Annotated in this window: 372 protein-coding genes and 10 pseudogenes (2 of these 382 running past the window's edge); 218 read left to right on the top strand and 164 right to left on the bottom strand. The window is 69.8% G+C overall.

Annotation, left to right across the window (positions count from 1 at the left end; genetic code table 11):
- The 6 genes from PBV52_RS47150 to crcB (PBV52_RS47125) form a co-directional block, all read right to left on the bottom strand.
- A protein-coding gene (locus PBV52_RS47150) for an amino acid permease (RefSeq protein WP_274247993.1) crosses the window boundary here: on the bottom strand, positions 1–309 show its 5' end (the start). Its footprint begins 1,131 nt before the window's first position; 309 of the gene's 1,440 nt are visible here — the first part of the coding sequence; it begins with the start codon at positions 307–309; its stop codon lies beyond the left edge, outside the window.
- Positions 306–983, bottom strand: a complete 678-nt coding sequence (locus PBV52_RS47145) for a FadR/GntR family transcriptional regulator (RefSeq protein ID WP_274247991.1) — start codon at positions 981–983, stop codon at positions 306–308. Before PBV52_RS47145 ends, PBV52_RS47150 begins: the two co-directional genes overlap by 4 nt.
- A 166-nt stretch (positions 984–1,149) precedes the next feature.
- Positions 1,150–1,989 carry an undecaprenyl-diphosphate phosphatase gene (locus PBV52_RS47140; protein WP_274247989.1) on the bottom strand — a complete coding sequence of 280 codons (840 nt, stop codon included), beginning with the start codon at positions 1,987–1,989 and terminating at the stop codon, positions 1,150–1,152.
- A 96-nt stretch (positions 1,990–2,085) separates the two neighbouring features.
- Complete coding sequence (gene crcB / locus PBV52_RS47135) at positions 2,086–2,460, bottom strand: fluoride efflux transporter CrcB (RefSeq protein ID WP_274247987.1); 375 nt, start codon at positions 2,458–2,460, stop codon at positions 2,086–2,088.
- Positions 2,457–2,837, bottom strand: a complete 381-nt coding sequence (locus tag PBV52_RS47130) for a DUF190 domain-containing protein (RefSeq protein WP_274247986.1) — start codon at positions 2,835–2,837, stop codon at positions 2,457–2,459. Before PBV52_RS47130 ends, crcB (PBV52_RS47135) begins: the two co-directional genes overlap by 4 nt.
- The gene (gene crcB, locus PBV52_RS47125) at positions 2,834–3,295 is read right to left on the bottom strand and encodes a fluoride efflux transporter CrcB (protein ID WP_274247984.1); all 462 of its coding nucleotides are present in this window, start codon (positions 3,293–3,295) and stop codon (positions 2,834–2,836) included. The genes PBV52_RS47130 and crcB (PBV52_RS47125) overlap by 4 nt, the downstream gene beginning before the upstream one ends.
- Positions 3,296–3,569: 274 nt before the next feature.
- Here crcB (PBV52_RS47125) and PBV52_RS47120 point away from each other — a divergent pair, with 274 nt between their 5' ends.
- Positions 3,570–4,040, top strand: coding sequence for an SRPBCC family protein (locus PBV52_RS47120; RefSeq protein WP_274247982.1), 471 nt, complete (start codon positions 3,570–3,572; stop codon positions 4,038–4,040).
- Positions 4,041–4,123: 83 nt separating this feature from the next.
- Here PBV52_RS47120 and PBV52_RS47115 read toward each other — a convergent pair whose 3' ends face one another.
- The 3 genes from PBV52_RS47115 to PBV52_RS47105 all read right to left on the bottom strand — a co-directional run bounded on the left by PBV52_RS47115 (position 4,124) and on the right by PBV52_RS47105 (position 8,315).
- A complete protein-coding gene (locus tag PBV52_RS47115; protein WP_274247981.1) occupies positions 4,124–4,411 on the bottom strand; it encodes an ArsR family transcriptional regulator in 288 nt (95 codons plus the stop codon).
- Between the two features lie 202 nt (positions 4,412–4,613).
- Complete coding sequence (locus PBV52_RS47110; protein ID WP_274247979.1) at positions 4,614–6,182, bottom strand: arabinogalactan endo-1,4-beta-galactosidase; 1,569 nt, start codon at positions 6,180–6,182, stop codon at positions 4,614–4,616.
- A 111-nt stretch (positions 6,183–6,293) separates the two neighbouring features.
- Positions 6,294–8,315: a beta-galactosidase gene (locus PBV52_RS47105; RefSeq protein WP_274247976.1), complete on the bottom strand. Its 2,022-nt coding sequence runs from the start codon at positions 8,313–8,315 to the stop codon at positions 6,294–6,296.
- Positions 8,316–8,499: 184 nt separating this feature from the next.
- Here PBV52_RS47105 and PBV52_RS47100 point away from each other — a divergent pair, with 184 nt between their 5' ends.
- From PBV52_RS47100 to PBV52_RS47075, 6 genes are all read left to right on the top strand, one after another.
- Positions 8,500–9,828 carry an extracellular solute-binding protein gene (locus PBV52_RS47100; RefSeq protein WP_274247974.1) on the top strand — a complete coding sequence of 443 codons (1,329 nt, stop codon included), beginning with the start codon at positions 8,500–8,502 and terminating at the stop codon, positions 9,826–9,828.
- Complete coding sequence (locus PBV52_RS47095) at positions 9,825–10,748, top strand: carbohydrate ABC transporter permease (RefSeq protein WP_274247972.1); 924 nt, start codon at positions 9,825–9,827, stop codon at positions 10,746–10,748. The genes PBV52_RS47100 and PBV52_RS47095 overlap by 4 nt, the downstream gene beginning before the upstream one ends.
- Positions 10,745–11,653 (top strand): carbohydrate ABC transporter permease, encoded by a 909-nt coding sequence (locus tag PBV52_RS47090; protein WP_274247970.1) that lies wholly within the window; start codon positions 10,745–10,747, stop codon positions 11,651–11,653. Before PBV52_RS47095 ends, PBV52_RS47090 begins: the two co-directional genes overlap by 4 nt.
- Entirely contained in the window at positions 11,650–12,681 is a 1,032-nt protein-coding gene (locus PBV52_RS47085; protein ID WP_274247968.1) for a LacI family DNA-binding transcriptional regulator, read from the top strand. Before PBV52_RS47090 ends, PBV52_RS47085 begins: the two co-directional genes overlap by 4 nt.
- 162 nt (positions 12,682–12,843) lie before the next feature.
- Entirely contained in the window at positions 12,844–13,194 is a 351-nt protein-coding gene (locus PBV52_RS47080) for a VOC family protein (protein ID WP_274247966.1), read from the top strand.
- Positions 13,195–13,277: 83 nt separating this feature from the next.
- Positions 13,278–13,667: a MarR family winged helix-turn-helix transcriptional regulator gene (locus tag PBV52_RS47075; protein WP_274247964.1), complete on the top strand. Its 390-nt coding sequence runs from the start codon at positions 13,278–13,280 to the stop codon at positions 13,665–13,667.
- A 58-nt stretch (positions 13,668–13,725) separates the two neighbouring features.
- Here PBV52_RS47075 and pqqB read toward each other — a convergent pair whose 3' ends face one another.
- Positions 13,726–14,577: a pyrroloquinoline quinone biosynthesis protein PqqB gene (pqqB, locus tag PBV52_RS47070; RefSeq protein ID WP_274247962.1), complete on the bottom strand. Its 852-nt coding sequence runs from the start codon at positions 14,575–14,577 to the stop codon at positions 13,726–13,728.
- A 158-nt stretch (positions 14,578–14,735) separates the two neighbouring features.
- Positions 14,736–15,590, bottom strand: coding sequence for a LysR family transcriptional regulator (locus PBV52_RS47065; RefSeq protein ID WP_274247960.1), 855 nt, complete (start codon positions 15,588–15,590; stop codon positions 14,736–14,738).
- Between the two features lie 325 nt (positions 15,591–15,915).
- Here PBV52_RS47065 and PBV52_RS47060 point away from each other — a divergent pair, with 325 nt between their 5' ends.
- From PBV52_RS47060 to PBV52_RS47020, 9 genes are read left to right on the top strand one after another with little or no spacing between them, the layout of a single operon-like run.
- The gene (locus PBV52_RS47060; protein ID WP_274247958.1) at positions 15,916–16,626 is read left to right on the top strand and encodes an alpha/beta hydrolase; all 711 of its coding nucleotides are present in this window, start codon (positions 15,916–15,918) and stop codon (positions 16,624–16,626) included.
- Positions 16,617–17,459, top strand: a complete 843-nt coding sequence (locus tag PBV52_RS47055) for a sulfurtransferase (RefSeq protein ID WP_274247955.1) — start codon at positions 16,617–16,619, stop codon at positions 17,457–17,459. Before PBV52_RS47060 ends, PBV52_RS47055 begins: the two co-directional genes overlap by 10 nt.
- Before the next feature lie 16 nt (positions 17,460–17,475).
- Positions 17,476–18,357 (top strand): ABC transporter permease, encoded by an 882-nt coding sequence (locus PBV52_RS47050; protein WP_274247954.1) that lies wholly within the window; start codon positions 17,476–17,478, stop codon positions 18,355–18,357.
- Positions 18,358–18,359: 2 nt separating this feature from the next.
- The gene (locus PBV52_RS47045) at positions 18,360–19,094 is read left to right on the top strand and encodes an ABC transporter ATP-binding protein (RefSeq protein ID WP_274247952.1); all 735 of its coding nucleotides are present in this window, start codon (positions 18,360–18,362) and stop codon (positions 19,092–19,094) included.
- Entirely contained in the window at positions 19,091–20,062 is a 972-nt protein-coding gene (locus PBV52_RS47040) for an ABC transporter substrate-binding protein (protein ID WP_274247951.1), read from the top strand. Before PBV52_RS47045 ends, PBV52_RS47040 begins: the two co-directional genes overlap by 4 nt.
- A gap of 26 nt (positions 20,063–20,088) precedes the next feature.
- Positions 20,089–21,186 carry an LLM class flavin-dependent oxidoreductase gene (locus PBV52_RS47035; protein WP_274247948.1) on the top strand — a complete coding sequence of 366 codons (1,098 nt, stop codon included), beginning with the start codon at positions 20,089–20,091 and terminating at the stop codon, positions 21,184–21,186.
- Between the two features lie 10 nt (positions 21,187–21,196).
- Positions 21,197–22,216: an ABC transporter substrate-binding protein gene (locus PBV52_RS47030; RefSeq protein WP_274247945.1), complete on the top strand. Its 1,020-nt coding sequence runs from the start codon at positions 21,197–21,199 to the stop codon at positions 22,214–22,216.
- A complete protein-coding gene (locus tag PBV52_RS47025; RefSeq protein ID WP_274247943.1) occupies positions 22,213–23,319 on the top strand; it encodes an acyl-CoA dehydrogenase family protein in 1,107 nt (368 codons plus the stop codon). Before PBV52_RS47030 ends, PBV52_RS47025 begins: the two co-directional genes overlap by 4 nt.
- Positions 23,316–24,692: an FAD-binding oxidoreductase gene (locus PBV52_RS47020; RefSeq protein ID WP_274247941.1), complete on the top strand. Its 1,377-nt coding sequence runs from the start codon at positions 23,316–23,318 to the stop codon at positions 24,690–24,692. Before PBV52_RS47025 ends, PBV52_RS47020 begins: the two co-directional genes overlap by 4 nt.
- A gap of 60 nt (positions 24,693–24,752) precedes the next feature.
- Here the strand turns inward: PBV52_RS47020 and PBV52_RS47015 are convergent, their stop codons facing one another.
- Positions 24,753–25,151, bottom strand: a complete 399-nt coding sequence (locus PBV52_RS47015; protein ID WP_274247939.1) for an SseB family protein — start codon at positions 25,149–25,151, stop codon at positions 24,753–24,755.
- A gap of 91 nt (positions 25,152–25,242) precedes the next feature.
- Complete coding sequence (locus PBV52_RS47010) at positions 25,243–26,484, bottom strand: acyl-CoA dehydrogenase family protein (RefSeq protein ID WP_274247936.1); 1,242 nt, start codon at positions 26,482–26,484, stop codon at positions 25,243–25,245.
- Between the two features lie 185 nt (positions 26,485–26,669).
- On the opposite strand from PBV52_RS47010, the gene PBV52_RS47005 reads away from it, so the two are divergent.
- Both PBV52_RS47005 and PBV52_RS47000 read left to right on the top strand, forming a co-directional pair.
- Complete coding sequence (locus PBV52_RS47005; protein WP_274247934.1) at positions 26,670–27,992, top strand: phosphoribosyltransferase family protein; 1,323 nt, start codon at positions 26,670–26,672, stop codon at positions 27,990–27,992.
- 147 nt (positions 27,993–28,139) lie between these two features.
- A complete protein-coding gene (locus PBV52_RS47000) occupies positions 28,140–29,054 on the top strand; it encodes a peptidoglycan-binding protein (protein ID WP_274247931.1) in 915 nt (304 codons plus the stop codon).
- Between the two features lie 29 nt (positions 29,055–29,083).
- Here PBV52_RS47000 and PBV52_RS46995 read toward each other — a convergent pair whose 3' ends face one another.
- From PBV52_RS46995 to PBV52_RS46980, 4 genes are all read right to left on the bottom strand, one after another.
- Positions 29,084–29,791 carry a peptidase E gene (locus tag PBV52_RS46995; RefSeq protein WP_274247929.1) on the bottom strand — a complete coding sequence of 236 codons (708 nt, stop codon included), beginning with the start codon at positions 29,789–29,791 and terminating at the stop codon, positions 29,084–29,086.
- Positions 29,788–30,336, bottom strand: coding sequence for a cysteine hydrolase family protein (locus PBV52_RS46990; protein WP_274247927.1), 549 nt, complete (start codon positions 30,334–30,336; stop codon positions 29,788–29,790). The genes PBV52_RS46995 and PBV52_RS46990 overlap by 4 nt, the downstream gene beginning before the upstream one ends.
- Entirely contained in the window at positions 30,333–31,835 is a 1,503-nt protein-coding gene (locus PBV52_RS46985; RefSeq protein WP_274247925.1) for a cytosine permease, read from the bottom strand. The genes PBV52_RS46990 and PBV52_RS46985 overlap by 4 nt, the downstream gene beginning before the upstream one ends.
- Positions 31,836–31,914: 79 nt before the next feature.
- Positions 31,915–32,610, bottom strand: a complete 696-nt coding sequence (locus tag PBV52_RS46980; RefSeq protein ID WP_274247922.1) for a type 1 glutamine amidotransferase domain-containing protein — start codon at positions 32,608–32,610, stop codon at positions 31,915–31,917.
- Positions 32,611–32,693: 83 nt separating this feature from the next.
- Between PBV52_RS46980 and PBV52_RS46975 the strand changes: the two genes are divergently transcribed.
- On the top strand, positions 32,694–33,665 hold the full coding sequence (locus PBV52_RS46975) for a LysR family transcriptional regulator (RefSeq protein WP_274247921.1): 972 nt from the start codon (positions 32,694–32,696) through the stop codon (positions 33,663–33,665).
- Positions 33,666–33,788: 123 nt separating this feature from the next.
- Here PBV52_RS46975 and PBV52_RS46970 read toward each other — a convergent pair whose 3' ends face one another.
- Entirely contained in the window at positions 33,789–35,042 is a 1,254-nt protein-coding gene (locus tag PBV52_RS46970) for a helix-turn-helix domain-containing protein (protein WP_274247920.1), read from the bottom strand.
- Positions 35,043–35,225: 183 nt separating this feature from the next.
- Here PBV52_RS46970 and PBV52_RS46965 point away from each other — a divergent pair, with 183 nt between their 5' ends.
- Positions 35,226–36,188 (top strand): triacylglycerol lipase, encoded by a 963-nt coding sequence (locus PBV52_RS46965; protein ID WP_274247919.1) that lies wholly within the window; start codon positions 35,226–35,228, stop codon positions 36,186–36,188.
- Positions 36,189–36,249: 61 nt separating this feature from the next.
- On the opposite strand, the gene PBV52_RS46960 is transcribed toward PBV52_RS46965, so the two are convergent.
- A complete protein-coding gene (locus PBV52_RS46960) occupies positions 36,250–36,726 on the bottom strand; it encodes a (2Fe-2S)-binding protein (RefSeq protein ID WP_274247918.1) in 477 nt (158 codons plus the stop codon).
- 8 nt (positions 36,727–36,734) lie between these two features.
- A complete protein-coding gene (locus tag PBV52_RS46955) occupies positions 36,735–39,077 on the bottom strand; it encodes a molybdopterin cofactor-binding domain-containing protein (protein ID WP_274247915.1) in 2,343 nt (780 codons plus the stop codon).
- 436 nt (positions 39,078–39,513) lie between these two features.
- On the opposite strand from PBV52_RS46955, the gene PBV52_RS46950 reads away from it, so the two are divergent.
- The 10 genes from PBV52_RS46950 (at position 39,514) to PBV52_RS46905 (ending at position 57,227) form a co-directional block, all read left to right on the top strand.
- Positions 39,514–40,158 carry a peptidoglycan-binding protein gene (locus tag PBV52_RS46950; protein WP_274247914.1) on the top strand — a complete coding sequence of 215 codons (645 nt, stop codon included), beginning with the start codon at positions 39,514–39,516 and terminating at the stop codon, positions 40,156–40,158.
- 1,215 nt (positions 40,159–41,373) lie between these two features.
- The gene (locus PBV52_RS46945) at positions 41,374–42,048 is read left to right on the top strand and encodes a response regulator transcription factor (RefSeq protein ID WP_274247912.1); all 675 of its coding nucleotides are present in this window, start codon (positions 41,374–41,376) and stop codon (positions 42,046–42,048) included.
- A 46-nt stretch (positions 42,049–42,094) separates the two neighbouring features.
- On the top strand, positions 42,095–46,072 hold the full coding sequence (gene eccCa, locus PBV52_RS46940) for a type VII secretion protein EccCa (RefSeq protein WP_274247910.1): 3,978 nt from the start codon (positions 42,095–42,097) through the stop codon (positions 46,070–46,072).
- A 133-nt stretch (positions 46,073–46,205) separates the two neighbouring features.
- Positions 46,206–47,612 carry a type VII secretion integral membrane protein EccD gene (gene eccD / locus PBV52_RS46935; protein ID WP_274247909.1) on the top strand — a complete coding sequence of 469 codons (1,407 nt, stop codon included), beginning with the start codon at positions 46,206–46,208 and terminating at the stop codon, positions 47,610–47,612.
- A gap of 10 nt (positions 47,613–47,622) precedes the next feature.
- Positions 47,623–48,957, top strand: a complete 1,335-nt coding sequence (gene eccB / locus PBV52_RS46930) for a type VII secretion protein EccB (RefSeq protein ID WP_274247907.1) — start codon at positions 47,623–47,625, stop codon at positions 48,955–48,957.
- Positions 48,958–48,967: 10 nt separating this feature from the next.
- Positions 48,968–52,531 carry a hypothetical protein gene (locus PBV52_RS46925; protein WP_274247906.1) on the top strand — a complete coding sequence of 1,188 codons (3,564 nt, stop codon included), beginning with the start codon at positions 48,968–48,970 and terminating at the stop codon, positions 52,529–52,531.
- Positions 52,528–55,866 (top strand): right-handed parallel beta-helix repeat-containing protein, encoded by a 3,339-nt coding sequence (locus PBV52_RS46920; RefSeq protein WP_274247904.1) that lies wholly within the window; start codon positions 52,528–52,530, stop codon positions 55,864–55,866. Before PBV52_RS46925 ends, PBV52_RS46920 begins: the two co-directional genes overlap by 4 nt.
- Positions 55,867–56,000: 134 nt before the next feature.
- Complete coding sequence (locus PBV52_RS46915; RefSeq protein WP_274247889.1) at positions 56,001–56,336, top strand: WXG100 family type VII secretion target; 336 nt, start codon at positions 56,001–56,003, stop codon at positions 56,334–56,336.
- A gap of 67 nt (positions 56,337–56,403) precedes the next feature.
- Entirely contained in the window at positions 56,404–56,694 is a 291-nt protein-coding gene (locus PBV52_RS46910; protein ID WP_274247887.1) for a WXG100 family type VII secretion target, read from the top strand.
- A gap of 191 nt (positions 56,695–56,885) precedes the next feature.
- Entirely contained in the window at positions 56,886–57,227 is a 342-nt protein-coding gene (locus PBV52_RS46905) for a hypothetical protein (RefSeq protein WP_274247885.1), read from the top strand.
- Between the two features lie 309 nt (positions 57,228–57,536).
- On the opposite strand, the gene PBV52_RS46900 is transcribed toward PBV52_RS46905, so the two are convergent.
- A complete protein-coding gene (locus PBV52_RS46900; protein WP_274247883.1) occupies positions 57,537–57,923 on the bottom strand; it encodes a hypothetical protein in 387 nt (128 codons plus the stop codon).
- A gap of 57 nt (positions 57,924–57,980) precedes the next feature.
- Positions 57,981–59,300 carry a hypothetical protein gene (locus PBV52_RS46895; protein ID WP_274247881.1) on the bottom strand — a complete coding sequence of 440 codons (1,320 nt, stop codon included), beginning with the start codon at positions 59,298–59,300 and terminating at the stop codon, positions 57,981–57,983.
- Positions 59,301–61,641: 2,341 nt separating this feature from the next.
- On the opposite strand from PBV52_RS46895, the gene PBV52_RS46890 reads away from it, so the two are divergent.
- The 5 genes from PBV52_RS46890 to PBV52_RS46870 all read left to right on the top strand — a co-directional run bounded on the left by PBV52_RS46890 (position 61,642) and on the right by PBV52_RS46870 (position 97,836).
- Entirely contained in the window at positions 61,642–62,991 is a 1,350-nt protein-coding gene (locus tag PBV52_RS46890) for a hypothetical protein (RefSeq protein ID WP_274247879.1), read from the top strand.
- A gap of 234 nt (positions 62,992–63,225) precedes the next feature.
- Positions 63,226–63,684 (top strand): YbaB/EbfC family nucleoid-associated protein, encoded by a 459-nt coding sequence (locus PBV52_RS46885; protein WP_274247877.1) that lies wholly within the window; start codon positions 63,226–63,228, stop codon positions 63,682–63,684.
- Between the two features lie 82 nt (positions 63,685–63,766).
- A complete protein-coding gene (locus PBV52_RS46880) occupies positions 63,767–64,165 on the top strand; it encodes a WXG100 family type VII secretion target (protein WP_274247875.1) in 399 nt (132 codons plus the stop codon).
- A 34-nt stretch (positions 64,166–64,199) separates the two neighbouring features.
- Positions 64,200–96,617 carry a hypothetical protein gene (locus tag PBV52_RS46875; protein ID WP_274247873.1) on the top strand — a complete coding sequence of 10,806 codons (32,418 nt, stop codon included), beginning with the start codon at positions 64,200–64,202 and terminating at the stop codon, positions 96,615–96,617.
- Between the two features lie 19 nt (positions 96,618–96,636).
- Positions 96,637–97,836 carry a hypothetical protein gene (locus tag PBV52_RS46870; RefSeq protein ID WP_274247871.1) on the top strand — a complete coding sequence of 400 codons (1,200 nt, stop codon included), beginning with the start codon at positions 96,637–96,639 and terminating at the stop codon, positions 97,834–97,836.
- A 62-nt stretch (positions 97,837–97,898) separates the two neighbouring features.
- On the opposite strand, the gene PBV52_RS46865 is transcribed toward PBV52_RS46870, so the two are convergent.
- A complete protein-coding gene (locus PBV52_RS46865; RefSeq protein WP_274247869.1) occupies positions 97,899–99,845 on the bottom strand; it encodes a collagenase in 1,947 nt (648 codons plus the stop codon).
- Between the two features lie 146 nt (positions 99,846–99,991).
- Positions 99,992–100,951, bottom strand: a complete 960-nt coding sequence (locus PBV52_RS46860; protein ID WP_274247868.1) for a LysR family transcriptional regulator — start codon at positions 100,949–100,951, stop codon at positions 99,992–99,994.
- Between the two features lie 162 nt (positions 100,952–101,113).
- On the opposite strand from PBV52_RS46860, the gene PBV52_RS46855 reads away from it, so the two are divergent.
- On the top strand, positions 101,114–102,559 hold the full coding sequence (locus PBV52_RS46855) for a glyceraldehyde-3-phosphate dehydrogenase (RefSeq protein ID WP_274247867.1): 1,446 nt from the start codon (positions 101,114–101,116) through the stop codon (positions 102,557–102,559).
- A 78-nt stretch (positions 102,560–102,637) separates the two neighbouring features.
- On the opposite strand, the gene PBV52_RS46850 is transcribed toward PBV52_RS46855, so the two are convergent.
- Together PBV52_RS46850 and PBV52_RS46845 are read right to left on the bottom strand one after the other, a co-directional pair.
- Positions 102,638–104,278, bottom strand: a complete 1,641-nt coding sequence (locus PBV52_RS46850) for a thiamine pyrophosphate-binding protein (protein WP_274247866.1) — start codon at positions 104,276–104,278, stop codon at positions 102,638–102,640.
- The gene (locus PBV52_RS46845; RefSeq protein ID WP_274247863.1) at positions 104,275–105,060 is read right to left on the bottom strand and encodes a cyclase family protein; all 786 of its coding nucleotides are present in this window, start codon (positions 105,058–105,060) and stop codon (positions 104,275–104,277) included. Before PBV52_RS46845 ends, PBV52_RS46850 begins: the two co-directional genes overlap by 4 nt.
- A 131-nt stretch (positions 105,061–105,191) precedes the next feature.
- Between PBV52_RS46845 and PBV52_RS46840 the strand changes: the two genes are divergently transcribed.
- Both PBV52_RS46840 and PBV52_RS46835 read left to right on the top strand, forming a co-directional pair.
- Positions 105,192–106,298 carry a GDSL-type esterase/lipase family protein gene (locus tag PBV52_RS46840; protein WP_274247861.1) on the top strand — a complete coding sequence of 369 codons (1,107 nt, stop codon included), beginning with the start codon at positions 105,192–105,194 and terminating at the stop codon, positions 106,296–106,298.
- 37 nt (positions 106,299–106,335) lie between these two features.
- Positions 106,336–107,967, top strand: a complete 1,632-nt coding sequence (locus PBV52_RS46835) for a cellulase family glycosylhydrolase (protein WP_274247859.1) — start codon at positions 106,336–106,338, stop codon at positions 107,965–107,967.
- A 65-nt stretch (positions 107,968–108,032) separates the two neighbouring features.
- Here the strand turns inward: PBV52_RS46835 and PBV52_RS46830 are convergent, their stop codons facing one another.
- Entirely contained in the window at positions 108,033–108,776 is a 744-nt protein-coding gene (locus tag PBV52_RS46830; protein ID WP_274247857.1) for an SDR family oxidoreductase, read from the bottom strand.
- Between the two features lie 135 nt (positions 108,777–108,911).
- Here PBV52_RS46830 and PBV52_RS46825 point away from each other — a divergent pair, with 135 nt between their 5' ends.
- The 5 genes from PBV52_RS46825 (at position 108,912) to meaB (ending at position 115,385) form a co-directional block, all read left to right on the top strand.
- Positions 108,912–109,655 carry a TetR/AcrR family transcriptional regulator gene (locus PBV52_RS46825; RefSeq protein ID WP_274247855.1) on the top strand — a complete coding sequence of 248 codons (744 nt, stop codon included), beginning with the start codon at positions 108,912–108,914 and terminating at the stop codon, positions 109,653–109,655.
- Positions 109,656–109,812: 157 nt separating this feature from the next.
- Complete coding sequence (locus PBV52_RS46820; protein WP_274247853.1) at positions 109,813–110,067, top strand: EF-hand domain-containing protein; 255 nt, start codon at positions 109,813–109,815, stop codon at positions 110,065–110,067.
- Between the two features lie 349 nt (positions 110,068–110,416).
- The gene (locus PBV52_RS46815; RefSeq protein ID WP_274247850.1) at positions 110,417–112,219 is read left to right on the top strand and encodes a methylmalonyl-CoA mutase family protein; all 1,803 of its coding nucleotides are present in this window, start codon (positions 110,417–110,419) and stop codon (positions 112,217–112,219) included.
- Entirely contained in the window at positions 112,219–114,393 is a 2,175-nt protein-coding gene (gene scpA, locus PBV52_RS46810; RefSeq protein WP_274247849.1) for a methylmalonyl-CoA mutase, read from the top strand. The genes PBV52_RS46815 and scpA overlap by 1 nt, the downstream gene beginning before the upstream one ends.
- Entirely contained in the window at positions 114,390–115,385 is a 996-nt protein-coding gene (gene meaB, locus PBV52_RS46805) for a methylmalonyl Co-A mutase-associated GTPase MeaB (protein ID WP_274247847.1), read from the top strand. The genes scpA and meaB overlap by 4 nt, the downstream gene beginning before the upstream one ends.
- Before the next feature lie 26 nt (positions 115,386–115,411).
- Here the strand turns inward: meaB and PBV52_RS46800 are convergent, their stop codons facing one another.
- The 4 genes from PBV52_RS46800 to PBV52_RS46785 all read right to left on the bottom strand — a co-directional run bounded on the left by PBV52_RS46800 (position 115,412) and on the right by PBV52_RS46785 (position 121,303).
- A complete protein-coding gene (locus tag PBV52_RS46800; RefSeq protein ID WP_274247845.1) occupies positions 115,412–116,644 on the bottom strand; it encodes a glycoside hydrolase family 88 protein in 1,233 nt (410 codons plus the stop codon).
- Positions 116,645–116,808: 164 nt separating this feature from the next.
- Complete coding sequence (locus PBV52_RS46795) at positions 116,809–118,446, bottom strand: sigma-70 family RNA polymerase sigma factor (protein WP_274247843.1); 1,638 nt, start codon at positions 118,444–118,446, stop codon at positions 116,809–116,811.
- Between the two features lie 353 nt (positions 118,447–118,799).
- The gene (locus PBV52_RS46790) at positions 118,800–119,867 is read right to left on the bottom strand and encodes a DUF1152 domain-containing protein (RefSeq protein WP_274247841.1); all 1,068 of its coding nucleotides are present in this window, start codon (positions 119,865–119,867) and stop codon (positions 118,800–118,802) included.
- The gene (locus PBV52_RS46785; protein ID WP_274247839.1) at positions 119,864–121,303 is read right to left on the bottom strand and encodes a coproporphyrinogen-III oxidase family protein; all 1,440 of its coding nucleotides are present in this window, start codon (positions 121,301–121,303) and stop codon (positions 119,864–119,866) included. The genes PBV52_RS46790 and PBV52_RS46785 overlap by 4 nt, the downstream gene beginning before the upstream one ends.
- A gap of 217 nt (positions 121,304–121,520) precedes the next feature.
- Between PBV52_RS46785 and PBV52_RS46780 the strand changes: the two genes are divergently transcribed.
- From PBV52_RS46780 to PBV52_RS46765, 4 genes are read left to right on the top strand one after another with little or no spacing between them, the layout of a single operon-like run.
- Positions 121,521–122,771, top strand: coding sequence for an ATP-grasp domain-containing protein (locus PBV52_RS46780; protein WP_274247837.1), 1,251 nt, complete (start codon positions 121,521–121,523; stop codon positions 122,769–122,771).
- 57 nt (positions 122,772–122,828) lie between these two features.
- A complete protein-coding gene (locus PBV52_RS46775; protein WP_274247836.1) occupies positions 122,829–124,049 on the top strand; it encodes an ATP-grasp domain-containing protein in 1,221 nt (406 codons plus the stop codon).
- A complete protein-coding gene (locus tag PBV52_RS46770; RefSeq protein ID WP_274247834.1) occupies positions 124,046–125,338 on the top strand; it encodes an MFS transporter in 1,293 nt (430 codons plus the stop codon). Before PBV52_RS46775 ends, PBV52_RS46770 begins: the two co-directional genes overlap by 4 nt.
- On the top strand, positions 125,335–126,402 hold the full coding sequence (locus tag PBV52_RS46765; RefSeq protein WP_274247832.1) for a peptidogalycan biosysnthesis protein: 1,068 nt from the start codon (positions 125,335–125,337) through the stop codon (positions 126,400–126,402). The genes PBV52_RS46770 and PBV52_RS46765 overlap by 4 nt, the downstream gene beginning before the upstream one ends.
- Here the strand turns inward: PBV52_RS46765 and PBV52_RS46760 are convergent.
- Positions 126,361–129,552 carry a glycoside hydrolase gene (locus PBV52_RS46760; protein ID WP_274247830.1) on the bottom strand — a complete coding sequence of 1,064 codons (3,192 nt, stop codon included), beginning with the start codon at positions 129,550–129,552 and terminating at the stop codon, positions 126,361–126,363. The two genes, PBV52_RS46765 and PBV52_RS46760, sit on opposite strands and share 42 nt — an antisense overlap.
- 270 nt (positions 129,553–129,822) lie before the next feature.
- Between PBV52_RS46760 and PBV52_RS46755 the strand changes: the two genes are divergently transcribed.
- The gene (locus PBV52_RS46755) at positions 129,823–130,830 is read left to right on the top strand and encodes a polysaccharide lyase family 1 protein (RefSeq protein WP_274247828.1); all 1,008 of its coding nucleotides are present in this window, start codon (positions 129,823–129,825) and stop codon (positions 130,828–130,830) included.
- Positions 130,831–130,923: 93 nt separating this feature from the next.
- The gene (locus tag PBV52_RS46750) at positions 130,924–131,583 is read left to right on the top strand and encodes a hypothetical protein (RefSeq protein WP_274247827.1); all 660 of its coding nucleotides are present in this window, start codon (positions 130,924–130,926) and stop codon (positions 131,581–131,583) included.
- Between the two features lie 115 nt (positions 131,584–131,698).
- Here the strand turns inward: PBV52_RS46750 and PBV52_RS46745 are convergent, their stop codons facing one another.
- A complete protein-coding gene (locus PBV52_RS46745; protein WP_274247824.1) occupies positions 131,699–132,598 on the bottom strand; it encodes a PhzF family phenazine biosynthesis protein in 900 nt (299 codons plus the stop codon).
- A gap of 362 nt (positions 132,599–132,960) precedes the next feature.
- Between PBV52_RS46745 and PBV52_RS46740 the strand changes: the two genes are divergently transcribed.
- Positions 132,961–133,308: a hypothetical protein gene (locus PBV52_RS46740; RefSeq protein ID WP_274247822.1), complete on the top strand. Its 348-nt coding sequence runs from the start codon at positions 132,961–132,963 to the stop codon at positions 133,306–133,308.
- A 51-nt stretch (positions 133,309–133,359) separates the two neighbouring features.
- On the opposite strand, the gene PBV52_RS46735 is transcribed toward PBV52_RS46740, so the two are convergent.
- The 3 genes from PBV52_RS46735 to PBV52_RS46725 form a co-directional block, all read right to left on the bottom strand.
- The gene (locus tag PBV52_RS46735; protein WP_274247820.1) at positions 133,360–133,752 is read right to left on the bottom strand and encodes a VOC family protein; all 393 of its coding nucleotides are present in this window, start codon (positions 133,750–133,752) and stop codon (positions 133,360–133,362) included.
- 108 nt (positions 133,753–133,860) lie between these two features.
- Positions 133,861–134,652 carry a hypothetical protein gene (locus PBV52_RS46730; protein ID WP_274247818.1) on the bottom strand — a complete coding sequence of 264 codons (792 nt, stop codon included), beginning with the start codon at positions 134,650–134,652 and terminating at the stop codon, positions 133,861–133,863.
- A 362-nt stretch (positions 134,653–135,014) separates the two neighbouring features.
- The gene (locus tag PBV52_RS46725; RefSeq protein WP_274247817.1) at positions 135,015–136,172 is read right to left on the bottom strand and encodes an acyltransferase family protein; all 1,158 of its coding nucleotides are present in this window, start codon (positions 136,170–136,172) and stop codon (positions 135,015–135,017) included.
- Positions 136,173–136,336: 164 nt separating this feature from the next.
- Here PBV52_RS46725 and PBV52_RS46720 point away from each other — a divergent pair, with 164 nt between their 5' ends.
- Positions 136,337–136,792, top strand: coding sequence for a tellurite resistance TerB family protein (locus PBV52_RS46720; protein ID WP_274247816.1), 456 nt, complete (start codon positions 136,337–136,339; stop codon positions 136,790–136,792).
- Positions 136,793–136,849: 57 nt separating this feature from the next.
- On the opposite strand, the gene PBV52_RS46715 is transcribed toward PBV52_RS46720, so the two are convergent.
- The 3 genes from PBV52_RS46715 to PBV52_RS46705 all read right to left on the bottom strand — a co-directional run bounded on the left by PBV52_RS46715 (position 136,850) and on the right by PBV52_RS46705 (position 139,785).
- A complete protein-coding gene (locus PBV52_RS46715) occupies positions 136,850–138,235 on the bottom strand; it encodes an LCP family protein (RefSeq protein WP_274247813.1) in 1,386 nt (461 codons plus the stop codon).
- 185 nt (positions 138,236–138,420) lie between these two features.
- On the bottom strand, positions 138,421–139,353 hold the full coding sequence (locus tag PBV52_RS46710) for a M56 family metallopeptidase (protein ID WP_274247812.1): 933 nt from the start codon (positions 139,351–139,353) through the stop codon (positions 138,421–138,423).
- 6 nt (positions 139,354–139,359) lie between these two features.
- A complete protein-coding gene (locus PBV52_RS46705; protein ID WP_274247810.1) occupies positions 139,360–139,785 on the bottom strand; it encodes a BlaI/MecI/CopY family transcriptional regulator in 426 nt (141 codons plus the stop codon).
- Positions 139,786–139,938: 153 nt separating this feature from the next.
- On the opposite strand from PBV52_RS46705, the gene PBV52_RS46700 reads away from it, so the two are divergent.
- Positions 139,939–140,127: a twin-arginine translocase TatA/TatE family subunit gene (locus PBV52_RS46700; protein ID WP_274247809.1), complete on the top strand. Its 189-nt coding sequence runs from the start codon at positions 139,939–139,941 to the stop codon at positions 140,125–140,127.
- Positions 140,128–140,164: 37 nt separating this feature from the next.
- On the opposite strand, the gene PBV52_RS46695 is transcribed toward PBV52_RS46700, so the two are convergent.
- On the bottom strand, positions 140,165–140,971 hold the full coding sequence (locus PBV52_RS46695; RefSeq protein ID WP_274247807.1) for an aminoglycoside adenylyltransferase domain-containing protein: 807 nt from the start codon (positions 140,969–140,971) through the stop codon (positions 140,165–140,167).
- 160 nt (positions 140,972–141,131) lie between these two features.
- Complete coding sequence (locus PBV52_RS46690) at positions 141,132–144,506, bottom strand: pyruvate carboxylase (RefSeq protein WP_274247805.1); 3,375 nt, start codon at positions 144,504–144,506, stop codon at positions 141,132–141,134.
- A 141-nt stretch (positions 144,507–144,647) separates the two neighbouring features.
- Between PBV52_RS46690 and PBV52_RS46685 the strand changes: the two genes are divergently transcribed.
- Together PBV52_RS46685 and PBV52_RS46680 are read left to right on the top strand one after the other, a co-directional pair.
- A complete protein-coding gene (locus tag PBV52_RS46685; protein ID WP_274247803.1) occupies positions 144,648–146,723 on the top strand; it encodes a SpoIIE family protein phosphatase in 2,076 nt (691 codons plus the stop codon).
- Between the two features lie 212 nt (positions 146,724–146,935).
- Positions 146,936–149,383 carry a SpoIIE family protein phosphatase gene (locus PBV52_RS46680; protein ID WP_274247801.1) on the top strand — a complete coding sequence of 816 codons (2,448 nt, stop codon included), beginning with the start codon at positions 146,936–146,938 and terminating at the stop codon, positions 149,381–149,383.
- A gap of 32 nt (positions 149,384–149,415) precedes the next feature.
- Here PBV52_RS46680 and PBV52_RS46675 read toward each other — a convergent pair whose 3' ends face one another.
- The 7 genes from PBV52_RS46675 to PBV52_RS46645 form a co-directional block, all read right to left on the bottom strand.
- Positions 149,416–150,534 carry a PP2C family protein-serine/threonine phosphatase gene (locus tag PBV52_RS46675; protein ID WP_274247799.1) on the bottom strand — a complete coding sequence of 373 codons (1,119 nt, stop codon included), beginning with the start codon at positions 150,532–150,534 and terminating at the stop codon, positions 149,416–149,418.
- A complete protein-coding gene (locus tag PBV52_RS46670; RefSeq protein ID WP_274247798.1) occupies positions 150,531–152,774 on the bottom strand; it encodes an FUSC family protein in 2,244 nt (747 codons plus the stop codon). The genes PBV52_RS46675 and PBV52_RS46670 overlap by 4 nt, the downstream gene beginning before the upstream one ends.
- A gap of 425 nt (positions 152,775–153,199) precedes the next feature.
- Entirely contained in the window at positions 153,200–154,927 is a 1,728-nt protein-coding gene (locus PBV52_RS46665; protein WP_274247796.1) for an amylo-alpha-1,6-glucosidase, read from the bottom strand.
- A gap of 69 nt (positions 154,928–154,996) precedes the next feature.
- A complete protein-coding gene (locus PBV52_RS46660; protein ID WP_274247795.1) occupies positions 154,997–155,821 on the bottom strand; it encodes a carbohydrate ABC transporter permease in 825 nt (274 codons plus the stop codon).
- The gene (locus tag PBV52_RS46655; protein ID WP_274247793.1) at positions 155,818–156,792 is read right to left on the bottom strand and encodes a carbohydrate ABC transporter permease; all 975 of its coding nucleotides are present in this window, start codon (positions 156,790–156,792) and stop codon (positions 155,818–155,820) included. The genes PBV52_RS46660 and PBV52_RS46655 overlap by 4 nt, the downstream gene beginning before the upstream one ends.
- Positions 156,793–156,826: 34 nt before the next feature.
- Complete coding sequence (locus PBV52_RS46650; RefSeq protein WP_274247791.1) at positions 156,827–158,074, bottom strand: extracellular solute-binding protein; 1,248 nt, start codon at positions 158,072–158,074, stop codon at positions 156,827–156,829.
- A gap of 191 nt (positions 158,075–158,265) precedes the next feature.
- Positions 158,266–159,312 carry a LacI family DNA-binding transcriptional regulator gene (locus tag PBV52_RS46645; RefSeq protein WP_274247789.1) on the bottom strand — a complete coding sequence of 349 codons (1,047 nt, stop codon included), beginning with the start codon at positions 159,310–159,312 and terminating at the stop codon, positions 158,266–158,268.
- A gap of 473 nt (positions 159,313–159,785) precedes the next feature.
- On the opposite strand from PBV52_RS46645, the gene PBV52_RS46640 reads away from it, so the two are divergent.
- From PBV52_RS46640 to PBV52_RS46630, 3 genes are all read left to right on the top strand, one after another.
- Positions 159,786–163,439 (top strand): LamG-like jellyroll fold domain-containing protein, encoded by a 3,654-nt coding sequence (locus tag PBV52_RS46640; protein WP_274247787.1) that lies wholly within the window; start codon positions 159,786–159,788, stop codon positions 163,437–163,439.
- A 402-nt stretch (positions 163,440–163,841) separates the two neighbouring features.
- The gene (locus PBV52_RS46635) at positions 163,842–165,233 is read left to right on the top strand and encodes a family 2B encapsulin nanocompartment shell protein (RefSeq protein ID WP_274247785.1); all 1,392 of its coding nucleotides are present in this window, start codon (positions 163,842–163,844) and stop codon (positions 165,231–165,233) included.
- The gene (locus PBV52_RS46630) at positions 165,220–166,569 is read left to right on the top strand and encodes a cysteine desulfurase (RefSeq protein ID WP_274247783.1); all 1,350 of its coding nucleotides are present in this window, start codon (positions 165,220–165,222) and stop codon (positions 166,567–166,569) included. The genes PBV52_RS46635 and PBV52_RS46630 overlap by 14 nt, the downstream gene beginning before the upstream one ends.
- Positions 166,570–166,667: 98 nt before the next feature.
- On the opposite strand, the gene PBV52_RS46625 is transcribed toward PBV52_RS46630, so the two are convergent.
- Positions 166,668–167,882, bottom strand: a complete 1,215-nt coding sequence (locus PBV52_RS46625) for a Cmx/CmrA family chloramphenicol efflux MFS transporter (RefSeq protein ID WP_274247780.1) — start codon at positions 167,880–167,882, stop codon at positions 166,668–166,670.
- A gap of 203 nt (positions 167,883–168,085) precedes the next feature.
- On the opposite strand from PBV52_RS46625, the gene PBV52_RS46620 reads away from it, so the two are divergent.
- Together PBV52_RS46620 and PBV52_RS46615 are read left to right on the top strand one after the other, a co-directional pair.
- The gene (locus tag PBV52_RS46620; protein WP_274247778.1) at positions 168,086–168,952 is read left to right on the top strand and encodes a helix-turn-helix transcriptional regulator; all 867 of its coding nucleotides are present in this window, start codon (positions 168,086–168,088) and stop codon (positions 168,950–168,952) included.
- 314 nt (positions 168,953–169,266) lie between these two features.
- Entirely contained in the window at positions 169,267–170,946 is a 1,680-nt protein-coding gene (locus PBV52_RS46615; RefSeq protein ID WP_274247776.1) for a hypothetical protein, read from the top strand.
- 29 nt (positions 170,947–170,975) lie between these two features.
- Here the strand turns inward: PBV52_RS46615 and PBV52_RS46610 are convergent, their stop codons facing one another.
- Positions 170,976–173,498 (bottom strand): NB-ARC domain-containing protein, encoded by a 2,523-nt coding sequence (locus PBV52_RS46610; protein ID WP_274247775.1) that lies wholly within the window; start codon positions 173,496–173,498, stop codon positions 170,976–170,978.
- A gap of 155 nt (positions 173,499–173,653) precedes the next feature.
- Here PBV52_RS46610 and PBV52_RS46605 point away from each other — a divergent pair, with 155 nt between their 5' ends.
- The 4 genes from PBV52_RS46605 to PBV52_RS46590 all read left to right on the top strand — a co-directional run bounded on the left by PBV52_RS46605 (position 173,654) and on the right by PBV52_RS46590 (position 176,717).
- Positions 173,654–174,526: an alpha/beta fold hydrolase gene (locus PBV52_RS46605; RefSeq protein ID WP_274247774.1), complete on the top strand. Its 873-nt coding sequence runs from the start codon at positions 173,654–173,656 to the stop codon at positions 174,524–174,526.
- A 282-nt stretch (positions 174,527–174,808) separates the two neighbouring features.
- The gene (locus tag PBV52_RS46600) at positions 174,809–175,102 is read left to right on the top strand and encodes a hypothetical protein (RefSeq protein ID WP_274247772.1); all 294 of its coding nucleotides are present in this window, start codon (positions 174,809–174,811) and stop codon (positions 175,100–175,102) included.
- Positions 175,103–175,277: 175 nt separating this feature from the next.
- A complete protein-coding gene (locus PBV52_RS46595) occupies positions 175,278–175,520 on the top strand; it encodes a hypothetical protein (protein ID WP_274247770.1) in 243 nt (80 codons plus the stop codon).
- 60 nt (positions 175,521–175,580) lie between these two features.
- On the top strand, positions 175,581–176,717 hold the full coding sequence (locus PBV52_RS46590) for a hypothetical protein (RefSeq protein ID WP_274247768.1): 1,137 nt from the start codon (positions 175,581–175,583) through the stop codon (positions 176,715–176,717).
- Between the two features lie 22 nt (positions 176,718–176,739).
- Here PBV52_RS46590 and PBV52_RS46585 read toward each other — a convergent pair whose 3' ends face one another.
- From PBV52_RS46585 to PBV52_RS46555, 7 genes are all read right to left on the bottom strand, one after another.
- The gene (locus PBV52_RS46585; RefSeq protein ID WP_274247766.1) at positions 176,740–177,183 is read right to left on the bottom strand and encodes a hypothetical protein; all 444 of its coding nucleotides are present in this window, start codon (positions 177,181–177,183) and stop codon (positions 176,740–176,742) included.
- The gene (locus PBV52_RS46580; RefSeq protein WP_274247764.1) at positions 177,180–180,419 is read right to left on the bottom strand and encodes a M36 family metallopeptidase; all 3,240 of its coding nucleotides are present in this window, start codon (positions 180,417–180,419) and stop codon (positions 177,180–177,182) included. Before PBV52_RS46580 ends, PBV52_RS46585 begins: the two co-directional genes overlap by 4 nt.
- A 304-nt stretch (positions 180,420–180,723) precedes the next feature.
- Positions 180,724–181,629, bottom strand: a complete 906-nt coding sequence (locus tag PBV52_RS46575; protein ID WP_274247762.1) for a poly-gamma-glutamate hydrolase family protein — start codon at positions 181,627–181,629, stop codon at positions 180,724–180,726.
- Positions 181,630–181,944: 315 nt separating this feature from the next.
- A complete protein-coding gene (locus PBV52_RS46570) occupies positions 181,945–182,877 on the bottom strand; it encodes a S1 family peptidase (protein ID WP_274247759.1) in 933 nt (310 codons plus the stop codon).
- Between the two features lie 719 nt (positions 182,878–183,596).
- Positions 183,597–185,594, bottom strand: a complete 1,998-nt coding sequence (locus PBV52_RS46565; protein ID WP_274247757.1) for a glycoside hydrolase family 2 TIM barrel-domain containing protein — start codon at positions 185,592–185,594, stop codon at positions 183,597–183,599.
- A gap of 601 nt (positions 185,595–186,195) precedes the next feature.
- The gene (locus PBV52_RS46560; RefSeq protein WP_274247755.1) at positions 186,196–188,250 is read right to left on the bottom strand and encodes an RICIN domain-containing protein; all 2,055 of its coding nucleotides are present in this window, start codon (positions 188,248–188,250) and stop codon (positions 186,196–186,198) included.
- A gap of 235 nt (positions 188,251–188,485) precedes the next feature.
- Positions 188,486–189,550 carry a LacI family DNA-binding transcriptional regulator gene (locus tag PBV52_RS46555; RefSeq protein WP_274247753.1) on the bottom strand — a complete coding sequence of 355 codons (1,065 nt, stop codon included), beginning with the start codon at positions 189,548–189,550 and terminating at the stop codon, positions 188,486–188,488.
- A 472-nt stretch (positions 189,551–190,022) separates the two neighbouring features.
- On the opposite strand from PBV52_RS46555, the gene PBV52_RS46550 reads away from it, so the two are divergent.
- From PBV52_RS46550 to PBV52_RS46525, 6 genes are all read left to right on the top strand, one after another.
- Complete coding sequence (locus tag PBV52_RS46550) at positions 190,023–191,333, top strand: ABC transporter substrate-binding protein (RefSeq protein WP_274247751.1); 1,311 nt, start codon at positions 190,023–190,025, stop codon at positions 191,331–191,333.
- Between the two features lie 5 nt (positions 191,334–191,338).
- Positions 191,339–192,316: a carbohydrate ABC transporter permease gene (locus tag PBV52_RS46545; RefSeq protein WP_274240762.1), complete on the top strand. Its 978-nt coding sequence runs from the start codon at positions 191,339–191,341 to the stop codon at positions 192,314–192,316.
- Positions 192,313–193,209, top strand: a complete 897-nt coding sequence (locus PBV52_RS46540) for a carbohydrate ABC transporter permease (RefSeq protein WP_274240761.1) — start codon at positions 192,313–192,315, stop codon at positions 193,207–193,209. The genes PBV52_RS46545 and PBV52_RS46540 overlap by 4 nt, the downstream gene beginning before the upstream one ends.
- A gap of 46 nt (positions 193,210–193,255) precedes the next feature.
- Complete coding sequence (locus tag PBV52_RS46535; protein WP_274247749.1) at positions 193,256–195,271, top strand: beta-galactosidase; 2,016 nt, start codon at positions 193,256–193,258, stop codon at positions 195,269–195,271.
- Between the two features lie 251 nt (positions 195,272–195,522).
- A complete protein-coding gene (locus tag PBV52_RS46530) occupies positions 195,523–196,008 on the top strand; it encodes a DUF485 domain-containing protein (RefSeq protein WP_274247746.1) in 486 nt (161 codons plus the stop codon).
- The gene (locus PBV52_RS46525; RefSeq protein WP_274247744.1) at positions 196,005–197,621 is read left to right on the top strand and encodes a cation acetate symporter; all 1,617 of its coding nucleotides are present in this window, start codon (positions 196,005–196,007) and stop codon (positions 197,619–197,621) included. The genes PBV52_RS46530 and PBV52_RS46525 overlap by 4 nt, the downstream gene beginning before the upstream one ends.
- 155 nt (positions 197,622–197,776) lie before the next feature.
- Here PBV52_RS46525 and PBV52_RS46520 read toward each other — a convergent pair whose 3' ends face one another.
- The 6 genes from PBV52_RS46520 to PBV52_RS46495 all read right to left on the bottom strand — a co-directional run bounded on the left by PBV52_RS46520 (position 197,777) and on the right by PBV52_RS46495 (position 205,523).
- A complete protein-coding gene (locus tag PBV52_RS46520; protein WP_274247743.1) occupies positions 197,777–200,197 on the bottom strand; it encodes a SpoIIE family protein phosphatase in 2,421 nt (806 codons plus the stop codon).
- A 227-nt stretch (positions 200,198–200,424) separates the two neighbouring features.
- Complete coding sequence (locus PBV52_RS46515; protein ID WP_274247741.1) at positions 200,425–201,702, bottom strand: ABC transporter substrate-binding protein; 1,278 nt, start codon at positions 201,700–201,702, stop codon at positions 200,425–200,427.
- Between the two features lie 5 nt (positions 201,703–201,707).
- A complete protein-coding gene (locus tag PBV52_RS46510) occupies positions 201,708–203,072 on the bottom strand; it encodes a branched-chain amino acid ABC transporter permease (protein WP_274247739.1) in 1,365 nt (454 codons plus the stop codon).
- Positions 203,069–203,950, bottom strand: a complete 882-nt coding sequence (locus PBV52_RS46505; protein ID WP_274247736.1) for a branched-chain amino acid ABC transporter permease — start codon at positions 203,948–203,950, stop codon at positions 203,069–203,071. Before PBV52_RS46505 ends, PBV52_RS46510 begins: the two co-directional genes overlap by 4 nt.
- Before the next feature lie 5 nt (positions 203,951–203,955).
- Entirely contained in the window at positions 203,956–204,768 is an 813-nt protein-coding gene (locus PBV52_RS46500; protein ID WP_274247735.1) for an ABC transporter ATP-binding protein, read from the bottom strand.
- The gene (locus PBV52_RS46495; RefSeq protein WP_274247733.1) at positions 204,765–205,523 is read right to left on the bottom strand and encodes an ABC transporter ATP-binding protein; all 759 of its coding nucleotides are present in this window, start codon (positions 205,521–205,523) and stop codon (positions 204,765–204,767) included. The genes PBV52_RS46500 and PBV52_RS46495 overlap by 4 nt, the downstream gene beginning before the upstream one ends.
- Positions 205,524–205,711: 188 nt before the next feature.
- Between PBV52_RS46495 and PBV52_RS46490 the strand changes: the two genes are divergently transcribed.
- Together PBV52_RS46490 and PBV52_RS46485 are read left to right on the top strand one after the other, a co-directional pair.
- A complete protein-coding gene (locus PBV52_RS46490) occupies positions 205,712–207,007 on the top strand; it encodes a CdaR family transcriptional regulator (RefSeq protein WP_274247732.1) in 1,296 nt (431 codons plus the stop codon).
- Complete coding sequence (locus tag PBV52_RS46485; protein WP_274247730.1) at positions 207,004–207,669, top strand: TetR/AcrR family transcriptional regulator; 666 nt, start codon at positions 207,004–207,006, stop codon at positions 207,667–207,669. The genes PBV52_RS46490 and PBV52_RS46485 overlap by 4 nt, the downstream gene beginning before the upstream one ends.
- A gap of 81 nt (positions 207,670–207,750) precedes the next feature.
- Here PBV52_RS46485 and PBV52_RS46480 read toward each other — a convergent pair whose 3' ends face one another.
- From PBV52_RS46480 to PBV52_RS46450, 7 genes are all read right to left on the bottom strand, one after another.
- Positions 207,751–208,533, bottom strand: coding sequence for an SDR family oxidoreductase (locus PBV52_RS46480; protein ID WP_274247728.1), 783 nt, complete (start codon positions 208,531–208,533; stop codon positions 207,751–207,753).
- Between the two features lies 1 nt (position 208,534).
- Positions 208,535–209,764: an acyl-CoA dehydrogenase family protein gene (locus PBV52_RS46475; RefSeq protein ID WP_274247725.1), complete on the bottom strand. Its 1,230-nt coding sequence runs from the start codon at positions 209,762–209,764 to the stop codon at positions 208,535–208,537.
- 69 nt (positions 209,765–209,833) lie between these two features.
- Positions 209,834–210,652, bottom strand: coding sequence for an SDR family oxidoreductase (locus PBV52_RS46470; protein ID WP_274247723.1), 819 nt, complete (start codon positions 210,650–210,652; stop codon positions 209,834–209,836).
- 165 nt (positions 210,653–210,817) lie between these two features.
- Positions 210,818–211,513 (bottom strand): TetR/AcrR family transcriptional regulator, encoded by a 696-nt coding sequence (locus PBV52_RS46465; protein ID WP_274247721.1) that lies wholly within the window; start codon positions 211,511–211,513, stop codon positions 210,818–210,820.
- A 97-nt stretch (positions 211,514–211,610) separates the two neighbouring features.
- Complete coding sequence (locus PBV52_RS46460) at positions 211,611–213,137, bottom strand: class I adenylate-forming enzyme family protein (RefSeq protein ID WP_274247719.1); 1,527 nt, start codon at positions 213,135–213,137, stop codon at positions 211,611–211,613.
- 143 nt (positions 213,138–213,280) lie between these two features.
- Positions 213,281–213,976, bottom strand: a complete 696-nt coding sequence (locus tag PBV52_RS46455) for an HAD family phosphatase (RefSeq protein WP_274247717.1) — start codon at positions 213,974–213,976, stop codon at positions 213,281–213,283.
- Entirely contained in the window at positions 213,976–215,175 is a 1,200-nt protein-coding gene (locus PBV52_RS46450; protein ID WP_274247715.1) for an acetyl-CoA C-acyltransferase, read from the bottom strand. Before PBV52_RS46450 ends, PBV52_RS46455 begins: the two co-directional genes overlap by 1 nt.
- A 270-nt stretch (positions 215,176–215,445) precedes the next feature.
- Between PBV52_RS46450 and PBV52_RS46445 the strand changes: the two genes are divergently transcribed.
- The 3 genes from PBV52_RS46445 to katG all read left to right on the top strand — a co-directional run bounded on the left by PBV52_RS46445 (position 215,446) and on the right by katG (position 219,602).
- A complete protein-coding gene (locus PBV52_RS46445; RefSeq protein WP_274249975.1) occupies positions 215,446–216,276 on the top strand; it encodes an alpha/beta fold hydrolase in 831 nt (276 codons plus the stop codon).
- A gap of 48 nt (positions 216,277–216,324) precedes the next feature.
- Entirely contained in the window at positions 216,325–217,146 is an 822-nt protein-coding gene (locus tag PBV52_RS46440) for a hypothetical protein (protein ID WP_274247713.1), read from the top strand.
- A gap of 266 nt (positions 217,147–217,412) precedes the next feature.
- A complete protein-coding gene (gene katG / locus PBV52_RS46435) occupies positions 217,413–219,602 on the top strand; it encodes a catalase/peroxidase HPI (protein ID WP_373922049.1) in 2,190 nt (729 codons plus the stop codon).
- 69 nt (positions 219,603–219,671) lie between these two features.
- On the opposite strand, the gene PBV52_RS46430 is transcribed toward katG, so the two are convergent.
- Positions 219,672–220,151, bottom strand: a complete 480-nt coding sequence (locus PBV52_RS46430; RefSeq protein WP_274247711.1) for a flavin reductase family protein — start codon at positions 220,149–220,151, stop codon at positions 219,672–219,674.
- Positions 220,152–220,615: 464 nt separating this feature from the next.
- Entirely contained in the window at positions 220,616–221,668 is a 1,053-nt protein-coding gene (locus PBV52_RS46425) for a PP2C family protein-serine/threonine phosphatase (protein ID WP_274247709.1), read from the bottom strand.
- A gap of 269 nt (positions 221,669–221,937) precedes the next feature.
- On the opposite strand from PBV52_RS46425, the gene PBV52_RS46420 reads away from it, so the two are divergent.
- Together PBV52_RS46420 and PBV52_RS46415 are read left to right on the top strand one after the other, a co-directional pair.
- Positions 221,938–224,691: a SpoIIE family protein phosphatase/ATP-binding protein gene (locus tag PBV52_RS46420; protein ID WP_274247707.1), complete on the top strand. Its 2,754-nt coding sequence runs from the start codon at positions 221,938–221,940 to the stop codon at positions 224,689–224,691.
- 878 nt (positions 224,692–225,569) lie between these two features.
- A complete protein-coding gene (locus PBV52_RS46415) occupies positions 225,570–229,652 on the top strand; it encodes a hypothetical protein (protein WP_274247705.1) in 4,083 nt (1,360 codons plus the stop codon).
- Positions 229,653–229,751: 99 nt separating this feature from the next.
- On the opposite strand, the gene PBV52_RS46410 is transcribed toward PBV52_RS46415, so the two are convergent.
- The 6 genes from PBV52_RS46410 to PBV52_RS46385 all read right to left on the bottom strand — a co-directional run bounded on the left by PBV52_RS46410 (position 229,752) and on the right by PBV52_RS46385 (position 234,643).
- Positions 229,752–231,476, bottom strand: a complete 1,725-nt coding sequence (locus tag PBV52_RS46410; protein WP_274247703.1) for an acyl-CoA dehydrogenase family protein — start codon at positions 231,474–231,476, stop codon at positions 229,752–229,754.
- A gap of 96 nt (positions 231,477–231,572) precedes the next feature.
- Positions 231,573–232,145, bottom strand: a complete 573-nt coding sequence (locus tag PBV52_RS46405; RefSeq protein ID WP_274247701.1) for a PadR family transcriptional regulator — start codon at positions 232,143–232,145, stop codon at positions 231,573–231,575.
- Between the two features lie 276 nt (positions 232,146–232,421).
- A complete protein-coding gene (locus PBV52_RS46400; RefSeq protein WP_373921984.1) occupies positions 232,422–232,811 on the bottom strand; it encodes a hypothetical protein in 390 nt (129 codons plus the stop codon).
- A gap of 149 nt (positions 232,812–232,960) precedes the next feature.
- Positions 232,961–233,674, bottom strand: a complete 714-nt coding sequence (locus PBV52_RS46395) for an alpha/beta fold hydrolase (RefSeq protein WP_274249973.1) — start codon at positions 233,672–233,674, stop codon at positions 232,961–232,963.
- A 120-nt stretch (positions 233,675–233,794) separates the two neighbouring features.
- Positions 233,795–234,319, bottom strand: a complete 525-nt coding sequence (locus PBV52_RS46390) for a hypothetical protein (RefSeq protein WP_274247699.1) — start codon at positions 234,317–234,319, stop codon at positions 233,795–233,797.
- A gap of 57 nt (positions 234,320–234,376) precedes the next feature.
- Positions 234,377–234,643 carry a PEP-utilizing enzyme gene (locus tag PBV52_RS46385; RefSeq protein WP_373921983.1) on the bottom strand — a complete coding sequence of 89 codons (267 nt, stop codon included), beginning with the start codon at positions 234,641–234,643 and terminating at the stop codon, positions 234,377–234,379.
- A 27-nt stretch (positions 234,644–234,670) separates the two neighbouring features.
- Here PBV52_RS46385 and PBV52_RS46380 point away from each other — a divergent pair, with 27 nt between their 5' ends.
- The 6 genes and pseudogenes from PBV52_RS46380 (at position 234,671) to PBV52_RS46355 (ending at position 238,534) form a co-directional block, all read left to right on the top strand.
- Entirely contained in the window at positions 234,671–235,330 is a 660-nt protein-coding gene (locus PBV52_RS46380) for a carboxylesterase family protein (protein WP_274247695.1), read from the top strand.
- An 83-nt stretch (positions 235,331–235,413) separates the two neighbouring features.
- Positions 235,414–235,714 (top strand): annotated as a pseudogene (locus PBV52_RS46375) (transposase); the annotation flags it as partial.
- A 341-nt stretch (positions 235,715–236,055) separates the two neighbouring features.
- Positions 236,056–236,718 carry a pyridoxamine 5'-phosphate oxidase family protein gene (locus PBV52_RS46370; protein WP_274247693.1) on the top strand — a complete coding sequence of 221 codons (663 nt, stop codon included), beginning with the start codon at positions 236,056–236,058 and terminating at the stop codon, positions 236,716–236,718.
- A 418-nt stretch (positions 236,719–237,136) separates the two neighbouring features.
- A complete protein-coding gene (locus tag PBV52_RS46365) occupies positions 237,137–237,364 on the top strand; it encodes a helix-turn-helix domain-containing protein (protein ID WP_274247690.1) in 228 nt (75 codons plus the stop codon).
- 87 nt (positions 237,365–237,451) lie between these two features.
- On the top strand, positions 237,452–237,610 hold the full coding sequence (locus PBV52_RS46360; RefSeq protein ID WP_373921982.1) for a hypothetical protein: 159 nt from the start codon (positions 237,452–237,454) through the stop codon (positions 237,608–237,610).
- Between the two features lie 57 nt (positions 237,611–237,667).
- Entirely contained in the window at positions 237,668–238,534 is an 867-nt protein-coding gene (locus PBV52_RS46355) for a GNAT family N-acetyltransferase (protein WP_274247688.1), read from the top strand.
- A 264-nt stretch (positions 238,535–238,798) separates the two neighbouring features.
- Here the strand turns inward: PBV52_RS46355 and PBV52_RS46350 are convergent, their stop codons facing one another.
- The 8 genes from PBV52_RS46350 to PBV52_RS46310 form a co-directional block, all read right to left on the bottom strand.
- Positions 238,799–239,968 (bottom strand): substrate-binding domain-containing protein, encoded by a 1,170-nt coding sequence (locus PBV52_RS46350; protein ID WP_274247686.1) that lies wholly within the window; start codon positions 239,966–239,968, stop codon positions 238,799–238,801.
- A gap of 68 nt (positions 239,969–240,036) precedes the next feature.
- On the bottom strand, positions 240,037–241,104 hold the full coding sequence (locus tag PBV52_RS46345; RefSeq protein WP_274247685.1) for an ABC transporter permease: 1,068 nt from the start codon (positions 241,102–241,104) through the stop codon (positions 240,037–240,039).
- On the bottom strand, positions 241,101–242,648 hold the full coding sequence (locus PBV52_RS46340; RefSeq protein WP_274247683.1) for a sugar ABC transporter ATP-binding protein: 1,548 nt from the start codon (positions 242,646–242,648) through the stop codon (positions 241,101–241,103). Before PBV52_RS46340 ends, PBV52_RS46345 begins: the two co-directional genes overlap by 4 nt.
- A gap of 104 nt (positions 242,649–242,752) precedes the next feature.
- Complete coding sequence (locus PBV52_RS46335; protein ID WP_274247681.1) at positions 242,753–245,599, bottom strand: SpoIIE family protein phosphatase; 2,847 nt, start codon at positions 245,597–245,599, stop codon at positions 242,753–242,755.
- Between the two features lie 155 nt (positions 245,600–245,754).
- Positions 245,755–246,723: a cyclase family protein gene (locus PBV52_RS46330; protein ID WP_274247679.1), complete on the bottom strand. Its 969-nt coding sequence runs from the start codon at positions 246,721–246,723 to the stop codon at positions 245,755–245,757.
- A gap of 300 nt (positions 246,724–247,023) precedes the next feature.
- Positions 247,024–247,608: a S1 RNA-binding domain-containing protein gene (locus PBV52_RS46320; protein WP_274249972.1), complete on the bottom strand. Its 585-nt coding sequence runs from the start codon at positions 247,606–247,608 to the stop codon at positions 247,024–247,026.
- A 381-nt stretch (positions 247,609–247,989) separates the two neighbouring features.
- Positions 247,990–248,211: a helix-turn-helix transcriptional regulator gene (locus PBV52_RS46315; protein WP_274247677.1), complete on the bottom strand. Its 222-nt coding sequence runs from the start codon at positions 248,209–248,211 to the stop codon at positions 247,990–247,992.
- The gene (locus PBV52_RS46310) at positions 248,211–248,702 is read right to left on the bottom strand and encodes a DUF2975 domain-containing protein (RefSeq protein ID WP_274247675.1); all 492 of its coding nucleotides are present in this window, start codon (positions 248,700–248,702) and stop codon (positions 248,211–248,213) included. The genes PBV52_RS46315 and PBV52_RS46310 overlap by 1 nt, the downstream gene beginning before the upstream one ends.
- A 419-nt stretch (positions 248,703–249,121) precedes the next feature.
- On the opposite strand from PBV52_RS46310, the gene PBV52_RS46305 reads away from it, so the two are divergent.
- Entirely contained in the window at positions 249,122–249,892 is a 771-nt protein-coding gene (locus tag PBV52_RS46305) for an SDR family oxidoreductase (RefSeq protein ID WP_274247673.1), read from the top strand.
- Between the two features lie 68 nt (positions 249,893–249,960).
- Here the strand turns inward: PBV52_RS46305 and PBV52_RS46300 are convergent, their stop codons facing one another.
- The 5 genes and pseudogenes from PBV52_RS46300 to PBV52_RS46280 all read right to left on the bottom strand — a co-directional run bounded on the left by PBV52_RS46300 (position 249,961) and on the right by PBV52_RS46280 (position 256,011).
- Positions 249,961–250,857, bottom strand: a complete 897-nt coding sequence (locus PBV52_RS46300) for a LysR family transcriptional regulator (RefSeq protein ID WP_274247672.1) — start codon at positions 250,855–250,857, stop codon at positions 249,961–249,963.
- A gap of 525 nt (positions 250,858–251,382) precedes the next feature.
- Positions 251,383–252,058, bottom strand: a pseudogene (locus tag PBV52_RS46295) (ATP-binding cassette domain-containing protein); the annotation flags it as partial.
- Positions 252,059–252,649: 591 nt separating this feature from the next.
- Entirely contained in the window at positions 252,650–253,861 is a 1,212-nt protein-coding gene (locus PBV52_RS46290; protein WP_274247670.1) for a S8 family peptidase, read from the bottom strand.
- A 423-nt stretch (positions 253,862–254,284) separates the two neighbouring features.
- Entirely contained in the window at positions 254,285–255,229 is a 945-nt protein-coding gene (locus PBV52_RS46285) for an LLM class F420-dependent oxidoreductase (protein WP_274247668.1), read from the bottom strand.
- Positions 255,226–256,011 carry an ABC transporter ATP-binding protein gene (locus tag PBV52_RS46280; protein ID WP_274247666.1) on the bottom strand — a complete coding sequence of 262 codons (786 nt, stop codon included), beginning with the start codon at positions 256,009–256,011 and terminating at the stop codon, positions 255,226–255,228. The genes PBV52_RS46285 and PBV52_RS46280 overlap by 4 nt, the downstream gene beginning before the upstream one ends.
- 297 nt (positions 256,012–256,308) lie before the next feature.
- Between PBV52_RS46280 and PBV52_RS46275 the strand changes: the two genes are divergently transcribed.
- From PBV52_RS46275 to PBV52_RS46265, 3 genes are read left to right on the top strand one after another with little or no spacing between them, the layout of a single operon-like run.
- Complete coding sequence (locus PBV52_RS46275) at positions 256,309–257,334, top strand: ABC transporter substrate-binding protein (protein WP_274247664.1); 1,026 nt, start codon at positions 256,309–256,311, stop codon at positions 257,332–257,334.
- Between the two features lie 42 nt (positions 257,335–257,376).
- Positions 257,377–258,231 carry an ABC transporter permease gene (locus PBV52_RS46270; RefSeq protein WP_274247663.1) on the top strand — a complete coding sequence of 285 codons (855 nt, stop codon included), beginning with the start codon at positions 257,377–257,379 and terminating at the stop codon, positions 258,229–258,231.
- A gap of 26 nt (positions 258,232–258,257) precedes the next feature.
- Positions 258,258–258,731 carry a hypothetical protein gene (locus PBV52_RS46265; protein WP_274247661.1) on the top strand — a complete coding sequence of 158 codons (474 nt, stop codon included), beginning with the start codon at positions 258,258–258,260 and terminating at the stop codon, positions 258,729–258,731.
- Positions 258,732–258,857: 126 nt separating this feature from the next.
- Here the strand turns inward: PBV52_RS46265 and PBV52_RS46260 are convergent, their stop codons facing one another.
- Positions 258,858–259,916, bottom strand: coding sequence for a vWA domain-containing protein (locus tag PBV52_RS46260; RefSeq protein WP_274247658.1), 1,059 nt, complete (start codon positions 259,914–259,916; stop codon positions 258,858–258,860).
- A 954-nt stretch (positions 259,917–260,870) separates the two neighbouring features.
- On the opposite strand from PBV52_RS46260, the gene PBV52_RS46255 reads away from it, so the two are divergent.
- The 4 genes from PBV52_RS46255 (at position 260,871) to PBV52_RS46240 (ending at position 262,735) form a co-directional block, all read left to right on the top strand.
- Positions 260,871–261,155, top strand: coding sequence for a hypothetical protein (locus PBV52_RS46255; RefSeq protein WP_274247655.1), 285 nt, complete (start codon positions 260,871–260,873; stop codon positions 261,153–261,155).
- Positions 261,156–261,295: 140 nt separating this feature from the next.
- Positions 261,296–261,988, top strand: a complete 693-nt coding sequence (locus tag PBV52_RS46250) for a transposase (RefSeq protein ID WP_274247653.1) — start codon at positions 261,296–261,298, stop codon at positions 261,986–261,988.
- Positions 261,989–262,033: 45 nt separating this feature from the next.
- Entirely contained in the window at positions 262,034–262,441 is a 408-nt protein-coding gene (locus tag PBV52_RS46245; protein ID WP_274247651.1) for a hypothetical protein, read from the top strand.
- 54 nt (positions 262,442–262,495) lie between these two features.
- Complete coding sequence (locus PBV52_RS46240) at positions 262,496–262,735, top strand: hypothetical protein (protein WP_274247650.1); 240 nt, start codon at positions 262,496–262,498, stop codon at positions 262,733–262,735.
- Between the two features lie 185 nt (positions 262,736–262,920).
- On the opposite strand, the gene PBV52_RS46235 is transcribed toward PBV52_RS46240, so the two are convergent.
- Positions 262,921–263,547, bottom strand: coding sequence for a glyoxalase (locus PBV52_RS46235; RefSeq protein WP_274247648.1), 627 nt, complete (start codon positions 263,545–263,547; stop codon positions 262,921–262,923).
- Between the two features lie 328 nt (positions 263,548–263,875).
- Entirely contained in the window at positions 263,876–265,657 is a 1,782-nt protein-coding gene (locus tag PBV52_RS46230; protein WP_274247646.1) for a hypothetical protein, read from the bottom strand.
- Positions 265,658–266,008: 351 nt separating this feature from the next.
- On the opposite strand from PBV52_RS46230, the gene PBV52_RS46225 reads away from it, so the two are divergent.
- Genes PBV52_RS46225 through PBV52_RS46215 form a run of 3 tightly spaced genes read left to right on the top strand, consistent with a single transcriptional unit; the run spans position 266,009 to position 270,373 of the window.
- Positions 266,009–266,338, top strand: a complete 330-nt coding sequence (locus PBV52_RS46225) for a CU044_2847 family protein (protein WP_274247644.1) — start codon at positions 266,009–266,011, stop codon at positions 266,336–266,338.
- Positions 266,335–267,180, top strand: coding sequence for a serine protease (locus tag PBV52_RS46220; RefSeq protein ID WP_274247642.1), 846 nt, complete (start codon positions 266,335–266,337; stop codon positions 267,178–267,180). Before PBV52_RS46225 ends, PBV52_RS46220 begins: the two co-directional genes overlap by 4 nt.
- Positions 267,173–270,373, top strand: a complete 3,201-nt coding sequence (locus PBV52_RS46215) for a hypothetical protein (protein WP_274247640.1) — start codon at positions 267,173–267,175, stop codon at positions 270,371–270,373. The genes PBV52_RS46220 and PBV52_RS46215 overlap by 8 nt, the downstream gene beginning before the upstream one ends.
- Here PBV52_RS46215 and PBV52_RS46210 read toward each other — a convergent pair.
- Positions 270,268–270,780, bottom strand: a complete 513-nt coding sequence (locus PBV52_RS46210; protein ID WP_274247638.1) for a hypothetical protein — start codon at positions 270,778–270,780, stop codon at positions 270,268–270,270. The genes PBV52_RS46215 and PBV52_RS46210 overlap by 106 nt on opposite strands.
- Positions 270,781–271,098: 318 nt before the next feature.
- Here PBV52_RS46210 and PBV52_RS46205 point away from each other — a divergent pair, with 318 nt between their 5' ends.
- A complete protein-coding gene (locus tag PBV52_RS46205) occupies positions 271,099–271,224 on the top strand; it encodes a hypothetical protein (protein WP_274247637.1) in 126 nt (41 codons plus the stop codon).
- A gap of 403 nt (positions 271,225–271,627) precedes the next feature.
- Here the strand turns inward: PBV52_RS46205 and PBV52_RS46200 are convergent, their stop codons facing one another.
- Complete coding sequence (locus PBV52_RS46200; protein WP_274247635.1) at positions 271,628–272,254, bottom strand: hypothetical protein; 627 nt, start codon at positions 272,252–272,254, stop codon at positions 271,628–271,630.
- 245 nt (positions 272,255–272,499) lie between these two features.
- On the opposite strand from PBV52_RS46200, the gene PBV52_RS46195 reads away from it, so the two are divergent.
- The 6 genes and pseudogenes from PBV52_RS46195 (at position 272,500) to PBV52_RS46170 (ending at position 277,486) form a co-directional block, all read left to right on the top strand.
- The gene (locus PBV52_RS46195; protein WP_274247634.1) at positions 272,500–273,126 is read left to right on the top strand and encodes a hypothetical protein; all 627 of its coding nucleotides are present in this window, start codon (positions 272,500–272,502) and stop codon (positions 273,124–273,126) included.
- A gap of 77 nt (positions 273,127–273,203) precedes the next feature.
- Positions 273,204–273,467 (top strand): annotated as a pseudogene (locus PBV52_RS46190) (DNA cytosine methyltransferase); the annotation flags it as partial.
- Between the two features lie 346 nt (positions 273,468–273,813).
- On the top strand, positions 273,814–274,326 hold the full coding sequence (locus PBV52_RS46185) for a hypothetical protein (RefSeq protein WP_274247632.1): 513 nt from the start codon (positions 273,814–273,816) through the stop codon (positions 274,324–274,326).
- Positions 274,327–274,390: 64 nt separating this feature from the next.
- Positions 274,391–275,198, top strand: a pseudogene (locus PBV52_RS46180) (IS5 family transposase).
- 51 nt (positions 275,199–275,249) lie between these two features.
- Positions 275,250–275,825 carry a CRISPR-associated endonuclease Cas3'' gene (locus PBV52_RS46175; protein WP_274247630.1) on the top strand — a complete coding sequence of 192 codons (576 nt, stop codon included), beginning with the start codon at positions 275,250–275,252 and terminating at the stop codon, positions 275,823–275,825.
- Positions 275,826–275,827: 2 nt separating this feature from the next.
- Positions 275,828–277,486 (top strand): CRISPR-associated helicase/endonuclease Cas3, encoded by a 1,659-nt coding sequence (locus tag PBV52_RS46170; RefSeq protein WP_274247628.1) that lies wholly within the window; start codon positions 275,828–275,830, stop codon positions 277,484–277,486.
- 996 nt (positions 277,487–278,482) lie between these two features.
- Here PBV52_RS46170 and PBV52_RS46165 read toward each other — a convergent pair.
- A pseudogene (locus PBV52_RS46165) lies at positions 278,483–278,647 on the bottom strand (pirin family protein); the annotation flags it as partial.
- A gap of 265 nt (positions 278,648–278,912) precedes the next feature.
- Here PBV52_RS46165 and PBV52_RS46160 point away from each other — a divergent pair.
- Both PBV52_RS46160 and PBV52_RS46155 read left to right on the top strand, forming a co-directional pair.
- Positions 278,913–279,896 carry a tyrosine-type recombinase/integrase gene (locus PBV52_RS46160; protein WP_373921981.1) on the top strand — a complete coding sequence of 328 codons (984 nt, stop codon included), beginning with the start codon at positions 278,913–278,915 and terminating at the stop codon, positions 279,894–279,896.
- 144 nt (positions 279,897–280,040) lie between these two features.
- A complete protein-coding gene (locus PBV52_RS46155; RefSeq protein ID WP_346283504.1) occupies positions 280,041–283,355 on the top strand; it encodes an ATP-binding protein in 3,315 nt (1,104 codons plus the stop codon).
- Between the two features lie 156 nt (positions 283,356–283,511).
- Here the strand turns inward: PBV52_RS46155 and PBV52_RS46150 are convergent, their stop codons facing one another.
- Complete coding sequence (locus tag PBV52_RS46150; protein ID WP_373921981.1) at positions 283,512–284,495, bottom strand: tyrosine-type recombinase/integrase; 984 nt, start codon at positions 284,493–284,495, stop codon at positions 283,512–283,514.
- 239 nt (positions 284,496–284,734) lie between these two features.
- Positions 284,735–284,911, bottom strand: coding sequence for a helix-turn-helix domain-containing protein (locus PBV52_RS51945; protein ID WP_373921980.1), 177 nt, complete (start codon positions 284,909–284,911; stop codon positions 284,735–284,737).
- A 1,036-nt stretch (positions 284,912–285,947) separates the two neighbouring features.
- Between PBV52_RS51945 and cutA the strand changes: the two genes are divergently transcribed.
- Positions 285,948–286,274: a divalent-cation tolerance protein CutA gene (cutA, locus tag PBV52_RS46145; protein ID WP_274247623.1), complete on the top strand. Its 327-nt coding sequence runs from the start codon at positions 285,948–285,950 to the stop codon at positions 286,272–286,274.
- A 62-nt stretch (positions 286,275–286,336) separates the two neighbouring features.
- Here the strand turns inward: cutA and PBV52_RS46140 are convergent, their stop codons facing one another.
- From PBV52_RS46140 to PBV52_RS46125, 3 genes are all read right to left on the bottom strand, one after another.
- Positions 286,337–287,296 (bottom strand): transcriptional regulator, encoded by a 960-nt coding sequence (locus PBV52_RS46140; protein ID WP_274250035.1) that lies wholly within the window; start codon positions 287,294–287,296, stop codon positions 286,337–286,339.
- A gap of 474 nt (positions 287,297–287,770) precedes the next feature.
- On the bottom strand, positions 287,771–288,934 hold the full coding sequence (locus PBV52_RS46130) for a helix-turn-helix domain-containing protein (protein WP_274247621.1): 1,164 nt from the start codon (positions 288,932–288,934) through the stop codon (positions 287,771–287,773).
- Between the two features lie 6 nt (positions 288,935–288,940).
- Positions 288,941–289,360, bottom strand: coding sequence for an NUDIX domain-containing protein (locus tag PBV52_RS46125; RefSeq protein WP_274247619.1), 420 nt, complete (start codon positions 289,358–289,360; stop codon positions 288,941–288,943).
- 168 nt (positions 289,361–289,528) lie between these two features.
- Between PBV52_RS46125 and PBV52_RS46120 the strand changes: the two genes are divergently transcribed.
- Both PBV52_RS46120 and PBV52_RS46115 read left to right on the top strand, forming a co-directional pair.
- Positions 289,529–290,335, top strand: a complete 807-nt coding sequence (locus PBV52_RS46120) for a TauD/TfdA family dioxygenase (RefSeq protein WP_274247617.1) — start codon at positions 289,529–289,531, stop codon at positions 290,333–290,335.
- A gap of 137 nt (positions 290,336–290,472) precedes the next feature.
- Positions 290,473–290,802, top strand: a complete 330-nt coding sequence (locus tag PBV52_RS46115) for an ATP-binding protein (protein ID WP_274247615.1) — start codon at positions 290,473–290,475, stop codon at positions 290,800–290,802.
- 299 nt (positions 290,803–291,101) lie between these two features.
- Here the strand turns inward: PBV52_RS46115 and PBV52_RS46110 are convergent, their stop codons facing one another.
- Together PBV52_RS46110 and PBV52_RS46105 are read right to left on the bottom strand one after the other, a co-directional pair.
- A complete protein-coding gene (locus tag PBV52_RS46110) occupies positions 291,102–291,602 on the bottom strand; it encodes an SAM-dependent methyltransferase (protein ID WP_274247613.1) in 501 nt (166 codons plus the stop codon).
- A gap of 72 nt (positions 291,603–291,674) precedes the next feature.
- Positions 291,675–293,063 (bottom strand): Tat pathway signal protein, encoded by a 1,389-nt coding sequence (locus PBV52_RS46105; protein ID WP_274247610.1) that lies wholly within the window; start codon positions 293,061–293,063, stop codon positions 291,675–291,677.
- Between the two features lie 168 nt (positions 293,064–293,231).
- On the opposite strand from PBV52_RS46105, the gene PBV52_RS46100 reads away from it, so the two are divergent.
- The 13 genes from PBV52_RS46100 to PBV52_RS46040 all read left to right on the top strand — a co-directional run bounded on the left by PBV52_RS46100 (position 293,232) and on the right by PBV52_RS46040 (position 304,404).
- Complete coding sequence (locus tag PBV52_RS46100; protein WP_274247609.1) at positions 293,232–293,726, top strand: DUF6415 family natural product biosynthesis protein; 495 nt, start codon at positions 293,232–293,234, stop codon at positions 293,724–293,726.
- 230 nt (positions 293,727–293,956) lie between these two features.
- Complete coding sequence (locus PBV52_RS46095) at positions 293,957–295,615, top strand: glycoside hydrolase family 15 protein (protein WP_274247607.1); 1,659 nt, start codon at positions 293,957–293,959, stop codon at positions 295,613–295,615.
- On the top strand, positions 295,615–297,111 hold the full coding sequence (locus tag PBV52_RS46090) for an ATP-binding protein (protein ID WP_274247605.1): 1,497 nt from the start codon (positions 295,615–295,617) through the stop codon (positions 297,109–297,111). The genes PBV52_RS46095 and PBV52_RS46090 overlap by 1 nt, the downstream gene beginning before the upstream one ends.
- Entirely contained in the window at positions 297,108–297,518 is a 411-nt protein-coding gene (locus PBV52_RS46085) for a roadblock/LC7 domain-containing protein (protein WP_274247603.1), read from the top strand. Before PBV52_RS46090 ends, PBV52_RS46085 begins: the two co-directional genes overlap by 4 nt.
- Positions 297,515–297,871: a DUF742 domain-containing protein gene (locus PBV52_RS46080; protein WP_274247601.1), complete on the top strand. Its 357-nt coding sequence runs from the start codon at positions 297,515–297,517 to the stop codon at positions 297,869–297,871. The genes PBV52_RS46085 and PBV52_RS46080 overlap by 4 nt, the downstream gene beginning before the upstream one ends.
- Positions 297,849–298,451, top strand: a complete 603-nt coding sequence (locus PBV52_RS46075) for an ATP/GTP-binding protein (protein ID WP_175309475.1) — start codon at positions 297,849–297,851, stop codon at positions 298,449–298,451. Before PBV52_RS46080 ends, PBV52_RS46075 begins: the two co-directional genes overlap by 23 nt.
- Entirely contained in the window at positions 298,448–299,626 is a 1,179-nt protein-coding gene (locus PBV52_RS46070) for a cytochrome P450 (RefSeq protein ID WP_274247598.1), read from the top strand. Before PBV52_RS46075 ends, PBV52_RS46070 begins: the two co-directional genes overlap by 4 nt.
- Positions 299,627–299,639: 13 nt before the next feature.
- Positions 299,640–300,872 (top strand): cytochrome P450, encoded by a 1,233-nt coding sequence (locus PBV52_RS46065; protein WP_274247595.1) that lies wholly within the window; start codon positions 299,640–299,642, stop codon positions 300,870–300,872.
- 24 nt (positions 300,873–300,896) lie between these two features.
- Positions 300,897–301,376, top strand: coding sequence for a LuxR C-terminal-related transcriptional regulator (locus PBV52_RS46060; protein WP_274247593.1), 480 nt, complete (start codon positions 300,897–300,899; stop codon positions 301,374–301,376).
- The gene (locus tag PBV52_RS46055) at positions 301,373–301,861 is read left to right on the top strand and encodes a hypothetical protein (protein WP_373921979.1); all 489 of its coding nucleotides are present in this window, start codon (positions 301,373–301,375) and stop codon (positions 301,859–301,861) included. Before PBV52_RS46060 ends, PBV52_RS46055 begins: the two co-directional genes overlap by 4 nt.
- Positions 301,858–302,433 (top strand): DUF6624 domain-containing protein, encoded by a 576-nt coding sequence (locus tag PBV52_RS46050; protein ID WP_274247591.1) that lies wholly within the window; start codon positions 301,858–301,860, stop codon positions 302,431–302,433. Before PBV52_RS46055 ends, PBV52_RS46050 begins: the two co-directional genes overlap by 4 nt.
- 396 nt (positions 302,434–302,829) lie before the next feature.
- Positions 302,830–303,312: a DUF6082 family protein gene (locus tag PBV52_RS46045; protein WP_274247590.1), complete on the top strand. Its 483-nt coding sequence runs from the start codon at positions 302,830–302,832 to the stop codon at positions 303,310–303,312.
- A gap of 186 nt (positions 303,313–303,498) precedes the next feature.
- Positions 303,499–304,404 (top strand): endonuclease/exonuclease/phosphatase family protein, encoded by a 906-nt coding sequence (locus PBV52_RS46040; RefSeq protein WP_274247588.1) that lies wholly within the window; start codon positions 303,499–303,501, stop codon positions 304,402–304,404.
- A gap of 215 nt (positions 304,405–304,619) precedes the next feature.
- Here PBV52_RS46040 and PBV52_RS46035 read toward each other — a convergent pair whose 3' ends face one another.
- The gene (locus PBV52_RS46035) at positions 304,620–306,089 is read right to left on the bottom strand and encodes a peptide deformylase (RefSeq protein WP_274247587.1); all 1,470 of its coding nucleotides are present in this window, start codon (positions 306,087–306,089) and stop codon (positions 304,620–304,622) included.
- 269 nt (positions 306,090–306,358) lie between these two features.
- Here PBV52_RS46035 and PBV52_RS46030 point away from each other — a divergent pair, with 269 nt between their 5' ends.
- The 7 genes from PBV52_RS46030 to PBV52_RS46000 all read left to right on the top strand — a co-directional run bounded on the left by PBV52_RS46030 (position 306,359) and on the right by PBV52_RS46000 (position 314,355).
- Positions 306,359–307,606 carry a class I SAM-dependent methyltransferase gene (locus tag PBV52_RS46030; RefSeq protein WP_274247585.1) on the top strand — a complete coding sequence of 416 codons (1,248 nt, stop codon included), beginning with the start codon at positions 306,359–306,361 and terminating at the stop codon, positions 307,604–307,606.
- A gap of 85 nt (positions 307,607–307,691) precedes the next feature.
- Positions 307,692–308,408: a uracil-DNA glycosylase family protein gene (locus tag PBV52_RS46025; RefSeq protein WP_274247583.1), complete on the top strand. Its 717-nt coding sequence runs from the start codon at positions 307,692–307,694 to the stop codon at positions 308,406–308,408.
- Between the two features lie 94 nt (positions 308,409–308,502).
- Positions 308,503–309,279, top strand: a complete 777-nt coding sequence (locus tag PBV52_RS46020) for a nucleoside 2-deoxyribosyltransferase (RefSeq protein WP_274247582.1) — start codon at positions 308,503–308,505, stop codon at positions 309,277–309,279.
- A gap of 162 nt (positions 309,280–309,441) precedes the next feature.
- Positions 309,442–311,217, top strand: a complete 1,776-nt coding sequence (locus tag PBV52_RS46015) for an AMP-binding protein (protein ID WP_274247580.1) — start codon at positions 309,442–309,444, stop codon at positions 311,215–311,217.
- On the top strand, positions 311,214–312,353 hold the full coding sequence (locus PBV52_RS46010; RefSeq protein ID WP_274247578.1) for a beta-ketoacyl synthase N-terminal-like domain-containing protein: 1,140 nt from the start codon (positions 311,214–311,216) through the stop codon (positions 312,351–312,353). Before PBV52_RS46015 ends, PBV52_RS46010 begins: the two co-directional genes overlap by 4 nt.
- Positions 312,350–313,312, top strand: coding sequence for a beta-ketoacyl synthase N-terminal-like domain-containing protein (locus tag PBV52_RS46005; protein WP_274247576.1), 963 nt, complete (start codon positions 312,350–312,352; stop codon positions 313,310–313,312). The genes PBV52_RS46010 and PBV52_RS46005 overlap by 4 nt, the downstream gene beginning before the upstream one ends.
- Positions 313,313–313,353: 41 nt before the next feature.
- Positions 313,354–314,355, top strand: a complete 1,002-nt coding sequence (locus PBV52_RS46000) for a thioesterase domain-containing protein (protein ID WP_274247574.1) — start codon at positions 313,354–313,356, stop codon at positions 314,353–314,355.
- 74 nt (positions 314,356–314,429) lie between these two features.
- On the opposite strand, the gene PBV52_RS45995 is transcribed toward PBV52_RS46000, so the two are convergent.
- The gene (locus PBV52_RS45995; protein ID WP_274247572.1) at positions 314,430–314,819 is read right to left on the bottom strand and encodes a hypothetical protein; all 390 of its coding nucleotides are present in this window, start codon (positions 314,817–314,819) and stop codon (positions 314,430–314,432) included.
- A 533-nt stretch (positions 314,820–315,352) separates the two neighbouring features.
- Between PBV52_RS45995 and PBV52_RS45990 the strand changes: the two genes are divergently transcribed.
- From PBV52_RS45990 to PBV52_RS45960, 7 genes are all read left to right on the top strand, one after another.
- Positions 315,353–316,453, top strand: a complete 1,101-nt coding sequence (locus PBV52_RS45990; protein WP_274247570.1) for a phosphotransferase enzyme family protein — start codon at positions 315,353–315,355, stop codon at positions 316,451–316,453.
- Positions 316,454–316,828: 375 nt separating this feature from the next.
- Entirely contained in the window at positions 316,829–318,718 is a 1,890-nt protein-coding gene (locus tag PBV52_RS45985) for an ATP-binding cassette domain-containing protein (RefSeq protein ID WP_274247567.1), read from the top strand.
- 134 nt (positions 318,719–318,852) lie between these two features.
- Positions 318,853–320,160 carry an MFS transporter gene (locus tag PBV52_RS45980; protein WP_274247565.1) on the top strand — a complete coding sequence of 436 codons (1,308 nt, stop codon included), beginning with the start codon at positions 318,853–318,855 and terminating at the stop codon, positions 320,158–320,160.
- Positions 320,157–320,747 carry a methyltransferase domain-containing protein gene (locus PBV52_RS45975; RefSeq protein ID WP_274247563.1) on the top strand — a complete coding sequence of 197 codons (591 nt, stop codon included), beginning with the start codon at positions 320,157–320,159 and terminating at the stop codon, positions 320,745–320,747. The genes PBV52_RS45980 and PBV52_RS45975 overlap by 4 nt, the downstream gene beginning before the upstream one ends.
- 25 nt (positions 320,748–320,772) lie before the next feature.
- Positions 320,773–321,336, top strand: a complete 564-nt coding sequence (locus tag PBV52_RS45970) for a bifunctional 2-polyprenyl-6-hydroxyphenol methylase/3-demethylubiquinol 3-O-methyltransferase UbiG (RefSeq protein WP_274247562.1) — start codon at positions 320,773–320,775, stop codon at positions 321,334–321,336.
- A 55-nt stretch (positions 321,337–321,391) separates the two neighbouring features.
- A complete protein-coding gene (locus PBV52_RS45965; RefSeq protein ID WP_274247560.1) occupies positions 321,392–322,687 on the top strand; it encodes a site-specific integrase in 1,296 nt (431 codons plus the stop codon).
- Positions 322,684–325,140, top strand: a complete 2,457-nt coding sequence (locus PBV52_RS45960) for a site-specific integrase (protein ID WP_274247558.1) — start codon at positions 322,684–322,686, stop codon at positions 325,138–325,140. The genes PBV52_RS45965 and PBV52_RS45960 overlap by 4 nt, the downstream gene beginning before the upstream one ends.
- A gap of 248 nt (positions 325,141–325,388) precedes the next feature.
- On the opposite strand, the gene PBV52_RS45955 is transcribed toward PBV52_RS45960, so the two are convergent.
- Positions 325,389–326,729, bottom strand: a complete 1,341-nt coding sequence (locus PBV52_RS45955) for a glycosyltransferase (RefSeq protein WP_274247556.1) — start codon at positions 326,727–326,729, stop codon at positions 325,389–325,391.
- 36 nt (positions 326,730–326,765) lie between these two features.
- On the bottom strand, positions 326,766–327,047 hold the full coding sequence (locus tag PBV52_RS45950; protein WP_274247554.1) for a hypothetical protein: 282 nt from the start codon (positions 327,045–327,047) through the stop codon (positions 326,766–326,768).
- Between the two features lie 286 nt (positions 327,048–327,333).
- On the opposite strand from PBV52_RS45950, the gene wecB reads away from it, so the two are divergent.
- Entirely contained in the window at positions 327,334–328,629 is a 1,296-nt protein-coding gene (wecB, locus tag PBV52_RS45945) for a non-hydrolyzing UDP-N-acetylglucosamine 2-epimerase (protein ID WP_274247552.1), read from the top strand.
- Here the strand turns inward: wecB and PBV52_RS45940 are convergent, their stop codons facing one another.
- Both PBV52_RS45940 and PBV52_RS45935 read right to left on the bottom strand, forming a co-directional pair.
- Positions 328,630–329,691: an NHL repeat-containing protein gene (locus PBV52_RS45940; RefSeq protein WP_274247550.1), complete on the bottom strand. Its 1,062-nt coding sequence runs from the start codon at positions 329,689–329,691 to the stop codon at positions 328,630–328,632.
- Positions 329,692–329,813: 122 nt separating this feature from the next.
- Positions 329,814–331,712 carry an NHL repeat-containing protein gene (locus PBV52_RS45935; protein WP_274247548.1) on the bottom strand — a complete coding sequence of 633 codons (1,899 nt, stop codon included), beginning with the start codon at positions 331,710–331,712 and terminating at the stop codon, positions 329,814–329,816.
- 357 nt (positions 331,713–332,069) lie between these two features.
- On the opposite strand from PBV52_RS45935, the gene PBV52_RS45930 reads away from it, so the two are divergent.
- Together PBV52_RS45930 and PBV52_RS45925 are read left to right on the top strand one after the other, a co-directional pair.
- Positions 332,070–333,392: a hypothetical protein gene (locus PBV52_RS45930; RefSeq protein WP_274247546.1), complete on the top strand. Its 1,323-nt coding sequence runs from the start codon at positions 332,070–332,072 to the stop codon at positions 333,390–333,392.
- A 92-nt stretch (positions 333,393–333,484) separates the two neighbouring features.
- Positions 333,485–334,753 (top strand): hypothetical protein, encoded by a 1,269-nt coding sequence (locus PBV52_RS45925; RefSeq protein ID WP_274247543.1) that lies wholly within the window; start codon positions 333,485–333,487, stop codon positions 334,751–334,753.
- Positions 334,754–334,923: 170 nt separating this feature from the next.
- Here the strand turns inward: PBV52_RS45925 and PBV52_RS45920 are convergent, their stop codons facing one another.
- Positions 334,924–336,420, bottom strand: a complete 1,497-nt coding sequence (locus PBV52_RS45920) for an FAD-binding oxidoreductase (RefSeq protein ID WP_274247541.1) — start codon at positions 336,418–336,420, stop codon at positions 334,924–334,926.
- A 312-nt stretch (positions 336,421–336,732) separates the two neighbouring features.
- Between PBV52_RS45920 and PBV52_RS45915 the strand changes: the two genes are divergently transcribed.
- Positions 336,733–337,116, top strand: a complete 384-nt coding sequence (locus PBV52_RS45915) for an NUDIX domain-containing protein (RefSeq protein ID WP_306801475.1) — start codon at positions 336,733–336,735, stop codon at positions 337,114–337,116.
- 54 nt (positions 337,117–337,170) lie between these two features.
- Here PBV52_RS45915 and PBV52_RS45910 read toward each other — a convergent pair whose 3' ends face one another.
- The 3 genes from PBV52_RS45910 to PBV52_RS45900 all read right to left on the bottom strand — a co-directional run bounded on the left by PBV52_RS45910 (position 337,171) and on the right by PBV52_RS45900 (position 339,075).
- Positions 337,171–337,746, bottom strand: coding sequence for a hypothetical protein (locus tag PBV52_RS45910; protein WP_274247539.1), 576 nt, complete (start codon positions 337,744–337,746; stop codon positions 337,171–337,173).
- Between the two features lie 229 nt (positions 337,747–337,975).
- Entirely contained in the window at positions 337,976–338,500 is a 525-nt protein-coding gene (locus PBV52_RS45905) for a hypothetical protein (RefSeq protein ID WP_274247538.1), read from the bottom strand.
- Positions 338,501–338,502: 2 nt separating this feature from the next.
- The gene (locus PBV52_RS45900) at positions 338,503–339,075 is read right to left on the bottom strand and encodes a hypothetical protein (RefSeq protein ID WP_274247536.1); all 573 of its coding nucleotides are present in this window, start codon (positions 339,073–339,075) and stop codon (positions 338,503–338,505) included.
- A 759-nt stretch (positions 339,076–339,834) separates the two neighbouring features.
- On the opposite strand from PBV52_RS45900, the gene PBV52_RS45895 reads away from it, so the two are divergent.
- The 3 genes from PBV52_RS45895 (at position 339,835) to PBV52_RS45885 (ending at position 341,851) form a co-directional block, all read left to right on the top strand.
- Positions 339,835–340,818, top strand: a complete 984-nt coding sequence (locus tag PBV52_RS45895; RefSeq protein WP_274247534.1) for a hypothetical protein — start codon at positions 339,835–339,837, stop codon at positions 340,816–340,818.
- Positions 340,819–340,931: 113 nt separating this feature from the next.
- Entirely contained in the window at positions 340,932–341,369 is a 438-nt protein-coding gene (locus PBV52_RS45890; RefSeq protein WP_274247532.1) for a restriction endonuclease fold toxin-2 domain-containing protein, read from the top strand.
- Between the two features lie 41 nt (positions 341,370–341,410).
- Complete coding sequence (locus PBV52_RS45885; protein WP_274247531.1) at positions 341,411–341,851, top strand: hypothetical protein; 441 nt, start codon at positions 341,411–341,413, stop codon at positions 341,849–341,851.
- 164 nt (positions 341,852–342,015) lie between these two features.
- Here PBV52_RS45885 and PBV52_RS45880 read toward each other — a convergent pair whose 3' ends face one another.
- The gene (locus PBV52_RS45880) at positions 342,016–342,840 is read right to left on the bottom strand and encodes a helix-turn-helix domain-containing protein (protein WP_274249970.1); all 825 of its coding nucleotides are present in this window, start codon (positions 342,838–342,840) and stop codon (positions 342,016–342,018) included.
- Positions 342,841–343,282: 442 nt separating this feature from the next.
- Here PBV52_RS45880 and PBV52_RS45875 point away from each other — a divergent pair, with 442 nt between their 5' ends.
- The 3 genes from PBV52_RS45875 to PBV52_RS45865 are packed head-to-tail and all read left to right on the top strand — an operon-like array spanning position 343,283 to position 346,165.
- Positions 343,283–343,813 (top strand): hypothetical protein, encoded by a 531-nt coding sequence (locus PBV52_RS45875; protein ID WP_274247529.1) that lies wholly within the window; start codon positions 343,283–343,285, stop codon positions 343,811–343,813.
- 3 nt (positions 343,814–343,816) lie between these two features.
- A complete protein-coding gene (locus PBV52_RS45870; protein WP_274247528.1) occupies positions 343,817–344,932 on the top strand; it encodes an MAB_1171c family putative transporter in 1,116 nt (371 codons plus the stop codon).
- 30 nt (positions 344,933–344,962) lie between these two features.
- Positions 344,963–346,165 carry an amidohydrolase family protein gene (locus tag PBV52_RS45865; RefSeq protein WP_274247525.1) on the top strand — a complete coding sequence of 401 codons (1,203 nt, stop codon included), beginning with the start codon at positions 344,963–344,965 and terminating at the stop codon, positions 346,163–346,165.
- Positions 346,166–346,203: 38 nt separating this feature from the next.
- Here the strand turns inward: PBV52_RS45865 and PBV52_RS45860 are convergent, their stop codons facing one another.
- A complete protein-coding gene (locus PBV52_RS45860; RefSeq protein WP_274247524.1) occupies positions 346,204–347,124 on the bottom strand; it encodes a helix-turn-helix domain-containing protein in 921 nt (306 codons plus the stop codon).
- Positions 347,125–348,144: 1,020 nt separating this feature from the next.
- Here PBV52_RS45860 and PBV52_RS45855 point away from each other — a divergent pair.
- The 7 genes and pseudogenes from PBV52_RS45855 to mobC all read left to right on the top strand — a co-directional run bounded on the left by PBV52_RS45855 (position 348,145) and on the right by mobC (position 353,773).
- Entirely contained in the window at positions 348,145–349,032 is an 888-nt protein-coding gene (locus PBV52_RS45855) for a helix-turn-helix domain-containing protein (protein WP_274247522.1), read from the top strand.
- Between the two features lie 2 nt (positions 349,033–349,034).
- Entirely contained in the window at positions 349,035–349,739 is a 705-nt protein-coding gene (locus tag PBV52_RS45850) for a hypothetical protein (protein ID WP_274247521.1), read from the top strand.
- 156 nt (positions 349,740–349,895) lie between these two features.
- Positions 349,896–350,519: pseudogene (locus PBV52_RS45845) on the top strand (WhiB family transcriptional regulator); the annotation flags it as partial.
- 248 nt (positions 350,520–350,767) lie between these two features.
- Positions 350,768–352,624 (top strand): hypothetical protein, encoded by a 1,857-nt coding sequence (locus PBV52_RS45840; RefSeq protein WP_274247517.1) that lies wholly within the window; start codon positions 350,768–350,770, stop codon positions 352,622–352,624.
- Positions 352,621–352,812, top strand: a complete 192-nt coding sequence (locus PBV52_RS45835) for a hypothetical protein (protein ID WP_274247514.1) — start codon at positions 352,621–352,623, stop codon at positions 352,810–352,812. Before PBV52_RS45840 ends, PBV52_RS45835 begins: the two co-directional genes overlap by 4 nt.
- 98 nt (positions 352,813–352,910) lie before the next feature.
- Positions 352,911–353,144, top strand: coding sequence for a hypothetical protein (locus tag PBV52_RS45830; RefSeq protein ID WP_274247512.1), 234 nt, complete (start codon positions 352,911–352,913; stop codon positions 353,142–353,144).
- A gap of 203 nt (positions 353,145–353,347) precedes the next feature.
- Positions 353,348–353,773 (top strand): plasmid mobilization relaxosome protein MobC, encoded by a 426-nt coding sequence (mobC, locus tag PBV52_RS45825; RefSeq protein WP_274247510.1) that lies wholly within the window; start codon positions 353,348–353,350, stop codon positions 353,771–353,773.
- 9 nt (positions 353,774–353,782) lie between these two features.
- Here the strand turns inward: mobC and PBV52_RS45820 are convergent, their stop codons facing one another.
- Positions 353,783–354,046 carry a hypothetical protein gene (locus tag PBV52_RS45820; protein ID WP_274247508.1) on the bottom strand — a complete coding sequence of 88 codons (264 nt, stop codon included), beginning with the start codon at positions 354,044–354,046 and terminating at the stop codon, positions 353,783–353,785.
- An 81-nt stretch (positions 354,047–354,127) separates the two neighbouring features.
- On the opposite strand from PBV52_RS45820, the gene PBV52_RS45815 reads away from it, so the two are divergent.
- From PBV52_RS45815 to PBV52_RS45805, 3 genes are all read left to right on the top strand, one after another.
- Complete coding sequence (locus tag PBV52_RS45815) at positions 354,128–355,876, top strand: relaxase/mobilization nuclease domain-containing protein (protein ID WP_274247505.1); 1,749 nt, start codon at positions 354,128–354,130, stop codon at positions 355,874–355,876.
- A gap of 144 nt (positions 355,877–356,020) precedes the next feature.
- On the top strand, positions 356,021–356,464 hold the full coding sequence (locus PBV52_RS45810) for a hypothetical protein (protein WP_274247504.1): 444 nt from the start codon (positions 356,021–356,023) through the stop codon (positions 356,462–356,464).
- A 78-nt stretch (positions 356,465–356,542) separates the two neighbouring features.
- Positions 356,543–357,229: a hypothetical protein gene (locus PBV52_RS45805; protein WP_274247502.1), complete on the top strand. Its 687-nt coding sequence runs from the start codon at positions 356,543–356,545 to the stop codon at positions 357,227–357,229.
- A gap of 354 nt (positions 357,230–357,583) precedes the next feature.
- Here PBV52_RS45805 and PBV52_RS45800 read toward each other — a convergent pair whose 3' ends face one another.
- The 5 genes from PBV52_RS45800 to PBV52_RS45780 form a co-directional block, all read right to left on the bottom strand.
- Positions 357,584–358,102, bottom strand: coding sequence for a hypothetical protein (locus tag PBV52_RS45800; protein WP_274247499.1), 519 nt, complete (start codon positions 358,100–358,102; stop codon positions 357,584–357,586).
- A gap of 57 nt (positions 358,103–358,159) precedes the next feature.
- On the bottom strand, positions 358,160–358,726 hold the full coding sequence (locus PBV52_RS45795) for a hypothetical protein (protein WP_274247497.1): 567 nt from the start codon (positions 358,724–358,726) through the stop codon (positions 358,160–358,162).
- A 533-nt stretch (positions 358,727–359,259) separates the two neighbouring features.
- The gene (locus PBV52_RS45790; RefSeq protein ID WP_274247495.1) at positions 359,260–360,078 is read right to left on the bottom strand and encodes a DUF317 domain-containing protein; all 819 of its coding nucleotides are present in this window, start codon (positions 360,076–360,078) and stop codon (positions 359,260–359,262) included.
- 15 nt (positions 360,079–360,093) lie between these two features.
- Complete coding sequence (locus tag PBV52_RS45785; RefSeq protein WP_274247494.1) at positions 360,094–360,384, bottom strand: hypothetical protein; 291 nt, start codon at positions 360,382–360,384, stop codon at positions 360,094–360,096.
- 106 nt (positions 360,385–360,490) lie between these two features.
- Positions 360,491–360,676 (bottom strand): hypothetical protein, encoded by a 186-nt coding sequence (locus PBV52_RS45780; RefSeq protein WP_274247492.1) that lies wholly within the window; start codon positions 360,674–360,676, stop codon positions 360,491–360,493.
- 243 nt (positions 360,677–360,919) lie between these two features.
- On the opposite strand from PBV52_RS45780, the gene PBV52_RS45775 reads away from it, so the two are divergent.
- Together PBV52_RS45775 and PBV52_RS45770 are read left to right on the top strand one after the other, a co-directional pair.
- Positions 360,920–362,230 carry a hypothetical protein gene (locus PBV52_RS45775; protein WP_274247490.1) on the top strand — a complete coding sequence of 437 codons (1,311 nt, stop codon included), beginning with the start codon at positions 360,920–360,922 and terminating at the stop codon, positions 362,228–362,230.
- 133 nt (positions 362,231–362,363) lie between these two features.
- On the top strand, positions 362,364–363,887 hold the full coding sequence (locus PBV52_RS45770; protein ID WP_274247488.1) for a gamma-glutamyltransferase: 1,524 nt from the start codon (positions 362,364–362,366) through the stop codon (positions 363,885–363,887).
- 33 nt (positions 363,888–363,920) lie between these two features.
- Here PBV52_RS45770 and PBV52_RS45765 read toward each other — a convergent pair whose 3' ends face one another.
- A complete protein-coding gene (locus PBV52_RS45765) occupies positions 363,921–364,130 on the bottom strand; it encodes a DUF6207 family protein (protein WP_274247486.1) in 210 nt (69 codons plus the stop codon).
- A 76-nt stretch (positions 364,131–364,206) separates the two neighbouring features.
- Here PBV52_RS45765 and PBV52_RS45760 point away from each other — a divergent pair, with 76 nt between their 5' ends.
- Both PBV52_RS45760 and PBV52_RS45755 read left to right on the top strand, forming a co-directional pair.
- On the top strand, positions 364,207–364,530 hold the full coding sequence (locus tag PBV52_RS45760) for a hypothetical protein (RefSeq protein WP_274247484.1): 324 nt from the start codon (positions 364,207–364,209) through the stop codon (positions 364,528–364,530).
- Positions 364,527–365,054, top strand: coding sequence for a hypothetical protein (locus tag PBV52_RS45755; protein WP_274247482.1), 528 nt, complete (start codon positions 364,527–364,529; stop codon positions 365,052–365,054). Before PBV52_RS45760 ends, PBV52_RS45755 begins: the two co-directional genes overlap by 4 nt.
- A 3-nt stretch (positions 365,055–365,057) precedes the next feature.
- Here PBV52_RS45755 and PBV52_RS45750 read toward each other — a convergent pair whose 3' ends face one another.
- The gene (locus PBV52_RS45750) at positions 365,058–365,240 is read right to left on the bottom strand and encodes a hypothetical protein (RefSeq protein ID WP_274247480.1); all 183 of its coding nucleotides are present in this window, start codon (positions 365,238–365,240) and stop codon (positions 365,058–365,060) included.
- A 485-nt stretch (positions 365,241–365,725) separates the two neighbouring features.
- On the opposite strand from PBV52_RS45750, the gene PBV52_RS45745 reads away from it, so the two are divergent.
- Positions 365,726–366,385, top strand: coding sequence for an HNH endonuclease family protein (locus PBV52_RS45745; protein ID WP_274247478.1), 660 nt, complete (start codon positions 365,726–365,728; stop codon positions 366,383–366,385).
- Between the two features lie 238 nt (positions 366,386–366,623).
- On the opposite strand, the gene PBV52_RS45740 is transcribed toward PBV52_RS45745, so the two are convergent.
- Complete coding sequence (locus PBV52_RS45740) at positions 366,624–367,604, bottom strand: ATP-dependent DNA ligase (protein ID WP_274247476.1); 981 nt, start codon at positions 367,602–367,604, stop codon at positions 366,624–366,626.
- 112 nt (positions 367,605–367,716) lie between these two features.
- Positions 367,717–368,448 carry a hypothetical protein gene (locus PBV52_RS45735; protein ID WP_274247474.1) on the bottom strand — a complete coding sequence of 244 codons (732 nt, stop codon included), beginning with the start codon at positions 368,446–368,448 and terminating at the stop codon, positions 367,717–367,719.
- 599 nt (positions 368,449–369,047) lie between these two features.
- On the opposite strand from PBV52_RS45735, the gene PBV52_RS45730 reads away from it, so the two are divergent.
- The 4 genes from PBV52_RS45730 (at position 369,048) to PBV52_RS45715 (ending at position 371,078) form a co-directional block, all read left to right on the top strand.
- On the top strand, positions 369,048–369,470 hold the full coding sequence (locus PBV52_RS45730; protein WP_274247472.1) for a DUF6313 family protein: 423 nt from the start codon (positions 369,048–369,050) through the stop codon (positions 369,468–369,470).
- Complete coding sequence (locus tag PBV52_RS45725) at positions 369,467–369,757, top strand: hypothetical protein (RefSeq protein ID WP_274247470.1); 291 nt, start codon at positions 369,467–369,469, stop codon at positions 369,755–369,757. Before PBV52_RS45730 ends, PBV52_RS45725 begins: the two co-directional genes overlap by 4 nt.
- Positions 369,758–370,049: 292 nt before the next feature.
- A complete protein-coding gene (rplS, locus tag PBV52_RS45720; protein WP_274249969.1) occupies positions 370,050–370,391 on the top strand; it encodes a 50S ribosomal protein L19 in 342 nt (113 codons plus the stop codon).
- Between the two features lie 285 nt (positions 370,392–370,676).
- Positions 370,677–371,078 (top strand): hypothetical protein, encoded by a 402-nt coding sequence (locus PBV52_RS45715; protein ID WP_274247468.1) that lies wholly within the window; start codon positions 370,677–370,679, stop codon positions 371,076–371,078.
- On the opposite strand, the gene PBV52_RS45710 is transcribed toward PBV52_RS45715, so the two are convergent.
- The 4 genes from PBV52_RS45710 to PBV52_RS45695 form a co-directional block, all read right to left on the bottom strand.
- Positions 371,042–372,100, bottom strand: coding sequence for a serine/threonine-protein kinase (locus PBV52_RS45710; RefSeq protein WP_274247467.1), 1,059 nt, complete (start codon positions 372,098–372,100; stop codon positions 371,042–371,044). The two genes, PBV52_RS45715 and PBV52_RS45710, sit on opposite strands and share 37 nt — an antisense overlap.
- A 35-nt stretch (positions 372,101–372,135) precedes the next feature.
- On the bottom strand, positions 372,136–372,621 hold the full coding sequence (locus PBV52_RS45705; RefSeq protein WP_274247465.1) for a hypothetical protein: 486 nt from the start codon (positions 372,619–372,621) through the stop codon (positions 372,136–372,138).
- Positions 372,622–372,690: 69 nt separating this feature from the next.
- Positions 372,691–373,782 carry an XRE family transcriptional regulator gene (locus PBV52_RS45700; protein ID WP_274247462.1) on the bottom strand — a complete coding sequence of 364 codons (1,092 nt, stop codon included), beginning with the start codon at positions 373,780–373,782 and terminating at the stop codon, positions 372,691–372,693.
- Between the two features lie 34 nt (positions 373,783–373,816).
- On the bottom strand, positions 373,817–374,449 hold the full coding sequence (locus tag PBV52_RS45695) for a hypothetical protein (RefSeq protein WP_274247460.1): 633 nt from the start codon (positions 374,447–374,449) through the stop codon (positions 373,817–373,819).
- A gap of 267 nt (positions 374,450–374,716) precedes the next feature.
- On the opposite strand from PBV52_RS45695, the gene PBV52_RS45690 reads away from it, so the two are divergent.
- From PBV52_RS45690 to PBV52_RS45680, 3 genes are read left to right on the top strand one after another with little or no spacing between them, the layout of a single operon-like run.
- Positions 374,717–375,376 carry a hypothetical protein gene (locus tag PBV52_RS45690; protein WP_274247458.1) on the top strand — a complete coding sequence of 220 codons (660 nt, stop codon included), beginning with the start codon at positions 374,717–374,719 and terminating at the stop codon, positions 375,374–375,376.
- 7 nt (positions 375,377–375,383) lie between these two features.
- Positions 375,384–376,901: a DNA polymerase Y family protein gene (locus PBV52_RS45685; RefSeq protein ID WP_274247456.1), complete on the top strand. Its 1,518-nt coding sequence runs from the start codon at positions 375,384–375,386 to the stop codon at positions 376,899–376,901.
- Positions 376,894–380,043, top strand: coding sequence for an error-prone DNA polymerase (locus PBV52_RS45680; RefSeq protein ID WP_274247454.1), 3,150 nt, complete (start codon positions 376,894–376,896; stop codon positions 380,041–380,043). The genes PBV52_RS45685 and PBV52_RS45680 overlap by 8 nt, the downstream gene beginning before the upstream one ends.
- Before the next feature lie 61 nt (positions 380,044–380,104).
- Here the strand turns inward: PBV52_RS45680 and PBV52_RS45675 are convergent, their stop codons facing one another.
- Positions 380,105–380,320 (bottom strand): hypothetical protein, encoded by a 216-nt coding sequence (locus PBV52_RS45675; RefSeq protein ID WP_274247453.1) that lies wholly within the window; start codon positions 380,318–380,320, stop codon positions 380,105–380,107.
- Positions 380,321–380,674: 354 nt separating this feature from the next.
- Here PBV52_RS45675 and PBV52_RS45670 point away from each other — a divergent pair, with 354 nt between their 5' ends.
- Positions 380,675–382,384 carry a hypothetical protein gene (locus tag PBV52_RS45670; RefSeq protein ID WP_274247451.1) on the top strand — a complete coding sequence of 570 codons (1,710 nt, stop codon included), beginning with the start codon at positions 380,675–380,677 and terminating at the stop codon, positions 382,382–382,384.
- Positions 382,385–382,483: 99 nt separating this feature from the next.
- Here PBV52_RS45670 and PBV52_RS45665 read toward each other — a convergent pair whose 3' ends face one another.
- The 22 genes and pseudogenes from PBV52_RS45665 to PBV52_RS45560 all read right to left on the bottom strand — a co-directional run bounded on the left by PBV52_RS45665 (position 382,484) and on the right by PBV52_RS45560 (position 398,852).
- A complete protein-coding gene (locus PBV52_RS45665) occupies positions 382,484–383,008 on the bottom strand; it encodes a hypothetical protein (protein ID WP_274247449.1) in 525 nt (174 codons plus the stop codon).
- A 124-nt stretch (positions 383,009–383,132) separates the two neighbouring features.
- Positions 383,133–383,678 (bottom strand): hypothetical protein, encoded by a 546-nt coding sequence (locus PBV52_RS45660; RefSeq protein WP_274247446.1) that lies wholly within the window; start codon positions 383,676–383,678, stop codon positions 383,133–383,135.
- Positions 383,679–383,968: 290 nt separating this feature from the next.
- Complete coding sequence (locus PBV52_RS45655; protein ID WP_274247444.1) at positions 383,969–384,961, bottom strand: collagen binding domain-containing protein; 993 nt, start codon at positions 384,959–384,961, stop codon at positions 383,969–383,971.
- Between the two features lie 37 nt (positions 384,962–384,998).
- Entirely contained in the window at positions 384,999–385,784 is a 786-nt protein-coding gene (locus PBV52_RS45650; RefSeq protein ID WP_274247441.1) for a DUF317 domain-containing protein, read from the bottom strand.
- 68 nt (positions 385,785–385,852) lie between these two features.
- Positions 385,853–386,340, bottom strand: a pseudogene (locus PBV52_RS45645) (hypothetical protein).
- A 27-nt stretch (positions 386,341–386,367) separates the two neighbouring features.
- Positions 386,368–387,230 (bottom strand): annotated as a pseudogene (locus tag PBV52_RS45640) (DUF317 domain-containing protein).
- Positions 387,231–387,275: 45 nt separating this feature from the next.
- A complete protein-coding gene (locus PBV52_RS45635) occupies positions 387,276–387,929 on the bottom strand; it encodes an HAD family phosphatase (RefSeq protein WP_274247439.1) in 654 nt (217 codons plus the stop codon).
- Entirely contained in the window at positions 387,926–389,086 is a 1,161-nt protein-coding gene (locus tag PBV52_RS45630) for an MFS transporter (protein ID WP_274247437.1), read from the bottom strand. Before PBV52_RS45630 ends, PBV52_RS45635 begins: the two co-directional genes overlap by 4 nt.
- Positions 389,083–390,333, bottom strand: coding sequence for an ATP-grasp domain-containing protein (locus PBV52_RS45625; protein ID WP_274247435.1), 1,251 nt, complete (start codon positions 390,331–390,333; stop codon positions 389,083–389,085). Before PBV52_RS45625 ends, PBV52_RS45630 begins: the two co-directional genes overlap by 4 nt.
- A 56-nt stretch (positions 390,334–390,389) precedes the next feature.
- On the bottom strand, positions 390,390–390,692 hold the full coding sequence (locus PBV52_RS45620; RefSeq protein ID WP_274247433.1) for a hypothetical protein: 303 nt from the start codon (positions 390,690–390,692) through the stop codon (positions 390,390–390,392).
- A 34-nt stretch (positions 390,693–390,726) separates the two neighbouring features.
- The gene (locus PBV52_RS45615; RefSeq protein ID WP_373921978.1) at positions 390,727–391,914 is read right to left on the bottom strand and encodes an MFS transporter; all 1,188 of its coding nucleotides are present in this window, start codon (positions 391,912–391,914) and stop codon (positions 390,727–390,729) included.
- 44 nt (positions 391,915–391,958) lie between these two features.
- On the bottom strand, positions 391,959–392,477 hold the full coding sequence (locus tag PBV52_RS45610) for a regulator (RefSeq protein WP_274247429.1): 519 nt from the start codon (positions 392,475–392,477) through the stop codon (positions 391,959–391,961).
- Entirely contained in the window at positions 392,474–393,316 is an 843-nt protein-coding gene (locus tag PBV52_RS45605; RefSeq protein WP_274247427.1) for a helix-turn-helix domain-containing protein, read from the bottom strand. The genes PBV52_RS45610 and PBV52_RS45605 overlap by 4 nt, the downstream gene beginning before the upstream one ends.
- Before the next feature lie 42 nt (positions 393,317–393,358).
- A complete protein-coding gene (locus PBV52_RS45600) occupies positions 393,359–393,772 on the bottom strand; it encodes a hypothetical protein (RefSeq protein WP_274247424.1) in 414 nt (137 codons plus the stop codon).
- A 9-nt stretch (positions 393,773–393,781) separates the two neighbouring features.
- Positions 393,782–394,225 (bottom strand): hypothetical protein, encoded by a 444-nt coding sequence (locus PBV52_RS45595; RefSeq protein ID WP_274247423.1) that lies wholly within the window; start codon positions 394,223–394,225, stop codon positions 393,782–393,784.
- Complete coding sequence (locus PBV52_RS45590; protein ID WP_274247421.1) at positions 394,222–394,704, bottom strand: hypothetical protein; 483 nt, start codon at positions 394,702–394,704, stop codon at positions 394,222–394,224. Before PBV52_RS45590 ends, PBV52_RS45595 begins: the two co-directional genes overlap by 4 nt.
- 106 nt (positions 394,705–394,810) lie before the next feature.
- Complete coding sequence (locus PBV52_RS45585; protein ID WP_274247420.1) at positions 394,811–395,164, bottom strand: SH3 domain-containing protein; 354 nt, start codon at positions 395,162–395,164, stop codon at positions 394,811–394,813.
- A gap of 151 nt (positions 395,165–395,315) precedes the next feature.
- Positions 395,316–396,065, bottom strand: coding sequence for a hypothetical protein (locus PBV52_RS45580; RefSeq protein WP_274247418.1), 750 nt, complete (start codon positions 396,063–396,065; stop codon positions 395,316–395,318).
- A gap of 17 nt (positions 396,066–396,082) precedes the next feature.
- A complete protein-coding gene (locus tag PBV52_RS45575) occupies positions 396,083–396,781 on the bottom strand; it encodes a hypothetical protein (protein WP_274247415.1) in 699 nt (232 codons plus the stop codon).
- Positions 396,782–396,799: 18 nt separating this feature from the next.
- Entirely contained in the window at positions 396,800–397,285 is a 486-nt protein-coding gene (locus PBV52_RS45570) for a hypothetical protein (protein WP_274247412.1), read from the bottom strand.
- On the bottom strand, positions 397,282–397,839 hold the full coding sequence (locus tag PBV52_RS45565; RefSeq protein ID WP_274249968.1) for a DUF4913 domain-containing protein: 558 nt from the start codon (positions 397,837–397,839) through the stop codon (positions 397,282–397,284). Before PBV52_RS45565 ends, PBV52_RS45570 begins: the two co-directional genes overlap by 4 nt.
- Before the next feature lie 257 nt (positions 397,840–398,096).
- Positions 398,097–398,852: a site-specific DNA-methyltransferase gene (locus PBV52_RS45560; protein ID WP_274247411.1), complete on the bottom strand. Its 756-nt coding sequence runs from the start codon at positions 398,850–398,852 to the stop codon at positions 398,097–398,099.
- 518 nt (positions 398,853–399,370) lie between these two features.
- On the opposite strand from PBV52_RS45560, the gene PBV52_RS45555 reads away from it, so the two are divergent.
- The 15 genes from PBV52_RS45555 (at position 399,371) to PBV52_RS45485 (ending at position 412,492) form a co-directional block, all read left to right on the top strand.
- Positions 399,371–400,495, top strand: coding sequence for a C40 family peptidase (locus tag PBV52_RS45555; protein WP_274247410.1), 1,125 nt, complete (start codon positions 399,371–399,373; stop codon positions 400,493–400,495).
- A gap of 136 nt (positions 400,496–400,631) precedes the next feature.
- Positions 400,632–400,946: a DUF6112 family protein gene (locus PBV52_RS45550; protein WP_274247408.1), complete on the top strand. Its 315-nt coding sequence runs from the start codon at positions 400,632–400,634 to the stop codon at positions 400,944–400,946.
- A complete protein-coding gene (locus PBV52_RS45545) occupies positions 400,946–401,638 on the top strand; it encodes a hypothetical protein (protein ID WP_274247405.1) in 693 nt (230 codons plus the stop codon). Before PBV52_RS45550 ends, PBV52_RS45545 begins: the two co-directional genes overlap by 1 nt.
- Before the next feature lie 36 nt (positions 401,639–401,674).
- Positions 401,675–403,048 carry an ATP-binding protein gene (locus PBV52_RS45540; RefSeq protein ID WP_274247403.1) on the top strand — a complete coding sequence of 458 codons (1,374 nt, stop codon included), beginning with the start codon at positions 401,675–401,677 and terminating at the stop codon, positions 403,046–403,048.
- An 81-nt stretch (positions 403,049–403,129) separates the two neighbouring features.
- Positions 403,130–404,602 carry an SCO6880 family protein gene (locus tag PBV52_RS45535; protein WP_274247401.1) on the top strand — a complete coding sequence of 491 codons (1,473 nt, stop codon included), beginning with the start codon at positions 403,130–403,132 and terminating at the stop codon, positions 404,600–404,602.
- Between the two features lie 23 nt (positions 404,603–404,625).
- On the top strand, positions 404,626–405,210 hold the full coding sequence (locus PBV52_RS45530; protein ID WP_274247399.1) for a hypothetical protein: 585 nt from the start codon (positions 404,626–404,628) through the stop codon (positions 405,208–405,210).
- 29 nt (positions 405,211–405,239) lie between these two features.
- Positions 405,240–405,692, top strand: a complete 453-nt coding sequence (locus PBV52_RS45525) for a DUF6238 family protein (RefSeq protein WP_274247398.1) — start codon at positions 405,240–405,242, stop codon at positions 405,690–405,692.
- A gap of 26 nt (positions 405,693–405,718) precedes the next feature.
- Entirely contained in the window at positions 405,719–406,261 is a 543-nt protein-coding gene (locus tag PBV52_RS45520) for a hypothetical protein (protein WP_274247396.1), read from the top strand.
- 49 nt (positions 406,262–406,310) lie between these two features.
- Positions 406,311–407,825, top strand: a complete 1,515-nt coding sequence (locus PBV52_RS45515; RefSeq protein ID WP_274247394.1) for an ATP-binding protein — start codon at positions 406,311–406,313, stop codon at positions 407,823–407,825.
- 14 nt (positions 407,826–407,839) lie between these two features.
- Complete coding sequence (locus tag PBV52_RS45510) at positions 407,840–408,415, top strand: hypothetical protein (protein WP_274247392.1); 576 nt, start codon at positions 407,840–407,842, stop codon at positions 408,413–408,415.
- A 280-nt stretch (positions 408,416–408,695) separates the two neighbouring features.
- The gene (locus PBV52_RS45505; RefSeq protein WP_274247390.1) at positions 408,696–409,604 is read left to right on the top strand and encodes a hypothetical protein; all 909 of its coding nucleotides are present in this window, start codon (positions 408,696–408,698) and stop codon (positions 409,602–409,604) included.
- Positions 409,605–409,759: 155 nt separating this feature from the next.
- Positions 409,760–410,305 (top strand): hypothetical protein, encoded by a 546-nt coding sequence (locus PBV52_RS45500; RefSeq protein WP_274247388.1) that lies wholly within the window; start codon positions 409,760–409,762, stop codon positions 410,303–410,305.
- Between the two features lie 90 nt (positions 410,306–410,395).
- A complete protein-coding gene (locus PBV52_RS45495; RefSeq protein WP_274247386.1) occupies positions 410,396–410,785 on the top strand; it encodes a hypothetical protein in 390 nt (129 codons plus the stop codon).
- 144 nt (positions 410,786–410,929) lie between these two features.
- Positions 410,930–411,703: a hypothetical protein gene (locus PBV52_RS45490; protein WP_274247384.1), complete on the top strand. Its 774-nt coding sequence runs from the start codon at positions 410,930–410,932 to the stop codon at positions 411,701–411,703.
- Positions 411,704–412,090: 387 nt separating this feature from the next.
- Positions 412,091–412,492, top strand: a complete 402-nt coding sequence (locus tag PBV52_RS45485; protein WP_274247382.1) for a hypothetical protein — start codon at positions 412,091–412,093, stop codon at positions 412,490–412,492.
- A gap of 11 nt (positions 412,493–412,503) precedes the next feature.
- Here the strand turns inward: PBV52_RS45485 and PBV52_RS45480 are convergent, their stop codons facing one another.
- A complete protein-coding gene (locus PBV52_RS45480) occupies positions 412,504–412,797 on the bottom strand; it encodes a hypothetical protein (RefSeq protein ID WP_274247381.1) in 294 nt (97 codons plus the stop codon).
- 6 nt (positions 412,798–412,803) lie between these two features.
- Between PBV52_RS45480 and PBV52_RS45475 the strand changes: the two genes are divergently transcribed.
- From PBV52_RS45475 to PBV52_RS45330, 30 genes and pseudogenes are all read left to right on the top strand, one after another.
- Entirely contained in the window at positions 412,804–412,941 is a 138-nt protein-coding gene (locus PBV52_RS45475; protein WP_274247379.1) for a hypothetical protein, read from the top strand.
- A 41-nt stretch (positions 412,942–412,982) separates the two neighbouring features.
- On the top strand, positions 412,983–413,843 hold the full coding sequence (locus PBV52_RS45470) for a glycosyltransferase (RefSeq protein WP_306801474.1): 861 nt from the start codon (positions 412,983–412,985) through the stop codon (positions 413,841–413,843).
- Positions 413,843–415,009, top strand: a complete 1,167-nt coding sequence (locus PBV52_RS45465) for a hypothetical protein (protein ID WP_274247377.1) — start codon at positions 413,843–413,845, stop codon at positions 415,007–415,009. Before PBV52_RS45470 ends, PBV52_RS45465 begins: the two co-directional genes overlap by 1 nt.
- 13 nt (positions 415,010–415,022) lie before the next feature.
- Entirely contained in the window at positions 415,023–415,484 is a 462-nt protein-coding gene (locus PBV52_RS45460) for a hypothetical protein (protein ID WP_274249966.1), read from the top strand.
- Positions 415,481–416,672, top strand: a pseudogene (locus tag PBV52_RS45455) (hypothetical protein). Before PBV52_RS45460 ends, PBV52_RS45455 begins: the two are co-directional and overlap by 4 nt.
- A 493-nt stretch (positions 416,673–417,165) precedes the next feature.
- Positions 417,166–417,390, top strand: a complete 225-nt coding sequence (locus PBV52_RS45450) for a hypothetical protein (RefSeq protein ID WP_274249965.1) — start codon at positions 417,166–417,168, stop codon at positions 417,388–417,390.
- 194 nt (positions 417,391–417,584) lie between these two features.
- Entirely contained in the window at positions 417,585–418,727 is a 1,143-nt protein-coding gene (locus tag PBV52_RS45445; RefSeq protein WP_274249964.1) for an AAA family ATPase, read from the top strand.
- Positions 418,724–420,523 carry a hypothetical protein gene (locus PBV52_RS45440; RefSeq protein ID WP_274247375.1) on the top strand — a complete coding sequence of 600 codons (1,800 nt, stop codon included), beginning with the start codon at positions 418,724–418,726 and terminating at the stop codon, positions 420,521–420,523. The genes PBV52_RS45445 and PBV52_RS45440 overlap by 4 nt, the downstream gene beginning before the upstream one ends.
- Positions 420,524–420,773: 250 nt before the next feature.
- Positions 420,774–421,223 carry a hypothetical protein gene (locus tag PBV52_RS45435; RefSeq protein ID WP_274247373.1) on the top strand — a complete coding sequence of 150 codons (450 nt, stop codon included), beginning with the start codon at positions 420,774–420,776 and terminating at the stop codon, positions 421,221–421,223.
- 99 nt (positions 421,224–421,322) lie between these two features.
- Positions 421,323–421,748, top strand: a complete 426-nt coding sequence (locus PBV52_RS45430) for a hypothetical protein (protein ID WP_274247372.1) — start codon at positions 421,323–421,325, stop codon at positions 421,746–421,748.
- Entirely contained in the window at positions 421,745–422,587 is an 843-nt protein-coding gene (locus PBV52_RS45425; RefSeq protein ID WP_274247370.1) for a relaxase/mobilization nuclease, read from the top strand. Before PBV52_RS45430 ends, PBV52_RS45425 begins: the two co-directional genes overlap by 4 nt.
- A 13-nt stretch (positions 422,588–422,600) precedes the next feature.
- Positions 422,601–423,296, top strand: coding sequence for a hypothetical protein (locus PBV52_RS45420; RefSeq protein WP_274247368.1), 696 nt, complete (start codon positions 422,601–422,603; stop codon positions 423,294–423,296).
- Positions 423,297–423,319: 23 nt separating this feature from the next.
- Entirely contained in the window at positions 423,320–424,078 is a 759-nt protein-coding gene (locus PBV52_RS45415) for a hypothetical protein (protein WP_274249963.1), read from the top strand.
- Positions 424,075–424,317: a hypothetical protein gene (locus PBV52_RS45410; RefSeq protein WP_274247366.1), complete on the top strand. Its 243-nt coding sequence runs from the start codon at positions 424,075–424,077 to the stop codon at positions 424,315–424,317. Before PBV52_RS45415 ends, PBV52_RS45410 begins: the two co-directional genes overlap by 4 nt.
- A 28-nt stretch (positions 424,318–424,345) precedes the next feature.
- Positions 424,346–424,720, top strand: a complete 375-nt coding sequence (locus PBV52_RS45405; RefSeq protein ID WP_274247364.1) for a hypothetical protein — start codon at positions 424,346–424,348, stop codon at positions 424,718–424,720.
- A 16-nt stretch (positions 424,721–424,736) separates the two neighbouring features.
- A complete protein-coding gene (locus PBV52_RS45400) occupies positions 424,737–424,955 on the top strand; it encodes a hypothetical protein (RefSeq protein ID WP_274247362.1) in 219 nt (72 codons plus the stop codon).
- 20 nt (positions 424,956–424,975) lie between these two features.
- Positions 424,976–425,143 carry a hypothetical protein gene (locus PBV52_RS45395; RefSeq protein WP_274247360.1) on the top strand — a complete coding sequence of 56 codons (168 nt, stop codon included), beginning with the start codon at positions 424,976–424,978 and terminating at the stop codon, positions 425,141–425,143.
- A gap of 275 nt (positions 425,144–425,418) precedes the next feature.
- Entirely contained in the window at positions 425,419–425,802 is a 384-nt protein-coding gene (locus tag PBV52_RS45390; protein ID WP_274247358.1) for a hypothetical protein, read from the top strand.
- Complete coding sequence (locus PBV52_RS45385; RefSeq protein WP_274247357.1) at positions 425,799–426,602, top strand: DUF317 domain-containing protein; 804 nt, start codon at positions 425,799–425,801, stop codon at positions 426,600–426,602. Before PBV52_RS45390 ends, PBV52_RS45385 begins: the two co-directional genes overlap by 4 nt.
- Before the next feature lie 28 nt (positions 426,603–426,630).
- Positions 426,631–426,978 carry a hypothetical protein gene (locus PBV52_RS45380; protein ID WP_274247355.1) on the top strand — a complete coding sequence of 116 codons (348 nt, stop codon included), beginning with the start codon at positions 426,631–426,633 and terminating at the stop codon, positions 426,976–426,978.
- The gene (locus PBV52_RS45375; RefSeq protein WP_274247353.1) at positions 426,978–427,823 is read left to right on the top strand and encodes a DUF317 domain-containing protein; all 846 of its coding nucleotides are present in this window, start codon (positions 426,978–426,980) and stop codon (positions 427,821–427,823) included. The genes PBV52_RS45380 and PBV52_RS45375 overlap by 1 nt, the downstream gene beginning before the upstream one ends.
- A gap of 73 nt (positions 427,824–427,896) precedes the next feature.
- Positions 427,897–428,418 (top strand): hypothetical protein, encoded by a 522-nt coding sequence (locus PBV52_RS45370; RefSeq protein ID WP_274247352.1) that lies wholly within the window; start codon positions 427,897–427,899, stop codon positions 428,416–428,418.
- A gap of 315 nt (positions 428,419–428,733) precedes the next feature.
- Positions 428,734–430,530, top strand: coding sequence for a type IV secretory system conjugative DNA transfer family protein (locus PBV52_RS45365; RefSeq protein ID WP_274247350.1), 1,797 nt, complete (start codon positions 428,734–428,736; stop codon positions 430,528–430,530).
- Positions 430,531–430,705: 175 nt separating this feature from the next.
- Positions 430,706–431,308 carry a hypothetical protein gene (locus tag PBV52_RS45360; RefSeq protein WP_274247349.1) on the top strand — a complete coding sequence of 201 codons (603 nt, stop codon included), beginning with the start codon at positions 430,706–430,708 and terminating at the stop codon, positions 431,306–431,308.
- Positions 431,309–431,353: 45 nt separating this feature from the next.
- Positions 431,354–432,166 (top strand): hypothetical protein, encoded by an 813-nt coding sequence (locus tag PBV52_RS45355; RefSeq protein ID WP_274247346.1) that lies wholly within the window; start codon positions 431,354–431,356, stop codon positions 432,164–432,166.
- A 130-nt stretch (positions 432,167–432,296) separates the two neighbouring features.
- Positions 432,297–433,133: a hypothetical protein gene (locus PBV52_RS45350; protein WP_274247344.1), complete on the top strand. Its 837-nt coding sequence runs from the start codon at positions 432,297–432,299 to the stop codon at positions 433,131–433,133.
- Between the two features lie 119 nt (positions 433,134–433,252).
- Positions 433,253–434,125 (top strand): hypothetical protein, encoded by an 873-nt coding sequence (locus PBV52_RS45345; RefSeq protein ID WP_274247342.1) that lies wholly within the window; start codon positions 433,253–433,255, stop codon positions 434,123–434,125.
- The gene (locus PBV52_RS45340; RefSeq protein ID WP_274247340.1) at positions 434,122–435,393 is read left to right on the top strand and encodes a DNA cytosine methyltransferase; all 1,272 of its coding nucleotides are present in this window, start codon (positions 434,122–434,124) and stop codon (positions 435,391–435,393) included. The genes PBV52_RS45345 and PBV52_RS45340 overlap by 4 nt, the downstream gene beginning before the upstream one ends.
- On the top strand, positions 435,393–436,520 hold the full coding sequence (locus PBV52_RS45335; protein ID WP_274247338.1) for a DnaB-like helicase N-terminal domain-containing protein: 1,128 nt from the start codon (positions 435,393–435,395) through the stop codon (positions 436,518–436,520). Before PBV52_RS45340 ends, PBV52_RS45335 begins: the two co-directional genes overlap by 1 nt.
- Before the next feature lie 65 nt (positions 436,521–436,585).
- Complete coding sequence (locus tag PBV52_RS45330) at positions 436,586–436,771, top strand: hypothetical protein (RefSeq protein WP_274247337.1); 186 nt, start codon at positions 436,586–436,588, stop codon at positions 436,769–436,771.
- Between the two features lie 215 nt (positions 436,772–436,986).
- Here the strand turns inward: PBV52_RS45330 and PBV52_RS45325 are convergent, their stop codons facing one another.
- Positions 436,987–437,838, bottom strand: coding sequence for a hypothetical protein (locus tag PBV52_RS45325; RefSeq protein ID WP_274247336.1), 852 nt, complete (start codon positions 437,836–437,838; stop codon positions 436,987–436,989).
- A 290-nt stretch (positions 437,839–438,128) separates the two neighbouring features.
- Between PBV52_RS45325 and PBV52_RS45320 the strand changes: the two genes are divergently transcribed.
- Complete coding sequence (locus tag PBV52_RS45320) at positions 438,129–438,719, top strand: DUF317 domain-containing protein (RefSeq protein ID WP_306801502.1); 591 nt, start codon at positions 438,129–438,131, stop codon at positions 438,717–438,719.
- A 67-nt stretch (positions 438,720–438,786) separates the two neighbouring features.
- On the opposite strand, the gene PBV52_RS45315 is transcribed toward PBV52_RS45320, so the two are convergent.
- Both PBV52_RS45315 and PBV52_RS45310 read right to left on the bottom strand, forming a co-directional pair.
- Complete coding sequence (locus PBV52_RS45315) at positions 438,787–439,683, bottom strand: DUF5655 domain-containing protein (RefSeq protein ID WP_274249961.1); 897 nt, start codon at positions 439,681–439,683, stop codon at positions 438,787–438,789.
- Positions 439,684–441,011: 1,328 nt separating this feature from the next.
- On the bottom strand, positions 441,012–441,278 hold the full coding sequence (locus tag PBV52_RS45310) for a hypothetical protein (protein WP_274247335.1): 267 nt from the start codon (positions 441,276–441,278) through the stop codon (positions 441,012–441,014).
- A gap of 3,376 nt (positions 441,279–444,654) precedes the next feature.
- Between PBV52_RS45310 and PBV52_RS45305 the strand changes: the two genes are divergently transcribed.
- Both PBV52_RS45305 and PBV52_RS45300 read left to right on the top strand, forming a co-directional pair.
- Positions 444,655–444,936 carry a hypothetical protein gene (locus tag PBV52_RS45305; protein ID WP_274247334.1) on the top strand — a complete coding sequence of 94 codons (282 nt, stop codon included), beginning with the start codon at positions 444,655–444,657 and terminating at the stop codon, positions 444,934–444,936.
- A gap of 2,863 nt (positions 444,937–447,799) precedes the next feature.
- Positions 447,800–448,081 (top strand): hypothetical protein, encoded by a 282-nt coding sequence (locus tag PBV52_RS45300; protein WP_274247333.1) that lies wholly within the window; start codon positions 447,800–447,802, stop codon positions 448,079–448,081.
- A 584-nt stretch (positions 448,082–448,665) separates the two neighbouring features.
- Here the strand turns inward: PBV52_RS45300 and cas7c are convergent.
- Genes cas7c through cas5c form a run of 3 tightly spaced genes read right to left on the bottom strand, consistent with a single transcriptional unit; the run spans position 448,666 to position 452,196 of the window.
- Positions 448,666–449,535 carry a type I-C CRISPR-associated protein Cas7/Csd2 gene (gene cas7c, locus PBV52_RS45295; protein WP_274247330.1) on the bottom strand — a complete coding sequence of 290 codons (870 nt, stop codon included), beginning with the start codon at positions 449,533–449,535 and terminating at the stop codon, positions 448,666–448,668.
- 53 nt (positions 449,536–449,588) lie between these two features.
- Positions 449,589–451,424 carry a type I-C CRISPR-associated protein Cas8c/Csd1 gene (gene cas8c / locus PBV52_RS45290; RefSeq protein ID WP_274247328.1) on the bottom strand — a complete coding sequence of 612 codons (1,836 nt, stop codon included), beginning with the start codon at positions 451,422–451,424 and terminating at the stop codon, positions 449,589–449,591.
- A gap of 1 nt (position 451,425) precedes the next feature.
- On the bottom strand, positions 451,426–452,196 hold the full coding sequence (cas5c, locus tag PBV52_RS45285; protein WP_274247326.1) for a type I-C CRISPR-associated protein Cas5c: 771 nt from the start codon (positions 452,194–452,196) through the stop codon (positions 451,426–451,428).
- Between the two features lie 219 nt (positions 452,197–452,415).
- Between cas5c and PBV52_RS45280 the strand changes: the two genes are divergently transcribed.
- From PBV52_RS45280 to PBV52_RS45260, 5 genes are all read left to right on the top strand, one after another.
- Positions 452,416–454,632 (top strand): CRISPR-associated endonuclease Cas3'', encoded by a 2,217-nt coding sequence (locus PBV52_RS45280; protein ID WP_274247324.1) that lies wholly within the window; start codon positions 452,416–452,418, stop codon positions 454,630–454,632.
- A gap of 150 nt (positions 454,633–454,782) precedes the next feature.
- On the top strand, positions 454,783–456,117 hold the full coding sequence (locus tag PBV52_RS45275; protein WP_274247322.1) for a hypothetical protein: 1,335 nt from the start codon (positions 454,783–454,785) through the stop codon (positions 456,115–456,117).
- A gap of 487 nt (positions 456,118–456,604) precedes the next feature.
- Positions 456,605–456,991, top strand: a complete 387-nt coding sequence (locus tag PBV52_RS45270; protein WP_274247320.1) for a hypothetical protein — start codon at positions 456,605–456,607, stop codon at positions 456,989–456,991.
- Between the two features lie 72 nt (positions 456,992–457,063).
- Positions 457,064–458,023: a hypothetical protein gene (locus PBV52_RS45265; RefSeq protein ID WP_274247318.1), complete on the top strand. Its 960-nt coding sequence runs from the start codon at positions 457,064–457,066 to the stop codon at positions 458,021–458,023.
- Between the two features lie 361 nt (positions 458,024–458,384).
- Positions 458,385–458,825: a hypothetical protein gene (locus PBV52_RS45260; protein WP_274247316.1), complete on the top strand. Its 441-nt coding sequence runs from the start codon at positions 458,385–458,387 to the stop codon at positions 458,823–458,825.
- Between the two features lie 186 nt (positions 458,826–459,011).
- Here PBV52_RS45260 and PBV52_RS45255 read toward each other — a convergent pair.
- From PBV52_RS45255 to PBV52_RS45240, 4 genes and pseudogenes are all read right to left on the bottom strand, one after another.
- Positions 459,012–459,733 (bottom strand): annotated as a pseudogene (locus PBV52_RS45255) (TetR/AcrR family transcriptional regulator).
- Positions 459,734–459,825: 92 nt separating this feature from the next.
- Positions 459,826–460,539, bottom strand: a complete 714-nt coding sequence (locus tag PBV52_RS45250) for a restriction endonuclease (protein WP_274247314.1) — start codon at positions 460,537–460,539, stop codon at positions 459,826–459,828.
- A 43-nt stretch (positions 460,540–460,582) separates the two neighbouring features.
- Entirely contained in the window at positions 460,583–461,257 is a 675-nt protein-coding gene (locus PBV52_RS45245; RefSeq protein ID WP_274247313.1) for a restriction endonuclease, read from the bottom strand.
- Positions 461,257–461,373 carry the 3' portion of a hypothetical protein gene (locus PBV52_RS45240; protein ID WP_079033661.1) on the bottom strand. 96 nt of this gene lie beyond the right edge of the window, so the window shows 117 of its 213 coding nt (coding positions 97–213); the start codon falls outside the window, past its right edge; the stop codon is at positions 461,257–461,259. The genes PBV52_RS45245 and PBV52_RS45240 overlap by 1 nt, the downstream gene beginning before the upstream one ends.

Genomic DNA, 461,373 nt, shown 5'->3' with positions numbered 1-461,373 from the left:
CTTCTCCCCCATGAACTCTCGGGCGTACGACACGAAGGCGCCGGAGGACGGGCGGTACAGGACGAGTTCGCCGAGGGCGCGCACGACGAGGAAGGCGAAGATTCCGCAGACCGCGTAGGCGATGAACAGGGATGGGCCGGCGTCGGCGAGTCGCCCGCCGGCGCCGAGGAACAGGCCGGTGCCGATGGCTCCGCCGATGGCGATCATGTTGACGTGCCGGGACTTCAGCGACTTGCTGTAGCCGGCGTCTCCGGCGTCGACGTGTCCGGACGATGGGCGCGTCTCTTCTTTGAGGTGCTGCTCGCTCACGCCTCGGGTCCGCCTTCCGTGGGGCTGTCCGTGCGCGCGGGGCGCACGATGTCGGTGAGGGTCGTCTCGACGCGGTCCAGGTGGTGGGCCATGGCGTCGGTCGCGTCGAGTTCGGAACCGTCGATCAGCGCCTCGACGATCGCCCGGTGCTCGCGGTTGGACTGTTCGCGGCGGCCGCCCAGCTCGTTGAGGAAGGCCGACTGACGCGCCAGTGCGTCGCGGATCTCCTCGATGACCCGGCGGAAGACCGGGTTCTGGGCGGACTCGGCCACGGCCAGGTGGAAGAGGGTGTCCATCGCGACCCACGCGGTGGTGTCCGTCTCCCGCTCCATACGGTCGAGCAGGTGAGCGAGGTGGTCGAGGTTCTCCGGGGTGCGGCGCAGGGCCGCGTACCCGGCGACGGGGATCTCGACATGCCGGCGCACCTCCAGCAGATCGCTGGCCGCGTAGTCGCCGAAGGTGGGGTCCTCGACGGCGTTGGCGACGACGAAGGTGCCCTTGCCGGTCTTGGAGACGGTCAGACCCATGGTCTGCAGGGCCCTGAGGGCCTCGCGCAGGACGGGGCGGCTGATCTCCAGGGTGCGGCAGAGCTCGGCCTCGGAGGGAAGCTTGTCGCCGATGGCGTACTCGCCGCGCTCGATGGCACTACGGAGGTGCGCCAGAACCGCTTCCATGGCGCTGACGCGCCGCGGAGGCTGACTGGCTGTCCGGCTGTCTGACAGGTTCACGGGAGAGATACTCCGGGTGAGCCGAGGGTGGTGTCAAGGGCACCGAAAGGAAAGATTCACCGGATGTGAAGCCTGAAAACAGACTTCACATCGATTCCCCGCCCGCACCCGGTCAACTGTTGATCACGCCTGCGCCCAGCAGCCCGAACAGCAGCACCCCGACGACGATCCGGTAGACCACGAAGGCGTTGAAGGAGTGCTTGGCGACGAACTTGAGCAGCCAGGCGATGGAGGCGTAGGCGACCACGAAGGAGACGGCGGTGCCGACAGCCAGCGGCAGCGCGCCCGTGCCCGTCGTGCCGAGGGCGTCCTTCAGCTCGTAGATTCCGGCGCCGGTCAGGGCCGGGATGCCGAGGAAGAAGGACAGGCGGGTGGCGGCGACCCGGTCCAGGTCCAGCATCAGCGCGGTGGACATGGTGGCGCCGGAGCGCGAGAAGCCCGGGAAGAGCAGGGCGAGGATCTGGGAGCTGCCGACGAGCATCGCGTCCTTGAAGGAGGTGTCGTCCTCCCCTCGCTTGTGCCGGCCCATCTGATCGGCCGCCCACATCACCCCGCTGCCGACGATCAACGACCCCGCGACGACCCACAGCGAGGCGAGCGGCCCCTTGATGAGCGGCTTGGCGGCCAGGCCCACGACGATGATCGGGATCGTCGCGTAGATCACCCACCAGGCGAACTTGTAGTCGTGGTGGTACCGCTCCTCCTTGTCCCGCAGCCCGCGCACCCACGCGGAGACGATCCGCACGATGTCCTTGAAGAAGTACACGAGCACGGCGGCGATCGCACCGACCTGGATGACGGCCGAGAACCCGACGACCGCGTCGTCGTCGACGGGGATGCCCATGAGCCCCTCGGCGATCTTCAGATGGCCGGTGGAGGAGACGGGCAGAAACTCGGTCACCCCCTCGACGGCTCCGAGGACGAAGGCCTGACCGACACTGATGGCGCTCATGGGATCCAGTTCCGGGGGTTCGGCGGGACAGTGGCGCGCACTGTCCTACCAGGTGCGGGTATGGATCCGTGGCATACGACGACCTCGGCCGGTCGCCTACGACCACACCGCCTCGGCGATCGCGACCCCTAGGAACGCCGCGCCGAGGCCGGCGGCCACGCTGCCCACGACGTTGACGACGGCGTAGAGCCCCGCCCCCGTCTCGGTCAGCCGGAGCGTCTCGTACGAGAAGGTCGAGTACGTGGTCAGGGCCCCGCACAGCCCGGTGCCGAGCAGCAGCTGGACGTGGGAGCTCGCGGCGCCCGCGGCCGCCGCGCCGGTGAGCAGGCCCAGGATCAGGCAGCCGGTGACGTTGACCGCGAAGGTGCCCCAGGGGAACACCGAGTCGTGGCGGGACTGCACAGCGCGGTCGGTGAGGTAGCGCAGGGGGGCGCCGACCGTGGCGCCTGCGATCACGAGGAGCCAGTTCACGGCGACTTCTTACCTTCCGTGTCCGATGTGCGTGGAGTGTCGTCGCGGCCGACGTACCGGATGACCTCACACTCGTCGAGGGTCACGAGCCCCTCGGTGACCAGTTCGTCGAGCTGCGGCAGGAAGGCCCGTACGCGCTCCTCGGTGTCGACGATCACGATCGCGACCGGCAGGTCCTCGCTCAGGGACAGCAGCCGCGAGGTGTGGATCACGGAGGACGTGCCGAAGCCCTCGATGCCGCGGAAGACACTGGCGCCCGCGAGGCCGGCGGCGTGGGCACGGTGGACGATCTCCGAGTACAGGGGCCTGTGGTGCCAGGTGTCGTGCTCACCGACGAAGACGGTCACGCGCAGGGCTGTGCCGGTCAGCCTCGTCATGGCTGCCTCCACTTCAGGACGCGGCGGGTCGCCGCCGCAGCGAGCCAGACCGCCGTGAGCGCCGCGATCAGGGTGGCGGCGAGGTAGGCAAGTCCGGTGCGGGGGTGGCCGCTGTCGACCAGCTTCTGGATGTCGACGGCGTACGTGGAGAAGGTGGTGAAGCCGCCGAGCACCCCGGTGCCGAAGAAGGGCCGGACGAGGCGGTGGGCGGCCCACACATCGGTGATGACCACCATGAACACGCCGATCACGGCGCAGCCGACGACATTGGTCCAGAAGGTCGCCCAGGGGAAGCCGCCCGGGCCGGCCGGCCACCACAGTGCGGCCGCGTACCGGGCCGTGGCGCCGACGGCTCCGCCGACTGCGACCACCGCGACGATCGGCGCCTGCGTCCGCCAGGCGGGCTGCCGGGCGGTGCGGGCGGGGGCGCGGAGGCTCTCGGTTTCCGGGACTGTCATGGTCGTACGTCTCCTACCCGCCGGGGCCCGGGCATGCGGCCCACGCCGTTGCAAGTAGGGACCGTTGGCGCCATCACTGCCGCGGTTCGGGTACGGCGGGCCCCACCGCCGCGCCGCGAGGGTGGTCGCGGCCGGTCAACAGGGTAACTCCGGGCGCCCGTAGGAGGCACTTCGGGATGCGCCCCGCGCGACACCGCCGCGCGTGCTGGAGGTGCGCCGCGCGGCTACTGTCGAAGAGCAGGGTGCGCAGCTGAGGAGAAGGAGTGTGGTCGGCGTGGCCCGGAGTCGCCGCCTGATCCTGAGCTCGCCTTCAGAGGTCTGGAGCCTGCTCTGCGACGGCCATCGCTACGGGGAGTGGGTCACGGGCACCCAGGAGGTGCTCGCCGCGGACCCGCACTGGCCGGACGTGGGCGCCCGTCTGCAAGTCCGAGTCGGTGTCGGCCGGCTGGCCCTGGAGGACACCTGTGTCGTCCGCGTCTGCGAGCCCGAGCACCGGCTGGAACTGGAGGCGAAGGCAGATCCCTTCGGAGCGGCCCGTATCGCCATGAGGCTGATCCCCTGGGGCGAGCACACGCTCTTCGTCCTCGACTGGCACCCCCTGCGGGGTCCCGGCATCCGGATGCACGGGCTCCCCGTCGACTATGTCGTCGCGATCCGCAACGGCATGATGCTGACGAAGCTGGCCCGGATCGCGGTGCGCGAGCATCAGGAGCTCGGTGCGGGATCGGGACGTGGGACGGACTAGGGACGCGGGACGGGCTAGGGACGCGGGACGGGCTAGGGACGCGGGACGGGCTAGGGGTGGGGCGTCCAGCCGCTGTGCTGCGTCTACCAGCCCTTCTCAAACATCCGCGCGACCTCCGCGATCCGCATCTCGTCGCGCCGGTAGTACAGGCGCCGGCGGATCCGTTTCGTGCGCAGCAGGCCGATGCCCACGAGCAGGCCGAGGTGGGTCTCGGCGACCGGGCGCGGCACGCCGAACTTCGCGGCCACGGCGTCCGCGGTGACGCCGTCCTCGACCGGGTCGGCCTCCCCCTGCTCCGGGAAGTGCGTGGCCGGATCCTTCAGCCATTCCAGGATGTCCAGGCGCCTTGCGCTCACGGAAGTCCGCAGCATCTCGTCCCCCTTCCGTCGGGCCGCGTCATCACGCTTCTTCCCACTGTCCCGCAGTCGCAGCGGCCGTGTCCGTCACTCTTCACCCCTTGGCCGGTACCGAACGGCCATACGACACAGGGCCGTTCGGCCCGGACGCGCCGAGGGCCCGGCCGCATGGGCGCGGCCGGGCCCCTTGTTCACCGACTCGACGGACTCGACGGGCTCAACGGTGGCTGAACCATGCCATCGACGAGAGCGCCTTGTCGTCGTAGCCGAACAGGGCCTGGTTCTCCCAGCCGTTGCCGGAGGAGGCGTCGGTCGGGTCCCAGCCGTTGCCGGAGACGGCGGTCCAGGTCGCCTCCCAGTAGAAGACGCCGAGGCCACGGCCGTTCGGGACGGCCTCCACGATGCTGGCCACGTCGTTCATCCAGCGGCGCTGCCCGGCCGTGTTCGCCGGGTAGCCGGAGACCAGCTCGCCGGTGGTGTTGATGATCTCCTCGTGCGAGTCCTCGCTGTCCAGACGGAACGGGTACGCCGTCTCGGCGACGAAGACCGGCTTGCCGTAACGGGAGGCCGCATCGTCCAGGGTCGTCTGGAAGTCATAGAGCGAGCCGTGCCAGTAGCCGTAGTAGGACAGGCCGATCGCATCGAACTTCACGCCGTTGGACACCGCGCTGTCGAACCACCAGCGGGTGCCGGACAGGTCACCGCCCTTGGCGAGGTGCAGGGCGACCGTGGTGGACGAGTTGACCGCCTTGACCGCGTCGTAGCCCGAGTTGAGCAGACCAGCGAGCTGCGACCAGTTGCTCGTGGAGCCCTCGTTCCACAGCATGCCACCGTTGATCTCATTGCCCACCTGGACCATGTCGGCCGTGGTGCCTTGAGCCTTCAATGCGTTCAACACGTCGTACGTGTGGTTGTACACGTCGGTCTTGAGTTGACTGTACGAGTGGCCCGCCCAGGCGGACGGCTTGCTCTGGGCGCCCGGGTCGGCCCAGGTGTCCGAGTAGTGGAAGTCGACCAGCAGCTTCATGCCGGCCGCCTTGATGCGCTTGGCCATGGCGAGCACGCGCGTCTTGTTGTTGTAGCCGTCGGCCGGGTTGACCCAGACCTTCAGGCGCGCGTAGTTCATGCCGGCGTTCTTCAGAATGGTGACCGCGTCGCCGGTGGTGCCGGAACTGGACTTGTAGACGCCGCCCTTGGCCTCGCTCTTGGCGAGGGAGGAGATGTCGGCACCATGGATCGACGTGCCGCCCGTGCCGGACGCGAAGGTCAGGTCGTCGACATTGATCCAGTTGCCCGCGTTCGCGTCACTGTTGATGCTGATGGTGCACTGGTTGTTGGTCACATTGACCGGCACGACGACACGGATCCACCCGCTCGCCGAGACCGGCAGGTCGGTGCGCTGCTCCGTGCCGCCGCAGCTCTTCAGCGCTATGTACGCCGAGTTCTGGCCACCGCCGGAGCGGACCCACGCGGTGAGCTTGTAGTTCCCGTTGGTCAGCCCGGACAGGTACTGGTACGTCTCCACCTTGTAGGCGGAGGACGCGTAGTGGGTCAGACGGTAACTCCCGCCGTGGCCGCCGGACTCGGTGAAGGAGGCGGAGTTCTGGCCGGCCGCCGAGTAGGTGGACCAGCCGGCCGGGGTCGCCGTGCCGGTGCCGTCGGACTCGAAGCCGCCGTTGGTGAGCGTGCTGGCCGCCGCAGCGGTCTGCGCGGGCAGGGCGGTGAGGGCGAGTCCGGCTGCGAGCGGCAGCAGCAGGACTCGGAGGGTGCGTCTGGGATGGAACATCGTCGTCCGTCGTCCCTTCGACGTAAATGGGGATTGGGGGTCCCTCACCTGGGCGGTGAGGAGCCCCTCCGCCCGCGGCTCGTGGCACGCGCGGGCGGAGGGGAGTTCGGCTCAGCCGTCGAGTCGTACGACCCGGACGGCTCCCGCGGGGACCTCGAGGCGGCCCGCGGCCCGTTCGCCGGTCAGCAGCTCGGTGCCAGGCGTCTCCAGCGGCACCTTGGCGTCCGACGCGGTGTGGTTGACGGCGAACAGGTAGCTGCCCGACTCGCCGGCGCGGCGCACGACCTCGACGTCCCGGGGCAGGTCGACACGCGGGGCGACCTGCGCGTCCTCGATCGCCCAGCCCAGCAGTGCGTCGAGGCCCTCGGCGCCCAGGCGGGTGGAGACGTACCAGGCGGTGCCCTCACCGAGGCGGTGCCGGGTGACGGCGGGGTGGCCCGCGGTCAGGCCGTCGGCGTACGTCCAGACCGTCTCGGCGCCGCGCGGGACGACGAACTCGGTCCACACGTCGCCGCTGAGCTCGGAGCCGTCCGGGCCGGTGATGCGCACGAGCTGTTCCCGCAGCAGCGGCGAGAACTCCTCGATCGTCAGGCCGAGGACGTCCCGCAGCGGGCCGGGGTAGGCGCCCTCGTGCACGGCGTCGTGCTCGTCGACGATGCCGGAGAAGTACGACACGACGAGGGTGCCGCCGTTCTCGACGTACCGGCGCAGATTGCGGCCGGCCGTCTCCGTCATCAGGTACAGCGCGGGCACGACGACAAGGGGATAGGCCGACAAGTCGGCTTCCGGGTGGGCGAAGTCGACCGTGAGGTGGCGGTCGTAGAGCACCTCGTAGAAGGCGTCGGCGCGCTCGCGCGGGTCGTGGTCCTCGCTGGGGCGCCAGTCGAGGTTCTGCGCCCACCAGGAGTGCCAGTCCCACAGCATGGCCACGTCGGCCTGCGTGCGAGTGCCGCGGACCGTGCTCAACGAGTCGAGGGCGGCGCCGAGTTCGACGACCTCGCGCCACACGCGCGTGTCCGTGCCGCCGTGCGGCAGCATCGCCGAGTGGAACTTCTCGGCGCCGCGCCGGGACTGCCGCCACTGGAAGAACATGGCGCCCTCGGAGCCGCGCGCCACATGGGTGAGGGAGTTGCGGGCCATCTGGCCGGGGGCCTTGGCGGGGTTGCGGGCCTGCCAGTTGACGCCCGAGGTGGAGTGCTCAAGGAGGATCCAGGGCGCTCCCCCGGCCACCGAGCGCGTGAGGTCGGCGGCCATCGCTAGGTTGACGTGGGTGCGGCGGCCGTCGGTGATCAGGTAGTGGTCGTTGGTGACGATGTCGACCTCACGGCCCCAGGCCCAGTAGTCGACGGAGTCGCACTGGCTGAGGGCTGTCATGAAGTTGGTCGTGACCGGGAGGCCCGGCGAGAGGCGGTGCAGGATGTCCCGCTCCATACGGAAGTTCTCGCGCATGGTGGCATCGGCGAACCGCTTGTAGTCCAGCGCCTGGGCCGGGTTGACGGCCGTCGGCGTCGCCCGCGGCGGGTTGATCTGCTCGAAGTCGGTGTAGCGCTGGCCCCAGAAGGCCGTGCCCCAGGCCTCGTTGACCGCGTCGACCGTCTCGTACGTCGTCGCCAGCCAGCGGCGGAAGTGCGCGGCGCAGGAGTCGCAGTAGCAGGCGGAGACGGGGACGCCGTACTCGTTGTGCACGTGCCCCATCGCGAGCGCCGGGTGGTCGCCGTAGCGCTCGGCGAGCTTGGTGGTGATGCTCGCGGCCGCCGCACGGTAGTCCGCGTTGCTGTGACAGATGGCGGCGCGCGAGCCGAACTCATAGCGCACACCCTCCGCCGTGACCGGCAGGGCCTCGGGGTGGGCGCGGTAGAACCACACCGGCGGGCAGACGGTGGGAGTGCCCAGGTCGACGCGTATGCCGTTCTCGTGCAGCAGGTCGAACAGGCGGTCCAGCCAGCCGAAGTCGTACGCCCCGGGTGAGGGCTCCAGCAGGGCCCAGGAAAAGATCCCGACACTCACCATCGTGACGCCGGCCTCCCGCATCAGCCGGACGTCCTCCTGCCAGACGCTTTCCGGCCACTGCTCGGGGTTGTAGTCCCCACCGAAGGCGAGCCCGGTGAGGCCCCTGGGGTTGGTCTCCGGCATGGATCTCTCCCGTTTTGGTCGATCATTTGGGAACGTGCACACACTGGATCGGCGGTGCGAGCCCAACATAACCGCACAGCAACAACCATTGACAAGTGTCCGGGATGTTTCTCTACTGTGAACGCTCACAGAAGCATGGCGGGCCCTCGCAGCAGGCGGAGGCCCCAGGTCAGGGGAGAGATCCATGCCCATCACGAAGCGTCGGCGACTCGTTTTCAGAAGTGCGGCCACCTGCGTCGCCGCCGCCCTCGGCGCCACCGCCCTCGCCGCTTGCGGATCCGAAGACGCGAGCGAGGACCCGTCGGGGCCGGTCTCGCTGACGTACTGGACCTGGACGCCCGGCATGGACAAGGTCGTCGACCTGTGGAACAAGGGCCAGGGCAAGAAGGACCAGATCACGGTCACGGTGAAGAAGCAGGCGTCCGGCGACACGCTGGTCACCAAGATCCTCACCGCGCACAAGGCGGGCAAGGCCCCGGACCTGGTCCAGGCCGAGTACCAGGCGCTGCCGACGCTGGTCAGCAATGACGCGGTCGCGGACATAGCGAGCGAGGTCGGCGACGCGAAGGACAAGTTCGCCGAGGGCGTCTGGCAGCAGACGACGCTGGGCACGGACGCGGTCTACGCGGTCCCGCAGGACATCGGGCCGATGATGTTCTACTACCGCGAGGACCTCTTCAAGCAGTACGGGCTGAAGGTCCCGGCCACCTGGGAAGAGTTCGCCGAGACCGCCCGCGCACTGAAGAAGAAGGCCCCGGACAAGGACCTGACCACCTTCTCCGCCAACGACTCCGGCCTCTTCGCGGGCCTGGCCCAGCAGGCCGGCGCCAAGTGGTGGACGACCTCCGGCGACAAGTGGAAGGTCGGCATCGACGACGCGGCCTCCCAGAAGGTCGCGGGGTTCTGGGGCGACCTCGTCAAGGAGGGGGCCGTCGACAACCAGCCGATGTACACCCCGGCCTGGAACAAGGCGCTCAACACCGGCAAGCAGATCGCCTGGGTCAGCGCCGTGTGGGCGCCGGGCACCCTGACCACGGCCGCGCCCGACACCAAGGGCAAGTGGGCCATGGCCCCGCTCCCCCAGTGGTCGGACTCCGAGAACGTCACGGGCAGCTGGGGCGGCTCCTCCACCGCCGTCACCACCGACTCCAAGAACAAGGCGGCAGCCGCCAAGTTCGCCGCCTGGCTGAACACCGACGGCGACGCCCTCAACGCACTGGCCAAGGAGAGCGGCATCTACCCGGCCTCCACGTCGGCCCAGCTCAGCGGCGCCTTCACCACCCCGCCGGACTACTTCTCCAACCAGCCCGACTTCTACACGAAGGCCGCGGAGATCGCCGAGACGACGGCTCCGTCGGCCTGGGGCCCGAACGTGAACGTCGCCTACACGACCTTCAAGGACGCCTTCGGCAAGGCCGCCAAGGACAAGTCGGACTTCGCCGCCGCCCTGAAGACCATGCAGGACGACACGGTCGCCGACCTCGAGAAGCAGGGCTTCGAGGTCTCCGAGTGACCAGCACAAGCCGGAGGGCGTACGGGGTCAAGGGGGCCCCGTACGCCTTCCTCCTCCCCGCAACGATCCTCTTCGCGCTGTTCTTCGCCCTGCCCATCGGGTACGCGATCTGGCTCAGCTTCCACAAGGTGAAGGTCTCCGGGCTCGGCCTGGGCGCCGGCGCCCGCAAGGAGGTCTGGGCCGGTCTGGAGAACTACACCGACGCCCTCACCGACAACGAGCTGGTCGACGGCGCGCTGCGCGTGCTCGGCTACGGCTGCATCGTGGTGCCGGTGATGCTGGGCCTCGCCCTGCTGTTCGCGCTGATGCTCGACTCCGACAAGGTGCGGCTCGCGCCCTTCACCCGGCTCGCGATCTTCCTGCCGTACGCCATCCCCGGCGTCGTGGCCGCGCTGCTGTGGGGCTTTCTGTACCTGCCGGACGTCAGCCCGTTCTACTACGTGCTCGAAAAGCTGGGCCTGCCGCAGCCCGACCTGCTGGACGGCGGGCCGCTGTACCTCGCCCTGTCGAACATCGCGGTCTGGGGCGGCACCGGCTTCAACATGATCGTCATCTACACCTCGCTGCAGGCGATCCCGGCCGAGGTGTACGAGGCGGCCAAGCTGGACGGCGCCACGCCGCTGCAGATCGCGCTGAAGATCAAGATCCCGATGGTGGCGCCGTCGCTGGTGCTGACCTTCTTCTTCTCGATCATCGCCACGCTCCAGGTGTTCAGCGAGCCGACCACCCTCAAGCCGCTCACCAACTCCGTGTCCACGACCTGGAGTCCGCTGATGAAGGTGTACCAGGACGCCTTCGGCAAGGGCGACATCTACGCGGCGGCCGCCCAGGCCACGATCATCGCCCTGGCCACGCTGCTGCTGTCCTTCGGGTTCCTGCGGGCCGCGAACCGTCGTAACAAGCAGGAGGCAGCGCGATGAGTTCCCTTGCCGTCGGCAAAGCCGAATCGGCCGCCGGCACCACGCCCGGCACCGTCCAGAACCGCCCGCCGCTGCGCCGCCGGATCGCGCTGATTCCCACGCTCACGCTGCTCCTCGGCGCGCTCTACTGCATGCTGCCCGTGGCGTGGGTGGTGATCGCGGCGACCAAGTCCGGCAGTGAGCTGTTCTCCACGTTCACCTTCCTGCCGGGCACGGGCTTCGCCGACAACTTCTCGGACCTGAGCGCCTACCGCGACGGCGTGTACTGGCAGTGGATGGGCAACTCCGCGCTGTACGCCGGTCTCGGCGCCCTGCTGTCGACATGTGTGTCGGCGTTCAGCGGCTACGCGCTGGCGATCTACCGCTTCCGCGGCCGCGAGACGATCTTCAACGTGCTGCTGGCGGGTGTGCTGATGCCGCCGGTCATCCTCGCCATCCCGCAGTACCTGCTGCTGGCGAAGGCCGACCTGACGGACTCCTACCTGGGGGTGCTGCTCCCGCAGATCCTCTCGCCGTACGGCGTCTACCTCGCGCGGATCTACGCCGCCGCGGCTGTGCCCGGCGATGTGGTCGAGGCCGGCCGGATGGACGGCGCGAGCGAGTGGCGGATCTTCACCCGGGTCGCGCTGCCGATGATGGTGCCCGGCATGGTGACGGTGTTCCTCTTCCAGTTCGTGGCGATCTGGAACAACTTCCTGCTGCCGTACATCATGCTCAGCGACGACGAGAAGTTCCCGATCACGCTGGGCCTGTTCACGCTGCTCGAACAGGGCGCCAACACGCCCGCGCTGTACACGCTGGTGATCACCGGTGCCTTCCTCGCGGTCATTCCGCTGGTGGTGCTCTTCCTGGTCATCCAGCGGTTCTGGAGCCTCGATCTGCTCTCCGGAGCCGTAAAGTCATGACCATGAGCAACACGGGGGGCCGACGCAGACCGCCGACGATCCACGACGTGGCGCGCGAGGCCGGAGTCTCACGGGGCACGGTGTCGCGGGTGCTCAACGGCGGGCACTACGTCAGCCCGGCCGCCCAGGAGGCGGTCAACGCGGCGATCCGCAAGACGGGTTATGTCGTCAACCGGCATGCCCGCTCGCTGATCACGGGGCGTTCGGACTCGATCGGCTTCCTGCTGACCGAGCCGCAGGAGCGGTTCTTCGAGGACCCCAACTTCAACGTCCTGCTCAGCGGCTGCACGCAGGCGCTCGCGGCGCACGACATCCCGCTGCTGCTGATGCTGGCGGGCACGCGGGACGAACGGCGGCGCATAACGCGGTACATCACGGCGGGTCACGTCGACGGGGTGCTGCTGGTGTCCAGCCACTCCGGGGACCCGGTGGCCGACGAACTGCGCGAGGCGGGGGTGCCCCTCGTCCAGTGCGGCAAGCCCATGGGGCTCGGCTCCAAGGTGAGCTACGTGGCGGCGGACGACCGGGACGGCGCCCGTGACATGGTGCGCCACCTGCTGTCTCTGGGCCGGCGCCGGATCGGCGTGGTGAGCGGCCCGCTGGACACCCCGGGCGGTGTCGATCGCCTCGCCGGCTACAAGGAGGTGCTCACGGAAGCCGGCGTCGAGATCGACGAGCGGCTCATCGTCTCCGGTGACTACAGCCGGGCCAGCGGCGAGGCGGGCACCGAGCGGCTGCTGGCGCAGGCCCCGGACATGGACGCCTTGTTCGTGGCCTCCGACCTGATGGCACAGGGCGCCCTGACGGCACTCCACCGGGCAGGCCGCCGGGTGCCCGAGGACGTGGCCGTGGGCGGCTTCGACGACTCCACCGCGGCGACGGAGGCCACCCCCGCCCTCACGACGGTGCGCCAGCCCTACGACCGCATCAGCGCCGAGATGGTGCGGTTGCTGCTCGCGCAGATCGGCGGCGAGGACCCGGCGGCGGTGATCCTGCCGACGGAGCTGGTGAAGCGGGAGTCGACGTAAGGGCGTGAGCGGGCGTCGAGGGCGCGCCACACGGCGATCCAGCCGTGGGCGCGCCCTCGGTGTGCGACCGGTCAGGAATCGAGAAGCCGCCCACCGCTGCCCGCCCTAGCGTGAAACCACCGACGAAAACCGTCGGCGCACACTTCACGTCAGGAGTAGGCCATGACCGCCGGAGTCAACACGATCATCTACCCCGTCAAGGACCTCGACGGGACGAAGTCCCTGTTCAGGGCCCTGCTGGGCACGGAACCGTACGCGAACGAGCCGTACTACGTCGGCTTCAAGGACGCCGGACAGGACGTCGGCCTGGACCCCAACGGGCACGCGAAGGGCATGACCGGTCCGGTCCCCTACTGGCACGTCGACGACATCAGGACGACCCTGGCGGCCCTGCTGGAAGCGGGCGCCGAGACGCTCCAGGACGTCCATGACGTCGGTGGCGGCAGGCTAATCGCCTCCGTGAAGGACGCCGACGGCAATCTCGTCGGCATCCTCCAGGACCCGACCGGCTGAGCGCCCGACGTCGGCCGCACTTCGCTTGCGCGTGCACTAATTGCACAGTCAACAAATGGCCGGATCGGTGCTACCGTGCCGGTATGGCAGTGAAGACGGCCGACGCAGGGCTAGAGGAACGGTGGCGGGACATCCTGTCGGTGCACGCGCGCACCATGTGCGAGATCGACCGCGTGCTGCACCCGCACGGCCTGGGCGCGAGCGACTTCGAGGTGCTCGACATGCTCGCGTCCGCAGCGCCCGAGGAGGGCGAGCAGTGCCGGGTGCAGAACCTCGTCGGACGGGTCCATCTCAGCCAGAGCGCGCTGTCCCGGCTCATCGGGCGGCTGGAGAAGGACGGCCTGGTGGAGCGTTCCGTCTGCGCGGAGGACCGGCGCGGCGTGTTCGTCGCGCTGACCGGCAAGGGCCGCGACCTGCACGCCGAGGTCCTGCCGCTGCAGCGCGACGTACTGGCCCGGATGCTGGGCGACTGAGGCCGGACGGCGGGACGCCGGACGGCGGACTCGGACGCCGGACTCGCAGACAGGGCACCTAGAGCACGAACTCGGCCCCGTCCGGGAGGACTTCGGCGCCCGTCTCGATCACCTGCGTGCGGGCCGCCGAGGCGGGGTCGAGCAGGGGATTCGTGTCGGCCAGGTGGGTGTAGATCCGCCGGGCCTGTGGGTGGCGGGTCAGGGCAGTGAGGCTGCCTTCGGGTCCCGAGACGGGCACATGGCGGCCGGCCTGCGCCGCCTCGTCCGCCGCGAAGTGCGTGCCGTCCAGTACGACGCAGTCCGCCTCCGCGACGAGGTCCTCCAGCATCGGGGTCCACGCACGCACACGCGGCGCGTAGACGAAGACGCCTCCGGTGGCCAGATCCTCGATGCGGTACGCCGTCACCCAGCGGTCGTCCTTCGCCCGGCCCGGCACGTGAACCGGCGCCTCACCCGCGACGGGACGCGCCGTGACCACCAGGCCGCCGGACAGCACGAACCCGCCCTCCGTCAGGCTGTCCGCCCACTCCCACGGGGCGTGGCGGTCGAGGGCCGCCCGCGCCGGTGCCAGCGCGTCGAGCACCGGCGGGGCGGCGTAGGTCTTGAGCCGCGCGGCTTCGCGGAGCACGGCCAGGCCCGACACGTGATCGGCCTCGGCGTCCGTCAGCAGCACGCCCCGTACCGGAGTGGCCCCGGGGCCCGGCCACAGGGCGGAGGTGGCGGTGAGCCGGGCGCGGATGTCCGGCGAGGTGTTGAGCAGCCACCAGTCGCGGGAGTTGCCCGTGACGGCGGCGCATTCCGGGGTGCGGGCGGGCAGCTTGCCGTCACGGGCGGCGGCGCACCGCGCGCAGGCGCAGTTCCAGCGTGGGAAACCGCCTCCGGCGGCGGTGCCGAGCAGGACGACCCTCAAGACGATCCCCCACCCCTTCGCGTCAGTCCTCCCGGTGGGATCTTCCCTCTCCGTACGGCCGAAGCACCCTGCGACAGGGAGCAGTTCCGGCCGACCTTCGCGAGCCGCACAAAGTCACACGGGAGCCGCATGGGAGCCGCCCACCACGTCCGCGGCCGTCATTCCTGGCGCAGCAGTTCCCGTACGGCGCTGACGGCGGCCTCGGTCGTCGCCAGGTCTGCGCCGGGGCGGGCGAGGGCGCTCATCGGGATCGGGGTGACGGGTGGCAGGCCCTCGTACGGGGTGAGTCCGTCCGGCGCGGCGCCGACCGAGGCGAGCAGGGCCACGCCCTGGCCGGTGCGGGCGATGTCGAGGACGCCCGCGAGGTAGCCGGCGTCGCCGACGACCGTGGCGGGCACTCCGTGCCTGGCGAGGGTGGCGATGGCCCGGCGGCGGATCGCGCACGGTTCCTCGACGGCGACCAGCGGTACCGGAGCGGGGGCGGACGGGGGTGCCCAGCCGGGGACGGCGTGCCAGGTGAGCGGGAGGCCGCCGACGGGGGTGCCCTCGGTGGCGGCGGCCTCGGTGACGTACACGGCGACATCGACGCTGCCGCGTTCCACGGCCTCCACCAGCCGGGCGGAGCGGTCGATCCGGAACCGCACCCGGCAGCCGGGGCGCACCCGCTGGACCGCGGCGGTGAGCCGGGGCAGGAACTGGTCGGCGGCGTGCTCGGTGGAGCCGACGGTGACGGTGTCGCCCTCGGCGTCGAGCAGTGCGCGTACGGCCTCGTCGTGCACGGCGAGGATGCGGCGGGCCTGTTCCAGCAGCAGGCGCCCTTCGGGGGTGAACCGGGTGCCACGGCCGTCGCGTTCGACGACCGGACGCCCCAGGGTCTTCTCCAGTTTGCGCACGTGCTGGCTGACCGCGGACTGGCTCAGGCAGAGCGTCCGGGCGGCGCGGTGGAAGCCGCCGCAGTCGGCTATCGCGGTCAGGCTGCGCAGGGCCACGATGTCGAGGACGGGTTGGGGCATGCCGTGACAGTAGCCCGGCCCGGCGATCGATCGCGATCGCTGATCGGTTTCGATGCGGAATCGTCGTTGGACGTGATCCGCCGCGTCCGGTCATGATGAGCGCATGCTGCACGCCACCGCTTCCGCTGCCCTTCTGACGCAGCGCCGAGTCATCGACTTCGGCGTGGCGTGCAGCGCGCGCTGTTGCTGACGTCCGGCCTCCTCCCCCTGTAGTCCGAGTCGCTCACGTCGTCTGCGCACTGACCCGTGACGGGCGCTCTCGGCTGCCCTTTTCCCCTCCCCTTCCCCCGGATGCCCCCTGCCCAGAAACGGGAGCTGCCCCCTCATGTCCTCATCCTTCTCCTGGGACGAACCCGAAGGCCTCGCCGCGCGCGGCACGCTGATCGTGCTGGCCGGCCGGGGTGAACACGGCGCTGTGTACGAGCGGTTCGGCCGCCGCCTCGCCTTCGACGCCTACCGGGTCCGCGCGCTCGGCGACCCGACCACCGACCCGTCCGTGCTCGAACAGGCGGCGAAGCTGCTCGCCGACGAGTCGCTGCCCGGTCCGAAGGTGCTGGTCGGTTCGGACACGGGTGCGCGGTACGCCGCCCATCTCGCCGCCGAGCAGGAAGCAGGCGTCGACGCGCTGATCCTGGCCGGTCTGCCCACCGCCCGCTGGGCAGCGGGGAGTTGGGAGGCCGAAGTCGAGGCCCGCACCGCCTGCCCCACCCATCAGGGGCGCCTGACCGGTGACGCCGGTTTCCGGCGCGGCGCCCTCGACGAGAACCCCGACCTCCCCGAACTGCGCCTCGACCGCGTGCGCGTTCCCGTACTCGCCCTGCACGGCAAGGACGACACAGTGAGCCCCGTCGAGCGGGCGCTGGACGCGTACGCGGGGCACGCGGGTGTCCGGACGGTGACGTTCGACGGCGGACGGCACGACGTCCTCAACGACGCGCTGCACCGCACGGTCGCCGCGACCGTCGTGCTGTTCCTGGAGCGGCTGCGGCTGTCCCCCGAGCTGCCCGAGATCGCGGAGGGCCTGGCATGGGTGTGACGACAACGGTCCCGGAGCTGCGCACGCTGCTCGCCTCCGACGAGCCCCCCGTCGTGCTCGACGTCCGCTGGGCGCTGGGCGATCCGCGGGGACGCGACCACTACGCCGCGGGGCACATCCCGGGCGCGGTGTACGTAGATCTCGACACGGAACTGGCCGCGCCGCCGAGCCCGGAAGGCGGACGGCATCCGCTGCCGCGGGCCGAGGACCTGCAGGAAGCGGCCCGCAGGTGGGGCATCCGGCAGGGCCGACGGGTCGTGGTCCACGACGACTCGGGCAACACGGCGGCGGCCCGAGCCTGGTGGCTGCTGCGCCACGCCGGCCTGACCCGGGTGACGCTCCTCGACGGAGCGCTCGGCGCCTGGCGATCCGCCGGACTGCCCCTGGAGTCCGGCGTGCCGGCCGACCCACCGCCCGGGGACGTCGTACTGAACGAGGGCGCGCTGCCGACCGTCGACGCCGATGGCGCTGCCGAACTCGCCGTGTCCGGGCTGCTGTTGGACGCGCGGGCGGCCGAGCGGTACCGCGGCGAGGTGGAACCGGTGGACCCGCGGGCCGGGCACATCCCCGGTGCGGTCTGCGCGCCCACCGGCGAGAACCTCACGGCCGACGGGACCTTCCTGCCGCCCGAGGAGCTGCGCAAGCGGTTCGAGGACAAGGGGGCGGGCAGGGCCTCGCGCATCGGGGTGTACTGCGGCTCCGGAGTCACCGCCGCCCACCAGATCGCCGCGCTGGAGATCGCCGGTTTCGAGGCGGTGCTCTTCCCCGGCTCCTGGTCCGCCTGGTCAGCCGATCCCGCCCGCCCGGCCGCGACCGGTCCACTGCCGTCCTGACGAAGGAACCCCCGCCATGACGACGAAATCGCCGGCCACGGCGGTGCTGCCGCCGCAGGCCGCCGCCCCCGAGCCGCCCACCCCGGCTGCCCGTGTCACCCTGCGCGGCACCGCGAAGACCGGTCGCCGCCTCGCCGTCCCCCGTTCCGTACGCCGTTGCGCAGGCCCCGTCGGCCTCGTCCTGCTGTGGTTCCTGACCTCGGCCACCGGCCTCCTCCCCGAGTCCGTGCTGGCCTCCCCCGTGGACGTCGTGAAGCAGGCCGTCGAACTCACCGAGAGCGGCGAACTCCCCGGCGCCATCGCCGCGTCGGGCCGCCGCGCCGCCATCGGCTTCCTGATCGGCGCGTCCGTCGCCCTGACCCTGTCCCTGTCGGCCGGCCTGTTCCGGCTCGGCGAGGACGTCATCGACTCCTCGATGGGCATGTTCCGGGCGATCCCCTGGGTGGGTCTGATCCCGCTGTTCATCGTCTGGTTCGGCATCGAGGAGACCCCGAAGATCGCGCTGGTCGCGCTCGGTGTGACCTACCCGCTGTACTTCAACATCTACGCCGGCATCCGCTCCACCGACGCCCAACTCGTCGAGGCCGCACGGATGATGGGCCTGGGCAGGCTCGGGCTGATCAAGTACGTGATCCTGCCGAGCGCACTGCCCGGTGCCCTCGTGGGGCTCCGGTACGCGCTGTCCACCGCCTGGCTGGCGCTCGTCTTCGCCGAGCAGATCAACGCCGACGCGGGGCTCGGCTACCTGATGAGCAACGCCCAGCAGTACTTCCGTACGGACGTCATCGTGCTCTGCCTCGCCGTCTACGCGCTGCTGGGCCTGGCCTGCGACTTCGCCGTACGGATCCTGTCGCGGCGGCTGCTGACCTGGCGGGCCAACTTCGAGGGCGAGGTGTAGAGATGACCGACAGCGTAGAGCCGGCCAACAGTGTGGAGATCAGGGGCCTTTCGCGGGCCTTCGACGGCAGCACCGTTCTGCACGACCTCGATCTCGACATCCGCGAGGGCGAGTTCGTGGCCCTGCTCGGGCACAGCGGCTGCGGCAAGTCGACGCTGCTGCGGATCCTCGCCGGGCTCGACGACGAGATCGGCGGCGAGGTGACGGTGCCCGCGCGCCGCAGTGCCGCCTTCCAGTCGCCGCGGCTGCTGCCCTGGCTGAAGGTGTGGCGCAATGTCGTGCTCGGACTGCCGGGCCGCCCCGACCGGGCGCTCGCCGCGAAGGCGCTGGACGAGGTCGGCATCGCCGACCGGGCGACCGTCTGGCCGAAGACGCTCTCCGGCGGCCAGGCCCAGCGCGTCTCCCTGGCCAGGGCGCTGGTCCGCGAGCCCGAACTGCTCCTTCTGGACGAGCCGTTCGGTGCCCTCGACGCGCTGACCCGGGGCAGGGTGCAGCAGCTGGTCGCCGAGCTGTGGCAGCGGCACGGCTGCGCGATCCTCCTGGTCACCCATGACGTGGAGGAGGCGCTGCTGCTCGCCGACCGGGTGCTGGTGATGGACGAGGGCCGTATCGCCCACGAGCTCACCGTCGACCTGCCCCGTCCCCGCGGCCTGACCACCCCCGACTTCGTCACCCTGCGCGCCCGCCTCCTCGGCTGGCTCGGCGTCACCCGCACTCTGGAAGGAACCCCCTCGTGACTCGCAGACTCGCCACCGCCGCGCTGAGCCTCACCGCCCTGCTGGCGCTGACGGCCTGTGGCGCGGACGCCGCCGCGGACGCCTCCGCCGAGGGCGGCCAGGTCACGCTCACCATCGGCGACCAGGCCAAGACGCTCCAGACGATCGTCGCCGCCTCCGATGCCCTCAAGGGCGCCGACTACAAGGTGAAATGGGCCGAGTTCGAGGGCGCGGCCCCGCTGTACCAGGCCGTGCAGGCGGGTGCCGCCGACACCGGCTACTCCGCCGACCTGCCGGCGCTCCAGGCGCTCAGCGGTGGGGTGAAGGTCAAGAACGTCGCCGCCCTCAAGAACGACGGCAAGCATGTCGGCATCGTCGTCCGCGAGGACTCCGGCATCGACAGTGTGAAGGAGCTCAAGGGCCAGAAGGTCGTCGTCTCCTCGGCCAAGGGCAGCGTCTCGGAGTATCTGCTGGCCAACGTGCTGAAGCAGAACGGGCTCAGCTACCGGGACGTCGAGGTCCAGTACCTGCTGCCGACCGACGCGCAGGCCGCGTTCGCCTCCGGCAGGATCAAGGTCTGGGCGACCTTCGGTGTCTATCAGGCCGTCGGTCTGGAGCAGGGCGGCAAGCTCCTGGTCGACGGCGGGGACGGCCGGGTCAGCGGCATCGGTTTCATCAACGCCTCCGAGACAGCGCTCGCCGACTCGTCGAAGAAGGCCGCGCTCGCCGACTTCCTGGGGCGCCTCGGTACGGCCCTGCAGTGGACGAGCACCCACCAGGACGCCTACGCCGAGGCCATCGAGCAGCGCAACGGGGCCGACGCCTCCGTGGCCAGGACGCTGGCCTCCGCCGCGTACGGCAAGGTCCTGCCGATCACGCCGGACGTGAACCGGACGGTGCAGGGCGTCGCCGACCTGATGAACGGGATCGGCGTGCTGGACCCGAACGTCGACGTGGCGGAGTCGGCCGACACGTCCCTTCTCAAGTAGCCGCGCCCGTAAAGGAGTTGTGCACCATGCCTGTCGAATTCATCAGCGCCGTCCACACCGACGCGGGAGCGTCCGGTCCGGCCGCCGCGAGCCGCACCGGCCTGGACGTGGACCATCTGCGCAGGTACGCCCGCGCCCTGGACGACGGCGGCTTCGACCACACCCTGGTCGCCTACCACTCGGCCTCGCCGGACGCCTTCCAGATCGCCCAGTTCGTCGCCACCCACACCGAGCGGATCCGCCCGATCCTGGCCCATCGGCCGGGCGTCGTCTTCCCCACCCATGCCGCCCGCGCCCTCGCCACGCTGGACCGGATCAGCGACGGCCGGCTGAGCGTGCACATCATCTCCGGCGGCAGCGACGAGGAGCAGCACCGGGAGGGCGACTACCTGGGCAAGGCGGAGCGGTACGAGCGTTCGGACGAATACATCCAGATCCTCAGGAAGGTGTGGCAGGCCGACGGGCCCGTCTCGCACGCGGGCAAGTACTTCAGGTTCGAGGGCTACTACTCGGATGTGAAGCCGGTGCACGGCCTGGTCCCGATCTCGGTGGGCGGCTCCTCCCAGGACGCCTATCGGGTCGGCGGGCAGCAGGGCGACATCTTCGGGCTGTGGGGCGAGCCGCTGAAGGAGACGGCCGAGCAGATCGCCGCCGTGAACGCGGTCGCGGATGCCGCCGGGCGCCCCCGTCCCCGTATCTGGGTGTCGTTCCGCCCGATCATCGCGCCGACCGACGAACTGGCCTGGGAGAAGGCGCACCGCACGCTGGGCGTGCTCAAGGACCAGGCGAGGAACACCGAGTTGCTGCGCCACTACCGCACCACAGGGCGCCCGGCCAACGCCGGCTCGCAGCGGCTGCTGGACATCGCCGACCGGGGCGAGGTCCACGACCGCTGCCTGTGGACCGCGCCCGCGGTCGCCACCAACGCCGCCGGCGCCTCGACCGCGCTGGTCGGATCCCCCGAGACGGTGGCCAAGGCCCTGCTCGACTACGTCGACATCGGCTGCGACCTGCTGTCGATCCGCGGCTACGACCCCCTCAACGACGCGATCGACTACGCCCGTCACGTCCTGCCGCTGGTCCGGCAGGAACTCGCCCACCGCGCCACCACCCAAGCCGCCTGATGGAGATCCCGTGTTGTTCCCCCGCACCCTGCGCTCGTCCGCCGCCGCGCTCGCCCTGCTCCTGCCGTTCGCGGCGGCCTGCGGAACCGAGGCCGAGGCGAAGTCCGCGTCATCGGTGTCCGAGGTCACCTTGAGAGTCGGCGCCACCGGCTGGAAGGTCGAGGAGGCCGTCCTGAAGTACGCCGGCCTCGACGACACCCCGTACGAGGTGAAGTGGAGCCAGTTCCAGGGCGGTGACCAGCAGCTCCAGGCGATCCGGGCGGGGGCGCTGGACCTCGCGTCCTCCAGCGAGATCCTGCCGGTCTTCGCCGCCGCCGACGGCTCACCGAACTTCAAGGTCGTCGCCGTGCAGCGCGGGGCCACCCTCAACCAGGAGGTGGTCGTCCCCAAGGGCTCCAAGGTCACCGACATCGCCGGCCTGAAGGGCAAGAAGGTCGGCTACGTGCAGAACACCACCGCCCACTACTTCCTCTACGAGTTGCTGAAGCAGGCGGGCCTGAAGTGGTCCGACGTCGACGCCAAGCCGCTCCTGCCGAACGACGGCCTTGCCGCCCTCAACGGCGCCAGCATCGACGCCTTCGCCTCGTACGGCACGTCGATCATCACCGCCCACCAGCAGGGCGCGACCACGGTCGGCTCGGGCAAGGACATCCTGTCCGGCAACTTCCTGTGGTCGGCGCGGGACAGCGTGCTCAAGAGCCAGGAGCAGAAGGCGGCCGCGGCCGACCTCATCGCCCGGATCACGAAGGCCTACGCGTACGTCCGCGACGGTCACCTCAACGGCTTCGCCCAGATCACCGCCGACGCCACCCACCAGCCCCTCGCCCAGGCCAGGAAGGACCTCGTCGACGCCCAGGCGCAACGCCCGACACAGGCCCGCACGGTCGGCGACGACGCCATCGCCTCGCAGCAGAAGGTGGCCGACGTGTTCACCGGACTCGGGGCGCTGAAGGAGCACTTGGACGTGAAGTCGTTCTGGACCACCGACCTCAACGCCGACCTGAACGCCGACCTGAAGAAGGCCCTGTGACCGAGCGCATCGCCGAACTGGCCGCCGCGTACGACCGCTCGGCCGCCTTTCCCGCCGAGTCCCTCCGGATCGCGCACGAGGCGGGACTGCTCACCGCGACGATCGGCGAGCGGTACGGCGGCCGGGGCAGGGGCGTCGAGGAGACGGCCCGGATCCTGCACTCCCTCGGGCGGCTGGCCCCGTCCGTCGCGCTGATCACGGCGATGACGTTGAACTCCCATGCCCGGCAGGCCGCGCAGCCGCACTGGCCCGAGGAGCTGTACGCGCGCGTGGTCAAGGAGTCGTTCGCGCGCCCTGTGCTCGTCAACCACGCGCGCGTGGAGCCCGACTTGGGCTCGCCTGCGCGGGGCGGCCTGCCTGCTACCCGAGCCCGTCGCACGGCCGACGGCTGGGCGGTCAGCGGCACCAAGCGGTTCGTGACCGGCGCCGAGGGGCTGGACTGGTTCCTGGTGTGGGCGCACACCGACGAACCGGAGCCGCGTGTGGGCACCTTCCTGGTGCCCGGCGGCTCCCTGGGCATCGAGATCACGGGCCGCTGGGACCAGTTGGGGCTGCGGGCCAGCGGCAGCCACGACATGACGTTCCACGAGGTGGAGGTCCCGTGCGAGCACGTCATCGGGCTCGGCCCGTACGGTGCGGCCGCCGAACAGGACAACCGGATGGGCGCCGCCCTCCATGTCCCGCTGGCCGCCCTCTACTTGGGCGTGGCCCGAGCCGCACAGGCGTACTTCCACACCTTCGCCCACGCGCGCGTGCCCGCCAACCTCGGCCATCCGGTGGCCCGTACGGAACGCTTCCGGCGGGCGGCCGGGGAGATCGAGGTGCTGCTCGCGGCCGCGGAGCAGCTGGTCTTCGACGGTGCCGCGAAGCTCGACGCCGACGACGCCTCGTACACCCCGGAACAGGCCCTCGGCGCGCGCGTGCTGGCTGACCGGCACGCAGTGCGGGCCGTGGAGCTGGCCGTACGGCTGCTGGGCAATCCCGGGCTGGCCCGCGGCAACCCGCTGGAGCGGCATTTCCGCGACATCCAGTGCGCGCCGGTGCACGCGCCCCAGGAGGACGTCTCCCTGCTCGCGATCGGAACGAAGGCACTCACCCCATGACGGCAGCACCCGAGACGACCGTGTCCGCCCGGTTCCTGGGCCTGCTGGCCCGGGATCTGCCGCCCGACCGGCTGACCACCGACCCGGCCGCCCTGGCGGCGCACGCCACCGACCGCTCCGGCACCCGGCCGAGCGGCGAGCCGCTGGCCGTCGTGCACGCCCGGCGCACGCAGGACGTGACGGTGACGCTGCGGCACGCGCACGAGCTGCGAGTGCCGGTGGTGCCGCGCGGTGCGGGCACCGGCCTGTCCGGCGGGGCGACGGCGCCGGAAGGCTCCCTCGTCCTGGACCTGTCCGGGATGAACCGTGTCCTGGAACTGTCGGTGGACGACCAGCTCGCCGTCGTCGAACCCGGTGTGATCACCGCCGCGCTGGACCGGGCGGCGGGCGAGCACGGGCTGCGGTACGCGCCCGACCCGGCGAGCGCGGCCCTGTCCACGATCGGCGGGAACATCGCGACCAACGCGGGCGGACTGCGGTGCGCGAAGTACGGGGTGACCCGGGACAGCGTGCTGGGCCTGGAGGCGGTGCTCGCCGACGGGACGGTGCTCAGGACCGGCCGCCGTACCGTCAAGGGCGTCACCGGCTACGACCTCACCGCCCTGCTCACCGGCTCGGAGGGCACCCTCGCGGTGATCACCTCGGCGACTCTGCGGCTGCGTCCGGTGCCGGTGGCGACGGCCACCGTCGCCGCGTACTTCCCCTCCTTCGAGGCGGCCGCCGCGGCCTCGTACGCGATCGGCCGGGCCGGTGTCGAGCCCGCGCTGGCGGAGCTCGTCGACGGCCCCGTGCTGCGAGCCGTCGACCCGGCGCTGCGGGAGCGGGGGGCGGCGCTGCTGGTCGTGCAGTGCGACGGCGCGGGCGCGGCGGCGGAGGCCGCGGTGGTCGCGCGGCTGCTGGCCCCCCTGGCGGCGACCGTCGAGACCACCGAGGACCCCGCGGAGGCGGAGGCCCTGCTCACCGCCCGCAGGCTCGCCCTGCCGGCGCTGGAGCGGCTGGGGCGCCCGCTGATCGAGGACATCGCGGTTCCGCGCTCCCGCCTCGCGGAGGCGGTGCGGGAGATCTCAGCGATCTCCGTACGCCATGACGTGCCCGTCTTCACCCTCGCGCACGCGGCGGACGGGAACCTGCACCCGATCATCGTCGTGGACCCGTCCCTGGACCGGCTGCCCGACGCGGCGTGGGAGGCGGCGGGCGAGATCTTCGCGCTGGCGCTGCGGCTCGGCGGGACGCTGACCGGGGAGCACGGGGTGGGTGTGCTGAAGCGGCAGTGGGTGGCCGAGGAGCTCGGACCCGCGGCCCATGCCGTGCAGCGGCGGCTGAAGGAGGCGTTCGATCCGCGCGGGATCCTCAATCCCGGAAAGGCGCTGTGAGCGCGCGAAGGGGATGAGCGGCTTCGGTGCCGCACATCCCCTTCGCGTCGTGGTCCGGCGCTACGGCCGCGCCAGCAGGGTCCGTACGCCCTCCGACGTCAGAGTCAGGGGGTGCGCGGAGCCGGCGTCTATGGTCAGGGCCAGGTCGTCGGCCGGCCACTGCGAGGCGAGTGCGCCCAGCGGTACCAGGCGGTAGCGGGAGACGAAGGGCAGCAGCTCGGCCATCGCGGGCTCGGAGGTGAACACGGGGACGACCGGCTCGCCGCCCGCCCTCTCGATGACCGGCAGCGCCACGGCGCCGGGGTCGGTGGCGTCCTGCTCGGCGTCGTCCGGGACGGGGACGAGCACGTCGCTGCTCGCGAGCGTGTCCATCGCCGCCTTGTCCTCGGTGTTGTCGGCCAGCGCGTCCAGCGCCCGCCGGGCCGGTGTGGCGGTGTTGTCGTTCGCGGGTGTTTCCATGGCAGATCCCCTGGTAGCGGCGGTCGGGCGGTCCTGCTCGCGTACCCGATCCGGACCAGAGCATTCCTCTGTCTGACCAGGGGATCTCTTCTCAGGGAATCAACGGGATGTGCTCGGACGGAAGCCCCAGGCGGTCGCAGCCGACCCGGCGGGCGAGGGGTTCGGCCATGCTGGGGCCGACGTGGGTCCAGTACGTGGCCGCGTCCCGGAAGTAGCGCTGCATCCGCTCGCCGTCGCGCGCGTGCCGGGAGCCGGCCGTGCGGAAGAGGGTGCCCTGGAGGACGTCCCATGTCATGCGGCCCGCGTTCAGGAACATGAGCGCGAGGCGGTTGTCCTCGGCGATGGTGAAGGGGGCGTTGCCGGTGGCGTTGCGCCGGCAGGTCTCCATCCAGTCCTCGGCGGTGCGCTGCAGTGCCGCCTCGGCCGTGTGGATCACGCCGAGGGCCTCGCCGAGGTGCCGCTGATAGTCGTGGAGTTCGGCGCGGGTGCGGTCGGGTTCCAGGGTGAGGGGGCGGCCGGCGACGGCACGGGCGTACTCGTCGGCGGCGGCGTACGCGGTGCCGATCATGATGGCGGCCAGTTCGCCGTGGAAGAAGCTCGGCGCCCGGCCCGCGTACATGGGGTTGCCGTGCAGCTCGGAGCCGACGCTGCCGCCTTCGACGGGCAGGTCGAGCAGGCTCGCCTCGCGGGTGAGGTGCGCGGGGATGCGGGCCTGTTCCATGTGGATGCTGTTGGAGCCGCTGCCGCGCAGGCCGAGGACGCCGTGCCAGTCGTCGAGCACGGTCCACACCGAGCGCGGGGCGACGAACAGTACCGGCGGTCCGGGCGGGGCGCCGGGGTGCTCGGGGGCGCGCAGGGTCTGGCCGACGTAGTGGGTGGAGTAGGGGGCGCCCGAGGAGTAGGGCCAGGTGCCGTCGAGGACGACATGGCCGTCGCCGTCCGGTTGGGCGACGCCGATGGGCGCGACCGAGGATGCGGCGCGGAAGTCGCCGTCGGCGCCGAAGATCTCGTCCTGCGCCTTCTCCCCGAAGAGCGTGGCGACCTGGAGGACGTGGGCGGCGGTGAGCGACAGGGCCCAGCCGGTGGAGGGGCAGCCGCGGGCGATCTCGGTGACGACCCTGTAGAAGGTGGGCAGGCCGAACTCGTAGCCGCCGTACCGGCGCGGCTGCAGGATCCGGTAGAAGCCGGCCCGCAGGAAGTCGTCGTGGGTGTCCTTGGGGTAGTGCGTCAGCCGTTCGGTCTCCGGCTGGCGTTCGAGCAGCACGGGCCGCAGGTGCACGGCGCGTTCGACGAGGTCGCGTTCGGTCAGACCGGGCTCGGGAGCGGCGATCACGATGCCTCCTGACGTGTGGGGCCGTCCGTTCGTGCCGTGTTGCGTGACGCGATAGGAGTGATTGAACACGGCAACCGCCAGGGCGGTACCGACCGGATATCGCCAAGTGCCGGGACCGCGGGCGAACAGTCGTAGCCTGAAGAGGTAGGGACAGGCTCCCGCCCACGTGGGCGCGGGAGGCGGCGATGCGATACGACGACCGCAGGGCGGCTGGACTGCTGCTGGCCGAGGCGCTTCAGGGGCTGCGTGGCCAGGATGTGGTGGTGCTCGGGCTGCCGCGGGGCGGGGTGCCCGTGGCGGCCGAGGTGGCCCGGCGTCTCGGCGCCCCGCTGGATGTGCTGGTGGTGCGCAAGCTGGGCGTGCCCGAGCAGCCGGAGTGGGGTTTCGGGGCGATCGGTGAGCACGGGGTCCGCGTCCTCAACCAGGACGTGATCGGCGAGGCCGGGCTGGGTTCCGCCGAGCAGGCGGCCGTCGAGGCGGCCGAGCGGGCCGAGCTGGAACGGCGCGTGCTCAGTTACCGGCGAGGGCGGGACGCGCTGCCGGTGGCCGGCCGTACGGCCGTCGTGGTGGACGACGGGCTCGCCACCGGGGCCACGGCCGAGGCCGCCTGCCGGGTCGTACGAGGTCAGGGCGCGGTTCGGGTCGTGCTCGCCGTGCCCGTCGGTCCTGAGCACAGCGTCGCCCGGCTGCGGCAGGTGGCCGACGACGTCGTCTGCCCGCAGACCCACGAGGTCCTCGGCTCTGTGGGTGCCTGGTACCGGGATTTCGCCCAGGTCTCGGACGCCGAGGTCACGTCCCTGCTCGCGCAGGCCGCCCGGTCGATGCCCGACTCCCCCGCCGCAGCCACGCCTCCGAACCGTGAGGTGCTGATCCCGGCCGCCGGAGCACAGCTGGGCGCCCGCCTGGTCGTTCCGGAGGGGGCGGCGGTCGCCGTGGCGTTCGCGCACGGCAGTGGCAGCGGCCGGCACAGCCCGCGCAACCGGTACGTCGCCACCGCCCTCAACCGCGTGGGCCTGGCCACCCTGCTGCTGGACCTGCTCACCGACGACGAGGCGCACGACCGGCACAACGTCTTCGACATCCTCCTGCTCGCCCGGCGCCTGCACGCCGCGTCCGTGTGGCTGCGCCGGGAATCCGGTCTGCCGGTCGCCTACTTCGGGGCCAGCACCGGAGCCGCCGCCGCGCTGGAGGCGGCCGCGCTGTCCGGCTCCGAGATCCTCTCGGTCGTCTCCCGCGGGGGCCGCCCGGACCTGGCAACTCCGGCGGCGCTGACGCGTGTTCGGGCGCCGACCCTGCTCATCGTCGGCAGTCGCGACACGCAGGTGCTCAGCCTCAACCGCCTCGCCGCCGACCGGATGCACTGCGAGCACCGGATCGCCGTCGTCCCGGGCGCCACGCACCTCTTCGAGGAACCGGGCACCCTCACCACCGTCGCCGAACTGGCCCGCGACTGGTTCACCACGCATCTCGACCGGCCCACCGCGGGGACGCCCCGTCGTTCCGCCTAGGGCCTGTCGTTTGGATCATGCCGGCGTCGCGGGACGCTGGTTCTCGGCCGCCCGGAGGGCCTGGTTCCGTCAATCCCCGGGCTCATGGAGATTACGTGGAGAGCGTCTGTTTAAACTTCCACCATCTGCACGGAGAGGGACCTCCACGTGAGCGAACCGAACGGCCCTGTCTGCCCCGAGTGCGGCACCCCGCGGGCAACGGACGGCACACCGGCCTGCTCGTGCGGCCGCCTCGCGTCCGACGCCCATCGCCAGACGCGCACGGCTGAGGCGGCGGCCGCGGAGGACTTCGATCCGGTGCGGATACGGCCGTTCGTGGAGCTCGGTGGCAGCTCGGGGGAGGACGGAGATCCGGACGACCCGCCCATCATCTCCTCGACGGCGACGCCTGCCGTCGACCCCGGCCCCTGCGACGTACCCCCACTCGGCGAAGACGAACGGCAGCCGGCGGACGCGCAGACCCCGGCGAGCACCCGGCGCGGACGCCGCACCCTCGTGATCACCGGGGCGGGCGCCGCGCTGGCCGTCCTGCTGACGGGAGCGTTCGTCAGCGGCCTCTTCACGTACGACAACCCCGCGCGGGACGGGTCGCTGCCCGACGGTGTGCGGGCGCCCCTGCCCGACGGTTCGGCCCCGGAGGACAACTCCCCCGGGGAGCAGTCGGACGGCACGTCCTCCGCGGCGGCGCCCGTGAGCCCGACCGTGTCGCCGAGTACGCCCCCGACGGGCGGCTCGGACGATCCGAACCCCTCCACCACGCCGACCGGCACCCCGTCCGGTCCCGGCACCACCGCGAGTGCTTCCCCGACCTCCGGGCCGAGCGCCCCGCAGGACGCAGCCCCGGTCCTCCGACTCGGCGACCAGGGGCCGGAAGTCACCGAACTCCAGCTCCGCCTGCGCCAGATCGGCCACTACGGCGGAGACATCGACGGCGACTACGACCGCGAGGTCGAGAGCGCGGTACGCACGTACCAGCTCACCCGCGTCATCCTCGGCGACGAGTCCGGCGTGTACGGCACGGCGACCCGGAAGTCACTCGAATCCGAGACCTCTGAGCCGTGATGTCCGAGCCGTGATGTCCGAGCCGAGATTCAAGGCAGGGCCCGGCACGGAAGCGCTCGCTCCTCGGCTTCACCGCCCCCGTCCGACACCCGGTACACGGACGCGCCCGGAGCCCGGGACACGGTCTCCGTGAGCCGGCCGTCCGTGAAGAGGGCGCCGGTGCCGTCATCGAGGGCCCATCCGGCGGGCAGGGCGCCCGTCGCCACGGCGGTCCGGTAGGAAGGGCGGCGCCCGGATTCGCTGTCGTAGTGCGGGCACACCGAACCCGGTAGCAGGCCCAGGCCGTCCGGCAGGAAGGTGAGCGGGCCGAAGGAGTCGGTGTGCGAGCTCTCGGCCCAGCAGTTGGCACCTGCGCTGATACCGCACATCAAGGTTCCCCGGTCGTAGGCCTCCCGCAGCACGCGGTCCACGCCGTGCGCGCGCCACACAGCGAGGAGGTTGGCGGTGTTGCCGCCGCCCACGTAGACGACGTCCTGAGCGAGCACGAACGCCCGCAGCGCGTCGTCGTCGAGCCTCCTGTCGAACAGCCGCAGGACGGAGGGCTCGCAGTTCGGCCGGTGGCGGAACGCGGCGAGGAACTTCTCGATGTACGCGGGGGCGTCACCGCTGGCGGTGGGCAGGAAGCAGACCTTGGGGCGCGGTGTACGCGCATGCCCCAGCACCCAGTCGTCCAGCAGGCCGTCCTCGTCGGTGGAGAAACCTCCACCGAGGAGGGCCAGCCGATGCGGGTGGCTCACGTCGTCCCCTCCAGCAGCTCGGCGACCGTCGTCACCCGGATCAACGGCCGGTACAGGTCCAGCACCTGCAACGCCTTGGCGTGCGTGTCGTCGTCCGCGCCCGCGCAGGCGTCGGCGACGACCAGCACCTCGACACCCGCGTCGGCGGCCGCCAGGGCGGTCGACAGGACGCAGCAGTCGGTGCTGACACCGGCCAGGACCAGGCGGCCCTCCGAGGTGGTGCGTCGGGCCAGTTCCGGGGTCCATTTGCCGAAGGTGGTGGCGTCCAGTACGTGCTGTGCCTGATCCACGAACTCGTCCGTCAGCTGCCAGAGTTGGGCCTGCGGAGGCTGCAGGGCGAAGGAGTTCTGCTCGTAATACGCCCGCCATGCGCCTTCCGGTTCGCCGGGTGCCACGAAACGGGTGAACGTGACCCGGTCCCCGAAGGCCGGCAGCAGGCGCCGTACGCCTGCCGCCGCTTCGGCGAATCTCGGGGAGGCCCATGGGCTGTCGGGGTCGGCGAAGACGCGCTGCATGTCGATGACGGCGAGCCACCCGGTGGTCATACGGTCGCGCCCTCGTCCGCCGCCGGGCTCGGCGCCTGCGCCTCCTGTTCCCGGACGCGTCCGCGCCGCAGCACCAGCGTGCCGAGGAAGCCGAGCGCGAGGGCCGCCAGGACTCCGAGGTTGGCGTAGGCCCAGGCGCCGGACCTTCCGCCGAGGCCCAGTGGGCCGAGCAGATAGCCCTGCCACTCCAGCCAGTCCGCCGCCGAATTGGTGACCAGGCCCCAGCCGAGGGCGGTGGCGCCGAGGGTCAGGAGCAGCGGGGTGAGCGGTACGTCGCCGTAGCGGCCGGTCGGGCGGTAGAGGTCGGGCTCGTCGTAGTCGCCGCGGCGCAGGGTCAGGTCGGCGAGCATGATGCCGCACCAGGCAGCGATGGGAACGCCGAGGGTGGTGAGGAAGCCCATGAACGGGCCGAGGAAGTCGTCGGCGACGAACACGATGTAGATCGAGCCCGCGATCATCAGTACGCCGTCGACCAGCGCGGCGACGTAGCGGGGCACGCGCAGGCCCGCCGAGAGCAGGGCGAGTCCGGAGGAGTAGATGTCGAGGACCGCGCCGCCGACGAGGCCGAGGACGGCGACGACGGCGAACGGGACCAGGAACCAGGTCGGCAGGATCGTCGTCAGCGCGCCGATGGGGTCCGCGGCGACGGCCGCGCTGAGTTCGCCGGAGGAGCCGGCCAGCAGGAGGCCGAAGACCAGCAGGACCAGCGGCGCCAGTGACGCGCCGAACGCGGTCCAGCCGATCACACCCCGGCTCGACGCGGTGCGCGGCAGATAACGGGAGTAGTCGGCGGCCGCGTTCACCCAGCCGAGGCCGAACCCGGTCATCATGAAGACGAGTGCGCCGATGAACTCCTGGGCGGAGCCCGCCGGTACGGCGCTGACGGCGGACCAGTGGACGTGGTCGGCGACGAGGGCGACGTACACGACGGTGAGCACGCCCGTGACCACGGTGATCACGGTCTGCAGCCGCATGATCAGATCGAATCCCATGACACCGACGACGACGGTCAACACTCCGACCAGGACGAGGGCGATCGCCTTGGTCTCGGTGCCGCCGCCCCAGCCGAGCCGGCCGAACACGGTCGCGGTGGCCATGGTGGCCAAGGCGCACAGCACGGTCTCCCAGCCGACGGTGAGGACCCAGGAGATCACCGACGGCAGGCGGTTGCCGCGCACACCGTAGGCGGCGCGGCCGAGCACCATCGTCGGCGCGGAGCCGCGCTTTCCGGCGACGGCGACGAACCCGCACAGCAGGAACGAGAAGACGATCCCGACGACTCCGGCGACCAGCGCCTGCCAGAACGAGATCCCGAAGCCGAGCGCGAAGGCACCGTAACTCAGGCCCAGGATGGACACGTTGGCCCCGAACCAGGGCCAGAACAGGGTGCGGGGGGTGCCTTTGCGTTCGGCGTCGGCGATCACGTCGAGGCCGTGGGTCTCCACCTGGAGCTTTCGGCCCGGGGAGTGGTCGTCGAGTGGGTCCGGGGATGTGATCACCCCGGCATCGTCGCACCGCTCACTCCGCCGGGGAAGACGGAGGCCGATCAGCGGTCGCCGAGCCGGTGGGTACCCGGGCTCAGCCCAGCTTCTTCAGCAGTTCGACGGCGAGCGGGGCGGAGGAGGCGGGGTTCTGGCCGGTGACCAGGTTGCGGTCGACGACGACGTTCGGGACCCACGGCTCGCCCACCTGGACCTGCACGCCGGCCTCGGTGAGCCGGTCCTGCAGCAGCCACTTGGCCTTGTCGGCGAGGCCGGCCTGGGTCTCCTCGGTGTTGGTGAACGCGGCCACCCGGTAGCCGGCGAAGGTGTTGGTGCCGTCGCCCTTGGCGGCGGCGAGCAGCGCGGCCGGGGCGTGGCAGACGACGCCCAGCGGCTTGCCGGACTCCAGGGCGAGGGTCAGCAGCTTGCCGGAGTCGGCGTCGACCGCCAGGTCCTCCATCGGGCCGTGACCGCCGGGGTAGAACACGGCGGCGTAGTCGTCGAGGTTCACGTCCTCCAGCCGGATCGGCTCCCGCAGCTCCGTCATCGCGGCGAGTACGGCGGCGACCCGGTCGGCGTTCTCCTGACCGCCGTTGACCTCGGCCGCGAGGCTGCCCTGGTCGACGGGGGGTACGACGCCGCCCGGCGAGGCCACGACGACCTCGTGGCCTGCGGCCTTGAACGCCTCGTACGGGGCTGCCGCCTCCTCGGCCCAGAAGCCGGTGGGGTGCTTGGTGCCGTCGGCCAGCGTCCAGTGGTCGGCGCCGGTCATCACGAACAGGATCTTCGACATGGGGTGCTCTCTCGAGAGGATCAGTACGTCGTTGCCCCGACCGTACGCATGTCCTGCCATTGGAATCCAATAGGCTCACGCATATGAGACATAAGGATTCCAATAACGATTCCCGTGGGGAGGCGGAGAGCGTCCAGCCCAGCGGCGTGGCGCAAGTGGACCTGAACCTGTTGCGCACGTTCCTGGCCGTGTACCGCACCGGCTCCTTCACCGCCGCCGCCCGTCTGCTGGGCCTGTCCCAGCCGACGGTCACCACACAGATCCGCACGCTGGAGCGGCAGCTGGACCGGGAACTGTTCCAGCGTCTGGCGCGCGGCGTCACCCCGGCTCCCTACGCGGACGAGCTCGCCTCCCGGATCGTCGAGCCGCTGGACGCCCTCGCCACCGTCACGGGGCCGGGCGGTTCCCCCGACGTCCACCAGCCGGAGCCGGTGCATCTCGCCGGTCCGGCCGAGCTGCTGACCCACCGCGTCATGCCCGCCCTCACACCCCTGGTCGACAAGGGCGTACGGCTGCGCATCACCCCCGGCCTGACCGAGCCGCTCCTGGAGGAGCTGCGGGCGGGCCGCTACGACCTGGTGCTCTCGACCTACCGGCCCCGCGGTCGCACCCTGGCCTCCATCCCGATGACGGACGAGGAGTTCGTGCTGGTCGCGGCTCCCGCCTGGGCGGAGCGCATCGGCGGACCGGCGCGGATCGCGGCGGACGGGCCCGCCGCGCTGCACGGCGTGCCGCTGATCGCCTACGCCGAGGACGTGCCGATCGTGCGCCGATACTGGCGTCATGCCTTCGGCAGGCGCCTGGTGCGGCACCCGGCGGTCACCATGCCCGACCTGAACGCGGTCAAGGCCGCGGTGGCGGGCGGCACGGGGTTCAGCGTGCTCCCCCGCTACCTGTGCACCGCCGAGCTGGCCTCGGGCGCGCTGGTCCTGCTGCACGACCCGGACGATCCGCCCATCAACACCGGCTTCCTCGTCCAGCGCCCGGGCTCGTCCGGCAACCCGCATGTCGCCCTGGTCCGCGACCACCTGCTGGAGACGCTCCGCGACCGGTGACTCCCCGGTCATCGTCGCCGGGGGGAGTAGAGCCCGGCGGCCACCTCGGCGGCACCCCGGCCCGGCGGCCGTACCCTTCTGCGCGCCTGGGCCGAACCCTTCAGCGCGCCCGCGCGTCGCCGGTCACAGGCCCGCGGTGCCCCCCGGGCCGGCGCCGGGTCTCAGCGCCTGGGTGTGCAGTGCCAGCAGGGCCTCGAACCGGAAGCGCGGGTCCCCGAGCCGGTCGCCGAACAGCGCCTCCAGGCGGCGCAGTCGCTTGCGGGCCGTCTGCGGATGAATGCCCAGCGCCTGCGCCACCTCGGGAGCCGTACGTCCCCAGGACATCAGCAGGGCGTCCAGGGTCTCGGCGAGCCGGTCTGCCCTTCCCCGGGGCAGGTCCGCGAAGACGCCCAGCACCCGCCGACCGAGCAACTGCCCGATGGGGGCGCCCCGGAGCAGGTGCAGGTCCGCCAGTTCGTCGTCGACGTGCAGGAAAGCCCCGTCGTCGCCCGGTTCGGTGGGCAGTTCCGCACGACGGTCGAGGGCGAGCCGGGCGCACTGCAGGGACAGCCAGGCCTCATCGGTGGGCACGGCCGGGCCGACGACGGCGACACGGCCCCGGGCGGCGCCCCGCACCCGTTCGATCAGGCCGCTCGTCGCCGGCTCGGGCACGATCAGGACGAGGTCACTCCCCCGGTTGACGGAGAGCAGTTCGCTGTCCGCGCCGGGCACGGAGAAACGCCCCGCCGACCGCACCACCACACACGCGACGGCACCCGGCAGCGCCCAGCGGGCACGCTCGGCCAACGGTCCCAACGGTCCCAACGGTCCCAGCGGTGCGCGCTCCTGCCCTCTCGGCTGCTCCAACAGCCGCTCCACCAGAGTCCGGCGGGCACGCTTCACCTCGCCCTCCGAGCGCAACTGTGCGGCCAGGAAGCCTTTCACCGCCTCGTTCGACAGTGCGTTGATGTGGATCAGCACGGCTTCGTGCAGCGTCAGGACGGTCTCGGGCGGCAGCGACGCCTCCTGCACGATCTCGGCGTACCGCCGACTGCCCACCCGCGCTCCGACCCGGAAGGCGGCCTGGAGACCGTCCGTCGTACGGCCGTTGAGGAACTCGACACGGCCCAGGTGCCGGAAGTGCCGGATGTGATGGTCCTGCGGGCTGTCGGGGTGCTCGGTCAGCTCGGTGAACTGCCGCACGGCCCGGCGGATCGACTCGGTCAGGTCGCGGCCGACGGCGGAGTCGAGCGAGCGGCGGTAGCCGGGCACCTCGTCGCGGATGGCCTGGGTCATGTCGGTGACGATGCTGTCGACCCTGGAGCGGATCAACGCGGCCAGCGCCGGGGGCAGTTCGTGCCAGGGGTGACGTGTGAACGTCTCTGCCTGCGACGCCATCGCGGTGACTCCCCCTCCCAGAAAGGTGTCACACCCATGACACCTTTCCCCTCTCCCTCGCACCTTCGCTGGTACGTCTCCCTCGGGCGACGCAAGTGTGGATCCGACGTTACGCGCCAGTAGCTTCCGTGTCTCGTCCTTGTGACACGCACCCCACGACAGCCAGGCAGAGGAGACTCCCTCATGCGCACCCGCAGACTCCGGCGCACCCCGCGCCGACGCCTTCTGGCCTCGTCCTTGGCCGGGCTCACCGCGGCCGTCTGTCTCGGCGTGGCCGGCGTCGACCGGTCCCAGGCGACGCCGGACACGCGCGACGCCGAGCCGGTGACGGCGGCCGATCCGGTCGGCCCGCCCCAGAACGACTTCCCGTCGGCCCTCGCGTACTCCCTCGCCCACCCCACGGCCGTACCGACCGGCGCCAACGACTTCACCTGCCGCCCCGGCGCCGCGCATCCGCGTCCCGTCGTCCTCGTGCACGGCACCATGGAGAACCGCTACGACAACTGGGCTGCGCTGGCTCCGCTGCTCAAGGAGGCCGGGTACTGCGTCTTCGCCCTCAACCACGGCGGCAGTTCCGGCGCCCTGCTCGGCACCGGCGACATGGCCGCCTCGGCCCGGCAGCTGGCGGACTTCGTCGACCGGGTGCGGGCCGCCACCGGTGCCGTGAAGGTCGACCTGGTCGGGCACTCGCAGGGCGGCATGATGCCGCGCTACTACATCAAGAACTTGGGCGGCGCGGCCGAGGTGGACAAGCTCGTCGCCCTGACCCCGTCCAACCACGGCACCACGTTCTCGGGCCTCGGCCTCCTCGCGCTGGCGTTCCCCGGCGGCGACGAACTCCTCGGTGTGAGCTGCAAGGCGTGCGAGCAGCAGCTCATCGGCTCGGACTTCCTCCGGGATTTGAACGCGGGCGGCGAGACCGACCCGGACATCACCTACACGGTGATCACCACCCGGTACGACGAGGTCGTCACCCCGTACATCTCGGCCTATCTCGACGCCGCCCCGAACGTCACCAACATCAAGCTCCAGGACCGCTGCCCGGCCGAGTTCACCGAGCACGTCGACATCAGCTACAACGACCTGGCCACGCGCCTCGTCCTCAACGCCCTCGACCCGGCCCACGCCCAGCGCCCCATCTGCTGACGCGCGCGATCCTGTGGCCGCACGGAACGCGCGGATCGCCCCGCGCGGCCACAGGGAGCGTTCAGTACTTCTTCGCGCCCGCGACGATCGCCTCGCGGATGCGGTGGTAGGTCCCGCAGCGGCAGACGTTGCGGATCTCGTCGAGGTCGGCCTCGGTGATCTCACGGCCCTCCTCGCGGGCCTGGCGGACCTTGGCGACGGCGGTCATGATCTGGCCGGGCTGGCAGTAGCCGCACTGGGCCACGTCGTACTCCAGCCAGGCCTCCTGCATGGGGTGGAGCTCCTTGCCGACCGTGGCGGGCAGGCCCTCGATGGTGGTGACCTCGTCGGTGGGGCGCAGGTCCTGCACGGGGACCGAGCAGGGGTTGAAGGCCTTGCCGTTGATGTGGCTCGTGCAGGCCTGGCAGACGCCGAGGCCGCAGCCGTACTTCGGTCCGGTGACGCCCAGGACGTCCCGCAGCACCCACAGCAGCCGTACGTCGTCCTCGATGTCCACGGTCACGGACTCGCCGTTGAGGATGAAGGTGTGTTCGGGCACGGTGGCTCCTAGAAGGCGCGGCTCAGGCCGTCGGTCGGGGACGCGGGGATCGGCGGGGTGGTGGGCAGCGGCTCGAAGCCGAGCGGTTCGCCGTGGTTGAGGGGGAACGTCGTCGGCATCGTGCCCGTCGCGCGTCCGTAGGCGCAGGCCACGGCCGCCATCGCGCCCGCGACGGCCAACTCGCCCGCGCCGCCGGGCGTTTCGGTGGTCGGCGGCATGACCACGATCTCCAGCTCCGGTGGGGTGTTCCACTGGCGGGTGTAGAAGTAGTTGTCCCAACTGCCTTCCAGGAAGTGCCCGCCCGCGAGGTGCAGCCCGGAGCTGAGCGTGATCGCGATGCCGTCCATGGTGCCGCCCATCATCTGGGCCTGCAGGCCGCGCGGGTTGACGGCCAGCCCCACGTCCACGGCGCAGACGACCTTGGTGACGCGCGGCCCGGTGCACGCGTCGGGGATCTCCCGTCCGGTGGTCTCCGGGCGGCAGTCGATCTCCGCGAGGACGGCGACGTACGCGTGGTACTCGGGGTGGATCGCGATGCCCTGCGCCGTCCCGTCCGGCATGTCGCGGCCCCACTCCCCCACCTCGGCGACCTTGTCGAGGACGGCCCGTGCCCGCTCGTCCTTGAGGAAGGCGCGGCGCAACCGGTAGGGGTCCTTGCCCATGCGCTTGGCCAGCTCGTCCACCACCAGCTCCTGTGCGCACCGCACGTTGGGCGAGTAGATGTTGCGCATGGAGCCGGTGTGGAAGCGCTTGTCGGTCTCGCTGAGGAGCTGGGTGACGACGCCGAAGTTGTACGGGGTCTGCTGGGTGAGCGTGAAGATCGTCTCGGAGAAGGTGAGGTCCCCGACGGGCAGCCGCGCGGCCTCGGCGGTGATGATCTCGCCGACGCCGTGGCCGAAGTCGGTGGCCACGGAGGTGTGGCGCTGGTCGTAGGTGAGCACCTGGCCGAGCGCGTAGGTGGCGCGCACCCGGGAGGTGGACATGGGGTGGGTGCGGCCCTGGCGGAAGTCGTCGGTGCGGTGCCACATCAGCTTGACGGGCTTGCCCATCGCCTTCGAGATCTCGGCGGCCTCGGCGGCGGCGTCGTGGAAGAGCTTGCGGCCGAACGAGCCGCCGCCCTCCGTCACATGGACCTTGACCGCCGTCACCGGGAGGCCGAGCTTGAGCGCGATCTCCTCCTGGGCGACGATCGGGGTCTTCAGACTCGCCCAGATCTCGGCCGAGTCCTCGCGTACGTCGGCGATGGCGCAGTTGGTCTCCAGCGCGCTGTTGCTGGCGAAGTGGAAGGTGAAGCGGGCGTCGACCGACTTGGTCAGCAAGTCGAGGGCGGGGAGGGGGAGTTCGGCCTTGCGGAGTTCGGAGCGGATGGAGTCGTCGGAGGCGTCCTCCGCCGTTCCCGGCTGCCAGGTGACCTCCAGCGCGCGTACCGCGTCGATGCACTGGCCGAAGGTGCGGCCGCGCACGGCGACTCCGGTGGGGATGCGGACGGCGTCGGTGATGCCGGGCATGGCCCGCACCTCGTCCAGGTTGCTCACCGAGCCGACGGTGCCGTTGATCGTCGGCGGCCGGCACACCATGGTCGGCAGCGCGTCCGGCACGTGCACGTCCATGGCGAACTTCTTGCGGCCGGTGACCGCCGCCAGCGCGTCGACGCGGCTCCGCGCGGTGCCGATGACCTTGAAGTCGGCGGGCTCCTTGAGGGTGACGGAGACCTGGCCGGTGGCCACCGAGGCGGCCTTCTCGGCGAGTTCGCCGTAGGAGAGGCTCTTGCCGGTCACGGTCGAGGTGATGACCCCCGCCTTCGCGGTCAGGGTGTCGAGGGCCTCCCCCAGTTCGAGCGCGGCGGCCCTCAGCAGCCGGCCCCGGGCCACGGCGGCCGCGACGCGGATCGGGGTGAACGTGGAGATGGTGGTGTTGGAGCCGCCGGTGACCTGGTTGAACAGCAGTTCGGGCCGTGCGTCGGCGAGCGTGACGCGGATCTTCTCCAGGGGCAGGTCCAGTTCCTCGGCGATGAGCATGGCGCTGGAGGTGGTGATGCCCTGGCCGACCTCGGCGCGTGGCAGGGCGAAGGAGGCCGTGCCGTCGGTGTCGAGGCGGATGGTGATCAGGTTCGCCGTGGGGAGCGCGGCGTGGGTGAGCATGTCGTTGAGGTCGTAGATCTCGGCCGGGCCCGGTACGGAAGGGACGGCCGCGGCCGCCTCCGTGGGCGCGAGGGCCGCCTCGCCGAGCGGGGCGGCCACGGTCAGCGTCGAGGCGGCGACCACGTACCCCAGGAATCTGCGCCGGCCGATGCCGTCCGGGGCGGTGGCGGATGGGATCTCCGGCCGCTGGGGACGGTGGTGAGCTGCCATCGACTGTCCTCCCGGCGACGTGCCATGCGCCGATGCATGGCGGATCTTGACTGTGCACGGCCCGCACGCGTTGCGGAAGATCCCTGCCGCACTTCATCACGCAACACCCACAACACGCCTCTCCTGTGCACCGCCAGGCGGGCCAGGCTGCGGCGGGCCGGCACCCGGAGAACCCCTCACGCGGCATCGGCGTGGCCAGCCCGAGGGCGGTGGTCTTGCCCGTCGCGACGCGCGCACGGAGGCGGCGGCCGCGGAGGACTTCGATCCTGTGCGGACAGGGCCGTTCGTGGAGCTGGGTGACGACTCCGCGGAGCGGGACCGGGATGGCGCCGAAGTTTCCCGCAGCCTCCAAAGGACTTGGCGGACATGGACGGCATGCCTACCGCGGACGACACACCCACCCCCCCCGGCCGCCACGGCGGAGGCGCCCGCCGAGGTGCCCCTCCCCGACACGGACACCGACGCCGACGCCGACGCCCCGACAGGACCCCGGAAGAGGAACCGCACTCTTCTGATCACCGGCGCGGGCGCCACCCTGGCCGCACTGCTGACGGGCGCCTTCCTCGGCGGGCTGTTCGCCTACGACAGTCCCTCGCGGGACGGTTCCCCGCCGGAGGGCGTGCGGGCGCGCGTGCCGGAGGGGGCGTCCCAGGCCGGCGCCGCGTCCGTGGATCCGCCCCGGGTGGCCACCTCCGCACCGCCGTCAAAGAGCCCGACGTCGTCGCCGAGTACGACGCCACCCGACAACTCCGCTCTCCCGACCGGCGCCTCCGCCACCCCGACGGCGGCCCCATCCGGCGCGGGCCCGACCACCAGCGCCGCCCCCGAGCCGAGCGACGGGAAAAGACAGCCTCCGGTCCTGCGCCTCGGCGACCAAGGGCCGGAAGCCACCGAACTCCAGCTGCGCCTGCGCCAGATCGGCTTCTACGGCGGAGCCGTCGACTGCGACTACGACCGCGAGGTCGAGGTCGAGGGCGCGGTACGCGCCTACCAGCTCACCCGTGTCGTCCTCGGCGACGGGTCGGGCGTCTACGGCAGGGCGACCCGGGCGTCGCTGGAATGCGAGACCCCGGAGCCGTGAGCTTGAAGACATAGGCGCCCAGTTCCAGTGTGACGCCCGACTCCAGCGTCGCCACATACGCCGACTGCCGCCTAATACACGCGGCCGAAGAATTCGGGTTCTGACCGAACCGCCCGCCTATCGCCGGACCAGTCAGTCACCAGGGAAGTGAGCCGCACGGTAGCAAGCACACGCTCCCCGTCCGGCACCACCCCCGCCTTCGCCCGCGCACACGCCTCCCGTTCAGAGGGCGAATTGGAAGAGCGTGACAAGGTTGATGTGGACGCCGCCGCGGTGTGATGTGCGCCTCAGTGGTCAATCGCCCGTCGGCAGAGGAAGACCGGAACTTCCAACGTCGCACGCGAGCACCGATGTTCCCCCCTTAGAGGGTCCAACCCTTCGCGAAAACAGGGCCGTTCACCCTACCGAACACCCGGCCAACACGCCGAGGCGAGCGCACGAGACAGGGATGACCCAGAGGACACACTACCTGCGCGTATGCGACCTCGAGCAGGTGCCGCACGCACGCCCTGTGGGTGCCTGCCGCCGACCCGCCGAGGCCGCCCGCACGCTCGGTGCGGCTCGTGAAATGCGTCACGCGCAAGGAAATACAAATTACCGGCCAGTCGGTACGCGAAGCCGGATCGACCCCATTCGAGCAGCGCGAGGGCGATCGACAGCAGTCCACGGTGGCATAGCGGAATTCCGTCAAGGGCTGACGGGAAATTGAAATCTGTTCAATAGTTCGCCGCAATCCCGAGGGGGCGGCGTGGGTGAATGGTGAACATTTGATGAACTCCGCGACCCGGCGGTCGCATTACCTTCGCCACACGCGCACCCCCCCCCACCCGCCACACAAACCATGGAACGACGCGCCCCTGAGCCCAACGGGAGGCGTAGACAGCCTTGTCGACCTGCCGAATTACTAAATCTTTGCTTGACCGGCGCATCCCCGTGCTTTAGAAGTAAAGCAACTTTTGCGCATGCGCCGACACACGTACATTGCGCTCCCATGACCGGGGGACCCGACGCGGCCCCGCCACACCCATTCAGCTTGTGAGGTACACGTCAATACAGGGTTTGTCCGGTGACCGAAGTGGCCGCTGGAAGGGAAAGGACCCGCGAGCGCGTGGGATTGGCACCACTCAGTATTGGAGCGTCTATGGCCAGTGTCCGATCTCTCGCGGTGCGCGCCGTCGCTGATGCGCGCCACCCGGTCGACGCAGGCTGGTCGGTATGGCCGCCCGCACGGTAGAGGCGCCGGTCGTCGGCGAACGGGGTGCGGTGATCAGCGTGGCCGTGCACGCCGGTGACCCGGTCAGCGGCGAGGGTGCCGTCGCCTGTCTGCGCTCCGTCCCGGGGATCACGCTGCTCCCGCCCGACCGCAGGTGCGAAGCCGACGTCCTGCTGGTCACGGTCCACCAGACCACCGAGGACATGGTCTGCTGGATGGAACGCGCCGCCACCGAGTCGACCAACCCCGACATGCGCATCGTGCTCGTCGCCGAGACCATCTCCGAACACCACCTGATGCGCGCGGTCACCAGCGGGCTGGTGGCCTTCCTGCCGCGCGAGGAGGCCAACCGGGACCGTGTGGTGAAGACCATCCGGGACAGCAGGCGCGACCGCGCGCTCGTCCCCGAGCAGATGGTCGGCTGGCTGCTCGAACAGGTCCGCACGATCCAGCGCACCGTGCTGGTGCCCAACGGCCTGACCGTCGGCGGTCTGCAGGAGCGGGAGGTCGAGGTGCTGCGGCTGCTCGCCGACGGCCTGGACACCGTGGAGATAGCGCAGCAGCTCAACTACTCGGAGCGGACCATCAAGAACATCGTCAGCGGCATGCTGACCCGGCTGAACCTGCGCAACCGCTCGCACGCGGTCGCCTACGCGATGCGCTGCGGAGCGCTGTGACCATCTGGGAGCGCTTCCACGCGATGTCCATGGAAGAAGGACGCGGATGACGAACACGGTGCCGGTGAAGCGCGGCTCGCGCGCTACCGCTCCCGAGATGCCCGAGGGCGAGATCGAGCTGGCCGAACCACCGGTGCTCGGTGAGCCGGCGAGCGTGGAATTCGGGTCGGCGCTGGCCTTCCTCCCCATGGGCCTGGGCTCGGCCGCGATGGCGGTGGGCCTCTCCATGGGCAACGGCTCGCCCACCACGTACATGATGTCCGGGATGATGGGCGTCTCCATGATCGCGATGAGCCTGACCCAGCTCGGGCAGGCGGGCCGGGAACGCAAGCGCCGGATGCGGGCCGAGCGCCGGGACTATCTGCGCTACCTCGCACAGCTGCGCAAGCAGGCCAGGGACGCCGCGGGCGAGCAGCGGGCCGCCGTCTCCTGGGACCATCCCGAGCCCGAGGACCTGTGGTCGCTGGCCATGAGCCCCCGGCTGTGGGAGCGCCGCGCCAGCCACGACGACTTCGCCCGGGTCCGGGCCGGGCTCGGCTCACGGCGGGCCGCGCTGCACTTCATCCCCCCCGAGACCAAGCCCGTCGAGGACCTCGAACCCCTCTCGGCGATCTCGCTGCGCAGGTTCATCAAGGCCCACCAGACGGTCGAGGGCATGGCCGTCCCCGTCTCGCTGCGCAACTTCAGCAGCGTCGAGTTCGCCGGGGACGGCACCTACGCGTACGCCCTGGTCCGGTCGATGCTCTGCCAGCTGGCCGTCTTCCACTCGCCGGACGAGCTGCGCATCGCCGTACTCGCCGACGAGCGGGGCCGGGCGGACTGGGACTGGGTGAAGTGGCTGCCGCACAACGCCGATCCGCGCGAGCACGACGCGGCCGGTGCGCTGCGGCTCGTCGCCACCGACCACGACGCCCTCATGGATCTCCTGGGCCAGGACGTCAGCGACCGACCCGACCACGACAAGTCGGAGGCGCCCAGCACCTCCGAGCCGTTCGTGGTGATCGTCGCCGCCGGCACGCAGATACCGACCGGCTCCCGGCTGCTCGGCGCCGGACTGCGCAATGTCGTCCTGCTCGACCTGACCGGCGCCATGACCGGCGGCTCGAAGGTGCTGCGTCTGACCACCGAGAAGGGACAGGTGACCTTCCCGTCCGGCGACTCGACGGCGTCGGCGCGGGCCGACGCGCTGAGCATCACCGCGGCCGAGAGCCTGGCCCGGTACCTCGCGCCGATGCGCACCAGCGGGATCGTGGACCTGGTCGACGAACCGTTCGAGAACGACTTCGACCTGACCGCCCTGCTCGGCATCCGCGATCCGCGAGCGTTCGACGTGTCCGCCCAGTGGCGGTCGCGCACGCCGCAGCACTCCCGCCTGCGGGTGCCCGTCGGTGTGACCGAGGACGGCGAGATCGTCGAGCTGGACTTCAAGGAGTCCGCCCAGAGCGGCATGGGGCCGCACGGTCTGCTGATCGGTGCCACCGGCTCCGGCAAGAGCGAACTCCTGCGCACCCTGGTCATCGGCCTGTGCGCGACCCACTCCTCCGAGATCCTCAACCTGGTCCTGGTCGACTTCAAGGGCGGCGCCACCTTCCTCAACATGGAGAAGCTGCCGCACACCTCCGCGGTGATCACCAACCTGGCCGACGAGCTGCCGCTGGTCGACCGGATGCGCGACTCGCTCCAGGGAGAGGTGATCCGCCGTCAGGAACTGCTCCGCGAGGCCGGCTACCCCTCCCTCTTCGAGTACGAGAAGGCCAGGCTGGGCGGCGCCCGGCTGGCCCCGCTGCCCTCGCTGCTCCTCATCGTCGACGAGTTCTCCGAACTGCTCTCCAGCAAGCCTGAGTTCATCGAGCTGTTCGTGATGATCGGACGCGTCGGGCGAAGCCTCGGCGTGCACCTGCTGCTCGCCTCGCAGCGACTCGACGAAGGCAGCATCCACAAGGTCGCCGGCCACCTCTCGTACCGGATCGCCCTGCGCACCTTCTCCTCCATGGAGTCGCGCAGCGTCATCGGCGTCACGGGCGCCTACGAGCTGCCCTCAGCGCCGGGCCACGGCTATCTGAAGATCGACACCACCAACCTCGTCCGCTTCAAGGCCGCCTACGTCTCCGGGCCCTGCCCGGAACCGCAGACCCGCGCCGCCACGGGCGACGACCCGAGCGGGCCGGCCGCCGAGATCGTCCCCTTCGGCCTGGAGCAGCGGCCGCCGCTGCCGGCCGACCTGGCGTCCGCCGACCCTGATGACTCACGGGATTCGGACGAGCCGTCGGACGACGAGGAGCAGTCCGAGAGCTCCGAGAGCCTGCTCGACGTGCTGATCGACCGGCTCAGCGACGCCGGCCCGCCCGCCCGCCAGGTGTGGCTGCCGCCGCTGGACGAGTCGCCGAGCCTCGACCAGCTGCTGCCGGGCATCGTGCCCGACCCGCTGCGCGGGATGAGCGCGAGCGACTACCCGGCCCTCGGCGCCCTGAAGGTACCGCTCGGCATGGTGGACCGGCCCTACGAGCAGATACGCGAGCTGCTGGTCGCCGACCTCTCCGGAGCCGACGGACACGTCGGCGTCGCGGGAGCGCCGCAGACCGGCAAGTCCACCCTGCTCCGCAGCCTGATCCTCTCCCTCGCCCTGACGCACACCCCGGAGGAGGTCCAGTTCTACTGCCTGGACTTCGGCGGCGGCGGCATCGTCTCCGTCGCGGGTCTGCCGCACGTCGGCTCGGTGGCCACCCGCCTGGAGCGCGACCGGGTGCTGCGCACCGTCGAGGAGATGACCCAGGTACTGGAAACGCGCGAGGAGCGCTTCACGAGCCTGGGCCTGGAGTCGATGGCCGCCTACCGCGCGCTGCGCAGGAGCGGACAGATCGACGACCCGTACGGCGACGTCTTCTTCGTGGTGGACGGGTGGGCCACCCTCCGGCAGGACTTCGAGGAACTGGAGGACCGCGTCGCCGAACTGGCCTCCCGAGGCCTCTCCTTCGGCGTGCACGTGGTGGCCTCGGCGGTCCGCTGGTCGGAGATCCGCCCCAAGCAGCGTGACCTGATGGGCACCAAGCTGGAGCTCCGGCTCGGCGACAGCATGGAGTCGGAAGTCGGAACCCGTCAGGCCGCCGGAGTGCCCTCGCGCCCGGGGCGCGGTCTCACCAGTTCGAGCCACCACTTCCTGTCGGCACTGCCCCGGCTCGACGGCTCGTCGGACATCGAGGACCTGACCAGCGCGACCAAGGCCGCGGCCGCGGAGATCGAGACGTTCTGGCCCGGCCGGTCGGCACCCGGCGTACGGCTGCTGCCCAGCAACCTGCCGGTGGACCAGCTGCCGCCGCCGGACGGCGACATGCGGGCCTGCCTGGGCTGGGACGAGAAGCGCCTGCAGCCTGTCTGGCACGACTTCGCGAAGGTGCCGCACCTGATGACCTTCGGCGACGACGCCACCGGGAAGACCAACGCGCTGCGCCTGGTCGCCAGGGCGATCACCGCCCGCTACACCCCCGACGAGGCGCGCATCCTGCTGGCCGACCCCAGCCGGCAGCTCCTTCGGGACGTCCCGGAGGAGTACCGCGTCGGCTACGCCGTGGGCACCGAGGCACTGGCGGAACTGGCGGCCAGCGCCGCGGTGTCGGTGAGCGGCCGGGTACCCGGCCCCGACATCGCCCCCGAGCGGCTGCCGCAGCGCGACTGGTGGACGGGACCACGCCTGTTCATGCTCATCGACGACTACGACCTGTTCGCCACCGGCAGCGCCATGGACAACCCGATGACGCCCATGGTGCCGCTGCTGGCCCAGGCGGCCAACATCGGGCTGCACATCGTGGTCGCGCGCAGCACCTCCGGAGCGATGCGCGCCATGATGGACCCGCTGCTGCGCCGGATGTGGGAACTGGGCAGCCCGGCACTGCTCCTCTCCTACCCCAAGGAAGAGGGCAAGTTCATCGGCGAGGCCAAGCCGCGCACCCTGCCCCCGGGCCGTGCGCAGTTCGTCACCCGGCGCGGTGTCGGACTGCTCCAGACCGGACTGGCGGCTCAGCCGTGAGCCGGCCCTCCGCCATGCGCCGGCCCTCCGCCGGGCGCCGTACACCTCGCGCCCGACGCCCGCGCGCCGCACCGGCCTTCCCCAGCGCATCGAACCCGCCCCGTTTTCCCCGTCTTTGCACCGCAGGAGAACCATGAGCACCGCCGCGTCGTCCTCATCCCGTACCGGGCACGGGGGGACCACCGACGTCTGCCGACTGACCGTCAGCGCGGCCAAAGGCCGCACCGACCTCGCGGTGCCCGTCACCGCCACGGTGGCCACACTCCTGCCCGTCGTGCTGAAACCGTCAGTGAACGAGGAGGACCTCGGCGGCAGATGGGCGCTGCAGCGCCTCGGCGAGGGCCCGCTCGACCTGGACGGCACCCCGGAGACCCTCGGCCTGCGCGACGGTGACGTGCTGTATCTGCGGCCGAAGGACGACCTCCTGTCGGAGCTGCGGTTCGACGACGTGGCCGACGGGGTGTCCACCGCGCTCAACGCCCAACGCGACCGCTGGCGCCCGGAGTTGACCCGTCGGCTCTGCCTCGTCCTGGCCTGCCTGGCGCTGGCGTCCCTCGCCGCCATGGTCGTCGCCACCCGACCCCAGCTGCTGACCACGCTCACCTGCGGTCTGCTCGCCGTGGGCCTGATCGTCGGCTGCGGCCTGGTCACCAAGAACCTGGAAGACCGGGCCCTGGGGACCATCACCGGCCTGGGCGCGTGCCTGTTCGCCGGGCTGGCCGGGCTGTCCGCGGTGGCGGGCCCCGCCGGGCTGTTCGCGCCCGGTCGGCTGGACGGGCTGCTCACCGCCACGTTCACCGGAGTGGCGGCCGCCGCGGTCCTGGCCACCGGCCGGGTGCCGATCGCGGTGTTCGGCACCCTGCTGATGCTGGCGGGCACGGTGGAGGTCGGTTCGTTCCTGTCGATCGTCCTCGCCTGGGACGCCACCCGGGTCGCCGCGGTGCTCGCGGCGACCCTGTTCGCGCTGTCCCCGGTCCTTCCGCGCCTGGCGCTGTTCGCGGCGAGGCTGCGCGTCGTGGAACTCCCGCACAACGCCGAGGAACTGCAGCAGGGCATCGACCCGCTGCCCGAACCCCTGGTCAACCGCCGGGCCGCGGCGGCGGACGGCTACCTCAGCGTCTTCTTCCTCTCCTCCGCCGCGGTCTTCATCGTGGCCTCCGCCCTGCTGGTCCAGGCCCCGAACTGGTCGGGCTGGGTCTTCGCCGCGGTGTTCAGCCCGGCGGTGCTGCTGCGTGCCCGCGCGGTGGGCAACGCCTCGCAGCGCATCGCCCTGGTGATCGCCGGCGCGCTCGGCGCGATCCTGGTCGTGCTGTCCCTCACCCTCCACGCCGGCCCGGTCGTGCAGGCCGGCACCATGCTCGGGCTGTTCGCCGTCGCCGCTCTGCTGCTGACCGGTGCCTGGCGACTGCCCGGGGCGCGGCTGCGGCCCATCTGGGGACGCCTCGGGGAGATCTTCGAGGGCCTCACGGCGCTCGCCCTCATCCCGCTGCTGCTGCAGGTCCTGAACGTGTACGCGTACTTCCGCTCGCTGGCCGGCTGAGGGGGCTGCGGTGCAGAATCGACGCGATCACGTCCAGGCCCACCGGTTCGCCGTCGGCCGGCTTGTGTCGGCCTTGCTGGCCGGTGATCCAGGACCCGTCGAGGTCCCCATGCGGCGGGGAAACCTCGGCATGCAGTTCGGTGCGCTGGTCGCCGTCCTGCTCGCCGCGGGCTTCGGGGTCTACGGCCTGATCAGCCCCAAGGAGAGCACGGCATGGCGCAATCCGGGGTCGATCATCGTGGAGGAGGAGACCGGCAACCGGTACCTCCTCATCGACCAGCAGCTGTACCCCATGGCCAACTACGCCTCCGCGCTGCTGGTCGCCGGAGCGCGTGCCAAGACCGTCTCCGTCGCACGCGACACCCTGGCTGAGGTCCGGCGCGGCCCGCAGCTCGGCATCGTCGGCGCGCCCGATGACGTGCCGCCCGCCACCGACCTGCTCTCCGGAGACCGCGCGGTGTGCCTGCCGCCGGGCAGCGCGAAGACGCTGGTGGATCTCGACCCCGCAGGCCGCTCCACCCCCGTCCCGCGCAACCAGCGGGTCCTGCTCTCCGGGCCGGACCGCACCACGTACCTCGTGTGGAACAGCCGGGCGTACAAGCTGTCCCGCGCCGAACTGGTCGCGCTCGGCATGGTGGCCCAGGAGACCGTCCGGGTCTCCTCGGCATGGCTGGCCCAGCTGCCTTCCGGCGGAAAGCTGACCGCGCCGCGCATCCCGGAGGCGGGCTCCGCGGGCTCCTCGGTGGCCGGCGAGTCCGCGAAGGTGGGGCAGTTGTTCGAGACGACAGCCGCCGGCTCACGCGAGATGTACGTCCTGCGTGCCGACGGCCTGGCTCCGATCAACCGCACCGAGTTCGCCCTGCTCAGCGCCGTACCCGGCGCCTTGGCGCCGAGGCAGGTGACGACGGCCGACATCGCGGCCGCTCCCGCCTCGCAGGACCGCTCCCTGCTGACCGCGGTGCCGGACCTCCTGGCCGGCCCGGCGTTCAACCCTGCCGGCTCGGCGCTGTGCGTGCTGCAGAAGGCCGGTAGTTCCAAGGGCGGTTCGGTCGTGACCGAGCCCATCGCCGCCGGCCCGCGACCCTCCGGTCTCTTCGTGCCGCCGGCCAAGGGCCTGCTCGTCGCGGCCGAGTCCGCGCAGGCGCCCGACGCCACGTCGCGGCTCTACCTGATCACCGACAGCGGCAAGAAGTACCCGTTCGCCAACACCGACGCCCTCGCGGCGCTCGGCTACGGCCAGGCCAAGGTGCGGACGCTGCCCCGCCAACTGCTCGATCTGGCACCCACCGGTCCGACGCTGGACACCACCACAGCCAAGACCGCCGTCTCGGCGCGTGCCGGTTAGGGGGCGGGACATGGTGCAACTCGATCGCGGTGCGCGCGGCTCAAGCCGTGCCGGACTGGAATGCCGGAGCATCGGCGGTGCGCTGCTGGTCCATCCCACGGGGAGGATCAACCCTCAGCTGCACGCCTTCGCCGGCGGACTGGCCCAAGACCCCGAACACACTCTGGTCGTCGTCGACCTCCCGGAGGATCCGCCGGCCGAGGACTGGGAGTCGGTGGCCGCTCTGCTCAAGCGCCGAGGGCGTTCCTTCCGGGTGATCATCGGCCGGCCGAGCCGCGAGACCGCCATGACGGCCGGTCAGCTCCTCGCCGACCGGCTCGAACGGACCGTGCTCACCCCGGACGGCTGGGTGCTCCCCGCCGCCGGGGGCGTGCTGTTCGTGCCGGAGGCCGCCGGTTCCGGCTGGCTGGGCTTCCAGCCGCGTCGCTCGTCCACCTGGGCGCGGCTCGGGCGGCCCAAGCACGCCCCCCAAGTGTCGCGCCGGTTCCCCGTACCGAAGTGGGATCACGCCGTGCCCGGGGGCTCCTTCGCGACCAGCGCCGACGGCACGGCCGAACCCGTGCCCGGCGGCGTCTGGGTCAGGCGGACGGACCAGCCCGCCAGCGAGCAGGACATCCATCGCCGCCGGCTGGCGGCCTCCCTGCTCTGCCAGTCCGACCGGCTCGTCGTGGTACTCGGCTGCCCCGGTGGCGCGAACCTTTCGCTGGAGGACATCGAGCACTTCTGGGGACGCGTCACACCGGCCGCCCGTCCGCTGGTTCGCTTCACCGCCTACGGGCCGGTGGCCGTGCCGAAGGGCACCGCGCTCGGTCAGGTACTGGCCGACCGGTTCGGCCAGCAGGTCACCGTCTACGCCGGGCTGCCGACGGTCGGCGAGCCGGGCACCGACGGTGCGCAGATCCGCGTACTGGCCACCGACGGCACCCCCGGCCCGCCCGCCTTCGTCCGTGAGTTGGTCTACCGGCCCGCGGTCGCCCCCGGCTCCGCGGCGCCGCCGCCCGAGCTGCGCGGCCGCCGCGGTCCGGCGGACGGCTTGCCGGAGATCTCCGCGGGAGTGTACGAGTACGCACCCGACGCCGTGCTGGAGGTCACCCAGGCAGGACTGTGGCTACGGCCACCTGCGGCTCGGGCCGACGCGTCGGCGGTGCACCGCGTCCCGGCCGACCCGGGCATGACGGTCATCCACTTCGACGCGGGCACACCGGAGTCCGCGGAGCGGATGCGGACACTGGCCGAGGAGGTCCGGCAACAACTCGATCCGGCACTCGCCGAAGCCTGCCGAGTCCTGCCTGCCCCGAAGCACGCAGCCGAGAAGAACTCCGGCGCGGCGTCCTCCCGGAGGGGTGGGGCGGGTGCGTCTGGAGCTGCGGCTGTGGGGGCGGGCCCGGGGCCCTTGGCCGGCGAGCCTGCGCAGGTGGTCGGCGTGCGTGCACCTGTGGCTGGGGGCGGGGTGTCGGACGCGTCGGGGTCTGGGGTTGGTGAACCTGGCCTTGCGATCGAGGTGCCGGGTGCGGCGCGGCCTGCGGCGGGCGAACCCGGAAGTACGAGCGGAGTTCAGGAGCCCGGGTCGAGGCCTACCGCGGGCCGGACCGGGCCTGCGGTGGAGGCGCCGGGGGCTGTGGTGGGCGAGGACGGGCCTGCTGCCGAGGCAGTGGCTTCTACGCCGGGCCGGATCGGTCCTGCCGGTGGGGTTCCTGGAGCTGATGGTGAGGTGTCCGACCCTGCTGGTGCCGTGCCAGGTCCGGCAACCGGGATAGCGGGGACGACAAGTGGCGCGCCCGGGGCCGATGGCGGGGCGTCCATGCCCGCAAGTGACGTCCCTGGGCTGTCAGTTGAGATGCCCGGGACCGCGAGCGGTGCGCCCGGGGCCGGTGACGGAGTGTCCACGCCCGCGGGTGTCGATGTTCGCGGCCCCGCAACCGGTGGTGTGCCCGAGGCCGATGGCGTGATGACCGGGTCCGGAATCGAAGTGCCCGGAACCCAAGGAGGCGCGCCCGGGGTGGCAGGCGGAGTGTCCAGCGCCGCAAGGGGTGCGCCCGGGGCCGACGGCGGAGTGCCCGGAACCCAAGGAGGCGTGCCTGGAGCCGACGGCGGTGTGCCGGGGGCCGAAGGCGGAGTGTCCAGGAGCGCAAGTGGCGTGCCTGGAGCCGACGGCAGCGTGCCCGGAACCGAAGGCGGAGTGTCCAGGACCGATACGGCGCCTGTCGTCGATGCGTCGTGGTCCGCGGGCTCGGTGCCGGAGCCCGCGGTGGGCCGATCCGGTTCTGCGGCCGAGGTGTTGGAGCCCACGCCGGTGCCCGGTGTCGGCGAGTCCGTGGCCGCGCCTGCCACCTCCGCAGTCGTGGCCCCCGATGCTGCGGCTCCCGTCGATCCGGCCGCGTCCGGCGAGCGGCAGGCGCAGGCGTCCAGGCCCGCGCCCGCTCCCCTACGCCCGCGGTCGCTTCGGCTGGAGTCGGCCCCGCCTCCTGGGGCCGTGTCCGCCGAATCGGCCGAGGCCGCGCCCGTCGGTGCCGGCACCGTGGATCCCGAGCCCGTGGCAGACCCGGCGCCGCAAGCGGCGGCACCGCGACCGGCGGCCACGTCCTCCCCGGCACCTCCTCCGGCGGCCGCCCCCACGTCGGCCCGGACCCCGACCCCGCCTCCGCCTCCGCCTCCGCCTCCGCCTCCGGCAGCGGCCTCCAGTACCTCGGGAACGCCTGCTCCCGCGCCTGCGGCGCGACCCAAGGCTCAGCGGCCCGCCGTACGCATACAGCCCGTGCCCGCGCCCGACGCCTGCGCCGTACCCCCGGAGCGCGGAATCGAGCAGGAACGTACCTGGTTGCGACGGACGTTGAAGGAGCAGTACGACTCCGCCTCGAACCACGTGGCGCGGGTGCTGTCCGAGTCCCCCGGGCTGCGCGGTGGTTCCAAGCAGTCGGGCGACGACGTGGTCACCGACCTGGTCGCGGTCCGGCTGTATCTGTCCGGTGGAACCGACCGGATCGACAGCGCGGTGCGCGGCGCAACCGTCGGCCCCCATGTGCCGTTGGCCCGCTGCGTGGCGTCGGGGCTGCGCCGGCTGCCGTCCTATCGCGGCGCCACAATGCTGCGCACCACGCTGAGCGAGGCGGAGTGGCAGTGGTACGGCAAGCGCCGGCTCGTCACCGAGTGGGCGTTCTGCGCCGCGCTGACCGCCGCGCATCCCGAGATGGCCGGCGATGTCGACGTACTGATCTGGTCGATGACCGCGCGCCGAACCGCCCTGCTGGACCCGACCGTCCCCGACCGGGTGCTCTACCTGCCCGGCACCAGTTTCAAGGTGCTCGGGGTGCGCGACGAGGAACGGCGCGTGCTGCTGCTGCGGGAGCTGACGGGCCCGGAGATCGGCGCGGACGGGAGCGTCGACATCCGGCGCCTCCCGCTGGACGACCTCGCGATGGCCGGGCTGGAGCAGGCCGACACCGAGTGGCGGGACGCCAAGCCCGCCGTACGGCTCCCCGCGACGGCCCTCGGCGCCCTCCGCAATCCACCAGGGCTGATCGTGACCGGCCGTGGCGCCGGCACCGCACCACCCAGAAAGGGAACGACGCCATGACGAGGCAGGTCCTGCTGGTCTCCCGGGACCGTCCCGGCGCCTACCAGTCCATAGGCGAGGCGCTGCGCGCCGCTTCCGACGGCGCGGTGATCACCGTGGCCGGGGGGACGTACGAGGAACCCCTGGTCATCACGCGCATGGTGACCATCTCCGCCGCGAGCGGGGGGAGCGATGTGCGGATCCATGTGGGCTCGGGCAGCGCCGTCGTCGTCGACGCCGAGGCGGTGCAGCTCTCCGGTCTGACGATCTCCGGCGGGGACGACGACACGGCCGCCGTGGAGATCCGACGTGGCGAGGCCGCACTCGACGCCTGCCGGATCACCGGTGCGGGGTGGACGGCGATCCTGGCGTGGCATCAGGGAACGCTGGTGGCACGTGACTGCCGGATCGACGAGGCGCAGGGCGCCGGCATCGTGGTGACCTCGCCCGGCGGCAACACGGTCGAGAAGACCGTCGTGAACGAGACCGGCTCGTCCGCGATCGTGGTCGCCGAGGGCGGGCGGTTGGCGGTCCGGGAGAGTGTCATCGACCGGGCGGGCGGCAACGGCATCTGCGTCAACGGCAACGGGCGCGCGGAGGTCAAGGACACGGCGATCACCGCGAGCGGCAAGCCGGCGCTGGTCGTCGAGCAGAACGGCGCGGCGACCGTCTCGGGCGTCACCGTGACCGAGAGCGCGAGCGTGGACGCGTATCTCACCGGCAAGGGCCGGATCACCCTCACCGGCTGCCGGTTCTCCGGTGCCGGCGCGGAGTCGGTGCACATCGCCGGCGGTTCGGCCCCGCTGCTCAAGGGGTGCGTCGTCTCCGCCCCGGACGGGACCGCCGTCCGGATCACCGGGAAGTCGCGGCCCCGGCTGGAGAACTGCGAGATCACGCGGGCGTCGGTGGGCGTGAGCGTGGAGGGCGGCAGCACGGTCGCCCTCAAGCAGCTGGCCGTACGCGAGGCGGCCCAGGCGGCCGTGCTCGTCACGGAGGGCGGCGCCGTCGAGGCGGAACAGCTGACGGTGGCCGAGGGCGCCGGCATCGGGCTGCGGGTGGCGGGCGGCGCCAAGGTCATGGTGCGGGACAGCGAGATCGCCACGGACCGGGCGAACGCGGTGGAGCTGGCCGAGAAGGGCACCGGCAGGTTCCAGGAGTTGCGCCTGCGCACCGGCGGCGGCGGGTTCTCGCTGACCGACGGCTCCGAGGCGGAGGTGGTGTCCGCCCGGCTCCAGGGCTGCGAGGTCCTGGTCGGGAAAGACGCGGCGCTCACCGTGCGGGACAGCGAGATCGCCGGCTCCGGGACCGACGCGATCCGGGTGACCGGCGGCGGATCGGTCACGGCCATCGGGTGCCGGGTGCACAGCGCCCGCGGCCACGGCGTCAACATCCAGGCGACCGCTCGGGCCGAGGTCAGCAACTGCCTGATCTTCGACAACGCCGGGGACGGCGTACGCACCAACACCGAGGAGCCGGTCAGCGTCCGCGACTGCGAAGTGCGGGACAACGGCGGCCTGCAGGTGCACCAGCTCCGGGACAACCCGCAGTTCTCGGTCGGCAACCTGACCGGCGGCGACCGGCAGGACAAGTCCGGGCGTGCCGCGTCGAAGGGGCGGCAGCGCAAGGAGGACGGCGCGGAACAGCCCGAGGCGTCGGAGACCGCGCAGCACACCGGTACCGGACCGCTCGCCGAACTCGATGCGCTGGTCGGGCTGGAGAGCGTCAAGCACGAGGTCACCAGCCTCATCAACCTCAACAAGATGGCCCAGCGCCGGGAGGAGATGGGACTGCCCATGCCTCCGATGAGCCGGCACCTGGTGTTCGCCGGCCCACCGGGCACCGGCAAGACCACCGTGGCCCGGCTCTACGGCGCGGTCCTCGCCGAACTGGGCATCCTCAGCAAGGGTCACATCGTGGAGGTCGCGCGCGCCGACCTCGTCGCGCAGTACATCGGCGCCACCGCCATCAAGACCACGGAGGTCGTCACCAAGGCGATCGGCGGTGTGCTCTTCATCGACGAGGCCTACACCCTGACCAGCCAGGCCAAGGGAAGCGGCCCCGACTTCGGCCAGGAGGCCGTCGAGACCCTCATGAAGCTCATGGAGGACCATCGCGACGAGATCGTGGTCATCGTCGCGGGCTACTCCGAGCAGATGGACCAGTTCCTGTCCTCCAACCCCGGTATGGCGTCACGTTTCTCCCGTACCGTCGAGTTCCCCAACTACTCGGTGGACGAGCTGGTGACGATCGTCCGGGGCCTGTGCGGCAAGCACTACTACGAGCTCACCGATTCCGCGCTGGAGGGCCTCACCACCTACTTCGAGCGGACCCCGAAGGGGCCGACCTTCGGCAACGGACGTGTGGCCCGCCAGCTGTTCGAGTCGATGATCAACCGTCAGGCATCCCGGCTGGCCACTCATCCACCCACCGCCGACTCGGAGTTCACGCGTTTGACGGCGGACGACGTGGAGAAGCCGCCCGGGGCGGAGCCCGCCACTTCCGGCGGCGGGGACAACCGGCAGCCGCAGGAGCCGCGCAGCAGCCGGCGCATCGCGAACCTGGTCGGGCTGGAGGCGGTCCGTACCTCGCTCCTCGAACGGCTCGCCGGACTCACGGAGCTGCGCCGGCAGCGCCAGCCGGTCGCGGGGCTGATGAACCTGGTGTTCGCGGGCAAGGAGGGCAGCGGCCGCGGTGCCGTGGCCGGGCTGTACGCGCGGTGCCTCGCCGAGTACGGGCTGCTGGAGACCGGCGCGGTGCACCGGCAGGCCCTCTCCGAGTTCCCGGCGGGCTGGCGGGAGCAGGCAGAGACGTTCGCCGCCGCCGTCTTCGACGAGGCCGCGGGCGGCCTGCTGCTGCTCGAACTCGACCAGGCCTTCCAGGCCCGCCCGGAGTCGGAGCGCGGTGCCGTGGTGAGCGCCCTGCGCAAGGCCGCGGACGGCAACGGCGAGGTGGCGCTGGTGCTGTGCGGCGAGGAGTCGCTGCTGGCCGAGGCCCTGAACGCACGCCCGGGCTCCGAACTGGCCGCCTGCTTCGCCGAGTACCTGCCGTTCGCCGACTACTCGGGAGCGGAGCTGGCCGAGCTCTCGTGGCGTTATCTGACGGTGCGTGGATTCACCGTCGACGCCCCTGTGCGCAATTCGCTCGCCGAGCATTTCACCGAGTCTCCGCCACCGGCGGGCGCGTACGGGGCGCACCGGTTCGCGGAGCGTCTGGCCTCGGCCGACTCCCCCGCGATCCGGCCGGCCGCCCGTACGGACGCCGCCGACACCGACTCCGCCGACTCAGGCGCAGGCGCAGGTCAGGTGCCCCCTGAGGAGGGCAGTCCGGCCCTGGCAGAGGCGGGCGCGGGGGCCTGACGGGAGTCGTCGGGGCAACTATCGCTGGTGGACGGGGCAAGGGACGGCGCATTCGGTTCCTTTGGCCCTCGGCATTCGAGAAGGTATGACCAGGCGGTTCCAGAGGGAACCCGCACCAAGAACTGGAGGGCTCGATGGCGGGCAATATGACACAGGTCGATCTTGCTGGACTTCAGAAGGCCATCAACGTCTTCTCGAACGGCGTCGCCAACTTCGACGGCCAGTACAAGGCGATGTCCACGACGGTCGGCAACATTCAGTCCGTGTGGACCGGCCAGGCGTTCATGGCATTCGACCGGGCGCTGCAGAACTGGCTCGTCGACTTCAACAAGGTGATCACGGTGCTCAACGGCATGGAGAACGCCCTGAGCCAGAACACCAGCATCCTGACGCAGACGAACGAGGAGACCATCCAGAAGGCCCAGCAGGCCGCCGCTGGAATCACCACCCCGACGCTCCCCGGATTCTAGTAAGTCAGCTTTCAGTCAGCTTTCACACACAGCTTTCCCAGAAAGCTTTCACAGACAGGAGAAGAACATGGCAGATTACAGTCTTCAGTTTGACGGCCTCGAGTCCGCGGTCACGGAAATGAGCCGGATTTCCAAGCAGATCAACGACTTCCTGGAGGAACTGCAGAGCGGCACGATGCAGGCCATCACCGAGTGGGAGAGCGGCGCGCGCGACCTGTTCGACAGCCAGCGGAGCGTCTGGGCCACGGCCGCCAACGACATGACCGTGCAGGCCGCCAACGCCCAGAACTCGCTGACCCAGATCATCGGCCATTACGCCGACGGTGAGAGGTCCGGCGTCAACATCTGGAACCGCTGATGCCGGATACACATTCGCTGAACTGGGAACCCAGGGAGAAGAAGCCGCCGCCCCCTCCTCCCAAGGAGTGGGATCCGACGACGTTCCACGCGCCGCACACAAAGTCCGGACCTGAGACGCACGACCCCACGCCGCCGCCGGTTCCGGGTGGTTCGGGCAACGGGCGCAGGACCTCGGTCGACACACCGTCCATGGAACTCTTCGCCGCCAACATGGACAAGCTCGCGGAGCCGGTGAAGCAGGCGTACCAGAAGCTCATGGAGCTCCAGCGGGTCAATCCCGGAGCCTTCTACGACGCCTATATGCTCCGGCAGGTCTCCTGTGGCGCCAACGGCGACACGGGCCTCCAGAACACATACCTCAAGATTCTCCACGATCTCGGTCAGGGTCTGGCAGACATCAGCACCGGCATGCACCAGCTGAGTGCGAAGTACAAGACCACCGAAGAAGAGGCCAAGATGACGGCCGAGGATCTGAACAAGGCGATGCAGTCCGCTCAGAGCGATTTCACCAAGCTCGGTACCGGCGGATGAGACCAAGCTATACAGCTGCCTGTGGCGGCGTCAGGTGTCCTTGGACCTGACGCCGCTTTAGGCGTTTGCCCGTACAGGCACGAACGAGAGCGTCGACGTCATGGCAACGAAGAAGGACTACAACCAGGGCAACACCACGCAGTCGGACGAGAAGGCCGGGATCTTCGGCAACAACTCCGTCATGGGGTCGCCGAACGACTACGACACCTGGGACTGGAAGCAGATCGAGGCTGTCATCGTCGGCGCTTCCAACCTGGCGTCCGGACAGGAACAGGACCGGGCGCACAGCGTGGCCACCCCGCAGAGTCTCTACGACGCCGGTAACGCGTTCCAGTTCGTGCAAGAAGTCCTGCAGATGGTGTCGGAGAACCTCGTCGCGCAGGCCAAAGCGCTGGCCGGCAACACGGACTCGCCGTGGCAGGGCACTGCGGCGGATTCCTTCATGACCATGATGGAGACCTTCTCCAAGCAGGTGGCCTCCAGTGCCAATGCGCTCTCCGGGGGGAGTATGGGCGCATCGGTCGCGCAGACTCTCGTCGACGCCGGTAACAATCTCGCGGTGGCCCAGGCGAACGTCGTCACGATTGACCAGTGGTATGCGCAACAGGCGCAGATCATCGGCATCAAGCCGATGAAGAACGGGCTCATACCGGTCAGCAAGAGCCCGGAGATCGTCAAGATGATGACGGACGACATGCGCAAGGTGCTGCACACGCTGGCCGGGCAGTACTCCGCCGAGACGCGCACCCTGAATCAGGTCTCCACGACGAACATCACGTCTCCGCTCAGCGGTACCAGCCCGAATCTCACACAGCCGCCGGGTACTGGCAAACCGCCGCAGACCAAGACCGCGCCACCTCCGAGCACCGTCGGGGCGCGCACCCTCCCCCGCGTCTCCACCCCGCCCATCAACCTGGGACCCGGGCCACAGACGAGAACGTCCACGCCGTCGCGCATCCCGCTGCCGAATACGCCGCCCGTGACAACGCCGGTGAAGACTCCGGTCAGTTCGCCTGTGAACTCGCCGGTGCTCACGCCCAGTCCGCGGGGGAACTTGCCTGCGAACTCACCGGTGAATGTGCCGGTGACGACCCCTACGCCGATCACCTTGCCGACCAACACGCCAGTAACGCCGACCAAGTTCACTTCGGCACCGGTGACCGGCCCTGCGAATACACGGGTGAACTCCCCGACAAACGCGCCCGTGCCGACTCCCACGCGGATGACGTTGCCGAGCAACACGCCGATCAAGCCGACGAAGTTGGCTTCGGCACCGGTGAACTCACCACTGCCGTCGACCACACCATCCTCCACACCGGCTCCTACGCAGCTGAACCCCGGGAAACTGAATCCCGCGATGCACGCGGCCCTCAATCCGGGTTCTGTGCCCAACAGCACGTTGCCGACGGCGCCGAGCACCAAGAGCCCGAGCACCACGGCGTCGCCGACGGTCGGTACTCCGTCGCGGATGCCGTCGAATTTCCTGAACAGCGGCGGCAACGGGAGCACACCGCCCGACACGAGCACCATCAACCCCGTTTCTCTCGCGTCCAACCCTCCGGCCGGCGGGGGCGGTACCTCGCCGACGACGGGCCCCGTCAGCCCCGTCAGCCCTGTGCTGCCGTTGCGGACCAACTCGGCGAACCAGCGCAAGAGCGCTGCGGGTGGGGGCACGGCGCCCGAACTCGGCTCTCCGACGCCGATGCCGTCGGACTTGTTGAACAGCGGAGGCAACGGGGCCACGCCGCCCAACACGTCAACGGTCGGCGCGGGTGGCGTGACGTTGCCGACCGGCGCCGGTGGCGGCCGCACGGGCATCAACCCCGTCTCCCTCTCGTCGAATCCGCCTACGACCAGGACGACGTTGCCGAACGGGTCTGCTCCGAGTGTTCCTGTGTCTCGGGTGCCGTCTGATTTGTTGGGCCAGGGTGGCGCTGGCGGCGTGAAGTTGCCCGGCACCGGTGCGGGTGCCGGTGCCGGCGGGGTGTCGCTGATGGGCGCTCCCGGCGCGGGCTCGGGCTCGGGTATGCCGTCGACGAAGGCGCCTGTCGGTGGCGCGGGGATGCCGTTCATGCCGATGGCGCCCGGAGCCGGTGGCGCACCGAAGGACGATCAGCGGTCCGACGCCTCCGGACTCGTATCACGCAACGTCGAACCATGGTCCGGACAGGGCGCCGAACCCCCGGGCACAGGCGAAATCTCACCGACTACGGGTGCCGCTGCGGGCGGAGCCGGACTGGTGACGCCACTGCCCAACGGGGCGCTGCCGAACGGATCGGTGCCAGGACGCTCCGTGCCGAACGTCTCGCTGCCGAACGGCTCTGTCCCGAACGGGTCTGCCCCAACCGCCCCTGTTTCCCGTATGCCGTCTGATCTGCTGAACCAAGGTGGCGCCGGCGGCCTCAGGCTGCCCGGCACCGGTGTCGGCGCCGGTGGCGTGTCGCTGTCGGGCACTCCCGGCGCAGGCTCGGGCTCGGGCGGGCCGCCAGCGAAGGCGCCTGTCGGTGGCGCGGGAATGCCCTTCATGCCGATGGCCCCTGGAGCCGGCGGCGCACCGAAGGACGAGCAACGGTCCGACGCCTCCGGACTCGTATCACGCAAAGTCGAACCATGGAACGGACAAGGCACCGAACCCCCGGGCACAGGCGAAATCTCACCGACGACAGGTACTGCCGCGGGCGGAGCCGGACTGGTGACACCACTGCCCAACGGAGCGCTGCCGAACGGCTCTGCCCCGTCAGGGTCGTTGCCGAGCCGGTCTGCCCCGACCGCTCCTGTGTCTCGGGTGCCGTCTGATTTGTTGGGCCAGGGTGGCGCTGGTGGCGTGAAGTTGCCCGGCACCGGTGCGGGTGCCGGTGCCGGCGGGGTGTCGCTGATGGGCACTCCCGGCGCGGGCTCGGGCTCGGGTATGCCGTCGACGAAGGCGCCTGTCGGTGGCGCGGGGACGCCGTTCATGCCGATGGCGCCCGGAGCCGGTGGCGCACCGAAGGACGACCAGCGGTCCGATGCCTCCGGACTCGTATCACGCAACGTCGAACCATGGTCCGGACAGGGCGTTGAACCCCCAGCCACAGGCGAAATCTCACCGACCACGGGTGCCACTGCGGGCGGAGCCGGACTGGTGACGCCACTGCCCAACGGGGCGCTGCCGAACGGATCCGTGCCAGGACGCTCCCTACCGAACAGCTCCGTACCGAACGTTTCGCTACCGAACAGCTCTGTGCCGAACGGGTCCGCTCCGAGTGTTCCTGTTTCCCGCATGCCGTCTGATTTGTTGGGCCAGGGTGGCGCTGGTGGCGTGAAGTTGCCCGGCACCGGTGCGGGTGCCGGTGCCGGCGGGGTGTCGCTGATGGGCGCTCCCGGCGCGGGCTCGGGTTCGGGTGGGCCGTCAGCCAAGGCGCCTGTTGGTGGCGCCGGGATGCCGTTCATGCCGATGGCACCCGGAGCCGGTGGAGCCCCAAGGGACGAGCAACAGTCCGACGCCTCCGGACTCATATCGCGCGGCGTCGAACCGTGGTCCGGACAGGGCGCCGAACCTCCGGCCACAGGCGAAATCTCACCGACTACGGGTGCTGCCGCGGGCGGAGCCGGACTGGTGACGCCACTGCCCAACGGGGCGCTGCCGAACGGATCGGTGCCAGGACGCTCCGTACCCAACGGATCCGTGCCCAACGTGTCGCTGCCGAACGGGTCCGCGCCCAGCGGCTCTGCCTCCCGTATGCCGTCTGACCTGCTCAACCACGGTGCCGCCGGCGGCATCACACTGCCTGGCACCAGTGCCGGCGCCGGTGGCGTGTCGCTCGGCGAAGCCCCGACCCCCGGCTCGGCCCCAGAGGGAAGCCATGCCGCTGGCGGTGCTGGTGCTGGTGCTGGTGCTGGGATGCCGTTCATGCCGATGGCGCCCGGAGCCGGTGGCGCGCCGAGGGACGAGCAACGGTCCGACGCCTCCGGACTCGTATCGCGCGGCGTCGAACCATGGTCCGGACAGGGCGTTGAACCCCCAGCCACGGGTGAAATCTCACCGACCACGGGTGCCGCCGCGGGCGGAGCCGGACTGGTGACGCCCGCCACCGGTGCTGATGGGTCGATCGGGCAGGTGCCGGGTTCGGTGATGCCGCTGCCCAGTGGGGCGTTGCCGAACGGATCGGTGCCTGGTCGGTCCGTGCCGAACGGATCCTTGCCGCACGTGTCGTTGCCGACGGGATCCACGCCGTACGTGTCGCTGCCTACGGGTTCCGCGCCGAGTGGCCCTGTGTCTCGTATGCCGTCCGAATCGCTGGATCACGGCACCGCCGGTGGAATCCGGATTCCCGGCGTCGGGGCCGGCGCCGGTGGGGTGTCGTTGGGCGAGGCCCCGGTCCCCGGCTCGGTCCCGGCGGAAGGCCATGCCGGTGCTGGTGCTGGGATGCCGTTCATGCCGATGGCGCCCGGAGCCGGTGGCGCGCCGAGGGACGAGCAGCGGTCCGATGCCTCCGGGCTCGTGTCGGGCGATGTCGAGCCGTGGTCGGACCCGCATGGTGAGGTGCCCGGGGAGGGCGAGGTCGGATCGGCCGCGGGGGCTTCCGCGGGTGGGCCTGGACTGGTGCATCAGGGCACGGGTACGGCGGTGCCGCCCGGCGTCGGGGGCGGTGTGACGGGTGCCGATGTCCCCGCGACGGCCGAGGCCCGGGACCACCGCGACCACGACGCAGTGCCCGTTCCCGCTCCGTTTCCGCTGCCCGTCCCGCAGCCGGGGTCGGTCCAGCCGGCCCCGCCGACGACCCGGGGAAGCGGTCCGGGCGAGGTGACCCCGGTGCGTCCGGGGGCCTTGCCGACCCCGTCCCGGGTGGGCGTCGGTGGGGTGTCGGTGCCTGCCGAGGGCTCGACGGCTGCCGCCGAGGAGGCCGCTCTCGGCGAGGCGGCTGCGGCCGAGGGAGCCGCCGCGCGGGAAGGCGGCATGATGCCGCCGTACGGGATGCCCGGTGGGGCCGCTCCGAGGGGCGGTGACGAGCGCTCCGACTCTTCGGGGCTGCTGCTGGACACGGAGAACGGCTGGGCCGACCCCGAGGTCGGGGACCTGCCGGGCGGGACGCAGGGGGCACCGGTCGGCGGGGCGACTCTCTCCGGCACGGGTTTCGCGGCTGCGGACGGGCTCGACGAAGGCCGTGTCGCCGTGGTCCCCAGTGCGGAGGCCGCGGAGGACACCAGCGCGTGGGGGGCTGCCGACCCCGCGATGCTGTGGGCGCTCGGGGGGCGCCGTACCGAGGACGAGGAGGAGGAAGAGCTCCAGCCCAAGTACGTCCTCAGCGACGACGACGGGTGGAGCGACGAGGACGGCGCGGTGTCCGAGGCCGGACTCGGCGGCGACGAGGCGGAGAGCACAGTGAGCCCGGCGGAGGAAGGCGCGGCCGCCGTGGCGGAGGAGCCTGGGTGGAGCGACGCGGATGGCGCGGTCTTCGCCGCCGGGCTCGGCTTCCCGCAGCCTTCCGCTTCCTCGGACGACGCCTCCGCCGAGCCGGTCACCGGCCCGGGCCTGGCCACCTGGCGGCCCGACCGCTCCCAGGCCGCGGCCGCCGAGGAGCTGCCGCCGCCGGTCACGGGGTACGCCGGGATGCTGCTCAGCACCGCGGAAGTGCCTGATGACGAGGATGAGGACGAGGAGGACGAGGACGGCCCGGAGGAGGACGGTGACGAGGCGAAGAGCGGCCGCGGCATCGCCGACCTGCTGAGGCAGGGCGCCGACTCCTGGGGGGCGGCTCCCCAGCGGGCCGACGAGATCGGCTGACCGCCCAGAGCCGCGAACGGCGCGCGAACGGTGCGGCGGACGTGCCGGGAATTTCCGCCGCGTCCGCCGTACCGGGTCGTTGGGGCAGAGGTCGGTGTCCTTCGGGTCATGACCTGCCGAATCAGGCTTACGGAGCACTCGGCGGCATGTTTGCTGTCCCTGACGACTCTGCGTGACCGGGGCGCAAGCTTCCCCGCTGGGCGGGGGCGTCACAGCAGGTGGGAGAGGAGCACCATGTCGAGTCCGTACGACCAGCACATAGAAGAGCTGCTGGGCGCGTATCGCAGGGAGCGCGCGCAGGTCGGCGAACTGCAGCGCAGGATGCGTGAGGTCAAGGCGAGCGCGACGGCTCCCCGGCAGGCTCTGAAGGTCACCGTCAACTCGCAGGGCGAGGTCACGGAGATCGAGTTCCCTACCGGCGCCTACAAGCGCATGGCTCCCGTGGAGCTCTCCCAGATGCTCATCACGACCATCCAGAAGGCCCGGGCGACAGCCATGGCGGACGTCGCCGAGGTCCTGTCCGGTCACCTTCCCGCGGGGATGTCCGCCGCCGACCTGCTCCAGGGCAAGGCCGATCTGGGCGGACTGCTGCCGGAGACGCCGCCCATGGCGGACGAGGTCCAGGAGTACATCGCCAGCGGCCGTCCCGGCCGAGGGTCCGGCCCCCGTATCGCACGGCCTCCGGTCGCCTGACGAAACCCCGGAATCCACAATCCCGAACAATCCCGGAGTCCGGGGTTTTCTCCCCCTGAGCTGATGTGAGAAGGAGGTCGCGGTGTCTTCCAACTACTTCGCGGTGGACCCTGACGCGCTGGCGAAGAACGCTCCCAACGTGCGGGCCTATTCCGACCAGATGAGGCAGCTCGTCACCCGGCTCGAGTCGCGCCTGAACGAGCTCGGCGACTGCTGGGGCGACGACTCCATGGGAAAGGCTTTCGCGGAGCAGTACCTCACCCCTCGGAAAGACATGGTCGACGGGCTCAAGGGGCTCGTCGAGGTGCTGGACAGCACGGCTGACGGACTGGAGACCATGGCGAAGGGCTTCAACGCGACCGAGGACCAGAACACGAAGACCGCCCGCAGTTTCGAGCGCGGTACCACCGACACCCACACGCCTTCCGTCCCGGACACCCACACGTCCGGTGGTTCGCACCGCGGTTCCACGCGCGGCTGACGTGTTGTTTCCGGTGGGAGAGGTCTCGTAACTCATGAGCATCCAGCTACCACCGGAATTGGGATTCGTCGCCAAGATCGCCGTCGGGGACGAGTTCCCGAAGGGGAACGAGGACAAGCTCGCCGAACTCGGTGCGGTCTGGAACGCGGCGGCGCAGGAGATCAACCAGCTCCTGGGGGAACTCAATCCGGCGACGGCGGCGACGTTCGAGAGCATGGCCGGGGCTCCGGCGGAGCAGTTCGGGCAGTTCGTCACGGCCCTGAGTTCGACTCTGCCCGTGATGGCGACGTCGGCCGCGCAACTCGGTGTGATGGCCGACAACATCGCGCTGGAGATCGAGTACGCGAAGTACATGATCATCCTGAATCTGGCATGGATGGCCGCGGAAATCGCGTATCTGACGGCCACGTTGTTCGGGTCGGCGGCGATTCCGGCCGTGATCACGGCGGGCCGGTTCGCGGTTCAGGCGATCCTGCGGGAGCTGTTCATCGCGGTTCTGTCGAACATCGTGATGCAGGTCGGCATGGATGTCGCGGTGCAGGTCATCCAGTTCCTGAAGGGCGACCGCACGCACTGGGACCTGAGCAAGACCAAGGGCGCGGCGGAGATGGGTGCGATCGGCGGGGCCCTCGGCGGGGGGCTGGGGCAGATCATGCGCCACCTGGCCCCGAAGTTCGCCGACTCCTTCCTCGGCAATGTCACTCACGGCGCTCTGACCGGTCTGACCACGACCGCGGTGACCAACGTCTTCAGTCCCGGGCAGAACCTCGGGCTGGGCACGCTCTCCGAAGCGATCGGCGGGGCCCTCGAAGGTGGCGGCCGGCATGGCGGGCACAGCGCGGGAGACGGGGTGTCGCCGGAGCACATCAGTGTGCCCAAGATCGACATCCCGTCCTTTCCCGACCTGCTGAAGGACGCGAATCCGGGCGAGGGCCAGTCGGGCACCCCAACCGCCCCCACGTCCTCCACGACTCCGACGACCGACACGACTCCCGCGACACCCGCGACCGCCACGACCTCGACGGCACCCGGGACACTCACTCCCTCAACGACACCCACGACACCCGCGCGTTCGGGCCAGGTGCCCGAAGAGACCTCGGGACAGGTGCCCGACGAGCACACCGGACAGGTGCCCCAAGAGGACTCGACCGGCCAGCGTCCCGGCGAGGAAGACCTCGATCTGCCGGACGCTCCGAAGCCGTTCGACCCGTCGGAGCTGCCGGACCCGTCGCCCAGCACGCTCGTCACCGACCTTCCCTCCGCGCCGACCGGGACCCTGCCTCCGCTGCGACAGGAGGTGCAGACCCGCGTCAACGAGCTCAGCAGGATCGCGCGGTCGGCCGGGCTGCCCGAGTCGGAGTGGCGGCCGCGGGCCGACTCGGTGCGCGAGTCGGCCCGCTCGGGCGACTGGGCCGAGACGAGCCGGCGTCTGCAGGACTTCCGGACGACGGTCGAACAACAGGTTCTCGACCAGCGGCTCGCGGACTTCCGCGCTCATGTGGACACCCAGGTCGAGAACGGCTTCTCCCAGCTGCGCGATCTCGGCGTCGACGAGGACGCCTGGCGTTCCCAGGTGGACGCCGTGGAGCAGGCGCAGCAAACGGGCAACCCGGTCCTGGTCGACAGCCAGCTCAAGGAGTACACCGACTTCGTCGAGCGTCATCTTCCGGTCGAAGTCGTGTCGGACAACGGCCCGCGCTCCTTCGACTCGGGAGTGGAGCAGCTTCGCCGCGAGCTGACCACGGTCAGCGACCCGGCCGCGCGGGAGGCGCTGCAGAAGGACCTGGAGTGGCACCAGCAGGTCCAGCAACGTATGGACCGCCTGACGCAGTCCGATCCAGAGGCCGACATCATGCGGCGCCGGACGATCGCTCAGGAGGAGTCGGCGCGGTCGCCGGAGGAGGTGTCCCAAGCCCGTCAGACGCTGCAGGACTTCCAGAACCAGCGCGACATGCAGCGGCAGCTCGACGACGTGCGCCAGGGCACGGCCCAGACCGAGCTGGAGCGACGGCTGGACGCGCTGCGCGAACGGGCGCTGCCGGATGCGCGCGGGCAGGAGCTGCTGCAGCGGCTGCAGGACGCGACCACGCCTCAGGAGACCGAGCAGGCGCTGCGCGATCTGGTCGCGCACAACCAACTGACGCAGCAGGAGCGGCAGTTGAACGAGCTGCGTGAAGGGCTGCTGCCCGCCACCGATCCGCAGCGCGAGCAGCTCGTCCAGAACGTGGAGAACGCGCGGACGCCGGAGGAAGCGCGCCAGGCGCAGCAGGAGCTCAAGGAGTTCACGGATCGTCAGATCGAGGAGCAGCAGCAGTCGTTCACCGAGCGCCTGAACGCGCAGGAGGATGCCCGGACGCAGGCGGCGGACGAGGACCTGCTGCGGCGGCTCGACAGTCTGAACGCCGGTACGCCGCAGGATTCGCGCGAGGCGGAGCTGCGGCAGCAGCTCGATGCCGCGACGAGCCCGCAGGAGCGGGCCCAGGTCATCCACGAGCTGGGCGTGCACCAGCAGGGCGTGCTGCAGCAGCGCGTCGATGCCGCGACGACGCCGCAGGAGCGCAGGCAGGCGCTCGACGCGCAGGCGAAGTTCAACGGCTGGACGCCGGTGGAGCGGCGGATGGCGGAGCTGCGCACGGTGCTGAACCCGGGCGGCGCACCGGAGGCGGACGCACACCGGGCGGACCTGCTGCGGCAGGTGGAGAACGCCCGGACGCCGGAGGAGGCGCGCCAGGCACAGCAGGAGCTCAAGCAGCACACGGACCGTCAGATCGAGGAGCAGACGCGGCACTTGGAGGAACGGCTACGTCAGCAAGCTTCTGGTGGCGGCCAGGGGTCGGCTGCCACGGCGGCCAACGCGGACCTCATGCGGCGGTTCGAGGAGCTGCGCGGCGACGGGTCGCACCAGGACCCGCGCGAGGCCGAACTGATACGGCGGATGGAAGCGGCCGACAGCCCGCAGGAGGCGCGGACCGCCGAGCAGCAGCTCAAGGACCACCTCGCCGACCGGGAGCAGCAGCGCCAGGTCAGCGAGGTGCAGCGGCTGGAGCAGGTCCGCACCCACGAGCAGGAAGTCACCCAGCTGCGCGACCAGCTCACCCAGCAGCGCCGGACCCGCGCGCCGGAGGAGGTCGTACAGCAGACGCAGCAGCGACTGGAGCAGGCGCAGCAGCGCCTGGCCACGGTGCGGACCCCCGACGAGAACACCGCCGCGCTGCGCCGCGAACTCCAGCAGGAGATCGAACGGCCGGCGCCGGGCTCGGACCGTCCCGGTGCCGGGTCCGGTCGCGGCGGGGGAACGGAGTCCGGCGGTACGGGTTCCGGCTCGGGCTCCGGGAGCCGACTGGACCGACTGGTCCAGGAAGGCGTCTCCAGGCAGACCGAGCAGGACCTCGCGCGCACGCAGGAGGAGCAGCAGTTCCTGCGCCAGGAGCCGGACGAGCACACCTCGTTCACCCTGGACGAGCTCGACGACCTGCCCAGCGCCCCCACCACCCAGCCCGACGCCCTGCCGACCGCTCCCACCGACGGTTTGGGCGCCCTGCCCGACGTGCCCACCAGCAGGCCGGTAACCCAGCCGAGCGCCGGCACCACCCAGCCGGACGCCCTGCCGACCGCACCGGCCATCCGGCCAGAGCCGTCGACCACCACACAACAGGAGCAGCAGTTCCTACGCCAGGAGCCCGACGAGCACACCTCATTCACCCTGGACGAGCTCGACGACCTGCCCAGCGCCCCCACCAGCAGGCCGGAAACCCAGCCGAGCGCCGACGCCGTCCAGCCGACCGCACCGACGCCCCGCCCGGAGCCATCGACCGCCGCCGGTCGGCCCGGTCCGCTGTCGGACCTGCCGGGCGCCGATGCCACGGTCCCGTCCGAGCAGCGCCCCGTCGGGGACGAGCCGCGCGTGCCGCTGTCCGACGAGGCGGCCGACCGGATCGCCTCCGAAATCGAGGGTCTGCCCAGTGCACCGGTGAGTCCCTTGGTGCGTCCGGCCGATGCGCCCGCAGTCCAGGGGCAGCCGGCGACGTCCGCGCAGGCGCAGCCGCAGCGTGTCGAGCCCGCCGCGCCTCGCCCCGGGTCCGACGTGACGCAGGCCCAGCGTTCCCGTCCCGCGGCCGAAACGGAGTTGCCCACCGCGCCGACATCCGGTCCACGCGTCGACCGGGCAACCATGCCCTCGCGTGTCCCGCAGATCGAGGACCTGGAGCGGACCCTCGCGGAGATCGAGCACCAGGACTCCACCCCCACGCCCGCCCAGGACACCTCGGCGACGCCGTCCGTGACGCGGCCCGGTCCGGAGACCGGCGATTCCCCGGTCCAGCGGCAGGCCGACGGGGTGCGTCCCGCGACGCAGGCCGAGGAGCCCTCGACGACCGAGCTGTGGCAGAACGCCCCCGACGTGCTGGGCGCGCAGGACGTCCAGGACGGAACGACGGAACAGGACGTCCGCGACGTCGCGCCCGACGCATCGCTGCACCACTTCGCCGAGCAGCGGTTCGGCAAGCTGGACGAGCCGACGGCACGTCAGCTCTGGACGGAGGCCTCGCGCGTCACCGCGCAGCACAACCCCTTCCCGCCGGCCTTCGGCCGCCCCGGCGAGGGCATGCGGCAGCGTGATCCCCAGCAGTTCTGGTCCACCATGCGCGTGGCGCAGACCCTGCACGAGAACCAGGGAGCGCCGGACCGCATCGCGAAGGCCATCGAGGTCGCCCAGGGCCTGGCCGCAGAGCGCGGCGTCGATGTCGTACGGGAGATGTTGCGGGGTGGTGCTTCCGGCCGCCCGACGGTGGATCTGGCGCTCCCGGGCGACGGCCCGACCCGGCTCGACGAGGCCGGAACGCCCACGGAACAGCGGGTTGACGTCCGCGGCGCCCCTGTCGAGGCCCCGTCGTCCGGCGAAAGCCCGACCGCGGACGCGTCGGGTGCGGACGCGTCGGGTGCGGCCACCCTCGGCGGTCAGGCGCGCACCTCCGAGGGGCCGGCGGAGCTGCCTCTGCTCGGGGCCGGGGCATTGTCGGAGCAGGGGGCGCGGATCATGCGGGTCCCGGGTGACGCGACCTCCGCGACCCCGGATCGGCTGGAGCTCGTGGGCCCCGACGGTCTGCCGCTCCCCGACCGCTCGGTGCGGGCCGGCGCGGACGGAAGCTTCATCGTGACCAGCACCAGCACCAGCACCAGCACTGGCACCGGCACCGGCACCGGCACCGGCACCGGGGAGGAACTGCATTTCGGGGCGGACGGCGGTTTCAGGTACCGGGACGTGCCGCTGCCGGGGATCCACCATGTCGCGCGGTTCGACACCCCGTCCGGTGTGGTCAACGCGCCGCGGCTGATCGACAGGAACGGTTCTCCGGTGCCGGGCGCGGACATCCGGCGCACGGGTGACGGCGGGATGGCGGTGACCCTCCCGGTGCCGGGGCAGGAGGAGACGCGGCTCCGCTGGGAATTCGGCGAGGACGGAGCGCCGCGCGGCCAGTCGCTGATCGTGCCGGACCGGCTCGCCGCGGCCGTCGACCGCACGCTGGACCTCACGGGTCTGCGTCCGGAGGGCGTCGTCTGGCGCGACTCCTACGAACCTTTGTGGCGCTACGACCTGCGGCCGCCCAAGGTCGTCTTCAAGCACGGCTTCGCGTCCAAGAGCACCGAGAACGCCGACATGGCGAAGTACGTCGTCGCGTGGGGCCCTTCGATGTTCGTCAGCACGTCGAAGGACGACAACTACACCCACCCCGCGAAGTTCAGGTACGAGATCCACGCGCCGGGCGGCATCGACGTCAACGAGACACTGAAGGACCACCGGTTCGACGATCTGCCCGAGGACTTCGGTGCCGATGTGGAACGCGCGAAGGCCGGGAACCCGCACACCGAAGAGCACGAGATCGCGTTCCCCGGTGGTATCCGCCCGCAGTTCATCAAGCAGGCGCAGTACATCAAGGACGCGCAGCACAAGCACATCAGGGGCAAGTGGACCGCCAACCCCAGGTTCGACCCGACCTCCGTCAACACCGAGGTGACGAGGCCGGTGACCGTCCAGGAGGTCGAGCAGCTCCTGGAGCGGGGCAGGACCGCCATGGCCGCCGAGACCCCGGTGTCGGGGCCGGTGGAGGTGCCGGAGGAACTGCGGCGGTTCGCCCAGCGGCTGGCGGAGATGACGCTCCGCAAGTCTCACGCCCTCTGGGACAGCGCCGTCTTCGTCACCCGGAGGTCCAACCCGTTCGATCTGGAGGTCGACGAACCCCTGAACTCCGTGGCTGGGCACCGCCTGATCAGTCCGATGCTGCTCAAACGCGATCCCGAGCAGTACTGGCACACCATGCGGGTGGCGCAGGAGATCCACCTGCACGGCGGTCCCGGCCGGGGGGACTACGAAGGCATGAAGCTGGCCGAGAGGCTGGCGAAGGGCCGGCGCGAGGGCGGTACGGCGGAGGGTCTCCTGGGCACAGGGGGCCGACGGACCTCGCAGGCGCCGGCCGGGGCATCGGCCGAACGGAGCGGGGTCGGTCACCCGTCGCAGCAGCTGGAGTTTCCGGCGGCGGATCCGGTGCGGCCCGAGCAGTGGCGGCACCGCCGGGCCGACGCGGTCGGCAGCGAGCTGCGGACCGAGCGCTTCGACCCCGAGCGGGGACGGCCGGCCGGCGACGGCACGCTGCCCGGCAGCAGCACCCTCATCCGGGCCTGGGTGCGCCGGATCCAGGCCGAGGACGGCCGCTGGGTGCGGAACCTGAGCCTGCATCTGCCGGTGCGGTTCGGCGACGGCTTCCACCAGGACATGCTCAGGGACTTCGAGGCCCGCTGGCGGCAGGCGCTGGACGGCCACTTCAACACCGGCCTGCGGCTTCCCCGCTCGGGCGACCAGCTCCACATCGACCTCGACCTGAGCCATGTCCCGGACCACCCCGAGGCGATCGAGCTCAGCCTGTCGCCCGAGCCCGGCCGCTCCGACCAGCTGCACCTGCGGATGCACAGCGAGGCTCCCGAGCTCGGCCCCGCCGAACTGGTGCGGCGGCAGCAGCTCAACGACCTGCTGGGCCTGCACGAGTTCGGTCACTTCACCGGTCTGCCGGACACCTACTACGCCGCGGACTCGGTCTTCCGCAACAGCGCCGGGAAGTCCAGCGGCAGCGGCATCATGGCCGACGTCATCGAGGCACCCTCCCCGGGCGTTCCGGCGGAGTACCTGGCAGCCATCGAGAACGCCGCGGACTCCGGCCCGGTCGTCCGCGACCACCCGCTGACGGGGTCGACCGCGGCGCGGACGACGGCGCCGAATGCCCGCCGGACCCCGGTGGACCCCGCGGAGCACGAGCGGTTCGGGCAGTTCCGCGACGAACTGAAGAGCATGGTGGTCAGGCCCCACCCTGATCCCGAGCGACTGCGGCAGAGCATCGGCACGTTCCTGGACGGTGTCGCTCCGCAGCACCGGGCGGACTGGGTCCGCGAGGTCCGGCAGCTGATCGACACCCTTCCGGACACCCAGTACGCCGACGAGTCGGTCAACATCGCGCACCGGGCTCTGAACCCCTTCGACGCCGATCGGCGCGCCATGGCCGTGCCCGGCGCCGAGTACGTGAGCGCGAGCCGCGTCAGAGGCACCAGGGGAGGCGGTTTCATCAACCGCGACATCCCCGAGGTCGTCGTCATCGACCGTGAACCGTATGTGCCCGTCTATTCGGCCGTGTTCGGCGACGCACTGGGCGTCGACAAACCGCGGTTCAAGGACGTCGGTCAGGACGGGAACGGCGTCGTCCAGATCCACACCGGAGCCGACGACCACAGCGAAAGGGTTCTCTGGGTCAGCGTCGGCCAGCCCCTGCGTCAGATCAAATGGATCGACAAGTACCAGGCCGACAACGCGGCCGAGCCGATGATCCGGTCCTTCCTGGTGCCGCTGCGCGTCGCCAACGAGATCTCGCGTGGCGCGGTCACCGAGCACCAGTCCGGGCTCTCCGAGTACCGGCACGGCGAGGCCCCGGAGGACCTCAACGTCGACAAGCATTTCGCGTCCAACCAGTTCGGCATCAGGAATCCTCGCTCCCTCGAACAGCTCCGCCGGACGGCCCTGCCCAACTCGCTGCGCACCTACACGGACGGAGAGACGGACGGCCGACCAGATTCCTGGGGCGATGTCCGGCCCATCAGCGAACTCCGCGGCAAGCTCGGCGTCCCGAACGAGGGCATGCCCGAGTACCCCGTCTTCACCGAGGGCAACGGCTTCGTCAGTCCCGCCAGGTACGAGGGCATGGCGAGGACGCTCCGGGAAATCGTCGCGGCCCACCACAACAACCCCAGGCTGCGCGACCCCGGCGACAAGTACCTGTCGAGGAAGCAGGTGGAGGCGTACTTCGACAGGCACGCTCCCGAGCACCTCAAGAACGGCATCAACGACCATGCCGGCAAGCGGTCGGCCATCGATGTGTTCGTCCGCGACTATGTGAGCCCCTGGGCCGCCCAGGCGCGCATCTCGCAGGCGCTCTACGACGAGTACGAGAAGTTCCTCAGCAGCAACCCGTCGGAGAAGCCGGTGGACTACAGCCTCAGCGAGGCGCAGCCCACCGTGCGCGGTCAGCGCAGGACCGCCGACCGGCAACTGGGCCATATCCACCGTGCGCACATGGATGAGCGGTTCGCGATCCGCTCCGGCTTCGACGCCCTCCATGAGCACCTCATCGGCGCGTTGCAGGAGCTGCGGGGGGACGTGCCGCGCGAGCTGCGCCGGGCGCTCGGCGAACTGCGCAAGAGGCGCGGGGAGATACTCGACGACTACCAGTTCAAGATCGGCGACAGCACCACCCTCCCGGCCCGAAACGACGAATACCGCGGCTTCGCCACCGACATGCACGGCCGGATCACCCAGGCGCTGGGCGCACGACAGCCGGGTGCGGAGCTGGCGCGGGTCCTCGACCAGCTCGACCGGATCCGGTCGCCCCTGACGCGGGAGACCGGTGCCCTCGATCCCGTCTCCAGCCGCTCGGAGCTGGCAGACCGCCCCGTCGCGTCCGCACCGGTCGCACAGGCCTCCGGGCCCGCGACCGCCGGGACCGACGCACGTCAAGCGGTACCGGCCACGGCGGCACCCGACGCGCCGACGATCACGCGCGGTGCCGTTTCTCGACTGGAACCCGTCGCCGAGCACGAGGACATCGCGCTGCCCGGCACCGACCACGTCATCCGGGTCGACGCGGAGTCGGGACGGCTGCTGTCCACGGTGTCCGGCATCGACCTGCGGGTCGAGCAGACGGCGGACGGCGGGCTGGTGGTGCACGCCGACGGCCTGGCCGACGGCCCGGTGACCTGGCACTACGACGCCGACCGGGTGCTGGAGTCGATGGAACGGCCGCTGACCACGTACCGGGGCAATGCGCTCGCCGGTCAGCGCGTACGGCTCCGGTTCGCACCGGACGGCGCCCTGCGCGCGGCCCGGCTCCTACCGCAGGGCGACGCCGTGGCGGGGTCGCACGCCGAGGTGGTGCCCGGTGGCTTCCGGGTGACCGATCCGGACACCGAGGTGGCGTACCACTTCGACCGCGCGGCCCGGCAGATACGGACCCCGCAGCCGGTCACCCGGCACATCCGCTTCGAGGGCGGCTCGCACCAACTGTCCGCCGACGCCCGGCGAGCCGTCGACGCACTGGCCGCGATCACGGCGCAGGAGGGTGTGGCGGCCTTCGAGCGGGGACGAGCGCTGCCCGTCGTGTCCATCAGCGGTCACGGCAACGGCACCGCGCTCGGACGGCCCCACTACGGTCGGGCCATCCGGCGGGGCGAGCAGCGCGCGGAGGCGGTGGCCGCGGCCTTCGCCGAGCGCCTGCGCGAGCACCTGCGGGCGGCGGGAGCACCGCCCGAGCTGCACGCCGCCGACTTCCCCGTCGTCGTCACGTCACGCGGCCGCGAGTACCCGCTCGGCACGAGCCCCGCCGACGGCCCGGCCGCCCTCCGCCGTGCGGTCATCAGCATCAGCCACCCGAGCCCGACGCTGGCCGACCTCCTCGCGACCTCGCCCCGGCGGGAGGCGGCACAGCCGGGTACGGCCGAGGAGGTACGCGACTCCGGGCACCCTTCCGCCGCCGCTGAGCAGGTCCGGGCCGCGGAAGAGCCGAGCGCGACCGAGGCGACGCGTACATCGGGGGACGTACGCGATGCGGAGGACGTGCGTACCGAGGGCGATACGACGGCGGAGCCCCTCGCACCGGGCGGGGTCGGTGCCCGCAAGCGCGCCCGCACGGACGAGGACCTCGCCCCGGACGACATCCGCCGGCCCAAACGAACCCACACCACGGAGGAAATCCCGGACCGCGAGCCCGAGGAGAGGGCGACGCCGCAGCCGGCGGCCGGCACGGCGGAGACCGTCGCCCCGGTCGAAGCCCCTGCGCGCAAGCGCGGCCGCACGGACGAAGACCTCGCCCCGGACGCCATCCACCGGCCCAAACGAACCCGCACCACGGAGCAAGTCACAGACCGCGAGCCCGCGGAGACCGACACGGCGCGGCAGGCGCCCGCGTCCGAGGAGGCGCTCGCCCCCACACCCGCGGTCGCCTCCACCTCGGCGAACCGCCCGGCCGACCCGCAGGAAGCCGCGCAAGACGCGCCCGCCGCCGAAGTGCCGTGGTACGTGGAGCGGGGCGCTTTGGGTGAGGTGACCGTCCATGACGCCCAGGCGTTCGACGAGGACACGGCGCGGCAGTGGGCGGAGCGGATCACCTATGAGGTGACGCGGCCCGGGGACAGTACCGAGCTGATCGACGGCATCCACGACGCGATACGCAAGCTGCTGGCCAGCGAGGGCGCGCACTCCGCCACCCCCGCCGCCGTCTGGGACCGGGCGCTGCAGCAGGGCCTGCTGGTGGCGGCCGGGGATCAACTGGTGTGGGTGCGGCCGGTGTTGAAGCAGCTCACGCCCGCACCGGCTGATCCCGGGGCGGATACGGCGGTGCGCGAGTACAAGGTGTCGTTCGCCGGGCAGTCGGCGACGACCAAGACCGCGGTCGAACGGCCGCACGGCGCCGACGTCGTCCCGCTCACGGCCCTGTCGCTCGCCCAGGGCGCCGGCTCCCTGCTGCCCGCGATCCCGCTGGTCGGCGGCCAGTGGAGCCGCCAGCAGGCCACGGAACTCGAACGCAGCGTGGTGGCGGGCCGCAAGGTCTTCGTGCGGGACATGCTCCGGTTCCTGGCCGGCGGGGCGCATCTGCGCGTCTACGTGGACGGCGAGCGGCGCCCGTACCTCTCCGGGGACGAGTCGCTGGTCGTGCCGGCCGCGGTGACGGTGGACCTGCCCTCGGACTTCACCCGGCCGGGCGGGCCGCGCCCGGAGACGGCGGACGAGCCCACCCGGCAGGGCACCGGTGTGTCCCACCCGCACCACGCCCGCGAGGTGCTCAACGCCATCGACCTGGAGCCGGTGGCGGCCCGGCTGCAACGCAACCTGCGCTCCGCGGGGTTGCCCGCCGAGGCGGTGCGGCAGATCGCGGAGACGGTGCTGTCCCGCCTCAACGAGAAGTCGGCCCGCAACCGCAGCAGGTACCTGCTCGGCAACGGCGTACTGACCAGCCGGGTGGACGTCCGCGCGGGCGGGGCCCGGTTCCGTGGCCGCTTCAGCATCCGGGCGCGGATCCACGACCTGCAGTACCTCGGTGACGCCCCCGGGGTCGCGGTGCGCGAGGACTCCGGTATCGGCATCACCACCGCCCGTTCGCGGATGGACAAGGGGCGGTTGTCGCTCGGCGTGGCCAGCGGCGGCGGGACCAAGGGCGAGGTCCGTTTCATGCCCTCCGCCGCGCTGACGTACGACCGAAGCCGCGACGCCGGGCACGGTCTGGCCGAGGTGGCGATGAGCCACACCGTCCTGAACGCGACCAGCGAGCAGGCCCGTTACCGGGCAGGGCTGCGGGTGACGGTGGAGGCGGAGGTCGAGTCCGGCAGCCGCCGCATCGCCCCCGTGGAGCACGTCGTCGACGCGGAGCTCGGCGTCCCCGGCCGGGAGGCCGCCGACTTCGAGCAGCGGCTGCTGGGCGAGGACGCACCGCCGCTGCGAACGCAGGCGCCCGCCCTGGACGGTCCCGTCGACGCGCAGCCGAACGTGGTGCGGCTGCTGGTCCTGGCCGCGGACCACGGTGTCGGGCTGCCGGAGTCCGCGTATCAGAGGCCGGCCAGGCTGGACACCTGGCGGGACAACGCGCCGCCGCCGCATCCGCGCGAGCCGCTCGCACTGGCGTCCCGGCTCGGTCAGGGCTTCGGCATGGCCATCGCCCTGCCCGGCTCGGAGCTGGTGCTCCCCCAGGTCCGCACCGCCCTGGCGACGCTGCACCGGCAGCTGACGGGCGGCCGTTCGCCCGACTGGTCGAAGGCGCAGGACGAACTGGTCGCGTGGTTCGACCGCCCGGCGTTGGAGGGCGACCTGCCGCGGCTGCTGGCGGGCGTGACGCACGACATCACCCTGGGCGGCCGTACGTACACCGTGTCGGTGGGAGCGCGGCTGCTGGAGCGGATCCACGGCCGGACCGACGTGGACGCCTACCCGATGATCGTCAACGCCCGGGCACTGGAGAGCGCCGCGACGACGGGCAGCCGGGCGACCTCCTGGAGCGTCGACTTCCAGCTGGGCGGCCGGGTGTCCGTGCAGCTGAAGAAGACCCTTCGCCTGCAACTGGGCAACTTCGGCTTCTCGATCGGCGGTGGGTCCAGCCGGAGCAGCCAGTTCGCCGGTGGCGCCAAGTCGTACCGGCGTACGGAGACCGTCGGCTCCGTCGACGAGCACCACTACAACGTCGTCTACGAGCTGTCGGTGCGCTCGGCCGGCCACTCGCCGCAGCGGTGGTGGATCGACCGGCCCGGCGACGTGGTGGCGCGGATCGTCGTGCCGCACCAGCACGTCCCGGCCCAGCCGGTCACCGCGGACACCGTGCGCGCGGTCGGTCAGGTACGAGAGCTGGACGCGTTGCCGCAGCCGACGACCGGCTTCCGCCCCGGCAACGTCGCCGGCGTCTTCCCGGCCTTCCTCACCCCCCGCGACCTGCCGCTCGCCGCGGCACGGCTGTTCCAGCGGGCCGACGGGCTGCCCGAGAGCTGGCTGGAGGACTGGGGGAACTGGCCCGCGGAGCTGCACCGGACCTTCTCGTCCACGGAACTGGCGGCCCACCTCGCGGACCTGGTCGGACCGAGCGGCCTGCGGGTCGACCTGCCCAGCACCGCCGGCGGCTGGCACCACATGCTCCGCGTCCGGATGGTCGTCGCCGAGCCCAGGCACCTCACCGCCCATGCCGAGCAGGGCGATGACGTGGAGATCGAGCAGTACTCGCAGGGGCAGGCACAGCACGAGAGCGGCAGCGGACAGGAGCGCTCGGTCGGCCTGAACGCCGGTGCCGGCCTGCGTCTCGAGGCCGGTGACAAGGAAGCGACGTGGGGGCACGCCAAGGTCACGACCACCGCCAAGGCGGGCTGGGAGTGGGGGCGCGGCAGTGAGCGGAGCACGAGCGCGGGCCCGGTGGGCATCACCCGTGCCACCTACGGCGGTACCACCCACACCTACCGCGCGGACCCGGTGTTCGAGCTCACCGTGTTCCGGTGGAAGAGCCCCGGCCTGGTAGACCGGGTGACCGGCGCCGGCCGCCACATGTCCAGCACGACGCAGGTCGTCCACGTCGCGGACGGAATGGAGTTCCTGGTACCCGAGCGGCGGATCGCGGATCTGGGCCTGCCGGAGCCGGCGGACCTGACCGTGGGAGCGCCGCAGGAGCCTACGGGCCACGTGGACCCCGTACTCCTGCCGGGAGTGGCCCACGCCGAGGTGCTGCGTGCCGACGGTGTGCTGGACCTGATGAAGGGGTGGCTCGGCGAGCAGGGCCTGATACGGGACCGCGGCGACGGGTACCGCCCGAACCTGCTGTTGCGCGAACTGGAGAAGTCCTTCTCCTCCGAGGCCCTGCTCAGCCAGTACGCGTTGCTGACGGGTGGCGGCGTGTCGCGCTGGCTCGCCGTCCCGTCCGCCTTCGGCGCCCGCTACTTGTGGGTGCACGCCACCGCCGAGGCGGGACGGCCACGGGAACAGCTCGACCGGCCGGACGTACGGCTGACGCTGCGCAACCAGGCGGTGCGGGCCACCGGCACGTCGACGTCGACGTCCTTCGGCTGGCAGGCCGCCTTCGTGGGGCGTGCCCTGTTCGGCGAGGGGATCCATGTCGGCCCGGAGATCGAGGCCGGCTACCACCGGGCGACCGAGGTCGGCCACGAGAAGTCCGAGAAGGAGATGGAGATCTACCGGGCGCAGACCCGGGAGGGCTCCGTCGAGTTCGCCCACGAGCTGACGTTCCACGTACGGATGGGTCTCGCGCACGAGCTGCCCGACGTACTGCGCGCTCCCCTCGGCCTGGTGCGCGGCACCGCGCTGACGGTGGCCGGCTGGACCGGGCACCACCAGGACGCTTCCGCGTGGTGGCAGGCACAGCAGACGTTCGTCAAGAGCTTCCCGGAGCCGGAGAACGCCGATGCCGGTGCCGGCACCGTGTCCGGCGAGGTGCGCCTGCTGGTCCCGGGCCACCTGGTCACCCCCGGCGAGCTGCCGCCCGCGCCGGCCCGCGCCCATGGCACCGACCCGGAGTGGGTGCCGGCCGTCGGCGATCAGCAGCCGTCCGCCAGTACGACGCCCACGCCCCTGCTGGACCGGCTGCTGGAGGACGGCCACCCGTGGGCGCTGCCCGCGCACGCGGCGGTGCACCAGTGGGCGGCGCTGGCCGCGGCCCCCTCGCGGGTGCAGCGCGAGAACCTGGCGGGCCTGGCCCCGGCGACCTGGAACGTCCCCGGGCCGCAGATCGCGGCCGGCGCGGTGTACGCCCATTACACGGGCGAGAACATGCTGCGGGCGAGCTTCGAGAAGCTGCTGAAGCACGAGTACGTGATGCGGGTGGGCAAGCACGGCGTCACCGTCGGCATGGACGTGCGAGGCGTCGCGCGCATCGGCCCGGTCGACCCCGCCGTCTTCAAGGCCCGTCACTACGTGCAGAGTCACGAGGCGGAGAAGGATCCCGTCAAGGAGTCCTCCGGGTGGTTCTTCGGGGCCGGTCTGGAAGGCGGCAAGGACCCGGAGGAGGGCCCCCGGTTCATCAACCGTGCCCCGTACACCTACGGATGGAACCGCAGCCAGGAGGCTTCGGGTGAGGCCGAGGACGTCGACGAGACCAACCGGGAGCGGGCGAAGCAGCCGTATCACTACTACAAGGCCACGGTCGGCCTGGTCCTGACCGGACGCGACGGACAGCTGCGGGTGACCGTCCCCGACGGCCTGTACCTCATGCTCCCGTCGGACGCGGACCTGAGTGAGTGGCTGACGCCGACCGAACAGCCGGACGCCGGGCGGGAGTTGGTGACCGATGTGCCGTCCGAGGAAGCGGTCGAGGTCGTACTGCCGCCGCACGAGGAAACGGCGCACGAGGAAACGGCTGAAGCGGACTTCGACCGGGCCGGCGAGACCCTCGACGCGGCCGAACGACTGGTCGTGGACACGCGGTCGGGCGGGGCCGACGTGGATTCCGGTGATCAGGACAGGGCGCTCGAACAGCGGGATGCCGTCTACGACCAACTGCTCCAGGACGCGGCCGACGCGGCGCGGAAGTGGCTCGACACGCCCGAGGAGTCGCGGGGGACGGATGTCGACGGCGTCACCGTCTCCGCGCTGGAGGGCGGCGGCGTCGCCGCGGTGCATGCGGGGCTGCGCACCACGTTCGACCTGGTCGACGGCAGGCTCGAATGGACGTCGCGCGAGTTCCGGCTGGTGGACGCGCCGCCGGAGATGGCCGCCCTGAAGGTCGTCGTGCAACGGGAGTTGGACGAGGACGGCGAGGAATCACTGCGCAACGACCTGGCAGGCGAGCCCGGAGAAGGGGCGAACGCCCGGTTCTTCGCCCGAGAGCACCAGGAGAGCGGGCTCCCGGAGGGCTGGCTGGAGATCGTCGACGATGCGTACGGCCACCGCTACACGCTCGACCACACCGCTGTCGTGATGGATCGCCAGATCAGTGTGGAGGGCGGACTGGGCCGTCTTGTCCACGACGCGACGCGCCCCGGCGATACCCCCGAGGTGCGGGACGAGTACGGTTCACCGTCGCAGAACTGGAGCGCGACTCATCTGGACGGCGGCAGGGTGGGCCTGGTGCGTTCCGGTGCACCGGCCGACTCGGCCGAGCGCCTGGAAGTCGACGGGCTCACCGGCGAGCTGCTGAGGGAGACCGTCGCGATCCGCGGCAAACGCGGGACGATCACCGGCTTCTGGGAGATCGACCACCAGCGCGCCTCGGCCGTGCGCCGGGACCGGACGGGGCATCCGGTCACCGAGGACGGCTCCTCGAACGTTTCGGTGGTCACGGACCGGGAGGGCGGCCTCAGGCTGCTGGGCGGACCGGACCAGGCCCTCCTCTTCGAACGCGCTCCGCTGGGAGACGTCGCGACGACAGGCCGCGGACTGCCTGTCGGCCCCGGATCGTTCGGCTTCCCGCTCGGTCTCCCGGACGGCGACCGGATGGTGCGGATCGACGCGCCCCTGGGCGAGCCGGAGGCGCTGCGCCTGGTGGACCAGGACAGCGGTGAGCGGATCGACCTGCCGGTGACGATCCGACGGGAGCTCAGCGTGACCGTCGAAATCGCCGTGCCCGGATCGCGGAGTGACGCGACGGCGCTGTACACATTCCAGCCGAACGGCAAGCCGGTCCGGGAGAGCCTGCCGCTGGCGGGCATCGGGGACACTGGCGAGATCGGCGATCTGCGGCTCGTCGTGGGCAGCACCTCATCGAACCGGCCCGAACTGGACGGCTCCCCCGCCGCGCTGGAGCGGTTCACCGTCGGGCCGGTGCCCGCGGACATGGAAGGTGACGCGGAGGCCGCTGTCACCGTCTCCGACTCCCGCACGGGCATACGCCATCACTACAGCCGCGGTGCCCGGCTGGTGGCGCGCGACATGCCTCTGCGGCTGGGGGCGGCCGACGAGCGCGTGCCGAACGAAGCGGAGCCGCTGTTCGCGAGGCTCGGTGAGAACGGGCAGGTGAGCCTCTTCGGTTCGCAAGGGCCGCTGGACCTGCGGCTGAGCACCGAGACCCTGGACGACGGCCGGATGGCGCTGATCCGCGCGGATCAGTCGGGGCGTGAGGAGGCCCGGCTCACGGTCGACACTCAAAGTCAGCGCGTGCTGGACGAGACCGTCGCGGCGCCGCGCGAGCGCGGCGAACTCCTCGGCTACCGGGCCTGGGAGTTCGACTACCTCTCGGGGACGGCCGTGCGCCTGGGCGAGGACGGAAGCCCTGTCGGCGGTGCACTCGACCACGGCCTGCTGGAGGTCTCCGACGACGGCAGGCTGCGCGTGGTGCGGCCGGGTGCCGACGGTGAGGCACCCGTGGTCCTGTTCGAGCGGCCCGGTACCGGCGACGGTTCTGTCGCCTGGCTGCACTCCGAGCACGTCGGCGCGCAGGCCGGCGACGAGGCGGTCGCGCACGTCCCGCCGAACCGGGCCGACCGGGAGCGACTGGCCTACCAGCGGGAGGCCGAGCGCTTCGAACGCAGGCTGGGCGACTATCTGGTGCGGCACCCCGAAGCGCGGAAGCAGGTCGCGGAGTTCGTCCGTCTGGCCTGGGAGCACGCGGATCCCGCAGAGCGGTTCCAGTTCGCCACCAACCGCCGGACATCGGTCGGTGCCGTGGGCCCGGGTGCGGAACTAGCGGAGCAGGTCGTGCTGCACGGCAATGTCCGTGAGCACATGGGCTTCCTGATGAACGGCAGCTACAACGGCGCCATCCCGCACAGCCTCGGCATCGACTTCGAGGACATCCGGGGCGGGAAGGAAGCCGAGGCGCTTTGGGAGGACAAGAACCCCACGGTGCCCGATCCGGCCCACACCGCGTACCGGGAGACCGTCCCGCTGAGCGAACTGGAAGACGCCTGGTCGAGCGGCGGGACGTCGTGGAAGAGCGGCGCCGAGAAGACCGGCATACGGTTCCTGCCGCTGGGCGAGGACGGCGAGCGGGCGCCGTTCGACGACAAGGTGTTCGGGGAGGGGCTGCACGCGGTGGCCCAGCGCAGCGGTGGACTCATCGCCACCGGGGTCTCCGGTACGACCCAGATCTTCCTGAAGGAGGCCGATGCGGCCAACCGTGTCTGGGGCGCGGACCTGGACCTGCGTTGGATTCGGCTCGCCATCGTCGGCGACATGCTCTCGGCCGGTCACCACACGCTGCACGAGATCCTCATGGGGGCGGACAAGTGGGCGCGCCGAGGGGGTGACCGCGAGCTCGGCTTCCGGTACCAGGACAACTGGGAGCGGTACCGTCACCTGGCCCCGCTGACCGAGCAGGAGCTGCGCGACCACATCACGCCGGACGGTCTCTTCCCGGACGAGTTGGTGCGCGGCCCGGGAGTCGCGGCCTACGACCCGGTGGACGACGCGCGTCAGGCCCTCACCGACCACTTGGGCGCCCGGCGACGCAGCCGCTCGAACCCGGACTTCACGATCACGGCGATGGACGGCGGCGGCCATCAGGTCGTGCACCGGCCCACGGGCCTGGTGACACGGTTCCGTGGTGAGCAGCACGAGGTCGCGTACCACGAGGCCGTCCCGGGCTTCGGATCCAGGGAGTTGCGCGGGCTGAAGGTGGCCGTCGAGCACGTCCGGCAGGAGGACGGCCGGACCGCCACGCGCAACCGCCTCCTCGGCGACGACACGGCGACGGATCGGTTCGAGATCCGTCAGGCCCCCGATGACCTGCGGGAGGGCCGGCAGGCGGAGTTCAGCGTCCTGGAGAAGGACAGCGGCCGGTGGCTGCACTACCTCGCCGACGGCAGGGTGATCGCCAAGGACCTGCCGCTCGGGGACGGGCTCGGGTCTCTGCGGTTCGACATGTTCCGGCCGGGCGAGAAGCCGCAGCTGCTGGACGCGGCGGGCGAGCTGTCGGCGCTGTACCGGGTGGAGGACCTGGGCGGCGAGCGGGTGGCCCTGGTGCCCACCAGGGCCGGCGCCGCGCCGCTGGAGCGGCTCGTGGTCGACGCCGGGACTGGGCGCCACCTGGAGGAGATCGTCTCCGCGCCGGATGCCCAGGGCGAACTCCCCGGCAGCTACTGGAAGTTCGACCACCGCTCCGGAATCGCCCTCCGTGTCGGCGACGACGGCAGGACGGTCGCCTTCACCGGCGGCCGGTTCGACCACGCGCTGTTGGAGACCACCGAGGGCGGCGTGCGGGTGGTGCTCCCGGGGCAGGACGGCGTGGCGCCCCGGGTGCTGTTCGAACGGCTCGGCGCGCGGCAGCCGGAGTCCGTGCAGTCCGAGGCCGGGCACGCGACCGCGACCGCGACTCCGGTCGCGGAACACGAGGACGAATCGCCCCACACGGAGGACGATGCCGAAGAGGCCTACGACCCGGTGGACGACGCGCGCGAGGCGCTCGCCGCCGCCGATCCGGCGACGCGGGTGCGGGTGGTGGAGGAGCCGCTGCGTGACGCCGGACCGCTTGCCGGGTACCGGCTGCGGCGGACCGACACCCCGGCGACCGAGACGTCCCCGGCGTCCTCGCGCCTGGAACTGGTGGACGCTGCGGGCGAGGTCGTGCCGGACCGGACGGTGCTGCCGCGTGAGGGCGGCGGGTTCGTCATCCAGGCCCCTGAGGGCAACCTGTACCTGGACTCCGCCAACCGCTTCGAGTACCGCGAACTGGAGCTGCCGGGCCTCGACCACGTGGTACGGCTGTCGATGCCGACGGGCATCGAGGGTCCGCTTCAGCTCCTCGACCTTCACGGCGACCCCGTCGAAGGCGGACGCATCGCCCGCTTCCCCGACCGCCTCACCGTCACCGTCCCCCTGACGGGCCCGAACCAGGGCACCACTGCCGAGTGGCACTTCGACAACCGAGGCGCACTGGTCCGCCAGATCCTGCCCCAGACCGGCCAGCCGTCCGCCAGCACGGTCACCGGCCGCGGAAAGGCACCGCTGGACGCCGTGGAGACGGCGCAACGGGCGGCAGAACGGGCTGCGGACGAGTCTGCCGACAACCAGGCCGACGACCAACTGCCCGAGTCCGCCACCCAGGCGTCCGTTCCCAACGCCGTCCCCGAGCCCGCGGAGCAGCCCACGGCCGAAGCCGGCCGACCGACGCTGAACGAACTGTTCGCCGCAGCCGACCTGGAGGACGTGCTCGGCCACAGCGACACCCCGCTCGACCCTGCCGAGTTGGTACGCCGGGCGCGGACCGAGCAGCCCAGGATGACCGGTGAGGTCGACGGCTTCGAGTTGCGCACGGCGATCGTCCGGATGGTCGGGCAGGCCGCCGCCGAGCACGGTACGTACGCGCTGATCGACAACGCCTTCTCGGACGAGCAGCTCAAGGCGAACTTCCACCGCGCCCTGGACGGCGGTCACATCGTCGACTTCAGTGGCCGGGCGAAAGGCGGGCCACAGGTGGTCGTGGAGGCCGTGGGCCTCGGCACACCGCACGGCGTGACGCACGGCACCGACGACTTCACCTTCGACCGGACTCAGGCGGTGGAGGACCACAGTTCGTCGGCAACCCGCCAGCCGCCGTCCCTCGAACCGGCGGCGGGCCGCATCCCCATGCCGTGGGTCCAGGTCCACGCAAAGATCGCCGGGATCTTCAACGCGCGGGACTCGAAGCAGTCCGCGAAGACCAAGCGCAGTATGAAGACGAAGGTCGTCGAGACCGGGGTGCCGGTCACGAAGGCCGGGCACGACGTGACGTACCGCGTCTCGGTGCGCAAGCCCGGCCGCTGGCCCTGGAGCAAGGCCAGGGTCCAGGAGGACATCGTCCACGTACCGGTGCAGCTCACCTGGCCCAAGCCGGCCGAGGACACCGCCACGCGGAGCGACGGCCCTCAGGGCATCGAGCGGCTGCACACCGAGGAAGTGGTGCACGCCGAGTTCACTAGCGTCGACTCCGGTGTCGTCCGCGAGGTGGAGAAGGCGCTGGGCCGTGAGTTCGACGTGAACGACCCCGTGGCGCGGGACCTGCGCACCTGGCTGGAGCGGCTGCCCGAGCACGCGAAGGAGCTGTTCCGCGGTGAGCCCGTCCGCAAGTCCTTCCCGTTCAAGGGCCGTTGGGGGCGGACCCAGGTCATGCTGGCCATCGCCAAGGACGTCGTCGTACAGGACCTCCCGGACGCGGAGGGCACCGTCACCCGCACCCATGAGATCAGCGAGGAGAACACCTCGGGGCAGGGCGTGACCCAGCGCTGGGGTGCCGGCGTCACGGTGGGCGTGGGCAACACGACCCACGCGACCGGCACTGTCGGCCCGGTCGTCCTGGGCTACGGACTGACCAAGAACACCACCGACGTCACCGACAAGCGCGAGCGCACCGAGGCGGAGAAGTACAGCGGGCCGGTCCACAAGCGCCGGGCGGAGTTCAGCCTCGTCGTCCGGGTGGGCGGCCCGGACGGCCAGGCGCAGCGGGTCGACGGCGGTGTGGCGACGCTGTGGACGCGCGAGCGCGACGCGGTGGCACCGACGGACGACGCCCAGGACGCGGTGTCCACCGATGATCCGGCCGAGACGGAGGAGTCCGCCACGCCGCGGGCTGCCGTCGAGGAGCCGGCGGGGGTGAGCCGGTTCACGGTGGCGGACCGGCTGGACTCCGTGTACCGGCTCGCGGACGAGACGGTGGAGGACATCGCCGGCCGGGTGCTGCACCGTCTCCACGCGGAGGGTCTGCTGGACGCCGCCCGGCTGGACAGGACGAGGACGAGGCTGCGCGCCTTCCTGCGGGAGCACGCGCGGGAGCTGGCGAACGGCGGGGACGGGGTGCGGTTCCCGTTGAGCGCGTGGTCCAGCGGCGCCCCGGATGTGTTCGTCCGCGGTGTGCTGCGCCCCGCGGACGGCCGATACGTGCCGGGCGGGACGGCGGATGTGACGCTGACCGGTTCCACCTCCGCGAGCCACGCCCAGAGCACCTCGCTCACCAGGCGCAGGGACAGCTCCGTCGGCGTGGCGGCAGCCGGGTACATCGTCGACGACGGCGATGAGACCGAGTACGCCGCGACCGGGCTGGCGTACAAGTCCAACCGGGTCGACACCCACAAGGTGACACAGCGGCTGGGTTCCGAGCGGCCGCTGGGCGGCGGCACGGGCGTCCACCGCTTCGACTTCCCGGTCGACTTCGAGGTCCGGGTGGGCGGCCGCTGGTCGATGCCGGGCGACGTCGAGCGGTGGCGGGACACCGCGGGCGACGGGTCCCCCCGGATTCACGGCCGGGTCGAGGTAGCGGTGCCCGAGCGTGCCGCGGTGCCTCTGGCGGAGCCGTCGCGGGATACGGCCGAAACGTCCGCCCCGGTGTGGCGGGAAGGGAACGCGCCGGAGTCCGACCAGCGCGCGGGACGCCTGCCGGCCGACTACCAGCTGGACTCGCTGAAGCCGGTGCCGGGGCTGCAGAGCACGATGGCCGAGATGCTGGCCGCACCACCCGGAACGAGCTGGCGGGAGTTCTACCGCCGGCCGCTCACGGGCAGCGCCCCGGCCGAGTTCGACCAGCACCAGGGCAAGAACTGGCTGGAGCGGAAGCCGGACGAGATCAGCGAGCGCAACGCCGCGCTGGACGTCCTGGAGAGCTTCACCGGCCCGACGGCCCGGATCGCCGGTTTCGAGCAGGCGGTGGGACTCGCGGACACCGTCCCCCTGAAGAGCCACAACCGGGCGGGACTCGCGGGCAACCGCGAACTGTTCGCGCGCGTGGGCCTGTCGGCCCGGCTCGCTGATCCGCGGATCGTGGCGGTCGACGAGGAGCACCGCTTCGGCGGCACACGCTACGGACAGGCCGAACGAACCACGGACGCCCAGCAGGGGTGGGCCGTCAAGGGCAAGCTCGGCGGCGGCATCCTGACGCCGATCCCCGACGCGCACATCAACGTCGGCGGCGAGATCGGCGGCTCCCTGAGCTATGTCGCGACGCAGGGCACGTCCGCCGGGCGTACGGCGAAGGACGTGTCCGCCGACGAGTGGGTCGCGCGCGGCTACCTGGTGAGCTTCGACGCGACCTACCAGGCGCGCACCACCAAGGACCAGGCCTGGCAGGACCTTGCGAAGCGGCTCCATCGCGACCCGGCCCAGGAACGGTCGTCCTGGGTGCAGGTGCCCGACGCCGTCACCGTGTGGGTGCCGGCCGACGAGATCCACCGAGTCGGCGAACTGACCGAGTCGGACATCGCCAAGCTGGCGGCGCGCGACGCTGAGCGGTACCGCGCGACGGTGGCCGAGGCCGAGGCCGACGTGGACACCGAGACGCGGCAGGATCCGGACACGGCGGTGGAGGAGTCGCCGGTGGCGGAGTCCCCAGTGGCGGAGTCCCCGGCTCAGGAGTCGCCGACGCCGACCGAGACGCCGGACGTGCCGACGGTGCGGGCGCCCGCCAACGTGGGCCGGGGCAGCGGCAGCGTCGACCTGTACCGGCTGGAGGCCGGCGGCGAGCTGGTCCAGCAGATCGCGCGCCGGCTGGACGAGTGGTCCGTGGCGAACGGGCGGCCTACGAGGTTCGACCGGATCAACGAGCGGCTGGTGCACGACGTGCTGGGCCCGGTGCTGTCGGGGCCCACCTCCGGTACGGCGATCGAGCAGATGCTGAACGGCGGGCGGCCGGTGTTCCTGGAGGGCGACACGGCCTTCGGCAAGGTGGAACAGCTGGTGGTGCTGAAGGCAGAGCTGGGCGAGGGGACGTACCACGCCACGCGCTCCCACCACACCTCGCGCGGCGGCCTGGACACGACCGAACGCACGGCCGACACGACCCAGTCCGGCTTGTCCGCTCTGTGGGGCGCGTACGTCGTCGCCAATCCGGGCGCGACGGGCAAGCCGGGCGCGATGTTCATGGCCGGAGTCGGCGGTTCCCACTCCTGGAACACGAAGCACGAGGTGTCGAAGGAGCACACCGACTCGCTCACCGGCTCCGAGTCCGGGGTGAGTGTGCAGTTCCTCCACGATCTGCGGGTGACGATGGAGGTGCATCCGCACGCGAGTCCGGGCACCTACAGCAAGCATCTGCCGGACTGGATGCCCAAGCCCGGCGGCCGCTCGTACGACGGCTCGTGGACCGAGCAGTTCACGCTGCCCGGTGCGGCTCGCTCCACCGTGCCCGCGGAGGAGGTGCTCCCTGCGGACGAGGCGGGTCCCTCGACCGGGGCGCCGGTCCAGGGTTCGCTGTCGCAGTGGCAGCAGGATGCCGGACTGCCGGTGGGCCTGCCCACGAAGACGCTGATACGTCCGTTCGACGCGCCGCAGCTCCACGAAGTGCTGAACGACCTGGCCTTCGAGGGCCGGGACGGGCGGCCGGTGCTGCGCCCGAGCGCGGGCTTCAAGCTGCTGTCGCAGACGGGTTCCGAGCTGCTGCGGTCGAGGCTGCCGGAGGCGCTCTCCGAGCGGGGCCAGGTGATCGACGTCGCCGGGGACGCTCTGGCACAGGTGACGGTCAAGGCCGACGTGGTGGATCGGGAGGTCGTCCGGGTGATCCAGGGCGGCTCCCTGACCAGGACCGCCACCGACACCTCGAAGGCCGAGACGACCTGGACGAGCGCGGGTGAGCTGGGCCCGGAGTGGATCGCCGACTTCCGCCAGCCGACGATCCAGGTCGAGGACCAGACCGCGGCCAACCGGCCCAACGTGCTGCTCGCCGATCCGTACAGCACCTGGCTGACGTACGGGGAACCGAAGTCCGTCGCAGCGGAGACGACCCCCGAGGTCCCGAAGCAGGCGGAGGAAGCCGAAGCAGGCCCCCACTACCTGGTGCGGCTGACTCCGAAGTGGACGGTCACGCCCGCCTACCGCGAAAAGAAGATCCCTACGCGAAGCCGTCCCGCCCTCGCGGAGTGGCAGACGCCGCTCACCACCGAGCCGGACGAGCCCATCCTGGTGGTGGTCGACCAGGAGGGACTGGCCCGACTGGGCCTGCGCGAGCCCGGTGACGACGACATCCGGACGTCACTGCCCACGGTGCCCGAGGAGTTCGAGGAGCCTGCGGAGCACGAGAGCGACCTTGCGGAGCAGCCGCCGCGACCTGCCGCGGATCCGGTGGCACGGGTGGTGGAGGAGCCGCTGCGCGACGCCGGGCCGCTTGCCGGGTACCGGCTGCGGCGGACCGACACCCCGGCGACCGAGACGTCCCCGGCGTCCTCGCGCCTGGAGCTGGTGGATACCGCCGGTGAGGTCGTGCCCGACCGGACGGTGTCGCCGCGTGAGGACGGCGGGTTCGTCATCCAGGGCCCCGAGGGCAACCTGTACCTGGACTCCGCCAACCGCTTCGAGTACCGCGAACTGGAGCTGCCGGGCCTCGACCACGTGGTACGGCTGCGGCAACCGGCCGGTATCGAAGGCCCACTTCAGCTCCTGGACCGCCAGGGCGACCCGGTCGAGGGCGCACGCATCGCCCGCTTCCCGGACCGACTCACCGTCACCGTCCCGCTGACAGGCCCGAACGAGGGCACCACCGCCGAGTGGCACTTCGACAACCGAGGCGCACTGGTCCGCCAGATCCTGCCCCAGACCGGCCAGCCGTCCGCCAGCACGGTCACCGGCCGCGGAAAGGCACCGCTGGATACCGCGGAGACGGCGGACGTATCGGACGTGGCGGAGACACCGTCGGCCGACGCCCCGGCGGAGCCGGAGGAGCTGGACGAGGAGCCCGAGCAGACGGCAAGTCGTGGCAGGGAGCGGCGGGCGCGATGGCAGCCGGGACTGCCGACCGTCCCCGAACAGCTGCCCGCGACTCCCCAGTTCCGGCTGCTGGTGCCGTCGCCGGAGGTGATCGCCCGGTACGAGCTGCTGGGACTGCCGACGGTTCCGGAGGTCGTGGACGCGGGCGGGAAGGCGGTGCCGGGCTGGACGGTGACGTCGCGTGCGGACGGCGGGTACACCGCGTCCGACGCGGCGGACGGGACCCGCTGGCAGTTCGGTGCGGACCGGGTGCCGCAGGCGCTGGACGTGCGGTTGGCGGGGACGGAGGACTTCGTGCGGTTCGCCGCCGGTGCCGACGGTCCCGAGCTGTCCGTGGTGGGCACGGAGGGCACGAGCCAGTACGAGATCGGCGAGGTCCGCGACGCGGCGGGAGTGCTGACCGAGGTATGGGTCAGCACTCCCGGAGACGACCTGGGGTGGCGTTTCGACGGAACCGGCGTACCCCGCGACGTCGAGGTGCCGCTGACCGGCGCGGGGCTGCCCGACCACCTGGCGGGTGCGCTGATCCGCAAGCTCCGGGTCCCGGTCTCCGAGACCGCGCCGTCGGGCTGGGTCGCCGAACTCGTCGCCGACGACCCGTGGGTCGTGGCGTCCCACGGCCTGGAGACGACCTCGGACGCGTACGTCCTCATCGACCGGGTGACCGACGAGGCGCTCCGCTTCGACGCGGACGGGGTCCTGGTACCGGTCCCCGCGCACCGTGAGGCGCCTTGGCGGACGTTGCTGCACCGGCTGAACGAGGGGCTGTTCTCGAAGCGTCCGCCCCGGGTGGAGCCACAGAACCACTTGGGCACCATCGGCCTGGAGTACGACCCCGAGCTGGCCCGGATCTTCGACGAGACGCTGCCCAAGGCGCGGCAGACGGGCACACGCGATGCGACGCCTCCGTTGCTGACGTCGTTGATCGCCGGCGATGCCACGGACTTCCTGCGGCGTGCCGGACTCGACCCGGTGGCTGACCGGGAGGAGCTCGCCGAGCTGCGGGCATCGGTCCATGAGGCGCTGTGGACGGACGCCCGGCGCGCCCTGGACGAGGCCGGGCCTGTCACGGACGCGGCCGGGCGTTCCGTGAACGGATTCACGGTGCTGCCCGCCCACCCGAACGGACTGCGCCCGGTGGTCCACGAGGCCACGGGGCTGGAGACCACGTTCGCGCGCTCAGGCCAAGTGGTTTCGCACCAGGTCTACTTGCACGAGGTCACCGAGGAGCTGGTGGGACGGCGGATGCTGGTCACCCACGGCCCTGGCGGGGAGTTCGTGTTCGAGTGGGCGGACGTGCCCGAGGGCGCGGAGCACCTCACCGTGGGCTGGGCGGGCGACGAGAACGAGGCGAGCGCAGGCGACCCTCTCCGTCAGTTCCTCATCGGGAACGGGCGTACCGGAGCGACGTACTTCTTCAGCGCGGACGGCACGCAGACCGAGGCTGTCGGCGAGCCGGAGGACTCGTCGCCACGGGCGGCGTCCGAGATCACCGTAGAGCCACCCGAGAACGAGCAGTCCCGAATACCGGCCTACGCCGCCGACACCCACGACACCGCACAACCGCACGAGCAGCAGCCGGACACCCCCACGGCCCCTCTCGAGCCGCAGCCGCAAGCTCAGCCGGAGCCGGAAGCTCAGCCCCCGCACGCCGAAGCCCCCTGGTACATGGGCCAGGACGACATGGACGCGCACGGTGAGCTGAACGTCATCGCCGTCGATCCCTGGGACGAGGCGCTGATCCGGCAGTGGGCCAACAACATCGCCTACGCGGTGCGCAGCGACGGCGACAGTGCCGAGCTGGCGACGGGCATCCGCGAAGGCCTGCGCACCCTGCTCCGGGACGGGACCGTACCCGAGGCGTTGTCGGCCGGCCGGGACACCGCCGGCACGTCCGCCGCGGACAGGGACAAGGACAACGCCAAGGACAAGGAGCGGCGGCTGGACTTCTGGGAGGCGGCCCTCCAGCGCGGGCTGCGGCTCACGGCGGGCGGTCGTGTGGTGTGGCTGCGGCCGGTGCTGCGCGATGTCGTGCCGTTGCCGGCGAACACGCCCGCTGTCGAGCAGTACGTCCTCAACTGGAACAAGTCGGCCACCACGCACAAGTCGGCGTGGGAGCACGGCTGGGGCGGCGGGACGTCCGTGCTGACGGCGATCTCCACGGGCGCGAAGGTCGCGTCGTCGGTCACACCGGCGCCGGTACTCGCCTTGGAGGCACACCGCACCGGCGAGACGCAGACCAACCGCACGGTGGCCTTCGACCGGAAGGTCTTCATGCAGCAGAGCACGCCCTTCGGCGCGGGCCTGAAGCTGCGGATCTTCGTCGACGGCGAGGAGCGTCACCATGACGTGGTCACGCCCGCCCGCCTCACCGTGCAGCTCCCCAAATCGCTGACCGTGCCGGGTGCTCTGCGGCACGTCGCCCACGAACCGTCGCGCGACGGCGAACCCTCGGACACCGGGTACCAGCGGGCCCGGACCATCATCAACGCGATCGATCTGATCCCGTCCGCCGCCGAGTTCGAGCGCCGGCTGCACTCGGCGGGGCTGTCCGCCGATGTCGTACGAGCCCTGATGGACCGGACTCTCACCCAGTTGAACGAGCGGTCCGCCATCAACCAGAGCAAGAACCTGCTGACCAACGGGCTGGTGACGGGGCAGGTGTCCGGCTCCCTGGGCATCGGCAGCTCCTTCAAGGGTCATGTGGCGATCCACGCGACGGTCGAGGGCCTGCGCTATCTGGGCGACACGAGCAAGGTCCCCGTACGTGAGGACTCCGCGAACACGCTGGCCGTGCACCGGAAGGAAGGCGCACGCACCGGCTTCTCGCTGGGCGCGCGGGTCACCGCGGGGCCGGCGGAGTTCTTCTCGCTCACCGGCGGGATCAACCGGGCCACCGGTCACGGCCTGGCCCTGGCGACCGACACCCACACCATCGTCCAGACCACCGAGGACCATGCGCGCTACCGCGCCTCGCTGAACGTCACCATCGAGGTGCGTTCCACCACCCACCGGATCGAGCCGGTCACCCTGACCGTGCCGGCCGAACTCGCCGTCCCCAGCCATGAGGCCGCCGACTTCGAGCACCGCGTGCTCGGTCCGGACGCCACGCTGCTACGGCAGCCGCAACCGGAGCCGGACGGGCCGGTGGAGGCCCACCCGTACGTGCGGGCACTGCTCGCCGAGGCCGCCGAGCTGGGCGTAGGCCTGCCGGAGACGGCGTTCCGGCGCCCGGAGCGGCTGGACGCGGAGCTGCCCGAGCCGCACTCGCGCGAGCCGCTGGCCCTGGCGGCGCGCAAGGGCCCGGGCTTCGGCGTCCTCTTCGGGCTGCCCGGCGCCGAACTGGTCCACGACCAGATCCGGACCGTCATCGAGCTGACGCACCAGCAGCTGAGCGGTCGCCGACCGAAGTTGACGCTCCACCCGCCCTTCGTCGAGCTGCGCCGCCCCCGGGTGAACTGGGCGGGTGCGGACGCGGACCTGCTCACCGCGTTCGGGCGGGCGTCCCTGGAGACCGACCTGGCGCAGCTGATGTCGGGCATCGAGCACTCGGTGCGGCTGGGCGGCCGGACGTACCACGTGTCGATGGCGGCCCGGCTGCTGGAGCGCGTCGGCGGCATCACCGGTGACGAGGCGCGGCGGATGTCGCTCAACGTCCGCACCAATCAGGGTGCCACCGTCACGGGAGAGCGGAAGAACAGCTGGAGCGTGCGGGGCTTCCTCGGTGCGCGCGGCCGGGTCCAGCTGGCCGAGGTGGTGCGACTGCAGCTCGGGCAGGCGGGTGTGACCGGCGGGATCGGGGGCGGAACCAAGCACGCGTTCTCCGGTGGGGCGGCGTCCGGCCAGCGTGCGGACATGAGCGGCAAGGTCGACGAGCACGTCTACAACGTGATCTACGAGCTGTCCGTGCGCACGGGCGGTCACCCGGAGCGGAGGTGGTGGATCGACAAGCCGGGCCAGGTGGTGGCCCAGGTGGCCATGCCGCACCTGCACGTTCCGGAGGAGAGGATCTCGCGGGAAGCGCTGCGCGAGGCCTACGTGACGCGGCCGATTCCGGCGCTGCCGGCCGTGGACCGGCAGGTGGACTTCGCCGGCCACGGCGCCACCGCCGTGTTCCGGTCGGTGACGGCCCCGCCCGAGGTGGTGCGTGCGGCGGCGGAGATGTACCGGAAGGCCAACGGCCATCCGGACACGTGGCTGGCGGACCCGGCGAACTGGCCCGCGGAGATCAAGGAGCTGTTCTCCCCGAATGAGCTGGTGGCGCGCTTCCCGTCGTTGACCAGCGCTCAGGGACGGCTGACGGAACTGCCCGACGGCCCCGACGGGTGGCACCAGGCTCTGCGGCTGCGGATCGTCGCCGTCGACCCGCACCATGTGCGGGCCCACGACGGCTCCGACTTCAAGCTGTGGCAGAACAGCAGCGCCTCCGCCAAGTACGAGCACGCCGACGACCGCACGCGTGCCCTGGGCCTGGCGGGCCGGCTGGGTCCGGTGGTGCACCTCGGCCACGGTGCGGATGAGGACGAGGAGTCCGCCGCGGCGGGCGGGGAAGAGTCCTCGGGCGAACAGCACCAGGCCCTGACCGCCCAGGTCGGCGGCACCCTCGGCGTCGGGTACCAGTGGGGCTGGGAGACCGGCGACAGCACCGCCGTCGGGCCGGTAGGCATCACGCGCGGCACATACGGCGGCCCCAAGCACACCTACCGGGCCGACGCGGTGTTCCAGATCACTCTCGACCGTTGGCGGGGGCGCCATCTGACCGACGCCGTGACCCGCGGCACCTCCGGCACGACCAGCGACGAGCTGACCCTGGAGGTCAGGCACGGCCTGGACTTCGTGGTCCCCGAGCGCCGGATCTTCGACCTGGGCCTGCCGGTACCGGACGGCGTGGGCCACGTCGAACCGCACCCGCCGACCGACCACTTCGACCCGGCCCTGCTGGCCGGAGGGAGCCACCCGGAGGTCCTCAAGTCCGACGGCGTGCTGGACACGATGAAGCAGTGGCTGACCGAGCAGCGTCTGCTGCGGCCCGGCCCCGACGGCGTCGGCCACCTGCCGAGCCGGCTGCTGAGCGAGATCGAGGCTTCCTATTCGCCCGCGGCTCTGCTCGACCAGTTCACCCTGCTCAACACGACCGGGGTCAAGCGGTGGTGGCCGATTCCGTCGGCCTTCGGTGCCACCCGCTACCTGTGGACCAAGGTCACCGCCGAGACCCTGGAGCCGATGTCGCAGCACGACCGGTCCGAGATGACGATGCTGCTGCGCGGCAAGGCGATCACCGAGAACACGACCAGTACCTCCCGCTCGACCGAGTTCGAGGGCCACGTCGAAGTGCACGGCAGGGTCGGCACCTCGACCACCGGCGGGCTCCAGGTCGTGGGCGGCTGGTCCCGCGAGGCGAGCACGGCACACGAGCAGCACGCACAAGGCGTGGGCGTCTACTGGGGCCAGACCAGCAACCCGTCGGTCGAGTTCCAGCTGCGCCAGCGGTTCGACGTCGAGATGGCCATCACTCAGCAGCTGCCCGAGATCCTCGACGCACCCGTGCGCGCCTACCACGGCGTCACGCTGGCCACTTCGAGCCTGATGGGCCACCGCCGTCACGCGGCGGGACGCGTCCAGCAGCACCCGTCGTTCGTCGCCCGCTTCCCGCGACGGCCCGAGGAGGGCTCCGTCGACGGCTGGGTACGGGTCGTCATCCCCAAGCACACCGTCCAGCCGGGCCCGGCGCCACAGCCGATCGCACCCCCCGCCCAGAACACCGTCGCGCGGTGGGAGTCCGGGGAACGGCCGTCGAACGACGCACTGGTGGACCTGATGGCCGAGCACGGGCATCCCTGGGCGCTCCCCGCCGCCACCGCCGTGAACCGCTGGGCCGTGCTGCCCGCGGCCCCGACCACCTCGCGTCCCGAGCCGACGACGCCGGAGTCCTGGCGGCCGGACGGCAGCACGCTCTTCGGCATGGTGTACGACCACCTCACCAACGAGGTGCACATGCGGCTCAGCCTGGAGCAGCTGCTGCGGCACAAGTACCAAGTGCTGGTCGGCGGCGAGAAGGTGACCGTGGGCATGCGGATCACCCGCGCCACCGCGCTGCCCGGATCCGAAGTGAAGATCCTCTCGCGCCACTTCAACCAGGGCCGGGACACCGAGGAGCACGTCAGCGGCGCGGCCAGTGCGTGGTTCGCCGGCATCGGCCCGGCCGTCGGCGGGGAGGTCGACGGCCACTCGCTGCGGGACTCGCTGCCGCTGCGCTACGAAAGCCATGGCTCCGGGGAACAGGCCGGGGAGTCCGAGGAGATCCTGGAGCGCAACACGGCCTCCACCCGACAGTTCCGCTACTACAAGGCGGACGTCGAACTCGTCCTCTCCGGCCCGCACGGGAACCTGCTCGTCGACGCCCCCGGCGGCCTGTACCTCATGCTCCCCACCGACCTCGAGGACTCCCCCGCCCTGCGGGACATCCTCGTCACCGAGCCGGAGCCCCAGCAGGCGGACAACTCCGACCCTGCCTCCCACGCCGAGCGCCCGGTCGACCCCCTGGTCGAGGCGTTTCTGACCCGCATCAGCGGTGATGCCGCGTCGGACAGCCGCCGACCAGAACCTCCCGTTTCGCCGGCGCCGCCCCCTGAGTCGGCGCCCGAGAAGGAGGCCGACACGGTGGCGCACCAGTCCGACGGCGCGGAGACCGCCGAGGCCAGTGCGGAAAGGTTCCTCACGCTGATCAACGATGACCGACGCGCAGCCGATACCGGCAGCCGTACCGATACCGACGAGGAATGAAGAAGGGACCGAGGCCCAGATGAGACCAGGAGAACACGCCTCCGACGAACCCGGCGGGGCGGAAGCCTCCGCCGGACAGGTCGGAGCACAGGTCGCGGTCGCGCCGGCGCCTGCCGCGCCAGGGACCGATGCCGACGGCACGGCCGGTCAGCCGGCCGGAGCCGTGTGGGACCAACCCCTGCCTTGGGCCACGCCGCAGGCCGAGGGCGAGGACCAGAGCTCCGAGGAGCCCCCGTCCTCACAGGCCGAGTCGCCCGTGGCCGAGGCAGGCCCGGCAGCGCAGGCGGCCGCCGTCCGTGAGGAGGGCGCAGACGGGGCGAAGGGCGAGGCAGCGGGCGACGCGGAACAGGGTGCGGAGAGCGCGGACGGTGCGGACGCCGCCGACAACGACTCCTCTGTCGCACTGTGGCAGGCCGCTGCCGCCGACCAGCAGCGCGGTGCGCACGCGGCGCCGACTCCCGTGGGGGCTACCGGCGTCGCCGGCCACGCCGTGTCCAAGTGGCTGCTCGGCGCGGCCGTCGCGGTCGGCGGTCTGGTCGCTGCCGCAGGAGCGGTCAAGGGAATGAGTTCGCCACCCGCCGCGACGGCCAAGGAGAAGCCGGAGCCGATCCTGGCTCCCGGCCAGGGCCTCGACGAGGACGGCAGCCCGACGCCGACTTCGACTCCGACGACGCCTGAGAAGAAGCGTGCCGAGGCGGGGGCCGGGAAGGCTGCCGCGGCGGCCGCGCCTGCGGCAGCCGCCGCGGCCCACGTCCCCGGCGCTCCCACCCCCACGCCGACGCACACCCCCGAGGCCGCATCCCAGCAGGCGGGCGTCAAGTCCTCGGTGGCCGGGCAGAGCAGCTATGTCTCCGTCCAGACCGCCCTGAAGTCCCCGAACGACTACTGGAGCCAGAGCTCCGTCACCGTCACGACCACCAAGAAGCTCACCGCGCTCAAGGTCGTGCTGCATGTGGCGCAGACCGGTGGCGTGGCGAACACCGGTGTCTGGACGTCGCTCGGTGACAAGGTCACGGTGCACACCGGAAGGGCCTCGGACGGCGGAGCTGACTACGTCGTGGTGCTCAACGAGGGCATCACGCTCGACTCGGGAACGTACGTCTTCCAGTTCGGGTACAACCACGACAAGGGCGCCCGTGAGACGGTCCATGACATATGGGGCGTGGTGACCACGGCCGTCGGTGACAGCGACGAGGTGTACAAGAACGGACGCTACTGACGTCACCTCGGTCCAGGCCTGCCCAGGCCTGGACCGAACCGTGCGGATGCCCGTTACACCTCTCAGCTGACGGCGGCCGTCGGCGTCGCGCAGGCGCCGGCGGCGCACGCCGTCAGCCACGCGTCGAAGTCGGCGTCGTAGCGGGTGCCGATGTCGGAGGCGTAGACGGCGTGTCCGCCGGCGTAGTCACCGACGCGGAAGCGGGCCAGCATGCGGTGGATGTCGGCGGGGTGCCGCTCGAACATGTAGCGGACCGCGAGGTAGCCCCACGGGTAGGTACGGGTCACATCGCTGTTGCTGTACGTGTTCTGGAACAGCGTGCTCAGCCGGTACGTGTGCTTGCCCGCCTCCGCGACCGCCTGCTCGTCGGTGATCCTGCGGTAGCCGTAGGAGACGTACTCGGCCACGCCCTCGATCCACCACACGTCCGGCACCGACGTCTGCTCGGCGAAGTCGCCCTTCATGTTGTACCGGGCGTCCAGGTAGTGCGTGTACTCGTGGTTGAGGTTCCAGATCCTGGCTGCGTGCCCGTCGTCCCGGGGCTTCTGGTACATGACCGCGAAGGGTTCGTTGGCGGGGTCGCTCGGGTCTCCGATCAGGGTCATCCCGCCGTTGTCCGTGCTGATCCCGAAGATCGCCCCGGCGTAGGTGCGGTAGTCGGCGCTGCCGGCGAAGACGACGAGGTCGAGCGTCGACAGATACTGCCCGGGTATGGGGCCGTCGTCCCGTACGAGATCGTGGAAGTACCGGTCCTGGCCCAGCACACTGGCGCACGCCGCGCCGAGATCGGCGGCGGTGAGAGCCTGGGCCCGGATGGTGTGCGTGGCGTCGCAGGAGTGGGCGATCGGCAGGACCGCCCTGGTCAGCTGTCCGGCGAGGTCACAGACGCCGTAGTACGAGCAGTTGGGGCCGTCGTAGTACTCGGCCTGGGTCGCCACCGCCACCCACAGCCCGGCCGTGGGGCCGGTGATCCGCGACGCGTCCAACAGACCCTTGGTCAGGGGCCGGACCGTGGGGTGCAGCGCCGGGTGCTCGACGTAACGGGCGAGGTTCATACCGGCGTTGGAGGCCAGGTAGGCGTTGTCGGTGGCGAGCAGGTCCAGGTGGTTCAGCGCGAACGCGTGCAGGGTCCGGGCGATGGACGGGTCGGCGGTGACCGCCTTGACGTAGTCGGCGTTCCAATTGCCGCGCCAGAGAGGGGTGTAGACGGCGTTGACGGCGGCCAGCATGCTGCGGATGGCGTTGTAGGAGCTGTCGTATGCGTTCAGCATCCGCCGGTAGACCTTCAGGTAGCGGGCCTGCTGGTCGGCGCTGTCGGTGAGGACGACGACCTCGCCCAGCACGTCGCCGTTGGCCGCGGTGACGTCCCGGGAGCGGGGGCGCGCGAAGAAGGTGTCCAGGCCGCTGGTGGTGTTGCGGGCCAGGGGTGCGCCGTACGGGCCGACGTCGGCCGGGTGGTTGAACTGCACGTAGTAGCCGGCGCGCAGGAACAGGACGAGCTGCCACACGCGGGCCGAGTTGTCGCCGCGATAGATCCGCGCCGTACTCGTGAACGCCTTCGCGACCGTGACCATCTGGGGCTCACGGAAGATGGCGCGGGCGTCCGAACCGGTCACCGCGAACAGGCTGTTGACGCAGTCCGTGGTCGAGGCCTTGACGAACGCGACGAGTTCGGCGCCGGTCCGGCGGCCGAAGTCGTCCGGGCTGCACGAGGCCGCCTTCGCGGCGGCGCCCGTACGCGGAGGGGTCGGTACGGACGTCGGTGCCAGGGGCGGGAGTTGGGCCGGGGTGAGCGGCTGCTTCTGTACGGCGGGACGGGCGGCGGGGCTGACGCGTGCGCCGGTCGGCGGTGGGGGTTGCGTTGCCTTCCGGGGCGAGGTCACGGGGGCGGTGGGGCCGGTGTCGGCCGGGGGTGCCGCGAGGGCGGGCGTCGACAGCAGGCCGGAGAGCGTGGCGCAGACGGCGAGTGTGCCGGCCATGCGTCTGGGCAGCACGAAGCGGTAGCGCATCGGGGTTCCTCCACGGATGTGATGCGCCTCGATACAGGTGCTGAGGCGTGTGAGGCACTGTCCCAGCGCCGGCCTGCCCCAACAATGGCGTGTGACATAGCACATGGCACCGTTGAGCCATAACGTCCGCGCCGCCGCCGTAGCCGCTACACCCCGGGCACGCTCCAGGTGCGTGCGGCCCAGGCCCTCAAGTGCGGGGACTGCGCGGCGAGTTCGCGGTAGGCGGCGGTGGCGGAATGGAACAGCGTCTCGGCGAGTTCCCCGGCGACCGCTTCACGCCGCCAGGCCAGGACGTAACGGCACCACAGCGGCGTACCGATCAGCGGCTTGACCACGACGTGCGGGATCGGCCGCAGCGTGGCCTGCACGAGGGACACGCCGAGCCCATCGGCGATCATTCCCTGCAACTGCAGCTGGTCGCCGAGGAATTCGTGCACGGTGGCCGGTGTGAAACCGGCTGCCGCGCACGCGGCATGGAAGACGCCGGGCCAGCCGGCCCCGTCGTCGGGCGTCACGAACCACGCCTCCTCGGCCAGGTCGGCGAGCGCGATCTGCGGGCGGTGCCGGAGCGGATGGCGGGACGGCAGGGCCACGAACGTCGGCTCGGTGACGATGCCGCGATGAACCACCGCGTCCGAGTGCTCCAGCTCCCTGCCGGGGTAGTCCGCGGCGATGGCCGCGTCCACCGTGCCGCCCTCCAGGAGTTCGACGATCCGTGAGGAGGCGTACACGCTGCTCACGGCGAGCGGGACAGCGGGCAGCCGGGCACGCACCCCGGACACCATGCCGGCCAGCATCGGCGAGTTGGTCGCCGCCACACGCAGGGTCCGGCGCGCGGTCCCGGCCCCGGCGGCCGGACGGCGCCCGATCGCGTCGGCGCGGGTCAGGACGTCGCGGGCCTGAGCCACCACCTCGACGCCGTAGCCGGTCGGCCGCACCCCCGTCGGCCCGCGCTCGAACAGCGGCTCGCCGAAGTGCCGCTCGATCCGCCGGAGTTGGGTGCTGATCCCGGGCTGCGAGTACCCCAGCTCCGCGGCCGCCCGGCCCACGCTCCCCGCGTCGGCGATCGCACACAGCACCCGCAGATGCCGAAGTTCCAGCTCCATACGGTCACATCCCCCCTCGTACCCACAAGGCGTCACCAAGGGAGCGTTCTGCGCAAACCATCTCAATAACGGGCATCACCATGTTCACGGACCCCCCTTTGAACGATCATCGCCATGAGTGGTTAGCATATGAGCGCTACCTAGCTCGAAAGATAGGCGCTCGTGACTGTCAACGACGACTCGTTCACCAACTGGAAGAACCGCGAGGAGATCGCGGAGTCGATGATCCCGATCATCGGGAAGCTGCACCGCGAGCGGGACGTCACCGTCCTGCTGCACAGCCGCTCCTTGGTGAACAAGTCGGTGGTCAGCATCCTGAAGACGCACCGGTTCGCCCGGCAGATCGCCGGCGAGGAGCTCTCGGTCACCGAGACCCTGCCCTTCCTCCAGGCGCTCGCCGCGCTCGACCTCGGCCCGTCCCAGATCGACATCGGCATGCTGGCCGCGACGTACAAGACCGACGACCGCGGTCTGTCGGTGGAGGCGTTCACCGCCGAGGCCGTCGCCGGTGCCACCGGCGCCAACAAGATCGAGCGCGGCGAGGGGCGCGACGCCGTCCTCTACGGCTTCGGCCGCATCGGCCGCCTGGTCGCCCGGCTGCTCATCGAGAAGTCCGGCTCGGGCAACGGCCTGCGGCTGCGCGCCATCGTCGTCCGTGGCGGTGGCGACCAGGACATCGTCAAGCGGGCCTCGCTGCTGCGCCGTGACTCCATCCACGGCCAGTTCCAGGGCACGATCACCGTCGACGAGGCGAACAGCACGATCATCGCCAACGGCAACGAGATCAAGGTGATCTACGCCAACGACCCGTCCGAGGTCGACTACACGGCGTACGGCATCAAGAACGCCATCCTCATCGACAACACCGGCAAGTGGCGCGACCGCGAGGGCCTGTCCAAGCACCTGCGCCCCGGCATCGACAAGGTCGTCCTGACCGCGCCGGGCAAGGGCGACGTCCCCAACATCGTGCACGGCGTCAACCACGACACGATCAAGCCGGACGAGCAGATCCTGTCCTGCGCCTCCTGCACCACCAACGCCATAGTCCCCCCGCTGAAGGCGATGGACGACGAGTTCGGTGTGCTGCGCGGCCATGTGGAGACCGTCCACTCGTTCACCAACGACCAGAACCTGCTGGACAACTACCACAAGTCCGAGCGCCGCGGCCGCAGTGCGCCGCTGAACATGGTCATCACCGAGACCGGCGCCGCCTCGGCCGTCGCCAAGGCGCTGCCCGACCTCAAGGCGAAGATCACCGGCAGCTCGATCCGCGTCCCGGTGCCGGACGTCTCGATCGCGATCCTGAACCTCCAGCTCGCGCGGGAGACCGACCGCCAGGAGGTCCTCGACTACCTGCGCGACGTGTCGCTGACCTCGCCGCTGCGCCGCCAGATCGACTTCATCACGGCCCCCGACGCGGTCTCCAGCGACTTCATCGGTTCGCGGCACGCCTCGATCGTGGACGCCGGAGCCCTGAAGGTCGAGGGCGACAACGCGATCCTCTACCTCTGGTACGACAACGAGTTCGGCTACTCCTGCCAGGTCATCCGCGTCGTCCAGCACGTCTCCGGGGTGGAGTACCCGACCTTCCCGGCACCGGCGGTCTGATCCCGCCCAGCCGTCGCTGACCCGTCTGCCGGCAATGCGGTGCCGACAGGCGGGTCGGCGCTCGGCCTTCTCCCCCGCTCAGTGGCCGCGGAACGCCTCCTCCAGCCACCAGGACCCGTGATCGGCGACCACCTTGGCGTCGACGAGCAACGGCGCCGATCGGGGACCGTCCACCCAGTCCCGCACAGCCTTCAGATCGGCCGGGGTCCGCACGGTCACCGCCTCGAAGCCATAGCCCCGCCCCACGGCGGCGATGTCCGTCGGCGGGAAGCGCACCGTGTCGAGCGGGTGCCCGTCGGGACCGAAGTGGTGCACCTCGGCGCCGTAGGCCTCGTCGTCGTACACGACGACCACCATGGGCAGCCCGAGCCGCCGTACGGTCTCCAGATCCGCGGCGCTCATCAGCGCCCCGCCGTCCCCGAGCGCCGCCACGGGCAGCCGGTCCGGCTGGGCCAGCGCCGCCCCGATCGTGGTCGCGAGGCCCAGCCCGATCGACTGGAACGCCTGAGTGAAGCAGAAGCCCTTCTCGTCCGGCACCGACAGGTACGCGCTCGGGTAGCCCATGAAGTTCCCGGAGTCCACGCCGACCACCCGCTCCGCGGGCAGGATGTCGTCGAGCGCGATGCTCAGCGTCCTCGGGTCGATCCGCTCCCGCGTGCTCGTGTCCTCGTACGGCACGTCACGCAGGCGCACGCGAGCGGCGAGAGCCGCTGCCACCTCCGGGATCCGGTAGCCCTCCCCGTCCGCTCCACCCGCCTCGCACAGCCGGCGCGCGGTGAGCCGGACGTCTCCGCCGACACCGAGGTGCACGGGCCGGTGCGCACCGAGCGCCGAGGGCTCGTCGTCGACCTGTACGACGGTGGCGTCGGCGCCGATGAGGTTGCCGTGCCGCATCGTCCACATGTTGAGGGCACAGCCCCAGCCGACGATCAGGTCCGCGCCCTGGAGCAGTTCGACGGCCAAGGGTGAGGCGAAGCCGCCGGAGATGCCCAGGGACCAGGGGTTGCCGTGGAAGAGCCCGTGGGCGACGGCCGAGGTCGCCAGGAGCGCGCCGTGCCGTTCGGCGAGTGTCTCCAGCGCCTCGCGGCAGCCTGCCCCGCGAGCTCCCCGGCCGGCCACGAAGACGGGCCGCCGGGCCTGCCCGAGCAACCGGGACAAGGCGGCCACCTCGTCCGCGTCCGGCTCGACCGCGACCCGCTGCGGCAGTGGCGCCGCGTGCGCCAGGGCGCCGTCGGGCACCTCCAGCGCCTGCACCGGCAGGGGGAGATTGAGCAGCACGGTACGCCGCTCCCGCACCGCCAGCCCGACCGCCACACACGCCTGCTCGACCGCTTCCTGCGCCGACGTGACCCGCACCGGGACCGCGCCCACCGCACGGGCCAACGCCTCTTGGTCGACGTAGAAGTTGGACCTCGACTCGGTCACCTCGGCGGCCAGCACGACGAGCGGTGTACGGCTCTTCGCCGCCTCCGCGATCCCGGTCATCGCGTTCGTCAGGCCGGGCCCCTGATGCACGCTCACCACCGCGACCGTGCCGCTGGTCCGGGCGTAGGCGTCGGCCATGGTCGCCGCCCCGCCCTCATGGCGTGCGGCGACGAACCGCGCCCCCGCGGCGACCATCGCGTTCGTCACGTGGAAGTTGCCCGATCCGACCACCCCGAAGACCTGGCCGACCCCGGCCGCGCACAGCGCCCGGCCCACCGCTTCAGCGACGTTCATCGGCGCTCCACCAGGGCGAGGACCCGTGCGGGAGCCCCGGAGCCCGTGACGATGGGCAACGGTCCGGCGATGACGACGGAGCCGGTCGGCGGCAGCGCGGCTAGGTTCTGCAGCTGGGTCAGCCCGTACTTGTCGCTGCCCATGAGGTAGGAGTGGCAGGGAAAGGCGGGGTCGAACGAGAACGCGCGCCCGGCATCCGTACCCACCGTCTCGACACCGAGACCGATCACCGGCGCCTCCTCGGCGACCCAGCGGGCGCACTCCGCCGACAGACCCGGGGTGTGCGGGCCGTTTTCGTCGGCGTTGAGGAACGCCTCCTGCGCATGCGAGCGGGCATCCCAGCCGGTGCGCAGCAACAGCCAACCGCCTTCGGGCAAGGGGCCGTTCTCGGCTTCCCAAGCCTTCACGTGATCGACCTCGACCAGGAAGTCGGGGTTCTTGGCGGCTTCGGCGCTGAAGTCCAGTACGGCCGCGGGTGCGATGAGCCGGCCGGCCGGCACCGAGGCCACGTCGGCGAGGTCCTTGCCGGTGACCCAGTGGTTCGGGGCGTCGAAGTGGGTGCCGGTGTGCTCGCCGCTGCGGAAGTTGTTCCAGTACCAGGCGGGGCCCCGGTCGTCGTACCTGCTGATCTCCTCCAGCTCGAACACGGCGGTCTGCCCGAACTCGGCAGGCAGCTGAATCACCGGTGTCGACGACGACAACGGCGAGGTGAGGTCGACGACTTCGATCGATCCACCTCGCAGAGCGGACACCAGCGCGGCAAGGACGGACGGCTCGGGCATGGGTGCCTCCTCGGGCGGGGCTCTGAAGTGACAGCATCGCAGCCGTACTTCCCCACCTCTTGACGCGTCAATGACAACAGTGGCTTCATGTCCAATGGGAGCGCTCCCACCTACTCGGGGAAGGGAACAGCATGCGCGACACGCGCCGATCACGCTTACAACTCCTCCCGTTCTTCGGCCTGTTGGCCGCCCTGCTCCTGCCCCTCGGAGTGACCCTCGCACCGCCTGCCACGGCTGCCGAGGCGGTGGAGCCCGTGCGCATCATGCCGCTGGGCGACTCCATCACCGGCTCGCCGGGCTGCTGGCGGGCGGTGCTGTGGAACCGGCTGCAGAGCACCGGACACACGGACATCGACTTCGTCGGCACCCTCGGCCCGCAGGGCTGCGGGCAGCCGTACGACGGGGACAACGAGGGTCATGGTGGCGAGTTGGTCACCAACGTGGCCGACCAGAACCTGCTGCCGGCCCGGCTGGCGGCCACGCTTCCGGACATCGTTGTCATGCACTTCGGCACGAACGACGTGTGGAGCAGTATCGCCCCCGACCGCATCCTCACCGCCTACACCAAGCTGGTGGAGCAGATGCGGGCCTCCAACCCGGACATGAGGATCCTGGTCGCGCAGATCATTCCGATGAACCCGAGCAGTTGCACGGGCTGCGCACAACGCGTCGTCGACTTCAACGCACGGATCCCCGAGTGGGCCCGGACCACGAGCACCAGTCGCTCCCCGGTCACCGTGGTCGACCAGTGGACGGGCTTCGACACCGCCACCGACACCTATGACGGCGTGCACCCCAGCGCCTCCGGCGACGAGAAGATCGCCGCCCGCTGGTATCCGGCCCTGGCGGCACTCCTCGACGCGGGCCCTGGGGATCCCGGAGACCCCGGTGACCCTGGCGATCCCGGTGACCCGCCGGCCTGCACCGCGTCGTTCCGTGCCGTCTCCGCCTGGCAGGGCGGCTACCAGGGCGAGGTGACGGTGACCAACGCGTCCGGCTCCTCCGTCTCGGGCTGGACCGCGACGGTCGTACCGGCGGACGGCGCCCGACTCACCCAGGTCTGGAACGGCACCCTCGGCACGGCCGCCGACGGCACCGCGACCGTCGCCAACGCGTCGTGGAACGGCACGTTGGCACCCGGCGCAAGCGCGAGCTTCGGCTTCATCGCCGGCACCCCGGCAACGGCCGGCACTCCGTCGGCGACTGTCACTTGCACGGCGCGCGCCGCGTCGTCCTGACGCACCGTCACCCCCCATCCCACCCTACGGAGCCGCCATGAGATCCCGCACCCGCACCACCCCACGAGTGGCCGCCGTCGTGGCCGCCCTCCTGGGCCTGCTCGTCCCCTTGCTCTCCTTCGCCACGCCGGCCCAGGCAGCGGCCACCGGCCTGCACATCCAGAACGGCAGGCTGCTGGAGGCGTCCGGGAACGACTTCGTGATGCGTGGCGTCAACCACGCCCACACCTGGTACCCGGGCGAGACGCAGTCGCTGGCCGACGTCAAGGCGCTGGGTGCCAACACCGTCCGCGTCGTCCTCTCCGACGGCCACCGCTGGACCAAGAACAGCGCCGAGGACGTGGCGAGCATCATCGCCCGGTGCAAGGCCAACCGGCTCATCTGCGTGCTGGAGGTGCACGACACCACCGGCTACGGAGAGGAGGCCGCGGCCGGGACCCTCGACCACGCGGCCGACTACTGGATCGGCCTGAAGGACGTGCTCACCGGCCAGGAGAACTACGTCATCATCAACATCGGCAACGAGCCCTGGGGCAACACCAATCCCGCCGGCTGGACCGACCCCACGATCGCGGCCGTCAAGAAGCTGCGCACCGCCGGCTTCGCCCACACGATCATGGTGGACGCACCCAACTGGGGCCAGGACTGGCAAGGCGTCATGCGCGCCAACGCCCAGGCCGTCTACGACGCCGACCCCACCGGCAACCTGATCTTCTCGATCCACATGTACAGCGTCTACGACACCGCGCAGGAGATCACGGACTACCTCAACGCCTTCGTCAACGCCAAACTGCCCCTCCTCATCGGCGAGTTCGGAGGCCCGCCCGACCAGTACGGCGACCCGGACGAGGACACCATGATGGCCGCCGCGCAGCAGCTCCGGCTCGGTTACCTGGCGTGGTCCTGGAGCGGCAACACCGACCCGATCCTGGACCTGGCGACCGGCTTCGACCCCACGCGGCTCAGCTCCTGGGGCCAACGGATCTTCAACGGCGCGAACGGCATCGCCGCCACGTCCGAGGAGGCCGCGATCTACTCCTCCGGCGGCGGAGACACCACTCCCCCGACCACCCCCGGGACGCCTACCGCCTCCGCCGTGACGTCCTCGTCCGTCACCTTGAACTGGACCGCCGCCACCGACGCGAACGGCATCACCGGCTATGACGTGGTCCGCGTCAACGGCACGACCGAGGCCGCGGCCACCACCACGACCGGCACCTCCGCCACCGTCACCGGCCTCGCCCCGGCAACCTCCTACACCTTCGCCGTCTACGCCCGTGACGCGGCCGGCAACCGCTCGCAGCGCTCCGGCACGGTCACTGCCACGACGTCCTCCGGCGGCTCGTCCGCGACGTGCGGTGTCGCCTACCGGGTGACGAACGAGTGGCCCGGCGGCTTCCAGGGCGAGGTCGTCATCCGCAACACCGGCAGCTCGGCGATCAACGGCTGGACCCTGCGCTGGACCTTCCCCGACAGCCAGCGCATCAGCAACCTGTGGGGCGGCACGGCGACGCAGAGCGGCGCCGAGGTGAGCGTCGCCTCCGCGTCGTACACGGCGACGATCGCCCCGGCGGGCTCGGTCACCCTCGGCTTCACGGCCACGAAGGGGAGCACGAACCCCAAGCCCACGGCCTACACGCTCAACAACTCCGCCTGCTCGCCCAGCTGACCCACCCCGGCGCTGAACCGCCTTGGCGTCCTGTGTCGGCACAGGGCGCCAAGGAGGTCGGGTGATCAGGCGACCATGCCGCCGTTGACGTAGACGGTCTGGCCGTTGATCCACCGGCCGCGGCCGGCGAGGAGGGAGATGACCTCGGCTATGTCCTCGGGGGTGCCGAGCCGCTCGAGCGGGTTCATCCTGGCCATGGAGTCGATGGTCTCCTCGTCCTTGCCGTCGAGGAACAGAGCCGTGGCGGTGGGGCCGGGGGCCACCGCGTTGACGGTGATGTCCCGGCCGCGCAGTTCCTTCGCCAGGACGAGGCTGATGGCGTCGACAGCGCCCTTGCTGGCCGCGTAGGCGGCGTAGGTCGGCAGGCCGAGCTTGGTGACGGACGTGGACAGGTTGATGACGGCGCCGCCGGAGCGGACGTGGCGGGCTGCCTGCTGGTTGACGACGAAGGTGCCGCGGATGTTGGTGCGGTGCATACGGTCCAGGACGTCGAGGTCGAAGGAGGCCAGCGGAGCCAGCGCCATCATGCCCGCGGAGTTCACTACGACGTCCACGCCGCCGAACTCGGCGATCACACTGTCGAACACCGCCCCCACCGCCTGTTCGTCAGCGACGTCCGCCTGGTAGGCCGCGGCACGGCCTCCGGCCTCGCGGATCGCGGCGACCGTGTTGTCGGCCTCCGTCTTGTTGCCCGCGTAGACGACCGCCACGGTCTGGCCGTCCGCCGCCAGCCGCTCGGCGACCGCACGACCGATCCCGCGCGAGCCGCCGGTGACGATCGCGACGCGCTGCTCCGGTGTGGTGCTCATGGTGTGCTCCCTCATGTCCGCGGCCTCGCCGCCCGCCGTTTCCATCACTGCGTCCCTCACTGTTTCCATCGATAACGGTACACCGATTCCAACGATACGCAACCACCGATATCGAGAATTCGTTATCATCGATTCGTGGCAGATCGAGCAGAGTCCCGAGCGGACCTCAAGAAGAGACTCGTCGCGGCCGCCGCGGACCTGTTGGTCGCAGAAGGCAGGGACGCCGTGACCACGCGCGCGGTCAGCACCGCGGCAGGCGTTCAGCCGCCGACCATCTACCGCCTCTTCGGCGACATGGACGGCCTGCTGGCGGCAACCGCCGCCGACGGCTTCACCCGGTACCTGAAGCAGAAGAGCTCCCGGGCACCGTCCGCGAATCCCGTCGACGACCTGCGCGCGGGCTGGGACATGCACGTGGAGTTCGGGCTCGGCAACCCGGCGCACTACCTGCTCATGTACGGGCAGCCGCAGCCGGGCGGTGAGTCCGACGCCGCCAAGGAAGCCCATCGCCTGCTGCGCGAGATCCTGGAGCGCGTCGCCAGAGCGGGGCGCCTGACGGTTCCCGTCGAGCGGGCGGCCCAGATGGCCCACGGGGCCGGCATGGGGGTCACCTTCGCCCTCCTGGCGCTCAAGCCCGAAGAGCGTGACCTGGGCGTGTCGGCCCAGACGCGCGAGGCCGTCATCGCGGCCATCACGACGGAGGCGGACACGGACGACGACGACCTGCCCCGCGCTCCGGACAGCGCGCGTGAGGCGCGCCGCCGGGTGCTCGCTCTCCGTTCGATTCTGGACGACATGCCGGCCACGTACACCCCCGGCGAGCGCATGCTCCTCGAGGAACTGCTCGACCGGGCGGGCCTCGATCCGGCGCAGGGGTGAGCGGGCCGCGACGCGGCGCCGGCGGGCGCGACACCTGCCGAAAAGCGGCTGGCCGAGGGTTTGCCGGAGGAGGCAACCTGGACAGGAGCGGAAGCGTCTTTCGTGTGGGACACGAAGGGCCGGCCCGCGTGCCGCCGACAGGAACGAGGGTGACGCGATGAGCGACAAGGCCCGCAAGCTGTTCGAGGCGCTCGACCTCGACGAGAACGGAACCCTGACCCGCGAAGAGGTGATCATCGCCCTGCGCACGAAGGGCCCGTCTCTGGCCGCGTCGGGAGATCTGCCCGTCTGGGCCGTGGGCGACGAGAACGCCTCCTCCGCCCTGTTCGACGCCGCCGACCAGAACGGCGACGAGGTACTCACCCTGGAGGAGTTCGCGGCAGTGGTGGACCGCCGTTTCGGCTGGGCCTGAGGCCGTTCAGAACCGAGGGATCGCGGCCGTGTAAGGCCATTGACGCCCGGTGCCGGCATGAGTGACGATCCCGGCCGGAGGCGTTCGGAGGCGTTCGGAGGCGTTCGGAGGCGTTCGGAGGCGTTCGGAGGGGTTCAGAAGGGTTCATGGAGGTCGGGGCACGGGCAGCTCCGGGTCTCTTCCTCGCCCTGCGGCAACCGGCGCTCGCCGACGCGCGCATGCTGCCGTAGCAGGTGACCTGCGGGGCTTCAAGGGCAACACGGCGAGGCCGCGGTCACAGGCACGGGGAGGGCAAGGTCACAGCCGTGCCCACTGCTGCTCCTTTGTTGATCTGTCCTAGCATCCGAGCATGACGGTCCTGCCTGACGACGGGCTCTCCCTGGCCGCCGAGTTCCCAGAAGCGACACATGAGCAGTGGCAGCGCCTCGTCGAGGGCGTCCTGCGCAAGTCGGGCAAGGAAGTCTCGGGTGCCGCCGCGGAGAACGCCCTGTCCACGCTGTTGGAGGACGGGCTCACCACCCGCCCCCTGTACACCGCGCGCGACGCCGCGCCCGACCCCGGCCTGCCCGGCTTCGCCCCGTTCGTACGCGGTGGCCGGCCCGAGGGCAACACGGCCGGCGGCTGGGACGTACGCCAGCGACACGCGGCGGCCGACGGCAGCGCCGTCCTGACCGACCTGGAGAACGGCGTCACCTCGCTGTGGCTGGCCGTCGGCGACTTCGGCATCCCGGTCTCCTCGCTCGCCTCGGTGCTCGACGGCGTGTACCTCGACCTGGCCCCGGTGGTTCTCGAAGCGGGTGCCGAAGTCGAGCCCGCCGCGCGGGAGTTGCTGCGCGTCGTCGAGGAGCGGGGCGTGGCGCCGGAGGCGGTGCGCGGCAACCTGGGCGCCGATCCGCTGGGGCACGAGGCCCGCACCGGGCAGTCGTACGACATGGCGCAGGTGACCGGGCTCGCCCGGCAGTGCACGGACGCCTACCCGGGCCTGCGCGCGCTGACCGTGGACGCGCTGCCGTACCACGAGGCGGGCGGTTCGGCCGCGCAGGAGCTGGGCTGCTCGCTGGCGACCGGCGTGGCGTACTTGCGGGAGCTGACCGGGGCCGGGCTGAGCGTCGCTGAGGCGTGCGCACAGCTGGAGTTCCGGTACGCGGCGACCGCCGACCAGTTCCTGACCGTCGCCAAGCTGCGCGCGGCCCGCCGGCTGTGGGCGCGGGTCGCCGAGGTGTGCGGGGCTCCAGGGCAGCAGGTGCAGCACGCCGTCACCTCCACGGTGATGATGACGCCGCGCGACCCCTGGGTGAACATGCTGCGCGCGACGGTGGCCACGCTGGCCGCCGGGGTGGGCGGCGCCGACGCGGTGACCGTGCTGCCGTTCGATCACGCGCTGGGCCTGCCGGACGCGTTTGCGCGCCGGATCGCCCGCAACACCTCCACGATCCTCATCGAGGAGTCGCACCTGTCCCGGGTGATCGACCCGGCCGGCGGCTCCTGGTACGTGGAGCGGCTCACCGACGAACTCGCCCACGCGGGCTGGGAGTTCTTCCAGAGCATCGAGAAGGCCGGCGGGCACGCCGCCGCACTGCGTTCGGGCATGGTCGGGGAACGGCTGGCCGAGACCTGGTCCGTGCGCAGCGCGAAGCTCGCGAAGCGCCGCGAACCCGTCACCGGCGTCAGCGAGTTCCCGCATCTGGCCGAGAAGCCGGTGGTGCGCGAGCCGGCGCCCGAGCCGCTGTCCGGCGGGCTGCCGCGGGTGCGACGCGACGAGGCGTTCGAGGCGCTGCGCGCCCGCTCCGACGCCCACCTCGCGGCGACCGGCTCCCGGCCCCGGGTGTATCTGGCCGCGCTGGGCCCCGCCGCAGCGCACACCGCCCGGCTCACCTTCGCCGCCAACCTCTTCCAGGCGGGCGGCATCGAGCCCGTCACCGAGGGTTCCTTCGCGGACAGCGGGGCGCGCGAGGTCTGCCTGTGCTCCAGCGACGCGCTGTACGAGGAGCAGGCGGACTCCGTCGCCGCCGAACTGCGGGCGGCGGGCGCCGAGCACGTGTTCCTCGCCGGCCGCCCCGGGCAGTACTCCGGTGTCGACGGCTACGTCTTCGCGGGCTGCGACGCCGTCGCCGTGCTCACCGCCAGCCTCGACCGCATGGGAGTGTCGTGATGTCCGTCCCCGACTTCTCCGGGATCGAACTCGGGGTGCCGACCGCCGACGGCGGCCCCGACGAGTGGCGTACGGCTGTGAAGAAGGCCGCCGACGGCGACGACCTGCTCTGGGAGACCCCGGAGGGCATCACGGTCAAGCCGCTCTACACCGGCGCCGACCTGGAGGGCCTGGACTTCCTGGGCACGTACCCGGGCATGGCCCCGTATCTGCGCGGCCCGTACCCGACGATGTACGTCAACCAGCCCTGGACGATCCGCCAGTACGCGGGCTTCTCCACCGCCGAGGAGTCCAACGCCTTCTACCGGCGCAATCTGGCGGCCGGTCAGAAGGGCCTGTCGGTCGCCTTCGACCTGCCCACCCACCGCGGCTACGACAGCGACCATCCGCGCGTGACCGGCGACGTCGGCATGGCGGGCGTGGCGATCGACTCGATCTACGACATGCGGCAGCTCTTCGACGGCATCCCGCTGGACAAGATGACCGTGTCGATGACGATGAACGGCGCCGTGCTGCCGGTGCTGGCGCTCTACATCGTCGCCGCCGAGGAACAGGGCGTACCGCCCGAGAAGTTGGCCGGGACCATCCAGAACGACATCCTCAAGGAGTTCATGGTCCGCAACACCTACATCTATCCGCCGAAGCCGTCGATGCGGATCATCTCCGACATCTTCGCCTTCACCTCGCAGCGGATGCCCCGCTACAACTCCATCTCCATCTCCGGCTACCACATCCAGGAGGCGGGCGCGACGGCCGACCTGGAGCTGGCGTACACGCTCGCGGACGGTGTGGAGTACATCCGGGCGGGCCGTGAAGCGGGCCTGGACGTGGACGCGTTCGCGCCTCGCCTCTCCTTCTTCTGGGCGATCGGCATGAACTTCTTCATGGAGATCGCCAAGCTGCGCGCGGCCCGCCTGCTGTGGGCCAAGCTGGTCAAGCAGTTCGACCCGAAGAACAGCAAGTCCCTCTCCCTGCGCACCCATTCGCAGACTTCCGGCTGGTCGCTGACCGCGCAGGACGTGTTCAACAACGTCACGCGCACGTGCGTCGAGGCGATGGCGGCCACCCAGGGCCACACCCAGTCGCTGCACACCAACGCCCTCGACGAGGCGCTCGCGCTGCCCACCGACTTCTCCGCGCGGATCGCCCGCAACACGCAGCTGCTGATCCAGCAGGAGTCCGGCACGACCCGGGTCATCGACCCGTGGGGCGGCAGCGCCTACGTGGAGAAGCTGACGTACGACCTCGCGCGCCGGGCCTGGCAGCACATCCAGGAGGTCGAGGCCGCGGGCGGCATGGCCAAGGCCATCGACGCCGGCATCCCCAAGCTGCGCATCGAGGAGGCCGCGGCCCGCACCCAGGCCCGTATCGACTCCGGGCGGCAGCCGGTCATCGGCGTCAACAAGTACCGGGTGGAGAACGACGAGGCGATCGACGTCCTCAAGGTCGACAACTCCTCCGTGCGCGCCCAGCAGATCGAGAAGCTGCGCCGACTGCGCGAGGAGCGCGACGAGCGGGTGTGCCAGGACTCGCTGGACGCGCTCACCCGGGCCGCCGGGGGCGAGGGCAACCTCCTGGAGCTGGCAGTGAACGCGGCCCGCGCGAAGGCGACCGTCGGGGAGATCTCCGACGCCCTGGAGAAGGTGTACGGCCGGCACGCGAGCCAGATCCGTACGATCTCCGGCGTGTACCGCAACGAAGCAGGCGAGTCCCCGAACGTGGACCGCACCCGCACCCTGGTGGACGCCTTCGCGGACGCCGAGGGCCGCCGCCCGCGCATCCTGGTCGCCAAGATGGGCCAGGACGGCCACGACCGCGGCCAGAAGGTGATCGCCACCGCCTTCGCCGACCTCGGCTTCGACGTGGACGTCGGCCCGCTGTTCCAGACGCCCGCCGAGGTTGCCCGCCAGGCGGTCGAGGCGGACGTGCACATCGTGGGCGTGTCCTCGCTGGCCGCCGGTCACCTCACGCTCGTGCCGGCGCTGCGGGAGGAACTGGCGGCGGAGGGCCGCGAGGACATCATGATCGTGGTCGGCGGGGTGATCCCGCCCCAGGACGTGCCCACGCTCCTGGAGATGGGCGCGGCCGCCGTGTTCCCGCCGGGGACGGTGATCCCGGATGCGGCGTACGACCTGGTCAAGCGGCTGTCGGCCGACCTCGGGCATGAGCTGTGATCGATCTTGACACCTATGTGAAGGGCGTGCTGGACGGCAAGCGCGCGATCGTGGCCCGCGCGATCACGCTCGTGGAGTCGACGCGCCCGCAACACCGCGCCCTGGCACAGGAGTTGCTGACCGAGCTGCTGCCGCACAGCGGCAGGGCCCGGCGGATCGGCGTCAGCGGTGTGCCGGGCGTGGGCAAGTCGACGTTCATCGACGCGTTCGGCACGATGCTGACCGGGCTCGGGCATCGGGTGGCCGTGCTGGCCGTCGACCCGTCGTCGAGCCGTACGGGCGGTTCGATCCTCGGCGACAAGACGCGCATGGAACGGCTGGCCGTCGACCCGGCGGCCTTCGTACGCCCCTCCCCCACCGCGGGGACGCTCGGCGGGGTCGCCAAGGCCACGCGTGAGTCCATCGTCGTGATGGAGGCCGCCGGTTACGACGTGGTGCTGGTCGAGACGGTCGGCGTGGGACAGTCGGAGACGGCCGTGGCGAACATGGTCGACACGTTTCTGCTGCTCACACTGGCCCGCACCGGCGACCAGCTGCAGGGCATCAAGAAGGGTGTCCTGGAGCTGGCCGACGTGATCGCCGTGAACAAGGCGGACGGCCCGCACGAACGCGACGCCCGCGCCGCCGCGCGCGAACTGGCGGGCGCGCTGCGGCTGATGCACGGCAAGGACGCGTTCTGGACACCGCCGGTGCTCAGTTGCAGCGCGCGCGAGTCGGCCGGCCTCGACGTGCTCTGGGAGCGGCTGGAGCAGCACCGCACCCTGCTGGACTCCACCGGACGGCTCGCCGCCAGACGCCGGGACCAGCAGGTCGACTGGACCTGGACCATGGTCCGCGACGAACTGCTGGGCCGCCTGCACGCCGACAGTGCGGTACGGGCACTGGCCCCCGACCTCGAACGGCGGGTCAGAGAGGGCGAGTTGACGGCGACGCTGGCGGCGGAGCGGATTCTGGGGGCGTTCGGCGGGAAGAGCAACACGAGCCCGTCCTGACCGACCGCGCCCCTGCCCGCCGAGGTCTACGGCATGGACAGGTCGATCGCTCGGTCGACGTCCTGCGGCTGCAGTACGCGCAGGATGCCTTCCAGCAGGTAGTAGTCGGCGTAGGGAAGGGAGATCTCGATCCCGTCCTCGGCCGGCCGGTGGCGCGTGCAGCGGGCCACGACCGCCTCGGCGCGAGTCGAGTTCTTCGTCAGGCAGGTCTCCGACAGTGCGGTGAGCAGCCGTAGCGCCACCTCGCGGTAGGCAGGCCTACCGGTGGCCGTGGCCAGGTCGAGCAGGCCGCACGCCATGATCGCGCCGGCCGACGCGTCCTTGATGTCGTGGGGCTGTTGCGGGGCTCGGTAGTCCCAGACCGGAACGTGGTCCGGGGTCAGCGCCCCCACCGCGAAGTCCGCGAGTCTGCGTGCGGTGGCCAGGAACTGGGGGTTTCCGGTGCGCCGGTACATCGTGGTGAACCCGTACAGTCCCCACGCCTGCCCGCGTGACCAGCACGACGTGGGGCTGTACCCCTGCACGGTGTCCGGGCCGATCGGCGCCCCGCTGTCCGGGTCGAAGTCGTACACGTGCGGGGTCGATCCGTCCGGGCGCAGGAAGACCCGCTGAGCGGTCTTCGCGTGCTCCACGGCGATGTCCAGGTACTTCGGGTCGCCGGTCTGCCGGCTCGCGAACGCCAGCAGGTCGAGGTTCATCATCGTGTCGATGATGACGCGGCCCGCGTTCTTCGGATCGGTCAGTGCGCCCCAGGCCCTGATGAAGCGCCCGCGCGGGTTGTACCGCTGGATCAGGGAGTCGGCCGCCCGTACCGCGCCGGTCCGCCATGCGTCGTCGCCCGTCAGCCGCCAGGCGGTGACCCAGGACGGGGAGAAGAGGAAGCCGAGGTCGTGCGTGCCCGTGTCGTACTGACGGGGGGCCAGCTTCTCCGCCGATGCCAGTGCCCGTGCGCGGAAGGCTTCGTCCTTGCTGTACAGCCATGCCATCCACAGCGTGCCCGGCCAGAACCCGCCGACCCAGTCGCCGTTCTGCGAGTAGACCCACTTCTCGAACTTCGTGCCGACGGGGAAGGCGGTCACGGTCGGTGCGACGGTGCGGAGCTTCTCGACCGCGTAGTCGGCCGCCGCGCGGAGCCTTTGCAGGGTCGGTGCCGGTGACCGGTCGGCGGTCTCGCCCGCGGCCGCGGCTGGTGCGGTAGAAGCACATGCCGCCGCGGCGCCGGCCGCCGTGGCCAGCACAGTGCGCCGGGAAACAGTCATGCCTGTCCCTCCAACTGGTCAACGGGAGAAAGGAGTTGGTCGAGCCTTGCATGACACGCGCGGCGCTGTACACCCACGTGAGAAATGTTCATGAGTGTGAACCAGTCGAGCAGGTCGAGCACCTCACGCCGTGACGGCCGGTGCCGCGCACACGGCACTCGGCTTCACTGCTTGGCGCCGAAGTTCTGGGTCCACCACGGGCCGCCCGCGCCCTCGTGGATACCCACGCCGATGTCCTTGAACGAGCAGTTGAGGATGTTGGCGCGGTGGCCGGGGCTGTTCATCCACGAGTCCATCACCGCCTCCGGGGTCTGCTGGCCCTGGGCGATGTTCTCCCCGTACGTGGACCAGGTGTAGCCCGCGGCGGTGATCCGCTGCCCGGGGTCGGCGCCGTCCGGGTTGGTGTGGTCGAAGAAGTCGCGGGCGTCCATGTCCTCGGAGTGGCCCAGTGCGGCCTGGTTCAGTTGCGGGTCCTCCGTGAGGGGACCGCAGCCGGCGTCCGCCCGCTCCTTGTTCACCAGGGCGACCACCTGCGCGACGGCGCCCGTCGGGGTCGGCTGCGCCTGCGGGGTGCTGGAAGCGCTCCGAGTCGGCCGAGTGGACGGCCGGGGAGTCGGCACGCTCTTCTTGGTCGGGCGTGGGGTCTTGGAGGGGCTCGCCTTCTTCGAGGGTGACGCGGACGGTGACGGAGACTTCGAGACCGACGGGGAGGTCTCGACAAGGCTGGGTTCCGCGAGGTCCACGGAGGGAGCGCCGGCGGCCCGCGCGGCCGTCGCCTCCTCGCTCCCCGTCCCGGGTTCCGTGTCGAAGTACCACAGCCCGCCCCCCGCCACGCAGGCCGCCACGACGGCACCTCCGACGGCCCGGCGGCGGATACGTCGGCGTCGACGGGCCTCACTGCGGGAGACGGCCCGGCCGCGCCCGCCGCCGTGTCCGGAACCCCGGCCCGATCCGCCACGGCCGCCGGACGCGGGCAGCCGGGACGCCGAGCCGACCATGGCCATCCCGCCGGAGGCCGAGAGCACGCTCTCCCACAAGGCGGGCGCCGCGGCGATCAGCGCCAGACCGGCCAGCAGCCCCTCCGCGGGCATCAACCCGCTCCACAATCCTGAGCAATGGGCGCAACTACGGGCATGCCGGGCTATTCGCTTGCGCCACAGCGCCGAGGGCCGACCGTCCCAGGACGCCAGCACACCCCTCAGCTCCTCGCAGCGCGGCCGTGCGTCGAGCGCCCGCACCACCACGCGGGCCGCCTCCAGTTGCGCCTTCATCCGCTGCACCCGGACCGCCGTGTGCTGCGGCGACAGCTCCAGGGCCTCGGCCACCTCCGAGCGGGTCAGTTCACCGGCGCACTCCAGCCACCAGAGCGACAGCAGGCCTCGGTCGTCGGGCTCCAGCCAGCGTGTCGCCCGTGCGGTCTCCTGTCGTTGCCCGGACAACTGGAGCTGGACCATCGTCAGGTCCACGAAGTCGGCGCCCGGATCCGCGAGGTCCTGGGCCTCCTCGACCGTGCCCGGGGCCGACTGCCGGGCGTGCCAGTGCGCCCGTACCTGGTTCATCGCGATGGCCACGAGCCAGGAGCGGAAGCTCTCGGGGTCACGCAGACCGCCCAGCGCGTCGAGGGCACGGAGCATGGTGTCCTGCACGACGTCGTCGACGTCGACCGAGCCGTTCAGAGCCCGGCCCACGACGTTGTAGACCAGCGGAAGGTATGCCCCGACCAGGGCGTCCTGAGCCTCCGGATCGCCGTTTCGGGCAGCGGCCACCAGTGCCGCCGACTCCCTCGCGCGCTCTGCACTCATCAAAAACTTCCCTGTCCTCGACGCCGAACGATGCTGTCCGATACTTGGGAGATCGATCGGTGGGCCCGGGATAACAGTTCTTCGGACGCATGTTCCACGAGAGACTCACGGGGCCGGTCGGGCGGCGCAATGGGGAAAGTCACATCGAGGGGCACTGAGAGATTCGGCGCGCCGGCATGGGACTGTCGGCCTGTCCGAGTACGCCCATCCTCGTCATAGTTCGCGGCCTATGTGGGCGACGCCGCATGGGTGCCTCGTAGATGGGGCGAGCCAGGTGGCGTCACGGCATCTCGACGGCCTGATGGGTCGATGCGGCGCGGGTTTTCCTCCGGCGCCGCATCGACGTTCCGATGTCAGGACAAGGCGAGCACCGGCCCCTCGACACCCAACAGAGCGCGCAGGGACGGAATCCGGCGCCAAGTCAGGCCGAGAGCGCGGGCGGCGAAGCGGAGGGTGACGTGAGGGGCACCTTGCGCCGCTTCCCGTATCGCCTCCCGTGCGGCCTGTGCGTCCCAGGGCAGGGCGGCCCGGGCGGGTGCCGACGGCTCCCCTGCTCCGACGCGCTCCCGGTCGAGCTCGTGGATCTGCGTGAGCTCGGCCGAGAGATCGGCGGCGGCTTCCAGGGTCGTCGGCAGTACGCCGAGCAGGTGGGCCGCGACCGCGTTGTGGGCGAGGGCGTCGTCCAGGCTCGTGGAGTGGATGCCGGCGGACGCGTCCGTGAGCGGGATGAGGTGGTTCACCGTACGGACCGGTCCGCGTACGCCGTCGACCGCCGCCGCGAACAGGGCGGACGCCTCCGAGGGATGCCAGGCCAGGGCCGTTCGGATCGCGGCGACGTCCTGCGCGAGTGGGGTGAGAGCATCGCCGCTCAGGCGGCCCAGGACGTCCTTCTGGGGGACCTCCCCGTCGGTTCCCGGACCGGCGACGTACACGGTGGCGGGCACCCCGGCGATCCTGCACGCGGCCAGGGCCAGCGCGTCCACCAGAGGGCTGCACAGGGTGTCCTCGTCGCCGTGCGTGAGGATGTCGCCGCCGACGTCGACGATGCGGACGTGGTCGTGTCCGGTGTCCGCGAGCCGTCGGATCTGCTCCGCCATCGCGGCAAGCCCCCGCAAAGGGTCGAGCAGGACCAGGCGCGTCGTGAGGTCCGCGGCCAGGCCGGGCAGCGTGGAGCCGGCGGGCGCGATCGGCCGCGTGGCGGGGGTGATCACCGGGAGGCCCGCTCGGTACGCGAGGCCGGTGAAGTGGACGACTCCGAGCGGGCCGGGGGTGGGGTCGACTTCGAGGCGTTCCCAGGCGAACGTGGCGATCGTGGTCTCGCCGAGGGGCGTGCCGGTGAGGACGCGGCCCACGGTCGCCGCGGTGATCGCAGTGCCCACGGGGTCCCCGCCGCCGCCCGCGGCGATGAACAGGTCGCTCACACGGTCTCCCGGGCGGTGCCGATCCCGGTGATGCGCACCGGCGTGCCCATGTTCTTGCGCGCCCGCGCGTTCGTTGCGTGCAGGCCCTCGTAGTACTCGCGGTCGAGGTCCTTGACGTCGTCGGAGTAGAACATCCAGGACAGGATGTCGCGGTACTTGAAGCCCTTGGGCGTGAGTTGGACGCGGCGCGGGCCCACGCGGTGGACCAGTCCGTTGGCCTGGGCGGCGTCGAGGATCTCGGTCACCTCGGGGGCGATCGTGTCCAGGCCGAAGCGGTCGAGTTCGGACAGGTCGAGGTCGAAGGTGTCGAGCACGAGCCGCTTGCGGACGATCTCCTCCGGGGTGAGGGCGAACCCCGTCGTGGGCTGCAGACGGTGGGCCCTGGCGTTGTCGATGTAGTCGGCGACCTCGGCCAGGGACGGCTTGACGCTGCCGGTCATGTAGTCGAGGACGGAGGTGTACGAGCGGGCGCCGACACCGAGGCCGAGCAGGGGCACGCCGTGGAAGGTGAGGACCTTCTGCACGTAGCCGCCGCGGCCGGGCTTCTTGTAGCGGACGGAGCCTTCCTGCACGTAGCCGTGGGCGGTGAACACCTCGCGGGCGTAGTCGTAGCGCTCGTACAGCTCCGGCCTCCACATGTACTGGTACGCGCCTGTCTTGGAGAACCACGCGTCGGGTCGCACCGTGAGGAAGTAGGTGGAGATCGTCGTCGGCGCGAGCTCGGCCAGCTCGTCCACCGAGTGCCGCCATGTCTCGGGGGTCTGCCCGGCGAACCCCATGATCAAGTCCGTGGACAGGTCCGGCAGTCCGCGCTCGTGGACGATCTCGACGGCCTTACGGATGACGTCCTCGCTCGCCTGGCCCCGACCCGCTTCGCGGATCTCCTGCGGGACGAGCGACTGGATGCCGATGTTCGCGCGCGTCAGTCCCATGTCGAGCAGGCGCCCGAAGCCGTCGGGGTCGGCGACGATGGAGTCCGGTGTTGCCTCCAGGGCCACTTCCTCGACGGTGGAACGCCAGTTGGGATAGATCTCGCCGAGGGTGCCGAAGATCTGCTCGAAGTGCCGGGTCGACAGCAGCGCGGGCGTGCCGCCGCCGATGTAGACCGTGCGCAGCCGGCGCGCCCGGATGATCTCCGCGTGGTCGCGGAGCTGGGTACAGAGCGCGTCGGTGTAGGCGTCGTACAGGTCCTCGTCGGTGGATATGACGGTGTAGAGATTGCAGAACCCGCATTTGTAGCGGCAGAACGGGACGTGCAGATAGAGGTTGAGCTCGGGCACCTGGTAGCTGCCCAGGTCCTTCGCCCAGACGTCGTGGACGTCCCAGGCGCCCTCGTCGAGCGGGCGGTAGGTGGAGCGGGGCGGATACGAGTACTGGTACGGGGGGATGACGCCCTGTCGGATGTACTCGGCGAGCTGGTCGTGCGGGCTGTTCACGATGGATGACTCCTTCGCACCATGCCGTTCGGTTGACCGTGCACCCCGATCCGAACACGCAACATTTTGTTGAAGCTATCGGTGTTGTGCACCAACTCCCCCATGCCGACAGGGCGTCAATGTTGTGGCTTCCGCCAACTCGGCCCTGTCAGCAGCGAGTTGTTTTCAGAGAACAGCCCGATGGACGGTGCACCGCCGCGACCGATCCACTGGGCGAGTGGACAGCAGCGACGAGCCGGGCGTGACCGGCGTGATGGTGATCGAGCCCATGGGCAACGCGGGCCCCTTCCTCGTGAAGGCCGCGGCCCGCCTTGGCATACGGCTGTACGCGGCCACCGACGAGCGGGTTCACGCCGGCTACGAGCCGTGGCTGACCCGCAGCCTCGCCGGGGTGTGCCTGACCGAACTCGCCGACACCGCACGCGCGTTGGACGACATGGAGGCGTTCTGCCGTGCGCGCCGCATCGCGGGTGTCGCGGCCTGCTGGGAGCTGCTGACCCCCCTGGCGGCCATGCTCGCCGCACGCCTCGGGCTGCCGGGCAACGATCCGCTGCGCGCCAAGGCCGCCCGCAACAAGATCGCCATGGCGGAGGCGTTCCGTGCGGCGGGCGTACCGGCCCCGGCTCAAGCGGTGGTCGCCACCGCCGAACAGGCCCATGACGTGGCCGCGTCCGGGCGGCTGGGGTGGCCGCTCGTCGTCAAGCCGGCCGAGCAGGGCGGCTCCTGGGGCGTGAGCGTGGTGGCGGGCCCGGACGGACTCGATGCCGCGGTGGCCGCCGCCGGTCGGTTCACCCGCGCCGAACCGCACGGTCTGCCGCTGGACCCGCGGGTGCTGCTGCAGAGCTATGTGCCCGGCGAGGAGTTCTCCGCCGACACGGTCGTGCACAAGGGCGTGCCCTACCCCCTGCCCGTGGTCCGCAAGGACACCACGGCGGGCACCTACCGGGTGGAGACCGGGCACTCCTGTCCTGCCGGTCTCGACCCGCGCACGGTGCGGGCCATCCAGGACACCGCGGCGCGTGCCGCGCTCGCCGTCGGAGTGCGCAACGGCATCGCCCACACCGAGGTGAAGATCCCGCCGGGCGGCGGGCCGATCGTCATCGAGACCGGGGCCCGGCTGCCCGGGGACAACATCTGCGAGATCGTCGAGACCGCGACCGGCGTCAGCGAAGCGGCCGCCTGTCTGCAGGCCGTGACCGGGCAGGTGCCGCACACCGCACCGACCCGCGACGCGGCGGCCGCGCTGCTCTTCCTGCTGCCCGAGCGGGCGGGGGTGGTGGAGGAGGTCGTCATCCCCGACGTGCCCGGCACCCACAGCCACATCCACATCCGTCCCGGCCAGCGGGTGCCCGAACCGGCCGACAGTTCCGGGCGGGTGGGGCACGTCGTGGCGCGTGCCGCGTCCGTCGACGAGGCCCGCCGACTTGCCGACCAGGTGATCGCCGACTCCCGAGTGAAAGTGAGCTGACCCGTGCGACGTAGTCCCGTCCAGAATCCTGTTCAGAGGATCGCGTTTCTGCGGTCCGTGGAGATCCGGCGCGCCGACCCGTATATCCAGCGATGCGTCCGTGAGCTGGCCCGACTCGGCATCGAGAGCTGCCTGTTCCACACGCACGGCACGGCGGACGAAGGGGACTTCCCCGGCGAGCGCCGCCGCCTCGACGCCGCCGTCACCCCCGCCGAACTCGCCCGGGAGGTCGCCGAGTGGGGCGCGGACGCCGCCGTCTCCATCTCCCTGCCCTGCGAGAACGCACTACGGGACGCCACCGTCAAGGAACTCCTCGACGCCCAGGGCATCCCCACGGTCATGACCCCGCTGCCGTCGACCCTGGCCCTGTGCGACAAGTGGGAGACCAAGCGACTCCTCCTCCGCGCGGGCCTGGACACCCCGCGCGGCGTCAAGGTCGACTCCGATCTGCTCGCCGGGCGCGGCGTGGCGTTCCCCGCCTACGCGGACGCCCTGCGTGTATCCGCCGACGGCATCGGCTACCCGCTCCTGTCCAAGCCGTTGTGGGACTCCACCAGCATGGGGATCAGGGCCCTGCCCGACGCCGAGGCCCTTGACGCGTACCTCGCCGATCCGCCCGAGGTGTCGGCGGTGCTCGAGGAGTGCGTCACCGGCGCGCTGTGCTCGGTGGACATCGTGGGCGAGCCCGGCAAGTACCGCGTACTGCCGGTGTGCTGGACGGGCACGGCGGGCACGGAGCCCGTGTTCACCTTCGCCGACCTGCGCTGGTGCGGCCCCAGACCACGGGCCGACGCCGACTTCGCACCCGTCGCGGCCAAGCTGACCGCCCTGTGCGAGGAACTCGGCGTCCAGGGCTCCGTCAACGTCGACATGATCTACACCGGTTCGCGGTACGTGATCCTGGAGATCAACCCGCGCATCGGCGGCGCCACCACCCTGTCCTGCGCCGCCTCCGGCACCAACACCTTCGCCGCCCTGACCGGCATGGCCCGCGGCGACCACACCCCGGCCCCTGTGCGACGTACGGGATGGGCCATCGAGTTCCTCTCCCCCGAGCGCCTGCCGGAGTCCGTGCGTGCTGAGCTGACGGCTCGTCTGAATCTCGTGACCGCCCATGAGTTGGTCATCGACGACACCAGTCACGGCGACATCGTCGTGTTCACCCTCGCCGAGGGCGACGAGCAACAGACCGTCAAGCAACTGGAGGAGCTGCATCGGACAGGGGGCTGGCCGCGTCAGGAGATCCTGGACAAGATCCGAGCCCTGCTCACCCCATGACCGACACCGTCAAGCCACGCCGATCCCGTTTCGGACCCCGCGTGCCCCGGTTGCGTCGTGTGCTCGGACTTCCGGACACGCGCGGCCACGGCCGGTTCATCACCGGCAACCTCATCGACTCCCTCGGCAACGGCATGCTCCTGCCGCTCGGCCTGCTCTACTTCACGACCCTGCGCGATCTGCCCCTCGCTGCGGTCGGAGCGGCCGTCACCGTCGGCCAGTTGACCGCCCTGCCCGTCGTCTTCGTCGCCGGACGCTTCATGGACCGGCGTGGCCCGAAGCACCTCACCGTCACCGCCAACGTCGTCAGCGCCGCCGGGTTTCTCTCCTTCCTCCTCGCCGAGCGTCCCTGGCAGATCGCCGGCGCCTACCTTCTGGTGCAGTCCGGCATCAACGCCTACTACACGGCGCAGCGCACGCTGATCCTGCACGCCGCACCGGCCGCGGAGAGGCGCCGTTGGTTCGCCTTCACTGGCAGCCTGCGCAACATCGGCATCGGCGTCGGGGCGCTGCTGGCGGCCGGCGCGCTCGCCCTGTTCGGCACGAACGCCCTGACGTGGCTCGTCGTCACCGCCGGGCCGCTGTATCTGCTGGCGGCGCTCTGCTTCGCCCGCGTGCCCACGAGCCCTGCGCAGGCGGCGGACAGCGAGAGGTCACCGAGCGAACACCGAGAGGTCGGCAAGAGGCCCGGTGCCGGCGACATGCGCCGCTACCTGCTCCTGGTGGCCTGCAACATCCCCTTCGTCCTGTCCCAGGCCATGCTCTCGGTGCTCATCGCCGTGTACGCCACCGAGACGCTCGGACTGCCCGCCTGGTCCGCGAGCATCCTGCTGGTGGTGAACACCGCGATGGTCGCCACGCTCACCAGCCCGTTGACGGCGCACGCCGCCCCCGAGCAGCCCCAACACACCCTCGCCCTGGGGCAGGTCCTGCTGGTGGGAGCCATGCTCGCGTTCGCCGCGCCCGCGCTGCCCGCGACCGGCATCCCCGCATGGCCCGCACTGGTCACCGCGATCGTCCTGTTCAGCCTGGCCGAGATCTTCTACTCGCCGGCCGTCAGCGAGCTGTCCGTCACGCTCACCCCGACCGCCGCACGCGGCAGCAGGCAGAGCCTGTACCAACTCTCCTGGTCCTCGGGCAACATCGCCGCACCCGCCCTGTTCACCGGCCTCCTCGACGCCCATGCCCTGCTGCCGTGGACCGTCCAGGGCGTGGCGTGCCTCATGGCCCTTGCCGCGGTCCCCGCCCTCAAGTCCCCTGCCCCGCAGGGCGGAAGGAAGCGCACATGAAGACCGAGATCGTCAGCAGCGTCGACGCGGTGCCCGTGGCGGACTGGGACCGGCTCGCGCAGCACGCGGGTGTGTACCTGTCCCACCGCTGGCTCGCCGGCGAGGAGGGCGACCCCACCGCGACGGCCTCGTACGCGCTGATCCGCGACCACGACGGGACCCTCGTCGCGGCCGCACCGCTGTACCTGGTGCACCGCGAACCCAACACCTACTACGAGCCCACGCACCTGCCGCCCGGCACGCAGAAGCCTCGTGTGATCGCAGGCGCCCGGCGCGGCTACCACAACACGCCCTTGACCGCCCCGCACCTTCCCGAGGACCTCGACGCCCACTGCCTGGCCTTGCTCCGCGAGGCGGCACGCGACCACGCCGAGCGGCACGGGACCAGTCACTGGTGGCCCTATCTGACCGAGTCCGCCACGCGACGGCTAGCGCCGCTGTACGGCACGCCCCCACACCGCTTGGAGGACGACGCGACGATTCCACTGCCCGGCGACGGCTTCGACGACTATCTCGCCTCACTGCCGTCCAAGCGCCGCGTCGCGATACGTCACGAACGCGCCGCCTTCGAAGCGGCCGGCCTCGATGTACGCCGCCAACGCCTCGCCGACTGCTACGAGGACGCCGGACGCCTCCTCGCGGCGCTGCAGAAATCCCACGGCCACGGCGACGACACCGACGCCATGACGAGCCTGCTGAGACGGCAGGCCGACGCCATGGGAGACCTCGCCCGCGTGGTCGCCGCCTACGACGGCCCCCTCATGACCGGCTTCTGTCTCTACTACCACCAGGGCAGCACCACATGGCTGCGCGCCGTCGGCATCGACCCCGAACGCCCGGCCCCCTTCGCGTACTTCGCCCTCACCTACTACGCGCCCATCGAGGACGCGTACCGCCATGGCACCACCGCCGTGCACGCCGGGATGAAGGCCATCGAGGCCAAGCGCCTGCGCGGTGCGCGTGTCAGCGGGCTGTACGCCCTGCATGACACGCGCACGGGCGCCTCACCCGCGACGACGACCTCAGCGTCGTACGAGATGGATCCGGTACGTCCGGGTCCGTGACCCGTCCTCGCTGGTCACGGAGACGACCGCCACCGCCCCGCCGGGCTCGTCGAGACGGTCGACGGCGACGGTGGCGTAGGGATCGCGTGTCGTCGCCGTGACGCGGCTTCGGCTCGGGGCGTCGGTGACGACCCGGTAGGTGGCCGTGTCCGGGTCGAAGGAGGGGATCGCCTTTCCGGACACCTCGACGGATGCGGCGGCGGCATCCGAGGAGACCCCGGGGCTCTTGGCGTACACCTCGATCTCGCTCATGGTGAGGTAGCCGCCCTGACGCGCGGTCATGACGACGCGCACCTGTGACGCCGGTCCCGTCTCCAACGGGACGTCGACCACCGGCGTGCCCTCGGTGCCGACCGCCACGGGGTCGCCCGCGTCGACCCACGTACCGGTGCCGGACGCCCGTACCTGCACCTTCAGGCTCTCGGGGAAGGAGGCGCTGCTCCCGTCCCGGTAGAAGTGCGCGACGACCCGGTTCAGGTCACGAGGCTTCGGCAGCGTGAAGGTGACGCTGTCGGAGGGGTTCTTGGTGTTCCCCGGTTTCCAGTTGGACCAGGCCTTCTCGGACAGGTCGCCGTTGCGCAGGCGCTCCGCGGAGTACCCGCTCTCGGTGAAGGTGGCGTCGACCGAGACGCCGTCGTCCGCGGCGATGTTGGTCTCCACCGGTTCCGTGACCTGCACGCGCACGGCCGCGTGGACGGTGTCGCCGCCGACGACCTGGGCGACGCCGCGCAGTGTCACCGTGCCGGTCGCGTCGAACGCCCCGTCGGGGGCCGGGTCCCAGGCCACCGGAAGGTCGGCCCGGCCGCCGTTCCGGCCGACGCCGACGACCGTCGCCGGAAGGTCCGGCGTGCCGCCCACGTAGGTCTTGGCACGTCCAGGAAGGGTCGAGGCAATCGTGTCGACGGTGACGACTGCGAGCGCGGGGACCTTCCGTCCGAGGGCGTCGGTCGCCTCGCCCCGGACCCGCACCGTGCCCGGATCGCGCCACGTGCGGTCCGGCGGAAGGTTCCACACGACGGGGAGCGCGCCCCGGGCGCCGTCCCGGAACACCGGCGTCACCGTCGTCGGCAGCTCGGGCCGCAGGCCGGGGACGGTGAACGCCTCGGCCCGAGCGGTGCGCAGCACGGTCTCGTCGGTCACGGTCCAGCGCTGGTTCGCCGCCGAGGTCGGGGTGTACGTGGACACCTTGGCGCCGTCCGCGGTCGACTGCCCGGCGACGTCGGCCAGGCGGCCGGTGGCGGCGTTCACGAACGTCCATGTGCCGTCGCCGGTCGTCGACATGATCCACTGCGCGGCCTCGGGGACCGGGCCGCTTTCCGGCTCCTCCAGGACGGCTTGATCGTCGCGTACGGCGAGCCGCTTGCCGGTCTTGGCGCTGGTGAGGGCGTAGCGCTCGCGGTTGTCGGTGCCGGGCGTCAACTGCCGTACGGACCAGAGCTGTTCCGCGCTTTCGGCGTCGGTCGTACGGATGACGACGCCGTTGCCGTCGTCCGACGGCGCCAACGACTTGCCGCTCTGGGCGCCCTGGAGCCGGTAGACATGCCCGGGCTGCACGAGAGCGGCATCGCGCGCCACGCCACCGACGCCCTCGACCAGGAAGGTCGTGACCGACTTGGCGGGGACGGTGAGCGTGGCGGACCGGTCGGTCACCCGGACCGGGGTGCCGCGCACCAGGGCGCCGTCGCTGCTCGTGACCACGGGAGTGACGGTGGCCCGCGGCGCGACCTTGCCGAAGCGCGAGAGATCGAGGGTCACCGAGCGCGCGGAGGTGCTGCCGTTCACATGCACCACGGTCGCCGTACGGCCGTTCTGCTGCACCGCGGCGACGCTCGACGGGTCGTCGGCCTTCACGAAGTGATCGCCGGGACGGATGTAGTGGGTGAAGTTGCGGATGGTGTGGAACTTGGAGTTGGCCCGGACCGGACAGGTCTCCAGGGTGTCCTCGGCCGTGCAGTTGAACGGCACGTGGATGCTGCCCCAGTTCTTGCCGGCCGCGGCCTGCGGGATGGCGTCCTCGATCGGCTGCCAGAACACCCAGGCCGAGGGCTCCAGTTCACGCATGTCGTCGACCATCCGGGTGGCGATGCCGAGTCCCGGTTCCATGCCGGTGAAGTCGGTGCCGGTACCCCAGGTGCCCTCGACCTCGCTCATCCACAGCTTCTTGTCCGCGCCCTTGGCGATGTCGCGTGCGCTGGTGCGCTGGCCCGTGCCGTAGGTGTGCACGTTGAGCTGGTCGACGGCGGCGCGGGCGGGGGTGCCGTAGGCGTTCCAGTTCTGGGTGAAGATGCCGGGGTTGGTCTCGTCCATCGCGGAGATCTCCGCGCCGGTCCGGGCGCCGTCGAGCGCCTTGTCCAGCGCGAGGACGACCTTCTGCTGGAGTTCCGGGCCCGCGTGCGCACCCTCCTGACGCCCGCCCGTGGGCCGGCCGTCCGCTCCGATCTGGGTGCCCCAGTAGGGCGTGTTGGGCTCGTTGAGCGGGTCGACGGTGTCGAACTCGATGCCGTGCGCCTGCTCCAGACGCTCACTCACCCGCACCAGGTAGGTGGCGAAGTCGTCCACGCGGTCGGCGCGGATCTGGTCGGCGCTCGCGTCGAAGCCGCCGGAAACGTAACCGCTCACCGTCTGGAACCAGGGCGGTGAGTTGCTGAACGCCTCCCAGCGGGTGACCTTGTCCTTGATCTGGTCCACCCACCAGCGCTGGCCGGCGTCGGCGTCCCAGTTCCAGTGGTCCGGGTTGTTCGGGTCCCACCAGTCCATGTCCTTCTGGGTGGTCCCCTCGGGGGCCTTCCAGAAGCCTTCCATGGTGGCGCCCGCCTTCATGTAGTCCTTGCGGACGTCGGGGGCGTTGCCACCGCCGATGTTGTACCGGGCGATGTTGAGGCGGAGACCGTCCGCACCGAACAGCATGTCCACGAGCCGTCTTCGGATGGGCTCCGGGTAGCCGCCCGTCGCGTTGGCGAACCAGACGAGGCTCGTGCCCCAGCCCTCGAACTCCTGCTGCTGGTAGGAGGGGTCGATCCGCACGGTGACCGCGCTCCGCGGTGCCGGGTCCGCCGCGCTCGCCACCGGCGCGGCGGCTACGAGACTCGCGCCGAGCACCAGAGGAACCGTCGACGCCAAGGCCCGGACGATGCGATGCCGTTGGGGCACGGCACTCCCTTCCACAACACAGAGCTGAACAGAACCGAACAGAAGGAATCGCGCTCAGGGAATGCTCGGGGACGGTAATGAACTCGTCAAGATGGCGGACGAGTTGGGGTCGCACGTGGGGGTTCGGCGACGTCATTGACATGCCCAAGGCATCTGATTAATCTCCGGGAAACCTGAGAAAGCGCTTTCCGCCTACTTGGCCGGCTGCCGTACCCGTCCGTGTTTTCGCACGACCGAACAAGATCCGCCCCTCGCCCCGGGAGGAACAGCATGAGGTCGTCGTCACGCGCCGCACGCGGCGTCCCCGCTCTCACGCTCGCCCTGTTGCTCTGCACGATCACGATGCCGTCCGGCACCGCCGCCGAGAACAGGCCGGCACCTTTGGCGGAGACCTCCCCCACCGGCTTCGCCGCCGTCGACGCGCTCGGCCAGCACGGCACCACCGGCGGAGCCGGCGGCCCGACCGTGACCGCCACCACCACCGAGCAGTTCCTGGAGTACATCGACACGACCGGCCCGCTGGTCATCCGGGTCCAGGGCACCATCGACATCACCAGCAAGCAGGGCGTACGGCCCGACAAGACCATCGTCGGAGTCGGCTCCTCGGCCGTCATCAACGGCGGCGGCCTGGACTTCTACCGCTCCCACAACGTCATCGTGCGGAACATCAGGTTCACCGCCGCCGAGGACGACGCCGTCAACGTCGGCCAGGAGTCGCACCACATCTGGATCGACCACAACGAGTTCGTCGCCCCGGTCGACGGGGCGGTCGACATCGTGCGCGGCTCCCAGTACGTCACCGTGTCCTGGAACTGGTTCAACAAGACCGACAAGAGCATGCTGCTCGGTCACTCCGACGCCAACAGCGGCCAGGACACGGGCAAGTTGAAGGTCTCCATCCACCACAACTTCTTCGACGGGTCGCGACAGCGGCATCCGCGCGTGCGGTTCGGTGAACCGGTGCACGTCTACAACAACTACTACAAGGGCAACGCCCTTTACGGCGTCGCGTCGACCATGAACGCGGGCGTGCTGGTCGAGGGCAACTACTTCGAAGCAGTCCCCCACCCCTGCTACTCGGCCGGCGGCTACGACGAGTCGGGACCGGGTCGGCTGGTCCAGCGCGACAACGCCTTCGCCGGCGCCGGGACCGGTGCCTGCGAGACCAACGGGACGGTGACGGAGCCGCGCACCTACTACGCGTACACGCTGGACCGCGCGACCGACGTGCCCTCCCTCGTCCGGGCCGGGGCGGGCGTCGGGAAGACCGGCACCTGAACGGCTCCGCCCGCATCCTCAGCGGGCCGACAGATCAACCGTCGCCCCCCCCAACACACACGCGACGGCCAACCCCCCACAGGAGGACCCCCGATGAGTTCACGACGAGCCCCGCTGCCCACTCGGCGCACGCCCATACCCTGGCGCACCAAGGCGGTCGTCGCCGCGTTGTCAGCCGCCGTCCTGGCAGGCCCGGGCATCGCGCAGGCCACCGCGCAGACCGCGCCGGGATCTGCGTCGACCTCTGCCTCGCAGGGGCAGGTATCGGCGGCGGCCACCATCACCTGGACCCTCGAACGCGCCGGCAACCCCACCGAGGACCAGCGCACCGCCTACGACCTCATCACCAAGGCCATGAACGCCGCGGTGGCCCGCTACAACAACCTCAGCGACCTCGGCAAGACCATCACCGTCCGCTACGACCCGGGCGTACCCACCGCCGACGGCAACATCAACGGAACCATCCGCTTCGGCAACCGCAGCTACATGAACGAGCGGACCGCACTGCACGAGATCGCCCACACCATCGGCGTGGGGACGAGCTCGGGCTGGTCCCGCCTGGGCGGCAGCGGCACCTGGACCGGTGCCCAGGCCACGGCGCTGGTCAGGCAGTTCGACGGTGCGAGCGCCAAAATCTCCACCGGCGGTGGCCACTTCTGGCCGTACGGCCTGAACTACGACAACGAGTTCTCGAACACCGCGGCCGACCGCCACGTCCAGATCGTCGCCGCGATGGTGCGCGACGGCCTGTGATCCGAGGGGTTGGTGCCCGGGAGTGCCCAGGCCGCCCGGGCGCGGAGACGCGCTCCCGGGCACCAACCCACCCGGCAGATCCCTACGACGTCGAGGAGCTCCGCCCCTCCCAGCGTTACCGGGGCATGCGCGTGCCCGCGCCGCTGACCCGGACCTTCGGGTCTCCGGCGTGCAGGGTCACGGTCAGCACACCCGGCCTGCCCATGTCCTCGCCCTGGTGCAGAGTGAGCACCGACTCCGCGGGCACCAGGGCGAGTTCACGCGCGTACGCCCCGAAGGCGGCGGCTGCGGCGCCGGTGGCCGGGTCCTCCACTACGCCGCCGATCGGGAAGGGGTCGCGGACGTGGAAGACGGTGTCCGCGGCACGCCACACCAGCTGCACGGTCGTCAGGTCCAGTTTCCGCATCAGGGCGGCGAGCCGCTCGAAGTCGTACGAGAGATCGGCGAGCCGTTCCCGGCTGCCGGCCCCCAGCACCAGATGCCGGGCGCCTGCGAAGGCGATGCGGGGCGGCAGCAGCGGGTCGAGGTCCGCCGACGGCCAGCCCAGCGCCGCCAGCGCCTCGGCCAGTTCCTCCGCGGCGATCTCTTCGACACGGGGCTCCACGCTCGTCAATGTCGCCCGGAGCGTGCCGTCCGCCTCAAGGGTGACCGTCACCGGCACCGTACCCGCGCGGGTGGCGAAGACCAGATCGCCCGGACCGATCCGCTCGGCCAAGGCCACGGAGGCGGCGACGGTGGCATGGCCGCAGAAGGGCACCTCCGCCTGAGGGCTGAAGTAACGAATGGTGAAGGCCCGCCCAGGCTCCCCACCCGGTCCCTCCAGTTCCTCCGGCGGACCGGTAAGGAACGCGGACTCGCTGTAACCCAACTTGGCGGCGATCGCCAGCATCTCGGCGTCGTCGAGGCCCGCGGCGTCCAGGACGACGCCCGCCGGGTTGCCGCCGTCCGGGTGGGACGAGAAGGCGGTGTAGTGCAGCACATCGGGGGCGTCGACGGCCCGCTCGTTGATCTCCATGCCGTACGACAACCAGCGCGCCGGCGCACCGATTCCCGGCCGCGGGGCACCGGAGCGACACGGCTTCCGGCCGCGATGCCACAGGATGGGGCCCCGCACGGGGCAGCGCCACGTGATGGACGCGAATGGTCCGTCGACGCGATCTTGCCAGCGCCCGGCGTTTCGTCGACGGGGGTCGTGGCGGTCACGGGGCGAGTACGTGTCTGCCGTTGCACGGGAACATGGCCGAAGCTGATGTGGCGTGCGAGATGTGGAATGTTCAATAATCCGGGACGGCGCTTCCCCACAGCGCCGACAACCGTTTCGAGGCACCCCCACTCCGGCGCAACAGAGCGCCCGGAGCCGAGAATCCGGAGTTCTTCATGCGCCTTCGTCCCGCCCTCCGCCGCACCCGCGTCTCCGCCCTGGCCGCAGGGCTCGCAGCGGCAGGCGCGCTGGCTCTCACGACACCCGCGTCGGCCGCGGCCCAGGCCGATGTCACCGCCACCCTCCGCGTCACGATCACCGACGGGGACTCGGTCATGACCCAGACGGCAGGCGTCTACACCTGCCACAGCGACTTCACCGTCGGCCAGGCGAAGGACATCTCCGTCACCGTGCCCGCCGGCCAGTGGGTCCAGGTCTTCAGCAGTCACGGCTGCTACGACTCCCTCAACATCAGCGGCGCCACCATCGAGACCGACGGACAGGTCATCGACTTCACGCTGTGACGGCCGCTGTCCCCGGGCATGCCGGAAGCCGGCGCAGCACCGGACGGTCGGTCAGTTCTCCTGGAGCACGGAGAGGACGTTCCCGGCGGGGTCGGTGAACCAGGCGATCGCCGCGGGGCCGCCGTTGCCGACCCGGACGATGCCCTTGTCGTCGTGGTCGAATCCGGCGTAGCGCTCAAGGGTCACGCCGCGTCGCTCCAGTTCGCCGACCGCGGCCTCGATGTCGTCCACGGGGAAGTTGAGAATCGTGAACGTGGCGGGGGTGTGCTGTTCCTTGGGGTAGACGAAGACCTGCGCGCCGCTGCCGAGCTTGACGAGCAGCATCCGCATGTCCCCCTCGCCGGTCTCCTCCACCTCAAGGCCGAGAACCTCACCGTAGAACCGGCGGGCCTCGCCGAGGTCGTCGACCGAGAAGCCGCTGAACGCCTGCGATCGTCCGAGCATGCCGTGTGTCTCCTTCACGCGTGAGCCGTCCTGACCTCTCAGGGCACACCACGCGCACCGAAGCCGGACGCACGCCGCGCGGGCGGCGTCCGGATGGTCGTGCGTCCTTCACCCGCACGAAGCGATGCCGCCTCTCAAGCCGTTTCGCCCGGCTTCGCGTTGCGGATGCCGACGCATCAAGTGCAGGTCCTCGCCCCAGGCGTCCAGCACCGCGCCGTGTCCGGCCCGCCGGACCGATGCCTCGACGTGGGCGAAGAGGCGACGCTGTGTGGATGCGTCGCCTGTCTCTGAGATGCGGTCCACGGCGTCGAGCAGCATGCCGGTGTCCCAGCCGGGCAGCGGGAACCGGGCAAGCTCCCACTCCAGGTATTTGTTGTAGGGGCGGGGGCGACGGTCGAGAGCGAAGAGCAGCTCCAGGAGGAACCTGATGCTGTCGGCGGCGTCGAGCCGGGCCGCGAGCGCATGTCCGTCGCGGTCGTTCTTGATCGAGCGGTACAGGGAGTTGGCGTAGGCGTCGAGCCACGCACCCGCGTCCCGGAAGGCTTCGTCGGCGTCGAGCCGTGCCTTGTCGGCCAGGATCTCGGCGATCGTGCCGTCGAGTCGGTCGAGCACGATCCGGGCGCGGGCCAGGGCGTACCGCTCGAAGCCCGGCATTCCGGCGGCGCGGAACTCGTCGAGGGAGACGATGACGAGGTCGAGTTCTGCTGTGCGGTGCCCCGTGAACCGGGTGAGGGTCGTTGCCGCGCCGTCGGCGAGGACGACGTACAAGTCGTGGTCGGAGTGGTCGGTGGTCATGCCGTCGTGGGCCCGGGAGCCTTTGAGGACCAAGCCGACGACGGCTGAATCAGCGGCGGCGAGTTCGATGAAGGCGTCGTAGGTGAGGGGCTGCTGAGCGGTCATTGCGTGATCTCCGGTGGAGTGATGACGGGTATGCCGACCGGGCGGCCCCCTCTGAAGGGGTCGCCCGGGACCGTCTGCGGCGGCGCTCGGCCACCGCCCGGAAGATCAACGCACGTGTGGACTCTATCGCCGGGCCGCCCGAGAGGTCTCGCGTTTGGTCGGCCTTGAGCGCGGTCAGTACACCGAGATCGTGACCGGGCCTCACGCGTCGGTACTGTTCGTCACCGCATGGGCGAGGTGTGGGCCGCGTGGGACCGCGACCTGCGCCCGCGAGGTCGCGCTCAAGCTGCTCGTCCTCGACGACGGCATCGATCCCGATCTGCCCATGCGGTTCGACCGGGAGGGCGTCGCGGCGGCCCAGGTCAACCACCCGAACGTGGCCGCACTGTACGACCGCGGCGTGCACGACGTTTGTGGCCGAAACGCAGTTCCCGATCCCGTAGGGCATACGCCATCCGTGGTTCCGTCACGCGGCGGAAGACCCGCTGGACGACAGGAGCGCACAGCGCGGTCATGACCAGGGCCGCGACCAGTGTGACGGTGAGCTCACCGGCGGGTTGCCGGATCCAGGCGGGGTCGTACCAGCCCCAGTACTTGGCTGCCTGGGCGACGAAGCCGTGCAGCAGGAAGCCGCACAGCGTGCCGGCGCCCAGCACGGTGAACCAGGTCCGGCGCACGGGAACCCAGGCGAGGAAGCAGGCGACCAGGACGACCGAACAGCCGAAGGTGGCCAGTGTCATCACGGGTCCGTACCAGGCGGGCGCGGCGAGTTCCTCGGCGCTGTCGCTGTGGAAGAACCAGGCGTAGTTCATCCGCGGGACCGCCCAGTACGCGACCGCGAGGGCACAGACGAGGGACGGCAGGGCCAGGACGCGCGCCGCACGGCGGCGGACCGGCCGGAAATGCTCCGGCTTCAGCAGCAGGCCGAGCACGAAGTACGGCAGGAACTGCAGGACACGCTGCAGGCCGAGGTCGTCACCGATGGAAGGCGAGAGAGTGGCGAGCATCGCGAGGGCGAGAGCGAGCGGCAGCGGCCACCGCACGAGCCGCCAGAGGGGGGCTGTCAGCCGCCAGATGAACAGCGCCGCCAGGAACCAGGTCAGGTACAGGGGGTCCAGCAGGCTGATCGGCCGGTCGGGATCCTGGCTGGTCCACCGCGTGAAGAGGGTGTACGCCACCTCGAAGACCACATAGGGAAGCGCCACACCGGTCAGCAGGCGTCCGATCTTCCGCGGTTCCGCCTCGAAGCCCCGCGAGAAGTAGCCCGAGATCACGGCGAACGCCGGCATGTGGAAGGCGTACACGAGTAGGTACAGCGTGGTGACGGCCCGGCTTCCCTCCCGCAACGGTTCCCATGCGTGGCCGACCGCCACCAGCACGATCGCCAGGTACTTGGCGTTGTCGAGGAAGGGGTCCCGCTGATCGACCCGTCTCGCTCGCGCTCCTGCGGACGGCAGCGGCTGCTGCTGTCGCTGCGGTGCGCGTGTGACGGTGGGTACGGGTGTGGCGTCGGCGGACATCGCCAGCACCCTAAGCACACCTCCGTACGCCGGTTCAACCGCGCTGTGTGCGAACGCACACGTATGAGCCACCGAGCAGCGACTGCTGACTTCTACATTACTGTAGAAGTTACGGCCGTCCGGTCCGGGCGGCCGCCTAGCCCCCTATCGCGTTTGGAGTTCTCATGGCCCTGTGGGACCGCATCAAGGAGTCCGCATCGACGATGCAGACCCAGCTGGTGGCGAAGAAGAACGACCTCAAGAGCGGCGCCTTCCGCGACGCGAGCATGGCCATGTGCGCGCTCGTCGCCGCCGCCGACGGCACCGTCGACCCTTCCGAGCGGCAGCGTGTGGCCCAACTGATCGCGACCAACGAGGTGTTGCAGAACTTCCCCGCCGACGACCTGCGCCGCCGCTTCGAGGAGAACCTGAACCGGCTCACCGCCGACTTCGACTTCGGCAAGGTGAGCGTGATGCAGGAGATCGCCAAGGCGAAGAAGAAGCCTGCGGAGGCGCGTGCCGTCATCCAGATCGGCATCGTCATCGCAGGCGCCGACGGGGATTTCGACAAGGACGAGCAGGCCGTCGTTCGCGAGGCGTGCTACGCGCTCGACCTTCCGCCGCACGAGTTCGACCTCTGACCGGTCGACATCCCGTGTGCCGGGCGGACGCGAGCGGCGTCCGCCCGGCGCGGCCGGTCAGCGTATGCCGTCGGGGTCGAGGTCCTTCCCGACGACCAGGGTGATCACGCCCGCCGCGGCATCCGAGTCCTGCGTGGCCCGGGCTGCGGGCAGCCGGGCGGCTAGCGCCTCGGCCGACTTCTCCAGGCCCGCCGGGTAGGTGACGGTCGTGGTACCGGTGTCCTGCGGGGCGTTGCCGGTGCCGACGACGGTGACGCCGGCCTCGCGGAGCTCCTTGGCGACGGTGGCGGCCCGCCCTGAGATGCCGGTGCCGTTGAGGACCTGGACGCGCACGGAGGAGGCGTACACGGGGTTCTTCGCGTCCGCCTCCATCTGTTTCTTGTCGACCTCCTTGTCCTTGGCCAGGGAGGTGAACAGGTCGGCGGCATGCGGGTACTGCCAGGCGACGTTGGCCCTGTCGGTGGCCACGTCGGCCTCCCGCGGGTAGTTGGGCACGGTGAGGAACGTCAGGCGGTCGCTCGGGATCGACTTGAGCTCCGACGCGAGTCCGTACAGCGGCTTGATGCCGGCCAGGTCGGGGTCCGTGGTCAGGGACTTGGTGGCGGATCCCAGGAAGCCGTACAGCGCCTTCGGGTTGGTCAGTTTGGCCTGCGCCTTCTCGGCCAGGGCGTTCATGAACTCCTGCTGGCGGCCGATGCGTCCGATGTCGGAGTTGTCGCCGACGCCGTAGCGGACCCGCACATAGCCGAGCGCCTTCTCGCCCTCGACGGTCTGACAGCCGGCCTCCATGTCCAGGCGGGCCTTCTTGGAGTGGATGGCCTGCTCGGGGCAGACCTCGATGCCGTCCAGGGCGTCGACCATGCCCTTGAAGCCCTGGAAGTCGACGGACATGAAGTGGTCGATACGCAGGCCCGTGTTGGCCTCGACCGTCTTGATGGAGCAGGCGGCGGCCCCGGCGACCTCGCCGCTGATGCCGCCGAGCGCGAACGCCTCGTTGATCTTGGCGTGGTGCGGGGCGGAGTCGCTCCCGTCGCCCTTGTCGCAGGCCGGTATCTCCACCCAGGAGTCACGCGGGAACGACACGACCGCGGCCCACTTCCGGTTCGCGGGGACGTGCAGCACCATCAGCGTGTCCGACTGCATGGTGGTCAGGTCCTTGCCGTACTCGGCGTTGGCCCCGTCGCGGCTGTCGGAGCCGACGACCAGGATGTTCTTCGAGCCCGGGCTGAGGTTGACGGGACGGTCGCCGCCGATCTTGTCGTCGACGTCGGCGGATTTGATGTTGTCGTTGAGGTCCTGGTAGACCCAGGCGCCCACCCCGGCGATGCCGAGCACGACGGCCGAGGTCACCCCCGCACCCCACGCCAGGATCCGCCCCCGCCGCGTCAGCCCGGCCTTCCCCGCGCCCTCCGACGTACGTCGACGCTTCCCCGTTCCACTCATCCGCGCCCCCTCTGTAGATGTACGGCCGTAAGGCCCGGCCCCCTCACCGTGATCAGACCACGATCTCGGCGATATCAGTTGCCTGAACCGAACGAACACGCGAAATTCTCGGGAGAACCGCTGGTGACCAGCGCCACCGGTACCGGGTCCGGAACGGGGTCAACGACTGATCGGGCGCCCCTCGTTCACAGGGGCGTCGCAGCGCGCAGGATGAGGACCATCGTCACCGCCGAGTTCGCGGACGACATCGCCGACACGGCCGTCCCCGCGGCCGCGCACCACGCCGCCAGGCCCACCGACGTGAACAGCGACGGCCAGCGGCGTACCGGCGGAGCGGGCCCGAGCAGCGCGGCCACTCGGCGCGGCACCGGCCCCGGCGCCGCGAAGCCGGCGAGCGTCGCGACCGGAGTGCCCCGGGACACGAGGGCCGCCTTGCCGATCGCGCACGCCACCGTCCGGCGGCTGCCGACCGCCCGTGCCGCCTCTTCGTCCGCCCAGCGTTCCGCGGTGTAGGACACCGCTGTACGCAGCGGACGCAGGAACGGATTGGCCCGAGCGGCCAGTTGGACGGCGAGCAGGAAGCGGTGGTGCCGCGCGGCCAGATGGGCCCGCTCATGGGCGAACAGCGCACGGCGTTCGGCGGGTTCGAGGCGGTCCAACAGCGCCGTGGTCACCACCACGCGGTCGCGGCGGCCGCCCGGCAGCGCGTATGCGTACGGCGCCTCGTCGGGGAGTACGGCAACTCCCGTCCCCCGCAGCCCGGCCAGCGCCCGGTGGGCACGGCGGCGCACCCGGCCGTGCCGCCACAGGGTCCGGCCGCAGGCCACGACCACCGCGCACAGCGCCGGAATCGCCGCCTTGCCGACGACCTCGTCGTACGGCACCGCCGCACGCACCTCGGGGTCGGACCAGCCGTCGGGCAGCGGGTTGCCGGGCAGTTGAGCGGTGCCCACCACCATCACCAGGCCCAGGCACACCGTGCTGCACATCGCCATCACCACGGCCACGCCGGTCAGCAGCCGCGTCGCGGTGCGGGGATGCAGGTGCTGCTCGGCCAGGCGCGCGATCGGCCATGCCGTGAGCGGCAGGACCAGCGGCAGAAAGACGAAAACCCCCATGAGGCGTCAGTGTTCCCCTTCGTTTCGGGCTTCCCCTTCGCTTCGGGCTTCCCCTTCACTTCGGGACTCGCCCAGCAGTTCGCGCAGCAGCCGCTCGTCGTCCGGACTCAGGCCCGTGACGAAGCTGGACAGTACGGCTTCCCGGTCGCGCTCGGCGTCCAGCACCTTGCGCATCCGGTGCGCCGCGAGGCCCGCCTGGTCCGACGCCGGCGTCCAGGCGAAGGACCGGCCCGCTCGCTCCCGGGTCACCGCGCCCTTGGCCAGCAGCCGGGTCAGGATCGTGATCACCGTCGTGTAGGCGAGGTCCCCGCCGAGCCGCTCCTGCACCCAGCCGGCCGTCGCCGGGCCGTCCGCCTCCCGCAGCGCCGACAGGACCAGCGCCTCCAGCTCACCCTGCCCCCGGCGCCGGGAACGCCGCCGGTCGTCCGCCATGCCCTGTCTCCCTTCCGCTGACCTGCACGTCATGTGCGATACATCGAGCTGTACATCGAGCTGTACATCGTAAGGAGAGCAGAGGCCGCCTTCCATGATTTCGACAGTGCTGTAGATTTCAGGACCCAGCTCACCAGAAGGACAGGGCCCCCCATGTTCGGACTCAGCGAACTCGCGATCATCCTCCTCGTCGTCATAGCCGTCCTGTGCGCCAAGAAGCTTCCCGAGCTGGCCCGTTCCGCGGGGAAGTCGGCGCGCATTCTCAAGGCCGAGGCCAGGGCGATCAAGGACGAGGAGGATCCGGTCGCAACGACCCAGGACACGCAGCAGCATCGGCAGTGACCGACCCTCTTTCCCGCCTGTCGAGCGGGCCGGCGGCCTACCCGGCCCGCTCCGCGTCGGCCGTCTCGTCGACGCGTTCGGCCACCCAGGCCAGGAAGGCCTGTACGCCGGTGGTGGGCAGTGCGGTCGCCGCGGTGCGCGAGGGGCGTTCGTAGCTGCGCAGTGCGGCGTTCAGGAGCGGTCGGAAGCCTTCCTCGGCCGCCGCGACCGCGTGCGCCGCCCGGCGCTTGGGCTGCCAGCGGCCCGTACGGCAGAACTGCACGGAGCGGCAGCCGTTGAGGACTCGGTTGTCCGTGAGGTGTCCTTCGCCGGCGGCGTGCTCACGGACCGAGGCGCGGATCGCGGCGAGCACGTCGGCACGGGCGGGTTCGGCGATCACTTCCCGGGCCGGCCTGCCGTACAGCACACGCCCGGCTTGATGGGCGACGGAACGGTCGATGACGTACCAGAACGACAAGGACTCCGCCGGGTCGAGGCTGACCCGGTCGGGCAGCAGCGGTCCTGTGTTGAGGTCCAGCAGGTACCCGGCCTCGCCGGACGGCCGGGCCACGAAGTCCTCGTCGTAGACCGCCAGTTCCAGTCCCGCCGCGGGACAGGGAAGGGCGGGGTGCGCGAGTGCGGCGGCCAGGTCGGGCAACGCCGGCCCGGTCAGTGACCCGTCCACGACCACGGTCACGTCGGTGTCGCTGCGCCCGTGCCGGTAGTCGCCGAGCGCGACGGAGCCGACGGCGACGACGCTCACCAGGTGAGATCCGCATACGGCGCGTGTGCGGTGGACGACCTCCTGGAGGTAGGGGCGGAGTTCGGCGGGGACGGAGTGCGGGTCCACGAGAGTCCTGGTCATACGGTCAGTGTCGGCCCCCAGTCCGTCGAGGCCGGAAATCGACGAAATACCTCAATGACGCTGCCCCACTGCAACGCTGCCCCACTGCGTCGCCGACGGCCTGCGGCCCGCCGTCGCCCCGCGCAGGTGCCTCACCTGCGCGGGGTGACACGCGGGCGACTCAGGCCAGTTCGACCAGAAGATCGCCGCCCTCGACCTGCTGGATGCGATTGATGGCCAGTCGCGCCACCCTGCCGGACTTCGCGGCGGTGATCGACGCCTCCATCTTCATCGCCTCGATGGTGGCCACCGTGGCTCCGGCCGCCACCTCGTCCCCCTCGGCGACCGTGAGGGTCACCACGCCGGCGAACGGCGCCGCGACATGGCCGGGGTTGGCCCGGTCGGCCTTCTCCGTCACCGGGACGTCCGAGGCCGCCGCCCTGTCGCGGACCTGGATCGGCCGCAACTGGCCGTTCAGGGACGACATCACGGTGCGCATGCCGCGCTCGTCCGCGTCACCGACGGCCTGCAGCTCGATCAGCAGCCGCACACCGCGCTCGAGGTCGACGGCGTACTCCTTGCCCGGGCGCAGCCCGTAGAAGAAGGCCTTGCTGTCCAGCACGCTGGTGTCGCCGTAGGTGTCACGGTGCGTGTCGAACTCGCGCGTCGGTGCCGGGAACAGCAGCCGGTTCAGGGTCGCCCGCCGGTCCTTCGCGAGGCCCTCACGGTCGTCGGCGTTCAGTTCCTGCACCGGCTTGGCCTCGGCGCGGCCCTGCAAGGCCTTGCTGCGGAACGGCTCGGGCCAGCCGCCGGGCGGGGTGCCCAGCTCGCCTCGCAGGAAGCCGATGACGGAGTCGGGGATGTCGAACCGGTCGGGCCCCGCCTCGAAGTCCCCCGGGGAGACGCCGGCGCCCACCAGGTGCAGCGCCAGGTCGCCGACCACCTTGGAGGAGGGGGTGACCTTCACCAGGCGGCCGAGCATCCGGTCGGCGGCGGCGTACATCGCCTCGATGTCCTCGAAACGGTCGCCCAGGCCCAGCGCGACCGCCTGGGTGCGCAGGTTGGAGAGCTGCCCGCCGGGGATCTCGTGGTGGTAGACACGCCCGGTCGGCGAGGCCAGACCGGCCTCGAAGGGGGCGTAGACCTTGCGGACGCTCTCCCAGTACGGCTCCAGGTCGCCGACGGCCTGGAGGTCCAGGCCGGTGGGCCGCTCGGAGTGGTCGGTCGCGGCCACGATCGCGGACAGCGACGGCTGCGAGGTCGTGCCGGCCATGGACGCCACCGCGCCGTCGACCGCGTCCGCGCCTGCCTGGATCGCGGCGAGGTAGGTGGCGAGCTGGCCGCCCGCGGTGTCGTGGGTGTGGATGTGGACCGGCAGGTCGAACTCCCTGCGCAGCGCCGACACCAGCTTCGCCGCGGCCGGTGCCCGCAGCAGGCCGGCCATGTCCTTGACGGCCAGCACATGGGCGCCCGCGTTCACGATCTGCTCGGCCAGGCGCAGGTAGTAGTCCAGGGTGTACAGGCGCTCGGACGGGTCGGACAGGTCGGAGGTGTAGCACAGGGCCACCTCCGCGACGGCCGTTCCGGTCTCCCGTACGGCCTCGATGGCGGGCCGCATCTGGTCGACGTCGTTGAGGGCGTCGAAGATGCGGAAGATGTCGATGCCGGTGGCCGCCGCCTCCTGCACGAAGGCGTCGGTCACCTCGGTGGGATACGGCGTGTAGCCCACGGTGTTGCGGCCGCGCAGCAGCATCTGGAGGCAGATGTTGGGGGCGGCCTCCCGCAGGGCGGCCAGGCGCTCCCACGGGTCCTCGGCGAGGAAGCGCAGGGCGACGTCGTAGGTCGCGCCGCCCCAGCACTCCAGGGACAGCAGCTGGGGCAGGGTGCGCGCCACCACCGGGGCGACGGCGAGCATGTCCTTGGTGCGCACCCGCGTGGCGAGCAGCGACTGGTGGGCGTCGCGGAACGTGGTGTCGGTGACGCCGATGGTCGGGGACGCGCGCAGCCAGCTCGCGAAGCCCTCCGGGCCGAGTTCGGCGAGCCGCTGCCGGGACCCGGCCGGTGGCTCACCGGCCGGCAGCGCGGGCAGCTTGGTCAACGGGTCGATCAGGTCGGGCCGTTCACCGTGCGGCTTGTTGACCGTGACGTCGGCGAGGTAGGTGAGCAGCTTCGTGCCGCGGTCGGCGGAGTGGCGGGCGGTGAGCAGGTGCGGGCGCTGCTCGATGAACGACGTGGTGACCTGGCCCGCCCGGAAGTCGGGGTCGTCCAGCACGGCCTGCAGGAAGGGGATGTTGGTGGACACGCCGCGGATGCGGAACTCGGCCACGGCGCGCCGGGCCCGGCTCACCGCGGTGGTGAAGTCCCGGCCCCGGCAGGTGAGTTTGACCAGCATGGAGTCGAAGTGCGCGCTGATCTCCGTACCGGCATGGGTGGTGCCGCCGTCCAGGCGGATGCCCGAGCCGCCCGGTGAGCGGTAGGCGCTGATCCGGCCGGTGTCCGGGCGGAAGCCGTTGGCCGGGTCCTCGGTGGTGATGCGGCACTGCAGCGCGGCGCCGCGCAGGGTGACGGTCTCCTGGGCGAGGCCGAGTTCGGCCAGTGTCTCGCCGGCGGCGATGCGCAGCTGCGCCTGCACCAGGTCGACGTCCGTGACTTCCTCGGTCACCGTGTGTTCGACCTGGATGCGCGGGTTCATCTCGATGAAGACGTGGTTGCCGTCGCGGTCGAGAAGGAACTCCACGGTGCCGGCGTTGCGGTAGCCGATCTGGCGGGCGAACCGCACGGCGTCGGCGCAGATCCGCTCGCGCAGCGCCGGGTCGAGGTTCGGTGCGGGCGCCAGCTCGATCACCTTCTGGTGGCGACGCTGCACCGAGCAGTCCCGCTCGAACAGGTGGATGACGTTGCCCTGCCCGTCGGCGAGGATCTGCACCTCGATGTGGCGGGGCTCGACGACGGCCTTCTCCAGGAAGACCGTGGAATCGCCGAACGCGGACGCCGCCTCACGGGATGCCGCCTCGATCGCCTCCCGGAGCTGGGCGGGCTCCTCGACGCGGCGCATGCCGCGCCCTCCGCCGCCCGCGACCGCCTTGACGAAGATCGGAAAGCCGATGGCCTCGGCGGCGCTGACGAGGGCGTCCACGTCGGTGGACGGCTCCGAGGAACCCAGCACCGGCACGCCGGCCGCGCGGGCCGCCGCCACCGCGCGCGCCTTGTTCCCGGTCAGCTCCAGAATCTCCGCGCTCGGTCCGACGAACGTGATGCCCGCCTCTTCGCACGCCCGGGAAAGATCAGGGTTCTCGGACAGGAATCCGTACCCCGGGTAGACGGCGTCGGCTCCCGCGCGCCGCGCCGCGCGGACGATCTCCTCCACGGAGAGATAGGCCCGCACCGGGTGCCCGGGCCGGCCGATCTCGTAGGCTTCGTCGGCCTTCAGCCGGTGCAGGGAGTTGCGGTCCTCGTGCGGGAAGACGGCGACGGTGCGCGCTCCCAGCTCGTAGCCTGCGCGGAACGCACGAATCGCGATCTCGCCGCGGTTGGCTACCAGCACCTTGCGGAACATCCTTGATCCCTTCAGCCTGCCGGTGACGGAGCACCCATGGTGTCGGCGGTACCTGTTTCACGCCATGTGAGCCGGGCCACTCGCGACCTAGGCTGTCCTTGAGCCTCCTGTGGTCAAGGGTGATGTGAGCGAGGTGCCGCCATGGCCGGCGCGAGTCACCGCGGTGCACGTGCCCACGATGCGATCGGCGAAACGCCGGACCGGCGCACGTCCGCGGCGGGGCATGCGGGGGTGTTCCAGGACCTGCTCCCGCTCGCCCTGTGGGTGGTCGACGCCGACGGGCGCCTGGCGCAGTGGTCGCTGGCCGCGCAGGACCTGCTCGGTCACACGCCGGAGCAGATGGTGGGCCAGGACGCGCGGAGCGTACTCGTGCCCGAGGAGAACCGTGAGCTGGCCGACCGCCTGACCCGGACGCTGCGAACGGGCGCGGCGGTGGTCGCACGGCTGCCGGTCCGGCACCGCGACGGGACCGTGGTCGACATGGAGATGTGGCACTGTCCGATCGCGGACGGGCGGGGGCGCATGGGTGTGCTGGCCATCGCGGCGGAGACCTCCGCCGTGGAGCGGATGCGGGATGCGCTGGCCGCGCTGGAGGGGCTGTTCTCCCAGTCCCCGATCGGGCTGGCCATGCTCGGTCCCGACCTGCGTTTCCTGCGGGTCAACGAGGCCCTGTCCCGGATCGACGGCGTCCCGGTGGCGGAGCACGTCGGCAGACGCGTGACCGAGATCGCCCCCGGCGCCGGCGCGCTGGAGTCGGTGATGCGGCAGGTCCTCGACCGGGGTGAGGCGGTGGTCGACTTCCGCTACATTTCCGGCGCCTCGGACCCGCAGCGGATGCGGACGTGGTCGTGCTCCTACGCCCCCTTGCTCGGCGGGGCCGGTCAGCGGATGGGGGTGATCGCTTCGCTGATCGACGTCACGGAGGGGCAGCGGGCCCATCTGGAGGCGGAGCGGGCGCGGCAGCGGCTCGCGCTGCTGGCGGAGGCGGGTGTCCAGATGGGTTCCACCCTGGATCTGACGCAGACGGCGCAGGAGGTGGTGCGCGTCCTGGTGCCCCGGCTGGCCGACTCCGCCGACGTCCAGTTGCTGGAGGAGGCGATGGCCCCGGACGAGACCGCCGCGTCGGCGCACGGCGTGGTCCGGCGCGCCGCGGCGGCCTTCACCGATCCGGCCGCGCCGGCCGACCACCTCGCGGTCGGCATGACCATGCAGGTGCCGCCCGGATCGGTGTACGAGCAGGTCATCCGTGCCGGGCACCCCATGAACCTCTACCTGGGCGACATCGGCCCGCTGATCCCCACCCCCGGCGCCGAACGGCTGCGCGCGTACCTGTACGACCGCGTGGGCGCCGCGCGCCTGGTCCCGCTGGTGGCCCGGGGCACCGTGCTCGGGGCGGTGGTGGTGACCCGGACGCGCGGGCGGGAGCCGTTCGACGACCAGGACACGCTGCTGATCGACGAGCTGGTCGCCCGAGCCGCGCTGAACATCGACAACGCGCGCATGTACAGCCGGGAACGCGACGCGGCACTCACCCTCCAGCGCAGCCTGATGAACACCTCCCTGCCCACCGTCAGCGGACTGGAACTCACCGGGCGTTATCTGCCGGCCGGCGACCACGAGGTGGGCGGCGACTGGTTCGACGCCATCGCTCTGTCGGACGACCGGACCGCCCTGGTGATCGGAGACGTGATGGGGCACGGCATCCACGCCGCGGCGGTCATGGGCCAGCTGCGCACGGCGGTACGGACGCTGGCACGCCGGGACACGGCGCCCGACCAGGTGCTGCGCTCCCTGGACGCCGCCGTGGCCGACCTGGGCGACAACGAAATGGCCACCTGCCTGTACGCCGTTCACGATCCGGCCACCGGCCACTGCCTGATCGCCCGGGCGGGCCACCCGCCTCCGGTGATCGCCGACGAGCGAGGAACGGTCGCCTTCCTGGACGGAGCCGCGGGCCCGCCGCTCGGCGTGGGCAGGCAGGACCGCGAGGTCCAGCGGGTGCTCCTGCCGCCGCGCAGCCTCCTGGTGACCTACACCGACGGTCTGATCGAGACCCGCGGCACGGACCTCGACCAGGGCATGCGCCGACTGGCACAGGCACTGCGGCACTGCGGCCGTCCGCTGGAGGAGATCTGCGACGAGCTCATGGCCCACGTCATGCCCGAGGCCGCGGACGACGACGTGGCGGTACTCCTCGCCCGCGCACTCCCCCGGTGAACCGTGAACCGTGAACCGCGGACCGGGACCTCGGGCCGTAGCGAGCAGCACGCGACCGACCGACCCGACCGCCCCGGCCGCGACGACGAAGCGCTCCGTGCCCACACGGCCGATACTGGAGTGAGCCACTGCGAAGACAGGCATGCGGAACGGCAGGAGCGCCCGGGGCGCCGCACCACGGGCCCCGCGAAACGGCGCGAGATGGGTGGGCGATGCACAACACATCACCTATGTCGCTCAGCGAGAGCCCGGACGATCCGTTCTCGGTCCACCGATCCGCGTCGGCCGTGCTGGACGGCCGCGGACGGGTCGTCGCATGGAGCGAACAGGCCACCGCGCTCCTCGGGTACCGGGCCGACGAGGTGCTGGGCCGGCTCGTGCGCGAGGTCCTCGTCGACAGCGCGGACGAGGCCCTGATCGCCGAGGCGACCGCCGCGTGCCTGCGGGAACACGGTTGGTTCGGGCTGCTGCCGGTCCTTGATCGCGCGGGCCACCGCGTGTACGTGGGGTTCAGAGCCCGCAGGGTGCAACGAACGGACTCCACCGCCGAGTGGCTGCTGATCGGCTCGCTCGCCGAGGACATCGCCCAGTGGGAGATCGACCGGGCGGTGCTGGACGGCTTCTTCAGCCGGTCCCCGGTGGGCGTCGCGGTGCTCGGCCCGGACCTGCGCGTGGTGCGGGTGAACCGGGCGGTCGCGCGGTTCGGCGGACTGCCGACCGAGGCGTACCGCGGGCATCGCACCGCCGACTTCCTGCTCGGCGCGGACGCGGAACTGATCGAGGCAAGGCTCCGGCGGGTGCTGGAGACGGGCGAGCCGATGATCTTCGCCGAGCAGCCCTGCCGGTTGCTGCGGGACCCCCGGAAGGAACTCATCGTCTCCGTGTCCGCCTTCCGGATGCAGGACCCCTCGGGTCGGGTGCTGGGTGTCACCGAGATCGTCGAGGACGTCACCGACCGCCATCGGGCGCGTCGGCGACTCGCGCTGCTCAACGAGGCCGGTGCCAGGATCGGGAGCACCCTGGACGTGGCCAGGACGGCGCGCGAGCTGGCCGAGGCGGCGGTTCCCGCGCTCGCCGACGCCCTCTCGGTGGATCTGCTGGAGCCCGTGCCCCGTGGGGAGGAGCCGGCCCCCGACGCCAGGGGCCCGCTGCTGAGGATGGCGGTGCGCAGCATCCGGCCCGAGGCGCTGGAGGTGATGTATCCCGAGGGCCATCTGTTCTCCTTCCCCGAGGACACCACGCCGGCCCGCTGCCTGGCCGAGCGGCGTCCGGTCCTGGAGCCCCTCCTGGAGAGCAACCGCGGATGGTTCTCCGTGGACGCGGCACGGGCCGAGAAGGCGCTCAAGCTGGGCGTCCACTCGCTGATGGTGGTGCCGCTGGCCGCGCGCGGTGTGGTCCTCGGCGTGGTCTGCCTGTGGCGCTCGCAGCGGCCGGAGCCGTTCGAGGAGGACGACCTCACCCTGGCGGAGGAGTTCGCCGCCAGGGCCGCGGTCTGCATCGACAACGCCCGCCGCTACACCCAGCAGCACAACGCCGCCGAGGCCCTGCAGCGCAGCCTGCTGCCGAGCGAGGTGCCCGACCACCCGGCGGTCGAGACGGCCCACCGCTATCTGCCCGCGCATGCCTCCGCCGGTGTGGGCGGCGACTGGTTCGACGTCATCCCCCTGTCGGGACTGCGCGTCGCCCTGGTCGTCGGCGATGTCGTCGGCCACGGCATGCACGCCTCGGCGACCATGGGCCGGCTGCGCGCCGCCGTGCACACGCTGGCCCACCTCGACCTGGCCCCGGACGAGGTCCTCGCCCGGCTCGACGACCTGGTGGACCAGTTGGCCACCGAACAGCGGCAGACCGATGGCCACACACCCCAGATCGTGGGCGCGACCTGCCTGTACGCGATCTACGATCCGGTCTCCCGGCACTGCGCCCTGGCCCGCGCGGGACACCCGCCGCCGACCGTGCTGGGCCCGGACGGCCGGGTGTGCCCGATCGACGTTCCCGCCGGACCGCCCCTCGGCCTGGGCGGGTTGCCGTTCGAGACGGCGGAGGTCGAACTGGACGAGGGCAGCCTGATCGCCCTGTACAGCGACGGTCTCCTCCTGGCCGACCGGCGCGACATCGACCAGGGACTGGCCCTGCTCCGCTCCACGCTGGCCGGTCCGTTCCCTTCGCTTGAGCACACCTGCAAGGCGGTGGAGGACGCGATGCTGCCCGACCGGCCCGCCGATGACGTCACGCTGCTGCTGGGCCGGACCCGGGTGCTGGCGGCGGAGAACGTGGCCACCTGGCAGCTGTCGACCGAGCCCACCGCGGCCGGCCGGGCCCGGATGCTGGTGCGGGACCGGCTGACCGACTGGGGGCTGGAGGAGTTCGCGTTCACCACCGAACTGATCGTGAGCGAACTGGTCACGAACGCCTACCGGTACGCCGGTGGTCCGGTGCTGCTACGGCTGATCAGGGACGGCCATCTCATCTGCGAGGTCTCCGACACCAGCAGCACCTCTCCCCATCTGCGCCAGGCCCGCGGCACCGACGAGGGCGGACGTGGCCTGTTCCTGGTGGCCCAGCTGTCCGAGCGGTGGGGCACGCGCTACGGCCGCAACCGCAAGACCATCTGGGCCGAGCAACCGATGTCCGCGTATCAGGGCGAGTCAGGTGCCTGATCCGTCGGCATCGGGTCCACGGCGAAGCCCGGTCACGGGGGCGCCACGGCCCCCAGGGTGAGGGCCAGGACGGCCCGGTCGTCGTCGTCGGACTGGGCCGACCAGCGTTCCGCGTCGGTCCGTACGAACGACACGACCGCCTCCGGATCGAGTGCGCGCTCGCCGCAGAACCGTTCGCCGAGCCGCTCCAGGACCGGGTAGAAGACGCCGTCCGCGTTGCGGGCCTCGCTGACCCCGTCCGTGTGCAGGACGAGCACGTCCGAAGGTCCGAGCAGGTGCACCGTCGTGTCGTCTCCGTCCGGCGCCAGCCCGCCCAGTCCCAGGGGCAGTCCGGGTGCCGTGACCAGTCGTCGGGCGCCCTGCAGGCCGACCACCAGCGGCGCGGGGTGACCGCGGTCGACGATCCGCACCTCGCCGCCGCCCGGCGGGAACTCCAGCACCAGTGCGGTCACGAACAACTCGGGGTCGCCGTCGTCTCCGGCCGGGCTGTTGCGGGCGATGCTGAGCTCCAGCCGCTCGGCCAGAGCGCTCAGGCTCTGCCACTCGTGGGCCGAGACCCGGAAGCTGCCCAGCACCGCCGCGACCGTCTGGACGGCGTCCAGCCCCTTGCCGCGGACGTCGCCGATGATGGCCCGCACCCCGAAGGGCGTCTCGCAGACGTCGTACAGATCCCCGCCGACGAGCGTGCCGCCCTCCCCGGCCTCGTAGAACCCGGCGGCGCGTACCGGGCCGAGCCTGCGCGGTACCGGACGCAGCAGGATCCGCTGCATGGCCTCGGCGACCGAGTTGGCCCGGATGAGATGCTGCCGGGTCCGCTCCCGCTGCCTGGCCAGCGCGATACTGGCGATGCCGATGAGGGTCGTCGCGATGTAGACGGCGACATGGTGCTGCTCGTCGAAGTGGCCGGGGCGCCGGGCGGCCATCCACATCTGCAGCCCCAGGCACACCACCGCGGACAGCGCGGTGCCGCGCGGGCCGCGTGTCGCGGCGGCCAGCGGCGGTACCGCGATGAGCATGAAGCTCACCGGTTCGCGGCCCCTGACGATCAGTTCGGCGGCCACGTCGACGACGACTGCGGCCAGCGGCAGCCACCACACCCACCCGCGCACGGAGGGCGGCCGCAGCTCCGAGCGAAGACTCTGACCGGTCACGGCACGCCCCGACTTCCCTGTCCGCCGGGTCCGAGCACGGCCCCCGCGCTCCCGGCGTCCGTCGTGCCACGCACTGCCCGGCGAACCGCCTCGGGCAACCCCGCCTCGATACGGGTGAGCTGGACGGCCAGGCCGCGCAGCCACACGTCGAGGTCGACCAGCGCGGGCAGCGGCAGTCCGGTCGGCTCCGAGGGCATCGGTCCGGTCTCGGGCGGCTGCGGTTGCCGGCCGAGGCACAGCGCCGCGAGCCGGTCGGTGGTCTGGGCGAGCGCGTGGGCGCCGGCCCGTGCCCGGTCGGTGGCATCCGGGGGCAGGGCGGCCATGGGCAGGTCGAAACGGGGCAGCCACTGGGCGCCGAGCACGATGTGGTGGGCGGTGATGAGTACGGCGTGCCAGTCGGCGCGCACCGGCGCGTCGACCCCCGGTTCACTGCGGAACTGGGCGTAGGCGGACTCGGCCAGGCGCAGCCGGTGCAGGGCGGGGCGTGTCGACGGGGCCGGGACCGAGCCGGGCGGCACGGCGGTCAGCGTGTCGACGGTGCCCTTGATCAGCGGGCCGCACTCCTGCAGCAGCCCCGCCATGGTTCTGCGCACCTCTCTGCGCGCGCCGGCCGGCCAGGCGAGCATCGCGCAGAGCAGACCGATGGCGCTGCCGGTCACCACGTCCACGATCCGCGCCTCGGCCAGTTGCCAGGAGGCCGGGGCGATCTGGGCGAACGCGGTGGCCACCACCAGCGTGAACAGGCCCTGCGCCCAGGCGATGCCGAGCAGCGGCCCGAGCGCGAAGGCGATCAGCATGGCCGGGGCGAGGATCGCGGCGTAGGCGTCGGTGTGCCGGCCGAGGCCGATGAGCAGGGCGCCCGCCGCGACGGCGCCGACCAGGTTGCCGGTGACGGCCCGGCGGATGGCCGTCCAGGTCTCTCCGACGGTGGTCCGGCTCAGCGTCAGCACCGCCAGCAGCACCCAGAAGCCGTGGGTCAGGTCGAGCGAACCGGCGACGAGCCGTGCGGCGGCGAGAGCCACCGCGATCCGTACGGCGTTCTGGAACTGCACCGAACGGATCGTCATGTTGCCGGTGATCCGGCGCGCCCACAGCCGGGGCGTGGCGGCCTGCGTGTACCAGAAGAGCTCCCGGGGCTCGATCGGCGGGGTGCGCCGCCCGTCGAGGCCGACCCGTACGGAGATCTCCAGGATGCGCACCGACTCGGCGACGGCCAGCAGCGCCGCCTGCCGACGCAGCACCGGCACCGGCACCGGTACAGGTGCCGGTGCTGGTCCCTGCACGGTCGGTGCCTCGTCGGCGGACCCCGTCACCTGCCGTACGCGCATCCGCTGGAAGGCGTCGATGGCCTTGTCCATCGGCTGCGGGCCGGGAGCAGCCCGACCCGTGCGCAGGGCTGCGGCGGTCTCCTCGCACAAGAACACCACCTGCTGCAGCAGCGGCCGCCCGGCCGCCGTGGCGGTACGGCCCCCGCCGCATTCGCCGGCCGCCCCGGAGCCCTCCCGGACGAATGCGCGAAACTCTCCGGTCTCGGTCAGATGGGCCAGTTGTTCGAGCAGTCGGCGGACGGCGGCCCCCGCCTGGGAGAGGCCGCGGACAGCGCGGCCCGGGCCCGCGGGGCGTTCCGCGGGCGGGATGTGGGACAGCCGCAGCCGAGCACCGGCCTCCCGCAGGGCCTCGGGGGACAGGACGGTGCGCCCGGCGATGGTGTCGCCGGCCGTCACCAGGGCGTCCGCGAGGGCCGTCCGGTACGTCGGGTCCGGCGGCTGGGGCAGCAGGAACAGCTCGCACAGCGCCAGCACCACCACTCCGAAGGCGAGCCCGGCCAGCCGTAGCCCGAGGGTCCCGGATTCGTACGGCGGGAAGCAGGCCAGGATGTAGAAGAGCTGGAGTCCCGGCGCCGCTCCGGCCGGGCGCGGCCCCGCGATCGCCGCGAAGGCGAGGAGAAAGCCCACGACGAGCATGCCGAGCACCGCTGCCCAGGTCTCCACTGCCAGTACCGTCCCCAGCGCGACCAGCAGCAGGCCGATGGGCAGCGCCTTGAGCATCACCTCGGCCCGCTGCCGCCCGGACCCGGGGATCGGGGACAGCAGGCCGAGGGAGATCGGCGCGAACAGGGCGTACAGCGCCAGTACCGGTTCTTCGAGCCCGTGGACGAAGGTGTAGAAGCCCGCGGACGCGGCGAGGGTCACCCGCACCGACCGGTGCAGGATCCGCGTCCGCTCCGCCCTGCCCTTCACGGCAGGCGCCCGCCACGTAGCGCCCGCCAGCCGAGCGGCGAAACCCTGCCGAGAACCCCGACCCGATCGGGCGCCACGACCTGCGCGATCATGCAGCCCGCCGCCTCGCGGCACGCGGGCGGCGCACCCCGCCTCATACCTGGCGCTCCCGTCCGCGCGGCCGGCGAAGACTCAGCGCCCATCAGCACGTTCCTCTCGGGTCGACACCGCCGCGGCGTCGTGGGCGGGCCGGACATGCGATCCACTGCCCATTGTCGGCCGACCTCATGGGGAGCGCAGGCCATCGCCCGCACCTTCGGCACCCGCGGCTTCGACGTCACCCTGCTCGCCGGCACCGCGCAGAAACTGGACGTCCCTGCCCGCCGCCCTGGATGCGGTCCGCGCCCGAAGGCCGGCCGCGAGAGTGGTCGCTCCCCACCTGGGAATCAGTCGCCGCGGCCTGCGTGTGCCTCGGCGAGGATGAGGTAGCTGCCGGCGGTCCAGGTGTAGGCGCGGTCGCGCAGCCCCGACCCGGTCAGGGCGTCGAAGTTCTCGGCGAAGCCGTGCGTCTCGCACAGGGCGCGGAAGCGGGCGCTGATGTCGGCCGCCAGTCGGTGGTGGCCGGCGCGGCGCAGGCCGTCCTCGATGAGGATCGTGGCGGGGGCCCAGATGGGGCCACGCCAGTAACCGTCCGAGAGGTAGTGCGGTGAGGTGGGCAGCTCGGTGGCCAGCCCGTACGGGGTCAGGTGGGCCGCGATGCGGTCGGCCAGTACGGCGCTCATCTCGGCCGGCAGGTGCTCGCCCAGCACGATGGGCATCAGGTCGAGGAGGCTGGAGCTGTGCCAGGTCTCCCCGCTGCGGGCGCCCCGGGCGAGGAAACGGTCACCGGCCCAGAGTTCGTCGAGCATCGCCGCCTGGGTCGTCTCGGCGGTCCGCGTCCATCGGCGGGCATCGTCCGGCTTGTCCAACTGCGCTGCCAGGTAAGCGAGTTCGTGTAGCTGGAGGACGAGGAAGGCGGCCAGGTCGGCGGTGACGACGACGCGTTCGGGGGAGAAAGTGGTGGCGTTGTCCCAGCCGCTGTCGTTGCCGTGCTGGTAGTGGGGCAGTGCCGCGCCGGGGGCGCGTCGCGCGGTGAGCCAGAAGTGTGTCCAGCGCTCCAGCCTGGCGTACGTCTCGGCCAGTTGCGTCCGATCGGGAGGCGTGGGCAGGCGGCGGCGCAGGTGGCTGAACGCCCAGCCGTGGATAGGCGGTTTGACGAAGTTGTGGAGGATCTCGGAGTGGGTGACCGAGTCGGGGAGCGCCCCGGTCTCGTCCTGGTGGTCGAAGGGCAGGTGGTACTGGTCCCAGGCCAGCTCGGGGCAACCGGGGGCCAGCGCCAGGGCGTTGAAGCAGTGGTCCCAGCTCCAGACCTTGTCCATCCAGTGCTTGGACATCAGTACGGCGGGACGGCCGACGAGCCCTGCCGGGCGTACGGTCGCCGACCACAGGACGTAGGCGGCCAGTTCGGCGGCCGGGGTGGCGGACGAGCGCCAGGGGGCCACCGTGTCGACGAAGCCCGCGAAGGCGTTGCGCGCCGCCTCGACGATCTTGCCGAAGGCTGCGGTCGAGGTGTACGGGGTGCGGGCGGTGTCCAGTTCCTCCACCGCGATCTCCCAAGGGGAGTGGGCGGCGACGGTGAGGCCGCGGTCGGCACTGCCCAGAGCCTGATCGCCGTAGGTGTGGGTCACCGTGCCGGACAGCACGGTGACGCGGTAGCGGCGTCCGGTCTCGTACGACGTGAAGACGTACGCGTCGGTGGCCGCGTCGTGGAAGAAGTACGTGCCGCTGAACGGGGTCAGGGTCCGGGCGGCCGCGGACACGCGCAGCGCGGGTCCCGTGCCGCGCAGGCGTACGGTGTCCGGCGACTCGTAGGCGAGGTCGACGCGGCCGGCCGTGCTGATCCAGCTCAACAGGCCCGGTGTCGCCTCCACTCGGGTCTCGGCCCGCTCGCCCGTCGAGGAGTCCAGCGGCACGAGGCTCAGGACGGGGTGCATGCCGTTCTGGTGCGAGACGAGGTGGAGGTCCTCGGCGCGGGTCTTCTCGGCGAGCACCGGGGAGATGCCGAACCAGGACCCGTACGTGCTGAACGGGATGTCCTGGACGGAGAAGACCGGGCCGGATCGGTCGGCGGTCATGAAGTGTCACTCGTTTCTCGCGCAGGGAGATCGGTTCTCGAGCAGGAAGTCGGATCTCGAGCAGGGAGGTCAGTCCTTGACCGCGCCGGCGGTCACGCCGGCGGCGACATAGCGCTGGGCCAGGACGAGGATGACCGCGGCCGGCAGTGAGGCGACGACGGCGGTGGCCATGATGGCGTTCCACTCCTGGTTGTTGTTGCCGATGTAGTGGTAGATGCCGAGAGTGATCGGCTCGTGGGCGCCGCCGCCTGCGAGGGTGCCGGCGAAGACGAAGTCGGACCAGGACCACAGGAACGCGAACAGGGACACCGTGACGACGGCGTTGCGGCTCATCGGCAGGACGACGGACCAGAAGGTGCGCAACGCCCCGGCGCCGTCCGTCCGCGCCGCCTGGAGCAGCTCGCCGGGGATGCCGGACATGAACGCGGTGAAGATGAGCACCGCGAAGGGGACGGCCAGGGTGGAGTCGGCGACGATCAGGCCGGGGACGGACTGGAGCAGGCCGAGCTGGAGGTAGATGGCGTAGAAGCCCATCGCCATGATGATGCCGGGGATCATCTGGGCGGCCAGGAGAAGGAAGCTCAGTATCCCGCCACCGCGCGGGCGCAGCTTGGCCAGCGCATAGCCGGCGGGGGCCGACACGGCCACGGTCAGGGCGACAGTGCCCAGGCCGATGACGAGGCTGGTGCCGAGGTAGGGCAACTGCTCCTCCAGGACCGTGCGATAGCCGGCCAGGGTGCCGTGGACCGGGAAGAGGTCCGGCGGTGTCTTGCGCATGTCCTGGTCGCGGGTGAGGGACACGTTCAGCATCCAGTAGACCGGGAAGAGCATGACCCCGGTCAGCAGCACGCCGATCGTCGACTTCATCCACGTACGCCTGCCGTCTCGGCTCATGACAACGCCTGCTTTCTCTGCACCCGGACGTAGAGGAGGCCGAAGACCAGGGCGGCCACCACCAGCAGGTTGCCGACGGCCGCGCCCGGGCCGAAGGCGGGCAGCAGGTTGCCGAAGCCGAGTTGGTAGGACCAGGTGGCGAAGGTCGTGGACGATCCCGCCGGGCCGCCCTTGGTCATGATCCAGATGATGTCGAAGACCTTGAGCGTGTAGACCAGCCCCAGGAGGAGGGTGATCGCGGACACCGGGCGCAGCAGCGGGAAGGTGATGCGCCAGAAGCGCTGCCAGGCGTTCGCCCCGTCGAGGGCGGCGGCCTCGTACAGGCCCGCGGGGATGGACTGCAGGCCGCTGTAGAGCACGACCAGGTTGAACGGCACCCCGATCCAGATGTTCGCGATGATCACCGAGGTGAGTGACCAGGTCGGCGAGGTCAGCCAGTTCACCGGTTCGATACCGAGGACACCCAACAAGGCGTTGACGATGCCCGAGTCGCTGTTGAGCATCCACGACCAGGTGGAGGCCGACACGATCAGCGGGAGCAGCCAGGGCACCAGGAACAGGGCCCGCAGCGTGGCGGAGAGCCGGAAGTGCTGGTTGAAGAAGACAGCGAGCGCCAGACCGATGGCGTACTGGAAGACCAGGCACACGCCGGTGAACACCACGGTGTGCAGCAGGGCCGGGGCGAAGGTCGGGTCGTCGAGGACGGTGCGGTAGTTCTGCAGGCCGGTGAAGGGCGCGTCGCCCTGGACGAAGGAGCGGACGGTGTAGTTGCGCAGGCTCAGGTCGATGTTGCGGCAGAGCGGATAGGCGTAGAAGAGGACGAGGTAGAGGGTCACCGGGGTGAGGAAGGCCCAGGCGGCCCACTGCTGGGAGCCGGGTCGGCGCCGCGCCGGGGGCCGGGTGGCCGCCGGGGCCGCACCGGGGTGGTCCGGTGCGGTGCGGCGATGCGGCACTTGCGTCGTGCGACTCATGCTCATCGGAGGGCCCTGGTTCGCTGTCACGCTGTCACTTGACCGCGGACTGGGCCGTGGTGAGCGCGTCCTTGGGGGATGTCGAGCCGCTGAGGGCGGACTGTACGGCCTTCCACAACTGCTCGGAGATCTTGGGGTACTTCGTGCCCAGGTTGTCACTGGTGCGGCCCTTGGCCGACTTGACCGCGGCCACCCACGGCTTGAGTTCGGGGTCCGCCGCCACCTGCTTGTCCTGCACCTCGGTGGTGGGGGCGACGTAGGAGAGGGTGGTGTCGGTGTCGTACAGGTTCTGCGTGCTGGTCAGGCAGGTCGCGAGCTTGCTCGTGGTGGCGTAGCGGCCGGTGTCGCTCTGGACCGGGACGGTGACGAACTCACCGCCCGTCGGGGCCGCGGCGTTGCCTCCCCCGGAGGCGGGGACGGGCAGGACGCCGTAGTCGAAGCCCGCCTTCTTGGCGGCCGCGAGCTGCCAGGTGCCGTTCTCCGCGAACGCGTAGTCGCCGGTCGCGAACTCCTGCCAACTGGTGGTCTGGGTGTTGTTGAGCACGGAGTTGGGGGCATAGCCCTTGTCCAGCCAGCCCTTCCACAGGAAAAGCGCGGAGGCGGCCTCGGACGAGTCGAGTTCGGTCAGCTCGGCGCCGGATCCCCAGAACCACGGCAGGAACTGGAAGCTGCCCTCCTCGGTGCCGATCGCCGAGAACGTGATGCCCTTCTTGCCCGCCGCCTTCACCTTCTCCAGGGCTGCCGTCAGCGACTTCCAGTCCTTCACCGAGGCTACGTCCACCCCGGCCTCCTTCAGGACCTTCTTGTTGTAGTAGAGGGCGAGGGTGTTGGCGCCGATCGGGGTGCCGTACGTCTTGCCGCCCGACTGGCCGGCCGCGAGCAGGTTGGGATCCGCGGCGGAGGTGTCGAGCTTGTTGTCGTCGGTCGTGGTGAGCACGCCCGCCTCGGCCAGGGTCGACACCACCGGGTTGTCGACGACGAGGAGGTCCGGGGAGTTGCCCTGCTGTGCCGCGAGCAGCGTCTTGTTGGCCAGGTCGCTGGTGTCGAAGCCGGTCCGCTTGACCTTCACGCCGGCCTCGGTGCCGCAACTGTCGAGCAGCTTCACCCAGGCCGAGTTCTTGTCGAACTGCGGGTACGGGTCCCAGATGGTGTACGTGCCCTCGTCCGCCGCGTTCGTCCCCGTACTGCCCGAGCCGGAGCCGCAGGCGGTGACACCGGTGGCGACGGCCAGGGAGATCAGGACTGCGGCGGTCGGACGGCGCCGTCTGGAGGAGCTGTTCATCGCGGGTTCCTCTGTTTCTGGCATGCGGGTGCCGAGGCAAGGGGTCGCGGCCGGGAAGGGGTCGCGGGGCGGGCACGTCGAACGGCACCGACGTGCGGTTCGAGCGTCCGGCGAGGTGAGGGAAGGAGGTAGGAGAAGAAGGTGGGAGAAGAAGGTGCGAGAAGAAGGGGTGAGGGGCTGCGTGCGGACGGTCAGGGCGTCGTAGCGAACCCTGCGTCCGTGGTGGGCATGGCGCCCGCGGGCCCAGTGCTGGCCCGCAGGGAGATCGGCGGCGTGAGCAGGTGGTGCCGAGGCGGCGCGCCGGGCTGGTCGAGCCGCTCCACCAGCAGGTCGACGGCGAGTCGGCCCAGCTCGGCCGCCGGTACGTCCGCCGCGGTGAGCTGCGGGGTCACCGTCTCCGCCCAGCGGGCCGCCACGACCCCGGTGACGGAGAAGTCGCGCGGCACATGGCGGCCGGCCAGGGCCAGCCCTCTGTAGAGGCCGCCCAGCGCGGCCTCGTTCAGTGTGACCAGGGCCGTGGTGGCCGGGTCGTCGTGCAGGATCCGTTCCACGCAGCTCTGGCCCGAGGCGGCGTCGTCCCCGCAGCAGTACGTCCGGACGGTCAGCCCGCGCTCGACCGCGGCTTTCGTGAAGCCGTCCAGACCGCGGTGCGCGGACTCGTAACCGGCCCGCAGCAGCTGCTCCGGGCGGTTGACGAAGGCGACCCGGCGGTGGCCGAGGTCCGCCAGGTGGTGAACGCAGGCCGCCGCCAGCGCGGTGTGGTCCAGGCCCACCCACCAACCGCCCGCGGGACGAGCGGTACGGCCGATGGCGACGGAGGGGAAGTCCAGTGCGGCCAGGTGGTCCACCCGGTCGTCCTCCAGCCTGATCTCCATCAGGATCGCGCCGTCGACCCGCCGCTCCCCCAGCAGCCGCTGGAAGGAACGGTCACTGTCCACACCACTGGGCGACAGCAGCACGTCGTAGTCGTAGGTCGCGGCGGCCTCCACCACGCTGCCGATGAAGTCCAGCTGCATGCCCGTGTAGTGGTTCCCGGCCGGCGGGAAGACCAGGCCGAGGGTGCTGGTCCGCCCGTTGGCCAGGGCGCGGGCGCTGGCGCTGGGCCGGTAGCCCAGCTCGTCGACGACCTGCTGGATCTTCCGGCGCGTGTCCTCCGACACCGGGCGCTTGCCGCTCAGGGCATAGGACACGGTGCTCCGCGAGACACCGGCTCGCCGGGCGATCTCACCGATGTTCACGGCGGCTCCTTGCTCGAACCGGTTCGACACCCTCGGTAGAGGGGCCGCCCGCCGGTCATGAGGGGGTGGAGGGGTACGGGGAGCGAGGACCGATTGTCGAACCGGTTCGCATGACAGCGAACGTAGGAAGTGACCGCGCGCCTGTCAACACCCGGAACGCGGTTTCCCGCCGAACAGGGTTGTCGCCAAGATCCTGCCGCCGAGGGGATTGCTGGCGGTAAGCCCCAGTGCTAGCTTCCCCGAACCGGTTCGACGCGCGGCTCTCTCCCGTGAAGCGGCGGGATACGCATGCCACGCCCGCGAACTGCGGACTCGCCTGCCTGCCAACCTGACCCAGCCCCTCCCCTTCCATCGCCACAATCGAACCGGTTCGACGAGCACGCCGCCCGAGGTGGGCCCACCGGAACCCGCTCCTCACCGAGGTCGGCCCACCGGACCCCGCACCCGCTACTCGACGATTGAGGACGCCATCCATGCCATCCGCTGACAGATCGACGCGGCGCCGAGCCCCGGCCGCGATAGCCCTGACCCTCGGCGCGGGTCTGCTGGCCGCACCCGCCGGTCCCGCGCAGGCGGCCGAGGCGCCCCAGCCCGCCGCCCGCTATACCTTCGACCAGGACGACCTCGCCTCCGGCAGCATCACCGACAGTTCCGGCAACGGCCTGAACGCGACCCTGGTGAACGGCTCGACCGCCCAGTCCGTCGCGGGCGCGGACGGCGGCAAGGCACTGGCCCTGCCCGGCGGGGCCCCCACGTCCAGCGGCGCGTACGTGCGCCTGCCGCGCCAAGTGCTCGCGGACACCACGGATCTGACCGTCTCCGCCCGCGTGAAGTGGAGCGGTGACAAGTCGCCCTGGCAGCGGTTCTTCGACCTGGGCACCGACACCACGAAGTACCTCTTCACCACCCCGTACAACAGCGGCGGGCTGCTCCAGACCTCCGTGACCACCGGCGGAGGCGGAGCGGAATCACAGGTCCGCGGCTACGCGATGCTTCCCGCGGACGCGTGGCGGACGGTCACCGTCACCCTCGACACCACCGCGGGCCGGCTCACCACCTACCTCGACGGTGTGGCGGTCTCCTCCGCCGCGACCGGTATCAAGGCCAAGGATCTGCTGGACGGTTCGGCCACGGCCGCCGGCTACATCGGCAAGTCCCTCTGGCCGGACCCCCTGCTCAAAGGCGCGATCGACGACTTCACCGTGTGGCACGCGGCGCTCAGCGCCGAGCAGGTGGCCGGTACGGTCGGGACCGTGCCGACCGTCCGGGAGCTGTCGAAGACGTCCTTCGACGTCCGCACCACGACCGGGACCGCCCCGTTGCTCCCGAGCGCCGTCCGCTCCTCCTTCTCCGACGGCTACGACCGCGACACGCCCCTCACCTGGGACGCCGTACCGCCCGAGAAGTACGCCCGGCCCGGGACGTTCACGGTGTCGGGAACGGCGGCCGGACGCGCCGTGAAGGCGACCGTCACCGTGGTCCGCGAGGGGCAGCTCACGGCCGACCTCGGCTCCGCCACCGGCGCGTTCCACGGTGGCGCCTCCGGCACCCTGTACGGCGTGTACGGACCGGACGTCCCCACCAACAACCTCATGGAGGGCATGGGCCTGCGCACGGTCTCCACCAAGGCGCAGGACGGCCCGCAGCACCCCGGCGCCGACGCGCTGGAGGTCGTCAAGCCGCTGGCCGACTCCACCGACGGTGACGTGTACATCTACATGACCGACATCCACCGCGGCTTCCCGTACCAGTGGCCGGGCGCCACTCCCGAGGAGAAGATCAAGCTCTACGAGCAGAAGATCGCGGCGCAGGTCGATCAGGTCCTGCAACTGCCCGAGCAGTACCAGGACAACGTCGTCTTCGTGCCCTTCAACGAGCCCGAGGGCAACATGTTCGGCACCGGCGAGTGGAGCTACGACAAGGTCAGCTGGCTCAACGACCCGGACGACTTCTTCGCCGCCTGGGACGACGCGTACCAGCTCATCAAGGGCAAGATGCCCAGCGCCCGCATCGCCGGCCCCAACACCAGCGTCCTCTACGACCAGGTGAAGGGCTTCCTCACCCACACCCTGGCCGCCGGCACCCTCCCGGACGTCATCACCTGGCACGAGCTGAGCCACCCGGAGGCGGTGCGCGAAAGCGTCGCCAAGTACCGGGCGTGGGAGGAGGAACTGTTCCAGGGCACCGACCGCGCCGGCACCCGACTCCCCGTCAACATCAACGAGTACGCCTTCAACTACCACACCTCCGTCCCCGGCCAGATGATCCAGTGGGTGTCCGCGATCGAGGAGTCCAAGGTCGACGCCGACATCGCGTACTGGAACATCGACGGCAACCTCTCCGACTCCGCGGTGCAGTCCAACCGCGGCAACGGCCAGTGGTGGCTGCTGAACTCGTACGCCTCGATGAGCGGGCACACGGTGCGGGTGAGCCCGCCGTTCCCGGGCGAGAACTACACCATGCAGGGCGTCGCCACGCTCGACGAGAAGAAGAAGCAGGCCCGGCTGCTCTTCGGCGGGTCCACCGGCAAGGGGCACATCACCTTCGCGGGGGTCCCGAAGAGGCTCTTCGGTGACCGTGTGCACGCCTGGGTGAAGGAGATCGAGTGGAGCGGGCAGGTGGGCGACAATTCCGGCCCGAAGCTGCTCGCCGAGCAGAACCTGGAGGTCGCAGGCGACGGCACGGTCGTCGTCGACTTCGGCGACGGCGCGCTGCCGACGCTGAGGGAGTCCTCGGCGTACGAGATCGTCCTCAGCCCGGCCGGGAAGGCGAAGGGCACGCAGTCCCCGCCGGTGCGCTGGCAGGCGTCGTACGAGGCGGAGGACGCCGTCCACACCGGGTCCGGCTACTCCAGGAACGGTCCGGAGGGTTCACCGCGCGACGTGTCGAAGTTCTACACCTCCGGCGGCTACGACGTGGGCGGCCTGCGCACCGGCTCCGACGTCACGCTCGACTTCACGGTGGACGTCCCGCAGGACGGCACCTACGACGTGAGCGCCTTCGCCAACTCCCTCAACACCTTCGACAAGGTGAAGGAGCAGGGCCCCACCAACGTCTTCCTGCGCGTGGACGGAAAGGCGGACAGCGAGCAGGAGCTGTACCTGCCGCTCGGCTACAAGTGGGTGGTGTGGGACCACACCGACACCAAGGTGCGCCTCACCAAGGGCAAGCACACCCTGACGCTGGCCGCGAAGAGCCTCGACGGCAAGCGCGCCACGAAGGGTGACGCCATCGTCGACCGCCTCACCCTCTCCCTCCCCGGGGCTTCGGCCGCCACCCAGGTGTACGAGGGCGAACTGGCCTGGCTGGGCGGCGGTGCACGGCCGGTCTACGACCTGTCGAAGCAGGCGGCCACCGGCTCGGGCGCGGCCCGGCTCGCCAAGGGCCAGACCGCCACGTTCTGGGTCTACTCCCCCGCCGACCGCGAGGCCACCCTCGGCGTCGACACCCTAGGCGGCACGGGCTCCCGGCTCTCCGTCAACGGGCACGACGTCCTGCGCCTGGCCAAGGGCAGGAGCAGTGTGGCGGTCTCCCTCTCCGGCGGCCTCAACAAGGTGACCGTGACCGGCGGTTCGTCCACGACTCTCGTCGACCGGCTGACCGTCACGCCGACAGAGGGCACGCTGCCGATGCGTACGTACGAGGCCGGAGCCGCCGAGCTCGCGGGGTCGGCCACCCTCGCCCCGCTCTCGCTGGCCACCGACGGCACGGCGATCACCGGCATCGGCGGGGACCCCGGCAACGGCAACACCGCGACGTTCAAGGTGACCGCCGACCGCAGCGGCCTGTACGCGCTGCGCGTGCGCTACTCCAACCCCGAGCAGTCCGAGGCCACGCACTACAACCCGGACCCGCTCGCCCGCCACGCCGACATCAGCGTCAACGGCGGCGCGGCGCGGCGCGTCGGCTTCCCGCACAGCTTCCACCAGAACAACTTCTGGGAGCTGACCGTCCCCGTCCACCTCAAGGAGGGGCAGAACACGATCGCCTTCCGCTCCGAGGAACTGCCGAACTTCGACGGCACCACCTACGCCTCGGACACCTTCCCCGGGGTGCTGCTCCGCTCCCGCAACGCCCCGCTGATCGACCGGATCACCGTCGCCCCGTACGCGCGGGAGGTGCGCTGAAGCACACGGCCCGGGGATCGCACCCCGGGCCGTTGCGTAGTTGCCGATTCAGATAAACACGGCCCGATGAGGGGTCACATAAGTGCTCCTTTAAGAGGCTAAAAGCAGTGATACGGGCCCAGATCAAGCCGTCCGTAGGCGATGAGCGGAGCGTCTGGCCGCTCGTCGTCGCTGCGCCTGGAAGGTCGTCCGCCCGCCCTCGCCCTTGGTGGCGCCGCCTGCCGACGTGCCCAGTGTGGCGCGCCCGTCCTGCCCCGAGCAGAGCGTTTTCGGCCCGGGCTCCGCCGAGCGGTGTCCGGTGCACCTTGTGAGGCCCGGTTGCCACCTGCACGATCGGCTCGCTCGCACAGAAGTCCGCTCCCGGAGCAGTCCGCTCAAGGCAGTCCACTCAAGGAGGCCCCTGTGACGACCGACCGCATCAGCCTCAGCCCCGAGGCCGCTCGGCAACTCGCGACAACCACGAAGACGACACCGCAGATGCGCGGCATCACCCCTCGTTATCTCCTGCGCGCCCTTCCTTGGGTCGACGTCGAATCGGGTGTGTACCGCGTCAACCGGCGCCGCACCTACGTCCTCGGCGACGACCGCATCAGCACGCACACCGACGAGGGAAGTCCGCGCGTCATCCCGGGCGACTTACGTGAGATCCCGTACCTGCGCGAGACCGATGACGCGCTGCTCGGCCAACTGGCCGACACCTTCACGGAGACGAGCTTCGAGGCCGGGCAAGTACTCGTTCAGGAAGGCGACACCGCCGAGGACCTGTGGGTGATCGTCCGGGGCCGCGCCGAGAAGCGGGCCGCCGGGCGGTACGGCGACGAGGCGCTGATCCAGGTCATCGGCGACGGGCAGTATTTCGACCTGGAGGCGTGGACCAAGGGCGAGCCCATGCCGTACGCAGTCAAGGCCGTCACCCCCGGCGTCGCCCTGCGTGCCGCGCGCTCCGCCCTCGCCGGGCTCATGGAGCGCGACGGGGCGCTGCGCGGGGCGGTGGAGTCGTACGCGGCGGGCGGCATGCCGGCACCCGGCACCGAGGCGCCCATCGACCTGAGCGGCGGTCATGTGGGGGAGGTCGACCTGCCGAGCACCTACGTCGACTACGAGGACGTGCCGCGCGAGTACCACATGACGCTCGCCCAGACCCGGATGATGGTGCACTCCCGTGTCGCCGACCTCTACAACGGGCCGATGGACCAGACCCGGACCCAGGCCAACCTGACCGTCCAGGCCCTGCGCGAGCGGCAGGAGAACCTGATGCTCAACCACCCCGACTTCGGGCTCTTCCACAGTGTCCCGGCCGGTCAGCGCGTGCAGGCGCGCACCGGCGCTCCCACCCCCGACGACCTGGACGAGCTGCTCGCGAAGGTGTGGAAGCAGCCCGCCTACTTCGTCGCGCACCCGCGGGCGATCGCCGCGTTCGGGCGCGAATGTACGCGGCGGGGGGTGCCCCCGGTGACGGACAGCAGGTTCGGCAGTCCGCTGCTGACCTGGCGGGGCGTGCCGCTGCTGCCCTCCGACAAGGTGCCCTGCCCGGGCGGCTCGGGCGAGGCAGCAGGTACCACCGAGATCCTGCTGGTACGGGTCGGCGAGGCCGAGCAGGGCGTGGTGGGACTGCGCCCCGCGGCCGTGCCGGACGAGGTCGAACCCGGCCTGTCCATGCGGAACATGGGCATGGACCGCAAGGGCATCACGTCCTACCTGATGACGGCCTACTTCAACACCGCCGTGCTGGTGGACGACGCCATCGCCGTACTCCAGAACGTCGAGGTGTCCAAGTACCATGACTACGCCTGACGTCACGGCGTGGCCGACGCCGACAGCAGTGGAACACAGGGCTGTTGCCGAGTCGGGTACGGCTCTTCAAGGTCTGGTGGCCTTTCCCCCCGATCCTGCCGCGCTGCGGCGCCAACCCGGCGGTTTCACCGCCGAGTCGGTGCGGCCGGACTTCCCGATCCTGCACCGGACCGTCAACGGCCACCCCCTCGTCTGGCTGGACAACGCGGCCACCACCCAGAAGCCGCGTCAGGTCATCGAGGCGCTCGCCGCCTATTACGGCGCGGCCAACTCCAACATCCACCGCGGGGCCCACACCATGGCGAGGGAGGCCACCGAGGCGTACGAGGCGGGGCGGGCGGCGGTCGCCGACTTCCTCGGCGCCCCGAGCCCGGACGGCGTCGTCTTCGTGCGCGGCACCACCGAGGCGGTCAACCTCGTCGCGCAGACCTGGGGCCGGGCCAACCTCGGGCCCGGGGACGACATCCTCGTGCCGGTCCTCGAGCACCACTCGGACATCGTGCCGTGGCAGATGATCGCCAAGGAGACCCGGGCCCGGCTCGTTCCGGTCCCGCTCACGCCGGACGGGGAGATCGACCAGGACGCGTACGCGGATCTGCTGTCCTCACGCACCCAGATCGTCGCGCTCAGCCACGCCTCGAACGTCCTCGGCACGGTCCCGCCCGTCAAGGAGATGACGGCGCTCGCCCACCGCTACGGTGCCAAGGTCCTGGTGGACGGTGCGCAGGCCGTCGCTCATTTCCCCGTCGACGTACAGGACTTGAACGCGGACTTCTACGCGTTCTCCGGTCACAAGCTCTTCGCCCCGACCGGCATCGGCGCCCTGTACGCCAAGCCGGAACTCCTCGCCGCCATGGCGCCGTGGCAGGGCGGCGGCAACATGATCGAGTCCGTTGACTTCGGCGAGACCACGTTCGCGGCCGTCCCGCACAAGCTGGAGGCCGGTACCGGACACATCTCCGGAGTCATGGGGCTGCTCGCCGCCGTGAACTGGCTGACGTCCCTCGACCGCCAGGCTGTCGCGGCCTACGAGGAAGGTCTCATGTCGTATGCGCTCCAGGCCCTCGCCACGGTACCCGGGCTCGAGCTGATCGGTTCGGCGGCCGACCGGATCGCGGTGCTCACCTTCACGCTCGCGGGACAGGACCCGGCCACCGTCGCCGACTGGCTCGACCGCGACGGCATCGCCGTCCGCGCCGGTCACCACTGCGCCCAACCAGCCCTCGCCCACTACGGGTTGGAGTCGGCGGCGCGCGCGTCCCTCGCGCTGTACAACACATCCGAGGAGGTGGACCAGCTCGTCGCTTCGTTGCGCAGACTGCAACAGAGCGCCTGACGACGGGAGTGGGGACTCAGCGGGGTCCGTGCGGCGGGAAACGGCCGGACGGACCCCGCTTCCGCCGCATTCTCCGGCGTGCCACGGGTGGGGTCGGCTCACCGGGAGGCGGCGGACTCGGGGGCGTCCCGCAGGGCCGGGGCAGGGGTGGGCGTGGTGCGCCGGTGGCGGCGGGTGAGGTGCCTGTCCAGCAGCGTGCTCGCGACAGCCGCCACGGCGAAGGCCGCGCCGACCCGGCCGATGCCCGCCAGGCCGGGGCCCGCGTCGATGACCAGGCCGGACACCCAGGGAGCGACGGCGATGCCGACGTTGAAGGCGGCGATGTTCACCGCGCCGCCCAGCGTCCTGGTCTCGCCCAGAATGCCGAACACCCGGGCGTTCACCGCCGGGTTGGTCATGAAGCCGCCGGCCGCGAGGAGGACGGCGAGCGGGATCACCACCGCGGGGATGTCCGCGGTCAGCGCGAGGGCGGCTGCCACGACCGCGACCGTGGCCATGCCGGTCAGCAGGACACCGAACGGGGCCCGGTCGGCGATGCGGCCGCCCACCGTGAGGCCGGCCAGCGCGCCCACCCCGTACAGGGCGAGCACCGCCGGCACGAGCCCCTCAGCGATGCCCGTGACGTCCTGCAGGAGAGCGCCCAGGTAGGAGAAGATCGCGATGGTGGCGGAGACGGTCAGCGCGGTGGTGGCGTAGGCGGCCCAGAGCCGGGGCACCGCCAAGGAGCGCACTTCGGTACGCAGCCTCGACTGCGATGCCCCGGTGCCGCGTCCGCCGGGCAGGGCGAGAAGCACCGCGGTCGCGGACAGCGCGGACATCACGGCCACCGCCCAGAACGCCGCCCGCCAGCCGGTGTGCTGCGCCAGCAGCGTGCCGGCCGGAACGCCGAGGATCATGGACAGGCTCAGCCCGGACACGACCACGGACATCGCCTTCCCGCGCCGGTCCGCGGGCACGAGGGAGACCGCGGCGACCGAGGCCAGCGCCCAGAACCCGGCGTACGCCATGCCCGTGACCACACGCATGACCAGCAGGAACCCGAAGTGCGGCACGAGCGCGGCGGCCGCGTGCCCGGCGACGAACACCACCTGGAAACCGACCAGTGCGGCGCGACGAGGCAACCTCAGGGTGGCCAGCGTCAGCAGCGGTGCGCCGACGACCATCCCGGCGGCGAACGCCGAGACCAGCAGCCCCGCCTCGGACAGGGAGACGTCCAGATCACCGGCGACGCAGGGCAGCAGCCCGGAGAGCATGAACTCCGAGGTGCCCTGGGTGAAGGTGCCGAAGCCGAGGATGTAGATGATCAAGGGCATGGTGGGGGTGCTCCAGAGGACATGGCCGGGCGGGCGGGGTGCTGCTGGGGGCAGAAGGCGGGCCGGCGGGACCAGGACCGCGTTGTTCCAGACTCGCGGCGCCGCAAGGCGGGTCAGCCCGCAGAAGTGGCCCAGCTGAGCCTGGGTCCAGCTGGGCCACCCTGAACCAGGTGGCCGCTCCGCCCGCAGCGAATACTTGGGGAATGGAGCAGAACGCAGAGCTGGGAGACTTTCTTCGCACCCGCCGGGCCCGTCTGAGCCCGGACGCCGCGGGCGTGGCCCCGGGCGGCGGTGTCCGCCGGGTACCGGGCCTGCGCCGCGAGGAGGTCGCCCGGCTGGCCGGGGTGAGCACGGACTACTACACCCGCCTCGAACAGGGCCGCCATCCCAACGTCTCCGAGGCCGTCCTGGACGCCGTGGCCCGTGCCCTGCGTCTGGACGACGACGAACGCAGCCATGTCTTCGACCTCGCCCGGCCCCATGCCGCCCGCCCCCGGCGCCGCCGGGCGGAACGCGTGCAGCGCGTGCGCCCCGAGGTCCATCAGATGCTGGACATCCTCAACGGCGTCTCACCGGCCTTCGTCGCCAACCACCGGCAGGACGTGCTGGCCGCCAACCAGCTGGCCCGCGCCCTGATCACGGACTGGGACGCCCTGCCGTACCGCGAACGCAACTTCGCGCGCTACGTCCTGCTCGACCCCACCGCCCGCGAGCTGTACGGGAACTGGGACGAGGTCGCGGAGATCGTCGTGGCCGATCTGCGCCTGGAAGCCGGACGCCACCCCGACGACGCCCTGCTCAACGAACTCATCGGCGAGGCCGTCGTCAAGGTGCCCGAGTTCAGCGCCTGGTGGGACAGTCACCGGGTGGCCCAGTGCGTCCACGGTACGCATCACTTCCACCACCCCGTGGTGGGCGAGTTCACCCTCCACCACGAGACCCTGGCCTTCCCCGCCGACCCGGGCCAGACCGTGTGCGTGTACACCGCCGAACCCGGTTCCGCCTCCGCCCAGGCCCTCGCCCTCCTCGCCAGCTGGAGCGCCCCCGACGCCCAGCTCTCGACCATGTGACCGACGCCTACGTTGCGGTCGGTACGGTTCGTTACCGTGTACGAGTTCAGACACCGAACTCGTACCGCTACGAGGCGACCCAAGGGATTGCTGACCAGCTTGAAGTGCGCTAAGAGACCATGCCGCGAGCCGCGAGCCGCGAGCCGCGAGCCGCGAGCCGCGAGCCGCGAGCCGCGAGCCGCGAGCCGCGAGCCGCGAGCCGCGAGCCGCGAGCCGCGAGCCGCGAGCCGCGAGCCGCGAGCCGCGAGCCGGCTGGTGGCTTGGGTTTGTCAGAGGCGGCCGCCTTGTTCGGTAGCCGGCCGCTTCGCGTACCCGTGGGGCACGACGCTCACCGCTGGAGCACCTTCCACGGCGAGCGCACCCTCGTCGTCGCCGCCCGTACGGTCACCTCGACCGTACGCGTCCTGGAGACACTGCCGGCGCTGCTGCGCGACGACACGCGCGTGACCGTCGTCTTCGCCCATGACCCCACGTCCGCCTTCAACGCCGGTGTCCTCGACCTCCTCCACGCCGCGGGGTGCCGGGTCGCCCCCTGGGAGCAGTTGGGCCGCATCTCCCCTGACCTCATCCTCTCCGCCAGCGAGAACGTCGACGTACCGGAGGGTGACTGCCCGGTGCTGGTGCTGCCGCACGGCGTCGGCTTCCAGAAGTTCGTGCCGGATTCACGCAGTCCGCACGACAGGCTGTCCGGGGTCGTACCGGACTCCCTGCTGGAGTCGGGACGCGCCTGGCTGGCAATCTCGCATCCGGCGCAGGAGGAGCAGCTGCTCGCCACCCACCCGAAGGCGGCCGGGCGCACGCTGCTGGTCGGTGACCCGTGCTTCGACGAGATCGTCGGCAGCGGGGCGCGCAGAAGCGTGTACCGCGAGGCGCTGGGCCTCGCGGATCATCAGCGTCTGATCATGGTCAGTTCGACCTGGGGGCCCACCTCGCTCCTGGGAGCTCAGCCGGACCTTCTTCCGCGTCTGCTCGCCCAGTTGCCCTGTGACGAGTACCGGGTCGGCGCGATCATCCACCCCAATGTGTGGTCGGCCCACGGTGCCTGGCAGATCCGCACCCTCCAGGCCGCCGCCCTGGAGGCGGGACTGCTGCTGATGCCGGCCGTCCATGCCTGGCGGCCCGCGCTCGTCGCCGCGGATGTCCTCCTGGGCGATCACGGCTCGGTGACGCTGTACGGGGCGTCGGCGGGCAAACCGCTGCTGCTGGCCGCGTTCGGCGGTGACGCGGTGCCAGGGACGGCGGTGCACGAGCTGGCGGCCGTCGCACCCAGGCTCGATCCACGCGGGGATCTGCGACAGCAGGTGGACGACGTCGTACACGAGCACACGCCCCAGCGGTACGCCGAGGTCGCGGCGCAGGCCTTCGCCGAGCCGGGACATGCCCTGGCCAGGCTCCGCACCGCCCTCTACCACCTGCTGAAACTCCCGGAACCGTCCTCCCCGCCTCCGACCCCCCTGATGCTGCCGGTTCCGGATCCGCCCGCCGCCCCGGTCACCTCGTGGCAGGTGACCACCGGCGTCACCACGGACGACACCGCGCCGACCGTCACCGTGCGCCGCTTCCCGGCGACCGTCACCGCGTACGGCGAAGCGCTCCCGGACTCCCCCGCCCACTTCACCCATCTGGCCTGCGCGGACGACGAGCGCGACCTCCGGCTGACCGAGAGCGCCTCGGTCCTCGTCCGACGAAACCCCACGCCCACGTCGGTCGGGGCGCTGCGCTGGATCGAGCAGACACTCGCCCAGCTGCCCGGAAGCCTTCTCGCGGCATCGGCTGTGCGCGGGGGCGGCTGTCTGGTCGGGCTCAGGGACGGCCGGGTCGTGGAGGCGGCGGCCACCGGCCCGGAACTGGATCCGGGCCTGCCGGCCGCGGTCGTCTACGCCTGTCTGCGTGCCGGGCTCCCCCTGGACGACATCCGAGTGACGCTGCACATCGGTGACCTGCGGGACGAGGACGTCGTCCTACGCCTTCGTCCCGCGCTGCCGACCGGATAGCCGCCGCCTGCCCGGGCGGGGAACCGGGCTCAGCGGTCGAGATCGTTCAACCGCTGCCGCAGTTCCTCCTCCAGGCGGAGGTTGCCGAGCGCGTGGTAGATGTCGGCGGCCCGGCTCAGGCACTCGCGCGCCAGCTCCTCATGGCCGCCGTCCGTCCGCTGCGCGACGTCGGCGAGCCGCACCCGGGCCTGGGCCTCGTACTGCATGCCGTCGGCCACCCCCGCCAGCTCCCGGACCGCCTCGCGCAGGTCGCGGATCGCATGTCCGGTGTCGCCGAGATGGCCGTGGACGACGCCGATCGCGGCCTTCACCCGGGCCGCCATCCGCCGGTCGGGCTCCTGACGGCTCTCCAGGTCCCGCAAGGCCCGACGGAGCAGGGCCAAGGCATCCGCGTGATCGCCTCGGGCGTCGAGGGCGCACCCGAGGAAGAAGGTGGCGAGGGCGGCTCCGCGGGTTTCCCCGGCACGCTCGTTGAGTTCGAGGGAGCGCCGATACGCCTCGACCGCTCGGGGCGGCTCGACGACCTCCAGGTATCGGCCGAGGAATTCCTGAACAGAGGCACGCAGGTCGAGGCGATCGGTCGCCTCGGCGAGGGCGACGGACCGTTCCACCTGCTCGCCCGCGCGGCCGGTGTCCCCGAGGTCCAGCAACGGGCGCGACAGCAGGCTGCGCAGTCGGGCCTCGCCCGCCGTGGCCTCCTCGATCTCGCCTGCCGTGTCCGCCGAGGCCGCCGCTTGCGCAGCCGCCTCGATGCCCAGCTCCAGTGCTTCCGTCCACGCCCTGAGGTAGCGGCGGTACAGGAACAGCACCGAGAACGCCTCGGCCAGTCGCCAGGCCAGGGTGTACAGCTCGTGCCGGACAGCCGTGCGCAGTACCGCCAGGACGGCCGGGCGCTCGGTGTCCAGCCACTCCAGCGGCGGTGGTCCGCCGACCGCGGCGAAGGGGTCATCGGCTTCCCGCAGCAGGCCCGCCAGGTCGGCGATCCGCAGCCGCTCCTTCCTGAGCGCCCGGTCGGCGAACGCGGTCAGGACGAGGTAGTGCGTGCCCACCCGATCCGTGAGCGCCGCCTGCTCGGTCTCCGGCTCCTCCTCGGCCGCACGCTCCCGGGCATGCAGACGTACCAGATCGTGCATGCGGTACCGGCCGTCGCCTGCGGCCTCCACCAGGCTGGCCTTCGCCAGCACACGCAGCAGCCGCTGCGCGCTTGTCGTGTCGACGTCGCCGGCGACCGCGGCCACGCCGGCGTCGAAGAGGCCGAACGGCAGCCATCCGAGCAGCCGGTAGAGCCGGGCCTCGTCGGGCGGCAGCAGCCGATAGGAGGGACCCAGAACAGCGGACACCGAGGACTCCTCCCCGTCCAGTGCCAGTCCGGCCAGCCGGCCGGCCTCGTCGTCGAGCTCGGCGGCCAGTTCCGTCATGCTCAGGCCGTCGTCGGTGGCCAGCCGTGCCGCCACGACCTGCAAGGCCACCGGCAGCCCGCCGCACAGCTCCACCAGGCGCTGCGCGGCCTCCCGTTCGGCCTCGACCGCCTCTTCACCGCATCGGTCCCTGAGCAATTCCAGCCCGCCGTGCGCGTCCAGCGGCTTCACGGGCGTCAATCGGGCGCCGTCCTGGGCGGCCAGTTCACCGATCCTGCCCTGACTCGTGACCAGTACCGCGCTGCCCGGCCCCTTGGGAATCAGCGCACGAACCTGTGCGGCCTGGTTGACGTCGTCGAGGACGAGGAGGATGCGCAGATTGGCCGTGCGGGAGCGGAACAGGTTGGTCCGGTCGAGGAGCGAGTCCGGAATGCCGAGGTCGCCTCCCGGCAGCGACCTCAGGCACATGGCCAGTGCCTCGGAGACGTCCCCACCGGGGCCGGTCAGCGGGGTGACCTGATCACGCAGAGCCGCGAAATCCACGTACAGCTGCCCGTCCGGGAAGCGTCCCTTGACCCGTTCCGCGCACCGCCATGCCATGGCCGACTTGCCGACTCCCGGAAGCCCGACCAGCACATCCACGCCGACGGAGCCGGCGCCGCCCGCTCGCGTGCCGAGCCGTGCGTCCAGATCCGCGAGCTCGGCCGTCCGATTGCTGAACGGCACGGTCACGACGGGTACTTGGTCAGGTCTGACGGGGCGGTCCGACGTGTACGAGGGTGCCGGCGGAACGTGGAAATGGATGTCGCCGTGGATGGGCGACCCCTGGAAGACCGGGCCGTGGTTCACCCCGCCACTGACCAGGTTGACGAAGGTACGCGACGCCTCCGGCGCCAGCTCGGACAACAGCCGCGACAGTTCCTGCGCGGCGCCCGGATCCGCCTGGAACATTCCTTCCAGGCGCTGCCGCAGGCGGGTTTGGACCTCTGCCCGGGCACCGGCATCGCCCGCAGCTGTTGCTCTGCCCAACTCGTCACGCGCCGCCTGCAGTTCCTCCTCGGCGGCGCCTTCCGAAGCGCGCCGTCCGAAGAACCGGGTCAGTCCGCTCTTCGTCCGCTCGTACGCCTCGGAAACCATCAGCCCGACCAGCGCCGTCGCCCCCGACGCGGCAAGAGCCGCCAACTCGGCCTCCACACAGCCCCCTTCGCCCGATCCAGTCCCACAAGGCAGTCGGGCACCAACCGTAGAGAGATCTTGGACTCTTGGACAGCCGACTTGCTGCGTATCTCGTCGGGGGGCTCTTTAATCCGGTGTTCGCATTACTGCGTGCCCCCTACAGTGAAGCCCATATGACACTCCTACATGCTCATGACTATGGGGGCGATGGCCCGCAACTCGTTCTCCTGCACGGTTTCGGACGGTCGCTCGCTGACTGGGACGCCTCGGCCGGCCTGCTCACCGCCGGGCACCGTGTCCTCGCCGTCGACCTTCCCGGGCACGGCCGCTCTCCCGATATCTCCCCCTGGACCGTCCCCGACGTGGTGCGGCACATCGCGGACACACTCGACGCGCATGGCGTGCCGGAGGCCGTTGTGGTGGGCCATTCCCTCGGCGGACTGATCGCGGTCGAGTACGCCCGAGCCAACCCTGCCCGTGCCCGTGCCCGTGCCCGTGCCCGTGCCGCCGTGAATCTCGACGGCTTCTGGTGGGGACGCGAGTACCCCGGCGCCGAACGGGTGAGTGAGGCGCTGCTGACGTCGGCCGGGGCCATCGCGCCACCCGAGTACATCGAGGAGCGGGTCACCAACTCCGCCCGCTTCGGGATTCCCGCCGACCGTGCGGAGGCCACCACTCGTGCGGCCGCACGCCCGTTGCCCGACGGCAAGTGGCAGACGTTGCCGGAGCGGGCCGCGGCGCTGGAGATCCTCGACGAGCTCCACAAGCTCGGCGCGCTCGGTGTCACCGAGTGGCTGGACGGGATCGACTGCCCGCTGCTGCTGGTACAGGCCGGCCGACGGCTGTCGCCTGCGCCTGGCATGGAGTGGTTCGACGATTTCAGTGCCCGGTTCGCACGAGAGGTCTCCGATGAGCTGGCCGCGCTCTCCCGCACCCGGTCGACGATCAGCGTCAACCGGATCGACGCCACCCACATCATGACCCTGGAGACTCCGGAAGCGGTGGCCATCCTGCTCGCCGGGTACGTGCGAGGACTGCCCGACTGAAGAATCCGGCACAGGTTCGCGAGCCTTGGCGCCGCCGCAGACTCTGAGCCGCCCAACTTCGCGGATGCCCCGCGTCGTTGGGTGGTCGAGCGGGTCGCTTGCCCGGCTGGGGCGCCGGCGCCGTATCTCGAAGGACTACGAGTCGCTTTCTTCGACGAGGGCACCGGTGCGGGTTCCGCCAAGTGCGCCGCCTATTCGAGTGCCTGTGTGTACGTCAGCGCATCTCGCCTGCGGGCCGGCGGCATACCTCTGGCGAGCACACACCTACCGAAGGAGACGCTCGTGCGTGCACCTACCCTGCTGGCCGCCACCGTTCTCGCCGGGACCGTTCTGCTCGGAGGCGCGGGCCAGGCCCTTGCCTACGACAGCGACGACATGAACAGCGCGGGAGCCGGTTTCGGAAACACCTCTCCGGCCACTCCCGATTTCGGCCAGGGCGCGTCCGGCTTCGGCCCGGTCGCGTCCGGCTCCGACCAAGGCGCGCCTGGCTCCGACCAGGGCGCATCTGGCTCCGACCAGGACGCGTCCGGCTTCGACGAGGACGCGTTTGGCTTCGACCGGACCATCGGCCGCTGACCGCTGGGCCACTGTTTCACTCCCCGCCCCGCACCGTGATGCTCGCGGTGTGGGGCGGGGGGCTTTCCCTCCTGGCTGGTGACGACGTCCCTCAATCAGAGCGCGGGTCACCGAAGCCTGCCACCAAAAGGGGCATAACAGAACATCCTGATGTCAGTCTCATCGTTGACCAGGCATGAAGATCATCGCTGCCGCCGCACTTGCCGGTGCCGCTCTCCTCACGGCCGCCCTCCCCGCCTCAGCGGACGACGGGCCCATCGACTTCGGCATCTTCCAGGGTGTCAACGACACCACAGGCTCAGGATTCACAGACTCGAGCCCGTCCTGGGGGCAGACGAACAGCGGGTCGAGCGGAACCGTCCCGCGGTCGGCCCTGACCATGCTGGTGGACAACCTGGCGGCGCCCGACCAAAAGTGACCGACCCTCAGAGCCGAGCCTTGGGCCAAGTGGGCCGCCGCCTCATGTGAGGATGTGGCAATGGCGTGGCTGAGGAAACCCGGGAGGCGGTCGGTCGGGCTCGTGGCCGCGGCGAGTGCGGCGCTGGCGTTGACCGCCTGCAGCCCGGGCGGCTCCGACGACGGGGACTCCGGGGACCGCGAGGCGAAGTACAAGCGCGTCATCGAAGACCCTCACCCGCGCCCCGCCGACGTCATCGAGGCGGCAGGCGCACCCACCGACGTGGTCCGCGCGGACGACGGCTCGTTGCTCCTTACGTACGACGCCGGCAACGTCGAGGACGACGAGGGGTCGGCCGCCTCCGCCTGGCGCATCGTGGGCCCCGACGGCCGTACGGTCGCCGAGCACGCGGAACACGCGGACGCGGAGGCGACGCCGGCCACGTTCACGGGGGTGCGCGGGGGCTTCGTGCGGGTGCCGCCGGGAGAGGGGGCCGAGGGTGTGTACGCCCTCGACGTACACGGCAAGCGGCACGGGGTCACCGTCGCCGAGACCCCGTTGGGCACCCGCCCCGGCGACCTCCTGCTCGCCGAACTGGAGCCGACCCTCATCTACCGTCCCGCCACGCGCACCGTGGCGTCCCCGGCCGGCCTGCCGGACGACACCATCGGCCTCGCTGTCGACGAGCGGGGCACGGCCTGGAGCCTGACCCAGCCGCTGACCGAAGACCCCCACCGCGTCGTCTGGCAGCGCGACGGTCGCACCCTTGGCTCCACGGTCGTCCCGAAGCCGTACGCGGGAGGCATCCTCGCGGCGCGGGGTGGCACCGCGGCGTTGTCCCTCATCCGGGGCGAGGGCGTGCGCGGCCTGTTGGTGACGACGGACGGCGGCGGGCACTGGCGGACGGCCCTCGGCGGCGGCATTCCCTGGAAGGACCTCAAGCGTGGCCCGGAGTCGCTGGTCCTGGAGCTGCTTGCGGACGGGCGGCTGCTCGTCGGCGAGGAAGGCGGCCGCTACTGGCTCGCCGACGACCGCACCAACAGCGCCTTCCACGAGCTCAAGACGCCGGCGAGATTCACGTCGTTCACCGTCGACGGCACGACGCTCTACGGCATCGCGGACACGACGACGCCGACGTACGACCTGGTGACGGGCGAAGGGCTGTGGATCTCTCGCGACGGCGGCCACAAGTGGCGGCGCTACGAGCAGCGCGGATAGCGGCCGATTGTCGGCTGTGTACTCACCGGATCCGAAAAGTGATCCGCAGCGGCCGCACGCCCGGATGTCCGGTGGTGTGCAGCACCGCCTCGCCCGGTGCTGCGGCGCGGATGTCCCAGGCGCGGAAGCCCGGATCGGTCTCGTAGTCGACCGGTACGAGGACGATCGCCGTGCCGTCGACGGTGGGGGTGGCATCTCGCCAACGGCCGGAGAGACGCAGCTGGGTGGTGTCGCCGACGGGGAGGGTGACGGTGCGGCCCGTGTCGTCCTGGGTGAGGACGGCCGGGGCGGGCGGCACAGGGGTGGGGGTGGGGGTGGGGGTTGTCGCCGCGGGGGTCGGGGTGGGGGTGGCGGTATGGGCGGGCGGGGTCGGGCGGTGCGGTGGGGGGTTGTCGGTGCAGGCGGCCGCCGCCACCCCGAGGAGCAGGGTGGCGGCGGCGCGCGGCAGGAGCGTCATCCGTGTCATACGAGCGGGATGTTGATGCAGGTGAGGATGGCCGCCTGGGCCTTGAGCTGCTGTGTGGTGGCGTTGGGGTCGAGGCGTACCTTCTCGGCGTTCTGGACGGCCTCCAGGAAGGGGGTGTCCGCCTTCAGGTCACTGTCGGTGTCGACGAGTTCGTTCGGCTCGAAGGCTCCGTTGGCGAAGTTGAGCCAGGCGGCGAGCAGTTGGCGGTCGAGCGAACGCTTCGGGTCCAGGAGCAGGTTGAGGAAGAGGACGTCAGCGGCCTTGTCCTGGGTGGACACGTCGACCTTCTCGGAGAACACCGCGCTCGCGTGCTGGACGATCTTCAGATAGCAGTCCAGCGTCTTCTTGCCGAGCCCGGTGAGGTCGCCGGTCAGGTATTTGACGTACCAGACGTCGGCGAGCAGCGACAGCGGGGCATTGCCCTGCACGATGACGGGCATCGCGTCGGTCCCCGTACCGCCGTCGTCGTCGCGTGCCGTGAAGGACAGGTCGTACAGGCAGGGTTTGGCGTACGTGTGGGCCTGGGCGTCCGTCACGTCGCGCGGCTGGACGCTGGGGCTGCGGGCGGGGTCGGGGTCCGGCGGGTTGACGAGCGAGGTGGTCGTGGTGTCCGGTGTCCCGTCGCCCCACGCCCAGCTCATGGTCTCGTCATCGCTGCCGGGGTCGGTGACCCGGGCGGTGTACCGCTTCTCCTCGCCCGCGTGGACGACCAGTGTCCGCCCGCCCGCGAGCTGCACGGCACCGCTCTTGTCGATGGCGGCGGTCGGGTCGACGTTGGCGACGGTGATCTCCGCGTCGCGGCAGGTGGTGGTGTCGTCGTCGCTGCCGCAGACCTTCACGGTGAAGGTGCCGTTGTCGCCGAAGACGAGCTCGCGGCTGAAGGTGAGGGTGGCGTCGGGACGGTTGTTCTCCAGCTGTCCGGGCAGGGCGACGGGCTTGCCGTCGCCGGGGTCGATGGTGGCGGTGAGCGGGTCGAGCCAGCCCGGGTCGGTGACCGTGCCGGCGACGGTGAGCTTGCCGCCCTCCTCACGCGGGCCCTGGACGGTGAAGGCCACCGTGGGCGCCACGTTGGTGACGGTCACGGTCGCCGTGTCGGTGTCGGCCCCGGCGGCATTGCCGACGCGCAGGCCGACGGTGTACGTGCCGTCCTGGCCCACCCGGTCGAAGAGCGGGCTGACGCCGGTCGCGTCGTCGTAGGCGCCGTCGCCGTCGAAGTCCCAGCTGTAGCTGCCGCCGCCACCGGGAACGGTGGAGCCGCTCGCGTCGAGCCGTACGTCGGCGCCCTCCTCGGTGGAGTACGGCCCGCCCGCGTCGGCGGTGGGCCGGCAGCTCGCGGGGTAGTCGGTCGCCGGATTGGCCTGGCTCTGGCTGGGTGAGGTGGCGCTCGCGCCCATGCCTCGGCGGGCGAACACGCCCCACAGCAGGCACTGGTTGGCGCCGCCGTTGTTGGCCCGGTCGGCGGCGAGGATGCCGTCGCGGGCGTCGAGGAAGTCGGGTGAGGACGGCGTCAGTTTCATGCCGTCGACCATCAGCTGCTCGTGCCGCTGCTTTCCGGTGGCGTAGCCGTACGCGCCGACGAGCGCGGTGCGCATGTCCCACATGGCGGTGGCCCAGATCTCGCCGTCGTCGTGCACCTCACAGCTGCCGCCGTCGCAGAGGTCGGCGTAGGTGAGGTCGCTGTCGTTGTACGCGACGCGGCGCACGCCGGTGGCCGAGCCGTTGTTGTACTCGCCGTACACCGGGTCGTTCCACAGCGAGGTGGCCACCGCGTCGCTCCAGCCCTCGCCGAGCGCGCCGGTCTGCTCGCCGTCGCCCATGTCACCGCCGCCGACGAGCCGGTTGGACAGGCCGTGGCTGTACTCGTGGGCGACGGTGTCGCCGTTCATGGCCCGGTGCGTGTTGTGGTTGCCGCAGGACGTGCGTCCGACGAAGAGGCGCATGGTGCCGTTCTGACCGTCCGCGGGGGTGCTGAAGTTGGCGTTGCAGGCGGAGTCCCCGCTGGCGTCGAAGTCGACGTAGACGTCGACGCGGTCGCCGCCGGAGCCGCCGCCCCCGAGGTTGTCCTCCTGGAAGTTGCCCGACGCCTCGTCGAAGCCGAGCCCGTAGAGGTGGTCGTGCATGCGGTTGGTGTAGTAGAAGGCCTGGGTGACGACCGCGTCCCGGTCGGTGGTGAGGTCGGTGCCGCCGCTGGTGCGGAAGGCGTCCGTGAAGGTGTAGTTGAAGTGCTGGTACGCCGGGTCTCCGGCGGCCGGCGTCTGGGGCTGGTGGCCGAGCGTCTCGTCGCCCTCCAGGTCCTGGGAGACCTCGGCGTTGTTGCCGGTGGTGACCCGGCCGCTGACCCAGGAACGGCCGAGGCCGCTGAAGGGGACGGTCGTCGCGCTTCCGAGGGTGGGGTTCTGGCCGGTGAAGACCCGGCCCTCGGGGCCCTCGTTGCTGGTGAGGTCGGTGCGCAGGAGGACGGTGCCGTTCCCGGCGTCGACGACGGCGTCGTACAGGTGGTGGTTGGCGGCGGTGAGTGTGGTCCGCCAGGCCGGGCGGGCGGTGCCGTCGGCGAGCGGGAAGGTGACCCGCGTGGCGGTGGCGGTGCCGGGCGGGTTGTCGGTGCCGACTGAGGCTGCGGCCCGGTCCAGCGCGTCGCCCTTGTCGAGGGCGACCGTCCCGGTGGCGCGGGCCTCCGGGACGAGGCTGCCGGTGACGGTGAGGATACGGCCGGCCTTGTCGACGGCGACCGAGAGGCGGGCGCCGTGGACGGGGACGCCCCGGTCGCTCTGGCCGATGAAGACATGCCGTACGCCGTTGTGCTTGGTGCGGTACGACTTGACGACCTCGAGGGCGCCCAACTCGGCGGCGGAGAGGCCGTAGAGGGCCGCGTGGTCGCGTATGTGGTCCAGCGCGAGGGTACGCGGGTCGGCGGTGCTGGTGGCGGTGAGGGCGTTGCGGCCCTGCGGGGTGAGCCGCTTCGGTGTACCGAACCGGCTCCAGCGGACCGCCGTGCCGTCGAGTTCCTGAGCGGCGCGCAACTGCCCGGCTGTGGGCGCGACGCGCTTGTCACCGCGTACGTCGATGTTGGGGTACGGCAGATCCGGCTGATCCTGGGCCGGTCGCTGCTGCGTCCCGGGATGTTCGGCGGCGGTGGCGACCGAGGACGGTGTGACCGTGACCGCCGGCAGTGCGAGCAGGACCGCTCCGATGAGCAGTGATCGTGCGCGCTTCGATAAGCGTCTGGGTGGCAACATTCCCTCTCCCCCGTACGTTGGCCTTCCTGACTGCGAACCGAGGACACGGTACGTGCGCATGACAAGTCAGCGATAGAGCGCGTGCTGTGCCCGCCCCGTTCAGGCGGCCAACTCCTCCCGGGCCGCGTGCAATCGGAGGCTCGGAGCGAGTGGTGACACGTCCTTCCTGCGGGCGCCGGGGTGGCCGATCTGCCGGCGGCCTCGCCAGGCGAGACAGCAGCGCGGCTGTCAACGGCACATGGCCGAAGCTGCCCTGCACGGCCCCGCAGGCGTCGCGAGCCGGGCAGCCGTTCTGTGAGCGGCTCTAGAGGGAGTCGAGGCCGAGCTCGTGGTTCTTGATCGCCTCGAGGACGGCGCTCACGAAACCGTTCCAGAAGTGGTCGGCGTAGGGGCTGTCGCCGCTCGGCACGCCGGCCGTCGTCCTGCGCTTGGCCGCGCCGGAGAAGTCACCGAACATCGCCTTGCGCAGCGCGGTGGACAGCTCCAGCTGGGCGCCGGCACCGGTGCGGGTGCGATTGACGATGTTGGCCGGGTCGTCGCCGTTGATGGGGTCGGTGGCGCCCGCGAGGACCACGGCCACGTCCCAATCGGCGTTGGTCGTGGGGGAGGTCAGGCCGTACTTCGTGAAGGCCGCCAGCAGGTTGCGCTTGAGCCGCTCGTCCCGACCGCCGATGATGATCTTCTTCGTGGCTGTGTCGTCGAAGCCGTGCAGGGCCACGGCGTACAGGCTGCCGGCGCAGACGGCCAGGGCGGCCGGGTCGTCGCAGTGGGTGGAGGTGACGTGCTGCGCGGCGGAGTTGGCCAGGGCCTCGAACATCCAGTAGTCCCGCTGCGGCTCCCCCGGCACCGCCGCGCTCGCCGGGTCGGTGTTGACGTCGAAGGGCGTGTAACCGGCGATGGCCATGCACAACTCGCTCGTGCCCGCCTCGATCCCGCCGCCGTGCGGCGCGATCACCGCCGTGCTGCTGATGGGGCTGCTCGTGCTGCGGGCATTGTCCGTGACCTGCACCGGCGCGCCGATGCGGAACCGGCGCATCCAGTCGGTGCCCTCCTTGGCCGCGGTACGGGTGTACAACTCGGTGTTGGACCCGTACTGGTCGGCTGCCGCGGCCGGCGTGGCGCCGCTGCCCATCACGGCATTGAGGGTGGGCAGGCCGGCGGCGACGGCGGCGACGGAAGCGAGGACGGTGCGTCTGCTGGTCTTGTTCACGGGGCGATCCTGCGTCACGGCCCGACGTCCCCGTGCGGCGGGTCCATCCCGGCATGAAGGCCCTTTGCCGGGGGCCATCACCAAGGAACTGCTCTCAGGGGCCGCGGCCCTGCTCTCAAGGGCGGCTCGTACCCATGCTCGCCCCACCTCTCGACGGCACTCTGGCCTCTCGCAGTACTCCGGCGGGTGGGTCCAGCCGCGGGTGAGCGACATGGTGTCTCCTGTGACGGCGGTTGAACGTCAGGAGACGGCGGCGGAGCCCGGTGCGTGATCCCGCCCCTGCACCGGGCCCCGTCGGGGTTTCCGTGCCGGTGCTCAGTACACCTGCACCCCGAACGCGTTGAGGGCCTCGGTGACCGGCTGGAAGAAGGTCGTGCTGGGCGGGGTGGCGCAGTTGCCGCTGCCGCCGGAGGTGAGGCCCAGCGCCCGGGTGTCGGCGTAGAGGGGGCCGCCGCTGTCGCCCGGCTCGGCGCAGATGTTGGTGCGGATCATGCCGGTCACCACGCCGTCCGGATAGCGCACACTCCAGTTCACGCCGGTGACCCGGCCGCAGTGGGTGCCGGTGGTGGAGCCGCGGCGGCAGGCGGCCTGGCCGCGCTGGGCGTCGGCGGCGCTGGTGATCTCCTGGTCGCCGACCGTGCCGGGCGGGACGGGTTGGCCAGGGTCGTAGGCCACGCGGCCGTAGTCGTTGCCGGGGTAGCTGGAGCCGGGGGTGGTGGTGCCGATGTGCGTGACAAACCGGTCCGAGTACCAGTCGGAGGTTCCGTTGGTGCAGTGACCGGCGGTGAGGAAGTAGTAGTTTCCGGCGCTGTCCCGGGTGTTGAAGCCCAGCGAGCAGCGGAACGTGCCGTCGGCGCTGCTGCTGTAGACGGCATCCCCTCCGGAGAGGTACCTGGTGAGCTTGCCCGGCAGGCGCTCGACGCGCAGCACGCCGCCGTCGGCGCCCAGGCCCCTCTTGATGGCGTCGATCGCGGCGGCGGACACGGTGCTGTCGGCGGCGAGCAGCACCCTGCCGGTCGTGTCGTCCACGCTCCAGGCGGTGCCGACCACATCGGCGCTCGCGACCGCTTTCTCGACCGCGGCGAGTTGCGCGCTGCTGTACATGGTGGTCGGGCTGGGGTCGCCGGGGCCTGCGTGGGCCGCGGTCCCGGCCAGGGCCGTCGCCGCCAGGACGGTCAGTCCGGACGCGAGTGCGACCAGGCGGGTACGTCGTCTCGCACCGCGGGGCGCCGGGCGTGTGGTCCTCATACGAGCCTCCAGGAAGGGTCGGGCCGCACGCCACGGGACGGGAAACGGCCGCTCGGTGCTCCCTTCCGGACGCTAACCGCGCCCCCAAGCCCCGAGCGACCTGGGCACCGCGTACGGGTGACGGCCCGACAGGCCACCGCGTGCCAGTCACGAGCCCGACCGAGCACCGCGTACCGGTGACGGTCCAGCCAGTGCACCGCGTACCAGTCACGAGCCCGACCGAGCACCACGTACCGGTCAAGGTCCGCCCAGGCCACCACGTACGAGTCACGGGCCCGACCGAGCACCACGTACCGGTCACGGTCCGCCCAGGGCACCGCGTGCCGACGACAGACCGGCCAGGGCACCGGGCGCGGCCTGGCCCACCCCGACCACGCCGTCGCGTGCGGACGACGGATCAGCCAGGGCATCGGGGACGGGTGACTCTCCGGCACGGCATCGGGGACGGGTGGCTCCTCGCCACGGCGCCAGGGACGGGTGATGCCTCCTCGCCGCGGCCCTGCGTGCGGGCGGCGACGCCAGAACGGCCGAGTGCGTGGCGCACACCGTCAGTGGCTCGGTGCCGATCATGACGCAGTGGTGCGCGGTCCCGTTCGTCGCGGAGACGGACAGCCGGATCAAGGGCACGGGCCGACAGACCGCCAGGGGATGAGGCATCAGGGCGGATGGTGACGAGACGTGTCGTCAGTCGCGGCGAACGACCGCGAACCGCCCCCCGTTCAACCGAGGGTCCAATCGACGCTGTCTGTGTACGTCGAGCCGTTGATGGTCGCGGTGACGGTCACGGTGTTCTGCCCCGGCCTCAGTGTGACGTCGGCCCACCGGAAGATGTGGTCGCTGCTGCTCAGGGTCCCCAGGGACGTGCCGTTGAGGGTGGCGGTGACCTTGTCCGCGTTGGAGTAGACCTTCAGTTCGGTGGTGGCCTCGGTTCGCCGGGTCCAGCGGCGGCTGGTGATGTAAAGGGTCGGAGTGCTCGCCCAGTTGGCCTTGTACCAGTAGAAGGCGCCCTTGCGGATCTGCCGGTCGTGGGTGACCAGGCCCTTGTCGTTGATTCCAGGTCGGCTTCCTTCGTTGCGGCCGTCGGAGGCGAAGTCGAACATGGCCCAGACGAACGCGCCCCAGATGTACGGACGGCCGGCGAGCTGCTTCCAGGCCGCTTCGTGGAACAGCGACTGGTATTCCTCGGGGTGCCAGGCTCCACCCGGTTCGGGCTTGGGCGGGTTGAGGGCGTGCTGGGTGGTGTTGGCGCCGGCACCGTACTCCGAGATGGCGATACGGCGGGACGGCGAGTTCACGTGCAGGTTGTCGGCCCATGCACCGAGCTCGCCGTCCTTGGAACCGTAGTACCAGCCGAGGTACTTGTTGAAGCCCGTTGTCCGCGTGTGCAGTCCGGCCTGTGCGCTGTCGGGGTCCTCGCTGCGCACCGCGTAGGTGGAGAGCCGGTCCGGGTCCTCGGCTTCGATGATGCCGGCCAGTGACGCGAGCAGCGTGTTCGTGGCGGTGCCGTTGTAGTCGGTGAGTTCGTTGCCGATGCCCCAGAAGACGATCGACGGGTGGTTGTAGTTCTGCCGGATCAGCTCACGCAGTTGGTTCTGGGTGCTCGCGGTGAAGGCGGTCGAGTCGGTGACGGAGTTGACCAGCGGAATCTCCGCCCACACGACCAGCCCACGTTCGTCAGCGAGTTCGTAGTCCTTCTGGTCGTGTTGGTAGTGGGCCATCCGGATGGTGTTGGCGCCGAGCTCCCGGATGAGGTCGAAGTCCTGTGTGTGGTCGGCGTCGGATATCGCCCAGCCCTTGCCGGCCCGCTCCTGGTGCAGGTTGACGCCGTGCAGACCGAGGTGGCTGCCGTTGAGGTGGAAGCCGGTGTCGGCGTCCACGGCGATGGAGCGAAGGCCCAGGCGTTCGGTCACCACATCCGTGATCCTGTCCGCGCCCGCGGTGACGTCATGGAGCTCAACGCTGGCGTTGTAGAGGTACGGATCTGCCAAGCCGTTCCACAGGCGTGGGCGGTCGATGCTGACGGTCTGTCTGATCTCCGCGCCGGTGGCCGCGGCGACGACCTGCGCGGCGCTCCTGGTCTCCGCGACGACGGTCCCGCCCTTGTCGGCGATGACGCTGCGGACGACCACCGATCTGGTGGTGTTGCCGTCGTTCCACAGCTTCGTCGTCACGGTCACCGTGGCGGACGCCGCGGTCACATTGCTCTGCCGCAGGTAGACGCCGGGACCTGCGTAGTCCTCCATCCGCACATGGAGATCGTCGGTGGCCCACAGGCTCACATTGCGGTAGATGCCGCCCTCGAAGGTGTAGTCCGCGCCCACCGGCGCGATGGCGGTGTCGCGGGCATTGGTCACTCTCACCGCGATCACGTTGTCGCCGCCCGGGACGAGCACGGCGGTGGCGCCGAACCTGAACCGGGAGTATCCACCTTTGTGCTGCCCGAGATAGGTGCCGTTGATCCAGACGTCGGCGACCTGGTTGACCCCGGCGAACTGCAAGTACAGCCTCTTCCCGGCCAGTTCGGACGGCACGGTGTAATGGCGGCGGTACCAGCCCACTCCGCGGTAGTAGTTGTTGCCGCCGTCGGCGCCATCGGCAGCGTTCCAGGTGTGGGGCGTGTTGACCGACGTCCATCCTGAGTCGTCGAACCCGGGCCGCTCCGCACCTGTGACGTCTTCTCTGACGAATCGCCACCCTGCGTTGAGATCGATGCGCACCCGCGGATTCGGCGCTGTGTACGTCGCAGAAGCGGACGCGGCACGGGCAGTCGGAATTCCCGCCAACGAGGCCAGTACTCCTCCAGTTGTCCCGCTCAGCACTTGTCGGCGAGTAGGGAATCCTGCCATTTCAGAACTCACTCCCGTGGAGGTGAAGTAGAAGATCGAAAGCTGAAGCTCGAAGGGGATCACGCGTTGCGATCCCTGCTGTGCGACGTGGATCTCCGCGCGTTGAAGGCGGTAGCGGGTGGACTCGTCGGAGGCGGGCGTGCCGAGCTTGGTGGCTCGGAGCCGGAGGTAGCGGCCGGTGGCCGAGGTGAGGGTGTAAGTCTGGGCGGCTCCGCCCGGGTTGGCCTGGCCGGTGACGGTGCGGACCGTGGTGTACGTACTGGCGCCGTCGGCCCTGGTCTGCAGCGTGAAGTCGACGGTGCCTCCGCCCGGAAGTCGTTCATCCGGGCTCGGTCGGACACACCCGAGCGGGAGGATGAATCGATTCAGTCACCAGCGCTGCAACGGGATTTGGGCTGGTTCAGGGCTCTGAACGGCTGCGGGCAGCGGGCGCGGGGTGGCAGGCCTCCCTGCCACCCCGCCCTTTCTCAGGTCAGTTGATACGGACGATCTTCCAGAGCTGGTCGTCGACGCCGGCGCTGTTCCACTGGACGACGGCCGCCCCGTCGGCGGTGGAGGACTGGGCGACACCTGCGACGAGGGTGCTGTTCACGTTCCGGAGTCGGAAGTAGCCGTTGCCCGCGTCGGTGAGGGTCCACTTCTGGGAGTCGGCGCTGGAGGCGGTGTTCTGGACGATGGCAGCGCCTGCCGTGCCGGAGGAGCCGCGGATGTCGAGGTTGAGGTTGCTGTTGACGTTCTTGATGGTCCAGGCTCCGTTGCCGGCGGACTGGAAGGTGAACAGCTGGCAGCTGCAGGCGGAGTTGCGCCACTGGTTGGCTGCGGTGTCGCTGGTGGTGGATGCGCCGGGGATGTCCAGGTACTTGCCGCTGTTCTTGTTGACGAGGACGTACTGGCCGGTGCCGAGGGGCGGCAGGGCGGTCTGGTCGAGGTCCCAGCGCTGGCAGGCGCAGCCGGTGTCGCTCCACTGGGCGGCGGTGGTGCCTACGGTGGTGGAGGCGTTGGGGATTTCGAGGTACTTGCCGGTCACGCGGTTGGTGATGGTGTAGCCGCCGGCGGGATGGGGAGCTACGGCCCATTCGTGGTCGAGGGTGCCGTTGTCGTCCCATTGCAGGGCCTTGGCGCCGTCGGCGGTGGACTGGTTCTCCACGCCGAGGACCTTGCCGCTGGCGACATTGAAGATCTTGAAGTACCCGGAGGGCTGCCGCGCGAAGCGCCACTGCTGGTCGGTGGCGTTGGTTGTGTTCTGCTGGGTGGCGACGGTGCCGTTGCCGGTGGACCCGCCCGCGATGGTGAGCTTCAGGTCACTGTTCGCGTTGGAGACGGTGTAGGTGGCGCCGTCGGAGACCCCGCCGCCCAGGTCGATGACGCTGTACATGACCGAGTTGACGCCGGTGCTGCGCGCCCGCCCGCCACTGAGCACCATCAGGCTGTGGCCGTCGGCCAGCGGGAGCATACCCCGGCTGTACCCGCCGGCGACGTTGGAGCGCATACGGGTCCAGGCGTTCGCGGCCCCGTTCTCCGTGTTGACGAACAGGTCGTCCTGACTCTCGCCGCTGAGGACGAGGGTGCCGTTCGGGCCACCGGCAGGCAGCCAGGTGATGAAGGGCGCTCCGCTGGGGATGACGCCGTCGGTCGACCGCAGCACCCGGCCGGTGACGGAGCCGAATCCCTCCGGGTCGGAGGAGATCTTGTAGTACACGGAGCACCTGCCCTCAGGAGCGTTGCAGTACTCGTAGCTCATCACGTAGTTGCCGTTCGGCAGCCGGGTGACGACCGGCATCCCGGGCCGGTCCGCGTAGGTGGGCATCGACACGTCGTCCACGACCGGGCCCCAGTTGCGCAGGTCCGTGGAGACCTGGTGCACGACCTCCTGGCCGTGGGCGGTGTCGCGCTGGTCGGAGTAGTAGACGATGAGCCGGTCACCGGACAGCAGGAAATACGGCTCCCAGACGGGGGTGAAGCCGTTGGTGGAGAATGCCGGGCCGCCGGTGGCTATGTTGGTGACGAAGTCCCAGCTCTGGCCGCGGTCGGTGCTGGCGTACAGGTCGATCTTGCTGCCGCCCCACCGGTCGTACGGCACCGAGTCGCCGGCGGCGAGGATGGTTCCGGCGGGGAAGCCACCCATGGCGCGGGGCAGTTCGAACAGCTCGGGCTCCCAACGCATGCCCCAGCCGTTCTGGGTGTCGGCCACCTCGGAGATCTTCGTCCAGGAGGCGCCGTTGTCGGTGCTGCGGTAGATCGGGAAGACCGGCATGTCCTCGCGGTACTGCTCGAACGTGGCGAGCAGGGTGCCGTTGGCCGAGCCGTTGTGCTGCAGACGCATCGCGCGCGGATAGAACGTCCCGGGCGAGAGCGCGTTCGACGGCGGGGTGTACAGGGTCTGGGCGGGGCGCGAGATGGCGTCTGCCCTGCCCGCGGCCGGCACGACCAGCGTCGCCGCCGCGACGATCAGGGCGAGCAGCAGGAACAGGAGGGCGGTGGGACGCGGAGCGGCGCCGGGTCTGGCGCCTGTCTGCGCAGGAGACATTGTGCGGCTCCGATAACGGGGAAGGGGGAGTGTTTCGGTGCCCGCCGCTCGCCGGACCGGTCGGGCCGGGGAGCGGCGGAGTCCAGTGGGCGTGCGTGCGTCGGTCGGGCCCGGAGGGGCTGGTGACGTTCGCCGTGCGGCCCGGCCGGATCCCTCAGGGGGGACGGCCGGTGGGTGACAGGCGGGCTGTGCCCCAGTTGTGCGGGCGTATGGTCGGGGCGGTTTGGGCTGGCGCTCAGGGGGTGCGGAGCAGCGGCCGGCCTCGGCGGGACGGCGGGGGCGCGGTCGAGCCGCGGACGACGAGCTCGACAGGGGGTTCGTCCGCCTGCGGCAGCTCGGTGTCGGGCTTCTCGATGGCGTGCACGAGAAGCCGGATTCCTTCCCGTGCGGCAGCGTCGAAAGGCTGGCGCACGGTGGTCAGTGGGGGCGAGACGTAGGCGAAGACCGGGTTGCCGTCGAACCCGACGACACTGATGTCCTCCGGCACGCGCCGCCCGGCTTCCCGTAGGGCATGGATCAGGCCGATGGCCATCTCGTCGCCCGCGGCGAACACCGCGGTCACGGAGCCGTCCGAGGCCAGCGCGCGACCCGCCGCGTACCCGGAGGCGGCCGACCAGTCACCGTTGAGCAGCGGCGGTTCGTGTGCGCTTCGTGCGGCAAGTGCCGCCTGCCATCCCTCGATGCGGTCCTTGGTGGCGTACCACTGCCGCGGGCCGGCGAGGTGATGGACGGTCTCGTGTCCCAGGTCCAGCAGGTGTTCGGTGGCCGCCCGCGCAAGTTCATGGGCGCCCACGCTCACGGTCAGCGTCCGGGTGGCGGTGAAGGAGGGGGGCGCCCCGAGGAAGAGGACCGGCACGTCGACGCGGAGGGGGACTTCTCCCTTCACGATGGGTTCGGAGACGACGACGCCGTCCACGCCCTGTTCGAGGAGTGACTCCACGGCGCCTGCGATGCCTTCCGGGTCGCCGTCCGGTGTGTTGATCACGCGGAGCGCGTAACCGGCGTCCCGTGCGGCCTGTTCGATGTACACGAGCAGGGAGGCGGTTCCATACCCCGCGGTTCCCAGAGCGACGACGCCGAGGGAACGGTTGCGTCCGGAGGCCAGTGCCCTGGCCGCGTGGTTCAGCCGGTAGCCGAGTTCCTCGGCGGCCGTGAGGACACGCTGACGGGCCTCGTCCGAGACGTACGGCTCATTGTTGAGAACCCGGGAGACCGTCTTGCGCGACACCCCGGCCAGCTGTGCGACGTCCGCACTGCGCGGCACAGGCGAGGCCACGCCGCGCCCCACTCCTGGTGTCATGAAGGCTCCCCATGGCTGGTGTTCCTGCATCGAACGTGGTCAGCGATATGACCGCGCGGTCTGACCGCGCGGTCATGTCTACGCAGCAGTCGGGCGTGCGTCAAGAGTTCTCACAGCTCCGCTTCACACCGGGACCATGCGGCGAGGGTCGCCACGACGACCTCGCAAGACGAGCCCCTGGCGTGTATCGACGCAGGTGAGACACCCAATGGCCAGGCGCTTCGGCTTGCCCGGACAGCCCGGCGAGCAGAGTCCGAATGCGAGGTGAGCACCTCTGCCCGAGTCCGCTTCGTGCAGGTCGCCAAACGCAGAGCCTTGACAGCGGCCGCGCGAAACGTTCACTCTTCCTGGCGTCGGCCGATCGTGTTTGTGCGATCGCGTTTGATTATGGTCGCTTCACGGCCACTTCCCCGCCACATCCCTTCGGGCCGACGTGCCAAGCCTGGGTACGGCCGCCCTGTCAGGAGCCGAAATGCACCTCTCCTCCCTCGGCCAGTCCATGCCTGGTACCAGTCGCCGCACTCTGCTGCGTGGCGTGGGCGGCGCCGCTGTTCTTGGCGCCGGTGTCCCGCTGCTGAGTGCGTGCGGTGGCGGTGGTTCGGCGAGTGATCCGAAGACGGTCACGGTCGGTTCGAACGCGTCGGACGCGGTGCCGAAGAAGGCGTTCGCCGATATCTACGCGGCGTTCAAGAAGGAGTCCGGGCTCACGGTCGACGTGAACACCAAGGACCACAACACCTTCCAGGAGCAGATCAACTCCTACCTGCAGGGCACGCCGGACGACGTGTTCAACTGGTTCGCCGGTTACCGGATGCAGTTCTTCGCGGCCAAGGGGCTGGCCACGCCGCTGGATGACGTGTGGAAGTCCATCGGGGGCAACTTCCCCGACGCGATGCACAAGCTCTCCAAGGGCGAGGACGGCAAGTACTACTTCGTGCCGCTGTACACGTACCCGTGGGCGCTGTTCTACCGCAAGAGCGTGTTCAAGGAGAAGGGCTACGAAGTGCCCACGAAGTGGGACGACTTCGTGGCGCTGTGCAAGCAGATGAAGAAGGACGGCCTGGTGCCGATCGCCTTCGGTGACAAGGACGCCTGGCCGGCGCTGGGCACGTTCGACCAGATCAACTTCCGTGCCAACGGCTACGACTTCCATGTGGAGCTGATGGCGGGCAAGGCCGCCTGGACCGATGCCAAGGTGCGCAAGGCCTTCGACCTGTGGGCGCAGATCCTGCCCTTCCACCAGGAGGGCGCCACGGGCCGTACCTGGCAGGACGCCGCCCAGACGCTGGCGTCGAAGAAGGCCGGCATGTATCTGCTCGGCACCTTTGTGGGTCAGCAGTTCACCGACGAGGCCGACCGTGAGGACCTGGACTTCTTCGCCTTCCCGGAGATCGACCCGGCCTACGGGCAGGACACCGTGGAGGCGCCCACGGACGGGTTCATGCTCTCCAAGGCCCCGAAGAACAAGGCCGGTGCGGTCAAGCTGCTGCAGTACCTGGGCTCGCCGGCGGCGGAGGAGATCTACCTCAAGTCCGACCCGAACGTGGTGGCGGCCTCCACCAAGGCCGACACCTCCTCCTACAGCCCGCTGCAGAAGAAGGCCTACGAGATGATCTCCGGGGCGAAGTCCCTGACGCAGTTCATGGACCGTGACAGCCGGCCGGACTTCACCTCCACGGTGATGCAGCCGGCGCTGCAGAAGTTCATCCGTGACCCCAAGCAGATCGACAGCCTGCTGTCGTCGATCGAGCGCCAGAAGAAGACGATCTTCGCGTCGGGCTGATCGAGATGACGACTGACATCACCAAGGAGACCCCCGAGGCGGCCGCTGTGCCGCCTTCGGGCGCTGCCCAGCCCAAGAAGGTGCCCCGCGGGCACCGCCGTCTGCTGACCCGCCGTGACCGGCTCACCCTCGGCCTGATGGCCGGGCTGCCGACGATCCTGCACATCGCCCTGGTCTGGGTCACCGCGCTGGCGTCGATCGCGCTGGCCTTCACCACCTGGGACGGCATCGGCTTCGACTCGATCAAGTGGGTCGGGCTGGACAACTTCCGCGAGCTGTTCACCAACAACCCGCAGTTCTGGCCGGCCGTCGAGCACAACGTCGTCTGGTTCGTCGTGCTGATCCTGATCCCGACCCCGCTGGGGCTGTTCCTGGCCGTGCAGCTGGACAAGAAGATCCGCTTCAGCCGCGTCTACCAGACCGCGTTCTTCCTGCCCGTCGTGCTGTCGATGGCCGTCATCGGCTTCGTCTGGCAGCTGGTCTACAACCCCGACACCGGCCTGATCAACAGCGTCATCGGCGCCAACGAGCCCGGCAAGTACATCGACTGGATCGGCGACCCCGACCTCAACCTGTGGGCGATCCTCGTCGCCGCGTCCTGGCGCCACGCCGGCTACATGATGATCCTCTACCTGGCCGGCCTCAAGGGCGTCGACCCCGCCCTGCGCGAGGCCTCCGCCCTGGACGGCGCCGGCGAGTGGCAGACGTTCAAGAACGTCATCTTCCCCACCCTGCGCCCCACCAACACCATCGTCCTGGTCGTCACCATCATCGAGGCCCTGCGCGCCTTCGACCTCGTCTTCGTCTTCAACAAGGGCGCCGAAGGCACCGAACTGCTCTCCATCCTGGTCACCAACAACATCATCGGCGAGTCCAGCCGCATCGGATACGGCTCGGCCATCGCCGTCGTCCTGCTGCTGATCTCCCTGATCGTGATCATCCCCTACCTGGTGGCCACCTTCCGCAAGGAGCGGCGCGCATGAGCACCACCACCGCCCCCCTCAATGCGTCCAAGCAGCGCACCCCGATCCGCCCGGCCAGGATCCTGCTGCACCTCTTCCTCGCCTCGATGGCACTGGCCTGGCTCGCCCCGCTGCTGTGGGCCGTCTACGCCGCCCTGCGCCCCTACGCCGAAACGAGTGAGAAGGGCTACGTGTCCTGGCCCGACACGCTGACGTTCGACAACTTCACGAACGCCTTCCAGCAGTCGGACATGACGCACTACTTCGGCAACACCATGCTCATCGCCGTCCCGGCCGTACTGGTGACCCTCTTCCTGTCCTCGATGGTCGCCTTCTACGTCAGCCGCTTCGACTTCCGCATCAACCTGTTCCTGCTGCTCGTCTTCACCGCCGGCAACCTCCTCCCGCAGCAGGTCATCATCACCCCCCTCTACCGGCTCTACCTCCTGATCGACCTGCCCGGCATCACCATGAGCGGCAAGCTCTACGACTCCGCCCTCGGCCTGGTCCTCATCCACGTCGCCTTCCAGTCCGGGTTCTGCGCCTTCGTACTCAGCAACTACATGAAGATGCTCCCCCACGAACTCACCGAAGCCGCACTCGTCGACGGCGCCTCCGTATGGCGGCTGTACTGGCAGATCACCCTCCCCCTGTGCAAACCGGCGATGGCCGCCCTCGGCACCCTGCTGTCCATCTGGATCTACAACGACTTCTTCTGGGCCCTCGTACTGATCTCCACCGGCGAGAACATGCCGATCACCTCGGCACTGAACAACCTCTCCGGGCAGTACTTCACCGACCCCAACCTCATCGCCGCCGGCGCCCTCATCACCGCCGTCCCGGTCCTGGTCGTGTACTTCCTCCTCCAGCGCCAGTTCGTCAGCGGCCTCACCCTCGGCGCCAACAAGGGCTGACGTCCCGTCATTCACCTGATTCCTGCTACCTCCCGGAGCACCACCAGTGAGCACTGAACGCCGCCTTCGCCTGCCCGGCATCGCCTACGGCGGCGACTACAACCCCGAGCAGTGGCCCGAGGAAGTCTGGGCCGAGGACATGCGCCTGATGCGCGAGGCCGGGGTGACCATGGTCAGCGTCGGCATCTTTGCGTGGGCGCTGCTGGAACCCGCAGAGGGTGAGTACGACTTCGCCCGCATGGACCGGTTGCTGGACCTGCTGCACGAGAACGGCATCGCCGCCGACCTGGCCACCCCGACCGCCGCGCCGCCCGCCTGGTTCTTCCGGGCTCACCCGGAGGCCCTGCCCGTCGACCGCGACGGCCGTACGCTCTCGTACGGCAGCCGCCAGACGTTCTGCCCGTCCAGCCCGGCCTATCGCACCGCCGCCCTGCGCATCACGCGCGCCTTGGCCGAGCGCTACGCCGACCACCCTGCCGTCGCCATGTGGCACATCCACAACGAATACGGCTGCCACAACGCGGCCTGCTACTGCGACGTCAGTGCCGTCGCCTTCCGCACCTGGCTGCGCCATCGCTACACCGACGACCTGAACGCCCTCAACCACGCCTGGGGCACCACCTTCTGGAGCCAGTGGTACTACGACTGGGACGAGATCCTCCCGCCCCGAGCCACCGGCGCCGACCCCAATCCGGCCCATCTGCTGGACTGGCGCCGCTTCTGCTCCGACGAACTGCTGTCGCTGTACACGGCGGAACGCGACCTCCTGCGTGAGCTGTCCCCGTCGACCCCCGCCACCACCAACTTCATGGTGAACTTCAGCATCGACGCACTGGACTACTGGCGCTGGGCACCCGAGTTGGACATCGTCTCCAACGACCACTACCTGCGCTCCACCGACCCGGAGTCGGAGATCGACGTCGCGCTCTGCGGCGACCTGGTGCGTTCCCTGGCCGGCGGGCCATGGCTGCTGATGGAGCACTCCACCGGAGCCGTCAACTGGCAGCCCGTCAACCGCGCCAAGGGGCCTGGCGAGATGCGCCGCAACGCCCTCGCCCACGTCGCACACGGCGCAGACGGCATCGCCTTCTTCCAGTGGCGTGCTGCCAAGGCGGGCGCCGAACAGTGGCACTCGGCGATGCTTCCGCATGCCGGTACCGACAGCACGGTCTGGCGGGACGTCGTACAACTCGGCGCGGATCTCAAGGCCCTGGCCGAAGTACGGGGAAGCACTCCGACCGCCCAGGTCGCGGTGGTGTGGGACTGGAACGCCCGCTGGGCCCTGGAACAGCCTTCCCAGCCCAGCGGCGAGCTGCGCTTCCAGGACCTCGTACGGGACTGGTACCGGCCGCTGTGGCAAGCCGGCGTGGCCGTGGACTTCGTACGCCCCGACGACGACCTGTCCTCGTACCGCCTGGTGCTGGCACCCAGCCTCTATCTGGTCGGCGATACGGCCGCGGCCAACCTCACGCGCTTCGCCGAGCGCGGCGGCACGTTGGCGGTCGGCTTTCACAGCGGCGCGGTCGACGAGAACTGCCATGTCCGGCTCGGCGGCTACCCGGGTGCCTTCCGGGACGTCCTCGGCGTGCGCACCGACGAACTCTTCCCCCTGTTGCCCGGCGAGACGCTCCACCTCACCGGGGCGGTCCCCGCGGGTGCCACCGCCGCCCTGTGGTCCGAGCGCGTCCGGCTCACGGGCGCGGAAGCGGTCGCCTCCTACGGCGACGGGCCGCTGAAGGGCGTACCGGCCGTCACCCGGCACTCCCCCGGCGACGGAACCGCCTGGTATGTCGCTACTCGCCCCGACCCCGCGACCGTCGCCGCGCTGCTGGCCCGAATCTGCGACGAGGCCGGCGTGCAGCCGGTCCTTGCCACCCCGGTGCGCGGCATCGAAGCCGTCCGACGCAGTGGCACTGATGCCGACTACCTGTTCCTGATCGACCACAGCAAAAGCGGCGCCCAAGTCCCCGCCGAGGGCGTCGAACTCCTCACCGGCCAGGCCGTCAGCGGATCGGTCGCCGTTCCCGCAGGGGGTGTCGCGGTCGTGCGCGAGGAGCACTGACAGGTGACCGGGGTCAAAGGGCCCGCTCGTAACGCCGGGGGCGCGCTCGGCTACCTCGGCCAGAAGGCACTGACCGACACGGCGGCCTGCGCCCCCCACGGTCAGCTGCCGCGGAACGCCGCATCCGCATCGGCCCCGAAACGTGATCCACCGCCTACTTACAGACATCCCAACCAGTCGGTATGGTGCGCCGCTGAACCATTTCTCCCCGTTCCCCTCCACGGGTCCGAGCCGTAGTGGAAGGCCAGGCGATGACATACCCCGACGAGAACCGGTATCCGCGATCAGCGTCACCGGGGTGGCACCTGCCGCACACCGATCCCCGGTCGTACGGGTACGACGCCCCTCGGTACGACCCGTACGGGCAGGCCGCCCGGTACGAGCCGTACGGGCAGGGCCCTTGGGACGAGCCGTACGCGCACGAGACGCATCGGCACAGCGCCGACCTCACCGCGCTCCGCTCGGCCTACCGCCTGCTCCGCCGGACCTCCACGCTCACCGCGCTCGGCTCCTTCGTGGTGTATGTCGTGCTGTCCTGCGGGGCCCCTGGCCTGATGGGGTCCAAGATCGCCGGCGAGCTGAGCCTGGGCATGGCCCTGGGGGTCCTCCAGCTCGTCGTCACCTTCGCCGCGGTCTTCTGGTACGGGCGCAGCGCACAACGCTCGGTGGATCCGTTGGCCCGCGCCGTCAGGGAGCAGGCGGTCGCCGCCGGCAGAAACGCCGGGGTGGCGAGATGAACGACTTCAGCTCCGGGACACAGGCCACCGTCCTTCTCCTGTTCACCGTCCTGGTCACTCTCACGCTGCTCATGTGCGTGATGGCGGGACCGGACCGTGACGACCTGACGAACTTCTACACCGGCTACCGCTCGCTCACCCCGTTCAAGAACGCCCTGGCCATCGCGGGCGACTACATCTCCGCGGCCACGGTGCTGAGCACCACCGGCATCGTCGCGCTCACCGGGTACGACGGCTATGTCCTCGCGGTCAGCACCGCCTTGTCCCTGGTGCTACTGATGTTCCTGCTGGCCGAACCCCTGCGCAACGCCGGCCAGTTCACCATGGGCGACGTCCTGGCCCGCAACATGCCCGGGCGGGCCGTGCGGGTCGCCGCCTGCGTGGTGACGCTTTCGGCGACCGTGCCCTTTCTGATCGTCCAGCTCTCCGGGGCCGGGTCGTTGCTCACCTTCATCCTGGACCTCCCGCACGTGGCGGGCGCCAGGACGGGCAGCATCATCATGGTCGGCAGCCTGATGATCATTTACGCGGCGCTCGGCGGTATGCGAGGCACCGCGCTCGTTCAGATGGTGAAGATCGTGTTCCTGCTCGCCACCAGCGCTGTCGTGGCCGTCCTGGTGCTGAACCGCTTCGACTGGAGCTTCGGCGACGTACTCAGGGCTGCCCAGCGGGGCAGCGGCGCGGGCCCTGCCTTCCTCCAGCAGGGCCTTCAGCTGGGCACCTCGGCCGGCGAGCGGCTGGACTTCATCGGGTTCCAGATCACTGTGGTGCTCGGCGTGGCCTGCCTGCCCCACATCACGATGCGTCTGTTCTCCGCCCAGGACGTGCCGGCCGTGCGTCGCTCCATGTCGTGGGCGGTCGGCACGGTCACCACGTTCTGCCTGCTCGTGATCATCATGGGTACGGGCGCGGCGGCGCTGGTGGGCTCGCAGTCCATCATCGCGGCCGACCCACACGGCAGGACGTCGGTGCTCATGCTGTCGCAGGTGCTCGGCGGGGCAGCCGGCTCGACGGGCACGACGATTCTCTACTCGGCCGTGGCGGGCATGGTGTTCATCACCCTGCTGTCGTCGGTCGCGGGGATGACCCTGGCCGCGGCCTCGTCGCTCGCCCACGACCTGTTCGCCCATGTGGCACGGCGGGGGCAGGCGGAGCCGCGTACGGAGATGACGGTGGCGGTGTGGACGAGCGTGGTCGTGGGAACCGTTGCCATCGGGCTCGCCACCCTCGTCCAGAACTGGGATGTCGGCGTGCTGACCACTCTGGCCATCTGCATCGGGGCATCGGCGGTGGCACCCGCGCTCACCTACTCCCTGTTCTGGCGGGGATTCACCCGCACCGGCCTGCTCGCCACGCTCTACGGCGGCGCGGCCTGCGCGCTGGTGCTGATGGTCTTCTCCCAAGCCGTTTCGGGCACGCCGTCCGCCGTCTTCCCGGACGCCGACTTCGCGCTGTTCCCGATGCAGTCCACCGGACTGGTCTCCGTCCCGTTCGGCTACCTGGCGGGCTGGCTGGGCAGCCGTCTGGACCGCCGGCGCCGCACCGCAGAGAGCGTCGAGAACCGGCGGCTGTACGAGGAGAGCGAGGCCCGGCTGCTCGCCGCAGCCGAGTGACCACGGCGGAGCGGGCGGGCTACGAGAGCGGCCTCGGGGCCGCCGCCGTAGTCCGCCCGGCGGCCCAAGTCCCGTCGCACAACGGCGCCGCAGGCAGCCCGTCAGGTCAGGCTGGACGGCACGATCCATCCCGTAACGGCGCCTCGTGATGATGGTCAGGTGAGCATGCCGGCCAGTGGTTGTTCGGTCCACACGGTCTTGCCCTCGCGGGTGTATCGGGTGCCCCAGCGTTCGGTCATCTGGGCCACCAGGAACAGGCCGCGTCCGCCCTCGTCGGTGGTACGGGCGTGGCGTAGGTGGGGTGAGGTGTGGCTGCTGTCGCTGACCTCGCACACCAGGCACCGTTCGCGGATCAGCCGCAGGGTCGCGGGGCCGCTGGCGTAGCGGTAGACGTTGGTGACCAGTTCGCTGGCGATCAACTCGGTGCTGAACGCCAAGTGCTCCAGCCCCCATTCGGTCAGCTTGGCGGCGGCCAGGGCCCGGGCCCGGGCGGCGCTGGCAGGCTCCAGTGGCAGACGCCAGGAGGCGACGTTGTCCGGTGGCAGCATGCGCGTGCGGGCGATCAGCAGAGCGACGTCGTCGCTGGGGCGCGAGGGGACGAGCGAGTCGACCACCGCTTGGCATGTCCGTTCCAGCGCGTCGCCGGGGCGGGTGAGGGCCGCGCGCAGCTTGGCCAGGCCGGCGTCGGCATCGAGGTGGCCTTCGCCGATGAGCCCGTTGGTGTACAGGCACAGCAGGCTTCCCTCGGCCAGTTCGACGTCCCGTGCCTCGAACGGCAGGCCGCCCAGGCCGAGCGGTGGGCCGGCGGGCAGGTCCAGCAGGGCCGCCTGTCCGTCCGGAGCGGTCACCACAGGCGGCGGGTGACCGGCGCGAGCCAGGGAGCACCGCCCGGAGACCGGGTCGTACACGGCGTACAGGCAGGTGGCACCGATGACCTGCTCGCCCACGGGCCGTTCGCCGACCGCTTCCTGTTCGGCCGCCAGGAGGTTGACCAGGTCGTCCAGGCGGGAGAGGACCTCGTCCGGTTCCAGGTCGAGGCTGGCGAGCGTGTGTACGGCGGTACGCAGCCGGCCCATGGTGGCGGCAGCGTGGATGCCGCGTCCCACCACGTCGCCGACGACGAGGGCGACCCGGGCCCCGGACAGGGGGATGACGTCGAACCAGTCGCCGCCCAGGCCCGGGGCCGCGCTGGCCGGCAGGTACCGCAGGGCCACCTCGACGGCCGACTGGTCCGGAACCGCCCGGAGCAGAAGGCTGCTCTGCAGGGTGAACGCCGTCTGCTGCTGCTGGGTGAAGCGCCGGGCGTTGTCGATGGCGACGGCGGCGCGCGAGGCGAGTTCCTGGGCGAGGGTGAGATCGTCCGCCTCGAAGGGATCAGGGCGGCGCGAACGCCACAGGGTCATCACTCCCAGCACCTGGCCACGTGCGGCGACTGGGACCACGATCAACGAGTGGGCGCCCAGGTCCGGGGCTCGGGCTCCCTGGCGGCCTTCCGTCGAGAACCAGTCGGGCGGGAGCACCGGTTCCAGGACGGGCCGTCCTTCGGCCAGGCATCTGGCCTGGGGTGTGCCCGGCGCGAACTCCACCGGCTCGCCCGCGGGGTGGGGCGGGCCGGCCTGCTGGGCACCGACGCCGCTGGCCCCCAGGCGTACCACCGGCCCTGCCAGGGGCCGCGCCAGTTCCTCACCGCGCGTCACGGGCTGCAGCAGGTCCACTGACGCATGGTCGGCGAGGTGAGGCACCATCACCTCGGCGAGTTCCCGGGCCGTCTCCGCCACGTCGAGGGTGGTGCCGATACGGCCGCCGGCCTCGTCGAGGAGCGCGAGCCGACGCTGGGCGCGATGGCGTTCGGTGATGTCCTCGATCATCTCGGCCACGCCCAGGATGCGGCCGGAGGGATCCTCCATCGGGAAGGAGGAGACCATCGCGACCCGCTCGCGTGCCGGATCCTGCTCCAGGCGGACGAACTGCTCGGAGTAGACCGACGGCCTTCGGGTGTCCATCACCTGGCGCACCCGGTCCACGGCCCTGCGTGCGTCGTCGGGGAGGAGGAAACAGCCGGTGGGCAGCCCTCGAAAGTCCGCTGCCGGGATGCCGCTGAAGCGTTCGATGGCCCGGTTGACCCGGAGAAGCCTCAGGTCGGGGCCGTGGACGACCAGGCCGATCGGGCACCGGCGGTACAACCCGTCGAGAACCGCGCGGTCCCTTTGCCACTCCAGGACGTCAGCCGCGGGTGCCCCGGCAAGGAACCACTCACGGACCTGGCCGTCGCGCGAGAACGGATGGGCCCTGAGCCCCATCTCCACGAGCCGCCCGTCACGGTGCCGCACGTGGAGCACCCCGAACCAGCCGCCGGCTTTCCTGCAGCTCGCCACGGCCTCTCTGGCAGTCGGCAGATCGCCAGGATCGACAAGGACGTCGAATGCGGGCCGACCGATCACCGCTGTGTCCGGATAGCCGAGCAGTTCCTCGGCCCGCCGGTTCCATCCGACCACGGCGCCCCGGTCGTCGAGCACCGCCAAGGCGGCGATGTGCAGGGCGAACGGATCGTCGTGGCTTTCGCTGAGCTCCGTCATCCGCTTCTCCACCGCCGGACACCACCTTGTCCTCGGTCGCCAATGCTCCTTGTCGGTGGCTGGGCGCTTTTGAATGCGCGTCGACCTACTGATCCCATATAAGCCTATTGAACCCGGTAAGGCCGCGAGCTCGCCCACCGCGTGGCGTCCCGATGTGCCCGGGCCCTGCGGCCCGAGCGGGGGCGGTCCCCAGGGTCAGGGCATCGACCGGGACCGCCCCCGCCGGCTCACTCGGCGAGCGGGCCGAACTCCTCTCGGGTGTCCACCGGCTTGCCGAACAGCTGCCACCGCTCGCCCTTGAACCGCATCAGCTGCATCGTCTCGATCGGGAATGCGTCGTCGGGCCCGGTGGCGAGGGTGACCCCGGGCAGCAGCATGTCCACCTTCACGTCGTTCAGGTTGCGCACCGCGTCCCGCAGCCCCTCCCTGGTCGGACACTTCATCGCGTCCAGTGCCTTGTGCAGGCTGGAGGCGGCGGCCCAGCCGTAGGCGTTGAACTGGTTGGCCGGGTCCGAGTCGGGCGCGTGCTTGTGCAGCGCGTCCGTGTACGCCTTCATCTCCGGGTCGTCGGCCCACTGCGGGTCGGCGGGGTCCTTGAAGTAGGTCGCCGAGACCACGCCCTGGACGTTCTTGAACCCGACGGGCTGGAGCACGGCCGCGGAGGAGGACACGTTGTTCACGATGTGCAGCGGGTTCCACTTGGGGTTCTTGGCGTCGGCGGCGAGGGCCTGGCTGCCGAACTTGGGCGTGGTGATGTTGAGCAGCACGTCCGCCTTGGAGCGGGCGAGGCTCGTCATCTGCGCCGAGACGGAGGGATCGGTGACCTCGTAGCTCTCCTCGGCGACCACCTTGACGCCGCTGCCGGCGACGGCCTGCTTGAAGCCGCCGAGCAGGTCCTTGCCGAAGTCGTCGTTCTGGAAGAGGACGGCGACCTTGGCCTTGGGCTTGTCGTCCTTGAGGTACTTGGCGTACACCCGCGCCTCGGACACGTAGTTGGGCTGCCAGCCGATGGTCCAGGGGTGCTTGTCGTCCGTACCCCAGACGGAGGCGCCCGTGGCGACGAAGGGCTGCGGCACCTTCTGCTTGTCGAGGTAGTCCCAGACGGCTGCCGTGGACGGGGTGCCAAGGCTCTGGAACACGGCGAAGACCTTCTCCCGCTCGACCAGTCTGCGCGCCTCCTCGACCGCCTTGGGCGGCTGGTAGCCGTCGTCGCGGACGATGAACTCCACCTTGCGGCCGTCTATGCCGCCCTTGTCGTTGACGTGGTCGAAGTAGGCGGCCACTCCCTTGCTGATCGTGCCGTAGGCGGAGGCGGGTCCCGACAGCGGGTAGATCCCGCCCAGCTTGATGCTCTTGTCGGTGATGCCGGTGGTCTGCTGGCCCTTGCACGCGCCATCGACGGCGGTGTCCTGGGAGTCCTGCCCTCGCTGGCTGCTGCAGGCGGTCGCGGTGAGCAGAGCTGCGGTGGCGGCAGCGGCCGCCCGCAGCGCGGTGGTCTTGCGCATGTGGTTCATTCCTTTTCCGTGCGGGGCGGTGCGCCCACGGGTTCGGCATCGGCAACTGCGGGGTCCGCGGGGGTATCCGTCGCGGTGGGTTCGGATGCGGCCGGTGAATCCGGCTGCGCATCGGGCGCGGAATCGGCCGGGAGGTTCGGCTCCGTACTCGCCGCGGAATCGGCCAGGGCGTTCGGCACCGTGCTCGGCGCGGAATCGGCCAAGGCGTTCGGCTCCGTACTCGCCGCGGAATCAGCCGGGGCGTTCGGCTCCGTGCTCGCCGCGGAATCAGCCGGGGCGTTCGGCTCCGTGCTCGCCGCGGAATCAGCCGGGGCGTTCGGCTCCGTGCTCGGCGCGGAGTCGGCCTCGGGCGTCCGGTCGGGGGTGGCTGGGGGGCGGGGCAGGTGGCGGGTGACGGTGGCCCGGAGACGGCCCGGCAGGCCGGCCAGTCCCGTCGGGGCCACGAACATCACCGTGATGATCAGCAGGCCGAACACCACTCCCGGTGCCGCCTCGCTGACGTCCTGGGACACGCTCGGCACGTACATCACGAACGCCGCCCCGAGCAGGGGCCCGTACAGCGAGCCGAGCCCCCCGACCACCAGGCCGGCCAGCAGCGTGATGGAGACGACGAAGCTGAAGGAGTCGGGCGAGACGAAGCCGATCACCCAGGTGTACAGACACCCGGCGACACCCGCGAACATCGCGCTCCACGCGAAGGCGAGCGTCTTGTGCAGGGACAGCCGTACGCCCATCACCTCGGCGGCGCTCTCGTTGTCCCGCACGGCGAGCAGGGCCCGGCCGACCCGGGACCGCAGCAGGTTGCGGGCGAGCAGCAGGGCCACCGCGGTGACGGCGAGGACGACGAGGTACATCCACTGGTCCTCGGCCAGCCCGCTCCACGCGGGCGGCTGCGGCTTGTCCACGGTCAGGCCCATGGAGCCGCCCGTCACCGGTTCGAGCCGCTTGAGCAGGGGCGGCAGGAACACCGCGAACGCGAGGGTGACCAGGGCCAGGTACAGGCCGCGCAGCCGCAGCGCGGGCACTCCGAAGCCGAGGCCCAGCAGGAAGCATCCGGCGGCCGCGGCCGGCAGCGTGGCCAGGTGGCCGGTGTCGTACCGGTCGAGCATGACCGCCGCCGTGTAGGCGCCCGCCGCGAAGAACGCGCCGTGCCCGAGCGAGATCTGCCCGCCGAAGCCGACCAGCAGGTTCAGTCCCGCCAGCGCCACGGCGTACAGGAGCACCATGGTCAGCTGGAAGACCTGGAAGGGGGCGAAGTAGAACGGTGCGCCGACGGCGAGGGCCGCCGCGAGCAGGACGGTGAGCGCGGCGCGCAGGCGCCGGGCGCGGTCCGTGCCGAGTGTGGCGATGATCGTGCTCATGCGCGTTCCACCGCCGCTCGTCCGAACAGGCCCTGGGGCCGTACCAGCAGCACCGCCAGGATGATCACCAGGGGGACGCCCACCTTCAGATCGGCGCCGACGACATCGACGTAGGCCCCGGTCAGCGTCTCGGCGACGCCCACGAACAGGCCTCCGACGACCGCGCCGACCGGGCTGTCGAAGCCTCCGAGGGTGGCCGCGGCGAAGGCGTAGATCAGCACCCCGCCCATCATGTTGGGCTCCAGGAACAGCAGCGGGGCGACGAGTACGCCGGACACGGCGCCGACGGTCGCGGCCAGCCCCCAGCCCAGCATCAGGACCCGGCCCACCCGGATGCCCGACAGCCGGGCGGAGGCCGGGTTGCAGGAGACCGCCCGCATCACCAGGCCGATGGAGGTGTGCTGGAACAGCAGATACAGCAGGCCCATCACGACGGCCACCACGCCGATGATCCCGAGCGTCGACCAGTCCACGCGCACCCCGGCCAGGTCGAGCCCGCCGTCGGGGAACGGCTGCGGGAAGTCCTTCACGGTGAACGACCAGATCAGGCCGGCCAGCGCGTTGACGAAGATGAACAGGCCGACCGTGACGATGACGACCGTCAGCTCGGGTGCGCCCTGCACGGGACGGATGACGATCCGCTCGACCAGCATGCCGCCGGCGAAGGACACCGCGAGGGTGACCGGCAGCGCCAGCCAGAACGGCATCCCGGACGCCACCAGCTGCCAGGCGACGTAGGTGGAGAGCATGGCCAGCTCGCCCTGTGCGAAGTTGACGATCCCGGTGAACCGGTGAATCAGCACCAGGGCCAGCGCCAGGCTGGCGTACACGGCGCCGGAGCCCAGTCCTTCCACCAGTTGCTGGAGAAGCTCGGTCACGGCGCTCACCCGGCCTTCCGGGCGCTGACGGAGACACCGAGGTAGACCTCGGCGACCTGTCCGTCCTCCCGGATCTGCTGAGCCGGTCCGGACAGCACCAGGCGGCCGGCCTCCAGTACGTGCGCCCGGTGCGCGATGTCCAGCGCGAGCTGGGCGTTCTGCTCGACGACGACCACGGTGGTGCGTTCCTCCTCGTTGACGGCACGGACGATCTCGAACAGTTCACGGGTGACGAGCGGGGCGAGCCCGAGCGACGGCTCGTCCAGAAGCAGCAGCGAGGGCCGCAGCATCAGCGCCCTGCCGATGGCGAGCATCTGCTGCTCCCCGCCGCTGAGGCTGCCGGCGGCCTGACGGGAGCGCTGGCGCAGTTTGGGGAAGTAGCCGTAGATCCGTTCCAGGTCGGCCGCCACAGCGGCGCGCTCGGCACGGCCCCGCCGTCCGAGACCGGTGCGCAGGTGGGCTCCGATGCGCAGGTTCTCCTCGACGCTCAGGTCGTTGAAAGTGCCCCGGCCCTCGGGCACATGCGCCACACCGAGCCGGGCGGCCTGCTCGGGCGAGCGGCCCAGCAGCTCCGTACCGTTCAAGGTGACCGAGCCACGACCGCGGACCATGCCGCACAGCGCTCGCAGCGTCGTGGTCTTGCCCGCGCCGTTGGGCCCGAGGATCGCGCACACCTCGCCGCGGGCGACACAGAAGTCCAGGCCCTGGAGCACGCGGGCCTGTCCGTACCCGGCGTGCAGGCCGGATACCGTCAGAAAGTCCGGCTCCGCGGCCGCGGCCTCCGCGGACTCGGTGCGGTCGGTGGTGGGCTCGCTCATGCGGCCACCCCCAGGTACGCCTCGATGACCGCCGCGTCGCGCTGGATCTCCTCGGGCGAGCCCTCGGCGATCTTGCGGCCGAAGTCGAGGCAGACCACCTTGTCGCACAGGCCCATCACGAATCCCATGTGGTGTTCGACCACCACGAGGGTGAGGTCGAAGTCCTGGCGCACCGACCGGACCAGATCTGCGAATTGGTCGACCTCGCCGTGGCTGAGTCCGTTGACGGGCTCGTCGAGCAACAGCAGCCGGGGCCGTACCGCGAGCGCCCGGGCGAGTTCGACGCGTTTGAGCGTGCCGAACGGCAGCCCGGAGGCGGGGTGGTCGGCGACGTCCGCCAGGCCGAGTCGCCGGAGCAGCTCGTCCGCCTGGTCACACAGTTCCCTCTCTTCTCGCCGGACGCGGGGCAGCCGGAGCGCCGCGGCGAGGTGTCCGGTGCGCCCCCGGCTGTGGGCGCCGACCATGACGTTCTCCCGGACCGTGAGCCGCGGGAACAGGCCGAGGTTCTGGAAGGTGCGGGCGATGCCGCGCCCGGCCACGGCGTGCGGCGGAAGGGCGAGCAGGTCCTCACCCTCGAACCGCACCGTTCCCGCATCGGGGGTGCAGCGCCTGGTGAGGCAGTTGAACAAGGTGGTCTTGCCGGCTCCGTTGGGCCCGATGAGCCCCACGGCGGTGCCCGGCTCGACGGTGAACCCGACACCGTCCAGTGCCGTGATCCCGCCGAAACGCACGCTGATACCGTCGACCGCGAGCATGAGTGACGCCCTTTCCGACGTGCTGGGGGGTGGGCGAGCGTCACAGTAGGTGGGGGTGTTCCGGGCGCACATTGGGTGCGAGCACCCAACTTCCGGGTCACCGGACTGTGCGCCGCGCACAGGTCCCCGCGGATGTCTCACCCCGAGGCTGTTGACGAAGCACGAGGCGGGCGGCGACGATCGGCGCCATGCCTCGCGGTCCCGCTCTGGGCGCCCCCCGACTCTCCGAATCGCTCCACCGGGAGCGGCGGCGGATCCTGCACGCCGTCCACGACCGGATCGAGGAGGTGGCGGAGAGCGCCGTCGAGGTGATGCGCACGGAGATCCCGTCGTACGCGCTGCAGGACGAGCGGTTCTTCGACGACGTACGGGAGCAGGTGCTCGAGCACTACCGGATGCAGTTGGCAGCGCTGGCCGGCGACCGGGACATCGCGCCCGAGGACCTGGTGTTCAGTCGCGCGGCGGCGATGCGCAGGGCGCGGGCGGGGTTCGCCCTGGAGGACTGGATCAGTGCCTTCCGGGTCGGCCGGCAGGTGCTGTGGGACTCGCTGCTGGACTGCGCGGGCACGTCCGCCGAGGCCCAGCAGGCCGCACTGTGCCTGGTCACACCACTCATGCGGTACGTCGACTACGCCAGCACCCATGCCGCGCAGGCCTATGTCGAGTACCAGCAGCACGTGGTGGCGGACGCGGACCGGGAGCGCCGGGATCTCCTGGACCAGCTGCTGGCCGGCGTGGCACCGACGCGCGGTCCGCTGTTCGCGGCGGCGCAGGCGTACGGCATCGGACCGCGCTCGCCGATGATGGCGGTCGTGGCGGTGTGCGTCGACAACACCGGCACCGGGGACCTCACCTCGGCCGAGCACGGGTACGCCACCAGCGCGTCGATCAGCGTCGCCGGGCCCTGGGCCGGCAGAACCCTGGTCGTCGTGCGCCACGGGGAGGTGGTGACCGTGCCCGTGGTCCGGGCCGGCATGAACGCGGAGGACATCTGCGCCCACTTCGAGGCCGTGCAGCGGCGGCTCGCGCGGGAGGGAACCATGCTCTCCATGGGCATCAGCACCGTCGCCCAGGGCGCTGCCGAACTGCCCCGCGCCTACGCGGAAGCACGCGCCGCCCTCGACCTGGTGCCGAGCGGGGGCGGGGTGGCGGCGCTGCCGCGGCTGTCCCCCTTCGACTACCTGGCGCTGCGCGCCGACGACCTCGCCCGCCAGCTGGTCGACTGCCGTGTGCGGGCGCTGCTGGAGGAGGACCGCAGACGTGGCGACACGCTGGCCGCGACCATACGGGCCTTCGCGGAGGCGGATCTCAACCTGCGGCTGGCCGCCGACCGGCTGCGGATCCACCACAACACGGCGCACTACCGGTTGCGCCGGATCGAGGAACGCACCGGCCGCAATCCGCGCCGGATCGCCGACCTCCTGGAACTGCTGGTCGCCCTCGCCATCCGCGACGGGGCCGGGGAAGGTGAGGACGGCCAGTGAGCGGCATCGTCGAATCCGCTGGGACCGAAGCGGCACCTCAACTGCCGCTGGGGCACGGTAGCGGGGGTCCGGCGGAGGACCCCGCCGGTCAGGACCGGACCGTCCGGCGTGCGCTGCTGGACGCCGCGCTGGAGGTGTTCACCGAGCGCGGTTACACCGACGCCGGCCTCGGCGAGATCGCGGCGCGCTCCGGCATCCCAGTGGGCAGCCTCTTCCAGCACTACGGCGGTAAGCGAGGGCTGTATCTCGCCCTCTGGGAGGAGTTCCGGGAGGAGCAGGAGCGCCGGACCGCGGCCACGGTGACCGCCGAGCGCGGCCGTGGCGTGGACGATCCCATCGCCCTCTTCGTGGCGGGAGCCAGGGCATATCTGGCGGGCGCCTGGGACAACCGGCGGCTCGCCAGGCTCCTCGCGGAGGACGACGGCCCGGCGGGCTTCGACGCACTGCGCCGCCAGTGGGACCGCGCGTGGGTACGGCGCAACGCCCGGCTCCTGAAGGTGGACGAGCGGCGACGCGCCGGCCGGGTCCGGGTGAGCGTACTGACCACGGTCATCGGAGGGGCGGCGCGCGAACTGGGCGACTGCGGTGACGAGACGGAGGCCCGGGAGATCGTGGACGAGGTGTGCGGCATCCTGATCCATCTGTCGGCACCGCCCGGCTGAAACACCTGGCGGGTGGCTCGACGGTGCGCCTGACGAGGGAGCGTCCGGCGATGCTGTACGCCGGACGCCCGGCCCCCCACCTCAGATCCCGATGCCTGCTCCTTCCCTGAACGGGAGCGCGTCACCGAGCAGTTGCCCGCCGTCGATCACCATGGTCTCGCCGGTGATCCAGCTCGCGGCCTCGGAGACGAGGAAGGCGACCGCCGAGGCGATGTCCGCCGGCTCCCCGATGCGACCGAGCGCCATCGCGGCGGACACGGCCTCCTCATGCTCCTTCCACAGCGCCTCGGCCAGCTTGGTGCGCACCACACCCGGTGCCACCGCGTTGACGCGAACCCTCGGCGAGAGCTCCAGGGCCAGTTGCTTCGTGAGGTGGATCAGTGCGGCCTTCGACGCGTTGTACAACCCGATGTTCGCCTCGATGGCCATGCCGCCGACCGACGCCGTATTGACGACCGCGCCGCCGTGCTCGCCCATCCAGGCCCGGGTGGCCAGACCCGTCCACAGGACAGGAGCCCACAGGTTGACGTCGAAGGTCTTGGCGAACCGGCCGTGGTCCTGGTCGATGACCGGCCCGAAGGCCGGGTTGGTCCCCGCGTTGTTGACGAGGATGTCCAGGCTTCCGAAACGCTCGAGGGTCAGATCCACACAGCGCTGTGCCGCCTCTTCGTCGACCGCGTGCGCACCGACGCCGACCGCGGTGCCCCCGACCTGGGCCGCGGCGGCGTCCGCCGCCTCCTGGGACCGGGAGGTGAGGACGACGTTTGCGCCGGCGGCGGCGATGGCCTGGGCGATCGCCAGCCCGATACCGCGTGAGGCGCCGGTGACGACGGCGGTGCGACCGGTGAGGTCCAGTCCTGTCATCTCAGCTCACCGCCGCCGCGGCCACGTCGCGGTACTGCCGCAGTTCCTGTTTGGCGATGGCCCGCTTGTGGACCTCGTCGGGACCGTCCGCCAGCCGCAGCGTCCGCAGCTGCGCGTACATCATCGCCAGCGGGAAGTCGTCGGTCACTCCCGCTCCTCCGTGCACCTGGATCGCGCGGTCGACCACCTTCAGCGCGATGTTCGGGGCGGCCACCTTGATGGCCGCGATCTCGGTGCGCGCTTCCTTGTTCCCTACCGTGTCCATCAGATACGCGGCCTTGAGCGTGAGCAGGCGGATCATCTCGATGTCGATCCGCGCTTCCGCGATCCAGTCCTGGATGTTGGACCGTTCGGCAACCGGACTGCCGAAGGTCACCCGTGACTGCGCACGCCGGCACATCAGCTCCAGCGCCCGCTCGGCCGCGCCGATGGCCCGCATGCAGTGGTGGATACGACCAGGCCCGAGCCGGGCCTGGCTGATCGCGAAACCCTCGCCCTCGCCCTTGAGCAGGTCCTTGGCCGGTACCCGCACATTCTCGAAGATGATCTCCGCATGGCCCTCGCGGTCCGCGTACCCGAACACCGGGAGGTTGCGGACCACGGTGACCCCGGGGGCGTCGATCGGGACGACCATCATCGACTGCTGGCGATGTGGGGCCGCCGTGGGGTCGGTCTTGCCCATCACGATGAGCACCTTGCAGTTCTTGTGCATCGCGTTCGAGGCGAACCACTTGCGGCCGTTGAGCACGTACTCGTCGCCGTCGCGCTCCATCCGCAACTCGATGTTGGTGGCGTCCGAACTGGCGACACGCGGCTCGGTCATCGCGAACGCCGAGGCCATCGTCCCCTCCAGCAGGGGCTTGAGGTACTTCTCCTTGTGCTCGTCGCTGCCGAACAGCGTGAGCACCTCCATGTTGCCGGTGTCGGGAGCGTTGCAGTTGCACGCCTCGGAGGCGATGTGGCTGCGCCCCATGATCTCGGCCAGCGGCGCGTACTCCAGGTTCGTCAGCCCCGGGCCCCACTCGGGGTGCGGGTGGAAGAGGTTCCACAGCCCGCGCCGGCGCGCCTGCGCCTTGAGTTCCTCGATGATCGGCGGCTGGAAGTGCGGGTCACCCGAGGCGTGCATCTGCTCGTGGTACACGGCCTCAGCGGGGTAGACGTGCGCATCCATGAAGTCGAGCAGATCCGCCCGGTACTTCTTGGCGCGGTCCGACGTCTCAAACAGGGACATGCGTACTCCTGACAGGGAGGGAGGGACATTCGGGGCGGGCGGCGAGGAAGCGCACGCCGGGCGTGCCGGTCACGGCTGCGCCAGCAGGGAGCTCTGGTAGCGGCGCATCCCGCGCAGCCACCGGTCGTAGTCCGAGCCCTTCTGCCGGTACATCTCAAGAACGTCTTCGTGCGGCAGGATCAGGAAGCGCTCGTCATCGATCGCGGCCAGGACCGCGTCGGCCACGTCGGCCGGCTCCAGGACGTCACCCGCGGACGTGACGGCCCGCGTCGCTGCCCTTCCCAGCGCGTCCCCGGAGTCCTCTCCGGAGAACAGCAATCTCGTGTTCACGCCCATCGGGCACAGACAGCTGACCCGGACCCCGCGATCGCCGTAGCTGACACTCAGCCACTCGGCGAAGGCGACGGCCGCGTGCTTGGTGACGGCGTACGTGGCGGAGCCGATCTGGGTGAGCAGCCCGGCCGCCGAGGCGGTGCTGACGAAGTAGCCCTCACCGCGCTCGAGCCACCGTGGTACCAGCAGCTTTGCCGCACGGATGTGGGCTCGCAGGTTCACGTCGATCGAGAGGTCCCAGTCCGGTTCGCTCGCGTCGAGGCCGGGTGCCCCGGCGATGCCCGCGTTCGCGAAGTAGAGGTCGACCGGACCGAACGTGCTCTCGGCCAGGTCGATCAGCTCCTGGATCTGGCCGGTGTCCGACACGTCCCCGCCGGCGCTGACCGTACTTCCCGGATGGTCGGCGTTGACCCTTTCCGACACCGCCCGCGCGGTCTCCGCGTCGAGGTCCGCGACGACGACCCGGGCACCCTCGCGAGCGAGCCGCGCGACCAGCGCGCCGCCGATGCCGCCGCCCCCTCCGGTGACGATGGCGATTCTTTGTGCAACGTTCACAGGCGGACCTCTCCGTGCCGGGACGCTCTTGCCTCACCCTGTATAATTGAATCTGACGTCAACTTCAAGAGATGGGCGTACGCCGGCCGCGGTCGTCACGTCCGTGGAGCAGACGAGAAAAAGAAAAGACACCCGGCGGTACCGAGTGTCAGGGGAGCAGGCGGATCAGCGGTGTTCGGGGAACCGCAGGGCGTTCGCCCAGAGCCGGGTCACCGTGGACACGAGTTCCTCGAAGTCCACCGGCGCACCTTCTTCTTCCTGCCCTTCACAGAGCACGAAGGCGTTGTAGGCCATGACGCTGACCATCCCCGACAGCGCACGGGAGGCCATCATCGGATCGACCTCACCGTCTGCGACACCCCGCGCCTGCAGGTCCGCGATGCCGCGGGCGTTGCGGCGGATGAACGCGTCCCCGCGCCGCCGTCGGAACTCACGGAACTCCGGCTCCACTTGTGCGACCTGCTCCAGCAGCGCCATCAGCTTCGCGTTCCGTCTGTATGCCGCGAGATACGCGCGATTGCTCGCCTCGAGCACGGCATAGGCATCGTCGGTGCCCTGCACCCGGCCCATGCCGGGGTGCATCATGTCCTCCTGCGCCTCCAGGAGTACGGCGGCAAGCACCTCTTCCTTGTTGGCGAAGTAGGTGTAGAAGGACCCCGCCGCGCATCGAGCCTCTTTGGTGATGTCGGTCAGGCGGGTGTCGAGGTAGCCGTCCCGTTCGAACACCTTCCGCGCGGCCTTCACCAAAGCGGCCCGTGTCCGCGCTCCGCGCTGTGTCGTGGGCGGCTCGCGAAGTTGCGAGAAGGGCGCCACGGGCGGTGCCTTCTCGCTGTCGATCTCCTCGGGCGCAGTGGTGTCCATCTCGGGGACTTTACTTGAATCCGACGCCATAGTCACAAACCCCAAGGGGCAGGCAGGTGGGTTGAATGTCCTGGTCTCCGAGGTTCAGGGGCGAGGTTCAGGGGTGGTGGACGGCAACGTCGCCGAGCGCGGTGTCGCGGGTCAGCGCGGTACGGTCGATGGACCGCTTGAGGATCTTCCCCGACGGCCCCTTGGGCAGCGCGTCGACGAACCGGACGATGCGCGGGATCTTGTAGGCGGACAGCCGCTCTCGCGCCCAGCTGGACACCTCGGCGGCACCGAGTTCCGAACCGGGCCGGGCCGCGATGAGCGCGGCGACCTCCTCGCCGTAGTGGTCGTCGGGAACGCCGATGACGGCCGCCTCGACGATGTCGGGGTGCTCGTAGAGAACTTCCTCGACCTCACCGGGGTAGACGTTGTAGCCGCCGCGGATGATCAGGTCCTTGACGCGGTCGACGATGCGCAGGCCGCCGTCCGTGTCGGTTTCGCCGAGGTCGCCGGTCCGGAACCAGCCGTCGGGTGAGATGGCCGCGGCGGTGTCCACGGGGCGGTTCCAGTAGCCGCGCATCACCGTGGGCCCCTTGATGTGGACCTCGCCGACGGTTCCCGGCGGACACTCGTTGCCGTCGTCGTCACGCACCTGAACCTGCAGCCCCGGGACCGCCCGGCCGGTGTACCCGGTCTTGCCGCCGCGGTCGATGTCGTTGAAGGTGCCGAACGCGGTGGTCTCGGTGAGTCCGTATCCCTCGAGGATGGTGCAGCCGAAGCGGGCCTCGAAGGCCCGGGCGATCTCCCCGGGCAGCGAGGCGCCGCCGGAGACGGCGACGCGGAGCTGGGCGAAGTCCGCCGGGTTCGCATCACCCGCCGCGTGCAGCATCGCGTTCCACATGGTCGGCACGCCGGCCATGATGGTGAGCCGGTCGCGGCGCAGCATCTCCAGCATCGACGCCGGGTCGAATCGGGCCAGCAACGACATCGAGCCGCCTGCGGTCAGGGTCGCCATCAGGACCGATGCCTGGCCGAAGACGTGGAACAGCGGAAGTCCGGTGCCGGTACGGTCGGCGCTCGAAGCGCGGCTGCACTCGGCGCCGATCTCCCCAGCGGTCAGCAGGTTGCCGACCGTGAGTTGGGCCCCCTTCGGCCGCCCTGTGGTGCCCGAGGTGTACAGGATGGCCGCGGTCTCGTCGCGGTCCCGGTCGACGACGTCGGCAGGGGCCGCACCGGCGACCGACGCGCCCGGGGACAGCGTCCAGAACGGCACCGAGAGCGCCGCGGCCGCCTCGGCGACGGCTGGACCGAGGGCGTGCCAGGCGATCGCCGATGAGCACCCGGCGTCGCCGAGGACGTACTCGACCTCGGCCCGGGTGGACATCGTGTTGACCGGCACCACGACACAGCCCGCGGCCTGAATCGCGAGGTAGGCCACCACGAACTCGGGCACCGACGGCGCTGCGAGCAGCACCCGGTCCCCGGGGGACAGCCCTGCGGCGGCCAGCGCCCCCGCATACCGTGCGCTCGCGTCGCGCAGTTGACGGTAGGTCCACTGGTCCGCGGCGCCGCGCAGGGCGATGTTGTCGGGGGTGGCGGCCGCGTGGCGGCACACCGGATCGAAGACGCTGGTCATGAGCGGTGCCTTCCGAGGGTGTGAGCAGGTGTCGGTGCGGGTCTCGCCCTCGCCGACCGGTTGAGTTGGCCGTGCCTCCCCATCAACTCCTCGGCCGGGGTGGCCGGATGACGCGCCTCACTGCGCCCGGTCCGATCGATCGGTCAGGCGGTGATACGGAAGCGTTCGGCGAGTTGGCGGCGGGTGTCGGCGGCGCTGGTGTGCAGCACTCCCCCGATACCGATCCGCGCCGCTCCGTCGAGGTTCTGCTGCAGATCGTCGATCATGACTGCCTCTTCGGGGCCGATGCCGAGGCGTTCACATGCGATCGCGTAGATCCGCCGGGACGGCTTGCGGATGCCGACGTCGGAGGAGATGACGACCACATCGGCGACAGCGGCGAGGTCGACACCGTCGTACGTCCCGGTACCGAACGAGTTGGACACCAGCGCGACGGGGCAACCGGCGGCTCGAAGCTCACCGAGCAGCGCGAGCATGTCCTCGTCGATCGACATTCCCGCTTGCATCCGGGCCGTGAGCCCCTCGGCCGGTACGTCGGCACCGTGGACGCGGAGGCGCTCGGCGAATCCTCGCTCGAAGGCTTCGGCGTCGATGCGGCCGCACTCATGGTCGGCCAGGAGGGTGCGTGAGGGCTGGTCCCGGGCGAGGAGCTCCAACGGCAGGCGCGGGTCGCCGCCGAGCGAGGCGCCGAAGTCGGTGAAAGCCCGCAGCACGCTGGAGGTGATGACCCCGCCGAAGTCCACCAGGACCGCGGTTCGCCCCTTCTCCTTCTCCTTCTCCTTCTCCTGCTCCTTCTCCTGCTCCCTCTGCCCTTTCTCCTTCTCCGTTTCCGTCTCCATCAGACGACCTCGAACAGTCCGGCTGCGCCCATTCCGCCGCCGACACACATCGAGATCACCACGTACCGGACACCTCGGCGCTTCCCCTCGACGAGGGCATGCCCCACCAGGCGGGCACCGGTCATTCCGTACGGATGGCCGACCGAGATCGCGCCGCCGTTGACGTTGAACCGCTCCGGGTCGATGTGCAGTTCATCGCGGCAGTACAGCGCCTGGGAGGCGAACGCCTCGTTGAGTTCCCACAGGCCGATGTCGTCGATGGTGAGGTTGTGCTGCTTCAGCAGCTTCGGGATGGCGAACACCGGACCGATGCCCATCTCCTCCGGACCGCAACCGGCAACGGTCATACCCCGGTAGACGCCCAGCGGTTCCAGTCCGCGGCGCTCGGCCTCCTTCGACTCCATCAGCACCGACGCCGAAGCCCCGTCCGAAAACTGCGAGGAGTTGCCCGCCGTCACGCTGGAGTGCGCGCTCACCTGGCCGTCGGGCAGTACCGGCGCCAGCCCGGCCAGGCCTTCGAGCGTCGTCGAGGCGCGGTTGCCCTCGTCCCGGGTCAGGGTGACCTCCTCGTCCCGCACTTCCCCGGACTGCTTGTCGAGCACCTTCTTGACGCTGCTGAGCGCGACGATCTCCTGGTCGAACCGGCCGGCCTCCTGCGCCGCCGCGGTGCGCTGCTGTGACAGCAACGCGAACTCGTCCTGGCGTTCCCGGCTCACGCCGTAGCGTTCGGCGACGATCTCCGCCGTCTGCAACATCGGCAGGTAGATGCTCGGCTTGTGCTCGACCAGCCAGGGATCGGTCATGCGGTGGGTGTTCATGTGGTCGTTCTGCACCAGGGAGATCGACTCGACGCCGCCGCCGACGGCGACCTGCATGCCGTCCGCGACGATCTGCTTGGCGGCCGTGGCGATGGCCATCAGGCCCGACGAGCACTGCCGGTCGATGGTCATCCCGGACACGGTGTCCGGAAGTGCGGCGCGCAGGGCGGCCTGGCGCGCGACGTTGAAACCGGCGGATCCCTGCTGCACAGCACAGCCGAAGACGACGTCCTCGACCTCGCCTCCCTCCAGCCCGGCACGCTGCACCGCATGCGAAAGGGCATGCGCAGCAAGCTCCTGCGCCTGCGTGTCGTTGAACGCGCCGCGGTACGCCTTTCCGATCGGCGTCCGCGCCGTCGAAACGATGACTGCTTCCCTCATGTCGCCTCACTGCTTCCTGCTGGTCCGGTTCGTCCGGGAGCTTCGGGGCCGGAACTCCGAGCTCCGTGAGCCGGGCTCGATGCCGGTAGGTGGTGCCGAACGCCAACTGAGGCGCTGCCGCAGGCGGTGATGGGAGCCGGCCTCCGGGCCCGTTATAGTTGAATTCGGCGTCAGGTTCAACCAGGGTGGCCCGTACTCATGCCTTGACAGCCCGCCCCTCTACCTGAAGTCTACCGACCAGTCGGTATGAAGGGGTGGGCCGTGACCGCTCTGAGCATCTCCACTGGTGCGGGCGTGTTCGACGCGATCGTGGCGGGTCCGCCCGAGGGCCGACCGGTGCTGCTGCTGCACGGCTTCCCGCAGACGGGGCTGGCGTGGCGACGGCAGATCGCGGGGTTGGCCGCGCACGGCTACCGAGTGGTGGCACCCGACCAGCGTGGGTACTCCCCCGGCGCCCGCCCCCAGCGGCCCGAGGACTATCGCATCGGCCTTCTGGTCGACGACGTGATCGCGATCACCGAAGAACTGGGCTGGGCGGCCTTCGACCTGGTCGGCCATGACTGGGGAGGCGCGGTGGCCTGGTGGACCGCGCACGCCCACCCCGGCCGGGTACGCACCCTGACGGTTGTCTCGACCCCGCACCCCGGTGCCCTGGCCACCACCCTGCGCGCCGACCAGGATCAGCGTGAACGCTCTCGCTACATGATCGACTGGCGCGAAACACCCGCGACCGAAGAGCGCATGCTCGCCCACGATGCCCAAGAGCTACGTGGCTTCTACGCCGGGAAGGTCCCACCGGACAGCGCCGAGGCCTACGTGCGGCACCTGTCCCGGCCGGGCGCTCTCACCGCGGCGCTGAACTGGTACCGGGCCGGCCGTCCCGACGGCGCGATCGGCGTCATCGAGGTGCCCACGCTGTACCTCTGGAGCACGGAGGACGGCGCGTTCGGCCCGGCGGCCGCGAGGGAGACCGGACGGTGGGTCGACGGGCCGTACCGGTTCGAGACCCTCCAGGGCGTCAGCCACTGGGTTCCCGAGGAGGCGCCCGAAACGCTGAACCGCCTGCTGCTCGACCATCTGCGAACGCACGGCGCGTACTGAACCGCAGCGAATACCCCCGTTCGTCGACCTCCCCTGAAAGGTGACCCCGTGAAGACAGCGCGCGCGGCCTGGCGCCGCCTCGAGCCCGTACACGGCATGATCTACTTCGTCCCCGAGGGAAGGCGACGGTACGCGGACCTCGGACTGAGCGGCCGCGCCGGGTACTTCGCCTCCCGGAGCGCCGCGTTCGGCCGGGCATCCGCCGAGCTGGTCATAGCGACCTTCTACAACTTCAACCCCGATTTCGTACGGCAGGCGGTCGACGGGGTCTGGGACGCGACGACACCGCAGCAGGTGCTGGACGCGCGGTACGCCGCCGCAGACGAGGCCTTGCGGCGGGCGGGAATCCACGAGCTGTCCGCTCTCGACGAGGTGCTGGCGCTGACCCGAAGGGCCGCCGAGGCCGCCTGCGAACACACGGCGGGCCGCCCGCTGTTCGCCGCGCATGCCGCCCTGCCCTGGCCGGAGGAACCGGTGCTGCAGCTGTGGCACGCCCAGACGCTGCTCCGGGAGTTCCGCGGTGACGGCCACGTGGCGTGCTTGCTGAGCGAGGGCGTCGGTGGCTTGGAATCCCTGATTCTGCACGCTGCCACCGGTGAGGTTCCCGTCGACTTCCTCAAGGCGAGCCGCGCATGGCCCGCGCAAGCATGGGCCGACACCGAGGAGCGCCTGCGCACGCGAGGCCTCCTCGACGGTGACTCCCTCAGCGCGGAAGGCGTACGCCTGCGCCGGCACATCGAGGACCGCACCGACCTCCTGGCCCTTCCCGCATACGGCGCCCTGGGTGACAGCGACTGCGAACGTCTCGCCGAACTCGCCGGCCCCTTCGGCCGCGCCGTCGTCGAAGCCGGCCTCCTCAAACTCGGCTGACCGAGCAGGGACCATGGCCGCCAGGAGGTTGTGAGTCCCCGGCCACTTCCTTGACGGATTGTTGTCAGGAGAAGACCCGGGACCAGATTCCGCTTGGGTCGGAAATCGACGAGCAGAAAAGCTGCCGCTTCTCGCACGTTTGTTATGCGGGGGTGCTCTGCGTGTTTCGTAGCGGTGCGGTGCACGGTGCGCGACCATACGGACGCCGACACATCACGATCATCGGCATTGTGCGCGGAAACACCGAGACAGAAAGAAGGACGTACGTGTCCGGCAGCGAAAGCGAGAACCCAGCAATCTCCTCCCCGACCCCCACGCAGACTCGGCCCAGGACAAACCGGGACTGGTGGCCGAATCAGCTGGACCTTCAGATTCTCCACCAGCACTCGTCCCGCTCCAATCCGATGGACGAGGACTTCGACTACGCGAGAGAGTTCGCGACCCTCGACCTCGACGCGCTGAAGCGAGACGTCTTCGAGGTGATGACGACGTCGCAGGACTGGTGGCCCGCCGACTACGGCCACTACGGGCCGCTCTTCATCCGGATGAGTTGGCACGCCGCGGGCACGTACCGTGTCGCCGATGGCCGGGGCGGTGGCGGCAGCGGCGCTCAGCGCTTCGCCCCGCTCAACAGTTGGCCGGACAACGCGAGCCTCGACAAGGCGCGCCGTTTGCTCTGGCCGGTCAAGCAGAAGTACGGCCGGCAAATCTCCTGGGCCGACCTTCTGGTCTTCGCCGGCAACTGTGCCATGGAATCGATGGGGTTCAGGACGTTCGGGTTCGGCTTCGGCCGAGAGGACATCTGGGAACCCGAGGAAATCTTCTGGGGGCCCGAGGACATCTGGCTCGGAGATGAGCGCTACAGCGGCGACAGGGAACTCGCCACTCCCTTCGGTGCGGTCCAGATGGGACTGATCTACGTCAATCCTGAAGGACCCAACGGAAACCCGGATCCGATGGCCGCCGCCCGGGACATCCGCGAGACATTCGGGCGCATGGCGATGAATGACGAGGAGACGGTTGCGCTTATCGTCGGCGGCCACACATTCGGCAAGTGTCACGGCGCCGTCGATCCCCAGTACATCGGTCCGGAACCCGAGGCCGGCCCCATCGAGCAGCAGGGCCTCGGCTGGCGGAACACGTACGGCAGCGGCAAGGGCGCCGACACGCTCACCAGTGGGCTCGAGGGCGCATGGACCTCCGAGCCGACCAGGTGGGACAACGGCTACCTGGACAACCTGTTCCGGTACGACTGGGAGCTGACGACGAGCCCCGCCGGTGCCAAGCAGTGGACGCCCACGGATCCTTCGGCCAAGAGCACGGTGCCCGATGCTCATGATCCGTCGAAGAGGCACGCCCCCATGATGCTGACGACGGACCTGGCGCTGAAGCTGGATCCGGTCTACGGCCCGATCGCGAAGAGCTTCCACGAGAACCCGGACAAGCTGGCGGAAGCGTTCGCCAAGGCCTGGTACAAGCTGTTGCACCGCGACATGGGCCCCGTCACGCGCTACCTCGGCCCGTGGGTTCCCGAGCCGCAGCTTTGGCAGGATCCCGTCCCGGAGGTCGATCACGAACTCATCGCGGACGCGGACATCACTGCCCTCAAGGGCAGCATCGTCGCCTCGGGACTCTCCATCTCCCAGCTGGTCACCACCGCTTGGGCGGCGGCAGCGAGCTTCCGTGGCACCGACAAGCGTGGCGGGGCCAACGGGGCACGGATTCGACTCGCGCCGCAACGGGACTGGGAGGTCAACAACCTGCCCGAGGTGGCCGAGGCGTTGCGGAAGCTGGAGCAGATCCAGCAGGACTTCAACCTCTCACGTGCCGGCGGAGCGAAGGTCTCGCTCGCCGACCTGATCGTCCTGGGCGGGTGCGCGGCCGTCGAGCAAGCCGCGAAGAACGCCGGGTACGACATCACGGTCCCGTTCGCACCGGGGCGCACGGACGCCTCGCAGGAACAGACCGACGTGGAGTCGTTCGCCGTGCTCGAACCCAGGGCCGACGGGTTCCGCAACTACCTCCGGGCGGGAGAGAAGCTGTCGCCGGAAACCCTCCTTCTGGACCGCGCCAACCTGTTGACGCTGACCGCTCCCGAGATGACGGTGCTGATCGGCGGCATGCGGGCCCTGAACACCGGCTTCAAGCGATCCCCCCACGGCGTCTTCACCCGCCGGCCGGAGGCATTGACCAACGACTTCTTCGTCAACCTGCTCGACATGGGCACGCAGTGGAAGGCATCGGCTTCCGACGAGAACGTATTCGAAGGCCGGGATCGCGCCACGGGCGAGCTCAAATGGACCGCCACCGCGGTCGACCTCATCTTCGGTTCACACTCCCAGCTCCGAGCCGTCTCGGAGGTCTACGCGTCCCAGGACGCGGGAGAGAAGTTCGTACGTGACTTCGTGGCCGCGTGGAACAAGGTGATGAACCTCGATCGGTTCGACCTCTCCTGAACCCGATGCCCCGGTCGGCCGCCACCCGGGGTCCTCCGCCTATGTCGCCCTGCGCACCCGGTGGCTCGGTCAGTCCACCGGGTGGCCGGGCGAGATCGTACGGGCGTCGTCGAGGCGCAGCAGCAACCCCTGGTACGCCTTACGCTCGCCCCACTCGACCGGGTTGAGGACGAAGCCGATGTGGTCACCGCCGCCGACGCGCGTGACGATCCGGCCTACGAACCACGCCGGCGCGTCCTGGAGGACGACGGCCCCGCCGTGCCCCTCGCGCCAGCGAACGTACCGGAACTTGTCCTCCTGGTCGCCGGTGCGGCCGCCGAACAACTCGGCCACGGAACGCTGTTCGCGGGCCAGCAGGTGCACGGCCAGGACCTGCGCGGACCGTGCCACCCGGAAGGTGTGGTTGGCCTCCGAGAGCCAGACCACGAACCGCACCGGCCTGATGGAGCACTGCGAGGCGAACCCGACCAGGCAGCCGGCCCGTTCGCCGCCCACCGCGGCCGTGACCACACACATGTCGGGGTTCAGCCGTCCGATGAACTCGTCCATGGCCAAGCCGCTCCCGTCACCCGTGACGCCACCACTCGGCATCACCTCACCACGGAGCTCGGGCCCGTGCCATACAGCGGCTCAGCCGCCGCCCGCCCCATCAGAACGAGGGTCTGATGAGCGTCACGTGCGTTCTGCCTTTCACGGCGTCCAACTTGGGTGGTGGGGTCACTCCCAGTGACAACTGGGAGTGACGGGGGCCACCACGACGCCGAAGTTCCGCGGGAGGGAGAGGCCGGCGACGACGGCGTCGAGGTCACGTTCGCGGTGCCGGGCGAACCGGCGGAGTGATCGACCTGACGTGGCCCATGCGCAGCGAGGCAGTGTGGGGCGAGGGTACGCCGCGCCGACGAACGGTCCTCGGCCTCGGTCACTCCACCCCACGTGATAGGACGCCGGCAGAGGTACGCAGTCGAGATCCCGGAGTCACGGACCGCCTCGGTCCGGCATGCCGACTCCAAGACTCAGCCCTCTATGCCGACGGCTCCCCGATCCTGCGCGCTGGAGCACCTGAGCGCGAGGGCAGCGACGTCGTCGTCGAGTCTGCCGCCGCTGTGCTGGAGCAGATCCCGATGCAGCCGGTCGAGCAGCTCGCGGGGGTGCTCCGGGCCCTGCTGCTGCATCCAGTCCGACAGCGGGAAGAACTGGCCGGCGCGATTCCGGGTCTCCGATACGCCGTCCGTGTAGAGCAGCACCTGGTCACCCGGGGCGAAGGCGACGACGTCGACCCAGTAGCGGTCACCGATGAGCGCTGCGAGGTTGAGGGGCGGGGAGGGGATGGCGGGCTCCAGGACCTCGACCTTCCCGCAACGCGTGATCAGCGGCGGGGGATGCCCGCAGTTGAGAAGTCGTATGTGGCCGCCGCCGTGCGGGATCTCGGCGAGGAGCGCAGTGGCGAAGTGCTCGGGCTGGTCCGGGACGGGAAACGCAGCGCTGTGGCGTGTGATGGTGGTCTCCAGGCGGTGGATGATGCCCTTCAGGTCGGGCTCGTCGTACGCGGCCTCCCTGAAGCAACTGATCACCGCCGAGGCCGCCCCCACTGCGGACAGGCCCTTGCCCCGTACGTCGCCTATGAGCAGCCGGACCCCGTGTGGTGTGCCCATCGCCTCATAGAAGTCGCCGCCGATCCGAGCCTGCTCCTGGGCCGCCAGATACAGCGACTCGATCTCGACGTCCTCGATGCGGTGCGGCAGCGGGCGCAGCAGCACCTTCTGGGCCGCGTCGGCGACGAGCCGGACGTGGAAGAGTATTTCCTCTCTCTGAAGTCGGACGTGGCTCCCGTATGCAGCCGCCAAGGTGACCGCGACGATCGCGGCCGACGTGTACTGCGTCCCCAGATCGGTGTAGAAGAAGCTGAGGACGATCATGGTCAGCAGGCAGAACGCCCCCAACAGGATCGTGGGGAGCACGGGCCACATCGCGGCGGCCAGGGCGGGTGCGGCGGGCAGAAGGCGGCTGACGGCGATCTCCCTGGATGTGGAGAACGCCAGGCCGGCGATGAGGACGGTCAGGATCACGGGTGACAGCCGGGCAAGTTCCCATCGGCCACCGTAGGCAGGACGAGGGCGCCATAGCCGTCCAAGCATGATCACAAAATGCATCATATCGACCTAAGCGGACATCTGGCGCGGAGAAATCATGCACCGCGCGCGAGGGACCGCGGCGGTCTGCCACATCCGGAGGAGCCGGGGCCACACCACACACAGCCACACGGACACCCGCGGTCGGCCAAACAGAGGCCGGACGGGCCCTGGCCACTTGGGATCACCGGTGTTAAAAAGGTCGCATGGCGAATCGTTTCGCCCGTTTTCGACACCTACCGGTCAAGCGCCTGATCAGCAAGAGCACGCGGAGCGTAGCCGGGCAGGTGTTGGTCTTCCAGGTGGCTCTGGTAGTGCTGCTCGTGGCCTGCGGCGTCTTCGCCCTCATCCTGCAGTCGGAACGGGACACCAGCGCCGAGGCCAAGCGCCGCTCCACGGCCGTGGCGCAGACCTTCGCGCACTCACCAGGCGTCCTGGCGGCATTGCAGACCCCGGATCCGAGCAAGATTCTCCAGCCGCTCACCGAGGCGGCACGCCGGGCCGCCGGCGTCGACTTCATCGTGGTCATGGACACCAAGGGCATCCGGTACACGCACCCATTGCCTGACCGCATCGGAAAGCGGTTCGTGGGCGAGATCGGACCGTCGCTGGCGGGGAAGGTCTACGTGGAGAGCGTCAACGGCCCCCTCGGTCGCGAGGTGCAGGCCACGGTCCCGATCGAGAACGCCGACAGCGAGGTGGTGGCCCTCGTCTCGGCCGGGATGAAGGTCAAGAACGTCGAGAGTCAGTTGACCCGGCAACTACCGATCATCCTGGGCGCCGGGGCCGGAGCGCTCGCGTTGTCCACCGGTGTGACCGCACTGGTGGGCAGGCGGCTGCGAAGGCAGACACACAGCCTGGCCCCGGACGAGATGACCCTGATGTACGAGCACCACGACACGGTGCTCCACTCCGTTCGGGAAGGGGTACTGATCGTGGCCGCCGACGGGCGGCTGATCTTGGCGAACGACGAGGCCAGACGACTGCTGGAGCTGCCCCCGGACGTCGAGGGGCGGCTCGTCTCGGAACTTCCGGGCCTCGATCCCGAGACGAAGGAGCTGCTCGCCTCCGGACGCGAGGCCACCGACGAGGTGCACCTCGCGGGAGAGCGGCTGCTCGCCGTCAACCAGCGGCCCACGGATCGCGAGGGAGGCCCCAAGGGAACGGTGGTGACGCTGCGCGACTCCACCGAGCTGCAGGCGGTGACCGGCAGGGCGGAGGTGGCGCGGGAGCGGCTCGGGCTGCTGTACGACGCCGGACTGCGCATCGGTACCACCCTGGACGTGCTGCGCACCGCCGACGAGTTGGCGCGGGTCCCCGTTCCTCGCTTCGCGGACTTCGTCACCGTGGATCTGGCCGACGCCGTCCTGCACGGCGAGGAGCCGGCCCCCACGGCGACGGACATGCGACGCGCGGCCGTGTGCGGCATCCGGGACGACAATCCGCTCTCCGAACAGGGCCGGCTTTTCGACTATCTCCCCTCCACGCCCCAGGCGCGCGGCTACGACAGCGGCCGCTCCCAGTTGGTGAGCGATCTGCCGACCGCCACGGGCTGGCGCGTGCAGGACCCGGAACGCGCCAAGGCGATCATTGACTACGGCATCCATTCCCTCATCACCGCCCCCATCCAGGCCCGTGGCGTCGTTCTGGGCATGGCCAACTTCTGGCGCGAGCAAGACCATGAGCGCTTCAACGAGGAGGACCTGTCGCTGGCGGAGGAACTGGTGGCCCGTGCCGCGATCAGCATCGACAATGCCCGCCGCTACACCCGCGAGCACACCCTGGCAGTCACCCTCCAGCGCAGCCTGCTGCCGCAGGCCATGCCCGAGCAGAACGCCCTCGACATCGCCTACCGCTACCTCCCCGCCCAGTCGGGCGTGGGCGGAGACTGGTTCGACGTGATTCCCCTGCCGGGCAGCCGGGTGGCGCTGGCCGTCGGCGATGTGGTCGGCCACGGCCTGCACGCCGCCGCCACGATGGGACGGCTGCGGACCGCGGTGCACAACTTCTCCGCCCTCGATCTGCCACCCGACGAGCTGCTGAGCCATCTGGACGACCTGGTCGGGAGCATCGACCAGAACGAGGCGGTGGAGAGTGCGGCGGGCGTCGTGGGCGCCACGTGCCTGTACGGGATCTACGACCCGGTGACGCGCCGCTACGTCATGGCGCGTGCGGGGCATCTGGCGCCCGCGCTGGTCCAGCCTGACGGAACCGTCACCTTCCCGGACGTGCCGGCCGGTCCGCCCCTGGGCCTCGGCGGCATGCCGTTCCAGACCGCGGAACTGTGCCTCGCCGAGGGCGCCCAGCTCGTCCTGTACACCGACGGCCTCATCGAGGACCGCAGACGCGACCTGGACGTGGGCATGGAACTGCTGCGCGATGCGCTGGCGGGCCACCCCGGACGGCCACCCGAGGAGACCTGCCAGGACGTGCTGGACAGCCTGCTCCCCGAGCGTCCCAAGGACGACGTCGCCCTGCTCGTCGCCCGCACGCGGGAACTACCGCCCGACCGGATCGCCGACTGGGACGTACCACCGGACCCGGCCGCCGTCGCGGGTATGCGCGACGCTGTCTCGCGAAGGCTCGAAGCATGGGGCCTGTCAGAGTTCGGCTTCACCATGGAGCTCATCCTGAGCGAGCTCATCACCAACGCCATCCGCTACGGCGCCGGGCCGATCCACGTGCGGCTGATCCGCGACCGTACGCTGATCTGCGAGGTGGCCGACGGCAGCAGCACCTCACCGCATCTGCGGTACGCCGCGACGACGGACGAGGGAGGCCGGGGCCTGTTCCTGGTGTCGCAGATGGCTGAGCGCTGGGGCACCCGGTACACCCCGCAGGGCAAGGTGATCTGGGCCGAACAGGCCCTGCCGGAGGCCCTCCGGCAGCCCGCCCCGACACCGGCCGACGGGGACACGCCCCCGGACGAAGAGGCAGCCGACCCGAAAACCCCGACGTGAGGACGGCGTCGCTCAGCCGGATTGCGTCGACGCCATGCCGCGCGGCGAGGCCCGCGCCCGTGCCCGCGCCCTCACACCCGACCGACGGGCCCCCTCCGAACGGATCACTCGATCGAGCTGTGGTTGCCATGGGGAAGCAAGACGGGGCACAGCCACCGCTTCCACGTTGCCGGACCCCCTCCTCCGCCCCCGACGCTTACCGGACCCGCGTCACCGGATCAGCGGTTCCCCACGAACCCGGCTGCGCGCGCCTGTGTCTGCTCGATGGGTTTGGCAACCTTCGACGCCCATCGGCGTAGTGGACCGCGCTCGCCGGCTGCGCTGCGCCAGCCGCCCTACCCACGATTCCCGCCACGTCCGCGGCGACCCCACCCACTCCCGCCGCTTCCGTCGCTTCCGCGGCGCCCACGGCGAGGGGTGCCGCAGCGGGCCAGGCCGTCACCACGCGTGTGACGATCCGGGCCGCGCCCAGCCCGAGGGCGAGCCACTTCTGCACGTCAGCACAACTCATTCTGGGGCGACGGGAGGGGAGGCTGGATGCGATCACCGGAGCCGTGGAAATCCGCCGGCACCAGTCCATCCGTCAACTGGGCGCATGGCGCGGGCAGATCGGCTGTCGCCGCCGGTGGGGGGCAGGACCCGGCCACACCGGCCGCCCACCGCTGCTGGGCAGGATCGGAGCTGACGCGGCTCTCCTCCACATTCCGTGCGGCACGCCGAAGATGACTCACCGCCGTTCTTCGCCGACCGGCCAGCGTCGGGTCGTAGACGCGCGCGGGCGACGGCCGCCGCAGCGTGGAGTGCCGGCCGAGGCGGGCCCAGCGGTGGCACGGCGTAGCGTGTCGTCATCGACCAGCACCACGGGGGAAGGCCGACGTATGGGCAGGCGTGTGGAAAAGGGCGGGTACACCGCGGAACTGACGGATGATCTGGAGGTCGTCTACCGCAATCCTCAGGGGCGCAGGCTCAAGAAGTTTCCCGACGCGATCGCGGGTGCTCTGGGGCTCGTCGCCCTGCTGGAGGCACGGACGCAGCTGCGCAAGCACCGTGAGGCGTGCCGTCTGCAGGCGGGTGAGTGGGCGACGGCCGGGGTGAGCGTGCCGCGTGCCCTGGCCGATGCTGATCCGCTGTGGCGGCAAGCTCTGGAGGCCGAGTCCGTCGACCTCACCGACGAGCTGGGGGACGGCGGCCTGTGGGCCCGTACGTATGCCGGGTTCGACGGCCGCACGCTGACCCAGCTGCTTCCCGAACAGCTCATCCCGTACCGCGACCGCCTGATGCGCGGGCAGCACTGGGAGCCGGACGGCTGCTTCTCCACCGGCATCCCGGACCCCTCCGACGGAGCGCTCCCTTTCCCCGAGCGGGTCATCGCCGCCCACCCCGGCCTTGAGGAGCCGGCGACCGAGAGGCTCCTGCTCCTGCAGGAACGCACGAACCAGTGGAGTTTCGTCTACAAGACCGACGTCGACGGTGCCCTCCAGGGTCTGGAGGAGTCGGCTCCCGGGCTGCTGATCACGCTCCTCGACGAGATGGCCGATCTTGCCCTGCGGCAGGGCGAGCAGCAGGCAGCCGCCGCTTGGTTCGGGCGCGCCCGAACCGCCGAGCGGGTACAGGCGCGCAAGGTCGACAAGGAGTGGCTGCTGGGCCGGTACCTCACGTATGCCGAGGGCAAGGCCCTCTCCGCCACGGCCCTGCGGGCCTGGGCTCGCGAGCTGGCTGTCAAGGGAGTGGCGACCGAGGCGGACCTCTCGCGCTTCCGCAGGGTGGTGATCCGCCGCCTCCAGGCGTCGTCCGAGCTGTACCCACAGCTGGCCGTCGATGTGCGCAAGCTCGCCAAGGCCGCAGGTCTCGAACCCGAGGGGGAACTGGCCACGCTGCTGGGGGAGATGTTCGCGGTCGGCGGTGTCTCGCTGTACCACGACAAGTTCTGGGCCGACTGCTTCAAGGGCCCGGCCGTGGACCTGCTGGGCACACACTCCCCCGAGGCCGTACGCCAGGTGCTGAGCCTGCGTCCTCCGCCATTCGACGACAGCTCCAGGCTGTGGCGGGAGCTGCTGGAGCGCACCGGTGCGCTGGCGCTGCTCACCGGTGAGGTCCCGGGGCTGCCCGTCGGCGAGGCTGCCGCCTGGCTGTCCGCGTGCATCGTGGCGAACAGCGGCACGAAAGGCGCCCGGCCCGTCATATACGAGATCGCCGAGAGGATCGCGCCGAAGCTGGCGGCCGACGGTGTGCCCGTGGAGTTCCGCTATCGGCGAATCGGCCAACGCACCAACGGTAAGACGCCTCTCGACCTGATCGACCTGCTTCTGGAGCACGCAGCGCCGGTCGCCGACCCACCCGAGCTCCTCGGCCCGTCGCAGCTGTACGACATCCAGCTCAGCCATCGGCCGAAGCTGGAGCACCTGCAGGCGGACGAACGCTTCGCCCGCGAGCTGCGCGCACGGGTGCGCGCCGACCTGGAGATGACCACCAAGGACCTGGCGACCAACGCCTGGTACCAGCCGCACGACACCAAGGGCTGGGAGCGGATCCCTCAGCTGTTCGACAACCCGATCGGGCACGAGGAGATCCGCGCCTGGTTCGGCCGCGAGCGGGCGAAGCTGCGCGCGGGGCTCGACTTCGAGGAGCTGGTCCTGCTGCTCGGCCGTCTCGTACACGTGGGCGTGGCGGTGGACCTGCTCCTGAAGGACGTGGACGCGGCTGCGGAGTTCGCGGCGGTGGACGTGGTGCCGCTGCTTCTGGAGGAGTTGCCCGACACCGTCTCGCGCGCGCAGGTGGAGGAGTTGCTGGGGAGGCTCCAGCCCTACTACGTCGAGCGTGAGGGTGTCCGGGGACCCAATCGCGGGCCGATCCTGGAAGCGCTGCCGCAACTGGGCGAGCCGATGCACAGCCAGGCCGCTCGCTCCCTGGTCATGGCCGTCAACTGCCGTGCGGGGCTGGAGCGGCTGGTCCGCCGCCTCACCCCCGGCGAGGGTGATGTGGCACTGACCGACGACGCGAGTCCGGAAGAGCCAGAGGACCAGGTGAGCCGTCAGATGATGAGGCTCGCGAAGGACGGCACCGCCGTCTGGGGAGGCGATCTGGCGCAGGCCACCACCACGTTCGACCGCATGCCCCGCGACGGCCGGTTCCGCCGCACCCACGCGTGCGCCGCGGCGCTCGCCCTGTGCGCCGTCTCCTCCAGGGCCGACGGCTCAGCGGCCCGGTCGCTGATGATGTACGCCGCTCACCCCTTCGTCACCGGCGAGCCGGGCCGCTGGCGGATCGTCCACTGCGAGGTTCCCGAGGACCGTACCGACGTCAACGCTCCGCTCCCCGGGACGGCCTTCCGCACGGCCACGTCCGTCGCCTTCGTACTGGCCAGTCGAGGCAGAGACCCCCGGCGGACGCTGTGGGAGTACTCCCCCGACGGCACCTTCCCCGAGGACGGCCCACTGGCTTCCGCGGGCGTGCAGCTCACCCGTGCCCATGTGCTGAAGCCGGCGCGTCCCGGCGGCTGGTTCGCGCGCTTCGCCGAGCTGTACCGCAAGCACGGCCCGGCACCGGCCCGCCCGGAGCTCGCCGGAGCCTTCGCCGAGCGGCTGGGCCTGTCCCCGGCGGAGGCTGCCGTGCTGCTGATCGCGCATGTTCCCTGCGCGCCCTACCAGTTGGACGAGGAGGACGACTACCTCTCCGGCCACTACGCCACCGACGTCGAGCCCTGGAAGATCCGGCGGAGCGAGGCGGAACAGGCGGTTGCCGCACTGACCTCCGCGCTCGGCTCCCGGTTCCTCAGGACTCTCTACGACAAACTCCTTCCCGACGACCCCGAGCAGCTGTGGACCAAAGGCCCCGACGTGGACCGGGCCGCCGAGTGGTGGCTGGAGGAGCTGGGCGGCCCCCTGCCCGTACCCGCCGCGCTCCTGCCGCTCGCCACCAAGGAGACGCTCCCGCCCCAGGGTGAAGCGGCCCTCGCCCGGCAGCGGCGCCGGGGCGACCGGCCTTGGTGGCCCCACTTGCGGCTGCCCGCCCTCCTCGGCCGCCTTGCCACCGGGGCGCACTGCCTGGCTCCCCACCGGGCGGGCCTGGTGGGCGAACCGGAGCTGCTGGCCCTGCCGAGGATCGCCGCCTGGCTCGCCTACCGCACCCCGGCCGGCGATCCACTGCGTCCCACGGTCGGCGCGGCGATATCCCGGCTGTGCGAGGAGCGGGCCTCGGTCCCCGGCCCGCTCACCCTCTTCTCACTGCAGAGCAACTACCTGATGGGGCCGCCCCCTTCCACCGAGGCGCTCACCGCTCATCCGGCGGTCACGGAGGTGGCCGACGCGGCGCACGACATGCGTCATCTGCGTGTGGACCCTGCCGCGCTCAAGGGACCCGGTGATCCGCTGCTGGACGCCCTGGACGCCTACCTCGACTCCGTACTGCCCTCTCAGTGGCTGCCCAGCCCCTCCGGATTGCCCGCCCTCGCGGATCTGCGGCTGCTGCTGAGCGACGACTTCGCCGCGCTCGGGGAGCACCTGGTCACCGACGGCGAGCGGCCCCTCGGCTGGGAGCAGGACCCCTCGCGGTCCGTGCCGCATCTCGTCGAGGAGTGCGCCAAGGCCTTCGGGCTGGGCCAGGACGCCGCGTCGCTCTACCTGATGCTGCTGGCACTGCCGGACCCATCAGACCGCAACGTCAAGGCCTGGACCGGGTGGAAGGCCGGCCGCTTCAAAGAAGCGGAGGCCGAGCTGGGCGCGTCGGGCCGGGTGCTGCGGGCCGTCCGGCCGCGAGCGGGCCGCTCCCTCTTCCTTCCGGGGGCCTGGCAGGAGCGGAAGCCGCCTCGCCTCCCGATCGAGGCGTCGAAGCTCGGTCTGCTGCCGCTGGCCAGGGAGCACCGGTCGACGTCACACCTGGCTGCGGTGCCCTCCGCCCCGCTGCCCATGCTGTTCACGCGGGCTTGGGAAGGCGTGGTGATCACCGGGTCACACCCCGCGTAGGGGTTCGCCGCACAGTCGGCGGGACTGGACACGGAGCCGACCCCTGACTGACGGTGGCCGGGCCCACGCGGCCCGGCCACCGGTGATGCGCAGGCGCGCTTACGGGGCCATCTCGTACGTGCCGGACAGTGCCTCGACCCGCTGCCAGACCCGCTGTGTGCGTGCCTCGTCGACGACCGGCCGCCGGATCGAACCCAGCGCCCACTCCTGCTGCTGTTCGGTCGCCGAGTCCTTGCCGTGCAGTTCGAGGGCGTGCGCGGAGAAGTCCCGCACGAGGACGGCGAAGAGTTCGTCGAGCACGTCCTCGTCGAGTCCGGTCAGGGCGGCCTGCTCCAGGACGAGCTGCCCGTGCACGACGAGGGCGAAGAGCTGACCGACCGCGAGGAGGAGGTCGAGGTCGCGGCTCTGCTCCGCGTCGGGGGCGGCCGTGGCGACGAACGCGCAGAGCGCGTCGGCCTGTTCACGCAAGCGGGTCACGTTGGGCAGGTGCGTGTACGCGTCGAAGGCGGGCCGCCAGTCGTGGAAGCGCACCGAGCCGAGGCCGCGGGCCGGTCCCTGCCGGAACAGGAAGTCGTCGTCGGCCGCGTCGAGGCGGGTCGGGACGGCGGGGTACTCGATCGGGTCGAGGAGATGGCCGCGCATGAACTTCAGGATCAGCGCCAGGTTGACGTGGACCGTACCCTCCAGCTTCGGCAGCCCGCGGATCTCCACGGCCGCCTGGCCGAAGTAGTTGTCCTTCTCGAAGCCCTTGGCCGCGATGACGTCCCACATCAGGTCGATGACCTTCTCGCCCTCCGTGGTCACCTTCATCTTCGTCATCGGGTTGAAGAGCAGGTAGCGACGGTCGTCGGGGCCGGCGGAGCGGAAGTAGTCGACAGCGCGGTCGCTGAAGTACTTCATGCCGACGAGCCTGACGTACGCGTCGGTCAACTCGCGCCGCACATGCGGGAAGGCGGTGACGGGGCGGCCGTAGAGGATGCGGTTGTGGGCGTGGGTGACGGCCTCGTACATCGCGTGCTCGCAGATGCCGATCGAGGCGGTGCACAGGTTGAACTTGCCGACGTTGACGGTATTGAGCGCGGCGTCGAAGGCCGCGCGGCCGGTGTGCAGGACGTCCTCGGCTGCTACGGGGTAGTCCTCCAGGCGGAACTCGCTGACGAACTTGGACGAGTCGACGACGTTCTTGACCAGGTGGTAGGCCGGGTGACGGCTGTCGGCGGCGAAGAACACGTAGCCGTCGGGGCCCTCGACGTCGGTACGGCGGCCGAAGACGGAGACGAGTCCTGCGGCGTTGCCGTTGCCGATGTAGTACTTGGAGCCGGTGGCCCGGAAGCCACCGTTGCCGTCGGGCTCGAGCAGCATGTCGGTGGAGTAGATGTCGGCGCCGTGGGCCTTCTCGGACAGGCCGAACGCGAACACCTCTCCCTGGCTGAGGAGTTCAGCGGCGCGGGAGCGGGCGGCGGCGTTGTCGCTCTGCCAGACCGGACCGAGGCCGAGGATCGTGACCTGCCAGGCGTACCAGTAGTCCAGACCGTAGAAGCCCAGGATCTCGTTGAGCGCGGCGATCCGGGCGGTGTCCCACCGCTTGTCCGGTTCACCTTCCCCTGCGGCGGACGACGGGGTCAGGAAGGTGGCGAACAGGTTCTCCTTCGCTGCGAAGGCGAGGAAGTCGCCAAGCCACGCACGGGTCCGGTAGTCCTCGATCAGCCGCCCCTTCCCGCGCTCCTCGAACCAGTCGACGGTGGCACGCAGCAAGCGACGCGTTTCGGGGTCGAAGTGTGCGGGGTCGTAGGTGCGCGGGTTGAACAGCAGTTGGTCAGCCATGGTGAGGATGCCTTTCGGCTGGTGGAGGGGTGGGAATCGGGAGGCCCGACGGCTGGACCGGCCCGATCGGGGGACCGGCGGAGAGGGCGGCGGCGCTCAGCGGCCCGGACCGAACCGGGCCAGCGTGGCAAGCACGTCGTCCAGCCAGTCGATCATCATCCGCTCGTACGCGATGCCGCCGCGCAGTACGACGTGCTGGAGCTCCCGCTCCGCGTCGAGCGGCGCCTGTGAACCGGCTGCACTTGCCTCGGGCCCGGTGAAGTCCCGTGCCTCTCCGGCGAGATAGTGCGCCAGCCGGTCCCGGTGCGCCTGCCGGTGCCGCTCCACCTCGCGGATCAGGGCGGCCGGGTCGTCGAAGGCGGCGCCCCGGATCTTCACGGCCAAGTCGTGGCGGACGCTCTCCGGCTCGATCGGATCATGCAGCCAGGAAGACAGCGCGGCCCGGCCGAGGTCGGCGACGCTGTACTCCTTCTTGTCCGGCCGGCCCTGCTGCGGGACATCCCTGACGTCGATCCAACCGTCGCTCTCCATGCGCTTGAGCACGCGATAGATCTGTTGGTGAGTCGCGGTCCAGAAGTAGCCGATGGACCGCTCGAAACGCCGGGCCAGCTCATATCCGGATCCCGGCTTCTCCAAAAGCGACACCAAAATCGCGTGTTCGAGCGCCATGACGCCGATCCTTCTATGCAACTCGTTGCATAGCAAGCCTCGCCCGCTCCGATGCGACGCGGCTCACCCCGGGACGGCCATTCGGCCGTCCCGGCGACTGTGCGGTCGATGCGGGCCCCACAGAGATCGCTCGGACAAGTCTCAGGTTTGATCACGATCGGACAGACGCAACCTGGCCGGCCTGACGTAGTACGCAGGCGGGCTCACACTCCCGAGAACATGAACGCCGCTCAAGCGGCGGGGCCGGCGCTTCTCACCGTTCGTGGAGTCGCGGAGTCACTGCAGGGCCGCGCGGAGCCGGGCCCTGGCCGTCGCTGATCGTGGTGGTCTTGCAGGTGTTCTGCTCTGCTTCTTCTTGCCGGAGGCGAACACGCAGCGGCCGGGTCGGTGGGCCTTGGGACGGCGGGCCTGGGTCTCGGTGCCGTCGATCCGCAGCGTCACGCCTTCCGCAGCCGCGCAGGCGAAGACGTCGGCAAGGGTCCGAAGCCGAAGCCCCGGCCGGTCGGGGACGGCGAAACCACGGTCGGCGAGCAGGGGGCGGATCTCCCTGATGGCCTCGGTGACGGTGGAACGGCCACCAGCTCGTGCTTGCGCCCGGCCCCGGCGCCACGGCGGCGGTCCCCACCGCGCCGATCCCACAGCGCGGACTCCCGCCTCGCCTGCCACGCGAGGGTCAACTCCTCGATCAAACCGGCGAGATGTGCACGGGAAAGGCCCGTGAAGGCAGGAGGGGACAAGGCCGCACGAACCCACTTCTTGGTCACGCTCGCAGAACCCGTGCGGCCGTCTCCACGTCACGGCCTGTGACTGCGCACTCAGGGCCGGCGGGCAGGGCGGGCCTCCTCCTCTGTCAGCAGGAACGCCGAAACCACTTCCGTGAACGCCTCCGGCGCCGTGTGGTGGATCAGGTGTCCGACCGGGATGGTGACCACCCGCCCGCCAGGGATGCGACGGGCCAGTTCGGCGATGCCGTCCTGGGGCACATGGCTGCGTGGGCCGCCAGCCACCACGAGGGTCTCGGCAGTGATGTCGCTGAGCCGCTCCAGCCACCTGGGGTCGGGCGCGTCGATCTGCCGCCTAACGGCCAGTACCATCTCCCAGTCGAAGGTCAGGTCGCCGGCAGGCCTGGTCGGGGTGGTCTGCTCCCTGGGACGCGGTAGTGGAACGTCTTCCAGGACGAGCCTCCTCACCCGCTGCGGATGGTCCTCCGCAAGCAGGTAGGCCACGATCCCGCCCATGGAGTGCCCGATCAGGTCCACTGTGCCAAGCCCCAGCACGTCCAGGCACCCGAGCACATCGGCTTGCATGAGTTCGAGCGAGTACTCCCCCGGCCAGTCGCTTCGGCCGTGACCGCGAAGATCGAGGGCGTACACCCGTCTGCTGCGGGCGAGGACAGGCACCACTGCCTCCCAGTCGGTGGCATCCTCGCCCAGCGCGTGCAACAGGACCAGGGGCACAGCATCCGGCGGACCCGACACCTCATAAACCAGCCGGACCCCTCCCACGTCGACCGAGCACAGATCAACCATGGCCGGAGGATACGCTGCGAGGTCCGCCCTGATCTTTCCATTGCCGACCACGCCGTAAGTCCGCGGGCTTCTCGTAACGTGCTCGTGACAGACATTCAGCTCCGGTGTTCAGCCTGTCCTTCACCCAGGACGACCGCGCTGGTGCGGTTGGTGTTGGCGTCCTGCAGGCAGCCGCGCAGGCGCATCACGTCGTGCGACGGCAGGGCGGGGCGGAGGACAGCGGTGTAAGTCCTGCGCGGCGAGCTGGACTGCCTGGGGGCTCTGGTCGCCGTACGTCTCGACGCGGAAGACCATGGTGGTGCTCGCCGCGTCGGGGGCCGGTTCGGGCCGGGTCTGGGTCGCGTCCGCCAGTGCCGACCACAGCAGGGGCACCAGGAGCAGGCCGCCTACGGCTACCGCGACGGCGAGTGCCTTCCGGCCGGTGCGGGCCGGCGGTACGGCCGGGTGGCTCTCCGAGGGGTCGGTCGCGGTGAGCGGCGGGGCGGCCAGGCGTCCGGCCAACCGGCGTTCCGCGCCCGGCCGGGCGGTGGCTCCGGCCACCTTCTGGATGACCAGGGCGATCCCGGACAGGGCCGCGCCGGCCACCATGAGCACGGGGACGAAGACGAAGGTGCGCTGAGTGCCGTTCAGCTCCGTGCGGTCCACGCCGGCAAGCCAGTGCCGCCGAAGGCGTAGCCGACCAGCCGACCAGTCTGATGGCCTTCATGCCGCCGACTCCTCACGTATCGAAGCGAGTTCCGGTGCCGCGCCGAGGGTGTCGCCCACGGTCACTTCTCCTGTCCCGCCGTCCAGGGTCAGCGAAGTCCCGTCGGGGAAGCGGTCGACCGCTCCGGGCACGCCCACCGCGGTGGGCACCCGGCATTCGCGGGCCAGTACGGCGAGGTGGGACAGGGCGCTGCCGGTCTCCGCGACGAGCCCGGCCAGACCGGGCAACAGCGAGGCCAGGGCGGGGTCGAGGGAACGGACCACGAGCACGGGATGGTCGGGGCGTTGGCCGTGGCCGTCCCAGGCCGTGCCGATGGCGCCGCGCCCTTCTCGGCCGGCAAGCCGCTGATATGCGGCACCTGCCGCGACGAGACGGTGTTCTTCAGTCTCTTCGGTCCCATCTTCCGCATCGACGAGGCCGGACTGCGCTCCAGGCTGAGCAGCACGTATCAGGGCGCCGAACTCGACCAGATCATCAACACCTTCCAGGCATCGCAGCCCGGCGCGACGCCGGCACAGCTCTACTTCGCGATCACCACCTCGCCCATCTGGCGCGACGCGATCAAGATCGCGGAGGCCAAACGGGCGCAGCACGCCGCGCCCGTGTTCATGTACCAGCTCGCCTACCCGAGCCCGACCCTGGTGCCCGGCACCGATTTCCCCATCGGCTCACCGCACGCGTCGGACATCAACCTCAAGTTCGCCAACACCGACAAGAACCTCGACTACATCCTCAACAAGGACCAGTCGCCGGAACGGCTGGCGACCGCACGGCACATGAGCGAGCTGGGGGCGGGTTTCGCCCACACGGGCCGCCCCACGGCGGCGGGCGTGCCGAGCTGGCCCGCCTACACCCTGACCGACCGTGCCACGATGTGGCTCGACGCCAGGTGCCGGATCGTCACCTACCCTGACAGGAACGAAAGACTGTTCTGGGAGAACCGTGACTGAGCTTGGCGTTTAGAGGTCGTTTTCATCAGTAAAACCTCGGTATCTTATGATTTGCGAGGTGATGGAGTGGGGTTGGCTTGCGCCTGTCTCATTCCAGGACGCCCGAGCACGACCTGCGCGAGATCATGAACGCGATCCTGTACGTGGACCGCACCGGGGTGCAGTGGCGCTACCTGCCGCACGACTTCCCGAACCGGAACACCGTCCGCGTGCGTGATCGACGCGCAGAGCTTGAAGGCCGCCACGAGCGTCCCCGCCTCAAGCCAGGGCACCGATGCGGGGAGGAAGATCGTGGGTCGCAAACGCAGCATCGTGACCGACACCCTCGGCCTCCTCCTCGCGGCACTCGTCACCGCAGCACCAACTCGCCCTGGGACCAGGGGATTCACTCCGATGGAGATCCAGCGAAGCAGCAGTCCTCACGGACCGTAGTCGACCGTGCGGGACCCTCGTCCTGCCCGTCGGTCATCGAAGCTGTCCGGCAAGGGGATCTGGCGGTGAGCAACCTGGGGCAGTCCCTGTCGCTGCCGGTGTGCTCGTGGCACTCGCCGTCCCGTCCTCGCGTTCGGTCCGCACGGTCGTCCGTCGCGCTCTGTTTCTGCGCATGCCCGCGAAGGGATCGTGAGCCGCTTACCTGTGCCGACCACGACACCGTGTTCCAACCAGCGTTAGAGTGCCGTCGCTCCCCACGCCCAGCTGAAGGCCACAGGAAGGCAGCGCGTTCCGTGAACCACACCCACGAGTCCACCGGCTCCGTCGGCGAGCGCCGCCTGCAGCACCTTCTTGGCACGGCCGACCAGGCCGCCACCTTCTACGACCGCCAGGTGCAGGACCGTCTGACCCCCCAGATGGCGGATTTCATAGGGCGGCAGACCATGGCGTTCCTGTCCACATCGGACGCCGACGGAGCCTGTGACGTCACATTCCGTGCCGGTCCCCCGGGCTTCGTCACTGTGCTGGACGACGGCACCCTCACCTACCCCGAGTACCGTGGGAACGGGGTCCTCGCCAGTGCGGGAAACATCACCGAGAACCCGCATATCGGCCTGCTCTTCGTCGACTTCGCCCATGACCACATCGGCCTACACGTCAATGGCGCAGCTCGGCTCCACGGGGACGAGGAGCAGCGGCGGGCCTACCCCAGCCTTCCTGTGGACACCGCTCCAGGGCGCAGGCCCGAATTCTGGGTGCACATCACGGTGGAGGAGGCGTACGTGCACTGCTCCAAGCACATCCCCCATCTCGTGCCGGCGCCGCGTCCACGCCCGGGGGCCCAACGGCCAAAGGATGCCGATTACTTCGTCGCCCGCGCCGAGCACCAGTCCCTACCGCACGAGGGCGAGCAGACTGCGGGAACTCACACCGGACCGCTGCCGGGCAGGGGTTGACCCGTGACGGAGCCGGTCCGCACGCAGGGCGGGCCGCAAGGTCTTCGAGGTGCTCGTCGCCGCCGGGCCCCACGCCCGCTCCCCCCCGCAGCCGTCACGTCCACCAACGGTGGCGCCGAACCGACGGATTCGACCGCAGCGCTCCGCGACCGTCCGGTCCTGAACGGTCAGTCCTGGCGGGCCGGTACCGCACGGTACGAGCGTAATCCGCTGACTTCTAGCCGCAGTTGACGACAACTCGTGCGTCCGCGGCGATGCCGCCCTTGTGCTGGCTGCCCAACCCGGGGTGCGGTCGGTTCGGACTGTTTGAAGGCAGCCCAGGTCACCGCTTCTTTGTGTGTTACTGACTTCGGCGCTTCGAAGTGGTTGGCTGGTTTGTGCGGCCGACTGACGGTCATGTGCGCAGTACGTCGTTGGTATGCGCTGTGCGGATGGGGGCGGGCTGACGGCGAAGGGCCGTCGGCCCCGCGAGGCGGTGCGGCTGGAGACTGCCGGGTTGTTCGCCGAAGGGGTCGTCCCGCCAGAGGTCTCCCGCCAGTTGCGGGTCAGCTCGAAGTCGGCCTACCAGTGGCAGCAGGCTTGGCGGGAGGGCGGGGCCGAGGCGTTGGCCTCCCGGGGCTCGGGCGGGCAGCGCTGCAAGCTGTAATGCGCCGGATCGGGTTCACACACGCAGGTCGCCGACCGGACGTACCTGGCGCCCGAGCTGAACGCGGTCGAGTACCTGTGGGCCCACGTGAAACACAGCCTCGCGAACCTCGCCGGCGTTGCCCTCGACCGACTCGCCGCGCTCGTGCGCAACCGGCTCAAGCGCCTCCAGTACCGCCCCGACGCCCTCGACGGCTTCCTCGCCGGGACCGGACTCGCCATCGCCCTCCCGCCACCATCACCTTGAAGCGCCTGGTCAGTTAATCGGTTGCACGCCACCGAGACGGGGTGTCTGATCCCGGCTATGAAAATTGTGCTGAGGACGCCGACGGCCGACGGAGTGCGCGAGGCCATTGCGGCGCTGCGGGAGTGGCAGCACGACGAAACGCCGATGCAGCTGCATCCCGGGGACATCGGCTGGAACTACCGGTTCGGAACAGCCGAGACGGCCGCGGCGGTGCGGACCTGGAGCCGGAACGGACGGATCCTCGCCGTCGGGATGCTGGATTCGCCGACGCTCGTGCGGATGACGGTCGCTTCCGACGCTTTCCATGACGAGGACTTGGCGCGGCGGCTCGTCGAGGACTTCTCGCTGCCCGAGCGCGGCGTGCTGCCGGAAGGAGCGGTGTCCATCGAGGCGCCGCAGGGCCTGCTGCTCCACGACCTGTTGACCAAGGAGGGCTGGGGCGTCGACGAGCCGTGGACGCCGCTCTTCCGCGACCTCGCCGAAGCGGTGGAGGACCCCGGCGTGCGGATCAAGGAGATCGGCCTGGAGCAGGCACAGGACTTCGCCGACGTCCTGCGGTCCGCGTTCAACCCCACGAAGCCCACGCGCGAGTACCGGCACAAGATGTCCGCGGCACCGTTCTACGCCGACGCCCGCTGCCTGGGTGCTTACGACGACCAGGGCCACCCCGCGGCGGTGGTGACGGTCTGGTCGGCCGGCCCGGGGAAGCCGGGACTGGTCGAGCCGATGGGCGTCCACACGGACCACCGCGGCCGCGGCTATGGCCGGGCGATCACCGTCGCCGGGGCGGCCGCACTGCGGGAGATGGGCTCGTCAAGCGTGCGCGTGTGCACGCCGAGCTCCAACGTCGGCGGCGTCGCCACGTACAAGGCGGCCGGGTTCGCGGCGAGGCCGGAGATCGCCGACCGGATCCGGAAGGTCTGACGTCGGGGTCTGCGGACCTTCTCACCATGCCGCTCGATCGGACATCCACTGCTCCAACTCCGAGGGAGCCGGCATACGAGGGCGGTTCCATCCGCCATCCGCGTAGCGCGTAGCGCGTAGCGCATACCAACGACGTACTGCGCAAATGACCGTCACTCGGCCGTACAAACCAGCCGACCACCCCGAAGCGCCGAAGTCAGTAGCCCCTGTAAGTGCCCTGCAACGCCTTGTGGCGCCGCGCACAGGCCGTCCGCGACGCCGCCGTCACTTGCCCCAGATCTTCCGGTACGCCTCCCGGTAGCCCGATGGATCCCAGGTCGTGGCCCCCTCGCTGTTGTCGGCCGTGGTGATGTGGACGGGGGCCACGTATCCGCTGGCGGGCCGGCCGGCGAAGGCGCGGTTGAACTCGTCGACGATCTGCCAGCCCTGCTGGGACAGCGGCTCGGGCACGGTGGCGGCCTGGTACTGCCTGCTGTTGATGCGCTGGAAGGCGGAGGGGTCGCCGTCGCCGGCGCCGATGTTGAACGGTGGGCCGGAGCCCTTCTCGCCGGCCGCGCGGAATGCGGGGGCCGCGTCGGCGAAGTACAGGTCGTTGATGGCGACGGAGTGGGTCCACCTGTTCTGGAAGCGGGAGAGGAGAGAGGCGATCACCCGAGGGGTGCGGCTGCTCGCGTCCGGGATCGGGATGTTCTCGTAGGCCAGCAGCTTCACGCCCGAGCAGGTGGCGAGCTCCTTCCTGATCAGGTCGGACTTGTTCTTGGCGAAGGGGATCGAGGCGTCGGTGATGAGCACGGCGCCAGCACGGCCGCCCGAGTCGGCGATGATCCATTGCGCGCTGATGGCGGCGACGTCCTCGACCCGGGTGGTGACGTTGGTGAAGAGCTCGGGCCGCCGGCTGGGGCCGGGAGCGGCGACGGCGTGCCAGCCGATGAGCCGGATGCCTGCCGCGTTGGCCCTCGAGACCTGCTGCAAGGTCGAGTTGGGGTCGAAGCCGCCGATGACGATGCCCGAGGGCCTGACTGCCACGGCCTGGCTCATGGCCGCCTGGATGCCGGCCGGGGTGCCCCCGCCGTCGATCACCCGGACGTTCCAGCCGATGACCCGCGCCGCTTCCCGCACCCCTTTCGCGGCGCCGGCGACTCCGGGGTTGGTCATGGTCTGGGCGACGTAGACGATGGTCTTGCCGGGCTCCGCCGCGGGGCCGGTGGTCGGGCCGTTCCAGGAGACATCCATCTGCTCCGCCCGGCTGACGGCGGCCTGGGCCCGGGCGTGGACTGCGGGGCAGCCGCTCGGGCCCGCGGTGGACTCGTCCGGCCCGCTCTCCGAGCCGCGTTCGCAGCCGGCAAGGACGGTTGCCGCCGCCAGCAGGGCGCAGGCGGCGAGCCGTACCCGGTGGGCGCCGGTGGTGGCCTTGCGGTTGGCGTTGCGGTGCACGAGAGCTCCTCACGGAGTCATGGGCGGGGGGATGCGACCGGGCACGGAGGTGGTGCCCGTGGGGTGGGTCATGGAGCGGTGCCCGTAGGGCCGTCGTCCTGCGTCGGGGAGGACGGTGGCTCCGGCGGCTCGGCGGGCGCGTCGCGGGCGGATACGGCGCCGGTACGCAGTCGGCGGCGGGCGGCGTAGCCGGCCAGTCCGACGGCGAGGAGCAGGGTGCCGCCGTGGAACAGCGGGACCGTCCAGAAGTCGGCGCCCATTTGGCCGATGCCGGTGAGGCCGACGGCCAGGACGGCGACGGCGACGACGGTGCCCAGGGCGTTGGGCCGGCCGGGTTTGATCGCGGTGGCGCCGAGCAGGGCGCCGACGAAGGCGGGCAGCAGGTAGTCGAGGCCGACGCTGGGATTGCCGATCTGCTGCTGGGCCGCGAGCAGCACACCATCGAAGCCGACGATCAGTCCCGACGCGGTGAACGCGTAGACGGTGTACCTGCGGGTCGGGATGCCGACCAGGTCGGCGGCGCGCGGGTTCGACCCGATGACGTACAGGTACCGGCCGAACGGCAGCCGTTCCAGCACCAACCAGAGGGCGGCCGCGAGCATGAGCACGTAGAAGGCGGGGACCGGCAGGTTCAGGAAGGTGGAGTCGTAGAGGTCGGTGAAGGCTGCCGGGAGGCCCTGCGGTCCGGGGACGATCCGGCCGCCGTCGGTGACCCAGCCGGTTGCGGCGTACAGCATGCTGCCGGTCCCGAGCGTGGCGATGAAGGAGTCGATCCGGCCGAACACGACGATGACACCGTTGAGGACGCCGACGACCGCCCCTCCGACGATCACCGCGAGGCAGGCGAGCGGCCAGGGCCACCCGAGGTTGACGATGAGCTGCATCACCATGACGTGTGCGAGGCCGAGGCCGTAGCCGATCGAGAGATCGAATGCGCCGGTGACGATGGGGACCATGGCGGCGAGCGCGAGGATGGCCGGGATCGACTGGTTGGACAGGATCGAGTCGACGGTGTCCAGCGTGGGAAACGTACGCGGCAGGGTGAGGGAGAAGATCAGGAAGAGCAGGCCGGTGAGGGCCAGTAGGCCGTAAGCGCCGATGAGGTGCCCGCCCGGGCCGCGCAGCGAGGGGGTCATGGATGCGTCGCGGTTCCGGAGGATGGCATGGCCGAAGCCGACCGGGTGAGCCCGGCGACAGTGAGGCCCGGGCCGCTCAGCTCTGACGTCACGGACCCGCCGACGAAGACCAGAGCGCGCCGGCACGCGCCGACGACCTCCTCGAAGTCGGTGGAGATGAGCAGGATCGCGAGGCCGGCGGCCAGCGCCTCGTCGAGCAGCCGGTAGACCGCGGCCTTGGCTCCCACGTCCACACTCGCGGTCGGCTCCTCGAGGATCAGCAGGCGCAGGCCCACTCGGAGCCAGCGGCTGATCATCACCTTCTGCTGGTTTCCACCGGACAGGGTGGCGATGGGGGCCTCGCTGTCGCGGGGCCGGACCGAGAACCGTTCGATGAGGGTGGTGGCCTCGGCGCGTTCGCGGCGGGGGCTGATCCACCGCGGTGCCGGCAGACTGCCCGCGCGGGGGTTGGCCAGGAGGTTCTCCCGTACGGTCAGCTCGGCGAGGCAGCCCTCCTGCTGTCGGTCCCCGGGCACCAGTCCGACACCCAGGCCCACGGCGTCCGCGACCGTACGAGGGCGGTACGGTCGGCCGCCGAGGAGCACCGTCCCGTCGAGGATGGGCCGGGCGCCGGCGAGGGCCCGTCCCAGGTCCATGTGCCCGGCGCCCGAGAGGCCGACCAGGCCCAGGATTTCTCCGGCCCTGAGTTCCACACTGACCGGTCCCGCGCCGGCGGTCCGTACGCCGTCGAGCGTCAGGACGGCGGGGCCGTCGGCGGGGATGCGGGCGAGGTGGCGGTGTGTCAGTTCCTCGCCGACGATGTCGTGCACCAGGCGGGCGGGGCTGTGGTCCGCGAGCGGGCCGTGGCTGACGAGGTGCCCGTCGCGCAGAACCGCGAAGGTGTCGGCCACCTCGTACACCTCGTCCAGGCGGTGGCTGACGTAGAGGATGCCGTGCCCCCGGTCGCGCAGGGCGTGCAGGACGCGGAAGAGCCGGGCGCAGTCCGCGGCCGGGAGGCGGGCGGTCGGTTCGTCGAGGACGATGAGCTTCGCCCGTGACGCCAGAGCTCGGGCGATGGCGACCAGGGAGCGTTCGGTGGGGGCGAGGTGGGCGATCGGTGCGTCGGGGTCGAGATGTGCGGCGACGATCCGCAGGGCGTCGGTGCCCTCCTCGCGGGTCCGCCGCCAGGAGATCAGTCCGGCGCGGCGCGCATACCCGGTGTTCAGGGCGATGTTCTCGGCGACCGTCATCCACTCCACGAGACCGAGGTCCTGGTGGATGAAGGACATGCTGCGCGATGCGGCATGACTTCCGAGTGGGTGCCCGTCCACCGTGATCTGCCCCGAGTCGGCGTGGTGGACGCCGGAGAGCACCTTGATGAGCGTGGACTTTCCGGCGCCGTTGGGGCCCAGGAGGGCGAGGACGCTGCCGGCGTGGACGTCGACGTCGACCCCGGCCAGCGCGAGGGTCCCCCCGAACCTTTTGCGGAGCCCGCGGATGCGGACCAGAGGTTCCGCTCCAAGGGGCGGGATCGCCTGATCAGAGGTGTCGGGAGCGTCGTACACGGACATCTCCCCGGGGTCGGCCTGGCACGTTCTTCCCGACTTTCATGAGGAACACCAACGGATCAGATCATGACATTTCAGGCATTACATGTGAGGCATTGCCGTCAAACACCGGCGAGCCCGCACTCGGCCCAGATGACCTTGCCCTGCGGGAGGTAGCGCGTACCCCAGCTCCGTGACAGCTGCGCGACGAGGAACAGGCCACGACCACCCTCGTCGGTGCCGGCCGCTCGGCGCAGGTGCGGGGCGGTGTTGCTGGCGTCGGAGACCTCGCAGATCAGGGTGCGGTTGTGGAGCAGCCGTACCCGGATGGGCCCGGCACCGTGGCGGATGGCGTTGGTGACCAGCTCACTGAGCATGAGTTCCGCGGCGAACGCGGCCTCGTCGAGGCCCCAGTCGGCCAGCTGCCGAACGGCGGCGGCGCGGACTTCGCAGACCAGGGCCGGGTCGGCGGGCAGGTCCCAGGTGGCGATCCGGTCGGGGTCCAGGGCGTGGGTACGGGCGACGAGCAGGGCGATGTCGTCGCAGGGATGAGCGGGCGCCACGGTGTCCAGGACGGCCTGGCAGGTCTCCTCGGGCGTGCGCTCCGAGTGGGCCAGGACTCCTCGCAGCTGGTCGAGGACCACGTCGACGTCGCGTTGCCGGTCCTCTATGAGTCCGTCCGTGTAGAGCACGACCTGGCTGCCCTCGGGGAGGTGGATCTCGGTGGCCTCGAAGGGCAGGCCGCCGAGACCGAGAGGAGGTCCGGCGGGCAGGTCGGGGAAGGACACCGTGCCGTCGGGATGGACCACCGCGGGCGGCGGATGGCCTGCTCGGGCCATGGTGCACTGCTGCGAGGTCGGGTCGTAGATCGCGTACAGGCAGGTGGCGCCGATGATGCCGCCGCCGTCGGAGACGGGGTCCTCCCGGTCCAGGCGTCCCACGAGGTTGTCGAGGTGGGTGAGGACGTCGTCCGGAGGGAAGTCGAGTTCGGCGAAGCTGCGTGCGGCGGTGCGCAGTCGGCCCATGGTGGCCGCGGAGAGCATGCCGTGTCCGACGACGTCGCCGACGAAGAGGCCGACCCGGGCCCCCGAGAGGGGAACGACGTCGTACCAGTCTCCGCCGACGTCGGATTCGGCGGGCAGGTAGCGATGCGCGACCTCGACGGCGTCCTGATCGGGCAGACCGTGCGGGAGCAGGCTGTGCTGCAGGGCCAGGACCATGGTGCGTTCGCGCGTGTAGCGCCGGGCATTGTCGATGGACAGGGCGGCTCGGGTGGCCAGTTCCTGGGCCAGCTTGCGGTCGTCGTCACCGAAGGGTGCGGGGTCCTGCCCTCGGTAGAAGCCGGCGATGCCCAGCACGACGCCGCGGGCGACCAGGGGCACCGCGATGAGGGAGTGGACGTGGCTGAGCAGTTGCTCGGTGTGCTCGGGGTCCTGCGCGAGCCAGCCCGCGGCGGCCTTCAGGTCCGGTTCCAGCACTGCCTGCCCGCTGGTCAGACACCGCAGCTGGGGCGTCGTCGGGCCGTAGTCGACCCGCTTGCCGACCGGCCTGAAGGGAAGGTCGTCGCGAATGCCGTGGACCACCGTACGGCGCAGGTCACTGCTGGCATCGGCGGACTCCTCACCGCGCAGTACGGCCTCGGGCAGGTCGATGGTGACGAAGTCGGCCAGTCGCGGGACCGCCGTCTCGGCGAGTTCCTCGGCGGTGCGGCGTACGTCGAGGGTGGTACCTATGCGGGTGCTGACCTCGGAGAGCAGCTCCAGGCGACGTCGCGCGGCCAGGGCGTACGTCCCCACGTGCGGCTCCCCCACCAGCACGAGCCCTCGCGCCGGGGACGCGGAGTCGGCGCGATGATCCGTCGCGCCGCCGGCGTCGGCGGTCGTGCCGCCCTGGCCGGGTTCGGCAACGGGCAGGTGCCCGGACGATGCGATGACGGAGCGATGATGCTCGGGCGCCGGGGCAGCATGAACAGCCCCGGACAACGGGACGTCAGGGACGCCGGCAAGCTCAGCGGGCAGGCTCAGCGGCTCGTCGGCCTGGTGCGGGACGGCAAGGGGCTTGCCCGGTGCGAGGCCGGGGAGGACGGCCTCGATGGCGATGCCTGCCACCCCGGAGGCGCTCGTCACCGGACGGCTCACGAGCGTGACCCGCCGGCCGTCGGACAGATGCACGTCGACGGCGGCTCGATCCCCTCGGGAGATCAGCTCGGTGGCCTTCCCCAGGAGGACGGACCGGTCTCGGGGGCGCAGTTCGAGGGCCAGTTCGTCCACCCCGATACCGCGCTGGAGACCGGCCGCGGTTCTGGCTCCCGCGTCCAGGTACGCCCGCAGCAGAGCGCGCCCTCGCGCGGAACTCTGCCCGAGCAGCCGCCGCTCGATGGCCTTCGCCGCCTTGCGTATCACCGTGGCCAGCGCCGGGTCCTCGGCGCTGCGCGGATATCCGAAGCACAGGACACCCTCGATACGGCCGCTGAGCGGGTCCCGGACGGGGAGTGCGCGGCAGGCGCTTCCCTGCGAACGCTCCGCGAAGTGCTCGGCGCCGTAGACCCGGATGAGTCGACGCTCCGCGAGGGCGAGACCGATGCCGTTGGTACCGGCGACCCCCTCGGCGAACACGAATCCCGGGACGCGCTGGATCGCCGGGAGAGCTCTGGCCAGGGACGCCTCTCCGAAACGGCGCAGGAGAACCGTCCCGCTCGCGTCGGCAACGGAAATGTTCATCGCGCTGCCGGCGAACCGAAACTGCAGCCGGTCGAGCACGGGCACGGCCGCGCGCACGATCCGGCCATCCGGATCGAAATCATCCCGGAAGGGAAGGTCGTCCTGGTCCGGCGAGAGCCCCAGTGCCCCGCAGCGCTGCCATGAATTCAAGATCGACGCTCGTACGCCGGTCTCGACCGGCTCACCCTGCAGAAACCGCTCACGGGAACGAGCGGGCCCTGTGCCGCCTGTCGCAGGCCCCGTCGGCATCGGTTCCTCGCCGGGCAGAACCACGCTGCGCCTCACTCACGCCTTCAATAACCCGCTCTTCGGAAATATCTTGCATTGACGAGAATACGGGAGATAAAGGGCGAGAGGCACGATTCGCAAGGTCCCTCACGCACGGTAACCGGACGGGGTCGTCGTCACAGGACCGCGACCGGGGTGACGGGTGAGCCGGTCCCACCCGGAACGTTCAACGGCGCCACGACGAGCATGAATTCATGCCGCCCCGCCTCGGCGGTCGCGACGGAGAGCGCCTCCAGGTCGAGGTTGTCCAGCAGCGGCACCCCCATCGCGGCCACGGCCAGGGCGTGGACCGGCGAGTGCACGCCGTCCACCGGCGAGGGCCGCACATCACTGTCGCCGTCTCCGCCCAGCAGCGCGATACCGCGCTCGGCCAGCAGTGGTACGGCGTCCACGTGGAAGCCCGCGCTCGCCGTGTCGGGGTCCCAGGCACCGAGTTCCGCGCGGCGGCGGACGTGTCCGGAGCGCAGCAGCACCGCGTCACCCTCGCCGATCGTCACACCAAGCGCCTTCTCCGCTGCGACGATGTCCTTCGCGTGCACCGCTCGTCCCGGCTCCAGCCAGCGGATCCCCAGGACGGCCGGGAGGTCGAGGAGCACACCCTTCGTGACGAGAGGGCCGAGCGTCGACACCGCGCCGAAGCGGGCGCCCGCGGAGTCGACGACTTCGTGCGCCGTCCGGCCGTCGTAGAGCTGCCCCCGGTAGGCGATGTGGCACAGGGCGTCGAGATGGGTGACACCCTTGCCGTGGTAGTCGGCAGCGATGAAATCCTTGTGGGTGCGGGGTTCCGGGGCTTCCACATCGCCCAGATCGGTCATGTGGTGCAAGGCCGGTTTGCGGTTGTCGGGGCCGGGCCGGGTGTTCCAGGGCAGCGCCATCGGGACGACGGTCCCGGACCGCACCGTGGCCGTGGCCCGCCGCACATGGTCCGCGGTCACCCGGTTCCATGCGCCACGGTCGGCCGGGGCCCACCGCCCCCACGTGCGAACCGCTTCGAAGAGTGCGTCGAACTCCGGACGGGATACGGCAGGACCGTTGCCGGCATCGGCGGACACGGGATCCGGGACCTGGGCGGAACTCGAGCTCATCTGTCCTCACCGATCACTCCGGGGACGGGCCGCTCGCCGCGGCAGAATCCTTCGAAAGCGCCCTGTCCGAGGCTCCTGGGGGCACCGTGTCGACGGCCATCACGGCCACCACGGCCACCTCGAACAGCCAAGCCTGCGCATCCTCGCGTAACTACCGATTGTCGGCGAACGTGCAGGTCATCGCGAGCTCCGACACCCGCCTGGGGGTGGCCGCGACCCGCCCGATGCCGAGCACCGCAACGTCCACGCGTGCACGCTTGTCGTAGCGTCCGTCAGGTCCCCCAGTCGCGAACAGAGCAGTCACATGGGCAGGTCGGCACCCTTACCTCGAATTGCCTTTGACCTGGAGAGGAACACTTGCCGCTGGGGCCGGTCGATGTCTGTGACGACGACGGCGATCTCCTCTCCGGCCTCGAAGTCCTCTGGCGGATCGGCGGCAGGCCGGCCGTGCACCTCTCTGAAGGGGAGCAGCCCAAGGACGCCGTCCGCAAGGTGGACGAAGACTCCGACGGGAAGCACCGTGGCGACCGTCCCGCGCAGCTCCTGGCCCACCACGGTGCGGTCCGCGAAAGCCGGGAAGGGGTCGGGCTGCAGTGCCTTCAACGACAGCCTGGCCTCGGCGTTGAAGGTGTCGAACTGAAGGAACTCACACGAGACACGCTGGCCGATCTCGACGACTTCGGTGGGAGCGTCGATGTGCCGCCAGGACAGTTCGGGGATCACAATGAACCCGACGCCAGGCAAGGTCGGATGGTCGGGGCCGTCGTCCAGGGCTACGAAGACCCCGAACCGCTCGATCGCCGCGACGGTGCCGGACAGGATCTCGCCACGGTGCAGTGACTCCAGGAACGCCCAGAGTTCCGGGCTCTCAGACTGCCAGTCCATGCCGGCCACCCTGGCACACGGCGCCGGGTGCCGGCCATGTCCCCTCGGTGGCGGCCAGTCCAGCCGAACCACTGTCCGCAACCGCGCTCTGCCCCAGGTGGCGGAGCTGCTGGGCTGCGAGCGACGGGGCGAGCAGGCAGACCGTCGCCGCCGGCAACCGGTCAGCACCACCAGGGATGTGGACAAGCGGGTCGGCCGGAGGCGTCTCTCAGGGCGTCCGGGGAGACCGTCCGCGCGACCGCCACCCCGCGGCCGTCCTGGTTGCGTGCCGAAGGACGGTGCCGCCGGTGGTCGGCGATCCACGTCCATGCGTTCCACGTGCTGTGTCACGCACCGGTGGTGCCAGGCGCCCGCTCTGGGACACCTCATCCGCCCGCGAGCTCATCCGCCCGCGGCCTCCTCGGCCTCCCAGCGCAGCAAGTCGCCCGGCTGACACTTGAGTACCTCGCAGAGCGCGGCGAGCGTCGCGAAGCGCACCGCCTTGGCGCGGCCATTCTTGAGTACTGCCAGGTTGGCGGGCGTGATGCCTACGCGGTCCGCGAGGTCGCCCACGGACATCTTCCGCCTGGCCAGCATCACGTCGATGTCGACGACGATCGGCATCAGATCACCTCGTCCAACTCGGCCTGCATCTGCGCCGCTTCGACGTCGCGCTCGACGGCCTGGGCGAGCAGCATCCGCAGCACGAGCACGATGAGCGCGACCCCGAGGATGGCCAGGCCAACCCCGCCCATGATCACGGTGACGCCTGGGTCGGCCCGCTGGCCCGGCGCGTTGAGCGCCGTGACCGCGAACCACAGGAGGGCAGCCGCCACGATTGCGCCGATCACGGCGTCCACGTACCGGAAGGCGGCGTGGGAGAACACGGTTCCGCGTCGCACCATCGTCACCAGCCGCCATACGCTGACCAGGGCGACCTGGCCCGACACCATGCCCAGGATCGTGATCACGCGCAACGGGGTCAGCGGGAGCGACCCGTCCTCCGGATCGTTCCCACTGGCCAACACCCACACCATCGATGCCTGTACGAACACGGTGCCGGTGAGTACCACCACGAGCACGGCGCGCAGCGCACGCACTGTCAGCTTTCCCACGCCCCCTCCTTCCATCGAGTTGCGATGGGAATCTATCGAGTTTCGATAGGTGAAGCAAGGGCTGGGACGCCGAGTGGGTGGCGGTTTCGCACCGTGGCGGAACGCCGTCGCCCCCGCTCATGGCATGGCGTTCACGCGACTCGTCTTGGCCTTGCCGAAGTCGGCCTTGCTTGAGCGCAGATGGACGCCACCCGACTCCGCCGAAGCGCCGAAGCGCCGAAGCCCTGAGGGGCTGGGGCGCCATAGGAAACCCCTATGGCACGTGCTGACTTTTCGTCTTTGCCTCGCCTTCTTTTCCGGCCGTACCGTGAAATAGCTCGACGAGGCGCTCAACGCGATTCCCCGAAGATTCGCACCATGCGCACGTAAATCCCTTATTCAATCGAGCGGACAATTTCGCGATCGAAAGGACCGGTGGTATGACGACGTTCGAGAACGGATCGGGAAAGCTAGAACTCTCGGGAAAGCGGGCCCTGGTCACAGGTGGTTCTCGCGGAATCGGAGCGGCCGTCGTGCGCCAACTCCTGGACGCCGGTGCCGAGGTGCTCACGACTGCCAGGTCGGCGACGAACACGGTGCCGGAGGGGGCCACCTTCGTGGCGGCCGACGTGCGGACGCGGGCCGGCGCGGAGGCGCTCGCCGCGGCCGCGCAGGAGGTGCTCGGCGGGGTGGACGTCCTGGTCCACAACGTGGGCGGGGCGCAACCGTACAAGGGAGCTTTGGCCATCCCTGACGAGGTGTGGCAGGACGCGCTGGACCTGAACTTCCTGGCGTCCGTGCGCCTGGACTCGCTGCTGGCACCGGGGATGCGGGAACGGCGTTCGGGAGTGATCGTGCACGTCTCCTCGGCGGCGGTGCCCCCGACGCCACCACCGTTCCTGCACTACACGGCGGCGAAGGCGGCGCTGGAGAACTACAGCCGGGGACTGGCCGCGGAGCTGGCACCGTTCGGAATCCGGGTCAACACCGTGTCCCCCGGCAGGACCGCCACCCCCGGCGGCGAAGCGACGCGGGAACAGTGGGCGCGCCTGGACGCGGGGCCGGGCCAGGCCACCCATACCCCTCCGCTGGGGCGCGATGGTCAGCCCGACGACATCGCCCACGCGGTGCTGTTCCTCGTGTCCGACCGGACGAGCTGGCTGACCGCGAGCAATGTCGTCGTGGACGGCGGCGAATTCCCCAGGGGTTGACGTCGAGGGAATTCCGGAACGCCGGTTTCGAAAAAGGAATTTCAGCGGCACCGCTTTCCTCTCGGCCGTCAGGACACCGGTGAGAAGAAGGCGGACTCCGACCAGGTCTCCTTACGCAGGAGTTCGAGCAGGGCCGTCTCCGCCGGCCCCGCGCCGTGCCGGACCACGGCGATGACGGGCTGGGACACGACCGGGAACACCGGGCGCGCGAGGTGCTCGTGGCCGTGGGGAACCGCGGAGGCCGGGACGAGCGTCACCCCCAGCCCGTGGGCGGCCCAGCGCACCGCCGTCGCCGTCTGGGACGCGCGGGCGGCCGTGTTCGGGGTCAGATCGTTGTCCCGCAGCAGGTTCAGCAGTACGCCGTCGAGCGCGCTGTCGCGGTCGAACCTCACCCACGGCTCCCCCTCCAGCTCGCGCAGCTCGACCCGGTCCGCGGCGAGCAGCCGGTGCCCGGCACCCAGCACCACCACGAACTCCTCGTCGCCGAGGTGGTGGGCGTCGGCGGGGCTGCGCTCACACGCCGCCATCAGGGCGAGGTTCAGCACGCCCCGGCGGCACAGCCGCTCCAGCTCGGCGTGGCTCGGCTCCTCGAAGACGGTGACCTCCAGCTGCGGGAAGCGGCTACGCAGCGCGCCCAACGCGCCCGGCAGCTGCCGCGTGCCAAAGCCCATCTGCACCGCGACCACCAGCTCGCCCACCAGCTCATCGGCACCGGCCCGCGCCGTCGCCCTCGCCCGCCGCGCCGCGCTCACCGCGACCTCCGCCTCCCGCAGGAACGCGCGGCCGACCACGGTGGGCACCAGTCCGGTCGGCGTGCGGGCGAACAGTTTCACTCCGAGTTCCCGCTCCAGGCCTCGGATCTGCTGGGACACCGACGGTTGAGCGACGCGCAGCAGCTCCGCCGCCGCCGTCACCGACCCCTCCTCGGCAACGGCCAGGGCGTACTCGTACTGACGAAGGCTCATCGGCTCCCGTCCCCTCCCTGCGGTGGACCGCGGTCCCCCCGTTGGAAATCGCTGTGTAGCCAACTCACTTCCGCCGGCGAAGATTCCCGTGGCCACGGCCAGATCGACGCACACCGACTCGCCCCACACACCACCACCCCGCGCGTCATCGACGCCCGCGGCGCCCTGAACCGCAGCCTCGCCCCTGCCCGGCCCGCGACGCCGCCCCTACGCGGTCAGCGAGCGCGGCCGGGCAGACGCTTGGGCCGCCGGGCATCCCCCGGAACCTCCTACAACGGCCCCCGCTCATCGGCCCACCGCTGGATCGCATCCCGGTCCACCAACAAGATCCCGTGCCGCTCACCCACGCGCCCGCGGCGCGCGCCTTGTACCGGTGGCGAGCAGCAGCCGGCCTCCATCGGGTACGGCGGCCGACGCCGGAGACGGCCCGGTGCGGCGGCCTCGCAGCCCTCACTGTCCGGTGCCAAGCCACCCGCCACCTGGCCGTCATCCGGAACCGCGTACGCAACGCGCGATCATGCGTCGGGCTAGCGCGGACTGCAATTCTTCGACCAGCGCTGGGGAGAGGTAGTTGGTCGGTTCGTCGAGCAGCAGGAGATCAGCGGGCTCAGATACCAGCCGTGCGAGGTCCACGCGGCGGCGCTGGCCGTATGACAGCTCGCCGATGCGCAGCCCGAACTCTGCCGGGCGGAAGAGACCGAGGGCAAGCAGCGCGTGCGCGTGCTCGTCGGCGGAGCCCACGCGGCCCAGCGAGAACGCCTCCGCCACCGTCAGGCCCGGCGGCCACGGCGTCTCGTCCTGGCGTAGATGGCCCACCCGGCCCTGCACCCGCACCCGCACCCGCAGGAGAGGGGTGCCCAGCCGTCAGTCGCGGCGGAGGGTGGGCAGGCCGAGATGGTGCAGGGCGACGTCGACGCGATGGTCGGCGTCGTAGCCACCGCGTCGACGTCGTAGCGCTGGAGCAGGGCGTCGTACGCGGCGTGCGCCACCGGGTCCGCGCCGTCGCCTGGCGCCCGCTCGGCCCGGCGCAGCTCCGCCTCCAGTGCGCGCAGGTCCGCGAGGGCCAGGTCGATGGCGTCCTGACGGTCGCGCTGGGGGGCAGGGGGATGGTCTGCGGCAGGTAGCCGATGCCGCCGACGGCGAACACGGTCAACTCGCCGCCGTCCGGGCGTTCCTGGCCCGCGATGAGCCGCAGAAGGGTGGGCGGTACGACATGACGGAGGGACTCGCAATACGATACGTCTCGTCGCGGCGGCGGGCGTTTGGGGGGCAGGCTGGATCGGGGGCGGCAACGGCGTCGGCTTGCGTCCCGCTCGGCGCGATGGGGTGCCGTCAATTCGCAAGCTTGGGTCACTCGTGCGTTGAGTGTGGCCGTGCGGTGTTCCTCAGAGAAGCGAAGGAAGAGCCTCGTGACCGCCGGGATTCGCCGACCTGCCGAAATGCGGCCGCTACCGCGGACGGTACGTCCCGTGAAGGACTGTCCGGAACCTGCCGAGTCGCAAGGTAGCGGGCCAGGCCCGCACCGTAGGAGCCGGTGCACTCGACCCGTACCGGGGGAAGTCGACCGGCACGGCAACTCCCGTCACCACTGCTGCGCACTTGTTGCAGGCGTCGCCATCTCGTTCTCGTCTTCCACATGCCTGACAGGGAACTCCGTCACGCCAGGTCGAACGCGGCACCGCCAGTTGTCGCGCAGGGCACTGCCCCTTGCCACGACGCGGCCCGGCGGTGCCGCTGCGCACGCGCTGGCGGCACCGCCGGGCCCGGTGTCCTGTGTAGATCTACTGTGGGTCTACTCGGTCACCTTCAGCAGCTTGTTGGGCGTTCCGCTGCTCGGGTTGGTGATCTTGTCGCCGGTTGCCCCGCCGGTGAGCGCGGTGGCGACCTCAGCGGGAGCGGCGTCCGGGTGACCGGCCAGGTAGACGGCGGCGGCTCCCGTGACGTGGGGGGCGGCCATGGAGGTGCCGGAGATCGTCTTGGTCCCCTGGTCGCTGTCGTTCCAGTCGGAGGTGATGTCCGAGCCCGGCGCGTACAAGTCCACGATCGAGCCGAAGTTGGAGAAGTCCGACTGGGCGTCGTCCTTGGTGCTGGACGCGACCGTGATGGCCTCGGGGACCCGGGCCGGTGAATTCTGCCCCGCGTCCGCCGACTCGTTGCCGGCGGCGACGGCGAAGGTCACCCCGGAGGCGATGGCCTTCTTGACCGCCTCGTCGAGAGCGGGATCCGCGCCGCCGCCGAGGCTCATGTTGGCCACCGAGGGGCCCTGGTGGTTCTGGGTCACCCAGTCGATGCCTGCGACGACCTGCTCGGTGGTGCCCGAGCCGTTGTCGTCGAGCACGCGAACCGCGACGATCTTGGCCTTCTTGGCCACCCCATGGGCGGCGCCGGCGATGGTTCCTGCCACATGGGTGCCGTGGCCGTTGCCGTCGTCGGCCGTGTCGTCATTGTCGACGGCGTCGAAGCCGGAGGCGGCGCGGCCCTCGAAGTCCTTGTGGCTGATGCGTACGCCGGTGTCGATGACGTACGCGGTCACTCCTTCCCCGGCCTTGTCCGGGTAGGTGTACTTGCCGTCGCCGGCCGTGTCCTTCTGGTCGATGCGGTCCAGGCCCCAGGACGGCGGGTTGTCCTGGGTGGCATTGATGTGGAACTTCTTGTTCTGGACCACCTTGGACACGGCGGGGTCGGCCGCGAGGCGCTTGGCCTCCGTCTCGGTCAGGCTGCCGGCGGAGAAGCCGTTGACCGCCGAGCCGTAGGTCCGGCTGATCTTGCCACCGTACTCGGCGACCAGATCCCGCTTCTCGGCCTTGGACGCCTTCTGGTCCAGAAGGACGATGTAGCTTCCGGCCACGGCTCCTTCGGCATTCAGACCGTAGACGGTGCCCTCCGCGGGCTGTCCCGCCTGAGCTATGGGGGACACGTAAAGGCCGGTGCCGACGATGGTTGCGACGGCCGCGATCGCGGTGACGATCTTGGCCTTGCCTGAGCGTTTGTGATGCGCCGTCAAGAGGGGTCTCCTCGTGAAGTGGGGGGATTTGCGTTCGAACGCAGCGCTGCGCGTGCTCAGGAGAGTGCCGACTTGTCGCGAGCAGATCAATCTCTTGATGTGACCCCGACGTCCGACGAATGGTCGACCTCCACGGGATTCACGCACATTCGAAGCAACCCGAGCGCAAATGTGCAGCGCTGAACGCTGGTTGAATCACCAAGGAACGGTCCAGGATTATCTGTGCCGATTTCTTCACCGTCTGCTCACGTTCGGTGAGGTTGAGCGTCACCTTGCACAGCCCGCGCAGTGTCGCGGGCAAGAGCAGAGGCGGCATGGTTGTCGCGCGCACAGACGATCGCCGAACCATGTTGTCCCCCTACATGTGCGCCTGACCTGCAGGCATTCAGCAGCCCCGTGGACGCACATCCACAACAGCACGCCCTACAGCTGCGGGAGCACCTCACCGGCGATGAGTTCCAGGTGGTCGAGGTCATTGAAGTCGATCAGTCGCAGATGGATACGGCTTGCACCGATCGCGGAGAACTCGCCGAGCCGCTCCACGAGCCGGGCGGGGGATCCGACCACCGGATCCTCCGGCGGCAGCGCGCTCTTGACATGCAGCGGGGCGGCCCGCCGTTGCGCCTCTGCGTCGGTACGGCCGATGGCGACCACGACCCCGGCCGAGAGCACCAGCGGTGGCTGACCGGCGTCGGCCCGTCCGGTCCGGTCGCACGCCTCGGCAACCCGCTGGTACGCCCGGGCCGTCTCCGCCACCGACTTGAAGGGCATGTTGAATTCGTCGGCATACCGAGCGGCCAGCTCCGGGGTGCGCTTGGGGCCGCGGCCCCCGACGATGATCGGCGGCGCCGGCACCTGCACGGGCTTCGGCAGGGCAGGCGCGTCGACCAGCTGGTAGTGGTCGCCGCGATAGCTGAAGCTCTCGCCGACCGGTGTCCGCCACAGGCCGGTGATCACCGCCAGCTGTTCCTCCAGCCGATCGAAGCGCTCCGGGGCGGGCGGGAACGGGATGCCGTACGAGGTGTGTTCCCGTTCGTACCAGCCCGCGCCGAGGCCCAACTCGACCCGCCCCCCGCTCATCCGGTCGACCTGCGCCACCATCACGGCAAGCGGGCCCGGCAGCCTGAAGGTGGCCGAGGTGACCAGGGTGCCCAGCCGGATCCGGGACGTCTCCCGGGCGAGCGCGCCCAGCGTGAGCCACGCGTCGGTAGGGCCCGGCAGCCCGGGATCGGCGCCCATCGCCTGGAAGTGATCGGCCCGGAAGAAGCCCTCGAACCCGCCGGCTTCGACGAGTCGGGCGAAGCGCAGCTGATCCTCGTAGTCGGCGCCGCGGTGCGGCTCGGTGAAGACGCAGATCCGCAGGCTCATCGCCCCTCCGTTTCGGCCGGCGTGGATGTGTCCCGTTCCATCAGCAGCTCGTGCAGATCGGCGCTGCACCGGGCCACTTCGCCCAGGTGCGCGGTTCGGCCCAGGGTCCTCGGCCGGGGAATGGCAACGTCGACGATCTTGCGGATCCGGCCCGGGCTCGGGCTGAGCACCACCACCCGGTCGGCGAGCACCACGGCCTCGTCTATCGAGTGGGTGACGAAGACGACCGTTGACGAGTTTTCGATGTGGATGCGCTGCAGCTCCACCGCGAGGTCCGCGCGGGTCAGCGCGTCGAGTGCGGAGAACGGTTCGTCCATGAGCATCACCCGGGGCTCGCCCATCAGCGACCGGCACAGTGCGACGCGTTGCTGCATACCGCCGGAGAGCTCGTGCGGCCGGTGCTTCTCGAAGCCGCTCAGTCCGGCCGTCTCCAGCAACCGCTTCGCCCGGTCGCGGTACTCGACCTTCTTCCAGCCGAAGATCTCCACGGGCAGCAGGACATTGTCGAGGACGGACCGCCAGGGCAGCAGTGCCGGCCGCTGGAACAGCATGGCGACATCCCGCCGGGCTCCGGTGACTCGCTCGCCGTCGATGGCGATCTCGCCCTCGGTGACCGGCAGTAGCCCGGCGATCAGCCGGAGCAGTGTGGACTTGCCGCACCCGGACCGGCCCACCACCGCCACGAACTCGCCCTCGGCGATGTGAAGGCCGATGTCCTGGAGCGCCACCGTCGAACCGGAGCGGCTGGTGAAGCTGCGGGACACACCGGTGAGTCTGATCATCCGGCGGTCTCCCCATCCACTGGCGGTCGCCATGCCGGCCGGTTCGTGACGCCCAGTCAGGCTACCCGCAGCAGACCGCTCGGCGGTACCTGCCCTTCGTCCTGTCGGTGAATGCCCCCGTGCCCCACACCTGGCCCACAACTACCCGGCCCTCGTAGGCTGTTGCCCGCACCAAGTGTCATGCCCTCGGCGGTTCTGTCACGCCGTTGCGTCACGCCGTTCCGTCTCGTCTGTCTCGCCTGTCTCGACGCCCCTCCGCCGGTGCAGTCGGCGGTCGGAAAGGACAACACTGTGCGCATGATCAGGTTCGCCCGTACGGTCGCCGCGGTAGCCCTGACGACAGCGCTGGCGCTGGTGGCGGGATGTGGCGGCTCGGATTCCGACGCAGGAGCCGGTGAAGACGGCAAGGCACTGAAGAAGGTGACCTACCTGACCTCGTTCGGCAACTTCGGCCGGGACGCGTACGCCTGGGTCGCGAAGGACAAGGGGTTCTTCGAAGAGGCCGGCTTCGACGTGGAGATCAAGCCGGGCCAGGGCACCGGCGGCGTGATTCCGGCCGTCGTGAGTGGCCAGGCGCAGTTCGGCCCGATCGACCTGACGGGAGGTCTGCTGCATATGGGCAGCGGTCAGGCGAAGGACTTCGTCGCGGTGGCCGCCATCCAGCAGCGCACCATGGCCGCGATCGCCACCACCGAGGGCAACGGCATCGCCTCTCCGAAGGACCTCGAGGGCAAACGGCTCGCCGACACGCCCGGCTCTGTCGTACGCAACCTCTTCCCGACGTACGCCCGACTGGCCGGCGTGGACGCCGACAAGGTGACCTGGGTCAACGGCGAGGCACAGACCCTGATGGGCACGCTCGCCGGCGGCTCGGTGGACGGCATCGGCCAGTTCGTGGTGGGTAAGCCGACGATCGAGGCGGTGACGAAGAAGAAGGCCGTCCTGCTGCCGTACAGCGACGTGATACCCGACCTCTACGGAAACGTGCTGATCACATCGAAGAAGATCGCCGAGCAGGATCCGGAGATGGTGAAGCGGTTCACGGCCGCGCTGCTCAAGGGCTTGGAGTACAGTCTCGCCCACTCGAAGGAGGCCGCTGAGATCCTGCAGCGGAACGTGGACGCCACGAATCCGACCGCTGCGGCAGCCGAGTTGGAGCTGATGGCCGCGTACGTCAAGCCGGGCGGTTCCGGCACGGCGATCGGGACGCTGGACTCCGCGCGGGTCGCGAGGAGCATCGCGATCCTGGAGCGAGCGGGCGCGCTGCGGCAGGGAATGCCCCCTGAGCAGATCATCGACTTCGACCTGGTGCCGAAAGCCTGATCGCGCCGCGCCGGAGAAGGGCCTCGCTGGGAGAAGGATGGGATGACCGAACTCTCGAAGCCGCAGCAGGCCTCGGCGGCGGGCCCGGAGCCGATGCCGGTGCCGGTGCCGCAAGTCGGTCCACGGCGCAGGACGGGCCTCGGCGTCGTGCTGTTGCCGTTGGCCGGGCTTCTGGTCGCGCTCGGCGTGTGGTGGCTTCTCACCTCGGTGCTGGAGGCGATCCACCCGGCTGTGCTGCCTCCGCCAGGTGCCGTGCTCTCGGCGTTCGCCGCAGCCCCGGTCCGGTTCCTGGAACATGCCGGCGACACCACCGTGGAGACGGTCGTCGGGTTCGTTCTCTCCAGCGGCTGCGGTGTTCTGATCGGACTGTCACTGGCGGGCTCGCGGGTACTGGAGCGAATGTTCACGCCGCTGCTGGTCGCCGTCAACGCGGTTCCGAAGATCGCGCTCGGGCCGCTGTTGGTGGGAGCGCTCGGTTGGGGGCAGAAGCCGGTCCTGACCATGGTCTTCCTGCTCTGCTTCTTCCCGATCGTGCTGTCCACCGCAGCCGGCCTCACGTCGACCCCGGCGGACCTGGCCGAATTGGCGCGCTCGCTGAACGCCTCGCGCTGGCAGGCCTTCCGGAAGGTACGGTTGCCCGCCGCACTGCCCCAGATCTTCGTCGGGCTGAAGGTAGCCATGCCTCTCGCCGCGATCGGCGCGGTCATCGGCGAGTTCCAGGCCGGTGAGAGCGGACTGGGCTATCTGATCGTGCAGGCGGGTGGGGTCGGCGACACCGCCACCGCCTGGGCCGCGATCATCCTGATCGGACTGATGAGCATCCTGCTCTACTTCGCTTTGGTGTTGTTGGAACGGTTCGCGCTGCCCTGGGTCGGGGACACCACCTCGCGCGACTGAACCGGCTGGGCCCGTGGCTGGGTCTGATGGGCCAGAGCCACGCCGACCAGGGGCCGGAGCGCGCCGGATCGCGCGGCGACCGGATCACCGCGGACCGGATCGCCGCGGAGCGGTACCGCGAGCGGGCCGCCCGGCTGACGCAGCGTTGGGGCAACGCCAAGCCGCACGACACCTCCCGGATGACCGAACACGAGGCCCGCGCTCTGACGGCCTCCCTCAGGGAAACGGACGAGGCACTGGCAGCGCTGACCGACGCCTGGCCTCGCAGACCGCCCCGCACCTGCGTCGGCGTCCTGGACAGGCAAGCCGTGAGGTCCGTATCGGGAAGGCGGCACGCCTGCCATCGGGGTTCACTCGCGGACATCGACGCCGGGAAGGGGTGGGCACCATGCCGAACAGCCACCGGAAAGCTCCGGAAGGACCTGCGCCCTGAAGAACTGGCGCGAACTCGGGAAGGTCCGCACCGACCCGAAATGGGCGAGCAGGCTCAAGGTCGGTGAACCATCCCCCGGCTTCGTGCCGCCCCGTGCCGCCGGAGACCGCACGGGGCGAACATCTGTTGCTCAGGCGGTCTCAGTAACGGGAGTGAGTTGCTCCCGGACCACCCCGCTCTTCACTCATCGATTTCAGAGCATGATGAGCAGACGTGTATTCGGCTTGAGCTTCCTGTTCACCGAACGACTCTGTACGTATACCTCCAGCTTGGGGTTGTTCCCCGCTTTCACGGAGACGGTCCCCTGGACGTCCGTACCGAAAAGAAGGTTGCGTGCCGCGTCGCCCGTATAGGCTCGGTCGGTGTCCTTTTCGACCACGATAACTTCCTTGTTCTGCTGAACCTGAGCCCGGGCGCCCAGCTGGTAGTAACACGAACCACGTTCGTACGTCACGCCTGGATGCGAGTTGACGAAGGGGCGTATCTCGACCTCCTTGTCGACTTTCAGGAGCCGGTACTTGTCGGCCGGAATCGGTTCGAGGTTCGCCCGCACCTCGTCAACCGATATGTCCTGACCAACGGCGAACAGGTTCTTCGTGCCGCGCACCCCCTGCTCGCGGCCGCGCAGGAAGCTGGTGGCGGCAGCGCGCACGGTGCCGATCGCCTCCTCGACGCCCTTCTGGGAATCCGCATCCCAGATGGCGATGTTCCCCGCCGGGAAGCCGTAGTTCTGTGCGGTCCGCTTGGCCAGGGAGTTCGGAACGAGGATCGCGGAAGTCCAATGGCCCGGAAGCCCACCCATCTTCGCCGTGATCCGGTCGAGCCAGGGGCCAAGGATGGCCATGTCGCCGTCGTGCCGCCGGTCGCCGCCGGAGGCGTTCTCCTCGCCGTCCGTCACAACGATCTGGAGGAAACTGTGCTCGCCGTATTCCTCCCAGATATGACCCAGATCTTCCAGGGACTTCAGAGAAGCCTCGATGAGGGCCGTAGCGCCATTGTTGACCTGGTACAGCCCGCGCATGGACGGCAGATGCTTCACGTCCATGTCCCAGACCAGATTCTCCACCCTGTGGTCAAAAGAATAGAGGCTGATCCGGGTCTCGTGGCCGAGGCTGTCCGACTCGGCCTTCAACCCTGCCACGAACTCGTCCACAACTCGAATGAGTTGACTCTGGTGCGGACGCATTGAACCCGAACAGTCCACCACCAGCGCGACGTGATTCACCTTGTGCTGGATCTTGTTTGCGGGCATGTTTGTGCTCCCCCTTCGAGGCTCCCCGAATGATGTATCCACTCTATGGGGAGGCACTGACAACGGCCTTTGACGCTCAATCACCTGCCTGCATCCAGCGCTGCGTCCGGCACCCAGAAGACGCCCGGCGATCGCCCATGGCAGCTCACGGGAAGCGGACCGTCATGCTGCTTCCAAGCAAGATGGGCATCGGCAGCGGGGGAGGATGCCCTGCTTCAGCAACCAGCTGACGGCTGCGGGAGGCTCGCCCGGCGAGCTACTCAATGGTGGACCAGGCGAGGGAGCCACCTACGGAGACTCGCCCGATCAGCCCCATAGGCCGGAGTTCAACGCTGCGCGCAGTCAGCACGAAGTCAACACGGGAGTCAGCACCGCGCCGTCAAATCACCCCGAACTACGCATCCCTGACACCGCTCGTTCCGCTGCCTGCCGAGCCCCCAGTTCGGGTCACGAGAGGCCGACGTAGAGGCCGCACTTACACTCCGGCCCCGAACTATGTTGTCCCACCACATGTGCGCCTGACCTGCAGATTCCTACGGTGTTCCGACACGAACCCGTCCCCACCGCACACGAGGAAGTGGCGCAGATGGCCTCCGAAACCACCACTCCCCCACCCCCCGCGAACCTCAAGCGCATCGTCGCCGCCAGCCTCATCGGCACCACCATCGAGTGGTACGACAACTCATTCGATCGGGGCTAGGACCTGCGGTTTTCCTTGATTCCGGCCCTCGCAGTCAGCACGGAACCAGCACGGGGTTGGTGGCGTGCTGACTCGGTGCTGGCAGACCTGCGTCGCAGCACGCTCCATTGGCCCCGACGGCATCCGCACATGGTTGCTCAGTGTCACCAACAGCCTGAGTCGACACCGGCCCTCGGCCGTCCCTGGGCGCCAGGCCACGACCCGACTCCTTCATCGAAGCATGGCGCTCTGGCGAGCGGTCTCGCGTCTTCGTGGTGACGGTCAACGGCAACCATCAGAAGGCCACCAAGCGCACCGCCAAGGCTGACCGCTCAGCATTCAAGCAGCTGGCCAGGGGCAGCGAGCGCGCCGAGTACTTCCACCTCGCCGAGTGGAACACCACGCCGTGCCTCTTGCTGTCCACCGAACTACTCGCGCTGGACGGCATCGCCGTCAACGCGCTGCAGGCGCCGGGCGAAGGACTGCTGCCCGCGAGGGCGGCCACAGGGCGATTGAGTGCGGACGCAGTGAGGGTTTTCAGGGTGGCCCCGGATGGGTGACGACCGGGCCGTAGGCAACGGACAGGGCTCATGTGCCGTTGAGAGAGGTGTCTAGGTCTCAACTCTCCAGCTCAGGAGCCCTGTGGGTCCCGTACCCTGCCGCACTCGATCTGCCGCACGCACTCGTGGAGTGGGTGACGATGCTGATCGTCACTCGGGAGGGTGACCGGCGCTGCAAGCTCCGACCGTCCGCGCGTGCGGTGCTCGCTCTGTCGTACCTGCGCCGACATGACCCCCTGGCTCAACTGGCCTCAGGTTTCCGCATTTCTGTCGGCACCGCCCACACCTACGTCACCGCTGTCATCGAACACCTCGCGGACAAGGCGCCGGGCCTGCTGAAGGTCCTGCGCGAGGCAGACCCCGACTACGTTCTCCTGGACGGCACGCTCGCCGAGTGCGACCGGGTCGGCGACGGGCGCGCGGACTATTCGACCAAGCACAAGCGGCATGGTGTGAACGTGCAGGTCATCACGGACCCGGACGGCCGGACGCTGTGGCTCTCGCCCGCCCTGCCCGGACGCACACACGACCTGACCGCCGCCCGCACACACAAGATCGTCAGGATCTGTGAGCGCCAGGGCGTCCCCGTCCTTGCCGACATGGCCTACATCGGCGCGGGCGAGTGGGTCACCACCCCCAGGCGCCGGCCGCCCCAAGGCGAACTCACCACAACCGAGCAGACGGTCAACCGGGCCCTGGCCGCCGCTCGCGTACCCGTGGAACGAGGCATCGCCCGCCTGAAGTGCTGGCGAATCTTCCGTCACGCCCGGTGCAGCCCGAACCGCATGACGTCAATCACCAAGGCCGTCCTCACCCTGGAGCGGCACCGCTGAAAAGGCTCAGTGCTATCGGAGCGGAACCCCGCGTACGCCGGCGCGGTGAAAGTACCTGTCGACGGCCACAGAGAACGAATCCAGGACGGGTTCCTCATCCCCCGCAAGGAGCTTGGCTGGTACGGCCAGCTGCTCGCGCGCCCTGGAGCCGCAGGCCAGCTGGCCTTCGCCGGAGCGGGCACCGAAATCGCCCAGTACCTGACCGACAAGCAGGGCCACAAGCACTACAAGCGGCAGACCTTCGCCGGTTCGTCCAGCGTCCGGGACGCGCGGCACAAGATAGGCCCGACGGTCTACGTGGGAACCGATCAGGTGTTCGTACGCCCGGTTCCGGTATGCCTCCACCCGATCAGCACCACGGCCCCACTGTGGGGTCCCGTCTCCTTCGGCGACGACGGCACCGTGATGGCTCTGCGCGTGCTGCCGAAGAAGGACGACGAGGAGAGCCCCTGAGGCAGCAGATGCCTCCCGGGCACCCTTGAACTATTGACCGCAGGAGACCCGCACATGAGGACCGCACGCCGCCGCACCGGAGTCGCCCTCACCCTCGTCGGTGTGCTGATCGCCGCCATCGGCCTGATCATCTACATTCCGGCGAGCATCGATTCCAACGCCGCGGATGAGGCGGCATTCCGGGCCGACGCGGACAAGCGGATCACGGAGGAAGACAAGACATTCGGGCTCGTACTGATCGGCCTCGGTGCCGCTGTCACTGTCGGGCGATGGGCCGTGCGGCCTCAGCGGTAGCGAGTGATCCGAGAGCGACCCGGCTCAAGGACCGGTGAGCCGAAGGGTTCGGTGGGCGAGCCCGCACACTCGACGACCAGGTCCAGGACGCCAGCCCCTACTTGGGGAGGGTGAGCCGACCGCGGCGGACCGCAGCCGGTGAGAGGGCTCCTTCGTCGATGTCGGGGCGCAGCCGCGTCACCGGTTCACAGCGAGGCGGTCTCCGACGCGGTGGTCCACGCGAAGCCGTCCGGGTCGGTGAACGGCTCGGCATCGCTGCCGATCGTGAGCCGGTGCGATCCGGTGCCGTCGGGAGAGACGCCGGCGACCTTGGCCAGGCCACGGCGCTTGTACAGCGCGAGCTTGACGGGATCGGCCTCGGTGGCGAACTCGACGTACTTGCCGCCGAAGCTCTTCGCCACGGTGAGGCCGTGCTCGACGTAGAACTGCTTGCTGGCCTTCACGTCCTCGACGCCGAGCAGGAGCACGAGCTCGTCGAACTGCCGGCTGGCCGGGCCGGTGTCCTTCTTCGACGACGACGCGACCTGCCAGATCGTTCCGTCCGGTGCCTGTACGACGCCCCCATAGCCCCAGAGCGACTTGCCGGCGGGCTTCAGCGTCGCGGCACCGGCCCCGACGGCTGCGTCGATGAGGGCGTTGACGTTGGCAGGCTGGGACACCACGAGCGACAGCGTGAACCCTCGGAAGCCGGTCGACGGTGTGTCCGACGCCCGCACGCGTACCTGGCTGCCCAGCTCGAACGCGGTGGTGTAGAAGCGGTCGGCGGCTGTGGGGTCGGCCACCTCAAGGGTGACGGATGCGATGGAAGTCATGACAAAGACGCTAGCTACGACCACGAGAACGGCGCTTCTCGATTCCTGACCAGAACGGAACCCAGGCGCACGACCGAGCGGCCGAGTCCGGCGACGCGAGTGCCTCACGTGGTCAGACCGCCATCGCTTCTTGCGCTCGCACGGGCCAGCCATATGCACGGGTGCAGGCCCGTGACGTGTGCGTACGGCGCGATCTCGCCGGGATTCCTCCATTCGGTGACCGGGGTCCACCATCGGCAGGCTCGCGACAGACGACGCGTGGCGGCAGGGCGTACGGCTGACGACGGCGCCGCTGATCGCGCGCTCCACGCGGCGAGATCAGGTCAGGTCAGGTCAGTGGGGGCAGCTCCCCGTCGGAGGCGCGGTCACGCTCGGAGGACAGCGACTCCTTGATCGCGCGGAAGAAGGACCGCCGCTCGACCAGCTGGGCGCCCTGCACCTCGGCCAGGGGCTCAGGGCGACACCCGAAGCCGGCCGGGAGTGAGGGCAGCCCAAGCGTGGTGAACGCCTCGTCGAGGTGCTGTCGTGGATCGCCGGTACCGCGCAGTACCGCGGTGAGGGGTCGGTGGTCCGTCATGCCGTAGGCAGCCGCCAGCGCGGTCGCCCGGTCCTGTGCCTCCTCCTGCGTCGGCATCTCGGCGGGGTCGGCCCACCAGGTGTGAGCGGTCACCAGGCGGCCGTCGCGGTACAGGTGGAGGGTGTAGTCAGCGCCCTCCTTGGCCGCCACCAGGACCGGCCACTTCTCACCCCGGCTGAAGGTACGGGCCAGCCGGGGCAGCCTGCCCTCGCCGAGCAGGGTCGTGCGCGTGCCCTTGCGGCGGCCCGGAGGTTCCGCCGAGGGCGCGGTCTCGACGAGAGTGGCGTTGCCGGGTACCGGGACGAGACGCATGGTTGTGCCGGTGATCAGGATTGCCTCGCGGACGTCCCGCAGTGGTGCGCCGGCCAGAGCGATGGCCATGGCCGCGGGCGGGGGCGGGGGCGGGGGCGTCGCTCGGGCCGTATCCGCTGTGTCCGTCGTGTCTGCGTCCGTTGTATCCGCCGTGCTCGCAGTGTCCACCGCGTTCGACGGGCCGACGGCGGTCGGCGCTGGTGCGGAGCCGCCGAAGTACGGTGTCCGGCGGGCGACATGGGCGCGCACCCCCTGGCGCATGAGGAGGAAGATCTCCCGTGGATCGCCCAGGTACGCCCAGGGGAATGTGCGCGCGTCGGTGCCGATGAGGCGGAAGACCTCCAGGGCCTCGGCCTCGCGCCCGGAGCGGATCAGCGCGAGCGCGAGATGGTTACGGAAGCCCGCCGCCCGCCGGTCGCCCGGCCCGAACACGGCGGACAGCTCCAGGCCCGACTCGACAAGCCCCTCGATCCTGGACCACGCCAGCGGCCCCTGTCCGATCCCCGCCTCGTGCTCCAGCGCGTACTCGGTGACCGCGTGCAGCGGCAGTCCGCGCAGCGGTGAACCCTCAGGGGACGCCGCGGCGGCCGACTCGGCGAACTCGAACATCTCCGCGTGCGAGCCGTACCACTTCTGTGCCAGGTACTGAACCGCGCGGGCATGCAGCCCCACGTGATGCGGGGCGGCTTCGCGCCCCCGGGCCAGATACTCGTCGAACACCTCGCGGGGAGCTCCGAGCCCCATGGCGTGGGCGATGAGGATCCGCCAGGGAACGGGGTCTTCGGGGTTGAGGTCGGCGGCCGTCTGCAGCACCGGTTCCGCGTCGCGCAGGACGGCGTGGAACGCCCGGAACTGCTCCTGCGACACGTGACGGGCGCGCGCGGCGGTACGTATCTGCCAGGCCCGGTCGATCTCCAACTCGGCCACCACCAGGCCGAGATCGGGATCGAAGGGCCGCTCCTGCCGCCAGTCCTCGAGCCATCCGGTGTGGTGCAGGGCGAGTTCGGCCAGGGCGGAGCTGTACTCACCGCGCCGTTCCCAGTCGCGGGCGATGCGCGCCTGTGCCAACAGTTCCGCCGCCGGTGCCCAGGCACCTGACCGGGCCGAGGAGAGCGCTGCCCGCAGAGCGGAATCCGGCGCGTCCACCTCTACTGTGCCGTCGGGCGGCAGCCCCTCGCCGGTGGCCGCGAAATGCCGCATCATCCGAGGCACCGCGAACACGTCAGGCAATCTGCCCACAACCCACCCCTCCCCACGGCCCCCCGGCCGCGCACAGTCAATCATCGACGAGGCGCAAACCTTACCGATTGTTGTCGGCTGCTTATTGGTAACTCCATGGGTCCTTTTTCGAAGGGTGGAGAGCAGCGCCTGATCCCGAACGAAGGAGCACCGCCATGGCGGGCTGGATCAACGGCACCCAACGGCAGCGCGACCATAGCGGGCAGCAAGACATCTCCTATGTGGCCCGGCCGATGGCGCGGTGAAGAGACCTCTCGTTCCCCCTCCGCGACCCGGTCCTTCGGGTCTACGCTGGCCTGCAACGGGGACGACTTGACGGGACGGGGAGCGACCATGGCTGATCTCGACGCTCCTTCGCTCGTACGGATCGAGACAGTCGAGACCGATGGGCACGGCTCGCGTCAGATCAGCAACAGGACGCGCCGCTCGGCCCCGCTCGCCGAGCGCGCCGACGAGGTGCGGGAGGCCATCCAGCAGGCGACGGTCCTCGCCCAGGACTCTCTGGCCCAGGTGCCCGAGCGGCACGGCTGGGCGGTGCGGAGCGTACAAGTCACCTTCGGGCTGACGCTCGCTGCCGAGGCGGGCGTCATCCTCTCAAAGGCTTCGGCGGAGGCGTCTCTCGAGGTGACGCTCACGGTGGAGCGGGCCGACGGTGCGCCATGAGCGCGGAGTCCTACGCGGATGCGTACTGGGTGCGGATCTACGAGGGTGAGCTGCACTTGGGTGCCGGGTTCCTGGTCACACGGGGCTTCGTCCTGACCGCCCTGCACGTCGTGTCGGGGGCCTCCGGTGACGACGTACGCCTGAATCTGGACCTCCCGGACGGACAGCGGGTCCCGGGACGGCTGTGCGACCGGATCGAGGACTCGGACCTCGCGCTCATCGCGGTCCTCGACGCCCACGCGTACGACCTCCCGCTCGCCCCACCCACCGACCGTCCACGGCCGGACGTGCCATGGCTCGGCAACTATCGGCCGCCGGACACGAAGACCGCGCTGAGCGGGCACGTCACCCACGCGCCGATCACTCATCGCAGCGACGCGCACGGCGAGTTCACGGGGCTGCAGATGACCGTCGCCCAGCTGGTGCACGACTTCGCGGGCTACTCCGGCAGCCCGGTGCACACCGTCCCCGCCGGCGCGGGACCGGGTGAGCGGCCCGTCGTGGGCATTCTCATGGAGCAGGAGCTCAGCCGCGCGGACGGCTCCCGGGACACGAACGTGGTGTTCGCGGCATCCGTACTGCACGCCGCCGAGCGGTTCCCGTACTTCGACGTCGGTCATCTGCGCGATGTGGTCACCGGGAAGCCGATGGTCCTTCCGGGCCCGAGACCCCCGGCCGAGCCCCGCCGGGACCCGCCGGCCGTGGATGTCGAGGGGTACTTGAGGAGGGTCCGGCAGTTGCTGGACGACGGCCTCATCACGCCGGAGGAAGCTGCACGGAGCCGTGATCGGGCGCTTCGTGTGCTGGACGAGGAGTTACTGGGCGGGGCTACGGGTGACTGAACACATTGCGCCGGGATGGGCGCAGCGCATCGGCGCCGCCGAGCGCGCGGTGCGTGGCGAGGACGGATCGCTGGACGCGCTGCGCGCGCACCTCGCGACCCTGGCCGACGACCAGAAGCTACTCCACACCGCCGACGACGCACGTCAATTCGCCTATCTGGTCACGCTGTTGCGCGAGCTGGAACTGGCCGAAGAGCTCGCCGCGGTGCTGGACGTGGCCGCGGAATGGATCGATGCGCCGCGCGTTGAGCCGCAATACCGGTGCGTGGTGCACAACCGGCTCGCCGCGGCCCTCATCGATGAGGGCGGCTCCTACCTCGGCAACGCCCTGACCGCGCTGGAGTCGGCGCTGGACGCCGCAGACACCCCGGTCGAGAAGGCTCACACCCACACGAACCTCGCCCTGTGCGCCGCCGAGCAGGGCAAGTGGCGGGCCGCTGAGTCGCACGCCCGGCAGGGGAACGAACTGGGCCGCTCGCTGCCGGAGTCCGGGCCCCGCCTCGACGTACTCCTGCGCACCACCTCCGTGCTCATGATGTCCGCGGGCCGCGCCGAGGACGACGCGCGCGTCCGGCAGCTGGCTCACGACCTCGAAGAGCTGTGCCGGCAGCAGATGGACCGGCTGGGGGACGACCATCCGCGGTCCCTGGAGGCGCTGGTCCTGATGGCCTCGGCCCGGCATGAAACCGCCGCGCTGGACGGCGATCTGACCGGTATGGAGCGGCTCGTCGACGTCCTCGCGGTGGCGGCCCAGCGCGCGTCGACCACGCTGGGGCTGCGGCATCCACAGGCCAGAGCGGTGCGCAAGGCCCTCGTCCACACGCACGAGACCACGGTCCGGGCCCGTGCTGGCCTGGCCGCCGCCTCAAGGCCTTTGGCCCCGGAGCGCCACGCGAGTTTCGGTCTCGTCCTCGAACTCCTCGTCCACGGCATCGAAGGCGCGACGCCCGAGCGGACGCTCGCCGACCCGCGCGTCGTGCAAATTGCCGGTGACGAGATCGCGGCGCTTCACCGCAGGGCCGCGGACGTGGACGCAGAGCAGCGGCCGCACGACTATCAGGGGCGCACGGTGCCTGAGACCTACAGCTGGGGACCGCTCGCGCCGGGCCGGCCGGGTCAGGTGCTGTGGTTCCTGCTGCTCCCCTTCATGCTCGTGAACCTCGCCCACTGGATGCGCCCGCCCGCTCGTGGTCACTCGCGCACCATCAGGCTGCACTCCCTTCTGATCAGGCTCGCAGGGCTCAGCCTGACGGTCATGGTGGTGACGGCCGTCTGCGAGCTCTCCATGGACCTCGTGGCCTGGCAGTGCGCGGGCCAGGACGCATGCGCCCGCGGCCAGAGCTTCTGGCTGGGATTCCTCTCGGCCGAATCCGGCTGGTGGGGGCAGCCCGGCCGACGGCTCGCCGTGGGATCGCTTCTGCCGTGCGCACTCATCTGGCTGTTGTGGCGGCTGTCCCAGCAGACGTGGAACGCGTTCGAGTCCCAGCAGCCGCTGCCCCACCCCCCGAGCGAGACCGACTACGAACAGGCGCTTCGGCCCGCCCTGTCGAGGCCGGGCTTCTGGTACGGCAAGCGCCTGCTGGCCCGGCTCAACTCGGCGCACAGTACGGCCGGGCTGTGCACCGTCTCCGTGCTGCTCGTCGAGGCGCCTCACCGCTACGACCGGCAGGCCGGCGGACCGGTCGCCCTGGATATGTGCGGCGATCTGCTCACCGCGCTGATCGTCAACTTCGGCTTGGTCGTCGTCTGGGTGGTCTGCCGTCGGGGCCGATCGGAGAGCCGGATCGACCGCCGACTGGACCCGCAGTTCACAGCCTTCCACACCGGCTCGGTCGTACTCGTCGCGCTCTGCGCCCTGTACGCCATGTGGTCCCGGCCCGGCTGGCGGTCGGCGGGACTGCTGCCGAGCAGTGAATTCACCTACAGCGGACTGCTCTTGGCGCAGGGCCTGATTGTGGTGGCGCTCGCCGTGGCCGGGACGGTGCTGTTCCGCAGCGCTCCCGCCCCGCGCATCCTGCTGCGGGGCCTCGCCCCGGCGACCACTGTGACACTCGCCTTCTCCCTCTACAACATGATGGCCGCCGGCGCCGTTCAGGGGCTCGCGGACTGGCTGGGCAACTACGGCAGACCGGGCACCGCAGGCGGCCCCATCGCGGGTCCCCCTCCCCTGGTCACCTGGCAGATGTCCGCCATCCCTGTGCTCCTCGCCGTGCTGCTGGCTCTCGCCGTTGCGATGCGTCTCCAACTCAGCCGAACCGAACGGCAGTTGCTCACCTCCGTGGCGGCCGACTATCCGGGCGAGGACCACGACCTGCTGCGCACGCGCCGGATCACCACCGCCCGGGCGCGCGCCCGCATCACGGACTCGATCCCCATGATGCTGAGCACCATGGCCACGGCCGTCCTGCTGCTGAGCACGGCCTCCCTGACGGGAGCCTTCGTCACCGGCGCCCCGCCGGGTGGCTCCGGAACCGGGCTGCCGGAGCCCCTGGTGGAGCTGAGCCAGGCGCTGAAGGGGATCGGGTCCTGGCTGATCGCCGTCGGGGTCATCGTCTTCCTCAACTCCAGCCGCCGGGCCTCACGTGCACCCACATCCCGCAGTCTCCTCGGCATCGTGTGGGACGTGGGCACCTTCTGGCCCCGCGCCGCCCACCCGTTCGCACGGCTCAGCTACTCGGAGCGGGCCGTTCCCGATCTCACCTGGCGGATGTCGACGTGGTGCCGGTCGACGGGCGGCCGGGTCATGGTGTCGGCCCACTCCCAGGGCAGTGTGCTCGCTGCCGCAGCCATCTGGCAGCTCCCCCGGTCCGAACGTCACCGTGTCCAACTGCTCACCTACGGCTCACCGCTGGAGCGCCTGTACGGACGGCTGTTCCCGGCATTCTTCGGGCAGCAGGAGCTGCGGGCCCTGCACGGGGAGGTGCACAGCTGGCGCAATCTGTGGCGGGCCACCGATCCCATCGGCGGCCGGGTGTTCCCCACGGCACAGCCGAACGGCCCCGAAGTCGACGTTCAGCTGAAGGATCCCCTCACCTTCGGCCGGAGCGTCGAGCACCCGCTGCCCGCGCCGATCCGCGGGCATACCGACTACAACGCCGATCCAGCGTTCGCCCAGGAACACGAGCGCATGACGGCGTCGGCGTTCCCGGAGCGGAGCGCCCCTGCGCCCCGTCGGTCGCCCGACCGTACGTAAACCGCGCCCGGAAGACACGACCCGTAATCGGCAAGTTGGGGCTGCGGTAGGGGTTTCTGTAGTGAGAGACGCATGTCGAGCTGACCCGACATGATGTCCTCAGCCTCCAGCGCGGACAAGCCAGCTTCCTGCAGCAGGTCTGGGTCGATGTCCTGTCCCTCGGAGACGAGAGTGGGGCCGTCGGCGCGTTCGAGAGCCTTGTCGAACCAGTGCTGCTGAGCCGTGGCGATCGTCCGGCCGGACAAGATCCGCAGCGTCGTGCCCTGCGCGTAGTGCCCGATGAAGGCTTCCTCGGTGTGGTCGTCCGCGGCGTCGCTGACCCGTCCTTCGGTCACGATCGCCTTCTCGACCTTGACTGATTTCCGCAGGCGGCCGATGTGCGGGTCGCCCTGGACGTCGACACCCACGGAGTTCAGCCATGCCCGGAATGACGATCTGTCCGTGGGATGCCACGGCCCGAACACGGCGGTGTAGTTGGGGTGGACGGCGGCGCTGACGAAGATCGTGTCGGTGACGTGCGGGATTTTGGCGCGGACATGTGCGGTGAAGTCCAGCAGTTGGCGTGCTACCTCGCTGGCCTCGCGTCGCGGCAAAGTTCACGGTCAGCCTGCCATCGTCCGTTCCTCCCCGGCCCGGCCCTCGCTTGCTGGCGGGAAGGTCGCGAGAGGCCCGGTGTCTCAGCAGCCCGGCCCGCCTTTTGCGGAGGGTCAGCCGGATTCGGCGAGATGGAGGGCATCGACCTAGCCCTGACCTTCCTCCGCGCCAAGCGCGACGAGGCCCAACGCCGGTTCCAGCGTCCGGCGGTCGACCTCGGCATCCCCACCGCCCGGAGCACAAAGGAGGATCAGTGAAACACCAGCCCGTTCCGACAGCTTGCGGATTCCGACTCATCGTCGTCGACGAAACCAGGACAGTCGTCTTGGCAGTGACGGCTCAGACTCTGGCACGCAATGTCTCTCCCGGGCCTCGCTCGGCATCTGCGCAAGCCGTTCCCACTTGACAGCAGTGTCATACGATCCTGACATGCCGTCACATCCCCCACTGTGGCAAGCATAAGTGGCCCCATATCGGGGGCTATATACCGTGTTACTCCCCCCCCCTACAGCCTCGACGTCCTTTCCGCACATGAGGCATGGTCGTACGACCATGAAGCTGGGCCTCCTTCAGTAGCGGCACTGCTGGCTGCCCTGGCCGGCAGGATAGTCACCAAGCTGGGCTACCAGTGACGCCGCGAGCGCCCTCCTCGTGTTGTGCTCAACTCCACCAGTTCTTCGTGGGCTTGTCGGCCTCTGCCGCGGCGCACGCGTCGTCGAAAGCTGCCCGGTCGGGTGGTGGCAGCTTCGCGGCCTCCAGCGACGCGTCCTGGAGCTGGGTCAGGGCGCCACCGGTGATGCCGTGGCAGAAGATGTGGTTCATTCTTGTGCCGTCCTCCTCGACGAAGAACACCACCAGGGGACCTGGCGCCTCCACCAGCGCCGTGATCCGGTCTATGTGGTCGCGCAGCGTCGGGTCGAACAGTGCAGCGCAAACTAGCTGGTGGCTGTACTGGTCCATCGCGACCGTGGTGTCCGTGACCTGGCCCCGCGCTGCGACCCCCAGCCGGCCGCCCTGCGGGTCGCGGAAGAACATCGACATGCGGAACACCACGCACGGTTTCGGCGGGTGCCACTCCCACCGCACCGCGTCGAGCAGCACACGCTCCGACCAGGCGTTGTACTCGTAATGGCCGACCTTGAGGAAGACGGCTGGCTTCACCACCCGTCCGCACTGCACCAGCTCGATCGCCGGCACCCATAGATCCCAGTCGGAGTGTCGGGCATCCACGAGGTCGACGGCGTACATCAGGTCCGGCGCGTCGGACCGGCCGAGGATCCATTCCATCCCGCCAGCCAACCACGCCTGTCAACCCTTCAGTTAGCGGCCCTTTCCGCCGCCCTCACGCCTGAAACAGCAAGGTCGACCTCCGCGACCACACGGCCGTCACCCACGTGAGGGAACGGGCAGGTTCAGTTCCGCGGACATTGAAGCAAGTCGCCTGCCTCCTCATCCGCGAGGCGCTTGACCACCAGACATTGCGAAAGGAGCAACCCCTGCACCCCATACCTCTCCCCACCCTTTCGAGTGAAGTGCAGAGAAGCACCGGCGAGTACAAGATCAAGCCGATCAAGAAGAAGGTCAGGGAACTCCTCGGATACCCCTACCCTCTGCGCATCCCCAAGGACGTCTTCGTCGATCAGTGGGTCGGCATATCGACGGATGAATTCCATCGGGCCAAGGACGCGGACGTCCAGTACATGCACAACCGGCACCCTCTGATCGACCTCAACTGGTCCCGGACTGACTGCGTTAGATACCTGTCATCGATCGGGCTGACGGGTACGCCGAAATCGAGCTGTTTGGGTTACCCATTTCATGGTAACGCGCAGTGGCGGCATATCCGGGATACGAGCCCGGAGGAATGGGAGGACGTGGTCGCATTCGATGCGGCGATCCGCCAGGGCAACGCACGCGCGAACACCTCCGAGAACCGGCTGCTTGGGCAGGCATTCCTGCACCGCTCCCGTGTCCCCCTCGACCAGGCGCCCATCGACCACGTCACGGCCGCCGAGTGGGCCGCGCGCCAGCAGGAACTCGACGACCGTCCCATCGCGGTCGAAGAGCTGGAGAACGGTGTCGTCGACGGATGCTCGCCCTGGGCCTGCCGCGGATCCGAACACGAGCCGGCGCAGGACGACTTCGGGCTCGCCTCGTGAGCCAGCGGTTCATCCTTGATCTGTTCACCGGGCCCAGGGGCTGGAGCCATGCACTCACCGTTCTCGGCGCACGTGATATGGGCCTGGAATGGGACGAATAGGCGTGCAAAACCCGTGCCAGGGCAGGTCAGTTGACGATCCGGACGGACGTCGCCACCTACCCGGTGTGGATCTTCTCCGGCCGTGTTCTCGGTCTGATCGCGTCTACGCCGTGCCAGGCGTGGTCGATGGCGGGCAAACGGCTCGGCCTGGTCGACCAGCCGCTCGTCCACCAGGCCGTCACCGACCTTGCCGCCGGCCGCGACACCCGCCAGAAGCTCATCGGCGCATGCGCGGACGAAGGGAGGAAAATGCATGATGACGGGGCATAAACGGCGCTCGCGGCAGCCGAAGTGGGGTTGCTCGGACCAAAGAACGCAACCTCCAAGTCCACAACGATGGTGCGCTGGGATCTCAGCGCATAACCGACAGGAAGTCAAATATGCCTGAAAACAAGTTAGTTGACCCGTTAGAATTCGTAACACGATCTTGTTGAGGTAGGCAGTGCGACCGAGTGCTCCCCTGCCTTGTTCTGCGGAGGCCGTGAGTCCTTCAGTTGGCGCTCGGTCTGTTCAGGTGGCACTTTGGGCGCTGGTCTCGCACGCGATGCCGGGCCACAGGAGATGGTCATTTGAAGGGGCGGATCACGTGAGCACAAGCGGGGGACGGGAGCACTGGGAGTTGCTGCCCGGAGCCGGGCTGGGGCCACTGCGGTTCGGGATGAGCCCGGCCGAGGTCGCCGAAGCGCTCCGGGGCTCTGAGCCGCAGAAACGGGTGGGCGGGCCCTACGAGCAGGAAGATTTCGCCGACGGGGTGAAGGTGTTCTACGACGCGGGCAAGTTGGCATGCATTGCCCTGGATGCGGTCACGGGTCCGCAGGTCTTGCTGGCGGGCTTTGCACTGGCCGGCCGCGATCCCAAGCAGGCGCACCAGTTCCTCCTTGACTACGCCGCCGAGCACGGGAGTTGCTTGCTGTACACCCTCGATGACTCCCTCGCCCTGACCGATCTCGGGGTTCTCCTGCGCTCACAGGAGGTCGGTGGCGTGCTGATGTCGCGGCCGGTCTTCGTGAGGGAGGACTGGTTGGAGTCGGAGTACTACCGCGATCGCCTTCCTTTGGAAGGCGTCCCGGCCACCGATGAATCGTCCTGGCCGTCATAGACGCCGTGCCGCTGTCGCAGTGGGACGGGCGTGACCGGTGTGACGATTCGGCCGTTGGGAAAGCGTGAGTGTTCGACCGTGGATCGTGGACGATGACCTCTGGGCGTTGATCGAGCCGTTGCTGCCGCCCTGGCCACAGAAGGCACCCGGTCCGAAGCCGCTGGATGACCGGTTGTGCCTGCAGGGCATCCTGTACGTGCTCTACAACGACGTCAGCTGGCAACTGCTGCCGCTGGAGCTGGGGTTCGGTTCCGGACAGACCTGCTGGCGTCGGCTGGGCCGATGGCACGAGGTCGGCGTCTTCGAGAAGCTGCACCACATCCTGCTCGCCGAATTGCACGCGGCCGACGCCTGTCCTGGACGCGGGCCTGCGTGGACGCCTCCCACATTCGCGCGAAAAAGGGGGCGAGGCCACCGGCCCGTCACCGGTCGACCGCGGGAAGACGGGCAGTAAACATCACCTGATCTGCGACGGGAAGGGTACCCCGTTCAATGTCATCACCACCGCGGCCAATGTCAACGACGTCACCCAGACCCTCGCCCTGGTCGACAGCATTCCTCCCGTCGCAGGGAAGCCGGGTCGTCCCCGCAGGCGCCCCGACGCACTCCTGGGCGACAAGGGCTACGACAGCAACCCCAACCGGCGCGAGCTGCGCAGGCGTCGCATCCTGCCGGTGATCTCCCGCAAGGGTGCCCCGAACATCAAGGACCTCGGCAAGCTCCGCTACGTCGTCGAGCAGACTTTCTCGCTCCTGCACCACTTCAAGCGCCTGGCCGTCCGCTGGGAAAGACGCCTCGACTTCCACGACGCCTTCGTCTCACTGGCCTGCGGCCTCATCTGCTGGAGACGCCTCAAGAAGGTCCGCCCATGATCGTGTTACGAGCTCTTAGGAGGCCCGGTTCCGGTTCCGGAGGGCAGGCTCGTGGCCCACTCACCCGGCCGTCGGGGCGTCTGGCAATGGTACGAAGACCACGCCCGAGGCACCGGCGAGCTGGCACGCGGTTTCGCCGAAGTCTGGGGAGGCGGAGAACTCGCCTGCCGGTTGGGGCGTGACCACGACACCGGCAAGGGCGCGTGCGCCTGGCAGGACGGGCTGATCGAGGAGGCCCCGACCGGCCGCAAGGTCCGCCGCCCTCCACACCATGACGCCGGGGCGTTCTTGTTCGCCCAGGCGGCCCGGCGCCATCCTGTGCTGACACCGTTCGCCGGAGTGATCGAGGGACATCACACCGGCCTGCCCGCCTGGTCGGAACTCAAGGTCCGGCTCAAGGCCCTGATGCGGGACTCCGCAGAGGTGGACGAGGCGATCAGCCAGGTCGCCGGCGTCATGCCGGAAATCCTGTACGGAACCTGTCCGGCGGCCCCCAACTGGCTTGCCCCGCACGACCGGACCAGTGTGGAGATGCTGGTCCGCATGACGTACTCGGCCGTGGTCGACGCGGACCGGCTCGACACCGCCGCCCACTTCAGACCCGGCACGCACCCCCGAGGGCCGTGAGCATGGCGCAGTTGTGGGAGCGGTACGAGACCCGCCGCCGGGAGACAGTTGCCGAGCGCCGACGCCGCACCGCTCCCTCATGGCTGGACCAGCTCCGAGAGGACATCTACGGGGAGGCCGTCGAGGCAGCCGCCGGCAAGCCGGGGGTCTACCGGCTGCACCTGCCGACCGGCGCGGGAAAGACGTTCACCGGGGGAGGCTTCGCGCTCCGTCATGCCGCCCTGCACGGGCTGCGGCGCGTCATCGTCGCGGTCCCGTTCATTTCGATCACGGAACAGAACGCGGCGGTCTACCGCAGCCTGCTGGATCCCGAGCACGGGCCGCGGACGGTCCTGGAACACCACTCCGCCGTGAATTTCGAAACGCCCCACCGCCCCAACCCGTGGGCGAAACTGGCCGCGGAGAACTGGGACGCCCCGTTCATCGTGACCACCACGGTCCGCTTGATCGAGAGCCTCTTCGGCAACAGCCCCTCGGCCACCCGCCGACTGCACCGGATCGCGAACTCCGTCCTCGTCCTGGACGAGGTCCAGGCCCTCCCCGACGCTCTGCTGACACCCATCCTGTCCGGGCTGCGCGAGCTCGTGGAGCACTACGGCGTGACCCTGGTGCTGTCCTCGGCGACCCAGCCGGAACTCTCCGCGCTCAACCCCTGGCAGACCGGACTGCCGCAGCGCGAGATCGTCGCGAACCCCGCGCCCCTGTTCGAGCGCCTGCGCCGGGTCCGGTACGAGTGGCGCACCGGCCCAGCCGTGACGCTTGAGAGCATCGCCGCCGAGGCCACAACGCACACCGACGCCCTGGTGGTGGTCAACGGCACCAAGGACGCCAGCCAAGTGCACAAAACGTGGCTCGACGGCCGCAGGGAGAGTCCAGGCGTGCTGCACCTGTCTACCCGCATGACCGGCGGTCACCGCCGAGAGACCATCCAGGCCGCCAAGCGACGCCTAGAGGCCGGCCTGGGCACGCTGCTGGTATCGACGTCGCTGATCGAGGCCGGCGTCGACCTCGACTTCCCGCACGGATTCCGCGCCAGGTCACTGCCGGAGTCCGAACAGCAGGCCGCCGGACGCATCAACCGCGAAGGCCACCGCCAAACCCAAGACAGCGTCCTGACCGTCTTCGAACCGACCGACGGACTCCAGCCACAAGTGATCTACAACTGGTCCGGCATCGCCGCAGCATCCCGCCGCTTCGGCAAGGACCTGGCAGCCCCCGACGACCTGGACACCCTGCGCTCCTACTACCAGCACCGCTACCAGCTCCAGGCCGGACGCTCCTCCACAGATCCCGACGGAGCCACCGGAGAAGTCATCGAGGCACTGCGAGAGAAGCTGGACTATCCGGAAGTCGCCCGCAGAATGCGCATGATCGACAACGAGCACTCCGTGGCCGTCGTCGTCATCCGCTCCCAGCTCACCCATAAAGACCATCAGGCCGCCCGGGACGCCATCGGGCAACTCCGCGGCGGAGTGCCGACACCGGAGACTTACCGCGCCCTCCAGGACCACATGGCATCGATCCCTCACAAAGAACTGGAGTCAGCGATCAGTGCCGGTCACGCGGTCGAAGTCGCCGGTGACCTCTACGAGTGGACAGGCCACTACCACCCGCAACGAGGAATCGAGCCACTCAGTAAAGCGCTCCGCAACCCCACGTGAAACCGCGACACGCAAGTCGCGCCCAAGGAAACGGCCGCTTCACCCACTCCCTGTCGTGCCCGTAACCCTCCAGCAGAGCCTCGATACAGTGACCGTCCTGGCTACCAGCATGGCGGCCGCCCCTCGGTCCGGCCGAGGATCGCAACTCCAGATACCTGCAGCTCGACGTCCAGGACGCCCCCAGTGTCGGGCACCCTTCGGGGCGACCGAGGATCCTCGGTATGTGGGCCTCACTTGCCGGCCTGGTGGCGGCGGTCGCCTTCGGGGCGGCCAAAGACCGCAACCCCAGCTGGGGCAACCGCAAGCCCGGCGTTTGGACGAAGTGGCATGGTTTATCCAACACTTGGGGAGGCAGCGGCCGCTGGGGCAGTGGTAGGGCACGCCCACGCCACACCATGGCCACGGTCTGCTTGGTGCTGGCTCCGCCAGGCTGGAGATCCGCTCACCCAAAGGCGGCACTCCGCCTCGGCTTCTTGGTCTACCGCGACCAGAAGGAACCCGGTCCATGACCGACGTCGTCAAACGCAGTCCCCGCACCGTCCTCCTCGATGGTGGCGAGCTTTAGTCACTCTCCGGCGCAGCGCTTGTCGGATCGGACACGAGCGGCGCTGCTGACATGCAGCGTTGACGTCGGAGCCTTGTTGAATCTCCACAAGGCGGCAGTGTGAGCGACGCTACCCTCCCGCAACGTCTGACTCGACCGCCAGCCAGGTCAGCATCGGTCCGGGCACCACCGAACCGGCAAACGCCTACGCAAGCGCCGAAGCTGGGAAGAGAGCTCCTCACCCCAGCCTGACGAGGCGTCAGCAAAGTCAGCATTAGGTCAGCAAGAGTCCTGCCACAGCCGCCCACAGACAGCCGCACTGTGGAATCGCCAACCGCATCGGCCGGAGCCAGCCAGCTGTTCAGACGCCTCCCGGCAAGCAGGTGGAAGACATTGAGAATTACCGACCGCCTTCCGCCCTGCGACCACCAACGCTGACGCGTCTCCGCAGGTCAGCGCACTCTCCCCCGTGGCTTCAACGGCACCGGCGGCAGTTCCGGAGCAGGCAGCGGATCACCGTCGTACCCCTTCACCTCACCGAACCGCCGCCCTTCCATCCAGTCCTGACGGGCCTGTTCGATCTCCTGCTGGGTCCGCCCGATCCAGTTCCAGAACATAGCGGATCCTGCGCGCATCAGTGCAGGTCAGCGCTGTTCCGAATCGGTGAGGGTCAGCAAGCTGCCAGCATCGGTCGTGGAGGAGTCAGCAACCGTGGGTTCCGCTGTCCTGGTTCGTGGGATGGGTTCGTTTTTCAAGGAGTGTGAGCATCCGCGGTCGCGGTGGTCGAAGTGCCCTCACCCTTACAAGGTCCGGTACCGGTCGGCGGCGGGGCGGCAGTTGGAGGAGTCCGGGTTCGCGACCCAGGATGCGGCCGTCGAGCGTTTGACGGAAATCTACAAGGCGAAGAAGGCGGCGCCGCGGGGCCAGGCGAAGGCGGAGCGGATCGCCCGGTACGGGGCGATGCGGTTTGAGGAGTACGCCGGCGAGTGGAAGGCCGGGCAGCGGGATCTGGGGCCGGCGTCGGTGGTGCATCTGGAGTCGCTGCTGAACATCCATCTGCTGCCGCTGCTGGGCAGCCGGCGGATGAACTCCTTCGACCACAAGGTGGTTGAGGGCTTCCTGCAGACCCTGGAGCGTAATGGCATCGGCCTGGCCGCTCAGGCGAACGCCTTCGACAAGCTGAAGGCGATCCTGCTGGACGCGAACCGGCTCGGGCTGTTCGACGACAACCCGGTGGCCGGGGTGAAGACGCCGCAGTACGACCCCAAGCGGGTGGTGATCCCGTCACCGGAGCAGTTGCGGCAGATACGCACCGCCGGCGACGACAGTTTCCTGCTGGTCGCCGACCTGATGAGCGGCTGCGGCATGCGCAACGGCGAGGCGTTCGCGGTCAACCTCAACAACATCGTCGCCGACGACGTCTACCGCATCACCGAGCAGGTCAACCGGACCACCTGCCAGTACGAGCGGCTCAAGCACCGCAAGGTGGGCGAGTACCGGGACGTGCCCCTGCCCGCGCGGGTGAGGCAGAGCATCGAGTGGTACGCCGCCAAGCACGGCACCGTCGACGGCTACCTGCTGCGCCACCCGAGCGACCCGTCCCGCACGTTCCCGCACTACCACATCGCCAACCAGTGGCAACGGATCAAGAAGGCCGGCCAGATCGACATCCCTGACGGGATGGTCGTCTACGGCATGCGGCACTTCTTCGCCTCCAACTGCCTCACGCACGGCGTTCCCATCACCGACGTCGCCGAGTGGATGGGCCACAAGACCATCGAGATCACCTTCAAGATCTACCGCCACCTCATGCCCGGCTCCATCAGCAAAGCCGCCAAGATCCTCAACCTCGACCTCGCCGCATAACAGCCATCCGCAGGAGACCAGAGGGAGCGAGCGCTCGGCGCAGCAGTTCTTCCACTGCTGGCCCCTCCGGCACAAGCCACGCACATACTGGACATCGCCACTGGTAGAAATGGGCCCAGGCCACAGCGACGGGGGGTAGACGACGTGCATGCAGGGCAGGATGGCCAGGCTTTACACAGCGCCGGAGACCACTCGTTACCCGTTCCGCTGCCGGTTCCGCCGCCCTTGCCCACCACTGCACCACTCCTACTCCCCACAGGCCAGTTGGCATGGGACGCGTTGGAGCACCTGATACTGGCACTGGCACTTGAAGTGGATCGTGCCTCAGAGGCCCGAAGGTTCGGGCGCAGCGGCCAAGCGCAACAAGGCGTCGACGTGGTGGGGTTCTTCGATGGTGCGTCTTCTACTGTGTACCAAGCGAAGCGGTATGAAAAGTTCACCCCTTCTGTGTTGCGCCAGGCCGTGGCTGACTATGCAGGCGGGCCTCGTCCCTTCGATGCACGTCGCCTGGTAGTAGTGACGACCGCCAGTGTGCGGGACACGGCACTCGACCTCGAGTTAGTGAAGCAGCGTGGCCGACATCCGGATCTGCTGATCGAGCTGTGGGGCCAAGAACAGCTGTCCGACATGCTGTTCTCACTTCCGGATGTGGTCCGCCGGTTCTTTGGTGAAGCGACCATGCGGGATTTCTGCCGACCGGTCTCTTCCGAGCCTGTGCGGCCCGACGCCTCCGTGCTCGGCGCTGGTGACTTGGACGCGTACTTGGCTGAGTTCAGCAGTTATCTGTCCCAGGATTTGCACGAGCTCATTCCACTGGCCTTGAAGAGAGACGGGGGGACTGAGCCCCTGCTCTCAGCGGACCTCGCTGGGTGGCTACGCGAGGGGCGGCATGCTCAGTTGGTGGGACCTTCTGGGACGGGTAAGAGCCACACCATGCTTCACACGGCGCGGGAGCTTGCCGGGTCAGGCTGCCTACCCCTACTGGTGCAGGCAGCCATATACGAGGGCCGTTGGGAGGAGAGCCTCGACGAGTGCGTCGCTCCCTTCACCAGGCATAACGCAGCTGAGTTGGTCTGGGCTGCGCGGGCTCACGCCTATCCGGTCGTCCTACTCGTCGATGCTCTCAATGAGTGCCCAGGCCACCTCCAGGATCGGCTACTGAAGCAGCTGAGCGGCTGGTGCCGACGCGCGTCAGCAACCCTGCTTTTGAGCAGCCATAGAGATGCCCCCTTGCCTAGGGAACTGATCGGCGACCAATTCCGGGTCACCGACCCGGATGGGGACCGGCGTACCGCGCTATTGCGCTCGTACGGTGCAACTGGCCGGACCGAGGATTACGCTCCCTTTGGTACGGCGTTCGAACTCGCACTGGCGGCACGATTGGTTCAGCAAATTCTCCCAGAAACAGGACGGGTTGGCCTGCTGAGCGCCGTGGTTTCGGAGCACCTTCGTGAATTGCAGCACCCCACTGCCGTCCGCCAGGTTCTCCATCACTGGTCCCTATTAATGGATGAACGCCTGACGGGTTGGCTTCCTCTGGCGGAGGCGATGCGTTCCGCAGCCCTGCTGGCTACGCAGATGGGGGTCTCTGCAAGCGTAGTGGATGATGCACTGCACTGTTCGGTTATACGCATTCGGCAGCAGCGACTCGAGTTCCGTCACGAGTGGTATGCGCGCTTGATAACAGCAGAGTCCCTTGTGTGGCGTTGCAGCAGTGCGAGAGAACTCGCAACGGAGCTCACCCGGCCGCATCGCCGCGGACTCTCCGTCTGGGCAGTTCCGCTAATGAGTGACCGCGACTCGTTGCGTGATCTGCTCCGTGATTTGTCGGACAGCGATCTGCTGACAAAGGCTCTGCGCGGGCAGTTGGGGCCAGCGGCCGACCAGATAATTTTGACTGATGCGTGCCATTGCTTGGAAATCGCCACAGATGCCATATCAGCCTCCGCTGTGGTGGCCGTCGACCCTATTGACCCTCCGTTTCGGTACAAAGTAACGCCAGCTCAGTCATGGAGTGACTACGAACTCGGGCTATTCTCTGCCATAGGTGCGACTGCGCGCGACGGACGCTTGTTAGACCAAATCGTGCTACTTCTACGCAAGACAGAGGAAGGTTTCCGGCAGGGAGCTGCGCACTCTATGGAGCGACATCGGCCTGTCCTGGACTCGCTGATTGCTACAGCACTCGCCGGGCCGTCCAATTTTAACGATGCACGTCTGCCGGCCGATGTTTTGGTGCACGCAGCAGAAGCAAGTTTTATGTTTGCCCACGAGGCAGCTGCACTTCCTGACGGAGCAAAGCTGGCCAGGTGCGTAGGCGGCCTCAGCCGCGGAGAAGTCGCCGTTCCGATGTTACTTTGCTTCTTGCTCCGACATACGGGAGATGCTGCCACCGTAACTCTTACACCGCGCTTGCTCGCCCACGCTTGGAGCACCGGTGCCGCGCATCTTCAATGGGCTGCTCTCGACATGATTACAAGCAACCGCAGCGTAGCGGACACGAACACAACGGCCGAAATCATTGAACTACTGACTGGCGTGAACACGAACGACCTGCTGGTTTCCAGCGCACTCGTCGACGCTCTCCATATTTACGGCCAAATAGATTCTCCGTATCAGGTCCGGGAGATCATGTCGGACATCGCTCGGATTCTCGCCAGCCCGGACCACGCAGACGCTCACGATCACGCTCAACGAATCATCAACAGTCAATTCGAGGACGTAGTCGCGGCACCATTCGCAGAGGCGATCGAATCCCTATCTCCTGAAGATCGAATTAAGCTCACAGCCCTCGCTGTGCAACAGGGGGACGCAGGATTATTTACGGACGTTCTTCTGCATCAGCTTCTTGACAGTCGGGAAGCCATAGCATTGCCTGCATTCCGCTATTGGGCTTCCCACCTCGACGTGCGGGACCCGTTCCGGCAGAACGTCGTCGCGTGTCACGTCCTGGGCATTCAGGGCTGCGCCGCCCACCTGTCCGCCCCGCCCCCATTACTGTCCGGCTTTGCTGGCGCAGACGCGGAAGCCTGGCGCTGCTACGGAGAGATCATCTTCTGGCTGCACCGGCCGGGCCTCTCAGCGGACGAGCAGCGCACTCGGAGTGAGCCGTCGTGGAGACGGCTTACTAGCATTCTGTCCGATGCAGCTGTGGACCCCCTCTACCATCTCTGCCAAATCTCGTACTTGACTGCAAGCACTGAGAAATCCCTGGTGGGCAGCCTTCTTTCGTCCTACCCAGAACACGTACGCGCTGTACTTCATCACGCCTTGACCTACCCAAACAGGCTGAGCTCATTGTTCCCCTTCTCTCCTCCTCACGAGCGCAGCATTGCGGCCCTGAGCTTGCTCAAGGCTGTTGGCGATGAAACTTCGATAGAGCTACTCCATCCGTATCGATCGCATCCCGACCTCGCCGCTGAAGCAGCCGAGACCATCCGCCACCTCAACAGTCGGTAACCGAATCCGGGTTGCATGAAGACCCGTACTTCAAACGATCGATTCAGGCGGGGATCTTTCGAACTCTTACTGAGCAAAGCTGCCTTTTGCGTTTCCAACGGGTGGGGCAAGGCCGATGACACGCTTAAGAAGGGTTCGGCTTCCTGCGGATGGCTGTTATGCGGCGAGGTCGAGGTTGAGGATCTTGGCGGCTTTGCTGATGGAGCCGGGCATGAGGTGGCGGTAGATCTTGAAGGTGATCTCGATGGTCTTGTGGCCCATCCACTCGGCGACGTCGGTGATGGGAACGCCGTGCGTGAGGCAGTTGGAGGCGAAGAAGTGCCGCATGCCGTAGACGACCATCCCGTCAGGGATGTCGATCTGGCCGGCCTTCTTGATCCGTTGCCACTGGTTGGCGATGTGGTAGTGCGGGAACGTGCGGGACGGGTCGCTCGGGTGGCGCAGCAGGTAGCCGTCGACGGTGCCGTGCTTGGCGGCGTACCACTCGATGCTCTGCCTCACCCGCGCGGGCAGGGGCACGTCCCGGTACTCGCCCACCTTGCGGTGCTTGAGCCGCTCGTACTGGCAGGTGGTCCGGTTGACCTGCTCGGTGATGCGGTAGACGTCGTCGGCGACGATGTTGTTGAGGTTGACCGCGAACGCCTCGCCGTTGCGCATGCCGCAGCCGCTCATCAGGTCGGCGACCAGCAGGAAACTGTCGTCGCCGGCGGTGCGTATCTGCCGCAACTGCTCCGGTGACGGGATCACCACCCGCTTGGGGTCGTACTGCGGCGTCTTCACCCCGGCCACCGGGTTGTCGTCGAACAGCCCGAGCCGGTTCGCGTCCAGCAGGATCGCCTTCAGCTTGTCGAAGGCGTTCGCCTGAGCGGCCAGGCCGATGCCATTACGCTCCAGGGTCTGCAGGAAGCCCTCAACCACCTTGTGGTCGAAGGAGTTCATCCGCCGGCTGCCCAGCAGCGGCAGCAGATGGATGTTCAGCAGCGACTCCAGATGCACCACCGACGCCGGCCCCAGATCCCGCTGCCCGGCCTTCCACTCGCCGGCGTACTCCTCAAACCGCATCGCCCCGTACCGGGCGATCCGCTCCGCCTTCGCCTGGCCCCGCGGCGCCGCCTTCTTCGCCTTGTAGATTTCCGTCAAACGCTCGACGGCCGCATCCTGGGTCGCGAACCCGGACTCCTCCAACTGCCGCCCCGCCGCCGACCGGTACCGGACCTTGTAAGGGTGAGGGCACTTCGACCACCGCGACCGCGGATGCTCACACTCCTTGAAAAACGAACCCATCCCACGAACCAACGAACGATTCTGCAAAATTGACACCCTGTAACAAACGAGCTAGCACTTTACCGCTGGTCTCTCGGTGCGAGACCTCGCGAGATCTATCCGCCCATCACTCGCTGCTGCTTCACCCAGGCTTCAACTTCTGACACCTTGAATCGGATCTTGGCATTCGGGCCTGTTCCGAATCTGTAGGTTGCCAGTCCGGAACGCGCGGAATTCTTATAGAGCCATGAGATGGACACGTTCAAATACTCAGCCGTTTCCCTGACATCCATGAAGCACACCGTCACGTTCTCTCCCGAGTTGGCAGATACAACTGTCCAGCGAACCGAGAGAACTCCTATAAGCGCGCTTTAAGGGCTGTTCTCCGGAACCCACATCCATAGTCCGCAAGATCGCCGGTTTGGCTAACCGGCGATCGTCGGCTATGTTGCGTCCCCGCTCGGTTCTGTCCTTGACCGGCGATCACGGTGGTAGGTGTCGGACACGCCGAGTAGCCCTCTAGGTAGAAGCAGAGAGCCGTCCGTCCCAACACCTTGGCTGCCAGGACGCCACGCGCGATATCCCGACCGACCGGCCGGCCGGTCGTCCTTGCTCGCGCGCCAGACACTCCTCCCGGTGTCCCATGACTGACTGCATGGACGGCTTCTCCGGTGGGACAACTGAGCATCCGGTCCAGGGATTCGCGCTTGATTTCTGCTCAGGTTCCGGCGCCTGTTCAGGGAGACTCTCGCCGGTGAGGCGACGGGCCATGAGGTCGATCATTGGCAGGTGAACCACGACTTCGGAGCGGCGCAGTTGCGTCTCGCAGTCTCGACGAGTCTCGGCGCTGTACGAGCCATCTGAACCGCGACGGCTTCCGGTACCTCGTCACAACGCTCAAGGCCACCGACGCGATCGAGAATGTTCGCAGCAACAGCGCGCCGCCATTCACGTGTACGGCCTCAACCACTGGCATAGGGGGCACCGACTGGTGTGCACCTCCACCAACTCGAGCCGGTCGGGGCTTGCGGCCGTACCCTTCCCACTTGGTCACGTCCGTTCCGTACGCCTTGCAGAGCTCGTTTCGTACTCGGCCCGCCCCCCGGTCGTCGTCATGTTGACCGCCGTAGAGACGAGAACCCGCTCGGGCTGCCCCACGGAGGCTCGCTCGAAGTCGAGCAGTCCTGGCCCCTCACGGTCATGCAGCGATCGTGCCAGTTCAGGCTGCTGCCTTAGGGGCTGGGCCCCGCACACGACGCCTGGAGAGGTGGGCGACTACGAGAGGCGGCTGGGTAGGGTCGTGGTACACCGAGCTGGAGAGGCAGTTGCATGGCCAACGAGATTGTGATCGCGCAGACGACCATCGACAACGAGGACCAGGCGAGGGCGCTGGCACGGGGCGCGGTTGAGAGCAAGTTGGCAGCGGGCGTTCACATCGACGGGCCGATCACCGCCGTCTACTGGTGGAAGAACGAGGTCGAGACGGCGCGAGAGTGGCGTATCTCGTACATGACGACGACAGACCGTCTCCCGCAGCTGGAGGCGTGGCTGTCCGAGAGGCACCCGTATGACGTCCCCCAGTGGATCACGCTGCCCGTGACCGGCGGGTCGGAGGCGTACCTGTCGTGGGTTGTTGAGGAGACAACGCGGGACTGACGAGCGACGTGTCGCGTGACGGCGCTCGTGTCCTTAGCTCGCCCGTGTACGAGGGGATCGATTCAGGACGCGAACTGCCGCAAATGATGGGCGAGTTCCCGCTCACTGTCGGGGAGCCAAGCGGCTATTTTCGCGGCGCGCTCCTTGCCCATCGTGTTGGGCTTGGCTTGGGAGGCGGCCGTGAACTGGCGCGACACGTAGACGCCTTGTTCGACGTCGCCTCCGCACAGCAGGGCCGCAGCGAGATCACCGAGGACGACGACGCCGCCATCCGGTAGTTCGTCCCCGAGGCGGTCGACCGCGGTGTCGGCCGTGGCGGTGAGTTCGGATCGACCCAATTGCCCGTACACGGAAAGGGCCAACGAATCCATCCGGTACGGCGTCACGAAGCGGACCCATGCCTGTTCGCTGGTGTGGTCCGCGAAGTCGTACGCGAAGCGTGCTCGGTCAAGCGCACGCAGCGCTCCTGTCTCGTCGCCTACCGCGGCTGATTCCTCCGCGCGCCTTCCGAGGACCCAGGCTGCGGCCGTGGCGTTGCCGTGGCCCCGCACATCCTGGGAAGCCTGGGACAGGAGTTCCAGCTTCCTCTTCGGTGTTGAAGCCCCGTAGCTGGCGTAGGTGAGGGCCAAGGCTCTGAGGGGAGGATGCCCGGCCTTCGCCGCGCACTCAGTCGTGACGTTGTAGTAGGCGCCAGCCTTGTCGTACTCGCCCAGGTCCCAGGCCACCCATCCGGCAAGGGCGGCGGTTTCCCCGGCTGCGATGGTGAGCGCCCGTTCGTGCTCGCCGGCGTGAGGCAGGGCTGCGGTGATCGCGTCAAGGTGGGACTCAACGGTGCTTTGCAGGCGGCGGGCACTGAGATTGAGTTCCTGGACGTGCAGGTCAGCAGCTCGGTTGATGAGCGCGATCGCAGCGGGCGTGTCGATGCGGGAGCCCTTGCTGAGCGCGAAGGCGAGCCGCCCCCAGGGCTCGGCAGCCGCGCTGACGCCGATGGCGGCGCTGCCCAGCAGCTTGCGGCGCTTCACGTCGTCCTGGTCCTCCTCTTCACGGACGTTCCCCCTCCTCCGCCGGGCGCGGGCGGCCTTGGCCTCCCGTAGTAGTTCTTCGAAGGGGACGCCGGAGGCCGCTGCGATGTGGGCGAGTGTGTGGTTCGTAGGGACGTTCTCGAACTTCTCATAGCGGCTGATTTCCCGGCGAGTCATGGTGTCCCGGCCGGAGACAGCGTTGATCGCGTCTGCCTGCTGCTCTTGCGTCCGGCCTGCGTCCGTCCGGAGCCGGAGCAACAGTTCGGCGAACGGATCTGGCATGAGTGTGACCTCTGTCGTGGGCGGAATCCAATCATGGCCCCAATTCCCCCGTGGCTTTCCCCCCTTGACAGATTTTTCCCCCTCTGGATTCCCCTGGTAGACGGCCTCGCAGCGCGGTGCGATGGGCCCATGACCACGTTCCTCAAGTCGGGCAACCGAGGCCAGCCGGTGCTGCTCCGGGACGAGATCAAGTTAGGCGGCCAACTCTTGCCGAATCCGGTCCAGGGCATGGTCCGCGACTTCCCTGATCTCCGGCAGCCGACGGTGCGCCGCGCGCACGATGCGCTGCAATTGGTGAGGAAGGCGCTGGCGGACCGCTTCCTCGACGGCGGTGTGCAGGGACTGCGCGGCGCCGCCGCAGTCGTCAGCGGCCAGCCGTACCTGGGCCACGGTGATGAGCTCGATCACGCGCCATTGTGGGGCGACCGTGGTCGTCGGTACAGGACTGCCCTGCTCGACCAGTTGTACGGCGATGTCGGTCCTGCCGGTGGCCATCAGCCCTCGAAGTCGGATCTCGTGCAGGGCGTAGGGGTTGAACAGCGACGTGTGTTCGGTCTCCTCGAGGAGCCGGTTCGTCTCCTGCATTGCCTCGTCGAACAGAGGCTGGTTCCGGAGGGCGCCGACCGCACGAGCGAGCAGCGGAAGTACGGCTGCTTTCGCCTCGTGGTGCGGTGCGATGGCAGCCGCGTGCTGCAGACGGTCGACAGCGGCTCCGTGGAGGCGAGCCTTGCGCAGCTCGTTGCCGTGCATGCGCAGCACGTAGGAGGTGAAGGCCGGTTCGCCGAAGTAGCGCGCGATGTCGATGCTCTTTGCCGTCCAGCGGGCGGCGGTGCTCAGTCGTTCCTCCGGCAGGACGTTGCCCAGGGCGACGCCGAGGCTGACACGGGCTCGGGCCAAGAGGTGGAGAACGTCCCGCTCCGTGTGCCCGTCCTCCATGCGTGCTTCGAGCCGGGCGACCAGTGGCCACAGCTCGGCGACGGCTTCGGAGGCGTGCCCGGACTGTCGGGCGATCTCGGCGAGGCGGACGGTGGACTCGCCGAACTGGAGCATGGCTCGGTGGTCGGTGTCGCCAGGATCGGTGACGCCGACGATGTGCGGGGGCAGACGCAGGGCCTCGGCGATGTGCCGTCTGGATCCGATGTCGTCGAGGCTCCGTTTTCCGAGTTCGAGGAGCGAGATGTACGTCTTGTCGTAGCCGAGGAGCTTCCCGAGTTCGGACTGGTTCATACCGTGTACGGCGCGGTGGAAGCGGAGGATGGCCCCGAGATCGCGGGTGGCGAGGACGGACTCGGCCTGCGGGGTTGCCCAGTGCCACAAGGTGTGTTGCGAGCGCCGCGCCACCATCGCGCTGTCCATGGTCGGTCACATCCGTGCGTACCAGGCGGCGATGGACTGCTTGTATCCGTCCGGCATGGTCAGGCCGGGCACTTCGTCGGCGGCGAACATGCCGAGCTGCTTGTGCTCGTGACTCACCACGGGGGTCTTGTCCGGGGTAAGGACGGCGCAGCCGTAGGTGACGATCACGACTCGCCGCTCCGGCATGGCCACGGGCAGAGGCTGGTAGATCCACACGTCCAAGAGAGGACCGGCCTTGACCGCCCAACCGGTCTCCTCCTCGATCTCCCTCTCCACTGCCAACTCCGGAGTGCCATCGGAGGGTTCGAGTCGCCCGCCGGGCAGTTCCCACTCCTCGCGTTCGTTCCTCAGCAGCAGTACGCGTCGGTGGCTGTCCACGGCTACGCCCTTAACGGAGACGGGCCAGGTGGGGGGCGTGTACTCCATCGCTCTCCTCGGATTGCACGTACGGCCGGGGGTGGTCGGAACGTAGCACGCGGCCACTGGCGCGAGTTGGGCGTGGGCGAATTGCCCGAGTCGACAACCTGTCGCTTTACCCCCGGTCCAGCGGCGCCGAACAGTGGGACCAATCCATCGCAGCCAAGGAGATCCGTGATGCGCCGAGTTCATCAGCCGTACGCCGACGTCTTCGTGCGCAACCATGTCGATCTGGCTGTGCCGGGAGCCGAGGAGAAGATCGCAGCACGACTGCGGGACACGGGCCTGGTCACTGTCGACGGTCTCGCTTCGCGCACTGCCGTGCTCTCCTTCGCGACCCGGATCATGAATCTGGTGCCGCACCGCGACAGCGACTCGGACGGCCTCACCACTATCCGCGACACCCGCCGTCACGCGCATCGGGCGGGCTTTGCCGGATTTGGAAACGGCCCGCTTGCCCCGCACACGGAACGATCCGGCACCCCCAATCCGCCCCGTCTGATGCTCCTCGTGTGCGGACACGCTGCCACGACGGGTGGGGAATGCCTGCTCACCGACGGGCAAGCCGTGCACGCCGACCTCTTCACCGGCGAGCGGGAGACCGGGGCTGCGCTGGCGCAACCGCGCACCGCGTTCTTCGGCGCTGGAGACGGTCATGCCACGCAGGTGTTCACCGTCCACGACGATCTGAGGGTCTCCGTGCGCCTGCGGTTCGACGGGCTGGCGCGCTGGAACCCGCTCGTTCAGCCCTACCTCCCGCGACTGCGGGCGGCAGCCGGACGCCATCAAGTGCGTCTCGACCTGGCTCCCGGTCAGGGATACCTGCTGGACAACGAACGCTGGCTTCACGCGCGCCGTGCCTTCACTGGCGATCGGCTCTTCTGGCGAGCCCTTGGGGAGCCCCTGTTTCCCATGCTGCGAGGGTTCGCGCCCGCCGCCCCCACCTCCGTCCCTACGCCCATGCTCTCGGAGGCGGGATGTTGACGGACCGAGCCCAAACGCTCGCCGCAGAAGCGACGACGTCCCCCACGTCTCTCGCCGCAGCCGCTGCGGCTTGGGACCAGGCGGACGAGGGCGGCTTCGAGGTCGACTTCCTCCCAGCTGAGCACCGCATTGGGCAGATGAGACGGATCACCAGGGCCCAGCTGCGCCACTGGGACCTGACCACGCTGACCGACGACGCCACGCTCGCCGTTTCCGAGTTGGTCACCAACGCCATCAAGCATGGCAAGGGACAATCGGTCGGGCTCCGGGTGCGACGCTCCCCCTATGAACTGCGCATCGAAGTGACCGACGGCACCCCGAGTCCGGCACGGCTGCGTTCCGCCGGCGTGGCCGACGAGAACGGCCGCGGCCTCTTCCTCGTCGCCGCCCTCGCCCGGGAGTGGGGCGTCAGCAAAGACAGCAAGACGACGTGGTGCATCTTCCGCATCCCTGAGGGGAGGGCGTGATGGCCGCAGTACCGCCGGCGCGCAGATCTGGTGTCGTCTCGCTCTCCCCACGATGGCGTCTGGTTGCCCCTCACCGGCTGCGAGCGGACGGATGGCGCACGCTCCCTGCCCCCGCTTCACTCAAGGAAGCCGGACCCGATGGTGAATCCGGTCGCGGGATCCGGCTTGTCCATGCGACCTCATACAGGAGGGAGAGCAGCGGCGAGGAGACGTGGTGTGACTTCCGGTACGCGAGGGCTCAGACCTCCAGCTGGTCCCCGACCAGCCAAACGACGAGCAGCACAGCTCAGTCACTCCCGTTACGCAGGGCGCTCCGAGGGTCGTTCGCTTGCCTTCGCCCAGTAGTTCGGTTCGAGCATCTCACCAGGCCACGCGGGCTGACGGATCGGGCCCCGAGGCCCCATCTGTTCGAAGTACGGTGCCAGGTCGATCACGGGCGTTCCGTCTACGGCGTCGAGATCGGTGACCAGCAGGTCCCGGCCTTCGACCTTGAGCAACCGCGGGTAGCTGATCGCCAGTTGGTTGGGACGCCGGTGGTTGCGGTGGACGAACGTACCGGTCGCCGGCCAGTTCGGGTTTCCCCGTGGGCTGCGTGCGTGGAGCTCGACGTCTTCGGGTCGCGCCAAGTGGAAGCGCCACGTCACCGTCACGTGGGAGAACTCTCCGATTCCCTGCAGCGTTTCGAGGGGGTACGCCTCGTCGAGCCGGATGATCGATTCGACCCCGCCCTGGTAGTCGTCCTGAACGCGGGTGTGACCCCCGACGACTGTTGCGATCGACTCGACCTCGTACGTCGGCATCGGCGCTCGTTCCTCTCCCTCGGCGTAGCCTGCACGGCGGCCCACAGCCAGCGCCGCGAACCTGCTCTGTGGTCAGCCTATGGTGCGCAGCATGTCCCGAGCCCGGCGGTCCAGTTCGGCGACATGGCGACCGCCGCGCTGCCGGACGGGCGAGAGGTCACTCTGTATGCGGACGATGACGTCGCGGGCACGGCCGGACTGCACGCCGGCCATGGCGTCGAGGGCCTGGTTCCAGGTGGCGCACGCCTCGTCGAGGCGTCCCTGCTGAACCTGGACGGCGCCGAGGTAGCCGAGGGTCACGCTGTGGGTGCGGGCGTACTGCTGGCGGCGGCGGGTGGCCACGCTGTGCTGGAAGTGGATCTCCGCGTCCAAGGGCTGGCCCATGTCGCGCAGGGCACAGGCTGTCTCGTGGGCCAGGGAGGCTTCCTGGAAGAAGCTCACGCGGCTCGGAGCGTCGTTGTTGTCGGCGCGGGAGAGGTCCCGTTCTGCGCGGCTGATGGCGGCGAGGGTGCCGGTGCGGTCGCCGTCGGCCGCGAGGGCTCGTGCGTGGACGATCGCGAGCAGGGCTTTCTCGCGGTGGCTAGCTTGGCCGTAGCGGTCGCGGTTCATGGAGGCGTCGGCCAGGGCGAGGGCGCGGCGGGGGTGTCCAAGGTCCACGGCTTGGTGCGCGAGGGCGCGCAAGATGTGGCCGCCGAGCGGCCCGTCGCCCGCTTCGGCCGCTATGCGGGCGGCGAGAGTGAGGTAGCGCTGGGCGGTGCGGTGCTCGGAGGCGTCGAAGGCCATCCACCCCGACAGGTAGGTCATCTCTGCCACGGCCGAGTAGGTGTCGCGGCGAAGCTGCTCCGTGCGGAACCTGCTGCCGAGCAGGGGCACAGCTTCGTCGCGCAGGTGGCCGGCGAGGGCCGAGCGTCCCGAGGCTCCACCGCGCTGCTGGTCACGAGCGGAGTAGAAGGTCGTCAGATCGCGGACATCGTCGATGTCGGCCTGTGTCACCAGCCGGGGGGAGACTGCTGGGCGCTTCGCCGCCGTGGCAGGAGCGGTTGCCCACCACGAGGCGGTGGGCAAGGCGAGGCCGGCGGCCGAGTACGCCGCGGTGGCCAGCAGCTTGCGTCGGTGCATATCGAGGTCGTCGCTTCCCAGCTCGGCCATCACGGTCAGAGGGTCGACGCTCCAGTCGGAACCGCTGTCGGTTTGGCCTGTGCCTTCACCTTCCAGCCCGAGGTCGGCCAGGGTGAGGCGGCGGCCGAGCCTGCGGGACAGCGTCTCTCGAAGGATATGAGGTGCCTGACCACTCGGCTTTGTGCCCTGCACCCACATGGCTATGTGCGAACGGGAGATGGCGTCCAGCTCACGCACCCCGCTCTCCGCGGCTACCCGGGCGACCGCTGCGGCTGCTTGAGGCTGGGACCAGCCCGCTTCGCGCAGAAGTGCGGCGAGGGCGACGTTTCGCACGCGGGCCATGGGCTGCCCCTTGGTTCCGAAATGATCTTTGACGCATTTGACGGCCTCGGGGGCCACGCAGGCATACCCCCCAGCGGGGATTCACGGTTCGCTCAACGTAGCGACCGGATCACTCACTTTGCACGACGACCCCGGTCAACTTGGCCTGATCTGAACAGGAGTTGTGTCATGCGCCTCTCGCTGGCTCCCCGCCAGGACGCCTGTCAACGCGTCGCGCTCAGCAGGGCGGGCTGCGTCGCTGTTGAGCCGGTTTCACAGCGCAATCAAGCGGTGGCCGCGGCGGAGACAGCGGCGCTCGTGCTGGACGAGGACTCGCCTCTGCCGGAGACCGCTGCCGACGTTGAAGACCTTGCGAGGCGTCTGCGCGGTCACATCGATCAACTCGGCGTCATGCTGCCGAAGGAGGAGCCAGCGCTACGCCGCGCTCAGCAGCTCGGCTCGGCAGCAGTTCCGGACGGCTACATGCCCAGCAGGGTGCATCTGGTCAAACTGGCCGAGGCGGCCCAGGAGCTCGTTGCAACTTTGGAGGCACACGGCACCAGCCGTGCGATTCGGCAGCGGGGACGGCGTTGGTGGACGCCGCCGATCAACCTGCTGCGCGGCACAGTCTTCGCGGTCGCCTTCGCCTGTCTCGTCCTGGCCGCGTCGATGCCCCGGACATGACCGTCACCGGGGCGATTCTGATCGTCCTGATCCTTGGTCCCACGGCATGGCTGGTTCTCCGCGGTGATCGCGCAATCAGTCCCCCGTCGGCGGACGAGGAACCAGCACGGCGCGAGTGAGTCGCCGCCTCACCGGTGACCCCCGGAGCCTCGCCTCACCGACTGTTCGCCGGCCGTTTCGACGGCCCTGAAGCCCTCCCCGGATTCGGGGGCCTTACGGAGATCTTCACGATGAAACGCCTTCCGCGTATCGAGCAGTACGGCCTGATCGGCGATATGCAGACCAGTGCCCACGTCTGCGATGACGGCTCGATCGACTGGCTGTGCCTGCCGCGCTTCGACTCGCCGGCCCACTTCGCTGCGCTGCTCGGCACGCAGAAGCACGGCGCGTGGCGCATGGCCCCGGTCGCTGAGTACGAGGGGGGAGCCGGTGCGACTGCCGCGCGGCGCTATGTCGGTGAGTCCCTCGTGCTCGAGACGGTCTGGACGACGCCCTCCGCCAGCGCGAAGGTCACCGACTTCATGCCGCCGCGCGACGGGGCACCGCAGGTCATCCGGATCGTGGAGGGAACGGCTGGCCAGATCGCCATGGCTTCCACGCTGCGTGCCCGCCCTGGCTACGGCCGGGTCAGCCCGTGGATCCATGAGCAGGGCGGACGCATGATCGCTGAGGGCGGAGGGGACGCCCTGTGGCTGGACACGTCCACCGGGCAGGTTGAGAAGGACGGCGCGATCGTCAGCTCCTTCACGGTCACCGCCGGCGAGAGCGTCGCCTTCGTACTGAGCTGGGGGCCTTCCCACGGTGTCGCGCCGGAGCTTCCGGATCCCGAGGCGGCGCTCGCCGCGACCCTCGGGTTCTGGGAGGACTGGACGAGCCAGTGCAGCTACGACGGCCCGCACTGGGAAGCAGTCGTCCGGTCGCTGATCACCCTGAAGGCGATGACGTACGCCCCCAGCGGCGGCATCGTCGCAGCGCCGACCACGTCGCTGCCGGAAGAGATCGGTGGCCGCCGGAACTGGGACTACCGCTACACCTGGCTGCGCGACGCCTCCACCACCCTGGGCGCATTGCTCGGTTCGGGGTACGGGCAGGAGGCCGAGGCGTGGCGGCGGTGGCTGCTGCGGGCCGTGGCCGGCGATCCGGAAAACCTGCAGATCATGTACGGGATCACCGGAGAGCGGGATCTGCCGGAGCGGGAGCTGGGGTGGCTGCCCGGCTACGAGAACTCCGGCCCGGTCCGGATCGGCAACGGGGCTGTGGACTCCAAAGTCATGGCCTGGGCCGCGATCGACAAAACCATCCGCCTGGTCGAAGCCGCCGCCCTGGACGCCGACCTGTTCGCCCTGATTGAACTGCGCGAGGCCATCCACCAAGAGGTGTGCACGCGCGGATTCGACCCGGTCCGCAACACCTTCACCCAGTTCTACGGATCACAGGAAGTCGACGCCGCCCTCCTGCTGATCCCCCGGGTGGGATTCCTGCCGCCCGACGACCCCCGCGTGCTCGGGACGGTGGACGCAGTACGCCAGCAACTGTCCACCCCGGATGGCCTCATACGGCGATACCCGACCGCCGGCGACCGCATCAGGCTCGACGGCCTGAACGGCGACGAGGGCACCTTCCTGCTCTGCTCGTTCTGGATGGTCGACGCACTCGCCCTGACCGGCCGCCTGGACGAAGCCCACGCTCTCTTCGACCGACTCCTGGCCCTGCGCACCGACCTCGGCCTGCTCGCCGAGGAGTACGACCCCACCACCGGGCGACAACTGGGCAACTTCCCGCAGGCGTACAGCCACATCGGCGTCATCGGGTCCGCACTCCTGCTGCAGCAGCTCGACGCGGGGGCGCCCGCGGCCGAGCCCGACGTGCTCTTGGCGGCGGGTGTCTGATGAACACAACCGCCACCACCATGGTCATCGTGCTCGCCGCTGCGGCCATCGTCGCCGTGGCAGCGGCCTGGGTTACCCACCGCCGCTGGCAGCAGACACGGCGGCAGGCACACCTCCTGGCCCGCGAACAACAGGCCACCGAGGACGCCCTGCAGAAGCTGGTCCACGAGACGCTGCCGCAGATCCACAAGTCGGGCGGTCGGATCACGGTGCCGGCCCCCGCACCGGAACTGGCCGGCACCGCGGTCGGTGAGCAACTGACCAACGTGGTCAAGGCCACTGCCGGCGTCGTCCAGGCCGTGGTCCGCGACATCCAGTACGCGGCGCACCAGGAGATCGAGCAGGCGAAGACACTCGGGGCGCAGGAGATGCGGCGTTCGCATACCGCCGCTCAGGAAGAGATCGCTCGGGTAAGTGCCACTGCCGTGCGGTCGACTGAGGCTGCAGTGCGCAGTGTGTCGTCGGCGCTCGTGGGCATGGCCGCCAAGACCAGCCGCAAGGTCAGCGAGGGCGTGCGCGAGCACGAGGACGACGCCGCGTTCGAGACTCTGACCGGTATCGACCACACCGTGCAGCAGATGCTGCTGGTCGCTCAGGGTTGGACCATCCTGGCAGGCGGCAAGCTGACCCGGCACTGGCCCACGACGACGCTGACCGATGTGGTGCGGGCTGCGATGGGCTACGTCGAGGACTACCAGCGTGTACAGCCTCAGGAACTCACCGTCGCGGTGAAGACCCGAGTGGTTGGGCCCGTGGTGCATACCCTCGCGCTCTTGCTGGACAACGCGCTGCGCTTCTCGCCACCACAGTCGCGAGTGCATGTGTCCTTCGAACAGGGCCACCACGGAGTCACCGTCTTCGTCGACGACAGCGGCCTGCAGATGACGCCGGAGCAGCTCGACAGCGCCCGGGACATCCTCACCGGGCAGCGCACGGACGACATCACGCAGCTCGGCGCCCGCCCGCAGACCGGGTTCCGAGTCGTCGCCGCCCTCGCGCGCGCCTACGGATTCCGGGTCGATGTCCAGGCGCCCAACTCCCTGCTGGGCACCCGCGCGCTCCTCACCCTCCCCCAGGAGCTCCTCACCACGGCGCCCCAGGCGCCGCCGGCATCCTCGCAGGCGGCACGGGAGGTTCCGCCAGCCGGTCTGGCCTCCGCCTCCACCGGCCGGCTCCCTGCGCTCGCCGCGGTTCCGGCAACCACACAACCCGCGCTCACCCCCGTCCCGCCGGCGGCCGGGGAATCCGACCAGGAGGGTTCCGCTGTCCGCACGACCGCCGGCGGACTGACGGTGCGCAGCCGCCGCGCCACACCCGTCTCCGCTCCCGTTCCCCGCCCTGTCAATGCCGAGCCGGGGCGTGCGAGCGTGATCGCCGCCTGGGCCCGTGGCACTCAGCGCGCCCGCGCCGAGCAGGGCGCCCACGCCTCCACTACCGACGCCGAGCAGGGCACCCACGTCTCCACTGCCGACAACGACCAAGGACACGACGCATGACCGACAAGAACATCGGCTGGCTCCTCGAAAGCCTCGAAGAGACCGCCGGCGTGGAATACGCCGTGCTGGTCGCCGCGGACGGCATGAGCCCGGCCTACACCGACCGGCTGCCGCGCGAGCGCGCCGAGAAGATCTCGGCCATCGCCTCCACGCTGTGGGGAGCATCGTGGGCCTACGACCGGGAGACGAACGGCGGCGGCGTCCGCCAGCTCGTCATGGAGTCGGTCGACCACATCTCCCTGCTCATCCCGGCTGGCGACAACACCATGCTCGCCGTCCGAACCGACAGCCCTCACGCGGACATCGGTGTGATCAGCTATGCCGCCCTGCGCCTGGCCGCGAGCGTGGGCAACCAACTGGGCGTCCAGAACCGCATCGCCGACGTCACGGAAGCACCTCTGGCATGAGCAGGCCGCGGCACGACCCGGATCTGGTCAGGCCCTACGTCCGCACGGGCGGACGTACCCGCCCCAGCAAGGACGTGCGCCTGGAGAGCCTGGTCTTCGCCGCGACCGGCACCCGTCCCGGCCTCAACCCGGACGCACGGCGCGTGCTCGCCCTGTTCGCACCCGCGCAAGGCGGAGGGCTGGTCGTCGCCGAGATCGCCTCCGCACTCGCCCTCCCGCCCTCGACCACCCGGATCCTCGTCGCCGACCTCATCGGACACGGACTGATGACCCTCGCCCAGGGCCAGGACGACGACCGGCCCCCGGTCTCACTCATCGAAAGGGTTCTGAATGGACTCCGCGCTCACGCCTGACCGGTTCGTCGCGCGCACGGTGACGGCTACCGCGAAGATCGTGGTCGCCGGAGCCTTCGGCGTGGGCAAGACCACCTTCGTCGGCAGCGTCTCCGAGGTGCCTCCGGTCCACATGGAGGAGACCATCACCCGGGCGAGCGCCCTCGTCGATGACCTGGCCCGCACGCCTGCCAAGTCCACCACCACCGTCGGCGTGGACTTCGGACGCAAGCACCTCAGCGACGACCTCGTGCTCTACCTGTTCGGCACCCCCGGCCAGGCCCGATTCAGCTTCCTCTGGCAGGAGTTGATCATCGGTGCCCTCGGCGCCCTGGTCCTCGTCGACCCCCGCGACCTGGACGCCTCCCACGAAATCCTCGGCCTCCTCGAAGAGAACGGCGTCCCCTACGCCGTCGCGGTCAACCAGTTCGACGGCGCGCCCCGACACCCGCTCGAAGAAGTCCACGAGGCCCTCGCCCTGGAGGGACACACGCCGCTGACCGTGTGCGATGCGCGCGAGCGAGCGTCCTGCATGCAGGCCCTGATCCAGCTCACCGAATACCTCGCCCGTCTCGCGCACCGGCTGGAGCCCCGACCGTGAGCACCGCGACCCGCCGCATCCCCCTGTACGAACCGGACTTCGCCCAGAATCCGCACGCCGCCTACCAGCGCATGCGCGAGCAGTTCGGCCCTCTGGTCCCCGTGGACCTGGCCCCTGGCGTGCCCGCCACGCTGGTCGTCGGATACGAGGAGGCCCGCCGCATCCTCGGCGACCCGCAACGCTTCCCCGCCGATCCGCGCCGGTGGCAGACCTCCGTCCCCGACACCTGCCCCGTCCGGCCGATGATGGAGTGGCGTCCCAACGCCCTGCGCTCGGCCGGCGCCGAGCACACCCGCTACCGGGCCGCGAACACCGCCGCCCTCGCCGCTGTCGACCAGCACGCGCTCCGCGACCACGTCGAACTGGTCGCCGAACAGACCATCAACGCCTTCAAGCACGGAGGCAAGGCGGACCTGCTGTCCCAGTACGCCTGGCCCCTCGCGTTCCAGACGCTCAGCCACCTGCTCGGCTGCCCCGACGAGGTCGGCCACCGGATCGCAGACGGAATGGCGAAGATCTTCGACGGAGTCAACGCCTCCATCGGCAACCAGATCATGGCCCAGGCCGTCGCGGACCTCGTCGCCCTGCGCCGCCGAGAGCCCGGCGACGACGTGACCAGCAGGCTAATTGTCCACGTCGCCCGGCTGGACGACACCGAGATGGGCCAGCAGCTCATCACCCTGTACGGGGCGGGCATCGAACCCCTGACCAACCTGATCACGAACACCCTCCTGGAGATGCTCACCAACAGCGAGTTCTCCGGTGACCTGCACGCCGGCGACGCTTCCGTCCGCGAGGCCCTGGACAGCGTCCTCTATCGCGACCCGCCGCTCGCGAACTTCGCGATGACCTACCCACCCCGCCCGGCCGACATCGGCGGGTACCTGCTGCCCGCGGACCAGCCGGTGGTCATCAGCTATGCCGCTTGCAACAACGACCCGGCCCTGGGAGGACACCGGCCTCTGGGCAACCGGGCCCACCTCGCCTGGGGCGCCGGCCCGCACGGCTGCCCGGCCAGCTCGCACGCCTACCTCATCGCCGAAGCCGCCATCCTCCACATCCTCGACGCCCTGCCCGAGATGGACCTCGACGGCCACCGCGACGATCTCGTCTGGCGCCCCGGCCCCTTCCACCGCTCGCTGGTCGCCCTCCCCGTCACCTTCCCCTCAAGCTGAAAGAGGCCACAACGTGTCCGAACGGCAGATACTCGTCCTCGACCCCACCGGATCCGACCCGGACGCCGAACACCAGGTCCTGCGTGACCGCGGCCCCGCCACTGTGGTGGACATCCTCGGCGTGCGCGCCTGGTCCGTCTCCGACCCGGCCCTCCTTAAGCAGCTTCTGACCAGCAAGGACGTCTCCAAGGACGGCCGCGCCCACTGGCCGGCCTTCGCCGAGACCGTCCCCACCTGGCCGCTGGCCCTGTGGGTGGCGGTGGAGAACATGTTCACCGCCTACGGCGACAACCACAGCCGCCTGCGCCGCATGGTCGCCCCCGCCCTCTCGGCGCGCCGCACCGCCGCCCTCCAGGCGGACATCGAGGCCCTCGTGAACAGCATCCTCGACGACCTCGCCGCCCTCCCGGCCGACGAGGTGGCCGACCTTCGCGAGCAACTCGCCTACCCGCTCCCGATCGCCGTCATCGGCGAGCTCATGGGCGTCCCCGCAGACCGGCGCACCGAATTCCGCACCGTGGTGGACAACGTGTTCGCCACCCATCTCTCCGCCGAGGAACAATCCGCGAACACCGCCGCCCTGTACGGCCTGCTGGACGCCCTGATCGAGATCAAACGCACCGAGCCCGACGAGGACATGACCTCGCTGCTGATCGCCGCCCGCGACGACGAGGGCGACGGCTCCGCCCTCAGCGATACCGAGCTGCGCGACACGCTCCTGCTGATGATCAGCGCCGGGTACGAGACCACCGTCAACGTCATCGACCAGGCCATCACCACCCTGCTGTCCGAGCCAGAGCAGCTGGCCCACGTCCGGGACGGCCGCTGCACCTGGGAGGGCGTGGTCGAGGAGACCCTGCGCCACCAGCCCGCGGTCAAGCACCTTCCCCTGCGCTATGCCCGCAGCGACATCGCCCTCCCGGACGGGCAGACGATCAAGACCGGCGAGGCGATCCTCGCCTCCTACGCCGCCGCCAACCGGCACCCCGACTGGCACGAGGACGCCGACCGCTTCGACGCCACTCGCCCCAGCAAGGAACACCTCGCCTTCGGACACGGCGTCCACTTCTGTCTCGGCGCCCCACTCGCCCGACTCGAAGTCGCCACCGCCCTACGCCTGCTCTTCGAACGCTTCCCCGACGCCCAACTCGCCACGGACAGGGCCGCACTGAAGAGACTGCCGAGCCTGATCAGCAACGGACACACCGCCGTCCCCGTGCGCCTGCGCCCGACGTCGAACCGCTGACCGACACCGACGAGGAAGACCACCATGACCGCCCACGCCCCAACCTCGCCCCTCACACAGTCCGAACGGCGCCTCGCCCAGCACGTCGTGGACGGCCTGAACGCCCGCGAGATCGCAGCCGCCACGCATCTAACGGCCAACACCGTCCACTCCACCCTGCGCAACGTGCGCGGTAAATTGCACTGCCCCGAACGCTGCTCCCTCGCCGTCGTCGCGCACCGCCTCCTCGACGCCGGAGAGATCACCACGCCCACGACGGACGCGCCCGCACCCGAATTGAGCGCCGAGCAGATCAGCCTGCTGAAAGCCGTCACCGAGCACACGCGGCCCCTCGACATCGCCCGCGCCGCCAAACTTGCCCCCGCCGACCTACGCGCCGCGCTCGACCAGCTCCTCGCCGACACCGGGTCGTCGGACACCACTCGCCTGGTCGTCCAGGCCCACAGCTGGAACCTGCTGACTGCCAAGCAGACCAGCACGGTGCAGAGCGGAGCGCCCCAGTGAACGCCTCCCCCGTTCCCACGGCCGTCGAGCCGTCCACCGCTCCCATGCACCAGCGACCGGCAGCGCTACCACCCGTGTACGAGATGCGCTCGCTGCGCACGGACGCGGCACGCGCTGAAGCCGCCGCACTCGTCCAGGACCGGCAGCGCTGGCTCACCCTGCGCGGTCTGCCCGTACCCGCCCGCGCCGATGTCCCGACTCGTCTGATCACTCTCTGGGCCTCCGACTTCGCCGCCCGCCTCGATCTGCCGCACGTACGAGCAGAAGCCCTAGCCCGTCACCCACTCGACGCCGACCCCATCGCCCGCTTCCTGAACCGCCTCACCGACATGGGCTGGGACCTGCACGGCACCGGAACCGGACAGACCGGCGAACGAGTCGCCCGCCTCGAACTCGCCGCAGAGCATCGGCCTGGACTCGGCGCCCTTGTCGACTGCAGGGTCCACGAGCCTCGGTCCGCCATGGACGAGCGGAGCGTCGCGTGAAGACCGCCGAACCGCTGCGGCCGGAGCTCGCTCGCGAGCTGATCACCCTCGCCGAGCAGTCAGCGGAGCGCCAGGCACAACGCGTCCGCAACCAGCTTGACGCCGTCCAACTCGGCCAGGGTCGGCACGCCGACCATGCCAGCGCCAAGGTGTTGCGCCGCATCCTGGCCGACCACAACTGGCCCGGCCGCCGTCTCGTCGGCCCCGACGGCGCACGCGCTGCCTGGATAATCGCTCTCCACTCCGACGACGAACCCGACTTCCAGCGGGCAGCCGCCGTCCTGCTGCGCCGCGCCGTCCAAGGCGACGACGCACGGATCCAGCACTGGGCACATCTCCACGACCGTGCGCTGATCAACAACGGGCACGACCAGGAATTCGGTACCCAAAATCTCCTCGGTGCCAATGGGATCAAGCTGTGCGCCCTGCGCGAGCCCAGCACCCTAGACCAGCGAAGGGCTGGCATGGGGCTCCCACCAGTCGCAGTCGTCTTGGAGAAGATGCGACACCGTTTCCCGCCCACGCGCGGTGACGGCGACTCCCCGACTGTCGTGCTCGCGGGGGCCGCATGACGGAAGACGGAGTTTCGCTGGATCCACCGAAGGGGCGCTCAGATGCGAGCCTCACCCCTCTCGCAGCCGGGTGGCCGTCCTCGTTAGGAGCGACCCTTCCCATTCCGCCCACCCATCACGTGCACCGAACTCCCAGGAATTCCCGATGACCCGGACCACGGAAGGAGACTCCATGGCCTCGTCCGCCACCTCCTGGCGCCCGGCGGCACCTTCTGGGTCGTCACCGAGATCGCCGGCCGCCGTACGCCCACCGACCCAGCCCTCCAAGGGCTCGGGATCACCTCTGCGGACGCGGAGTTGCACACGACGGGCTGGTCCGTCGTGCGAACGGCCGACCTCGACGTCCTTCGCAGCTACGCCCTGCGCCCCTGACCACCCCTGCTGCTGGAGCACCCCATGCCGGAACCCGCAGCACGCCATCACGAAAGGCACCTGTTGAAGACCTCACACGCCATCCTCGTCGCCTCCGCTGTGGGGGCCGCCGGGCTCTGGCTCGCCGAACGCCAGCATCGGCAGCGGCTCGTACTCCACGCCGCGGAGATGCATCAGGGGCTGCTCGCCGACGTTGCCGCGAACCCCGAGCACCGGGCGATCTGGGCGACCAACGGCCTGTCCGACGAAGAGAACGTCCGCCTGGTGCACTGCAACCGGCTGGTCAGCTTCCTGTCCGCGAAGCACCGCGTGGGCCTGCTCGACAAGGCGACGCTGCGGGTGCAGGCCCGTGCCCTGATGGAGCGCGCCCCCTACCGGGCGTACTGGGCGCGATTCGGCACCTTCCGCGAGGAGGAGGCGATGGACCGCATCGACCACGCGTTCAATTCGATCCTCGACGACGAGTACACCGCAGCGGCCGACGACACAGAGCCCGTCGCCGCCTAGGACTGGGGTCTCCTCCCGGTCATGAGGACCGCTGCGCCCGTGCGCAGGGGACCCGTGACCACGCCCTCGGTGGAGGAGGCGGCGCCGAGACCCCGCGCCCCGGCCGCGCTCCGTGGGAAAGCCAGCGGCCGGCCCAATCCCACCCACAACACCCGTGGCCTACTCGATCAGGAATGAAGGGACTCCATGGACGCCAGCACCGTCGACGTCGCCGTCTGGAACATCGAGGCCGACGGCGGCCGAAACGGCGAACGCCGCGACTTAGCACTCGACATCCTCGCCGAGTACAACCCCGACGTCGTACTCCAGCAAGAGGCGAAATACAGCCGCGAACGCGGTGGGCGACTCATGCATGCCACGGAGAAGCGGCTGAAGCTACGCGGGTTCCTCGCCGCACCCAACCCGTACGTCGACGCCGACATCGCGACCGCCGTGTACCTGCGGGCCGAGATGTTCCACATCGCCGAGCAGAAGCCACACGCTAAGCCGTGGTGGCTGCACCCCTGCCGGGTGCAGGCGCAACTCGGCGACTGCCCCGTGCCGCTCAACTTCGCGTCGTTCCATATGTGTTACTACGACGCCGACCAGAGACTCACGGAAGCCGGATGGCTGACCACACTGGCCGAGACCGGCATGGCCACCATTGCGGCCGGAGACACGAACAGCTATCCACGGCGGGCTGAGCCCGTCGCACTGCCGAACTGGGAAATGGTCACCGACCGCGCGCACATGGTGCAGCGCACCTACCTGGGCGCAGACGGCACCCGCCGCAGCGACACCCGGCCCGACGGCGTTCTCATCGACGCCGGGTACGTGGATCTCGCCCATCACGCTGCCGACCACCTCAGCGGCCTCGGGAACGGCGCACTCGCGGCTACGGCTGGATTCAGCAAGCCGGACCAGGGCGGGCCGCAGCGCGTCGATCGCGGATACGCCGTCGGCGGCGTGGCCTCCGCCCTTGAGCACGTCGACGTCGTCGACACCAAGGACACCCGCGAGGCTTCCGACCACGCGCTGCTGCTCTACCGCTTCCACCGCACCCGCCTGGAACGTGTGCTCACCCAAGGCCGGTACGCGCTGTGCGCGGGCTGATGAGACGACCCGTCTGGAAACAGGCGGGTGCACCCCCGGCGACCGGACCTGAAAGAAGGCTCGGCACCAGGCGGAGCATGTCGGGAGAGCAGGATGAACATGCAGTTCCAGCGCCCTTACAGGGGCATCAGCACCGCCCATCGCCCCGGAGCGGATGCTGCCGCCAGACAGGCGGCGGTCCCGTGATCAGTCACAGCCGTGCCTCAAGAGAGGCATCAGCCGTAGGTCCACTGCTGGCCCGTGCCGCGGTACTCCTCGACGGGAATCGGTTGCATACCTGGGCACATGCGCTCGCGGTACAGCACTCCGCCAAGGTGGTCGACCTCGTGGTTGACGAGGCGGGCAGAGCCCTGGGAGAAGCGGGACAGCCGTGTGGCGCCGTCGAGGTCGCTGTGGGCGACGACGATACTCAGGGGCCGAGGCACGAGACCGCGTACGTCGAAGAACGACAGGCAGCCTTCGTACTGTTCGTCCTCTTCTTCGGAGGACTCGGCGACGGTGGCGTTCAGCAGCACGATCGGCTCCGCTTCGGCCTCGGGTGGGAAGACCACGGCGGCGGATCGGTCAATGCCGATCTGCGGGGCGGCGATGCCCATGCCTTTGCCGAAGGTGTGCAGTTGGCGAACACGGTCAACAGCGGCCAGCAGTTCACGGATGACTTGCTGGGCCTCCTCGGCTTCAGCCGGCAGTTCGAAGGGGCGTGCGGGTCGGACGAGGATGGGGTCACCGTCCTGGAGGATGCCGGCGTTCGTCATCGCCTGGCTGGCAGAGAGGGTGTTCACTGGGTCGTTCTCTTTCGCGTCGTCAGCGTTCTTCAGGCGCCATTCAAGGCGGAAGCGGGCGTGCAAGGGCGGATCGACCGTCGCCCAGGAGAACACGGACTGGTCGCCTCTTTCGGTTCGCTGGGGCGGCGTGCGCAGTGGAGCGAAGTCCGCGCTCATGGAGGTCTCGGTGCCCCACACGGACGGTTCACCGTCGCGGGGGAAGGCGAGTTCGACGGCGAGGCGGCGGGTGGGGAGCCGGACGGCCCTTTGGAACCAGGGGCCCCACTTCTCGGCGCCGACGGAGTACGAATAGGTGATCTCCGCTTCCTGGCCCGGGTAGAGGGGGAAGCGGCTGGTGGGGCTCTGGAACTGGAGCCACACCTCCTTGAACGCGTCGCGGTCGTGCTTGACGGTCCAGCCCATTGGTTCGCTCCCGCAGTATGCCGTCAGGCCCAGTTCATCCCACGTGAGCGGGTTGCGCCGGTACAGGGCATTGGAGCGCTCGGGCTCGGAGGGATAGCGGTCTACCGCGATGCGTACGAGGTAGCGGGTGACGGGTTCGATGCCGTTGTTACGCAGACGCCGGCGCATGCTCAGGTGGTAGACGCTGCCGTCGAAGCTCAGGGCCGCCTCGTCCTCCAGGACCAACAGTCCAGAGCCCGACGGGGGTTCGGACTGCTCGGCCGCCTGCGGCAAAGCGTCGGTGCGCTGCCATGCCTGCCACAGGGCACCGCCTGCGTCGAGTTCGGCGTCCGCCCGGCGCGCGAGCTGGGAGCTGCCGTGCTCGCGGCCGGCCTCCATGTGGCTGACGTACGAGGGGTCGATGTTGAGGCGTCCCGCGAGGGCCGCCTTCGACAAACCCCGCACGCTGCGCCAGTGCGTGAGTTCGGCAGCGAAGGTGCCCCGCTCCTCCCTCTCCAAGGTGGCTTTCCTCTCCGCGAGTTGCTGACGATCGTGAGTGAGCGCTCCTCATGGTCGCCTCATCCTGCCCGGTTGAAGCCCAATGGTGCTAGGCAGCGGTCCCGGCGAGGCTCCCGGACGGCGTGTTCATCGTCCTCCGACCGTTGCCGCAGCGACCTCACCCGAGGTTCACGTTTCGTGTCACCGCGAAGGGTGCCGGTGATGGTGATCACCCGCTTGGTTCTGCCAGCCAACAGGACGCGCCGTTCCGCCGAGGGACAGAGGCCCACATGAGCCCGAACAGTACCTACTGGATGAACTACGCCATTAGCGTCACAGAAAGGGCTCCATACCAAGGTCGGCGAGTCGGCGTCGCCCTCGTTTCCGAACACAATGAGTTGATCTGCTCCGCCTTCGAGGGCGAAGCACCCGGCGGATCCTGGTATCGCACTCTGCGGAGCAAGATTCAGGAACTCGGAACGCCCAGTGTTCATAGCGCATATCTGACGATCAACACCCTGTCAGCAGACGGCTCGTTCGAGCTCGGCGAACTCTTGAAGGAAGTGCGCATTGACAGGGTCTACATCGGTCTGCCAGACCCTGCGCTGACGACGTACCTCGACGACGATCCTGTCACTGCACGAGGCCATGTCCACCGCTTCTCCGACGGTTTGCAGCGTCAGATTCTCAAGCAGAACCACGACTTCTACGCATCGAGCGAGCAAAGTATCGACTGCAACCCCCACTACTCCACACACCGCATCAGTGAAGCCGTCGCCACCCGGCTGACGTCGAGGGGGTTCGCCCTCACCAGGAGTGATGTCAACGCGAACAGGGGAAGGTTTGCGCTCGCTTCTCTCATTCGCCAGAGGTATGGGATCGAGCCTGAAGAGGCTGATCGCGCCGTAGGAGCCGCACTGTCCGAAGCGTTCGATGCGAAGTACGGCGCCTATGACCACGCGTACGACGCTCGCGCCGCCAACGCGAGGTGGATGGACGACTTCATGTCGGTTTACAGGCAGTCGTCCACACATTCGCTGCCTAGCGTCAACATCCTCAACGTCGGTGTCGGGGCCGGCCACGAAGCGGTCGCCCTGTTTCCTGATTGCCCGCAAATAACATTTATTGACATCGCGGAAAGCGGGCTTGCGAACATAAGCCGACGTATTCCCGCATCCAGAACGGTCGTCTCCAGCGCCGAAGACCTGTCCGAGCTACCGGAAAGCAGTTTCGATCTTTACGTCTCCTTGAGGACGTACAACTCCTCGTTCTTCGACACGTCCGCGGCAGCCTCAGAAGCCCGCAGGGTATTGAAGCCCGGCGCGTTGATTGTCGTCTCCGTAGCCAACGGATTCTTATATACTCAGCGGGGCTGCGTCGTGCCAGGATTGATCATCCCCGGTACTGAGTTCGTCGACCTCTACCGCGGAATGGACACGGCCAATCGGATTGGCGCGGAGTTCGAAAGTGCCGGGTTCAAAGACATTCGAATGCGCCCGACAAGCACCGAGATTTATCTGTCAGCTGTCGCCGCCTGACGCTTCCCCCAGTCGGCCACGTCCAGCGACGGCCGGGAGCGACCGGACTGTCCAGAGCGACCAACGAGAAGGAAGGACTTCTGCAATGAACGGGCAAACGACCGTTGCCGATCGGATCCTGCAGTTCAACCAGGAACTTGCGGAGACGACGCTTGAACTGCCTCCCGGGTTCGCGGTCCTCAACCCGTTCAGCGGCCCCCAGAAGGGGCGCGTCCACGAGGTGACGACCGCGTTCTACCGCAAGTACTACGACGACGACAGGCCGCGCCGCCTGGTGCTGGGGAGCTCGCCCGCCCGACGGGGCACGGCCGTGACCGGGGTCCCGTTCGAAGACGCCAAGCTCCTCGAAAGCGAAACGGGCGTCGATGTCGACGGCTATGCGGTGAGCCGGCCCTCCGCCGGATTCCTGCACGACATCATCAGGCGCTACGGGGGCCGGACAAGGTTCTACGCCGACTTCGTCATGAGCTTTGTGTGCCCTCTCGGACTGGTGAGAACGAACCCCCAGGGAAGGGAGGTCAACTGCAATTTCTACGAAAACAAGAAGTTGCTGGAGCTTCTGCATGCTTTCCTCGTGGACGCTCTGGAGCGTCAGGTCACATTTGGAACCGACACCTCGGTGTGCTACTGCATCGGCAGCGGCGAGAACTTCAAGTTCCTCTCGAAGGTGAACGAGGGTCAGCGCTTCTTCAAAAAGATCGTGCCCCTGGAGCACCCGCGCTTCATCACGCAATACAGCGGGGCGAGAACAGAAGAATTTGCCGAGAAGTACCTCAGTGCTTTCCGCGGAGAAGGCGACTAGCTGTGCCGCCCTCCTCAGCGCCTCTCTCGGCTGATTCCCCGCAGGCTGACGGCTCCCAACGCGACGGATCGAAAAGAAGGAGAACAGCACAGTGGTGACAGAAGGCAGGGTCCTGGTCCACTTCGGTTCGGAACGCGTCAGCGTCCACCGCCTCCAGAGCGGCGAGCTGCAGCTGCTCGCGAGGGAGCGGCTTCCATTCGGAGCCGGCCTCACTGGCGTGGCGCTCGCGGACAGCGTCGGCGAGTTCTGCGCCGGGCTCAAGGAGTTCACCGAGGTCGTTGACAACAAGAGCACTCGGGTGCACGCCACCGGGGTCTTCCAGCAGCTCCCGCAGCCGGAAGCGGCCACGCTGGTCAACAGCTTCTACGTCGACACGGGCCTCTACTTCAACATCGTGAGGCCCGAGTTGGAACGGTTCTACCTGGACACGGGCATGTCCGCCTGCGGCTTGAGCGACATGGTGGAAGGCATGATCCGGCGGGAGTTTCGGACGGCAGTCGTCTGCGGCAGCTTCCAGCAGTCCCTGGGGCACATCGAGGCAACCATCACCCAGCTGTGCGAAACCGGCACCCAGGTGCTCAGCCCCCGCAGCACCAGGATCAAGCCGGAGACCGAGGGCACCGACTTCATCCTCTTCGACTACCAGGACTTGCTGAAGAACGAACGCGACACGTGGCGGCACAAGTACGTGCACATGGACGCCTTCAGGCAGGCCGACGCTGTCGTCGTGTGCAACCCGGGCGGTCGCGTCGGAAGCGGCACCGTGTTCGAGCTCGGCTTCATGTCCGCGCTCGGTAAGAGGGTCATCTTCACGGAGGAGCCCCTGGGCGTGTCTGTCTCCTTCCCCTGCGAGGTGGGCCTGGGCGCCTGAGCAACCCGCGGAGGACTGCCGCACCTCACCCCGTTCCCGCGTCTTCGCCTGGATCGTGTCTCGGTGAACGGCGCAGTCCCCGCACGCAGGCCGCCTGCTCGTTCTCGCTGCCCACCCCGATCCCGCTTCTCGGCTACGAAGATTCGGAAAGGACGCCCGCCGGTGGAACACATCGACATAGCGCGCGACAGACTGCGAGAGATCGTGGCGTCTGTCCTTGAGGTGGAAAAGGAAGCCATCGCGCCTGGTGCCCAGTTCTATGAGGAACTCGGCATGAGCTCCCTGGAGAAGGTCGAGGTCGTGGTCGCGGTCGAGCGCGAGTTCGGAGCCCTGTCCACGCAGGAAGCGGCAGCCTTCACCAGCCTGGACGCCGCGGCGGCCGTGCTCGGCGAGCGGGCGAGGACCCTCCGGGATGTCGACCTGATCGACCGCTTGGTGGCGGGCCATGTCTGCGCTGGCCGAGGTGACCGGGCCAGCTACCTCGACCCCCAGGTCGGGGAGATCACCTACGCGGGCCTCCTGGAGGCAGCACGCGGTTACGCGGGCGCCCTCCGGGCAGCGGGCATGCCCGAGGGCGCCCGCGGCCTCCTGGTCGCCGACGACTCCGTGGCAACCGTCGTCGCTGTCCTCGGCCTGTGGTGGCACGGCTGCGTCCCCGTGGTGATCAGCCCGGTGCTCACGGACGACGAGGTCGGCTACATCGCCGAGGACTGCGCCGCCGCGATGGTGCACCTGGACGCAGCCCCCAAGCGGCAACGCCCCCTGGAGGAGTTACTCGCCACGACGCCCCGGTTCACCGGCGCCGATGTCCGGGCCGCTCTGGCGACGGCCGAGCCCGGCCCCGCACGGCGCCCGGAAGAGGCTGGGCCGCCGACCGGGTGGAGTGCGGGGCGTGAGGCGCTGGTGCAGTACACCTCCGGAAGCACCGGCATGCCCAAGGGGGTGCGGCACTCGGCGGGAGCGATCGCGGCCATGGACGACGGCATCGGCTCGGTCCTGGCACTGACTCCTGAGGACACCGTGCTGTCCAGCGCCCGGATGTCCTTCGGCTACGGCTTCGGTGCTTCCGTCCTGTGCCCACTGGCGGCCGGCTCCCGCGTCGCGCTCATCAGCGGCACGGTCGACGTCCACTCGCTCGCCGCCGCGATGCAGCGTCACCAGCCCACCGTGCTGTTCTCCGTCCCACGGCTGTACGCCGCGCTGCTGAACGCCTCCGAGACGACGGCGCTCGCCGCCGGCTCCGTGCGGCTGTGCGTGGCGGCGGGCGAGAATCTGCCGGGTCCGCTCAGCGAGCGGATCGGCACCGCCTTCCAGGCCGAGGTGCTCAACGGTCTCGGCGCCACCGAGGTGCTCCACATCGTCGTCGGCACGCCGCCGCGGAATGAGCGTCCGGGCACCTTCGGGGTGGCGGTGCCCGGGATAACCGCGACCGTCCGCGCTGCGGACGGCGCGCCCGTCGCCGACGGGGAGGAGGGCCGGCTGCACATCGCCGGCCCGACAGTCGCCCTCGGCTACATCGGCCGGCCGGAGGCCGCCGCGGTCACCTTCGCCGACGGCGGCGCGTACACCGGCGACGTGGTGCGCCGGGCGCCGGACGGTACGTTCACCCATCTGTGCCGCGTCGATGACCTGCTCAACCTGGGCGGCTACAAGGTCGCGCCGGGTGAGATCGAGAGCGTCATCCGCGGCGCTGATGGGGTCCAGGACTGCGCGGTGGTCGGCGGCTGCGATGCTGACGGCCTGGAGCAGGCCGTGGCGTTTCTGGTGGCCCGGCCGGGATCCGACACGGCCGTGGTGCGGCGCGCGGTGCACGCCGCGATCCGCAGCGGTCTCGCCGCCTACAAGCGGCCGGCCCGTCTGGAGTTCCGTGACGAGCTCCCGACCACGTCGACCGGCAAGCTGGCCGCCTTCGAGCTCCGGAAGGCGGCACAATCGTGACCTGGGACATCACGGGCATGGCCGCCGTCGCCAACATCGGCGCCAGCCCCCAGGAGATCTTCGCCGCGTTGTGCGCGGGCCAGGAGAGCCGCAAGCCCCTGAAGGCGTTCGACCGGGACAAGTACAGGGCGGCGTACGCCTACGAGATCGACGACCGGCCCGAGGGCGGTGGCGACATCCCGCGGCGCGCCACCCGCTGGCTCACCACCGTCGTCCGCCAGGCAGTCGCCGACGCGGGCCTGGGCGAGGACCTGTCCCAGGTACCCGTGCTGGTCGGAACGACCATGCGCGAGCAGCGCAGCCTCGAACTGTGGTGGCGTGACGACGCGGACGTCGCCCTGGAAGACCTGCACTTCGGCACCGCCCTGAACGCGGCCTTCGGGGCGGCCACCACGTACACCTTCGCCAACGCCTGCTCCGCCACGCTGTACGCGCTCGGCATGGCCACCGACATGATCGACCTCGGCCTGGCTGACACCGTCGTCGTCGTCGGCACCGACGCCGCCACCGAGAGCGGCTTCGGCACGCTCGACCGGGTGCAGAACGACATCCCCGACGCGCTGCGCCCCTTCGACGCCACGCACAAGGGCATGCTGATGGGAGAGGGCGCGGCGGCCGTCGTCGTCCAGCGCGCCGGCACCGGCAGCATGCCCGCGCACGCCCGGGTGCGCGGTGTGTCCATGAACTGCGACGCCCACCACGCCGCCGCGCCCGACCCCGACGGCATCACCCGCGCGGTGCTCGACGCCTACCGCAGAGCAGGGGTGCGGGCGCAGGACATCGACCTGGTGATGCTGCACGGCAGCGGCACCCCCCGCAACGACGCGACGGAGTCGGGCGTCCTGCGCCGCATCTTCGACGGCGCCGGACCCGGTCCGCGGATGACCGCCATCAAGGCGATGACCGGCCACACCCTGGGCGGCTCGGGACTGCTCAGCCTCCTGATGGCCGTGCTCGCCATGAAGAAAGGGACGGTACCCCCGGTCCTGGGACTCACCGACCCGATCCCCGAGGCCATGGGGCTGGACCTGGTGCAGGGCTCCCCCGTCTCCGGCGACCTGGCCATCGCGCAGATCGACGCCTTCGGCTTCGGAGGCATCAACGCCGTCGCGATCGTGGAGGCAGCGGCCCGATGAGCACGACGAGCACCGCGCACATGAGGAACCCGAACGTCCGGGAGGTCGTCGTCACGGCCATCGGACTGGCGCTCCCCGGTGTCGCGACGTACGGCGACCTCCTCGGACCCCTGCCCGGCGAGGGCGGCTTCGACCCGGCCACCGGACTCAGCGGACGCGACCTGCGCCACAAGGACCGCGCGTCCCGGCTCGCCCTGCGGGCCGCCGAGTTCGCCCTCCACGACGCGAGCCTGACCGACGCCACGTTCACCGGCGCGGCCGATGCGACCGCCGTCGTGGTCAGCACCAACCTGGGCAACGCGGACAGCGTCTGCGAAGCCGCAGACACCATCGCCAGAGAAGGCGTCAGGGGCCTCAGCCCGCAGGGCCTGCCTCAGACCTCAAGCAACGTCATCGCTGGCTGGGTGGCCATCCGCTACGGGCTGCGCGGCCCCAACCTCACCGTCTGCAACGGCACCACGAGCGGTCTGGATGCCCTGGCCTGGGCCCGGAATCTCATCGTGGCCGGGCGCGCCGAAGCGGCCGTCGTCGTCGGCGTCGAACCAGCGAACGACGTGACGGCGAAGCTGCTCGGCGAGCAGTCCACCGACGCGGCGGTCGCCGTCGTCCTCGAACCGGCGGACGCAGCCGCTCGCCGTGGCGCACGCCCGCGCGCCACGATCACCGGGTACGCGCGGGCCAGGGACCTCGCCGTGGCGCTGGCCTCCGCCGGTGTGACGGAGGAGAGATCCGTCGGACTGTGGCTCGGGGACGAGGCGGATGCCGGGGCGGCCCAGCTGCTCGCAGCCACGCGCCGGATCGACCTGGAAGCCCAGCTCGGCCCGCTGTCCGGGGCACTGGGCGTCCTGCAGTGCGCCGCCGCGGCTGCCCACTTCGAGGGCGGCGCCACCGGGAACGTGCTCGCCACGTCCGGAGGCCCTCACCACGACGCGGCAGCCACCCTGCTGCTGACCCCTTGACCGACCACTCGTCCATCCACGTAGGAGCCAGGAGAACACCAATGACCACTGCGTCCGTGAACATTGAGGAGCTCCGCCTGCTGATAGCCGGCGTACTGGAGATCGAACCCGAGGAGGTCACCGGAGAGGCGCACTTCTCCGACGAGCTCGACATCGACTCGCTGCTGATGCTTGAGATCTCTACCCGCGTGGAGACTGCGTTCGGCGTCCCGGAGAACACCGTGGTCATCAGCGGTGCCAGCACCCTCGCCGAGCTGCACGCCTTCGTCGTCTCGAAGCTCGTCGTCGAGACGTCGGCCCGGCCGGTCATCCGCCCGAGGCCGCTGAGCGACCCAGCTGTACGCCTGTTCCTGTTCCACCACGCCGGCGGCTCACACCTGCTCTACCGGGGCTGGGCGGAGCACTTCCCCCAGGACTGGGAACTCTGCCTCCTGGAGGCCCCCGGCCGAGGCCACCTGCAGGCACTGCCGCTGATCGACGACTGCGACCGGCTGGTCGCTTACTTCCACACCGAGATCGCGCCCCTGCTCGACCGGCCCTTCGGATTCTTCGGCCACAGCATGGGCTCACTCATCGCCTACCAGCTCACCCGCCGACTTCACCACGAGGGGGACCCGCTGCCGGACTGGCTGGGTGTGTCCGCCTACGGCGCCCCGCAGGTCGAGGCCGGCGCCGACGGCCGCCCTCATCTGATGTCCGACGAGGAACTGCGGGGTTGGCTGCGGGACGTAGGCGGCAACCAGCCGCAGCTCCTCGACGACGACGCCGTCTGGCGCAAGTTCGCCCCGGTGTTCCGTAACGACTTCAAACTTCTGGACACCTGGGCTCCTCCACGCGACCCCGAGCCGCTGCCCGTTCCACTCTCGGTATTCGGGGGCCGCCGCGACAGGCTGATCGGCGAGGACCGTCTGCTCTCCTGGCAGGCGTTCACCACGCACTTCCGCGGACTCGAGAGGTACGAGGGCGACCACTTCTATGTGATGAACCACCGGCGGCCGCTCGCTGCCGTCATAACGGCCGCGATGCGTTCCGCCGCTACTTGAGCCTGCCTTCACCGCCAAGCCACCGCTATATGACCAATTCCAAGGGGCGCCTGCGGAGGGTGTGGACGGGGCCCTCAGGCGTCGGGGTCGACTTCGGGGTGCGTGAACCGCACGGGCCTGCCCAGTGACCGGGCGTAGGCGATTTCGGCTCGGGTGCTGTCTCCGATGTAGTCGCCGACTACGAGCACCTCATCAGCGAGCAAGATCTTCGACCGGTGCAGTTCGTCGAGTCGAACCTTCAGCGCCTCAGCCTCGACAGGATCGGACCAAAGCTCGTGTGGCGACTTCAGGTCGCAACCCGGCTTGACGACAATCCTCCCAGCCTTGGTCTCCCGCACATCGGCCTCGGCCATCTCGGCCATGAAACGAGTGGAGCCGCAGATCACGACGATATCCGGGAAACTCAGCTGCTTCTTCGCCTCGGCGAGCTTCTCCTCAGGGGTGATCAGCTGCGGGGATGACACTGGTTCCTCCTGGTGGTGCGGCCCGAGGGATGCCTGCGGAGACGAGAACGAAGGCGACCAAGATCACCTTCCGGTGAACGACGTGGACACCCGCGACCGCACTTTATGCGACGAGCATCCCTACCTGGTGCCGCGGCGCCCACCGGTCGACCCTACGCCCCTCCTGTGCGATGCCGAACTGGTCACCTTCGCCACGAAAAGCCGGTTTCGGTTACCACGTTCACCGCCTCGATCAGCCGGTTCACGCAGCAGGGCGCCGCGGTGTCGGCTTGGTCGGCCGGCCCCTGCCGGCAACTGGTGGCGGTGCCGGGTCGGGCTCAGGTACTGCCACAACCCGAACGAGGGAGGCGCAATCAGATGACCGCATTGACGGAGCGTTGTCCGTCGGCGATCTTGCGGCCCCGCTGCACCCGGCGCGGCCCGCCTCGGCTCGCTGAGCACCTGACGGCCACGGTCCCGCCTCCTGATCGACCGACCACCTGCAGCCCGCTCACCATCTGACCGCTATCGCTGTGCGCTTCGACGAGGAGACCATGTCCACCGCATCTCACCAGCCCGCCCCCAAGCCTGTCGCCGGGCCTTCCACACCCGGCCGAACCGCGGAGAGGGAGCAGATCATGGCGGTCGCCGACACGCTGGTGCTGGCGTACGGGCTGCACCCGGCAGATATAGCGCGAATTCCGGAGGGCACCGCGACGGACAATTACGCGATCGTGGATCAAACGGGCCGTCGGCACTTCGCCAAGGTCTACCGCACTCGAGAACACTTGGAGCTGGAGCGGGCGTCGGTCGAACTGTCCGAGTACGCCGCCGACGGAGGTGTCGCGACCGCGCGGGCAACCCGCACGCTCGAGCACGAACTCATCGCGACCCACAGCCGCGTGCCGATGTCCCTGTGGTCGTACGTACCACACACCGAGACCGCCGAGGGCACCCTGACTGGTGCACGGTGGGCAGCGGCCGGCACAGCGATGGGCCGTCTCCACAGCCGACTCGCCACTCACCCCGCCGCCGCACCCACCCTGGAACCTGGTGCCGCGGTGTGCGACGTGGCCGCCGCACGTGACCGCTTCAAGAGACTGATTCTCGCGTACCAGCACAGGCCCAGGCTTGGGGAGTTCGAGACATGGGCACTGCAGGCGACGCGTGAGCGACAAGCCGTCTTGGGGGACGTCGAGCGCATCCTCGCTTCACTTCCACAGCTGACGGTCCAGGTCATGCACGGCGACCTGGCCGGTCCCAACGTCCTGTTGAAGAACGACGATGTCGCCGCGATCGTGGACTTCGGACCACCCACACCTGGGTACCTCGCCTGGGAAATCGTGCGTCTTGGCTGTGACCCCAAGAGCGTCCTGTCCAACGGTGTGGAGAGCTGGCTCAAGGGATACACCGATCTCGCCCTCGCCTATCGAGACGCCAACCCCAAGGCGCCCGCGGACGACCTCTTGTCCTCGCTTCGCGTCGGCTGTGCAGCCATGCTCTGCTCGACCTTTCCGTTGTCGGCACCAGTGGAACGACCGCACATCGTCGACGCCGCACTCGAGTCCTACGCGCGGGCACGGCACGGGGCAGCTCTGATGCTGCTGGACCGGCTACCTGTCTTGGCAGAGGCCCTGCGTGACACTCTTCGCTGACTTCATGACCCCTATGGCCGACGCAGCTCTGAACGTGCGCACACCGGATCTCCGTGCCAGGCAAGCAGGTAGGCGATCTGTAGACCCGCCGCCGTGGTGTCCAGGCGTCGGCGCCGATCCCGACATTGAACCGATCTTGTCCCGTGTTGCCACGACGACCCGGCCGGGATGCGTACCACACGGCCCACCCTCGGCGTTTCGGCCAACGCCCGATCCTCGCACTCCTGTTGCAGGAGGCGGGTCGATGCATCCTCCACGCTCCACCATGCGCTCTATTCCGGGATTCCAAGACCGACCGAAACACACGTGTTCGATATCGCGGCCGGGTCGTTGAGCCTCACGACCTCGCCGGACGACTGTCAAGGGGGACCAACGTTGACCTCGGCCGCCACGAACGAACAACAGGCCACCGCACCACCTCCGCCACCGCCGGCGGAGATCACCTACAGCGGCCAGTACTCCGTCAATCCTCTCGCCGAGGTCTCCTTCCGAAGGATGTGCGCGCAGATCCCGGCCGTCCTGGGCCGGATCGCCCGGCTGTCGTGGCGGACTGACCGGCAGGCGGTGCAGCTCCTTCTGGGCTGCCAGGCAGTAACGGGCATCTCGGCCGCCGTGTTGCTGGCCGCCACCGCCCGCGCCATGGAGCCCGTCCTCGGGGACGGCTCCGCCGCCGACCGGCTGCGCGGGGCCCTGCCGGCGCTGCTGGTAGTGGCGGTCGCCGCCGCGCTGGGCCGCGCCGCGGGAGCGATGGCCACGTACGCCGAGCGGCGGATCACCCCACGGCTGACGACGGAGACGGACAGTGCACTGGTCGAGGCGGTGTGCCGGGTCGAGGCCGCGGCGTACGCGGAGGAGGGGTTCTCGGACCGGCACGAGGCGGCCGAAATGGGTGTGATGCGCACCCACGTGATGGTCACCGACGCCCAGCGTTTTCTATCCGCGCTGATCCGCATGGTCACCGCCGGCGGCGTGCTTTCGGTGCTGAACCCGCTGATGCTGCCGCTGCTCCTGCTGGCCGTGCTGCCGGCCGGTGTCGGCGCGGTCCTGACCGCCCGGGTCGACTACGAGATCCACTACGCCAACGTCGCCGACCGCAACGTGCGCGGCATGATGCGCTGGTGGGCGACCACGCCGAAGTACGGCGACGAGGTCCGCGCCAACTCGATGACCGACTACCTCGTCTACTGGTATCGGGCCCTGTCCGACCGGTGTGATCGGCGCACCCTGGCCGCCGCGCCGCGGACCCTGCGGATCGCACTGCTGTCCGCGCTGGCCGGCGGTGTCTTTCTCGTCGCGACCTGGGGAGCCCTGGCGTGGCTGGCGATGTCCGGCCGGATCGCACTCGCGGTCGCCGCAACGGCCGTTATCGCCGTCCAGACCACGCTCGCCGCGCTCTCCCAGGTCGTCATCAACGGCGCAGCGGTCTTCCATACCAGCCTTTACCTGGGCGACATGCAGTCATTCCTCGACGACGCCGCCGCCCGCGCGCCCAAGCGCGGCTCCAGCAAGCTCGCCGCGCCGGTCGAGGAGATCCGGCTCAAGGAGGTCGTCTACCAGTACCCCGGCAAGGACAAGCCTGCCGTGGACGGTGTCTCCCTCTCCCTGGAGCGCGGCCAGATCCTCGCGATTGTCGGAGCGAACGGCTCGGGGAAGTCCACGCTCACCCGGCTGCTGACCGGGATCTACCTGCCCGACAAGGGCAAGGTCACCTGGAACGGCATCGACCTGGCCGACGCCGACCCGTCCACCGTGTGGGCGAACACGGGTCTGGTGCCGCAGATCTTCGCCCAGTGGCCGCTGAGGGTCCGCGAGAACGTCACCCTCGGCCAGCCCCGCACCCACGACGACACCCCGGTGTGGGAGGCCATCGACGCAGTCGGCATGCGCGAAGCCGTCGAAGACCTCCCCGCGGGCCTGGACACTCTCCTGTCCCGCGAGGTCTTCGGCGGCTCGGAGCTGTCCGGCGGCCAGTGGCAGCGCGTCGCCTGCTCCAGGGCCCTATACCGCCGCCCGGGGCTGCTGATCCTTGACGAGCCCACCTCTCAGATGGACCCGCGCGGCGAGCACCAGATCTTCGAGCAGGTCAAGGCCATCGCGGCCGACCGCATCACGATCGTGGTCACCCACCGCCTGGAGAACACGAAGATCGCGGACCACATCGTCGTGATGGAGCACGGCCGGATCACCGAACAGGGCCGATACGACGACCTCGTCCATGCGGGCGGAATTTTCGCCGAGCTCCTGGAACTCTCCCAAGACCGCTGACAGCCGCCCCGTCCCGCGGCTCGCGCAGCGGGACCCGCAGCACAAGGAGTCACCGTGTCCTCTTCTCGGACCGCGGGCCCCGGCCGCGTGCCCCGGCCCACGTCCTCCTCGCGACCGTGTGCGAGGTGTGCGGCGTGAGGGGACCGAAACCGCTCGCGGTCTCTACCCGGAAACCGCAGACCTCGTGGGGGACCCCGGCGTTCAGGTTCCTGCTCGGAAGCGAGGCCGCGAGCCTGTCCGGATCGGCGGTGAGCACCATCGCCCTGCCCGCGCTGGCGGTCCTGGAACTCCACGCCACTCCCGGGCAGGTGGCCCTGCTGGCCTTTCTCGGTCAGCTGCCGAGCACGCTTGCGCTGTGGGCTGGCGCGCTGGCGGACCGGTACGCGAAGCGCCCCCAGCTCATCGTCTCGGACCTGGCGGCGGCTGCGGCTCTCGCCACGATCCCAGCAGCCGCCTTGGCCGGCGTACTCACCATCGGCCAGCTGTACGTGGTGGCGCTCGTGCTCGGCGCGGCCAAGGTGCAGCACGACGCCGCGGCCATCAGTCTCCTGCCGGGCATCGTCGCCCCGCACCTCCTGCACGACGCCAACGCGAAGCTCGGCGCGGCATCGTCGGTGGCCTCCAGCGCTGGCAGTAACGCGGGCGCCGCGCTTGTCGGCGCCGTCGGCGCGGCGCGGTCGGTCCTCGCCGACGTCGCCTCCTTCCTGGTCTCCGCCGTACTCGTCTGGCGCATCCGCACGCCCGGACCACTCGCTCACCCGTCCAGGAAGCGTCACAGCCTCGGGCGGGATATGGCCGAGGGCGTGCGGTACGTGATCGGGCAGCCCACGATCCGCACGGTGATCGCTGCCCTGTCCACGCTGTCCTTCGGGCTGGCGATCATGAATACCTTTTGGGCGTACTACCTGCTGACGACGCTCGGCGCCTCACCGACCGCGTTCGGTGTGATCATGGGCGTCGGTGGCGCGGGGAGCCTGGCCGGCGCGCTGTTCGCGCCGCGGATCTCGGCCCGGATCGGCGTCGGCCCGACGATCATCACTGGGTTCGCGGTGAGCCCACTCGCCCAGGTGCCGCTGTTCCTCGCTGATCCCGGCCGCGGCTGGCAGATCGCTCTGGCCGTGACGCTCGCCGTTCAGCTGTTCTGGGCGACGGCGTCCGGGACCAGCCAGAGATCGCTCCGCCAGATTATGTGCGACCCGCGCTTCCAGGGCCGGATGCAGGCGGCCAGCACCACGGTGACCGCCGGGAGCCGCCCCCTGGCCGCCGCGACCGCCGGCGGCCTGGCACTGCTCCTCGACGTAAGGGCTGTCCTCGTCGTCGGCGCCCTGTTCCAGGTCGTGCCCGTGGTCCTGCTGCTGGCCTCTCCCGTCCGAGCCCTGCGGGAGATGCCCGCCCCGCCCGACTCCGCGGCCGTGCCGCCTGCCCGTGAAGGAGCATCATGACCACCCCCGCGTCCACCGCGAGCGCTGCCTACTGGGAGCCGCTTTGGGCCCAGGGCCGCCGGTACCGGCAGCTGGACGACGCCGAGCGGCGGCTGATGGACGAGTACCTAGGCCCCGGCCACGCCCGCCCTGCGCTCAACATCGGCAGCGGCGACGGCGCCCTGGCCCGGCACCTCCATCACGATCTCGGGTACCGCACGACCGGCGTCGACTGCTCTGCCAGCGCCGTCGCGCTCGCCGCCGCCCAGGACACCGGCACCGGTCCGGGGCCAGCTTGGCTGTGCCTCGACATCACCTCCGACGACCTCACCGCCCTGCCGGAGTCGGCGTTCTCGGTCATCACCTGCCGCCTGGTCTACCGGTGGATGGAGGACAAGCCCACCTTCCTCGACCGCGTCCGCTGGCTCTTGGCGCCCGGCGGGACGTTCTGGGTCGTCACAGAGATCACCGGGCGCCGCACGACCACCGATCCGGCCCTCCTGGGGCTCTGCATCACCCCCGCGGAAGCCGAGACGCTCACGGCCGGATGGTCCGTCGTCCGCACCGCCGACCTCGACGTCCTGCGCTGCTACGCCCTACGTCCCTGACCACCCCCTACTGCTGGAGCAACCGATGCTGGGCTTCGAGTCAAAGAACACAGGTATCTGGACCGCGTACGGTGCCCACCAGCTCGCCAGGGGTATCGAGCTGCCCGAGCTGGACACGTGGGCCTGGGACATTCCGGAAGTCGGCCCCGGCATCGAGGTATTCGGCGATGTGAAGGGGCTGCGCGTGCTCGACCTGGGCAGCGGGCTCGGGCGGCACGCTGCCCGCATGGCCGCCCTGGGCGCGAAGGTCACCGCCGTGGATGCCTCCCCCACCCAGCACCAGCGCGCCGCCGCCCGCTACCCCGATAACCCCGGCCTCCACCTGGTGTGCGCCGACGCCGTGACTCACCTGCGCAATGCCGATCCGTACGACCTGATCTACTCGGTCAGCGGCGTGCCCTTCATGGACCCGCGCCGGCTCCTGCCCGCGCTGGCCAACGGGCTTAGGCCCGGCGGGCGCTTCCTGTTCACCGCGCTGCACACCAACTCCCACGGCGTCGGGCCCATGACCGAGGTGGCCGCCCGCGCCGAGGTGCTGCGGCTGCCCGGCACCAGGCAGGAGCACCTGGTGCACATGTGGGTGTGTTGACCGAACTAACTTCTCTATTTGTGCAGGTCAGATGCGGTTCTGCTAGCTTCCCGCCATGCGCCAGCGGAGTGATCCCGAAAGGGATTTGAAGAACTTTGTCCTGCCCGAGCTCGGTCAGTTACTCAAGACCGAGGACCCCTGGGAGCCGTACCGGATGGTGGATGCGAACGGAGCCCCGGTGGAGCCGGTGGCGGTGTATTTCAAGGACCTGATGGCAGCCGACAGCTCTCCGCTGACGGTTCGCTCGTACGGGATGGACCTGTTGAGGTGGTGGCGGTTCTTGTGGGCACAGGGATTCGTCTGGGATCGCGCCGTTCGTGGAGACGCCCGAGACTTCACGCTGTGGATGCAATTGGCGGACAAACCCGTACGCTCCCACTGGCGCCACCGCGGTATGGACCCTGCCGAGTCATCTTCTCTCCAGCGTAGGAACGGCAGTCCAGCACCTGGAACTCCGAACCCGGTAACGGGGAAGCCGACGGTCGGCGCGAAATACGCGGCCAGCACGCGGGCCCACTGCGAGACGGTCCTGCGTACGTTCTACGACTTTCACCTGGAGCTCAACACCGGTTCCCTGCTGGTCAATCCGTTCCCCTTGGTCCGCAGTCGCCGCTCCGGGCGTGCTCAGTCCCATCACAACCCGGAGCGCGATCATCAGCGTCAGCGCACCGGTCTCTACCGGCCCACTGTCCCGCAGCTGGTTCCGCGCCGGGTTCCCGATGACAAGTACACCGAGGTCTTTGCCGGCCTGCGCTCGCACCGCGATCGGGCTCTTCTCGCCTTCTGGGTCGCGACCGGGGCCCGTGCCGAAGAACTGCTCACCGCATCCCAGAGCGACGCGGTCGTCGGCCAGCAGACCGTTGGGGTGATCCGAAAGGGCACCCGTGAGTACCAGGAACTGCCCGCCACACCCGACGCGTTCGTCTGGTTACGGCTCTACCAGGAAGAAGCCTGGCGCAAGGGAGTTCCCCGCGGTCGCAAGCAGCCACTCTGGTGGACTCTGCGTCGTCCGTGGCGACCGCTGAACTACGACGCGGCCCGTGCCATGTTCAACCGCGCCAACCAGATCCTGGGCGCCAACTGGACCCTTCACGACCTGCGGCACACCGCGACCTTCTTGATGCTCGACGACCCGGGGATGCCCCCGGCCTACGTCCAGCACATCCTCGGCCACAAACACCTGTCGACCTTGGACATCTACAACCGCCCTACCCGGGACGACGTCATCGCGGCAGGTCTGGCCCACCACGCTCGGCAGCAGCAACGGCGCCACAACCCGCCACCGGCCCTGCCCTCGCCGGCCTACAGCACCGACTCCCTCAACGTGCTGTTCGGAGGCCCGCTCCGATGACGGACCTCCTGGTCGCACCAGCTGCCCAGCCGGCAACCAACCTGCGGGGGAAAGAGGCCGCGGCCCTGCTCCGAGCCTTCCCGCCGCGCCCCCGAGCAACGTCATGGCTGGCAACCCAGCTATCCCGAGATTCCGTTCTCGACCGACTTCAGCAGCCGCCCTTCAGGGCTACGACAGACAGCGCCCAGTCCGTGCGGATGGGCGGCGCCCGGATGCTGCTGGGCTGGTTGGAGACCTTTCCCGGAGACACATGGCAGCAGCGCTGGGAAGCCAGCCCCGCCGCCGACGCCTACGCCGGCTGGGGCGACGCCCTCATGGCCTGGTGCCGCAGCGAGGGGAGGAAGCCTCGCCAAGATGCCACTCCCTCCGGCATGTTGGCACTGATCAGCGCGGACGTCATCCGGCCCAGACTGCAGTGGCTTTCCCCCAACTCTTCGCGCCAGCTTCGCCCCGCCATCGCTGGGGCACGTGATCCTGACGGCTTCGCACGCCTGTCGGCTCAGATCCCCGCGGGTGAGTTGGTTACCTCCCCCGCCTCCGAGGCCCTGAAAGTCATCGCCTTGATCGTCGCGGCTCAAGGCGGCGGCGTCGATGACATCGTGGTGGGCGACCTGCTCACACTCCTGCAGATAAAAGCAAACCAAAACGCCCAGAATGGTCCTGTCCTGCGCGCGTACACCTGGCTCCGCAACCGTGGCCAGTTCCCTCCAGATGCCCCAGCCACGCTGCAGAACCTCCCGGCCCGGAGCGGACAGGTCGCTCCCGCAGGTCTCGTTGACCGCTTCCCCTTGCGCTGCAAGCCGGTCCGCGATCTGCTCGTCAGCTACCTCACCGAACGCCAAGCCGCACTCGACTACACGAGCCTGAGGGTCCTGGCCAACCACTTGGTGGGCCTGTTCTGGGCCGACCTGGAACGCCACCACCCGGGCATCGACAGCCTCCGGCTGCCGAGGGAGTTGAGCGAGGCGTGGAAGACCCGCATCGCCGTAAAGACCATCCGCCGACGCCAACCGGACGGCACAACATCTGAGATCACCGCCCCACGGGCCAGCGCGGCGGCCGTGAAGATGAACGTGAGGGCTTTCTATCTCGACATCGCTGAATGGGCCCTCGACGAGCCCGAAAAGTGGGGCCCGTGGGCCGCGCCGAGCCCGATCAGCGAAGGCGACTGCGGCGCCAAGAAGATGGAACAGGAACAGAAGTCCAGGTCAGACCGGCGCACGCGTGAGCGTCTGCCGGTCTTGCCACTGCTCGTTCGCGTCGCTGATCGCCGCCTCAAAGAGGCCAAGGCACGTCTCGATGCCGTCGACTCCGCGCCTTTGAGCACCACGGTCACCGTTCTTGGTGAGACCTTCACTTTGCCTCAGACCTCCCGGCGGGCTGATGGGCGGCCGGGGTATGTCTGGGACGCCCACGGAAACCGCCGAAACCCCCGCGCAGAAGAGAAGCAGGCGTTCTTCGCATGGGCAACCATCGAAATCCTCCGTCACACGGGCATCAGGGCCGAAGAGCTTCTGGAACTCAGCCACCACAGCATCATCCGTTACATACTTCCCACCACCAGTGAAGTCGTTCCACTGCTGCAGATCGCCCCCTCCAAGACAGAGAAGGAACGCCTCCTCCTCATCAGCCCCGAACTCGCTGACGTTCTCAGTGCGCTCGTCACCCGCGTTCGGCAGGCTGACGGCCGGATTCCAGCTATCCCGACCTACGATATGCATGAGAGGACATGGAATCCTCCCATGCCGGTCCTCTATCAATGGTCCGTCAGCGGAGAACGGCGCCCTATCTCTGGCGCTTTCGTCCGAACAGCATTGAATGACACTCTCGACGCCTCCGGCCTTGTCGGCAAGGACGGCGAGCCGTTGCGTTTCCAGCCGCACGACTTCCGGAGGATCTTCATCACCGATGCCATCCTCAATGGCTTGCCTCCGCACATTGCCCAAGTGATCGCAGGTCACGACAGCATCAGCACCACGATGGGATACGCCGCCATCTACCCGTCCGACGTCATCGAGGCGCACCGCGCCTTTATTGCCCGGCGCCGCCAGACCAGACCTACCGAGGAATATCGTGCGATCACCTCGGAGGAATGGGAAGAGTTTCTTGGGCATTGGGAGAGAAGAAAGCTGGCACTCGGAGAATGTGGGCGCGCTTACGGAACAGATTGCGCGCATGAGCATGCTTGCGTCCGCTGCCCCGTACTCATCGTAGACTCCAGCGACAGGTCAAGACTCGAAGAGATCCGTCATAATCTCCGCGACAGAATTGCCGAAGCCGAAAGGGAAGGGTGGCTGGGTGAAGTCGAGGGCCTCTCTGCCAGCCTTGCTGCTGCCGACGAGAAGATCGCCCAGCTTGACGTGAGGCAACAACGGAAGAAGTCACCTACGTTCCTAGGTATCCCTTCCCTCAATCAACTACCTACTTACGCCGGGAAGTATCCAGACCAGTAGGGTTTAAGACGCCACAAACTGCGGGCTTCGGCTCGGAAGTGCGGTACATCCGCCCCGCACGCTCCCGTGATTCCAGCCGGTATTTCCTCGGGGGGACCATGGTCGAAGGTCCTCTCATGAGTTCCATCTGACCCGCTGTCACCTCCTGGACCGCGTCTCGGGAGAACGTCGGGGCCCAAGGGGAGGGCCCTGAACGCGTCACTGTGGCGGTCAGGGCCTTCTCCTACGGTATGCCGGGCCAGGGAGCGTCAGGTACCGGGGTGTTCGGACTCGCGGGTTGTCTTGACCCAGGAAGTGCGGCCGCGAGCCATGCGAAACAGCGCCTTCCAGGCACAGAGGAACGACAGGTAGTTCATGACGACGAACGAATGCCCCATCAGCAGCGCGCGGAGACGGCCGACTCGGCGGTCCCGGCGCAGATAGGCCCAGGAGGTGATCAGGGCTGGGGCGAAGGCCAGCAGGTACCACAGCAGGAGGCCGACCGGCCAGGCCAGCCAGGTGTCGCGCAGCCCGGGGTACGACGCGTGGTGGCGGAGGATCACGTACGACGGGCACAGCAGGAACCAGGCCAGGCAGTACTGGAACAACAGTGACCAGGGCAGGTCCAGTGCCCAGGGGACGAGCAGGTAGCAGACCATCTCCAGCGCGGACAGGTGGGCCAGATGCGGTGAGCGCCAGATCTCGCCGCACCGTGCGATGGCGGTCATGTGGCCCTGGTACCACCGGGTGCGCTGGCGGATCAGGCGGCCGAGGTGTTCGATGGCCTGCTGGTCGACGGAGGCGTGGGCGGTGGTGCGTAGCTGCCAGCCACGCAGAGCGAGGCTGATGGCCAGGTCGAGGTCCTCAGTGAGTGAGGCGGACCACGGACGGGTCCCGATGCTGTCCAGCGCGGACAGCCGGGTGAACTGGCCGTTGCCGCCGAGGCTGACGGTGGCGGTGGCCTCGCGGCCGAGCTGGGTGACGGCGGCCATGGACCAGAACTGGTAATCCTGGAACCAGGTGAGGAAGTTCGCCCGCCGGTTGCGGATGCGGACGCCGAGCTGCACGCCGCCGGTGGTGGGGTCGTTGAACAGCGGTATGACATGGGCCAGCGCCCGGTCGGAGAGCCGGCCGTCGGCGTCCATGACGCAGACGACGACCTGGCGGGGGTCCTGTCCACGCGTGCGCACGGCGTGGCGGACGAAACGGATTCCGTGGTTGAGGGCTTCGCCCTTGCCTTGCCGCGCGAACGGCGGATTGCGCCGCAGCACCACGACTTCACCGCCGGGGGCATCCCGTACGGCAGCCTCTGCGGTGTCGTCGTCGGAGCCGTCGTCGATGACGACGACAGTGGAGCGCGGGCCGGCCAGGCCGGTGACGGTGGAGCCGATGACCGTGGCCTCGTTGAGGCAGGGCACCAATGTGTACAGATGGAGCTGGTCCTGCCGTCCGAGGTGGGGGTTTCCGTAACCGGCGTCCCCCTGGACCGGCAGCGATGTTCTCTGCCGACGCAGTTCGAGCAACCCCATGCCCATGGCGGTGGCGAAATAGCACGCGGAGGCGGTGATGACGGTGTAGCCGATCGCGTCGATGAGTCTGAGGAGTTTCACAGCGGTACGGCTCCGGCTCCTTCCAGGCCCACTGGTTCAGGGGCCGCTCGTGATGACGTGGTGGTCGTGGTGGAGCTGTGGGGTGTCCTGTTCGGGGTGCACGTGCTGGGCCTGCGGGCGAGGGGGCAGGAAGTCGTGCCGGGTGAATGGCCGTGTGGGGGGCCGGTGGTGGAGCGCGCGCAGCAGGACGAAGCCGCCGGCTGCCGCGGTGAGTCCGAGTGCGGCCAGCACGACCGGGCGGATCCGGTGGTCGGACCTGCGCCGCAGCAGCAAGTCGGCGGCTGGGCCCAGCATGAGGAGCGTGTTCACGCCGTACATGTGTCTGTCCCCGTTCCCCGGCTACGGTTCGTGCGGTGCGCTTCGGATCGGGAAGTGATGTGAATGCCCACACCCCATGATCTCCTGAGTGCCGTCGTTCCCGGGCGTACGACTCGGAGCCATCCAGGGCATACCTGTGAACCGAACGGGCCACGTGCACCGCCAGACTGGCGGGGGGAAGCATCGAACGTGCTCTCCTGAGGACTGATCATCGGCGGCCCTGGGCCGGCCATCGGCGGCAGTGACGGTCGGCGGCCCGCCTCTCGCACCCTTGACGCAGGAGATGATGACCAGACAGAACGAGCCATCGTACCGGGCGCCATGGTCACCGGAACGCTCCATCGACGGGGTCCACGGCACCATGTGGGAGGGAAGCCGGGACCGTATCGCGTGTGTCGTCGGGACGCGGCCGGAGGCCGTGAAGATGGCGCCCGTCATCCTGGAATTGCGCAGGCGGCCGTGGGCGGATCCGGTGGTGATCACCACGGGCCAGCATGGTTCGGTCGTCGAGCAGACGCTGGGCTGTTTCGGCATCGAACCGGATGTCGGGCTCGGCACCCGGCACCGTCCCCATTCGCTGTCCCAGTTGTCGGCGAGGCTGCTGCGTGAGCTCGGCGGGCACCTGGACAGGGCCGACTGGCGTGCCGTCGTGGTCCAGGGCGACACGTCCTCGGCCCTGGCCGGCTCCCTGGCGGGTTTTTTCTCCTCGATCCCGGTCGTCCATGTGGAGGCTGGGCTGCGCTCGGGCGACCTGCGTAGCCCTTTCCCTGAGGAGGCGCACCGCCGGATGATCGCGCAGGTGTCGTCCCTGCATCTGGCCCCCACCCACCACGCGGATGCCAATCTCCGGCGGGAGGCTCTGTCGGTGGGCCGGGCCGTCGTCACCGGCAACACCGTGATCGACGCGGTCGTCATGGCGGGCCGCAGCGCGGCCGCTGCCGGGGACCCCCTGGTCAGGAGGATTGAGGCGTCGTCATCCCGGCTGGTCCTGGTGACTGCGCATCGCAGGGAGAACTGGGGGGAACCCATCGCGCGCATTGGCCGGGCCGTCGCCGAGCTCAGCCGTCGGCATCGGGGGACGACGTTCCTGATGGCCGCGCACATGAACCCGGCGGTGCGTTCCGCACTTGAGGAAGCCACCCGTGGTCTGGCCAATGTGCTGTTGCCCGGCCCGGTCGCCTACGCGCCGTTCAGTCGGCTGCTGAGCAGGGCCCGGCTGGTGATCACCGATTCCGGGGGGATCCAGGAGGAGGCCGCGGCGTTCGGCCTTCCGGTGCTGGTGACCCGGCGGAACACCGAACGCTTTGAGGGCCTGTGCGGCGGGCTGGCGCGCCTGGTCGGAACGGAGCAGGCGGCCATCGTGGCAGCGGCCGAGGAGGAACTCGCCCGCGCGGACGCCTTCTTGGAGGCGGGAGAGAGCGGAGCGCCGCACCTCAGGCCCAACCCGTACGGGGACGGCCTGGCGGCCCAGCGCTGCGCGGCGGCCTGCGGCTGGCTCCTTGGGCACAACGACCGGCCTCAGGACATCCCCCCACCGCCGGTCTCCGAGGGTCTGCCGGTCGTTCCCGTCGGCCGTTCATGATCAGGCGGTGCTGAGCATCCGCACCCGGTGATTGCCCCAGTCGCAGAAGTAGAGGGTGCCGTCGGCATCGACCGTGACCCCGAGAGGCTGGCTGAGGGCGGCGGAGGTGGCGGGCCCGCCGTCGCCGCCGTAGCCGTCAACCCCGGTGCCGGCCAGGGTGGTGATGAACCCGTCCCGGGAGACCGTACGCAACCGCTTATTGCCGTAGTCGGAGAAGTGGACGTTGCCGGCACTGTCGGCGATCACGTCGTGCGGCAGGCTGAGGGCGGCGGAGGTGGCGGGCCCGCCGTCGCCGCCGTAGCCGCCGGTGCCGGTGCCGGTGCCGGTGCCGGCCAGGGTGGTGATGATTCCGTCCGGCGAGACCTTCCGTACCCGATGGTTGTAGCGGTCGGCGATGTAGAGAGTGCCGGTGGCGTCAACGGCCACGGAGTGCGGAAAGTTGAGGGCGGCGGAGGTGGCGGGCCCGCCGTCGCCGCCGTAGCCGTCGACCCCGGTGCCGGCCAGGGTGGTGATGATTCCGTCCGGCGAGACCTTCCGTACCCGATGGTTGTAGTCGTCGGCGATGTAGAGAGTGCCGGTGGCGTCAACGGCCACGGAGTGCGGAAAGTTGAGGGCGGCGGAGGTGGCGGGCCCGCCGTCGCCGCTGAAGCCGGCGGTGCCGTTGCCGGCGACGGTGGTGATGGTGCCGTCCGGGGAGACCTTCCGTACCCGCTGGTTGGAGCGGTCGGCGAGGTAGAGATTGCCGGAGCCGTCCGGTGCCACGCCGCAGGGGCACTGGAGGGCAGCCCTGGTGGCGGGCCCGCCGTCGCCGCCGTAGCCCTGCTCGCCGGAGCCGGCCACCGTGGTGATGATCCCCTGCGGATCCACCTTGCGTATCCGGTGGTTGGAGTAGTCCCCGATGTAAAGGCTGCCGTCCGGACCTGACGCGACACCGAACGGGGAGTGGAGACAGGCTGCGGTGGCGAGCCCGCCGTCGCCGCCGTACCCCTTGGCCCCGCTGCCGGCCACCGTGGTGATGATCCGTGTGAGGAGCGGCGTTGCTGCCCGGTGGCTCTGGCTCACTGGGACTGTTGTAGCCATTGCTGTGCGTCCCTTCCTGCGGGTGGGGGTCCGGCCCCGCCGAGCCTGAGGTGCCAGGATCTGAGCGGCGGGGCCGGACCGTGGGTTGTCGGCGACGTTCGAGCTCAGGGCTTGACGGTGCAGGAGAGCGGCACGGGCGGGTGGCTGCCCACGATCGCGCGGCCGTCGTCGCGGGTGCCTGGGCGGGTGTCCGGCAGTGCCCTGACCGGGAGGGTGTAGATCAGAGGGCTGGGGTCCTTCGGGGAGGTGTTGAGATGAAGCTCCTCGGTCACGGTGAGTGTGCGGCCGTCCGCCGACACCTCGGACTTGAGGGTCCCGAGCACCCGGTCCGGCTTGGCGAAGTAGTAGCCGTACGACGCCTTTCCGGTGAAGACGAACCCGGTGGGCGCGGTGAACCTCTGGGTGACCGCACCCGTGATCGGGGTGTCCTTCGGGGCGGAGAGCTCCACGTTGATCTTGCCGGTCTCGCCGGGCTTCATCTCCGGCGTCTTCTCCTGCCGGACCACAAGCCCGGTCGGAGGGGCAGGGCTGGTGATGGTGCCGCTCAGCGGAACGGGCGGATGCCGGCCGATGACGGCCTGACCGTCCGGGTAGGTGCCTGGCGAGGCGTCCTTCATGGCCCTGACCGGGATCGTGTAGACGAGGGGACTCTTGTCGGTGGCGGAGGTGTTGACGTGTGGGTTCCCGGTCACCACCAGGACCTTGCCGTCGGACTCGATCCGGTGGGTGAGGTTGCCGGTGACCGGCGGGCGGCTGCCGTAGTAGCCGTAGGAGGGCTTGCCCTCGAAGACGAACCCGGTCGGCGCCGTGAACATCTGGGTGATGATGCCGGGATCGATCGCCTGGGCGGCGGGTGAGGTGATCTCCAGGTTGAACTTGACCCGCTCGCCGGGTTTGGCCAATGGCACGCTTCCCTGACGTATGGTCAAGTTGCGTTCCTTCGACCCCGCGACCTTGCGTACGTTGTGGGATGCCCTGTCGCAGACGTACAGGTTCCCGGCGCTGTCGACCGCCAGTTCGCCGGGGTCCCGGAACCGGGCGGAGGTAGCTGGTCCGCCGTCGCCGGAACTCCCGTCGCGGCCGTCGCCGGCGAAGGTGGTGATGGTCCCGTCGGGTGTCACCTGCCGGACGACGCGGCTCTTGCGCTCGGCGACGTACAGCGTCCCTCGGGCGTCCACCGCCACTCCGACGGGGTTTGCGACCCCTGCGGAGACGGCCGGTCCGTCGTCACCGCTGGAGCGGCTGGAGCCGTTGCCCACCACCGTGGCGATCACACCGTCGGTGGTGATCTTCCGCACGCGGTGGTTCTCGTCGTCGGTGATGTAGCAGGTTCCCTGCTCGTCCACCGCCACGGCCGTGCTCCAGCCGATCTGGGCCTGCGTCGCCGGCCCGTCGTCACCGGAGTACCCCTTGATTCCGGTGCCCGCGATCGTGGTGATCACGCCGCTCGGCGCCACCTTGCGGGTGCGGTGGTTGGCCCCGTCGCACATGTAGAGGGCTCCCGTACGGTCCACCGCCACGCTCACGGGCTCGTTGAGTTGGGCGGCGGTGGCGGGTCCGGCGTCCCCGGAGTACCCGGCCGAACCGTTCCCGGCCACGGTGGTGATGATCCCGTCGAGGGAGACCTTGCGGATCCGGTGGTTGTAGCGCTCGGCGATATACAGGTTCCCGTCGGCATCGACCGTTACGGAGACCGGGGTGTTGAGCTGGGCGGCGGTGGCGGGTCCGACGTCCCCGGAGTACCCGGCCGAACCGTTCCCGGCCACGGTGGTGATGATCCCGTCCGGAGAGATTTTCCTTACGCGGTGGTTGTTGGAGTCGGCGATGTACACGTTCCCGGAGGCGTCGACTGCCGGGCCCGCCGGGGTGTTGAGTTCGGCGTCGACGGCCGGTCCGCTGTCCCCGGAATACCCGGCCGAACCGAGGCCGGCGATAGTGCTGATCACCCCTTCCAGGGTGGCCGTGATGTGGGCGGGCTCCACGGCCCGGTACGTGGTTGTCATCGGCATCTCCCGTCGGAGCGGTCGTGCCCGGCCGGCGTCGCCGGTCACGCAGGACGTCGCTGTCGGATGGAGTCGAAGGGGGTGGAGAGCGGGCTGTACCCACCGCTCTCGTCGGCGTGAGAACGCCTGACCGCGATCACTCTCGCGGACGGTCACCGCCCCAGCCTAGGCAGGCTTCCCGAAGCCCGCATCCGGTGGCGAAAGGGGCAGGAGCCAGGCACGCGGGGGTCACCCGAATGGAGTAGCGCCCAGTTCTTCCGGTATCCCCTGAATGGGTTAACAGGGTAGTTTGGCATGGTTTGTTGCAGTTCCTCGGGGGACCACGAGCGTGAATTCCCGCAACATGGAGGAACCACCATGGCGCGATACGAGGAAATTCAGGTGAGCAAGCCGGGGCTGATTCTCAACTCGATGGCCGCGGGGCGTGACGGGCGCATCTGGGTCACCACGGAGAACAGCCAGCTCTTCGGCTTCAGCGCCGAGAACCCGGACGAGCAGAAGTTCGTGACGGACTTCGCCCCCAGGTACGGCGCCGGGATCGTGCGCGACCCGTACAACGACAAGAAGATGTGGTTCACCTCGCCGGCCGAGCCGCTGGAGAAGCCCCAGGTCCCGCCCAAGGTCGATCCGATCTTCGAGATGAGGCTCGGGGGTGACTACGCCTTCACCGCCCACAAGATCCAGAAGGAGGGCAACCCCAACGACCTCATCGTCGTCGACACCAAAGGGAAGGCGGGCAAGCGGTTCAAGCTCGCCTGTACCGAGCCGCTGCACCGGGTCATCGCCTTCTACTACCCGCAGGGCGACGGACCGGTATCCATGAGCCCGTCCGCCCCTGCGGACACCCACCTCGTGGGGCTCGCCGCGGTCAGAAACCCCAACGGGGGCCACACCTACTGGGTGGCCGGGCAGGCGACGCACGGCCGGCGCGAGAACTGCGTGCTCAAGTACGACGGGCAGTGGAGCTACGCCCCCAGCCTGCCCGATCGCAACGCGGTACCGCAGAGCGTCCTCACCGACCAGAAGTCCGTCTGGATCTGCACCCAGAACCCGCACCAGGTGTGGAAGTACGACTTGGACAACCCTGAGGAGGGGTTCACCACCACGGGCACCCTCAACGAGGACGGCGCGGCCGGCCGGCCCTGGCGGATGGTCTTGGGGCCGGACGGGAATGTGTGGGTGGCGGCGGAGAACCACCTCTACGTCGTCCCTGCCGACGAGCCCACGGAGTTCACCCGCGTCCAGCTCCCGGCCGGCAGCTCGGCGAGGACCATCTGCTGCGGGCCGGACAACACCGTTTGGTGCGCCAACCGGAGCAAGGGCAGTGTGGTGCGTTACCCGGTGAAGGCACGTCAGGCGTCGGCGGCCCCGGGGATGACCCGGATGGTTCAGCAGAACGCCAGCTCGGCCCCGGTCCAGGGCGTCATCGGCTCGCCGATGGTCGTCGAGTACGTCTCCGACGGCCACGCCATTCCGGGGATCCCGCTGACCGTCAGGCTCGAATCACTTGAGGCCGCGTTCGAGGACGGCGCGCACGAGACGGTGCTCATCACGGACGAGCTGGGCCAGGCCACCGTGCCGGACGTGTATGGAGGCAGTCTGGCGGAGCAGCCGGTGCTCTCCGTGGCGGCAGCCGCCGAGGAGATCCTGACCTCCCTGGAGCTCCAGTTCACCAGCTGAGGCGCGACCAATCCCTCGGGAGTCCGCCGGGGTCGTCCGTGCCCGGACGACCCCGGCGCCCCGGCCAACGCCCGACCATCCACGGAGGCGCCATGTCTGCCGTCATCCCCGTCACATCCGCTGGCACCAGCGGGACCGTCACACTTCCCACCGCCGTGTCACCCGTCGCGCTCGTCCACGATCCGCGGGACGGCCTGTTGTTGTTCCGCGGCGAGAACTCCCTGATCGGCGACGCACGGCCGAAGCGGCCCTTCGACAGCAACGTCCATGCGTGGGGTTCCGCGCCGCCGCATGCCGCCGGGCTGACCCTGTGGCCTGGGCACGGCGCGTGGACCGTGGCCTGGACCTCGTCGAACAAGGCAGCGTTCGTCCAGTGCCACCAAGGCACCTACACCGCGCATCCGATCGGCCCCCGGTCCGCTTGCCACGGGCTGGCCCTCGCTCCCGCGCCAAAGGGCAGCGGTACGCGCCTGGTGGCTCCCCTCACCGACCAGGGCAGCCTCGCCTTCTGCAACCTCAACGAGAGCGGCACGGGCCACGACCTGTCCTACTCATCCGCTGTCCCGGACCGGACGCGGCTGTGGGGCATCGCCGTTCCGCCCGACACCAGGCCCACGCACTACTGGGTGGGCTCCCCGGACGGGCGGCATATCAGGCCGTACCGGATCACCGCCGATAAATTCGACGAGCCGGTCCCGCTGCCGCATGAGGAGGACCCACGTGACCTGGCCTTCTCCGCCGCCGGGGAGGCGCTGTGGGTGGCGACAGCAGGCCCGGTGATCCTCCGTTACGTCCTTGGCACCGGTGCGTGGACCACAGTGGACACCCCGGCTCCCGCCGAACGGCTTCGCCCGTCACCGGACGGTGGCCTGTGGTTCAGCTGCCCGGAGAACGACACCATCGGATACGTCGCTCCCGGCGGGACCGAGGCCAGGGCCGTGGAGTTCGACTCAGGTTCGCGCCCCACGGACATCACCACCACCTCCGACGGAGAGATGTGGGTCGCGCTGGCCGGTACCCATGAACTGGTCCGACTCGCCCTGTATGAGCTGCGACCGGTGGAGGGGGATCACCAGCAGACCCGCGCCGGGAAGCCGTTCCCCCGGCGGCTGCGGGTGAAGGCAGTGAGGATGGACGGGACTGCGGTGTCCCACGCGCGCATCGACTTCACCACCACGGACAGGGGGCTGCGGTTCGGAGGGACCAAGGACACCGACTCCCAGTTCAGCGACAATCAGGGCATCGCCACCAGCGCCCCGCTGCACGGGCTGGAGCCGGGCACGTGGTCCGCTCAGGCACACTGGATCGACACCGCCGACACAGTCCGCTTCGACGGCCTGCGGGTGACCAAGGGCAAGTGATCAGCGCGACCGCATGCCCCGGCTGAGGTGACCGCCCGAGCATGCCGGGTTCGACGCGCTGGCAGACCTACAGGTCAGCGGAATATTCCGGCCCTCCGCGAGATCACCAGCGGAGGGCCAATCCAGTCCGTCGGGGGCTCCGGGTCAGCACGCAGTCGGGTGGGGTGTCGTTACGGGTGGTTGCCGAGGTCGCTGCAGACGGCCTGGTCGTAGCGGAATACGTGACGGGGATCGTAGTGGCTCTTGACTCGGGTCAAGCGGTTGTAGTTGGCGCCGTAGTAGGCGGCGGGCCAGTCGGGCAGATCGGGGTCGGGGAAGTTCACGTAGGCCGCCGAGGTCTGGAGTTCGCGGCTGAGGCTGCGGTGGAGCAGGCGTGTCTGGGCGAGGAGTTGCTGAACCTGGGGTTGGGGTGTGGCGGCATTCCACTCGGTGCCGATATCGATGACGAACGTGGCGTCGCGGTGCGGAAACGCGGTTGCGGTCGGTGTGGGGGTGTTGCTGTGGACACCCATCGCGAAGAGGGTGACGTAGCCGGTGGCACCGGAGGTACCGGGCTGCCAGGCGCCGACCCAGGAGGCGATGGTCTCGATCATGTGTGGTTCCAGCCAAACCGTCGGAACCAGTGACTTGGAGGCCATCGCCGTGGGGTGGTGCTGGGCCATGAGGTAGTCCTGGGCAGTCCAGAAGTGACGCTGCTCGATGAAGCGTTTGCCGGGACGGAGCGCGAGCAAGCCCGCCAGTCGTGGCCGGAGCTGGTCCTCCGTACCGAGACGTTGGCCCAGGATCGTGATGGAACCGGCTCCGGCTGCGGTGCGGGAGAAGCCGATCCGCACGTCGAAATCGCCTGAGCGGTCCTGGTCGAGGATCTCCTGCAGGACCGTCGTCACCGCCACCGCGGAGTCGAGTCCGAAGGAGAGGTCGAAAACCGTGGCACGCTGATCGGTGACCTGCACCGCGTCGAAGACGAAGCCGGTGTTGATGCCGAAGTTGCCGCCGGCACCGCCCCGGCAGGCCCAGAACAGATCGGCGTTGTGTCGATCGCTGGCCAGCGCGATGGATCCGTCAGCGAGGACGACCCGAGTGGATCGCAGACGGTCGCAGGAGAGCCCCCACTTGCGGTCGTTGAAACCGAGTCCGCCGCCAAGGGTCAGCCCGGCGACACCGACACCCGGGCAGCGGCCGCCCGGGAAGTACAGGTTCGCCGCCCTGGCCTCGTAAACGTCGGAGTTGGTGGCCCCACCGCCCAGCACCAGGCTGCGCCTGCCGACGGGTGAGACGCCGCGCATTCTACGCAAATGGATCAGCAGTCCCCGGGTCGTCGAGTACCCGGCGTAGTTGTGGCCGCCCGAGCGGGGGGCCAGAGGTACGCCATGCTTGACGGCCCATCTGACCGCGACCTGCACATCCCTCTCAGCGGCGCAAGCGACGATGGCAGCGGGCCGGGTGCCGGCGTAGCGCAGATTGTCCGGTGGGGCGAGCCGCGTGTGCTCGCCATCGCCCGGCCGGTACAGTCCCGCACCGGCGCTGAGTGCTCGTGCCAGCTCGCGCCAGGCGCGCGGTTCCGGGCCGTCGGATGCATGGGCGGCTGGTGCGTCCAACACGGTGGCAGCCAGTCCCGCTGCAGTCACCTGTGCGCCCAGGCGCAGTACATCACGTCGGCTGGTCATAGCTAGTGCCTCTTTCGGTGTCCGCCGTTGGCAGTTGTCGCACGCTTACACAAAGTAGCGGATCACGCATTGAAAGTGACATAACGTCTTCGTGCAGAGGTCAGACGACCCGTGCTCTGAAGGTCACCCGGCGAAACCGGGCCGCGGTGGTCTTGATGTCGACGGGCTTGGCCCATCCCTTGGCAAGCAGGGCCGGTGATGCCGCAAGGCCGTCCGGGCCCGTGCGTAATCGCCGTTGCCTGGTCCTGTTGATCCTTAGTTCCTTGGCTATCGCGGGCCGTACAGGGATCTCACGAAGATCAGCGGATCGGCATGCGATGTGGGGAGCGCGTCGCGGCTAGTTCGGAGAAGGTCCTCGCGCCTCATCTGTGGGAGGACCTCCTCGTCGAGCACGGCCTCACCCTGGAGTCGGTCACCGGTATCGACGCCCCGCAGGAGGGCAACGCTGCGTCGTACCGGCTGTACTCTGCCCGCCGGCCGGAGCGGGTGCCGAGCCGGCCCCGCACGACCGCGCCGCCCCCGCCGAACGCTGCGCTCGGCGTCGGTGTGATCGTCCACGGTCCCGACGGTGTGCTGCTGGGCTGCCACCGGCGCGGCACCTGGGAGGCCCCCGGAGGGACCGTGGAGCCTGGCGAGGCGCTCGCCGAGGCTGCGGTACGCGAACTAGTTAGTAGAGACGGGGATTGGTACAGGTAGACCGGTACCGGTTCCTAAGAAGCGATAGGCAAAGCGGCACTAGAGCCGAGACGCCTAGCGGTTCCTGCTTCGGAGCCGACCAAGCAATCCCCACCGACGCCGAGGGGCAGACGGCTCAGGCTCCGGTTCTGGGCCGATCTCCACCACCAGGCCGGACAGATCCTTGATCCGTGTCTTCCGATGCTTGCCGTTGGTGAGCCGGGCCCGGATCAACAGATGCCGAGGGTTCTCGCCCTCGTGCATCAGCGCACTAGGCCGAAGCTCCGTCTGATACTTCAGACCCCCCAGAGCCGGGATCACCTTCGGCTCGCTGAACCACTCTCCCCCGGGGTCCTTCTTCTGCTTGGTTTTCCATTTCCACCAACGACCATGGACGGGGATGAAGTCAATACGCTCGACACCCATAGGAGTCACGCCACGGTTCGCCAGCCGGAGCCAGATAAGATAGCCGCGCTCATGCTGTGGCTTCGGATTCGCCGGACTCATCAGGTGCCGTTCCACGATGACGTCCACCTTGGGCCGCACCCGTCTGTAGGTAAGCCACGCGATACCCATGTTGCACAGGGCGCCTACCGCACTGGCACCAGCTACCCACAGTGCGGCAACCGCTAGGTCTGGGTTCTGGGTCATGTCCCGAGTCTGCTCGGCCGGCCACCCTCTGACGAGCCACCCGTCGAGACGTGCAGGACGTGTCGCCCCGGTGGCTCTCGGGCAAGCCGCACGGCCCCTGAGCCCCTCTCAGAGGTTCGGTCGGCGAAACTCCCCCACCCTCACCGGCCGGACGCTCCACGGGCGCGTCCGCGTCGAGCTGGGGCACGCCTGACAGGCCGTGTGGCAATCTCCGAACGGCCACACGTCCTCAGTTCGATGTCTCGGCCTCTGCTTCAACCTCAACCGGTCGCATCATCTGTTCTGTCACTCGTACCTTGACGCTGTGGGCTTCCCGGCCGTCCCTAAGCCCAACCATGATGCGCACATAGCGCGGCCGTTCCCCACCTGTTGTCCATTCGGGAGAAGGCATCTTCAAGGGATACTGCTCACCATCGAACGGCTCGATCTTCAGCGGCTCTTCCAGGAAGTGGCCGAAAGAAAGGATGGACTTGGCCTTGCGATACCACTTCCCATAAAACGAGAAGAGACTAATATGCTCAATACTGAGTGCCGTGGCCCCACTGTTGGCAAGCCTGAGCAAGAATACGTAATGGCCTCGGCAGCTGACCACTTTCGCGTTGAGTATTAGATTCGGATCAGCCTTAGCGAGCTCAACTATGATGTCGAGCTTGGGCTTGGCCCTCCGGTATGTCTTGAATGCAATGAACATGTTGAGAGATGTAGCGAGTGCAGCAGCGATTGCGACACCTCGGGCCCACCAGTCGGCAGCCATAGTCACTCCACCTCTTCGAGGTCTTCGAACGAGAGTTGTTGGGGCTGATCGGATGAGATTGGATCCGGTAGCCTCAACCTGGGTGGAAAATCGTTGGTCATCCACTTGCTTTGAACCCGACTCCCGTTCGTCAGGGAGGCAGTCAGACGCACGCGGGAGAAATCCATCCTCCTAGGGCGGCCTTGGGGATTGGGAGTCTGCGCCAGCCACTTGATCCCTCCGAAAGGAGGGATTTCTCTCTCGTCCGCACCCTTGATGATTTTCAGGGCAGCCTTGCCTCTGGCCTTGCCCAAGAAATGAAGCCTATTACGATCCCAGTCAAACTCGGCATAAAGCCCGTTCACCTTCACAGTGGCCTGACTCTTGTTGACAAGGTGGATCGTGAAGAGCCCTTCTCCGTCATCCCACTCATAATCAGGAGGGTCCCAGGAGAAGGGTCCATAAGGGTTCCAGTAGGAGCGCATGTAGACGCGTGGTCGGCCACGTCGGTAGGTGAGTGCTGAGACGATCATGTTGGCCGCAGTGAACAGGGCACTGATGGACGCCACGACGATGGCGACTGCTGCGAGCGACATGACCGCAGGATGCCCACCGACGTCCCGCCGTGACCCGGACTTGAGGAACACCAGCGGTTGAGCCGGGCGACCGACGGCAGGCGTACCTCGGCGAGCTGTGCCCGGATGGCCTCGGGGCTTTTGTCCACGGCGACTTCGGCGAGCAGGCGGCGCACCTTCATGCGCGGGTTGAGGGCGGAGCCGGGGTCCTGGCCGACGTAGGCGAGGCGGTGGCGGCGCAGGGTGCGCAGGGCTGGTGCCGACAGGGTGAGGGGGTCGTGGCCCAGGACGGTGACGCTGCCCGTGGTGCGTTCGGTGTCCGGGGCAGGGTGCCGGTCACGGCTCGCAGCAGTGTGGTCTTGCCGACCTGGCCGAGCTGGAGTCGGGATACGAAGGGCCGGATGCCGAAGCCTCATGGGCCCGAGCCGCTCAGCGCCTCTGGCTGATTGCCCAGCAGCAGTAGACCTGGCCGTGTCTCTGGCCGAACATCTCCGTCGACACGCTCGTGCGTGAGACGGCGCCAAGGCGCACCGAGTGGGAGTCTGCAGGACGGTGCTCCCGCGCCCCATCACGGCCAGGGCGACGCCGAGGTGTTCCGAAAACGGAACGGGCCTTGACGGTGATCATCACTGGCAATCCTGGCGCCGCTATCCGAAAATTTCCGCCGAGGCCCGCACGGCAGCCCTTCATGTGGCGCACGGGCATCGGTTACGCCAACAGCCTTTATTCGCAACCGTGTACGGTTCCCCTGAGTGCATGTCAGGGCCACGGGGAGGGGCGTTGGATCTTCAGCATCAGACCTCGAACTTCGTCAACGCGTCCTGGTCGCTGGTGGATCTGCGTGACCTGATCTACAACATGCTGAGCCTGCTCTCCACCGAACTCAGCGAGAACGGGGGCATGGCTGGCGACGACGAGGCGGGCCGCGCCTTCGCCACTGTGTACAAGGAGGCCGTGAAGACGGTCTTCGACCAGTCCGCCTTTGCCCACCAGGTGATGGCCAACAGTGCGGGCGCGCTGCTGAAGTCGGCCGAGGCGTATCTGCGACAGGAAAGCCGTATCGCGGCCGAGCTTCTCGGTCAGAGCCCTCAAGGTCCGGACATCGGTGGACAGCCGTCGGGGCCTGACTGCTCCCCGCGCGGCAGTCACCACGCTGAGGACCTCCCCGAGGTCGTCGGCGAGACCAGCGGTGTCGACCAGCTCCTCTTCAACGAGCGTTTCCTCGGGCAGCCGGATAAGTGCCGTGCCGTGGCGGGTACCTGGCGTGCCGCAGCCAAGATTCTCGAAGCGGCGTACTGGGACTCCGAAGCCGCGTGGAAGCGCGCGACTCTCGACGAGGTCGGTCAGACCGCCGACCGGGTCGAGGAGTTCTTCAGGAAGTTCGTCGGCAAGAGCTCGCCGCCCAGTGAGGTGAGCGAGGACGAGACCCTCATGGCGAACCTGCCCACCGCCTGCAAGATGATCGCCAACGCCTGCGACGCCTACGCCGATCACATAGAGACCGCCAAGCGGCGGCTGCCGATCGAGGAGACCTCCCCCGATGAATCCCTCTGGCCATGGGAACAGCCGCGGTTCGGAGGGGACGGCCACGACGGCGGACTGCACGAACTCGTCACGAGTGACATGCGGATCGCTGCGCTCGGCAAGATCCCGCCCGCTCTGGACAGCTCAAAGGCGAAGGTGAAGATGCCGCGGCCGGACAACGACAGCCCTGTGCCCGGGCTGCCCCGTTCCTGGCACCGATTCTTCGCGTCCCGCTGCTGATCCCTGCCGCCTACCGCCCGGCCAACGGCCCGCGCGTACAGCCCATCCCCCCGGCCACACCGCCCAACCCCCGCTTTCTCCCACTCACGCCCGGGCAGCGGAACAACTTCCAGATGTGGCTGAACTCCCTGCGCCAAGGCGACGTCTCCGGGGGCAGACCGGCCGAGGTCGCCTACCAGCGGCGCGTCGCCGGCTACCCCGAGTACGAAGTCCGCATCCCCCCGGGAATCAGCCCCAACAGCACGCTGATGGTGGACGGATTCCGCGACGTCGACGGGATGGCCGTCGAGGCGAAGTACGTGAACAAACCGGACCAGCGCTGCTACCGCTCCCTGGAAGATCTCCACAAAAACCATGCCACCGGAGACAGAGACTTCCTCTACGACAAGGACCGCGTAGAGCTCCGCAAGTACGCCGCAGCCCTGAATGACCCGCGGAACACGGAGATGCGGGGCGTTGAAACCGTCACCAACAACCAGGAAGCAGTCCAGTACTGGCGCATCATGATGGCCGCCTACGGCGTCAGCGGCCACGCCCGCTACGTTCCCTAACACCGCCAGCACTCCGCCGCACAGGAAGCACCACACCCACGATGGAACCCGAAGAGATCGCGGAACTCCGGACCATGTACGTCTTCACCCCACCGGAGGGGCAGAGCTGGGGCCTGACATTCGAGAGCCTCGAAGCCAAGCTGCGCGAGCGGAACCCCGACGAGTTCATCCGTATCGACGCCGAAGGGCCGGTCAGAGGCTCGTCCATGCACTTCGGCATCACCCTGGGCGACGAACAGGTGGAGGGCCTGGCCCGGCTGTCATCCGAAGGGACGGCCGTTCTGGACTGCAACGCCCACTTGGCGACCGAGTTCGTCCTCTGGCTCAGGGACCACGTGGTACCGACCGGCATGAGGGTCATGTTCAACACCGAGTGGGGGCTGGAGGACGGCATGCCGCCAACGCCGGTTCCCGACGCGCCTCGGCCGGATATTGTTGCCGCCTTTGTCGCCCACATCGAGGAGGCCGGGGGCCTCGACTAGTCGGGCGAGGGGTTTGTTACTCGCGGCCGGCGCTCCGTTGGACCGCCCATAGTGGGTCCGCCCCGATACCGGAGGCACGCGGCCCCTAGACACCTTTGCTGCTCTTGATAAGCCCACTTCTCTCTCTTGGCGCACCTCCCGTAGGGCGCGAACTTGACGTCGTTTCAGCCGGTGGACACCAGTTCTGCAGGCGTGATTGCGATCAGTCGGCAGGCGGGCAGCTCCATGGGTGTGAGTGCCACAATCCGTATGGCGAACTCTTTGTCTTCCTGCTGCGGCAGGTAAAGACGGCGTGGCGAACTCGACGCCGGATGGCTGGCGGCCGGCAGGTCGGGAGCGTTCCACAATTTGCGGGCAGTCGGGTCGAGCCGCACGGTTTCTATGACTTCCTGAAGGCGTTTGTCGTTTGGCCACTGTTCTGCATTGACCCGGAGCGCCGCAATCGTGGGCAGAGCCCAGTCTGTTTGCCAGTTGATGAGCTGAGCCCGCGCTTCCGGCCATGTCAGCACCCACTCCACGACGTTGAGGCCGGAGCCCATCCACGGAAAGTACTCCTGGATCTTCGCGTTGCATGCGAGCACGTCCCAGCGCTGGTCGCTGAGGTAGATGCCCCACGTTTTACTCTGCTCGACTAGGGCCAACAAGGCCGGTGGCAGGAGTTGATTGAGAGGGCTGCCGGGAGTGGCGGCCGGTGCTCGGCCACGGGCGATGCGGTAGACGATGCCCCATTCATCGTCGTCCAGAGCGAGGACGGCGCGGATCCGGTGGAGGAAGGCGTCACTGTAGTTCGCCGGGCACCCCGATTCGAGGGAGTTGTACCACCGGCGGCTGACGCCTGCCAGTCGCGCGGTCTGAGCCTGGGTGATCCCGCGAGCGAAACCCGCACCGAACATGGACGTAAACCCTGGTATGTCCGATGTGTTTCGACGCGCACGGGCTTGCCTCAGTACGCGAGTGAGGAGGAGGGACTCGGCACCCCCGTCGCTCATAACGTTCATATAACGTCCGTTGGCGTCCACAGGTGGGATTCACGTCACAGGTTCCCGATTTTCCACGGCACCGGCCGCCGCCGCGACTACTCGTCATCCGAGCTTGAATTTGAGGCCAGTTGAAGCCCGCACTCGTAAAGATCAAGCGATGGCTGAAACGGCGACCGCCCGGCTATGAGAACTGCCAGTTCTCATCTACAAGATAAGCACGGCCTTTGTTTCGTGTGACTTCCGAGATCCGCCAATAGGGTTATTACCGCCAGGGGATACGCCTTCTGGCCTAATCCGGCTCGGAAGCAGAGCCTCGACCAGCCGGTACGAAGGGATTGCTCACATGTCTCTGGGAGAGGGCCTCTCCCGCGCTCAGGAATCTCCGGTGCCTGCGCGCGAGAGAACCAGTCGCCGCCGATGGGTGCGGTGGCGTACGGCGGAACGGCGGACCGTGGAACGCGACCTCCACCGCCGGCTCCGGAAGGAACTGCGCAGCCTGGGCATTCACCCCCCACTGGACGTGGAGGAGCTGGCCAAGGCGCTCGGCGAGCGGCGCGGCCGTCCGATCGTCCTTCGCCCGGTCCCGCTGGAGGTGCCGGGCCCGTCGGGGATGTGGCTCGAAATGCCTCAGGTGGACATCATCGTCTACCAGCAGGAAACGACCCGGCTGCACCAGCTCCAGATCATCCTCCACGAGCTTCTCCACATCATCGTCGCGGAGTGGGAGGGTGACGTCGTGGCGGAGTCGGCGGCCGATTTCGTGGAGGAGTGGGCTGCCCTCATCCCTATAGTCGATCCGAAGCTGATCCGGCGTGTATCCCTGCGCTGCTCGTACGAGGACAAGCAGGAGTGCTCGGTCGAGCTCGCGGCGACGATCATCCTGGAGTGGTCTTCGGTGGTTGACGCGCTCCCGCCGTTGTCGGAGGACCCGGAGGTCCGCCGTGTGCAGGCTGCTCTGGGAGACCGGCGGGGGTGGCTGTAGGCCATGGCGAAGTTTCTTCCGCTGGTCATCGCGGCGGCCGTCGTGTGGCGACTGTTTCTGTGGTCGCGTGCCCCGCGTGACGCTCCCACCAGGTCGGTTGCCCTCACCCTGCTGAGCTTGGGCCTGTCGCACGCGGTAGCCAGGCCAGGGGGCGCCCATGGCCTCGACATCATGGCAGGGCACAACATCACGCGGCTGGTCCAGAACCTGTTGCTGCTGCTCGCGTGCTATTTCCTGATGTGCTTCTACCTGTACTCGGCCGACGCGCCGGCGGCTCGGCGTCGAGCCCGGTGGGAAGGCGTCGTCGTGGCCCTGGTCTCGGCGTCCATCACTGTGGCGGCTCTGACGGTATCGCTGGGGGCGCTCAGCGGGCCGAGCCGCACGATGGACATGACGATCCCGCAGGTCGCCGTCTTCTATCTCTGCGCGGGCCTGTACATGACGTACGCGATCGGGATGGCCGGACGGTGGTCCGCCCGCTATGCCCGCATGTCGAGCCGACCTCATGCCACTGGGCTGTGGATCACCGCGATCGGGCTCGGTTCGCTGGCGGTGGCCTGCGGCGTCCGCGCGGTCTTCACCGTCGTCCGCTGGAGCGGAGGGTCCGTGCCGCACCCGCTCATGACTTCGGCGGCCGCGTTGTTGACGGTGTCGAGCCTGCTCTTCGTCGTGGGCATCACCTATTCGGGCCTGCGCGCGAGAATCACCGCCACGCGGCTATGGCTGCGCCGGCGCCGGGATCACCGCCGGCTCACCCCGTTGTGGGAGCTGCTGACCGGGATCAATCCGAAGAACGAGCTGAAGCCCGCGTCCCGCACACCGTGGGATCGGTGGCGTGCCCGTGGCGTGCACCGCCGATACCACCGGCGGATAGTGGAATGCCGAGACGGACTGGTCGACATCAGCCCCTACCTAGCGGCTGGGGACGAGGAAACCGACCTCCTCAGCCTGGAGCCGGCCGAACTGGCCAGACGGCTCCGGCGTGCCTCCGCCACGATCCGGCAGGGCTCCCCAGCTGCCTCAAGGCCCGTACCTCTGGCAAAGCCGAAGGGGGACGACCGGGACTCGGATGTCGACCAGTTGATCGCGGTGTCGGAGGCGCTGCGGCTGACCGCGTGACCGTGGAAAAGACAGCGAAGGCGAGACGAGATGCTGATCACCGCCGACCGGATTCTGACCGGCTCCGGGGCGTACCTTGAGGACGGCGCCGTCCTCATCGACGGTGACCTGATCACCGCCGTCGGGCCTCGCGCGCAGGTCGCCGGCCACTCCGGCGCACAGGGCGCCGATCTCTCGTTTCCCGGTGCCACGGTGATGCCCGGGCTCATCGACGCCCACGTGCATCTCGTGTTCGACGGTGGCACCGACCCGTTGGCCGCCTTCAACGACTCGAGCGACGAGGAGCTGCTGCACGACATGCGCCGGCGCGCGCAGCAGCTCCTGTGGAGCGGCGTGACAACGGTCCGGGACCTCGGGGACCGCAACGGTCTGGCTCTGCGCCTGCGCGAGGAGATCGGCCGGGGCTCCACCGCCGGCCCCCGCATCGTGTCTGCGGGCACGCCGTTGACGACTCCTGGAGGCCACTGCCATTTCCTGGGCGGTGAGGTCTGCGGCGAGGTTGCGGTCCGTGACCTGGTGCGGCGCAACGTGGCGGCGGGTTCCGGAGTGATCAAGGTGATGGCGAGCGGGGGCGGTCTGACAAAGGACGGGCCGAAGAGCTGGCAGAGCCAGTTCTCGGCTGACGAGTTGAGGGCCTTGGTGGACGAGGCGCGGCAAGCCGGTGTGCCGGTGGCCGCGCACGCTCACAGCGCTGACGGCATCGCGGCGGTCGTGGCTGCCGGCGTGGACACCATTGAGCACTGCACGTGGATGACCGAGGACGGCTTCGGCTTGCGCCAGGACATCCTGAAGGAGATCGTCGACCGGGGCATCGCGGTGTGTCCTGCCGTCAGTCCTCACTGGCAGACGGTGGCCCGTCATTTCGGCGACGAGCGGACGCGAATCCTGTTCGGGCAGGTCCAGCAGATGGCCGAGGCCGGTGTCAGGCTCATCGCCGGGACCGACGCCGGAGTACAGCGGACCGGGTTCAACGGGTCGCTGGCCGGGGCGCTCGGTTTCTACGCGCATGTGGGTATGCCGACCGACAGGGTCATCGACATGGCCACCGCCCAGGCGGCCGACGCTCTCGGGTTCGGTGGGTCAGCGGGCCGGATTGCGCCCGGGCTCCGCGCGGACCTGCTGGTCGTCGGCGGTGATCCCCTGGCCGATCTTGGGGCGCTCAAGGAGATCCGTGCCGTGATCACGGCAGGACGCGTGCACGAGCCGGGCTCGTCGGCAGAGCAGAAGCGGTAGCACGGCCGGGCGCTGGGCACAGAGGCCATGGAGCCGGTCTATTTTCCGGCTTCCGCCTCCTTCTCCTTCATCTCCTTCTCCTTCATCTCCGCCACCAGCTCGTTGACGAGCGCCATCATCTTGGGCGACAGGCCCTGGGGTCCCAGACCGCGGGCCTTGACCCTTCCGATGGCTCCTTGCTTGGCGGCGGCCAGCAACTGGAGTCCTTCATAGACCTGGGCGGCAACAGCCTCGTCGGACTCGAAGTACAGCGGCGACACGCCGACAACGGCGGCCAGGGCAGGCAGCACTGCCGGAGGTGCCGTCTCCGTGGCGCCGGTCCGCAGATCGCTGAAGTCCTCCGCAGTGAGGATGTCCGCCCCCAGCTGGGCATTCACCTGGGCCGCTATCTCGGCGTCCGTGGGAGGTCCTTGAGGACCGGGGTACGAGCGCTGGAGGATGAGGGTGATCTTCTCCGCGAGCGAGCCCGGCGGCCTGCCCAAGTCCGCAGCAGCACCCTGCTGCGTTCCCGGCTCCACTCCCCCGCTCTTTCTCTCCTCGGCTGCGGCGAAGGAACGGTCCTCGGCTCTCCGCAGCTCCTCCTCGCTGACGCCGTACCTCGCCGCCAGGGCCGGGACGTATCTCTGCTTGAGCCGGCGGACACCCTTCTCGGCTGCGCTGACCGGGCCTGCACTCTTGGTCCCAATCACCCCGGCCGTCTCGTTCAGATAGATACCGGCGTCACAGCGCAGATCAGCCAGATCGGGCAGGCCAACCCGCGGAAACAGGTCGTCCAGGTCACCTCTGAGCGCCGCCGCGTAGGCCGGCAGCTTCTCCGGATCGGGCGAGGAGTGGCCGGCCTCCCAGTTCGCCACCGCCGAGTCGGACACGCCCATGCCAGCACCCACCTCGCTCTGGAGACGGTCGGCAACTCGCCGTACCGCGCGAGCGCGGTGTCGGTCGAAGTGACGGGCAGGCATCAAACCTCGCTTTTTCTCTAAGTTGAAGCGGACGCATCTTGTTGACTTTTGGCGCGGCGGGGAATAGGTTCAGCGTAGCGAAAAAAGAGCGCCTCCGCATACCTGCTGGCCCTCTGGATTCGGCCTCCCCGCCAGCCCCGCAGGCCCCCGGCGAGGTTCGCACCGCCTGCGAGAGGTCTTCCTCCACGGCGACGCGGCACGCCCCACCGCTGGCCGCGATCGATATCGACTTCGCGCCAGGACGGAAATAACGCCCCCACTCCGTCAGGAAGTCCCGACCATGCCGCAACACCTCTTAAGCCCAGCGGCCCGCCCGCTCGGTGCGCGCGTCGTTTGAGACCGAGCTCCCGCGACTTGTGCCGCAGCCTTGAGCTAGGTCTGGATCTTGTCGCGGCGCCCGCAACGTTCGTCATCTCTCGCCGAGCATCCGTCTCGGCGCCTGACGCCTCGTCGCCTCGGCCGGGGCCGAAGGGGAAGTTGCCGGAACGCTTGCCTCTGCCCCCCCTGCTGGGCCGCAACGCCTGCGGACACCTCGCATCTGCCCTGTCCACCCATGGGACTCCGAGGGGCCCGCGACCGTGTCGCGCACCGCCCGCCCGCACGGGCGACTAGTACAGAGTTTGAGAACCAAGTCTGGATCTTGACACAGGTCCGTGCGTATGTTCGTCGTCCCCCGGCCGAGGACGTGAGGAGCACAGCAGGAACCAAACCGATAGCAGGTCCGAACACAACGACGGCGCCCGAGAGCGGTAACTCACGGACGCCGAACGCTAAGTGGCGTACCCGCCCCGGCAGGGGCGGAGGTTGCCGACCAACACCACGCTGAGTCCTTCCGAGGGGCGCGTCAGCGTGGCAACACTGCAACGGGGAGTATCGCATGCCTCCTGCCCTGCGCAAAAGGCCCTTCCACCTGGCCTGCGCGTCAGCCACCTCCGCCTCGGCGCCTCAGCGCCTCGAGCCGGAACACACCATCCCTGCCCCGGCGGGCCGCCAGCCACGCCCGCTCGTCGTGAGCGGCCGATGAGCAGCGAAGCCCGCGAGTGGGTGTGGGAGCACAGCTCCAGCCGGGGGACCGCGCGTCTGGTCCTGCTGTCGATCGCCGACCGGGTGTCCGACGAGCAGTGCGTCTCCTGGGCCTCGCTGTCGAGCCTGGCCAAGCGCACGCGCGCTTCCGTCTCCACGGTGCGCGAAGCCATCGACCGCCTGGTCCACGCCGGTGAGCTGGAGCAGCTCGACGACCTCACCGGCCCGCAGCGCAGCACCGTCTATCGGCTCCCCCTCGCCGCCAAGGCCGTAGCAAAGACCACGGAGGACGAGGAAGCCGACGAGGCGCCGGCGGAGGGGCCCGAGGCCACCCCGGCGCTGCGGATCTCGGCTCTGCGGCGGTGCGGAATCCGCCCCCGTGAGGTGCCGGAATCCCCGGCGAGGGTGCGGAAACCGGCAGTGCCGGAATCCGGCAGGTCCCGACGGAAACGGGCACCTCGGCGTACCGGAAACCGATACAGCGATGTACCGGAAACCGGCACACAGAACCGTAGTGAACCTGATTTGAACCGTAGGTACAGCAGTGGTGGTACGGCCGTCACCTCGGCTGCCGAGTGGCGGATCGACCCAGCCACCCACGCCTGGATCCGCCAGCAGGGACACATCGACCGCCTCGGCGAGCAGGGCCTGCAGGCCGCAGACGCGAAGTGGCGTGCCCACCGTGCTGCCTTCAAGCCGAGGCCGGCGGCGGCCTGGGCTGCCGACTGGCGCTCGTGGATCGCCCGGGAGCACGCACCGGGCCGCCCGAACCTCTACGCAGTGCCCGGCAAGGGCCCCGCTCAGCCGGGCGGCATGACTCGGGCCGAGGCCCACACCGCCGCCCTTCTCGCCGCTCTCGATGAGCCGACCGGAACGGAGGGCTGACCGTGGACCGCCGTGAAATCGCCGCCCTGCTGGCCTACATCGGCCGACTCGACCCCCGCACCATCCGCACCGACCAGGGCGAGGCCCGCGACCAGCTCGCCCAGTGGCACGAGCTGCTCGGCGACGTGCCGATGGCCACCCCGCACGGCTGGGACGCCTGCGTCGCCGCACGCCAGCACATCCGCATCTCGCCGTACCAGATCCTGCCTGCGGATGTGGCCCGTCCCTGGGAGAGCTACCGGCGCGATCGTCTGGCCCGGCACTCGGACCCCACGCCGTCCGCCGACCCGGACGACCAGGCTGCCTGGACCGCCGAGCTAGTCGGCACCCGCCGCGCTGTCGCCGTCGGCACCGCGCAGCCTGCGCAGGCCCGGGCGATCACCTCCGGTCGCGACGGGATCGACCCGAGGCTGGAGGCGAGGTTGCGGGAGGTCGGCTCCTGCATCCCGCCCGCTGCCCGAGCAGCCCTGGCGCCCTACCGGCCTGCCCGGGCGGCGCGCGAGGCGGCCATCGCCCAGGGCCAGCCCGATGCCCTGAGCGTGCGCTGCGCGTGGTGCCAGGCCCAGCCCGGCGAGCCCTGTCGCCGTCGGCGGATCGGCCCCGACGACGGGGTCCGCGCAACCGCTCCGCGCGCGACCCCACACCCCGGCCGCCTCGACTTCGCCGTCCAGCAGGCCAAGCAGGTCCAGCCGCCCGCCCTGGCCTGACCGGCGCGCAAGGCCGGTGCATCTGGTCCGGTGCACCGCCGCCCCGCCATCCCGCCCCGGCTGCAGCGCACGCCCGCGCACCGCAACCGGCACCCGACGCCACGTCCCTCCTACGCCCCAATGAGCGGCCGACGCGGCAGCACATCGGAGAACCCCTTGCGCCACATCACCACCCACGACGCGCCGGCCAGCAGCCTGCGCGGCATCGCAGACACCAACTGGCACACCCGCGGAGCGTGCCATGGCATGGACGTCGAGGACGCCGACGCGGTGTTCTTCCCCGGGCCCCGGGATCACGAGGACATCGCGGAGGCGAAGGAGCTGTGCGGCTGGTGCCCCGTACGCCGCGACTGCCTCGACTTTGCCCTGGAGAACGTCCTCAAGGAGGGCATCTGGGGCGGCCTCACCGAAGACGAGCGGCGTCCCCTGCACGACGGCCTGCCGCAGCGTCTCGACTACCGGCGCGTGACCGCCTTCTTCCAGGGACGCGACGTCCATCTCACTGAGGCCGAGCGGCAGGTCGTCATCGACCACGCCTACGTACGCGGATGGCGGCCCGCCCGGCTCGCCTCAGCCCTGCAGATCAGCAAAAAGCACGCCCGTGACCTGCTCCGGCAGGCCGCCAACAAGGTCTTCGACCGCGACCGCAAGTACGGCGTGCCGCAGCCCAAGAAGAAGCGGAAGAAGAAGAGCACCCCGGCAGCATGCAGCCCCGCGCCAGCCAAGCCCGGCACACAGCAGCCGGTAGGCCGAGGGGCGAAGCCGGCATCAGCTGCTCCCGAAACGGCCAGCGGTCCTACCCTGCCGGCGGACACCGGCCCCACGGCGGATGTGCTCAGGCCGGTCCCCGTGAGTTCCGGCCCCGCCTCCCCGCCAGACCAGCCACCGCAAAAACGGTGCCACTCCTCACCCCCGGTCAAGCCCCTCGAAGGTCGCGCAGCAGGGCCTGGAGTCACCCGACCCGAAAGCTGGTACCAACTCTCCTTCCCGGAAGCGCCCTTGGCGCACGCCCCTGCTGGAAAGGCTGCATGACACACCTCATCCCGGTGTCCTTCGGTACCACCCCGCATCCGTCCTTGCTCATCGGCATCGGCACCACTGCCGCCGTGTTCGCCCTGGCCCTGGCCGTCTGGGCGATCCGGCGACGGGGTACACATCCGCAGAAACGTCTCGGCGGTCCGGCGGTCAAGGTTGCTGCCGTTGCTGCCCTCGGCTGTACCGCCTACAGCGCGGACACGAGCTGGCGGTTCGCCGCCGACTACCTCGACATGGCTGGCACCGCCGAGCGGGTAGGCATGTTTGCCGCGGCCGAGCTGGCGCTCTTCGCGACCGCGCTGATGGCGCGCCAGAACCTGGCCACCCAGGGTGCTCCTGGGCTACCAGGCACGCTGGTCTGGGTGATCACCGGAGTGCAGGTGATCCCCGCCTACGCCGAGAGCGGTCCCGTCGGCGGCACGGTCAGGGCGTTCGTCGGGCCGGTCATGGCGGCGATGCTGTGGCACCTCGCGATGGGGATCGAGCTGCGCCTGCGCACCCCGGGCGCCGCCTCCCACGGGCTGATCGCCGTCCTGGGCCGGGAGGCACGCGAGCGCCTCCTGTCCCGCCTCGGCATCGCCGCGCGAGACCGCGACGCCGCGCAGATCACCCGGGACCGGGCCACCAGCCGCGCGGTCGCCCTCGCCGCCCGCCTCGCCGAGCGCACACCCAAGCAGCAGCGGAGCTGGCGCGGCCGGCGGCTCACGCGGCGCCTGTCGAAGGCGGTCGGCAGGGCCTCGGTCGGCACCGACCCCCTCCAGCGCGCGAACATGCTCGACCAGCTCGCCGCCCGCCGGCACGCACTCGCGCTCGCTACGGTCCCGCTGCCCTCGCCCTGGTCCCCAGTGCAGAGCACCGCAACGGCAGCCACGGTCCCCTCGCAGTCAGCCTCGAGGGCGCCGGTCCCCGTAGGCGGTCCCCACGGTCCCGACGAGTTGGACGGGGACCGGGGACCGAGCACCCCGAGGGGACCGGTCCCCCAAGTCGGCCCCGCCCAGACGCCAGACCAGCGGACCAACCCCGCTCCCGACCACGCAGACCCCACGCTCCAAGCAGCCCAAAAGCATGGTCCGGCCAGCGCGGACCACGACGCCCCTGCGGACCAAGGCCACCGACGGACCACGGACCAGCCAACCAAACCCGCCTCCGCGGACCAGATAGCCCCGGCTCCGGACCAGCGGACCACCACCGCACCCGACAACGCGGACCAGGCGGCGGACCACGACGCGCCTGCCGCGGACCGGCGGACCGCCTCTGATCAGCAGGAGGCCACACGCGAGAAGCGGACCAGCATCGCCGCAGGTCACACGGCTGACAGCCTCTCACTTTCGTCGGACTACGAGCACGCGGACCACGAGAGCGGACCGGCCGAGGAGCCTGGTGCGGCGGGCGCGGACCACGGTTCTGCGGCGGACCAGGACCGTCTGCGCACCACGGACCACGCCGAGCGGACCACGGACCAGCCGACCAAGTCCGCCCTTGCGGACCACGACGCCCCGGCTCCGGACCAGCGGACCAACCCCGCACCGGACCGGCCTGCCGACCACGACGAGGACGACTCCTCCGGCGGACCGAATGGAGCACGGGCCACGGACCACAGCGGCTCACCGGACGCGCCGCGGACCAAGCCTGCGGACCAGGAGGACGAGGTTCCGTGGGAGGTGAAGGTCGAGGTCGCTCGCAAAGCCGCCCTCGAAGAAGGCCGGATGACCCGGCGGGCCATACGACCGCACCTGCGGCGCCACAACATCAGCATCAGCCACGCGCTCTTCAGCGACCTGCAGGCCGCCCTGTACGCGGACCCGGCGCTCGCTCACCTGCCCCGAGAAACCAGAAGGAAGACCCGATGAAGACCTGCGAGCGCTTCGAGCGCATCAAGGGCGGCTACGAGCAGGACATCGCGTTCCTGCGCAACCACTCCCAGCTTCACGAGGGCACGCCAGCGGCGAAGACGAGCGCGACCAACGCCGTCGCCGTCAAGTCCCGTATGGCCAAGGCCCTCGGCCAGCACTTCGAGCGCTGCCCCGAGTGCGGCTGACGTCGGCAAAACCGCAGGCCAAGCGCCCCTCCTGCCTCAATCAACTCGGTGGTCCGGCCACGTGCCGGGCCACAGCCCAGCCGCAAAAGGAACACACCATGACGCATGCAGCCGTACCCGACCAGGCCGAGCACCGCCTGATCTGGGCCTTCCTGAACACCTTCCTCCAGTACGGCCTGCTCCACTCGGCCGTGGACGGCCCGGAAGGCCAGTGGTTCGTCCAAATCTCCCCCGCCGAGCAGATACATCACCTCACCGACGTGGACGATGCCTTCGACTTCGTCCTATACATCCTGGAGATCATCCACGACGCTCAGGGCGGTGGGCGGTGACGAACCCGAACGACAAAAGCACGGCCCCGGAACCTGCTCGCGACCTCAACTCGGTCTCGGGGCGAGCAAGTTATCGGCCAAGCTACTCTTCCCCGTCGGGGAAGGCAGCTTGGCCATCTCCCGCCCCAGGGGTGGCGGGAGCGGTCCAGCACCGGGGGGCGCTGGACCGTCAGGCGGCGACCGAGGGCGGATCGCAGCCAGGGGTGGAGAAGCAGCCGCGAAGCGACGCGAGTGCCGCTCCAGCGTCGACCGCTCGTAAGCGCTCCCCACAGAAGAACAAGCGCGCACGCATCTGCAACGTCCGTCTGAATGACGACGAGTGGGGTCGGCTGACCAGCGCAGCACGTACGTCACGCAAGAGCCTGCCCGCCTACCTCGTGCGTGCCGGCCTCGCCGCCGCCGACGACGCCGAGAACACCGCTGCGGTCATCGCAGGCCACCGAGACCTGGTAGCCGAGCTGTTCGCCTCGCGCCGTCATCTCGGGCAAGTCGGCAACAACTTGAACCAGGTCGCCCGTGCCCTCAACAGCGGCGGACAGCCATCGGAACTCGACGCCGTCATCTCGGCCGTTCAGCGCGCGGTCGCCCGCGTGCAGGCGGTCACCGACCGGATGCTTGCCCAGGATTGACCGATCTGCTCAGGCAGACCACGAGGCGTTGCCGACCAGCAGGCCGCGGACGTCGCGCCGGACCGCTGCCTCGGCCACTGTGATCCGCAGCACGCGCAGCAGGTCCCTTCGCGTTTCCTCACCCGCGACCAAGTACTCGGCGTACAGCGCCGTACGCAGTTCCAGCAGGCGTGTGACTGCCTCCTGTCGCCATCGCCGACGGTCCGGCCAGCGCCGTCGCGCCGACACCGAGCAGGACGCCCAGCAGCACACCAGCGGCGACATCCAGCTCATGCGTCGGGGCTTCCCGCCACCAGCGCGTGGAACGTCTCTTTCCCGCTGGCCAGCCCAGTTGATCAATCGTCAAAGGACAGCATGATTCCCCGGATTCAGAAGCGCGGCAAGCGCACCATCGGCCTCCTCTACTACCTGTACGGGCCGGGCAAGTTCGAGGAGCACACCGACCCGCACCTGGTTGCCTCCTGGGATCACAACGCTCCCGACCCCGGCCGCGACGCCGCCGCCACCCTCAAGCAGCTCCAGCAGCTCCTGGACCAGCCCGTCGAGAACGTCGACCAAGCCGACCGGCCGAAGAAGCACGTGTGGCATCTGTCCGTGCGCAACGGCGCCGAGGACCGGATCCTGACGGACGAGGAGTGGGGCGAGGTCGCCCGTCGCATGGTCGCCGCTGCCGGTATCGACGACCCCGAGACGGGCGCAGGCTGCCGGTGGGCAGCGGTCCGGCACGCCAACGACCACATCCACATCATCGCCACCCTCGTCCGCGAGGACGGGTACAAACCGGACCTCGACAACGACGCCGTCCGCGTCCAGGCCCAAGCCCGCGCCCTCGAAGCAGAACTGGGCCTGCGCCGCCTCAACAAGGGGGACGGCACGGGCGCGAAGCGCCCCACCAGCGCCGAACGCCACAAGGCCGATCGCCAGGGCCGCGAACTCACCGCCCGCGACGAACTGCGCGAGACAGTGCGCCGGGCCGTGGCCGGCGCGAAGAGCGAGGCAGAGTTCTTCGACCGACTCGCCGGCGCCGGCCTCCTGATCCGTCAACGCGCCGCGCCCTCCGGGGACCTCCTCGGATACAAGGTCGCCCTGCCGGACGACCTGAATAAGGACGGCGAGCCGGTGTTCTACCCCGGCGCGCGCCTCGCCCCCGACCTCTCGCTGCCCCGCATCCGGGAGCGCTGGTCCGCAGACGCCCAGGACCAGGACAACCCGACTCCTCAACCAGAAGGTGCGGTCCGTACGGGGCCGGTCACTCCGGCATCTGCACGCCGCGGGACGGCCTCGGCCGCGTGGCAGGCCGTGCTCGTCGTCGAACAGGGCGACGATGCGGTCGCTGCCGCACACATCGCGGCGGCCGGCGAGGTCCTCGACGCCCTCGCGAAGACGTCCGCCGCCCACACCCGCCGCGAACTGCGTGATGCCGCAACGGCCTTCGAACGGGCCTCGCGCTCCCACGTCCGCGCCGTACGCGGACACGACCGGGCCCTGCGCCAGGCCGCCCGCGACCTCGTCCACGGCGGCCCCGCCCTCGGCCGCGGCGAGGACGGCGCGAGCACCGCGATGGCGATCGACATGCTGTTCTTCCTCATCACCGCAACCGTGCACTGGCACGCGAAGAAGGGGCACGCCCAACAGGCCGCCGCCGCCCGCCAGGCCGCCGAGCACCTGCGCTCCGCCTACCAGGAAGCCGCCGCCCAGCCCCTCGGCGTGCTCTACCAGCGAGGCCGGCGCCTGAACCGGCCCCTGCTCCAGCGACAAACGGTCATGCTGCGCGAGACCCTTCCCGACCTGGCCGAGCACATCCTCGCCGAGCCCGGCTGGTACGCCCTGGCCGCCACCATCGCAGATGCCGAAGCCGCCGGCTACACCCCAGCCACCCTCCTGTCCGACGCGGTCGAGAGTCGCGAACTCGACACCGCGGACTCGGTGAGCGATGTGCTGGTGTGGCGGATGCGGCGGATGGCCGACTTGCCCACCGACGCATCTCAACTGCCCGCGAACGGCACAGCGAAGGACCCGTCCACGACCCGCGGGGCGGCATCCCGGCCCTCAGCACCTGGCCGACGCCGCAGCCAGGAGGGCACGGCAGGCAAGGCCAGGTAAGCAGCACGGAGGAGAGGCGGGATCACACCAGGGCAACACCACCTGACCTCCTCGAAGGCGACTGTTGACTTTGTGAATTGAAGCCTCCGGCGCCATAAGGCACGATCATGAAGCGAGCAGGACAAGGCGAGGGAGAACGTCAGGGTGTTTCACCGAATACGCCGCCAATCGGCGGAGCCAAGCGAGGCGCAGCGGCAATTCGCCGAGCTGTACCAGCGGCTGCAGGACCAGGTCCCGCCGGGGATCGGGATGCCGCCAGCCGAGCCGGATCTTAATGAGCCGACCGCGGTGGTGGACGACTTCCTTCCGCCGGAGCTGCGGGTGCCCAGCCACGACCAGGTCGACGGCAAGATGATGCCGTGGAGGCAGCCGATCGTCCTCGACGGTGAGATGGTCGCCTGCGCCGAGTGCGACGCGTATCGGGACTGGCTCATCCTCTCCACCCACGACCAGATCTGGCTGCGGTGTCGGGCCGGCCACCAGCAGCAGGAGACCCGCCTCGACACCGCCTGGTTCAACCGGAACTCCGGGCCGGCGGACGCGACGCACGCCACGTTCGAGGACTGCCTGCGCCACCTCGGGCACTGACCCCCACTCCTACGACCCACCGGGCCCACGGGCCCGCACTGACCACCCGTCGTCCAGCACCAAGGGGTCAGTTCCGTCATGCGCGTTCGCGTCGCCACCACCGCCCTCGGCATCACCGCCGCCCTCCTCGCCGTGCCCGCCTGCTCCACCGACAGCAAGCCCGACACCTCCCCCTCCGCCCGTACCGGGAAGCCTGCCGCCGCGGACCGGGAGACGTCCGTCCTCTCGTCGGCCGCGCTGGAGACCCGTCTGCTCGACGAGAACGACCTTGGCAGCGGCTACCTGCGCAAGCCAGAGCGCCCCGCCCGGCACGACGACGTCACCGTCATCGGCTGCCCAGCCCTGAGCAAGCTGGGCGGCGACGCGGCCAGCGGCGGCACGCTCACCTTCCCGCGCAAAGCGAAGGCCACCTTCACCTACGGCGGCAGTAGCTCCGAGGTCTCGGAAGAGCTATACAGCGACAGCGCGAACAAGCTGTCCGACGGCATCGGCCGGATCTTCGACGCCATGAGCGGCTGCCCGACCTATCAGGTCGTCGCGGGCGGCACCCCGATCGACATGGCCTCGCAGAAGCTGCCGACACCCGACGGCCTCGGTGACGAGCAATGGAGCCAGCTCCTGACGTTCTCCACGGGCGCACGGAGCACCGTGGTCAAGCAGACCGCGATTCGCGACGGCAGCCTGCTGCTGGTCGTCTCCGGCTCCCCGGCCCTCGTCGACCGCCACCTCGACAAGGCCCTCACCAAGGCCATGGCAGCCCGCTGACCGACGGCCGACGCTGCTGCCCCGGCCGCGATGGTCGGGGCAGCAGTGCTGTGCGACTCCCGCCGCTGCACGGTCCGGAGGGCCTCAACGGAACGTGCACCATGCTGCACACCCCAAGGAGTTGATGGCGGTGCTCGGCATCTTCGGCGTCACATGATCTCGGACCTGAAACACCGGCCCGACGGTCCAAACAAGGCCGTCTCCCTCCTTCGGGTGCGGGGCTTTCGTGTACCCACGGCGCGTGCGGCCGTCAATTGCACACCAAGGTGAGCCGGATGTCAGGTGTCGGCCGGTGGCATCCCGCCTGTAGCCGCGCTCGTCGCCTCTGACTGACTTGGGTGGCTCAGGGACCGGCTATGAGCGACCTCTGGAATTGTTGAGGTGTGCGCTAGCGGCTTCGACGAACGTCTTCGCCCTTTCCTTAAGGGTGTTGTGGCGCTCGTCGAACTTGTTGTTCGCGGGAGAGGCGACGGGGTCCTCGGCGTGCTGGAGTTCCAGCACGGCGCCGTAGACGTGGTTCGAGGCGAGTTCGAGCCCGTGAGCCAGGTCGGCGAGGTGCAGGGGTCCTTCAAGTCGGACGGCTGCGGCGGCGAAGACGAGGGCTTCGTTGTCCTGGGTGGTGAGGGTGTCGTTCCAGTGGCGTTGCATCCCGGGGTTGATGGTGCCGAGGTACACCCGGAACATGTGGTTCTCGTACTTGGCGACCTCGGCAACGAGAGCGGCGTATGCCTCGCGCTGGTGTTGCCGACGGACGGCGTCCACGGGGCCGCGGTGCGCCGCCCGCGCTTGGGCGCGGCCCGCGGCGTAGGCGACTGCGGCAGCGAGGACGGCGGTGGGAGTGGTGATCAACGCGGCTATGACGGCAGGGTCCATGACGATTGATCCTGCCGCAGCGGTCCTTTCCTACTGCTCTTGCGGCCGTCATTCCCGCTAACTGCTCCCGGTGTTGAGGTAGTCGCGGGCAGCAGTCGTGTACGCGGTGATCGCGTCCGTGAGCCGCTGATATTCCTCACCAAAGCTCCGTGTGGAGTTGGCATTGGCGATTTCGTCGGAGTCCCCATGGTTACGCGCGTGGGCCGCGAAACGCACCATAATGACTGCCGAGAAGACCTCTTGGGCGAGTTCGGCGATGTGTTCGGGGCCTTCGAGCTGAACCACGGGGAGCGCGCGCCGCAGAGGATCAACCGCATCCGCGGCTTGCGAGCGGAGTTCTCTAACACGCTGGGCGACGCGATCCCGGTGGAGCCGCCGGTCCCCCCTTTCAGGGATCTCCTCGCGTGCCTGCCTCAGGCTCCGGGTCGCCTGATTCTCGAACGCGTACGTATTCGCAGCTTCCAGAAAGGCAGCGTACGCGTCCCGCTGGTGCTGTCGACGCACGGCGTCCACCGGGCCGCGGTGGGCTCCACGAGCCTGATGGCGTCCCGCGGCGTACGCGGCGGCAGCAGCGATCAGGGCGGTTGGGCTGGTGACGATGGCAGCTATCACAGCGGGGTCCATGACGGGTGATCATGCCCGATGGACCGTTTCCCCGTGGCAGGGTGTCAGTCCCGGCCTGCACCATGGGCAACATCGCACAGATCGTGAAAAGCAGCGGGCTGCCGCGAGTGAACCGCCCCCCAACTCTGAGGGTTGCGGTGGGCGCTCGGTGACCGTGCATCCGATCACTAAGACAGTATGCGCTCATCGGTGACGACAGTCCCGAGCGGCGGATCGACTACAGCGCTGCCTATCAGGATTTCCGGGCGTCCTACGCCTCGTTCATCCGCTGGCGCGAGGAGCGCTGGAGGCCAAGGACGAGGACACAGAGTGACGCCGTAGCTGGCCGTAGGTGGGAATCCGAGGTGGCCGCTGTCACCTTAAGATCCGAAGGTGATCCCCGGTACTGGGCAGGCCAGACACCTTGTGCTCGTCGCACGAGCCCTCTCCTCTGACTCGATGGCTCGCCCGCGCACCGGAGGGAAAGCCAGGAGCCCGGCCTCCATTCGGGAGGACCGGGCTTCTTCTGTCTGGCTGAGGGGCGCCGTCGATTGCTAGGCCGGCGCCCGCAGGAGTCGCTCCCGAGTGGCCTCGGGCAGCACCCGTCGCAGGACCGGTGCGGTCGAGCTGAGGGAGGCGGCGAAGGCTGCCACGAGGTCGTGCGGGACGCTGGCGGAGAAGGAGGCCGCCCACAGGCACGGTGCGCCGAGCGCGGGCTCAGCCCATGCCTGCCATCCGACTAGACCCGCCACGTTGGTGTCGGTGGTCAGGGCGCGCGGGTCGGCGTCCTGGATGAGGGGCGGTACCTCGCCGAGGCTGATATGCGAGGTGAACGTCGGGTCCGTCGCCGCCATCTGGGGCTGGTCGATGTCGCGCAACCATCCGTGTGCGGCGACGGCGTCGAGGACCAGCTCGGGTCCGGCGAATGGTACGGCGGGCTGGTCGCGGGCGTCGAGTGCGACGAGGAAGTCGGACACGGCCTCGCCGGGGACATCGGGGGTGAAGTAGGACGACCACGACGCGAGCGGACTGCTGGTGTCCGCGCGTGCGGAGATCTGCCAGGCGATCGGCAGCTCTCCCAGGTGGAACGGCTCGTCCGCCAGGCTCCACTGGGCCCAGCGAAGGGCATCGGGGCTGATGTGCAGGACGGTGCTGCGCAGGACCTGGCGGTCCTCCGGTTCCTCGTACGGTTCGTGCCGGCCGCGAACGATCGTCAGGCTCGTCCAGCCCAGACCAGTGAGCGTGTCGGCAACACCGTCGTAGAGGCGCCCGTCGTCACCGGCCAGATGCCGGGGACCGACCCAGAACGCGGGCTGGCCGCCGCGCGGAGTGGTCGGGTCGAGCGGGAAGTCGGGGTACAGGGGCGCCTCCAAGGGCTCGGTGCGGGTCTAGCTGCCGCCGGCACGGCGGCGGGGGCGGCGCGGGGGTGCCTGGACGGGGCCCTGCCACGTCAGGGCGACGGCGACTTCGGGCGGCAGGTGGCCGAGCTGTGCGTCCTCGTCGCGTCCTTCGGCGAGGTAGACGACGGTTCGGCCGATCTCGTCCACGGACTGCACGACCTGCGCCAAGCGGTGTGCCATCGGAAAGAACGGGTTCATGGCCTGGCGAACCGGAGCACTCCGGTCGCAACTGGACAACAGGTCAATGAGATCACCGACGGTCATCTCCGGGGACGTCACGAACAGCCTCCTGGGGTACGAGGAAAGACGGGGAGCAGTGGAGCGGGTCGGCAGCCGACATACGGGCCGCTCACAGGGCGAGGGCTGCCTGTCTATGTCGGCGCTGTCATAGGAGCCGTGAGGTCTCCAGCACGCACGCTATGGCGGCGACGTCGGCCGGTGTCTCGGTGTCGAACGATAAATGGAAGTCCTCCGCGGAAAGCTGCTCCAGGACCAGAGTGGGCTGGCAAGGACCGAGCCGCCTTTTGCGCAGCTGCAGGGCTTCGACGGTAGTGGAGAAACCGCGACCCACGGACGCTACGCTGACGGGTCTTCATCTCTCTGACCTGGGGTTTCTTGCAAGGTCGTCTACGTTGACATGCCTTCACGCACGTTGGCCAGTCTTTCCGCGATCTTTCCTGTCTGCCCCCGGCGAACTGCTTTCCCAGCGAGTCATCCCGAGCGAACTCACGAAGTCACACGTTCAGGGAAAGGGGTGGCCGCTCGTGTGCCACTAGGTGCATCCTGGCCGGTTTCCCATAGTGAGGAGAAGTACATGGAGATCCGATCGCTTGAGGATTTGCGAGCTGCGGACAACCTGTCGCTGGCGTTCAACCCCTATGGGCTCGGCAGCCGCATGAGACCCGAGGACGCCGTGGAGTTCCAACAGCGGCAGATCGCCGACTGCGACCTGGTGGAAGGTGTCGCGGCAGGAACACGTGACTCCTTCGAGCGGCTGCGCACCGTTTTCGCCTACGGCGTGCTCTGCTACGACGTGTACACCATGGTCGGCGACCAGGCGCTCCTCGTCTTCGAGCAGGCGTTGCGCGACCGTTTCATGGAATGGTGCGGTGGCAGCATCACCTTCCGCTTCCCCCAGGACCCGGAGGTGACCGTCGCCGTCGCGTCGTACGACGAGGTCAAGAAACTCGCGGACAGGATGGCTCGACGACGCGCGAAGCTGGTCGTCGCCACGAACGGCATCGAGTTCAACGGCACGCTGTACGGCCTTCGCCGGTGGGCGCGTACGGCGGGCTTGCTCCGCGGGCGGCGCAGTCGTTCAGTCGAGGAGGCGCTGGCCAAGCTCCGCAACTACGTTGCGCATCCGTCCGGCCATCATGTCGACACCCCTGTCGAGGCGGCTCGAACCGTTCGAGACCTGGCAGAACTCATCAACCAGCTGTGGGGGCGGGCCACTCCGGGTGGGCGCTTGTACCCGGCTCCTTTGCACCGCGAGATCGCTGTGCTGAGCTGGAACGGGCTGGGGCGAGCGCGGATGGAACCCGCTGGTGCGCTCTTCGTCCCCGACCCACCGGAAGAGCAAGATGGCGAGTATCAGCACATCGTGGTGCGTGCCATCCCTTTCATCCCGAACAGCCGCTGGAATGACGATCACTGGGCGGAGTTCGATACCCGCTACGAGACCACCCGGTTCCCGACGGACTATCTGTGGGGTCCCGGTACCCGTGAGGAGGCCCGGACGTGGCTGGAAGGGGAGCGACCCGAGGGTGACAGCGTCGACTTCACGGACCGGGTGTTCCTCATCCAGAACCACGGACGCCTTCTGCCGCCGATGCGGCCAGCGGTGGCAGCGGGGCTGCCCGACGGCGAACGCGCCGGGGTATGGCATGCGGTACGGGCCGACTTCCCCGACGATGCCTTTGCGCACGTCCGAGGTTCGGGGGATGCCAGCGCAGGCCACGTCCGTCGCCGCGGTGACTGTTCTGTCTGTTCTGCTGAAGTCCTCGGCTTCGGCTCCTTCGACGAAGCGCTTCGCGCCGCAGCAGCCGCTCTCGGTCCGATTCAGGCGGTACAGCTGCCCTCCGTCCGACTCCCCCTATCGATCTTCTGGCCCAACCGACCGTGAGCAGTGCAGCGTGAGGCGACAGGGAACGGGGCAAGTGCTCGGGGTTCCTTAGGAGATGGCTACGAGGCCATGCAGGTTGGCGGCCCGATACCCAGGCGGCGAGGAGGGTTCCGGCCCGTGCCAGAGTCTTCCCATGATCCCTGGAGACGTCCCCGACGAACCGCCGCTGACCTACGCCGACAGCTTCGACGTACCGGTTCTGTTCCGAACGGGGCCGGCCAAGAAGCCTCGGAGGCAGTGGCGGACGGCCAAGCACAAGGCGTGGGACGGGTCTGACGGTTTCCCGGCGGCCGACGGTTGGTACGCCCCGACCACCACGTGGCGGGAGATCATCAAGGCCGCTACCGAAGTCGGCCGCGACGTCACCCCGCACCTGCAGAACCAGCCGCGCTACGCACACGGGGAACTGGTCGCCCGGGTCTCTCCGCTGTACGCCTACCTCGGCGCGCACCCCGTGGAGCCCCGGCATCCCATACCGGGAGCCAAGGGCCGGCGCCTTACCTGGAACCCGGTCTACGCGCACGGCACCGAGCGCAGCGCGAAGAATGCCGCTGGCTACCGGCTGGGCATGACGATGACTGAGTGGGCCTGCCGCTCGTTGCTGGGCCTGGGCCAGACCGAGCATCTCGAACTCGGCGGCCCCGTCCCTGCTCTGTACAACACGTTCAAGGACCCGAAGAAGAAGCTGCCCGACCTGTGGGGGCGCCACGAGGCGGAAGAGCTGTACTGGCTGATTGAGGCCAAGGGCGGCGACGTGGGTCTCGGCACGCTCCGCAAGGGGTGGGCTCAGCTGGCGGCCGGCAGCAAGGTCCTCGGTGCGTACGCGCACCGCACCATCCTGGTTGGGGCGTCCGTGCGGCCCGGTGACGATCTCTTCCTCACCATCGACCACAACCTCCACCCCGGCCAGCCGCCCCTCACTCCTGCCGGATCCGGACCCGACGACGAGGCGGCTGGCCCAGGCAACCTGGAAGACCACCTCGGCGACAGCGACGACGCACTCATCGGCGCGGCACGCGCCCAGATGCTCGCCTACCTGGCGCTGCGCTCGGCTCCCGCCTCGCAGTTGCGCACCGTGCCCGTTCCCGCCGACCGCGCTTCCCGTCACCGGCGCTCCGGGCTGACCACGCCGCTGGAACACGACAGCCTCACTCGCGCCATGCGGGCCGATGCCCGCGGTGCAGCACCCCACGCCGAGCCCCACACCCTGCGCGCCGGAATCCGCTCCATGGGCCTCGACGACTTCCTGAGCTGCCGAATCCCTGGAACCGAGGTCCGCCTCGGCATGTCCCGTCAGCTGTTCTCCACATGCGAGCGCCTCCACGAAGAGGACCTCGCCATCGCCCAGCGCACCCCAGGACTGCGCGCCGAAGACCAGCCGGCCGCCGACATGGAACTCAGCGACGAAGACCAGGAAGAACAGCGACTCACCCAGCGGCGGATCTTCCGCGAACAGCAGGAGGAAGCCCGCCCACGGCTGCGTCCCCTGCTCCGCGACGCCTACGAACGGGGTGCGACGAGCGACTGGAGTGACCTACTGCGCCGCCCCGAGGAGCCGGAACTCGACCTGAAGGGAGACGAGGCTCTCCTCGAAGCGGCGACGCCGGAAACGTACCTGGCCGTCAGCCGTTACGATCTGCCCCCGGCGCGTGCTTAGTTGTTCTGCCCGGAGCGGCGCCCGGAGGCAGACCTACGGGTCGGGCGCCTGACGCAGGTCCAGGAAGCAGCGCAGCCGTATACCGGGCTCGCCGGGCTCTCGGGTCGTGCGGTCTGCCGGCGCGATCGCACACCGCGCGGCGAGCAGCTGCTGGACGGCGAACGCGGTCTGGTCGTCGCAGGCCGCGATCTCCACCACGGCCAGACCCGGCTCCGCCACATGCGCTTCACTGATCGGCTTCATGCACTGCAATACGCTCCGGCAGCGGCGGCGGTTTCCTCACCCCGGCATCTTCACCCGACCGAGTATGGTCGCAGCCATGGCGACGACTGAGGCGGTGCTGGCCGCACTCGCACAGCTCCAGGAGGATCTCGACACCGGAGCATGGGTGCCGGATGAGTACGACCGTGCGATCGGCGTGGCGGTGCAGACAGAGGGCCGGGCGAGCGCGGAGACTATCCGCGCCGGGCTACGGGCGGCCGGCCCGGAAGGGGCCGGGTCACGTCTCGCGCCCGTCGCGGCTCGGTGCGGGTACCTGCTGGACGGCATGAGCGGCACCAACGCGGAGGACCGGCGTGCGGTGCAGGCCGCACTGGGGGATGTGCTGGACCTGGTGGTGCTCGCAGGCGTCCGACGGTCATGAATCCCTACGCGACAGCTGACGGGTGGGAGCAGGCGCTGGCCCGCGCCGGGCGAATCGGCGCTGCGGGTCAGCCACCCGCGTTGTGCACGGAGCTCCACTGGGACTATGTCGGCATCCGTGGCGTCCTCGCCGTCGTCCTCCAGGCACTCGCCCAGCAGACGGGCCGCGCCCCTGAGAATGTGCCGCTTGAAGAACTGCAGCAGCACTGCGAGCGCGGCCCGGGACACATACGGGATCTGGCCGTGACGCTGGTCGGCGAGGACCTGGCGTACAGCCTCGACACCCGCCCGGAAGCACCCGTGCCCGCTGCGGGGGACCCTCCGGGCGCAATGTGGCTGTGGCTGACCCGTCTGTGGCCGCCGGAGCCGCCCGACGACGTCGACGACCTCCCGCCGTCCCGGCCCCGTCCGCGCTGGGACGGCATGTCCCGTGGCATTGCGCGCGGCAACCCCGGAGCCGCCGTCGACCTGCTGGCCCTCGCGGCTGCCGACGCCGCCGCAGCCGCCGCCATGGATGCCGCGTAGCCGTCAGGTCTGCCGGTTCTGCCCGTGCCGCTCGTCGTACGCGGCCTGCGCCATCCCGCGCACGAACGCCGCGGCATACGCCGTAACTACGCCTACGACGACCGAGACGACTACGGACTGCGAGCCCCACCCGTAGATCGCGCATGCGACCACGGCAGCGACGACAGAGAAGAGGTACCGCGGCATGCGGTACCACCACGGCGTTGAGCGCTGGCCCGCGTTCCCCCTCGACTGATCCATAGCGGGAGTATCCCAGCTGCCCCACGACGGCCGCCCGGGGCGGCCCGCGGAAGTTCTTGCACGAGATCATCCGGGCGGTGAGCAGACGGACGGCCGACAGCGTCGTACGCAACGCATCGGATCCGCATCGCTGGTCCGTCGATTTCATCGACCCTCGGAATAGATCGACTTGTAGTCATTCTTTCGGGTTACTTCTCCGAGGGTGTGATGAGGAGCCTCCCTTCCCGCGGGACGCGCCTCGTGCCGTCACCCACTCCAACGTGACCGGAGCTGTGCCTCGGGAGCAGAAGGGCAGGCCGCGGCGTCGGCACCAAGGCCCCGTCGCCGAGCCGCAGACATTTCGTTTCTCCGGTATGACCTTTCCACCCACACGGGCGGCGCCCCCGGGAAACCGCTGATCACGCCCCCTGGAGCACGGCTATCAACGGCACATGGTCAACGCTGTCCTGCGCAGCCTCGCTGCCGCCGCTCTCCTCGTCCTTCCGGTCATCGTCTCCGCTCCTGCCCACGCCGCACAGACCCTGCCCCTCGCCGAAGCAGTAGCCAACTTGCCTGTGGCCACTGAGTCCCGCGACGGCTACAGCCGCAACAAGTTCCGCCACTGGAACGCTGGCGACGACCCGGCCGACGGCTGCAACACCCGCGCCGAAGTCCTCCTCCACGAAGCGGTCACCCCGCCCACCGTCGGTCCCGGCTGCCGCCTAACCGGCGGAAGTTGGTTCTCGTACTACGACACCACCGTCGTGACGTCGGCGTCCGGTCTCGACATCGACCACATGGTGCCCCTCGCCGAAGCCTGGGACAGCGGTGCCTCCGCCTGGACCGCGCAGCGCCGCGAGGCGTACGCCAACGACCAGGGCGCCGCGCCCTCCCTCGTCGCCGTCACCGCACGCTCCAACCGGAGCAAAGCCGACCAGGACCCGGCCGATTGGCTGCCGCCGGCCGCCGACGTGCACTGCCGGTATGCCGCTGAGTGGGTGGGAACAAAGCTCCGCTGGAGCCTGGCCGTCGACGAAGCCGAATTGGGTGCCTTGGAGGGTATGGCCTCGGACTGCCCTGCCCAGGCCGTGACATACGAACCCGCCGCCTGACCGTGCCGCCAGTTCCCGGCGGCCACCTCGCGCGGGCCGCCGGGGGCTCGGGCGTGCGGGGGTGCTGTATGGCCGAACCGCTGGAGCGGATGGGGCCGCGTCGTGCGTGGATGAGGCGTCCGTCGACGAGCGAGCTTGTGCCGGGCACTCTCCGCGCCCGCCGGCGCCGGCCTGGCGGCCCTCCAGACCGGCGGACGGGGCGACGGAGTGGGAGCGTCCGGCAGGGAGCTGTCCGGGGTCAGGGTTCTTGCCCGAACAGCGGCACGTCATCGGGAGTCAGATCGCTCCTGACACGCTCCAGCCGCACGGGGTGGCGCCAGCGGCCGGCCGCGTCCAGGGACACGTCGACCGCGACCTCCGCGACGACAACCGGCTCGACCAGCCGTACGGTGAGTTGCTCCCGCGACCCCCAGCTCGCACTGAACGTCCAGCCCGTCCACGGGTGTGCGGGTCCGCCCTGTTGGAGTTCGGCGGCCAGGGTTTGGCGGACGGCCAGGTTCAGGACGGTGGTGCGTCCGACGTACTGGAGTCGGCCGTCGGCGTCGAGGCGGCCGAGCAGGGCCGTGGTGGGTGCGGTCGGGGCACCGGTGACCGCGCCGATCACGGCCTCGGTCGTGTGCCGGGACCGGTATTTACGCCACGCCCTGAACCCGGGCAGGTACCGCTGGTCCAGGCGCTTGAAGACGAGCCCCTCCAGTCCGACCGTCGACCACTCCAGCCACTCGGTGGCCTGCTTCGGGTCGGTGGTGGAGGGACACAGGGTCCAGGGGGCCTGTAGGCGGTGGTCGGCGAAGAGCTGTTCCAGTGCCGCACGTCGAGTCCGGTAGGGCTGCGCGGTCAGGTCGGCGCCTGCCCGCAGCAGGTCGAAGGCGACAAAGTGGGCCGGCCACTGCTCGGCCGCACGGACAGCGGTCGCCGCCCTGCGGTGCGCACGCTGCTGAAGACGCTCGAAGGACAGCCGGTCGCTCTCCCACACCACCAGTTCCCCGTCGAGCGCCGTGTCGTCGGGCAGCTGCGAGGCCGCGGCGGCGATCTCGGGAAAGGCCGCCGTCAGGTTCCCGCCTCGGCGGGAACGGATCAGGACCCGGTCGCCGGGCCACCGTCCCAGCAGCGCCCGGTAGCCGTCCCATTTCGGTTCGGCCGCGTGTTCCGGGTGGAGCACGGGGTCGGATGTGGGGGTGGCGAGCATCGGCTCCGGCAGGGACCAGGTCGAGGGCATGGTCGAAGGTGTTCCACCGTGAGCAGGCGAGGGGGGGCAGTGTCGCCCGGTCAGCGGATTGGCGGCAGGGCCTTGTCCGGGTGCGCGGTGTGTACGTCGGCAGCGGAGTCCATCAGGAGATCGTGGTCCGCCAGGACGCGCCGAGTTCCGCGAGCTGCCCACGAAGTACGCCGCGCTGCTCCTCCAGGTCCTGCGAGGCCGGCGACAGGAGATAGACGTTGTCGCGGTACAGGCGGAACCCGATCCGCTCCCACCCCTGAGTGATCTTGGCGTTCACGCGGTCCCACTCCGACCTGTCCGTCAGACGCTGGCTGCTGAGGTCGGTAACGCCGGGCGAACAGGCAATGGCCCGGCAACCGGCCATGAGCCGGTGGATCGCCTCAATAGCGAGTACGGGAGCCAGCCCGTGGCCGCGCCACTGGGGCTCAAGGGTCACCCGGTCCATGACGAGCAGGGCGGACCCGACGTACTCCAGCCGCTTGCTGACCTCGCTCGTGAACGAGCCCGTATCGGCATCGAGGAGGATCTGAGCGGTCTCGTACAGCTCCTCGGATTCCTCTGCCATGGCCCAGTAGGCATTCCGGCCGCGGTCGAGATGCACCCGGTAGAAGGTCATCTCTCCGACGGCGACATCCTCCGTCGTGCACGACGGGCAGTCCGCGGTGTCGCAGGCGCTGCCCGCCGCCGGGCCTTGAGCTCCGTCATGTGTACGTCGGCGGTGCAGGATAGCGACGGTCCACCGCTCCAGCGTGTCGGCCTGCGGGGTATCCCACAGTTCGTCATCGAAGGAGATCCGTAGGTGGAGCTCGGTGGGATCGCCGGGCAGCGAGGAGGACTCGATCACTGCGGCAGCGTAGCGAGGCACGTGCGGCACGCCTGTCCCTCGGCGACCGCAGGAGCTGCCGCCGCCGGCGGGGATGCGCCGAGCGTCTCGGAAGGGGCGAGGCGAACGGGCGTACGCGGCATGGTCGTTCACGACCTCCACACCTACTACCGGAGCCGTCAACCGCAGTCGGTGGCGAGGCTCGTGGGCCCTGTACCAGCGAACCTTGAGCGCGTGCCATCGATCTTTGACGGACGCGAGTTTGCGTCATCGGAGTCTGATCACGCCTGGCAGAGGTCCGGCAGGACCCGATCCGACGCCGAAGCATGGCTCCTCGCGGACGCCCAGCCCTGAGGCCAGGGGGCATCAGCACACTCACGGCCAGGGCTTCGGTGGCGCACGATCAAGGTTCTACAGCAGACGGAAGCGGTCGACGCCCGCTTATGCCCATAGGGGTCGCCGGGAAGTCGGCCCAGCTCGGATGGGCAAGGTCGACAGGCGCAGCATACGCAGGATGCCCAGAATGGAGTGACTTACGGGTTTCGCTACCTTTAGCGCCCTCTCCCCCCCCACAGGGGCGTGAGCCGCTGCGCCCCGAGTGCCGAAGAGGTCTATTTCAGATGGCGACACACACGCCTCACCAGTCAAGACCTGACAAGAGATCGTGGTTGAAACGCCTGCAACACCGGATAGACGAGAACCAGGCGCATGCCGGCAAGTTCGAACACTGGTTGAAGTACAGATCCTGGAAGTGGATCTCTGTCGTCTTCGTCCTGTATCTCGTTGCTGGGTTCGGCATCGGCTTCATCGATGCCTGGGAGATCCTGGTCGGCCGCGAGTCGGCGAAGGATGCTGCCTGGCCAGGAGTGACGTGGCCGCTGTCAATTCTGGGGTGGCTCTTGGTGCCCGCCTTTATCGGTGGCGTCGCGGGCTACATCGTCACGTCCCAGATTGAGAGTCGGCGCGTGCGCCCCATCAAGGAGCTTTTGGAAGATCTGTCCAAGAGGGCAGAGGAGGCCAACAAGCCTGGGGGGCCGACATGAGGTCACTCCAGGAGCTGTACATGGCTGGAGGGGAGGACAGAGCCTTCGCCGTCGACTTCGCGGCCCTACACAAGGAGGACCCAGCCCTGCTGGAGCGTGGAGAGTGGCTTGTCTGCTCTGAGTGCTGGAGGCAGACCGGTCTATTCCTTCTGAACAAAGCAGAGGACATGCAGGGAAGGACGGAGGCCGAGCAGGACAAACTCGCCGAGTACCAAGTAAGGCGCTATCTGTGGGATTGCGAGAAGAAGCAGTACTGTGGATGGCCTCACGGTGGAAGGCTTCGGTGAGCGAACTACTGAGAGTTGCGAGCAGGCCATGACGACGCTTGAGGACGCCACCCGCGAGCTGATCAGAGCCGGAAACCCCGACATTTCTGCGGAGGTCGCCGGGGAAGTGGCACGCGCCATGATGGAGCTGTCCCTCCAGGGGCCGCCGACTCGCCAACAAGTGGAAGAGCTTCACGCGCGTTTTGCACCAATGTACGAGGCGGAAGGTGCTCTACAGCCTCACGCATCGCTGCACAGGGGAGAGCCGCTCGATACGGCATCGCAGAGACATGATGGCCGCGCCGGACACATCATGGCCTCTGTCGACGCGGCGTCGCTGCGCACTGACGTCCCGGAATTCAGGTCAGGTGACAGCCTCAAAGTCCACGTACGCGTCGTTGAAGGCCACCGCACTCGTATCCAGGTTTTCGGGGGACTCGTCATCCGTCGCCAGGGATCCGGAGTGAGAGAGACCTTCACGGTCCGCAAGATCAGTTTCGGTATTGGCGTGGAGCGGACTTTCCCCGTCCATACCCCAGTCATCGACAAGATCGAGGTTGTCGACCGGGGGGCGGTTCGCCGCGCCAAGCTCTACTACTTGCGCGACCGAAGGGGCAAAGCCGCGAAGATCAAGAGCAGGTCGCATCGCCAGTAGTAGATCTGCCGTCTGCTGTAGAACCTTGATCGTGCGCCACCGAAGCCCTGGCCGTGAGTGTGCTGACGCCACCCGGCCACGAGGCTGGGCGTCCGCGAGGAGCCGTGCTTCGGCGCCGGATCGGGTCCTGCCGGACTGCCGTCGCACTGGTAGAGACCCACACCATTCACCAAAATCAAATACATGTACGATTAGCGGCTCGCACGCCCTTGCACGGCACCTCGCGGTCAGGCACGCTGGCGACATACTGAGCCTGTGAGCGAGTGCCCGATCCGGGGAGGTGGCATGGAGGCGATGAGTCCGCAGGGCGCATTGTTGGCTCAGTGCATCGCCCGACTACCTGAACGTTCGCTGCCGCGGCACGCTTGGGCTGCGGAGGTACTTGTTGAGCAACTGTGGGCCTGCTCCGTCGGAGCCGGTCATGAGGAGTGGCGCCAGCTTCTGGCACCGATGATCGCCGAGCAAGGCATCGACGCCCGCCGGGTCCGAGGCGAGGTCTGGCAACTCGCACGCAGCGGCGCTCTCGAACCGGCAGGAATCGGCCGCCTAGCGCGGTTTACCGTGACTCCGGAAGCTGTCGAGGAGTCCAAGTCTGCGGCACCGATTAAATGCTCGGCCGAGGCCGACAAAGTACTGACGCAGGCAGTCGATCAGCTCACAGCTCGTCTGTTGGCTTCCTCGAAATAGGCCAGCGCCTTTCCGTCCTGCAGCGTGCTGGCCACCTGCGACGCACCTACACGCCGCCACGAGGCTTGCTTGCGCCGCAGGAGGGTTAGCTCGACCCCGCCATCGGCGGAAGTCGCTGTGACCCTCCAACTCTCGTCCTTCCACAAATGGGGTGCCTGCCAAGTGCCGGGCTCGGATTGCTGCCAATCAGCGATCTTGACTGCGGCCAGGGCCATGCTCATGTCCCGAGCAGTCGTGAAGCGCCGGGCCGGGTCTGAGTGTGTGGCCTTGGCCACCAGCTGACGAAGGCGTCGGCAGGCCCAAGCAGGAAGTTTGCGGTCCTCGGCACGCAGCGGCGGAAGGCCCTGCTGGAGCGCGTCGACGACGTCGGTGCGGCTGTAGGACGCGTAGTCGAACTTCCCCGCCAGCAGTTCCACAAGGACCACGCCAAGGGAGTAGAGGTCCGACGCTGCAGTGACGCGAGGTCCGATCATGATCTCTGGGGGCGCATAGAGGTGCGCCACTTGAATGGCCGGTGTGGACCCAGAAGCATCCATCCGGCCAGCCACGCCCAGGTCGCCGATCTTGACGAGATCGGCATCATCGGTGAGAAACAGGTTGGGGCTCTTGATGTCACGGTGCAGGATTCCGTGGCGCTCGTGCATCTCTCGCAGCCCCTGAAGCGCAGACTGGATGATTTGGAGGGATTTCCTGGGCGTGAACGTCCGGCCAGCCTCCAGGGCGTCGGTGATGCTTCCCGCCTCGTAGTACGGCATGAGGATCTCGATCACGCGCATCGGCTGCGGATAGCCGGGAACCCCGGCCACGGCCCGCACAGGGACGATATTGCGATGCTGGATCCTCTCCATGAGCTGAGGCTCGATCAGATCCGCGTCGTCCTGGAACTCGGCAAGATCGACGCACTTGCCGACAAGCCAGTTCCCCAGGTGCGGGTCCCACCACACGTGCACTTCGTGGACGCCCAGCGGCATGCTGTGCAAGGACTCGTAGTCCAGGATCAGGCGTCGCTTCTGCTCGGTCACCGCTCTACTCTCCGTTGATCGGGGTGACGCCGGGGCTACCGGTCGGCCTGTGCGTTTGACTCGTTCAGCCCGGCGAGGGCCGCCGCAAAGGCATCACCGCGCCCGGCCCAGTACCTGGGCCGGGCTGAGAGGCCCAACTGCGCCAGGTCGACGCTGTCAATCGCGGCGGCCGGCACGCCGATGAGTTTGCCGATCTTCTCGGTCTTCCATTCCTCACAGCGGATGCCTTCCTCGTGACAGGCAAGCTGGACTAGTGCTTCCAGGGACGCGCGGTCAGCGGCCTGCCGGTAGGCCCACTGCGCGTTCTTGCGGGTGGCCACCAAAATCACGAGGTCGGGCGACAGGCCATGGATGTCCTGCTTGATGCGACGGTAGGTGTCCGCGATGAGATCGGTCCCCGTCAGCCCGTCCGCCTTGCCCAGACGCTCAGGGGCGTCGGAGATCGGGGATGTGGCCGGATCGGATCGGAGGGCGCCGTACTGGAGGGCGCCGGCGGCAATGGCGATGCCAAGGACTTTCACGTATCCACTGCTTTCAGAACGGGACAGGGGAGTCGCGGGTAAGGATGGTCGTGCCGCAGTGCTGGTGGTTCAGCTGCGAACCAGGCGGAGACCGGGCCTGGATGGCGGAGAGCTCTGGCCTCCACCATCGATTCCGACAGGGACGAGCCCGAACACGAAGTCGTTCAGCTCCTCCTGCGGGATGAACAACTGCCCAGCGATGTCGGCTGGGGTGACGCCGCGAGCCGTACGCAATGCATCAAAGACCTTGGCGAGGAGTTGGCTGCTCTCGCGTCCGAGGCGCGATCCAGGTTCGCCGGTTCGGTAGCCCCGCTTGGTCAACTCCTTGGCGGTCTGGGTGTATCGCCACTCGGACAACAGCTCAAGCTTGCGCAGCCGATAGGCCAGGGCCATCGCGGATACGCCCCATCGGCGCTTGGCGCTGATGATCCGGTCGACACTGGCGCCGTGGAGTTGCTGGGCCAGGATGCCGGCCCGGGGCATCAGAAAGGCCGACGCGAAGTCGTTGGCTTCGCCTTCGGAGTCGCGGCCATGCGGGATGCGGTGCTCGCAGTGAAGGATTAGGTGCCCAAGCTCGTGGGCGGCGTCAAAGCGACCCCGCTCACCGGTCTTGCGGGTGTTAAGGAAGACGTAGGGGATGCTGGATTCATTGGTGGAAAAGGCGTCGATGTCCAGGCAGTCCGATGGCAGCGAGAACACACGGACGCCGTTGGCCTCCAAGAGGTGCACCATGTTCGGTGCTGGCGCCTCGCCCAGGCCCCAGGCGGCACGTACCCGCTCCGCGGCGTCCTCAGCATCCTCACCTGGGTAGGTGGGCAGGTTGGCTTTCGGCAGCCGGAACCGTTCCCCCAGCCACGAGTTCAGATCCATGGCAAGAGCCCCAGATCCTAGAGCGCTTTCGCGCTCCATCGCCGTCATCTTCGATGGTGCACGGAAACTCACCTGGTCGACCTGCAGGTCCACGGGACGCTGGCGGGCGAAGAACTGAACCGGATAGCCGAGCGCATATGCAAGGTGCCCGAGCGTGTCCTCGGTTGGAACCCTGCGCCCGTTCTCGAACGCCGTGATGCTCTGCGCCGAGACGCCCGACTTCCTCGCCAGGTCCGCCAAGGTCATCCGCCTACGCTTCCGCGCAAGAACCAGCCGTTCAGGGGTGAACACTCTCCGCCGCTCCCACTCGCACTCGTCCTACCAGTTACCCCCCGAGCAACTCCACCACGACGTCCGGGCCAAGCTCGTCATCGGCCGGCTCGTCAAGGAGTCCTACATCGGCCCCCGGGTCGCCGAGGTTCGGCAACGACAGAGGGATGCGCTCCAGCCACTCGTCGACGAATTTGCCGTTCATCCTGACCGGCAGCGACAGCTCGGCAGACAGCACCCCATCCCGCCACTCGTACAGCAGGAACCACGTCGGGATGTCCTCCAGCTCCCGCCCGAAGAGGATCTCGTCGCGCGACATAAGCGCGAACTGCCCGTTGGTCTCCACCAGGCGGGCCATGACCGGCCCCTTCGGGTTCTTCGAGCGCACCGGCATCCGAAGATCCCCAACGCCTCCCGCCCCGCTGATGGCGGTGATCGCATGGCTCCCCGTGGGGTGGACCACCCGCAGAATGTTGTCCCGGGACGTCCGCACCCACTCCTGAGGCACGAGGGCCTCGGCCAGATACCTGTTGGCCCGGCTCCAGAACATGACCCCGCGCATCATCGGCGCGTCAAAGTCCGTGCAGCTGCGGATGTCCTCGATCGCGGCCTCCAGAGAGGAGTGAAACACGTCGATGGCCACGTCTAACTCCGCCAGCCGCTGCTGGTTGCCTTCCAGCTTCCGCACGAGCCCCTCCAACCGAACCGTAGGTTTCAAAAACCCTACCTCATTCGAGGGATAGTTTTTGAAACCACGGGGACTATCGCATGCCAGTTTGAATTTGCCGCTCTACGGAAGCCCGAGCAGACAGTGACAACTGCCGAGCCCCCTACGGATTCACCCAGGGCGGCCGACCGACCCCTCCGGTGACAAGAGCCACTCCGACGCACCTCCTGCGAGTGGTGCGGCGTCGACCCGCTTGCATTTCTCGCACAAGGAATCGAACATGTGTTCATGTACGTCGTTTCGCCTGGTGAGCGAGGGGCTCCGGAGGCGGCCAGAGCCAAGTCCGGCACGCTCTCCAGGCTGCTCCCGGGTGGGAGGCTGCCCCGGGGTGCGGTGGTGAGCGCTGGGGGCGACCTGCCCCTGCTGATCGCGTTGGCCGCGGAGGCCGCCGCCGACGGCGGCGCTTGGGCGGCGGTCGGTCTGCCGCAGCTCGGCGGGCTGGCTGCGGCGGATGCCGGTTTGGACCTGGCGTGCGGGCTGGCCGTACCCGAGCCGGGAGGGCGGTGGGCCGAGGTTCTGGCGACGGTGTGCGAGGCGGCGCCGGTGGTCTTGCTCGGCCCCGTGGGGCAGGTGGCCGTGCGCACCAGCCGTCGCATTGCGGCCCGCCTGCGGCGCTCCGGTACGACGCTGCTGACCTGGCAGGACTGGCCGGAGGCGCAGCTGCGGCTGCGGGTGGCCGAGGCTCGCTGGGACGGGCTCGGGGACGGCTTTGGTCTGCTCGCCGGCCGGCGCGCCCGTCTGGTCGTGGCTGGTCGGGGTGCTGCGGCGCAGCCGCAGCATGCCGAGGTGTGGCTGCCGGGGCCGGACGGCTCGGTGCAGCTGATCGCCGAGCCCGCGGCCACCGCGGGCGCGGATGTGGTGCCGCTGCGGCCTGTCACCGCGGGGTGAGCCGGAGTTGCGTGCACTAGCGATCTGGATGATGGACTGGCCCGTGGTGGCCGCGGGCGCGGATCACGACGAGCCCGTGGCGATCATCGCGCGGGAGCGGGTGTTGGCCTGTTCGAGGGAGGCCCGTCGGCAGGGCGTGAAGCGCGGGATGCGGGTGCGCCAGGCATCCGGGCGCTGTCCGCGGCTGAGGCTGCTCGACCGGGACCCCGAGGCGGAGGTGCGGGCGTTCGAGCCGGTGCTGCGTCTGCTGGAGAAGCGCGTCGCTCCGCACATGGAAGTCCTGCGGCCGGGCCTGATCGCCGTGCCCGCTCGCGGACCCGCCCGCTACTTCGGCGGCGAGCCGGCCCTCGTAGAGCACATCACCACCGTGCTCACCGACGCTGGGGTCGAATCACGTACGGGCGCGGCGGACACCGTGTTCGCTGCCGCCCTGGCGGTGCGGGCCGGGCAGGTGGGGGTCCTGGTGCCGGCCGGGCAGAGCGCGGAGTTCCTGGCCCCGTATCCGGTGGGGGTGCTGGGCCGCCCGCGGCTGTCGCAGCTGCTGCCCCGCCTGGGCATCACCACCTTGGGCGCGTTCGCAGCACTGCCGGGCGACCGGGTGCTGGCCCGGTTCGGACACGACGGCGCCGCGGCGCAACGCACCGCCCGCGGCCAGGAGGCCCGGCCGCTCAACGCATCCGGGGCGGATAGTGACTACAGCGTGGCCGAGGCGTTCGAGCCGCCCGAGGACAATCTCGAGCCGGTCATCTTCCTCGCCAAGGCTCTCGCCGAACAGCTTCACGCCCGCCTCGCGCGGGCCGGGGCGGTGTGCGCCAGGCTGCAGGTCGAAGTGGGCCTCACGAGCGGGCTGCGCCTGTCGCGGCTGTGGCGACACGAGGGCCGGCTGTCGGCGCTGGCGGTGGCCGAACGGGTGCGCTGGCAGATCGCCGCATGGGCCGAGACCGGGCAGCTCGCCGCCGCGGCGGGGATCACCACCCTGCGGCTGGTTCCGGAGGGACTGTCGGCGGCGACCGGGCGGCAGTCGTTGTTGTTCGGGCCGCGGATCGCGCCGGAGGAGCTGGAGCACGCCGCGGGGCAGCTGCAGGCGATGCTCGGACACCGCGCGGTGGTACGTCAGGAACTCGCCGGAGGCCGCGGTCCGGGCGAGCGGATCGTGGACATCCCGTACGGCGATGCGCGCTCGCGCCCGTTGGTGGAGGGGACGTGGCCGGGGCGGCTGCCGGCCCCGCACCCGGCCGTGGTCTACCCCACCCCGCGCCCTGCCCAGGTGATCGGGGCCGATGGCGGCCCGGTCGGGGTGAGCGGACGCACCCTGCTCACCCAGGCCCCCACCGCGCTGTCCATCGACGGCGCCGCGCCGGTGGCGGTGACCGGGTGGACCGGACCGTGGCCGGTGCTGGAGGACTGGTGGATCCCCGCGCAGGCCCGCCGCCTTGCGCGCCTGCAGGTCGCCTGCGCGGACGGCCGCGCCTGGCTGCTGCACATCCAGGACGGCCGGTGGGCGGTGGAGGCGCTCTATGGCTGACCCTCGCGGGAAGGTGCTGCCCTTCCCCGATAGGCGCGACGCGCCGATGCCTGTGGGCGGCGGCTGGGCGGAGTTGCACGTGCACTCCGCCGGCTCGTTCCTCTTCGGCGCCAACCACGTGGAGGAGTTGGTCGCCGAGGCCGTCCGCCTCGGTATCGAGGCCCTGGCGATCACCGACACCAACGGGCTCTACGGCGCGAGACGTCTGGCTGAGGCCGCGGGCGAGTACGGCATCGGCACCGTCTACGGCGCCGAACTCACCCTGGACCAGGGCCTCGGGTCGATCGTGGTGATCGCCCGCAGCCTGCTGGGCTTCACTCGGCTGTCCGCGGCGATCAGCGCCGGGCAGCTGGCCGGCGCCAAGAACGCCCCGGTCTACGACCTCGACGCCCTGTCGGCTGCCGCACACGAGGGCCAGTGGGCGATCCTCACCGGCTGCCCCGTTCTCGGCGAGGCCGCCTACGACACCGACGCCATCCATGCCCGGATGGACCGGCTGGTGGACCTCTTCGGCCGCACCCACCTGCACGCCGAACTCGTCGATCACCGGCTGCCCGAAGACGGCCCGCGCAACGCCGCCGTGCACGCGGCGGCGCAGCGATGGCGACTGCCGGTGGTGGCCACGAACGCCGTGCGGTACGCCGCCCCGCGATCTGCGCGGCTGGCGGCGGCGCTGACCGCGCTGCACCGCCGCGAGAACCTCGACACCGCGATCGGGGAGTTGCCGCCAGCCCCGACAGCACATCTGCGCACCGCCGAGGAGATGCGCATCCTCATGGCCCGCTACCCGCAGGCCATCGCATCCGCCGTCGACCTCGCCCGCAGCAGCGTCATCGACCTGAGCAAACTGCGCCCGCAGCTGCCGGACTTCGAGGTGCCCGCCGGGCACACCCCCGGCAGCTATCTGCGCCACCTCGCGGAAGAAGGCTGCGCCCGCCGATACGGGCCGCGCACCGACCCGGCAGCCGGGGCGGCGTGGAAACAGCTCGACTACGAACTGTCCGTGATCACCGACATGGGCATGCAGGGCTACTTCTTGATCTGCTGGGACATCACGCGGTACGCGACCGAGCAGGGCATCTGGTGCCAGGGGCGCGGCAGCGCCGCCTCCTCGGTGGTCTGCTACGCGCTGGGCATCACCTCCGTCGACGCACTCAAGCACGGCCTGCTCTTCGAGCGATTTCTGCACGCCGAAAAGACCGACCCGGACATCGACATCGATTTCGAGAACGACCGTCGGGAGGAGGTGATCCAGTACCTGTATGCCAAATACGGCCGGTCCCACTGCGCCCAGGTGGCGAACCTCATCACCTACCAACCCCGCCTGAGCGTACGGGATTCAGCACGCGCCCTCGGCTATCCCATGGCACGAATCAACGAGATGACCCGCCATATCCACCACGAGCCACCCGGGCCCGAGGCCGACATCCCCGACGACGTACGCGACCTCGCCGGACAACTGCACACCCTGCCACGGCATTTGGGTATCCATGTCGGAGGGATGGTGCTGACCCGCCAGCCCATCGGGGAAATCATGCCGGTCGAATGGGCCACCCGCGAAGGCCGCTCGGTCCTGCAAGGCGACAAAGACGATGTGGCCGCCGCCCATCTTCTGAAAATTGACATCCTGGGACTGGGCATGCTGGCTGCCCTGCACACCGCATGCGACCTCATTGCCGAACACCACGGAATCAGCCTGGACATGGCCACGATTCCGCAGGACGACCCGGAAGTGTACGCCATGATTGCCGCAGGCCGGACCATAGGCGTATTTCAGGCCGAGTCAAGGGCACAGGTCTCGACCCTGCCCCAGCTTCAGCCACGGTGTTTCGCGGACCTCGCGGTGGCCGCCTCCATCATCAGGCCGGGCCCCATTCAGGCCGGATCAAAACATCCGTATTTGCGGCGGCGGGCCGGCCTGGAGCCCGTCACCTATCCGCATCCGCTCGCCGAACCAGCGCTTTCCAAAACGCTCGGGGTCGCTTTGTGGCAGGAGCAGGCCATGGCCCTGGCCATCGACTGTGCGGGGTTCACTCCGGGCGAGGCGGACCGTCTCCGTAAGGCGATGGCCGCCAAGCACTCTCCCGAAAAGGTGGCACGGCTGCGCGGACGACTGCTTGCCGGGATGGCCGCCAAGGGCATCGGCCAGGCCGCCTCCGAGCGAATTGTGGGCATGATAGAGGCGTTTTCGGATTATGGATTCCCGCAGTCTCACGCCCAGTCGATGGCAGGCATTATCTATGCCAGCGCCTGGGTGAAGTACCATTTTCCGCACGCCATGCTGGCGGGGATCATGGCACATCTCCCGATGGGGTTCTACGACTCCCAGACCCTCATCCAGGATGCCAAGCAGCACGGCATCGAGGTCCGGGGTGCCGACATTCAGTGCTCCGGTGTGCACGCCACGCTGGAGCCTTACGCCGATCAGCCGGAGCGGCGGTCGGCGATCCGTCGCGGGCTGACCTCCGTGACGGGGGTCAGCGAGGAGATCGCCGAGCGGATCCTGACCGCGCGAGGCACCGTGGCGTTCCGCTCGGTGGCCGACGTTGCCCGCCGCACACGGCTGTCGGCGAAGTTGATGGAGCAGCTGGCCACGGCCGGGGCGTTCGGTGGGCTCGGTGTGGACCGGCGCACCGCTCTGTGGTCGGCGGGCGCTTATACGGGCGAGATCCAGGAGGTCCTACCGGGGTTGGACGACCTGGCGCCCGCCCCGGAGTTGCCGGTCATGACTGCGGCCGAGGCCACTGCTGCCGACCTCGATGCCTCGGGCGCCAGCGCCACCGCCCACCCGGCGCAGCACCTGCGTGCTCTGCTGGCCTCGCACGGGGCGCAGCCTGCGCGCGAGGTCCGTGATCTGGCCGACCAGACCCGGGTGCGGGTCGGCGGACTGGCCAAGTACATCCAACGGCCCCCGACGGCGAAGGGAGTGACCTTCGGAGCCCTGGAGGATGAGACCGGCATGATCAACCTGATCTTCTCTCCCCCGGTCTGGGAACGCACGCGCGAGACAGTCCTCGGCGCCCCTGCAGTGCTGTTGGAAGGGCACATCGAGCGAGACCGCGGCTCGGTCAACATGATCGTGCACCGCGCGCATGCCCTCGCAGGCCCCGCTCGGGCCCATCAGCCGGGGCGCTTCAGGTGACGATCCGAGGGCGAAGCTTCACCCACGCCCGCGGCGGGGTCATCGTGATGCCCGCTGGGCATCACGCGCCGCCCTGCGGGTCGGGCGCGAGCGTGATGGTCATCCAGGGCGCCGCCGCTTCACGGTAGCTGTGTCCGACCGGGGCTAGTTCGGCGCTGCGGGTGAGGCTGAAGATCGTCACCGTGATCATGTCCGAGCCGCCCGCGACGGAGGTGAGCTGGGTGCGGCAACGGCGGCAGGATCCTCGGTGCAGCGTCGGGCCCGCTGACCGAACCACCCCAACTCCTTGTCGATCCTCTTCGGCAGGGACGTGCCATGACCAGCGCTGCGACACGCGTCACCCATGGACCCTGCCGGAAATCCTATCTGGAGCGGTGATCGACGGCCTGCACTTCTTCGACTTTCGCGGCTACCACGAACTCAGCGGCGAACACGGGCACTCCTGACCCGACCACCTCACCAGCGCCAGTTCAGAGAAGCACGGAGGCCGTGCCAGGGCCGGTACGGGGCGGTTCGGGCCTCGGGCGGGAAGGGGAGAATGGCGAGGGAGGATCGGCAGACGGGGGCGGGCATGGGCGGGGAATCGTACGGGACTGACGGCACGTGGCCTGACGGGTGCGAGATAGACCCTTTGGTCGTTTCTCTGCGGGCAGCGACGCGAGCGCTGCGGTTTCATCTCGACACGCTGCCTGCGGTATTTCACTTCGACGGGCCGGGCGATCAGTTCCTTGCCGAGTCGGCGTTTCCGTACGCACGCTGGCGATACGCCTGCGCCGATTCGCTGCTGGGCTCCGGGATGGGTGGCACGGTCGTGGGGGCACTTGCCCGCAGTCTGTTCGATGACGGGCTGCTCTGGCAGTGGATCGCTGCGTCCCCCGCGGAGCGGCGACCAGCTCTGCTGGGCAGCATGCTTGAGGAGCGTAACCGTATCTGCGGTTACCTGGAGGACCACAAGGCGAGCTGCCCGCATCTGGCCCGGTGGTTCGTTCCGCTGAACGGCGTCACCGACCTGACGGGAGCGTCGCTGGCGGCGCTGTCCGCGCCGTCACCTCCGGATACGGCCGAGCTCCTCGACACGTTCCTCGCTTCCTCACCGACGCGGCCGGCATCGCCCGCGCTGATCGGTGGGGGCGTTGAGGATCTGCTGAAGGCAGCCCGGGGAATGCTGGCCATGTCAGGGCTTCGGGGGGCGGTGATGGTTCTGGGGCATGCCGGTCACGGCAACCTCCTGGGTCTGCAGAGCAGCATGGCCGCCGGTGGTGTACCGGGGCATGATCTGCGGGCTGATCACGAAGCGCTGTTCATGCATGTCGCGGCCGTGGGCGCGACCGTCACGCTTCTTGGCGTGTGCGCAGCTGTTCCGGAATGTTGGCCGCCGGAGGTTGAGCAGGGCGGCTTCCTCGGGACGTTGATGCGGCTGACCGAGGATGTCGTTGCTGCGGCAAGCGCGGTACATGGTCTGGGCGACCCGGTTCCTGCCGCTGGCGCGCCGAAGGTCAGGACCAAGGAACGCAAACGGCGTCTTCGTCCTGATGCCCTGGTCGCCCGGGATGATCTGCTACCGGACATTGCCCATGCTGGCCCGGTCGTCGCAGCGGCCCGGGAGTACGCCGATTTCGTCAACAGTTGGATCACCAGTCCGTGGGCACACGGCAATCCCAAATTGGCGAGCGTTCTCGCCTACGCCGGGGCCCGTTCCACGTTCTCGACCGTGATGAGCACCTTCGAGGATCATGCCAGTGTCACGTCGGTGTTCGCCGCGCGGATGCTTCTGGAGGAAGCCGCCCGGTTCACCTGGCTGGTGCAGGACCCGGAAGACGAGGACGCGTTCGTCCAACGGTCCACCCGCTACTTCGACGAATTCCGGGCGCGGAAGAAGAAGACGATCGAGCTGTTCGCCGGCAACGGCGTAGCTCTCGCTGCCGCCAAGAGCCTGTTCCGTTTGCCCGACAACGTCGTCGAGTGGCCGGAGACGATAGCCAAGGGCCGCCAGCCGCTGCCGTCGATCGACGAGATGCTCTTGCTCATGGGGGCGCCATACCCAGAGCCGGGATGGCTGCCGGTGGCGTACTCGCTGCTGAGCCAGGTCACACACAGCACACCCATCGGCCTCGTTCACATGGCCCGCTACCGCGACGGCATTCTGTCCGCCCATGACATCTCCCCCGAGATGCTCGCTCTGGCCCTGGATGTGGCCTGCCTGGGTAGCGCCCGCCTGCTGAGCATGTCCGGCCTGATGCTGACGCAGGGCAGCGATGAGGCCCGGGAGTACGCGCTCGGCCTGGAGAAACGTGCCCTGTCAGTCCACGACGAAGCCCGTCTCGTGCACTGGCTGGACTGACCCCCGGACGCAGATGCCGCATCTAGTCCCATCAGCCGATGAGGAACTCGCGAAGGTCGGAGTTGATCCGGCTCGCCGAGGACTCCGCCGGGAAAAGCTTCACTCGCTACTCTCGCTGCTTTCGCTGCTATCGGTGTCGGTGTCGCTCTCCACGGCCCATTGCTTGGGAGGCAGCAATGGACTTGCTGCTGTACGTCCGTTGGACAGCAGAATGCGGAACCTGAGGTGATCACCATTGGAGAGAACTCCCTGATCCACCATAAAGTGCTGGACCGTGCCGTCAAGAGCGGGGATGACCGGTGGCGGATCACCCCACCTCCCCTTTGTGTCGAATCTGCTGCCCTTCACCAACTCGAAACGACGTCTGCCGTATCGCGACTTGTAGCGACAGAGTTCGATGCGTTCAACAGTGACCGGAGTGGTGCCGTTGTTGAGGAGCCTCACGGCGAACTGATAGGAACGGCGCTTGGTCTCGCGCTCGCGCAACCCCACTCCCGTGCGCCACAGTCGCACTTTCACGCTTGGTCGCACCCGTCGGAACGTGCGATACGAGACGACCATGTTGGCTGCGGTGAACAGCGCACTTGCCGATGACACCACCATGGCAACCTCAGCAGTGCCCATGGCTACTCCCCCTCTTCCAGCGCTCGGTCAGCGTCCGGAGACTCAGTGGCACTGAAGTCGTTGCCCGTTGCTGCACCCGCAGCACCCATGGCGACACCTCGGGCCCACCAATCGGGTTCCATGACTACTCCGCCTCTTGAAGGTCATCAAAGGAGAGCTGCCCTGAACGCTCGGCTGCCTCACTCCATGGGCCCAGGAGAGGGCGAGGGATTTTCGGGAGCCACTTGCTTCGGATCATGGTCCCGTTCGTGAGCACTGCGGTTAGCTTGGCACGCTTGATATCTGCAACCTGAAGAGTTCTGGCCGTATCGGGTTGTGCCGTCCACTCGATACCGCCGAAAGGTGGGATTTCCTTCTCTTCCTCACCCTTGATGATCTTCAAGCGGCACTTTGACCTAGCTACTAGGTGTGAGCATCTGCGGCCACGGTCAAAATCCGCGTAGAGCCTGGATACCTTCACCGCAGCCTGACTCTTGTTGACCAAGTGGACCGTGAAGTACCCGCGTTGCTGCCGAGTGCCAACGCGGGGTGGAGCGTAGGGGTTCCAGTACGCACTCACATAGACGCGTGGTCGGCCACGGCGGTACGTAGCGAGCGAGACAGCCATGTTGGCCCCCGTGAAGAGGGCACTGATGCACGCCACGACGATGGCGACTGCTGCGAGCGACATGGGCCAAGGATGCCCACCAGCAGCCGCGCAGGACCCCCACTTGAGGAACCTCAGCGGTTGGGGCCGACGCTCGTTCTGATCTGGCCCAAGTTCCCCGTGGGAGGCCCTCGGTTCCGCGTCCGCAACGCTCCTCGGCCTCGATGTCGCCAGAGCCTGGCAGAAGTCGGCGGCCAGTCGGGGCGGTGACGACCGACAGAGCCTCCAGCAGCTGGCCCCACATGAGCGCCCACGCCAAGCCCCCGGAATCGAGCGATCCGATTCCGGGGGCTTGGCGGAGTGAGCGGGTGAGGTCAGCCGATGGTGGTGTCGTCGTCGGTGGCGCCCTCGGCGTGTCGGCGTCGAGCCGCGAAGAGGGCGCCTCCGCCGGCAGCGATCAGGACTCCGGCGCCGCCGATCAGCCACGGGGTGGCGTCGGCGCCGGTGTGTGCGAGGGAACCTGCGGGGGCGGGGGCAGCGGTGCTCGACGCGGTCTCGTCGGCGGTCGGGGTACCCGAGGCGGACGGCGCCGGGATGTCCTCATCGTTGCCGGGCTGGTCCGGGGCCGGCCGGTTGCTGGGCTTGCCGGTCGGCTTCTCCGTGGGCGGTGGGGTGGTGACGGTCTTGGCGTTGGTGACGGTCACGGGCACGGCATCGCCCGGCTTGGCCTTGAACGCCTTCACGGCCGCGTAGATCTGGTAGCCGGCGGGCGCCTTCACCTGTTTGACCCAGAAGTCGCTGCCCGTGCGGGAGTTGACGCGCAGCTTGCCGCTGGCCGTGCCATCGGAGCCGGTGGTCAGCGTCAGGATGGTCTGGGAGCCGCTACCGATGTTGACCGTGGATCCGGCCAGCAGCTTGCCGCTCTTGTCGTCCTTGGCCGTCAGCAGAACCGAGGCGGACTTGAACGGGTTGATGATGGTCAGCGGGGTGTCGGTACCCGGGGCGACGATGACGTCCCGGTCGTCGACGACCTCGTGCAGCGCGCTGCCGGAGGCTGTCTCCTTGAGCCGGTAGACGCCCGGTGCGAGGTCGGGGAAGGTCAGCTTCCCCTGTGCGTTGGTCTTCCCGCGTCCGGCTTCTTGGCCGGCGGAGTCGAGCAGCAGGAACGCAGCGCCGTGGAGCGCGTCCCCGGCCGGGTCCTGGGTGGTGATCTCGACGCTGCCCTCGTCCGGGACCGGTGTCTCGGTGAGGGCGGCGGACGCGGAGGGGGTCGGTTCGGCGGGCTGGGCGCTCGCGGCCGGCGCCCACGTGAGGGTGCCGGTCACCGCGACGGCCATGGCGATGGATCGGACGAAACGTGCGTGCACGAGCAGGAGGACTCCTTGGATCAGGGGGCGGGAAAGGTCATCGGGTTCGGCCAGAGACCGGGGTGGGAGGCGGCGGGGCGACAGATGTGTTGCCGTGCGGCTGTTTGTCTGTCGGGGTGGCGACGTAGAGGGCGCGGCGGGTGTGGAGGGGGACGTCCTTCACGGCGCGGTGCAGTGGCTCGGTGGAGATCAGCGAGGCGGTAAAGGCCGCGACGAGCGTCGTGGGTGTGCCGAACCAGAAGCGTGCCCTCCAGTGCGGCTCGCTCGGGAACCCGCCCCAGGCCCGCCAAGCCGGCTCGCGGTAGTTGCTGTTGGCGTACCGGTGGCGTACTCCGCCGAGTCCTTCCGGGGTGAGGAAGGTCTGCGTGCCGTCGGTCTTGACGTCGTGGCGCCAGCCGCGGGTGAGCAGCGGCGTGTACGCCTCGTGCGGCGCGGTCTCGTCCTGCAACAGCCAGTCCCTGTCACTGTGCTGATCTTCGAGGTAGAGGTTGAGCAGCTCGGTGTGGACGTCGTGCAGTAGCTCGACGGGGGTGGTGGCGTCGAAGGTGATCCGCCAGGTCGGCGGGGTGAACGGGGCCTGGTGCGCGCTGATGGTCCACGTGCCCTTGCCGATATGGTCGGGCTTGGGATCGTAAGTGGTCTGCAGCCGCAGGCACGGGCTGAACGCGGTGGCCGTGCCAGCGTCGGTCTGGGCGAACGACCAGCCCTCGTCAAAGGGGAAGGCCCATACGGTGCGGGGGTCGATGGCGCCGGCTCCGGCGAGGTGCCGGGGAAGCACCTGCACGGTCTGGGCCGGGTCGAGGTTCTCCAAGGGGTGGGTCATCGCGGGCAGAGCTCCTGCGGGAAAGTCGGGAGAGTGTGGACGCTGGGGCCGGCGGGTGTGGGCGCGGCTCAGCGGGCGCGGAGGCCAGTACGCGCGGCGGGCACGACGGGAGACGTGTTCTGGGTCCGGCCCGCCGTACGGCTGGGCGCGGATGCGTTCCAGGAGCCGGGGAACCAGACGGCGGTGTAGTGCTCGATGGGATCGCGCAGCCCGGTGGTGACGGCGCCGTCCCACGGTGGCCGACCGGGACGGTGGTACTTGCCGAACGTGCCGTACCCGCTGGCGTTGGGGCTTGTGTTGAAGGCTCGTCGCGGCGGTGGAAGGCTCCGTGGTCCACGAAGCCGAGCACCACGACGTCGATCTCCCCGCGGTCCGGGTGGACGACGGCCAGGCGCAGGCCACCGTAGGTGTCCGCGTAGATGGTGCGGCTGAAGTCGATCCGCAGCCGCAGGGGCGTGCCCGGAACCGGGGCAGAGTAGTAGGTGTTGCCTACGACGGCGTGGTCGTGGAGGGGAAGGCAGAGTTCGGCGAAGAACTCGGGGGCCTGCAGGGACAACGGGTCTCCGGTCGGGGTCGGGTGGCGTCAGCGGCGTGGGCCGGGCAGAGCCGGTCGGCTGGTGGTGCTCCAGCGCGGAACGCTGCCCGCGGGCAGCGCTGTCGGGCGGCGGGATGCGGCAGCCCGCTGCACGTCGAGCGGTGTCGGTGCCAGCCGTTCGGGCGGGAGGATCGGGGTGAGCTGGGCCATGCCCTTGATGTAGCTGAAGGTGTTCTCGCGCCACCGGGGCAGCGGGGCCGGGTCGGCAACGCTCTGGGTGACGGCGGTGAGCAGGGCGACGGGAGTGTCGGTGCTGGCGGTCGCGTACCAGACGGGCCGGTCGATGGACGTGCCCGCCCACAGCTGCCAGCGGGCGTCCCGCGTCGTCAGCTCGGCTTCCGGATCGAGGTCTCCGGTGGTGAACTCCATGCCGGCGAGTCCGTCCGGGCGGCCTGGACGGTGAAGACGCCCCAGCGCGGGCGGTCGATCTCCCAGCCCTGTTTCAGGAGCGGCACGACGGCGAGGAAAGGGTCGTGCTCGTCGGTCCCGGAGACCGGCCGGGCGAGGTAGGCGTCCGGCCCCTGCTCGTACGCCGTGGCGAGGGCGGTGGTGAACGCCTGGACGAACTCGGTGGGGACGCGGTCGTTGAAACAGACGCCCCATGCTGGCGGGCCGAACGAGTCCTTGTAGGCGTTGATGCGCCAGAGCCCGTCGTCCTCACCCTCGGGGAGGTATCCGAGGCGAATGCGCCGGTCGGGAGCGCTCAGGTACACGTTGGATTCCTCGTCGTACCGGAGGTCCCAGCCGAGGTCGAGGAGAGGGGCGAGGGCGGGATCGCCGGTCCCGGTGGTGGAGGCGAGATGGCGGGGGGAGACGTAGACGTCGCCGTCGATCTCTTCGGTGTCGGGCACGAATGTCCTGGGGTCGGGGCGGTGGTGGGTTGCGTGGCATGAGGGTCAGGAACGGAAGTTGCTGACCGGGGCGGGCAGCAACTTCTGTTGCAGATCTGCGAGTTGGCCGGTGTAGTGCAGGGTTCGCAGGCCCAGCTCGGCGGCGGCCTGGCAGTTGTCCTCGCGGTCGTCGACGAACAGCACGCGTGACGGGTCGTCGACGCCGGTGGCGGCCAGGGCGTGTTCGTACGCGGCCGGATCGGGTTTGCACAGGCCCAGGCGGGCGGAGTACAGGGCGTCGTCGATCAGCTCGCGCCGCCAGTCGGTGGCGTCCAGGACGGTGCTGAGGTGGGCCGGGGCGTTGGAGAGCAGCACCATGGGCAGGCCCGCGGCGCGGGCGAGGTAGAGGGTGTCGAGGACGAAGGGGTCGGTGCGGGTCCACATGGCGGTGTCGGCGGCGACCAGGGTGCGCAGCCAGCGTGGGCCGGGGTGGTGTCCGAGCACCTTCGCCCAATAGGCGAGATTGCTCAACTTCCCTGCGTCATAGGCGTTTCGCGGAGTCCAGAAGGCGTCCTGGAAGGAGGGGATGTGTCGGTGGGGCCACTCGGCGAGGTCGGCGAGCCGGGTCCACATGGCTGGGGCGGGCTGTCGTCCCAGAACGCCGTTGTAGTCGAGGATCAGGGCGTCCACGCCGGTCGGGGAGGCGGAAGTGTGGGTCAAGGGGTCGGTTTCTCCAGGGCTTTGGGTGCGAGGGCGGCGACGGCTGCGGCGAGGAGGGCGGGCAGCAGCAGTGCGTGCGGCAGGGCGGTGACGGTGGCGAGGGCGCCGATGACGGCGGGGCCGGCGAGCAGGCCGACGTAGCCGGTGACCGCGACGGTGGCGACCGCGCGGGGTCCGCCCTGTCCGGCGGCGGTGATCAGGCTGGGGATGGTGACGGACAGCCCCAGACCGAAGGCCGCCCAGCCCAGCAGGGCGAAGGCGATGGTGGAGCCGGCCAGACCGGTGGCGAGGCCGAGCGCGGCCACCGCGGCACCCGTGCGGACGGCGGCGGGGGCGCCGAAGCGGGCGGTGAGCCGGTCGCCGGCGAGGCGGCCTGCGGCCATGGCAGCGCTATAGGCGGCGTACGCCGCGGCGCTGGTCGCGGCCGTCGCGCCGAGGTCGTGCAGGTGGACGGAGGCCCAGTCGGCAGCGGCTCCTTCGCCCAGCAGCGTGGCAGCAGCCAGCGCACCCAGCAGCCACAATCGGCGCCGGGACACCTCCTGCTCGACCGGGCCCCGTGCAGCACCGTGCTGGACGGGCACGAGTGCAGGGCTGGCGACGGTGTGGGCGAGCCGCGTGGTCACGCCTGCCGCCGCAGCGGCGCAAGCTGCCACGACGGCAAACAGAAGGGTGTGTGATGTGTGGGCGGTGATGGCGGCCAGTGCGGCACCGGTGAGGGCGCCGAGGCTGTAACTCGCGTGCAGCCGCCCCATGATGGGGCGGCCGTGGGCGTCCTGGCAGCAGACGGCCGCGGCATTGGCCGCGACGTCGAGGACGCCGTGCGCGGCGCCGAAGACGAACGCCGCCACCAACAGGCTCTCCAGGCTTCGGCAGACCCCGACGGCGGCAAGGCAGGCGGCGAGGGCAATGGCTCCGCCGGTCAGCAGCACGGGGAAGCGGGCCGGGTGGGCAAGGCGTCCGCCCGTCTGAAGTCCGGCGACCATGCCGAGAGCGGCGGCCAGCAACACCAGGGCGAGCCCGGCGGTGCTCAGATCTGCGGTGTGCTGGACGGCGGGCATGCGTGCGCCAAAGACGGCCATCACCACGCCCATGCCCGCGAAATAGCCGGTCAGCAGGCGGCGGCTGCGCGCCAGCTCAGGCGCCGCGGTCTGCTTCACGCGGAGTACTCCCCGGTGGCCGGGGCCGTCTGAGTGGCGGCCACCTGGACGTCGAGGTTGCGGTACGCCTCCTGGGCGCGGGCCTGGGCGATGGTGGCAGTCGGCCCGGTGGTGATCAGGTAGCCGATGCGGGCGGTGTACACATCGCCGCCGTCCTCGGGCAGCACGAGCTGGTCGCCGGCCTGCCGCTGGAAGCGCACCCGCTCCACTCCCCCGGTCGGCTGCGTGACACGGCGGGCGGTGAGGGTGCCGGAGTAGGCCGGGTAGATGAAACGGATCGCCGCGGCCCGGTAGCGGGTGGGTGTCAGGTCGGGGGTTCGCCCGCAGGCGATGTCGGCGGCGGCCCGGGCGAGGTCGACGCCGGTGGCCAGATGGACGAGGTGTCCGATCATGTCGCCGCCCAGGCGTGCGTTGACCTCGATCAGCCGGGGCCGCCCGCCGACCAGGCGTATCTCGACGTGGCTCACGCCGTCGATGATCCCCAGGGCCCTGATGGCGGCAGCGGCGGCCGGTGCCACCTTTGTGAGGAGCGGATCGGCGGCGTCGACGGTGTGCCCGGTCTCGTCGAAGTAGGGTGCGGGGCCCAGGCGCTTGCGGGTCACTGCGACGGCGGTGGTCTCGCCGTGGTGGGTGACGCATTCGACGGAGACTTCGGGTCCGTCGAGGTACTCCTCGACCAGGACGCCGGTGTCCTCGCGGCTGCGGCCTGCGCCGGCCGAGGCGAACGCGAAGGCGGCGGGTAGTTCTTCGGGACGGTCGATGCGGATCACGCCGATGCTGCCGGCCGCTGCGGCGGGCTTGATGACGGCGGGAAGGCCAAGGATCCTCGTCGCCAGTTCAGCCTCCCGCAGGTTCCGCGCCTTCATCGACGCGGCCGACGGCACTCCGTGGCGGGCGAACAGAGTCCGGGCGGTGGCCTTGTTGCGGCAGGCCCGCATCACCTCGACGGAGTTCGCGGCCAGACCGAGCGCGCGGGCGAGGCGGGCGGTGGGGATGAGGCGCCATTCGTCCCAGGTGACCACCCCAGCAAGGTCGTGCCGTTCCGCCAGAGCCCGGCCGGCGGAGAGCAGCGCAGTGGTGTCGTTCAGATCGGCGACGGCGTGGTCGACGATGTACGGCTTCTCCCACGAGGGTTCGGCGCCGGTCAGCAGGACGATGTCGTACGCGGCGGCCACCTGCTCAAGGCAGTAGCCGCGATCGGCCTCATCGCCCGGAGAGACGACGAGTACGAGGGGGCGAGCAGACAAGAAGGGGTTCTCCGAGTCGGTAGGCGGCAGGACGAGGGAAGAGAAAGAGGGATGTCTCAGGCAGCGCGGCGGCGGCGCAGTTCGAACGCGTCGGCCCAGTGGGGGTGGTCGTCGATCAGGCGGCGGGCGTAGAGGGCGGTGAAGTTGTTGTTCAGCCCGGCGACGCCGTACGGGAGTTGGCGGCGCAATTCCTCGAAGAGGTCCTTGAGGCTGACCCGTATGGCGCCGGCGGCCAGGCGGCGGGCTGCCATGCGCTTCAGAGCCCAGTAGACGTGCGGGTTGTGTGCGTCGAAGGCGTGGAACTGTTCGGTGATGGTGCGACCACTCGCGCGGTTCGTCCCAAGGACGGTGGTGGGCATGAAGTTCTCCACAGACTGAGGGCGTGCAACTGGGTCAGGTGCGCAGGGCGGGATCGGTGCGCAGGCGGTGGAAGGCGCAGAACAGGCCGAGTGCCTGCAGGGCGGCACAGGCGGCGATGACGTGGCCCAGGGCGTCGGGCGGGGTGAGCGCGGTGAGTACGCCGGCGACGGGAAAGGGCAACAGGAGGATGAGGATGGTCGCCGACAGGGTGCTGCCGAACTGCTCCGGAGGGATCAAACGGGAGCGCAATGTGCGCAGGACGACCGTCATGCCGCCTTCGGCCGCCATAAGGACCGCGACCAGGACCAGGTAGGACAGGTAGTTGGGGGCCTGGGCGGCGGCGAGACAGGCGAGTGAGGCGAGGGCCGCGCAGGCGGCGCCGACCGGCCATAGCCCCAGGCGGTCGATCGCGAACCGGCAGATGGTGACCGCCAAGAGGGTGGCCGCCGCGGCGGCGGACCAGACCAGGCCGACGGCAGTGGTGGACTGCCCGAAGTACTCGACCACAATCACCGGGCCAGCCGCCTGCAAGAGGCCGATGGCGAGGTTGGAGAGGGTAAGGCCCGTCACGAGCCAGCCGAGCGCGGGCAGGGAGCGGATGGTCAGCCATCCGGTGATCAGCCCGGCGCTCTTCGCGTCCTTCGGCACGTGCGCCCCGGCGACGGTCGAGGGCGGCGTGCGCAGCGCGAGCAGCGCGGCGAGAAGCGAGAGCACGGTGATCACCGCCAGCATCTGCGACGGGCCGGCGAGCAGCAGCAGTCCGGCGAGCGCCGGACCGGTCATGGTCGCGGTCTGGTCGATCCCGAGAAGGACGGCCTGGACGCGGTGGGCCCGCGTACCTGCTCGGCGGCCAGCGGCGGCACCCGCGGTCTCGGCCGCGATGTAGCTGAACTCGGTGAGCACGCCGGTCGTCGCCGCGAGCACCATCACGGTCGCGGTCGCAACGGTGCCGGACGGGTGGAGGTGGAGCAGGACCGCGCCGGCGGCGAGGGCCAGCGCACGTCCCAGAGAGGCGCGGAAGAAGACGGCCGACGCCCCGCACCGGTCGACGATCGATCCGGCCCACCCGAACGCCGCCAGCCGCGGGATCCATTCCAGCGCGAACGCGGCGCCCGTCAGTGCGGCGGAGCGCGTGGTGGCCAGGACCAGCAGCGGGATGCCGTACGTGGACATCGCGAACGCGAGAGCGTCCGCCGTGCGCGGCAGGTAGATGCTGCGCATCAGCCCGGCGGGATGACAAGCGTGCCGGGGCGTGACAGCAGCGCTCACGCGACCGGCTCGGACTCGGACACCCCGGTGACCTGCGGGTTGCCGGCCAGCCACTGGATCAGCAGGGTACGGGGGCGGGCAAGGTCCGCCCCGGCCTCGGCGCTGGTCAGGCGCGTGGTGGACGGCCGCGAGAGGCCGTCGCCGCCCTCGGTGGCGGCCGAAGTTGCCAACAGGTCGAGGACGTATCGGATGCGGCTGCTGAACTCGCAGACCGGCGCCGGGTAGGCGTGGCGTCGGGCCCAGCGAGCCATCACGTCGTACAGGTCGGCCAACTCCGCGCCAGCATCTGTGAGTTCCAGGCCGAATCCGGGTGCGACCCGGACGAGCCCGTGTTTGCGGGCTGCCTCGGTAGCGTGGCGCAGTTGGTGCGCGGAGAGGTCGGGGAGGTTATCGGCCAGTCGGCGCGCCGGTATCGCCCCGTTGTCGTCGATCTCGGTGACCAGGCGGATCAAGGAGCGCGAGGCCAGCAGCTCGACCGCGTTGCGTGCTTCGGCAGGGGTGTACAGGGGGGTCATCGGCGCGGACCTCCTGCCGGAAGTGCCGTCTTCGGGCGGGCGGTGGTGGCGTGGGAGAAGAGATCGCGGTTGTGCCACGCCGGGGAGAACCTGCCGGCTCGGGCTGGCGTGTGCGCTGCGGGTGCCGGCCGGGGCGGGCTGCTGACCCAGGGCCTCGGCGCGGGTTTAGCCTGCGGGTTCCCCCAGACCGGGTGGTGGGCCGCCTGGTTCAGAGGCTGCCCTGCGGACCACGCGGACAGGGCAGCGAGAGTGGGGCCCAGACCGTCGCCCGCCGCGGACAGCCGGTAGGGCTGGCCGATGCCCTCGGTGTCGACCAGGCCGTCGGCGACGAGCTGCCGCAGCGGCGGGTACACGTTGGTCCAGTCACAGCTGGGCATCACAATCCGGGCCAGGGCCCGCCCGCTGGCCTCCGTACGGGACTTCAGCACCCACAGGATGGCGGCGGCGTGCCGCCGGGTGAGCAGGGTGAGGCTGTCCTCGATCTGCTCGATCGCGGGCAGCGGGCGGTCCGCAGTCTCCAGATGCTCCTCGGCCCAGGTGACGATCATTGGCAGGACCGGCAGCAGGGCCACGCCACGCTCGGTGTGGCCGTAGGTGACGTGCCGTGCGGTGTGTTCGGTGCGTTCGACGAGCCCGGCGTCGCACAGCGCCTTGAGCTTGGGGTGGAGCTGGCCGGCCTGCAGCCAGGACACCTTGGCCGCCAGCTCGGTGTAGCGCAGCGGCGGGCCCGAGAGGGCCAGCAGGATCCTCACACTCCAGCGCGGGGTGATCATGGCAAGGGCTTCGGAGACCCGGGCGATGTCGCGTTCGGTGTCGGGAGGCAGAGCGGTGATGGCCAAGGGAGGAACTCCTGGGTGAATGAACGGGGGATCGCCTGCGGGTCAGCGGCTGTGCGCCGGGCTCGGGGCGGGAAGGGGCGGAGCCGGTGCAGGCGGCGAGGGCGTCGGCGGGGACGGTGCCGAGGCCGGGACGGGGGCGAGGCTCTGCAGAACGGCGGCGGCCGACTTGGCCTGGACGTCGCGGACTGCGACTGCTTCGGCGAGCCGGCGAGCGCCGTCGAGGAGATGGGAGACCTCGTGCCGGCCGATCTGCCGCTCGGGGTGGGTGAGCCGGGCGAGGTGCTCGCGGTGGACGTCGATGCTGCGCTCGGCGAGAGCGAGGGCGTCGTGCATGCCGAGCAGAGCGGCGAGCATGCCAGGCGGCTGGTCCTGGGCGTGGGAGGTGAGGTCGGCGAGCGGGGCGCCGTACAGGTCCTCGATCCGTCCGGCTATCTCGGTGGACGTGAGGTGGGGCAAGCGGGGCTTTCACGGTTGGCGGGCCCGGGCCGCCCCGGCACGCTGGGGTGCCGGGGCGGCGGACGGGGGCAGGGTGGCGGTGGCCCTGAGCTGCGTCGTGCGTACCGGCCGGGCCCGCTGATCGGGTGGCGGCATGGTGCGCAGCAGCTCGCCGAGGGCAGCGCGGTAGGCGTCACGGGCGTCGAGAGCCGCCTCCAGCCACTCCGCGTCGAAGCGGAGCTTGTCCGCCGACAGCTCGCCCATGTCGCGGTCCGGGTCCATGTCCGCGTGAACGCGGTCGCGGACGCGGGCGACCTGCTCCTCGGTCAGCGCGAGGAAGGAGCGCAGTTCCAGGGCACGGGCGAGCGCGGGCGAGGCATCGGGTCCGGCAGCCGCCTCGTACAGCTCGGGGACCGGGGTCCCGAACACCTCCTGCAGGTCGCCGTCCATCGTGCTGGACTTGAACCGGCTCATCGGACGGCCCTTCCCGCCCGCCACGCCGACGCCGGCACGGGTGCACCCGCGGGTCGGTGTGGAGCGCTAGTCTGCACCGCCGGTCCCGTTCGGGCGCGTAGGCGGGCGAGTCGTTCGGCGGCGAGGTCTTTCTTGCCCGGCGCGTCCGGGTCGAGGAGCCACCGCACGACCAGGGCCCGGCCATCGCGTGCGGTGACAGCCACGTTCACGCGCAGGGCGAGGCCCATCGTCGGGTCGTCGACCTCGCTGGACTGTGTCTCCAGCGCGGCGAGCAGGTCGTCCTCCGCACCGTCGAGCACCGACTGGGCCTCGACGAGAAGGCCGTGCCACCTGACAATTTCGGTGGCGTCACGATTCGCCATCGGCGCGGCGGCGACCGCGGCCTTCAACTGGTCCATGGCCATGCCGAAGTGGGCTTCGATCCGTTCGGTGAGCACGCCCACGACATCCTCAGCGTCATCAGGTATGCCGTCAGACAAAGCGGAAACTCCTTTTCGGGAAAGGCCGATGCCTCAGAGGAAGAAGGTGAAGGGGCAGCCGGACCAGGCGGCTCAGTCGCTGACGGGCCCCTTTTCTGTGTGCCTGTCAGTCCAGGCACATGCGGGTGTCGCGGTAGACGTACGTCCCGGACACCCATCCCTTGACGCCCGTGGTCCGGTCGGTGATGTAGAGCCAGTTGCCGCTCTTCTTGTGCACGGTGAACTTGTGGCTCTTGTAGAGCACGCCGACCGCCGTGGACTTCGTCGTGGCCTTGGACCGGATCGTCACAGCCGACGTGTGGACCTTGTACGGCAACGGGGTCGTCGGGCAGGGCGTACCAATGCTCGTGGGCGTCAGGGTGGCAGCGACGGGGGCCGCACTCGCGGGCGCGGTGGACAGGACCGGGAGTGCGAGTGCGCCGAGCATCGCCGCTGATATGGCAATTCGGGTAGAGCGCATGCGGAAGAAACCTCCGTGAAGGCATAGGGGATTGCGTGGAATTGCGCCGCGGGAAGTTGTCCCGGCGGCGGTATTAAGAGTCCGGAGAAACGCCGGTTTGGCTAACCGGCGATCGTCGGCTATGTTTCGCCGCGCTCGTCGCCCGAGGCGCTCAGCGGGAGCGCCCGTGCGGGCGCGGAGCTGGGGCTTTCGGGACGCCGGCCGGGCGGCTGGCTGCGGCTGCTGGGCGGACCGGCGGGAGAGGGCCGGCCTCGCCGGCAAGCCGGTCGTTGCACCACTGCAGGGCCTCGCCGACCGTGGCGAAGCCGCCCTCGCGCAGGGTATGGGTCCAGGCGTCGGTGTCGACCTCCTCGACGATGACGCGGAACGGCGAGGGGGCTCGCTCGGCCAGGGCGCGCAGGGCCACGACGGTGACCATGTCGTCGGGGTCGTCCTGGGTGTAGGAGTAGCCCATGGCGTAGTGGTCGCCGTCGCCCGCGAGGCGTTGTTCCAGCGCACGGGTCGCTTCGTCTCCCGGCGGTGGGCCCAGCTCGGGATCGAGGCCGATGGACTCGTGCGGGCAGCCACGGTGGATGAGCCAGGACTGTGCCATCGCGGGCAGCGGCAACTGAGCCTGTTCGAAGGTGAACGTCTGCTTCTCGCGGTCCCGTTGCAGATGTACGGCGAGTACCTGCGGCATACCGGGGTGCCCCCAGGTGGCGGTGCGGTCGAACAGGACGTAGAAGCTGTGCACGCCGTCGGCGGTGTGGTGTTCGGCGAGGGGGACGAGCATGTCCTCGTTGACGGCGACCTGGTGGTAGAAGTCGAGGTAGACCTCTTCGTCGGCGTCGAAGTCATCCAGCTCGAAGTCGACTTGAGGGATGGGCTTCCGGGCCGGCGCCGGTTCGGTGGGGGACAACAAGGGCCTTTCGGTGGAGTTCAGCGTCGCTGTGCTGGGGTGGACGGCGATGTGCCGGGGCGAGCTGTGAGCTTCGCCGCCTGGGGCGTGGGCGTCCGTCGGGCGGCGAACAGCGCGGCGCGTCCGGCGTCGGTGAGCGAGACCGGCTGACCGGCGTGCACGGGGTGGCTGGTATCCCGGACGACCAGGTCGGCGTCCTCCAGCCGCTGCAGCTCGGCGCGCGGGATGCGGGTGCCGGAGGCGGCGGTGACGGACATGCGGCCGGTCAGCAGGTGTTCGTAGAGCTTGGCTCCGCCGGCGATGGCGAGCAGCGCCGCCTGGTCGTCCGTCGAGAGCGGCTTCGTGTCGGGCGCCGAGGCCGCCGTGGCAGCCTCGATGGGTTCCAGGGCGGCGAGTACCTTCCGGGCGGCGGCATCCCGCGCGTTGGTGGCCTCCTCCAACTGGTCCACGGTGCGGTCGATACGCGTGAACAGGGCGTCGTCGACGTCGAACTCGCCGCTGCTGAGGCGGTTGAGGAGTGCGAGGTAGAAGGTGACGCCGATCTGGGTGTCGGCCAACTCACGGTGCTGGTCCACCAGGTGGGCGTGTGGCTCGTCGAGGATTCCGCGGTCGCGGTAGGCCCACAGGGTGTCGATGTCGTGGCCGGTAACGGCTTCGAGGCGGTGGTCGAGCGGGGAGACCGCGCGCCGGGTTGGTGTCGGCGCGGGTGCAGGGGGCATAGGCGAGGCTCCGTGCGTTCAGCGGGTGTAATGGTGCGCGGGGTTATGCGCGGGACGGGGCAGACCCGGTAGCGCGGTGGGCGGGGGACCGGGCCGGGGTGCAGACCCTCGGGTGGTCAGCTGCGGGGAGCGGGAGCGTGCCGCGTGGGTGCGGGCGCTCAGCGGCCGGCGCGTCATCCCCAGGCGGCGGCCGACCTCGTCGTAGACGTCGTTGCCCGCGCGCGGCCGGACCGCAACCACGTGGATCTCCTTCGAGTGCGCGGACTCCGCGGGCGCCGGGCGGACGCAGTAGACGACGCGCCACTCCTTGCGTGCATCCACGACCAACTTGCGGTAGCCCTCCAGGTCACCGTCGAGGCGTAGCCCGAAGCTCTGGGCGTTCACGACTTTCTGCAGGTCAGCGAGGGCGAGATCGCGGATATCGCTGGGTGCCTGGAGGAGATCAGTCAGCACAAACGGGTGGAAGCTCAGCCCGAAGGCGGGCTGTCCCTGTCCCGCAGTCATGGCGTCGGCTCGTCCGGCTCGGCGGGCCCGGCGTCCTCTGCCATGCCCTGCGTCTCCTTGTCCGTACGTGCTGAGGGGGGCGGGCCGGGCAGGAGCCGGTGCGCCGGACGCTCGGGGGACGTCATGCAGGCCGACAGGGGACCGCCCGGCGCGCGGATCGCCGCGACGGCGTGGGTGAGGAAGTCCCGGTGCCACACGAACAGGCCGCTCAAGCCGGCCTCTGGCTCCTTGTGCTGCTGGTAGGCGAGCCACAGGGCGTGGAGCCAGGCCACGACGTCGTCGTGCTCCTGCCACTTAAGGCACCAGGGCGCCGCGGTGGTGACCTCGGCCCCGTACACCGGGAGGAGGAAGTCATCGACCCAGTCGCTGAGCGCGTCGAGTTCGTCCTCGCGTTCCTCTCCGTCCAGTTCCAGGATGGGGCGGGGCTCCGGCGGAGTGGCGGGAGGCGGGCCGCCGAGCCCCGGCATTCCGAACGCGGCGAACGACGCTCCGCCCGGCGCCGGGTCGGACGCGAGATGATCGAGTTGCTGGGCCTGTTGCGCCGACTGCTCCATGAGCCGTCGGACGCTCGCCTCGATTCCCTCCAGCTGCGGATCCGGGATGCGAACCGGCTCCAACTCCCCGCCGTCCGCGGGTTCTATGGATTCGGGCATGAAAGAGTACGGCCTCCTACGAGACGCGGAATGGCAGGAAAGCGGAAGCGGCGAAGCACAAAACCGGCCGGCGGGTTACACACGCACGCTCCGGCGGGATGCCGCCGATGGGCTTGAGATGGGGCGCCGATTCCCGTAGCGGGGGACGCGGTTGCGGCTCAGACGGTGAGAACCACGTCGTCCTGCGTGAGGGTCTGCCGGATCGTCTCGGTGAGCCGGTCAGCCGCGATCGACGCGTAGTGCTCGGTCTTCTCCACGCCGATGAAGTCGCGGCCTTCCAGCAGGGCGGCGACGCCCGTGGAGCCGGAGCCGGCGCAGAAGTCGAGCACAGTGCCGCCCTCGGGGCTGATCTTGACCAGCTCGCGCATCACCTCGACGGGCTTCTGCGTGATGTGCTGACGCTTGGCCCCCGAGGGCTGCGAAGCGCTGTAGAGGCCCGGCAGGTAGACGGGGTTCCGCGAGCCGTCGATCGCTCCCTTGGATGCCCAGACGATGAACTCGCAGTTCTGGGTGAACCGGCCTTTCTGGGGCCTGGCCTGGGGCTTGTGCCAGGCGAGGACCCCGCGCCACAGCCATCCGGCCGCTTGGATCGCGTCCGTGGTGGTGGGCAGCTGGCGCCAGTCGGTGAACAGCAGCGCGGTACCGCCGGTACGGGTGAGGCGGTGGGCTTCGGTCATGATCTGCGTCAGCCAGAACGAGTAGGACCGCTGGTCCATGTTCTCGCCGGTGAAGTCGGCGAGGTCGTTCTTGGCATCGGCGGAGGTGTACTTCTGCTTCGCGGAGCGGGTGGTGCGCTCCTTCGCGGTCCGGCCCCCGCTGTTGTACGGCGGGTCGGTGATGACGGAGTCGACGCTGTCGTCCGGCAGGCCGGCGAGGACGCTGAGAGCGTCGCCCTGGTGCAGGGAAAAAGGCAAAGAGGAACCCCGATTCGGGTGTGGAAGCACGGTGGGAACTACTCCGCTCGCATAGGAGTCCTCGCGGGCTGGAATGTGGGCATGCGAAAGCCCAGGGCCGCAGACCGAGGAGGGCGAGGGGGAGTCCAGAAACTGTAGAGGCGAATTGGCCGACGACCAAGAAGTGCCTTGCTGATGTGCCGGATTCCGGCACATCACGCCGACTTTTTGGTCAACGGCCAATTCGCGCCTACTGTTTTTGAACCGCCCGGCGCACACCGCCGCTGGCCACTCCCCCGCCACACCTCCCGGAGGTTTCCCCCTTGCCGCGGCACACCTAGCTCCCGGCCCAGCCACGTGGAACGAGCGGCAACTCGCCCACGCCGGCCAGCACCCTCATGCCCACCCCGGCCGCCGCGCCCTTCCACCACGCCTCGCGCACGCGGCACGCCGGACACCGCAACCCCGAAGGACACGCTCATGACGTCTCGCCACCCACCCCTGCCCGAAAACTCTGACCGGCGAGCGGTCGACTCCGGTTGAAGTGGCTCGCCGCCGCCATCGGCGTCGTCTTCCTCTCCCCGCTCCTGATCGGCGGCACCGGCATGATGCTGGCCTCCTCCGCCGACGCCGTGCAGACCAATGGCTCCCTCAGCGGCTGTCTGACCGACATCGACACGGACAAGGTCGCCGAGCAGGTCACCAGAATCCTCGACGGCGCGTCCGGCAAAGACGTCCGTGTCGAGGGCCTGGACCTGCCCGACGAGCAGGTCCCCAACGCATCGACGATCGTGGCCACCGGCCTCTCCCTCGACGTCCCCAAGAAGGGACAGATCATCGCGCTCGCCACGGCGATGCAGGAGAGCCGGCTGCGCAACCTCAACTACGGCGACCGCGACTCGCTCGGCCTGTTCCAGCAGCGCCCCTCCCAGGGATGGGGCAGCGCCCAGCAGATCCGCGACCCGGCCTACGCCTCCGAGCAGTTCTACAAGCACCTGCTCAAGGTGAACGGCTGGCAGCAGATGACCGTCACCCAGGCCGCCCAAGCCGTCCAGAAGTCCGCCCTGCCGGACGCATACGCGCAGTGGGAGAACCTCGCCACCGCACTGCAGGAAGCCATCGCCAAGACCTTCCCCAGCAGCGGCAACGACACGGACGGCAAGGATCCGGCCCAGGACAGGCAGCCGTCGACCGGCTGTGCGCCGGGCCAGGACGGTTCCGGTTTCGGCCGCATCCCCGAGGGGAGCGTCCCGAAGGGATACACGATCCCCAAGGACGCCGACCCGAAGGCACGCACGGCCATCAAGTGGGCCATGCACCAGCTCGGCACGCTCTACCAGTGGGGCGGATCCTGCACCAACGCGCACGGCCCAGACCCCATGGACCGCTGCGACTGCTCCAGCCTGATGCAGCAGGCGTACGCACACGCCGGCGTCACCCTCACCCGCACCACGTACACGCAGATCAACGAGGGCAAGACGGTCTCGCCCGCCCAACTCAAGCCCGGTGACCTGATCTTCAGCCGCGGCACCGCAGCCCGGCCCGAACACGTCGGCATGTACGTGGGCGAGGGCCTCGTGATCGAGGCGCCACGCACCACCAAGCCGGTCCGGATCACCCCGATCAAGGACTGGACGATTCTCGCCGCACGTCGCGTCCTCTGACGCCACCCCCGCCCGGCCGCTCCAGACGGGACGCCGCCGCGGCCACTTCCACGCCCCGAGGGCACCTCCCCCTCCGCTTCCCCCTTTCCCGCCGGCCCTCGCCTGGCCCGCGTATGCAAGGAGCCCCGCCACACCTATGTCCCTCCCTCTCGCAGACCGCGTCATCCAGCTCGCCTACGACCCAGGAATCTCACCCAAGGGCGGCGGCCTGCCCGGACTGAGCGTGCTGAAGAACGTCGTCAACTCGATCAACCTGTTCGGGATCATCGCCGTCGTCGGCGCCCTCGCCGTCTCACTCGGCGTATGGGCCTGGGGCCACCACACCGGCGGCCACCAGGCTGAGGCCAACGGCAAGAAGGGCGCGACCGTCGCCGCGGGCGCCGCCCTCGGTCTGGGCGCCGCGAACGGCATCGTCGCCTTCTTCTCCGCCCTCGGCTCGCAGGTCCGCTGATGCAGAAGCGATTGCGGAACCTCTCGCTGTCCTCGTACGGCGCGGGCTGGTCGGCCAACCAGCGCATCGCGCTCGTCACCTGCGTCGTCGCCATCCTGCTCGCCATCGCCGGGACCGTCGCCCTGCTGACCAGCAGCGGCAACGGCCACCAGGCCCCGGACACCGCCGCGCCCGCCCCCGCTGACAGCCCGCCCTCCTCCGAGACCGCCCCGAAGCCCACGGCCGGGTCAGGGTCGGTGCCCAAGCCCCCGCAGATCGCCGAACCGGTCGCCTACGCCAAGGCAGCCGCACAGATGCTGTGGTCCTACGACACCCGCGACACCACCCGCGACCAGCAGCTCACCGGCATGCGCGCCTGGATGACCAAGCAGACCAAATACGCCGACTGGGCATCCGTCTCCGGCCAGGTTCCCGACCCGGTGCTGTGGTCGCGGATGGCCGACCAGGACCAGCACGCCACCGCCGGCGTCACCGAGGGCCACTACCCCTCCGCGTTCAAGCAGGCGCTGGCCGACGACCCGTCCGCGATCACCGAGGCATACATCTACGTCGTCACCGTCAACGGCAAGCAGCAGATCGCCTGGAAAAAGGGGGGCGGCGGAGCCGAGGAGCGCGCCGTGACCCTCGCCGTCCAATGCCGCCCGAACCACGACTGCACCCTGGCCGCCATCGCACCGAACGTCACGCAGTGACCCGCGCCGCAGACACGAAAGGAGGAGTAACTCCCCGTGGGTTTTTGTGACTTCCCCCTGGCAGACCAGCTGTGCGCCGTCGGTGACGCGGTGGAATTCGCCTCGGACCCCGGCAAGGCCATCGGTGACTGGATGGCCAAGTCCACCGGTGAACTGGCAGCCGCAGCAGCCGATCTGGCCGCCGAGGCGGTCAACACCACCACGAAGGTGGACCTCAACGCGACGTGGTTCGTCGACAACTACGAGATGCTGCTGCCACTGGGCCTGGTCCTGCTGGTCGCCACATTCTGCGCGCAACTGGTCCGGGCCGCCATCAGACGCGACGGACAAGCCCTCGCGCAAGCCTTCACCGGCACCATGAGCGGCGTCCTGTTCGCCTTCTGCGCCATCGCCCTGACCACGGTCGCCGTCGAAGTGGTCGACGCCGTCAGCGACGGCCTGTTCAAAGCCGCGCACCTGGACATCGCCTCGGCGGTGCGCCGCATCGTGAAGGTGAGCCAGATCCCGGGCCTGTCCGGGCTGGGCTGGCTCGTTGCGGTCGTCGCCGGGCTCGGCGCCGCCATCGGCGCGTTCCTCTACTGGTGCGTGATGATGGTCCGTAAGGTCGGCATCCTCGTCATGGTCACACTGGCCATCTTCGCCGCCGCCGGCGGCGGCTGGGAGGTCGCCCGACGCTGGCGCAAGGGCTGGATCGAAGCCACCGCCACCCTCGTCGTCAGCAAGCTCTTGATGACCGTGATCTTCGTCCTCGGCATCGCCGCCATGGGCAAAACCGAGGCCAAGGACGGCATCGCCGCTCTAGCCGACGTCACGGCCGGCATCGTGATCATGATCCTGGTCCTGCTGTGCCCGTACGCCGTCTTCAAGTTCGTGCACTGGGCAGCCGACGGCACCGACGGCGAGTCCATCCACCGGGCGGGCGGCGCCGGAGCACAGATCGCCAAGGCCCACGCGGAAAAGGCCGCACGCAAGGCCGCCGCCGCTGCGGCCACCGCCGGAACCGGTGGCGCGGCAGCCGGAGCAGCCGCCGCACCGCAGGGCCCCGACGCCGCTGGCGGTTTCCCCGGCGACATCGCCGCCAACCCGACCGGCGCAGGCGGAGAAAGCAAGGAAGGCCCGCAGAGCGGCGGCACAGGCGGATCGCCCGATGGCAATGCCATCAAGTCCGGCCTGGAGAAGGCCGCCCAGCCCGCCCCGACAAGCGTGTCCGACAACACCAACGGCCAGATGGGCGGCAGCCCGGGACCTGGCGGATCCGGAGCGAACGCCGCCTCCGGCCAGGCCAGCGGATGGCAGTCCATCCCGCCGACCACGACCCCGCCGCCGCAGGGCGCACCGCCGTCCCCCGGCTCACAGAACGCCACGTCCAGCGGGCCGGCCTCACCGCCGCCACCTCCGACCGGCCTCTGATCCCCTGCCCGACACCCGCGGGCGGGACGTGCACGCCACCTCCTGCCCCCGGGATCCACCCGCGCCACCAGGACCCGCCCCTTGAATGATCTCTCCGTCGCCCCGGGCACGGTGAAGTTCCCCCACCGGTCCCGCCGCGGCATCCTCCTCGGCCTCTCCCTGCCCCAACTCGTCCTCGTCTCCAGCGCGTTGGCGCTGCTGCTGGTCACCGTGGTATCCACCGGGCTGCTCGGCGCCCTCGCCCTGACCCCGCTGTGGGCCGCGGTCGCCGCCCTGGTCGCCGTCCGCCGGAACGGCCGCTCGCTGATCGACTGGGCGCCGATCGTCACCCGCTACGCGCACCGCCGCCGCACCGGCCAGACCCTGTGGCTCGCCCGGCCGGTCACCCGTCCCCGCCAGGACGGCATCCTGCACCTGCCCGGCACCGCCGCCTCCCTGCGCGTCGTCACCCCCGGCGACTCCGCCAACGGCGCCGCCGCCGTCCACGACCCGCACGCTCAGACCCTGACCGCCGTCGCCCGCGTCTCCTCACGCGCCTTCGCACTCCTCGACCCAGCCACCCAGAACCACAACGTCGCCGGATGGGGGCGGGCCCTGGCGGGCATCGCCCGCACCGGACACGTCGCCACCGTGCAGGTCCTGGAACGCACCGTGCCCGACAGCGGCGACACCCTCGCCCGCCACTGGACCCACCATGGCCGCCCCGAAGCCCCGGTCGCCGGACAGGTCTACAGCGAACTCGTCGCCGCCGCAGGACCCGCCGCCGCCCCGCACGAGGCATACCTGGCCATCTCCCTCGACCTCAAGGCCGCCAAGCGCCTCATCAGCCAGGCCGGCGGCGGACTGCCCGGCGCCTTCACCGTCATGCAGCAGACCACCGCCGCCATCGCCCAGGCCGCCCGCAGCGCCGGACTGACAGTGACAGGCTGGCTCACCGCGCGCGAGATCGCCGCCGTCATCCGCACCGCCTACGACCCGGGCGCACTGTCCGCGCTGCAGCAGTGGTCCGACACCGGTCGGGCCGAAGCCGACCCTGCCGCCGCCGGGCCGGTGGTCCAGGTCGAGGAGTACGACCGGCTCGCCACTGACTCCGCGCGGCACGCCACCTACTGGGTCGAGGACTGGCCCCGCACCGAAACCTCGGCGGGCTTCCTGCACGGCCTGATGTTCACCGCCGGCGTCCGGCGCAGCCTCTCCCTTATATACGTGCCGCAGGGGCTCGAGTCCGCGCTGCGCGACGTGCAACGCAAGAAGGCGGCGATCATCGCGGACGCCAACGAGCGCGCCCGCCGCGGGCAGGTCGACGCCGAAGCCGACTCCGTCGAATACGCCGACGTCAAAGCCCGCGAACGCCAGCTCATCGCCGGGCACGCCGATGTAGCGCTGACCGGGCTGCTGACCGTGTCCGCCGAGACCGACACCCTGCTCGATGCCGCGTGCGCGCAGATCGAGACTGCCGCCGTCACCGCCCAGGTCGACCTCAGAAGGCTCTATTACCAGCAGCCCGACGCCTTCACCCTCGCCGCCCTGCCCCTCGCCCGCACGGCCCTTTAACTCCCCTCCCGCCGCGATTGCCGATGCCCCTCACCGACCACACCCACCTCATCCAGGAACTGCACGCCCTGCTCGCCTCCTGCCAGGACCTCGCCGCCCGCCACCAAGCAACCCTGGAGCCCTACCGCGACGAAGACGGCTCCGTACGAGACGACGCCTACGTCGACTACGACGAGGCCCGCACCACCACCGCGATCGAGGCCAGCGACCACCTCGATACGGTCGTCGCCCAGCTCATTCGGCTTGTCGGCCCGCCCGCACTCCAGACCTTCACCCTCACCTTCGCCGGACGCGAGCGCCACGACGGCGAACGGCCCACGAGCTTCGCCGTCCACGCCACCGGCCTGGACGAGGCCCGCCGGGTCATCGAGACCCTTCCCGGCTTCCGGCAGTGGCGCGAGGCGAACGCCTCCGACAGCCCGGCGATCACGGGCCCGGATCTACTGTTCCTGCCTGAGCAGAGCCACCCCGGTCTGCGCGCCCCCGGGGAGTACGCCGACCTGCGTCCCGAGCAGCCGCCCGCCGTCCCGGCTGCCACCAACCGGCCGACCGGCACCGGGATCCGGCCGACCACCCCCGCCTCTTCCTCCAGGCCCCGCACCCGCTGACCTCGCCGTTTCGCGGCGCAAGGACCCTCTTGAACACACCCCACCCCGACGCTCACCCCTACCTGCGCGCCTCCACCGCCGGCCTGCGCCACCACACCCGCGCCCACACCGCCTCCGGCGCTCCGGCCGACCGTCTGCACCTGGACACGCTGCACGCCCACCTCACCGCCGCCCACCAGCTGCTCGACCAGCTCGCCGAGGCCACCCGGCCCCCGCACCCCGCCGCCGGACGGCACCTGGCCACCGCGCACACCCGGCTGTGGCAGTCCGCCGCCGCCGTGCACGACGCCTTCCACCTCCTGCCCGTCGCAGACGAGCCCTTGGCGGACACGGGCTGCCATCCCGAGCGGCTGCCGGAGGGACCACCGGTTCTGACCATCTGCCAGCGCCACCTCGCCGCAGGTCACGTCGTCCGCCGCAAGACCACCCCCAGCGACCTCAACACCCCGCTGCACGGCCACACCACCACCTGCAGCCGCTAACCCCCGACCACCGAAAGGCCCTCCGCATGCGCAAGCTGAAGCGCTCCACCGCCACCGCCCTCATACTCGCCGCGCTCGCCGGCACCACCGCCCTGGCCACCGCCGCCCCGGCAACCGCCGCCGGCTACCAGTGCAAGACCAGCAGCGACTCCGTCGACGACCCGTCCTACACCGGTCCCGACTCCGACAACTGGGATCTTGAGGTGACGCTCTGCGCCATGAGGTCCGGCGGCTACATCTACACCAATGCCACCGTGTACTGGGACGGCCCCTACACGGCCAAGAACCGCAACACCTACACCTTCAACAACGCCAAGTTCCAGCTCCAGACCAAGCGCAGCGTCCGCGGCACGGACCCGGTCGTGAAGTCCGCCGCCTACAACGGACTTGAGTACGCGCTCGAACACAGCAGCATGCACGGCAACGGCTCCTACTCGACAGGAACCCTCAAGCACAAGGCGGGATCCGGCAGCCGCTACCTCGCCGACGGCTACATCCAGCTGGACTGGTCCGGCGACGGCAAGGGCTACCTCAAGCCGATCCTGTTCACTGCCTCGCCGGTCGTCTGACCCTCCGCGCCGCGTCCAGACCGCCCGCCTTCGTGAAAGCCGCCCGTTCATGAGTCACCGGCCCGCGCGCCGAGCCCGCCGCGCCAGCGCCAGCCCCCTGTTCACCCCACACGGTACCGACCGCGCCTTCCGCAAAGCCGCCCGTCGACAGCTAGCCGAGGCCACCGCGAAGGCCCGCGCAGAAGCCGCCGTCCCCATCCCTGGCGTCGGCGGGCAGGAGGAGGAGATGCCGCCGCCGCTCTTCCCGCCCGCGGGGCGACCCGGCCCCGCGTCCGCCCGCCACAACAGGCTCAAGCTGCCCGCCCACCGCATGACCACCGCCACCGCGAGCGGGGCGTACCCGTTTCTCGCCGAAGGCGGTCTCGGCGCCGAGGGCATCTACGTCGGCCGCGACGTCCACGCGGAGGCGTCCTTCTGTTTCGATCCGTTCGCGCTGTACGGCAGGGTCGAGGGCTTCACCAATCCGAACGTCCTCCTCGCGGGCGTGATCGGGCAGGGCAAGAGCGCGTTGGCCAAGTCCTTCGCGCTGCGGTCGATCGCCTTCGGATACCGGGTCTACGTGCCGTGTGACCCGAAGGGTGAATGGACGCCCGTGGCGCAGGCGCTGGGCGGCACCTCGATCGCGCTCGGGCCGGGCCTGCCCGGGAAGCTGAACCCGCTGGACGCTGCCCCGCGCCCGGCCTCCGTCCCGGAAGCTGACTGGGCGGGCGAGATCCGCAAGCGCCGCCTGCTGCTGCTCGGCTCGCTGGCCCGCACCGTGCTCGGGCGGGACCTGCTGCCCATGGAGCACACTGGCCTCGACGTCGCCCTGGACGCCGTCGTCACCCGCGCCGCCGCGACCGGACGCACCCCGCTGCTCGGCGACATCGCCGCCACTCTCAACAACTCCGACGAACTCGACACGGTCGGCGGCATCATGTCCGGCCGCCTCGGCGACGCCTCCCGCGATCTCGCCCACGCCATGCGCAGGCTGGTCCACGGCGACCTCGCTGGCATGTTCGACGCCCCCAGCACGGTGGCCTTCGACCCCACCTCGCCGATGCTGACCATCGACCTGTCCCGCCTGGGCGGATCCGGCGACGACACCGCCCTCGTCCTCGCCATGACCTGCGCCTCGGCGTGGATGGAATCCGCGCTATCCGACCCGAACGGCGGAAGGCGCTGGATCGTCTACGACGAAGCCTGGCGCCTGATGCGCCACCCCGGCCTCCTGCAGCGCATGCAGTCCCAGTGGAAGCTGAGCCGCGGCCTGGGCATCGCCAACCTGATGGTGATCCATCGGCTGTCCGACCTGCTCACCGCGGGCGACGCCGGATCCCGCGGACGCGCCCTGGCCGAAGGTCTGCTCGCCGACTGCTCCACCCGCATCATCTACCGCCAGGAGACCGACCAACTCCACGCCGCAGCCGCCCTGCTCGGCCTGACCTCGGTGGAGACCGACGCGATCTCCCACCTCAACCGCGGGCGCGGGCTGTGGAAGGTCGCTGGACGATCTTTCATCGTCCAGCACCTCCTCCACCCGCGCGAGCTGGCGCTCTTCGACACCGACGCCCGCATGCACTGAAACACAAGAGGCTCATGAATCCCGATGTCCAGCGCGAAGTGATACCTCGCGACGACACCCTCCGCCTGATCGACGCGCTCGACGTCATGACGGCCAAACTCCTCGACGCCGCCGAGCAGTGGGAGCTGCTGGACCAGAGCGGACACGTGCCGGCCGCGCCCTCCTACGCGGAGCTGCTCCAGCACGCCGCCGATGCGCAGGACCTCTCCCGCGACGTCCTCCGGCTGGCTGCCGACTTCGCCCGGAGCCCTCACAGCACGAACCGGGCCGGCAGCGCCGTACTCGCTCACCTCGCGACAGCGGCCACCCTGTCGAGCCACGCCGCACCACACTTCACCGAGACCGCGGAGACCGCCCTATCCCTATCCCTCTCCCGCTCCTTCGGCCCGACCGACCGGACGTACCCGGAGAACCGCATGGTCATCGACCACGCGACAGCCCGCGCCTACCTGCGGCGCACCTCGGAATCGCTCCGTGACGCGGCCAAGGAACTCACCGCACACCTCGACTTCCGCCGCTTCTTCCCGACGCCTTCCCAACGGCAGAGCCCGGCGCCTGCACCGCCCAGGCCAAGCACACGCCACCGCTAACCCACGCCGAAGCACCCGCGTCGGCATCCCACCGCAAGGAGTCCCCTGAACCGCCCCGCCCATTTCAGCGACGCCGACTGGGCCGAGTACCAGCAGTGCCAAGCCGAGCACGACGACGTCATGGCCCAGGTCGCCGAGCGCGAAGCACAGCTGGAACACGACCTGATCGCCAGCTACGACGAGTACGAACTCGATGTCAGTCCGGTTCCGAAGCCAGAATCCGCCCGGACTCGCCGGACGCCTCCGCCGCACCGCACTCCGGCCTCCCGCAGGAGGAGCCGTGGGCGCTGACAAAGAGAGCACCCCACAGGCTCGCCGCGCGGCGCTTCCCGACCACCGCAACGTGAACACTCCATGGTGGCAGGAGCTGTGGGGCCGCCACGCGCACATCACCACGCCCCTGCGCGAGCGCGGGCTGGAGTGCGACATCGAGTACGGCCTCAGCTCCTACATCGTGCGCGTATCGCTCCCCGACGACAGCTTCCTGATCATCGGCCCGCCGCAGGAGCCCGCCTCCGACCGCCCGCCGGGAAACCCGGAGGGCTGGATCGCGACCCGTGAGGACCCCGACGACCCATCTCTGTTCGAGGTCGTCTACGACTCGGCTCCCTCCGCCGACCCCCGTGCCCCCCAGCGGCCCGAAGCCCGCCACGGCGGCAACGCCACGCCCCTGATCGAGGCGATCGACCATCGCCTTGCCCAACTCGGGCTGCTGCCACATCCCGTCTCCCCCACGGGAATCCCGCACGCGCAACAGGCCGACGCCGCCGGACGGGCCCCGGACGTCCCCGATACAGCAGACCGCGCCTCCGTCTACGTCTGCGGCAAGGCGATGCTCGCTCTGACCGACCGGCTCAACGGAGCCGAGTCGCACGCGGACGCCGCTGCCCTGCTGCACCAGGTCCTGGATCCGGTCAACGGCCTGCTCGAACGGCTCGGCGAGTTCTTCGAAGCCGCCGGGGAGAAGGCCAAGGAAGCCGAGGAGGACGACGGCTTCGACCTGTCCTACGACCTCGCCGACGCCGCCGCCGAGATCCGCAACCTCGCAGAGGTCCTGCACGTGGCCGAGGACCGGATGCGGGCACTGACCCCGCCTCTGCCGACACCGCGGCTCCCGTCCGCCCCGGCCCGTCCGCCGTCCCCTCCCTCGCGAGCCCTGCCGCCGGCACCGCCACGGCACAGGCGCTGACGCGGGACCACTGTCTCCTCCGAGGACATGACTTCGCCCCGAAGCGACCTGTCCGCCTTCGCCGCCGCCCTGGCCGTCCGTCTGCCCGGCGCCTGGACGAGCGAGTACCACCGCCACCCTGCCTACGCCGATCAGTTCACCCTCGCCGAAAGGAGGTGCCGCTGTCCGATCCCGACCAGCGGATGCTGCTGCACGACGTGGCCGACCGGCTGAACTCTGTCGCCGACCAGCTCCCACTCCCTGACCAGATCCACCCGGATCCAGCACTGAGCGAGATCCTCGACGACGAAGTCCGCCACCTGGCTCGCCTGCTGGGATTCCTGGCTGGCGAGAGCGCCTTCCGGTACCGGGCCACCGCCCGCTCCCCCGCCCGGCCCACGGCTACGGTGCGCCGAACGACCCTCGCCCTCGCGTCCGCCGCCGCCCCCACCGGGCTTGCGCTCTCCGCGCTCGGTGCCGCCATTTACCACCTCGGCCAGCTCGCCGACCTCGCTGACCAGGCCCCCGGCCCCGCCCGCACCCGGGCCATCACCACCGAGCACCACCAGCTCGTGGACCGCCTCGGCGACAGCCGCCTCCACCTCGCCCGCGCCGCGAAGCACCTACGGGCCGCCGCAGACACCCGCCCTCCACCGGCCGCGAGCGGCCCCGCGGCGGCACCTGCCCCACCGGCCGCGCCCGCACGCCGCTCCTCACGCTGACCCGCCCCACAGACACCCGCACGCACAGAAGCAGCGTCAGGAGCACGAAGCCTCACGCCCCCACCGACCGACGAATCGATCCAACGGCCCATGTCCTTCTCCTACGTTGAGCACCACACGCTCACACCCCACGACCTGGCCTTCTTCGAAGCCCTGCTCGCCCACACCCAACTGCCGGACCACCCTCGTGGCGAAGACTGCCCCGCGCCCGAAGACCCCTGGTCTCTGCACATCACCAGCACCTGCCACCGCCACGATGGCACCTGGCGGGAGACCCTCTGCGTCTTCCGGCGCACCGATCCCGAGGACGACCTGCACGCGCAGTACGTAGAGATCCACTTCACCCAGGACGGCCGCGCCCTGCCCGGCTTCGGGCTCGAAGACCTCTCCACCGCCCCGCACATCACTCCACACGCAGCCAGACAGGTCGGCGATCCGGCCGTCCTACGCCCCCGCCAGACCCGTCCACGCAGCCGGTGACCCCAGCCCGCACAGGACGAAGACGCCCTTCCTCCGCCGAGCACCGAGCCGTCCCTCTTTCCGGCCGAACTCGTCATCCGCCTGCCGGGGAGGTGCCCGGTGCTGTATCTCGGCACTCCCTCGGGGCCTGACATACGGGCCGCGATGAGCGCCGGACGCCTCGGCTGCATGACCACGCCCGCACAAGGCAGCCGCATCCCCGACGGCGCCCTGTACGCGTGCGACAACTCGAAGTTCGGCAGCGACGGAAAAGGCCGCTACTGGCCCGGCGCCGAGGCGTGGTTCGCGTGGCTGAGCCGGACCGTCGAGCGGTACGGGCCGGATCGCTGTCTGTGGGCGCTCGCCCCGGACCAGCCGTTCGACGCCGCCGGCACTCTCACCGAATCCCTGCCGTGGCTGGCCCGGATCCGCAAACTGGGCGTACCCGCGGCCTACGCGGCGCAGGACGGCTGCGATGCACCCGGTCTGTTGCCGTGGGACGCCTTCGACGTCCTGTTCCTGGCCGGATCGACCGAGTGGAAGCTGGGGCCGGTCGCGGAGCGGCTGGCCCGGGAGGCGAAAGCTCGCGGCAAGGGCGTGCACATGGGCCGCGTCAACTCCCGCCTCCGTCTGGGGATAGCGGAGTGGTTCGGCTGCGACAGCGCCGACGGCACCTACTTGGTGTACGGGCCCGACAAGAACCTGCCCAGGCTCCTGAGCTGGCTCAACGAACTCGACGGCCGCCCCTCTCTCATCGGCGGCACCCAGCCCGTCGGCACTCCCGACGCACCGCCGAGGACCCCACGTCCGCGCGGAGAGTCCCGGTCACGCGCACTGCCCGGTCAACCGGCACCCGCGAGATCGCACAGACCTCCCTCCACGCAGGCAGGCGCTCCCGCAATCGCGACATCCCAAAGTCCACGTGCCCGAACCCGCTGAACAGCCCATGCTGCAACGGTTGAAGCAGTTGCCCTCGCACTGCACCGCGCGGCCTTCGAAGCCGTCAACGCCACCGGACGTCGCCGGAAAACACACCGCGACGTCCAGCCCCTCCTCGCCGACATGCGCGCTCCAGCCCTCCCCCGCATGACTCGGAACACCAGCACACCCACGCGACGCCACGTCCCTGACAGCTACTGCTTCGGGGCAATCCCAAGCCCCATCGCCTGACTGGAGGCCCCACTGCAACACCCCGACTTTGAGCTCTCCGACAACGTCGGCCGGACCGCCGAACAGATCCGCGCCTTCCATACACGCTCCGCCACCACCCACGACCTGTACCGCTGGGCCACCCGCGACGCCGAAGCCTTCCGTACTCAACACCCGTTGCCCACTGAGCCGTTGCCGGTGCCGGATCTGGATCCGTACCTGACGGCTCTGGCCGCGGCAAAGACGCCGGCCGAGTTCAGCGCGGTCACCAACGCCCTGCTCGACGCAGCCGAACCCGTCCTCAACTCGGTCGTCGGCTACCTGGCCGCCGCCGCGCAATGGCGTCGGCAGAACCGGGGAGCCGCCCCCGGCTCCCCGCCCCTGCTGCTGAGGGACGCCGCCAGCCGGATCAAGACTGCCCTGGCCATGGCCGCCGACGCCGACCTGCAAACCCTGCGCGCCCACTACGACCCAGCCCCCGACCTCAACACGTTCCCCCAGCAGGCACCGCCACCCCAGCCCGCGTCCCCGGCTCCACCGCCCAGGCAACAGCCCGATCAGGGAAGGCCACGGCGCTGACCGACACATCATCACCGGCTGCGGAAACTCACCCGCCCGCCCGGCCCGACGGCCCCGCTGCCCAGAAGGCCGCAGCCCGGGCTGTACGCGGCCTCACCGACCGGCTGAACGCGGCCCACTCGTACGAGGACGCCGCCCAGCTCCTCGACGAGGTCCTGGACCCGGCCTCGGGCGCGCTCGAACATCTCGCAGACTTCTTCGAAACAGCGGGCAAGACGGCCAAGTCCTCCGAGCGCCAGGACGGCTACGACCTCCACCACGACCTGCGCACCGCCGAGATCACGCTGCGTCGGCTCGGCGAACAACTACACGTGGCGGCCGACCGGATGCGGGACCTCGCCGTCCCGCAGCGCCAGAGCTGGCAGGAAGCCGTGGCCGACTACTACGCCACCGCCCACACCCCGCCCGGCTCACCTGCAGCGCCGCCACCCAGCGGCCGAACGCGCTGACCGCCCTCATCCCGCTACGCGCTCAAGACATCGGATCCGTCGTGCCCTGCCACACCCGCCACGGCGGCAGCCCGTCCGCCCGCCCGTCGCTGATCTGGCCCCTACTCGCCTCTGGAGACCCTCTGTCCCCGCATTGCCGCCCCGACATCACGGTCGTCATCGCCACCCAGCTGCGGCCCGAACGCCTGGGCTACCTCGCCGAACTACACGCCAGCCTCACCCGGCAGACCGTGCCGTGGGAGGCCGTCCTCGTCCTCGACGGCGCGCCCCGCACGCTCCTGCCTCAACCGCTCGCCACCGATCCACGCTTCCGCGTGGTGGAACTCCCGCGCCCGGTCGGCGCCGCTGCCGCCCGCAACCTCGGGCTCAGCGGCGTCCGCACTCCCTTCGTCTGCTACAGCGACGACGACGATCTCCTGCCGGCCGACAGCCTCGCCATCCGCCACCAGCGGATCACCGAAACCGATCTGGGCTGGGTCGCGGGCTGGAGCGCGGACCTGCACCCGGACGGCACCACCACGATCTGGCGCTGCCCCACACCGCCCGGCGTCCACCAGCCTGGTGACGTGACCGAGTACTGGGCCAGCCCCGAGGCACAGATCCCGCTCGGCCAGACCATGCTCTTGGCCCGCACCGAACTCGTCGTGGCCGCCGGCGGGCACGGGGGACTGCCCCAGGGCGAGGACTTCGTTATGGTCAACGGCGTCACCAACCTCGCACCGGGCGAGCTACTGCCGCACGTCGTCTACTACTACCGCAAGCACCCCGCCCAGATGACCGCCGGCGGCGCCGCGTACCGCGAACTGGAGGGCCCCTCCCGCGAGTTCGCGTTCCGCCACGGCCGTGCACTGCGCGCCGCGCTGAACCATGCGCGCACCGACCGGCTGGAGTTGGCGGTCTGATGGCCTCCGGCACCGCCCAGATCATCCTCAGCACCAGCCGCGCAGGCGCTCTGGTCGCCATCCCCTACGGCGAGGAGCACCGCCGGGCCGCACGCGCCCTGGAAGAAGCCGGATTCCACCGGATCCCCGGCGGCGCATTCGCCGCGCCACTGACCGACGGGCCGGCCACCCGCCAGACGGCCAGCGCCCTGGTGCACCGCGCCCACGAGCACGGCGCGACCATCACCACCAGCCCCCGGCCTTACCTCGCCGACTTCGGCGAGGACCTCGCCGCCCGGCTGCCCGGCGCCTGGAGCGCGCAGTTGGAGCTCTACTACCACCCGCTGGTGCAGGAGGACCTCATCGGCCCGCTGTGGGACAGCGGAGACCTCCTGGAGGCGCTGCTCCACGACCACGTTCCCAGCGCGGTCGTCCTCAAGAACACGGCGGGCACGGAACTGCTGCTGATCGAACGCCCCGGGCACAGCAGCGGATACCTGCTGGGCGCGTTTGCCACCGAGGGATACGACGACAACTGGGAGGAACCGAACGCACCGCGCAGCATCGTGCTGCCCGCCGAACCGGACCTCGCCGCACACGCCGTCGCCACCACGTTCCTGCCCGAGTACAGCCGCTGCCTGCACAACCGCCGCCTCGACACGGTCCTGACCGCGCTGCAGCGCATCCGGCCGGAGCACGAAACCCTTCAGACCATCAAGGAGTCCCACCATGACAGCGACGGCGCGCCGCTCCGCGACTCCCGGATGCTGCCCGAGATGGAGCGCGCGTTCGCCGACCACGCCTGGCTCCACTTCCGCGACGTCCTCGAACACGCCCCCGCGCTGCTCAGCCGGTGCCGCCCCGCCCGCAGCCCCTGGCCAAAGGACGCCACCGCCCTGCAACGTCTGCGCACGGCACTCGCCGGCAGCCAGGAAGTACGGGACGAGGACAGAGAGTTGAGTGGCGTCCTGTTCTCGGTCGACGGGTGGAAACAGGCCCGCAGCCGATTCGGTCTCGCCGCCCTGCCCGCGATCGAGACCTGGCTCGCCGACGGCGAGGTGTTCGAGCGCCAAGCCCGTGCCGCTGTCCCCGGCGGCCCGATGGCGCTGTCGGCGCCGAGCCCGCGCCTGCTCACCGCCCGCCCCACGCCGCCCTGCGCGCCTCGGACTGCCGCAGCGCGCCGCTGACCCAGCAGAAAGGATCCGCCCCCTGTCCGCCCACTTCCACTTCGCCGGCCACCCCGAGCACGGCTTCGTCGCCGCCCCCACGGCCGCCGTCACCCCGCACCTGGCCAAATGGTTCCTCACCCGCGAACAGTTCGAGCCCGTCCCCGGTCACGCTGGGCTGTACCGGCTCAGCGAGCCCGAGCGCGACGGTCCCCGCCGCACCCGCCAGGCCGTGCACGATCTGCGCCGCCAGGGCTACACCGTGCAGGCCGACATGCACCTCGACCCGGCCCTTTCCGCCGGCCCACCCCGCCCGGTCCGCTCCAACGGACTCCAGGAACGCCGCAGCCGTCTCGCCCAGGCCGCCGCCGGCCGAACCACGCAGCGCGCCACAGCGCCCACCACCTCCCCGCCGGCCACGCGGCCGATCCCGCCTAAGCCCGCCTACGCACCGACCGTCCACCTGACGGCCGCGGGCAGTGGACGGTCCCGATGACGCCCGCGAGCAATCCGGCTCCCGATGGCCCCCTGCCAGTGGCGCCCGAACTCGCCAACACTGCCCGCGACTTCCGGCTGCGGATGGCGGTCATCGACCGCGAGAGCGAAACCGCGCTCGACCTGACGCGCGACCGCTACGGCCGCACCGTCCACGCAGGCGCCGCGGCAGCGGCACGAGCCCACCGCGACAAGGCGGCGGTGGAGGCGTACGCGACGCACCTCGCCCCGCACGCCGATGCTCTCCTCGAAGCTGCCCGTCGTGCGCTCGACGAGCTGCCACCCGCCCGGCACCTCGCCGGGTGGCGGGCCGTGCTGGACGGCCTGGCCGCCTCCGCCACCGAGATCCGCCGGGCGCTCGACCGGGCCGGCCGCCCCCGGCTCCCCGGCCGAACGCGCTCAGCACTCGGCCCTGTGGCCGCACCTCACCGCCTGGGCAGATCACAGCTTCATCGCCAGCGACCTCGCCGACCAGAACAAACAACACCATCACAAGGCACCGCTGACCGACGAAGAACAGCAGATGTGGACCGAGATGGCCCATGCCGCGCAGCAGCGAGGCGAACTCATGCTCACCGAGTCGTGGTACGCCGCCGACGGGCAGCCGATCACCCTCGCCCACCTGGTCGAGGACGACGACTCGACGCTGATCGCGCTGCGAGGCGACCCGGACGCACCGGGCTGGCAGGTGATCGGGCACTACGCCCACGAATACGAGGCGGGAAAGGCGCTGCCCGTCCCGGTCCCGCCCGGCGTACTGCGCACGGACGTCTCCCGGTTCAACCGCCCCGCGCCGGTCCCGGAGGTGTCGCTGCAGGAACTCATCCGCGACGTCGTCGAGGGCCGGGCCGCGGGAGACGCCTCCGAAGCGCTCCTTGCCGCCGTCCAGCGCGGATACGACGCTGGCCCGATGGTCCGCCTCCAGGAACTTCTGGAAACGAGCGGCCAGTTCGCAGGCGCCCTGGAAACCGTGCAGGGCCGCCAAATCGCCGCCCGACTCTCAGCGCTGGGCCGGCAAATCGAGTTCCTCACGCGCGAAGTCGAAGAGGCGGCCGAGGACCTCGGTGCGACCGTCGCCGTCCTGCCGCCGCACCGCACCCCCGTACTGCGCGTACGCCCGCGCCCCGCCGTGGACACCACACCACCCACGCCACCGCCCCGCGCCCGCACGACCGCCCGCCACCGCTAAGCCACCGTGGCTGATCATGCCGATCGGCGTCGAGCAGTCCGCCAGCACCCCTCTCGCTGGACGCCTCGCCGAGCAGCCTCTAGCCAGCGCTGCGCTCCCCGCCGCCGGCGAGGACTTCGCTCGCGCCGCTCTCGCCGTGCGCCGATGTCTCTGCCCCCACCGGACAGCTGCAGCGTGGCCGGCATCGCCGCCCGCGGCACTGATCAAGGCGCAACCCCCACTACTTTCCAACCCTTTTGAGGAGATCCATTTATGGCCGTTGTTGGTACACCCGGCTATCAGAACGTGCGGAAAGGCGAGTCAGGTAGCTGCGGGGCGGTGAGGCCCGCCCTGGAGCATGTCGGCAGTCATTGCCCATCGTTCGCGGTCCAGCCACGCACCGTTGATGTGCTGGAAGCTCCGGGCCCGCCTCGCCTTCGCCCAACACCCCACCACTTTCCCGCCACCACCGATTAGGAGATCCGCCTTGCCCGAAGCACCAGCAGAGCCGTTCATGACGATCCGGCACACCATCACCGGCGAGATCACCACCACCGGCTACAACGCCGCCGCCCGGCGGATCCTGCTCCAGGACGGCTTCGAAGAGACGCCCGGCTGCGCCTGCCGAGCGACGGAACCCGGTACGGAGCGGACGCACGGGCCTGCTCGGCAGCCAGCGAGCTGCTCGTCGCCGGCCACCACCCCCTGCACCTGGACCGAGCCCTCGGTCGGCCGGTGAGCGCCGACGGTACGCCCCGGTTGGCCCGGTCGCCGATGTCGGCACAGTCCGTGATCCGCTCCGAGAGCGGCCAGCCTCTCCAGCGCATCGCCAACCCCGCCCGCACCAGAACCTGTTGAAGGACCCTCGTTTTGACCACACCCGGACCGCCTACCAGTCCAGCGCGCACCAAGGGCGGCGAACTACGGGCCAAGGTGGCCCGACTGCTGGCCGACCGGCCGGCGGACACGCTCACCATCGGGGACATGGCCAGGCAGCTGGGCCACTCCCACGGCGCCGTCCGCAACGCCGCCCTCACCCTGGTGCGACGCGGCGAGGCCGACCAAGGCGGAACCGGACAACCGGAGTTCCGCGCGAACGCGAAAACCGCCGCAGCCGCGCAGACCGCTGTGATCAGCCCCCCGGGCACCCACTCTCCCCGCGCCCAGGCGGCCAGGGCCCGCACGACCATGCCCGCAGCAGCCCCGCCCAGGCAGACCGGCCCGATCCGCCGCGCGGGGGGCCAGCTCTACCACCCCCGGGAGCTGGCCGATCTGCCCGACGTCGAGGCGTTGAATCGCCTGCGCGACGCCGACGTGCCGGTGCTGCTCTACGGCCCTCCGGGCACCGGCAAGACGAGTCTGGTCGAGGCGGCGTTCCCGGACCTGCTCACCGTCGCCGGCGACGGCGACACCACGGTCGGCGACTTGATCGGCGAGTACACACAGGACGACGCGGGAGCCTACGTCTTCCAGTACGGTCCGCTGGTCACCGCGATGACCGAGGGCCGCGCCCTGCTGATCGACGATGCCACCTTGATCTCACCGAAGGTCCTGGCGGCGCTGTATCCCGCGATGGACGGGCGCAGGCAGATCCAGGTCAAGGCCCACAAGGGCGAGACCATCAAGGCCGAGCCGGGCTTCTACGTGGTGGCGGGCCACAATCCCGGCGTCCACGGCGCGGTGTTGACGGAGGCGCTCGCGAGCCGGTTCAGCGTGCAGATCCAGATCGGCACGGACTATGACCTCGCCCTGGCGCTGAGGATCGATGCCCGGGTGGTCCGGGTCGCCCGACACCTCGCCCACCAAGTCGAACTCGGCGAGCTGGGCTGGGCCCCCCAACTGCGAGAACTGCTCAGCTACCAGAAGACCGAGGCCGTCCTCGGCACCAAAGCCGCGCTCGCGAACCTGGTCGGCATCGCTCCTGTGGAGGATCGCGACGCCGTCGCCGCCGCCGTCATCAAGGCAGTCGGCGTCAAGAAGATCGCGCCCCTCACCCTCGGCAAGCAGCTCCCCGCCTCAGCCGCCCGGCAGCCCCCGGGCAGCACCGGCTCCGCACACCGGGGCCGCTCGCGATGAGCGCCCACCACCACGTCCAGTCCCCCGCCACCACGCGGGACGACGACGCCGACCTCGCGCGATGGGACGACGACGGCGCCCCGCCCGCGCAACCCCGTTCCTCCCCGGCCGCGTGGCTGCGCGTGGGAGCCGAACTCGGCGACCGGCTGGTCGACCTCTCCGGCCGCCAGGACCTCCTCGTCACCTGCCGCCCCGGCACACGCAGCGGCGCACCGGCCGCGTTCTTCCCCACTCTGGGCGAGGTCGAGTTCGACGCCGGCCTGTTCGCCCCGCTGAAGCCCCACGAGATCCATCCGCGGATCGTGGGCGACGAGGAGCGGTATCCCGCCGCCTGGGGAGTGTTCGTCCACGAGGCCGCGCACGCGGCCCACTCCGTCTGGACGGCGCCAGCCGGAGCGGACCCCCGTGTCGTCGAGGCCGCGCTCCTGCTGGAGGAGAGCCGCGTCGAAGGCGCACACCTGATCACGCGGCCCACGGACCGCACGTACCTGCGCACCAGTGCCCGAACCCTGGTCTTGCCCGACATCGCCCACCCCACCCTCCAGGGCATCGAGCACGCCGCCGCCGTGGCGGCCCTGATCCTCGGCCGCCGTGACGTCGGCATCCTGGACGCCGGCGAGACCCGGGCCGTCGCCGATCTGTGCGAAAGGGTGCTGGGCGCAGATCTGCTGGCCACACTCACCCGCATCTGGACCGCAGCCCACCAGTGCGCCGACCACGACGCCACGACCATGCTCGCGCACGGTCAAGAATGGTGCGACGCTCTGGACACTGCGGCCCCCGCCCTTCCCGTGCCGGAGAACCTCACCGATCTGCTGTCCGGCGCCGTGGGGGTCGTCATGGACAGCACGGCAGCCACCGACGCCGCCGACCTCGCGGCACAGGACGCAGCGTCCAACGCCATGGCGTCGCGGTCCAAGGCGCAGGCTCAGGACCGCGCCCAGCGGGCCGGCCAGCGACGCAAAGCCGCCGCCACCGCCAAGTCGGTGTTCAACGCCCGTGGCACCACCGTCACCCCCGACGGCACACCGGCGCCCCACAGCAACCCGGTCACCGGCACCCGCAGGCCCACCGCCGCCGAGCAGAGTGCCGCCGCGCGCCTGAGCCGCGCCCTGCGTGCTGCCGCCTACCGCGAGCGGACCGAGGAGCGGACCACCAGCCCCACCCCGCCCGGCCGCCTCAACATGCGCGCGGCCCTCGCCCGCGACGCTCAGCGCGCGGCCGGGTCGGTCCCCACCGCGGAACCGTTCACCCACACCCGCCGCCGCAACTCCCCAACCCCACCGCTGCGTGTGGGTATCGCCGTCGACGTCTCCGGCTCCATGCGTGCCGCCTGCGCGCCCGTCGCGTCCGCTGCCTGGATCGTGGCACGCGCAGCAGCCCTGACCGACCCCGACTCCCTTACCGCCACCATCGCCTACGACAGGCACCTGACCGCATTGACCCGACCCACCCACCGAGCACCAGAGCGCGTGACGACGTTCGATGCCAACGGCGGCCACCACAACCTCGGCGACGCCATCGACGCACTCGACCACGGCCTCGAACTCAGCCGCCCCGGCGCCGGCCGCCTCCTCGTGATCGTCACCGACGCCCGGTACGGCAGCGACGAAACCGCTCAAGCCGTCACCCGCGTCAAGCAGCTCACGACCGCCGGCTGCGCCGTACTCCAGCTCACCCTCACCGCCAAGTCCCACCACTTGCCGGGGACCACCTTGTTGCACCTGTCCCAGCCCTCCAGCGCTCCTGCCGCCATCGCCAAGGCGGCCACAGACGCCATCCGCAGGACACGCTGAGACGACGCAGAAGGCGGAAGCGTCCCCGAGACCACCGCCAAGCACTCCAGACCACCTCCGTCCGCCGCATGAAGCGTGCATCTGATGCTCGAACCTCCGCAACGACGCAGGCCACCACCCCAACCGCCAACGAAAGGCACTCGATTTGAAGCCCCAGACCAGCAGCCCGACCTCGAACGTAACGCCCATCAAACGGAATTCCCCGGGGGTCCCTACGCATTGGACCGTGGAGCACGCATGCTCTCACCAGGTGGTTCATGACCTTTCCGACCGTCCTGCCGACAAGCGGGCGGGTTTCGCCCGCTGGCTCGCGGCGAAGGACTGCACCGACTGCTGGAAGGCGGCGCGCGACGCCGACACCGAGTCCAAGGAGGAGTGGCTCGCGGCCAAGCGCGCCGCAGAGCAGGAGGCTGCCGTCGCGTGGGCGAAGCAGTTCGACATGCCGCCGTTGGAGGGCCCGGTGAAGGCCCTGGAGTGGGGCGAGCGCTCCCGCCACCAGCTGATGACGGCGGCGCACACCGCGCTCGTCATCGAAGGGGCCTGGGACGAGGCGGACTGGGCGGAGCTGGAGGACAAGGCTCGCGCCATCACTCGTGCCGGGTGGTGGATTGATCAGCGCGACGCCGAAGGCGCTGACCTGGTCGAACTCCTCGACGCAGCGTCCGAGGCGGACCGCGAGACGGAGAACCCGTTCCGCTGACGCAGGCGGAACATAGCCGGGAAACGCCGGTTAGCCAAACCGGCGTTCCTCCGGACCATTGTTCCTCCCACCCCGCCCGTCTCGTGTGGAAGGAACCGCATGTCCCAGCCCTCGCCCACGTCGGCGTTCGCTCCGACACCCGACCCGCTCACCCCCGACCGCGACATCACCCACGCCCACTTCCAGGCCGGTGACACCGTCGTCGTCCTGAGGGGGGTGGCCGGCGGGGAACTGTGGGGAGACGCGATGCGCGTCGTCGCGCCGTCCTGGCACACGCCGACCGACGAGGACGGATGGCGGCTGCGTGATGCGACCGGCGGCGCCCAGTCCTACGTCACCGCCCACCCCCGCTACCTCGTGCACCTCTCGCGCCGCTGCCCGGACTGCCTGATCTACCTGCGGGCCATGGAGGACGCGCTCCTTGCGCGGTACGCCGACCGCGACGAGGTGATCGACTGCGGCTGGTACACCACCACCGCCCTCAACCAGCTTGTGCACATCGCCGACATCCGGAGCGGCCGATGATCCCCCGCCTGCACGAGCGGAGCCACACTCCGCACGATCCACTCGCTGAGGCGCTGGGGCGGCCCGTCTCGCCCAATGAGGGCCTGACGGAGTACACGGTCGTCGCCCACTGGCCGGGATTGGATTACTTCGCCCCGGACGACGAGCACAGGACCTGGACGTCCGTCGAGTGGGCCGAGCACCTCGAAGACCCCTATCTGGACTATCCGTTCGGGTCCAGTCCGGACGGCGACCGGCGGCCGATCCTCCATCTCGACGTCCGGCTTCACCCGGACGACCGGGAGCTGACCGGCCCCGAGTGGGCCGAAGCTGCCCACCGGCTAGCCCGCGTTGCCGGCATCGAGATTCCGGGCAAGGAGGACGGCTGCCGTTGGATCGCCGTTCAGGCCCAGTCCGGACGCCTCGATTTGATCGCCAACCTGATCCACATCGACGGTGCATGGCACGCCCCGCCCGTCGACGTCCTGCGGCGCCTTGCGGACGAGGCGCGCCGCATCGAGCAGGACTTCCGTCTGATCCCCGCATGCACCGGGCTCACGGCGCGGCCCACTATCCGCACGCCCACGGCATCGGCCCAACTGGCGAGTGTCCTCATGCAGCTTGCCGACGAGCAGTCCGGCCCGCTGGCCGCGGTCCGGGGACTGGTCGAGCACACCGCGCACCGGATCGCCCGCCAGCCCGGCGCCGCCGGGATCAACGCCGCGCACCGCCTGGAGCTGATCGGCCGCCGCCTCCATGCCATCCAGCAGGACCTGGACAGCACCGCCGCGCATCTGGTCCAGCCCCGGGGCGCCGCCGTACCGCCCGCCGTCCGGCACACCGCTCACCGATCACCGTAGGAGAACCCTCTTCTTGGCCCTTGCCGATCGCTTCCTGACCCTGGGGCGCGACCTCGACTCCAACGAGGTCCTCGCCGGCGGCGGCGACCCGGAAGCCCACAGCATCCTTGAGCGCAGCGGCTTCGTCCCCGTCGTCCGCCTCCACGAGACCTATCACCGCCTGCCCACAGGTCTCGATGACGCCGAGGAGAAACGTCTCGCCACCCAGGCCGTGGCCCGGCTGCGCGCCGTGAACTACCACGTCGACGCCGACGACGCCTTCGACACCGAGACGCGCGAGGCCCACTACCTGCCGCTCGGCGCGTCTGTCGCCCACCTCGCCGAACGGATCCGTGAAGCCACCACGAGCGACGAGGTCGCCGACGCGCTGACCGAACTGACCGCCGCCCACGACGGCATCTTCGCCGCGCTGGAGGAAGTCCTCACCGCCACCGCCGACTTCCACGAGGGGCTCGGCCAGACGGCCGACCCCTACACCGCCCGGCGGCTGCGCTACCTCGCCGACGAGCACCTCCACATCCTGCGCACCGACCTCGCCCACACCCGCAACACACTCGCCGACCGGCACGCCCCGCACCCCGGCCGCAGCACCTGCACCGCGGAGGTCCCCGCCACCGAACGCGAACGCTCCGCCATGTGCGCCTGCCCGCCCCCGCCGCGCACGCTCCCGGCTCCGCCGCCCCCGGTGGCCGCCGGACTGCGCCGCTGACCCTCAACTCGCCCAAGGACACCATGCACGACCACGACACCTCCGAGCGCCTCGCCTCCTACGCCGACGTCCTCGCCGGCGAACTCCCCGACACCTGGACCAGCTCCCACCTGCCGGCCGACGCCAAGGACGACCTCGCCGAACTCGCTGACCGCATCTGGGACCTGGACCTGGTTGCCGCCATGCTCGCCGAGCAGCCGCTGCAGCAGGCCGCCGTCCTGAGCCGCCCGGACGGCGCCCAGCTCGTCGTCCTGGACCGGCACGACGCACGCGACGGCTTCCTCATCGCCGCCGTCGCCCCCCGCGCCCTGCCCGACGAGGCATACCGCGCCGTCCCCGAACCCAACGGCATCGCCCTATCGGACGATCCGTTCCTGAGCGCCGAGCAGATCTCCGGCGACCTGCTCGCCCGCTACGACAGCGCGCTCGCCCAGGCCCGGCGCAACGCCCTGGGCGGCATCCAGCCCTCCCAGACGGACCGGCTCGTCCTGACCTGGCAGGACGATGGCAGCGTCGCCACCGCCCCCGCCGACGACCGGGTCGGCGCCGTCCTCGTGGCCATCGGCTTCGTCCCGGACCCGCAGAGCGGCATCCACCGCCTGAGCGGCGACGACACCCAGGCCCAGGCCCGCGCCCTGCGCGAGATCGGCCCGCAACTCGACGCCCTCGGCATCGGCACCGCCCTCCAGCACCCCGCAGGCCGAACCGCGCCCACCTCCGCCCCAGCCTCCATGCCACCGGTCCCGGCCGGCAGCCGTACGCCGACCGCCAGGGCTCGATGAAGCAGACGGAGCCCGACTTCAGGGTGCTGGAGTACGTCACCATCGCCAAGGACCCCCGCACCGACGTGGTCGTCGCCCTCGGCGGCACCGAGAAGGCGGCGGGCATCCTCCAGCGGACCGGGGGCTTCCTCCCCGCTCCCGGACCTCGCGGGGACTACCACCGGCTTCCCCACGGCCTGCCCGTCGAGCAACAGCGCCTCGCAGCGACCACCGCCGCGCACACGTTGCTCGTCCGGTGACAGCGTCCACCTCGACCCCGCCCTGAACATGCTGGCCACACCGGAGAGCGAACGTGATGCGGCCCGGCGCTACCTCACCCGGCTCGCCGAGCGGGCCGGGGTGGCCGAGACCAGCAGTGAGGTGGCCGAGGTCCTGTCCGAGATCGCCGCACCGGTTGACGGGCTGCTGCCCCTCACCAGGGAGGTGGTCGTCCGGGCCTGGATCGCCGCCAGTGACCTTCAGAGCGCCGCCCCCGGCGGGGAACCCGAACCCCTCGCACGGCTCGGGGACACCGCCAGCTCCTTGAACAGGGCCGCCCACGCCATCCTTCGTGCCCGCAACCATGCCGCCCGCGCTCCGCAACAGCCGACCCCTGCACCACCGCCGAGCCCCGACCAGCCCCCGGCCACCCGCTGCCGTTGACCCCGGAGAGACCTTCATGGCCAACCTGGCCGACGAATACGGCACGGACGTCGAGATCTACATCAAGGCCCTGACGACCACCATCCACGCCGACACCCCGACCGGCGCCCCCGCAAAGCTCCACGACCTGCTGGACCAGCTGGGCTGGAACGCCACGAATACCCCGCGGGCGCGCCGATCTACATCTGGCACACCGTGCCCGAACGCCTCTGTGCCGACGAGCAGAAACGCCTAGCGACCCGTGCCATCCCCGCCTTGCTCCTGGCCGGGTACGAGGTCAGCTGCGCGACCGACGTGTTCGACAAAGCCGCCTACCAGCAGGCCGTGCGCGACATCCGTGCCCGTGCGGCCAGCCCCGCCACGCAGCACCCGGCACCGGCCCGTTCCCCCTCGCGCCTCGCACAAGCCCGGCACACCCCGTAAAACCCACCGGGCGGCCCCGGCACATCTCCGGGGCCGCCCCACCCGACCCGACCGGAGAGACCCGTAGTACCCCGCACACCCCCACCCATCAGCCATCGGCTCAAGCCCCGACTCGCCACGGCTCTGTTCCGCCGCTACCTGCGCGCCTGTATCCCGACCGACCCCGACCGCGCGTCCCCGCTGGCGGGCGCCCGCCCGGAGGCCGTCCTCGCCGAGACGCTGCGCATCGGCAACCGCCACCACCACTGACCGTCCCCCCTCTGACCCGGAGGAGCATGTCCCACCCCGCCCCCTACCCGGCAAGGCTGGCCGACGAGATCACCCGCCAGCTCGACCAGCTCGCCGACCACCTCTCGCAACTCCCCCCTCCCCAGGCCGCGCAGGTCATCGCCCACGTTCTCGACCCGGACACCGGAGTCCTCGGTGGCATCACCCACCTCGTCGCCACCGGCAGCGTGTTCGCCAAGGACCAGGCCGAACGAGGCACCCTCCCCGCAGAGGTATGGCTCGCCCTGGGCCGCGCCTCGAACAGACTGCACGACATCACCCTCGACCTGGACGAACACAAAGACACCCTGCAGCACGTCGGCACCCAGCCCGCCACCACCGCGGCGAAGCCCCCGGCACCCGCACCGCTCATCGCCCGGCGGCACCGGTGAAGAAGAAGCAATGGCAGGGCTGGGGCCCCGGCGAGCAGGCCGAGCAGCACTACCTCGTCCAGCCGCGCGCCCTCGCCGGCGGCGGTGACGTCCGGCACGTCTCAGAGTTCCTGCGCGCCTCGGGATGGCGGGACAAGTCCAAGACGGGCGGCCCTCTGCTCATGGAGAGCCCGGACCGCACCCTCCGTGTCGCCTACGACCCCTACGTCCTTCCCGGCGGGTGGACCATCCACGGCCAAGCGGACGGCCTGAACGGCGGTTGGTCGGCGCACCTGGGCCAGCAGACCCCGGTGGAGATCGTCGCCGGCGTGACCGACGCCCTCACCCGTCCCCGCTCCGCCCACGCTCCCAACGTCTGGGAGCCGTTGCAGGAACAGAACTGGCACACCCGGTTCGAGGGCAAGCACTACACAGCGACCAACCCGGACGGCACCGCGTGGATGCAGTACCGCCACAGCCCCGACGGCACGGCGACGTGGTGGACCGGAGCGAAGGACAAGCAGGGCAACGGCTGGACGGCCAACTTCACGCCGAACATGCCCATGCACCTGGTGCAAGCCTTCTCCACCGAACTCGCCAGCCCGGATCCCGTGATGCGCCCGCGCGGACGCGTCCCGCACAGCGCGCAGATCCGCACCTGGTCGGTCTCCGTCACGCTCTCCCAGCTCCGCGCCTGGCAGCAGGCCCGGATCACGGCCGCCCGCGCCGCCAGCTGGGCCCGCAACAGCGCCCAAAGCACCCGGCCACGCACCACCGCCCGTCCCCGCACTCCGGCTGGCCGCGCGCGGACCCGCCGCTGACCCCGACGTCCCCGTCCCAAGGAGCCCGATGCCCGCACTCACCCCGGACGCCATCCACGCAGCGACCGAAACCCTGTCGGACCTCACCTGCTACCTGCGCGAGAATCCCGACCCCGCAGAGGCCCTGGCCCTCGTCGAGCCCCTCCTCGACGAGTACACGGGCCTGCCCGTCCAACTCGCCGACACCCTGCGCGCCCTCGCCCGAGCCCTGCAGGACCACGCGGACATCCCGCGCACCGCACAAGTCGACCTTCTGATCACCGAGTTGCGCACGGCCGCGTGGGAACAGGCCGACCAGCACACGCTCCACTACGTGCTAGACGATCTCCGCCACCTGCACGACAGTGCCGGCCCGCGCGAGCCGGCGGGCGACTGATGCCGCTGAGCGAACGGCAGCTCGCCGCGTTCGCCGACACACACGCCACGCAGATCCCGTTCGACACCAGCCCCCGCCACCTCGCCGGCCCCGGAGACGCCCGCCACGTCACCCACGGCCTGGCCGCCGCCGGATGGAGCGCCGTCTCCGACCCGTTGAGTCCCGAGATCGTCCTGCGCAGCCCCGACCTGCGCCACCGCCTGCAGTTCGACCCGCAGTCCACCACCTCCGCATGGTGGCGGCTGCGGGCCGAACCCGCCGACACCCAGCCCGGCTGGTACGCCGAGTTCGGCGAACTCGTGCCCGCCGAAGTCCTCGCCGGCCTCACCGACGCCCTCGTCGCTGGCGCGCCCGCCGAGCCGACCAGCCCTCTGTCCGTGCTGGAAGCCGCCGGATGGCTCATCGACGGCCGCGGGATCGCGTACAGCGATCCGCCGGGGTGCAGGGTGGAGCGCCTGCCTGGGAACGGCTCGGGCACGGTGCCCTGGCGCGAACAGGTGTCCGTCACTTGGCACATCGACGTCCGCGACCGCCTCGACGGCGTCAGCTCTGGCACCCACCTGTGGCACGCCGCCTTCAGCAGCCACACGCCCGAGCACCTCGTGACCGCCTTCGTCGCCGCGCTCACGGACCCGGCACCGGTGCAGCGCGGCATGTTCGACCGCACCGCCCGTTACGGCGTCATGCAGAGGTCCAGCCCTTTCACTCCGCAGCACACGGTCGACGCGCACACCACCCGCATCAAGGCACTGCGTGCCCAGGCACGCGCCGCCCGCCGACAGCAGACGAAACCCGCGACGACCCCGGCGAACGCCAGCACCGCGCAGCCGGCCGCCCACCGCTGAACCGACAGGACCCCTCGCCATTTCCGCCGATCACCGCGCACACCGCGCGTTCCTCCGCCACCTCGACCGCTACGTGCGGGACAGCAAGAAGATCCTCGACGCCTGGGACGCCTACTCCGACGAGCACACCGACCTCGACGGCTGGCCCTACGACGACCACACCTACGGCCTGCGGGCCAGCCAGCGCGACGCCGACACCCACACCGCGTTCGAGCCACTCCGCCACGGCGCCCGCCACCTGCTGGCCACAGCCGAGACGCAACTGGGCCGCCTGCCGGCGAACACCATGCAGAGCCGCTGGGTCTACCAGTTGGGCGTCCTGCAGGCCGCCCTCGACCGGCTCGACGAACTGCACGAGCAATGGCTGGCCACACGAGATGCCCTCCCCGCCACCGCCAAGCCCGGTACCCCGGCCTACGACGACGCCCTCGCCGAACACCACGCCGAGTCGTGGAGCTACCTCGACGACTGGGCCACCCACGGCAAGTCACTCCGCGAGATCCACAAGGCAGCCCGCACAGCCCCCTCACCCCTGGCCCCCATGCCGACCGCAGCCTCGACCTCGCCTGGTCGGCGGGCGTCGGCACGAACGTGAGCGCGGTCGCGACTCACGAGACCGTCGGGGTCGGCTTCATCCCAGCGCGTCACCTCACTACCGCGCTCGCGGTCCGGCCCTCGCACCGCGTCCCAACGGCGCGCGCAGTCTCCCGGCCCTTGGCCCGAACCTCGTCACCCGCACAACGACGGACGTGCTCGCCCTGCATGTCGCCGGGGCTCTGGAAGAACACGTTCGCTCCCTCGCTGCCCGGCGCACCGCCCTGGCGGCCAGCCCCGACTCCCTCGCGACAACCGCTGGCCAAGAACGGCCACAGCCGCTGCCCCCTCGTCCCCGCCCGGAAGCTCGTAGCTCTTGCCCCCTTCCTCCTCCCCCAACAGTTCCACCGACGGGTACGACCTCGTCCTGCGCCTCCTCCTCGGCATGGTCGCGATCGGCGTCCCCCTCGCCCACCTCGCCTGGCTGTCGGGCAACATCACCGCCTACCTCACCGGAGCCGACTGGGCGCCGTACCAGCCAACCGACTCCCTCCTCCACCCCAAGCAGGTCTGGCCGGACGCGGGAGAAACGTCCCTGCTGATCGGTGCCCGCATCGTCCCCGTTCTCCTCCTCCTCGCCCTCGGCACTGCCGCGGGCATCCTGTGGGCCCGGCGCAAGAACCGAAGCGGCAGCCGGAAGAAGAAGATCACCGGCATGGCCAAAGCCCGGGACATCGAACCGCTGATGGCCAAGGCGATATCCGACAAGGCCCGCTCCCTGCGCCCGAGCCTGAAGGACGCCAAGCACATCGAGGCCCGCGACACCGGCATCCTGCTCGGCAACCTGCAGGGCACCAAACACGAGGTGCGCATGGGCTACGAGGACGTCGCCGTCGCCATCATGGCGCCGCGCTCCGGCAAGACCACCAGCCTCGCGATCCCGTCGATCCTCAACGCCCCCGGACCGGTCCTGCTCACCTCCAACAAGGCGGCTGGCGACGCCTACACCGCGACCCTCGACGCGCGCGCAGCCATCGGCCGAACCTGGTCGATGGACCCGCAACAGATCGCCCACGCCGAACGGGCCATGTGGTGGAACCCTCTCGCGGACGCCAAGTCCCTGGACGGCGCTGGGCGGTTGGCCGGCCACTTCCTCGCCGCCTCCGTGGACGCGAGCCAGCAGGGCGACTTCTGGTCCAAGGCCGGATCCAACATCCTGGCGCAGTTGTTCCTCGCTGCGGCCCTCGACGAACGACCCATCACCGATGTCATGAACTGGCTGGCGTTCCCTGCCGACCGTACCCCGCTGGACGTCCTGCGCGACCACGGCTTCACGGCTGTCGCTGCCCAGCTCAAGGGCACAGTGGAAGGACCGCCGGAGACCCGCGATGGCATCTACGAGACCGCCCGCCAGTACGCCGCCGCCCTTCTCAACTCGGAGATTGCCGCGTGGGTCACCCCGCAGAAGGGCGTGCGGGAGTTCAGGCCGAGCGAGTTCGTCACCTCCACCGACACACTCTTCCTCCTTAGCAAGGACGGCGGTGGCGGCGCCTCGGCACTGATCGCGGCGTGCGCCGACTCCGTGATGCGCGCCGCGACCGCCCAGGCCGAGCGTGCCGGCGGGCGCCTGGACCCGCCGATGCTCGCGATCCTCGACGAGGCCGCCAACGTCTGCAAGATCAGTGATCTCCCCGACCTGTACTCGCACTTGGGCTCACGGGGCATCATCCCGATCACGATCCTGCAGTCCTACCGCCAGGGCCAGAAGGTGTGGGGCGACGCGGGCATGGACGCTATGTGGTCTGCCTCCACCGTCAAGGTGATCGGCAGCGGCATCGACGACCCGGACTTCGCTGACAAGCTCTCCCGGCTCATAGGCGACCATGACGTCGAGACCACCTCCACCTCAATGTCCGAGTCCGGCAAGTCGACCTCGGTGTCGATGCGGCAGGAGCGGATCCTGCCCGCCGACGCGATCCGGGCACTCCCCAAGGGCACGGCCTTGTGTTTCGCCACCGGCATGCGGGCCGCCATGCTCGACCTGCGCCCCTGGTACCTGGAGCCCGGTGCAGCCAACCTGTCGGCGGCCTCCGAGCGCGCGTCGAAGGCAATCACCGCCCGCGCCGTCGCGAAGCACGCGCCCACCCAAGCCGACTTCGGACCGGCAGCGTGAGCCAGACCCGCCTGCACCTGGTGCCCGTCCACTCCCGCGACGAAGCCCGCACCAGACTCCGCACTCCCGCCACCGCTCGCCCAGCGTCCTCAGCCAGCCCGCCCCGTCGGCGTCATCGGAAAGGGCCACCTCCCGCCTGGTCCGCTGAAGCAGCGCCACATACCCCTGGACCACCTTGCCTCTTGTTGACATCCCCGATGTGTTCATCGGGGCCACCGACGACGGACACACCTTCATCGTCCTCAACCGCCACATCCGCGACGCCCAACGGCTGCTGACCGAGGCCGGGTTCCTCGCCCGCGAACACCTCGGCCGCACCCTCTACCTGCTCCCACCGTCCGCCGCGCAGGACGCGCACGAGCGCGCCGGGATCGCGATGTACGGGCTCTTGGCCCACACCCACGACCTCGTCGACCTCTCCTGGACGACGCGCTGGAGCCCCGACCATCCCGTAGCCGCTCCCGAACTGCGCTTCCGGATCGGTGACGGCACCGTTGCCGTGACCGCCGCGACCTCCACCGCCCGTGCCCTCCTGGAGCAGCACGGCTTCACGCCCTCCACCGACGGCTCGTCGTACCGGCCACCGATGCCACTGAGCGAGCGTGACCTGCTGGGCTCAGTCGTCCGTGCCGAATCCCACGCCTACGCCCACGGGCTCGGCGTCCACGTCGACTTGGGCATCCCCACACCCGACGCGATCCCCGCCGCGCCCCAGCACACGTCGGCCGCCGTCCCCCGAGGACCGGCCACCGAGCCTGCGCGGCGCCGCACCCACTGACCTCCCCGGAGACCCACCATCGCCATCCGTCAGATCGATCTGCCCGTGCAGGTCGACCACCTCCGCAAGCTCGGCGCCGACTTCAACGCCCTGAAGACCAGCGTCAGCACGCTGAAGGCGCAGCCAGGCAGCGAGATGCTGAAGCAGCTCGCCCCGAAGATCGCCCAAGCTCACGAGCTGACCGGCCGCGCCCTGGGGCGGCTGGCCGCCCTCGACGGCAGCCAGTACACCGCCGTACCCGGCAGCCGAGCCACCCTGGAGGCGCTCAGTTCCGTCGTGGAATCAGCGTCTGTGGCCGCCCTCGACCTCGCAAGCGCGGTCGCGGACAACCCGCTGGAAGGGACCGCCTTCGCTGGCGGCCCGCCGCTGGACGACAACACCGTGCGCAAGGCCCGGCATGCCGAAGCCGCCCCTCGTCTGGCCGAGGCCCTGGGAAGGGTCGCCCACCAACTGGACCTGTGCGCAACCGGCTGCCTCTACACCGCATCGGGCATCGTCGGGGACCTCAAGAGCCACCCGGAGCACCTGCCACCGCTTCCGCCGCTGACCCCAGCCCACTACACGGCCCTGGAAAAGATCGCCCAGGGCGGCACCAGCGTCTCCCGGTCTCTGCGCAGCAGCCGGGAGACCGTCCGGGCCGGCGACGGCAGCACCATCCGCAGCAAGCCCTTCACCGTCCTCGCGGACAGCAAGCTGATCCGCATCCAGCAAGGGGCCTCCCTCTTCCTTGACCGGAGCGTCACGATCACCACCGCCGGACGGCTGGCACTGGACACCCAGAAACCCGCACGCACGCCGACAACGGCACCGGCATCGTTGCCCGCTCCTGCTGCCGCCGCGGCTGGCAGGCGGCGGTGAACAGCTTCGCCCCCGACGACCTCGTACTCGTCTCCCCCACGGCACCTGGCCGGGGCCGACAAGCTCCCAGATGCGGTCGGCCAGCTCGCCCACCCCTCACTCGCCCCCGCAGCCCTTGAAAACCTCCGCGATGACAACACCGTCCGACGCCCCGCTGTTCGACGTGGACGCACCCGCGCCCCTGACCCCCGTGGAACGGCTGCTGGCGCTCGCCGACCTCTACACCCAGCACAACGACCTGATCGACACCCTGTTCTCCGGCCGCACTCCCCAACCTGATCCGGATGCCTACGCCGCCTCCGCCCGGCGACTGGAGCGCGAGGCCCTCGCCGCCATCAAGGCGGTCCGCCAGCAGCCCCTGCCCGCCATCGACTCGGTCAAGGGCGCTGTCGTACGGCTGAAGCAGCTCACCCACCTGACCGGTGGCGCCACTCGCTACCTCACCGCCGCGCAGCACGTCCGACCGCCGGACGATGCACAGCACCAGCTCCTCGATCCCCGGCACGGAGTCGGCCAATACGTACAGCTGGCCCGCGAACTCACCGCGCTCGCACCCCTGACCATCATCGGCTCCGCCATGGTCATCGCCGGCAGACTGCCCAGCAGGGCACGCAGCACCACCACCGTGCCCGGTATGACCAAGGACCATCGCGCTGCGCTGCTCGAAGTCGCCCGAGGCCACATCGCCGTCACCGAATACGACGGGAACCAGCGCGTCTACCACCACGAAACGGCTGTGGACGCCGAGATGCTGAGCCAGCTGGAAGCCCAGGTCCTGGTCATCCGCGAGCCCGCGTCCGCAGCGCCCTTCTTTACGGGCGGGCCGCTGCGCGACCGCGCACGGCTGACCGCCCACGGAATCTCCGCCCTCAGCACGGTCGTCGTTTCCCCCCTTCCCGCCAGCAGGCCGGCCGTCGGCCCCGTTGCCGCACCCACCACGGTCAACTCCTCCCGCGCACGCCGCTGACAGCGCCGCCCCCGTCAGCGCTTGCCTGCCTTCTCCTCCATTCATGCAAGGAATTCCCGATTCACGACTCCCCCACGCGCATCTGCATTTCACTGGGCGCCGGCATTCAGTCCAGCGCCATGCTCGCCCTCTCCGCCAACGGCGTTCTCCCCAAAGCCGATTACGCCATCTTCGCCGACACCGGCTGGGAACCCCGGACGGTCTACGATCATCTCGACCGACTCGAACAGGAAATAGCCACCCCGGCCGGAATACCCATTCTACGAGTCTCCTCGGGCAACATTCGAAAGGACGCCCTCGACCCGGCGCACCGCTTCGCCTCCATGCCCCTCTACATCCTCAATCAGGACGGCAAGCAGGGGATGACCAGACGGCAATGCACCGGGGAATACAAAATCAAACCGATCAAGAAAAAGGTCCGAGAAATCCTCGGATACCCCTACCCCGCACGCATCCCCAAGGGCGTGTTCGTCGAGCAGTGGGTAGGTATCTCCACGGACGAATTCCATCGCGCCAAGGACGCCGACGTCCGCTACATGCGCAACCGGCATCCGCTCATCGACATGGGCTGGTCGCGAGAAGACTGCATTCGTTACCTGACATCGATCGGCCTGGCGGACACGCCGAAATCGAGTTGTCTGGGGTGCCCATTCCACGGAAATGCGCAGTGGCGGAATATCCGTGACACGAGCCCGGACGAGTGGCAGGACGTCGTGGAATTCGACGCCGCTATCCGTCAGGGCAACGCCCGTGCGAACGCGAGCGGCAACCGGCTCCTCGGGCAGGCTTTTCTGCACCGTTCCAGGGTACCGCTGAGCGAAGCCCCGATCGACCATGTCACCGCCGCCGAATGGGCTGCCCGGCAAAGCGAGTTGACCGACGCTCCTGATGCGCAGGAGTTGGAGCAGGGTGTGGTGGTCGGCTGTTCGCCCTGGGCCTGCCGTAGCAGCGAACCGGCCGTCTCGCAGGACGACTTCGGGCTGGCCACGTGATACTCGACCTCTTCGCGGGGCCGGGCGGCTGGAGCCGAGCACTGGGCGTCCTCGGCGTGCGCGACATCGGTCTGGAATGGGACCCGTGGGCGTGCAAAACCCGTATCGCTGCTGGGCAGTTGACGGTCCGGACCGACGTGGCGAGGTATCCGACGTGGCCGTTCATCGGCCGCACGCGCGGGCTGATCGCGTCCCCGCCGTGTCAGGCGTGGAGCATGGCCGGCAAACGCCTCGGCCTGCTCGACCAGCCGCTGGTGCACGCGGCGGTCGAGGACCTGGCTGCCGGACGCGACACCCGTGAACGCCTCCTCGCCGCGTGCCGCGACGAGCGCTCCCTGCTCGCAGCCGAGCCGATGCGCTACCTGCATGCCCTCAACACGGTCGGCGAGCCCGACTGGGTCGCCATGGAGGAGGTGCCGGACGTCCTGCCCCTGTGGAAGCAGTACGCGGCCGTCCTTCGCGGATGGGGATTCTCCGTCTGGTACGGCATCCTCAACGCCGCCGACTTCGGCGTCCCGCAGACCAGGAGAAGGGCGATCCTCCTCGCCTCCCGGGTCCGTACGGCACAGCCTCCCCCGCCCACGCACTCCCAAGTCGCCGAGCCGGAGTCGCTGTTTGGGCCGGGCCGTGCCCGTTGGGTGAGTATGGCCGAGGCCCTGGGCTGGGGCGCGACCGACCGGCCCGTCCCTACCGTCTGCGCCGGGGGCGGTCCCGGCGGCGGTCCCGAACCGTTCCCGTCGGGCTCCCGCAAGACGCTGTCCGACGCCCGGGAGCGCGGCACCTGGATGCCCCGGCCGGACGGCGTCGACCGGCCGTCCCGCCGCGAAGGAGCTGGACGGGCGGCCCGGCACGGCGCACGTGAGGACCGCTCTGACACCGCTCCGGCGCCGGCGTTCACCGCCGGGGACCACCGCTGGTCCTGGTCGTTGCGGAGCAACAACCAGGCTAATGCCACCATCCGGTCCATCCAGGAGCCAGCGGGCACGCTCTTCTTCGGACACCGCGCGAACGAGTGCACCTGGGTCGCCGAACCGGCCTCGGCACCAGCGGAGGACACGGACGTGCCAGCGGTGCCGGAGCCGATCCGGATCACCGCCCGCGAGGCCGGGATCCTGCAGACCTTCCCCGCCGACTACCCCTGGGCCGGCAACAAAGGCCAGCAGTTCTCGCAGATCGGCAACGCCGTGCCCCCGCTGCTCGCAGGCCACCTCCTCGCCCCGCACCTCGGCGTCACCCTCGCCCCCGACGACTTCACCCTCGCCGCCTGATGCCCCACGATCCCGAACCCGACGAAGACGACCTCGACGACCTGCCCGATACCCATCCCCCACTGCCCGTGCGCTACGCCGAGCAGGCCCTCCTCGGGGCCCTCCTCCTCGATCCGCACCGCCTTGACGACGTGAGCGGCATCGCCGCCAACTCGTTCTCCACCGCCGCGCACTCCGCCCTGTTCGCCGCGATCAGCACCCTGCCGCCGCCCGACCCCGCCGAGCATGCGAAGAACACCAACTGGCTCAACCACGTGCTCGCCACAGGGCGCGAGCAGGCGCGCGGACTGACCGCCTCGTACCTGCACACCCTCGTCCAGGTCTGCCCCTGGCCTCGCCACGCACCGGCCTACGCACGGATGGTCGAGGCCGAACACGCCCGCCGCCGTCTGCAGACGGCCGCCGAACGCCTCGTCCACACCGTCCACGACGCCTCTCTGCCGCACCCCGTCCAGACGGTGCTCGCCACGGCCGACGCGCTCGCCGCAGTTGTGGACGACATCGCGAGCCGTTTCCCGCCGCGCGCCGGAGTGCTGCCCCGCACCGCGGCACCGCCGCCAGCGATCGCGCCCGACTACACCGAGGCGGTCGAGGAGGAGCAACTGCTGCTCGCGACCGCCACCGCCCACCCATCCGATATCGAGTCCGTCCCGTGGCTGCTCCCCGACGACCTCACCCTGCCCTTGCACGCCGGCCTGTGGCAGTGCCTGACCGCCCTGGCCCGCCGCCACGAGCCCGTCGACCCCGTCACCGTCCTGTGGGAAGCCCAACAGCGCGGCCTGCTGGACGACGGCAGTGCACCGGGCGAGGTGCTCCGCATGCTGGCGGAACCGGCTGGTTCCGTGGAGCACTGGGGCGAGCGCGCCCTGCGGCGTTCCCTCCTGGCTACCGCCGAACACACCGGGCGGCGCATCGAGGCGTACGCCAGCGACCCAGCGAACACACCGTTCCAACTCGTCGTCGGCGCCCGCCGCTCCCTCGCCGACATCGGCGCCGTCCGCACCCGCTGGCAGCACGCCACCGGAGCCACCCCGCCACAGCAGCAGCTGCCTGCGCCCACCACCCGCGCCGGACCGCCGACCACCACGGTCGCGCACACCGCCCGGTCCACACGAGCAACCCGATAGCCCCCACGTACGCCGGTGGCCGGCCCCGAAGGCCCGGCCACCGGCAGAACAGACGAGACCCCCACGTGACTGCCACCATCGACGCCCACGTCCGCCTCGACACCCACCCCACTCACCCGAGCGCCGTGCAGGCCGTCCTGACCGGCACGCAGGCCCGCGTCGCCCTCATGGCTTTGGAGGCTGCCAACTGGAGCGTCGCCGCCACCAACGTCCTGGTCCTGGCCCGCATCGATCACGAGGAGTCTCAATGACGAACTCAAGCCTCCTGAGACCGCTCGCCGTCGGCTGCTATTCGAGCAGGGGACCGTTCTCCACACGCACCGATTCGGAAACACCGCCGACAACCCGATGCGCGCACGCCGGTACCAACCAACGTGACGGATGCCGAGTGGGCCGTGGTCCACGCCGGTACCGGGCGCCGGGGGACCGGGGGCACGCCTCTTCCACCCTTGGTACGGCCGGAGTCTTAGCCGTCAGCCTCGGCAGCAAGATCCCAGACGACGGCGTCAAACTTCACCACAGGGCCGCTGGCCTCTGGGAACTGTGTCACCTTCAGTCGTGCGACGCGCCCCTCTTCGGTCTTCAGGCAAACGACACTTCCCAGATCCACGGACACGGAGTGAGTGCCGGTGGAGTCCACGGTTTCCGCGCAGTCGGCGTAGTTCGGCAGTTTGCGGTCGCCTTCCCACAATGACAACGATCCGTCGTCTAGCGCGAAGACGTCGTAGGGGACAGAGATGCCGCCCGTGCCGACATCGTTGCGGCCAGTTGCATCGACGGGCTGGCCCTTGTCCAAGTCCTTAGCGCCACCGTCGAGCAGTAACGGACCCTGCCATTGCACGCCAGGGGAGACCGCTGGTATCGAGGAGGTCTGGCTCGCTTCCTCACCCTTAGAACCGGTCGAAGGTGAAGAGCCGCCTGATTCGCCCTTGCCCGACTGCGATCCAGTGGCTGGACCGCTGGTGAGGGATGAGGAAGGCGTGGAACCGGTGCCCTCGTCACTGTCGCCGGTGGCGGCTGCGTACGTGGCCGCAGCAGTAATGGCGGCAGCCACGACCCCGCCGAGGGCGAGAATCCACTCCTTGCGGTGTGCTCTTAACCAGCCCTCCTCGGCTGCGCCGTCGCCGCCGTCCGCAGTGTCCTGTGATGGTGACGCTGGGGCAGGGCCTGGAGCCGCCCCGCCGAAGTAGTTGTTGTTGGTTATGTACTGGTTGTTACCTGCTTGATTGGCAGTGCCCTGATCGTGAACCGTAGCGCTCATATGGGTTGTAGGTTCACTCGGCTCAGGCTGCCCGGTCTTGGGCTGGTCTCTTGCCACTGCCCCACCTCAACGCTGTCGTGTCCTGGTGCCTGTGCGCACGGCTGATTGTATGACGCTCTGTCACATCCCGGCCGATTGGCTGGTTGGCAACCTGGCATGGTGTGCGGACGCGCCCTCCAAATAGCAGATTGCACCAACGGACGACCGGCATCAGCTCTGTAAGCGGACTTTTCTACGGACCTTTTCAGAGGCTCCCCAGTCACAGATGCCGCATCTTCCTGATCCCGGACCCAGACTTATGTCGATGCGCGGCAGCCAGCCCGAACTGGAGTTGATCGACGCACGCCATCCACGAGTCGCAGACCCTGCGTATTGAGCGCGTCCACGAAACCCCCGCTCACGAGACCGCATGGACCGTAGCCGCCTACGAGACACCCGTCTCCGACCGCATGTGGGTCCTCAACGCGACCGGCGCCACCCCAGGACCGGTGCTGCAGGATCTGCTCATCCACCTCGCCGACGGCGACGGCTGGGACACGGCCATCGGTGTCCCGGTGGACGAGAAGACGGTCACTGCAGCCACCCAGCCGCTCTCCGACGCCGGATGGAAGCACACCATGGACGGGCGATGGATCCGCTGGACGTCCCCCGACGGGGACGCGGGCGTCCAGTTCGACGCCTTCGCCGCACAGCACCCGAATCAGAACCTGGCCACCTGGACCATCTGGGCCAGTCCCGGTCCGGAACGGCCCACCTGGGCCATCACCGCGTCCCGGCACACCCCGAGTTCACTGCTGACGGGCCTCGCCGAGACCCTCGCCCAAAAGACCGGCACCCGCCAGGCGCAGCCAGGCCGCGAGCACAGGACCCGACTCGCCGCCAGTGCGCCGGCGGCTCGGTCGGTCACGGCCAGCCGACCCGCCAGCCGTTCGCGCTGATCACCGGCCCACGACCGCAGACACCGCACGAAGCGCAGCCCGCCAGGCGACAGGCAGCGGCATCCGATCACGCCGCCGCGTAGCTCGCCCGGAACAGATCCTGCGCCCGCTCCACGTCCCTCGGAGTGCGGAGCTGAACCTCCAGGTCACCCGTCCCGTGGTGACCGAGCCCGGACACGTCCCGGGTGAAGCCCGGAACGAGGTCGACCTCCTTCGGATCGACCTTCAGGTAGACCAGCAGCTTGCTGCGCTGCGGCGGGCACAGGCAGGCGAAGTTCCGCAACCGCTGATACGCCCGGTACTGCTTGCGCTCGACACGGTTCACACCGTCGCCGAGCCCGAGTAGCGCCTCATCGACCGCGCCCGCCAGCTCCACCATCGACGCACCCTCGGCGTCGGCTGCCGCCCGAGCAACTGCCTGGCGGCGCGCCCGGCGTGCCACCTGCATTCCGCCGCTCACGGACGCCACGGTCTCAAGCCCGAGCAGGTCGCTGCCGAAGAGTCGGTAGCGGACCAGGTCGATCGACCGCCGGTGCTCACGCACGGCATGCACGTCGTAGCGTGTGAAGTCGCCGGCGATACAGATCAGTCGAGGGCCGCTCCACAGGACCTGGGACGCGGCCGTCACCCCGAGCCGGTCGCGGACCAGGTGCTCGAACTCGGCGCGATGGTCCATCAGCCACGCCAGGTAGAACAGGCCCTGATTGATGACGCCAGCGTCGACACCGCGCTTGTACTCGACAATGACGGGCGATCCGTTCTCGTCCAGCCCGAGCGAATCGATCCGGCCCCCGTGGACCGGCCCGGTGCCGTACTCGCTGGCCAGGAACCGGACGCCCAGCAGCGTCTCCATGTGCGCCTCGACCAGACCCTGCACATCAGCCTCGACCTCAGCAAGACGCGGCGTGACCTCGGTCACGCCGCTTTTCGTTATGTCCGTACGGAACAGCTTCAAGCCGACCACCCCCGTTATCGCATCGGAGATCGACAACGCCGGGCAGGTGGAGATTTGTTTCCGCAACGGGCAGTAATCGCGTGAAGAACGTGTGCTGGAAGCCTGATCGACTGGGTTAACAGCCCTCCCGAATGGCACGCACGCCCGAGGTGCCCGCGCGATTCGTCAGCATCCGGCACGAATCCAGCACGGTACGGGTATCGGGGCTGACGGCAGATGACGAGAGGTCAGACAGTCCAGCACCTACCCACCGCAGTAAAGCTCAAGGGGCCTGACCCCGAAGAGTCAGACCCCATTCGACCTGTATGTTTGCGCGTCCTGCATGACGTGGTCCTCGACCTCCACGCGGGCCGTCCCATCAGCGAGATGCCCGCTTCTGCCGCAACAGCCCGCAGGGGCCGCCCCGACGGTGGACACGTGACCAGCGCGTGACCAGTAGCGGTCAGGAACAGGCAGAAACACCTAGATGAGGGTCAGCCTAGACAGGAAGCGCGAACTTACGACCGGACAACAAAATGCCAGGTCAGAGGCCCTTTACGCTTCTATCAGGCCAGGGGTGGCGGCCCCGGCCGTCTCCCGGGCTTGCGGGTCTGACCTGTAACGATGCGCGATTTTCGTGACCAACGTGGCCAGCACGTGACCAACGCGATCAGACGCTTCATCAGATCTTCCCCAGACCTATGCGTTGAGCCGTCCCGGAGGTCACGTCCGACAGCGTCTGAGTCGGGGACGATGCCGAAGAAGGCGATGCGGTGGGCGGCGTCGCTGTGGATGACGTCTGAGTATGTCGGCGGATCCCGGCAACGTTCGTCGCTGACAGCCGACAACGCCGCGGATGCCGGAGTTCGATGTCGGTCAGTACCGTCAACGCCTCTGAGCTGCGCAGGACCACAGCGGACGGGGGTGTTGCCACAATTCGCCGACACAGCGGCCGAGAAGCGTTCCCGAAACTGGGCGACACGCGTGGCTGCTGCCCAACGACAAACCATGACGTCCTGGCGCGGACCCGCACGTCGTGTCCGGCCTATTTGTGCGACAGCCGTACAGCCCAGCCGTACAGCACACCGCCCGGAACCGCCACTGTTCGGCACGTCGCGCGCGAACCCGTTGCGATCCTCGGTCGCCCCAGAGGGCGACGGCCATGGCCGTGACGATCGACCTGCCGGGTGCCGTGTTCGACGTTGAGATCCTCGGTCGTCCCGGAGGGTGACCACCACCGTCCTCCCAGTACTCCAGGGCCCGTTCGTCGTCGTGGTTGCGATTCTCGGTCGCCCAGAAAGCGACCGCCACACGAGCTCGGGGGCAACGACACTCTGCAGGTCATGCTGTTGTGATCCTCAGTCACCTCGGAGGGCGATCGCCACGGCGCGCCAGGGTCGGTGACGTTCGCGATGACGCGGTTGCGATCCTCGGTCGCCCCGAAGGACGACCGCCACGTCCCATGCGATCGCCACGGCGGTGAACGTCGCGAAGTTGCGATCCTCGGTCGCCCCGAAGGGCGACCGCCACCCGAACCAGACGTGCAGCTGCCGCATGAGCGCACCGTTGCGATCCTCGGTCACCCGGAGGGCGACCGCCACCTCAAGCTCGGCGCTCGCATCCACGGCCAGTGTGAGCTGTTATGATCCTCGCTTACCCCAGAGGGCAACCGCCAGCACGTACAGCGGATGCCTGGGCTGTCCGGTGGACGTGTTGCGATCCTCGGTCGTCCCGGAGGACGACCGCCACTCTTGCCGTCTGCTGATGCTGGTGGACCGGTTGGATCCGTTGCGACCCTCAGACGCCTTGGAAGGCGACCGCCACCCGGTACTCGGTGCGGATGTACTCGCCGTCCTCGGTGCTGCGATCCTCGGTCATCCCCGGGGGGGCGACTGCCGCTCTACCTGGGTCTGCCGATCGTTGCCCTGCCGTACATGTTGCGATCCTCGGTCACCCCGAAAGACGACCGCCACGCCTCGGCTACCTGCTCCGGCCGGATGAAGTGCTTGACGTTGCGATCCTCGGTCGCCCCGGAGGGCAACCGCCCCACGACGCCACCACCGCCGGAGATCGACCGCCTCCTTGTGAGGGGGAGATGGCATCCCGACAAACACCACTCGTTGCGAGTCTCGGTCACTCCGCGGGCGACCGCCACCCCAGGGCGCACTGGTTCGCGCGCCAAGTTCTCAACGTTGCGAACCTCGGTCGCCCCGGAGAGCAACCGCCACACTCGTCGTCCTCCGCCACCTCCTGATCCTACGAGTTGTTGCGATCCTCGATCGCCCCGGAGAGCGACCGCCACCGGGCAGCGCTTGCACCATCCAGCCCTCTTCGGTGTTGCGATACTCGGTCGCCCCGAAGGGCAACCGCCACCAGCGTCCCGTCCCGGAACGGCTCCTCGCCCGCGCTGTTGCGATCCTCAGTCGCCCAGGAGGGCGACCGCCACCAGCAGGCCGCGGGCGGCCGCGATGCCGGCCGTGCGGTTGCGATACTCGGTCGCCCTGGAGGGCAACCGCCACCGAGGTGGAGGGGGATGGCAAGAGCGTGCACACGTCGGTGCGATCCTCGGTCAACCCGGAGGGGCCCTCGGGGGCGACCGGGGATCGCAACGAGGCACCGCTCGCGATGTGCGTGCTGGGTGCCCGGGTGGCGGTCGCCCTCCAGGGTGACCGAGGATCGCAAGACCGCCACCTGGGGGCCGTCGGCTCCGAGGATCTCCTCGGACGTGTTGCGATCCTCGGTCCTTCGGAGGGAGACCGCACTGATCTCAGCGTGTTCGTAGTCGGTGTCCCAGCAGGGCGACCGCCACCTCGGCGCGGATCCGCTCGTGCGCCCACCGCTTGATGTTGCGATCCCCGGTCGCCTGTCAACGGCCGCCACCCTCGTGCTCGTTCGCCTGCCCCCGGCCCGTACAGGTGGTTCGATCCTCGGTCACCCCGAAGGGTGACCGCCACTCGTGCCTATGACGTGGTGCTGCGGGTCGGCGACCCCTTGCGATCCTCGGTCGCCCCGGAGAACGACCGCCACCTTCCACAGCCCGAAGTGCGCCAGCACACCCGTGCCGTTGCGATCCTCAGTCGTCCAGGAGGGCGACCGCCACGCTGTCGGACGCCGCTTCGGAGAGCCGCGACTTCATGTTGCGACCCTCGGTCGCCCTGGAGGGTGACCGCCACGATCGGGCCCTCCGCCAGGACCTTCGGCGTGACGGGGTTGCGATCCTCGGTCGCCCCGGACGGCGCCCGCCACGAGGGCCTCGAAGACCTTCCCGGCTCCGATCATCCCGTTGCGATCCTCGGCCGCCCCGAAAGGCGACCGCCACCATGCAGCGCGGCGTGCTGGAGATGGCGGAGGGCATGTTGCGATCCTCGGTTGCCCCAGAGGGCGACCGCCACCACGGGTCCGAGCAGGGCGCACGCCCCGGACGCGGTGTTGCGATCCTCAGTTGCCCCGGAGGGCGACCGCCACAATGGTCGCAGCCGGCGAAAGCGTGCTCGGCTCGAAGTCGCGATCCTCGGTTGCCCCGGAGGGCGATCGCCACGGCCGCAGACTGCGTGTATCTGGCCGTTGCCGACCGAGTTGCGATCCTCGGTCGCCCCGGAGGCCAGCCACCATCTCGGAGCCGTTGTAGCGAATGTGGACCTGTTCGTAATTGCGATCCTCGGCCGCCCCGCAAGACGACCGCCACTTCGGACTTCTGCGCGGTGCTGAGCGGAGGAGCCTTGTTGAACTCGGTCGCCCCGGAGGACTACCGACCACCTCGAAGGCCCGCTCCGACTGTTGGCTGATGAAGAAGGTGTTGCGATCCTCGGTCACCCCGAAGGACGACCGCCGCCCAGGGCGACGGTGTCGTCGAGGTCGCCGACCCAGTCATTGCGATCCTCGGCCCCGGAGGGCGACCGGCACTAGGCACGACCAGGCCGGTCGGCTCCAGCGCGAGGTTGCGATCCTCGGCCGCCCCGGAGGGCGACCGCCACTCGCCGCGTTCATCGGCATGCGCGTCCTCAAACCGGAGTTGCGATCCTCGATCGCCCGCCACAGACCTCGCCCGCCTCGCCGAGGTCGGCATCTTCTCGGTGTTGTGATCCTCGGTCGCCTCAGAGGGCAACCGCCACCCGACTGCCAATCAGATTCGCTATCCAGTTTTCAAGGTTGCGATCCTCGGCCGACCCTGAAGGCGACCGCCACAAGCCCGCGTACGCCGCGGGTCGTTTGAAGACATAGTTGCGATTCTCGATCGCCCGGAAGGGCGACCGCCACACCAGGGCCGTCACCGGTTCCACCCGGGACGCGCCGTTGCCATCCTCGGTCACCCCGGAGGGCGACCGCCACTCCGGAGCGGGGGCGCTCGGCATGTCCCAACGGCATAGTTGCGATCCTCGGTCACCCCGGAAAGCGACCGCCACGCCCGCACGACCTGATGGTAGCTCTGGAGTATCACATTGCGATCCTCGGTCACCCTGGCAGACAACCGCCACTAGGTCGCCGCCCGGCTCGCCGTTCTCGTCGTGCAGTTGCGATCCTCAGGTCGTCGCGGAGGACGACCGCCACCGACCTGCATGGTGACCCACTCCTCTTGGGTCATCTCGTTGCGATCCTCGGTCACCCCGCAGAGCGACCGCCACCCGGATCCGGCGCCTAGCGTCGTTGCCCGCCACCGTGTTGTGATCCTCGGTCGCCCCGGAGGTCCACCGCCACGTCGTCGCCTGCGTAGCGGTAACCCAGGGTGCAGACATTGGGCTCCTTGGTCGCCCCGGAGGGTAACCGCCACCCCGCTGGAAGTTGTCGCCGTCGAGGACGACAAACCAGTTGTGATCCTCGGCTGCCCCGGAGGACGACCGCCACGGCCGGTACGCGTACTGAACCAGCGAGCTGCAATCGTTGCGATCCTCGGTCGCCTTGGAGGGCGACCGCCACGTACGTGTACGTCTACTTCAGCGCGAAGACCAAGAAGTTGCGATCCTCGGTCACCCCGGAGGGCAACCGCCACTCGCGTCGTTGGAGATGAGCGACATGGAACTCATGCAGTTGCGATCCTCGGTCACCCGAAGGACGACCGCCACGGGGCGTTCGGCAGCCCAGCGTCGCAGCGCGGCGTCGTTGCGATCCGCGGTAGCCCCGGAAGGCGACCCCACCCTCAATGCCATGATGCTGCAGAGCGACGACACGATGTTGCGATCCTCGGCCGCACCGGAGGGCGACCGCCGCCTCGTCGGGAACGGCGTGCGTGGTGCCCGCCGCGTGATGTTGCGATCCTCTGTCACCCCGGAAGACGTCCGCCACTAGCGTGGTGGTGGTCGCACCACCCTTGGGATTGACGTTGCGATCCTCGGTCACTCGGAGGGCGACCGCCACACTCCGTTCTGGACTAGACACTCAGAACAGTACGCCGTTGCGATCCTCGGTCGCCCCAGAGGACGACCGCCACGGGCGTCTCCTGGAGAGGCGTGTGCGAGGGAGAGTCAGGTTGCGATCCTCGGTTGCCCCAGAGGGCGACCACCACCGGCCTGAACACGACGGACATCCTGGAGCCGTCGCTGTTGCGATCCTCGGTCGCCTCGGAGGGCGACCGCCACTTCCCCGCGCCGGCCAAGCCGGTGCCGGGCACCCCGTTGCGATCCTCAGTCGCCTCAGAGGGCGACCGCCACCCCTCGGAGGGGCGTCCCGACCCGGGGGACATCGAGATGTTGCAATCTCGGTCGCACCGGAGGGCGACAGCCACCGGTGGGACACGGCGCGTGCCGAGCCCGGCCGCCGTGTTGCGATCCACGGTCACCCCGGAGGGCGACCGCCACAGGCCCGCGTCGACGAGGCCATCGACTGCGGCCTTGTTGTAATCCTCAGTCACACCGGAGGGCGACCGCCACCGCCTCATCCTCGAACACTTCGTCCGTGACCGGCAGGTTGCGATCCTCGGCCACCCCGAAGGGCGACCGCCACACGCCACAGAAAGGTCTCGTGTTCAGGGTTGAGGTAGTTGCGATCCTCGGACGCCCCGGAGCGCGACCGCCACCCCGTGCCGGGCCGCCCACACCACCCGCTCTCGGGCGTTGCGAACCTCGGACGCCCCAGAGGGCAACCGCCACGCGGGTCTACTGCGGCAAAGGCGACTGGTACTACACGTTGCGAACCTCGATCGCCCCGGCAGGCGACCGCTGCGTAAGCCCGTCGACCAGGCGGTGGACCTCTTTGTTGCGATCCTCAGTCGCCCCGGAGGACGACCGCCACTGCGTGAGCTACGGGCGTGTCTCGCTTGATGAGCAGTTGCGATCCTCGACCGCCCCGCCGGGCGACCGGCACTTCCACCATGTCGATCATGGCCACACCCATGGCGGTGTTGCGATACTCGGTCACCCCAGAGGGCGACCGCCACCGCGACGACCTCCTCGTCCCGTACCGCGAGGTGCGGTTGCGATCCTCGATCGCCCCGGAGGGCGACCGCCACCGAGCCGCCGCCGGGAGTGACCGTGTCGTCGTTGCGATCCTCGGTCGCCCCGGAGAGCAACCGACACCTTCGGGTCGCCGTTCGCCGGCCAGATGTAGTTGACGCTGCGAACCTCGGTCGCCTAGCAGGGCGACCGCCACGTCTCGATCTCGGCGCGGATGTACAGCCGGTCGTTGTTGCGATCCTCGGTCGCCCCGAAGGGCCACCGCCACCCAGTAGCCCCGGCTCCGTGACTGCGACACCCCGAAGTTGCGATCCTCGGTCGCCCCGGAAGGCGACCGCCACCGTGGAGGGGGACTCCATGTGGAGGCGCTTCTCGGCGTTGCGATCCTCGATCGCCCCGGAGGGCGACCGCCACGTCGACCCACTGCCGGCGGACATGCCGCTCAATGAAGTTGCGATCCTCGGCCACCCCGGAGGACGACTACCACTTTGGCCTCGGTGGCCTGCGCCGCGACGAGCTGGTTGTTGCGACCCTCGGTCGCCCCGGAGGCCAACCGCCACAGGTACAGGTGTCCGGGTGGGTGCAGGCGGAGGTCGTTACGCTCCTCGGCCGAACTGGAGGGCGACCGCCACGAGTCTCGCCGATCAGCGTCAGGTCGAGATGGTGGGTGTTGCGATCCTCGGACGCCCCGGGGGGCGACCGCCACGAGCAGGGGGCGAGGTACCCGTTGCGATTCTCGGTCGTCCCGGAGAGCGACCGCCACGTTCCGAGGTCTTCGAGCGTCCAGACCCAGTCCCAGTTGCGAACCTCGGTCACCCTGGAGGACGACCGCCACGCGTCGACGTCCTAGTGGTCGACGAGGCCACCATGTCGTTGCGATCCTCGGTCTCCCCGGAGGCCGACTGCCACAGGAGCCCGGCCCAGTGGACCGGTACGTCACCGATGTTGCGATCCTCGGTCGCCCCAAAGGGAGACCGCCACCAGCTTCCTCGCCTCGGCGCAGACCACCGGCACCCAGTTGCGATCCTCGGTCGCTCCGAACGACAACCACCACGATGAGCTGGATGGCAGTGTGCCGGTCCTGCCCATTGCTGCAATCCTCGGATGCCCCGAAAGACGACCGTCACCAGGTCTACACGCGGTGAGTAGGCCCGGTCTACGTGTTGCGATCCTCGGTCGCCCCGAAGGCAACCGCCACCTGATGCGGGTGCAGTAGTCCTCGAAGGACTCGGTGTTGCGATCCTCGGCCGCCTCAAGGGCGACCGTTACCAGCATGCCGACCTTGCCTCGCGTCACGAGGTAGTCGTTGCGATCCTCGGTCGCCCGGAAGGGCGGCCGCCACCCGAGTCGGGGCCCTTTGGTGCCTCCGGCAGTACCGGTCGCGATCCTCGGTCCGCCCGGAGTGCGACCGCCACGTGTTCCCCGTCCTGTACAGCCTGGACGTCGAGGAGTTGCGCCCCTCCATCACCCGGAGGGCGGCGACCGCCACCTTGCCGACCGTCCAGATCGACCCGGCGACCATGTAGTTGCGATTCTCGGTCGTCCCAAGGAGCCGCCGCCACCGCGGGCGATCTCGTCGGGTGTGGCGTCTTCGATGTTGCGATTCTCGGTCGCCCCGAAGGCTAACCGCACGCCTCCGCCGCGTGTACAGTCACGGTGCCACGGCATTGTGATCCCTCGGTCACCCCCGGAAAGCGACCGCCAAGGTCACCCCGCTCAGCGTGTGGGGCTTGGATCCGTAGTTGCGATCCTCGGTCGCCTTGGAAGGCGACCGCCACGCCCGGGTGGGGAACCATGGTCACGAACAGCTCTATCCAGCGCGGCGGGCTGTTCGTGGCGGGCAAGTTGTTGCGGTTCTCTGTCGCCCGAAGGCGACCACCACCGTCGAGGTCGGCAAGTTCCGCTTCTCGACCCAGATGTTGCGATCCTCGGCAGCCCCGGAGGACGACCGCCACAACGTGCCCGTCTTCAGCGCCATCTGGCCGAAGTGGTTTCGATCCTCGGTCGTCCCGGCGGGGGACCGCCATGCCGTCGAGGAATGAGATCGGTCGGTGGAGTCCGAGGTTGCGGCCCTTGGCCCTGAAGACGACCGCCACGTCGGCTCGGTCCACACGGGATCGCGGCCATGTTGCGATCTTCGATCGCCCCGGAAGGCGACCGCCCGCCCTCGATCTCACGGGAGCGATCCCGTACTGGTTGCGATCCTCGGGCGCCGCAGAGGGCGACCGTCACTATCTTCGGGTATGAGTCGGCGTTGTCGTCAACGACGTTGCGATCCTCGGCCGCCCCGCACGGCGATCGCCGCAGGTCAACCACCAGCACATGTCCCACACAACCGTGCAGTCGTGATCCCCGGCCGTCCTGAAGGGCGACCGCCACCATTGCCCGGCCGATTTCGTGCGGCTCGAACATCCGATTGCGATCCTCGGCCGCCCGGAGGACGACCGCCACGCGGATACGGGCCCTCGCCGCACAACCGGCCGGAGTGGTTGCGATTCTCGGGCGCCCGGCGGAGCGACCACTACAACGCGGCTACCCAAATTCCGTCGAAACTCTCAGGAGTTGCGCTTAGCTGCTATTCGCGGCGGTGGGGTGCGTCAGCCGATGTTGTGATTCAGGATCAGCATCAATCGATCAGGCTGGTGAGGGATACGCCCTCGGGCATTCCGTCCTGGTCGACAGTGATCCGGTCGGCGTATTCGTCCCAGGATCGTGCCTCGCTGTGGCCCAGCGGCTTGACGCGAATCCGGTCGAACAGCTTGTGAGCGGGGACTCGCCCGTACGCGTCGTCGTGGGAGAAGACGTACAGGCCGCGGATAGCCATCTCGCCTCGGGAGGCTGCCCGGTCGTGGTCGAACATCATGGTCATGGCCTGCCAGTAGGCGGCCAGGTCTTCAGAAGTGACGCCGGCCTTTGCGCCGAGGGCTCCGGAGTAGAAGCCGTGGCCGCGATAGAGGCCGTAGGGCACGTAGTGCTTGTTGCCCATCTCGGTGACCTTGCCGTTGGCGATGTCTTCGGGCTTGTTGGGGGCGACGCGGGTGATGCCAGCCTCGAGCGGGGTGACGGGGTCGATGGAGCGGGAGAAGGTGAGCTGCATAGGGCCGCGGGCCTTGCCGGCGTGCTTCTTCTGGTCGCCGACGGACATGACGGCGCCGAAAAGGCGAACGTCGTAGAAGTTGCGGATCATCCACTGCTGGGCGGTGGCGGTCTCGCCTTCCTTGGCGCCGCCGTCGTGGTAGGCGCGCTGGATCTGCGGGTTGAGGGCGACGCCCTCCTCGACGTACATCTCGAAGCCGGGCTGGCCTTGGTGGGCGAGGGTGATGGCGTTGCGGATCTTTCGCTTGAGGGCGACGTCGGTGATGAAGCCTTGGCTGGTGATGGGGTCGATGCGGGGCATGCCGCCAGCGTCGGGGTCGCCGTTGGGGTTGCCGTCCTTGACGTCGATGAGGAAGACGTAGTCGTGCTTGCGGGTGGGGTCCAGGTGTGCGGCGGTCATAGCTGCGTTGGTGTCCTTCCGTGTCTGGTGGTGTGGTTGTGGGATGGTGGGGCTTAGCCGAGGGTGCTGTCCGTGCTGCTGGTTTCCTCGGCGGCTTCGGGGAGGGCGTCGGCTGCCTGCTCGCCGGAGAGTTCCTTGCCGAGTTCCCGGGCCTTGATGGCTTCGGCGGCGGCTCGTGCGGAGTGGGCGCGTTGGTGTTCGTAGCCGAGGATGAACAGGGCCTGCTGCTCGGCGTTCAGGTGGGCGGGGAGGGTATCGAGCAGGTCGAAGGCTTCCCGCATGCGGTTTTCCATGGCCTTCGCCGCGGGTTCGCTCGTCCGGGCGATGGTGCGCAGATGGGGGCGTGCGCCGATGCGGAGCCGGGTGAGGGCGGCTCGGGGCGAGACCACTGCGGTGGTGAGGTACTTGTCGGTGATGGTGGTGTTGACCTTGGGCATGGCCTTGCGCTGGATTGCTTCGAGCATGGCCATGATCCGCCCGCAGACATATCCGGGCTCAGTCGAGGTGATGTTCAGCTGGGGCATGCACAGCTCCTTGTGACGGGTGGTCGTACGGGTCATAGCGAGGCGCAGTAGCGCGATGCGGGGTCGGTCGATGTGGTGGTCGGCGCGGATGCGCTGCATGAGGACCGGCAGGAGGTGGGCCGGCGGTGGGGTGCCGTGGAGTGCGGCTTTGGCCAGGTCGGCTTGTAGATGTGCGGGGACGGTGGTGTCGATGTACTTGTTTTTCCGCTTGTCCCAGCGGGCGGCGGCCAGGGCTAGGCGCCAGACCGACCAGTAGAGGTAGGTGTCGGTCCAGCCGTCCCAGGTCTGCTGGTCGGCGAACCAGCTTCCGAGCCGCTGTTTGAGGTCAGGGACGGGGATGGTGATCCAGTCGGCGACGATGACCCGGTTGGTGTTCACCCTCAGGGTGACGGCGTGGAAGGCGTCCTCGTCGAGGGCGGCCCGCGCATCGCGTCCCTTGCGCGGGTGGCTGAGCCCGTCGATGAGTTGGGCGACCTCCGTGGGGTCGGGGTTGTCCAGGGTCCACATGTCGGTTTCGGTGGCGGGGTCGCGGGTCCACCACACAATGGCCGAGTCGCCAGCGAACGTGCGGTGCTCGGGGTCAGCCAGCAGCGTGTTCAGGGCGGTGGTGGCCTTGGTTCCGCACGTCACGCAGACGGGGGTGGCGCCGAGCTGCTTGATGCCGGCCCTGTAGTGGGCGGGCTGGTTGAGGCAGATCAGCTGCGTGTTCATCCCGGAGTTGGGCAGACCCTTGACGGGCACCGGGAGCGTCGACAGCAAGGATCCCCTCTCGCCGCAGACGAGGCAGATGCCTTCCTGGCTCTTGCCCGGCTTCCCGCTCTTGGCGCTCTTGACCTTCTGGGCCCACCAGTCTTGGGCTTGCGGCAGGTCGTGGATCCATGCGCCGTCCACGCTGATGGCCACGAGGTGCGCCTGGTCCATCCCCTCCGGCCAGCAGCCGGGCGTGTAGCTGTCCAGCCACGCGGCCAGGGTGCGGGCCTGGGGAAGGCCGAGGTGTTCGTCGCACCAAGAGGTCACCATCGCGCGGTAGGCGGCGTGCCGCTGCCGGGCCTTCGTGATGTCCTTCGGGCTGGTCGACGGAACCTTCTCACCATCCGGCTGCTTGACCAGGCCGGGATGGGCCAGGACGTACAGTGCGCTGTCGGTGAGCAGGAACGGCGGCGGGGTCGTACCGGAGCGGCCGGTGTAGGGGGCGGTGACCTGCCGTGGCTTGTCCCCCTTGGCGGGGCGCAGATCGATGATCAGCGGCTCGCTGTCGCCGCTGCTGGACAGGTCGATCTGCCACATGACCGGGCGGCGCTGGTAGTAGTCGGGGACAGCGTCCTCGCGGCTGTCGGCGTGCTGGACGAGGCTGTGCAGAAGCACGTCAGGCCGCCCCTTCGGCAGAGGCACGTCCCTCGGCCCCGGGCATCCCGTCCGCCTGGGCGGCATCGAGCGGGCGGTCGGGGACGTGCAGGACGCCGCGTTCGAGGCGGGCGCGGAACCAGTGGTAGCGCTCCTGGCCCTTGGGCAGGTACTCGATGTGGTGGAGCATCAGTCCGATCTCGTCGATCGGGGGGATGCCTGCCGGGTCGGCGGGGGTGACGGCGCCGGCTCCCTCAGCTGATCCGCGGGGCCCGAAGAAGGCGGCGAACTCGCGGCAGCCGAAGTGGGGTTGCTCAAAGCAGGCACCCCGCTGGAGACGGCGGTCGAACTGGTCGCGGTACTTCGGCAGCGGCGCGGTGCAGCGGTCGGTGGCGTTGATCGTGGCGTGGATGCGGTAGGCGACGTCACGCAAGGCGACGGTGACGCGCTGCCCGCGGTCCTCGGCGACGTCGTAGCGGTAGCCGGAGTTGGCGCGCAGATCCTCGTAGGTCTTCTTGGTAATGACCGAGTTGTTGACCTCGTTGCGCCGGAAGGTTGTCCACTGCACCGGCTTGAGCTGTTCGATCCGCTCGATGCGGTAGGCGATTTCCGGCTTCCACAGGATCGCCTCCAGCAGCCCGCGTGCTGCCGAGGGGGTCATGGTCGGGTAGGAAACCCGTTCGACCTTGAGTTCCGGGCGGGTGAAGCAGGCCAGCGGGCCCCACGCCTCCACCTGCACATAAAGGGGCCGGTCAGCCCTCTCCCCGCGCTGCCGCTTATGCCCCGTCATCATGCGTCTTCCTCCCTTATGCACCGGCCGAACCGGCCCGTTGTCAGTGCTGGCCGCTAGCGTCGTGGCGCCATCGCGATCCACGACAGACGCAGGGCAGATCGCGGTGAATGTGATGGTGTGCTGGGATCTCAGCGTATAACCGACAGGAAGTCAAATATGCCTGAAGACAAGGTAGTTGACCCGTTAAGTGGGCCCGCGCCGGTTCCGGAAGGCAGGCTCGTGGCCCACTCACCCGGCCGTCGGGGCGTCTGGCACTGGTACGAAGACCACGCCCGCGGCACCGGCGAGCTGGCCCGCGGCTTCGCCGACGTTTGGGGAGGCGGAGACCTCGCCTGCCGACTGGGACGTGACCACGACACCGGTAAGGGCGCGTGCGCCTGGCAGGACGGGCTGATCGAGGAGGCCACGACCGGCCGCAAGGTCCGCCGCCCTCCACACCATGACGCCGGGGCGTTCCTGTTCGCCCAGGCGGCCCGGCGTCATCCGGTGCTGACACCGTTCGCCGGAGTGATCGAGGGACATCACACCGGCCTGCCCGCCTGGTCGGAACTCAAGGTCCGGCTCAAGGCCCTGATGCGGGACTCCGCAGAGGTGGACGAGGCGATCAGCCGCGTCGCCAGGGTCATGCCGGAGATCCTGGACGGAACCTGTCCGGCTGCCCCCAACTGGCTTGACCCGCACAACCGGACCAGTGTGGAGATGCTGGTCCGCATGACGTACTCGGCCGTGGTCGACGCGGACCGGCTCGACACCGCCGCCCACTTCAGACCCGGCACGCACCCCCAAAGGGCCGTGAGCATGGCGGAGTTGTGGGAGCGGTACGAGAACCGCCGCCGGGAGATGATTGCCGAGCGCCGACGCCGCGGCGCTCCCTCATGGCTGGACCGGCTCCGCGAGGACATCTACGGGGAGGCGGTCGAGGCAGCCGCCGGCAAGCCCGGGGTCTTCCGGCTGCACCTGCCGACCGGTGCGGGAAAGACGTTCACTGGGGGAGGCTTCGCGCTCCGTCATGCCGCCCTGCACGGGCTGCGGCGCGTTATCGTCGCGGTCCCGTTCATTTCGATCACGGAACAGAACGCGGCGGTCTACCGCAGACTGCTGGATTCCGAGCACGGGCCGCGGACGGTCCTGGAACACCACTCCGCCGTGACCTTCGAAACGTCCCACCGCCCCAACCCATGGGCGAAACTGGCCGCGGAGAACTGGGACGCCCCGTTCATCGTGACCACCACGGTCCGCCTGGTCGAGAGCCTCTTCGGCAACAGCCCCTCGGCCACCCGCCGACTGCACCGGATCGCGAACTCCGTCCTCGTCCTGGACGAGGTCCAGGCCCTCCCCGACAACCTGCTGACACCCATCCTGTCCGGGCTGCGCGAGCTCGTGGAGCACTACGGCGTGACCCTGGTGCTGTCCTCGGCGACCCAGCCGGAACTCTCCGCGCTCAACCCCTGGCAGACCGGACTGCCGCAGCGCGAGATCGTCGCGAACCCCGCACCTCTGTTCGAGCGACTGCGCCGGGTCCGGTACGAGTGGCGCACCGGCCCAGCCGTGACGCTTGGGAGCATCGCTGCCGAGGCTGCAGAGCACACCGACGCCCTGGTCGTGGTCAATGGCACCAAGGATGCCCGCCACGTGCACAAAACGTGGCTCGACGGCCGCGGGGAGAGTCCCGGCGTGCTGCACCTGTCGACCCGCATGACCGGCGGTCACCGCCGGGAGACCATCCAGACGGCCAAACAACGCCTGGAGGCCGGCCTGGGCACGCTGCTGGTGTCGACGTCGTTGATCGAGGCCGGCGTCGACCTCGACTTCCCGCACGGATTCCGCGCCCGGTCGCTGCCGGAGTCCGAACAGCAGGCCGCCGGACGCATCAACCGCGAAGGCCACCGCCCAACCGAAGACAGCGTCCTGACCGTCTTCGAACCGACCGACGGACTCCAGCCACAAGTGATCTACAACCGGTCCGGCATCGCCGCAGCATCCCGCCGCTTCGGCAAGGAACTGGCAGCCCCCGACGACCTGGACACCCTGCGCTCCTACTACCAGCACCGCTACCAGCTCCAGGCCGGACGCTCCTCCACGGATCCCGACGGAGCCACCGGAGAAGTCATCGAGGCACTGCGAGAGAACCTGGACTATCCGGAAGTCGCCCGCAGAATGCGCATGATCGACAACGAGCACTCCGTGGCCGTCGTCGTCATCCGCTCCCAGCTCACCCATGAGGACCAGCAGGCCGCCCGGGACGCCATCGGGCAACTCCGCGGCGGAGTGCCGACCCCGGAGACCTACCGCGCCCTCCAGGACCACATGGCATCGCTCCCTCACAAGGAACTGGAGACAGCGATCAGCGCCGGTCACGCGGTCGAAATCGCCGGTGACCTGTACGAGTGGACCGGCCCCCATCACCCGCAACGAGGAATCGAGCCACCCAAGTAGGGCGCGTCCGCCGGATGCTTGCCAACCCGGCCGACAAGCCGCCGACCCTGTGCCCGCGCCAGCGCACCTCGTAGCAGAAACCCGCAGCGGAGGACGGTCCATTGCCGGTGTTCGGGAACCGACCATCTACCGCTACCTGGAGCGCGCGTGATGACGGACAAGGAGAGAGAAACCCGCATGACGAGCAACCAGCCGGAGCCCTCGGACGTGAGCACGGAAGCCGCCGTCCACATCAACGCACTGATGGACCTGTTCCGTCAGGCATGCCGACGACAGGCGTGGACGCTGGACGAGGAGCGCAGCCTGGTCGGCTGGACGGATGTTACGTGTAGTGCCGGTCACGAATTCGCAGTCCGCGCGTGGGACGTCTTGTCCACCCGCAAGCCCTTCGGGATGGACCCGAACGAGCCGTGGTGTAAGAAGTGCCGCAACGTCGGCTGGGTTGCGGAGTGTTTGGCCGTTTTGAAGTCGGTGGCTAAGACCGAGGGTATAGAACTGACCGCCACGGACGAGCAAGACGAGTCCGGGGACGGCCATGTCGTATTCGCGGCGAAGTGCTCGAAGGGACACCACTTCAAGACAACCGGGGCCCACGCGAGGACCTGGCGGCGTGAGCCCGTCGACACCTTGTGCCCAGACTGTCGGAAAACTGCTGCGTACGCGGAAGGGTTCGCCAAAGTCGAGGCGGTCGTCCGTGAGACTCGATCCACCGTGGTGAAGGAGTACCGCAACGCCGTCGACGTCAGATGCCGTCGCGGCCACTCGCACTCGTTCTACGTGGACAGCTGGGACGGGCGTCAGGCCATCCGCCCAGACTTCTGCGGCACCTGCAACAAGCTGGCCAAGTTCGAGGAGCTCTCAGAGAGAGCCAAAGACCTCGGCATCACTGTGCTCGAGTCGCAGTGGATAGCAGCGTCACGCCCCCACCAGGCGGTCTGTTTCGCCGGGCACGAGTTCGTCCTGATCCCGAACAAGATGAAGCATGGTTGCCCCCAATGTCCCCCGGGGATGTACGGCGGCGCTGTCCCACCCCACGACGTGTACTACGTCGTGAGCGGATTGGACACGGCGACTGGCGAGGACACAGTGAAGCCCGGCATCAGCTCCGGGGGCGGCTATAACAGGCTCCGGCAGCACGCCGAGGACGGACTGACCGCGCAGCATCTACGGATCACAGGGTTGCCCATCGGTATGGCGAGAGCGCTGGAGAGGTTCGTCCTGGACGGACTCGACACGGAAGGATGGCTGTCCACCCGGGGGGTTGAGTACTTTCCGCTGGCGGCTCTGCACGACGTCATGGACCTGGTGGGCGAATGGTTCACGGATCAGCCCGGGCTTTCCTCCCGTCCGGTCGTCGTTGACGTTGACGATGTGTACGACGCTGTCCAAGCGCCCGCGGTACATGACGTTGTGGATGTAGACGTTGATACCGCCGTGATATTCGACTCCGATGACGTGACAGCTAATGCGGCATCGATGTGCTGAGCGGCTGCGGGAGGCCGGCGATTCCCCGGGCATCCGCATGTCGAAGACCGGCCTAGCGTTAACCGCTGTAGCAATGTTCCAACCCGACCTGCGGAAACATGATCACTTTGAGGCTCTCGCGGAACTCTCGCAGATGGTCATTTATGAGATACACCGTGTGTGACACCTGTGTCTGTCGCTGTCACCGACTCGGTGGCCAGGACGATGGGCGGATGGGATGGGTCTCCGCCGGGGTTGCGCTGCAGGTACTCGGAGCCATCATTACCGGGAGCGGACTGTGGAGGACTTGGCAGACGAACAAGCATGCCGGTGAGCGGTTCTTCCAATGGCCACCCCAGTGGTCGCGGCGGTGGGTCCTCGTCTGCCGACCCTTCCGTGCGGTTGCCGCCATGTTCCGTCCAGCCCGCGCCGAGGACAAGGACGGCGTTGACGCGTTCACCATGCTGAGAATGCGTCCGTCATCAAACGCGTCGGCCCCCCGCTGGGGATGTCGACGGGCGCTGAGCTCCAGTGGCTCGTTGAGCAGCACCTGCGGCTGTCCGCGAAGCTCGAAATCGACCTGCGGGACGTTCACAACGAGCGTGAGCGGCTTCAGCGGACGGTCGAGAAGTACGCCGACACAATGCGCGAAGAGGCGCGGAAGGCGGCCTATGGCGGTGAACGCCGACAAGCCTGGGGTCTGCTGCTGGTTACGGTCGGCGTCGCGATCGCCGCCGTGCCCACCTACGCGGGCAAGCCGGCATCCAGGGTTCCCCCGTCCTCGTCAGAATCAGCGCTGGCCGGGGCGATCAGGGCGTCGGCGACCGCTGCTCGGGTTTCCTCACTCCGTACGATCATCCCGGGTCAAAGCGCCAATCAAGGCCGCGAGGCTTAGCGTACGAGCTGACATGGATGTTGGCCCCGAAACCCGTCGCGACCGCGTCACGGGGCTGCCACACTCGCGCCCATGAGCGACGACAGCGCCAAGAGCCTCGACGGAGCCATCGGCACCCACGTCATCGCCATCACCTACGAAGTGATGGACTGGGCGGCGGAAGCGCTGTCGGCGCACGTACCGGCCGACGACCTGAAGAAGCTGAAGCTGGCCGCGGGCGAGCATCTCGCGGCGATGCTGGCGACCGCATATCTCGGCATCGTGCCGGCCGCCGTAGACGTCAACGGCGGCGTGGACCTCGTCTACCGCGTGAAGGACTCGGACAGCGACGCACTGTCGTCGCTGCTCGGCCGCAACGGTGTCGAGTTCGCCGACTTCGAGGTGAAGTCGATACCTGGTGACTTCCGCGAGCACGACGCAGCGGCCTCCCGGGCACTGAAGCGAGGTGAGGAGCCAGGCACTCATTGGTCGACGTTCGTGTCAGCGAACGATGTCGTCGAGGCGGCCCAGTCGATGGTCGCCAAGGCCGCGAAGCAATTGCGGGACAAGTCCTCGCCCGACAAGGCGCGGGTGGTGTTCATCGTGTCCCACTTTTTCGACAGGCCCTACGTGGAATGTCTCGACGCGGTGATCGCGCATGCCTTGACTGCCCCAACGCTGCCAGACGAGATCGACGCCATGTGGGTGTTCTTCGCGCCCTCCCACCTGGTGGTGTGGTCAGTTGTCGAGCAGCGCTGGACGCAGCTTCTTCTCGGCAGTTTTAAGGAGGACGGGACGGCCCCGGAGGTCGACTTCGGCATGGAGCTGCTGCAGCACTACGAGGGGCTGTTCCTGGAGCGGGCGGGGATCGACGGCCCCTCGCCCTTCCACTACGGCCTCCGGACTGGTGAGCTCCCATCCGCGGTTGACGCGCAGAAACGGCGGCCCCATCCATCCGGAATACGCGACACCTCAACATGCGAGGTCACCAGTCCCGAGGGTGGCTTCCAGGGCGCTGTCAAAGTCCGCCCAGTCAGCGGTAGTTCGTCATGACACCGCACCGTACAGAAAAGGGCCGAACGGCTCCTGAACGCCCGTTGTTGCCGAATACCCTTGTTGGAGGAAGTCGCTTTCCAGTCGGGCGTGTCGACGTCCAGGCCCCGTTGTCCATCAACCGATCGGTTGATGGACAGCACGTCCTGCGCTGCCACGAGGCGTGGGGTGCCGGGAGTTGGACCCACCTGGCGCGCGAGGTCCACGGGATGCGCTGCCTGTACATCATCAAGCCGGCACTTCACGGAGGCGCGGCCAGAATCGATTGGAGCGCTCAGTCACAGCCGACGAGCCGGGAGCGGACGGCATCGCCGGTAGCAGCCGGGGGAAGAGCATGCGCATGACTGAAGTGGTGACACTCGTGCTCTCGATCGTGTCGCTGTGCACCTCGATAGCGGTGTTCTACTGGCAGCGTCGGCATGGGGTCTTCGACCTGGCGCGCCTGCTCCACGCCGACCTGACAGGAGGCGAGGTGGCCAAGGCCCGCGACATGCTGGGAACCCTTGTGCACTCGCCCGGCTCGATCCGCGACGACACCCTTCCCGAGGTGCGTACCGCGTACTTCACCCTCTTGTGGTGCTTCGATCGGCTCTACGCCGGACGCCGAGCAATCCAGAACGGCGGTACGGCCAGCCGTCGCCCACTGCGCTTTCTTGACCGGTTGATCGGCAGTCAGGTGGCGTACTGGGCCGAGAACCTTCCCCGCGTGAGGGAGGAACTGGCGCGGCACCTCGGTCCGATCGAGGATGAGCAGTCCCTGTGGGCTTTCGAGGAACTCAAGCGCACCGTCCTGCTGGCCTAGCTGTATTGACCACGAGCGTTGTTAACAGTGGGCGGCGGAGACGTGATCAAGGTTGGAGCCGCGTTATAGACAAGGGGGAGCCAGCCGGAGCCGTGTGGTCGCCCACTGGCTCATCTCATGGACGCCGCTTCATCGCACGATCTCTCCTCGGAAGGTTCAACCTGCACGAGGGCGCCTGACGCGCGATTAGGCATGCGGCGCGCCACCGTCCGCCGCCAGGGTGTGTGAGCCATTTCATGCAGCAGGCGCGGCTCGGCGTCGCTCAGGACATCGGCGTCGTCGGGGAGGGCGGCGCGCAGCGCGCGGGCCGCTGCGGCGGGACCGGACTCCGCGGCAGGGACCGCCGGCTCGGCGCGGGTGGCGGCCGCGACCATGGACTCGCGCAGGACGGTCAACAGCGCCGGATTGCGGCGGTCCGCAGGGGTGGAATGCCAGGTGGTGACCGCGCCCTGGCCGGTTGCCTGGATGATCTGGGCGGCCAGCTCCTCGTCAACCCGCAGCCACCCCCCGGCCGTCAGCCCACGCACCCGCCCATGGAGGATCTCCAGGGCCGCGCGGTGTGCTACGTCCGATCCCCGGCCAGTGGCCCGGTTCATCACCGCGAACAACTCGGGGCGGGAGACCCCGAACTCGAACACCATGTCCCAGCCGCGGCGCAGCTCCTCCACCGGGTCCTGCGGGGCGGGGTCGAGCTGCGCGCGCTTTCTATCCAGGAACTGCGCGTAGCCGTGCTCGGCAACGGCCTCAAGGAGCCCGTCCTTGTCGCCGAAGAGGCGGTAGATCGCCAGCGGCTGCATTCCGGCCGCGGCGGCGACCGCGCGGGTGCTCACCGCGTCAGGGCCGCCCTTCTCCAGCAGCTCGACGGCCGCCTCGACGATGCGGCGCCGAGGGCTGTCGGGGGAGTCCATGACAACGCGCCGCACCGGACTGAGCCCGAAAAGGGACCACCGGACAATAGGCGGGAGCTCCCGGGACGGACTCAGGTCCGTGTGCGCTGGCGTCAGTGTGTCGTGCTTTGGATGCCGAGGACGTCGTAGAGGTGCTCGCCGTGGGCCCATCGTTTCAATTCCGGGCGGCCCATGAGTATGAGCTGGTGATGCTGGGCGAAGTCGATCGCCGGCTGCGTGAAGCCGTTGAGCGCGATCATGATCGGGAGGTCGGCTCCGTGGTGTGGGCGGGCTGTCCCGTTGAACTTCTGCACGTGGCCTGATCCGACTGGGCTCTGATACTGCTTGCATTGCACGATCAGGAGGCGGTCTTCGTCATCGCGAGCGGTGATGTCCACGCCGAGGTCACCGGCGCCTCCGACCCGCTTGGGACGCCGGAATCCGTCACGGGCCAGGAGATCAGTGCACGCCTGCTCGAAACCCGTCGCGCTCATCGACGAAAGCTGCTTCATCTTGAAAGTTAGCGCGTCCGCTTCGATCGCATCGCCAGAGGGAGCGGCGAACGTGTCGTCCGCGTTGGCGTAGGTGTCGGCGCCGACCACGAATGACAGGATTCTGCCGAGCAGGAGCAACGCAGACAGTCCGCCGACAACGATGAGCCCGGTCCACCACGGGTGATCGGCTATCAGCCCCCACAGATCTACGGTGATCCACTGTCCGATGTCCTCGGTGAGCCACTCCCAGAGCATCTTTCCGACGGCCAGCGCGATGACCGCATACAGCAGGAACTTCAGCAGCGGGTCGAGCGACCCGTCCTCGTCGAACACCACAGCTCCAGACGTCTTGGGCAGCGATCACGCTCTTTGCCAGTCATGCCGCACGCTTGAATCGGCTCGGGCGGGAGCGCGCGGACAATCCGAGGAGCTCGTGCAGAGCGGCACCGTCCTCGGCCCATCGCCGTAGCTTTTCCCGGTCGATCCAGTGGACGCCGTGCCGGTCGCCCCACGCCATGGCATCGCGGGTGAAGGCCCCGTTGGTGACGACGACAGCATGATCGGCTTTGTGGACCGGCCCGGCCGTCCCCTTCACCGCGTACATCACACCTGAGCCCACCTTCCCGCCGACGCGGGTGTGCTTGGCCTGCACCACGATCCGGCCGCGCTGCGGATGGTCGCCGATGACGTCGGCGGCCTGGTCGCCGCCGCCACCAACTCTGCGGGCCGGCCAGCCGTCGCGGACCAGCAGATCCCGAAGGGCGTACTCGAAGCGACGGTCGTCCATGGTGTCGAACTCCGCGAGCGTGATCCGCAGAGTGGCCAGCCGCTCCTTCTCCCGACGCCGCATCGTGGTCGCCTGCTTGATCCGCCACGCCGCGACGGCTCCCGTGAGCAGGGCGAGAGCCAAGAGGGCAGGCCAGGCCGCCTTCAGTGTGCCGACCGCCGTGGCCGCCGTCCGCGCCACCAGGACGAGCACGGCCAGGGCGACTACGGCCGCTGCGACCAGTTCCGCGGCACCGCGAGGGCGCCGCAGACGTATCCGTCCCATCAGCGGTCGGCCGTCGCGCTGGCCGCCGGCTTCGGATCCGTCGGTGGCGTCGTGGCGGTGGACTCACTGAACCCGAACACCTGCCCCCACAGCCACACGCCGGCCAGTAAGCCGGC

Origin of the sequence: Streptomyces sp. T12 (genome assembly GCF_028736035.1) — a bacterium.
Taxonomy (GTDB): Bacteria; Actinomycetota; Actinomycetes; order Streptomycetales; family Streptomycetaceae; genus Streptomyces.
This window is presented reverse-complemented; position numbering and strand designations above follow the sequence as displayed.

What these genes read in the sequence shown, in the direction of transcription:
- PBV52_RS46520 (WP_274247743.1), bottom strand. Translation starts at nt 200,197, where the DNA reads ATGACGGAGCTCAGCGAAAGCCACGACGATCCGTTCGCCCTGCACATC.
- PBV52_RS46525 (WP_274247744.1), top strand. Translation starts at nt 196,005, where the DNA reads ATGAACGACTTCAGCTCCGGGACACAGGCCACCGTCCTTCTCCTGTTC.
- PBV52_RS46355 (WP_274247688.1), top strand. Translation starts at nt 237,668, where the DNA reads ATGAAAATTGTGCTGAGGACGCCGACGGCCGACGGAGTGCGCGAGGCC.
- PBV52_RS47090 (WP_274247970.1), top strand. Translation starts at nt 10,745, where the DNA reads ATGAGTTCCCTTGCCGTCGGCAAAGCCGAATCGGCCGCCGGCACCACG.
- PBV52_RS46885 (WP_274247877.1), top strand. Translation starts at nt 63,226, where the DNA reads ATGTCGAGTCCGTACGACCAGCACATAGAAGAGCTGCTGGGCGCGTAT.
- PBV52_RS46835 (WP_274247859.1), top strand. Translation starts at nt 106,336, where the DNA reads ATGAGATCCCGCACCCGCACCACCCCACGAGTGGCCGCCGTCGTGGCC.
- PBV52_RS46945 (WP_274247912.1), top strand. Translation starts at nt 41,374, where the DNA reads ATGGCCGCCCGCACGGTAGAGGCGCCGGTCGTCGGCGAACGGGGTGCG.
- PBV52_RS46460 (WP_274247719.1), bottom strand. Translation starts at nt 213,137, where the DNA reads ATGACCAGCGTCTTCGATCCGGTGTGCCGCCACGCGGCCGCCACCCCC.
- PBV52_RS46655 (WP_274247793.1), bottom strand. Translation starts at nt 156,792, where the DNA reads ATGAGTCGCACGACGCAAGTGCCGCATCGCCGCACCGCACCGGACCAC.
- PBV52_RS46275 (WP_274247664.1), top strand. Translation starts at nt 256,309, where the DNA reads ATGATCAGGTTCGCCCGTACGGTCGCCGCGGTAGCCCTGACGACAGCG.
- wecB (WP_274247552.1), top strand. Translation starts at nt 327,334, where the DNA reads ATGACCAGACAGAACGAGCCATCGTACCGGGCGCCATGGTCACCGGAA.
- PBV52_RS46630 (WP_274247783.1), top strand. Translation starts at nt 165,220, where the DNA reads ATGACTACGCCTGACGTCACGGCGTGGCCGACGCCGACAGCAGTGGAA.
- cutA (WP_274247623.1), top strand. Translation starts at nt 285,948, where the DNA reads ATGGCCAACGAGATTGTGATCGCGCAGACGACCATCGACAACGAGGAC.
- cas7c (WP_274247330.1), bottom strand. Translation starts at nt 449,535, where the DNA reads ATGACCGCCGCACACCTGGACCCCACCCGCAAGCACGACTACGTCTTC.
- PBV52_RS46125 (WP_274247619.1), bottom strand. Translation starts at nt 289,360, where the DNA reads ATGGAGTACACGCCCCCCACCTGGCCCGTCTCCGTTAAGGGCGTAGCC.
- PBV52_RS47140 (WP_274247989.1), bottom strand. Translation starts at nt 1,989, where the DNA reads ATGAGCGCCATCAGTGTCGGTCAGGCCTTCGTCCTCGGAGCCGTCGAG.
- PBV52_RS45350 (WP_274247344.1), top strand. Translation starts at nt 432,297, where the DNA reads ATGACAACACCGTCCGACGCCCCGCTGTTCGACGTGGACGCACCCGCG.
- PBV52_RS45755 (WP_274247482.1), top strand. Translation starts at nt 364,527, where the DNA reads ATGAATCCCTACGCGACAGCTGACGGGTGGGAGCAGGCGCTGGCCCGC.
- PBV52_RS45840 (WP_274247517.1), top strand. Translation starts at nt 350,768, where the DNA reads ATGACACACCTCATCCCGGTGTCCTTCGGTACCACCCCGCATCCGTCC.
- scpA (WP_274247849.1), top strand. Translation starts at nt 112,219, where the DNA reads ATGTCCGTCCCCGACTTCTCCGGGATCGAACTCGGGGTGCCGACCGCC.
- PBV52_RS46965 (WP_274247919.1), top strand. Translation starts at nt 35,226, where the DNA reads ATGCGCACCCGCAGACTCCGGCGCACCCCGCGCCGACGCCTTCTGGCC.
- PBV52_RS46045 (WP_274247590.1), top strand. Translation starts at nt 302,830, where the DNA reads ATGCCGGAACCCGCAGCACGCCATCACGAAAGGCACCTGTTGAAGACC.
- PBV52_RS45400 (WP_274247362.1), top strand. Translation starts at nt 424,737, where the DNA reads ATGGCCAACCTGGCCGACGAATACGGCACGGACGTCGAGATCTACATC.
- PBV52_RS45465 (WP_274247377.1), top strand. Translation starts at nt 413,843, where the DNA reads ATGGCCTCCGGCACCGCCCAGATCATCCTCAGCACCAGCCGCGCAGGC.
- PBV52_RS46265 (WP_274247661.1), top strand. Translation starts at nt 258,258, where the DNA reads ATGGGCCAGAGCCACGCCGACCAGGGGCCGGAGCGCGCCGGATCGCGC.
- PBV52_RS45585 (WP_274247420.1), bottom strand. Translation starts at nt 395,164, where the DNA reads ATGCGCTCTACCCGAATTGCCATATCAGCGGCGATGCTCGGCGCACTC.
- PBV52_RS47085 (WP_274247968.1), top strand. Translation starts at nt 11,650, where the DNA reads ATGACCATGAGCAACACGGGGGGCCGACGCAGACCGCCGACGATCCAC.
- PBV52_RS46830 (WP_274247857.1), bottom strand. Translation starts at nt 108,776, where the DNA reads ATGAGCACCACACCGGAGCAGCGCGTCGCGATCGTCACCGGCGGCTCG.
- PBV52_RS46475 (WP_274247725.1), bottom strand. Translation starts at nt 209,764, where the DNA reads ATGTCCCTGTTTGAGACGTCGGACCGCGCCAAGAAGTACCGGGCGGAT.
- PBV52_RS45795 (WP_274247497.1), bottom strand. Translation starts at nt 358,726, where the DNA reads ATGGACCCCGCTGTGATAGCTGCCATCGTCACCAGCCCAACCGCCCTG.
- PBV52_RS46900 (WP_274247883.1), bottom strand. Translation starts at nt 57,923, where the DNA reads ATGTCGTCCGTCATCATCTTGACGATCTCCGGGCTCTTGCTGACCGGT.
- PBV52_RS46955 (WP_274247915.1), bottom strand. Translation starts at nt 39,077, where the DNA reads ATGGCAGCTCACCACCGTCCCCAGCGGCCGGAGATCCCATCCGCCACC.
- PBV52_RS46455 (WP_274247717.1), bottom strand. Translation starts at nt 213,976, where the DNA reads ATGGAGACGGAAACGGAGAAGGAGAAAGGGCAGAGGGAGCAGGAGAAG.
- PBV52_RS46665 (WP_274247796.1), bottom strand. Translation starts at nt 154,927, where the DNA reads ATGACCGCCGACCGATCCGGCCCGGTCTTCTCCGTCCAGGACATCCCG.
- PBV52_RS46085 (WP_274247603.1), top strand. Translation starts at nt 297,108, where the DNA reads ATGACCGACAAGAACATCGGCTGGCTCCTCGAAAGCCTCGAAGAGACC.
- PBV52_RS45275 (WP_274247322.1), top strand. Translation starts at nt 454,783, where the DNA reads ATGACGGACAAGGAGAGAGAAACCCGCATGACGAGCAACCAGCCGGAG.
- PBV52_RS46765 (WP_274247832.1), top strand. Translation starts at nt 125,335, where the DNA reads ATGAAGACCGAGATCGTCAGCAGCGTCGACGCGGTGCCCGTGGCGGAC.
- PBV52_RS46700 (WP_274247809.1), top strand. Translation starts at nt 139,939, where the DNA reads ATGTTCGGACTCAGCGAACTCGCGATCATCCTCCTCGTCGTCATAGCC.
- PBV52_RS46915 (WP_274247889.1), top strand. Translation starts at nt 56,001, where the DNA reads ATGGCGGGCAATATGACACAGGTCGATCTTGCTGGACTTCAGAAGGCC.
- PBV52_RS45335 (WP_274247338.1), top strand. Translation starts at nt 435,393, where the DNA reads ATGCCCCACGATCCCGAACCCGACGAAGACGACCTCGACGACCTGCCC.
- PBV52_RS45760 (WP_274247484.1), top strand. Translation starts at nt 364,207, where the DNA reads ATGGCGACGACTGAGGCGGTGCTGGCCGCACTCGCACAGCTCCAGGAG.
- PBV52_RS47075 (WP_274247964.1), top strand. Translation starts at nt 13,278, where the DNA reads ATGGCAGTGAAGACGGCCGACGCAGGGCTAGAGGAACGGTGGCGGGAC.
- PBV52_RS47130 (WP_274247986.1), bottom strand. Translation starts at nt 2,837, where the DNA reads ATGACGAGGCTGACCGGCACAGCCCTGCGCGTGACCGTCTTCGTCGGT.
- PBV52_RS46840 (WP_274247861.1), top strand. Translation starts at nt 105,192, where the DNA reads ATGCGCGACACGCGCCGATCACGCTTACAACTCCTCCCGTTCTTCGGC.
- PBV52_RS46695 (WP_274247807.1), bottom strand. Translation starts at nt 140,971, where the DNA reads ATGACCAGGACTCTCGTGGACCCGCACTCCGTCCCCGCCGAACTCCGC.
- PBV52_RS47035 (WP_274247948.1), top strand. Translation starts at nt 20,089, where the DNA reads ATGCCTGTCGAATTCATCAGCGCCGTCCACACCGACGCGGGAGCGTCC.
- PBV52_RS46870 (WP_274247871.1), top strand. Translation starts at nt 96,637, where the DNA reads ATGAGACCAGGAGAACACGCCTCCGACGAACCCGGCGGGGCGGAAGCC.
- PBV52_RS46690 (WP_274247805.1), bottom strand. Translation starts at nt 144,506, where the DNA reads ATGTTCCGCAAGGTGCTGGTAGCCAACCGCGGCGAGATCGCGATTCGT.
- PBV52_RS46715 (WP_274247813.1), bottom strand. Translation starts at nt 138,235, where the DNA reads ATGAGTGGAACGGGGAAGCGTCGACGTACGTCGGAGGGCGCGGGGAAG.
- PBV52_RS47145 (WP_274247991.1), bottom strand. Translation starts at nt 983, where the DNA reads ATGGAAGCGGTTCTGGCGCACCTCCGTAGTGCCATCGAGCGCGGCGAG.
- PBV52_RS45405 (WP_274247364.1), top strand. Translation starts at nt 424,346, where the DNA reads ATGCTGGCCACACCGGAGAGCGAACGTGATGCGGCCCGGCGCTACCTC.
- PBV52_RS45610 (WP_274247429.1), bottom strand. Translation starts at nt 392,477, where the DNA reads ATGACCCCCCTGTACACCCCTGCCGAAGCACGCAACGCGGTCGAGCTG.
- PBV52_RS46660 (WP_274247795.1), bottom strand. Translation starts at nt 155,821, where the DNA reads ATGAGCCGAGACGGCAGGCGTACGTGGATGAAGTCGACGATCGGCGTG.
- PBV52_RS46515 (WP_274247741.1), bottom strand. Translation starts at nt 201,702, where the DNA reads ATGCGCAAGACCACCGCGCTGCGGGCGGCCGCTGCCGCCACCGCAGCT.
- PBV52_RS46095 (WP_274247607.1), top strand. Translation starts at nt 293,957, where the DNA reads ATGAAACGCCTTCCGCGTATCGAGCAGTACGGCCTGATCGGCGATATG.
- PBV52_RS46920 (WP_274247904.1), top strand. Translation starts at nt 52,528, where the DNA reads ATGACGAGGCAGGTCCTGCTGGTCTCCCGGGACCGTCCCGGCGCCTAC.
- PBV52_RS46710 (WP_274247812.1), bottom strand. Translation starts at nt 139,353, where the DNA reads ATGGGGGTTTTCGTCTTTCTGCCGCTGGTCCTGCCGCTCACGGCATGG.
- PBV52_RS46590 (WP_274247768.1), top strand. Translation starts at nt 175,581, where the DNA reads ATGGCGTGGCTGAGGAAACCCGGGAGGCGGTCGGTCGGGCTCGTGGCC.
- PBV52_RS46465 (WP_274247721.1), bottom strand. Translation starts at nt 211,513, where the DNA reads ATGGACACCACTGCGCCCGAGGAGATCGACAGCGAGAAGGCACCGCCC.
- PBV52_RS47055 (WP_274247955.1), top strand. Translation starts at nt 16,617, where the DNA reads ATGGGTGTGACGACAACGGTCCCGGAGCTGCGCACGCTGCTCGCCTCC.
- PBV52_RS45530 (WP_274247399.1), top strand. Translation starts at nt 404,626, where the DNA reads ATGCCCCTCACCGACCACACCCACCTCATCCAGGAACTGCACGCCCTG.
- PBV52_RS46105 (WP_274247610.1), bottom strand. Translation starts at nt 293,063, where the DNA reads ATGGCCCGCGTGCGAAACGTCGCCCTCGCCGCACTTCTGCGCGAAGCG.
- PBV52_RS46745 (WP_274247824.1), bottom strand. Translation starts at nt 132,598, where the DNA reads ATGGAGATCAACGAGCGGGCCGTCGACGCCCCCGATGTGCTGCACTAC.
- PBV52_RS46815 (WP_274247850.1), top strand. Translation starts at nt 110,417, where the DNA reads ATGACGGTCCTGCCTGACGACGGGCTCTCCCTGGCCGCCGAGTTCCCA.
- PBV52_RS45660 (WP_274247446.1), bottom strand. Translation starts at nt 383,678, where the DNA reads ATGTCGCTCGCAGCAGTCGCCATCGTCGTGGCGTGCATCAGTGCCCTC.
- PBV52_RS46500 (WP_274247735.1), bottom strand. Translation starts at nt 204,768, where the DNA reads ATGAGCGAGCCCACCACCGACCGCACCGAGTCCGCGGAGGCCGCGGCC.
- PBV52_RS46300 (WP_274247672.1), bottom strand. Translation starts at nt 250,857, where the DNA reads ATGAGCCTTCGTCAGTACGAGTACGCCCTGGCCGTTGCCGAGGAGGGG.
- PBV52_RS45745 (WP_274247478.1), top strand. Translation starts at nt 365,726, where the DNA reads ATGGTCAACGCTGTCCTGCGCAGCCTCGCTGCCGCCGCTCTCCTCGTC.
- PBV52_RS46770 (WP_274247834.1), top strand. Translation starts at nt 124,046, where the DNA reads ATGACCGACACCGTCAAGCCACGCCGATCCCGTTTCGGACCCCGCGTG.
- PBV52_RS46865 (WP_274247869.1), bottom strand. Translation starts at nt 99,845, where the DNA reads ATGCGCTACCGCTTCGTGCTGCCCAGACGCATGGCCGGCACACTCGCC.
- PBV52_RS46895 (WP_274247881.1), bottom strand. Translation starts at nt 59,300, where the DNA reads ATGAACGGCATCCCCGCGCCACCGACAGGCGCCTTCGTCGACGGCATA.
- PBV52_RS46975 (WP_274247921.1), top strand. Translation starts at nt 32,694, where the DNA reads ATGAGACATAAGGATTCCAATAACGATTCCCGTGGGGAGGCGGAGAGC.
- PBV52_RS46250 (WP_274247653.1), top strand. Translation starts at nt 261,296, where the DNA reads ATGCTGATCGTCACTCGGGAGGGTGACCGGCGCTGCAAGCTCCGACCG.
- PBV52_RS45595 (WP_274247423.1), bottom strand. Translation starts at nt 394,225, where the DNA reads ATGAGCCGGTTCAAGTCCAGCACGATGGACGGCGACCTGCAGGAGGTG.
- PBV52_RS46240 (WP_274247650.1), top strand. Translation starts at nt 262,496, where the DNA reads ATGAGGACCGCACGCCGCCGCACCGGAGTCGCCCTCACCCTCGTCGGT.
- PBV52_RS46845 (WP_274247863.1), bottom strand. Translation starts at nt 105,060, where the DNA reads ATGCCCGAGCCGTCCGTCCTTGCCGCGCTGGTGTCCGCTCTGCGAGGT.
- PBV52_RS45880 (WP_274249970.1), bottom strand. Translation starts at nt 342,840, where the DNA reads ATGAGCGACGGGGGTGCCGAGTCCCTCCTCCTCACTCGCGTACTGAGG.
- PBV52_RS45925 (WP_274247543.1), top strand. Translation starts at nt 333,485, where the DNA reads ATGTCTGCCGTCATCCCCGTCACATCCGCTGGCACCAGCGGGACCGTC.
- PBV52_RS45800 (WP_274247499.1), bottom strand. Translation starts at nt 358,102, where the DNA reads ATGGACCCTGCCGTCATAGCCGCGTTGATCACCACTCCCACCGCCGTC.
- PBV52_RS46315 (WP_274247677.1), bottom strand. Translation starts at nt 248,211, where the DNA reads ATGCCGATCGTCGTCGACATCGACGTGATGCTGGCCAGGCGGAAGATG.
- PBV52_RS45740 (WP_274247476.1), bottom strand. Translation starts at nt 367,604, where the DNA reads ATGCCCTCGACCTGGTCCCTGCCGGAGCCGATGCTCGCCACCCCCACA.
- PBV52_RS45860 (WP_274247524.1), bottom strand. Translation starts at nt 347,124, where the DNA reads ATGCCTGCCCGTCACTTCGACCGACACCGCGCTCGCGCGGTACGGCGA.
- PBV52_RS45805 (WP_274247502.1), top strand. Translation starts at nt 356,543, where the DNA reads ATGCGCGTTCGCGTCGCCACCACCGCCCTCGGCATCACCGCCGCCCTC.
- PBV52_RS46725 (WP_274247817.1), bottom strand. Translation starts at nt 136,172, where the DNA reads ATGTCCGCCGACGCCACACCCGTACCCACCGTCACACGCGCACCGCAG.
- PBV52_RS45380 (WP_274247355.1), top strand. Translation starts at nt 426,631, where the DNA reads ATGCCCGCACTCACCCCGGACGCCATCCACGCAGCGACCGAAACCCTG.
- PBV52_RS47100 (WP_274247974.1), top strand. Translation starts at nt 8,500, where the DNA reads ATGCCCATCACGAAGCGTCGGCGACTCGTTTTCAGAAGTGCGGCCACC.
- PBV52_RS45575 (WP_274247415.1), bottom strand. Translation starts at nt 396,781, where the DNA reads ATGCCCCCTGCACCCGCGCCGACACCAACCCGGCGCGCGGTCTCCCCG.
- PBV52_RS45345 (WP_274247342.1), top strand. Translation starts at nt 433,253, where the DNA reads ATGCTCGCCCTCTCCGCCAACGGCGTTCTCCCCAAAGCCGATTACGCC.
- PBV52_RS45620 (WP_274247433.1), bottom strand. Translation starts at nt 390,692, where the DNA reads ATGCCCACCACCGTCCTTGGGACGAACCGCGCGAGTGGTCGCACCATC.
- PBV52_RS46510 (WP_274247739.1), bottom strand. Translation starts at nt 203,072, where the DNA reads ATGAGCACGATCATCGCCACACTCGGCACGGACCGCGCCCGGCGCCTG.
- PBV52_RS46625 (WP_274247780.1), bottom strand. Translation starts at nt 167,882, where the DNA reads ATGCCCTTGATCATCTACATCCTCGGCTTCGGCACCTTCACCCAGGGC.
- PBV52_RS45960 (WP_274247558.1), top strand. Translation starts at nt 322,684, where the DNA reads ATGACGGACCTCCTGGTCGCACCAGCTGCCCAGCCGGCAACCAACCTG.
- PBV52_RS46415 (WP_274247705.1), top strand. Translation starts at nt 225,570, where the DNA reads ATGGGCAGGCGTGTGGAAAAGGGCGGGTACACCGCGGAACTGACGGAT.
- PBV52_RS46620 (WP_274247778.1), top strand. Translation starts at nt 168,086, where the DNA reads ATGGAGCAGAACGCAGAGCTGGGAGACTTTCTTCGCACCCGCCGGGCC.
- PBV52_RS45900 (WP_274247536.1), bottom strand. Translation starts at nt 339,075, where the DNA reads ATGTCGCTCGCAGCAGTCGCCATCGTCGTGGCGTCCATCAGTGCCCTG.
- PBV52_RS46330 (WP_274247679.1), bottom strand. Translation starts at nt 246,723, where the DNA reads ATGAGCTCGAGTTCCGCCCAGGTCCCGGATCCCGTGTCCGCCGATGCC.
- PBV52_RS46925 (WP_274247906.1), top strand. Translation starts at nt 48,968, where the DNA reads ATGGTGCAACTCGATCGCGGTGCGCGCGGCTCAAGCCGTGCCGGACTG.
- PBV52_RS45970 (WP_274247562.1), top strand. Translation starts at nt 320,773, where the DNA reads ATGCTGGGCTTCGAGTCAAAGAACACAGGTATCTGGACCGCGTACGGT.
- PBV52_RS46480 (WP_274247728.1), bottom strand. Translation starts at nt 208,533, where the DNA reads ATGACAGGACTGGACCTCACCGGTCGCACCGCCGTCGTCACCGGCGCC.
- PBV52_RS45410 (WP_274247366.1), top strand. Translation starts at nt 424,075, where the DNA reads ATGAAGCAGACGGAGCCCGACTTCAGGGTGCTGGAGTACGTCACCATC.
- PBV52_RS46990 (WP_274247927.1), bottom strand. Translation starts at nt 30,336, where the DNA reads ATGACCACCGGGTGGCTCGCCGTCATCGACATGCAGCGCGTCTTCGCC.
- PBV52_RS45870 (WP_274247528.1), top strand. Translation starts at nt 343,817, where the DNA reads ATGGCGAAGTTTCTTCCGCTGGTCATCGCGGCGGCCGTCGTGTGGCGA.
- PBV52_RS45725 (WP_274247470.1), top strand. Translation starts at nt 369,467, where the DNA reads ATGAGGTCACTCCAGGAGCTGTACATGGCTGGAGGGGAGGACAGAGCC.
- PBV52_RS45430 (WP_274247372.1), top strand. Translation starts at nt 421,323, where the DNA reads ATGTCCCAGCCCTCGCCCACGTCGGCGTTCGCTCCGACACCCGACCCG.
- PBV52_RS46705 (WP_274247810.1), bottom strand. Translation starts at nt 139,785, where the DNA reads ATGGCGGACGACCGGCGGCGTTCCCGGCGCCGGGGGCAGGGTGAGCTG.
- PBV52_RS45650 (WP_274247441.1), bottom strand. Translation starts at nt 385,784, where the DNA reads ATGACCCACCCCTTGGAGAACCTCGACCCGGCCCAGACCGTGCAGGTG.
- PBV52_RS46850 (WP_274247866.1), bottom strand. Translation starts at nt 104,278, where the DNA reads ATGAACGTCGCTGAAGCGGTGGGCCGGGCGCTGTGCGCGGCCGGGGTC.
- PBV52_RS46430 (WP_274247711.1), bottom strand. Translation starts at nt 220,151, where the DNA reads ATGGACGAGTTCATCGGACGGCTGAACCCCGACATGTGTGTGGTCACG.
- PBV52_RS46365 (WP_274247690.1), top strand. Translation starts at nt 237,137, where the DNA reads ATGCGCTGTGCGGATGGGGGCGGGCTGACGGCGAAGGGCCGTCGGCCC.
- PBV52_RS46170 (WP_274247628.1), top strand. Translation starts at nt 275,828, where the DNA reads ATGGCGCAGTTGTGGGAGCGGTACGAGACCCGCCGCCGGGAGACAGTT.
- PBV52_RS45835 (WP_274247514.1), top strand. Translation starts at nt 352,621, where the DNA reads ATGAAGACCTGCGAGCGCTTCGAGCGCATCAAGGGCGGCTACGAGCAG.
- PBV52_RS46345 (WP_274247685.1), bottom strand. Translation starts at nt 241,104, where the DNA reads ATGACCCCCTCGCTGCGCGGCCCGGGCGGGCACCTCATCGGCGCTTAC.
- PBV52_RS46260 (WP_274247658.1), bottom strand. Translation starts at nt 259,916, where the DNA reads ATGCCCGCAAACAAGATCCAGCACAAGGTGAATCACGTCGCGCTGGTG.
- PBV52_RS45615 (WP_373921978.1), bottom strand. Translation starts at nt 391,914, where the DNA reads ATGCGCAGCATCTACCTGCCGCGCACGGCGGACGCTCTCGCGTTCGCG.
- PBV52_RS46120 (WP_274247617.1), top strand. Translation starts at nt 289,529, where the DNA reads ATGCGCCGAGTTCATCAGCCGTACGCCGACGTCTTCGTGCGCAACCAT.
- PBV52_RS47110 (WP_274247979.1), bottom strand. Translation starts at nt 6,182, where the DNA reads ATGTTCCATCCCAGACGCACCCTCCGAGTCCTGCTGCTGCCGCTCGCA.
- PBV52_RS45990 (WP_274247570.1), top strand. Translation starts at nt 315,353, where the DNA reads ATGTCCACCGCATCTCACCAGCCCGCCCCCAAGCCTGTCGCCGGGCCT.
- PBV52_RS45815 (WP_274247505.1), top strand. Translation starts at nt 354,128, where the DNA reads ATGATTCCCCGGATTCAGAAGCGCGGCAAGCGCACCATCGGCCTCCTC.
- PBV52_RS47015 (WP_274247939.1), bottom strand. Translation starts at nt 25,151, where the DNA reads ATGGAAACACCCGCGAACGACAACACCGCCACACCGGCCCGGCGGGCG.
- PBV52_RS47050 (WP_274247954.1), top strand. Translation starts at nt 17,476, where the DNA reads ATGACGACGAAATCGCCGGCCACGGCGGTGCTGCCGCCGCAGGCCGCC.
- PBV52_RS46755 (WP_274247828.1), top strand. Translation starts at nt 129,823, where the DNA reads ATGAGGTCGTCGTCACGCGCCGCACGCGGCGTCCCCGCTCTCACGCTC.
- PBV52_RS46280 (WP_274247666.1), bottom strand. Translation starts at nt 256,011, where the DNA reads ATGATCAGACTCACCGGTGTGTCCCGCAGCTTCACCAGCCGCTCCGGT.
- PBV52_RS46750 (WP_274247827.1), top strand. Translation starts at nt 130,924, where the DNA reads ATGAGTTCACGACGAGCCCCGCTGCCCACTCGGCGCACGCCCATACCC.
- cas5c (WP_274247326.1), bottom strand. Translation starts at nt 452,196, where the DNA reads ATGATGACGGGGCATAAGCGGCAGCGCGGGGAGAGGGCTGACCGGCCC.
- PBV52_RS46735 (WP_274247820.1), bottom strand. Translation starts at nt 133,752, where the DNA reads ATGCTCGGACGATCGCAGGCGTTCAGCGGCTTCTCGGTCGACGACCTC.
- PBV52_RS46595 (WP_274247770.1), top strand. Translation starts at nt 175,278, where the DNA reads ATGAAGATCATCGCTGCCGCCGCACTTGCCGGTGCCGCTCTCCTCACG.
- PBV52_RS45565 (WP_274249968.1), bottom strand. Translation starts at nt 397,839, where the DNA reads ATGGAGCAGTCGGCGCAACAGGCCCAGCAACTCGATCATCTCGCGTCC.
- PBV52_RS46800 (WP_274247845.1), bottom strand. Translation starts at nt 116,644, where the DNA reads ATGACTGTTTCCCGGCGCACTGTGCTGGCCACGGCGGCCGGCGCCGCG.
- PBV52_RS46090 (WP_274247605.1), top strand. Translation starts at nt 295,615, where the DNA reads ATGAACACAACCGCCACCACCATGGTCATCGTGCTCGCCGCTGCGGCC.
- PBV52_RS45270 (WP_274247320.1), top strand. Translation starts at nt 456,605, where the DNA reads ATGTCGACGGGCGCTGAGCTCCAGTGGCTCGTTGAGCAGCACCTGCGG.
- PBV52_RS46730 (WP_274247818.1), bottom strand. Translation starts at nt 134,652, where the DNA reads ATGACCGCTCAGCAGCCCCTCACCTACGACGCCTTCATCGAACTCGCC.
- PBV52_RS46890 (WP_274247879.1), top strand. Translation starts at nt 61,642, where the DNA reads ATGCCGATGGCGCCCGGAGCCGGTGGCGCGCCGAGGGACGAGCAGCGG.
- eccCa (WP_274247910.1), top strand. Translation starts at nt 42,095, where the DNA reads ATGACGAACACGGTGCCGGTGAAGCGCGGCTCGCGCGCTACCGCTCCC.
- PBV52_RS45425 (WP_274247370.1), top strand. Translation starts at nt 421,745, where the DNA reads ATGATCCCCCGCCTGCACGAGCGGAGCCACACTCCGCACGATCCACTC.
- PBV52_RS46570 (WP_274247759.1), bottom strand. Translation starts at nt 182,877, where the DNA reads ATGAGGACCACACGCCCGGCGCCCCGCGGTGCGAGACGACGTACCCGC.
- PBV52_RS46680 (WP_274247801.1), top strand. Translation starts at nt 146,936, where the DNA reads ATGCACAACACATCACCTATGTCGCTCAGCGAGAGCCCGGACGATCCG.
- PBV52_RS46410 (WP_274247703.1), bottom strand. Translation starts at nt 231,476, where the DNA reads ATGGCTGACCAACTGCTGTTCAACCCGCGCACCTACGACCCCGCACAC.
- PBV52_RS45965 (WP_274247560.1), top strand. Translation starts at nt 321,392, where the DNA reads ATGCGCCAGCGGAGTGATCCCGAAAGGGATTTGAAGAACTTTGTCCTG.
- PBV52_RS46110 (WP_274247613.1), bottom strand. Translation starts at nt 291,602, where the DNA reads ATGCCGACGTACGAGGTCGAGTCGATCGCAACAGTCGTCGGGGGTCAC.
- PBV52_RS45390 (WP_274247358.1), top strand. Translation starts at nt 425,419, where the DNA reads ATGTCCCACCCCGCCCCCTACCCGGCAAGGCTGGCCGACGAGATCACC.
- PBV52_RS45510 (WP_274247392.1), top strand. Translation starts at nt 407,840, where the DNA reads ATGAATCCCGATGTCCAGCGCGAAGTGATACCTCGCGACGACACCCTC.
- PBV52_RS46605 (WP_274247774.1), top strand. Translation starts at nt 173,654, where the DNA reads ATGACACTCCTACATGCTCATGACTATGGGGGCGATGGCCCGCAACTC.
- PBV52_RS45550 (WP_274247408.1), top strand. Translation starts at nt 400,632, where the DNA reads ATGTCCCTCCCTCTCGCAGACCGCGTCATCCAGCTCGCCTACGACCCA.
- PBV52_RS47005 (WP_274247934.1), top strand. Translation starts at nt 26,670, where the DNA reads ATGCGATACGACGACCGCAGGGCGGCTGGACTGCTGCTGGCCGAGGCG.
- PBV52_RS46320 (WP_274249972.1), bottom strand. Translation starts at nt 247,608, where the DNA reads ATGGACTGGCAGTCTGAGAGCCCGGAACTCTGGGCGTTCCTGGAGTCA.
- PBV52_RS46555 (WP_274247753.1), bottom strand. Translation starts at nt 189,550, where the DNA reads ATGACACCAGGAGTGGGGCGCGGCGTGGCCTCGCCTGTGCCGCGCAGT.
- PBV52_RS46650 (WP_274247791.1), bottom strand. Translation starts at nt 158,074, where the DNA reads ATGAACAGCTCCTCCAGACGGCGCCGTCCGACCGCCGCAGTCCTGATC.
- PBV52_RS46040 (WP_274247588.1), top strand. Translation starts at nt 303,499, where the DNA reads ATGGACGCCAGCACCGTCGACGTCGCCGTCTGGAACATCGAGGCCGAC.
- PBV52_RS45715 (WP_274247468.1), top strand. Translation starts at nt 370,677, where the DNA reads ATGGAGGCGATGAGTCCGCAGGGCGCATTGTTGGCTCAGTGCATCGCC.
- PBV52_RS46335 (WP_274247681.1), bottom strand. Translation starts at nt 245,599, where the DNA reads ATGCCGACGGGGCCTGCGACAGGCGGCACAGGGCCCGCTCGTTCCCGT.
- PBV52_RS47045 (WP_274247952.1), top strand. Translation starts at nt 18,360, where the DNA reads ATGACCGACAGCGTAGAGCCGGCCAACAGTGTGGAGATCAGGGGCCTT.
- PBV52_RS45865 (WP_274247525.1), top strand. Translation starts at nt 344,963, where the DNA reads ATGCTGATCACCGCCGACCGGATTCTGACCGGCTCCGGGGCGTACCTT.
- PBV52_RS46225 (WP_274247644.1), top strand. Translation starts at nt 266,009, where the DNA reads ATGGCTGATCTCGACGCTCCTTCGCTCGTACGGATCGAGACAGTCGAG.
- PBV52_RS46270 (WP_274247663.1), top strand. Translation starts at nt 257,377, where the DNA reads ATGACCGAACTCTCGAAGCCGCAGCAGGCCTCGGCGGCGGGCCCGGAG.
- PBV52_RS45950 (WP_274247554.1), bottom strand. Translation starts at nt 327,047, where the DNA reads ATGTACGGCGTGAACACGCTCCTCATGCTGGGCCCAGCCGCCGACTTG.
- PBV52_RS46740 (WP_274247822.1), top strand. Translation starts at nt 132,961, where the DNA reads ATGCGCCTTCGTCCCGCCCTCCGCCGCACCCGCGTCTCCGCCCTGGCC.
- PBV52_RS45245 (WP_274247313.1), bottom strand. Translation starts at nt 461,257, where the DNA reads ATGGGACGGATACGTCTGCGGCGCCCTCGCGGTGCCGCGGAACTGGTC.
- PBV52_RS46395 (WP_274249973.1), bottom strand. Translation starts at nt 233,674, where the DNA reads ATGGTTGATCTGTGCTCGGTCGACGTGGGAGGGGTCCGGCTGGTTTAT.
- PBV52_RS45915 (WP_306801475.1), top strand. Translation starts at nt 336,733, where the DNA reads ATGCGATGTGGGGAGCGCGTCGCGGCTAGTTCGGAGAAGGTCCTCGCG.
- PBV52_RS45545 (WP_274247405.1), top strand. Translation starts at nt 400,946, where the DNA reads ATGCAGAAGCGATTGCGGAACCTCTCGCTGTCCTCGTACGGCGCGGGC.
- PBV52_RS46495 (WP_274247733.1), bottom strand. Translation starts at nt 205,523, where the DNA reads ATGCTCGCGGTCGACGGTATCAGCGTGCGTTTCGGCGGGATCACGGCA.
- PBV52_RS46080 (WP_274247601.1), top strand. Translation starts at nt 297,515, where the DNA reads ATGAGCAGGCCGCGGCACGACCCGGATCTGGTCAGGCCCTACGTCCGC.
- PBV52_RS46905 (WP_274247885.1), top strand. Translation starts at nt 56,886, where the DNA reads ATGGAACTCTTCGCCGCCAACATGGACAAGCTCGCGGAGCCGGTGAAG.
- PBV52_RS47065 (WP_274247960.1), bottom strand. Translation starts at nt 15,590, where the DNA reads ATGCCCCAACCCGTCCTCGACATCGTGGCCCTGCGCAGCCTGACCGCG.
- PBV52_RS45885 (WP_274247531.1), top strand. Translation starts at nt 341,411, where the DNA reads ATGGAACCCGAAGAGATCGCGGAACTCCGGACCATGTACGTCTTCACC.
- PBV52_RS46130 (WP_274247621.1), bottom strand. Translation starts at nt 288,934, where the DNA reads ATGGACAGCGCGATGGTGGCGCGGCGCTCGCAACACACCTTGTGGCAC.
- PBV52_RS47105 (WP_274247976.1), bottom strand. Translation starts at nt 8,315, where the DNA reads ATGCCGGAGACCAACCCCAGGGGCCTCACCGGGCTCGCCTTCGGTGGG.
- PBV52_RS45665 (WP_274247449.1), bottom strand. Translation starts at nt 383,008, where the DNA reads ATGGGCACTGCTGAGGTTGCCATGGTGGTGTCATCGGCAAGTGCGCTG.
- PBV52_RS47080 (WP_274247966.1), top strand. Translation starts at nt 12,844, where the DNA reads ATGACCGCCGGAGTCAACACGATCATCTACCCCGTCAAGGACCTCGAC.
- PBV52_RS46490 (WP_274247732.1), top strand. Translation starts at nt 205,712, where the DNA reads ATGCCTCGCGGTCCCGCTCTGGGCGCCCCCCGACTCTCCGAATCGCTC.
- PBV52_RS45770 (WP_274247488.1), top strand. Translation starts at nt 362,364, where the DNA reads ATGATCCCTGGAGACGTCCCCGACGAACCGCCGCTGACCTACGCCGAC.
- PBV52_RS46540 (WP_274240761.1), top strand. Translation starts at nt 192,313, where the DNA reads ATGAGCACCACCACCGCCCCCCTCAATGCGTCCAAGCAGCGCACCCCG.
- PBV52_RS45910 (WP_274247539.1), bottom strand. Translation starts at nt 337,746, where the DNA reads ATGACCCAGAACCCAGACCTAGCGGTTGCCGCACTGTGGGTAGCTGGT.
- PBV52_RS46910 (WP_274247887.1), top strand. Translation starts at nt 56,404, where the DNA reads ATGGCAGATTACAGTCTTCAGTTTGACGGCCTCGAGTCCGCGGTCACG.
- PBV52_RS46545 (WP_274240762.1), top strand. Translation starts at nt 191,339, where the DNA reads ATGACGACTGACATCACCAAGGAGACCCCCGAGGCGGCCGCTGTGCCG.
- PBV52_RS45415 (WP_274249963.1), top strand. Translation starts at nt 423,320, where the DNA reads ATGCACGACCACGACACCTCCGAGCGCCTCGCCTCCTACGCCGACGTC.
- PBV52_RS46200 (WP_274247635.1), bottom strand. Translation starts at nt 272,254, where the DNA reads ATGGAATGGATCCTCGGCCGGTCCGACGCGCCGGACCTGATGTACGCC.
- PBV52_RS46075 (WP_175309475.1), top strand. Translation starts at nt 297,849, where the DNA reads ATGGACTCCGCGCTCACGCCTGACCGGTTCGTCGCGCGCACGGTGACG.
- PBV52_RS46860 (WP_274247868.1), bottom strand. Translation starts at nt 100,951, where the DNA reads ATGGAGCTGGAACTTCGGCATCTGCGGGTGCTGTGTGCGATCGCCGAC.
- PBV52_RS45920 (WP_274247541.1), bottom strand. Translation starts at nt 336,420, where the DNA reads ATGACCAGCCGACGTGATGTACTGCGCCTGGGCGCACAGGTGACTGCA.
- PBV52_RS46580 (WP_274247764.1), bottom strand. Translation starts at nt 180,419, where the DNA reads ATGTTGCCACCCAGACGCTTATCGAAGCGCGCACGATCACTGCTCATC.
- PBV52_RS45775 (WP_274247490.1), top strand. Translation starts at nt 360,920, where the DNA reads ATGGAGATCCGATCGCTTGAGGATTTGCGAGCTGCGGACAACCTGTCG.
- PBV52_RS45905 (WP_274247538.1), bottom strand. Translation starts at nt 338,500, where the DNA reads ATGGCTGCCGACTGGTGGGCCCGAGGTGTCGCAATCGCTGCTGCACTC.
- PBV52_RS45975 (WP_274247563.1), top strand. Translation starts at nt 320,157, where the DNA reads ATGACCACCCCCGCGTCCACCGCGAGCGCTGCCTACTGGGAGCCGCTT.
- PBV52_RS47060 (WP_274247958.1), top strand. Translation starts at nt 15,916, where the DNA reads ATGTCCTCATCCTTCTCCTGGGACGAACCCGAAGGCCTCGCCGCGCGC.
- PBV52_RS46405 (WP_274247701.1), bottom strand. Translation starts at nt 232,145, where the DNA reads ATGGCGCTCGAACACGCGATTTTGGTGTCGCTTTTGGAGAAGCCGGGA.
- PBV52_RS46875 (WP_274247873.1), top strand. Translation starts at nt 64,200, where the DNA reads ATGAGCATCCAGCTACCACCGGAATTGGGATTCGTCGCCAAGATCGCC.
- PBV52_RS45490 (WP_274247384.1), top strand. Translation starts at nt 410,930, where the DNA reads ATGAGCGCCGGACGCCTCGGCTGCATGACCACGCCCGCACAAGGCAGC.
- PBV52_RS45820 (WP_274247508.1), bottom strand. Translation starts at nt 354,046, where the DNA reads ATGAGCTGGATGTCGCCGCTGGTGTGCTGCTGGGCGTCCTGCTCGGTG.
- PBV52_RS45495 (WP_274247386.1), top strand. Translation starts at nt 410,396, where the DNA reads ATGTCCTTCTCCTACGTTGAGCACCACACGCTCACACCCCACGACCTG.
- rplS (WP_274249969.1), top strand. Translation starts at nt 370,050, where the DNA reads ATGGCCTCTGTCGACGCGGCGTCGCTGCGCACTGACGTCCCGGAATTC.
- PBV52_RS45570 (WP_274247412.1), bottom strand. Translation starts at nt 397,285, where the DNA reads ATGACTGCGGGACAGGGACAGCCCGCCTTCGGGCTGAGCTTCCACCCG.
- PBV52_RS46640 (WP_274247787.1), top strand. Translation starts at nt 159,786, where the DNA reads ATGCCATCCGCTGACAGATCGACGCGGCGCCGAGCCCCGGCCGCGATA.
- PBV52_RS45750 (WP_274247480.1), bottom strand. Translation starts at nt 365,240, where the DNA reads ATGCCGCGGTACCTCTTCTCTGTCGTCGCTGCCGTGGTCGCATGCGCG.
- PBV52_RS46585 (WP_274247766.1), bottom strand. Translation starts at nt 177,183, where the DNA reads ATGACACGGATGACGCTCCTGCCGCGCGCCGCCGCCACCCTGCTCCTC.
- PBV52_RS46420 (WP_274247707.1), top strand. Translation starts at nt 221,938, where the DNA reads ATGGCGAATCGTTTCGCCCGTTTTCGACACCTACCGGTCAAGCGCCTG.
- PBV52_RS46980 (WP_274247922.1), bottom strand. Translation starts at nt 32,610, where the DNA reads ATGTCGAAGATCCTGTTCGTGATGACCGGCGCCGACCACTGGACGCTG.
- PBV52_RS45930 (WP_274247546.1), top strand. Translation starts at nt 332,070, where the DNA reads ATGGCGCGATACGAGGAAATTCAGGTGAGCAAGCCGGGGCTGATTCTC.
- PBV52_RS45450 (WP_274249965.1), top strand. Translation starts at nt 417,166, where the DNA reads ATGACGATCCGGCACACCATCACCGGCGAGATCACCACCACCGGCTAC.
- PBV52_RS46305 (WP_274247673.1), top strand. Translation starts at nt 249,122, where the DNA reads ATGACGACGTTCGAGAACGGATCGGGAAAGCTAGAACTCTCGGGAAAG.
- PBV52_RS46795 (WP_274247843.1), bottom strand. Translation starts at nt 118,446, where the DNA reads ATGAGTGCAGAGCGCGCGAGGGAGTCGGCGGCACTGGTGGCCGCTGCC.
- PBV52_RS46685 (WP_274247803.1), top strand. Translation starts at nt 144,648, where the DNA reads ATGGCCGGCGCGAGTCACCGCGGTGCACGTGCCCACGATGCGATCGGC.
- PBV52_RS45830 (WP_274247512.1), top strand. Translation starts at nt 352,911, where the DNA reads ATGACGCATGCAGCCGTACCCGACCAGGCCGAGCACCGCCTGATCTGG.
- PBV52_RS46060 (WP_274247593.1), top strand. Translation starts at nt 300,897, where the DNA reads ATGACCGCCCACGCCCCAACCTCGCCCCTCACACAGTCCGAACGGCGC.
- PBV52_RS46720 (WP_274247816.1), top strand. Translation starts at nt 136,337, where the DNA reads ATGGCCCTGTGGGACCGCATCAAGGAGTCCGCATCGACGATGCAGACC.
- PBV52_RS45375 (WP_274247353.1), top strand. Translation starts at nt 426,978, where the DNA reads ATGCCGCTGAGCGAACGGCAGCTCGCCGCGTTCGCCGACACACACGCC.
- PBV52_RS46115 (WP_274247615.1), top strand. Translation starts at nt 290,473, where the DNA reads ATGAGACGGATCACCAGGGCCCAGCTGCGCCACTGGGACCTGACCACG.
- PBV52_RS45515 (WP_274247394.1), top strand. Translation starts at nt 406,311, where the DNA reads ATGAGTCACCGGCCCGCGCGCCGAGCCCGCCGCGCCAGCGCCAGCCCC.
- PBV52_RS45690 (WP_274247458.1), top strand. Translation starts at nt 374,717, where the DNA reads ATGTACGTCGTTTCGCCTGGTGAGCGAGGGGCTCCGGAGGCGGCCAGA.
- PBV52_RS46025 (WP_274247583.1), top strand. Translation starts at nt 307,692, where the DNA reads ATGAACGGGCAAACGACCGTTGCCGATCGGATCCTGCAGTTCAACCAG.
- PBV52_RS46450 (WP_274247715.1), bottom strand. Translation starts at nt 215,175, where the DNA reads ATGAGGGAAGCAGTCATCGTTTCGACGGCGCGGACGCCGATCGGAAAG.
- PBV52_RS46820 (WP_274247853.1), top strand. Translation starts at nt 109,813, where the DNA reads ATGAGCGACAAGGCCCGCAAGCTGTTCGAGGCGCTCGACCTCGACGAG.
- PBV52_RS45935 (WP_274247548.1), bottom strand. Translation starts at nt 331,712, where the DNA reads ATGACAACCACGTACCGGGCCGTGGAGCCCGCCCACATCACGGCCACC.
- PBV52_RS51945 (WP_373921980.1), bottom strand. Translation starts at nt 284,911, where the DNA reads ATGGATGTCAGGGAAACGGCTGAGTATTTGAACGTGTCCATCTCATGG.
- PBV52_RS45730 (WP_274247472.1), top strand. Translation starts at nt 369,048, where the DNA reads ATGGCGACACACACGCCTCACCAGTCAAGACCTGACAAGAGATCGTGG.
- PBV52_RS46285 (WP_274247668.1), bottom strand. Translation starts at nt 255,229, where the DNA reads ATGAGCCTGCGGATCTGCGTCTTCACCGAGCCGCACCGCGGCGCCGAC.
- PBV52_RS46000 (WP_274247574.1), top strand. Translation starts at nt 313,354, where the DNA reads ATGACCACTGCGTCCGTGAACATTGAGGAGCTCCGCCTGCTGATAGCC.
- PBV52_RS45890 (WP_274247532.1), top strand. Translation starts at nt 340,932, where the DNA reads ATGTGGCTGAACTCCCTGCGCCAAGGCGACGTCTCCGGGGGCAGACCG.
- PBV52_RS47115 (WP_274247981.1), bottom strand. Translation starts at nt 4,411, where the DNA reads ATGCTGCGGACTTCCGTGAGCGCAAGGCGCCTGGACATCCTGGAATGG.
- PBV52_RS46235 (WP_274247648.1), bottom strand. Translation starts at nt 263,547, where the DNA reads ATGACTTCCATCGCATCCGTCACCCTTGAGGTGGCCGACCCCACAGCC.
- PBV52_RS45855 (WP_274247522.1), top strand. Translation starts at nt 348,145, where the DNA reads ATGAGCAGCGAAGCCCGCGAGTGGGTGTGGGAGCACAGCTCCAGCCGG.
- PBV52_RS45440 (WP_274247375.1), top strand. Translation starts at nt 418,724, where the DNA reads ATGAGCGCCCACCACCACGTCCAGTCCCCCGCCACCACGCGGGACGAC.
- PBV52_RS45680 (WP_274247454.1), top strand. Translation starts at nt 376,894, where the DNA reads ATGGCTGACCCTCGCGGGAAGGTGCTGCCCTTCCCCGATAGGCGCGAC.
- PBV52_RS46030 (WP_274247585.1), top strand. Translation starts at nt 306,359, where the DNA reads ATGAGCCCGAACAGTACCTACTGGATGAACTACGCCATTAGCGTCACA.
- PBV52_RS45765 (WP_274247486.1), bottom strand. Translation starts at nt 364,130, where the DNA reads ATGAAGCCGATCAGTGAAGCGCATGTGGCGGAGCCGGGTCTGGCCGTG.
- PBV52_RS46560 (WP_274247755.1), bottom strand. Translation starts at nt 188,250, where the DNA reads ATGTCTCCTGCGCAGACAGGCGCCAGACCCGGCGCCGCTCCGCGTCCC.
- PBV52_RS46005 (WP_274247576.1), top strand. Translation starts at nt 312,350, where the DNA reads ATGAGCACGACGAGCACCGCGCACATGAGGAACCCGAACGTCCGGGAG.
- PBV52_RS46220 (WP_274247642.1), top strand. Translation starts at nt 266,335, where the DNA reads ATGAGCGCGGAGTCCTACGCGGATGCGTACTGGGTGCGGATCTACGAG.
- PBV52_RS45265 (WP_274247318.1), top strand. Translation starts at nt 457,064, where the DNA reads ATGAGCGACGACAGCGCCAAGAGCCTCGACGGAGCCATCGGCACCCAC.
- PBV52_RS46205 (WP_274247637.1), top strand. Translation starts at nt 271,099, where the DNA reads ATGGAGGGCATCGACCTAGCCCTGACCTTCCTCCGCGCCAAGCGCGAC.
- PBV52_RS45520 (WP_274247396.1), top strand. Translation starts at nt 405,719, where the DNA reads ATGCGCAAGCTGAAGCGCTCCACCGCCACCGCCCTCATACTCGCCGCG.
- eccD (WP_274247909.1), top strand. Translation starts at nt 46,206, where the DNA reads ATGAGCACCGCCGCGTCGTCCTCATCCCGTACCGGGCACGGGGGGACC.
- PBV52_RS46550 (WP_274247751.1), top strand. Translation starts at nt 190,023, where the DNA reads ATGCACCTCTCCTCCCTCGGCCAGTCCATGCCTGGTACCAGTCGCCGC.
- PBV52_RS47020 (WP_274247941.1), top strand. Translation starts at nt 23,316, where the DNA reads ATGACGGCAGCACCCGAGACGACCGTGTCCGCCCGGTTCCTGGGCCTG.
- PBV52_RS46100 (WP_274247609.1), top strand. Translation starts at nt 293,232, where the DNA reads ATGCGCCTCTCGCTGGCTCCCCGCCAGGACGCCTGTCAACGCGTCGCG.
- PBV52_RS46530 (WP_274247746.1), top strand. Translation starts at nt 195,523, where the DNA reads ATGACATACCCCGACGAGAACCGGTATCCGCGATCAGCGTCACCGGGG.
- PBV52_RS45305 (WP_274247334.1), top strand. Translation starts at nt 444,655, where the DNA reads ATGAGCGACATGGAACTCATGCAGTTGCGATCCTCGGTCACCCGAAGG.
- crcB (WP_274247984.1), bottom strand. Translation starts at nt 3,295, where the DNA reads ATGACAGTCCCGGAAACCGAGAGCCTCCGCGCCCCCGCCCGCACCGCC.
- PBV52_RS46970 (WP_274247920.1), bottom strand. Translation starts at nt 35,042, where the DNA reads ATGGCGTCGCAGGCAGAGACGTTCACACGTCACCCCTGGCACGAACTG.